The organism is Paenibacillus sp. HGH0039 (assembly GCF_000411255.1).
In the GTDB taxonomy this organism is placed as follows: domain Bacteria; phylum Bacillota; class Bacilli; order Paenibacillales; family NBRC-103111; genus Paenibacillus_F.
In genome coordinates this window covers 2,211,865-2,673,237 of the sequence record NZ_KE150413.1, presented here as the reverse complement: position 1 = coordinate 2,673,237, position 461,373 = coordinate 2,211,865, and the positions used below count along the sequence as shown (strand labels likewise).

Genomic DNA, 461,373 nt, shown 5'->3' with positions numbered 1-461,373 from the left:
TATTCAGGTCGCGGACGAAGATCAGATGACTCCATCGTATCAAGGCAGCATTCAGAACCTGCTGCTTATGAAGGTCGCCGCGCTCGACGATAAAAGCTTGTTCCATCCGCAGGACCGCATTACACGGATCGAAGCGGCGGGCATGATCGCCAAAGCGATTGATTTTACCGACCGCCACAAGGAACAGACGGACAATCAAGAAAATGAGGAAGTAAGCTTTACGATCGAGAAGGTAAACGCGGATATCAACAAAATCGTACTCACCCGCAGAGAGCAGCCCAGTCCCGGATACGGGCTTTCGATTACGAAAATCGAGATGAACGACAGCGGTCAAGCGAAAATCCATTATAAGCTGACTTCTCCAGAACCGGGTAAAATGTATCCCCAAGTCCTATGGACATCGAAAACGGAAACCTATCTTTCGAGCAAATATAAAGTGGAAATCCAAGCGAATTGACAAACAGGCGCCGCCTCTGGTTACGGAGAGCGGCGCTTTTTTTGTCGTTCGCATATGGATTCGATGCGAGCGGATAAACCCTCGGCTGCTCTATATGGCAAGCGTTAATTATGCGGCTTGAAAATAAATAACGCTTGAATAATAAGAACATTTGTTCTAATATAGAAATATTAGTAAATAACGGAGGGAACGCTAACGATGCACACACCCCATTCCGGCCAACCGGAGAGCTTTGAAATTTCTGTCCGTCCCTGGTCCGAAAATGACCTTACTCTGCTCAAGCGGATGAATACGGCAGAAATGTGGGCCCATCTTGGAGGCCCTGAATCGGAAGAAGCTTTAGCTTCCAGGCATCAAAGATACATGAAAGCCGTACCGGGCAAGGTTCGCATGTTTACGATTCTTTTCGGAGACGAAGCTGTGGGCAACGTAGGCTACTGGGCGCAGCACTGGAGAGACCAGGACGTTTTTGAAGTGGGTTGGGGCGTACTGCCGGAGTTTCAGGGGCACGGTATTGCCATGACCGCAACTTCGGCTATGCTGGACATCCTCCGAGACGATGTGCCCGGCGCGGTCGTTTATGCGTTTCCCGGCGTGTCCAACTCACCCTCGAACGCCATTTGCAGGAAGCTCGGATTCTCTCTCGCGGGAGAAACGGAAGTGGAGTTCCCCAAAGGCTCCTGGATGAAGTCTAACGAATGGAGACTTGAATTTCCCGGATAGCCAGGAGAACTTACTGTTTAAATTTGCTTCCTTTTCTTTTTTTGAAGAACGGCCGTGATCCATTCCCGCGCATAAAGCGTCGTACATCCCTTGTGTACACGCCGCGGGTCCACTCTTCCTATCCTCTCTCCGATTTCCATACCTACTTCTGTAACCCCCGAATAATGGATTCTTATTTCACATAAACATCGGTTCATGGATTCCATTTGGTATCTCGGGGCTCCTCTGATTTCCACTTCGATTTAATGAAGCAGCTCCGTAATCTGCGGCTCTTTCAAGGCTTTTTTTTCTTTCTTAGCTGTCGGTCAGCTGCAGCTGCCAAGTGACTCCGTAACGGTCGCTAATCCAGCCGAACATTTTACTGAACGGATAAGAAGCCAAAGGCATTAATATCTGTCCTCCCCGGGACAACTCTTCGTACACCCGCTGAATTTCTTCCTCCGTCTCAAAAAACGAATGCAGCGAAATCGCGGGGGTAAACGTCCAGTCGTGTTTCACACTGCTGTCTATGCACATGAAGGCTTGTCCGTTTAAGGAAAACGACGCATGCATGACGCTTCCTTCCTCGCCGTGTTCACCCGGACCATACCGCGTAATCCGGATGATTTCGGAGTTTTCGAATACCGATGTATACAGCTTCATAGCTTCCTCTGCCTGCCCTGTAAAGGTCAGGAAAGGTGTTACCGCTGACGGCTTGACTTGATTCATTCCAACCACTCCTTCGGATAGTTATTATGCAGCTTCATTCCATCTTCATTTGATTGACTATGCGGATAAGTATAAAGAGACGCGTTTCAAAGTTCAATCCACGGAAAGACTCACGCAGGTGCAAGGCGTTTCCTTTTTATTTTGATTGCTCTGGCGAAATGGATTGATTCTCCAAATATGTTTTTCTATAATAGAGCTGATTGCCAAAGCAGAAAGGAGGTCTCATCCTACATTCTAAGTGCTTGTACAGATTGAGCATTTCCAAAAGCTGACCCTTTTAAAATCAGAGAAGGAGTGATATTTGATTGGATCGCACATTTAGGAGCTACCGTCCCACTCTCTCGTTATTTCTGGCCTTCGCACTCTTGATCGGCTTATTTCCTTCCATTTCTGCAAGCGCTTACTCTCCACCGTCTTCTTCTCTCCCGGTTAGTTCAGTAACCAGCGTCACTTACGGCACCTATAATTCGCTCGCCCTGACTCCCAATCCTGTAACCGTTACACCTTCCTCCTTGCAGCAATTTGCCGTTTCTGCCTACGATGCCAACGGGAGTGCAGCTCCCCTGCAGGCTGGTGATGTCAGTTGGTCCGCCGACAGCGCCATCGGCACGATTGATTCGAGCGGCTTGCTGACGGCAGCGGCGGGCGGCGGCGGATTCAAGGCCGGTTACGTCACCGCTACATACGGAGGGCTAAGCACCCGAGCGCTCGTAATGGTCGGAAGTAAAGCGACAGCCGTAATTGAAGATTTTGAAACCGTTAACAACGGTAAAGCGCTGTTGAGCGCGGGAACCGCGGGCGCGGCGGGAACGAAGAGTTCCATCAGTTTGGCGGAAAGGCCCGAACCCGTGCTTTACGGCAGCCGCTCCCTTAAATTTGCTTACGATATGAGAGGAACCGCGGGTACGTCCGCCGCATTCGTCAGTCTCCGCAATCCCGATACGGGAGCTCTCGACAGACCGATCGAAGGCACACCGAACAAAATCGGCGTCTGGGTATACGGGGACGAAAGCAGTCATTGGCTGCGCGCCAGACTCAGAAATCAGGCCGGCGTTTCTTTTACCGTTGATTTTACCAGCAGCACCGGCTTTAACTGGAAAGGATGGCGCTACGTAACCGCAGAGATTCCTTCCTCACAGCCAGGTCCTTTAAAGTTTATGGACCTTTATCTGGTCGAAACGAAAGATACGAACAAAAACGCCGGCGTTCTTTATTACGACCGGTTGAGCGCGATTTATTCCAACACCGAAATTACGGGACTCGACCTGACCGGGCTGACTCCGATGAAAACAGGTCAGAGCAAAACCGCAGAGGTCTATATGACCAAAGCCAACAGCACTTCGCCTCAAAAAGTTGAAAACGGAGTCAGTTTTTACAGCAGCAATCCGGATGTGGCCGTCGTTGACGGCATCGGCCGGGTAAGCGCGCTCAAAGCCGGAAAAGCGGTTATTGCCGCCCTCTATTCCGATAGCCAGCCCGCCGCATTTGAATTGGACGTCACCGATGACGAACCGCAGGTGCTGAGCATCCATGCATTCGCACCGGATCAGCTGGAAGCTGGACGGACCGGTACTCCCAAAGTTTTCGCGGCTTACGCCAATAGAGCCGATTCTCTCGAAGTCACGAAAGAAGCCCGGTTTGCAAGTTCCAACCCTGCTGTAGCCGAAATTTCGGTTGATGGGAAGATTGTGGCAAAATCGCCCGGTTCCGCTTCGGTGACCGTTACTTTCGCAGACCGCCAGGCGGTAATACCCGTAACGGTCATCGAACCCGTTCCGGTTCTGGCTAAAATCCAGCTGACCGACATGAAATCGATGAATATCGGAGCCGTGCGGCAGGCTAAAGTGCTTGCCACCTATACTCTGCTTGACGTTCCCCAGCCACCGGCGGCAGCGGCAAGCGGCGTGACTTATAAAAGCAGCAATCCCGCAGTAGCCGAGATCGACGCCAGCGGAACACTCACGGCCAAAACCATAGGTGTCACGACAATCAGTGCCTCGCTAAACGGCAAAACGGACACTTATTCACTGGTCGTTAACAAAGAAACCGGCGCTCCGAAACATGAAATGAGAGCCGCCTGGATTGCGACCGTCGAAAATATCGATTGGCCCGTTAAAGGAACCTACGATGCCGAGCAGCAGAAACGGCAGCTGATCAATTTGCTTGACGAGCTCGAAGCCACCGGAATCAATACGGTGATTTATCAGGTCCGTCCCACTTCGGACGCTTTCTACCGATCCGCTTTAAATCCCTGGTCAGCCTGGCTGACGGGAACTCAAGGTAAGGACCCGGGATACGATCCTCTTGCCTTCGCCATCGAGGAAGCTCATAAACGGAATATGGAGCTTCATGCCTGGTTCAACCCTTACCGCATCAGCAACGATACGGATAAAAGCAAGCTGGCGGATACGAATCCTGCGGTAAGACACCCCGACTGGGTCGTCTCTTACGGAGGCAAGCTCGGCTATAATCCGGGCAAACCGGAAGTCAAGCGGTATATTATCGACAGCATCATGGAAGTGGTAAACAACTACGATATCGATGCGGTACATTTTGACGACTATTTCTACCCGTATCCTGTAACCGGCGTGGATTATCCCGATGCTGCGGAATATGCGGCCTACGGATCGGGCATGAGCATTGCGGATTGGCGCCGCAGCAACGTAGACTCCCTGATCCGGCAGCTCTCCGCCGAGATTAAAAAATCTAAATCTTATGTCCAATTCGGGATTAGTCCGTTCGGCATCTGGAAAAACAAAGCGAACGACCCGGCAGGCTCCGAGACGAACGGATTGGAAAGCTACTCGGCGATCTATGCGGACAGCAAGAAATGGGTGGATGAACAATGGATCGACTACATCACGCCCCAGCTTTACTGGAACATCAACTACAGTCCCGCCGCCTACGATAAGCTTATCGACTGGTGGAAACGGCAGGTAGAGGGGAAACATGTCCTGCTCTATGCGGGCCACGGCGTTCATAAGATCGGGGACAACGATCCGAACTGGCTGGATCCGGACCAGTTGCCGAACCAAATCTTATTCAACCGGAACTTCGCGGACGTTAAAGGAAGTATGTTCTTCTCCGCCGTGCAGGTTCTCGATAATAAACTCGGTTTCCAGGACCGGTTAAAAACCGATTTGTATAAATACCCGTCCCTCATGCCGGAAATGAGCTGGCTTTCCAAGTCGCTTCCGGCCGCCCCGGCCGTAACGGCCGCTGCCGAAAGCAGCGCCATCAAGCTGAATATTCAAACCGAGGCGAACAGCACGGCCGGCACCTATGTGATTTACAGATCGGCTGGCGCCGGCGCGCCCGACACGTCGGATCCTGCTCATATCTGGAAACAGGTAAAAGCTGGACCGGCGGGGGTTCAAGCTGTCGTTGACAACACCGTTAAGACCGGTACGACTTACACGTACGTCGTTACGGCTCTCGAACGCGGAAGCAGCTTGGAAAGCCACGGCACTATCCTTGCGGCAACCGCTCAATCTTCGTCGGGCTCCGACGGTTCCGGTTCCGGCGGTACCGGATCAGTTGGCGGATCCGGACCGACAGACCCGTCCGTGCCTACGCCTCCGCCAATACCGGGAGACGGGGTTCTAGTCCTAGAACCCGCGGATCTTAAGGAAACGGACGGCAAAATTACCGTAACCGTTCCAGACGGCATCCGCGAAGTTCATCTGCCGGCTGATACGGGCACGACGATGGGCAATAGCCGTCCGCTGCTTCTTCGGTTTGCCAATGTGAGCGTATCGATACCGAACCCGGTAATACAGCAGTGGCAGAGTTTGACCGCCGATACAGGTGCGAAGCTCGTTTTCAAAGCAGAGCCCGTCGAAGAAAGTCAACTGCAAGCTTTGGTTCAGGCCGCTGAAATTAAGCTGGGCGCTGAAATCCGTGCCCGGGGAATGTACGACTTCCGGATGGAGGTCCGGGCCGGAGGCAAGACTGCAGCGGTGATGGACCGTTTCCCTACTCCGCTTGAGATCTCGTTTCAGTCCGCGCAAGGAAGCGACCTGAGCCGTACGGGGCTCTATCATTTAGCCGGAGACGGAACGCTGCAGTATATCGCCGATCAGAAACCGGCCGGCAGCGGAACGATCATGGCGAGTATCCGCCATTTCAGTACTTACGGCCTGCTGGAGGTAACCAAATCGTTCCAAGATGTAAATGCCGGTCATTGGGCGTATCCCGCCATCAGCGAGCTGAGCCGCAAGTTGATTGTAACCGGTGTTACCGAGGACCACTTCAGTCCCCAGCGTCAGGTGACCCGCGCTGAATTCGCCGCCCTATTCGTTCGCGCTCTGGGCTTGCCCCAAAAAGCAGTCACCCCATTTTCCGACGTAAAAGCAGGAGACTGGTTTGCCGGAGAAGTCGCCGCAGCATTCGATGCGGGAATCGTAACCGGCATGACGGATTCGCTGTTTGAGCCCGGCGGAGCGGTCACCCGCGAGCAGATGGCGGCGATGTTGATCCGCGCTTACGAAGCGAAGCACGGGAAACTGTCCGCTCAATCGCCTTCTGTCTCCTTCGCGGATGCCGGAAGCATCCGTGAATGGGCCAAGGGCGATGTCGCGAAAGCTGCCGCCGCCGGGCTGCTAAGCGGACGCGAAGGAAACCTATTCGCGCCGCAAGCCGTCCTTACCCGCGCGGAAAGCGCACAGGCGGTTTACAATCTTTTGAAATAAACGGCCCTTCGCGTCCGTTTTCACGACAAAACAAGCTGGCACCGGTTAAGACCGGGCCAGCTTGTTTTATGGGATGGAATGACTGCGTTTTTTCTTGTTCCGCTTGCCTTACTTGATATACTCTTTGATATACTGGTCTCCCCAGTCGCACATTTGATCCAGAATTGATTTTAACGACCAGCCAAGCGGGCTTAGTTCGTACACCACTTTAGGCGGAACCTGATTGTATACGGTCCTGGTGATAATTTCGTCTTCCACAAGCTCTTTGAGCTGCTGAGTCAACATCTTCTGGGTGATGACCGGTATATCTTTTTTCAATTCGCTCGTTCTTTTGGGTCCTTCGGTCAAATAGCACAAAATAACGGTTTTCCACTTTCCCCCGATAACATCCAGGATCGCTTCCACCGGAATATTGTAAGTGCGCTTATTTTTGGATTTTGCGGGCATCGGTTGCTGCACATCCTTATTTATCCTAATGTCTATCATTCGGTTCATACGCCCATTTTAACCTACTACGGTGCGATTAACCAGTATTTGTCTAAAATGTGAACTCGGCTCCGGTAAGGAGGAAGGCCGGAAAAAAGCCCGGCTGCAAAGCGAATTTTAACGCACCGATCAGTGCCTAAGATACTTTTTGGTAGCAATAAGACAAAAAAGTGCGTACTTCCCATTTCCCAACCCACGATGCATAATTACCTTGTACCCGCTAAAAGGAGGGGATACTCCATGCCTTTGAAAATTTTGATAGCCGGAGGTTATGGCTTGAGGCGGTATCCTTGCCCGGTTAATCAGAGAGGTGAGCGCGGACGCTGAGCTGGTTCTTGCAGGCGAACATCCGCAATCGGATGAAGCTCTCTCTCGCCCGTCAGTTGGGTGGAGCCTGCACCGTTCAGCTTGACCTGGATAAACCGGCGCCTTTTCAAAAAACCTCCTTATCCGATTTCGATTTGATCGTGTCGGCTCTGCTCGCCCCGGCTGATCGGCTCGGACAAGCGGCAGTGGAATATAAGTTCGCTTATATCGGGCTCTCCCGTCTTGCCGACCAGACGGTTCCTTCGCTTATAACGGCTGTTCACGCTCCGCCGGAGCGCCCCTGGCGCTGTTGAACGAACAGTATGTCCGGAACCGTTTCGAACAATTCGGCGTACGCCTATTTCCTACTGAGGAGGTAAAAAAAATGAAAGTGCTCACGGTTGTTGCCCACCCCAGAACCGATTCCTTAACCATGGCGGTTACCGACCGCTTCGCACGCGGCCTTCAGGATGCAGGCCATGAAACGGAGGTGCTGGATCTTTACCGCAGCGGGTTCAACCCCGTCCTGAATGAAACGGATGAGCCAGACTGGACGGACAGCGGCAAACAGTATTCCGTTGAAGTGATGGCCGAAATAGAACGCATGAAACGACACGACGGTTTGGCTTACATTTTTCCGCTCTGGTGGTACAGCTTGCCGGCCATGCTGAAAGGATACATCGAACGTGTATGGAACCACGGATTCGCCTATGGCCCCCAAAAACTGCCTCATCGGAAAGTATTGTGGCTCAGCCTTGCGGCCCTGACACCCGAGCAATTGGCAAAAAGAAACTACGACCGGATGATCAACCATCAGCTCAATGTCGGCTTGGCGGAATATGCCGGAATTCCAACTTCCAAAGTTGAATTTCTGTATGATACTTTAAGCTCCAATCCAGACCATATTCAGGATTTGCTTCAGCAGGCTTACGAGCACGGGCTTCATTACGGATGCGAATAAGGGTGGGGATTTTTTCCCCGATAAAAAAACGGCGCATTCCCCCTTGCGGGGTGTATGTGCCGTTTTTCCCAAAGTCCTTCCGTACCGCTTGCTTCCCCCTCAACAAATCAAGGCGGCCTGTAAGCCTATTCTCGAATCTCCTTCTGCCGGTTTCTGTTCCGGTACGTCCCGTACAGCAGCACAAGAATACCGATCGTTACAGAACCGAGCGACACTAGATAGCTTCCGTAGGGCGACAAATACTCCACTTCAATAAGAGCAGAGTCCGAAGGAACAATCACAAAACGAACTATTTCCAGCCAAGCCAAATGAAATCCGATACACACCCACAAATTTCCGATAAAAATCCGGCACAATTGAAGCGCGGTACCGAAGGCAAGCAAGTTAACGACATAGTCGAACGTAATCAAATCCCAGGTGCCTATTCCGGCGGCAACCATGGCGGCTGTCAGAGCGACAGGGGCAAGCACAAAGAGAATAATCTGAAACAGCAGTGCCAGCCATCTGGTGAATCTTACGCTCAGGTTGCTGTACAGATAGCCACGGAACGTTACTTCTTCCGGAAACGCTTCGTAGAAAAAAGCGATCGGAATGTTAATCAGAATGAGGAGCAGAGTCTCCGCAGGCAAGTGAACATCTACCACCCGGATCCAGCCCGCCAGCGTTCCCGCGAGCAGAGCTATGCCCATCATGGCACTTAGAAAACCTACGCCCAGCAGCAAATACGGGAATCCCGACGGAAGCGGGCTCAGTCCCAATCCGCTCCAAGGCCGGTTGTCGGCATAGCGTCTCAACAAATAAATGAGCGGCACGGCAATACCTGAAGTCACGACCGCAAGGATAATTTGCTGGGCCAGAACCGGGAATCCGTAATTTTGCGCGGTTAAGGTAACGGCGACGGCCACTCCCAACGCGGCGACGAATGACAGCCAGCCGAGCAAGATGCGCCAGACCAAGTGAATTTTTCCTTCCGTATCCCGGATAAAGCTCGCGGATGCACGGCCACCTTGAGTTTCAAGTGAAGGTTTAATCGCCCATTCTCCTCTCCTAAACTATCTGGGTGTCTTTTAACTTTTGATCTCGACACATTCTATATATAGCAGGTTTAAAAGGGTTGTGTTCATGGAAGGTACCCATTTACTCGGCAATTCCCCGAAAATAGCCGGCTGTCCCCGCTTTCTGCGTGCTTCAAGACTTCTCCCCAAGCGGCCTATGCCTTTTGATGAAAAATGTCAAAAAAGAGAAAATTTCTCCCTGATAATAAAAAAATACCCCTTTTTCTGGTAAAAAGTTTAAACGATAATAGGAGAGCAAGCGGATTCATAGACTTGCAGCAGCAACCTTTACAAGAATAAAGGACTCCCGCTTTCGCATGACGGAGTATCCGGTCGTTGCTTTACGGATTCCTGAACCCGGGCTAGCCTTTTATTGGCCTGAACAAAAGATCGGGAGCCTTTACAAAGCGAGGTGAAGAAGCGAAAAAATTTAATGTAAGCGGTATCATATTTATTCATTAAAGGAGGCTATATGTAATGAATTGGCAATTTATCCGCTCTCAATCTCCCAAGCAGGTCCTGTTCCGTGTTCTGCTGATCGCGTCCCTGCTAGTTTCTCTGCTGCCTTTCCTTGGTTTGAATACCCAACAGGCTTCCGCGGCTGCAAACGTCTCGACTGCGGCTGCCGCTTGTACGGATGCGGCCTGGGATTCTACCAAAGTCTACACAGGCGGACAAAAAGTTTCCTACAACGGGAAAGTATTCGAAGCGAAATGGTGGACACAGGGCGAAACGCCTTCCCAGACAAATACATGGGGAAGCTGGAAATACGTCAGTGACTGCACAGGCGGTGGCGGAACGACGGATACAACGGCACCGACAGCTCCCGCAGGCCTGACTTTAACCGGCAAAACTTCCACAAGCGTTTCCCTTTCGTGGAATGCTTCCACGGATAATGTCGGTGTAACCGGCTACAACGTATACAACGGTTCCGCGCTGGCTACCTCGGTAACCGGCACAACCGCTACGGTAACCGGCCTGGCAGCCAATACGGCTTACTCTTTCAGCGTGAAAGCGAAAGACGCGGCCGGCAACTTGTCGGCAGCCAGCAATGTTCTTGCGGTGACCACGTCCTCGGACGGAGGCGGTACGACGCCTCTGGCTAAAATCAACGGCGCTTACGTTGCTTCCTGGCATTTCCCTGCCGTGAACACGGTTCCCGCCAACAAATTGACGCACATCTTCTATGCATTTGCGGATGTCGCCAATAACGGCGTCAGCGGCGGAGATACTTCGCAAATCGCTCAACTGGTCACGCTGAAACAGAAAAATCCGGACTTGAAGGTTCTGATTTCCGTAGGCGGCTGGGGCCGTTCCGACGGTTTCACGAGCGCGGCTTCCACGGATGCGAACCGCACGGCTTTCGCTAACAGCGCCCTGCAGTATATCCGTGCCAACAAACTCGACGGAATCGATCTGGACTGGGAGTATCCGACAACGGCGGACAAACAAAACTACACCCTTTTCCTGAAAAAGCTTCGTGAAGTTCTCGATGCCGGGAGCGCGGCCGACGGTCGTACCGGCAACAAAAAGTATGAAATTACAGCGGCTACGGGCGCTTCCGAGTACGGAATACAAGGAATCGACCTGGGAAGCGTACACCCTTACTTCACCTTCATTAACATTATGACCTACGACATGCAGGTCGGCGCCAACACCCACCACACGAACCTGTACACGTCTTCCCTGAATTCCAGCTACAGCGTGGACAATGCGGTGAAGCTTTACAAGGGACGCGGCGTTCCATCCGAAAAAATCGTAATCGGCGGAGCTTTCTATTCCCACGGTGCCGGAGATTACACGTATGACGAGCTCAAAGCCAGCTATATCAACAAAAACGGCTGGACCCGCCAATGGGACGACGTTGCCAAAGCCCCTTACCTCACTAACGGCAGCAGCATGCTGAGCTACGATGACGCGGAGTCTCTGACTCAAAAAGTCAACTATCTCAAAAGCAACAACCTGGGCGGCATCATGTTCTGGGAGTATGGTCAGAACCTAGGCGCAGAGCTTGTGGATGCCATCTATACGGCATTGAAATAAACCTTCGTTCCGTTCCGGAATAGCAAAAAGCTGTCCCGACGTCCTCCTTGGACGCGGGCAGCTTTTTATTGTTAAAATCGTTCGGTGACTTGATCGCAAGCCATTTACTTTTGAACAAAGGCATGGTATAGTTGTTTCGAAAAGTTTAGAAATAAGAAAAGCGGCAATCAGCGTGTAAGGTCGGAAGAAAAAGGATGTAGAAAGCATGGAAACCAATCAAGCCGTTAAAGTGCACAGGGCACTGGGTGAGCATACCCGCTATAAAATCGTTCAAATTTTGACCAAGGAAAGCAATCTCTGTCCCGCGGATCTCGAGAGCCGCTTGGAATCGATCGCTCTTTCCACTTTGTCTCATCATTTGAAACAATTATCGGACTGCGGATTGCTTCACTCCCAGAAAAAAGGGACCTACATTTATTACAGTTTGAATGAAGATACGGTCAAAAAATTTGCGCCTTATTTGATCGAATAGTTTTTTTGCTTGTTATTTCGATATAACTAGAAATATCAAAAATACGTGCTTTTAAAGTTCTATCTTAACCGCTTATGTGCCTAAACAGCTTTTAACGCCGCCGCCCTTTTTTATTTCTATATTTCTAGAAATATAATATTATTGAGAAATGAGGATGACAACATGTTTAAAACATGGAAAATTTACATGCTTGCCCTGATCAGCTTTCTGGTGGGAACGTCCGAGTACATCATTGCCGGTATTCTGGATAAAATCTCAGCCAGCCTCGACATCTCACTGGTTGCCGCAGGACAGCTGATTACCGTTTTTTCGCTCGTATACGGGCTCGGGACACCCTTTCTGATCGCTTGGACCGCTCGCTGGGAACGGCGCAAATTACTGATCTATTCACTCGGACTTTTTGTCGTCGCGAACGTACTCGCCTTTACCCTGCCGGGCTTTGCCGCATTTATAGGCGCCCGTGTTCTGATGGCGCTCGGCGCGGGGGTGGTCGTCGTAACCGCTTTGACCGTTGCAGCCAAAATTGCGCCCCCCGGTAAGCAGGCAAGCGCGATTGCGACCGTCATTATGGGCTTTACCGCTTCTCTCATCGTGGGCGTTCCTCTCGGAAGACTGGTTGCGGCGGCTTACGACTGGAAAACGGTTTTCGCCGGAATCGGAGCACTCGGCCTGCTGGCGATGTTCGTCTTGTCCGTTACCATACCGAAAACGGAAGGTGACGCTCCCGTTCCTCTGCGCGAGCAGATCGCCCTTCTCAAACAACCCAGAATCTTTCTCGCTTTATCGGTAAGTTTCTTTTGGCTGGGAGGATACTCTATCGCGTACACCTATATCTCCCCTTATCTGCTGACAATTACCGGAATGAACGAGAAAATGTTAAGCGCCGCACTGCTCGCATTCGGCATCGCCAGCCTCGCCGGTTCCAAGATCGGCGGCTACAGCGCCGATAAATGGGGAGTGTATCGCACGCTCATGTCCGGTATGACGCTGCACGTCATCACACTGCTTCTGCTGACGCTGGCCGCCCACTCCCCTGTCGTCGTATTCGCCGTGCTGATCTTGTGGTCGTTCGCCGCCTGGTCTTCCGGCCCGACCCAGCAGTATAATCTCGTCACGATGGCGCCCGAGTCATCCGGAATTATGCTCAGCCTGAACAATTCGGTGATGCAGCTTTCCATGGCGGCCGGTGCCGGAATCGGCGGCATTATCGTCGGAAGCGTCTCCCTGAATGCCGTGACATGGATCGGAGCGGTCGGGGTCGCGGCGGCAATCGCCATTAACTTCGTCTCTTTCAAGCTTTCCGTTGGCGAAAGACGCAAGGCGGAGAACATCCGGCACGCCTGAATGAATGCCTGAATGCAGGTGATAAGCTATCCCGGCCGGGGTAGCTTTTTTTTATGTACCCATTATTCCCGCCTTTACAAAATCTCTATAATCCACTTACTCAACGTTAACAATGCCCTGCTATAGTCAGGCTTAGTAATCATACATACTATCCGACTTATGAAGGGGATCTGCAAAAATGAAAAAGAACTGGCTTATCGCCGCATCGACAGCACTTACGCTCGTATCCGGAACAGGGGCCGCTTTTGCCGCGGATCTGAAAGGCTCTACGGCGGACTCGGTCACCTACACCAACAACGGGCAAGCCGTTGCTCCGTCCGTCCCGGCCGTTAACATCGACGGCAGCCTGTATCTGCCTTTCCGCGCAATCAGCGAAGCGACCGGCAAGTACGTCGATTGGGACGAGTTCCGCAGCCGTGTCTCTCTGACGGACAAGCCTGCACTGACAGGCAAATACAAACTGAATGCTCCCGATCTGGCAAAAGGGGTCAAAATGGGCATCGGCTCCTCGCTGACCCACCTGCCGGGCGATCCCGACAATGTATTCTATACAACGGCGGACCGCGGTCCGAACGGAGAAGTCGATGTTAAAGGAACCATGGTCCGTACGTTCCCGCTCGCCGATTATACCCCGACCATTTACAAAATCGAAATTAAAGACGGCCAAATCAACATTCTCGACCAATTCCCACTTAAATTGAACGGCATCAATCCGGCAACAGGGAAAGCCAACATCAGCGGTTTGCCGAACATCAAAGGCCGGGACGAAGCGCCTTTCGACGCCAAAGCCGAGAAAGAACTCGCTTACGATCCGTACGGTCTTGACGTGGAAGGCCTGGCCTACAACCCCAAAGACGATACGTTCTGGATTTCGGACGAATACGGCCCCTCCCTGGTGCATGTAAAACGGGACGGTACCCTGATCGAGCGCATCGTGCCTAAAGGCTGGGCCGCTCAAGTTTCCACACCGCTTGTGCCAGCCCGTGAAACACTGCCGGCCGTCTATAACAAGCTCCGCCAAAACCGCGGCGCCGAAGCGGTAGGCATCACACCGGACGGCCGCTTCATGTTCATGGCGATGCAGAGCCCGCTGCGCAGCCCGAACAAGGAATCCGACAATTCGCGTCAACTGCGTATCGTCAAATTTAATCTGCAAACGCTGGAGCCGGTAGCCGAATTCGCTTATCTTGCGGAAGACGCCAAAGACTTCAAGGGATTAAAGCAAGCCGATATCGTCATTTCGGACCTCGTGGTGGTGGATGAAAATACGCTGCTTATCGACGAGCGCGACAAAAACGCGGGAGACAAAGCGCAGCTGAAGCGTATCTATTCCATCGACCTGTCCAACGCGACCAACATTCTCGGCAAATACGACGATACCAAGGCAGCCGGTAAAACACTGGAGCAAATGTCCCCGGCCGAGCTGAAAGGTCAGGGCATCCTTCCTCCTTCCAAACGGACGCTGCTTGATCTGGTCCCTTTCAAATATCCGTATGAGAAAGTGGAAGGCGTGTCTCTCGTAAACGGCAACACGCTTGTCATCGTGAACGACAACGATTTCGGCGTCGACAGCAGCTCCCCGGAAAACGGCACCGAGCTCTGGACGTTCAAGCTCCCGTATACCATCAAGTAAAACATGCAAAATCAGCAAACCCGGTCAGGACCTTTTCGGTCCGCCGGGTTTTTAGGTTTTTGAATCGGTTCGAGTATTCCAAGCAGCTCATTTCCGTAAACTTCAAGTTACTTACTCACATCAGTCACATCACTTCTCTTTTAACCTACAGATGCATGCACAAGCGGCGAAAGCCAGCACTCCGCTCGCGGCGGTTGAAACGGAAAAAGCTCTGACATAATCTCCCAGGCCGGCTTCGGCAAGGGGCGAATTCAGCGCAGCGGAAAACAAAATGCTGATCCATGCTACACCCAAAGCGTTCGCCAAATACATAAAGGTCGTAAACAGCCCCGAACCGGTTCCGCCCGACGCCGCCGGCACGCGATTCAAGATCGTATTGGCAAGCGGTGTTGTGGCCATGCCCAGACCCAGCCCGTATACCGACAGAATCAATAGGTTTTGAAAGTGAAAGAAATGCACGGCATCGGCATGCAGAGACCAAATCAGCATAAATAAGCTCACTCCCATCGTAAGCGTCCCTGTTTTTAATACGGCGTCTCCCCATCTTTTCACCAACCACGCCGACATTAATGAAGTGGCGAAAAACCCCAAGCCAAGCGGTAAAAAAACAAGGCTGGTCGATTCAAGATCGAATTTCAGTCCCGCCTGTAAATAATAATTTAAAATGAAGAAGAATGAGAACATACTGAGATAGACAACGACCTCTGTAATGATTCCGATCCGGAATGAACCTATTTTGAACATGGAAAGCTCCATCAACGGCGCGCGTCCCGCCTCTTCTCTCCGTTTCTGCTGAAGCACGAATTGAAGCAGTAACACGAGCGATAAAAGCAAGCATCCCCAGGTCCATACCGGCCATCCTTGTTTTTGGCAGATCGTTAACGGATATATGAGCAAAAGCAATCCGGACATAACAAGAATAATGCCGAACCAGTCGATACTCGGGTCGGAATGCCCGCGTGATTCGGGAACGATCGGCAGTCCCATCATCACAAGCAGTCCAAAAGGCACATTAACTAGAAAAACGATCCTCCAGCTAAGTCCGAACAGGTTCCAGTCCACCAAAAGCCCGCCCAAAATCAAGCCAAGGGTGAAACCTAGGCCGATCACGGCCCCATAGATGGCAAAAACCAACCCTTTTTCCCTCGGGAGGAAGATGCTCTGCATAATGGACAAAACCTGTGGTTGGATCATCGCTGCCGATAAACCCTGGATGATGCGAATGACAAGGAGTAGAGTCGGGTTGGGTACCAATGCGCCGAGCAGGCACATACAGGTAAAACCCGAAACCCCGATCCGTAACAGGCGTTTTCGGCCATATAAGTCACCCAATTTTCCGCCTAAAATCAAAGCAACGGCAAGCCCTAACGAATATCCCGAGAAAATAAGCTGCGCTTCGGCAAAGCTGGCATGGACGCTCGCCTGCATTACCGGAAGCGCCACCTGCATCATGTAATTGTTCAGCGAAATCAGAAGCGTCGGCAGCAAAATCAGGACTAAAGCCATCCAGCGGCGTGGATCGGGGTGCGGTGCCGCATCGGGTTCTCTTGTACATGCAGGAATCAAGTCATTCATTGTTATTCCTCCCTCATTCAGCGCCAAATTAAGCGAACCAGCATGACCAATTGATCCTTATTATCAGCGAGAATGAAACGGTGTTCTACCTGCAAAGGTATTTTCTCTCCCTATAGAAGGAATGGGCGGAACAAAAAAAGGATTCCGAACATGATACCTATGTCCGAAATCCTTTTTTAAACGAATAAGCTGATCTATTCTGTTTTTGCATCCCGATGGGATAACATCTTGAGGTATTCACTCGGATTATATCCATACATTTTATGGAAGGCTGCGGCGAAATTGCTGAAATTGCTGTAGCCGACGGACACCGCCGTTTCCCCGACATTCATCCGCTGTACTTCCATACAATAAAGCGCCTTTTCCATCCTTTGCTTGCGTACCAGTTCAAATACAGTCATGCCAAAACGTTCCCGAAAACCTTTTTTCAGCTTGAATTCATTGAGTCCGACCTTTCTCGCCAGCTCCCGGATCGATAACGGCTGTTCGAAATGACGAACCACCAGTTCCCTGGCTTGATCCAGCTTCACGAGATCATCCCGGTTCAAAAACTGTTTTCCAATCTCCGCTTCATAGCCTTCTACTTCCCCGAACAAAGCGATCAGCTCCATGGCTTTGCTCTCCATGTAAAGCCGTTTCATCGCTCCGACATAAGAACAGTTAAGCATATCCGACACACAGCGATGGATTTCCGGCGTATTCGGGTATTTATCGATGCTGCCCTTATGCCGCTGCAGCCAGGATTCCATCTTCTGTCGCTCGGGAAGATCGGCCGCATAATGAAACAACTCCTGCGGAGACAAGCGGATTTCCAGCATATGATTGCGGACCCCCGCCTTTTTCTCTTCATATACCAATTCATTCTCGAAAAATAGCACGTTGCCCGTCCAATGATTGGTATAGCTCTCCTTGCCGCCCCACTCGCAATAAATATCGCCGCTAAGACAATAACTTAGCTCAAACAACGGACATGCCTCCTGAATACGCAGCTTCATATCCTGCGCATAGGTCAGGTCCGTTATCGCGATTTCCATGCCGGGACGGATTCGCGTCCTGAGGATGCTTCCTTGTCCAATCTCGTGCGGAATCGTAATATGCTGCTCCCATGCCCGAAGCCGGGATTGTCCTTGAATCAGATCCGTAAACTGATCGAAAAGGCTGTGCACCTCGCTATTAACTATATATAAAGTCAAATGGACACCTTCTTGCCTGATTAATCCAGAGATTATTTGCATTACCAAAAGCCCGATGCGGAAATCCGGTCATCGTTTAACTGAAATAATGGAGCGAGTAAAAACCGTCTGAATCCGGTTCCGGATTTTCATAGGTATACCCGGCAGCCTGAAAGCATCTCCGGGTGAGTCAAAACGGACTTTTATCCTCCACGTGAGCGTGCATGATGATCAGCGTATTCGATACTCCGTAAACCATCATCGCGTCCTGGAACGCGGCAAGCGATTCCATCGATTCGCTCCTCGTTTTTAGCAAATAATTGAACTCCCCGCTTATGCGGTACAGCTCGGCAACCTCCGGGGAAGATTCGCAATAACGGACAAACTCCCGGCATTTAACGGTTTTAAACAACATAAATGCCTGTATGCCCCGGTCTAATTTACCGGGATCGAATTTGGCTTTGTAGGCGGTAATAATCCCCTGCTCTTCGAGCTTTTGGATGCGTTCTCTCACTGCCGGCTGGGTCATGGAGATGTGGCGACCGATTTCGGCAACCGGCATGCGTGCGTTCGTATGCAGTAAGTTCATGATTTTGCGGTCGGTATCGTCGGGCTTTGCCGTTTCTCTCATCCATCATCCTCCTAAAGCGGTTTAGCGGTTTTACTTATAAAACGGAAAGCGATTCGGCAGGAATCCCTTTGATTATACCTGTCTCCTCATCCGAATTTCCATATAATTAACTGTATAGAACCGGAAAGGATGATTGGCATGCAGAATTTGCGCGAAAAAACGGCACTCGTCACCGGAGCAAGCCGCGGAATCGGAAAGGCGATCGCCAAGAGATTGGCCCACGACGGTGCATGGGTAGCCGTTCATTACGGCCGGGACAAGAAGGCGGCGGAGCGGACCGTTGCCGAAATTACGGAATCCGGCGGAAAAGCTTTTAGCGTGCAGGCCGATCTGGGCTCCATGCAGGGCGTGGAACGATTGTTCGAGCAGCTGGACACGCTCACCATCAAACATACGGGCAGCACATCCCTCGATATTCTCGTCAACAATGCCGGAATCGGCACACAAGGGTCCATCGAAACCACGACCGAGAAACAGTTTGACGAGCTGATCGCCGTCAACATCAAGGCTCCGTTTTTCATTATTCAAAAAGCGCTGCCCCGGCTGCGCACCGGAGGACGCATCGTGAACATTTCCTCCGCCGAAACCCGCATCGCATTCCCCGCTTCCATTGCCTACGGGTTGACGAAAGGCGCTTTAAACACCATGACCCTGCCGCTGGCGAAACAACTGGGAGAAAGGGGCATTACCGTGAACACGATCCTTCCCGGTTACACGGAAACCGATATTAACGCGGACATCCTGAGCGATCCGTCGGTCCGGAAGTACGCGGCAGGCATGTCCGCTTTCGGCCGGCTCGGACAAGTCGGAGATATCGCGGATGCAGCGGCCTTTCTTGCGTCAGAGGACAGCCGCTGGGTCACCGCCCAGATACTCGATGTATCCGGCGGCGCCCGCCTCTAAGAACCGGGCAGCGACGAAGGTGATCGGGAGACTGAGCGCTCGAATATCTGTTTTCCAACTTAAAAGACAGACTTCCTTTTTAAGAAAGTCTGTCTTTTTGCCAGTCCGCTTATGAAGTTAAAAAGCCGCGTACGATACGGACATACTCCTCCGGTTCTTCCAGATATCCCGCATGGGAGCTGTTCTCCAGCACTTGAAAGTCCGATTGAGGGACAAGCGAGTGATAATAAAACGTAGACTCCGGCGCCGCTTCGTCATACCGGCCGCACAGGAACAGCGACGGCACGTTAATTTCATGAAGCCGCGGTGTCACGTCGTACGTTTTCAGACTCCCGGTCGGGCAAAACTCGGAAGGCCCCCACATGGACATGTAAATGTCCTTATTAGCCTTGCCCCGGCTTTCCAGCACGACCGCAGGCAGAGGGTCGATTCGGCATACGTGCCTTTTGTAATAGTCCTTCATCGCATCCCGATACTCATCCGAATTCGTTGTGCCCTGCTCTTCGCTGCGCGCGATGACCGCTTGGACTTCATCCGGCAATTCAGCTAGGAACCGGTCCGCGTCTTCTTTCCAGCGTGCCGCACTCAGACAGGGACTGGAGAAAATGACGCTTCGCACTCCGGTTGGCTTGCGTTCGATCAAATAGGAAGCCGCGAGCATCGTGCCCCAGGAATGCCCGAGTATATGAACCTCATCCAGGCCGAGAGCTTCTCTCACACAGGCCAGTTCTTCGATAAACCGTTCCGTACGCCATAAGGAGGCATCTCCCGGTCTGTCCGAATTCCCTCCGCCGAGCTGATCGTAGAAAATAACCGGCCTTTCGTCTCCCAGCACGTGAAGGGTCGCTTTAAGCGGATCATGAGTGTTGCCCGGGCCGCCGTGTAGAACGAGCAGGGGCGTTCCGCCGCCTTCTCCCGCCGAGCTGTACCACACTTTGCCGCCGGGTACCTCGATATAGCCTTCTGTATGCCGCATCCTGCATGCCTCCCGCTTTCTTTTTATCTTTCTAGTATAAAGCTTTCTGTGGCTTTACGAAATGCCGGATGCCGATCCTCTTCTTCCCGCCCGCAAAGACAAGGCGAAGCATAGAAACAAGATCAGGGCCGCCGACACATACGGATAATTCAAATTCCGGTCGAAAAGAACTCCGGCCACGATCGGACCCGTAATATTTCCGAGGCTGGTATAAGCCGAATTCAGGCCCGCTACATATCCCTGATGCTCGTTCGCCATTTTAGACATCTGAGTTCCGATCGCCGGACGCAAAATATCGATCGACAAAAATACGATAAACGTCACGACAACAATCATCCAATATTGATGGACGAACAGAGTCAGCAAAACGAACAGACCGGCCATAGCGAGACAGACCGATATGACGGTTCTTTCCCCGAAGCGATTCAAGATCCAGCCGAATATCGTGACCTGCACGACCGCTCCGGAAATAGAGCCGAACGTAATGATAAAAGCGATATCTTTAGGTGTAAATCCGAATTTATGATCCACGAAAAGTCCGAAAACCGTCTCGTAATTCGCCAGGCCGAAAGACATCACGAAGACGATGACCAGGCTGATGAAATACGGTTCCCGGAACGAACTCAGCATCTGGGCCATAAAGCTCTGCTTCTGCGAAGGAGCCGCTCCGGCTTTAACGGGCGGTTCCACCGGTTTCGATTCGGGCAGAATAAACAGCGTGACAACCGCGGCGACGGCGCCGACGGCCGCAGCCGCGTAGAAAGGCGCACGTATGCCGAATTCCGCGATAAAGCCGCCGATGCCCGGGCCGATGATGAAGCCCGTCGTGATCGCGGCGTTGATAAATCCCATTCCTTTGGCCCGCTCCGCAGTTGTAGTGACATCGGCTATGTAAGCCATAATCGAAGGCATGATCAGCGCCGCGCCTATCCCTCCGAGCATTCTGGAAGCGAAAAGCAGAACGGGCGAACTCACTACGCCGAATAGCAGCTCGGACACGGTGAAGATGACCATACCGGCCACGATCATTTTCTTCCGGCCCAGCGAATCGGAAAACCTGCCCGCGAGCGGCGAGAAAATGAGCTGCGTCAGCGAAAACGCGGCCACGAGGAAGCCCATAATGCTTCCGTTTAAATGAAGTTCATCCATGTAAGTCGGCATGATCGGGATAACGAGTCCGATACCGGTAAATACGAGAAAAATATTAAGCATGAGAAGCAGTACGGCTCCTCGGTTTTTAAGCAGCAAATCCATTTCCATCCCCTCCTCCACAAATCTGTCTATTTAGTCTATCCAGGGTTCCCTTAATTTCATATACTGAACGTTCGTTCAGTATATAGGCGTAATAAAAGACGCCAAAGCGCCGAATCGAAAATTTCCTCAGCCGTCACCGGCAGTCCGCCTTATCCGCTCGGTTTCGCTACTCCGTGTAGGAAGACGCCGAAAGCCAACCGGTACAGCTTCAATGCTTCCGCCGTGGACGATTTCCGCGACATCTGGCTCAGCCCCATGATCAGACTTTCCAGAATCACCGCAAGAGGTTCCACATCAGCGCCTTTGAATTCACCGCTGTCCATCCCCTGTTGAATCAGGGCTTGATTGAATTTTAAATGCCGGTTCACCAGTTCGGCGATCCGTTCTTCCACGTCGTTCGTTTTCTCTTCGTTATTAAAAAACTCGTCGGCCGCTTGGGTCAAGGGATGGTTCAAATCTTCGATAACCATCTGCTGCGCCATTCCCAAGAGCTTCTCGGTCGTTGTTTTATAAAGCGGTTCTTTTTCCATCCACTTTTCTTCCCATTCGCGTTCCCATTCGTCGACCAGATAAAGAAATAAGCCTTCTTTACTTTTGAAATGATAATAAATGTTCCCTTTGCTGCTGCCCGTGGCCTCCACGATATCTTCGATAGAAGTGGCTTTGTATCCCTTCTGGACGAACAAGGTCCTGGCAGCATCGGCAACCCGTTTTTTTGTCTGTTCACTTTGCAGCTGCTTTTTATTCATCCGCTCCGCTTCACTCCTTCGTGTATGGTTTGACGGCATCCGTACCTGCCGGTCGTGTTCACAGGAAAATAATACTGAACGTTCGTTCTGTATCTTATCAAAAACAGCCGATTAAGGCAAATTTTTTATTCTTCGCTTTCGTTTCAAGTCATAGAAAAAACCGGCACAATCCGTGCCGGCTTCATTACATATCCCCCTGCAGACTGCGGATAACTAAGCTCTCTTTTCCCCTTAAAAGTCAGGGAGCATCCGGGCCCACTTCCGCTTGAGTCAGCGGATGATTCGTAAAGCTTGACGCGCTCGAACGCTCATCGGCTCCGGCATCGTTGACCGAGCGGATTTCCCCGTCCATGTCCTCCTGGACAAAAGGATAAGAGCCTTTGGCATAATTGATCGCCGGGCTGGAAGCCGATAATTTCTGCAGCCCCTGCACGGCCGTCAGCAGCGGATTCTTATTCCAGATCTCAGCGGACGTTCTGCCTTTGTTTGTCACGGTCCCTCCGTATCCGATGTTGCCTTCGAATACCGTATTGGTCGTTGCCGCCTCGTTATAGAGAATACCGGAGCTGTTTTTCACGATATTGTTGGCTACTCTGCTGTCTACCGGAGTGAACGCTTTGCCCGAACCGACTACGATACCGGTCGTGCTGTTGACGATCGTGTTGTTGACGACCTGGGCACGGTAAATTCTCCATTGAGCTTTCAGATCGTCTTCGCTCGGATTCGAAGGATAACCGCCCGCTCCGCCGTCGTAATTGCCGTTGTCGAGAATAATTGCGCTGTTCGTCAGATTTTCCATGTAATTGTTATAAATCTTATGATCGTTCCCGTAGATGCGGATGCCCGCCTGTTCCGATTCTACCCCGTCGCCGAGAAAGAAGTTCCCGTAGAAACTGTTGCTATGGCCATGTCTGGAAGTAAGTCCGCCCTTCGAAGTTTTGAACGTATTGTAGCGTACGGTATTATTGCTGCTCTTTACGGATACGATTTCCGGTTCGCCGTCCGTATTTTCAAACAGATTATACTGGATTTTGTTGAACCCGTCGGAAAGCGAGATTTTGGACAATCCCAGCCGGATCGTTTCTTTTCCGTTCGCCACCCATGGCCCTACATCGTGAAAATAATTGTATTCGATCACGTCATGCTGGGAAATGTTCCCCTGTCCGTCCCCTTCATAGGCGATAAGAGGATTGGTATCCGTTTTGTTGCCGAAATCGTTGCGGTCGATCTGGTTATGATGGCTGTTCGCACCGCTTACCTGAAGCCAGATGGTGGCTACCCCCCGGGCAGGTAAAGCAAACTGGTTCCGCGTCAGCCGGATATGATGGGAGCCGTTCAATAAGACGCCCTTGTCGGCCGAATTGGCAAACTTCAAGCCCTCGATTGTAACGTAAGAGGAATTTTTGACTTCAAAAGTGGTCGAGCCTGTAATAACGGCCTTTCCCCGGTTTGCGGCTTTGATCGTAATGGGGTTTGCCTCTGTTCCGTTTCGATTTTCAATTAAAATCGACGGATTATTACCGCTAACCGTGTAATTACCGTCCGCCAGCACAATCGTCTGTCCGGCGCTTGCGGTTTTCAGAGCCGCTGCCAGTCCTTCCGAAGTGGACACGGGGATTCCGCCCTGGTTGTCGTCTTCCCCGTAAATTTCGACTTCCGTGTAGCTGTTCCACAAATTGACGGAGTTGCCGTGCCCGACAAGTTTCACGTAACGCACCGAGGATACATCCGCGAAATCAAATGTCTGAAGCTGCGCATTCAGGCTGCTCGTCACATTTGTTTTCACATTCGTATACGTAACATTGTCCGCCGAAGTCTGAATATCGAAAGTCGATGTTCTCGTGTCACCGGTCAGGAAGGCAACCTTGATATAGGCGACTTTACGGAGTGAACCGAGATCGAAACGAATCCACTCGCCGTTGCCGTTTGCGGACCAGCGGGTCGACAGGTTGCCGTCCACCGTATTAGCCGGCAGGTTGCCGTCATGGGTGCTCGCCGTTACGGCGGAAGCGGGTACGGAAAGTTTCGTATTCGCCGCATAGCCCTGAGCGGGAATCAGCATAAGAAGCAGACAAAGAGACAGAATGAGCGAAAAAGTACGATTACCGGCGTTCATCACAACACATCCTTTTGAGCGTATTTTTCAGCGCCTGACTTGCAGTTCCTTACTCCTTCCGTGAAACAGATTGCAGAGTGCGCACTCTACTTCCTGTATACCGTAAACGTCCCGTAAAAGCTATCTTCAATTCTCGAAAAGCCCCCTCAAAATCCGGAATATCGGCGTTCTTCTTTAAAAAAGCTTCACCTTCATCGTGTCCAGCCATGCCCTGGCTATCAGTCCGTGGCCGGCGGCCGACGGATGTACCCCATCCGGAGCCCAGTAGCTGGCCGGCGCTTCCGTGGAAGCGCGGGCAAACAAGCCGTCGAGCGGAACCAGCCGGGCACCGAATTCCCGGGCCAGCTCCCGTACGACTCTGATCTTCGGATCAAGATCTTCCCGCCACGCCTTGCGGTCTTCCGGCACGGGAAGGACGAAAGGCTCCATCAGCACGATCCGGGCTCCCGTTTCTTCCGTCGTGCGCGTCAGAAGCTGCCGGTATCCCGCGGCAAACGTCTCCAGGGACGTGGGATCATTGCGGTCATACCTTCTCCAGCAGTCGTTGATCCCGATATAAATGGTGACCCAATCCGGCTTCAAGTCGATGCAGTCCTGCTGCCAGCGGTTTTGCAAATCCTTGACGCGGTTTCCGCTTATCCCCTTGTTGAGAAAAGTGACCCGGCTTCCGGGACAGGCGGCGCCGAACAAGCCTGCTATCATCTGAACATAGCCTTTTCCCAGGTCCGCATGATTTTCGCGGTTTCTGCCGGTATCCGTAATGCTGTCTCCTTGAAAAAGAAGAAGCTCTCCCCTTCCGATCGTCCGGTCTTTGTGCTCCGTCATGTTCGATCCTCCTCTAATAAATTGCGGAACGGAAATCCGTACAGGCGCCAAGTCTTGGAACCTCCGAAATACCGGACGGGTCCCGTCTTCGCCTCAACGGGCCCAATCCGCAGCTCGGGTTCTTCGCCCGCCGGATAAAGAATCGCTTCCTCCCCCTGTTTTAGCGGAAGCATAACCGATTCCCGGCTGTCCGCCACCTGCACAACATGACGCGCGACCTCTCCGGCTAGCCGCCAGTGAACCGTGCCGGTCCAGCCCGTCCGGATTTCGCAAGGCTCCCCCGCCAGACTCTTGACCCTCACGAAAGACGTGGCCCCGGCGCGGCGGACGGCGCTGACGAGGAAGGCGCCCTCGGCGCGCAGGTCGTGGAAGGCGGCTTCCCGCCATTCTTCCGGCACAGCGGGGAAGACCCGGATCGTGCCGCCCCAGCTTTGCAGCAGCATATCGTGCAGCGATTCGGCCCCGGCAAGAGGGGTTTCGATGACAGGCCCGGCTTCTTTGTACATCGTGTTCGGCTTGATAAGGCCGAGAAGTGTATGAAGCAGGCGCAAAGCCTCGTCCCCCCAGCCGAGTGTAGCTGCGATCGAAGCCGCCCCGGCAAAGCTGAAGCCGCGCAGGTCGCCTTCGCTGTCCAGCCAGTGCCGGAGGGAACGGGCGATCAATTCCCGTTCCTCTTCCCGGTCCGGACTGGCCAAGTGCAGCGGAAAAGCCGCCAGCAGGTGGCTGAAGTGCCTGTGCCCGAAGGCAAGGGGGACCCCGCGGCCGACCATATAGCCGCTTACGTCCACCGGCAGCGGCGTGAGATTGTCCAGCGCTTCCCGCCACCTGCCGGCAAGAGGATCGCCGCTTCCGAGCCGTGCGTCTGCGGCAAGCAGCGTCTCGCATCCCCACCGGAGCAGCGCGAGGTCGTAGTGGCAGTCGCTGACGGTCAGCCGTTTGAACGAGCCGTATTCCGGCGAGATCGTCGGAGGCAGATGCAGCTTCCCGTCCTCGCCCGCGTGAAGCAGATGCAAGTAGTAATTAACGCTCCCGCGCAGCACGGGATACAGGACATCCCGCAGCAGCCCGTCGTCCATTGAATAACGGTACTGCCGCCACAGACAGTGGCAGAGCCAGGCCAAATTCCCGATTTCCTCGCCTACCTCGCTGCGGAGGTCAAAGCTGCCGCTTCTCCCAAGGCCCGCGGAATCATGGCGGTACGGCTGCGGAACATTTTCCCTCAGATGCTCGCTGTTATCCGCTACCGCTTTGACCAGCGACTCTCCGATCGCGAGACGGTTGGACGCGTACACCGGGGAATAACTCATCTGGACGTTCATGTTGAACCAGTTCGCGGCCCAGGGGGTCGGTGCAAGCCAGGGACCCTGATTGTCCAGCAGGACACTATCCGCCCTTGCCGCCGATGCCAGTTTATACATCTGAATCCAGTAAAAACTTTCCAGGCGCCGGTCGGGGATGGAAAGAAAGCTTTGGCGGTAATAGTCGTGCCACCACCTGCGGTGAGCGGACACCCATTCGCCGAAATCGCCGGACGCCGCTTTCCGGACGGCTTCCGCCGCGTTCTTTCTCGCCTCTTGGGTGCAGCCGTTCTGGATGGAGACGAAGGCGACTCTCCGTCCTTCAGGCAATTGCGTGACTGTCCAAGCGGTGACGCACCCTTCCCCGCATTCTTCCCCTCCCGCGAAACGCTGGATAGCAAAAGTCATTCCATCTTCCCGAGACGTCTCGTGTTCGGCAAGCGGAATGTACTGATTAACGTTGACTCCGTCGGCAAATTTGAGCACATCGTCCACTTCGGAGTGAGGCACCCACTCCAGGCGTGCCTCCTTTTCCTCCTCCGATGTTTCAAGTTCAATGGCCATGACCGCTTCTTCGGCATGCACAAGCGCCCTGATGCGCACTTCTCCGCATGTCGTAGTCAGCGAGCCCCGAAGCTCGGCGTTCCACAGATCCACCCTCAGCCGTGTGGGATTATAAATCAGGCCCGCCAGCTCCAGGTTCATTTCGCCTATCGGCACACGGGGTTTAAAATCATCACGGTCCGTACGGGTTGCCGTCACATCGGTGCGGCCCATAACAAACCGGAGCGTCCGCCGCTTTTTCGCATTTTCGGCTCCGTAGACCATCGCTCCGATCGTCCCGTTCCCGATGAAAGCGCCTTCATCCCAGCTCGTCGGTTTCACGACCCATTCCATATCATGCTCCGCCATAAAAGCCCGCCAATCGAGATCCAGACGCGGACGGTCTGTTACGGATTGCTTCATGAAGCGTCACTCCTATCCTTTTATCGCTCCGATGAGAGCTCCTTTTACGAAATATTTCTGTAAAAACGGATAAACGAGCAGGATCGGCACCGTTGCGACGATAATGGTCGCGTACTTAAGCGTGACGGTGAGCATAGCCACGTCGCCTTCGGAAGCGCCCAGATTGGCATTCGCTTCCCCCTGCAGAAGAATTTCGCGCAAAATAAGCTGCAAAGGAAACATGGATCTTTCCTGTAGGAAGATGAGGGCGTTAAACCAGGCGTTCCAGTGGCCGACTCCGTAATAGAGCAGCATGACGGCAAGGACCGGAAGTGAAAGCGGCAGGACGATGCGGAACAAAATAACGAAATCATTCGCCCCGTCGATTTTGGCCGACTCCTCCAGCGCATCCGGGATGCCCTCGAAGGCCGTTTTCATCAGAATCAGATTAAACGTGTTGACCGCCGTCGGAATAATAAGCGCCCACAGCGTATTCGCAAGCCCCACCCCTTTGACCGTCAAATAAAAAGGGATGAGCCCGCCGCTGAAAAACATCGTAAACACGATGAACAGCATAATCCGTTTGCGGTAAGCGAGACTTTTGCGGGACAGCGCGTAGGCGCCGAGCGAAGTCAGCAAAATGTTGAACGCAAGACCCAGGAAGACTACGAAAAACGTGTTGGCGTAGCCTTTCAGAATCATGGGATTGCGGAAAACGTTCGCGTAGGCGTCCAGCGAGAAGCCGACCGGCTTCCACAAAAACCCTTTGTGCGCAAGAAGCCCTCCCGCATCGCTGAGCGAGGCGAACACAACATACACAAGGGGATAGATCGTTACGATCATGAGCAGGGTAAGAAATAGCAGATTGAAGCCGTCAAACGCCCGTTCGGAGAAAGTCCGTCTGTTCATTAGGGATTTCTTCCTTTCCTACCAGAGACTCGTGCTGTTCAGCTTCCGGCTGATCCAGTTGGAACTGAGAAGCAGCGTAAAGTTCACCGCGGAGTTAAATAGACCGACCGCGGAGCTGAAGCTGTAATTAAACTCCTGCAGCCCCACACGATACACATAGGAAGACACCACGTCTGCGGTATCGAACGTGCTCGGATTGTAAAGCAGGATGATCTTTTCGAAACCGACGTTCATCATACGGCCCAGCTCCAGAATCAGCAGGATAATGATGGTCGGCATCAGTCCGGGCAGCGTAACGTTCAGCATCTGCTTCCAGCGCCCGGCGCCGTCCATTTTGGCCGCTTCGTATTGTTCCTGATCGATGCCGGTCAAGGCGGCCAAATAGATGATGGTCCCCCATCCGATATGCTGCCAAATGCCCGAGGACACATAAATGGTACGAAACCACTCCGGTTCCAGCAGAAGCGTTAAGCGTTCGCCGCCGAAAAAAGCGATGATATCGTTAATGACGCCGCTGCTGGCCGTAAAATCTTTAATGATGCCGCAGATCACGACGAGGGAAATAAAATAAGGCATGTAAGTCACGGTCTGAACCGTCCGCTTAAAAACCGAGTTCCGCACTTCGTTCAGCAGCAGGGCCAGAATGATCGGCGCCGGAAATCCGAAGACAAGTTCGTTCAAGCTGATCAGAATCGTATTTTTGATCGTCCTCCAGAAATAAGCCCCGGAGAAAAAACTCTCGAAATGGGCGAATCCGACCCATTCGCTTCCCCAGATGCCCAGCCTCGGCGAGAAATCTTTAAAAGCGATAATCGCGCCGTACATGGGGGCATAGTGAAAGACGGCATAGTAAAGCAGCACCGGCAGCAGCATCACGTACAAAAGTTTGTTTTTGCGGATATCGAGCAGGAGGCCGGTCCGGGCCTGTTTTTTTGCGGCCGGGTACGGCAGAGCTTCCTGATTTATGGCAGCCATGACACAATTCCTCCGTTCGTATCGGCAGCTCCGGCCGTGAGACGTACTTGTTCACACGGTAAAATCCGATTAACGGGCTGCCGCAAAACATGTTATTAGCGCTTGTTGTAGCGGTCGAAGGCATCCTGGTAAATCTTCGTCACCTTATCGATCCCCATCTCCTTGATCCGCTTTACGTACTCGTCGAATTTATCCAGAGGCTCTTTTCCCATCACGAACTTGATAAACATTTCTTCCTTGTAGCTCGTAATAGCCGTGTTCAGCTTGGCGATTTCTTTGCTCTCCTCTACCGTCGGCGTAATAAACTGCGGCATAACATGCTTCGCCGCATCGGTCTCGGACCATATTTTCTGGGCCTCGTGCTGCTGCTTGAATGTATTGAAGTTCTTCCGGCTGTCCCCGAGGTAAGGGCCGTTCGGTTTCGTGTATTGGGAAATCATTTGCTGAAGGGTGTATTTCCCGTCCTTCGCTATTTTATCGGTAAATGCGGGCGTGCCGTTGTTCAGGGTATAGCTGTCGCCTTCCGTCCCGAAGTTAAAAAGCAGACTGCCCTTCTCACCGTACGCGTAATCCAGCCACCTCACGGCCAGCTCCGGATTTTTAGAGGCATCGGAAACCGCTTTGCTGGCAGCCGGATTATACTTGAAATCCCGCTGGCCGATGAACGGTCGCTCGCCTTTGGTCAGCGTCGGATAAGGAGCGGCGACGAGCTGAAAATTCGGGTTCTTCTTCTTTCCCGTATCCATCCATCTTCCCATTCCGCCGCTCAGGAGATGAACCGTCGCACCGGTGCTGTCGTTCAGCATTTTCGTATCCAGTGATTTGGAATCCGTATTGAGGGCAAAATCTTTATCGATCAGCCCTTCCGCATACCACTTGCGCAGAAGCGTCAGCGCCTCTTTGAATTGAGGGTCGACCGGCCCGTATCTGACTTTTCCCTGGTCGTCGATATAGTAACGGTTTGCCGTTTTGTAGGCGCCGATAAAAGCGTCCTGGATGTTAAACTCGTTCTGGTATAAGGCGGAAAACGGCGAGGCCGCCCCTTTGCGCTCTTTAAACGCTTTCAAAACGGTGTACCAGTCGTCGATCGTCACCGGAACGTCCAATTTCAATTCGTCCAGCCAGTCCTTGCGGATCATGGGTCCCCGGAATACGAGACCGTTCTCCGGGCGGATCATCGGAAACACGTAATAATTACCGCTGTCCGTTTTGATCATTTTGTCCAGCTCTTTGTCTTTCTCAAGCAGCTTTTTCAAGTTCGGGGCGTACTTGTCGATATACGAATTGAGCGGAATGATCACCTTATCGGCGATGGCTTTCTCCGGTCCGCCCGGGTACGATCCGCTGCCGCCGCTCCAGTTGTACTCGATCACATCGGGCAAATTGTTGGATGCGATCAAGAGATTGAACTGGTCTTTGGACTGACCGTCCGCCGGGTGCGTGTACTTGACTTTGATGCCCGTTTCTTTCTCCAGCTGTTTGCCGAACGGCGAGTCTGCCAGATTCGTTACGAACGCGGAAAGGTTCGTATCCATCGGCTCCCACGAGGTTAGCGTTTCTTCCGCACGAACCGGGTATTTGCCGGGTTCCGAATCCACCGCCGATTGTTTCTCTTCCTTCCCTCCTCTTCCACCGGCCGAACAAGCTGCGAGCATAACCGAAGCTGCCAGAATGACGATGATACCCGAGCGGCTGTTTCTTCTTCCCGAATGTCTGACCATGCAAACCCTCCTCTTCAAAATCACGGATGCACGGTTGCGTCGCGCATCTCAGTGTCAGTATGACTTGCCGCCGCCTCCAATAGATATCTTCAAAAACCGGAATGGCCCATCAATTTGCCGAAATCCGGGTTGACCGGCAGCCTGTAAAAACCGCAATCCGTCTGTAAAAAGCGCACAAAAGCGTAAAAACCGCACGCGGCGGCTTCTACAGGATTTCTTTGTATTTGCCCGGCGTGACGCCTTCAAATTTTTTGAAAATCCGGTTGAAGGTATTGATATCGGAATAGCCGACTTTCCGGGCAATTTCGATGATCGGGTCGCTTGATTGCGACAGCAGTTTCTTGGCTTCCGCAAGACGGACCTTCTGGATCACGTCCAGCAGCGCTTCGCCCGTCTGCGCTTTGAACTGCTTGGACAAATAAGAAGGCGTGAGACCGAACGCTTCTCCGATCATGCTGATATTCAGATTTTCCGAGCTGTAGTTCTGCCGCACATACTCCGTTACCTGCCGGCTGAGCTGATCGTGCTCCGGTTTGCGGCTTTCCTGGATAAACCCGCATACGCGTGACAGTACCTCCCGCATGCCGGCCGTCATTTCCTGGAGCGTCTCCGAGCCCGCCAGCCGTTCGGCCGGATTCAGTTCGCGGATCAGCTCCCGTTTGCCCGGCAGTCCGATTTCATCGAGCGCTTTGAGCAGAGTGCCGACCAGATCGAACAGCAGACAGCGGCTTAGCGGCACGGAAAGCGTCTTCTGTACCACATTGCGCTCAATAACTTGTTCGACGAGCGCATTCGCTTGCTCGAAATCCCCCGCTTTCACGAAGTTGATCAGCTGCTGTTCCACATGCATCGGATAGGAATAGAAAGCCGCCTCCCCGAACTCGTCTCCCCCGGGCAGATCCCCATAGGCGATCACTTCCCCGCTTCCCATGACGATGCGGTATTCCATCGCGGCCAGCGCTTCTTGATAAGCGAGAGGAACGCCCGCGAGACCCGCATGAACGCCGCTGATCGCGATCGTTAACCGGACCTGAAAATGGTCCGACAGAAACGCTTTCACCTGCCGAGCGAGCCGCCGGATCTCTTGTTCGTCGGCTTCGGGGCTGATATTCAATATGCAGGCCTGCATATCGTCTATCCCCGCAGTGACCGCACTGCAGCTTCCGGCCGCAGCCGCTTCTTCCGCCACGTTCATCAGAAGGAAATGAATCTGCCGGATTTTTTTGGCGTCGCCTCCGCCGGGCTCGTCCCACTTTCCGAATTGATCGATCCGGAAAAGCAGGACGGCATAGTGTTCATGCGGGAATCCGATATCATGAGCGGCCAGGGATTCATGAACCGGCACATTGGGATCGAGCCTGCCTTTGAGAAGCCCCTGCAGAAAGTGGGACCGGATCGCATCCCGATGCTGCATCAACCGCCGGCTGACGTTCTCCTTCTCGGCAAAAGCGTTGTTCAACGCGTTCTGGACGAAGCCGTATTCGTTGGACCCTTCTTCGAACGCCAGGCCTGACTTGGTGGAGAGATTGCGGATCAGAACATGAATGGGGCTGTAGTTCTTTTTCAGGAACAGGAACGTCAAAACCCCCCCGATCAAGAGGCTCAAAAACAAGTTCACAAATATAAGAACCGACATATGCTTCATCTTCTCGTCAAAAATCTCCGCCGGCATCATCGACACGTACTTCCAGCCGGTCTGCTCGGATGTGGTGTAAGACACGGCCAGATTCCTTCCGGCCGATTCTTTGTAAACGAGCCCGCTCTTGCCGGAGAGCTCCCCGTAGGCCGGATAATCGGTCTTCGGTCCGGTGCCGGAGGAAGCCAGCAGCCGATTTTTCTGGTCCAGCACGGCCACGGAGGCATTGTGGACCGGCGCGAGATTAGCCAGAAGCTTGGACTCTTTGATCACAAAAAGAATGACACCGCCGGGAAGATCGGGATTGTCCAGAATAACCGATTTGGCGTACAGGACGGCGCCGGTTTTGCTGCCGTTCTCCGTAAGCGTCACCGGCGCATACTCCTGGATAAATCTTTTATCGAAAAAAGATTTCCATTCGTCGTAGCCCGTGTCTTCATTTTCGCGTAAAGTCTCATACAAGGCACGGCTGTCCGTGCGTTCGCGGGATGATATGACCGTATCGCTGTTTTTGTAATAAATATAAATCTGATCGATAAAATCGTTAGCCACCTTATATACGCCCAGATCGCCCGCAATGCCGATCAGTTCATAGTGATCGTTGTCCGTCAGAGGGCTGCCCGCATGGATAAACCCCGCAAGCCGCTTGTTGAGCGCCATTTCGACGCTAAGCCTTTCGATGCCTTTCAAATGATTGTCGATCGCCTGCTCCATCTGCTTGATCACGGCTTCATTGGACCGGTTGACTTCCGTTTCGACCACATTCCACGTCACCATATAAATCACACCGTTGATCAGAACGGGAACAAGCAGCACGGTTATGTAGGAAATGAGCCAGGTTACAATAACGCTGCGTCGGTTAAACCGTATTCTCTTCAGGCTGTACACTCCCCCGCCACCTTGTAATGTAAACGCTTTATTGAACATTATACCGAAAAGGAGAACCGGGAACACGAACGCGGGTCATGCTTCTTTTATGATTTTTTTGTAAAGGTGCGTAAAAAAAGCCAGTGTTCTCAGAGGAACAGACTGGCTGCATGATATCTTTGCTTCATTTAAGTTCGGCAGCGCCGCGTCATGACGCCAGTCTTACGACAAGAATACCGGCCAAAGCCAAAAGCATGCCGCACGCTTCCCTTACGGAAATGTTTTCTTTGAGGTAGAACTGCGCGTACAGCAGAACCAGCACGACGTTCATCGCACTGATGGCGGATACGATCCCCGTCACGCCTCCCCGGAATGCGGGGATGATGAACAGCATCCCGGCCAGGTTCGTGATGCCCACGGTCATCCCCCAAAGCACGGTCCGTTTCATCGACCACGCAGGAGATGCCGGATTGTCCGCGCCGCCCGTGGCAGGGTGCGTCCGGCGACCGTCTTCGCTCCCGGGAAGACTCTTGTCCCCGCCGGAGTGCCGGGAAATCCGGGCGTGCTGCGCATCGGGACCGTAACCGGTCTCCCGGTCGTGCAGGCTCTCGTGCGGCGAACCGACCGCCGTGATTTGCTGCCCCGTCTTCGCCGGAACCTTCAGCCGGGACAGCAGGTACATGCATGCGAACAGGATCGTGCCTGTCCCGTACATGACGGTTAGTACAGGCAAAGTATTCGCTGCCGATAAGGTCGCCTGTTTGGACGATAAATCCGTAAAACCGAAGAACAGCATCGTCAGCAGGCCCCACTGGATTCCTTGCAGCTGACCCAGCTTCAGATCATGCGAATACCGGATGACGAGCAGGCCGAGAATGACGATGCAAAAACCGGCCAGCTGCACGAGGCCGAGCGATTCTCCCCACAGGAAAAACGCAAGAGTCGCCACGACCACCGGCGGCAGACCCGTAAACAGCGCGATCAGAGAGGCTCGTCCGACCGAATAGCCTTTATACATCGAGGCGTTTGCAATAAAGGAGAAAAGCCCCATGGGAACTCCAAACCATACGCCGTGACTCCATGCCTGGTTAACAAACAAGTTAACGACAAGCGAGATCAGGGCGCCGGACAAATAAACGCCGAATAGCAGCACATTCCGGTCGGTGCGCCGCTGGGAAGTCCATTGGTACAAAATACCCCGCAGCCCGAAAGAGACTGCGGCAAGTGAAGCATACATAAACCACATCGTTCGTTTCCTCCGCTCCATACAATCAACCATGCTTGTAATGCCTATCATCTTTATAGACATAATAGCCTTTCATACCGCCGGCTGTATACCCGGTCACGGATTTGCTTTGCTGACGTCCGAGGTTTTCAGGTCACGCCCGAGCTTGATTTACGAAGGTTTCCGGCCGATCTTTTATGCATCTGTTTCATTAAACTGGGCCCGTATTTCGTTATCTTGCGGTTTCATTCCGGAACCGGTACGCGACTGTCCTTCCGGAGGTATACTGTTTTTAGATAGCCCCAAACGCCGTTGCCCGTTATTAACCGAGAGAAAGGATTATCTGTCATGAAAAATTATTCCGCTGATTTAGTCCTGCACCGGACTTTTTTGCAGGCCCGGACAAAAGGTTCGCTTATCCCGATATCGTCGGAACCGGGCCGTACAGGTACTGCCATACACACCATCTTCGCCGCCAATGTAAGCGGCGGCTTATGTACCTGTACCGGAGGAGGGGCCCGTCATGCCGGATAATATAGCGGAGCGTATCGCCGGGCTGGACTGGGATTCGATCCGGGAGTCCTTGGACGAGAACGGATATGCGAAACTCCCTCCTATGCTCGAATCCTCGCAGTGCGAGGAGCTTATCGGCGGCTACGGGGAGGAGCGGCTTTACCGCAGCACGATCAACATGGCCCGGTACCGTTTCGGGCTCGGCGAGTACAAATACTACCGCGCTCCCCTTCCGGATGTGATTCAGGAGATGCGCGAAGCGTTTTATCCGCCGCTGGCGGACATCGCAAACTCCTGGCTAAAGCGGCTGAACCAAGAGGCCTTGTACCCGGACTCGTTAACCGGTTTTTTGGAACAATGCCGCCGGGAGGATCAAACACGCCCTACCCCGCTCATCCTGAAGTATGAAGCCGGAGGCTACAACTGCCTGCATCAGGATGTATACGGAAGCGTGTTCTTCCCCTTCCAGGTCGTGTTTGCGCTGAATCAGAAAGAGCAGGATTACACGGGCGGAGAATTTCTGCTGGTGGAACAGCGGCCTCGCGCGCAGAGCAGAGGACATGTCCTTACGCTGGAGCGCGGCGGGGGGCTGATTTTCCCGACGACCCATCGTCCGGTGTCCGGCTCCCGGGGGGACTACAAGACTACGCTCCGGCATGGCGTAAGCACCGTAACGACAGGCACACGTTACAGTCTGGGACTTGTTTTTCACGATGCCGAGTAACAGCCTTGTCTTGTCAGGGACTCAGGGGCTACAAGTCAACTCATGCGAAAAGCACCGTTTTAAGTTATACTGGATAAATCTACATAGAGGAAGGACTGAACGATGCGCAGATATCAATACTTTAACCCGCCGAAAATGAACGAAACTGGAGGTAAAGCTATTGATGAAAGACAAACTGGAAACGGAAAGACTCCTGCTCCGGACCATGACGGAAGAAGACGCCCTCCGTCTGTTCGAAGTCTGGTCTTCTCCCGATGTAACGAAATTTATGAATATCGAGCCGTTCACGGAGATTAAACAGGCAGCGGATATGATCGCCTTTCTGAACGGACTGGCCCTGGAAAACAAGGCGGTCCGCTACGCGGTCATCGAGAAGGAATCGGGTGCCATTATAGGTTCCTGCGGGTTCAATGAACTCGATTTCGGACAACGCAGAGTGGAAATCGGCTACGATCTGGACCCTGCTTACTGGGGAAAAGGCTACGCGCCCGAGGCGATAGGATGCCTGCTTGCTTACGCGTTCGGCGAGCTTGGAATGAGCCTCATCAAAGCTAAAGTCGAGCCTGAAAACGTCAATTCGATTAAAGTTTTGCGGAAGCTGCGTTTTACTTTCGCAGGCACGCTCAGCAGCGGGGAAGACGCCGATTCCGGCCCTTCTTCACCGCCTTTAAACCTGTATACGAAAAGCCGGGAAGACTGACTCGCACCGGCCCGATCACACAGCAAAGGCTGCCGCACATTCGCGGCAGCCTTTTTGGCGCTTGTTCGCCTTACTCGCGTTTCTTGGAGCCAACCAACAGCCTAAATTAGCATCTGTACGCCATACGGCGGCTAATTCGCGGCTAATTCACGACCAGTTCGGGCTTGTTAGCGGGATTCTCCCGGCTGTTAAACTGGATCGTCCGGTCCTGGTCGGACACTCCTTCCACGATGAGCGTGACAATACCGTCGGATAGCTGGTCCTTGACGAAAGAGGTGACATCCAGTTCATAGTACGTCAGCGTCCCGCCGACCTGGATGGTAGACAAGGCACCGGTTGTGGCGGCAGGCGCGTTGTTCCAGGTTAGTCCCGTCTCCGTCCAGCCGTCTGCGGCCGCTCCCGACACTTTGACTTGGACGTTCGAAGCGTCCTGCGTGTTGCCGCCGAAAAGGCGGAGCTTGGCGGAAGTCACGGCGGTCAGACCGCTGACGTCGAATTTGAGGTAAGCCTTCCGGGTATAGCCTGCGGCCGTGCCGTCTTTGACGTACAGCGTCGGGGCTGTCCCGTAATTAACCCCGGCGCCGGAACCGTCGAGCACGTATGCGTCGGCTGTCGGCGCCTTGACACCTGCCGGAGGCGTTACCGGAACGCCGGCGCCGTTGTAAGCGCCGATATTCGGTGCCGCTGCTGCGGAAACGGCTCCGCCGAAATAATCTTTGCCGCCGTTATCGGCGATAAGTTTGCCGGCGTTTAGCGCCGGAGAACCGGCCTTCAGGCGGTAAGCCGCCGCCGTAGTCAAGCCGGTGCCTGCGCCTCCCGGATTCACAAACGACGGGTCGGCCGTCCGTTTGGCGGGATCGACGGGTTCATTCCCCGAATGGGTTCCGCTGGCCTCATAGAAGATGTTGTTGCTGAAAGAGGTCTGGCCCCAGTTGGCCGCTGTTCCCCAATTGGTCGTGACGGACGGATTGGCGTTGTAGAAAATATTGTTCGTAAACTGGTAGCCGGTTTTAGTCGCATCGTTGCCGCCGATTACCTTGTGCGAAGCGCCGTTATAGTAAAAGACATTGTTGTAGATCGAAGCCGGAGTCGCCTCGTTCGCGTTGAAATGGCGGATGATGTTGCCTTCGTTCTGGCTGATGTGATAGCGCATCACATCGTTCTTGTTCGTGCCCATCATTAGTACATGTCCCATCGGATTATCGTGGCTGTAATTGTACTGGTAGGTCGTATTTTCCAAATACAAATCGAAGTCCCACGCGCATCCGTCTTGATTGGACGCCGGTCCGCCGAACGCTTCGTTGTACTGCAGGACGGTGTTTTTGGCGACGGCCAGCCAGATGGCGGCAATCGCATTGGTGGAGGCTACCCGCGTACCGAAACGGTTTGCCACGTTATATTCGACGAGAGCCCCGTCCGTATCCCGCAGAATAATGCTGTCTCCGCCGACATCTTCCAGATTGTTGTGACCGATGTAGACGTTCGTATTCCAGTTGCCGTACGTGCGTGTGCTCGTCGTGCTGAAGCTGTCGTCGTTCACATAGTTGCTGTGAGCCGCCGCCCGGATTCCGACGCGGTCCACTTTGCGAATGGAGTTGTTTTCGATCCGGATATCGTTGAATCTGGCGTAGGTGCGGGTAGAGGTAGCGGCCGTTCCCTGAATAACCGCAATAATACCGCCGTTTTCCTTCGCTCCCGCGTTGTTGCTGCCGTCCACATCGTGAACGTCATTGTTGCGGATGTAAATGTGATTATAAACCCGGTCGCTTTCGTTCGCGTCGATGACGACGAAAATCCCTGCCCGGAGTGCGGCGGAGTCATTGTTCTCCACGGAAAAATTGTCATCGTTCGTGACTTCCAGATTGTTGATTTCCCAGTATTCCTGGTTGCGGAGAAGTACGGTCCCGGTGTTGTATGTTTTCGAACTGTTGTAAACGGTCTGGTTAAAATTGCTGCCGCCGCCGTTTATAACCGGTTTGCTCCCGGTTCCGTACTTGTCGATAACAATCGGGCTGCCGTCCGTACCCGAACCTTTGGGCCAAAGCTGGCCGTTCCAGACACCGCCGGATTTGAACAAAATCCGATCTCCCGGCTGAAACGTCGTCGCGTTCACTTTGGCTAACGTCTTCCAGGCCTGTGCCTGGGAGACGCCGCTGTTGGCATCGTTTCCGGCCGCCGAATCCACGTAGTAAGCCGTACCGGCCGCGTGAGCCGGCTTCACTCCATAGAAAGCGTTTACAAAAAGCGATAAAAATAAAACGGCTGCCGTCCAGGCACTGATTCTGCTGGAAATTTTCTGCACGATGACTTGCCTCCTTTTTCGTAATGCGCGATAGCTTCGCCCCACTACTTTACAAAAAATTCCTCCACCCGCCATAGGCAAAATTTTGACTTTCCTGTGCAGCCTTTTTACTTCATGACGCCGGCTTCCCCTTCCGATTCCAAAGGCTTTAGGACTATTAGTTCGGTCCGGGACAGACGCGAAGCCAGTTCCGCGGCATATCGCTCATCCGTGTAAAGAATCCGAACGCGTTCTTTCACGTCTTCGAACGGCTCGTATTCCGCCTTTTCCCGTTCCGCGCAGCGGATGATATACAGCCGCTCTCCCTCCCCGATCACTCCGCTCGTCTGACCGGGCTGAAGTCCCTCCGCCTCTTGCAGCAGCGCCGGATACCTCTCCGCGTCGGCTTTGCGGTCCTCCGGTTCGAACCAGCGCGCTTGCGCCGTGAGACCGCTGTCAGCCTGCCCGGCCTGGCTTTCGAAAGCTTCTCCCGCCTTCAGCCTGGCCGCCGCCCGGTTCAGCTTCTCGGCACCGCTTGCGCTGTTTTCCGCCGAAAGGAGCTGCAGGCGGATTTTGGACGGACGCATGAACCGGTCGTCCTTCAAGCGTTCGTACGCGGCCTGCAGTTCGGCGTCACCGGCGGCAAAATCTTGCCCGGCCAGCGCCTCTTTCAGCCGGAGCTGCAGGTTCGACTGCTCGTAGCGGTAGTATCCGGCCGGATCGTAAGAGACCGGGCCGTAAACCGGCTCGCCGTGATCGGCAGCGGCTTTGCGTCTGGCGTTCTCCTGCCGCCAGCGCTTCTCGAAGTCACCGAAACCGAGTCCGCCCGCGGCCAGTCCTTTTTCCTTCGCCCACAGCTGCTCGGTCTTGAACTCCTTCACCCGCTGAAGCGTCTTCGCGTTCAATTCTTCCGGTTTTGCCGTGCTTCTCAGCATGTCCCGGACGAGTGTAAACTCGCCGTATTGGATAGGCTCATTACCGATGGAAGCGACGGCTGTGTATTCCGTTACGGATGAGGATTTATATCGCGCAAAGCCTGCCGCTGCGGCTGCCGCCGTCACAATAAGCGCCGACACGACGATGATTCGGGCGATCCGGTTTTTCTTCCCATCCGGTTTCATTACGGGCTTTCTTTTTGTGCCCATTCGACTCCCTCCTTTCAAGGTTCGGCTTTGTTTTTCCCCTATCTTAAGAAAGGTCGTGCCGGTTTGCCAGGAACTCCGTTGACTTTTTGAACCGAAAATGTGAACAATTTTGACTTTTTTCCCCACATAATCCGATAATTCGGCAAAATAACCTCTCCTATATAGCCCAGTTGAGTCATGTTAATTTTCACATTCATGGATATAATTGGTTTACGGAAATTCCGTATATACAAAAAGAGGAGGAAGAAAGACATTCATGAAAACACGTAAATATCATTTGTGGGTGGGATTGATCGCTTCGATTTTTATTTTTGTGGAAGCGCTAACAGGAATCCTTCTGGTCCACACGAGCACCATGGGTTTCAACAAGCAGGTTCAGACGTACGAAGCTCCCGCAGCTTCAAACTCCGGTCAGCAGACTTTAAATGTGGCCGAAGCCGTTTTGAAAGCGAGCCAATCAGGCGCTTTCGATCTCTCGGAGGCCCGGCTCGTCATGAACCATACGTTGGGAGACGGCCATCACGGACAAGCGGGCGATTACAAAGTCCGGCTGCGCGACGACGATCAGACCCTGTACGTCATTGATCTGTACGGAAACGTGATCCGCAAAGAAGTAAACGCTACCAACAATTTTGTCAGGGATCTCCACTTCGGTGAACTGTACGGCAAAGATATTACCTGGTTCGTCGATATTGCGGCCATTTCCATTATGTTCCTGACCGCCACCGGCATCGTGCTTTCCATCCGTGTTCTGAAAGCGGGGTCGATACGCAAAAGCAAACGTAAAAAGGCGGAAGCCGCAGGCTAGATCTGAACTTTGGAGGAGGTATAGATAATGTCTACGATTCTCGATACGATCGGCAATTCCCCTCTTATACGGTTAAACCGTCTTGTCGAGTCGGCGGATTCGGAAATTTATTTGAAAATGGAGCGTACCAATCCCGGCGGAAGCATCAAGGATCGTCCCGCGCTTTACATCATCGAAGAGGCGGAAAGAAGGGGCTGGCTGAAACCCGGCGGCACGCTTATCGAATCGTCTTCGGGCAATTTCGGCATCTCGCTGGCCATGATCGGCGCAGCCAAAGGGTATCGCGTCATCGTGCTGGTGGACCCGAAAACGACCCCCGTCAATCTGGCCATGATGAAAGCGTACGGAGCGGAGGTGATCGTGGTCACCGAACAAGACGACAGCGGGTCCTATCACAAAACACGGATCGCGCTGGCCAACAAGCTGCACCGCGAAATTCCCGGCTCGTTCCGGCCGGATCAGTGCTTTAACCCGTGGAACGGGGAAGCCCATTATGTTCAGACGGCGAAAGAGCTGATGGATCAAAGCGGTCACCGGATTGATGCCGTTATCGTCACCGTCAGCACAGGCGGTCAGATCGGGGGCCTCTCGCGTTACATCAAGGAATACGCCCCGCATGTGAAAGTGATCGCGGTCGATGCGGTCGGTTCGACTATTTTCGGCGGCAAGGCGCATGCCTATCTTCTGCCCGGCATGGGGCTGAGCTGGACGCCCACCAATGTGGACGATTTGCAGCGCATCGATGAGGTCTACAAAGTGCCGGACGAGGATGCGTTCCTCATGTGCCGTGTGCTTGCCAAGTACGAAGGCATACTCGGCGGAGGCTCGACGGGAGCCGGGATGGTCGCCGCCTGGAAGCTGGCGCAGCTCATGGGAAGGGGCAAACGGATCGTTTGCGTCGCCTCCGACAACGGGGAACGATACCTGCCGACCATCTATAACGACGACTGGCTGCAGGAACGCGGAATTTTGACGGATATCGGACTTCAGGAAATGAAGGTACGCGTCCGCGAGCTGCCTCCCTACAGCAGAAATCCCGCCGAAACGGCCAACTACAAACCCGAGCTGGCCGAACAGCTCGATTCCCCCAGCCGCCTGATCTCAAGGGAGCTGTTCCGGCATGGATAATCCGTATTCCTTCCGCTCTCTGCAAGTGTATGCGGTTACGATTCTGTTTTACTGCATTGTCTACATGGTGCTGATGATTCTTCCCTTCTATGCCATCACGGCCGGTGCCGGCGAAATGGAAATCGGTCTTATCATGGGGACGACGATGTTCGCCTCCATGATCTGCAGACCCATTGCCGGAACCGTTATCGACCGGTACGGGACCCGGAAAGTGTTTGTGCTCGCGCTGCTTCTTTTCACCGTTTCTTTAGCGGGCTATTTCATTCCGAATCTGTGGCTTTTCGGTCTGGTCCGGGCGGTTCAAGGCATCGTAGCCGCTTTCTTTTCCACGGCCATGGAGATTATCACGATGGACCTGCTTTCCGAGAAGATGAGAGCGCAGGGCTTGTCCCTTTATTCTCTGGCGACCATGATCCCCTCGACATTCGGGCCTACCATCGCACTGCTTCTGAAAGACTGGCTGCCGATGATATGGATTTTCGGTTCGTTGTTTATGATGAGTACGGGAATATTCTTATTCGGTCTGTCTCTTTCCAGGCAAATGAAGTCGTCAGCCGCTGCGCCCCCGGCAGAAATTCCGGATGATCCGGCAGCCAGTCCTCTTTCCCGGAAAGGCGTATGGAAAAGCCGGACCCTGCTTCTCTCCTCCGCCGTTATGCTTCTCGCCTCGGTCGCCAACGGCGCCATTTTCACCTTTCTGCCCTTGTATCTGGAGAAACAAGGTCTGAAATTTGCCGAGCTTTATTTCCTCATTCAGACACTTGTGCTGGTCTTGACGCGGTTTGCGGGCCGGAAGTATATTCCTTCCGACGGGAGCTTTCCGGGCCGGATTCTGTTCCCCGCTCTCGCTTTGGCAAGCCTCGGCTCGCTGATTCTGGGAACCAGCCTGTCACCCTCCGCGCTGGCGGCTGCGGCTGTTTTTAACGGCATCGCGTTCGCTCTGCTGTACCCGGCGCTGCTGACCTACGTGTCTTTCTCCGTTCCGCATTTTGCGCGGGGGCTACTGATCGGTCTTTTTATCGGGGCCGCCGATCTCGGATTTTCGCTAGGAGCTTTAGCCATGGGACCTGTCGCTTCTTCCTTCTCGTTTCCGGTCATGTTTATTACGGGAGGCGCGCTTTGTTTGCTGGCCGGATTTGCGGGCTTAGGATTTCGCGCGCGGCAAACGGAAAACGGAAAGAAGAGGACGGCAGCCGGATTGTAAACTCCGCTGTTATTGCGGCTCCGGCTTATTGGGTACGACAAAACCCGGAAATTGTCTAGTTTATTCCTCTCCGCCCTGTGTCCAAGTAATTAGGGAGAGGAGCTGATGAGAGTGAATACGCGTAAAGAGACAAACAACCATGCTTATTTCATAGGAGGCGGCATCGCTTCCCTGGCTGGAGCCGTTTTTCTGATCCGGGACGGCGGCTGGGCCGGCGAACGGATTCATATCTTGGAAGACCGTCCGGTCAACGGCGGATCTTTGGACGGAAGCGGTGACGAGCGGCAAGGTTATGTGATCCGGGGAGGACGGATGCTGAACGAACCGACTTACGAATGCACGTGGGAGCTTCTGGATTCCATTCCTTCGATCGATTCGCCCGGCAAATCCGTCAAAGACGACATCTACGCCTTTACGGAAAAATATCCGACCCATGCACAGGCACGCCTCGTCGATAAAGACCGGAATATTGTCGACGTGGAGCATATGCTCTTTTCCAATAAAGACCGTCTGGATATCGGCAAGCTGCTTGTCACATCGGAAGAGCAGCTCGGCAAGCAAAAAATTAACGAATGGTTCGAACCCGAATTTTTTGAAACGAATTTCTGGTTTATGTGGGCGACGATGTTCGCTTTCCAGCCATGGCACAGCTTGGTGGAGTTCAAAAGATACATGATCCGGTTTATGCACGAGTTTCCCCGCATCCACACACTGGCCGGTGTCGCCCGCACGCCTTACAATCAATTCGATTCGATCGTGCTTCCAATCCAGCGATGGCTGGAAAGCCAGGGCGTCCGGTACGAAAGAAAGACGCGCGTAACCGATCTGGATTTTAAGCCGGATCCCACGGGGAAAAGCCCGGTAGTTGCGGGCCGCATCCAGGTCGTTAAAGACGGGAATACCGGCTCGATCGAGGTGAACCCGGACGATCTCGTGTTCTTCACGAACGGCTCCATGACGGAAAGCTCGGATCTCGGTTCGATGACGTCTCCACCTAAACTGGGCGGAAAAGGACCTTCGTTCGGGCTGTGGGAAAAAATTGCCGCGAAGCTGCCGGGCTCCGGCAATCCGTCCGCATTCGACGATCATATCCCCGAGTCCAAATGGGCATCCTTTACGGTCACCTGCAAGGACCCGATGTTTTTCGACTTCATGGAAAACTTCTCCGGCAACAAAGCGGGAACGGGCGCGCTCGTTACCTTTAAAGATTCCAACTGGCTGATGTCTGTCGTACTTGCGCACCAGCCGCATTTCCGCAACCAGCCGGAAGATGTTCAGGTATTCTGGGGCTACGGCCTTTTCCCGGACAAACCGGGTGATTTCGTACCGAAGAAAATGTCCGAATGTACGGGAGAGGACATTTTAACGGAGCTGTTGTCCCATCTGAAACTGTCGGAAAAACTGCCGGAAATGCTGGAAAGCTCCATTTGCATTCCCTGCATGATGCCGTTCATCACGAGCCAGTTCATGCCCCGCGAAGAGGGGGACCGTCCGCAAGTTGTGCCGGATGGCTCGGGAAATTTCGCATTTATCGGGCAATATACCGAAATCCCCGACGATGTCGTGTTTACGGTGGAATATTCCGTGAGAACGGCGCAAACGGCCGTCTATACGCTGCTCGATATCGACAAAAAGATTCCCGGGATGTACCACGGGAACCGTCATGCGAAGGTGCTTTTCGATTCGTTGGTGACGATGGTCAAATAGCTTGTCCCGAGAAGCTCCCGCCGGAACGGCGGGGGCTTTTCGGGGTGCCCGCTACATTTCCCCGCCCCCGCTGACAGACAGGTAAGTGCCTGTCAAATAAGAGCTGTCTTCGCTGGCGTAAAAAGCGATCGCCCGGGCGATATCCTCCGGCCGGCCGATTCTTCCGAGCGGTAAATACGCCGCCTGCTGCTGTTTAAACGCTTCCGGTATCGACGCGGTCGCATCCGTTTCCACCATACCGGGCGATACGATATTGGCGGTAATCCCCGCGCCGCCGAACTCCCGGGCGATATAACGGGCAAAGCTGTTTAAGGCTCCCTTAGAGGTGCCGTGCGATATGAACAGCGGAGCCGAATGATTGCTCAATCCGCTGGACACATAAACGAGCTTCCCGGACTTTTGCTTTTTCATAAAAGGCAGTACGGCCTTGGTCGAAACGAAAGCGGCCTGAAGCTCGTCGTTCGTTTTCTGGATAAACTCCTCCCAGGACATATCTTCGAAGGACTTCTGGACAAAATTCATACCGGCGTTGTGAACCAGAATGTCTACCGTCCCGAAGCGGGATACCGTTTCCGACACGAGCCCGTTCATCTGCTCCGCATTTCGGGCATCCGCTTGCAAAGCCGCAGCTTCTCCTCCGTTTTCCCGTATGGAAGCAACGACGTCCTCCGCAGCCGAAGCATTGCTCGCATAATTGACGATGACTTTGGCTCCGCGGCCGGCAAGCAGCTTCGCCGCTGCGGCACCGATTCCCCGGCTCGAACCTGTTATAATGGCGACTTTCCCTCTCATCTGCACTCTCTCCTTCTTCATCTTGTTTGGATTAGAGGATCTCCTCTTCAAGCGGTCTACATAAACTAAGACACTTCGTCTGAACGAAGTGTCTCTGCATGCATCCGTATTCTTGTCGCCAGTCAGGGAATGCAGCCGTTCGCCTGTCCGGCTAGATCCCAAACTTTCCTGCTATCAGCGCTCGCAGATGCCAGTTAACATTTAATACCGACTTGTGAGTTGAAAATAAATTGAACCTGAGTCTCCCTCCGGATCGACTATATGTATGAAGATAAAAATTGAAAGGGTTGGTACACTATCATGTTAAAAAACAGAAAATGGATTTCTGCCGGATTCGGGCTATTGATCCTTGCCGCGGCTCTTCCCGTTCATGCGGGGGCAGAATCAAAAGAACCCGCTCCCCACGCACTAACGCTGGAACAAGTGGCAAAAGAAATCAGGCAAAAGGCCCCGGGCCCCGTTTACGTCGAATGGAAGGAAATCCGTCATTTCGATGGCGGAAAGAGCAGCATTGTCTGGTACAAATCCTGGGAGGATGCTCCGAATGCCCGGTACAGGCTGGAAACCAGCTATGATATGGCCGAAAAAACGCTGAACACCCTCCTCGTTAACGGAGACGACGGCCTTTCTTATATGGCCGAAGGAAACAAAACAAGCAAGATCAAACTGAATGGCATGGAATTTAACAGCTACTCTAAACTTTCAAAAATGCGCCTTGAAACATTCCTGACGGATACGGAAGATCCCGCTTATCAAGGAGAAGAAACCATTTTAGGCCGACAAGCTTACCACCTTTCAGGTAAAAGCAAGAAAACAGTTCTCAAGTTTACCGATCAAGCAGGCGATGAGATATCGACGCCTGTAGTTACACCGGCCAGAGAACAATGGTTTGATACGGAAACCGGTATGCTGCTTAAAGAACAGGCGGCTAAACCGTCTGAAAGCGGTTTTGAAACCGTCGTTAGCGCTATAAAAGTGTCACCGGAAATTACTCCCGATGTATTTGACTTCGAGTCGATAACTAAAAAGTCTGATGAGATCCAGGTAACCATCGACGGTCAAACACAACGGTTCGCGCAGCCGCCGGTAATCGTAGAAGGCAATACGTTGGTGCCGTTAAGAGCTATTTTTGAAAAGCTCGGCGCAAACATCATATGGAACGAGAAGGAGCAATCCGTTACAGCCCAAAAAGGCGGCACCACGATCTATTTGAAAATCGGTACTAAAAGCGCTACCGTTAATGGCGCGAGCAAAGTACTAGAAGTGCCTGCGCAGCTCGTGAACGAACACACGATGGTTCCGGTTCGGTTCATCAGCGAAGCACTCGGTGCCGTTGTAAAGTGGGAACCTTCGTCCCAAACGGTGGTTATTACGAATCCGTAAGAACATGCCTCCTTAAGGGCCTGCTTCCGGCCTCAGAACAACGAAAAACCGGGCAACGGAACGCTGCCTGGTTTTTCGTTGTTCTGAGTGCCCCCCCGGTTTCACTCATTTATTCCGTCTTTTGGTTTAAGTTTTCCAGACTCTTGAACTCATACCCCTGCTTTTTGGCTTCATCGATAATTTTGTCCAAGGCATCCGTATTGTCCTTTGAAATGGAGTGCAGCAGGATGACCGCGCCCGGATGAAGCTGGGCAATGACTTTATCGTAGGCATATTTCCAGCCCTTTTGATCTTTGACGTCCCAGTCTTTATAAGCAACCGACCAAAATACGTTGGTGTACCCGTGTTGTTTGCTGACCTCTAAAACCCGGTCGCTGAAAATTCCGCGGGGCGGACGCATGAAAGACATCGTCTGCACCCCCGTCAGATTGACGACGGCATTTTTGACCCGGTCCAGCTCGGTCTTTATTTTCTCGTCGGAAATTCGGGACATGTCCGGATGACTCCAGGAATGGTTGCCGATAAGATGACCTTCGGACGTCATTCGTTTAACCAATTCGGGCTTATCCTCGACAAAATGACCGGTTACGAAAAAAGCCGCGGGCACCTGCTTCGCTTTTAATACATCGAGTATTTTGGGCGTACATCCGTTTTCATACCCGTTATCGAAAGTTAGATAAAGTTCTTTTTTGCCGGTATCCCCCAGAAAAACCGCATCATGTTTCTCCAAAATACTTTTGAATCCTTCTTCATCAATGGAGGCAGGCTTCCCTTGTTTGCTCTTTTTGAATCCGAAGTGATATGTCTTATTCCCCCCATCGGCTGCCAAGGTATCTAAAGGAAACACCGTGATGAGAATTGTCAATAAAGCAAAAACGATCGTCACCCTTTTCATGATTCGCCTCCGTTTTCATAACTTTAATGCATTGGTAATATGTCTCTAATCGGAGAGAATCATGCGATTCCGTTCTTTGGAACTTTGTGGATCGTAAAAATAAAAAGTTCCGCCGGGTGACGGATATTTCTTTTTCTATGAATGATTCTGGATATTTTTCGTATTTTACTTGCTTGAAAAAGTATCTCCGTCTTCTATTCTTCCCGATTGATAGCCTTTGCTGAACCAGGATTTTCTTTGTTCCGATGTGCCGTGCGTAAAGCTTTCGGGAACCACGTAGCCGCGCGCTCTTTTCTGAATCGTATCATCCCCGACCGCACTGGCGGCCGTTAACGCTTCCTCCAGCTCCCCTTCTTCAAGCACATCCATCCCTTTGGCATGATGCGCCCAGACGCCGGCGAAATAATCGGCCTGCAGCTCAAAACGGACCAGATATTTATTGAATTCCGCTTCACTCATCTTCTGGCGAAGCGGCATAATCTTATCGGATGTCCCGAGCAGTGTCTGCACATGATGTCCGACTTCATGAGCGATTACGTAGGCCATGGCAAAGTCTCCCGGCGCTTTAAACTCCTGCTTAAGCTCGTTATAGAAGCTTAGATCGATGTATAACTTCCGGTCACCCGGGCAATAAAACGGTCCCGTTGACGAACCGGCCGTGCCGCAGGCCGATTGCACCCGGTCCGTGTACAGAACAAGCGTCGGCTTCTCATAAACAAGGCCTCGCTCCTTAAACTGGGTGGTCCACACGTCTTCCGTATCGGCCAGGACAACAGAGACAAACTGAGAAAGTTCCTTCTCCTGCTGCGTTTCCTCGTACGGCGCGTTTGATCCGGAGCCTGCGCCCGTCAGATCACTCAGCAGATCGCCGGGATTTCCCCCAAGCAGAGTCATAAGGAGCACGATAATGATCCCGCCGATTCCGCCTCCGACGAGCGTTTTGCCGCCCACTCCCCTCCGGTCTTCCACGTTTGAACTTCCTCTTCTTCCCTGCCACTTCATCGCTTGTCCTCCCCTGGTGTATAGAAACAAATCCGTTAGAATGAATGATTTTATATGGTAATATACCCGATTTGTAAAGTCAGAAACTTTGTGAAGGCTTGGCGCACGCTTCATGATCCAACCCTTTCCAGCCAAACAAAAAGAACCGCGCTTGCCGCGGCTCTTTCAGAAGAAATTCTGTTTCCTTTATTTCCCGTATCGGCACCTTATCCCTGGGCAACCGCACTCTCATCCATATAGATAAATTCCCAATGATGACCGTCGATATCCCGGAAGCTCCACGTGTACATAAAGCCATGGTCCACTTTATCATTCATCGGACTTCCCCCCGCTTCCAGCGCCTTGTTTACAATCTCGTCCACCTGCTCTTTGCTGTCCGCAGATAAGGCCACAATGACTTCGGCACTTTTTCCCGTATCGGCAATTTCCTTATTCGTAAACGTTTTGAAGAAATCCTCAACCAACAGCATCACAAAAATGCTATCGCTGACAACCATGCAGGTTGCGTTCTCATCCGTAAATTGAGCATTGAATTCAAAACCTAGCGCCGTGAAAAATTGTACCGATTTGTCCAAATTTTTAACCGGTAAATTCACAAAAATTTTATCCGCTTTAGTTGCCATCAAGAAATACCTCCACGTCATCTATTGTGTTTTTCCGAAAAATTCTTCCGGTTGCTTTTATTGTAGCATGGGCTTCACGGAAGCATTTCTCTTAAATTGCGCTTTTAGTTAGTGAAGTTATGTATAGCAGGTTCTGTGTGGTAACTCGGTTTAGCGATATGTTGCTGTCTCATTCATTTATACGTACATACGTTCACTTTAGAGGTATAATGGATAAGTAAAAGGAGGTGTTTCCAGCTATGTCAGAGCGGTTTTGGAAAGCGGCAAAATTGGATAGTCCTTCAGCCGATAAATGGCAGGCCATTATCAGCAATGATTCTTCTTACGACGGCATCTTTTTTTACGGGGTGAAAACAACCGGCATTTTTTGCCGTCCCTCTTGCAAATCAAAAGAACCGAAACGAGAAAACACCTGCATATTCCAAGATGCCGAACAAGCCCTGCAGGCCCAATTTCGTCCGTGCAAAAGATGCAAACCGACCGGCAGGCGCCTTCCCGAAGACGACTGGATCGAACAAATCGCCCATTACGCGGACAACCACTACAAACAACCGCTGACGCTCAGAACCTTCTCGGAAATCTGCCACGGCAGTCCTTATCATCTGCAGCGTACGTTCAAGCGAATTAAAGGAATGACTCCGCTGGAATACCTTCAGCACATTCGTATCGAGAATGCCAAAAATCTGCTTGGGAATTCACAGCTATCAGTGTCCGACATCGGATCTAAAGTCGGTATTCCGAACACCTCCTATTTCATTACGCTGTTTAAAAAGAAAACCGGTTATACACCCGCGGGTTACCGGCAGTCCCAAAGCTTGAGCCGGACGATAGAAAGCGGAGTACCTTCAGCGGAAACAAACGCAACCCATCATTTTAAATCAAGTCGGAAGCAATCAGAGGAATGGAGCGACCATGAAATTGGAATACCGGTATACAATGCCTAAAACACTGCTGAATAAAGGAACGGGTTTTCTTGCCGGCTATACCCATTCCTTAAATCCTTACACCGGCTGTTCCTTCGGCTGTTCATATTGTTATGTAAGAAAAATGCCTGTCTCCACTTTCCGCGGGGCCGAATGGGGAACCTGGGTGGATGTCAAGAAAGAAGCGGCCGAACTTTTCCGCAAAGAGCTTCGCCGAGCGAAAAGTAAAGGTCCCGTCACTCTCTTTATGTCCTCGAGTACGGATCCTTACCAGCCGATTGAATACAAAGAAGAAGTTACCCGGTCGCTGCTCGAAGTGATGACCGAAGATCCACCCGATTTTGTGCTGCTCCAAACAAGGAGCCCTTTAGTAGAACGGGACACGGATCTGCTGCTTCAATTGAAAAACCGGGTCCGTGTCAGCATGACGGTAGAAACGGACCTGGACGAGATAAGAAAGCGGTTCTCCCCGGCGGCGCCGCCTATACAAGCACGCTTAAAGACTCTTAAAGCGTTAAAAGCTGCCGGAGTACCCGCACAAGCTGCGATTGCCCCTCTCCTGCCAAGCAGTGAGGCATTTCCGGACCTGTTAAAATCGGTTGTGAACCGGGTTTGCGTTGACGATTATTTTATGGGGGACGGCAGCGGCGGAAGACGTACGCGGAGTTTGAACATGGAAACCGTCTATAAGGAGTTAGGACTGGAAGATTGGTATCATCCTCATGCTTATCAGCGTATGGTAGAACGCTTGAAGAAAGTGTTTACCGAGAATCAGATCTTTATAAGCCAGAAAGGTTTCGAACCTTAGGATCCAATCCGGCAGCTGAATGCAAGCAGTTAATGAAGGCAAAAATCCGCGGGAATGCGGATTTTTGCTTTTTTTGTCCTAGAGGAGATTTGTCGGGGGAGCAGAATTACGATCGCAATTCGCTATCGTAACCGGCTAGGGGTCGCTTGATTTATTGGGTTTCCCTGCATGCCGATGTGTCGGACGTGATCATCCAAGTGATGCCGTATTTATCCTCCAGTTGTCCGAATAAGGCGCCCCAGAAAGCCGGCTCCAGAGGTTGATTAACTTTACCGTCCTTCGACAAATTGTTAAAAGCCGAGTGAGCTTCTTCTTCGGTAGCGAATTCAAGACAGAGACTTAACACATTTCCCGGTATCAACGCTTCAAACATCGAATCCGACATGAGAAAAGTAACTCCGGCCGCAACCAGGCTCAGGTTGATGACTTTGTCTTTCAGCTCTTCTTCCTTCGCACCCGGCACCTCTCCGTACGTGGTCACGGACGTAATCTCGCCTCCCAGCGCCTGTATGTAAAATTCAGCTTGAGCCCGCGCATCCTCGGAAAAAATATACGTCGTATGCTTAGCCATGCATCAACATCCTCTCGAAAGGTATAGGTGGTTCCTGTACAGATCGTAACACCGATTAAAAGCCGACGTTTCTTATAAATTGCGGTAATGCGGCGGAAGACTCTCCGGTTAGGTGCTGCCTGGTGAACTTGCTCGCCTGAGGAAATTATTCATGAGAACCGGCAGAGAGATCAAAATCGGCGGATCGTCATAGCGCGGAACGTGCAGGGTTACGAGCTGCTGCGGTACGGGAATCCCCGGTTCAACGACGATCGGTTCCCTCGAACGGGTGCGCAGCGTCGCTTCCGTCAAAAGAAAGTCAACCGCCTTCGTCCCCCAGGAGACCGAGGTTGCCATCAGGTAATAGGTGCCCGGCTTAACCCTCGGAATACAGAAGCTTCCGAGCGAGGAGAGAAGTGTGCCATATAGCGGCAGCCCTTCCGGAATCGGTTTGGCGAACAGACCGATCAGAATGACGCCCTCGAACGGTATCGCGGCTTGAACGATTCCTTCGATATTTCCGAAAGGCAGTGCAGCCGTTTCGGGCGTCGACCAGTCATCCAGCTTCTTAAGGGAGTGAAAATGGCTGTCGGCTAAAAATGTGGAATTCCGGAATTCCGACGGGGTCATCCCGACTTTTTCGGTAAATCTTGTTGTGAAAGTACCCAGGCTTTGCTGTCCGATTTCAAGGCCGATGTCACGGATGCTCAAATTTGTGCGCAGCAGCAAGTCTTTGGCTTTCTGAAGACGAAGCGAAGAAACGTAGTATTGAGGAGTAAGTCCGATTTTTTCTTTGAAAAGTCTTGTAAAGTGGTAAGGGCTGTAGGCGGCGTAAGAGGCCAATTGATTAAGCGAGAGCGGCTCGTAAATGTTCCTCTGAATGTACAAAATAACCTCATCAATTTCGGAATACCGGTCAGTCAAACGATTCACCTTCCTTGTATTCTTTGCTCACTCATTTTACCACATTCTCCCTAGGTATTGTACGAACAAAACATTAAGAATCGAATGTTTGTTCCCTTTTTTCTATATAAAAAAGCCCTGCCGCAGCAATTGCTTGGCAGGACTTTTTCTGAACGACATGGAACCCGGCCGGGACGGTTAGAACACTTTCGTCGTCCAGGATTCACAGTTCCAAGTCTCCGTAACAACTTCACGATAAAATTCAGGTTCATGGGAAATGAGCAGGATGCTGCCTTTGTAAGCTTTGAGCGCGCGGGCTAATTCTTCCTTCGCATCCACGTCCAAGTGGTTGGTCGGCTCATCGAATACAAGCAGGTTGGTTTCGTTGTTGATCAGCTTGCAGAGACGAACTTTGGCCTTTTCCCCGCCGCTTAGCACCGTGATTTTGCTCTCGATATGCTTGGTCGTCAAACCGCATTTCGCCAGAGCGGCCCGCACTTCAAACTGGGTATACGAAGGAAATTCTTTCCAGATCTCTTCGATACACGTGTTGTAGTTGGCCTCTTTCATTTCCTGTTCGAAGTAGCCTATGCTCAGGTTTTCCCCAAGCTGCACGGACCCGGATAAAGCGGGAATCTCGCCAAGAATGCTGCGCAAGAGCGTCGTTTTACCGATTCCGTTAGCACCGACTAGAGCGATTTTCTGCCCTCTTTCCATACGGAGATTGAGCGGTCTGGACAACGGCTCTTCATATCCGATGACAAGATCTTTCGTTTCGAAAATCAGTTTACCTGGCGTTCTGCCTTCTTTGAAGTTAAACTGCGGTTTCGGTTTCTCTTTGGCCAGTTCAATAACGTCCATTTTGTCGAGTTTCTTTTGCCGGGACATGGCCATATTCCGAGTGGCGACGCTCGCTTTGTTGCGGGCCACAAAGTCTTTCAGGTCCGCGATTTCCTGCTGCTGGCGCTTATAAGCCGATTCCAGCTGCTGTTTTTTCATTTCATAGACTTGCTTGAAGTGATCGTAGTCGCCTACGTAGCGGTTTAACTCCTGGTTTTCCATATGATAAATCAGGTTAATCACGCTGTTCAGGAACGGAATGTCGTGCGAAATCAGAATAAAGGCATTCTCGTACTCCTGCAGATAGCGCTTCAGCCATTCGATATGCTGCTCGTCCAGATAGTTGGTAGGCTCGTCGAGGAGAAGGATATCGGGCTTCTCCAGAAGCAGCTTCGCCAGCAGGACCTTCGTCCGCTGACCGCCGCTGAGGTCATTGACGTCCTTGTCCAGCCCGATATCCGTAAGGCCGAGACCACGGGCGGTTTCCTCGATTTTGGCGTCGATCATATAAAAATCCTGATTGGTCAGCGTATCCTGGATCGTGCCGACGTCTTCGAGCAGCTGCTCCAGTTCTTCCGGAGTGACATCCGCCATTTTCTCATACATGCCGTTCATTTCCTGTTCCATGTCGAACAGATATTGAAAAGCTCCTTTCAGCACATCGCGGATGGTCATGCCTTTGCTGAGAACCGCATGCTGATCCAAATACCCGACCCGCATCCGTTTCGACCATTCCACTTTGCCGTCATCCGGCTGGAGCTTGCCCGTAATAATGTTCATGAAGGTAGACTTACCTTCTCCGTTGGCACCGATGAGTCCAATATGCTCGCCTTTCAGGAGGCGGAAAGATACGTCATTAAAGATCGCGCGGTCTCCGAAACCGTGGCTCAGTCGTTCTACGTTTAATATGCTCATGAATAGACACCTTTTCTTATAAACTTTTTACTCGCTTTATTATAAGCGTTACGGGGTGGACAACTCAATGCACGATTAAAAAAAAGCCGTTTTCTTTCAAAGTTTTACGTAGCGGCGGATTCTTTAAAAATAAGGCTAAAGTAGGAGATGGAATTTATTGACAGTTAAAAATCTCGCATGCTAGAATTTTGGTAAATGTTGGTAGGCGTTTGAATTCTATCATTCTCCCTCTTCCTTTCTCCGGACGTTATTACTGCACGGCAGTTTATACCCGACTGATAAAGTCTTCCGATATGAAGCGTTCTGCGCTTACATATAAACCGCCTGCGCGGTAATTTTATGGAGAAGGTGAGGAAGAGACACATGTTGAAAAAATGGTTTTTGTCACTCGCTATCGCAGGCTCGGCCCTATTAAGCGGGCTAGCCGGACAAGCGGAAGCGTCCGCGTCGGTACTGCCTGCAGCAACGCCGCCTGTCGTAAAGGGAGGTGAATTAACCTCTCCGACCGATTTCAAGTCCCAGCGCGACGCTCTGCCGGAATCCCGCAAGCCTCTTGAAGCTCCTCTGTCGCTGGATAAAGCGGCTCGCGGTCAAGGATTAACCGTGAACGTGAATGCCGCGCTTAACAACAATCCGAACAATGCGGCGCAAGTCGTAACGGGAGCCGTTTATGCGGATAAAATTACGGAAGCGGGCGGACAGCGGTGGTACGTCTTCCAAACGAACGCTCCGGGCAAACTGACCGCATATCTTCAAACGATTCCTTCCGCCTCCATTGATTACGATCTTCATTTATTCCGGTACGACCCGGCAACGAGCAGTTTGGTGGAGCAGGAGACTTCCTCCTACGGTCCTCAATCCAATGAGCAAATCAGCCGGATAGCACCCGCAGGTATTTACTTCCTGGCGGTTTCGGCCTACACGGGATTCGATGCCAATACGTCTTATTACTTTACGGTTGTAGAATCGGCATCCTACGATACCGCTGAGCCGGACGATAATATCTGGCATGCCCAGCAGAAAACAGATTCGTTTACGGTCAGCGGCCAGACGATCGACAACAGCCTGGACGCCGATTGGATCAAATATACCGTTACCGCCGCAAAATCCTTCCATATCAAACTGGCCAACAGCGCACCGGGCACAACCTATCAGCTGCAGATTTTCAACCAGAATTTAGGATCGCTCGGTACAGTGGACCAGAACAAAGATGTGGACGGCTCCCTGACCCCCGGCACCTACTATCTGCGGGTTGTATCCTTGAATTCGTATAACGCTTCTGTTCCGTATTCACTAACTTTCAGCGAGTACAAAGTTCCGACTTCGGTAGATATCGTAAGCATTAAATCGGAGCCGAATGTCGACGCCGGACAGCGTATCAATTACGGAGAAGGAAACAAATGGAGGATCCAAAATTACATGACCGTGACCGGTCTCGCCAAAGACGCTTCGGGAGCACCTGCTTTCAATGCTCCGATTACCGTCTATATACAAACCAAACTTAACAACAAAATTTATAGCGGAACGGGTACGACGAGCAGCAACGGAACCTTCAGCGTAACGATCAACGGAATACAGCCTGCCATCGGACAAAATTTGTTCTACGGCTACGCTTCAACCCACTATTACGATATTATCCCTCTTCTCGTATACTCCGGCGGAACACAACTGAACGCCAACGATAATTCGCTGTATCATTTCGCTTATTCCATTTACAGCCCTCATTGACTATTTCGCACGTAAAAAAGAGCCCGACCTCGTCGGGCTCTTCCGCATGCTCCCTAAAAAGGAGGCAGCTGATCCAGATTGTTCGACTTAACTCCGTCGGGCTCGCTGCGGAGAATATCCCGGCCGTACCGGTGAAACACGTCCACATGGGCCAAAGCGCCGGATTTGGCTTCGTTCAAGGCGGAGACATAATCGAGCTCGCGTCCGGAAGACGTTTTAACGGCAATAATGTCCCCGTCCTCGTTTTTGCGGACAGCCACGATCGATTCCAAACCGTCCGAAGCCGCGGCTTCCGTCTGCTCCTGAACGGCCTGCAGCTCTCCCTGCTGCTTGTAATTCTCGTAAATCGCTTCGAAATCGGTATTCGTCGGTCTTTCATTCATCGGAATCACCTCGGTTATAGCATGCCTGTTTTTACTTACTTTTAGGCTATGTTAAATCTAAATATTGTTATTTGATTATTACGAACAAATGTTCTAAAATATAGTTAATATCACTTGTGCAACGACCAGGTTTGCGTCCTCGTAGCCCGTGACCGTCAGAAGATGACCTACTCTGGCGTTCTTGGGCGTGGGCGCATTAAGACAACGAAGTTGGATAAAGCGATTGGTGGACATCTATCCGACTCAAACGTGCTTTGCACGGATTCGTGGAGGGCATTTAGCTCTTATGCGAATACAAAAGGTTTGGCTCATTACCGATTCAAATCCGATGGTAAACAACGTGTGAAAGGCGTATACCACATCCAAAACGTAAACAGCTACCACAGCCGCTTGAAGAAATGGATGGACCGCTTCAATGGTGTTGCAACCAAATATTCGCAACATTATTTGGCTTGGTTCCGTTTTTTTAGACAGCAAGGAATATGAAAATACCTCATCGAATAAAAAGTTTCGGCTGTCTGCTTATTCTTGTTAAGCTAACGGGCAGATTAACGCAACAATTCAATCGCTCCTGTCGTCTTTACCTAGTAATAAATCGATAAAAGGAAGATCATAGAGCCGAGTGGGACGTGCGGTTGCGCACATCGGTTTTTCGAAGATAAAGAGAGGACGAGCGGAACATGAATGTGGAAGTGTATACGTTAAATGCGTTTGCGAAAGGGGAGCGTGGCGGTAATCCAGCAGGCGTTGTCTTGGAGGATGGCCTTTCTCTGGATGCTGCCGAAATGCAGCTCATAGCGAAGGAATTGGGCCTTTCGGAGACGGCCTTTATGAAAAAATCCCTGCTTGCGGATTACAAAATCCGCTATTTCACCCCCGCCAGCGAAGTTGATCTGTGCGGACACGCCACGATTGCTGCGTTTGGACTAATGCATTCGCTGGGTTTGTCAAAGGAAGGGACCTCCTATTCGATAGAAACCAAGGCAGGGATTCTGGATGTCGATATTAGCTCCGAGGGTCTTGTTTATTTGTCACAGGCTTTACCACAATTTCTTGAAAGGATATCCTGTGAGGAAATCGCCCCATCTTTGGGGATGGATGCCGAGGATCTGGAAACCGGGTTGCCCATCCAGATTGTTTCGACGGGCCTGCGCGACATTATGATCCCGATCCGCAGCAGGAAGCTCTTGAATGAGGTTCAGCCAAATTTTGATGCCATAACCGCCATCAGCGAAAAATATGATGTGGTTGGATATCATCTGTTCACGATGGATACTCCAGACGATGCTGCAGCGGAATGCCGGAATTTTGCGCCGCTGTACGATATTCCCGAGGAGAGCGCGACAGGAACATCCAACGGTGCCCTGCTCAGCTATTTGTACCAACATGGCCAACGATCTTTGCGGGAAGTAGAGAATGTCATGTTCAGGCAAGGGTATTCGATGGATTGTCCTTCTGAAATCAAGGCAGGATTGCGCCTGAGCGAGAGCGGTGAAATCAATCAGGTTCGGGTCGGCGGTGCAGTGGCTGGCATTGAACGAAGACATATCATGATATAAGCGGAATCAAAAAGCCTGTTTGCAGCCACCGTACCATAGGGGGCAAACAGGCTTATTCTGCTACTGCGAGGCTAGATAGCAGAGGATGCTTGCGTAAGCAGACGGGTTAACAGTTCTTCATCCAACCTGTCGTTTTCCTTGATTTTGATCGTTTTGCGTTCCTCGAGGCCATCGAACAAGCCCCTCCCGCAATGCTAGGCCGTTTGCGTAGAAGATCGTGAACGACACGTAGTTGCATTGAACTAACGGGAGACGATAGCTCAATGAACCGCCTTATTCACTAAGGCGGTTTTCTTATGCTTAAAAATCAATATTAGAGTTTAACATAGCCTACTTTTATAAAAGGCGGCGGGCTGCGAAAAGGTTTTGCCCGATCTAACGGAACTGAAATACAGTACGGATAGTTATGCTTTCTTTTTATTCATCAGAGCGTGAATCGTATCGGAAACAGCTTTCTCATGAGGCGTCCAAATGATCGGGCCGATTTCCTTCTCATACTTCCGGCCGCTCAATACGAACGGTTCTTCGGTCAAGTAGAGCATTTCGACGACTTCCTTCATTACGGGGTTAAAAAGACCTGCCAGCGACAAGCTCATACGTCGGAGCGGGTATACCGCTTTCCGTTTGCCGCTGGCCCGCTGAGCGAGCTGAACGAGCTCTTTTCCCGACAAAAGTCCCGGTCCCGGAATGTGCCAGTTCTGACCCTCGGTACCGTCACGGCCGGCAATCTCGACAATCATCCTGGAGGCGTCCGGCAAGTACACATACTCCCGCGGAACGGTCATATTGCCGATAAAAATAGTCGGCTTCCCAGCGGCTATCGCTTCCATGGTTACGGAAAGATAAGAAGCCTGCGCGGAAGGACCGTAGTAATCGGGAAGCCGAACGATAAGCGGCTTCGCTCTCTTCCAGCGGGATGCGAAAATCATCTGCTCATACGCAAGCCTCACTTTGCCTTTACGCGTATGCGGCTGTTTGGGGTGATCCTCCTCCGCCTTCGCCGCGCCGGTTCTCCTGCCGTACGGATAAATTCCGTCCACCACGACAACTTTAATGGCCAGGTGCTCGGCCGCTTTCATAACGGCTTCGCCAAGAGGCAAAAGTCTCGATTCCATCTCGTGGTAAGGAATGTTCGCGCTGTGAAACAAAACATCGGGGCCTTCCGCGGCTTTGATAATATCGGCGGACTCGAAGGCATCTCCCTTTACCAGCTTGAGATGCGGGGGATTTCCCAGCTCCAGCTTCAGCTTTTCCAGTTTAGCGGCGGATCGGCCGAAAGCGACCGTTTCTATCCCTCTCTGGACCAGCTCCTCCGTAAGAGTCGTTCCCACTCCGCCTGTCGCACCCAATACAACCGCTTTTTTCATTAAAACCGCTCCTTTTATGTTATTGATTGACCAATTACTATCTGTTAAAAAAATTTTCCCGATGCCTGTTTTATTTTTTTAGCATCAGGTCCGGCAGCCCGATCGCCATCGACACATTGCACAGCATGCCTCTGGCCAGAAAATCCGATGTCCGCCGCTCCGCGTCTTCCATCTCCGCCTCTTCAAAAGCGTTCAACACAAGCCGTTTAATGCGGCTCATCCCCTCCTGCATCGTCTTCCGGACCGCTTCCTCCCGGATCGTCTGAGCCTGCATTTGAAGCAGGATTTCGCTCCCGTGAGCGACCAAAATGCCTTCGTACGCTTTAATGAAGCCTCTCTCCAGCGTATCGGGCGAAGCGGATTCCAGCACCTGCCGGAAAGCCGTTTCTATCCGCTGCCACGAAACTTCAAGAGCTTCAACGAGCAGCGACTCTTTGGTGAAAAAACGGTACACGTACGGCTGGGAAATAGCTGCGCGTTCGGCAACCTGTGCCGTAGTCGCCCGATAATAGCCGGTTTCCGCAAATACTTCGATAGCGGCCGATACGATATCGGTCCGGCGGCTCGCGGAGGACGTATTTTTTTTGACCATAGAGCTGGCTCCTTTCTTCTCAATTTCAGTTATTGATTGGCCAATCACTAATTTAGACCCATCATATGCCACTCCGTGCAAACTTGCAAGTATTTTTTAACAAAAAAAATCAGACTGCGGACAGTCTGACTCTCTTTTACATCGCGTTAGTTTGAAAAGGAAAGGAGTCCGCCCCCTTATTCTTCCGGCAAAAGCAGGCTGTGCTGACATACGGTTTGCAGATCTCTCCACGTCCGGTTAACCGGACTGTCTTCCATAGCCGCCGACAAACCCAGCAGCGAAAACAGCTCAAACGTACCGGTAAGCATGCTGCGTACGGCGCTCAGGCACTGTTCGGATACCTGCTTCTCATCAGCCTCGGACATGCTTCCATGCAGGACAAGCTCGTCCCATGAGCGCGTTATTGCCGAATAGAAAGCGGATTCGGTCCTGCTCAGAAGAGCCTCCTGCTCTTCCAGCTTCCTCTGAACGTTCGCTTTCCGCTCCTTCACGCGGATGTAGTCGCGGGCCGCTTCAGCGAAATGAGCGGCGATGCCTAGGGCAACCGCGGCAAAAGAAGCTTGGGCAAACGGGATAAACGGGTACCGGTAAATAAGCTCGTCTCCGTAGGCGTGCACTTCCGTGAAGAGAAACGTCATTCTGTCCGGGACGAACAGGTCCGCAACGGACATGCTGTGGCTTCCGGTCCCCTTGAGGCCGAATGTATTCCAGTCCCGGTGAATACGGACTTGATCCGGCGTGAAAATAAACGAACGGATTTCCGCGTTCTCTCCCCGTTCCGGCCCTTCAGGCTCAACTATACAGTTAGCGGTGAACATCGTGGCGTGGACGGCGCCGCTGCAGTATTTCCAGCGGCCGCTCACCAGATAACCGCCTTCGACCCGCTTGGCTGTACCGGTTGGCGCGCCGCTGCCCGCAACGACGGCTTTTTCACCGGTAAACAAGGACGCTCCGACTTCCGGCTTCATTAACGAAGCGAAAAAACCGCCGCCCGCTCCGATGGTCACCAGCCATCCGAAACTTCCGTCTGCCCGCGAGCATTCCCGGAAAATCCGGAGAGCGTCCGGAAGAGTAGTCATGCGGCCGTTCAAATCGTCCGGGACGAACAGTTTAAACCATCTGTTTTGATAAATGAGGTTAAGCAGTTCTTCGGTAAGAGCTCCCTCCGACTCCATGCCTGGCGATTGTTCTCTGATCCGCTGTACTTCCTCTGGGGTGAATATCATAGATACCGCTTCCTTTTGGTTGGTTTTGAATGGACTTTTTTGGTTTTTAAGCTCTATGTATTTTAACACGGGATGGCGCATCGTTCACGGCGATTTGCTGACGGTCGCTTTTATAAAGCCTGTAAAGAATGGCTATAAAGGAACTGTCCCTCGGAAGGCGGCAGCGGTTGTGATAAAGTAACTATATCTTAGCAGAGGAGGCGTTACGTGTGGTGGATTTTATCCGGGTCAGATCTTTGCACATCTAAGGATGGTGTCAAAGACTCTGTGTGTTGTGTGCAGAGGACTACGGGATAGGTCTGTCATTTTACAGGTAACCCTCGGACGGTTAAACGAAGAGGTGCATCCATAGACCCTATATATCCGCAGGGCAGGAAATCCGCGCGATTTCTGTGCCTGGTCCTCTTGTATCTTCAGCACGGGAAATATTCTTGTGCTGTTTTTTATTTTGTATCGAGAGGATGATTAGTTTGGAACGACAAAAACAAAAAGCGATACTTATCGGGATTCATCCGGGTAACCGTACGGATTTCGGCTATTTTATGGAGGAACTCGCTAATCTGGCCGCCGCGGCCGGGATCGAAGAAGCCGGCATGCTGACCCAAAAGCTGGCCCGCAGCAATCCTTCCCACTATATCGGGAAAGGGAAGATCGAAGAGCTGCTCGAACTTATCGAAACGCACGGTGCCGATCTCGTCATCTGCAACGACGAACTCACCCCTTCCCAGCTCCGCAATCTGGAAGCCGCCTTGAACCGGACCGTGATGGACCGGACGGCCTTGATTCTCGCGATTTTCGCGGAGAGAGCCCGTACTAGAGAAGCCCAGCTTCAAGTCGAGGTTGCCCGGCTCCACTATATGCTCCCCCGCCTGGTCGGTTTGCGCGAGTCGCTCGGACGGCAGGGCGGCGGTTCGGGGCTTAAGAACAGAGGCGCCGGGGAAACGAAGCTGGAGCTTGACCGCCGCAGAATCGAAGAGCGGATCGTCATGCTTCAAAAGGAGCTGGAGCAGCTCGTCAGCCATCGCCAAACCCAGCGCAAGAAACGCCGCAAGACCGAAGTTCCCGTCGTCTGTCTCGTCGGCTATACGAATGCGGGCAAATCCAGTCTGATGAACGCCATGATGGAGGCGCACAATCCCGGCCCCGGCAAGCAGGTTATGGCGGAAGACCGGCTGTTCGCCACGCTGGAGACGTCGGTGCGCAGCATTCGGCTGCAGGACGGCAGATCGTTCCTGCTGACCGACACGGTCGGATTTGTCAGCCAGCTTCCCCACCATCTCGTTAAAGCGTTCCGCTCTACGCTGGAAGAAGTTGCGGAAGCGGATTTGCTGCTTCACGTCGTCGATAGTTCCAGCCCGGTGTATGAGCGGCAGATGGCGGTAACGGAGGAAACGCTCAAGGAGCTTGGAGCCGATCATATCCCCAAGCTGCTCGTGTACAACAAGGCGGACCTGTCCTCTCTTGAGTTTCCTTGCGCGGATAACGGCAATGTCGTGATTTCCGCCAAACGAAGAGCCGGAATCTCCGAATTGACGGAGCAGATCCGGAAGCGTGTCTTCCGGCACGAGGTTCGGTGCGAGCTGCTCGTTCCTTACGACCAGAGCCATGTGGCCGCTTATTTCAATGAATTCGCCCGCGTCCGGTCTATCCGCTACGAGGCGGACGGCGCACGGCTTACCGTGGAATGTCCGGAATCCGTTCTGGAACGCTACCGCGGTTCCTACATTCCGCTTTCGGAAGGCCAGGCTTACCCGGGCCATTAAACCGATTGCTTTTAGCAGGTTCGACTCTCGAAATGAACGAAATAAGATCCCCCTCGTTGTCCGCCTGACGCGGCAGCGGGGGGATCTTTTCTTTATAGCCTGACGGGGTCCCATAGAAAAAAGCCTCTCTGATTCAGAGAGGCTTTACAGTGCCGGCCAGCACGGCTGATGCCGGTTAAATGAACGTGGTAACCAGTAGAAATAAATTTAGTAAAATAACGATTGCGGCGATGATCCAGCCGAGAAACGTCGTCCATCGCTGATTGACGAGGCCTCCCATAATCGAGCGGTTGCTCGTAAACAGCAGAAGGGGCACCAACGCGAAGGCGATGCCGAACGATAACACAACTTGGCTCATAATAAGCGCTCTGGTCGCGTCGATTCCCATAATGATAATTACCAGCGGAGGAATGGTCGTAATGGCGCGGCGCAGATATAAATTAATCCGTTTGTTGATAAAGCCCTGCATGACCACGTCCCCGGCTAACGTTCCGACGGATGCGCTGGAAAGACCCGCGATCAAGAGGGCCAGACCGAACGATACGGCGGATACCGGACCGGCCAGCTCGTAAAACTTGTGGAACGCTTCGTCCAGCTCCTCCACACCGAGCCCGTTTTTGAAAAACAAGGCGGCGGATATAATGACCATCGCCATGTTCACCGCGCCCGCGATCACCATCGCCAGAACGATATCGATAAATTCAAGTTTGAAAATCCGTTTTTTCTCCTGCTCGTTCTTGCCGACAATCCGTTTCTGAGTCAAAGACGAGTGCAAATAAATGGCATGCGGCATAACAGTTGCCCCCAGCATACCCGCCGCGAGCAAAATGCTGTCGACCCCCTGGAATTTCGGGGTGAAAATACCGGCGGCGACCGCCCCCGCATCCGGCTGTGCGTTGATCACCTGAAGCGCAAAGGAGCAGACGACAATCAAGATCATGCCGGCTATTCCGGCCTCCAGGGATCTGTACCCCCGCCGCTGCAGTTCAAGGATGGCGAAGGAGCCTACCGCCGTAATCAGCGCGGCCGGCAGCATCGGAATGCCGAACAGCAGATACAGGCCCAAGGCCGCGCCTATGAATTCGGCCAGATCCGTCGCGATGATGACCAGCTCGCTCTGAATCCACAAGAAGATCGAGACCGGCTTCGGAAACCGCTCGCGCGCGACTTCCGGCAGGTTCATCCCTGTCGCAATGCCGAGTTTCGCCGATAAAGCCTGAATAAGAACCGCCATCAGATTCGAGACGGCAATTACCCAGAGCAGCATATAGCCGTATTTAGAACCCGCCGTAATATTGGTTGCAAAATTTCCGGGGTCCAGATAAGCGACCGCGGCGATAAAAGCCGGCCCCAGAAAAGGAAGCAATCGTTTAAGTCCCTTCACGTCCCCGCTCAAAACGGATTCTGCGGTAAGAGGTGTTCGTTTAAATTTCGTGATGTCCTGTTCAGCCATGGTACTCACCTCTTGCCTAAAAGTTACCTGCGTGCATAAATGTTTCTCGCACGCAAAATATTAACTCGATTATAGTCCCTTCTCTTCCGCTTGTAAACCATCAAACATATCTAGGAGACCCGACTTTCACCTATTCTCTGAACTATTGTATGTAATTATTACGTCAGGGCGCCGTTTCCTAATCGTCTTTAACCTTTTCTTTAGAGAGAAAAACGAAATCCGCAAATAATTCCATTAGATGGGTATATAAATACTTTAGTTTGTATGATTAAGACCTTATTTGTTTGATTATTCGGCAGAAAACGTAAATAAACAGAGAAGGGAGAGGATACAATGAGAAGAAAATGGATGAGGAGTTCCGTCAGCGCTATTCTCGGAGGCACGCTCCTTTTCGGTTCATTGGCCGCGTTTTCCCCTGCCACAACCTATGCGGCGGCGGACAAAACCCGCTACAAGAGCTTTTTCAACGCAGCCGAAGAGGGCCCCATCATCCCCGGTCTGAAAAGCGACAAGAAATGGGTTCCTCAAGGTCTCGCCCTATGGACCAGCAAAAAATGGATTATCGCGTCCCAGTATTCCGGCAACGATACCGAAGCGAGCAGCATTTCGATCACCGACAAAACGACCGGAAAACGCTTAAAAACCTTTTATCTATATGAAAGCGGCGGCAAAAAGCATACAGGGCATGTCGGCGGATTAGCCGTGAGCGGCCGTTACTTGTGGGCGACCTCGGGGAAAAACGCGTTTCGTATTCCGCTCACCTCCCTGACCGGTCTTCCCGATTACAGCAAAATCGTGATGAAAAAATATACCCTTTCTCATCAGGCATCCTATGCAACGTTCTCGGAAGGTGTGCTCTGGATCGGCACCTACACGAAGGGGGCCACCTGCACAACGACCGGGCCGCAAGGAACGGTGTACGGGTACCGCCTGTCGGCTAACGAAGATCTCGCTTCAAAAGCCGATTACACGTGGAAAACCCCTGATCGTGTCCAGGGCATGGCACTGACGAAGGACAAGGTTATGTACAGCCAGTCCTGCGGCAGGAACAACGACAGCAAACTGCTCATTCACAAGCGCGGATCGGGCGGCGCGAAAATAAGCCAGTTGACGATGCCTCCGATGTCGGAAGGAATCAGCTTCTATGGAACGGATCTGTACGTCAATTTCGAATCCGGGTCCAAAATTTACGACGGTCGGGACCGGCTGTATAACTTTTATTACCTGGACACCATAAAATTCAAATGACGCGGCGGATGTTTCTCTTTTAGCCAAAAGCCAAAAGACCCTGCAAGGGTTTAAGCCTTTGCAGGGTCTTTCTGCGCGCACTTATACCGGCGGGATAACCGACACCCGGTTTCTGCCTTCGTTTTTCGCTTTCTGCAGCGCATGTTCCGCCGCGTAGACGAGATCGTCCGGACCGCTCCCCGGCTCCGGATAAGCCGATGCCACGCCCAGACTGACGGTGAGGTAATCACCGCTGTCGCTGTGAGTCTGCGGGATTTTCATGGAGAGGACGCCGAGCCGGATCTGTTCCGCCAAATCGACGGCCTTCTCAATCGCAGCTTCCAGCCGGAGGACGAACGTCCCTCCGCTGTACCGGGCGATCACCGCTTCGTTCGGCTTGCCGATCGCAACGAGGATGTCCGACATCCACTGCAGGCAGGTGTCTCCTCCCTGATAGCCGTACAAAGCGTTGTAGGCTTTGAAATGGTCGATGTCCATCAGAATCAGGGAAACCGGCGATCCTGCACCTGCGGCGCGCTTCCACTCCTTCTCCAGATTCTCGTCGAAGAAGCGGCGGTTGGGCATTTCGGTCAGGGAGTCCGTGTTAATAAACGTCTGCAGCTGGTTGCTGACTTCCGAGAACAGCTCTTTCTCCCCTTCCTCTCTGCGCCGCGCGATAGCAAACAAGGAAGGCTTACCGTCGTACACGACGCTCGCCATGGTAATCTCAAGCTGCAGCTCCCCTCCCGTGACGGTTACGTATCGGCCGCTCATCGAAAACAACGAAAGCGCCGAGGTGTCCAGATCCGCCATTTTTTGCTGCAGAACCGGAAGAAAATCGGGATGGACGAATTCCGCCACCGCTTTGCCGATCAGCTCTTCCGGGTTGGCGGCTTGAAGAAGCTCCACGCTCTGTTCATTGCAGTAAACGATACGCTTGTCCGTGATCGTGAAGAAGGCAACGGGGGAAAGCTCCATAAGCTGCAAATACCTTTTCTCGTTTTCCTTAAGAATGCGGGAATTTTGCTGAGCCTGTTCCTCCGCCTGCCTCATCTGGTTTTCCGTCTGCTTGAGCACGATGGATTTCAGATCGGATAACTGCCGCAGCTCCTGGATTTTCCATGGCAGAGACGACGATTCGACAACCTGTCTCCATTTCTCGAACGATTTGCGCGGCGACAGCCGGACACCGTCGTTCTCCCTAAGCACGGCCTTGGAAGGGTCTCCCGCCCAGTTGACGACTTGCACGACTTCGGGCCGGAACCAGATCACATAATCTTTGCCGTCCGGCGACAGGGCCAGATAAAGCGCCCCGGAGGCGCTTTTCTTGTATGCGGCCGCAGGCGGATGCTCCTGACTGAGCCTCGATGTATGATATTCGTAATCGTCGGCTTGTCTGGACATCCAGAACGCCAGTTCCCGTATTTGTTCTTTTTCCGGCGCGCTGCCGAATATAGCCAGCTTATCCTTGTAGCAGACGGCGACCCCGGAGGCGTTCATTACCCGAAGAAGCGATTTTTCCTCCAGTTTAAGCTGCTCTATGACGCGATTCGCGCTGGTATTTCCGATAAAAATATTGGAAATCCGGTTCGCCATCGTCTTCAGTTCGATTTCGGTCTGATAGTCGTCGAGCTGCTGTCTTTGATAGAGTTCACTGGAGAAGAAGAAACCCAGGAAGTTGCACAGATTGCGGACCCGATGCGTGATATATTTCGGTGAATAGTGGTGGCAGGTAACCAGGCCCCACAGCTTGTTGTCATGAATAAGCGAGATCGTTGTCGTCGCTCCCACTCCCATGTTCTGCAAATATTCGATGTGCAGAGGGGATACGCTCCGCAGAACGGATAAGCTGAGATTAAGCGGTCTGCCTGTAGCGGGATGAAGCGTGGGAACAATTTCGACCGGCTTGTAATACACATCGACGATCATCCTCAACCAGTTTCTCAAATACAGCTCCCGGGCCTGCTTGGGGATGTCGGATGCGGGATAGTGATGGCCCAAAAACGGTTCCAGCCCCTCTTCTTTCGCTTCCGCGATCACCTTGCCGTTCCATTCCTCGTCGAATTCGTACACCATCACCCGGTCGTAGCCCAGCATCTCCTTGATCTGTTCCGCCGCCATCTGGCTGGCTTCCACCCGGTTGCCCGCGCCCTTCATTTTGCAGAAGAACGTTTGGATCCATTGGTAATCCAGAGAGTTCGTCTCTTCCTTATCGGACGCAGGTTCGAGTTCAAGAATAAGCAGATCTTCGCTTTCATGCATAATCCCGTAAAAGGAGACGGCTTCGCCCCCGACTTCAATGCTGATATTCATATAATGAAGCTTGGAAGGATCGAACGTCCGGTTTCCGAGTTCTTTCTGCAAAGCGGCAAGCTGCGCCTTACCCACAACCTCTTCCAGCGGTCGTCCCAGAAGCTCCTCCGTAGTGCGGCCCAACAAGAGATCGACATTCCGGCTGCATTGGACGATTAAGGGCTGCTCCGTCGTGTTGGTAACGGCAAGAAGGACACCGTGCGGCTGAATAAGGCCGGGAATATGAATAGGCTCCTTGTCACAATTGGTCAGGTCAATCTCTTCATCCAGGGAGGCAAAATTCCCTTCCGTTAAAAGAGTCCGGTTCAGAACCTCCGGATCTTTCGCGTTGCTTCTATCCGCCATAAAGGCATCCGCCCCTTATTTTTTAAATTACAGCCGCATGACTCCCGGGGGCTTCCTTCAGCCATTGATCCAGGAGGATAAAGGTTTCTTTGGCCGCGGCAAGGACCTGTTCCTGCTCTTCTTCTTTCACATTCTCCAAAAGAAACTCGCGGAATTCGCTCCACTTGGTCCGGAGCTCCGCTCCATAGCTGTTGAAATAACACCCGTTCACTTCCGGATCTACCGAAAGAATCGCCTTCAATTGCTTTGTAATCAATTGCCCGCCAAGCGTGGACCCTTCCAGCACGTACAAATAGCCGAGGGCGCGGGGCAGTGTGGAGACATCCGGAAGATTGCCGCACTGGGGGAGTTCTTCGATTTGCCGCTTCGTCAGACCAAGCTGCTCCAAATCGTTTTCGAGAAGGGGCGTTTTCAAGCGGGATTCGATATCGAAACCGAGCTTCTCCCATTCAGGCAGCGCGCTAAGCGCTTTTTCCGACGGCAGAATAAAGCCGTAAAATTTCTCGAGATAAGTCTTGTAAGTTTCCATCGTTAAAGATTTGTCCATAATCGCTTTCGCATACGCGTTCTGCTCGATCTGGTCGTGAAAGGGCGCCGTTTCTTCTCTTAACCGGCTGACGATAGTTGTTGTCATTACGATTTCCCCTTATCCTGTTTTTTATAATGATAGCAAAAGCACGGGATAAAAGCATCCAAGCCGGTACAGCGCTCTAAAGAAGTCCGGCGCTTTCCCGCAAAATATGGGATATTTCCCATCTTCATTTTCCAGCGAATCAGTTGTTTGAAAGAGCCGGTTCCCCTCTCTGGAGCAGCGGCGCAGGATCTGACCGGGAAATCATCGCATACTTTCCCTGGAAATAAAAAAATCCGCGTGCTTCGCGGATTTTTCGAGTTATTTTTCACTTGTTCAAGTGATAAGGAACCGTCGCGATGACCACATCTTTGCGGTTAAACAGGTAGGCTCTAAGCAGCAGGCTGGTCTGATTGTGCAGGATATGCTGCCACCAGTGTTTGGTGATAAACTGCGGGATCAATACCGTGATGTGGTCGGTTTCCGCCGTTTTCCACTCCACCGTATCGACAAACTTGATGAGCGGCCGGATAATGCTGCGGTAGCTCGAACGAAGTACGATCAGCCGCACGCCGGGGTCCCACTCCTCCCACTTCTTCTCCATGCGCTCGATATCCTCATCGTTAAAACCGACATAGACGGCCACCACATTGTCCGTAACGGATTTGGCGTAGCCGAGCGATTGTTTCACGACCTGAGTGATTCCGGCGATCGGGACGACAATCGTGTTGCCTTTGATCAGCGGTTTGTCGCGGGCAAGGTCGATGCGGAGCTGGTCGGCCGTATTTTCGTAATGGCGTTTGGTCTGGATAAAAATAAAGATGACAAGCGGCAGGAAGAAAAACACCATCCAGATCTGGCTGAACTTCGTGAAAACAAAGATCAGGGAAATCGTTAACGTCGTTAACATGCCGATCGTGTTGACGATAAAGCGCCCGAGCCAGCCGGACGGCTTCAGTTTGATCCAGCGGACCATCATCCCGAGCTGGGAAAGCGTGAAGGGGATAAACACCCCCAAGGCGTACAGAGGGATCAGGTTTTCGGTATCCCCGTTGAATACGATAACGAGCAGCGCGGACAAGACGCCCAGATTGATAATCCCGTTCGAAAATCCGAGACGGTCGCCGCGGACCATAAACATCCGGGGCATGAATTTGTCCTTCGCCAGCATAAAGGCAAGCAGCGGAAAAGCCGAATACGCCGTATTGGCGGCCAAAAACAAGATCAGCGCCGTAACGCCCTGAATGAAGTAATAAATAAATCCGCGGCCGAAGGTGGCGTTCGCGATTTGCGAAACGACGGTTTCCTTCTCGCTCGGCGCGATGCCGTACCAGTACGCGAGAAGGCTGATCCCGATGAACATGGCACCGAGAATCGTGCCCATCATGACCAGTGTCGCCGCCGCGTTGCGTTCGGCCGGTTTTTTGAAGTTCGGAATGGCGTTCGAGACCGCTTCGACTCCGGTCAGCGCCGAGCAGCCCGAACTGAATGCTTTCAAGATCAGGAACAGGCTGATATTCGATACGGTCGTACTCATCTCGGGCACGGCGGCATGAACGCCGCCGGTGAAATAGTTGACCACGCCGGAAATAATCAGCACAAAGATCGAAACGACGAATAAATAAACCGGCAGAGCGAGCACCGATGCGGATTCCGTGATGCCTCTCAAGTTCATGATCGTCAGAAAGAGGATCATCGTCAGCGCGATCAGCACCCGGTGATCGTGCAGGGAAGGAAACGCCGACGTAATGGCGTCCGTTCCCGCGGAAGAACTCACGGCTACCGTAAGGATGTAGTCCACGAGCAGCGAGCCGCCGGCCAGCAGGCCGGTATGAACGCCGAGATTATTTTTCGCGACGATATAGGCGCCGCCCCCGGTAGGATAGGCAAAAATGGTTTGCCGGTAGGACAAGATGAGAATAAGCAGCAGACCGAGTACGCCCAGTGAAATGGGAACCGAATACCAGAGTGCCGTAAAACCTGCGGCCATCAGGACGATGAGGATTTGCTCGGTCCCGTATGCGACGGAAGACAGCGCATCGGAAGACAGGACGGCAAGCGCCTTGAGCTTGTTAAGTTTCTCTCCTTCGATTTCCGCGCTTTTCATAGGGCGTCCGATTAGCAATCTTTTAAATTTACCGACCATGGCGATACTTCCTCTCCATTTTCTTCTGCCCTGAACGCCTTTGCTTCACAGCGTATGTCCCGCTTTTCAGGTTATTATTTTATTTTTAACGCCGGGATATCCAATTAAAAACAAAAAAATTCGGGACCAAAAAACCGCGGGAACATGAGATTCCGGCGGCATCGGGTACGCTGCTTATGAAGCGGTTGAGCAAAATTAAGTATAGCCACCCCAAGGCGGCGACGGCGGAAGAAATAGGCGTGAAATCGCGCAAATCGGAACGTTTTACCTCGAAAAAAAAGCTTTTCTACAAGCAATCCCGTCTTCGGCTCATTATCTGATCGATTTACGTGTTTTTTGGCGGGATGCCGGATCAGCCCTTTAAAATATGATCCAGTTGATGCTTCAATCTCTCCGACAGCCCCGGCCTTAAAGCCAGGAAAGTGGCTTCGTCGGTAAGATGGACACTGACTAGCCCCGCCATTCGAAGGGTCATGAGATGGTGGTGAACGTTGCCTTTTGCCCCGCCGATCTCTTTCGAGATGTCTGTGAACGATCTTCTTTGAACGGATAAAAGCTTCAGAATCTCCAGCCTTTTCTCGTCGGATAGAGCTTTGGCGGCAGCGGAAACAGTAAAGATATCGGGTTTCTCTATATCATGCGGGTACAAAATATTGATTTTGTCTTTGAAGACGGCAAACGTATGCAGAGGCCGGAAATGATACGCCGGGATCAGGTGAACTTTCCGGATCGCGGTCAGTTCAATCCGCATTCCGGTCACGAAAGCATCCACGATATCCTCCGCCTTCTTGCCTGTGCGCACCGCCTCTTCTACCTCCCGCGCTCCTTCTCTCAGAGCATCCATGCCCGTCCACCGGTCCATATACTTCTCCTGCCAGACCGAGAGCAGCTCCGTGAACAAATCTCTTTGCTCTCCCAAATGGAGCCAGACGGGGTTCTTTCCGTCCGCCATATAGGAAGCGAGCCGTTCGTACAGCTCACCCGCCGAAAGCGTGCTTATCCATTCCAGGAAGATCTCCATAGAAGTTGCGTCTGGACACTGATCGACCAGCACCGAGAGCAGATCGACGAACGTAAGATCGTCCAGCGCGTCCAGCTTATCCAGATAAGCAGGATCCATAATATCCTGAATCTGCTGGTGCCAGGAAGGTCCGACGTACAAATATTTGATGTTCTGTCTTCGTTTATATAAAAGGAAACTGAGCAGACATTCGTGAACCGGTGAGAACGCGGTTTCGATCTCGTAAGTCATTTTCACTTCACACCCCTCTCGCAAACTTCGATACGATAAGATTACCACATCCGGCAGACTTATCCCAACGGTTTCGGATTTCATAATTTTAAATAATGTTCTAATTTTACAGACTTATAATTTAGTTCTTGTTTCATTGAACTATATGTGCTATTTTATAACCATCACTCACCCTGGAAAAAAGAGGAGCCCGAATTATGCAAACGGATACTCTGCTCGGCCTGTTCAAAAACCGCAATTATGCCTATCTTTTCGGGGCGCAGCTTCTGTCGCAGATCGGCTCGGTTACCGGGCTGACGGCATTCGCTTTTTACATGCTGGATAAATTCAGCACGCAGCCGGCCTACGCGACCCTGACGGAAATGATGTACTCCCTCCCCACCCTGTTTCTCTTCTTCTTGACCGGCGTTGCGGCGGACCGTTTCGACCGCCAAAAAATCGCGGTAAGCTGCGATGCCGTCAATGCCGGGCTGAGCCTGCTGCTGTTAGGCGCTATAGCATGGGGGTGGATGCCTCTCGTTTTCGCCGTTCTGTTCATCCGAAGCGCCGTCAGCAAAATGTTTCATCCGGCGAATGCGGCCTTGGTGCGGGGCGTCCTTGATCCGGCGCAAATGCCTGCGGCAATGGGGATGAATCAGATGCTGATGAGCGCCTTCGTTCTGCTTGGCACCAGCCTGGGGGCGGTGAGCTACTGGTACTCCGGAATCCTCGGATCGGTCGCGATCGACATGGTCAGCTTTGTGATTTCCGCCCTGCTTATCATGCGCTGCAATATTCCCCAGGAAGTGCGTCAGCCTAACGGGCCCGCGTCCTGGCGGACGCTGAAACTCAAACAAGTGGGTCAAGACTTCGCCAGCGGGCTCATTTACGTCCGGCGTCACTCCATCGTGCTTTCGCTTCTGGCCGGCATCCTTATTCTCGGACTGGCTAACGGAGGCGGCAGCGTCATGTACCTGTTCAGCCTCAAGTATAAGCTGGCCCCGGATACTTACGAATCGCTGCAGATCGGGATGACTGCCGTGCTCGGTGCCGGGATGCTGATCGGCAGTATCGTTTCCGTCCGGCTGGCCAAAAAAATCCCGCTGTACGGCATGATCATCGCCAGCTTCTTCCTGGGCGCCGTTACCCATCTCCTGCAGGCGCTGGCCGCGGATACAGTGACGTTCATGGCTCTGTATCTGCTGTACGCTTTGTCTATCCCGCTGTGCAACGTCGCGTTCTTCGGCTGGCTTGCCCAGGTGACCGAAGCCCGTATGATGGGCCGGGTTCAAGCGCTTATTCAGCCGATTATGATGCTGACATTCACGGCTATGCAGGCATGGATCGCCTACGCCTTTCCGGCGCACATGTCCGTCGAATCCATTTTCTATGTCGTGGGAGCGGCCGAATTGGCTCTGGGCTTGTATTACCTGCTCGTTCTTCCCCCTCTGGCGAGGAAAAGAGCGGAGCAAGCGGCGAAGGAAGCCGCCTGAACGACCAAATAGACAGGAGCTTATTCGCTCCTGTCTTTTCCGATTGGACCGTTATCCGATCCGAATTACGTTCGTGCCGCTTCTTATGAACTTATCCGCATTTCGATTCCGAGCGCCTCCACACTGTCGATCCAGTCCCGCGGACACCCCGAATCCGTAATCACCATCGAAACTTCCTCCAGCTTGGACACACGGGCAAAGGTCGTCACGCCGAATTTGGTGTGGTCCGTCACGAGAATGGACTCCTCCGCCCGCTGCATAATTTTCCGAGACAGAACGGCTTCGTCCAGATGATAATCGGTAATGCCGTCGACCAGCGATATCCCACCGACCGAGATAAAAGCTTTGTTCACCTTAAACTGATCGAGCAGTTGATCCGTCAAAGCGCCGGTTGCGGCCTGATAATGCCGATTGATTTCGCCTCCGGCAAAAATGATTTTGCCCGCAAACGTATCCATCGCAGCCGCTAATATCGGCACGGAATGCGTGATCAGCGTCACGTCGGGCCGGTTCTGGAGATGACGCAAAATTTCGATCGTCGTCGTCCCGTTATCCAGAATGACAGTCTCTCCTTCGCCGATCAGCGAAGCCGCCAGTTTGCCGATAGAAGCTTTCTCCCGCTGCATCATCTGTGCGCGCTTAAGAAACGGCGGCTCAACCCGGTCGGACCTCACTTTAACGGCACCGCCGTAAACTTTGCGCAGCTTGCCTTCTTTCTCCAGACGATCCAAATCCCTGCGGACCGTTTCCGTCGAGACGTTAAATTCGGCGGAAAGCAGGTGAACCTGTACTTTTCCTTCCAAGTCCAACTGCTTTAAGATCGTGTTCCTTCTGTCTTCATAAGTCAAGGACATAAGCGGCCTCCGGCATCAACTATTTCCATTTCACATGTTGAATGATGTTGTTTTTCTACAGTGTAAAAGCTAGTCTCTCTTCTGTCAACCTTCCGCATCGCGTCGGATTTATAAGTGATTATCTATGTTTGTGGCACATCCGACCGGAAGAACCCAGGCTGTTGTATGGTTTGTTTTTCACATTGACACCTCGATGATATAAGCATACAATTACATTCAAAACCACAAGAAACATCACAATACCACATTTTACAACAACGTCGTCCGGCAAGAAAGAATGCCAAACCTAATTCGCCGGGCGGATGACAGCTACGGAGATGATTCCATGATCCTTCTTGCCTTTTTACTCGTCGTACTTTCGGGCCTCACTCATTCCATCTGGAGCCTGTTTGCCAAAAGCAGCCGCAACAAGAGCGTTTTTTTGTGGTGCATCGCCATGATCGCCGCCGTTGCCCTTTTTCCCCCGTTCATCCAGGAAATAGGGTCCGCATCGCTTGATAGGGGGGCCTGGCTCCTGCTTCTGTCCTCTGCCGGGCTCCAGGCCGTCTACGGACTCCTGCTATCCCGTACATATCAGATGGGAGATTTGTCCCAAGTATATCCGATCATGAGGGGCACCAACACTCTGCTCATTCCGGCATTCGGCGTCGCTTTTCTCGGCGAAACTCTGTCCGTTCCCGGCTGGATCGGACTTCTCTGCATGATTATCGGCTTCGTCATGCTCAGCGGTCTGCTGACGCGCAAATCCGCCGGACACGGAGAAGGATTCTCGCCGGCTCCCGTGCTGATGGCCTTGGGCGTCGGCTTATGTACGACTTCCTACGTACTTGTAGATAAAATCAACTTGCAGCACGTTTCCGCGCTTACCCTGCTCGAGGTAACCAATATCGGCTTCGCCGCCGGATTAACTCCCGCGGTCCTGTCGTCCCGGCAGCTCTCTTCCGAATGGAAGCTCAACGGGAAACGGATTGTGCTCGGCGCCGTCTTAAACACAGGCTCCTACCTGCTGTTCTTGCTCGCGCTCGCCTATGCGCCGGTCGCACATGTGTCGCCCGTCCGCGAAATCGGAACCGTGTTCGCCACCCTGCTCGGCATTTTCGTCCTGAAGGAAAAACAGGGCACGCTGCGGATCCTAAGCTCCCTGGTGATAACCGCCGGGATCATGCTGATCGGATTCTTCGGCTGAACAGAACCGGAGTCTGTTGACGCATAGATGGCTGTTCGCCCGCCTCCGTAAGTGCGCAGCATACACGTTCCCGAAAACTCCTGCACGGCTTGTGAGAAGCCAACTTGATTGAATTCAAGGCGCTTGGCCCGTAAAAAAAGCCCGGAGACCCGGTTCCGAAAGGAACCTTGTCTCCAGGCTCGGCTGTATGCGCCGCTTTTTTGCGTTTACTTCATGATCCAGTTCGTTGCTTTCTTAACCGCCACATCCGCATCTTTTAAATCCGTTTCTCCCGTGTTAAGAAGCGAACTCCACTGTTTCACCCGGTTTTTGCCGTTGGGAGGCTGGTTGTATTCGTTCGTGTCCACTACCAGCGTACGTTTGGCATAGAAGTTCGTCATAAATGTTTTCTCGTTCGTGCTGCTGCCGGATTTGGCCAGAATGCCCGCCAGACTTCCCGAGTCTCCCTCGGCCCCTTGATTCAAAGCCGTATCCACAAAAGATCCGATCGTCAGAGCCGAATTAAATCCGCGATTGCGCGCCTGCTCGACGCTGTATTTGATATACACGTTATAGAACGTGTGCCACATGGCTTCCCTCCAGGCCGGATCGTCCTCCAGACCTTTGATTTTGCCGCAGAAAACCTTCTCGCTGTCGGTAATTTTCAGGATCGATCCCTTCATGGAGCCGTGAGCTCCGATCCGGGCAAGGCCGCCTTCCACAGATGGGTTTGAAGCTCCTTTTACGGCATCATATTCCTTGAACAGCGCCGGTCCGTCCGGGCCCGTATCGTTGGAACCCCCTGTCGTCGCCCCGAAAATACCGATCGTATAACCGCGGTCATCGTCGATGTCTTCGCAGTACCCGTAGTACTCGGTCCATTTCAGCGAGTCTTGTTCGGCTTTGTTCACCAGTTTCATAATGTTGTCCCACTGCTCCCCGTCCAGACCGGTCTTCGATTTTAAAAATTGAAGGGTGGACGGAGAAAAGTTTGAGTCGTGGGAGTTCGCCGGCGCTGCGTATGCTTCTCCTTGTGCCGGATTCGAGTTCGCAAGAGCGTTCCCGGGCAACAAGACGGACGTGAGCAGAAGTGTGCTCGCCAAACCGACACTTAAAGCAGCATTCATACATGATTTCACCCGTTTACGTACGGATACCGATCGTTTCGTTTGCAAGTTAATTCCTCCTTGAAATCCTAATAAGTTAAAGCGCTTTAACTTTTAAAAAAGGAAGGCCTCCTTACTCTGAACCTATTCGGCCGTCCGGCGCCCTATTCCTCTTTTGCCTGTTTGAAGAATTTGTAAATTATTGCTTGGCCGCTTAATCGTGAGCATCCCAGCCCGCGCAAAAAGCTCCCGCCGGTTTCCCGGACGAGAGCTTTTTATAAAACGCACCGCTTCCGGCAATCAGCCGCAGCTTAAGCGGCATTGCAAGAAATTCGCCGTGCCTAAACGGGCGCAGCTGCGCCAGTGACGCTCTTACCGCTTCGTTATCATCCTTAGCAGACGATCCACCGGGGGAACCCGGTAATCATCGTTCCCGTCGGCCGTCACCACCATAAGTCCCGACAATACGGAAACGTAAGACGCGATCATTTCCTCCGTATCGCCGGCATCCAGCTCTCCCCGCTCCTGCCCTTCCCGGAACAGCGGCAGCAGCTGCTCCACGTACGTATCCAAGGAGTAATCCCGCATGAGCTGATTTACCTTATCCGGCACCCCCTCCGAGGTCCGAGCCTGGTGTATGAGCAGATAATAAAGCGCGCCGCTCTTATCCAGCATCTCTTCGGATAATCTCCTGATTTTATCAAGCGGCGTACCCGGAAGCAGGTAAACTTCCTTCATGGCTTCTTGCGAAGCTTCCATTGCGCCTTGGACAAGCGTAGTAAACAACTCTTCTTTCGAAGTAAAGTAATGGTAGAGCAGACCGTGACTGATTCCGGCCTCCGCGGCGATCATGCTCATTTTCGTGCCGATGATTCCCCTTCTCGCAAAAACGCGAAGCGCGGCCCCCATAATTTGTATTCTGCGTTCATCCCGTATCTGATTTAACTGCTGATCGTTTAATGGTGCCACTGTAATCCTCCACTTCACGTGCTGATGCCCAAATTATATCATCCTTTCAGACCGTTTCGTAAGCCGTTTCGGAAAACGCCGGGATGATCTCTTCCAGTACGGCGGCCAGGGAACCGGAGCCCTCCGGAAGAAGCTCGTCAAGCAGCCTTCTGCCTTCCTCGGAGGAAGACAGCACCTCCCGCACCATGTCCGGATGGAACAGATGACCCGGCGGCAGGGCAAGCGTATTGACGGCCCAGTACAGCCCGAAAAATTTCATATTCTTTTCCCCGGTCGCGTATTTCAGCACCAGATTCATGTATCTCCGCCCGAACTCGATTCCTTTCAGGGGCGCGGCGCCCGAATACGTCACGCCTTCCCAGCGCAGGTCGGCCGCGCAGTTTAACCACCAGGCCGGCTCAATCACATCCTGGAGACGGCGCAGCACGTTGCGTTCGAACGCGGGAGAAGGCGCCGGCGCCAGACTCTGCCTCCGCAGGCAGGCTTCAAGGGTCTCCGCTTCGATGGCTGCCACCGTCATCCCCTGCCCGAAGATCGGATCGTAGATGCAGTAGGCGTCGCCGAGAACAAGTAGCCCCGCAGGCCAGTCCGTCATTTGCTCGAAATGCCGGCGGTACAGCTGCGGCACGCGGAATCCTCTCGGAGACGCGGCCGGTTCCAGCTCTCCGAGAATTTCAGCGATGACCGAGTCAGGGAGATTCGCGGCCGCCTTTTCGTATTCGGCTTCTTTCGTTGGCGGGTATTGTCCTCCCGGACGGTACAGGAGCATTTCCGCCACGTTATTTTCGATGAAGGACAACACACCCGTAAACGTTCCTTTAGCCGGCTGCCCGGCAATATTAATCACATCCCACTCCTTGACCAGATGTTCCTTAGCGGCCGGCACCCGGTACCTGCGGGTACTGTAACCGAGCTCTACGTTCAAATAATCGGAGGCGGGCACTTCCAGCCCCATAACTTCCAGCCACTTAGTCAGCTTGGACAGCCGTCCGCCCGTATCGACAACGAGATCCGCCTGACAGGGCTTCTCCTCTCCGCCGCTGCTCCTTCCCCGTATAACCGCGCCCGTCACTTTCTTCCGGTCCGGGGTGCTCATAAGCTGAACCGCCTCATGGCCCGGCAGAAAAGACACCTGCGGGATACGTTTCACCCGCTCGCGGATCACCCACTCCAGGAGAGCTCTGCTGAACTTGAGGTCATTGCGCTGGTAAGGGCCGCTGATCGTTCCGTACTCGTTCGTGTTCGTCACGGTTTTGTTCAGTGAAGACAGCGCGCCCAGTTGAAGCAGATCCTCCTCGTAGCCGGGAAAAAAACGCTCGACAATCGTCTTCCCGCGCGGCGTAAAACTATGAGGATGGTAGCCTTGCGGCGTCCCGGAACGGTCAGCGGGTTCCCCGGGAAATTCGTCTTTGTCGATCACAAGCACCTCATCATAAAAATCCGCGAGCACTCTTGCGGTTAACAATCCACCTATGCTCCCGCCGATTACAAGCGCTTTTCTTTTCTCGCGATTCCCGGTCTCATACGTGTTCATCATTTTCGCTCCTTTATTTTGATTGATTAGTTCAGTCAATTTCTCTGCAAAAAAAATTAAATCGTGCACACTGCTATGATTTTTGATTGACTAATTCAGTCAATATCAGGATAAGCAAGTTTTTTCCATTTGTCAATAGGCTTTCGCAGCAGGCCGGAACGTGAAATAAAAAAGCTCCCGCCCTCTTGGAGGACGGGAACGAAAGCAGATATTCAGCGCACGGGCAGCCTATTTTCGTACAGGCTGAATCCGTCCGACTCGCCGATATACGTGTAGCCGCACGTTTTGTAAAAGGCGTTTAAGGTCTCGTTGCTGCCGATACAGTCCAGACGAATCCGGTCTTTGCCCGGAAACGACATTTCCTGCCGGATCCAGTCCATCACCGTTTTGCCGAGACTTCTGCCCGATTGCCCGCGGTTAACGGTCAGCCGGTGAAGATAAATTGCCGTGCCGGACTCCCCGGGGTCCAGCCGCCATAATTTGCGGTCCCAGTCCTCCGCTTCCTGCTGGAGAATCGCGCACGCCAGAAGGGTGCCTTCCGCTGCTTTGAACACAACAACCTCTTGGCGTTCCAGGGCCCCCGCCATATCGTGATCGTCACTGCCCGACAGCAGTCCCGACCACTGGGTCGACCCTTTGCTCCGCAGCCATTTCGCGGTCTCCACCATCAACCGCTCAATTTCCGGATATTCTTCCGCTCCGGCTATACTCGCTTTGATTTCAGGACTTACCTGATCGTTTAGGAGAATCATATTCGGCATAGGGCACCTCTATTTCAGCTTGTATAATTGCCGTCTCGTCCGGCTACGTGATTGTACCATAACCGGCTGCGGCATTTCTAACAGCCGTGGCGGTAAGGAGGGGATTAGAGGAACGGGCTGCCTAAGCGCGAACCTTTAACGGGTCCGGTCGGACGGAGCGGAAGCAGCTTGGCGGAAAGCGCCCGGGCGGGGCCGGGCCCACACAGCCAGGACAAACACGGCTGTCAGCAGCGCACAGACGGCATAAGGAGCCGATGTGTGCAGGGAGTAGAGCAGCGTTCCCGTCAACGGTCCCGCAAACGAGCCGACGCCTTGTACCGCCGCGGTGAAAGAAGCGACCGACGGCTGCTCCTCCTCTGTGACCGCGAGCGATGCCGCCGTAATGTAACCGGGAAGCGTAAACCCGATGCCGATGCCGAACAGGAGGAAAACAAGCAGGTACATCGCGGGCCAGAGCAAGAACAACAGAAAGGCTGCGCACAGGGACGACAGGCCGATCTTGAGGAGCCTGCCCGTCGGCCATTTCAGATAGCGGCCGATCAGCAGCTGAACGACGACCACGAGCACCCCCGCCGACGAAAGCCCGAGGCCGATGTACCGCGCGGCAGCCTCTGAAGTGACGGACAAGCGGTCCTGGATGAAAATGCCGCAGGTCACCTGAAGAATAATCATGACGATGGACAAGGTCAGCCCGATTGCCAGGTACAGCGAAATTCTCGGGTCGGCGGCGGACAGCTTGCCGGCGCGGGTACTTGCAACCGCCGGCCGGCCGCCGGGAATCATCAGCCAGAATGCGGCCGCCGTCAGTGCCAGCAGCACGGCGGAAGCGTACATCGGCGCCGTAAGACCGACAGGCGTTAGCAGGGCGCCGAGCGCGGGTCCGAGAACGAAGCCGAGCCCGTTCGCCCCTCCGAACAGCGCCATTCCGGAAGCGCGGTTTTCCGCCGTCGTCCACTCCATGAGATAGCTCTGCGCCATAGCGGGAATCGCTCCGAAGAAGAAACCTCCGGCCGCGCGCAGGAACAGCAGTTGAATGTAGAGCCGGGCGGGGTCAGGTTCCCCGCTGCGGGCGAGGTCGGATAGGACGGCAAACGCCGCCAGGGTCACAATATAACCGAGCAGGGCCGTAATCATCACCAGCTTCCGGCCCGTTCGCGCCCATTTTGCCCATAAGAAGGTCCCCGTGATCCAGAACAAGCCCGTTACCGATACCAGACTGCCGGTCTGGATTTCACTCAGTCCCATACTTCTGGCCAACAGCCCGAGGATCGGATTAAACGTCGCGATTGAAGTCATAGCGGCCAGCACGGTCAAAAAAATAAGCAGAAACCGTTTTTTCATAGACTTTGTCTCCTTTCCCGGTCGAACGATATTCGTACGTTTTTTATTATCGTTCAAGCCCGGAAAAGCCCGCTACCTGCCGGCGAAGCAATTCTGCCTGTTGAAGGAGCAGGTACGGCAAAAATCCCTTTGCCGCAGGCGGCAAGGGGATCGTTACAGGCAATTCTGATAGGAAGCTGCTTTGACACCTGATCTGCCCGGGTAACGCCAGCGGTCCGCCGAGTACGGGGTTATGGCGCACATAGGGAGTTGTACTGGCCGAACACCGATGGCCGAGCAGGGCACAACAAGCTTTACCCGGAAAGTCAGCCATGGACAATAACGGCCCATACGCATTCTTCCGCCGGATCAGCCTCACAAACGGACCCGTTCATGATTGGCTTGTTTAAGATATTGCCCCGGATTCAAACCGAACTGTTTCCGGAACGCGGCCGTGAAATTGCTCATGTTCGCATAACCGAGCTGAACGGCCGCTTCGCTCACATTCATTCCCCGGTCCATATATTCGGCCGCTCTCTTCATCCGCTCTCTGCGTACCAGTTCATAAACGGTCATGCCGAACAACGAGCGAAAGCCTTTTTTTAACTTGTGTTCATTGACTCCGCACAGCTGTGCCAGCTCCGGGATAGACGGCGGACTATCCAGCCGGTCCAGCACGTGCCTTCTCGCCTCCGCCAGGCGGTTCCGGTCGTCCGGTGTCAGGCTGATCCCCGCAGCTTCCTTAACGCCGTCTTCCGGCTGACTGATCAGCGCGATCAGCTCCATCGCTTTACTTTCCGCGTACCATCTGCGCATGCTCCCCAGACGTCCGGACTGCAAAAGATCCCGGACCCCCTGCCGGATAAGCGGGGTATCCGTAAACCTTCCGATCCTGCCCCGGCTGCGCGAGAGCAGATGACGGATCTGCTCGGTCTCTTCGGGCCCTCTCGCACTGCGGAGCAGCAGCTCGGGATGCAGCCGTATTTCCAGCGTCCGGTTGCGGACGCCGCCTTTTTTCTCCATATACACGTTCATATTCTCCATAAAAAAGACATTGCCGCTGAGACTGCCGGTTTGCAGCTCGTTTCCTTCCCAGGCGCAGTAAATGTCCCCTTCCAGACAATAGTTCAGCTCGAACAAGCTGTAAGACCCGTGAACCTGCACTTTAAGATCACGGATTAATTCGAAATCCGAAATGACAATTTCCATGCCCGTTCGAATGGGAATCCGGGTCAGAGTCCCCTCTCCCAGCCTCGGAGAAAGCAGAAGCGTCCGCTCCCCGCCGCTGCCGGAAATCTGTCCCTCCATATGCTCGGAAAAACGATCGAAATAATCATGCATCCTATCGATTTGTATGGCCGACGGCATAAGCGCTTCCCCTTTCGATCTTATAATTGAGAATTATTATCAATAAAGTTTTGTGTTCATTGTAGGAAATTTCCGCTTCTTTTGCAACCCCGCAGCCCAACGGCTTCCGCCATATAGGGCAATCCCGTGGCGATTTTACATAACTAACGGACAAACGGTGCCGCATATGTATAGGCTTGATAAACTTGGCGAGATACTTCCTCGCCTGAACGAAGGAGCGGATGTCATGAGCAAGCCGGTAAAAGAAGAGCTTCAAATCCCCCAGCCCATTCGGGCCGACGGCGCGGGAGCCACCGACCCCGGTCCGCGCGATATTTTGCGCGATCTGGAAAATCCGAACATGCTGGTCCCTCCCGCTACCGATGCGGGTTTGATCCCGAACATGAAATTCTCGTTCTCCGATGCTCACATGCAGTTGAACCACGGCGGCTGGTCCCGTGAAGTTACGGTCCGCGAGCTTCCCATCGCCAAGACGCTTGCAGGCGTCGATATGCGTCTGACCCCCGGCGGCGTGCGCGAGCTGCACTGGCACCAGCAGGCCGAGTGGGCGTACATGCTGACGGGAAAAGCGAGAATTACGGCGGTGGACGAGAAAGGCCGCAATTTCATCGACGATGTGGGCGAAGGCGACCTGTGGTATTTCCCGCCGGGTATTCCCCATTCCATCCAGGGGCTGGCGGAAGGATGCGAATTTCTGCTCGTCTTCGACGACGGGAGCTTTTCCGATCTCAACACCTTGTCCATCTCGGACTGGTTCGCCCACACGCCCCCGGACGTTCTCGCGGCTAATTTCGGGGTGGACGAGAGCGCTTTCGAGAACATACCGTCCGGGCAGGTATATATTTTCCAGGACAAAGTTCCCGGCTCTATTGTCTCCCAGGAAATCGAGTCCCCCTACGGCGCAATTCCACGGAGCTTCAAGCACAGGCTTCTTGCGCAAACGCCGACGGTCATGCCCGGGGGCAGCGTGCGGGTCGTGGATTCCTCCAACTTCCCCGTCTCCGTAACGGTTGCCGCCGCCCTGGTCGAACTGAAGCCCGGCGCCATGCGCGAGCTGCACTGGCACCCCAACCAGGACGAATGGCAGTACTACCTCTCCGGCCAGGCGCGGATGACCGTCTTCGGCGGGAACGGCTCCGCCCGCACCTTCGACTACCGGGCGGGCGATGTCGGCTACGTTCCGTTCGCCTACGGCCACTATATCCAGAACACGGGCGAAGAGACCGTCTGGTTTCTGGAAATGTTCAAAAGCGACCGGTTCGCGGACGTCTCGCTTAACCAATGGATGGCGCTGACTCCGCGGGACCTGGTCCGCGATAACCTGCACGCGGGACCGGAACTGCTCGACTCGCTGCGCAAACAGAAGCGGCCCGTTGTCTGATCGTGATTCCGGCCGGGAGTGATCATCGCCGTCTACCTCGTACTTGTGTTTCCCGCCAACATTTGCGCGGCCCTGTACCACATTCCCGCCCCGTCCCAATCGTATACGCCCCCCTTCGCTCCTCTGGCTGCGCTTGTTGTTCCAGCCTCTTCTTATCTGGTGGGTGCTGTGGGCATCGTCCGAACCGGACGCGGACAATCCGCGCCTTGAAGAACCTTCCCGTACCTAGTAAAGTCAGAGCTGCGGCTCTGGCTTTTTTGCTGTGCCGTCATAAGACGGAAATCTCTTTTTTGCCGGATCGAACCTTTTGTCCGAAAAAAGCGAATATAGAAGTGTAAGCTTACACAGGAGGTACCCCTCGTTTCATGAATGAAGACAACGTTCCGATTCAATTAACGTCATTAACCATTTTAATTAATGTTATTAATTATTTATCATCCCTTCCTGCAATTCGCACAAAAAAAAGCCGCTGAAGCAGCGGCTTTTCCCGTTTTTAGAACACTGATTATCCTTCGATCCCCGCGGAAGCAGCTTCACTCAAGGCGGGCATTCTTCCTTCCTCATGGGTAGCGGGAACGACCGGAAGCCGGATCGTAAAACGGGTTCCTTCGTTCCGGCGGCTTCGGATCTCGACGGTTCCCCGATGTTCCTCCAGTATCCATTTCGCGATCGACAACCCAAGGCCGGTCCCCTCCGTTTCGCCTCTTGAAGGATCGGCCCGGTAAAACCGGTCGAAGATATGCGGAATATCCGCTTCGTCCATGCCGATTCCGGTGTCCTCGATAATAAGCTCCGCATTTTCTCCCGCCGCCCTTGCGAAGAACCTCACACAGCCGTTTTCGGTATACTTGAAGGCATTTTCCACGAAAATAAACAAAAGCTGCTGCAGGTAATCCCTGTCGCCCACAATCTGCAAAGATTCCAGACCCTCCAGTGGACCGGCTTGAAACTCGGCGGATTTCGCAAGCACCTGGGATTTGCGGATGACATCCTGGACGATGGAGCTTATGTTCAGTCTGTCTTTTCTCAGATGAAGCCCCGAATCGGCACGCGCCAAAGTCAGCAGATTATGCACCAGCCTCCCCATCCGGCCTGCCTCGTCGGCAATATCGTGAATGGCTTCGATAGACAGTTCCAATTGCTCCTTGTCTATCCTCCGCTCCGGAGCCTGCCGGAACGACAGCCAAGCCTTTTGTAAAAATTCCGCATTGCCGCTTATCGTCGTCAAAGGTGTTCTTAATTCGTGGGAGGCGTCTGCCACAAACCTCCGCTGGGTCATGTAGGACTTGTCCAGTTCCCCGTACATGTGCTGGATGCGTTCCAGCATGCCGTTGATGGTCGTCCCCAGCAGGCTGACTTCGTCTCCCGTCGGTTTAACGGCGATCCGGTTGCCCAGATCGTCGCTTTTCTGAATTTGGCGGGTCGCCTCAATCAAGGCGTATACGGGCTTCAGCGCCCGCTTGGAGGAGAGCCAGCCCATGAACGAGGCCGTGCAGACGATCACCAGAGAGAGCAGAATCAGCACAAGCCGGAGTATGGACAGAAATTTATCGATCAAGCCGATATTATAGGCGGATTGCAGTACGCCTACTAGCTTCCCGTTCAGCAGCAGCGGCTGATTGTAGATGAGAAACGGTGATTGCTGGACCTCTTCGGTAATGTAGTAGCCCTCCGTTTTTTTACCGGCGGCATCTTTGGAGAACGGCAGTTCCACCTGGCCCAAATTTCGCGTCCTCGCCTTATCGCCGTTGATCAAATTGACGAGCTGCAGGTACATGCCCGACTGGACGGTATCGACATGGTCGAGCTGAATGTCCAGATCGGAGCCCAGGGGATCAACCTTCAGCTTATAGGTGACACTCTCCTGCAGCACATCCGTCTGCTCTCTGAGCGAATCTTTAAGGTCATTAATAAAATAAATCTGCAGAAAGCTGTACAGGACAATGCCGAACAACAGCAGTGTAGCGGAAAGAATACCCGAATATAACAAAGTAAGCCGCATGCGTATAGACATAGCTTCCTCCAGGGTTTTTCCTTGATTATCCTCTCCGAATCTTAAAAGCAACTTAATAGAACCTAAAAATTGCTCCCGGGGAGCCGAAACAGCAAAAAAGCCGTCCAAAGGACGGCTTTTAGGAACTGCACAGCATCTGGCTCCGGTGCATAAGCCGGACGGCAAAGCATCGGGGCGGCACTGATCCGCTCGAATTTTTGAGCAATATTTATGCCTAGAAATCAAAGTTGTCCGGGTCCGGACCGACTCTTTTATTTTCGTTCAAGCCGCTGATCCGGCTCATTTCATCCGGCGTCAGCTCGAAATCGAACACGCTTGCGTTTTCGATAATGCGGTGCTCTTTCGTCGATTTCGGGATTGTCACCACGCCGTTTTGCAGATCCCATCTCAGAATAACCTGTGCGACGGATTTGCCGTGACGGCCCGCAACGGTCTTCAGAACCTCGTTATCCAGCAGCTCGCCCTGCATAAGCGGGGACCACGCTTCAAACTGGATTCCCTGTTCGCGGCAGTAAGCCCGCAGTTCTTCCTGGGTCAAGCACGGATGAAATTCGACCTGGTCGACCATCGGCTTGATCTTCGCCTCCTGCAGAAGGTCCTGCAAATGATGGACATGGAAATTGCTGACTCCGATAGACCGGGCTTTGCCCGACTCGTAAATGGCTTCAAGAGCGCGCCACGTGTCTTTGTATTTCCCTTGGACAGGCCAGTGGATCAGGTACAAATCGAGGTAGTCCAGGCCGAGCTTCCGCAGACTGACTTCAAACGCCTGGAGAGCAGATTCGTAACCCTGATCCGCATTCCAGACTTTCGAAGTGACGAAAAGCTCTTCCCGGGAAAGACCCGTTTCGGCCAGACCTTCCCTGATTCCTTGGCCGACCCCTTCCTCGTTGCCGTATACGGCGGCCGTATCGATACTCCGGTACCCGTTTTTGATAGCCGTTTTAACCGCTTCTACCAGTTCGGGGCCTTCCTCTACTTTAAAAACGCCGAGACCGAGCCAGGGCATTTTAACTCCGTTGTGAAGAGTAGTTGTATCTTGCAGATGTTTAGTCATTCTCGGATGACCTCCTGTTGTGTAGGCTTAAAATGTAGCATGTCCTATTATGCGCCCTGCTTACTCTTTCGTGAAGTAAGCACTTTAAAGTTCGATAGGTGCTTTTGCGCGCCTTAGGCACTCGGAAGTACCCTGATCCAAGCTTGCGGTATTCGCTTCCTGCCAGCTTTCCGGCACAAAAAAGACAGGAGCCTCCTTTACCCAAAGGAAACTCCTGTCATTGCCTGTCGTTTGGCCGGAGAGCGGCCGCTTACGGATTCTGCTTCATTAATACGAAGCTCTCCCACTTGCTGGCCGTGGCGCGGTTCGCGATCAGCGGGCTCGCGCCTTCGTTGTCGGCGCACACATATTGGTTGTTCGCCAGCGCTTTTAACGTCTGCTTGCCGTCCGCCGTCTTACCGAGCTCAAAAGTCTCCCAGGTGCCGATCGCTTCCCGGTTCGCAATGAGCGGGCTTCCTCCCGCATTGTCCGCGGAAACGTAACGGTTGTTGATAAGCGCTCTCAGGGCGACCTTACCGCCGCCGAGGTCGACCAGCTCGAACTTCTCCCAGCCGCTGACGGTCTCGGAACGGGCGATCAGCGGGCTGGCGCCTGCATGTTCGGCGGTCACGTATTTTCCGTTCGCTTCCGATTTCAGGGCGACGACGTTATAGCCTCCCGCGCGCTGCCATACACGGACATAGTCGATGTAATATTTTTGCGGGAAGACTGTCGTACCGTCGGGGTAACCCGGCCAGTTGCCTCCCACAGCGAGGTTCAACAGGAAGAAAAATTCCTTGTCGAACACCCAGGCATTCGTGCCTGCGTCCGCCAGCGTTCTCGTGTGAAACAGCTTGCCGTCTACGAACCACTTGAACACGCCGGGCTCCCACTCCAAAGCGAACGTGTGGTAGTCATTGCTCAAATTCTGCGGATGCAGATACGAACCGGAGAGGCCGCAGCAGCCGGAATAGCCCGGTCCGTGCAGAGTTCCGTACGCGCGGTTCGGTTCCAGAGCGCCGACATACTCCATAATGTCGATCTCGCCGCTGGCGGGCCAGCCTATGGTGCCGATGTCTTTGCCGAGCATCCAGAAAGCGGGCCAGATTCCTTTCCCGTAAGGCAGCTTGGCGCGCATTTCAACCCGCCCGTATTTGAGGTTGAATTTATTTTGCGTCGTGAGGCGCGCGGACGTGTAACCCGAGCCGTTATAGTTTTCTTTTAAAGCCTGAATGACCAGATTTCCGTTTTCCTGATAAGCGTTGGACGTGCGGCTGGTATAGTGCTGCAGCTCGTTATTTCCCCAGCCGCCGGCTCCGGTTTCCAGATTCCACTTCGAAGAATCCGGTCCCGACCCGTTTGGGCCGTTAAATTCATCGCTCCAGACCGGCACCCAATCGCTGGCTGAAGAAGCTCCGGCGGTCCGGCCGAGCACAAAGGACGAGAAGAGACTGAGAAGCAGAAATACGGACAAGAGCAAGGAAAGCCGCTTGCGGTTCATCATCCATGATCCCCCTTTTCCTAATTGCAATCCCGTGTTCATCATACCGCCTTCCCGCCCTTTAAAACAGGTTCCGGATTACAGGTTTATTCTCCATATTTTGGTTTTTGAACCATAGGCTCCGGTGATCAGGCGGAATGATCTTTTTCAAAACGGGACGACCCGGCACCGGTTCGGGCAGGCGCCCAGTTTACGAGGAAGATACCGGCCAGAATCAGCAGACCTCCTACGTACACATATGAGCGGACGGTCTCGCCCAGCAGCAGCCAGCCCGAAAGCACGCCGAAGAACGGGGCCAGAAAAAGAAAGGCGCTCGTCTTTCCGGGATCTCCCCTGCTCAGCAGATAATACCAGGCCGCAAACTGCACAATGGAGCCCAGTACCGCGAGATACAGAATGATCCATAGCGAATCCGCATTCAGCACAAAAAGCGGTTTTTCCACTAGCAGGCCGAGTACAAGCAGTGCCAGTCCGCCCGCCAGCATTTGAAAAGCGGTCATGACCCAAATGTCGAAAGAAGCGCTCCAGCGTTTGACGAGCAGCGTTGCGGCCGCCCAGAATACTGCGGAGCCCAGCCCGAATAGGGTTCCTGTTTTAAAATCCAGTTGGAACCCGAGCGTCACGGCGACTCCCAGAAATCCGACCCCTATGCCGGCCCACTGGGACCACCGGTACTTCATCCCGAGAAAAAGAGTGCCCAGCAGCACGACCAGCAGCGGATTCACAAAGGTTAGCAGCGACGACTCTCCGGCGGAAATGGTTCTCAGGCTCAGAAAAATGCACGCCATCACTCCCGTTGTCTGAAAAAGGCCGATCAAGGCGATCCGTCCCCACCCGGCGGCCGTCTGCGGCATTCGCCTTCTCGTGCCCAAGACCCACAGGGCCATCAGGGCCCCGGCCAGCGTAAAACGGACTCCCACAAGCAGCAGCGGCGAAACGTAGGCGAGTCCCATTTTGCCGACCGCAAACGAAGACCCCATAAGCAGCGTGGCTGTAACGACAAGACTGCCGAATTTTATCGGGTTCATCCTGTTTTCCCCTCTCCCATTCGTTCATTGAGAAAATCTTAGCACAGATACGGTTAGATGGGGACCGAAGGATGGATGTGAAGAAAGAATGCGATTATCCGGCCGCTTGCTCATCCGCTTGCGATTTAAAATGAGCCGGCATCCTTTTTCAACAGAACGCGCGTGAGACTCCGCCGTCGTTTTTGCACAAAATCAAAAGCCGCGTCACGGATTTGTCCATTGTCGGCCGCATACGGGTACGCTATGATAACAGCAACCGATAATGAGAATCATTATCGTTATATAAGACCGATGGAGGCTGACCGACTCATGAACTTGGCACGACCTGTTTCTACCTTATTTTTCACTGCGATACTAAGCGCCGCTTTATTAAGCGGATGCGCCGGCTCCGGTTCACAGAAAACCGGCGATACCGCAAGCAAGCAAACCGCGAATCCTGCCGGCACCCACACCGCCGCTGCCGATAAATCCGCCGCCTCTCCCCGCAAGGTTACGGATTACAAAGGGCATACGGCCGAAATTCCGGCCGCCGCCAAGAAGGTCATTTTTTACGGGGAGACGTTCAGCGATCTGGATGCACTGGGCGTGCAGGCCATCGGGACGGCAACCAACTGGCTTACGGGCACGGTATATGCGGACAAGCATAAGACCATTACGGACATCGGTTCTCCCATTAACCTGGAGAAAGTGCTGGAGCTGGGCCCGGATCTTATCCTAACGGGCAGTACCGACGAGAAAGAATACGAGCAGTTGAACAAAATCGCGCCTACGCTCATGTTCAATACGTTCCTGCCCATGAAGGAACGGCTTCTTCTGCTCGGCGATCTTCTGGACAAAAAGCCGGAGGCGGAAAAATGGCTGGCCGATTACGAATCACGTTCGGAAGCGATGTGGAAGATCCTGCATGACGCGGGAATAAAACCCGGCGAGACGGCCTCCGTTTTCACTTATTATCCGGGCAACCGGTTGTTTGTGATGGCAAGCACGGGACTTTCCCAAGTTCTCTACGACAAGAACGGATTCGTGCCGACTCCGCCGATCCGCGACGTGCTGGACGAAAAAGCGGGCTTCAAGCAAATTTCGCCGGAGGTTCTCCCCCAAGTAGCCGGTGACCGGATTTTTATTCTGACCCCGGTAGACAAAGAAGCGCAGCAGTCGACGGAGGAGCTTCTGAAAAGCCGGATCTGGCTCGATCTTCCGGCCGTGAAGAACGGGCACGTCTACACGCTCGACATTCTCAAATCCGGCAGTGACGCCGCTACACGGGAATGGCTGTTGAACGAAATACCGGTTCTGCTCAAAGAATAAGCCTGCTCTGACGGCATACGCCCTTCCGCAGCGTAACAACTCAGCGGTTCATTCAAAAAGAAGCTTTCAACCTCTGTTGAAAAGCTTCTTTGTTTTAGTTACAATGAATTTTATTGATAATGATTATCAGTTTCAAATAGGATGTGATATCATGGTCCCTTCCGAGTCTGGCTCTCTTCCTGTCCGTTCTCTCCTGTTCCAATTCGCGGCTGCCGACAAAATCATGCCTGGTACCTGTGAACCGGCTGCAGGGCCCGAAGTTGACGCGGGCGAAAAACCGGATGTACATACTCTTCTGCTCATTAGCGCCGGCACCGGCACGTTGAGAGTGGCGGATGAAACTTTCTTCTGCGCTCCCGACAAGTGCTACATGATCCCTCCCGGGGCTTCCTATCGGCTTAGGATGGACAGCGACCGGCGTCTGACGTACTACCGTATCACGTGCCGGATAGTTTACTGCAAAGGCTCCCATACGGCTTTATACCTGAAACCGCTCGTTCGGGGCCGCGTGGAATGGTCCGTCTATCCTTTCGCGAGAGCCGTGCGTTTTGCCGATCTGCTGACGGAATCCGACCCATCCGGAGAACTTCAGCACTTTTACCGGCAGCTGCAGTTTCAGGAATTGATGGGATTCCTGCTGGAACACAACGTGAGCAGCCCTGAGCCTTCAAGCTGCACACACGCGGTGGAGAACAGCATCCGCTACATTCAGGAGCATTACAAGCGGCCCATTACGGTAAAATTTCTGGCTGAGCAGGCCCGTGTCCCCCATTGGCAATACAGCACGATCTTTCAAGAGCTGACCGGGAAAAAGCCCTTGGATTACCTGAACGAGCTTAGAATCGAGAAAGCCAAGGAGTGGCTTCAGTCTACACGGGAACCTCTGCGGGAAATCGCGAAACGGGTCGGCTTTGCCGACGAATATTACTTCAACCGGCGCTTCCGGCAGGTGACCGGCATTACACCGAGACAATACAGCCAATCTGTGCAAAAGCGGACCCGGATTAAAGACTGGACGGGTCATGAGGTCGAGATTCCGGCGCTCCCCCGACGGGTCATTTACCACGGGGAAACATTCGGCGATCTTGCCGTTCTCGGCGTGGAAGCCATAGGCGGAGGCTATCCGTGGATTCATCAGACCGGCCGCCTTAAGTCTCCCGTCAAGGATATCGGCTTCCCGATCAATCCTGCCGTTACCGAAGCGCTGAAGCCCGACCTTATCATCGTCTCCAGCGAAGACGAATCGCAGTATGACACGCTTCGCGCGATCGCCCCCACGCTCACGTTTGACTCTTTCGCCCCGCTTGACGAACGGATCGAGCTGCTGGGGACCATTCTCGGCAGACGCCGGGAAGCGGAAAATTGGCTCGCCCGCTATGAGAAGAAAGCCGCCGCCATGTGGAGCCGGCTTCGGGCCTCACTGCAGCCGGACGAGACTGCATCCGTGTTCACATTTGCAAGAAACCGCTTTTTTGTGATGGGCACCATCGGGCTGTCCTCCATGCTCTACCATCCGGACGGTTTCCGGCCTGCCGGCAGGACGCGCAGGCTCCTCGATAAGAAACTGTCTTATCTCGAACTTCTGCCCGAAGAAATGAAAGATTATGCGGGCGACCGGATATTTATGCTGCTCCCCGCAGATGCCGAATGCCGCAGCGCCGCCGCCGAGTTAATGAAGTCTCCGCTCTGGACGGAGCTTCCCGCAGTCCGCCGCGGCTGCTGCTACGCAGTCGAAGCGGACGAGTGGAATTTCGCCGACGCCACGACGACGGAGAAATTCCTCGACGAACTCCCCCGTCTGCTCGGCAAAGAGCAGATCGTACCCGCTCATGGCGGCGTTCGCCCCGGCCCTAAGCCGGAAGAAAGCTGAAAAACCTGCCGATCGCAATGGATCGGCAGGTTTTGTTTCGTACAGGGCCTTGTCACGCCTCCGGCGCCAGTTCATACGGCAGGCACAGCGGAACCCCCGTACGCGGGTCGGCAACGATGTCCGCATGAATCGCGAACACTTCGCGCAGCATATCTTGGTTCATCACGTCAGCGGGGGAGCCTTCGCATATCACGCTGCCGGATTTGATGGCTACGATATGCTGGGCGTACCGGGAAGCGTGATTCAGATCGTGAATCACCATGACGATCGTTCTCTTCTCCTCGCTGTTCAGCTTATGCAGCAGTTGAAGGACTTCAAGCTGGTGGGCCATATCAAGAAAAGTCGTCGGTTCGTCCAGGAAGAGAATATCGGTCTGCTGGGCGAGCGCCATGGCGATCCAGGCGCGCTGCCTCTGCCCGCCGGAAAGCTGATCCACGGGTCTTGCGTGGAACGGCATCATCCCCGTTACTTCCAAAGCCCAGCTAATGACGCGCTTATCTTCGGAAGTAACCGTACCGAAGCCGCTCTGGTGGGGATATCTGCCGTAAGCGACCAGCTCCGTAACCGTCAATCCGGCAGGCGCCGACGGATTCTGCGGCAGAATGGCCAGATCTTTGGCCACTTCCCGCGTAGATTTGCTGTGGATCGACACCCCGTCAAGCAGCACGCCGCCCGAGGCCGGTTTCATGAGCCGTGCCATCGTTTTCAGAATGGTCGACTTCCCGGAACCGTTCGCGCCTACCAGCGCGGTTATTTTACCCTGCGGGATGGAAATATTCAGATCGTTCACGATACTGAGATCCCCGTAACCGATATGCAGGCTGGATGTATGCAGCCTTTCCTGTACTAACGTCATCCGATATTCCCTCCTTGGTTTTGCCTTTCCGTATAGGAGACGGCCAGCGTCCTTCCTTGTAATCCTGTGCGCTCTCGCCTGATCTTTATGTAAAACAATAAGACGTATGCCTCCGGATAAAGCTTGCGCTTGCAGCTCCGGGGCTCAGCGGGCAAGAACGCGAAGCGTGATCTCAAACCGTTCCGGCAGCCCGTTCTTAACCCGGCACTGCACTTCCGAGCTTGTTAAGCAGCTCGGCGCCGAATTGCGCCGCATAGAGCTTGCTGTAGGCACCGCCCCCGGCAAGCAGTTCTTCGTGGCTTCCCTGTTCGGCGATGCCCTCTTTCGTGACCACGACGATCCGGTCCGCATGCTTCACCGTAGCGAGCCTGTGTGCGATAATGAGCGTCGTCCGTCCTTTCGAAAGCTCCCAGAGCGCTTCCTGAATGACCGCTTCGGTCTCGCTATCCAGCGCCGACGTCGCCTCGTCGAGAATCAAGATCGGCGGATTTTTCAAAAACATGCGTGCGATGGAAAGCCGCTGCTTCTGTCCGCCGGAGAGCTTCACTCCCCGTTCGCCGATCCGCGTATCCAGCCCTTCGGGCAGGGAGAGGATCAGCTCTTCGAGCTGGGCTCTTTTCGCCGCCTCCCGGATTTCTCCGTCGGAAGCCCCCAGCTTGCCGTAGGCGATATTTTCGCGGATGGTGCCGTCGAACAAGAACACTTCCTGCTGGACGATTCCGATATGGGAGCGCAGCGACTCCAGCTTCATCTCGCGGACATCAATGCCGTCAATGGTGATGGCGCCGTCCGTCACTTCGTAAAACCTCGGGAGGAGGCTGCACAAGGTCGTTTTGCCCGCGCCCGAAGGGCCGACGAAAGCGACCGTTTCCCCGGGCCGGATGGACAGGTTCAGTCCGTTCAGCACGTTCTCCTTGTTTTCGTAGCCGAAGCTCACATTCTGATACCGGATATTCCCCGCAAGACGGTCAACGTCCCGCGCATCCGGAGCATCGGCGACATCGGGTTCAAGTTCCAAGATTTCGAGATATCTTTTGAAACCGGCAATCCCTTTCGGATACATTTCGATCACGGAATTGATCTGATTGATCGGTCCGAGAAATACGTTCGAAAGCATCACGAAGGCAATGAATTCGCCGTAGCTCATTTGTTTCGCCAGCACAAACCATGTTCCGCACAGTAGAACGAACAAGGAAATGATTTTCATCAGCAAATAGCTGATAGATGAATTCCAGGCCATAATCCGGTAAGCCAGAAGCTTGCTCCGTCTGAACTGCCCGTTGTTGGAAGCGAACTTGGCGATTTCATAGTTCTCGTTCGTAAAAGCTTGAACGACGCGGATGCCGCTGACATTGTTCTCCACCCGGGCGTTGTAATCCGCAATAGATTCGAACATCTTATCGAAAGCGTGCGACATTTTACGGCTGAAATAAAGCGAAAGCGAGATCATCCCCGGCACGATAATAAAGGTCAGCACGGCCAGTTTCCAGTTGATGCCGAGCATAATGCCGAATGCCCCTGCCAGGGTCATCACGGCTATAAACAAATCCTCCGGCCCGTGATGGGCGATCTCCCCGATATCCATCAAATCGTTGGTCATCCTTGAAACAAGATGCCCCGTCTTGTTGTTATCGAAGAAACGGAAAGAAAGTTTCTGCACGTGGTTAAACAGTTTGGTGCGCATATCGCTTTCAATATTGATCCCGAGCTTATGCCCCCAATAAGTGACGACGTAATGCAGGGCGGCGCTGATCACATAAATGCCGAGAAGGCCTACGCACCCCCATGCGATCCATTCCCATTTGCCGCTCGGCAGAAGATCGTCGATGACCCGGTTGACTGCCAGCGGAAAAGCGAGCTCAAGTACGGCGGCTATGATCGCGCAGCTAAAATCGAGCAGAAACAAGCCTTTGTACGGTTTGTAGTAGGCAAAAAAACGGCGGAGCATAAAGCACCTCTCTTTCTGTAAACCTTCCTTGGCGGCAGTAGCCGGCAGGCTCTTCTACTCCGTCTTGGACCGCGCAAGCAGATACAAGAAATAAGGAGCGCCAATGACCGCGACCACAATTCCGGCAGGCATTTCGGAAGGCTGCAGCACCCAGCGGCCGAGCGTGTCGGCTGCGCATACAAGCAGCGCCCCGGCAAGGGCTGCGGCCGGGAGAAGGACTTTGTGGCCCGGTCCCACCAGTCTGCGGGCCAGATGCGGGGCGATGAGCCCGACGAAGCCTATTCCGCCGCTTACCGCAACGCAGGAGCCCGCGAGACCGACGGCGGAAGCGAGGAGCAGGAACCGCTCCCTCTCCACGGGAGCGCCAAGTCCCAAGGCCAGCTGATCGCCCAGGTTGAGCACATCGAGCACCCGCGCTTTGCAGAATACGTAGATCGACAGAATGACGATCCAAGGAAGGAGCGCGATCACAAACTTCCAGGTCGTCCCCCAAATGCTTCCCGCCATCCATGTGGCCACGAACTGGTATTTCTCCGGAGAGATCCGTAGTGTCAGTACGATGGTCGCGGCGCTGATTCCGGCCGCCACGGCGATACCCGACAACAGGAGCCGGGTTGGAGACAACCCCTCGTTACGCTTGAAAGCAAGCGTATAAATCAGCATCGCCGTCCCACCGGCGCCCGCCAGAGCGAGTACGGGAAGCAGGAAGACCGGAGCGGCAGCGGCAGAGGGATAGAAGCAGATAAATAGCAGAACCGCAAGTCCCGCTCCGGCATTGATGCCCAAAATCCCGGGATCGGCCAGCGCATTGCGCGAGATGCCCTGCAAAATGGCTCCGGATATCGCCAGACCCGCCCCCGCAAGCATCGAAAGCACGATGCGGGGCAGCCGGAAATCGAACAGGATCAAGGATTGCTTCCGTGTCCCTTCTCCGATAAGCGTTGTGAAGAGCTCCGTGGGAGAAAGCCGGATAAAGCCGATGTTCATACTGATGACAAACGTAAGGACAAGAAGCAGACCGAAAATAACGAGAATCGCGATATTTCTTCTTTTCCGCTTTTTCTCATGTGCCAAAATGGGCGAGTAGTCCAGATTCAGGTTCACGCTACAGCTCCCTCCTTTCTTTGCGTGTCAGGTAGAGGAAGAACGGAACCCCGATTAGTGCAATCAATGCCCCGATGGGCGTTTCGTAAGGAGGGTGGATCATTCTGGCCGCCAGATCGGACACAACGACCAGCAGGCTGCCGAGCACCGCGGAGCACGGTATGATCCAGCGGTAATCCACGCCGACCAGATAGCGCGTCAGATGCGGAATGATCAGCCCGACGAAGCCCACCGCTCCGACGACGGAGACGGACGCTCCCGCGAGAATGAGAACAACAACCGTGCCGCCCAGTTTCACGAGTCCGGTCCGCTGCCCCAATCCTTTGGCGATTTCGTCTCCCAGACTGAGCATCGTAATCGAACGGGAAAGCGCGATGGCGCCCAGCAGCGCGGCCAAAAACCACGGCAGCATGACCTTGAGCTGAACCCAGGTGGTTCCGCTTACGCCTCCCGCATACCAGAAAGCAATGTCCTGTCCGATATGAAAATATAAGGCGATCCCTTCGCTCAGCGCGGAAAGAAGAGCGCTCAAAGCCGCTCCCGCGAGAACCAGCCGCAGCGGCGTCAAGCCGCCTTTGGCCATGGAGCCGATCCCGTAGATCAGCACGGCCCCGCCGGCCGCACCGAGAAAAGACATGAGAATAAGCTTGGAATAGGCCAGGCCCGGGAAAAAAGCGAAGCAGAGCGCCAGCATAAAGCCCGCGCCCGCGTTCAGGCCGAGAAGACCCGAGTCCGCGAGGGGGTTCCTCGTCATGCCCTGCATGATCGCTCCGGCAACCGCGAAGCTCGCCCCTACCATGGCGCCGCCCAGCACGCGCGGCATCCTCAGATCGGCGATAATCTGATGCTGTGTAGATTCCGGGTTGAAATGAAAGACAGCTTCCCAGACTGTCGAGAATAAAATGTCGGCTGCCCCGAATGAAACCGATACCCCTATTCCCAATACCAGGAGGAGAATCCCCGCTGTGAGAATGAGGGCTGCGGCCAGCGGACGGGTGCGAAGCGGAACGGATGAAGCTGCTTGCGTTTCCCTTGCTGCATTTTGCTGAATCATACCTGCCACCCTGTACGTTAGTATTTGGTGAGACTCTTATCAGTGATATTGATTCTCATTATCACAAGATTCAGTTTAAGCGACATCTTTTTCCTGGGCAATGGACAAAAGCGAGAATTTTTTTGTACAAAAGAGAAAAGTTTTGCAGTGCGCGGACCCTGTTATCAAAATCAAAACCGTTAAATAGCCGGACGGTTGTCTCCTTCCAACGAAAATAAGCCGCCCCTCCGGACGGCTTTGAAGCAATTGCTTCTATAATATAAACAGAGTCACTTATTCTCGCCCGCCTGACTTTTAACGGCCCGCTTTACGCGGCCGGCATGAATCCCTCGGCGCAAAAACGCGGCGATACCGGGCTAAACGGCGGGCTGTAAAAGAACCGGTTCACCGCTTCCGCCGGTAACCTGCAAGACGCAGTAAACGGACAGCCGAATAGCGGCTTTCCGTTTGCTTTTTGGACGCGGCTGCGTCGCTTCTTCTATAGAAAAGCCGCCAGCTTTTTTAAAACGCCCGCCTCCTCGGGGGTAAGCTTCCTGCCGCTGAATGCGTCCACCTGTTTGGTAAAAGCAAGGAGCACGGCCTCCTTCGCTTTTGAACCCCCTTTTTCTTCGGCTTTGCGTGCGGCCGTCAAGGTTGCGCATAAAGCCAGCTCGGTGCCGCGGTCGTCCGGTGCGAACTGCTTGACGAGGGAGCACATCCCTGCGTAATTGACGGCAATCTCATACGTGTAGACCGCCGTCTCCTTGTTGCCCGCCTTATCCGCCGCGGTCACGCTGATCTCGTGCTTTCCAGGCTCCTGGCTGTAGGCCGGGGCGCTCATAAGAGCTTGCGCGCACGGGTCGACGGCCAGTCCGGACAATGCGTCTGCCGCGGCGCAGCGGATCTCGATTGTCCGGTCTACGGTATAGACGGGCTCGGCGGTAAACTGAACCGAGGGGGCCGTCTTATCAAGCCGGACCGCGATCTTTCCCGGCGCCGACTGGATGCCCGCCGCGCTTATGGCCGAATACGTGACCGTGGTCACGCCTTCGGCGGCGACGGACAGCTCGGCCGCGGTGCCGTTCACAGTCACTTCGGCGGAAGGCTGCGCTCCCTCGGCCGAATAGCGCACCGCCGAAGCGTGAGCCGTCTGGATGCGGAGGAGCGCATCCCGGTTCAGCCAGCCGTCCGCGTTAGGCTCCGGAAGAATCGCGGCTGCTGCGGACGGGACCGGAGCTTCTTTTTTCTGAACGAAAAAGTCATCGTAATACGCCGAGGCGATATTGTACCGGCTCGTTACCGCAATCAGGCGGGCGTAAGCGGCGTTGGCCGGAGCCTTGCCCCGCAGCGTGACTTTCTGCCACTGGGCCAGCCTCGATTCGTCCAGATGGGTTTCAAGCGTCGAAATCGTGGCATTGTCGGCATCGAAGAATCGGAACATCAGTCCCGGCTGTCCCGATTCAATGTAAATCTGCGCTCCCGCTTCGTAATCTCCGCCTGGCTGGACCGTGATCTTGTCGCTTTGAAGCGCGACGGAAGCGGTGCGAAGCTTGTCGGTGATTTTCAGGCTTTTGGCGCCCGATACGCTCCTGTCCCCACTGACTTCGTAGAAATAATCCGTTCCGGTCGCGAACAGCGGACTCCAGCCGGGAATAACCTTATTCACGACTTGATCTTCAAAACCGGCGTTGCGGACAGGAAGAGGTGTGCCCGGCGGTTCTTCCGTTACTTCTCCGTCGACTTTCATCCGGTACAGGATTGTGTTGGTCGCTTGGTCGGTGAAGTACAAGTTGCCGTCCATTCCCAGATCAAACCGGGACGTATCCGTGAGCGTGCGGAATTCCAGCGTGTCCGGATCAATGACAGTCAATTTGTTGTTGAACAGCACATAAAGAAGTCCGTCCTCGGACCAGCGGAGCGGATGATGCGCCCACTGGGTAAAGTTGAGCTGAGGGTAAATCTTTTTGCTTTTGACGACTTCGTACGTGTGGGGGTCGATCGCGAAAATATACTCATAGGAAGCGCCCCAGATCAGCCCGTCCGGACCTGCCGCCAGATCTCCGATGAAGATCGGTTTGTCCAGACCGGGAACACGCAGCGGAAATTCGGTGATTTTCTGTTCCTTTACCCCGTCCCATACGAATATCTTGGCTTCCGCTTCCGTAGGCTCGGAACCGAGTCCGCCGCGGATCGTCGTGGAACCGAAGATTTTTCCATCATAGAAGGTCGTGCTGAGCACGCTTTGATTCTGAACGACGTTGCGGTGCACTTTAATCTCGCCGGAAGCCGGATCATACACGGTCAGAGAGCCTCCGAGCGTTCCGTACCCCGAGATCGTCGAAATGTACAGCTTGCCGAGTCCGCTCGTCATGTTCACCAGCCGTTCCTGATCGTTTTCCAGGACTGCGAGTTTTGCGGGATTCGTGTCGCCCGGCTCCTTATTCAAGTCGTATTCGAACAGGCTGCCCTCGGGATAGACGCCCATATACACTTTGGACCCGATCGGATACACGCTGTCGGCCTGCCCGATACTGAACGGCTTCGCCGTGTTGTCCGTCAAGTTGACCAGCGAGGAGCGCGCCTGCGAACCGGTTGTAATCAACTGGGTCTGGGACACGGCCGCCAGCCGGTTGACTACGCCGGGAAGACCCGGAATGACGGGCGGCTTCTGGATAACCTGCTTCGTGTCGATATTGAGGTAGGTCACTCCTCCGTCGTAACGGACCGTCACAAGCGTTTTGCCCGGAAGGTCGGGGTTGTTCTCGAATTCGACCCAATCCGCTCCCCTCAGCCCCGTTCCGTATTCCATCCCCGTTTCTTCCACCGCAAGGGTGGCGAGGTCGAACGTTTTCAGCTTCTTGTCGGACATATAATATAGCTTTCCGTTCTGCGAATCGGTCGCATGCAGGCCGGTCACGTTCTGAAGCTCGATGTCCAGCCAGGCTTCCGTTTGTGTATCGTAGATGTAACCCTCGCCGGGTACACCGCTTCCATCGGTATAACGCGCAAACAAATAGCGGTTGTCGATCGTGTCCAGATCGTAGACCGTATCGTTTTTGACCGTCAAGGATGCGGCGATGTCCGTCTTCGCGCCGGTTTGCAGATTAACCCGGACGATCTGCTTATGGGCGGTGCCGGCATACACATTGCCGCCCTGGTAAGCGATGGAGCGGACATACTCCGAGTCCAGCTGCCCGATGACGCGCCCGTAATCCTTCGTCAGCTTCGTGGCCGGGTCGTACTGGTACACTTTACCGCCCGGATACGTACCGACATACACTCTGCCCTGCTCGTCGGTCGTAATGCTGTTCGGTACGGATTGTCCGTCGAATTGGGCGACCTGAACCGGTGTATGGGTTACCGGCGAATAGCTCCAGAGCCGCGCTCCGCCTCCGTCCGCCGCCAGAAACAAGGTTCCGTCAGGCGCAACGGTGTGGGCCCAGGAGCTTTCGGACGGGGCGATCGGAATGCTGCGCAGCAGCTTATAGTCATCCAGATCGATGACGTTAAGATGCCCCGGCTTCCCTTTGCTCGTCGCATACAGCACGTTATGGCCGTCTTCCTTGCCCGCCGCGCCGTTGAATACGGCTACCGTGTAGTTGTTGGGGATGAGCAGCTCTTCCGGACTGCCGTATGTTTTCTGGGCCAGTTTGCTCGTAAGAGCCGCGGCAGGCGCTTCCGCTTCGGCCGGTTCGGCGGCCGAGGCTGCGCCGCTCCAGCCCGCGATTGTCATCATCAGACTCATGAGAACGAGAAGGGGCCGGCGGGTCTTTCCTTTTTTCATGATCGTTCCTCCTTTATCCGTACAGTTTGACAAGCGGCTTTACAAAATGTTCCGAGTTAGTGACGATCATTATTGTAAGCCTTATCATAAAATGCTTTAAGCGATTGCTCGGTCAGCTTCCTCCTTTCTAATCGACTCCGGAAGAATCCCTTTTCTATCTTTTCTGGTATCCTTCTGGTTACTATATTAGCTACAAAGGAAGAATATGTCAACAGAAATGTGGATGTATTTCTGAATTTGATAACCACGTGGTAACCTATAAATGACTTTATCCGCCTATCTTCCTCTACATGCGGCTGCCGTTATGCGAAGGCCCCCCGAACGCCGGAAGCCGCACACGGACTGCAAAAAAAAGCGTATCCCGTCCGGGGTACGCTTCATGTTTACGTTTGATGTTAGGTCCGGCTTCTTCCTTTAACCGGTCGCCTTGATCTGCTTGCTTCTTAACTGCCCGCAAGCGGCGTCAATATCCGCTCCATGCTCCAGCCGCACGCTGCAGCTTACATTCTGCTTCTTCAGAATATCGTAAAAAGCGCGCACGGATTCCTTCTCGCTCCGCTGATACTGGCTGTGCTCATCGACCGGGTTGTACGGGATGAGATTGACGTTGACCAGCGGACGGCGGTCTCCGATCAATTGCGCCAGCTCCTCCGCATGCTCCCGAGCGTCGTTCACGTCTTTAAGCAGAATGTATTCCAGGGTGAGTCTGCGGTTCGTTTTGCCCAAATAATAATCGATCGCATCCATCAATTTCTCAATGGGAATCGCTTTGTTGATTTTCATGATTCGCGTACGCAGCTCGTTGTTCGGCGCATGCAGCGAAACCGCCAAGTTCACATGGAGATCCGAATCGGCAAACTCGACGATTTTGTCGGCAAGTCCGCTTGTAGAGACCGTGATGTGTCTGGCGCCGATCGCCAGTCCTTTGTGGTCTTTGACGACGCGCAGGAAATCGGACAGATTCTCGAAATTGTCAAACGGCTCCCCGATCCCCATCACGACGATATGGCTTACGCGCTCTTCCTTGCCCGCCTTGTCCAGATAGAACTGAACTTTCATGATTTGTTCCACGATTTCCCCGGCGGACAAGTCCCGGCTCTTCTTGAGCAGGCCGCTCGCGCAGAAACTGCACCCGATATTGCAGCCGACCTGGGTCGTGACGCAGACGGATAATCCGAACTTGTGCCTCATCAGCACCGTTTCGATAAGGTTTCCGTCGGAAAGCCGGAACAGGAACTTGACGGTCCCGTCGGAAGATTCCTGCTTCACGTGTTCCTCCAGCGTCTGGAGGACAAAGTGCTCTTCCAGCAGCCCCAGGCAATCTTTATTCACGTCCGTCATATCGGCAAAACTCGCCACGCGCTTCCGGTACAGCCAGTCCCAAATCTGGGAGGCCCGGAATTTTTTATGCCCGTAGGGCTGCAGCCAGGCGGTCAACTGATCAAATGTTAATCCATAGATGGATGGTTTGTTCATTCGTACTCCTCTTTTCAGCAAAACATATCAGCCGGTCGCACCCTCGCCAAAGGGGGGGAACACAGCTTTACATTCTATCATTGTGCCAAAATTCCAAACGTAACACAAGGGCTTAAGAACAGCTGCCAATTTATAGGCTCCTGCTTCCGCTCCGTCCGCCTCATTCTATTCACCGAACAATTCCCGCAGCAACTTCTCTTTATTGTTGAGAAATTGCTTCATGATCACATAATGCTCCGTCTCCTCGAGCGTTGTTTCTTCGATCCCCTTTGCAGACAGGTGGTACATAGCAGCGTCGGGATATGCCATCAGGATGGGAGAATGGGTCGAAACGATAAACTGGGAGTTCCGGCCCACCAGCTCATGCATGCGCGCAAGCATGGCCATCTGTCTCAGCGGAGACAGCGCGGCTTCAGGTTCATCCAGAATGTAAAGGCCTTGGCCGCCGAAACGGTGAACAAAAGCGGCAAAAAACGATTCCCCGTGCGACTGTTCATGAAGTGAAACGCCCCCGTACGAGTCTTTGATGAGAGGCTGAGGCCATGAAGAATCCGCGTCAAGCTCGTCGATATTCGTAGCCAGGTTATAATAACTCTCCGCCCGGAAAAAGAAGCCGTCGCGCGCTTTCCTTACGCCCCTGGAGAGCCGGATGTACTCGTGAAGCTCCGAATGCGTCGGGTTTGTGGCAAAAGAAAAATTCAGCGTCCCGCCTTCCGGATTGAACCCCCACGCCGTAGCTATCGCTTCCATAAGCGTGGACTTGCCTGTGCCGTTCTCACCGACGATATACGTTACCTTCGGGTGAAAAACAAGTCTGTCCAGGCTCCGGACCGCATCAAGATCGAATGGATACCGCTTCCAGGAGGGGACATTTTCCCTCATCAGCTCGATGTGACGGAGAAACCGGTCATCGCTTCCGTCGTGCATGGGGCATCCTCCTCGCCTGCGCCGTCCGCTTTTCTACGGATTCACAGTTTGATTGATCGGAAATTTCGGCAGGTTAGCCGCCTTTTTCATTAAAAAAAGGACGCGTCAGACGCATCCTCATTCCGTACTATTCAGTATACCAGTATAACGCATATTCGGTCATAACGGAAGACTGGCCGATTTGGCGCAGCATAGCCGAAAGATTCCCCCTGTGGTAAGTTCCGTGATTGGCCACCTGAAAAAGAACTTCGGCATAGCTCGTATCCCGCTTGCGCGTATACGGGTTGTCGAGCATAAACCGCTCATCGAGATCATTTCCTGCCGGTATACCGATTCGGGAAGCTCTTTTAACCGCTTGAAAATCGTTTCGTTCGCCCAATTGTGAAACCTGTACATTTCGATTGCCTGATGCTTGCTCATCTGTCCCCACTCCTTTTTCTTATTGAGTTCAGTTTAAAAGAAGGCTCCGTTAAAGTTAGTTGTTGATTATCGTTTTCCAGGAACAAATCTTCTACAATTAAACTAACTATAATAGGGTTGGTGATGGCTGTGAGAGCAACTGAAATTCTTAAAGCCATTCAAAAACTAAATCCAGCAGAGAAACATCGATTACGAGAATAATTAATAGATGCACTTACTGCATCAAGCTCGACTGGAACCGTTCTTCACGAAATATCTGAACGTAAAATTTTGAAGGTATCGTTGAAATGGACGAGACCTATTTCTTGTACTCAGAAAAAGGACAAAGAAAAATCAAAGATAGAAAGCCTCGCAAACGTGGTGGTTCAGCAAAAAAGCGTGGTATAAGCAATGAACAAGTATGTGTATTGGTTGCGAGGGACCTTGACAAGATGACTGTTTCGCAGGTATTGGGAATGGGAAGATTAACAAAAGAACAATCGGATAAAGCTATCGGTCATAAACTTTCAAGTGAGAATATATTATGTACCGATTCTTGGCGTGCCTTTAAGACTTATACTGCCGAAAAGAAAATGGATATTTACCAATTCAAGTCAGACGGAAAGATTCGCACAAAAGGTCTGTACCACATTCAGAATGTTAACAATTACCACAGAAGACTTTAGGCGTGGATACAACGATTTAACGTTGTTGCTACTAAGTACCTTAACAATTACCTTGCTTGGTTTCAGGTATTAGAAAGCATTCAACATCAAAGAAATGAAGTTACTATGAACGACTTGATTATTAGAGGGAATTTGATAAAAAGTTCGGAAACCTATGATACAATTAGATTAACTAAATTTGTGATTTAACATTATATCTCATTCAACTAACGGGGCAGGATAATTGAATAAAGAAGATTGAAAGGAAAGTAATTCACAAAAAAAGGGAGGTATAAAAGGTGGACTTATTCCTCTGGATAACGATTGGTTTCATAATAATCGGATTTGTTGTTGTCACTTCTATGAAAAAAGGTATGGAAAGTAAGCTCGCTTTTATAACAGCAAGTATGGAAGACGAGGAAAGTTCAACAAAAGCTAAATCCATAATTTGGTGGATAGTGAGTGCCACAGCTTGGGGAATAGTGAGTATGATTCTTATTGTTTGGTGGTTTCATAATCACTTTGGTTAACTGCTGGTTTCAAATGTACTTAAACAAACCGGTGCGTGAGTTGAAGAAGACTATACTAAGAATTAGAACTTGCAGATAATCGGAAGTTCTAATTCTTTAATACATATCAACATTAAACTTTAACAAAGCCTAAAAGAAAAAGACTGACATCTGCATGTCAACCTTCTGTGTAAAGATTCCTCATTTTTTCGATCCGCTGCCGGATGTCTTCGATAAGCTCGCCGGGTTCCAGCACTTCCACTCCGTCTCCGAAGCTGAGAATCGATTCCGCAAGCCAGGAAGAAGGGGGATAGCCTCGCCTCCACGCGCCTCCGTGCGGATAGTCTGGAGCTTCCGGATCGTCTCCTCCGCTTTCTCGTCCTCCCCGAAGAGTGTCGAGATGCTTTAAAGCACCGTGATATGGATACAAGACGTTCAAGCTTCATGAAGATCCTCCACAATATGGAAGTAAATGGTTTTTCTTCGTCTTTCATTATAGCACAAAGAAAACGGACCTCCCGGTCCGCTTTCTTCTATTTACAAGGTACGTGTTCTTTGATCAGGGCGCCTCAGGCAGAAGCCGGTCCAGGTAAAAGATGTGGGTGAGCCGTTTCGGCGTGAAGTCCGAAGCGAATCCGACGTTAAGCAGAACGATTTAAACAAAGTTTAAACGAGATTTAAACTTACAAATATATTCATTAAATATACTATATGGTAACATCTTTCCTAGTAGTACCAATACTCCAGTAGGAGTGAGGGTATTAAATAGACCCATTTCTGATTCGCTGCGAAGCTTGATCAGATGTGGTTCTTACGGGCGCAAATTCCATGTAATTCAAAGCATTTACGCATATTAATCTTGCAATCTAACTTACTTTGTAAATACAGGATAGGCGTACTTTTGCGGAAAGGAGAACCTGTACTTATTTAAGTGTGTTCGAACGAAGCAATCTAAAAAAATTGGAGGAATGAAAATGCAACTGAAAATGAAAAAGACAATCGTATCATTAATTCTCGCGACAATCGTTAGTTCTTTTCTAGCAATATCCACATTTGCAAACAGCTATACTTGGTCATTTAAACTTGACCACAGGGTGATTGACGGCTCAAGTAGTGAAAATAATAAATTCTATAGTTTAGATGCAGGGGTCCTTGGTTTTAGTGGAGCTGTAAGTGTATATTCCTTAGATCCATATTCCACATACGAATTGGAGCCTGTAAAAATTTTAGTATATGAGCGTAAATTCGGTTTAGACAGGTTCGTAGGATCAACAACCGTAACACCGGGTAGACAATCCGCTCAAACTTTCTTTACAAACTTCGGGTCTCAACCTGCAGGAAGTTATTATATTAAAGCCATAAAAGATAAGGATGATGGAAACAACATCGAGGCAACCGGATCAATTAATACTTTTAACAATTAGATCCCAATAAGTTAGACACTACTGTTACGCAGCCTGTGAGGCACGAGCTCGGTACTGTACCGGGCTCATGCCTTTTGGCTTTTTCTTGATACCTTCGTGATTGTGATCGTTAACATATTGCTCCAACTTCACAGTGTGTTATCGTCCTTTAGGCGCTGAAAGCTTGGTCCAGCATGATGGATACAAGTGAATAGACTGGGCGCGATTCAAGTGGTACGCAGTGATTTCTCCTTTATACCGAAAAAATGCACCTCCAATTGTTAGATGGTGTCTAACAATTGGGGTGCACATCGGGAGCGGTTATCCGTTTACGGTCGTCTCGCTCATACCGGAGGAATGCCGGACGGACTTTTTCCCGTATGTCCCCAGCCGCCACACATACTCCGCGGGTCCCATCCGGAAATAGCGGAACCACCATGTGCTCGCGGCCATCTGTATCAGGAGAATACCCGCCGCCGTCAAAGCCAGCTGACTGGAATGTATCCGCTGCGGCCAGTTAAAGAGCGCGCTCAGCGACAAGATCATCACGGTCTGCATGAGATAATTGGTCAGCGCCATTCGCCCCAGATAGTTAAGGGGCGCCAGCAGCCGCTGAGCCAGACGGCTCCGAAGTATGAGTGTCAGGGCCGTGACGTAAAACACGCTGAACGAAAGACCGCCTGCCGCAAGAGCCACATCGACCATCCCCGTCCGCTCGAGAATTTCTTCCTGCACATAGTAAGACGGGACAAGGAACAGAAAGGAAACGGTCATTGTAAGGAGAAGACCGCGCCGGTAGCGATCCGTTTGTCGGAAAAGTCCAATCTGCCCCGCCCACAATCCAAGGAGAAACAGTCCCCAAATCTCCAGAAGAAATACCGTAAAACAACCGGCGATCGTCAGAATAAAACCCGTCAAAAACACAACGGCCGGTTTTAGCTTAAAGAAAGGCATCAGCAGAAACCCGAGGATCGAATAGATCAAAAGCGCTTCTCCAGGCTGAAAGAAGTGATGCGCCAAACCGATCGCCAGCAGCAGCAGGAGCCTCCGCGTAAACAAGAGCATGGCGCGATCTCCCCGTTCTTTCGCCCGAGATACGAAGAGGTAGAAACCGACTCCGAAAAGAAAGGAAAAGATGACAAAAAAACGGTGACTGACAGCTATGTTCATAAACGCATTGACTGCAGCATCCGCGGCAGTTTTGTCCGTTGTCGCGAAAACCATCTGGCCGATATTAATGAAAATGATCCCGAGCAGCGCAAACCCTCTTAAATAATCCAGCGTTTCAATTCGATTGTTGTTCTTCACGCTTGCCTCTGTTTTCATAAATCTAGACCATCCATTTGTTCAAGGTGCGTACGTAGCGAGAACGCACGATGACGAAGTAAACCGCCTGCGCGGCGAGGAAACCGGCCGATGCGATCAGGGCAGGGCCAAGCGAATTGGCAACCCCAAAGCGGTTCATGACGGGGCCCAGAACGACAACGGTCTGAACGGTAGAGACGACGATCGGCGTAAAAAACAGCAGCGCGATCTGAACCGTCGCCGATTTTCTCATTTCGCCGGCGCTTAAACCGATCTTGGAAAGCGCGCGGTACATTTGGCTGTCCGCAGCCAGCTCCGTATGAAGCTTGAAATAAAGAAAGCTTGCAGTCGATATCGAGAAAATAAGCGCGATAAACACCCCGATAAACCGGAACAGCGATGTAGCCTGCTGCAGCTGCAAGAAGCTGTGGGCCCGGGTTGAAATGAAGCTGTCCGTTTGGCGCTTTTTCTGAAGCTCGTCGTGCCATTCCAGCAATTTTTTGCCGGCAATCGATTCCGGAATGTCGAATTCGGGCAGCTTGCCCGTGTTCCACTCGGGAACCACAAAGGCGAATCGCCGCGAGCTAATTCGGTTCTCTTTCTCGGACTCGGCTTTTAACCGTTTAAACTCGTTATCTTCCAAGACAAGCAGCGTTCCGGAGCTGAACATGGAAACAAGCGATTCCTCGGTCCGTGTCTGGGTGACTTTCAAAGCCCCCGGCAGATTCTCCAGTTCGATCGTGCCCACCGGAATCTTCTTTCCTCCCGGATCTTTCGTATAAAATACCGCGGCTTCACCTGGTTGAAGAGCTTCCATTCTAGTCAGCCCGCGATTGTAGGTATCCGCGATCTTATTAAACTGGCTGACCGAGATCGGCTCAACATAATAGCGCGGCATTCCTTTAAGAGAAACATAGAAAGTCTCCGTCTCCAACTGCTTATAAGAAACACCGGCCTCCTTAAGTATGCCGTCTATGACCTTCAATTCTTTGTCTATGTTCTCCAAGGAGTAGGAAGTGAACCGAAACGCCGACGGATCGTTCAAATAATACGCCCGGTTCTCCTGCTCGAAGGACAGGACGAAGCCCGCACTCATGCAGGAAACGGACGTCACGACCGTCACAAGAAACAACATCCTGGCGTTGTCTTTGAGCTTGTAGCTGAACTCAGACACCCACAACAGCCGCGTGCCCCGCCACACTCTCTTCCGGCTGCGCTTCACGATACGGATGACCCATACGGTAAGTTGTGAATAAAACAGGTACGTACCCGCAATCCCCGTTACTGCCGCTATAAAGATATTGCCGGGTTCCAGTTCCCCGATCCGCAGCGCCATAAGGCCTGCCGTGAGCAGAACAATACCGAGCAGACAGAGCCAGATTGACAGCTTCGGCTCTTTTTTCGGCTTTTTGCTGCCGTTCAGAAGCTCCAGAACGTTATTTTTACGGATAAAAAGCAGGGTCAACAGGGAAATAACGAGAAACAAAAGCGCGAAGGAACCCGCGGTCAGAAGAATAGCCCGGAATGGCCAGTAAAACGGCAAATCTTCCATTCCCGTCATTTTCATACTGATGAGCAAGAACAGCTTGGACAGAAAAATCCCGCTGAAAATGCCCGTAACGATGGAGGCGGCTCCGACCAGCATGTTTTCCAGGAAAATCAACCGGTTGATCTGGCTCGAATCCGCACCGAGAATCGTTAAAATGCCGAATTCCTTGTTTCTCGATTTGAGAAACATGCTGATGGAATACAGAACGAAGAAAAATGAAAAAACGAACACGACATAAGCGGCGGCCTGCATCCCGGCTCGGGTCATCGGTCCCATCAGAGAACGGTCGAGCTGAGGATGATAAATGAATACGGCATACGTGAAAAAAATCATCACCGTAAACGCGCTGCTCAGAAAATAGGCAAAGTAAGCCCGGCCGTTGCGCTTGACGTTGTTAAACGCGAATTGAGGAAAGTTCATTCGTATTCCCTCCCCAGAAAGACAGTGTATCGATGATGTTCTGGAAAAACGTCTGCCTGCTGTCGCCACGGTGAATTTCGGCGGCCAGCTTTCCGTCCTTGATAAAAACGATGCGGTGACAGTAGCTTGCCGCGAGAGGATCGTGCGTCACGAGCATAAGCGTCGTACCTTCGCGCTCGTTGATTTCCGCGAGAGACTCCATCACGACGCGCGAGGCGTTGGAGTCCAGCGAGCCTGTCGGTTCGTCCGCAAGGAGCAGGACCGGAGAGGTGATGACAGCCCTCGCGATAGCCGTCCGCTGGCGCTGTCCGCCGGATATCTCGTAGACGCGTTTGCCGAGAATATCCGTGATGCCAAGGCGCTCGGCAACTTCCTGCAGCTTGCGCTCCATTTCGCCGAGCTTGCGGTTGTCCAGCGTCAGCGGCAGCACGATGTTTTCCGCAACCGTCAATGTATCCAGCAGGTTGAAATCCTGAAAGACGAAGCCGAGCTGCCTGCGGCGGAACACGGCGAGGTCTTTTTTCTTCATCCGGTACGGATTTTCCCCGTTGATGCTCACTTCACCCGAACTCGGCCGGTCAATGGTCGACACCATGTTCAGCAGCGTCGTTTTTCCGCTTCCCGAAGGGCCCATGACTCCGACAAACTCGCCTTTCCCGATCGTTAAATGAATATCCGTCAAAGCATGGGTCACGACTTTGCCCGGATACGTTTTATGGAGGGCTTTGACTTGCAAAATATCCATGTTTCTCACTCCTGTCCCGGAATTCTCTGTCCGGTTTGTGTTCGTGAATCAGCTAGCTTACCCCTACTGTACAAAATACCGGGCTGACCGGCTATGGATTTACCTTAACGTATCCTTACAATCGCTGTAAGACTATGTTCGCCTTTCCGTTCGGAAGTATTCGCAGGCCGCGCCCGCACGGGCAAAAAAGAAGAGCGCTGCAGCTTGCAGCGCCCTTCTTGTACGGGTTACCTCCGGTCAGGTTCGTTGTCCAGGCCGGAAAAGAATCCGCACGGTCGTGCCGGTACCCGCCTCCGATTCCAGCTCGACGGCGTGTCCGAGTTTCCCGGCGATCTCTTTGACCAGGTACAGGCCCATTCCCGTCGACTCGTGGTACTGCCTGCCCTTCTGGCCCGTGTAATACGGGTTGAACACCCGTTTCAAGTCTTCGCGGGCAATCCCGATCCCCTGATCCGTAATTTCCAGCACGGTGGCGTTTCCCTGCGTGAAAGCGGCAATCGAGACGCTGTCCCCTTTTCCGGCGGAATAGTTAACGGCATTGGTCAAAATCTGACCGAGCATAAAACGCAGCCATTTCCGGTCGGTGTACACTTCCAGACTCTCGCCGATATGAAGCTTCGCGGCAATTCCTTTGCGGATGAAAAGCCGCCGGTTTTCCGCCACCGACTCGCCGACCACCCGCAGAAGGTTCGTCGTTTCCACGTGGAAATCTTCGCTGAACCGGTCCAGCCGCGAGGTGTAGAGCACCATCTCCAGCCCTTTCCGGATGCGGTCGAGTTCCTCCTGAAGGCTCTGCATGTGCTCGTCTTCCAGCTCCCGGAGCGTAAGCTGCATGACCGACAGCGGAGTTTTCATCTGATGGACCCAGCGGTTCATAAATTCAATATGCCGGTCCATCTTGCTCTGATACGCATGAAGCTGCTGCTCGTACGTCCGCTCCTTCGCGCGAAGCACTTCCCGGAACGCCTCCGCGAGCGCCGAGTCCCCCGGCATCTCAAAGCTGCCGTCCGCGGCGGACGAAGGATTGTCCAAGCTGTTGTAGAGCGCACTTTGCTGCCAGTACCGGAAAAGGAGATACAGCAAAAGCACGGCGAAGCTGATCGCCATCCCGTAGAGCACGATCCCGGGCGGGCGGCCTTCCCCGCTCAGCCAGTAGAGGGCGGGCACCAGCAGCATCTGGGCCAGATAAAACAACAGCAGCGGCCTGTGGTCTTTCCAGAACAGGCTCATACGGGTCCGGGAGGCGCTGCGCCGAAGCGGTAACCGGCCCCTCTTACGGTTTCCACGGCCTGCGGGCAGCCCAGTTCCTTGAGCTTTTTGCGGACCCGTGTGATATATACGTTGAGCGTGTTGTCGTCTATAAAATGCTGGTCTTCCCACATCAGGTCCAGCAGCCGTTCCCGGCCGACGACGCGTCCCTGCTTCTCCATCAGCGCCTCCAGCAGCACCGATTCCTTCTGCGTCAGTTCGGCGGACCGGCCGTCCACGCTGACGACATATCGCTCGGGATACAACACGAGTGAACCGAACTGGACGGTTCTCTCCTCCTGCGTCTGGGCGTACGAGCCGTAAGCTCTGCGCAGATGACTGCGGATTTTGGCCAGAACGATCTCCATATCGTAAGGTTTCGTTATATAATCATCCGCCCCGTTCTCCAGCGCCATTACCTGGTCCATCTGGCTGTCCCGGGCGGAAATAAACAGAATCGGACAAACGGAATGGGCGCGGATCTGGCGGCACCAGTAAAATCCGTCATAGCTCGGCAGATTGACGTCCAGCAGGATCAGATGAGCCCCGGACGCCAGAAACGCATCCAGAACGCGGCCGAAATCTTCCGCTTCGCCCACCTCGTATCCGTACTTGACGAGATACGAACGCAGAAGGCCGGCGATTTTCGGGTCATCTTCGACAATGAAAATTTTATACATGACAGCCTCACAACCTCTTCAGCAGTTAAATAGTGGAACAGATTTACCTTACCATGCCGCTAAAAGAGGTGCAAAGTAAGGAGACATCAATTGCGAATTATCCTGAGTCTCTTGGCCCTCTGATTGGAACGCAAAAAAACTGCCGATCCATGATGGTACCAGCAGCTGAATATTGAGTATTCCGCTGAGTTTTAATGCAAAAAAAAGCCGCCGGTTTCCCGGCGGTCTTCGCGTATCTACATCCTCTCGCTTGTCAGAACGGCTTCATTCCCAGCGTATCCAGCTTCTCCCCGGAGATATCGACGCCCATCCGGCTCGTAATATCCCGGTAATGGGCCGCACGGCGGGTTTCAGGCTGATTTGCTTCCAGCCCGTTAAGCACCATCGTCGTAATGCCGAAACCGGTGGGCTTCAGCCCTTTCTCGGCCAGCTCTTTCGACGGTTTCCACTTGCCGATCATGACATCGTGCGCGGACGGCTTTGGCGCCTGAGGCGTCATCCAGAACAGAATCGCCGTCATGAACCCGATTTTGCCTTCGGCCGCCACGATCTCCGGATTTTTGAGCAAAATGTTCTTGTCTCCGTAAATGATCGAGCTGAACAGGCCGTAGTTGAAGTTCCAGCTGAGCATGATCGGTCCGCGCCCGTAATATCGCTTATCCCCGAAGCCCGGGTACAGCTTGGAACTGTCGGGATCGACGAAGTTGGACATATTCTGACCCGTCCGGCCGGCGATATTTTCATTCCAGAACAACCCCCAGCGCAGCGGTCCGCCCGGAGCGGCATCCCATCCGCCGCCCGTCTCGTGGGAGAGATGGGCCAGCAGAGCGGCGAGCTCCCGCTTGCGGTTTTTCTTCGTCCCTTCTTTCAGGAAGGTGCCGTAATCCACGATTTCGGTTTCGATGATTTTGCCCCGGTTGGCTTCCGAATTGAAATCGGCCGAACGGGAGACTAACGTTTCCGTCTTCCCTTCTTTGTCCAGCCGGAAAACCTCCTGCGAATTTTTGGACCCCTTCCGCGTGCCGACCTTGTACTTGATGTTCGCCGCCTCGGTTACGGCCTGAATGAGGTTCTCGTAAGAGAAATAATCGGTCTGGTTTTCCTTGTCGTACTCCTTTCCTTTGGCGGCTTCATGCCACTGCGCCGATCCGAGCCGGTACGGGAACAGCTCCTCGTAATCCTTTTGCGGCAGTGCCGCTTTGACGGCCTCTACGGCCTTATCCGGGCTGTATTCCGGCTCGATGCCGTCCCATTCTTTGCGGATTTCCTTGGAGCTGAGCACACGGCTTTCGCCGACCTCCAGCTGGCTTCCCTGAGTCAGACGCTTATGCTTGCCACCCTTTCTGTAAGCGTTATCATTTTCGCTTTTATGAGAGGATAAAGAATTTCCCGCCTCAACGGCATACGACGTTTCAGATGCTGCAAGCGCTTGCACAGGTGACAAAAGAATGGCACTCCCCAAAGCAAGACAGAGGGCACGATACATAAACCGGGTAGAGAGGGGATATTTCCAATGAGACATAATCATTCTCCTTTAACTATAAATATTTGTTTGCATTACTAATCTATAGGAAAATGGATATTTATGTATATAGTCTTATAATCCTATCGAAATCGGGACCTTTTAACTAAGTAACGCGTTGCACAAGCAGTTGTTTACCCGATTAAAAGGAACGGGATTGGTCGAAAAAAGGTTGTGCTCTTCTAAAAGCGGACAACAGCCGGTGACGAACGCAAAAAAACGGCAGCGGGTGCGGCCGTTTTTCGTGTCGGTCTACAGTTTTAAACGCGGCTGTCTCGGCGGAACTGTTCGGGCGTTTTGCCCTCGGCCTTCAAAAACGACCGGTAAAACTGGCTTGCGCTTGAGAAGCCCAGTCCCGCACTGATCGCCGTGACGGTTTCGGATGTGCGGATCAAAAGCCGCCGGGCCTCCTGCATTCTCAGCTTCAGAATGGTCTGGTGGGGAGTCAATCCCGTCGCCGCTTTAAAGGACCGGATAAAATGATACCGGCTCTGCAGGGCAATGGCCGACAGAGTCTCCACGGGGATCGCGGATTTGTAATGCGCGCGGATGTAGTCCCAGGCCTCCCGCAAATGGGGGTCCGCTATGGATCGGATGAGCTCCGTGTCCGCGGCATGTCCGGGCGCCGGAGGCATCCCCGCTTCAAGCATCCGGCTTACATCGTGCACGACACGGCTTTCGGCGGCCCGGTGGCTCTCGTCGTTACGGGAATTGATCAGCCCCGACGTCCAGACTCCGAACCTTTCGGCCGCTTCGGCCGGATTTACGTCGAACCGGTTCCCGCGGCCTTCCGGTACCGGTAAGAGACTCCCGTGCAGCTTGACAATCAGCACGCTCTCCCCCGGCCCGGTCCTGAAATGGTGCTCCTCCGCAGGACGCTGGAGCAGCACTTCCCCTTCCGCCAGGCGGTACGTCATACCGGACTGCGTAAACTCGCAGGCTCCGCGGACAGGGATCGTCATCTGGAACCAGTCGGGATGGCGGTGCGGTTCGTTCACGTACGCTTCCTCGTATTTGTACAATTCGAGACGGCCGGTGGTCATTTCCAGCTTCATGGACTTGCACCTCCTCCGCAATAGCGAAAATTGCTTTTTTTAGGACACGGATCCAGCACAATTGGTATCGACAGCGCCCGCTTCTCTCTTTATGATAAATAAAAAGCTTACGGGGCATCCCCGCAATTTTACGAAAATGGAGACGGATAGCCATGGATACTGCAATCATCGAGCTTAAAGACGTTACCTGGAAAACAGGCAACAAGGAACTGCTGAAGAGGGTCAGCTGGACGGTTCGGCCCCAAGAACACTGGGCGCTTCTCGGGCTGAACGGGTCCGGCAAAACGACGCTGCTCAATCTCATTAACGGCTATATCTGGCCGACCCGCGGCAGCGTTTCCGTGCTCGGGCACCGGTTCGGCGAAATCGACCTGCGGGAGCTGCGGCAGTCGATCGGCTGGGTCAGCTCTTCCCTGCAGGACAAGCTGTACGGGACGGATCAAGCCCAAAACGTCGTCATCAGCGGCAAGTACGCCACAATCGGTTTGTACGAACGTCTTACGGACGAGGATTTAAACAGAGCCGAAGCCCTTATGCGCACGATGGGCTGCCTGCATCTGTGGGACCGCGAGTTCAGGACCTGCTCTCAGGGAGAAAAGCAGAAAGTTCTCATCGCCAGAGCGCTGATGGCCGATCCGAAGCTGCTGATTCTGGATGAGCCGTGCAACGGGCTCGATCTGTTTTCGCGTGAAAAGCTGCTGGAGAGCATCCGCGAACTGACGCGGCAGGATGAAACGCCGACCCTGATCTACGTGACCCACCACACCGAAGAAATTCTTCCGGTGTTCGGACACACGCTGCTGCTCAGGAAAGGCGAAGTCGTGCGCCAGGGCGCGACCGGCGAACTGATGAACACGGCGACGCTGAGCGAGTTTTTCGAAGCGCCGGTCCGGGTGGACAATCACGACGAGCGTTTTTACGTACGCGTGCCGTGAACGGGTTCGCCGGACCTGTAAACGCAACCGGGCGCCGCTAGTGGTTTCTCTCTCTCGTTGACAAACGTCATGCGACAGCTTGCGTTCGTCTCAAAGAGAGGCAGCCCCGGTACGCATGCGGGTGAACAGAACCGGATGCGGGAGAGCATCCGCCATCGTGCGGTGAAGGACGCGGGCTAACCGCGTCCTTCGTCCGTTCCGCGCCAGTACTGGCGCGTTCCCTCGTCCCGGACAACGACGCCGAGCTTGGCGATTTCGCGCCGCAGATCCGCCGCTTCTTCCTTCTCCTTCTTTTGCAGTGCCCGTTCGCGCGCTTTCAGAAGCGCATTGACGGGCAGGCTGACGCCGGGCATATCGGGCACCCACCTCGCGTACCGCTCTTTGTACGGGTCCCCTTCTCCCGACCAGCTGTAGCCGAAAGGCCGCAAAGCGGCGGGCAGGCTCTCCGCGGGAGCTTCGTACGTTTCCCGGGCCAATTCCCGGCCGCCGGCTCCCAGAATGACCATTTGTTTGCCGTCCATAAATACGATCCGGACCGCCTCTTTGGGAATCGTCTGCACCCGGCCGTCCTTCTTCAGCTGAATTTCTTGCTCCGAGAGGGTAACGAACACGATTTCCTTAAACGCCTGCCCCGTAAACCACAAGCCCGCAGCCGCACCCAGCAAAGCTGTAACAAGACTGACCCAGGGCCCGTGAAAAGAAGTAAGAGCTTCAATGGGACCTTGATACGGGATCCAGGGTAGTTTAAGCGCCAGTCTGGCGAGGCTGGGGATAAAGTAGCCCAGAACACCTCCCAGAAGGGCCGGACCGGCAAGCAGAATAATCCGCGACGCGCTGTCGAGACCGACCGTTACCTGCTCCGGTTGTGTAGGGAAGCTTGTCATAAGACATCACCTGCTTTGCTTAAAATAAAAATGAGCGGCACAACTGTTCATACAGCCGCAAATTTTCAGGCGCGGATCAAAACGCCAGCGACAGCTTCCGCCCAGACTTCTCTCACATCCGGCTTAAAGCCCATCAGCATGAAGTTGCTTAAATTGTCGATGACGAGCGCAAGCACGTAAGCCTTCGCCGAAATTTTGTCCGGAGCGACGACGCCGAGTTCCACGCCTTTTTCCATTAAAGCCGTGAAGCCCAGCAGAAAGTCTTCCTCGATGTCATACAGCCGCTGCCGATAGACGTCTTGACGGCTTACAGCCAGCAGGAATTCGTTCAAAACCCGCAGAACGCTGTATTCTTCTTCTTCCTGCGGAAGCATTTTCAACCCGTTCTCGATAAGCAGCGTCTGAAAATTTTCCTTTGTAAATTCGTCGAGCTTGAAGTAATGGGAAAATGTATAGTCCCGGAACGTTTCCTCGAAAATAAACGCAATCAACGCCTCTTTCGAAGAAAAATGATAATAGATGGCGGGCTTGGTAATCCCGACTTCGGCCGCAATCATGGCGAGACTTGTTCTATCAATGCCGTGTTCCGCAAACAGTTTGAAGGCGGCTTCGAGAATCTGCTGGTGGGTCTGATTGTTGGACATGGATTTTTCTCCCTCATAGCTAGCCTGTTCGTTTTATTTTTACTTACCGATAGGTAAAATTATAACACAATACTTTCCTCACTTAAACCCTCTTTTTGTCACGCGGCATCCTAAACAAAAAACCGCCGGATGTCCGGCGGCCTTTCCTGTTCTAATCATGAGAGCTTTCCTTTAACGCAGCAGATCCGACAGCTCGCGGAGATAGCCGACTGCGGTCTGTTCGCGTTCTTTAATGAGTTCCAACAGTGAAACCGCTTTGGCGGAAGCATCCGATTCGTTAGGATCGCCGCCCTGCGGAAACGGGAACAGCTCTCTCAGAACGAAGAAATGCTCCAGTGCTTCCTGGTATTCCCGAGCCGCTTTTTGCGCGAGGACAGGAACATCCGCAGAACCCGCCGCAGTTTCTCCGGCTAGAGGCCACTGTTCCGCCGCTTCGTTCAGAAACCGGACGGCATGAATCCGCGCGTCTCTTACGACCGCGATGTTGTAGGCATTTCCATTGGGTTCGATTTCTCCTCCCCGGAAAGCTCCGATCCAGGCATCGTATGCCGCCAGCCCTTTTACCGAGCCGGTACAATCATCCCGTTCTCTGCCGTCGTAATGGTCTACGATCATGTTCATCGCCCGGCCGAGCCGCTGCTTGAAGGTCGCCCCGGTGGAATCGGCGAGTGCCAGCACGAAAATCTCCTCTTTCACGCTGCGCCCCAAATTTTCGTAATCCAGCGTATCTTTCTTTCCGCATTCATACGCATGAAGCAAATGCCGCTCGTCGTCGTATCCGTAGATAAGCCCGAATTCGGGCAGGAACAAGTCCCAAGCCAGCACGGGTATGCCCCTGTCGAGAGAACGGTGGATCAAGTCGAGAGCTTCGGGCAGCGCCTGGTTGATGCCGCGTTTGCTCATCGCTTCTTTGCCCAAAAGTGCCGGGTCAAGAAGATTCGCATTCGTTCCGAGCGTTCCGCTCATCCCGTCCACATAAGACGATCGATAGCCGATGTTCTCCAATCCCCTGGAAAGGACATCCCCAAAGCTGTAGGCGGTCGGGCCCGCAATATGAACGCTGGACGGCACGATGTTGAGCCGGAACGCATGCCCGGTAAGCCCCATAACCATCGAATGGGACAGCGTCTCGCCCGCGGCTTTCAGCATCGCATACAGGGCATCCGCCGCCGTGGTCCAGCTCTGAGCCTCCGTGAAACTTTCATGATCAGGTACCATAACCGTTTTCATATCTCCCATATCCTTTCTCGTTCTCATATAGGAGCCAACCGTTATGCGGATTCTTTCCTGCATCACTTTTTTCCGGGAACGGCTGATAATCTGGTACACATTCGCGGAGGAGAGCTCGAACAGCCCGGCGATTTCCTGCGGAGAGAGCTGGTCAAAGAAATGCGACTCGAAAATACGCCGTTCCCGCGGCTTTAAACAGCCGATGATCCCGCTCAGTATTTCCAGCGTTTCCTTCTGCATATACGCCTCTTCCGGGGTGAGCTGCGCATCCGCTTTACCGGCGGCCGTACGGCCGAGCCGGTCCAGAATGCGGTCCAGGTCGCCCCACTCCCGCGATTCTTCGCCCGGACTCTTCAACGTCGGGGCAAGCTGCGAGAAAGCGCGTTCGCGGGCGGATGTGTTTTTCAGCCGGGTGAACGCCTGATTGCGCACAATCCGGTGTACCCAGGGCAGGAATTTGTCGGCCTCGACCAGTTTGCCCAGATGCAGAAAAGCTTTCACCAGCGCATCCTGGACAATGTCCTCCGCCAGAAAAGATTCCCGGGTAATCGCCCGCGCATACCCATACATGCGGGACCGGTGCCGCCGGACCAGTTCTCCGAACGCCTCCCGCTCGCCTTCCTGTGCCCGCTGCACCAGATTGTTGTCATCCATCTGTTCCCAGTTTTTTAAATCCGTCGTGGAGTGATTCAAGATAAGCACCTCGCAAAAAAGTTGACCTGTCATACAGACTCGGGAAAGGCGCTTTTTCTGACAAAAATGACGGAAGATCCGATTTTTTATTCGGGCCGAACTCATCAAACGATGGACAGGGCCGATCCGGCAAGGATAAACTAGTTCAAAGAGCCGCAGCATTTATCGGTTTTGCGCTTACAGACATTAAAATCCGGGTTAAAAAGGAAAGAGAGCCTGCGCCGATACGTTTGAACGGTACTTTAAACGGCACTTTATATAAAGGAGGGGTCTCTTGAAGAAGAAATCGGCTTTACTGCTAATACTTCATCCTCTGCTGACCAGTCTCATTCTGTCTTTGCTTACGGCCGCCGTCTCGTCCGGTCTGGAGGGATTCGAGCCGACGGTCGAGCCCGGCGGTTCATCCGCCACAATTTTCACGGCGACGGTACTTTTTGTCACGCTTCTTTTCTTGTTTCCTTTATTTCTTGTCGTTTTCGGTCTGCCTACTGTCCTGTTTCACCTGTTTTCGGTCAGGCTCCCGATCCGGCTTCTTCTGTATCTGATCATCGGCTACTTGTGTATGAGAACTATTCCTTATTCCGCCCGGTATAACGGTCTTTTTCTTGCGGCCGGATTCCTGTATGCCGTTCTCGATGCCGCCTTTTTCTTTCTCCCAAAAAAGCAGCCCCGAACCTGAATTCCCGGCTGCTTATCCGGTCAGCAGAGCTTAAAACTTCCGGTTCGTCAGACGGATAGCCTCGGCAAGATCCGCAGGCTGCCCCGTCTGTTCCTGATAAAAACCGTTCCGGACAACACGGTCCACGAAAAGAATGCCGTTCAAGTGGTCCATCTCGTGCTGAATGCAGCGCGCCAGGTAGCCTTCCCCTTCCAGCTCACTCGTGTTGCCGCTCCGGTCGAGCGTCGTAATCTTCACATATTCCGCTCTCTTCACGATTCCCGCGTAGCCCGGATAAGACAAACACGCCTCAGGGCCGGTCTGTTCTCCGCGCATGTCGACGATTTCGGGGTTAATCAGCTCGATAAGGCCCTCCCCGCAGTCCATGACAATGACACGGCGCAGAATGCCCACCTGAGGAGCGGCCAAGCCTGCCCGCCCTTCCTCGGCGTAGAGCGTATCCGTCATATCATCCAGCAATTTGATCACTCTCGCGTTAACTTCCGTAACGGGCTTCGCTTCTTTCCTTAGCACGGGATCTCCGAAAGGAAGGATCGTTTTCACGGCCATGGGCTTCATCTCCTTCTGAATACTGCCTGCTTATGCGCCTTTTCTGCCGGACGGCTTGTGGACCCACAAATCTCCCGGCTTACAATCGAGCGCGGTACACAAGGCGTCAAGCGTGTCCGCTTTCATCTGCTTGGGCGATTCATTCAGAAGAGCGGAGATTGAAGGAGCCGACAAGTCGTAACCGGCCTTTTCTTTCAGAAGACGCGCAAGCGCCGCACCGGTCCACAGCCCTCTTTCCGCCATGATTTTCCGTAACATCCAGATCAGCAGAACACTCACCCCCAGCATATATTAGGCTACACCTTAATTTTTTAGGTATTACCTAATATATCATATGCAGGTTTTCGTGAGAAGACGACGTTTTTCGTCTTTCCGGCTTATAACTTCTACCATTCCGGAATCCGACTTCCGACCAACCGGGCTGCGTAATCCTCATGGCTTTCTTTTCTCTCGTTTGTGTATAATGAAGTGAAAAAGGAGAAAGACGGGACAAGGATCTATGACGTTTTTCACCTTTGTATAAAAGGAGTTCGCCATGAACATAACCGAACATTTTCTGCGCTTCTATCCGCTGCTGGCCGAAGCGGAGATGTCCGAAGACGGATCGTTTCCCGTTACCATCGGGCGGCTGGCGGATCTGCTGTGCTGTTCTTCGCGCAATGTGAAATTTATCCTCAGAAAGCTGGAGGACGAGCAGTACATACGCTGGCAGCCCGGGAGGGGACGCGGGAACTCTTCCCGCCTGACGCTGCTGAAAGAACCGGAAGACGCTGTCTTCCCCCTATTCCGGGAGCTGATGCACAAAGGCAAGCTGAAAGAAGCGATCGACCTTCTGTCGATGGAAGCGCTGCCTGTTTCTTTGAAACATCGGCTGAGAACGATGCTAGACTCGCACCTCGGCTTTCAGGTCGAAGAAAGCGGCGGGGTCCTTCTCGATGTGCTCAGGGTTACGCATAACAAGCGGTTGGAGACCCACGATCCCGCTTATATTTTCACCACATTCGAGTCCTATCTGATCAGTCAAGTATGCAGCCGACTGATTTCGTACGCCCCCGCCGAAGGCCGGTTCGTCCCCGGCCTGGCCCATGCCTGGCAGAGCAGCGACGACTGCACGCGCTGGACCTTTTTCCTGCGCAAGGAAGTCCGCTTTCATCACGGCCGCCGCCTAACGGTTCAGGACGTGCTGTTCACCGTGCGGAGACTGAAGCGGCTGCCCCATTCGGCATGGCTGTGCGAAGATATCGGTGAAATCGAGACGGACGGCGAGTATGCGTTGACCTTTAAGCTGAGCCGCAGCAGCCTTTTCTTCCCCCATATCCTGAGCTCCGTTCAGTTTTCGATTCTACCCGGCGATCTCGATCCCGCCTCTCATAGGCTGACGGGAACGGGTCCGTTCCGGATTGCCGAACAAAGCGAACGGCTGCTTGTGCTGAGTGCGTTCGACGCTTACTACGGGCACCGTCCTCTTCTGGACCGTGTGGAGCTGCTGTTGCTGCCGGAAGATACGTCGAACGAGCGGCGCTATCAGATCAGCGGGAACGAGAACGATTCCGTAACCGCCCTCGGTGCGGAATCCGGGCAGACCGAGCTCAAAGTCAATGTAATCAATCCGGTAGCCGGTTCCCGCTACCTGCTGTTCAATTTCCGAAAGCCCGGCATCCATCATAACGCCGATTTCCGCAAAGCGATGAGGATGATTCTCGATCGGGCCGCGATGGTGGCGGAGCTGAAGGGCAACCGGATCGCTCCGGCGGACAGTTTCCTCCAAAGCGAGAGCGAGGGAGCCCCCTTCGAGGCTGCGCCAATCCAAGAAGCCGTCCGGTTGCTCCGGAAGTCCGGCTACCGGGGCGAGCAGCTCAAGCTCTTTTTTATGAACAAAAAAGAAGAAGAGGAAGAAGCCCGCTGGCTCCGGGACCGCTGCGCGCAGGCGGGGCTCCCGCTCACCCTGCAGCAGATGAAAAGTTACGAGCGCAGCCGGGTAGCCGCCGAAGCGGACCTGCTTGCAGCGGAAGAAGTGTTGGAGGACGACCTTGAATGGGGCTTGATCAGCTACTACAAGAACCGCTCCAACTACCTCCATCACTTGCTAACCGAGGAGCAGCTCGGCCTCCTGAACCGCATTCTGGACGGTTTCGCCGGATTTCCCGAACCTTCCAGGATGAAGCTGCTCCGGGAAGCCGAGCGGACTTTGAAAGACAACGACTGGCTGCTCTTCGGCTGCCATGTGATCAAAAAAGTCCATCTGCACGACTCTTTGCAAGGCAGGCAGATGGATTCGTTCGGGCTTATCGACATCTCGAGGGTGTGGATTCAATCTCCTTCTGCACAGAAAGCTGTCTGGCCTTTATGACGACCGGCATATGAACAAAAAAAAGAAACCCGCTGTCTTATCGGACAGCGGGTTCCCGGCATTCGGATGAGCCCCTCAGGGCTCATCTTTTTTACGGCTGCGTGCCGTTCTTGTCCTCTTTGCCGCGTCCCCGGTCGGCCCTGGCATCGATTTCTTTAATCAGCCGGCACAATTTGTTCAGCGAGCTGTCCAGCTTATCCAGCTTTTCGCCCATCGTCTGCAGCACGTAACGGAGCAGAACGAAGCAGAGCGTAACCGGAAAGCCGACATTGGTCACCAGAGATACCAGATTCTCGATATTCAGATCCATCCTTTTCTCCCTCCTTTCGGTCTCATTTTATAGGTAAAAAACGTGTCTTTTTTACAACAAATCAGGTATAATAAAGAGAGAAAACAAGAACACATGTTCTAAATTCGGTTGTAAAAAACCGGCTGGAATTACCCTATTAGATAAAGACGAAGGGGTGATTTTTTATGTCTCAGCAGTCTACTTTGGTGGAGAAATACAGAAAGGAAGTGTACCGGATCGGCTGGCGCATCCAGTATAAAGCCCGCGTCATCAGCAACCGCGAATATTCGGTTTCGGACAACGCCTACTCGTTTACGGCCGGGGGCTTTACCGAAAGCTCCGACAGCAGGCTGGACGTGCTCGCCTTGATCCAATCCCTCCCTTCCGGGACGGGCCGAATCGTCCTCCACGAGCTGTTCATTCAGGATAAGACGGAAGCGCAGGTCGCTAAGGATCTCAATATGACTCAACAGGCGGTGAACAAATGGAAAAGGAAAATGCTCCGCTTCCTATCTCAGACGAAGAATTCCTCCATCTCGTCCGACTAAGCAAGGACGGAGATCCCGAAGCCATGCTCCGGCTGCTGCAAGTTTTCGAAGACGATATTCTGAAAATCAGCCGTTACATCCGGATGTCGCGCGAAGATGCCGTCCAAAGCATCGTGACGGACTTTATCGCGCTGGTCAAACAAAGCGATGACGTTTCTCCTACTTCTGGCGAAAACTCGGACAAGACCTGAACGAAAGCGCCATTCCGGCGTGCGGCTAAGTTTCAGAAAAATCTCCTTTCCGAAGGAGATTTTTTTAGTTCCGGTTGTTAAATCGGCTCCCCCTTTACCTACATAGATGAGAGGGAAAACGAGGCGGCGGAAAACGGAGGAGGAGTCCTTCCTTCCCGCTGCGGCTCCATCGGATTCTCGTCTACATTCTATTTGGAGGCTGATCGTATGAGTTACCATATTATTGCCAATTTCTCTGCCAACCGCGACAACAAAGGAACCTTGAAAATGTACGACGGAAGCGGAGCGCTTGTCTTCGGTCCGGTCGAAGCGCTGGGACGCGGATCGAACGATCCCGCCAACAACAACAATCACGCCAACTGGAAAATGACGAATGCCGATACGCCTACCGGCGAATATGCCGCTTCCGTTATCGGCGCCGGTACGCCTACGTCCTCGTACGGCCCGTACAGCCGGGTCAATCTCGATCCGACGAGCGGCAACGCGCTTATCGCCGAGAATAACGGCCGATCCGGGTTTATGATCCACGGCGGCGATGCTTCCACGGACTCTTCCGCTTCGTGGTACCCGCTCAGACCGACTTACGGCTGTATCCGTCTTTCCAACAGCAACCAGAATGCGCTGATCAACAAAATCAAATCCGTCGGCGGCAGCGGCAAGCTGACGGTCAACAACATCTGACGGCAAAAAAAGGCGGGGAGCATTCCCCGCCTTTTTGCCTTGTTTCCAGTCATGCGCCGCTGCCGGCCGCATGATCCGCCCCGACCGCTTCGGACAGGCTGGCAAACCCGTCCCGCTTCAGTAAATCGAGCAGCTCGCTGCTGCACGCCCGGTTGATCCCGGGTCCTTTATAAATAAAGGACGTGTAAATTTCAACGAGCGAGGCGCCCGCACGGATTTTCTCGTACACATCCCGGGCCGTGAAGATGCCGCCCGACCCGATGATTTTCAGCGTGCCGCCGCTCTGCTTATAAATACTGCGGATGATTTCCGTCGATCTCCGGTGCAGCGGTTTCCCGCTGAGTCCGCCGGTTTGCTCCCGGTGAGGATGAATCAGCCCGCTCCGGGTCACGGTCGTATTCGCAGCTATGACGCCCGGGATACCGTGCTTCATGATTTTGCCGATCATGTTTTCGAGCTCGCCGCCGCCCATGTCCGGCGCAATTTTGACAAAGACGGGCTTGTCCCTCCGGTGACGGGCATTCAGTCTCTCCGCCTCCGCCGTAATGCGGATCAGCAGTTCATCAAGCTCGCTCCCGTGCTGAAGCTTCCGAAGGTCGGGCGTGTTGGGCGAACTGATATTGATGATAAAAAAGTCCGCATACGGATACAAGGAACGGAGGCACTTCGTATAGTCTTCATGCGCTTTCTCATTGGGCGTCTGTTTGTTTTTGCCGATGTTGATGCCCAATGGGATTTTGAGAGCGTTGCAGCTCTCCAGCCTTTCCTTCATGGCTTGAATGCCCCCATTGTTAAACCCCATCCGGTTAATGAGGGCCTCATCGTCCGGCAGGCGAAACAGGCGCGGACGGTCGTTACCCACTTGACCGATGGGCGTGACGCTGCCCACCTCCAAAAACCCGAACCCCATCGAAGAAAGCGCGGGCACCGCCCGGGCGTCTTTGTCCAGACCCGCAGCAAGGCCGATGGGACTGGGAAAGCGGATTCCCAGCAGTTCGCTGGCCAGACCGGGCTCCTCCCTGACCCCGTACAGCTTCTCAATCAGATACAGAAGCCCGGGCTGCCGCTGGATTCTCTGCAAATTCCGCAGGACGAAATCGTGAGCTTCCTCAGGTTCCATTCTAAAGAGCATTGGCTTCACCAAGGCTTCATAAATCAACTGACTTCCTCCCCTTCTCAGACAAAACCGGGAAGCCGGACCTGACCGTGCAAGCGGGCTTCCCTTATAACGTTCAGCCGGTGCCGTGCAGTTGCAGGTAAGTTCCGATCCTGTCGAGCAGATCCTCCCTGCTCCCCTCTGTCCGCATGTAAGCCACGATATCCCGGATGCTCGCTACGGAATAGATGTTGACATCGTAGGTCAAGGCCGCTTCCTCCAGTGCGGACAGGCGGCCCTCCTGGCCTTTCTCCTCCCGGTCCAGCGCGACTAGGAAAGCCGCAAGCCGTCCGCCCTCGCGTTCGATTAATTCCTTGGTATCCTTGATAGTCCTGCCCGAGGTCAGCACATCGTCTACCGCCAGCACGTTTTTGCCCGCGATGCCGGAGCCGATGATATTGCCGCCTTCCCCGTACGCCTTCGCCTCTTTGCGGTTGAAAGCGAAATTCGCGTTGATTCCGTATCCGTTAAATAAAGCGAGCGCAGTCGTCAGCGAGATCGGAATTCCTTTGTAAGCCGGTCCGAAAATCACGTCATACTCGATTTGTTCGCGCACAATCGTCGAGGCGTAAAACGAACCCAGGGCCGTTAATTTTCTGGAATCGTCGAACGACCCGAAATTAAAGAAATACGGACTGACCCGCTTCGATTTTAAAATAAATTCGCCGAACCGGATGATGCCTTCGTCCACGACGAATTTGGAAAACGCTTCTCTCGTAGGGTCCATTCTTTCTCCTCCGTTCTTTCTAAGAATCACGCCTGGCAGTCTTGCGCACAATTAGATTCCTCACACACTCAGGTTAAAGTCTCCTGCTTGCGTAAATTCGTAAACGCCTTTTGCTCCAGCCTCTCTCCCAATTCCCCTCTGCCGAGCAGCTTGATTTCTTTGGCGGTCAGCCACTCGTCGTCATAGATCTGGTCGAGGTAATTCGTTCCCGCGTCGGGAATGATCGCCAGTGCGGAGGAGGCGTCGCTGTGCTTGAGCCAGGCCAGCGCGGTAAACACGGTCAGCCCGCCCGAACCGCCCATCAGAATGCCGTGATCGCGGGCCAGCAGCCTGCAGACGGAGATGGCTTCCTGATCGCTTGATATGCTGACCGCATCAAGCACGGACGTGTCCGTGTTCGCGCTTCTCCAGCTGAGGCCGACTCCGTTGATCAAATAGGGCGCAAACGGTTGGCCGAATACGGCGGAGCCCGCCACGTCGCAGGCAACCACGCGCAGATGCGGTTTGTGCTTTTTCACATATTTTCCGATGCCGCAGAGATGGCCGCCCGTACTGACGGCTCCGACGATCGAATCGACGGGCAGATCCGCAATTTCTCTCGCCGTCGTCTCCGCGTGATAGGCCGGATTGGACGGGTTGTCGTACTGATTGGACCAGAAGGCGCCGGGATACTTGTCCAGCAGCTGTCGGACGCGGTTGAGCCGGGCCCTCTGAAATCCGCCTTCCGGCGCGGGCGTCGTGACCATGTCGACCTCAGCTCCGTAAGCCTGGTACCATTTCAGCAGGCTGGCGCTCACTTTCGGATCGACTACGATAATGACTTTAAACCCGTACACCGCCCCCAGCATCGCCAGGGATTTGCCGAGATTGCCGGATGTGGACTCGATCAGAATGGAGCCTGGCCGGATTTTGCCTTCCGCCATAGCCGCTTTGACCAGTCCCAGCGCCGTTCTGTCCTTTATGCTGAAGTTCGGATTAAAATAATCGAGCTTGAGATACAGCTTTTTGCCTGACGGTACAAGCTCATCATTCAGCGAGACGACCGGCGTGTTGCCAATGCACTCCGTAATATCGGTATGAATCATCATTTCACCCCACGATTTTGATTAGACTGGCATCCGCTTTGGTCAGACGTATGCTCTCATCCCGGGTTACAAGAACCGGATCTTCGACATGCAGCGCACCCAGGCCAAATTCGTAATACGGCGTTTCAATAGAAAGAATCATTCCCTCCTCAATCACATCTGCGCTGCCCGGCGCCAGAATCGGCAGCTCGTACGGCTCCAGGCCGATTCCATGACCGACGTGATGCCTTCTGTATGCGGGAAACCCCGCTTCGTGAACCGCGTCCATCGTAAGCTGAAAAACGTCGCTGCCCGTCATCCCCGGTCTCACCTGCCGGATGGCCTCCTGCTGCCCTTTATACAAAGCATCATACTTTGTATACTCGGGTTTAAGAGTCCGATAGGCGAATACCCTCGCGATATCCGCCCAATAACCGTCGCAGACGATATCGCAGTCGAACCAGAGCAGGTCCCCCGGCGTCAGCCGGATGTCCCGGCTCGGCCGGCGCTGCCCGCCTACCGCGTGCCTGCCTGCTTTAATCATGGGCAGGACGGCAAGACCGCCCCGTGCGGCGACGGAGGTTGAAAAAACGGCCGCGATTTCATGCTCCGTAATGCCTTCGCGAAGCTCCCCGATGACCTGACCGATCGCATAGTCGATGCAGTCGGCCGAATACGCGAGGGCGTCGACTTCCGCCTGTGTCTTCACGGCCCTTACCTGCCGGAGCAGGGCTGCGCCTTCGACGAATTCCCCCTGCGGATGCCTGTCGCGGATCGCACCGAATGCGGCGGCCGTAATTCCGTCTTCGTCCAGCGCCACCCGTTCGGCGGTAAGGTTCAGACGGGCGAGAAGAACCGCCAGCGCTTCCTCGGGACCGGCCTGACTTTTGTGCACGTCCGACAAATATTTCAGACGCTCTTCCTCTACAGGCAGGGAGCCTCCGTCCGGATGTTCGCGGTAGAACGTGCCGTACGTCACGACCTGCCCGATGCTTGAGCGGGCGTCGAGAATCTGATCGATTTCGCCCACGGAGTGCACGACGTGCACCTCTTCCGGCGAATCCGCCGTCACGATCGCGTAGCATTGCCCCCGGTACGGATTCAGCGTTTTCACTACCGGCTCGAAACCGGTCAAATAGCGGATATTTTCTTTCGTTGTCGATATGATTGCCGCCAGATTATGTTCTTTCAGCTTCGCTTGAAGCCTCTGCGCATTGTACAGCATAACTCACCTCGTATCGGATTCGGTTTCGTTCTTGATCGCACGGACCAGGTCCACTACGGCGGGAGCCAGCAGCTCATGCCGGTCCATCTCGATCCAGCCGGCTTCACTGATCTCGGAGCACGGGGCGATTTGCCCGTTCCAGTCCGCTTCATAGCAGACGAGTTCGACCTGCGCGTCCTCCTTGTAGGCGGCGCCGATCACCGTTCTCAAATACGAGATGCTTTCGGGGAGAAGGTCCAGATTCAGCTCTTCCTTCAGCTCTCTTTTCAGTGCGGCCTCGGGGTCTTCGCCTTCCTCGATTTTTCCGCCGGGCAGGTACCACCGTTCGTTGTCTCTTACCCGGACAAGCAGCAGCCTGGTCCCGTCCCGCTTCACGAGACAAGCGCATCTAATCCGCTTTGTTTGCACGAGCCAGCACCCTGTCGACCATCGACAGCATTCCGCTTTTGTCGTAATGAAGATAATGGCCAGCCGCAATTCTCATGGGGTCCCCCGCATGGAAAAACTCGTACACCAGCTGACGCTGACCGAACCCGTCCCCGGAGGCGTCCCAGGCCAGATTCAGGAGCTTCGAGCGGGTCGCGGCGTCCGTCTCTCCCGTAGACAGCGAGACGCCCAGTCCGCTGAGCTCCTCGGCCAGAAAGTCTTCGTAATGAGGGGTCGACAGCATAGAGCCCGCCGCCAGAGATTGGATCGTTTTCACCATTTTTTCGTACATTTTGGGGAAATTGTAACGGATCGCTTGTATGGCGTTAATGCTCGGCGTTTGTACACCCTCGTGGCTCACGGCGGAGTCGGCTTCGCTTAACAATATGCTCGCCCTCAGAAGCTCGACGTAGGAGGTCATCTCTCCCAGCTTCTCCTGAATGTTCACGAACCCGTCCAGCTTGAGCATCCCGGCAAGTTTGACGGCTATTCCCGTCAGGAGCTCCGCCTTGGACAGGCCGCGCACGATCCCCTGATGGCCCGTATGATTCCGCGCGAAAGTTTTGTCGTAGAACAGGTTCGATTTCGCTACGTCTTTAAACACAAACACTTTATTCCAAGGGATACATACTTCGTCCAGGATCAGGTATGCGTCGATTTCGTCGAAAGAGTTGGCCAGCGGGTGGTCGAAAGCGTGGTAAGCCGATTTGACAAGCGGTTTGCGGCAGATGATTTTGACTCCGGGATAATCGACCGGCAGTGCGAAAGCCACAGCGTAGTCCTCATCCCCCGGCTTTAACCCCGGCATGTTAAAAATAAGCAGCTCGTCCGCGATCGGCGCTAGCGTGACGATCATTTTGGCGCCGGTGACGGTAATTCCCTCTTTGTCGTACCGGATCACCTTAACACCGGCATATTCGTTAACCTGGGAACCGAGGGGCAGAGAGCGGTCGATTTGCGGATTGATCGCGCCGTGGCCGACGAAATAGTTGTTCGTCTTGACGTGACGATAGTATGCGTTCATATTTGCGGAAAAATCGGTGTACGCATTCTCTCCCAGCAGCTTGCTGTGGGCATGAAGCGTGGCAAGGGCCGCGTTGATAAAATCCGGCGTTCTGCCAAGCATGCCGTAAGACAGATCCGCGACTTCCTTGTAAGACTTTCCTTTTCTCTGCAAGTCTTCTACGGTTAAGGGTACGAGCAGGCTGATCGGAGCGCCGAGTCCTTCCTCGTCCTGAAAACAGTGAATCTCGGGCTTCTCCTCCTGCAAATCGTAGTAACGGCCCATGCACGCGATGGCTCCCGTAAATGCGGGCTCCGTACGTACATCGACTTTTGCTCCGTTGACATACACGGTATTCCGGTCCTTCAGTCTCTCCAGATACTGATCGGCGGCCGATTTTGCGGTAACTACCATCTGGAATGCCTCACTCCTGTCTGCTCGTCACAAAATGACAATTTTTGTTTAATGAAACAAATACAATTACATTTTGACAATTTTTACTATATTCAAGGTTACCATGCCGCCTTCTTCTTTTTCAATAGAATTTATGCAATTTTTACCAAAATGAAAAGAAGATGACTTTTTCCGGCTTGAGGTTCGCATGATCGCTTCATATAGTGTACAATGCAAGAAACACCTGTTATCAAAAGTTTGGGTACCATTAGGAGATGTTTACATGGCAGAAGAACAAGTGATCTTGACCCCTGAAGGACTGGCTCAGCTGGAGCAGGAGCTGGAAGAGCTCAAAACCGTGAAGCGCAAAGAGCTGGCCGACCGCCTCAAAACCGCGATCAGCTACGGGGATTTAAAAGAAAACAGCGAATACCACTCCGCGAAAGACGATCAGGCCTTTATGGAAACCCGGATTATCACGATTGAGCGGATGCTGAAAAAAGCCCGTGTTTCCGACAATACCGATACGTCTACCGTTAAAGTAGGCTCTATTGTCGTGCTGAACGATATCGAATTTTCCGAAAAAGTGGAGTACCGGATCGTCGGCCCGGCCGAAGCGGATGTAGCCGACAACAAAATTTCTTACGAAAGCCCGCTGGGGGTTTCCCTGATGGGGAAATCGGTCGGCAGTATTATCAGCGTGGATGCTCCGGTCGGAGTCATCAAATACGAACTTCTCGAAATCAGAGCGAAATAATGGCCCTTTGCCGGCAAAAAGGGGGCTGCCCGCCGAGTCATCTCAAATGACTTGGCGGGCAGCCCCCTTTAACTATATTCCGGTCCGTCTCAGCCCGAATGCAGCCATTGCCGTTGCCCCGGACGTGGCCTGACATGAATCGTGCCGGACATCGATGAACCGGACGGCACCGGACCGCTGCGGCGGACGGTCGCGCAAAATCCGCTACACTTGCCGGTCAGCGGGTTCGGGACGAAGCGCGAACCGCACGGCGCGGCTGATTAACGGCGGCAGCACGGAGACGTGCCCCTCTCCCTCAAACTCCTTAAACTCGGTCACCATGCCGTATTCGCTTAATGCCGAAAGGCGCTCGCAAAGCTCGGACGCATTCTCTCCGCCGCCGGTATGATGCGACTTTTCCAGTTCCCCGATGGCAAGGAACAGCTTTATATCCGCAGCTCCCTCCGTCGACTGTCCGCCAGAGGCTGACAGCTTGGACGCGAAAGCCCGCTCCTCTTCGAGCAGCACCCGCTTGTTCCAGTGGATGGAGGGGCTGCCCGCTACGTAACATTGGAACGCTTCCGGCATGGCGTACAGCATATGCAGCACAAAAAGTCCGCCCAGCGAATGGCCGAAGATCGTCTGCCTCCTGCGGTCGATAGGGTACGTCTCTTCGATCCGCGGCTTCAGCTCATCTTCGATGAACGCCATGAAAGCTTCGGCTCCCCCATGCTCGGGCCGCTCCCCCGCTCGAAGCTTGAAGGGCAGATCCTCCAGACGGATTTCACGCGTGAAATCGTAATGCCGCGCGGGATGAAACGGTCCGTCCGTCGGATAGCCGATACCGACCACGATAGCGGGAATAACGCCGGTTCTCTCCGGCGCCCGGGACTGGACGCGGACCGCTTCCACCATCGTGCCGAAGACGGAATTGGCGTCCAGCACGTACACCACGGGGAATCCGGATGCAGGCGCTTCCCCTTCGGGGACGGCGATGAAAATCCGGTATTCCCGGTTTTCCGCGCGCGACCGCATGGTGCGCTGCTCGGACCGCGGCATCGTCACACGCTCCAGGACTCCGGCTGCCGACCCTCCGGTTTCTGCATACTCTCGGTTGACTGTACTCAATCTATCTCACTCCTTCGCCTACCGCTTCTTTTTGCGGTTCCGTGCTGCCTGCGGCCGAAGCCGCCTTATTGCGCAAATAGCTTTCATAACCGTAGCAGACGGGTGCCCCGTTCTCCGGGTCCAGCATAATCCGGGCATCGATGTGGAACACCTGATTCAGCACTTCCCTGGTGATGATTTCATGGGGATGCCCGGTGGCGATAATTTGCCCGCTCTTCATAGCGACGATCCGATGGGAAAACCGTGCCGCATGGTTGATGTCGTGAAGCACCATTACGATCGTCTGCTTCCGCTCCATATTCATTTTCTCTACGATCTGGAGAACTTCCAGCTGATGAGCCATGTCCAGGAAGGTCGTCGGCTCGTCGAGCAGCAGCACTTCCGTATCCTGGGCGAAAGCCATCGCCAGCCATACCTTCTGCCTCTGTCCGCCCGACAGGCTTCCGATCTCACGATCCCGGAAGGACGCCACATTCGTGACTGTGAGCGCCCACTCGATCACTTCCTTATCCTGGGGAGACAGCCTGTTCAGGTTTTTGCGGTGCGGATAGCGTCCGTACGAAACGAGTTCCTCCACTTTAAGCTCCGGAGGGGCGACTGGATTCTGCGGCAGGAGCGCGATATGCTGGGCAATCTTCCGGGTCGGGATCGCATTCAAATTCTGTCCGCGAAAAAAAACGTTCCCGTTCTTCTGCTTCAGAATGCGCCCGATCGTTTTAAGCAACGTCGATTTACCGCAGCCGTTCGGCCCGATGATGGTGGTGACCTCCCCTTCCTTCACCTCAAAATTGAGATCACGGAATACGCTGTTCTTTTCATAACACGTTTCCAGATTCTCCACACGTATGATACTCAAGGACGAACACTCCCTCTATGCTTTAGCCTTAAACAGCAGGTAAATAAAATACGGAACGCCTATGATCGAGATCATGACACCTACAGGCAGCTCGACCGGCATAAATACCGTTTTGGCGATAAAATCCGATCCGATCACGAGCAGCATCCCGATAACCGCACTGACCGGCAGAACACGGTTATGATGAACGCCGACCAGACGTTTGGCGATATGCGGCGACATTAGCCCGATAAAGCCGATCCCCCCGGACACGGAAACGCAAGCGCTGACAAGCCCGATGCTGCTCAGCAGAAGAATCCCCTTCTGCCTTTCCACATTTACCCCCAGACTTTTCACGCTGCTCTCTTCGAGCTGGAAAAGATCCAGGGTGTACGCGCTTCTGCGTATAAGCGGGATCAGGATAAGCAGCCAAGGCAGAATGGAAACGACATATTTCCAGTTGGCATTGTAAATGCTGCCCGATGTCCAGACGGCGGCCATTTCGAAATCCTTGGCATCCATCTTGAGCGTCAGGAACAAAGCCAGAGCGCTGAATCCGGCTCCGATTGCGATTCCCGTTAAAATCAGGCGCTGGGAATCGATCCGTCCGTTTTTCCAGGAAAACAGGTAAATGAGAACGGCGGACGCGAGCCCGCCGACCAGCCCGAACAGAGGCATCGTCATAATCCCCCACCAGCCCGTACCGTGCAGCTTGCCCTGGAAGAAAAACATGAAGATAACGATTGCCGCCCCGGCACCTGCGTTGATGCCTAGAATGCCCGGGTCCGCCAGCCCGTTGCGGGTAATTCCCTGGATAACGGTTCCCGCAATGCCAAGTCCCATGCCGACCAGTCCCGCAATCACGATTCGCGGCAGCCGGAATTCGAGAATGACGAGATCGTTCTCGGGACTCGGATCGATCCGGAGGAGCGTATTCACCACGTCCCCGACCGTGATATCGAATGAGCCGTTGGTCAAGCTTGTATAAGCGGCGATCGCGATAAGTCCTATGCCGGTAAGAAGGACCAGCATATAGCGGCTGAACGATTGTTTAGGCATGCTTTTCCCCGCCTCTCGTCCTCGCCAGATACAGGAAAAACGGCACGCCGATAATAGCGGTCACGACACCGATCGGCATTTCGTACGGATAGTTCAGGAAGCGGCTGAGAACGTCCGCCGAGGCCAGGAAAATGCCTCCCAGCACACCCGCGCACGGAATCACCCATTTGTAGTCGATTCCGATCAGGAAGCGGGTAATATGGGGAATAATCAGTCCCACAAAGCCGATTTTGCCGGCCAGAGCTACCGAGATCCCCGTCAGAATAACGACCGCGCCCATCGCGACGATCTTGACCAGCAGCGTTCTCTGTCCCAGGTTAATGGCGACTTCTTCTCCCAGCGAGAGAATCGTGATCGATTTCGCGATCCGGAAGGCCGCGATAAGACCGATAACCGCAAAAGGAATGCACAGCAGAATCAGCTTGGGCTCCAGTTGATGAAGTCTCGCGTTGTACCAGAAGCTTATGTTCTGCGATTTCTGAAAATACATGGAAAGAGCCGCCGAAACACTGCTGAGAAACGTGCCAATGACTGTGCCGACGATCGCCATCCGCACAGGCGTCAGTCCGTTCGGGAGCAGCGAGGCGAGCCCGAATACAATGCCGACCCCGAGCGCGGAGCCGATCAAGGAATAGAAGATCATATCCAATGAAGACGAATTGGGCAGAAATATCATGCAAAGCGTAATGACAAACGCCGAGCCGTCGGTCACCCCCATGATGGAAGGGGATGCAAGGTAATTCCTTGTCATCCCCTGCATGAGCGCGCCCGATATGGCAAGGAACGCTCCGATTAGAAGCGCCCCCACTACTCTCGGCAAACGGGAGGTCCGGATGATCTGATGATCGACATTACCCGGATCGAAATGGAACAGGGCGTCCATGACCGTTTGCAGATGAATTTGTTTGGCCCCGTACAGAATGGACAGCACAATGATGAACACGATGATCACAGGTGAAGCCCATAAGATCCATTGAGGTTTTGCCAGACTTCTTTTCATATCGGATTACTCGTTTCGGTTTAAAATTTAGTTGGTCAGCTTCGGAAGAGCGGCCTCGAGGAACTTGAACTTGCTGTACGACGTTCCCCCCTGCGCCAGCGGGTCTACGACGTTGATAAACACTTTTTGGTTTTTCACGGCCGTAATACTCTGCCAGATCGGATTCTTCTGAAGGTCTTCCAGCACTTTCGGCTGCTCTTTGTTCTCGTCTTCGGAGAACTGGATGAAGATATAATCCGGGTTAATTTCAGACAATTTCTCCATCGAAATCAATTGCTGTGCCTTGGCCTGCTTCACTTCTTCGGGCGCGGTGAGGCCCAGATCGCCGTACAGGGATGAATTGAAGAACACGCCTTCCGGATAAATGGCGATGCTGCCCGCACGGAGACGAATCGCCAGCACTTTTTTGTCTTTCAGCGACGCGCCGAGTTTCTCTTTTGCGGCGGCGGCTTCTTTTTTATATTTCTCGATCACTTCTTTAGCCTTGTCCTGATGACCGGTCAGTTCCGCCAGCACGTTCAGATTGGCTTCCCAATCGGTCGAAACGTGGGAAATCGGGAGCGTGACTTTAACCTTGTTCATCTTTTCCATCATTTCCGGCGGAAATTTGGTGGAACCGAGAATGACATCCGGTTTCAGTTTGAGAATCGTCTCCAGATTCGGCTGCGTTTTCTCGCCCACGGATTCCGCCTTGTCCGTAATGCTTTTGAACAGCTCGGGGAACTTGCCGCCGACTGAATTTGCGCCTACCGGTTTCACACCGAGCACGATTGCGTCTTCCATCGATTCGAAGGAGCCGGCCACTACGATGCGCTCCGCTTTGGACGGTACGGTATATTCCTTGCCGAGGTAAGTGATTTTACGCGTTTCGTTCGTGCCAGCCGCTGTCGGGGCCGGGCTTTTCGCCGCTTCCGCGCCGCCTGCCTTTGCCGCTTCTTTTTGCGCTCCGCATGCGGAAGATAATAGTGTTACGGCAACCAGACCGGCTGCCACCCATGTTTTTTTCATTTTTCTCTAACCCCTCTCCGTATCCGGAAAAAATATGTTTGTATCCATACCGAAAATCCACTTCAATGCTTCGGGAAACTGTTCCACGAATATGGGAACTTGATGCTGCCCGCCTTCGCCGATAACGAGGCGCAGCTTGGCGCCGTTAAAACCGGAGTCCGCAAGCAGCGTGTAAGCCTGCCGGGTTCTGGCCATCATGGCACTCTGAATCGTCTTCTTGCCGACGCCTTCCTGATCTCCCACATACATGTAAAACCTCTGTCCCTCGTCGGCAAGCTTATGCCCCCGCATATACTCGATGATGCCTTCATACCAGAAGGACCCCGAGATGCTGCCGATTCTCACGAAAACCGAAGGATGCTCGAACGCCGCAAACATCGAGATCAGACCGCCGAGCGAAGCACCGATCATCCCCGTCCCGGCAGGTCCCGCCAACGTCTCGTAGCAGCCGTCGATATAAGGCTTGAGCTCATGAACGACGAGATCCAGGTATTTTTTGCCGTAGCCGCCGAAATCTTGTACGGATTCCACCAACGCCTTCGCCGGCCAAGGCGTATATTCATCCAGCCGCTCATCCGGCTCCAAACCGACGAGAATCAGTTCCGGCAGCTTCTTCTCCCGGAAAAGCTCTTCCATACGGGTAACCGCCTGGTTAGTGACCGAATCCATATAATCGGACGGATCGTTGACATAGACGACCGGGTAACGCTTGTCTGCCAAGCCGTAGGACGGCGGCGTATAAACGGTCAGCGTCCTGCCTTGAAAGACTTGCTGCTCCAGACTTCCTCTTTCTCTAATGCTTTCCATGCCATTCCCCCGACGCTCTCATTGTAAAAACTGAGAATCATTATCACTTAATAACAAAAAAAAGAGGGAGGTTCTTTTTTGAATATTTGTATTGATAACAATTCTCAATTGAAATTATAACCCACGTTTCTTTACCGGGACATGGACAATACACGGAATTCAAACTGGACTATTTCCGCAAAAAGAGCTTTTCCACTTCACCCAAAATACGCTCGTGCCCGGAAGCCGAGTATTCCCGCCAAGGGTCGGAGGGGATTTCGTAAACCCGGTTCTGCCGCACCGCGTGGAGATCCCGCCAAAGAGCCGTCGCCTGCAGATCTTGCCATCGCCGGAGCGTCTCCGTTTCCTGGCAGACGTTGACGAGGATATGGTCCGCGTCCAGCTCCGCCAACTGCTCCGGGAGAACCGGCACATTGATTTGGTCCCGGGTATAGTTAAAGGCCGGCTTCATACCCAGCTCATGAAAAAACACGTCTCCCATGCTCCGGGTTCCGCATATCCGGATCTCCTGCTTATGTAAACTGATCAGCAAAAATGTTTCTTCGCCCGTCCGTTTACGCAGTCTGCCGCGGAGCGACTCCACGCGGCGGTCGTATTTACCGAGCCACGTTTCGGCTTCGGCCGTCCGGTCCAGATAAGCGGCGATAAGCAGCAGCTGCTCGCGCCAATCCGCCGGGCGATCGGGAATATACAGCACTTTTCCCGCCTGCTCGAGGCGCTCTTTTTCTCCCGGATTGAGGGTATCCATCGAAAGGATAAGGTCCGGCTTCGTTTCCCGCAGCTTCTCGATGTTGTGCTCCCAGTCTTCGCTGTACCGGTAGGCGCTGAGATGAACGGGAATATCGGAACGGTAATTCTCGTAATAGTGGCCGGTCCATTTGGGATGAAGGGGCGCCGCATACGGAAGATGATGAATGGCCAACAATTGGCCGATCAGATGTGAATGATGGACCGCGATTTTTTTCCGCCGGTTCTTCATATAAACCGTGGGCGAGACGCCCACTTCCTGCTTGAACTTCCGGCTGAAGTAAAATTCATCCTGATAGCCCACTACGTGAGCGATGTCCTTGAGGCGGGATTGGGATAACGCCATCAACTGCTTGGCGCGGTTAACCCGCTGTTCGGTCAAGTAGTCGATTACGCTGAGGCCGTACGTTTTTTTAAACAAATCCCCATAGTATTTAGGAGATACTTCGGCCATTCGTGCGAGCTCGTCAATCGTGATATTGGTCTGGTAGTGATTTTCGATATAGTGCCGGGTGCGTTCCAAAGCGCTTCGGGCATCCAGGGGGGATTCGTCCCGCATATGGGCGGAAATCGAATGGATCAATTCAAGAAAAGCCGCCTGGGCTCTCAGCCGGTCGAAAGGATCGGCACTGTGCCAGTAGGTAGAAAGCGCCTCGCTCAGCACGGAAAAATGCGAAAGAGAATGAACGGGCAGCACCTGCGGTTCGTTCCACGTTCCCTTCCGGCATCCTTCACCCGTCTCGTCCTCATAAAAAAGGTCGAATCCGACCCATGTCAGCTCCAGACCGCCTGCCTCCGTCTTCATTCCGATTACTTCGCCGGGCAAGCAGACATGTATGTTCTCTGCTTCCAGGCGGCTAAGACTGCCGTCCCGTTTCAAAGCTCCTTCGCCGGCCGTAACGACGATCAGCACATGCTGATCGATGAGCCGGTAATCCATTTCCCAGCCGTCCCCGGCCTTGATTGCTTCAACTTGACGTACTTTATAGGAAACGTCCGTAACGGCTGCCGATAAACCCGGACGTATTTTTTCGTTGTCGGTTAAAGAGTCACTCAACCGTTTCCCCTCCCATTCTGTTGGAATATCGTTCTGCTCCCGAGTCTGTCGGGTTTAATATACCGAGATACAGCTTTATGATAATGATTATCAATATCATTCGATTATAGCAGATGTTCCGTTCTTTGAGAATCCGAATGAAAAAAAAGACCGCACATGTCTGTGCGGTCTTCCATTGTTCCGGCTGTACCGGCCGGTATGCGGCTTTAACCTTGCGAAGCTTCCCCTGTTCGGTCCCCTCGCAAGATGTTTTCCAAAGCGGAGGCATAGGCTATTTATTTTCCATCTGCTGCGGCACTCTTATGCCTTGATTTATAAGGATTTTCTCGATTCTAATATGGTTCTGTTTGGTTGTCATCTTGAACGAAATGACAGCTTACCTCCCCTCAGCATTAAAGTTCAATAATTTATAGATATAATTAATTTTTCTCTGTCGTATAATAAATCATCGCGATGATCGGAAAAGCTATTCCAATCCACAACGCTGCATTCCAGCCACCTAAGGCATATGCCCACCCACCTAAGGCGGACCCTATAGCACCGCCAAGAAAAAAAATGGCCATGTATAATCCATTTAATCGGCTGCGAAACTCTGCCCCTAATGAAAAGATAACACGCTGTCCAAGAACCAGATTAGCAGAAACCCCCATGTCTAAAAGGATCGCTGCAACGACTAGGGTTGCAACTGCAGCTGTCGAACCGCCTTGAATCATCAGGGGAAGCAATATAGAAATGATAACAATAGCTAGCGCTAATCCTGTGGCAGGTCGAATCCAACCTTTATCCGCAAGACGTCCTGCCACGGGTGCAGCAACCGCCCCAGATACCCCGACTAGAGCGAACAATGCAATCTCTTTTTGAGAAAAATGAAAAGTGGGGCTACTCAATAACAAAGGAACAGTTGTCCAGAACAAGCTAAATGTCCCAAACACACAAGCGTGATAGATCGCTCGACGGCGCAGGATCGGAGTCGTTCGGAGTAAATGCCACATGGAGCTCATAAGGGTTGGGTATTGTACATTTAGCAACGGCTTCCTTGCAGGCAGCGCCTTTGCTAATAAGAGTGCCAGAACAAAGATCGTCGCGGCAGACAAGAAGAATACAGCGTGCCAGCCCAGGAGATCTGCCATAAAACTCGATACAGGCCGTGCAAGCATGATACCGAGTAACAGACCGCTCATGACATTACCAACTGCACGTCCGCGCGAGGCATCAGGCGATAGATGAGCTGCATAAGGTACCAACACTTGAGCTGCGACTGATCCTATCCCAATAAACAGTGAAGCTATGAGGAATAACACTGCATTTTTCACTACTGCCGCAATCGTCAAAGCGACTGCAGTGAAGAGCAACGATGCTACTACCAGCCGTCGGTTTTCAAGAATGTCTCCCAATGGTACGATAAATAATAAGCCGATACCGTAACCAATCTGGGTAAGTGTGACGACAAGCCCTGCAGTCTCTGCAGATAACCCGATTGCTGAACTGATTGGTCCCACCAAGGGCTGTGCATAATAGAGATTAGCGGCGATTACACCGCACGAAATTGCCAGAAGGAGGGTGATCCAAGACGAAACAGATTTCTCAACTTTTTGGTCTGCGCTTAAACTCATAGCAAGCTCCTTTACAATCGTTACAGAAGTTTTTTTGGAACGATCGTTCCTGTAAGATCAAAAAAAATATGTTACAGCATCTCAATCACAGTATTAATCATGTCATGAACGACTTTCTTGTCACTTTTTACTTTGCAAATTACATTTATACTATGATTGAGGTTAAGCAGTAAATGCGATAGCACTTTTATATCTTTTTTGGGGTCGATTTCTCCTGTCTGCTGTCCTTTATGTAAAAGTTCATAAAAAGACTGTTCCAATCCCTCAAATCGGTCACGTATCAATTTACGTAGTTCTTCATCTGGTGAATCCATATCAATGGTTGCATTTGTTATCAAGCAACCTTTTGGCAAATCCTCATTAAATGCGGAAGTAATGTGCTGATCAAAATACTGCCGGATTCCAACTTTCGCAGACGGCGCATTTACCAAGAGATTTCTTTTATTTTGACCTATTTTTTTGTAATGGTGTATGGCCTCAACATAAAGCGTCTGTTTGTCCGCAAATGTTTCGTACAAGCTTGATCTGCTTAATCCCATTGCTTTTAATAAATCCGGTATACTTGTCGCTTCGTAACCTTTTTCCCAAAAAACTAACATGGCCTCATGAAGTACGCGTTCCTTGTCAAACTCTTTTGTACGTCCGATGGTTACTCCCTCCTCTCTGTAGGAACAGTATAATATTTCAGGAACGAATAGTCCAGTATTTTTATTATGATTCCAATCCAGTTCCATTAAACTGCTCGTTAGCGTAATTATTTTCTCGGGACACTACTGACAAGCCTTAACTTCGGCCCAGAAGCAATTGCCTTTATGCTAGGCAATGGGTGGGATACAACAAAGGGCGGCTATCAATAGCCGCCCCTAGCTGAACTTATGGTCAAAAAAGAAGCGGGACTTCTCCCGCTCCGTTGCTGAATACGCCAATACACCTCAACTATTGTCTTTCCTGTCCAACAGTGAAAAAATCTTATCCAAATGTTTGTTAATATTGCTTGTGCTTAAAGAATCAAGGTTCATTGCTTCAATAACAGTAAACGGTAGTCCGTCTTTTGACACGAATATATCTAGTTCACCAGAATCTTTGCCCGACGAAGAACTTCCGCGCCTAGTTTGGTCTTTTATGGTATAACCGATAGCTCCAAGTATGTCACCGATATAGTCGTTACGTTCATCTTCATTTGCATCAGAATAATGCTTTCTTGCTTGTAAATTGAAACAAGCCAAAACTAGATTTTTGACAAAAGCTTCTTGCGAGCCGAGGTCTTTTGTAAAATTCATAGAAAGAGCTTTGTTGCTATTTTTCAGCTTTATTACAAATACATTTCTTCCACTAATATCTACGTTTTCGTATTCTGCTTCGATTGCAAAGGCTATATCCTTGTATGTTTCGCCGATATTATTTTCGGCATATATTTTGTCCAAAGGTAAGAAATCCCCACATTGGTTAGGCAAAATGGCTGGATTGCGTCCTAATTCAACAATGAACTTACTTGAATTATGATACAAAAGAATAATTAAGTCGTTAAGCCATTTTATCGAATCACAGCCTAACCGATTACTAAGGGTTTCCAAATCACCGCAGCCCTCAACCTCTTTAATTAGATCAATAATGCCAAAATTGCGACACTCCACCCACAATGAGTTGTACCAATGTTCGATTTCATTTTTTCGGGTCATCATCGCGGGCATCAATCTATTTGACAACTCCCAGACTTTTCTTCTATGTTCAGGAGTTTCATCTTTCATAATGAAAATGCTTGAGGTGCCCCAAACATCATAAAGAGAACAGACTTCATCCAAACTATTATGAATGAACGTAGTTGTTCTTATATGCTCTTTGATTGGCTGAACAAGGGCTTGCTCAACCCAATTTGAGTCAAGCCAATATTTTTCGGATTGTTCAGATATTTTAACAATATTATAGAGGTCTCTGTAACCTTTACTTGAAAGATAGTCGAGCATAGTGTTATAGAGGGCTATTGCTTCTGAAATTCTGTTTCTGTTCTCATCGGAATCACCACCTGAACGCTCGGACTGAATCAAGGGTATACCGTCACGAGGCTCTGTGGGATTAAATAATGGACTATTGACTACTACGGGAAATGAAAAATCATTCGTTCCTAACAAGGGGAAATCGCAAAAAATTCGTGGCAACTCTTCATGCAGCCTAATCAAATGTTTTTCATTGGCGCTTTTTTTATCAATTTCTACAGCGACTGATACCTTATCATTCGAGTGCACAAAGACATATCTATTTTCACAGGTCGTTTTTCCTCCTTTGGTTGTTGAGATTTGTACCTCGGTAACATTAGCAGACACAAGTTCTACAGCTTACTTTTTCCCCTCTCCGAATTACTCTTTGATAATTATCCACACTAACGGTTATCGAACTTAACTCCGGCACAAATGCAAATACGTATGAAATAGAAATCAGAGAAGATTTTTTAAGCCTGATTTTGCCGTTTCTATACCTACTTTATCCAATTCGTAAACAAACTTTGTATTCATTTGACTCTCATTCACAGTACACTATGTTCCGTTGTCCAGCATATCACAACTGTTACTTATGGCTTTCATGATTGAAATTTTGTCTTGTCCAGTCCTGTCTAATACCGTCTTGAAGGAACGAGGGCTTTCATTCTCATCTTGTAAATATCCATGCACCTGAACTTTTTCAGAAAGCAAATGAGTCGTCAAGAAACCCGTTCCAAATTTACCAGTAGATTTCTTCTTATTCTCAGCAGTCAATGAGCGTTCTTTTGTTGAAACCTGCTCAATCAAAAAACTATGTTTTCAGTCGTAAATAATCGACCATTATGGTTAAATTCAATGGTTTTATTAACTTCGCTAAATTTAATCTCAATATCAACGAATCCACTTGTATTCACGACATCCTTAGCGTTTTGAATCAACTCCCATATCCATCTATACGATGTATTTGGGCCATTGCTATCTTTAAGCGCCTTGAGCTTATCGATAATTTTTGTTGCAGATTGAGCCTCGCTTGCGCCTTTGCGCAATTGTTGGATTTTCTCCCGAAACGTCATAAACTATCTCCTCCCTTGTAGTAAAATAGCCTCTCGGCATTCGCCGAGACAGATGGGGCAAGGGTTCCATTGATCCATCCAAACTCGCATCCTCCTACGTTGTAGGGGGATTTTTACATGTCCTTACTTATTTCATTCTGGGAAATCTTCTGTATTTCTTTGGTAGTTTCTTTCAAAAAAAAAAAAAAATCTTGACATTCTATCATTTCCGCACGTGCTATAACTACAATAAGCGTAGACCATTTATGTTTCAAACTCCAGAAATTTTTCCCATTTTCGACAAAAAGAAAGACTCCTGCAAGCGACAGGAGCATCATTTTAAATTAGTCCTATAGACCTTATTCAATTAATATGTTTATCTGATCTCGTACCCCAACACCATACACCTGATAAACTGGAAAACTTGATATTGTTCGGACGAACATCAACTCTACTCATGATTATATAAAACTATTCTCCATCCGACGAACGGAAGCCTCATCAAATGCCCTGCGCTGAATTAATTACTTTGGTTATAACAAATATAGCCCGAACTTTAGAAGCTTCGGGCAAAGTAGCTATTTATTAAAGCAGGTAAATGTGGCTCCAAAACATTACTCCCTAACCAACAACACACAGCACTCCACATGACTGGAGTACGTAATATTGCGATGAATCTAGGCACTATTATCGTATATTGTTTTTTAGATAAATAAAGAAACAAATTACCTATGATAAGGCGATTTCTTCAACTATCGTACCCGTTAGCTTAACATCAAAAAAGAACCTAATAAAACAGGCTATCATTCATATATTTTATTCATATACCATAACCCAATATTTTTCTTCTGGTTTACCTTCTTCAACAACTTTCTTCCAACCATTATTTTCATAGAATTTCATTGCCTTTTGATTTTCAGACACACACTTCAATCTTATTGGTTTATTCATTTTTTCTATGGAGGCATTAATCAACTGACCACCAACACCCTTACCTGAGAAATCAGGGCGAACAAATAAATTATGTATAAAATTATCTGGCAAGTACAAAGAAGCAAATCCAAGAATTTTAGCATCTTCCTCTGCTAAAATTATATACTCTCCTACAGTATGCTTATCAAAATCTTCTAAAGTCATTTCTTCTATATCCGCCCAATAAAAACTTTTACGACGTGATTCTAAGTATATACGTCTTAAAGCAGGGTAGTCTAATTCACTCGCTACTCTAATATTCATATTTTCACTCTCACTTTCTTTTACAAAGATAAATAATAACTTATCATATAGAATTATTTCCATTTATATATTTTCGGGTTAAAACCTAGATTGTCCTTCTTCCACTAACACGATCATATCATTACAATCAATGCCTTTGAGCCGCACGGTCACATCTCATTAATTCAGTACCATCAATATTAAGCACTCCACATGTATCCTATGCGCGAACATCCCGCCTCGTTAGAGAACCGCATGACGGGCGGTCTCAAAGCCTGCTTTACTTCTCTAAGGCTATTACCGCCTGGTTGAGATCAGGCCGTTTTTCTGTCCAATGCGAACACCCAGAGCGCAAGCACCATGCCGATCAGGGACAAAACCGCTCCGGCCCAAGGAAGCGTCGATAAACCGGCTTGGTTAATGACCATGCCGCCGAGGAAAGCTCCTCCGGCATTGCCGAGATTCAAGGCCGAATGATTGGACGTTGAAGCAAGGGCGGGGGCGTCTTTGGCCAGCGTCATAATCTTGACCTGAAGGCCGGGCAGCACTCCGAAAGCGGCGACGCCCCATATGAAAATCGTTACTACAGCCGCAGCGGGCAGATAAATCGTGTAGGCAAAGACCGCCAAAATAAGCGCCAGTACGGCGAAACTGCCGATCATCACCGGCATCAGCTTCCAGTCCGCCAGCTTTCCGCCCAGAATATTGCCGAAGGTAACGCCGAAGCCGAATAAAACGAGAATCCACGTCACACTGTGCTCCACATAACCGGTCACCTGCTCCAGGAGCGGGGCGATATAAGTGAACACGGTGAACAGGCTGCTGCAGCCGATAGCTCCCGTAAGAAGAACAAGCAGCAGTCTCGGCTGCGCCAGCGCCCGGATCTGCCGGGCCAGGCTGGATGATTCCTCCCGGGGAATGACCGGAATCAGGGCCAGGATTCCGATGAGCGAAATAACGCCCATCACGGCCACTGCCCCGAACGATGCCCGCCAGCCCAGATTCTGGCCGATAAACGTGCCGAACGGAACGCCGATGATATTGGCGATTGTGAGTCCCGCCATCATAATGGAGACAGCCGCAGCCCTGCGGTGCGGCTTCACCAGATTGGCGGCGATAACCGAGCCGACGCCGAAGAAAGTACCGTGCGCCAGCGCGGTCAACAGCCTCGCCCCCATCAGCAGGCCGTAATTCGGGGCGATGGCAGCTACCATGTTGCCGAGGATAAACAGCACCATCAGCAGGCAGAGCAGCATTTTCTGCGGCAGACGGTGTGTAGCGACCGCCAGCAGCGGGGCCCCGACCGCTACTCCGAGCGCATAGCCCGTAATCAGTTGTCCCGCATGCGGGATGGAGACATGAAGATCCCCTGCCACATTGGGCAGCAGCCCCATAATGACAAATTCGGTCATTCCGATGGCAAAGGCGCCGCACGTTAAGGAAATGAGCGCGAGCGGGAACCGGTCCTTGATCGTTTCCGTTTTACCCGCAAGTTGTGCATGATTCATGATGTCCGGTTGATCCCCTTTCCGCTATTCGATAAGACAATGATCTATGTTAGCACGCTTATTGAATAAACTCCACCCTGCAGGACCGACTGATAACGATTATTGATCGGCAATCGGACGGCAGCATTCGGCCGGAATCCGGTCCGCCAGCCATACTTCGTTCCCGGCGTAATAAAACCGGACGCCTTTATGTCCGGCGAGGGCTGTATCCACCTCGAGAATGACGAGTTCTCCTCTCCTCTTTCCCGCTAAAGCAGCGAAATGCAGCCCTTCGGACAGGTGCACGTATTGGCGGGACATGGGCAGGAGCCCCTCGGCCATAATTAGGGCAACGGCCTTCCGGTTCGTTCCGTGATAAAGGACAGAAGGAGGTTCGGCCGCCTCGTACGTAATTCGTTCATGACTGTGCCCGTATCTGGCCCGGATATAGTCCTCCGCAATCTCGAACCGCTGTTTTTCGCATTCGCGGACTACTCTTTGAATGTCTTCGGGACGAACATCTTCGAAACCGGACACACGATTCAAAGCAGTCAAAAAATCCCCCAGAGAGCAGAAACCCTCTCCGTCGAGAACAAGTCCGAAATCTCCCGGCGAGTGTCGCAACATTTTGCTCATCAGCTTGCTTAAGCGTGTATCTTTCTTTGATGCCTGCATCTTTATCAAACTCCTTTTATGACAGCCATCGGCCTGCACTTGGCAACAACGGACGCGAGGCCCGCGCCGACGACGCTTTCGATAATTTGATCCACATCCTTGTAGGCCTGCGGCGATTCGTCGAGAATCGATTCGAGGGAACGCTGGTTCACGACGACCTCGTCCTCCGTACCCACGCGCATACTGGCGGAAAATTCATCTACGGTTACGAGCCTTTTCGTAGCGCTTCGGGACCGGATGCGCCCCGCTCCGTGGCAGATGGAATGATAATTGGCTTTTCCTCCGTCCGAACCCACCATAATATAAGAAGAAGTTCCCATCGAGCCCGGAATTAACGCGGGGTGGCCCGTCGAAGCGTAAGGCTCGGGATTATCCGGATGATTTGCGGGAAGCGCGCGCGTAGCCCCCTTGCGGTGGACGAATACCCGGCGGCCTTCATCTTCCGTATCTTCCTCCCAAGCGTAGTTATGCATCAGATCGTAGAGGGTGGCCAACTCGAATTTGGAACCGAATACGTCTTTGCCGGCTTCCCGGATGGCATACGCGATAAGATGACGATTTACGACCGCATAGTTCAGTGCCGAATACATCAGATCCGTATACTGTACGGCCAAAGGGTGATCCAAGGAGGCGAACAGCAGATTAGGATCGGCTGTCCCCATACCTTCGGCCCGCATCATTCGTTTGATGTCGCTTCCGCACAACTGGCTGACCGATCCGCCCCACGCACGCGATCCGGAATGGATCATGACGATGACCTGACCGTCAAACAACCCCCATGCTTCCGCTGTCCCCCGGTTTTCTTCCGCAATTTCAACCGACTGGATTTCGGCGAAATGATTGCCTCCCCCCAGCGTTCCGAGCTGGCGATGAGAACGGTGCCAGACGTTTTCCGGCAGCCGGTTCAGCGAATTCTCGTCAAAACCGAAGCGGCTCGATTCCACGTGAGTCAGCGATTTGGCTTTACGCGGCGTATAGCCGTCGGGGATGTACTTTTTCGGAAGGCCGTGAAGCCCTTTTTTCACCACCGTCTCCAAACGAATATCGGAAAAATGTCCACGGGTATGGGAATCGACGGGCAAGTACTTCTCAATCGTGCGCACCAGCTTCTTCCGCAGCTTCAAATCCTTCAGTTCGTCCTTGTGCAAATTCGTCAGATGAACCCTCATGCCGCAGCCGATATCGCTCCCCACGATGGAGGGGGATACATACCCGTCCTCACTGTTCCAGACGGCCGTAGTGCCGATGCAGGTGCCGACTCCGACGTGAACGTCCGGTGTATAACTCATATAAACCCCGTTCGGGATTTGCAAATTGTTGTTTGCCATTTCGAATACTTTATAATCCAGCGCCTCATACAAGGACGGTCCGGCGTACACGTGTACGATCCCCGAGGGCAGTTTAACCTGGCGGTAGTAGTTTTCTTTCATAGATAGACTTCCTTTCTTGATTGAGAAACTTGATAAAAAATAAATGCAAAAAAACCATGGACCTCGCGTCCATGGCTGTCTGCAGCACGGTTATTCAGGACGGCATGCGGAAAACATGCGCCTGACCAACTTTCACATGATCCCGTCGAGACCGGTGAAATGGACTTCTCTGTTCAATTGAGTGCGGGAGATGGTAAATGTCATTGTTTCCGGCCTCCTTTCGAATAATTGTACCCATCATACGGTCTGCTACGGCAAATTGTCAATCCATACCACTGGGAAAAAATAATTATAATTGTTTTGTTTTTTTAAATAAGCGTATAAAATCGTGTAATAATCTATTTCATTTCCAAAATATAGGTTGAAAGTCCTATCTAACTATGAGACGATTACGGAAGATTTTTACATAAGAAAAGGGGATACTTATTTTGAACCGGAAAACAAAAACCGCACTTTTGTCCGCCCTGCTTGCGGCTTCGTTCGCAATGCCCGCCAACGTTTTTGCCAATGACCCTGTTAAAGTTTTTATACAAAACGAGCGGGTGCATTTCGACGTCGAGCCCGCGATTGAATCGGGGGTAACTCTCGTCCAATTTCGTCCTATTTTTGAAGAACTGGGCCTAACCGTAGAGTGGGACTCCAAAACCAACACCGTTACGGGCCGAAAAGACGGGCTGTCTATCGTCTTGCAAATAAACAACAAAAATGCAGCCGTTAATGGCGAAACCAAGGTTTTGGAGGCGGCCCCGGCGAATGTGGACGGCAATACAGTCGTCCCCTTGAGATTTATCGGCGAAGCGACAGGCAATCAAGTGATTTGGAACGAATCCGCACGGCAAATCGTTATCCGCAGCGGCGCGGAACGCGGATCAGTCGACAGCTCTAAGGTGAGCGATCCATATTTTAATTGGACTTGGGGAATGAGTCCCGCCGAGGTGCAGGCTACGCTGAATCAAAAGCCGTACATCCAATACACCGGCGACAAAGACGGTTACGATTTCGTGATCTATCACAATCGGTTTGTAGAGGAAAACGACAGCCAATTGGCTTTCAAGTTCAACTCCTCCGGATTAACGGAAGTCGCTTATCTTCCCGTTTTGTCTTCTACCTATGACGAGATTTACGATATGTACGGGGAGATCTCCGGGACACTGTCCTCCTTTTATCGGCAAAACGACGAAGACTACATGATATGGTCGGAAGATCTTGCGGAATCCTTTTATAAACAAATCTACGGGGAGGACCGCAGAGGTATGATCGAAATGGCTATGGGATCGGAAAACTTAGCGATTTTCAACCAATTCGAGGCCGATACCTACAAAGCCTCCTTGCTCTTTACTAATGAGGGCACGCTGACAGAGCCGGAATATAAAATGGGCCTGATCTACTCGCGTCCCAAGTAACTAATACAATCAAGCATCCCTCTTTACTTTTGCTTAAAACGATCAAGAAATTTATAATGGCAGGAGGACACTAAGCTCATAAGAAGGAGAATGCACGATGAAGATTTATGCGGTTCTCGCGTTTAACGGAGAGAGTACGGAGAATGTGTGCGTGACGCCGGACGAAGAGAAAGCCATGGCGTTTAAACCGGAAGATTTCGAAGATTGCGATGCGCTGTTCCTGGAAATTTGGGAAGACGGCGAGAAAATAGACGATTACCGTCTCGTTTAAAAAAAAAGAACCGGCCGGCCCTTCTTTCCGAGAAAAGAAGGAGCTGTGCCGGTTCTTTTTATAACTGCCCGCCATGCGGACTCGGGATACTTAAAACAGGCCGGACTCCGTTACCGTTTTGTAGAAGTCTCCGAATTCCTTGAAATTCAGCTGCTGCGCAGCGTCGGAAAGGGCGGTAGCCGGGTCCGGATGGACTTCGACCATTACGCCGTCCGCCCCTGCGGCAAGCGCCGCTTTCGCACAGGGCGCCAAAATATCTTTGCGTCCCGTGGAGTGGGTGACGTCGACAAGCACCGGCAGATGGCTCTCCTGCTTGAGGATCGGCACGGCCGAAATGTCGAGCGTGTTGCGCGTCGCTTTCTCGTAGGTGCGGATCCCTCTCTCGATCAGCATTACCTGCGTGTTGCCCCGGGACACGATGTACTCGGCCGCATTCAGGAACTCATCGAGCGTGGCCGCCAGACCGCGCTTCAACAGGACGGGAACGCGCACGTCTCCGGCCGCTTTAAGCAGCTCGAAGTTCTGCATGTTGCGCGCGCCGATCTGGATCACATCGATGTAATCGCAGGCGATTTCGATATGGGCCGGGTCGACGATTTCGCTGATCGTTTTGAGGCCGAATTCGGTGGCCACTTCTTTAAGAATTTTCAGCCCTTCGATGCCAAGACCCTGGAAATCGTAAGGAGATGTGCGGGGTTTGAACGCCCCTCCGCGCATGACCGTCACACCAGCTTCTTTCAGTACAGCCGCGACTTGACGGACCTGTTCGTAGCTTTCGACGGAACAAGGGCCGGCGATCATGACAGGCTTGCCGTTTCCGACCGAAATTCCGTCACCCAGCGTGACGATCGTGTCCTCACTCTTGTTTTTGCGGCTTACGAGCAGATGTTTCTTCTGGCCTTCCTCCTGCAAGTTAAGCGACGCCTTGAAAATCTGCTTGAACAGATGCCGGACCGTCTCATGGCTGAACGGGCCTTTATTGAGCGCCACCAGTTCATCGAGCATTTTCTTTTCGCGGACGGGATCGAATTTCGGGACTCCCTGGCGTTCCTTCTCCTGACCGATCTCCTGGACGATCTCTGCCCGCTCCGAAAGCAGCTCCAGCAGTTGCCCGTTGATCGTATCCAGCCGTTCACGCAGTGCGTCTAAATTTCCTTGTGCCATCGTAATCTCTCCTTTTTATGTCCAGAAAATAAAAAAAGACCTCTCCTCCGCAAGGGACGAGAAGTCGTGGTACCACCCTTATTCGAGAGAACGGACTGCATGAAAAAAGTTCGGTCCTCTCACTTTCGGCCCTGTAACGAAGGGAATACGGGTAACCCTAGAGAAAGCCGCTTGCGGCTGTCCATCAGGCACCGGCTCCGGAGTGAACTTCGGCGGGGACATTTTCTCGGACGCTCTCAGTCGGTGGCGGTCCGTTCCTGTCATAAATGTCAATCCGCTTACTCTCTCCTTCTCAGCCTGTTCAACAAGTAATTTTACTCATTCTACTCCAATGGGAAAAATAAAAGCAAGCTGCCGGTTTAACGCGCAGTTGCTTTACCTTGACAAAGCAGCCTTCCCGCCCGGCGTTCAGCCGTAGCGGACGAGCACGTGCCAAAGCTGCTTCAAATATTGAAGCACCTCGGCCGGGGTCCCGAAGTCCGCCCATGCTTCCGGCTGACGATGCAAGCTGGCCGCGGCTCTGCCGATCGCGGCCGCATCGAACACGTCCGGAGACGCCGCCCCCGCCCCGAAAGACGCAGCGACTCGCCGCGCAAGCGGAGGCATAACGGGTCCGCGGAAATCTTCCGGCACCGATCCGGCGGCAAGCCGGAAGCCGGGATGCCAATAGAGCGGAATGCCGTAAGCCTCGCAGAGCGCGCCAAGCTGCGCGCCGGTGGCGGTGCCTTGAAACGACGGGTCCGCGACGAGCGCGTCCACGTCGGACTCCAGGCGGATCGCCCCGTGTATCTGCGCTTCGATATAGGCGTCGAGGGCGCGGCCTATTCCGCCGATGGCACCCGGACCGGGCAGCCCGTCTTTGCTCGCAGGCTCCGCTGCGCTCAAACAGCGGGCTGCAAACGCCCCCGCACCTGGCACATCCGAAGCGAGCGCCGAGCCCGTGGTCCGCACCTCTTCGAGCAGGGCCGCCAGCACCGGCATAAACACCTTGCGGGTGCCCGCATGTTCCGGCTGCGCATGGCTGTCCCCGCAGGTAAACGTGCACCGGTCCAGGACGCCGGCTTTCAGCCGGAAATGGCAGGACCCGAAGCGCGGCGACGCCCCGTCCGCGTAGCGCATCACGTTCAGCGCGCCGTATTTCGGCCGGTCGCACGGCTGCACGCTCTCCGCCTGATACGCGCCCGCGAACAGGCTTCGCTCCCAGCGGTCGCGGTCCCCGCCCGGATAAGCGCTCAGGCCGCCGCTGGAGATGCGCGTTTCGAACTGGCTCCGGTATTCGCCGTCCTGCAGCAGCCCTTCCGCAACGGTAAGGCCCCCCGCGATGAGCCGGTCCGGGTGAAAATTCAGCGTGACGCGGGAGCGGGCCACAACCGCTGCGCACAGCTCTTCCGCGGACAAAGCGCCGAAATCCGCCTCGCGCAAAATTTCCGCGGCCTTCTCCCTCGCATGCGGCTCCGCCGCCGCTGCTTTGGCCTCAATAGCCTCCAGTGCCCGCTCCTGGCAACGTTTCAGCTCCGTCATCGCGAACCCCCTCCGTATTTCCCATGATGGTACCCGACTTCCTGCAAACATCCTCATGTATTCGCGACGATGTCTGACTTACTACAGATTATAGGCCGGAAACACGACAAAGGCCAAGGGAAAAATCCCCGGCCTTTGCGGTCATTTTATAGCTGCTGCAAAAACATAAATTGTTTATCGCCCATCCCCGGAAGGCCTTCATGAGCAAAATCGGGGTAGATCTCCAGCTGTACCGGCGCCTTCAATTTATTAAGCACCGCATACTGCGTGGACGGCGGGCATACGGTATCCATCAGGCCGATGCCGAACAAAATATCCGCCGTAATCCGGGAAGCCAAGTGCTGAATGTCGATATAGCCCAGCTTGTAGAACACTTCGTCTTCCCGCTTGTGCTGAGGATCGAAGAAACGGAAGTACGTACGCAGCTCCGCGTAAGCGTCCTTGGCCAGATCCATTTCCCAGACGCGTTTGTAGTCGCTCAGAAACGGGAAGTTGGCCGCGACCTTGCGGATGCGCGGCTCCAACGCCGCGCAAGCGAGCGCCAGCGCGCCGCCCTGCGATCCGCCCATCGTGGCCACGCGGCTGCCGTCCACTTCCTCGAAATCCATCACGATCCGCGCCAGACGGACCGTATCCAGGAAAACATGGCGGAACAGCAGCTCGTCCGGATGCTCATCCAGTCCGCGGATAATGTGACCGTGATGCGTATTGCCCGCAATCCCGCCGATATCCTGCGACTTTCCGCCCTGACCGCGCACGTCCAGCGCCGCTACCGAATAGCCGAGCGCGGCGTACGGAAGCCGCTCCAGCCAGTCTCCGGCATGGCCGGTATAGCCGTGAAACTGAAGAACCGCCGGATGCGGTTTGCCGTCCGATTTCGGTTTCACGTATTTCGCGTGAATCCGGGCCCCTTTTACACCGGTAAAATACAGGTCGAAGCACTCGGCGTAAGGAACTTTAAAGTCCGACGGAACCAGTTCCACCTGAGGGTCCACGGAATCCAGCTCGGCCAGCGCGCGCTCCCAGTACTCGTCGAAGTCCGACGGTCGCGGATTTCGTCCCTGATACTCTTTCAGCTTTTCCAGTGGCAGATCGATTAGTGGCATTTTGGATTTTCCTTCCTTGTCTAATATGTATAAATGGAGGTTTATTCCCAAACTACCTTGATCATATCACCCGGTTTAAACAAAAAACAACCGAAATTTTGCTTCGTTTAAAGCAGCACCATGTAAATGACTGCCGCCAGCACGAGCCGGTAAATCGCGAACGGAACGAGCTTGATCCGGTTGATCAGCTTCAGGAAGAAGCGGATGGAAATCAGGCCGAACACAAAGGCGCTTACAAAGCCGACGGCGAAGAAAGGGATGGCCTCCGCCGGAATCGAGTCCCAGCTTTTGAGCAGCTTCAAAAAGCTTGCGCCGGCCATGATCGGAACGGCCATAATAAACGTAAAATCGGCCGCCGCCCTGTGGCTCAGCCCCAGAAGCACTCCCCCGGATATTGTGGAACCCGAACGGGAGAAGCCCGGCCACATGGCAAGGCACTGGAACAAGCCCATACCCAGCGCTTGTTTATACGTCAGCCGGTCCACCGTATCGGTCTTAGGGACGACCGGCCGCCGCCATTCCGCAACCAGCATCAGGACGGCTCCGAGTACAAGCCCGATGACGACCGTGCGTGTGGAGAACAGGTACTCGTCGATATAATCTTCGAAGAGAACGCCCAGAACGCCGAAAGGAATAAGTCCCACGATGACTTGAAGAAGGTTGAGGCGCGGACCTCCCTCGTCCTGACCCGGCAGTTTTTTCAAGCCGAGCAGGTTCATAAAGCGGTCCCGCATCAGAACGACTACGGCCAGTATAGAGCCGAGCTGAATGACGACCTTGAACGTGTTGGCCGCCTGCGGAGTAAACAAATCCTTGGTCTGAAACCAGGCATCATCCACGATAATCATATGGCCGGTGGAAGAAACCGGAGCAAACTCCGTAAGCCCTTCGACCAGTCCGAGTATAAACGCCGCAAAAACTTCCCATAGATTCATAGCCGCATGCTCCTTTTATTGAATGTCCGATTTGTTAAAGTAAATAATCGTTGCCGCCAAACCCGCGATTGACGCAGCCAGAATGACAAGGACAGAGTACAGAACCGGATATTCGGGCACATACGCTTTGTTGGCGACGACGTGAACCGCCGACCATGGAAACAGAGCGCTGTACTTCTTATCTACAAGAGCTACGTTCGCCATAGTGGCAATGGCCGTGAAAATTATGGTCGGCACATAGTTTTTGAACCAGAACGTCACGAAAATCGAAGGGGTCGACAGCAGAAAGAGCAGGACCGCTCCGATCAGATACCGGCCCAGCGAGTACAGAATGACGTGGATCGTGAGCCCGTCGAATCCGCCAATCAGCCCGAATACGAACGTAAATCCCCAGGATATCAGCGTCAGCGCGATGATCCAGATCAGCAGCATAAGCAGTTTGCTGAAAAGCAGGCTCGTGCGCGAAACGGGAATGGTCAGCAGATTTTTGAGCGTGTCCTCCACGTATTCCCGGTTGAACAGGTAAGCCGTTATGACACCGTACAGCAGAGTTCCGCTGAGCAGCAGCACATACATATTCGTGTTGTAGAAGGAGATTTCGTACGTGACGGATGTCTCCGGTTTTTCGCTTTTCATGTTAAGGAATCCGATAAACATAAGGACGGGCGCGGCGGCGGCTCCAATGACGCTGACCAGGAACATTTTCGCGCGTTTTAATTTGAGCAGTTCGGTATACAGCAGATTAACCAATCGTTCCGCCTCCTATCAGCTTGATGAAATAATCCTCCAGCCTGTCTTCACTGATCGTAAGGCGGGAAACGTCGATGCCGTTCTCCACGAACAACCGGTTCAGACCGGCTTGACGGCCGATATGAGAATAGACGCGGATTTTGCCTTCACCCCGGACTTCGTAATCGTGAATGTCCAGCTCTTTTTCCAGCAGCATGGCCGCCTTATTGTCGTCCGACACCTGAAACTCCAGATGTTTGCGGTTGCGTTTACGCAGTTCTTCGAAGGAAATTTCCTCCAAGAGACGACCCTGGTGAACAATCCCGATCTGATCGGCTAACTGTTCGATTTCGGGCAAAATGTGGCTGGAAATGAGGATCGTCATTTTCCTTTCCTCGGCGAGCGATTTGATCAGCCTCCGGATTTCCTTGATCCCGATGGGATCGAGACCGTTCGTCGGCTCGTCCAGGATAAGAAGCTCGGGATGATGCAGGACGGCTCTCGCTATGCCGAGACGCTGCTTCATGCCCATCGAATACTGTCCGACGAGCTTTTTCGGTTCCTGGTGGAGGCTAACGATTTCAAGCGCGTCCTGGATCGCCGTCTTTTTGTGGACCCCCATCAGCCTCGCGTTGATCAGGAGATTTTCGGCTCCGGTCAAATTTTCGTAAAAGCCCGAATGTTCGACGATTGAACCGACCCTTCTTAAAAGATTTCGTTTGTGTTTGAACAAATTTTCACCGAATAGTTCGATCTGTCCTTCCGTGGGCTTAATCAGCCCCAGCAGCATCCGGATGGTGGTCGTTTTCCCCGCTCCGTTGCGCCCCAGGAAACCGTAAATCTGTCCCTGCCCCACGGTCAGATCCAAGCGGTCCACCGCTTTCTGGTCTCCGTAAGTTTTGGTCAAACCCGTTGTTCTGATAATGGCGCTCATGGTTCCCTCCTGCTCCGTATGGTTCTTTTCTCTGTCTCTATTCAGGATAAGCAGCCGATTTTAAATGCCTCTTAACAAGTTCTTAATTGTTTCTTAAAATGTCGTCCGCGGGCTGAAGCCCCTTGCCCGTTTCCGGCAGGGTCAGGTAAAAAGCGGTCCGTACGCCCCGCTCGCTGTCCGCTCCCAGCGTTCCTCCATGCTTCTCGGCGAGAGCTTTCGCAATCGCCAGCCCCAGACCGCTCCCGCCGCCGGCCCGGCTTCTCGACGCATCCGTCCTGTACATCCGTTCAAAGACGAGGCCGAGCTCCTCTGCGGGAATACCCGCTCCGTTGTCCCAGACCGTCAGGCAGTACTTCCCCTCCGCCGAGGACAATTCCAGGCCCAGCTTATTCCCGTCCGCTCCGTGCTTGACGGCGTTTTGAATCAGATTATTCAGCAGCCGCAGAAGACTGACCCGGTCCGCGACAACGGGACAAGCTTCCTCGGGGAGCCGCAGAACCAGCTCCAGCCCCGCTTGATGCAGTTCCGGCAGGAACTCGATGACGGATTCGCGTACGGTTTCGGCCAGATCAAGCCTGACGGGTTGAAGCCGGAGCTCGTCCGCGTCCAGTTTGGCCAGCAGAAACACTTCGTCGATGAGCTTCTTCAAGGCCCCGGATTTACGGGCCAGCACATCCAGATACTGCCGCTTCTGTTCCTCGCTTCCCGCCACGCCGTCTCTCAAAGCGTCGATGTAGCCGATGATGGACGTCAGCGGAGTGCGGATATCGTGCGAAATATTCGAGAGGAACCTTTTGCGGCCCGTTTCGGTTTTTATGGTATAAACCTGGAGCTTGTCCAGTTGTCCGATCAATTCATTGACCGAGAAAATGACTTCGTTCAGAGCCGGATCGTCGTTCGCCAAAATCCGGGTGTTCACGTTGCCTTCAAGCGCCCTTGCCAACTGACGGTTAATGTCCCGGAGTCTGGCGGTATATCGGAATCTGGACATGAGCAGTCCCGCTGCGGACGCAAAAAGCGCGGCAAACAGCACCCCGCTCGTCAAGGCGCTCGGGGTGCCGACTGCCGTAAGCCCGGCCAGAGCCGCCAGTAAAATCAAATGGATCGTGCCCAGCAGCTTAACGGGATCTTTTTTCATATTCTCTCACCCGCGAATTTGTAGCCGATCCCCCAGACCGTTACGATTCTTTTCGGATCGGACGGATCTTCCTCGATTTTTTTCCGCAGCTTGCGGATATGGACCATGACGGTGTTATCGTCTTCCAGATAATCGCTGTTCCAGACTTGGCGGAAAATCTGGGTTTTGGTGAAAACTTGTTCGGGGTTCGTCATAAAAAATTTCAGCAGCTCAAATTCTTTAGCCGTTAACGCGATCTCTTCTCCGTCTTTGGTCAGCGTGAAAGTCTTCGGGTCCAGCTTCAAGTCTCCGGAGGTCAGAGCCGTTTCCGCTGCCGGACTATTCTCGCTGTTTTCGCTGCCCAGCACTTTGTATCTCCGCAAATGCGCCTTGATCCTCGCGATCACTTCGTGAATACTGAACGGCTTGGTGATGTAATCGTCGGCGCCGATGCTCAGTCCGACTAATTTATCCACTTCCTGGTCTTTGGCCGTCAGCATCAGGATCGGCACGTTCGATGTCTGGCGAAGTCTTCTGCACACCTCGATCCCGTCCACTATCGGCATCATCAGATCCAGCACGATTAAACTGTAATCGCGTTCCTCCGCAAGCCGGAGCGCTTCTTCCCCGTTATGAGCCGTGTCCGCCATGTATGTTTCTCTTTCCAAATACGTCTTCAGCAGCTCCCTGATTTCTTTCTCGTCGTCTGCAATAAGAATGTGAATTCCCGTCATCCGTGCACCTGCTCCGCAACAATTTTGCTTCTTCTTGTACACTCAGTTTACCGAAATCTCCTTTAAAAGCCAATAAACCGGCAAACACGCATAGCCGCAAAAAGAAACGCAAAAAGCCCTTTTCTCCGAAATTCCGGGAAGCGGGAGGCAGCGCACATCCTCCAAAAGCCTCTTTTCCCGCCGGAGGCGGGAAGAGAGGCTCGTGCGGATACACTCGATTACGGCTGGGAATCCAGCGCATCGCGCAGTCCGTCCCCGACAAAGTTTATGCTCAGAACGAGGAGCAGAATCATCGCGCCCGGCGGAATCCAGAGCCAAGGCTGTTCCGTCAGCACGGTCAGGGACTGGGCGTCCGTGAGCATATTGCCCCAGCTGGCGGTCGGCGGCTGGACGCCCATGCCCAGGAAGCTGAGTCCCGCCTCGCTCATAATGGCGGAAGCAACGCCGAACGTAGCTTGGACGATAACGGGGCCGGCCGCGTTCGGAAGGACATGCTGCAGCAGGATACGGGGTGTGCCGTAGCCCAGGGCTATGCCTGCCCTGACATAATCGAGCCGTTTGATCGTCAAGACGCTTCCCCTGACCAGACGGGCGACGCCCGGCCACGAAAATAAAGCCAGAACCAGAATGATCGTACGCATGTCCGAGCCCAGTACAGCAACGACAACCAGGATGACCATAAGAAACGGAAACGCCATGAACATGTCCGTTATCCGCATGATCGCCATATCCAGCCAGCCTCCGAAATACCCCGAAATCAGACCGACCAGAGTCCCGAATGTCACATACAGAAAAACCGAAGCGAAACCGACGATCAGTGAAACGCGGGTCGCATAAACCAATCGGCTGAATACATCGCGGCCGACCTGATCCGTTCCCAGCCAATGCTCCGCGGAAGGAGCAGCCGAGAAAACGCCCGTCACTTCCTTCGGATCATACGGGACGATAACCGGAGCAAGCAGAGCCGCGGCAATCAGCAGCAGAGTCACGACAGATCCGGCTGCGGCCAGCTTATGCCGTCTGAACTTCCGTAAAGCCTGCCGCCACGGCCGCGGCGAATCGGACTCGGCTTCCGTCTCTGCGGTGCCGTTGCGGAAATTCGTTTCGCCCAGTTTCCATTCGGTCAGCGCCACAACTTCCACCTCCTATCCATTGTAACGAATGCGCGGATCCGCTGCGGAATACAGAAGATCGGTCAACAAATTCGTTGCCAGAACGATACAAGCCGCCGCCAAATTCAGCCCCATAAGAGTGGGATAATCCCTCGAAAGTATCGATTGAATGGTCAACTGGCCGATCCCCGGCCACTGGAAAATTTGCTCGATCAGAATGCTTCCTCCCAGCAGAAGAGGAATTTCCATCGCGATAACGGTAATCATCGGGATCAGCGCGTTCCGGAGCGCATGCTTGTTCGTGACGATAAAAGGATGCAGCCCTTTGGCCCGGGCGGTCCGCAAATAATCCTGCTTCAGCACGTCAAGCATACTCGCCCTCACGTACCGGACCTTCTTGCCGGCGATAAAAACGCCGAGCACAAAGACCGGAAGAATCATATGACGGATCAGATCCCAGACGCCCCCGCCGGCTCCCAGCGTGTACATTCCGCCCGTCGGCAAAATTCTTAACTGGACGGCAAAAATATAAATCAGGCTGAGTCCGAAAAAAAACTGCGGGATCGAGGTCCCGACAAAGGACAGCCCCGTCATGACATAATCAAACTTCGTATTTTGCCGGACCGCGCTAACAATGCCGACGGGAACGGCAATAAGCAGGCCGAGAGCCAGCGATGCCGCCGCAAGCCCCAGCGTAGGCCCCAGTCTTTCGGCGATCAAAGTGCTTACGGGGGCGTAAGAGCTGAACGAATAGCCCAGTTCTCCGTGCAGCAGGCCGCCGAGCCACTTGGCATACTGCATCCACAGGGGATCGTTAAGGCCCAGCAGTTCTTTGCGCGCGTCCAGCAGCTCCTTGGGCATCGTCGGATCGATTAACATGTCGACCGGGTTGCCCGGAGCCATGTTGATCAGGAAGAAATTAATGACCGTGATGCCGAATAATACGGGAACCGCAATCAGAATCCGCCGGATCGTATACGGAAGCATAAGCGAGGCTCCCTCCTTTCTCTTGCCGCCGGCTCGTTATCCTCTGATTTCAAAACAGGTGACCTGCCGGTTCATCCAGCGGAAAATGACAGGCGGCGGCATGAGCTTCGGCGCCCAGCGGCGGCTCGGCCGTTCTGCACAAGTCCCGGACATACGGGCAGCGCGTATGAAACCGGCAGCCGGACGGCGGATGTTCCGGACTCGGCACATCGCCGCGGATCAAGATCCGGCCCGCCGAACGCGCTTCCGGGTCCGGCGGCGGATACGCATTCAGCAAAATCCGGGTATACGGATGCTTCGGATTCCGGAACAGCTCCTCTTTGCTTCCGATTTCAACGATTTTACCCAGATACATGACCGCGATCCGGGTGCTGATGTACTTGACCGCCCCTATCCCGTGAGCGATGAACAAATAGGTCAGCTTCAATTCCTTCTGCAGATCGCCGAGCAGGTTCAGAATCTGGGCCTGGATCGACACGTCGAGAGCGGAAACCGGCTCATCGCACACGATCAGCTCCGGTTCAAACGAAATCGCTCTGGCGATGCCGATTCTCTGCCGCTGTCCTCCCGAGAACTCATGCGGGAACCGGTTTCCCGAACCGCGGGGAAGCCCGACCAGTTCCAGGAGACGGCCGACGCGCGCCGGAATGTCTTTTTTATCCGCAAGGTTGTGGGCGATAAACGGCTCGGACAGCAGCTCGCTTACTCTTTTGCGGGGATTCAGGGAGGAGTACGGATCTTGGAAAATAATTTGCAGCCGCGTCCTTACCGGCTTTAATTGCCTTCGGGTCTTGGTCGTAATATCCTCGTCCCGAAAAAGAATCCGCCCGGAAGTCGGGTTTTCCAGCCGCACGATGGAACGGCCGATCGTCGATTTGCCGCAGCCGGACTCTCCCACAAGGCCCAGTGTCTCCCCTTTGCGGATCGTCAGGCTTACATCGTCCACCGCCCGGACGTAGCCTGTCGTACGCGAGAAAACGCCGCTTTTGACGGGATAGTACGTTTTAAGATGCTCGACCTTAAGGAGAGGCACATCGTCCGCCGCAGTTACTTCAGGCCGGCCGCTCATAAGGCAGCCTCCTTGCGGACCGGCTTTTCGGGCAGCCTTCCCTCCACCTGGGAGACCCAACACCGGACCCGGCGGCCTCCCTCCAGAGCGGTCAGTTCCGGCTGCTCTCGCGTGCAAACGGCGGAAGCCCACGCACACCGGGCATGAAACCGGCAGCCTTCCGGCATGCGGTTCAGGGAGGGCACCGTCCCCGGGATCGCCTCCAGTTGTCCGCCGTCTCCGCTAATTCTGGGCATGGAGTTGAGCAGCCCCCTCGTATACGGATGCAAAGGCTCGCGGAACAGCGTAAAAACATCCGCCTCCTCCACAATTTGGCCCGCATACATCACTACGACCCGGTCCGCCATCTCGGCGACGACACCCAGATCGTGCGTGATCAGCAGGATGGCGGCCCCGCTCTCTTCGCGAAGCTGTTTCATCAGCTCCAGAATTTGAGCCTGGATGGTCACATCCAGCGCCGTAGTCGGCTCGTCGGCGATCAACAGCTTCGGCTTGCAAGCGAGCGCCATCGCAATCATGACCCTCTGGCGCATGCCGCCGGACAACGCGTGAGGGTACGATTTCATCAGGACTTCGGCGCGGGGAAGTCCTACTTTTCCGAGCATTTCAATGGCATAGGCCCGCGCTTCTTTGCGGGAGAAATCCATATGCCGCCGGATAACCTCCAGAAGCTGTTCCCCGATCGTAAAAACCGGATTAAGCGAACTCATCGGCTCCTGGAAAATCATCGACATGTCCCGTCCCCGGAGCTGTCTTAGCTCCGAATCCGACGACAGCGCCAAGTTGCTTCCCTGGAAGAGGATGTCCCCTTTCTCGATGCGGCCGCTTCTGCCCAGCAGTCTCATGACCGACAGGGCCGTCACGCTTTTGCCGCTGCCGGACTCGCCGACTATCCCGACCGTTTCGCCGGGCAGAAGCTGAAAACTGACTTCATCTACGGCCGTTACTTCTTCTTGTCCCGTCTTAAAAACGGTCTGAAGACGGTGGATTTCCAGCACGGGCAGCATACATTCACCTCTCCTCGGATATAATTTGCAGTTCCCGCCCCGCGGGCCCGCCATGCGCGATGAGGCGCCGCATGGTGAACCACCCGCATGGGGGATAGCCGTGCGAAGTGTCCGACAGGCACCGAAGTATTCAGACTAGCACCGGCGCTTGAACGTCACCGGGTATGGCAGGCACATACCTGCGGCCGTTCGTGGCGCGCAGGAACTCCGCCCTGGCCTCGGCCAGCAGCACCCCGCCGTCCGTCAGCAGCTCGTATGCCGCAAGCGCCAGGAGCTTGGACGCAAGGTGCATGCCTTTGAGGCCGATCGGCGAGCCGAAGGACGCCGTCGCCTGCCACGTATGCACCTGCACGCCAAACGGCGCGCACGTGGTGATGATCTGCCCGACCGGCGTAATCCACGAGACGTCGCCGACGTCCGTCGAGCCTCCGCCGAAGGTTTTGGGCGCCGGCTTCACGTTCACGAACCCGGCCGGCAGCAGTTCCCCGGCGGGAAGTCCGAGCTCTTCCCGGCGCCTCAGTGCCGACTCCCGGAGGTCCGGAGGCAGCGTATCCGCGAGGGCGGAGGCCAGACGGATATCTTCGTCCGTGAACGAAAGCGGGCCCGCCTCATCCTTCTGCCGGTAAAGCAGGTCGTTGAGCGTATGGTTGACGTTCAGATCGTAGGCGCCCGCCTTAATCTCCCACGTCACCTCGGTTTCCGTCATCAGAGCGGCTCCGCGGGCGATGTTCTGCAAACGCCGGAGCAGCAAGTCGACGTGATCCCGGCTGGAGCCCCGCAGGAAATACCAAACACTCGCGTCTTCCGGCACGATATTCGGAGCCTGTCCGCCGTTCGTGATCGTGTACTGAATCCGCGAACCGTCCACCACGTGCTCCCGCAAATAATTGGCGCCGACGTTGGTCAGCTCCACGGCATCCAGCGCGCTGCGGCCCAAATGCGGGAAGCTTCCCGCATGGGACGCCCGGCCTTTGAAAGAAAACTCCACCGATGTAAGAGCCGACGTTGGCACGTTCCACGGCATGTTGGAGCTGCCGGGATGCCACGTGAGCGCCGTATCGAGGTCATCGAACACGCCTTCCCGGGCCATAAACGTTTTGCCCGAGATGACCTCTTCGGCTGGGCAGCCATAATACCGAATCGTACCCGGGAGCTTCTCTTCGCGGATGCGGCGGCTCAGAGCAACGGCGGCGGCCACACCGGCCGTGCCGAGCAGGTTATGTCCGCATCCGTGTCCGGGTCCGCCCGGAACGAGGGCTTCCCGTTCGGCGCTCACCTTCTGCGACAAGCCGGGCAGCGCGTCGTATTCCCCGAGGATGCCGATGACGGGTTTTCCGCTGCCGAACTCGGCAACGAACGCCGTGGAGGCGCCCCCGATACCGGAGCGGAGCGAGAATCCGGCTTCCCGCAGCACGGCGGCTTGCAGCTTCGAGGCGTACGCCTCCGTGTAAGCGACTTCAGGCTGTTCCCAGATCCTCAGCGCAAGCTCTTCGAATTTTTCCTCATGGCCGTCCAGCCACTCCACCAAGTGCCGCTTTCCCATCGCCCTCACGCCTTTCTATTTTTTCAAATCCCACTCGTTTGTATTGTTGTACATCCCGATATCGCGGGGTTTTCCGACCAGAACGTCTTTGGAGACGGCAAGCAGACGCTTCTCCGAGTAAACCGCGAGCGTAGGCACATCCTCATGGATGACCGCCTGCAGCTCGTTGTAGATCTGCCGCCGCTTCGCCGGATCGGATTCCGTCTCCCCTTTTGTAATCAGCTCATCCACCTTCGGATTTTTGTAGCTGTAGTAATTGCTCGAGCTGTCGCTTTTGTACAAAGTGAAATATGAGCTCGGTTCAATATAAAAGTCGCGGTTGAAAATAGTAAGATCAAACTCTTTTTTGCGCACCTTCTGGATCAGCGTCGCAAAGTCATACTTCTGAACCTGAACCTTCAAACCGACGGCCTGCAAATTCTGGACAAGAATATCCGCCGCCTGCTCGCGCACTTTATTGCCCACCGGAATCAGGAATTGGATAGGCTTGTTCGTGTCCCATTTCGCCTCCTGGAGCAGCTTTTTCGCCTTTTCCGGATCGTAGGGGTATGGCTGGATGTCTTTATTGAAATTGGGGTGATAGCTCGGAATGCCGCCGTCAATCACTTCGCCCTGGCCTTTCAGAAGCTGATCGACAATAAGCTTGCGGTTGATCGCGTAAGCGAAGGCCTGACGCACGCGGGAATCGCTGATATTGGCCGTGTTGAAGAAGAGTTCGGGCGGAATGGAAGGATTGCTCGTCGTAAGTTCCACGTTAGGCAGCGCCTTTACTTTCTCGTATTCCGTGATCGGAATGAGACCGACAGGCAGCGAATTCATATGAATTTCGCCCGTTTGCAGCTGTGCCACCAGATTGGCGGCCGGAAGCACTTTAATAAAGATTTTGTCGAGCTTGGCCGGCGGCAAATAATAGTTCGGGTTTTTGACCACCTCGGTATACTGGCCCTTTACGAAGTTGGCGAATTTGAACGCCCCGATCGTTACTTCGGGTTTCTGGAAGTAGGGGTGAGTCGCGATCTGTTCGGGGGGAACGTCTTTCAGGATGTGCTTCGGCAGGAAAAATACTTTCGTTCCGAACCGTTCTTTGAAAAGAAGCGGATCGACCGGCGTCTTCGTCCGCACTTCGAATGTGCGATCGTCCACGATTTTGAGGCCGCTGATTTCCGTTTTCCCTTCCTCCAGCTTCCCCGCATTGTTCAGCCCTTCGATAAAATTCAGCTTGAAGTAAGTCTCGACTTTCGGGTGCAGAGCGGTCTGGAGCGTAAAAGCGACATCGGCCGTCGTAAAAGGTTTACCGTCATTCCATTTCGCAGATGGATTCAGCTTCACAACGAAAGTCTGATTGTCTTTCGTCTCGACGGACTCCGCCAGCTTCGGAGTAAATTCAAATTTCTCGTTCAGATTCAACAGTGAATCGTTGAGGAGCGCGATCACGTTGTCCGAGGCGGAATCGCCCTGGTCGTTAATCTGGCTGAGTGTAATCGGTGCGTTCACAATGCCGATATACACGGTCTTTTCGCCGGAATTCGCTCCTTTGCCGGGCTCTCCCCCTGGATTCGGCGACGAGGCCGGCGAGGCGGCAGGCGCCCCGCAGGCCGATAAGCCGGTCATGAAAGCGGCCAGTACAATCAGCCAAGTAACCCGATGTCTTTTTTTCACCGTAACATTCCTCCACTTCAAATTTTCTTTAGATCCCCGGGAAAAGAATACCGCTCTGCTCCCGTCTCGCCGGACGAATGAACGGGGTCTTCACGGTCCGTGCCGGACCCGCTCCGAAGGTTTTTGATCATGAAAACCAGTTGGTCGTCGGTCCCGAGATCCCTCTCGTAGAAGGGCTGGTAGCCTTTCCGCTCGTAAAAGGGAAGAAGCCACGGATGCTTACGTGACGTTGCGAGCGTCGAAGCGGGCGACAAAAGCGTATCCCGCACGATTTCTTCCTCCACGTAACGGAGCAGGCGGCTGCCCACACCTTGAGACTGCTCCGCCGGGTGAACGGCAAACATAAACAAGAACGGATACACGGATACTTCTTCCATGTATTTCAGCGAAAGGGTTGCGCTTATCCGTCCGTCTCGCTCCAAAACGTAGCACGCGTTTTCCTCCATGTTTGTCCGAACGAACTCGTAATCCGCCCGTGTCGCCCTGAAGTCGATGTTCAGGTCCCGGATCGCTCGATAAGCCCCCTCGATAAGCGTTAACAGCTGTCCGGTGTCGCTTTCCTCCGCCAGCCGGAAAATATCTCCCATTGTCGTCACCTCGCCTTTAGAACCTGCAGCAGCAGACCGTTTTACAGCGGATAATGGCAGGCCGCCGTATGTCCCGGGCCTACCTCTATCCATTCGGGCTGAACCTCCCGGCACAGCGCCGTTGCCCCCGGACAGCGCGTGTGGAACCGGCAGCCGGACGGCGGGTTGGCCGGGGAGGGAATTTCGCCCGCGAGCCGGACCCTCTCCGGTGAGCCGCTGCGGTCGCGCCTCGGGACGGACGCCAGCAGAGCGGCCGTGTAAGGATGGGCCGGATGGCGGAACAGCTCGTCGCTCGGAGCCGTTTCCACAAGCTTGCCGAGGTACATCACGCCGATGCGGTCGGACATATGCCGGACCGCATGAAGACCGTGCCCGATAAACAGATACGTGAGATTCTCCCTCTCCCGGAGTTCCTGCAGCAGATTCAGAATTTGGGCCTGCACCGATACGTCCAGAGCCGATACGGCCTCATCGGCCAGAATAAACCGGGGCTGCAGAGCCATCGCTCTGGCAATGCCGATCCTTTGACGCTGTCCCCCTGAAAATTCATGGGGATACCGTTCGCCCGCCGAAGGGGGCAGACCGACCGAAGCCAGCAGCTCCGAGACTTTATCCCTGCGCTCTTTCCCCTGGTGCGTCCCGTGGACAGCCAAAGGTTCGCCGATACACTGCCCGACTGTCCAGCGCGGATTAAGCGAGCCGTACGGGTCCTGGAAAATGACCTGCATCTGTTTTCTCGCCTTCCGCAGCTCCGAGGGAGACATGGCGGAAATCTCTTTGCCGGCAAAAAGAACATCACCTTCCGTAGGCGGCTCCAGATGAAGCAGCGTCCGGCCGAGGGTCGACTTGCCGCTGCCGGATTCGCCGACCAAACCGAACGTCTCTCCTTCCCGGATCGTGAAGGTGACATCGTCGACGGCATAGATCGACCCTTTGGGCCGGCGGAGAAACCCGCCTCCGAGCCGGTATGTTTTCCGCAGGCCGTGGACGGAAAACAGCGGCGTCCGATCGCCGGAGATTCCGCCTGCGGTGTTTTCCTCCGGCGGAGCGGCGGCGTCGGGCCGGATCACGGCGGGCGTGAACTCCGCACGCCCCCGGACAATGTCCGGCGAGGCTTCCGCCGCCTGCGCATCCTCCTTCTGCCGGAGTTCTCCGGCAAGCCAGCACGCCGCCTCGCGTCCCGCGATCTCTTCCAGAGGCGGTGCGGACTGCGCGCACCTCTGGACGGCATGCGGGCAGCGGGGGTGAAAGCGGCAGCCGGACGGCGGCTCGGCCAGCGAAGGAATGCTTCCTTCAATAGAAGGAAGCCGGGAGCCCCTTGGCGTCTCCAAACCCGTGACGGAGCCGATGAGCCCCTTGGTGTAAGGATGCAGCGGGGTCCGGAGCAACGCATCCGCCTCACCGATCTCGACGATTCCGCCCGCATACAGGACGGCAACCCGGTCGGCGATCTCGGCCGCCACGCCCAGATCATGCGTGACGAACAGGATCGACATGCCGTATTCCTTCTGGATCTCCTTCAGAAGGGTCAAGATTTGCGACTGGATCGTTACGTCCAGCGCCGTTGTCGGCTCGTCGGCAATGAGCAGGTCGGGAGCGCAGGACAGCGCCATTGCGATCATTGCCCTTTGGAGCATTCCCCCGGACAGCTCGCCCGGGTACTGCTTCATCCGCAGGCCGGGCTCCGGGATGCCGACTTTGCCGAGCAGACGGGCTGCGTGCTCCCACGCCTCCTTATAGGAGCTGCGGTTATGCCGAAGATACGCCTCGGCGATTTGCTTTCCGACCGGAAAAAGCGGATCGAACGCCGCCATCGGCTCTTGGAAAACCATCGCGGCCTTCCTGCCCCGGATTCCGCCCATCTGCTTCTGCGGACGCCGGGTTACGTCTTCCTGTCCCAGCCGGATGGTGCCGTGAGTGATGCTCCCCCCTTCAAATTCCACCAGACGGAGGATCGCTTTGGACAAAATCGTTTTGCCGCTGCCGGATTCCCCGACCAGACAGAGCGTCTCGCCGGGTCTGATATGCAGGCTGACTTCCGATAGTGCCGTCAGGCTTTCGTTTTCTTTGGTAAATTCCACCCTCAACCGGTCAATTTCCAAAATCGGCTTTGCCATGATCGTCCCCTCCCCTCCGGGTTTTTCTCCCGTTCATTTTGCAAGCCGCTTGGGATCGAGGGCATCCCTCCAGCGGTCTCCCACCAGATTGACGGCCAGCACCAGGAGTGTAATCGCGAGTCCCGGAAAAGTCGCATTCCACCAGGCGACGGTCAAATAACCTCTGCCCTGTGAAAGAAGCGTTCCCCAGTCCGGAATCTCCTTAAGCACACCCAGCCCCAGGAAACTAAGCGCAGAGCCGACCAGAATGGACGATCCGATTCCTATCGTCGCCATGACGAGCAGCGGAGAAAACACGTGAGGAAGCACATGCTTCACGAAAATATGACCTCCGCCCGCGCCGATCGACCGGGATGCAGCGATGTAGGGACGGCTTTTGATGCTGATCACCTGACTGCGGACAACCCGGGCAAATTTGGGCACCAGCGACACACTGACGGCCAGCACAATGTTGAGCAGACTCGGCCCCAAGGCGGCCGCAATGGCCAGTGACAGCAGCAAGCCCGGTATGGCCATGAGCACGTCAATGATCCGCATGAGCATTCCGTCCGCGAAGCCTCCGATGTAACCGGCCAGACTGCCGATCAGCATGCCTGCGGCCCCTCCGATGAGAACGGAACCTGCGCCGATCAGAAGTGAATCTCTGGCCCCGTATATGAGAAGGCTGAGCATATCCCTTCCATAGTAATCCGTCCCGAACCAGTGGGCGGCGCCCGGCTTCTGGAGCAGGGCGTCCGCATTCATTTCCGCCGGCGGATAAGGCGCCAGCCATTGCGGAACGACTGCACTGAGCGCAATCGCCGAGACGATTAAGAGCGCCGCATAATACGGAAGATCCCCTTGGCGCAAAAAGCCCGGTATTCTCCGTCTTTGTTTCGGTTCCCGGCTCCGCTCCCGGGTGAGCTGTTCCGGCATGTAGTTTACTTCTGCCGCGGTTTTCATACCGCTCCCCCCTTTTCACGCGTCTCTTTAACGGTCGCCTGCATCAGACGGCCCTTCTCACTCTGGGATCGATGAAAGCATAGGACAAGTCCACCAGCACATTTACAAGGACATACACGATTGCGGTAAAGAAAACGACGCCTTGTACGACCGGAAGATCTTTGGACAAGATGGCTCCCGCCAGCAGCCTGCCGATTCCCTGTCTGGAAAAGACCGTTTCGATCACGACGGCCCCGGCTATGAGTTCTCCGATCTGGATGCCGATCATGGTAAGAGCCGGAATTAGGGCGCTGCGCAGCGCATGCCGGTACATGACGACTCTTTCGCTAAGCCCTTTGGAACGAAGGGTGGTAATAAACGGTTCGTTCATAACCTCAAGCATGGAACTCCGTACCATGCGCACGATAAAACCCGATCCCACAAGTCCAAGCGCAGCCGCCGGCAGAACAAGCGACTCCCACCCTTCCGATCCTACGGCCGGAAACCAGTTCAACCGGACGGAGAAAACGAGGATCAGAAGGATGCCCGACCAGAAGGTCGGCATGGAAATTCCGAACAGCGACACGATGCGGGCCAGGAAATCAATGAAGCTGTTGCGGTGAACCGCCGAAAGCACGCCGAGCCAGATTCCCGTCACAACCGCCAGGAAAGTACCCGCTGCGGTAAGCAGCGCCGTTGCGGGAAACTGCTCCAAAATTTTGGGGAGCACCGGGTCGTCGTTAACGAGAGATTTCCCGAAATCCCCCCGCAGCAAATTTTCCGCATAGACGAGAAATTGCCGGATCACGGGCTGATCCAAGCCCAGCTGATGCCGCAGATTCGCTGCCGTCTCCGCAGAAGCGGACGTCCCGGCAAGCATCATCACCACCGGATCTCCCGGGAGCAGGTACAGAATAAAGAAGACGAGAACCGAAGCGCCTCCTATGACAAGCAGCGAAGAGACCAGTCTTCTTGCGATGGCGTAAATCAACCCGGCTTCCTCCCGTCACGATTTTTTCAGGCTTACATCGTAAAACAACGGATATCCCAGCGAATCGAATTTAAGTCCGCTCACGTTTTTCCCGGCTGCGACGGTATATGGAAATACGTACACGGGGAATCCGTATGCATTTTGGATCAGATAAGATTGAACCTGCTTGTAAATCTCCGCTCGCTTCTTGGGGTCCTGCTCTCTAAGCCCCTCTTCCAGCCAGGCGTCCAGCGTGGGATCGGATTTGTGGGTGTGGTTGTGCCCCCACTTCCCGTCTTTCGGAATGGCATTCGTATGAAAAAAGCTGCGCAAAATGTCCGGGTCGCCCGAAACATTACTGACGCCGACCAGATCATTCGTCCCCTTGACCATAAGAGCCGTCGTCGTATCGGCCAAAATTTCCACTTCCACGGCGATTCCGGCTTTTTTCAGCTGCTGCTGGATCATCGCCGCAATGTCGTTGCGCTTCTCCCTGTTCGGCGACGCGTCGATGTAACGGATCGTCAGCTTCTTGCCGTTTTTCTCACGGATTCCGTCCGCCCCCTTGATCCAGCCTAGTCCGTCAAGCAGGCGGCCCGCTTCGTTCGGATCGGGTTTGAGCGCCCCTTCCAACGAGGGATTGTAGCCAAGCACGGACGGAGTCAACGGAGACCAGGCACGCGTATATGCGCCCAGATACAGCGTTTTGACGATGGCATCGAAGTCGATCGACAGCTGGACGGCCTTGCGGGCCTCCAGCTCGTTCCAGGGCGCATGATCCTGATTGAGCATCAGCGTGTAGGGAATGCCCGAAGACTCCGCCTGGAAAAGTTGCACGTTCGGGTCATTCTTCAAAGAGACGAAATTCTGGGGAGGCACCGTCTCTCCGGCCGAAACCTGCCCGCTTTGAACGCTGCCGATTCGGGTCGCCTCCTCGGGAATAATTTTGAATACGAGCTTGTCTATGTACGGTGCGCCTTTATTGGCCGCCAGTTCCGGCGCCCACTTGTAATCAGGATTGCGCTGCAGCGTGACGGCCGAATTCTCGGTCCAGCTCACGAATTTGAAAGGGCCTGTGCCTACGGGGTTTTTGGTAAGCTGGTCCTTGTATTTCTCGGCGGCCGCCGGTGAAACGATTCCGAGAAAAGCCTGGCTGAGCGAACTCAGAAACGCGCTGTAAGGCGATTTCAGCCGCACCTTTACGGTGTATTCGTCAACCGCTTCGGACGATTCAAAAGGACCCAGCAGGGTAACGGCGAACCGGGATTTGGTAGCCGGATTCACGATCCGGTCGAAATTCGCTTTAACGGCAGCCGCATTAAAGGGCGTTCCGTCATGGAACTTAACGTCCTTGCGCAGCTTAAACGTATACTCTTTTCCGTCGGGTGAAACCGTCCATTCCTCGGCGAGCCACGGTTTGATGGACTGGTCGGGCAGCTGGACGACAAGACTGTCGTAAATGGAGCGCATAACCCGGTAATCGAGTGCGGCGGGCACCACGTTAGGATCGAGTCCGGACGGCGATCCGGCGAGCGCGTACGTAAACGTGCCGCCTTGAACGGCGGACGGCTGCCCGGCTGCTCCGTTTTCAGAGGCCGGAGGGATTGCGCTGCCGGTATTCCCCGCGTTTCCCCCGCAGCCGGACACGATCACGAGAATAAGTGCAGTCAAAACTGCCTTGTGAAAATTACGTCTGGATGAAATCATAAGTCCTCTCCATTTCATTAAGTTTAAGTCGCATTCTGCCGCCTTCCCGTTGCCGGCTCATTTTGCCCCACAAAAAAAGGAGACACAGCTTCCCTCCGGGAAAGACCGTATCTCCAGTGACCTGGTCGATATCTGATTAAACCGATAATATTAGTATGTTATGATTATAGCGATCCCTCTTATTTCTGTCAATCCTTGGGAATCAAGACGTGTAAATAAAAAAAGGACACTTCCATTCGGAAGCATCCCGATCAAATCGGCTGTTACCCGGCTGCCTGCTCGGCTTCCTCCACCGGCTTGAAGCGTTCTTTGCCGAAGAACACGTGAAACAGAATACAAATCACGGTATAAACGACGGCCGTAATGCTGAAAGCGTAGGCGTAGCCGTAGTAAGAACCGTACATCGCCACAAGTCCCATGCTGACCGGAGAGGCCAGAAACCAGCCCAGATTGAACATCGCTTCCCCGGAGCTGGACGCAAGTCCCCGCATCGATCGGTCGACATACTTCATTTTGATCGTGCTGTAAAAAGGATTCGCCGCATTCATAAGCGCCTGTCTGAACAAGTATCCTACGCTGGCCAGTGTAAAATTAGACGAGTACGCCGTAATCAGCAGAAAAGGAATCGAGCTCAACTGGAGCAGGACGACCGCTCTCGCTTCGCCGATTTTGCGCGCAATGGCGGGACCGAGCAGAAAAGCAAGCGCGGTCGCCCCTTGACCCAGCGACACGATGAAGCCGATCATCGTTTTAGAGGCATCGAACCTGTCCTCGAAATACACGTTCAAATAAGGCACGATCATCCCGCCCGCCGTCGATGACAGCAGACTCAGAAACGCAAACAGCGCGATAATCTGCAGCGAAGACTTGTGCCTGGATGCCGTTTGCCGCCAGCCGGGTTTAGGACCGGCCCTTTTATCCTCCCTTTCGTCTTTTTCTCCGGAAGCTTCCGATGTATACAAGAGCACGGGAATGAGTCCGAGCGCCATCGTTCCGACCCCGATCAGCAAAGTCGTTCTCAAGCTGAGCACTTCCGAGATGCCGAAGGCAAACTGGAACATGTCCGTCAAAACGCCGCCCAGCATATTTCCCGCCACGCTTGCGAACATACTTAGCGCCATGTTGAAGCTGAACAAGTGAACCCGCTGTCGGGGCGTCGAATTGTTGGCCATAAAAGGAATAATCGTAGCGGATACGACCGCCTGCGACATTCCGCCGAGAAACGAAGTGACGAGGAGGGCGTTTTTGAATTCGAAAAGAGAGCGGGCCGTCAGTGCCAGCAGCACAAAAAAGAGACCGGCGGATACGATCCGCTTGGGCCCGAATCTGTCGTTCATTATTCCCGCCGGGATTAATATGATTGCGGATGCTATAGCCGTCATCCCGACCAACTGTCCAACCATCGTCTGATCGTAGCCAAGAGCGCGGACGTACAAATTGTACACGAGCCCGAACATGCCGAGACCCGTATTCCACACGAAAATAAACACGAAAAAAAGACGAATGTTCCGGCTGTATTCGAGCAGTTGGGTTTTCCATTCGTTTAGAAAGTTCGTCATGCTCCTAGCATAACTCATTTCTCTGGTAAGCGGTATCTTTTTTCATCCGCCGGTGAATAAAAGGTTTCATTCAAAAGATAAGCCCGCCCGGTTTCTTTCTCCGCCTTTGGATGCTACAATTTCTCTTAAATGCCGGGCGCAAATCGTCCATGGAGCAAGGAGATTATGAAACGTATGATCCAATACCAGAACGGACATGTAACTGTCTTTCAAAGCGCGATATACAAAACAACCTCGACCGTAATCGTGACAGATGATCTCGTCTTGATCGCAGATCCGAATTGGCTGCCTCGGGAGATCGAAGAAATCCGGCAGCATGTCGAAGCCGTGCGGGGCGACCGGCCGGTTTACGTGCTGTTTACCCACGGCGATTTCGACCATATTATCGGATATAAGGCGTTCCCGGGGGCTGTCACGATCGGAAGCGAAGGACTGCTGAGCCACCCGGACAAAGAAAAAAAGCTGGCCCTCATCACTTCGTTCGATGCCGGCCACTGTATCGACCGAGGCTATCCCGTGGAGTTCCCGCACGTTGACATCGCAGCGGCCGGAAACGGGCAGGTGTTCCAGCTCGGAGAAACCCGCCTGACTTTCTATCTCGCACCCGGTCATACGGCTGACGGGCTGATGACCGTGGTCGAGCCGTTAGGCATACTGATCGCCGGGGATTATTTGTCGGACTTCGAGCTGCCCTTCATTTATGACAGCGCTAAAGCATATGAGCGGACATTGGACACTGTCCGGCACATTTACGGCGCCCATAACTTGGAGCTGCTTGTCCCCGGACACGGGCAGGCGACCGGAGACGTCCGCGAAATGGAGCGCCGGCTGGAGCTCGCGGACCGGTACCTCGCAAGCCTGATCGGGGCCGTTCAGGCTGACGACGACAACGCTCTGCTGGCGCTCCGGGACGCGCACGCTTACCGCTCCGCCTTTACGGACGGCTGCCACGACGAGAACGTCCGGATCGTCCGGAGCGAGTACGCCGGCGGCTAGCGCGGACGACTGGCGCGGACGACAAAAAGACCTTTCATGCCGCTGAGCGGCTGAAAGGTCTTTTTGCATTTGCGCTCACGCGATCCCGCTCAAGACTGGATCTTCTCTTCCCGGCCGGCTTTGGCAAAGCCCCGGCTGCGCGAGACGATCCAGATCTGCCCGAGCAGCGCCGCCGCAATCAGCGCGCCCGCCGCGATCGGCAGCTGGCCGGGTGCCAGCCCCGCGAGCAGAACCGCGCCGCCAAAGGCGGAGCCTACCGCGCTGCCGAGATAATTCGCGGAGCTGTTCAGCGCCACGGCGGCCGGTCCGTGTTCAGGCTGAAGGACGAGGAGTACATGCTGCTGCGGAGCCTGTGAAGCCCAGCCGGTCGCCCCCCACACGACGAAGGCCACGAAAGCGGCAAGCGTGTAGTGAATCCCGACCGGAAGGACGAAGACTGCCAGCGCCATCAGCGCCAGAATCACGGTCATCAGCAGCCCGGGACGTCCCGTACGGTCAATGAGCGTCCCGATGGAAAAGCTGCCGATGACTCCGCCGATTCCCCACGCCCACAAGTACGGCGTGATAGCCTGGACGTCAGCCAGATCCTGCAGGACGGACGCCACGTACGTGTACAGCCCAAGACTGGCGACACTCGTAATAAATGTGATGCCGACAGTCGCGGCAACGCGCCCGTTCGTCATCATGGCAAGACGCTGACGCAGGGAAGGCGGAGCCGCAGCCGGAAAGTTCGGAAACCAAGCGGTAATGCCGATTATCGCGATGACGCCGAGTGCCGTTACGGCCCAGAGCGTTCCACGCCAGCCGATCTGTTCGGCAATGAGCAGCCCTACGGGGACCCCGATGACGGTCCCCATGCTCATTCCGCCCAGCGTCATGCCGAGCGCTCTCCCCCGTTTCTCGCTGGAAACGAGGGCCGCCGCAGCTGCCGCCGCCAGCGGCGAATACAGGCCCGCTCCGATCCCGGCAATCGCGCGGGAGAGCAGCAGGAGCGTATAGGTCGGCGCAAGAGCCGTTCCCGCGTTGGCCAGCGTGAACACGACGAGCGCCAGCAGGAGTATGCGCCTTACCGGCTTGCCGGCCAGTATCGTGGCGAATACCGGCGCCGCCAGTGCATAGCAGAGCGTAAACACGCTTACGGCCTGACCGGACTGCGATGCGCTGATGGCGAAGTCCGATCCGATTGCGGGAAGCAGACCCGCCACCACGTAGGCGTCAAAGCCCAAAGCGAACATGCCGATGGTAAGCAGTAAAACTTTTTGCATGGAAATCTCCCTCGCTTATCTTGTTCGATGGTAGACCCGGAAGCTCAGCCGAGGCGTTCCCAGTTCGTTTCATCATTGAAAAACTCCCGTTCGGAGCCGACGACATACTGTACAGGGCCGATTGTCCTCGCGTCCGCGTCGATCCTATTGAGCAGCTTCTGGAGCTTCAGGGAACTTGGCAAATCCGCGAAAGGCTGGGAAGGTTCCGCCCCTGAAGCGGCAAACCCCGCAGCATCGCCGACGAGCCGGATTAACTTGCGGATCGTGTTCAGCTCCGGACGGCTTTCGTCGATTTCCGTCTTGAGATCCACGATGACGCGTTCTCCGGTATTCGTTTTTTCCCAAATCCGCAAATAATCGATATCCCAGACCGGCGTGTCAAAAATCATCGTCGCAAAAATCAGCTTATTCGCCGGCGAGGCGAAGACGAGATCGACCTCCCGCTTGCGGAGAATATTGACGAAGCTGCTGTAACCCGTCACGACGGCTCCCGCCAGATTGGCGGTTATCGCCGCACTGTCCAGCACGGCCGTTCCGGAAATGGAGAAATCGGAGCGGATGCCCTGCAGATCCTTCAACTCCAGCTCCGCATCTCCGCCGCTCACCCACTGCACGAGATCGAGCGGATGAATAATTTCGCTGATCACCCCGCTTGTCGGCCTGTGGTCGTTAATCCGGTCCTTTCCCCAGTAAAAGTTGGCGCGTACGAGACGCAAATTATGATCCTTCACATACTGCTTCAGCGTGATCGAGGCATCCGAGTACCGCTCCACTAGGTCCAGAGCGAATCCCGAGGTGTGCTTCAAGCTTGCCTCCACCTCATCGAGATCGTCCTGAGGATGCACCAGAGGTTTCTCGCAAATAACGAATCCCCGGTAGCCCCGGAGCTGTTTGATCACGTCGATATGATATTCGTCGTTTACGCTTACGACGACTACGGCAGGCTCGAATTCTTTCAGTGCCGTCTCTATGTCGGAAAAATACCGGTAGCCGTTCGATTTCGGGCTGCGGTTCACATATGCGATCTCAACGGGTTCATTTCCCGTCACAGCCGGGTCCAGATTGGAGAAGGCTTGCGAGAAGCGGGTTCCCGCATAGCCCAGTCCGATAATTAGTACGTTCATGCGCGTCCTCCCGGGAATCATTAAAATTCTTTAATCAGAAGATCTTCCCCCGATTCCGAAAAACCCAAATTCTCATACAGCCGCTTGGCGGAGGGGGTCGTCTGGAGCGTTACCTTTCCTACTTCGTTGGCACGGAACCAGGATAAAACATAATTCATAATCCCTTCGCCCAGTCCGTGGCGCCGCTTGTCCGGATGAACGACCACGGTCTGAATCCAGCCGACTTTACCGTTCAGGCAGCCTTTCATCGGCGCCCGGTCGTCGATAATGCCGATAGCGCAGGCGCAAATCCGTTCTTCGTCGTCGAGGCTCGCCGCCGCCACGAGTATGCGGTCGTTTCCCGTCAGATTGGCTCGGAGCCAATTCCGGTACTCCGACTGCCAGGCGAGGTCTTCTTCGGCGGAGTGGGAGACATAATGCCCCTCTCCCCGGCTGAGCAAAATTTTACGGAGCTCCACAAGCTCGCCTATATCTTCCAACGAAGCCCTTCTTATCCGCAGGGTCAGACTCGTATTCATGCCGATTCACTCCCGTTTCTTCTGTTGGCAGGCTGACGGAACCGACCTTTCAACCGGAAGATCGGGTCAGGCTTTCAAAGCCAGCGTTTTGATATCGAAATACTCGAACACTTCGGTTAAGGCGTTTACGAGTTCGTAGATGTGCTCTTCCGTATGATTCGGAGTCACATTCACCCGGAACCGCTCCGTACCGACCGGCACTGTCGGCGAGTTGATCGGCTGCAGGTAAACATGATGCTTCTCCAGCAGTCTGCGCGCAGCCAGCTTGCATTTCTTCGCCTCCCCGACCAGAACGGGAAGAATATGCGTCTCGCTGGATTCCATCACCGGAATGCCAGCCTCGGCCAGCACATTGCGCAGCAGGGCCGTCTTGGCATGAAGTGCGCCGCGCTCCGCATCCGAACGCTTCAAATGCTCCACACTGGCGTAGCAGGCCGCTACTACGGCCGGAGGCAGGGACGTTGTGAAAATGAAGCCCGAGGCGAAGGATCGCACGCTGTCGATCAGCGGTGCCGAACCCGTTATGTAGCCTCCTATAATCCCGATGCCCTTGGCCATCGTTCCCTGAATGAAATCGATGGAGTCCGCTACGCCGAGCTGGGCCGCAATTCCCGCGCCGCGCGGTCCGTACATCCCGATGGCATGTACCTCGTCTAGGAACGTGAGGGCTTTGTATTTTTTCGCTAACCGCACGATTTCACGGACCGGCGCGATATCCCCGTCCATCGAGTACACCGATTCGAACACGATGATTTTGGCCCGGTCGGCCGGCTGGGCGGCCAGCAGTTCTTCCAGATGCTGCACGTCGTTGTGCCGGAAAACGGCTTTTTCCGTTTTGGAGCTGACAATTCCGTTAATGATGGAAGCATGATTCAAAGCGTCCGAGAAAATGATACTGTCGGGAAAAATGCGCGCCAGGCACTGGAGCGTGGCGTCGTTGGAGCCGTAGCCCGTCGGGAATACGAGAGCCGCTTCTTTGCCGTGCCATTCCGCCAGCGAAGCTTCCAGCTCCGCGTAATAGTGGTGGGAACCTCCGATATTCCGGGAACCGCCGGAGCCGGCTCCGTACAATTCTATCGCCTTGTGCATCGCTTCGATAACAACTGGATGTTGAGACATACCGAGATAATCATTGCTGCACCATACGACCACCGGGTGATCTCCCTGGTTATCGACAAGAGCCATAGGGTATTTTGTCCGCAGCCGGTTAATGGTGACAAACTCGCGATATTGGCCGCTTTCCTTCAATTGGTTCAATTTGCTTTCAGCAATTTCCGTGTACATCTTTCATCCCTCCAGTTTCATGATTTGTATATTTTTATATCATGTGGATCTCCTATCCAATTAATAGTATAGGTTAACTCGGATATAACAATCAAGAGGTTTTTTGTAAATTTGTACAATTCTGTCAATTATATTTTCCAGTCAGCCTGCTTAGTCTGGAATAACATACGGAAACAATAATTATACAAAGGTTAATTCTCTTCTTCTTCCATCTTAACGTGACAAGATTAAAGGAGCTTTTTCAGGGAATGAACTTTTTGTTAATTTACAAGTTAATGGTTAATTTATGGCGATTCCGGCCCCCTCGTATAAACCTCCCGGAGGAACCAGAAAAACAAAAAAACACCGCCCGTCGGTGTTTTTTTGCTTTGGCGAATTATAGAAGGCAAGCCGGAATGAACAGGAGCGTCATCCCTTTTGACGGGTGAACTCGTGCAGCAGAAAGTCATACAAGTTCTTTCCCGCTCGCTTTAACGGCAGATCAGCCGATCTGCAAATCAGACCGCACGTCATGTTAATTCCGCTACCCTCCATGGGAAGCGCTAACGTGCCTTCTGGCAAGGGATCGAGCACCATCCTCGGAACAAGCGCTGCGCCGAGGCCTTCGGCGACATAATGTTTCAGCGCGGACATGCTGCCGATCTCCATCGTATCCGGCGGAAAGCTTCCCTCTTCCCGGAGCGCCGTCTCCAGCTTTCTGCGGTAAGGACACGACTGTGCCGTAATAAGCAGACGGGTTTCGCGAAGCTGACCCAGCGTCACCGAGTCCGATTCCGCCCGGGCCAGCGCGTGATCTTGGGGCACAAGCAGGAGAAACTCTTCCGTAAACAGAGGCTCGAAATGGAGCTGAGCGGCCGAATCCGGGAACGAGCCTAGGCCGAAGTCCAGCTCGCCTTTAAGGATTTTATCCGTCAAAACAGACGTTCCGGCAATCTCAACGGAGATTCGAATGTTCGGGTACACATCCGTAAAACGGCGGATCAGTCTGGGAAACTGGTGACTGGCCGTCGGCTCCGTAACGCCGACCCTTACATGCCCCGCCTCGCCCGACGCAAGATCACCCAGCGTTTTTTGCAGCTGCTCCATGCTTTTCAGGATCGGAATGCTTTGTTCATAAAAGAGGCGGCCCGCTTCGGTTAAGGCAATTTTTTTGCCGCGTTCGAACAAGAGCACGCCCAGATCGCTTTCCAGCTTCTGAATCTGGGTAGTGACAGTTGACGGGGAATAAGCCAATTCTTCGGCCGCACGGGCAAAGTTTTCGTGTTCGACGATTTTTTGAAAGGACTTTAACGTTTTGAAATCCAACCGGCGTTCCTCCCTTCACTTCATTCAATTATTTTGAACAATTCCTTCAAAACATTCAAGTATATGAAATCACTCTTTTCCTTTAAACTGGATACAGAAAACCTAAATTGAATTCCTTGAAGGAGTGATCGTACATGTTCATGCAAAATAAAGTCGCCTGGGTAACAGGCGGGGGTACCGGCATCGGCAGGGCGACCAGTCTTGAACTGGCCAGACGGGGCGCCATCGTGGCCATCAGCTACTCGCAATCCGGAGAGGATGCGGAATCCACCGTGCGGAGGATTGCCGAAGAAGGCGGGCGTGCCGCCGCTTTTAAAGCGAATGTGACCCGGGAAAGCGAAGTCAGGGAGCTTGCGGAACTGATTGCCGCCCGGTTCGGGAGCATTGACCTGCTTGTCAACAATGCCAGCGTCACCCGGCATATCCCGATGAGCGATTTGGATGCGGCTACGGAGGAAGTTTGGGATGAACTTTATGCGGTCAATGTCAAAGGCATGTTTACCTGCGCCAAAGCCGCCGCTCCCCGGATGAAAAAGAACAAAAGCGGCGCCATCGTCAATGTCGGCAGCATAGCCGGACTTACAGGTCTCGGCTCCTCCATCCCTTACGCCGTGTCGAAGGCAGCCGTCCACGGGCTGACCAAATCCCTGGCCCAAGCGCTTGCGCCGGAGATCCGCGTGAACTGCGTCGCGCCAGGCGCGGTAGCGACACGCTGGTGGAAAGGCCGCGAAGAAACGATGAACGCCCTCATCGGCAAGCTTCCGCTCCAGCGGATTGCGACCCCCGAAGACATCGCCCAAATTATCTGCTCCCTTCTGGAACAGGAGGCGGTTACGGGGCAGATTTTGACGGCAGATGCCGGGCAGACCCTGTAGCTTTGGAGTTTTGTAACTCCAGCGCTTCTATATAGAAAGCCAACCCGGGCAGAGGAGATTCTTGTGTCGCCGGTTGGAATCGCGTCGAAATCAATGGCAAGAAATAATTTATAAAAGATACTAGTTATATCGGTCTGCCAAGCTGAACACAGTTTTCAGTCCCGGACTATCTTGAAAGTTCATTAATCCGGTCATTTAACTGAGTGAGCACTAGATAAAAAAGATCATGGCACCTTTGTTTTATTAAAAGTCAAGTTCTTTTAGTTTCTTATTCTAATTAATTAAAGACAATAGAATGTTACACATTTTAATCCCTCTATATTAGTTGTTTAAAAATGTATATAGTACATTTAAAGTAACTAATATAGAGGGGGATTTTTATGTTTGTTTTAAATTTTTTTGAAATGAAAAATTCAATGGACGCAGCTAAAGGGTTGGCTAATTATTTTGATGTGGATATAGAAAGTGTACTTAATAGAATAGATAAGAATTACAACCTCATAGATCTAATAGAAGATTTAAAAATTGATTTAAACTATACATATCATCCAGAAACCCTTTTGACTTGTAGACACGCAACAACTACTAACGACAATTTATATTCTATACGTAATAAGGGGCTTTTGAATCTTAAGAGAATGTTAGAAGAAGAAACGACCTTAAGCACATTTTTGTTTTCATATGGCATTTCTATTAACGTAAGTGAAAAGAAATTCATTTACAAAAATCAAGTTTTCCCTATTTATTCTTATCGAAAAAATAATATTGAAGAAGAATATAAGAGATGTAATAGTTATGACTTATACGAAACTAATCCTACTTTAAAAGATGATTATTATCACAAAGCAATGGATTTACTGTATTTGAAATTGTATTATGATGATTGCGAAACAGAAGTGTTTTTAGATGGCGATTTAAAGAAAATATACGATTATGACTCAGTTAGATATTCCCCAGAGATATTGAATACGATTGAAAATATAGTTAAATATCTTGATAATGTTCCTTTATTTTATTTACAGGATTCATGGGCTAAAAAAGAGAACTGCAAGTATTACATTTTGGAGTTCGATGTTCCAATTGACTGCTTTGTAAATTCCACTATTCATTCAACCTTTGACCGTTTTGGGGAAATAAGTGACATTGCAGAATTGTTTGGTTATACCGAATGGCAATATGAAGATGGGTTAATCGATAACACATTCTTTAATAATTTATTTATCCTCAAAAATTTAATTTCGAAAATAATAGAAGATTATGCACATACTTTTGGTCAAATAGCTTCATCTACTATAATAGATGGACATAAGATTCGAACAATTATTGAACATGACGTTAAAGAAAAAACCCTTTACGATTGAATCGTAATGTAGCTTTTGAATAAAGTTCGATTAAAAGTAAGTTGCAAACGCTGATTTTATACAGAAAGAAACCAACTGTTTTGAAACAAAGTTTGATCAAAACAGTTGGTTCTTTATTTATCTAGTTTGATTTTTATAATAAAGATTGATTATTTCTGGATGCGAATCTTCAATTAAAGTACCCGTTAGTTGAGCATTCGCCACACATACTGAAGTAATTTTGACTTACAAAAGAAATCATGAGCAAGCACCTAGTCACTTCTGCCCTTAATCAATTTTGTATATAGAAGTGTAGTGTCCAAAGAAAATAAAGTTTTAAATCTTTGTGGGATTTCTATTACTAATGAATTTTTGTTCCTTGATTTCTTCAAATCTTTCTTCAAGCAATGGAATAAACATAACAGCATCAAAATCTTGAAAACGGTCTTTGTATTTTAAGATAATCTCTTTAAAATATAGAAAAATATCATCGCAAAGCGTTTTTCTAGTTTCATCTTCTGATAAAGTTTCATACTTATTTAAAACAAGCATTTGGTCTATTATAAGTTTATCATCCTTTTTAATATATCTTGCAAACGACTTTAAATTACCCACTTCAATATATCTTAGAAGATAAAATCTAAGAATAGTACCCAATGTAATATGACTGTATTGTGCATTGATCTTCCTTAATTTGGGGGCAATTGAATCTTGCCAAACATAATCATTTAAGGCATCGGTAATATAGTGTAACACCTTATTATTTATATCAGCTTTTTCTACAGTTTCTCCCCCATAAGAATCAGACGTAATCTTTAAAAAAATACCCATAATAATATCCTCTCCTAATATAAATTAAATGTCCATGAGTAAATATTTCTTCTTCGTGTAGAATATATAGTCAGTCTAATACTTATTATTCGGAGCCAAAAGGTTTAGCAATTCAGAAATCCACGTAGGATCAACAGATCCAGTCTAAAACTTTATTTTCTTCGGACATGTAGCAGTTTATGAGAATGTTACATCTTGATATTTAATTTAAAGAGCTTCTTTAGATTCTGTTTCAAAGCAGACTTAGCTATAGCATTCATATCATATCCCTGTCCAATAAAAATGACTAACCGTTTTCCACTCTTGTTATTATCCTAATTGGATTGTACCACATTTTTTAAGAAAACTGCTCCGTTAGTTTAAGTACATTTCATCACAATCTTTATAGTTACATTAACATAAATATCCAATAAAGAATCATCTAACCTTTAAGAAATTTACAGAGAAGGGAAGATATTAATCAAACTTTATTACAAATTTATATAGACTAAACTAATAAGAGGATATTATGTTCAATATATGAGCATATATCCTCTTTTCCTATGCATATTATATTCGTTAATTAGATGTTGAAAATATATGTTTAAAATATCGTATATTATGCAACGTTTGTTTCTTTGGGGACTTAGCCCACAGCTGGAGGCGTAGTGAGGTCTTTAGACCGAGCGTTAATATCTTTGGCTATTCGTAACAAGTAGTGGAAACTAATTTTTAAAAATTATATTTCACTACGTATTTGAAACATATCGTGGAGAAAGGAATTACTATTATGATTAATGTATATGTGGATGATTTAAGAGATTGTCCGATTGGTTTTGTCGTGGCAAGAACGTTTCAAGAAGCCATTCACTTACTTGAAACTCACGAAGTAGATATACTTTCTCTTGACCATGATTTAGGAGAAGATCTACAAGGTAATCTATTGCCAACAGGAAAAGCACATTACTAAAATTTGCATTTAGTAATGTGCATTTTTATTTAATGTGTAACATTATAAATGAAACACTATTGAATAAGATATAATGTACAATTACTTGTACTTCATCTTACAGAGTGTCCATGATCTTTTGGTTTGAAAAGCCTTTGGATTTTATAAGGGACCCGGCTTTCCCATTATTTCACTAGGGATAGTGAACTGACTCTTCGACGTTACTTTCATTGCTTTTCTAACTAAACTATTCCCACTCATATCATCACTCTCCCACGATAATAATGTAGAAAAGATAAAAAGGTATAGATAAAAGTATCTATACCTTCTCGGAGGTTATTGCTAATTGATACGTGTAAACATCGCATGGATAGCGCTGATTACCGCTTGCGGCTTATTCAATTGAATGTAATGGCCGGAGTCAACGGTTGTGTGAACAACATCGTTGGATAGGGCTGCAATTTTGTTTTGCAAGGAAGCCCATTTGGTTTCGTCGAACAAGCTGCCTGGGTTTTGCTCATTGCAGACACCGTGACAGTTCGCGGAAAGAACCGTAATCGGTATGTTACGAAGTGCATCTTGTGCATTCAATTGACGAATTTGTTGATCAATTGTCAACCAGTCGGTCCATGCAAACTCGTCCGAGTACTCAAGGTCGCCGCGGATAAAATCTTCTCCGTATTCTTGAACTACATTTTCGTGAGTGGAATCAACAAAGATAATGCCAGCTGCTTCGCCGGGATACAGAGCAGCGAAGGTACGTGCAAACACGCCGGAAATCGAATGGCTCACAAACAGGTACGGGCCGGGAATATTTGCGTTATGAAGTAAGGCGTGAAGTTGAGCTGCTTTTGTCTCAGCGTCCTTGGCAATGTTAGCGTCATCATCGGATTGACCACGACCGGCACGGTCATAGGAAACGGTCAATGTGCTATGAGCGATTTGTTGTTGTACATAAGCCGTTTGCCATACAGCATGGTCATCACCGGCGCCGGAATCGAATACCACAGTTGGTTTACCAGGGACAGATGTTCCTTGGACGTCGATAAGAAGATCCAATCCGCTGCCGACATCAACCTTGGATGTTTGAGCGAACGCCGTTGTTACGGACAATAAAAGAATGACTACCATTAATAGGGCCATTTGGGAAAAACGTTTCATGATTTCTCATTCTCCCTTGTATTTGTTTTACTATCGCGCGATTGAATAACAATCTATTCATTTAATAAAGGATTTGAAAATGAAGATTATGGAAGCTGTAGACAACGGCCCCTACTTCTACTGAATCAAGAGACTCACTATCGTCTTCTTCCACACGGCAAGAGATAACATACTCCCCTTGGGTGAGCATCTTTCATCCTATAAATCTTAGCCCCCTCCTCATGTCGACTCCCGTACCACCAAGGCTGTAGGGAACAGAGTGACCTCGCGCTTCAACGGGAGCTCCTCCGTCAAGCAGGCAAGAAGCCTGGTAACGGCTTGTCGTCCCAACTGCTCGACCGGAATATCGATGCTCGTAATGGTCGGCGTCGTTACCCTGCAGATCGGCTGATTGTCGTATCCGATCACGGCCAAGTCCCCAGGCACGCTATATCCGAGATTCACAGCCTGTTTGATCAACCCTGCCGCAACCTGGTCGCTGCCCGAGAAAAGCGCGGTCGGTTTCTTCTCCGGCAGATGGTGGATCCGGTCCATAATACGGATGCCGTCCAGGATCGAAAAGGCTCCGTCAAAGATCCACTCCTCGCGATAAGGCAGGTTGTGGTCCGACAGGGCGGCCAAATACCCCTTCTTCCGCATGTTCTGCGCTGCGCTGTTGGCCGTGTCGAAGCAAAAGCCGATGTCCCGGTACCCTCTTTCGATCAGGTGCCGCACCGCGGTATATCCTGATTCGAATTCGTTGTAGCACAGAATGGGGACCGGCGCGGTTTCATGAAACTCGTTGCACATGAGGATGGGTCCCCGCTTCAGGTAAGGAGCGATATCGTCCCACATGTTCTCCAGTGCGCCAAGAATGATCCCGTCCACTTCCCTATTCTGGAGAAGCTTCATCAATTCAAGCTCGTTTTCTTTACAATAGAAGGTTTGAAATACGCACACCTTGTAATTGAATTCCAGCGCCTGCAGCGATATTCCCTTGATCAGACCCGCAAAAAAGGGATGGTCCGCCTTGGGGACGGAGACGGCAAGTAATTTGGAGCTGTTGGTGCGAAGCCCCCTGGCCAAAAAATGCGGCGTGTAGTTCATTTCTTCAATAACCCGTAACACTTCCCTCCTTATCTTCTCGGAAACATACGGATGATTGTTCAAGACCCTCGACACCGTGGATGTCGACACTTTGCAGAGCTTGGCGATCTCTTGTATCGTAGGCATGGATCTTCCTCCAAAAAATGTCTTGACCTGTCATCGATTTCATAATTTACGATGAAGGCGGATAGGAACTATCAATAAATAATTCGGGAAACGGAGGAAAAACCGTGCTGACCACTAAAAACAAATATTGGGGAACAAGCAAGGACTATCTTCATCTGTTGGATCGCATCAAAACAGGTCGTGACGTAGAACCGGATTGCTTTGAAAACCATTTGGTGAACACCCAGTTAATAGAAAAATTATACATTTCAGGGAGAGAAAATACAATTAATACTTGGATTCGCTCTCTATTCCCCGCCCTCTCCGAATTCCGCGGCAAAGTCGACTTCCTGCCTGTGAACAGGCTAATCTCCGCAGAAGAGGTGGAAGCGATTCTGGCGGTAATGAGAGTCGTGCTCCCGACAGGGCAGTTTACCAGCGGACCGTACGTGAACCGCTTTGAAGAGATCCTGTCAGGCTACCTGCGAAAAAAATATATCATCGCCACCTCCAGCGGGACGGATGCAGCGATGGTGGCTCTGCTCGCCTTGGGCCTTCGCCCCGGCGATGAAGTCATTATGCCGGCCAACAGCTTTGCCGCAACCGAAAATGCCGTGCTTGCAGTAGGCGGTATCCCCGTCTATGCGGATATTGATCCGCATACTTATACGCTGGACCCGGCAAGCACAGAAGTGGCCATTACGCCCCGAACCCGATTTATCCTCCCGGTGCATTTATACGGGAAGAAAGCGAACATGGCAAGTCTCCGTGAGCTCGCGGACCGCTACCGCCTGAAGATTGTGGAGGACGCCTGCCAAGCAATTGGCGTAACGGAGCTTGGACGGGAGGGAGATGCCCTGATTCTGAGCTTCAACCCGTACAAGAATGTGGGGGTATGCGGCAAAGGAGGCGCGATAGCTCTCGACGATGAAGAAGCGGCGCAGCGCTGCATGCAGTTCAGCTATCACGGATTTGAGGTGAACGTCAAGAACCGGAAAGTAAGAGACTTCGGATACAACAGCCGAATGGATAACCTGCAGGCCGCCATCGGGATCGAGCGGATGAAACATTTGTCCCTGAACAACTTCAAACGGACGGTTCTGGCCGACCGGTACCGCCAAGGCCTGCAATCGCTGGCCGACAGCCAGAAAATCCGGCTGCCCGAATTGTCAGATGATCATGTCTGGCATCACTTCCCCATTCAAATCCTGAGCGCAGACAGGGACCTGGTTCGGCGCGAGCTGATGGACAAGTACTCGGCCGAAACCGATATCTACTATCCCGTTTTGTCCCACAGGCAGAATACCCCGTTCGTGAATGTCCGCTATAAGGATGCGCGGCTTCCGCAAACGGAGCAGACGCACAGCCGGCTGCTGCATCTGCCCATGTATCCGCATTTGACCTGGGAAGAACAAGATCATCTGATGGAGGGACTGCGACGTGTTATCGGAGTATAAGGACAACTTCATCCGGCTGGAACATCCCTTGAAGCCAAAGCACCTTGTGTTCTGCGACTTTGACGAAACTTATTTCCCGCACGTCCTGCTGAACGAACACCGCAGGGAGCTGGAAGAGCTTGAAGCGTTCATTGAACGGAAGAGCCGCGAGGGAGAATTGATGATCGGCTGGGTGAGCGGCAGCAAACTCGAGGATATTTTGCGTAAAATGAGCGGGGGAAAATTCCGGATTTTCCCTCACTTTATCGCAAGTGACCTCGGGACGGAGCTGACCTATGTGACTCAGGAACGTTACGGCGTGAGGGATGAGCAGTGGGACCTCCGGCTTGAAAGCAGCGGTTTCTCCGAAGAAGCGGTCAAAACGCTGGTCCGGGAGTTGTCTCAGGAGTACGACGTGGACCTGACCCCTCAGACCCAGCTGGGCAGCTCCCGTTTCAAGTGGAATTTTTACTATAGGCAAAGGGACCCCCTGACGGACCTGCATACGATAAAGCACATCCGCGATTTGGCCGGCCGGTACCGGGTAGACGTCAATATCAACCGGTGCAATCCGCTGGCGGGCGATCCGGAGGACTGTTATGACGTGGACTTTATTCCGCTCGGGACCGGCAAGGCCGAGATCGTGCGCTTCATGTTGGAGCGGTACGGCGTTCAACCCGAGCATGCATTTGCTTTTGGCGACAGCGGAAACGACCTGCTTATGCTCCAGGCCGTCCGGCACGGCTACTTGGTTCACAACGCGACGGAGGAAGCCAAGGGCCTGCATCCCCTGGTCTCCGAAGGGGCTTATGTGAAAGGCATTCTTCATGTACTGAAAGAACACCTGCAAGCGGGAGCATGACGATTCAAAGACCCTTTGTTTGATCAGAGAGAAAAACCACGGATAAGGGAGAGGAAATCAAGATGATCAAGATTGGTATTATCGGAGCCGGGAATATTGCCATGACGCATGCCAAAGCACTGTCAACGGTCAAAGAAGCCGTACTGACAGGCGTACATGATATTCATCAGCCCGCAGGCGAACGATTCGCGTCCACCTTCGGGGGACAGGCCTTCGAAAGGTACGAGGACTTGCTGGATTCCTCGGACGGCATTATTGTCGCTTCCCCTAACTTCAAGCATAAGGAGCATGCGCTGCAGGCCTTGGCTGCAGGCAAGCATGTCCTGTGCGAGAAACCGATGGCCATCACTCTCGAGGAAGCCCAGGTGATGCGGGACTATACGGAGAAGGCCCATGCCATCGCCATGATGGGATTCAACTACCGGTATTTGTCATTCGTCCATATCCTGATGGAGTTCATCCGCAACGGCGGACACGGCGGCATCATTTCGTTCAATATCTCCTTTAAGAAAGACAGCGCTCTGAGAAAAAAAACCTTCACTTGGAGAGACAGCGAAGCCAGCAAGCAGACTAGCGGCGCCCTGGGCGATCTCGGCATACACCTGATCGACATGATCTGGTATCTGTTCCGTTCGGATTTCCGGCCCGAATCGATCCGTGTCAAAATGGCCACCCATGTGAAGGAAAAAGAAAACAGGGAGGTCCAGGTCGACGACTATTCGGAGATTCTGGGACAGCTCCGTAATCAGGTGTTCATTCATATGGTTACCTCTAAGAGCACGGTTCCCGAGGAATGCGGGTTTGGCATCGAGGTCATCGGACACCGCAAAAATTTCCATTATCACACCCGCAATCCGCTGAGTTATACCATCACGGAAGGAATCTCGTCCGCAAGCTTCGATCTCCCTCCCGCCTTATTGACGGACCCGGCAGGCGAGTTTCACGGATGGGCGGATTCATTCCGGATCGAGCAGATGGCATGGGTGGACGCCATTCTCCGGAAAAGCCGAATGGGTCTGCCGAGCTTTGCGGACGGGTACCGTTCTCAAGCTACGCTGAATCTGTTCTTCGAAACACACGCGAAGGATCTTTCAGGCACGCTTGTGATGCAGGCCTAATCCCCTGATTGCCTTCCGCAGATTGGAGGCCGACGATGCGAATCGTCCTTTGGATGGGCTGCGCCTTTTATTTTCTGGTTGGCGTCGTTCATGTGTTCATCGGCAGTTTGTCACCTCATTTTTTTGCACGCTACGACATTGGAGCCCAGGAAATCTCAGTGATCCTGTCTGTGCAGTTTATCGGGTTTCTCATCGGTGTCCTCTTCTCTCCCGTTCTATCCAAGAAAATCGGCCCGTTCGTCGTCATTACGATCGGACTGAGTATGGTCGGGGCCGCCTTGGCGGGTTATCTGTGGATCGACAGATGGGAATTGCTCTCTCTGACAGGGTTCCTGATCGGATACGGGGCGGGCACGCTGGAGACGACCGTAGGGGCTTTAATCATAGCGCAGGGGGAAAACGGCAAGGCAGGGATGGCGAAGCTGGAGGTATTCTTCGGCTTCGGGGCCCTGCTCTTCCCCATCCTTATCCATGTGCTGGCCGGCGAAGACGTGCTTCCCTTGGTTCTGTACTCCCTGCTCAGTACAATTGCAGTGCTGCTGGCGGCTTGGGTGTCCTTGATATCAGTCGTCCGGCCGAAGCAGCGGTTTCCGCAGCCCGAAGGAGCCGGAAGCGGGACGGAAGAGTTTTTCCCGGAAAGCGGATTGATGAGAGGGGAAAAGCGCAGCTTGAGCCTGCTCATTCTGTTCGCCTTCGTTTATGCCGGGATCGAGACCAGCTATGCGAACTTTTTGCCTTCACTGATGATTGTCGGCGGATTTGAGTCCTACAGCCTGATCGGAGTTTCCGTATTCTGGGCTTCGATGGTTATCGGACGAACCGTGCTCGCCGTTAAAGGAAAGAAGATTCCGCCTCTGCCGATGCTGCAAATTTCCGCTCTGTGTCTGATTTTACTTTTAGGCGTGTTCCCCTTTCTCCATGATGCAATCCTGGCGCTGGGGGTCATTTTTCTAACGGGCATTGCGGCATCTCCCCTGTTTCCGGTTGCCATTACATTTGCGGCCTCCGTGAAGCGGGGATATGTAGATGAGGTGACAAGCTACTTTATCGCTGCCGCGAGCTTGGGAGGATCGCTCATTTCTCTTCTAATCGGCTGGAGCTTGGCTCTGGAAGAGCTTTCGGTTACGCTGTTCCTATTTGCCGGACTGGCGCTGCTGCTTTGGTTCATTTCTTTCCGGCTGAGAGACACGGGTAACAGCTTCTATAAGCATGCAGGCAAGAGCATGGACCGCTAAGGTTCATGCTCTTACCTTTGTCGGAAAGCCGCTCCCATAAGAAAAAGCCGCTTAAAAAGCGGCTCATACTTGCTAGTGCGGCAAGGTTCCGTTCACACTCCTGCCGGGCTTACTGACCTGCTGCTTCATTTATTGACGCAAGGCTGCCCACACTGCCCGCGTCAGACGCCGAACTGCGCTTTGTGCAAGCCGCTGTAGATGCCTCCGGCGGCGACAAGCTCCTTGTGGGAGCCTTCCTCGGCGACTCCCCGTTCGGTTACGACGATGATGCGGTCGGCGTTCTTGATCGTGGCGAGCCTGTGGGCGATAACAAGAGTCGTCCGCCCTTTCGACAGCTCGGTCAGCGATTGCTGAATAGCCAGCTCCGTGGCCGTATCCAGCGCCGAAGTCGCTTCGTCGAGAATGAGAATCGGCGGATTTTTCAGGAAGATTCTGGCGATCGCGAGACGCTGCTTCTGTCCTCCGGACAGCTTGACGCCTCTTTCGCCGATCATCGTTTCCATTCCGTCCGGCTGCTTCAGAATAAATTCTTCCAGCTGGGCCTGCCGTGCGGCTTCCCAAATTTCTTCCTCGCTCGCTCTCAGCTTTCCGTAAGCGATATTTTGCCGGATGGTGCCTTCGAACAAGTACACATCCTGCTGCACAATTCCGATCTGGTTACGCAGAGATTCCAGCGTCATATCCCGGACATCCATGCCGTCGATGCGGATAGCGCCGCTTTTGCAGTCGTAGAACCGGGGAAGCAGACTGCAGATCGTCGTTTTCCCCGCACCGGACGGCCCTACAAAGGCAATGGTTTCCCCGGCCCGAATGTTCAGGCTCAGCTTGTCGAGAATGTTCTTCTGGTCGTGGTATCCGAATGTAACCGAATCGAAGACAATGTCGCCCTTAAGCTTATCCACGCTCACCGCGTCTTTGCCGTCCGCTACATCGGGTTCCGTGTCTATGATCGAGATGTACCTTTTAAACCCGGCAATGCCTTTCGGATAGCTTTCCAGCACGGCGTTGATTTTCTCGATCGGACGGAAAAACACGTTGGACAGGAGCAGGAACGCGACAAACTGGCCGTACGACAATTCGCCCTGGATGACGAAATAAGTTCCGCACAGCATAACGAAAAGCGAAACGAAGCGCATCATCATGTAGCTGATCGACATGCTTTTCGCCATCAGCTTATAGGCAAGCAGTTTCGTCTGACGATACTGCTGGTTGGTTCCTTTAAACAAATTCTTTTCGTATTCTTCGTTCGCGAATGCCTGGACTACGCGGATTCCGCTGATATTGTTTTCGACCCGGCTGTTAAATTCGGCCACATTGCCGAACAGCCTTTCATACGTACGGGTCATTTTTTTGGTAAAATAGATGGCAAACCAGGCAAGCAGAGGAATGACTATAAACGTAAGCAGGGCCAGTTTCGTATGGATCGAAAGCATGAGCAGGAAAGCCCCGATCAAGGTCATTATGGCGATGAAAACATCCTCCGGCCCATGGTGGGCAATCTCCCCGATTTCGTTCAAATCGTTAGTAATTCGGGTCATGAGGTGACCGGTCTTGTTATTGTCGAAGAACCGGAACGAGAGCTTCTGGATATGATCGAACAGTTTCTTCCTCATATCCGTTTCGATGTTTACCCCGAGCATGTGGCCCCAGTACGTGACGACGTAATTGAGGACCATGTTCAGCAAGTAAATCACCAGAAGAGCGATGCAAGCCCAAGTGATCAGGGACCAGTCTCCGCTCGGAAGAAGTTTGTCCAGAAACAAGTTCACCGCAAGCGGAAAGCCGAGCTCAAGCAGCCCCGCGATCACGGCACAGCCGAAATCCAGAATAAACAGTCCTCTGTAAGGACGGTAATAAGCAAAAAAACGTTTAATCAATCCTATCCCTCTTTCTTTCTCTATCTTTTAACCGCGATGCACAGACCTATCTAATATTGTAGTCCAAACCTGCCGAACAACAAAGATAAAATTCGCTTTTAACCGAACCTTCCTGCGTTCCGGTCTGTAATCTATGAATAAATTTACTAAATCTACGAAAATAAGGGTTGTCAAATTTTAGCATAGATTGTATGATACGGGTATAATCTTTCTGGATAAACGACTCTTTCTTCTCGGTTCCGGTTTTTTTTAACCTCAATCTTGTAAGCGCTTAAACCCGTTTAAGCCGCGCCTCTATAATTGCCTGGTCAACCTGCCATTGACCCCGGAATGCCGGTCAACTCTGCCTGCTCCGCCTTCTGCATCTCGCACGCAAACTCTTCCAAGCTCCCGGTTTCCGCCTGTTCTCTATGTATATAAGCTCCCAGGAGTTTATATAAATCCACCTGCTATAAGGAGGGATAGCCTAGCGTTGCCCCGCGAAATTTCCGTTCTGCACGTTGCGCAAGCACAGAAAGGAGATGGTCCAGGACTACCGCTGCCAGGATAATGACTTTTCAAGCCGTTCTCTTAGCATTCCCCATTAAAAGGAGGCCAATTATATGTCAACTGTTCGTATCTCCCGCTCGGTCACGACCCGGATTCTGTTTGCCGCCGGATTGTCCCTGATCCTTGCGGTCTGCATGCTTTTACTCGCTCAAAAAGCGTCCGCCCACGGCTATGTCGAATCACCCGGCAGCCGGGCTTACCTCTGTAAGCAGGGAACCAACAAAGACTGCGGAGCTGTCGTTTATGAGCCTCAAAGCCTTGAATATGCGAAAGGCTTCCCCGCTGCGGGCCCTGCCGACGGTAAAATCGGGAGCGGAGGCGGAACTTTCCCGAAATTGGACGAGCAGTCCGCAACCCGCTGGAGCAAAGTGAACATCTCCTCCGGCACGAACACGTTCACTTGGAAGCTGACGGCCGCCCATGCGACGACAAGCTGGAAATATTACATCACCAAAGCCAACTGGGATCCGAATTCCGCACTGACCAGAAACTCTTTCGATCTGACGCCGTTCTGCTCCGTGAACTATGGCGGTAAACAGCCGCCGTTCTCTTACTCCGATACTTGTAACGTTCCCGCCAGAACAGGTTATCAGGTCATCCTGGCTGTCTGGGAAATCGCCGATACAGCGAATGCTTTCTACAACGTGATCGACGTTAATTTCGGCGGCAGCAATCCTTCCGACACAGTCGCTCCGACAGCACCGTCCGGTGCAGCCGCGTCCAACGTGACGACAACGGGCGCTACTCTGACTTGGGGCGCTTCGACGGATAACGTCGGTGTAACCGGGTATCAGATTTATAACGGTTCCACGCACGTTACGACAACAAGCGGATCCGCTACCTCTTACAATGTAACCGGCCTCACTCCGAATACGGCTTACACCTTCACGGTGAAAGCCGTCGATGCGGCCGGCAACACTTCTCCGGCCAGCAATTCGGTTACGTTCACGACGGGATCTGCTCCTGTCGATAACCAGGCGCCAACGGCACCTGCCGGTCTGACAGCCGGAACGGCTTCATCCTCGTCGGTTGTCCTGAGCTGGAATGCCGCCACCGATAATGTAGGCGTTACGGGCTACCGGATTTACAAGGGCACAACGCTTGCGGGCACGGTTTCGGGCTCGACGCTTACGTATACCGTGTCCGGCTTGACGCCAAGCACCGCTTATACGTTCACAGTGCGGGCGATTGACGCCGCCGGCAACGAATCCGCTAACAGCAACGCGGTGTCGGTAACGACGACTTCCGGCCCGGCGGTTGCCGCTTGGGCGGTCAACACGGCTTACACAACAGGCAATCTCGTGACGTACAACGGCTCGACTTACGAGTGCCGTCAGCCGCACACCTCGATCGCAGGCTGGGAGCCTTCCAACGTTCCGGCGCTGTGGCAGCTGAAATAAGCGGCTCGACCCCAAAAACCGATTTCCGGATCTTTGCCGGAAATCGGTTTTTTTACTTGTCGATGCGCGCGATCCGTCGCTGCCTGGCAAGCGGTGGTACCCTGTCGGAACTGCCGCAGCGGACGCATCCTGCCGGAACGGCCTCGACATGTCGGCCCTGACCGGACCGTACGGGCGAATTTACGAACCCGCGGGTTGGTTGTCCGCTGGGCCTGGGCCCGGGGCTGAACTCGCTCCCGACGCTGCCGCTGCTGGAGTTTCCACGCCGCCTGTCCCCTCACTCCGCAAAAAATCCAGAAACCGCTTGAATGCTTCCGTTTTAAACAAATCCTTCCGGTAAATAAACACGACGTTGATTTCTCGGAATTCCTCCGGAATGGGATGCAGGTAAACCTCCCTGGCTTGAACGATTCTGCTGATCGACGAACGGGGAAGCAGCGAGACGCCAAGCCCCGCCGAGACACCTCCGATGATGGCCTCCAGGGTACCGAACTCGATCATGTGGCGGGCCTCGACGCCTTCCTTAACCAGCAGCCGCTCGACTCTGTCGCGGTGGGAGCAGCCCGAACCGAAAAACAGCAGAGGTTTCTTCAGCAGCTCGGCAAGATCCGTTTCTTTCGGCTCCGAAATCAACACCAGTTCTTCCTCGAACGCGGGTTGGCATTCGAGCTCTTCCTGTGAGACCGGTCCGTATACGAAGGCTCCGTCCAGCTCGTAATCTTTGATTTTGCGGATAAGCTGGTGCGAATCGGAGGTGATCAGCGAAAGCTCGACCTCCGGATACAGACCGTGATACCGGGTCAGCAGCTGCGGCAGGTGGATGGCGGCCGTCGTTTCGAGAGAGCCCAGCCGGAGCGGGCCTTTCGGAATATCCGTCGCTTGGGCGGATTTCACGGCTTCTTCCAGCAGAACCACAATTTTATCGGCGTACCCAAGCAAATTTTGACCGGCCGCCGTCAGCTTCATCCCTTTGCTGGACCGGTAGAACAGTTGCGTGCCCAGTTCCGTTTCGAGGAGCTGGATCCGGTTGGTCACATTGGACTGGACATAGTTCAGAATATGCGCCGCCTTAGTGATACTCCCCTCCCGGGCCACCGTACGGAATATTTTCAAATCACCGCTCTCCATCTGGACCTCCCTGACATTCCATTAGTGAAATCGATACCTTTGTTCATTTCTAATGATTTTACTTGATGACCGGCCCTGTGTAAAATTCAACGTGTCAGAACTTATTGATTCAACAAGATTTTGTACCGGAGGGATTTGTTATGAAAGCTGTTCTGCATAGAGAAAAAAGCGGAGTAGACGGACTGGTCTATTCCACAGCGGAAGACAGGCATCCCGGATACGGGGAAGTTAAAGTCAAGCTGATCGCAGCGGGTCTCAATCACCGCGATTTGTTCGTTATAAATGACCGGAATGCCGGAGACAGACCGTTAATACCCGGCTCGGACGGAGCGGGAATCGTGACGGAAATCGGAGAAGGCGTTTCCCCCGACCTTCTGAACCTGGAAGTTGCGCTGAATCCGACTTTAAATTGGAAAAAGGCGGATTCCCTGCCGGAAGATCTTCAAATCATCGGAAGTCCCTCCGACGGGACTTTTGCCGATTTTATCATCGTGCCCGCAGAAAATGCCGTCGCTAAACCTTCTCACCTCACCTGGGAGGAAGCCGCCGTTCTCGGTTTGTCCGCGTTGACCGCTTACCGCGCGTTATTTACCCGGGGCGGTCTTAAGGCGGGGCAGCACGTCGTCATCCCCGGTATCGGAGGAGGTGTCGCCACGATCGCGCTCCAGATGGCCAAGGCTGCCGGGGCCCGGGTCAGTGTCTCTTCCCGAAGCGAACACAAGCTGGAACTGGCCCGGCAGCTCGGTGCCGATTTCTGCTTTGAAAGCGGCGGAAGCTGGAAAGCCCGCTTCGAGGAAACGAAGGCGGATTTGGTGCTGGACAGCATAGGTCCCGCCACCTTCCCCAACTATTTCGACATCCTTAAACCGGACGGGCGTATCGTCAGTTTCGGAGCCAGCTCGGGAGATGCCGTCGAACTTCCGCTGCGCGCCCTCTTTTTTCCCCAACTTAGTGTGATCGGAACGTCCATGGGCAGCTCGGAAGAATTCCATGCGATGCTCGAATTTGTGGCGAAACACAACCTCAAACCTGTCGTACATAAAGTGTTTCCGATGCGCGACGCGGTACAGGCTTTCGCCTACATGAAGGAGGGCAAACAGTTCGGTAATCTGACCCTGATGTCAGGTGATAAAAAAGTCTGGAACTAATTTAGTTGATTTTGCTGAGTTTGCCTCGGCACGTGATAAGCACGAAAAAAAGAATGTATGGAACCGATTTAGAACCACAGCAACTCAATAATAATCCGGTCTGAATGTGAAGACGGTTCTGCCATTTTGTTACGTCAAAGCCGTGATTTTAAATTGACTTTTGAAATGCCATCAATACAATTATATGTATCCATAATTTGTGAATCCATATAATTATAGCTCAATCAAGAAGGATGAAAAAAAGACACGGAATGACCTTCCGTGTCCTGCAATTCTGTTTAGCCCTATAGATTGTACTCTGTTAAAAATTAAAGCCGCAGCCCTATCTCAGATGAAGCTCAATCACCGTATCGCTCTCATCCGGAAGCCTGGATCCGGCAAGATTAATGAAGGCGCCGTTCTCAATGTCGGAGTATTCCAGCGCCATCCATGGAACTTCTACCTTAAGTTCGGTCCCATCCCGCAGCAGTCTGGCTTTCTCAATCTTGCCCTTCAACCCTTCGAAGTAAATTGGGCCTATCCCCCGGTCATATACATGGGCATACAGCCTGTTCCCGTTCTGGGTGTAGCGGCCCCACTCGGGCTTCGGCAAATCGGCCGCCCTACAACCATAAATGCTGTCACCGTTCAGTCTCAGCCATTCCCCTACTTCGTCCAGCACCTCCAGTGTCTCCCGGTTGATCTCGCCTTTCGCATCCGGGGCCACGTTAAGCAGCAAGTTCCCGTTCTTGCTGACGCATTCGACCAGGGTACGGATCACCTGCTTGGCTGACTTGTAGTTCTTGTCCGCAGCATGATAACCCCAGTTATCGTTAAGGGTGATACACGCTTCCCAAGGGACAACTTCCCCCTTCTCATCCACGATGCCACCAGGCGGAATGATCTGCTCCGGGGAGAAGAAATCCCCGGCATATTCCTCGGGTTCTGCCGCCCGGATATTACCGCCCAGGCGGTTATCAATGATGATATCCGGATGGATGGAACGAATCATCCGAATCAGCTCGGTCGCTCTCCATTTCTCGCCGGTCATATCATCATAGGAGAAATCGAACCACATGATGTCAATCTTGCCGTAGTTCGTGAGTAGCTCCTTCACCTGACCATGCATGTAGTCCAGATATCGGTCGAAGTCGATTGGCTTGTTCTTGGCCGCTTCATTGTCCCGATCCGGGTGCGCTTTGTCCCCATATCCCGGATAATCGTCATGATGCCAGTCGATGATCGAATAATACAGTCCGACCATAATGCCCTCCTCGCGAAAAGCATCCACATATTCACGAACCAGGTCTCGTCCAGCCGGGGTGTTCGTCGCCTTGAAATCCGTCAGCTTGCTGTCGAACAGACAGAAGCCGTCGTGGTGCTTGGTCGTCAGCACCGCATACTTTTGTCCTGCAGCCTTGGCGGCCTTCGCCCATTTCTTCGGTTCATACCGGGATGCGTCGAACTCGTCAAAATACACTTGATACTGCTCATAACTCATCCGCTCGTTGCCTCGAATCCATTCTCCCCTAGCGGGAATGGAATATAATCCCCAGTGAATGAACATGCCGAACCGATCCTGCAAAAACCACCGGGTCCTTTGCTCTCTTGTGCTCATGCGACAATCCCCCGTCTCCTTTGAAGTGATTCTAAATACACACAACGGCTGAAGAAACTACTCCGGATGCGGAACGTTCTTGCGAACGCTGTTGTCCCAGATTTCTGGATTATACCGCTTAAGGGGTGAAATCCGGGACAAAGGTGAACGCTTCGCTTCTTCAGAATCGTTCCGCCCCCTCCGTTGCTTAGCATAAAGTTCATTAGTTCCCGCTTAAATCAAGTATGAAACAAAGCCGCGGCTCCGATCAGGCCGACGTCGTCCCGCAATCCCGCAGGCACGATCTCATACGTGCCGCGGTATGGCTTCATGACCAGCTTCCCGGTCTCCGCCTTAAGCGCCGGGAACAGCAGGTCGCCTGCCTTGCTTACGCCGCCCCCGATTACAATCCGGTCGGGATTGAATGTATGAATCGCGTTGGCCAAGCCCAGCGCCATGTAATGAACCGCCCGGTTCACCACTTGGGCGGCGATGGGGTCACCCTGACGGTGAGCTTCGAACACATGCTTGGCCGAGATCTCTTCACCGCTTGCAGCCGCCAGTTCTCCAATCACGGACGGGTTGCTCAGCATAAGTTCCAGCGCTGAGTCGCGGATGGCGGTTCCTGAAGCGTACATCTCCCAGCAGCCATTGTTCCCGCAGATGCATGCCGGCCCACCCGGCACAACAATGTTATGGCCCAGCTCCCCGGCAAAGGAAGTCGCGCCCAGGAACAGTTTCCCGTCGAGGACAATGCCCGCACCGATGCCTGTACTGAACGTGATGTATACCATGTTCCCGGAGCCTTTTCCCGCACCCCGGACATACTCGCCCCATGCCGCTGCGTTCGCGTCATTAACGACCTCCACCACGACGCCAAGTGCGTCTCCCATCCACTTTTTCAGAGGGACGTTGTTCCATTCCGGCAGGTTCGTGCCCTGAAGCACGATACCGTCCTTACTGTTCACGGTCCCAGGCGAGGCCAGACCTACGCCGCATACCGGGTGTTCCATGGACACGGAATGAATCATCTCCACCATGCGCTGCACGACTTCTTCCGCTGTGCGGGCGTTCGCCGTCTCCATGCGTTCACGGTTCAATATCTCACCGTCAGCATTAAAGAGAGCTGCGGCGATCTTTGTTCCACCAAGGTCAATTCCCACAACATATTTGTCTGTGTTCTGCAAATCAATCACCTATTTTCAGATCTGTATGGATGGGACTTAAGACAACGTTCGCTCTATATTTCATGCATTTCTTCCCCGCTTTACCCGCTGCCCTGGTTGACTCATTGCTGTTGAAGCTTTCAGCTTGCTTCATGTGCTTGCCGTTGCTTCATGCAGATTTAGGAATTTCGCACGGACAGCGCTTACAGTTTGCAATACCAAAGCTTGCTGTCTGCCTCCTGGAAATTACGATCTGCTTCATCAGCACTTACAATCATCAACGTGATTACCAGCGCAATCAGCCGGTTCGTCCCATTCTCAGTTGCCTTCCCTGTTCTTGCATGCAATACCTACGCAGTTCCAGATCAAGATCAGGAATACGAAGCAAGGCTGTCAGCCAATGCCCGCAGCTGCACCGGATCAATCGGTGCAAGACCGGAACGTCCGTAACGGACCGCGGAACCGAAATGAACTTCTGGAACTCCAGTCTGTTCGATGAAAGACCCGGCCGCTTCCGGAGTCAGGCCGTTCCCGGCAAGAATTCGAAGCGAGCGGCCTTCGGTGGCCTCAACAAGTCTGCGAATAGCAGGCATCCCCTCGGTTGCGGGCTTCAGTCCCCCCGAGGTCAGCACCCGGGTAATTTGCGGGTAGCGCATTAGCGTCTGCAGGCCTGCAAGCTGATCCTCCAGTTCATCAAAAGCCCGGTGGAAGGTGATCTGCATCCCGTCCGCCCAGGGAAGCAGCACTCCCAGCGCGTTTTCATCAATCAGCCCTTCCGCCGTGAGTGCACCGACTACAATGCCTGCGGCACCAGCCGCGTTAATGGCCTGGATCTCGGCTATCATCGTCTCCAGATCAAGCTTGCTGTATACAAAGCTGCGGCTGTGCGGCCGGACCATCACATGGACAGGAATCTGCACAGCCCCTACAACCTGGCGGATCAATCCGATGCCCGGCGTCAACCCGCCTTCGGCAACGGCCGTGATCAGCTCCAGCCGATTTGCCCCATTTTCTTCAGCCCTTAACGCATCGTCAATACAGGTAGCGATGACTTCCAGGATCATAACGAACCCTCCTGTTTCCGGGATTCATTTGCGGATACGTCCCCTGATACAAACCCTGCTGCATCCCTTGCTTCATTCCTTGATGTATTCTCTGACATATCCTCTGATACGTCCTCTGTTGCATTCCTTGCTCCATTCCTTGCTCTATTCCCTGGTTCCTTTCCCGCGTCACACTTCCGTCCGGGCATAATTCACCGCATAATCAGCCAGCAGTCTTGCGCCATACCCTGTCGCTCCCGCCTCTGCGTAACCGACATCCTGCTTGTACTGTACCGTGCCGGCCATATCAATATGGACCCAGTTCATGGATTTGTCGACAAACCGCCGAATAAATAACGCTGCTGTGATGGCGCCGGCCAGCGTAGAGGTGCCCACGTTACGCAGGTCGGCATAATTGCTTCTCAGCTCGGATTCATAATCATCCATAAGCGGCATCGGCCACAGTCGCTCGCCATTATGCTCGCCAATCCGGGCCAGCTCGCGCGTCATATCGGCATCGCCCCATATGCCGGCGATCCCGAGTCCCAGCGCATCCCCGACATTGCCCGTTAGCGTGGCAATGTCGATCGCCTGCGCTGCGCCAAGCCCGGCCGCATGGATCAGCGCGTCTGCCAGCACGAGCCGGCCTTCTCCATCCGTATTTACAATTTGAACGGTCAAGCCGTTCGGATATGCAATCACGGATGAAGGCAGCGTGGCGCGGGCATCCGGCAGGTTATCGGCCACGGCGATCAGGGCCGTGACCCGGACCTTGGCCTGCTGCCGGACCAGAATGTCCAGCGCGCCGATGACGGCGGCCGCTCCGCCCATATCCATCCGGGCATCGCTGATGTCCCGGCCCGTCTTCGCGTTCATGCCGCCCATATCGAAGGTGATGGCTTTGCCGACCAAGGCCAGCATCGGGGCATCCGGGCAGGCTTCGTACCTCAGCTCGATTAGCGCCGGAGCGTGCTTGCTCCCGGCACCCACTGCCAGCAGGCCGTTCATGCCGCGCTCAGTTAGCTCCTGTCCCCGGTAGACATAAATATTTACCGGCCTGTCTTTGAAGAGATCCCGCGTCCATTCCACAAAAGCATCCGGGTTCAACGTACCCGGCGTCTCATTCACCCAGTCCCGGGTCAGATTTGTCGCCTCCGCCCGGTGCATGGCCGTCTGAATGACCGAATTCAGCCCGGCCGCGGACAGTTCAGGCCAATCTGCAGACCGCAGATTCAACTTCACACTGCCGCTTATTTTCGTGACATTTCTATATTTATCGAACCGATATAATCCAAGCAGCCAGCCCTCAATCCAGGCCTGCAGCCACGCGGCCGCGGACTCTATGCTCTCACGGCCTCCAACTCCAACTCCAATTACTGTGCCCGGATGTTTGAGCAGCGTCGCGCTGCCCCGCCCTTCCTGCAGCAGAGTCCGTGCCGCGGCGCCCCCGGCGCGGCGTACCCGTTCCAGCGTCACCGCACAACGCTCCCCCATTCCGGCGGCGAGCACATCCGCTTCACCTGCAGAACGGGCGTACAGCCAGGTCATGGTGCCCTGCCGCTTGCGCGCTTCATTAAGCGCATAGGGAAACGATTCCCCCGCATATACCGGATGAATGAGAACATCCGCCAGTTCAGTCATATCTAGTGTAATGTGCATAGCGATCCTTTCCTTAGGCATTGTAATAAGCCGCCTAATCAGGCTTCATTATAGAGATGGCAGGCGACCTGATGTCCGGGTTCCACTTCCCGGAATACCGGCTCCTGCTGCCTGCAAATATCCATGCAGGCCGGGCAGCGGTTATGGAACCGGCAGCCGGAAGGCGGATCAACCGGACTCGGCAAGTCCCCTTTTAGAATAATGCGCTCCCGCTTCTGATTCGGATCTGGAACCGGCACGGATGACAACAACGCCTGGGTGTATGGATGAAGCGGACGGTCATAGAGCGTGTCTTTGTCCGCCGTTTCCACCAGCGTACCCAGATACATCACACCGATACGGTCGCTAATATGCTCAACCACACTCAGATCATGGGAAATGAACAGATACGTCAGGCCATACTCCTCTTGCAGATCCTGCATCAGGTTCAGCACCTGGGACTGGATGGACACATCCAGCGCCGAGACCGGCTCATCCGCCACGATCAGGCTCGGACGTACGGACAGCGCCCGGGCAATCCCGATCCGCTGCCGCTGGCCGCCGCTGAACTCATGGGCATAGCGCTCGGCATGAATGCTGCTGAGGCCTACTGTCTCCAGCAGTTCCCGGGCCAGCTTATCCCGCTCCTTCACGCTGAGCTTCGTATGGATCAGCAGCGGTTCAGCCACAAGTTCCTTCACTTTCATCCGCGGATTGAGCGATGCGTATGGATCTTGAAAGACCATCTGCATATCTTTGCGCATTGGACGCATCTGGTTGTCGGAAAGGTTGCTGATATTCTGTCCGTTGAACCATACTTCACCGCTTGTTGGCTTCAGCAGCCGATTCACAAGCCGCCCGGTCGTAGACTTCCCGCAGCCGCTCTCCCCGACCAGACTGAACGTCTCCCCTTTGCGTATAGCGAAGGACAGACCATCCACTGCGCGCAAGTATTTGGCCGCGCCGAACCAGCCCTTTTTCACGGCAAAAGATTTGCGCAGCCCCTTTACCTCAACCAGCGGAGTCTCTGTATGTGACTGTATCATTGGTTGTCTCCCCCTTCCGGTGTATCCATTTGCGTCAACCAGCAGCGGCTTTTCCGCTGCTCCTGTCCTTCCACAAGCAGAAGCTCCGGTTCCTGAAGGCACCGCTCCATCGCATACGCACATCGCGGCATGAATTTGCAGCCTGGAGGCATCGCACTTAAGTCAGGCACATTGCCCTGAATGGATTCCAGACGGCGAACCTTCTGGCGCAGCTTGGGAACGGATTGGATCAGGCCTTTGGTGTACGGATGCTGGGGATTTGCGAATAGCTCCTGAACCGGTGCCTCTTCCACAACCCGTCCCGCATACATAACAACCACCCGGTCACACATTTCCGCCACAACACCGAGATCGTGTGTAATCAACAGCATGCCCATCTCCTGTTCTTCCTTCAATCGCTTCATCAGGTCCAGAATCTGCGCCTGGATGGTCACATCAAGCGCCGTTGTCGGCTCATCGGCAATAAGCAGCTTCGGGCCGCACGACATGGCCATCGCAATCATCACGCGCTGCCTCATTCCGCCGGACAGCTGGTGCGGATATTCATCGGCCACGTCCTCCGCCCGGGGAATCCCGACCAGCTTCAGTGTATGAATGGCGTGCTCCCGTGCACGCTTCCGGCTGTATCCGAGATGCAGCATAATCGGCTCCTCCAATTGCCGTCCGATTCGCAGCACCGGGTTCAGGGAGGTCATCGGCTCCTGGAAGATCATCGCCAGTTCATTGCCACGGAACTTCCGCATCTCCTTCTCCTGAATCTGAGTCAGGTCGGTGCCTTCGAACCGGACTGCCCCGCCGGCAATCCTTCCCGGTGTATCCTTGAGTAGCCGCATAATCGACAAGGAAGTCACACTTTTGCCGCAGCCGCTCTCGCCGACCAGCCCCAGCACTTCACCTCTATTGATGTGAAAATCAATGCCGGACACTGCCAGTACGCTTCCGCCATCACGTCTGAACTCTGTCTTCAATCCTTCCACTTCAAGCAGTCTGGGTGTCATGGCCCTGTCCCCCTTTAATTTTTCGTCTTGGGATCCAGCGCATCACGCAGTCCGTCCCCAACCAGGTTAAAAGCAAGTACAGCCAGAAAAATCGCTATCCCGGGAAAATACACAATGTGCGGAGCGATGCTCAAATAGTCGCGCCCCATGCTCAGCATCGCGCCCCAGTCCGGTTCGGTCGGCTTCGCCCCCATACCCAGGAAGCTCAAGGAGGATGCCGCCAGAATCGCACCGCCGATCTTCATCGTTACGTTCACGATCACACTCGGCACGGTCTGCGGAAAAATATGCTGCCATATAATGCGCACGTTCTTCGCGCCCATCGAGCGGGCTGCTTCCACAAATAAAGTCTCTTTGGCGCTTAAGGTGACACTGCGGATAATCCGCGCAAATGACGGCGTGCCAAACACGGCAACGGCAATGACCACATTGGACAGTCCCGGGCCCAGAATCGCCACAATCCCGATAGCCAGCAGCAGATCCGGGAAGGAGAACAGCACATCGCTGCCCCGCATGATGAGCCGGTCGAGCCAGCCTCCGTAATATCCGCTGAGCAATCCAAGCACGGTACCCAGCACAGCCGCAATCAGCACGGAACTCAAGCTGACCGCCAAGGTCAACCTTGTTCCGTCAAGCAGACGGCTCAGGATATCCCTGCCATATTCATCGGTTCCGGCCCAATGCGCGGCCGATGGACCAGTCATGAGCGCATCATAATCCGGCACATTCGGATCATAAGGTGTAAGATGCGGACCGAAGATCGCTATAATCGTCAGAAAAATAATAAAAATGCCTGCTGCAAGCGACCCTCTCTGCTTGCAGAACTTGCTGAAGAACTCCGCTGCACGGCCTTTGGTCGGCTTCGTCACCAGGGTCACACCAGCCCCTGAGGAGTCGGCTCCCATCACCGTTGTATTGTTGTCCATCCTGTTCCCCCCCTAGCTAGACGCATACCTGATTTTCGGATTCAGCACACCGTACAGCATATCAACGATCAGATTAATAAGGATGAATTGGGTCGCAAACAGCAGGAGCAGCGCTTGAATCACCGTATAATCCCGAAAAGAAATCGAATCCACAAGCAGCCTTCCAAGACCCGGAATACTGAATACCGTCTCCACCATCACGGAGCCGCCCAGCAGGAACCCGAATTGCAGACCCGCCACCGTGACAACCTGAATCAGCGAGTTGCGCAGCGCATGGCGTCCAACCACGACGAACTCTCTAAGCCCTTTCGAACGTCCCGTCCGGATATAATCTTCCCGCATCGTCTCCAGCATGGATGAGCGGGAGAACCGGGCAAGCATGGACATAATTCCCGCTCCAAGTGTGAGGGAAGGCAGAATATAGGACTTCCAGGAATCCACTCCGCCGGTAGGGAACCAGCCGAGCTGTACCGAGAAGATCTGAATCAGCACCAGCCCCAGCCAAAAGCCTGGGATCGAGATGCCTGAAATTGCGGTCAGCATGCCCACGTAATCCGGCCATCTGTTGCGGTTAACCGCAGAGATCGTACCGATCAGCAGACCGATGATTAATGCCCAGCCCAAGCTCAAAAACGTTAAAATAAGGGTTGGCGTCAATCTGCTCATCAGCATGTCGGATACCGGCAGGCCGGACCGCAGAGAACTGCCCAAATCGCCATGCAGCAGCTTGCCCATATAATTGAAATATTGCTGCCATAGCGGCAGATCCAGCCCGAGTTGTGCCCGTATGCCGTTAATCTCCTCCAGCGTGGCTTCCTTGCCCGCGACAAGCCGAGCCGGATCGCCGGGGATTAAGTGTATGAACATGAAGACCAGCACCGATACGACAAACAGCAGCGGAATGACTCCAAGTAGTCTTTGTAGCGCGTATCTTCCCATCATGTGAGCCCCCTTCATTGAACAAGTACATAAGAGGGGCCGCTCCTCAGCTACAGACAGAAACGGCCCCTTGCTTTGCATCAACAACCCCAAGCTATTGCTTGCTTAGTGCTTCTAGCTTCTTACTTTCTGCTTCTTGCTCCCTGCTCGTATCCCCGGACTTGTTCGTCCTTAAGTAACGATTACTTCACTTCCACATCACGAACGGTAATGGAGCCGTCCGGTAATACTTTTACGCCGCTCAGGCTGGCTCTCTTGCCTGAAATCACCTGATCCACACCCATGAAGGCCCATGGGGCATCAGCCCAGATTGTTTTTTGAATATCCGCATAAATGGATTTCGCTTTTTCTGGATCAGTCGCCTTGTTGGCATCGGCAATCCATTGATCCACGTTCGGATTCTTATAGTACGCCGTATTGGCTCCTGCCGGAGGGAACATTTCGCTGCTGAACAGACCTCTTGTAGCGCCGTCTGCGTCACCGGAAGACGGGGACCAGCTTACATACCACATTTGGATCTTGGCCTGCTCTGGTGTAGCAGCGGAGTTAATCTGCTGAGACAAGGTACCGCCTTCCATCGACTTCACATCCAGCTTGATGCCAACAAGAGCCAGTTGCTGCTGAATGAACTGCATGCCTTTCATTGTCTCGGAATCATTCTCGCCCCAGATCTCGGCCGTGAAACCATCAGGATAACCGGCTTCTGCAAGCAGGCTCTTTGCTTTCTTCACATCGTAGTCGTAACCGCTCTGCTGGGAGTAGTACTGCGTCTTGGAAGACATGGTAGAATCCAGCTTCACACCCAGACCGGATTTGACGACTTTGATGTAAGCTTCTTTGTTAATCGCATAGTTAATCGCTTGACGAACCTTCACATCATCGAACGGCTTCTTCATCGTGTTGAGTGTGACGTAACGGACAATTGTGGAATCCGTTTTATCTACCACAATATTGCTGTCCCCCTCTACTTGGGAGACTTGTTCAGTTGGCATCGGATAGATGAAATCCGCTTCCCCTGTCTTCAGCATCGCAATCCGGGAACCGTTCTCCGGTACCGGCTTGAAGGTGATGCTCTCCACCTTCGGCAGATCCTTTTGCCAGTAATCCGGGTTCTTCACCACCACAAGGCGGTCGCCCTGCACCCATTCCTTAAATTTGAAAGAACCTGTACCTACCGGATTTTTACCGATATTCTCGCCCTGCTCCTTCAGTGCTTTAGGGCTTACGATCAGGGCCATCGCCATTTTGTTCAGGAAGGCGTTATACGGTTCGCTTAAGGTGATGACTACGGTTTTGGCATCCGGAGCCTCAACTTTGCTGACTTTGGCGAAGCTCTTGCGCATCTTCAGGTTGTTCTTCTCATCACGGATTCGGTCCAGATTCACCTTAACTGCTTCGGCATTGAAATCCGTACCGTCGTGGAATTTGATGTTCTGCTTCAATGTAAACGTGTATACCAGACCGTCATCACTAATTTTGTAGGAGTCGGCCAGCACCGGAACGACTTTCATGTTCTCGTCGAAGCCCATCAGGCCTTCAACCATGGTTCTTGCTCCGGTAATCGAATGAGTATCGCTCGTGTTGTGAGGGTCCAGTGTAATAAAGTTAGCATTAATGGCAATAACAACATCTTTTTTGTTTTTGGATACGGTCTGAGTACCTTCACTCTTGCCCGTATTCGCACTTTCCTTGCCAGTTTCCGTATTACCTCCGCAACCTGCGGCAACTACAGCGAAGATCAGCAGCAGCATTAGTGTGGACCACATTTTCCCTTGAACCTTCATTCGTCTCACTCCTCAAAAGTAGTTAATATAGAATCGCTCCATGTCCGGTATGCTTACTTGCAGGATTGGAGGTTATTCCCTGGATGAAGGCTTCAGTTCGAACACCGCCCGGCGTTCTCCCACTTCCGTTCCCCCGTCATTGACGATGGAATTCGGTACAAGCTTGTATAAGCGGTTAATGGTCTCTTGATTGCTGTAGCCGAGGCGCTCAAGGATCGAAGCGATAATGCTCGGCCACACCTGTTCGGAACCGTCGGACACCTTAAGGGAAATTCCGAGTCTTTCGTTTCTCAGCCCAATGCCGTACACTCCCTTTGCGCCGCCTTTGGCCGACAGGTTCGGGTCCTTGAGCAGCTCCGAGCAGACGAACCGGGTATCCGCGATCATATCGGGGTACTCATTCATCAGCCGGGCGATCCGGGCCGCCGCCTCCCGTGTCTCCTTATCTTCAATGAGGTCCGGACAGGCCAGCTTCAGGAAGGAATAGGCGATCTTGTGCAGCGGTAGTGCAAAGATCGGCAGTCCGCAGCCGTCAATCCCTTGCGGGATCGAAGCTTCGGGAACCTCTGCAATATAAGCAAGGGTCTCCACAATCTCCTTCTGAACAGGATGCTCAGGTTCGTAATACGTCCGCTCATCCCAGCCCATATGCTTGCTCAGTGCAATAAGTCCGGTATGCTTGCCCGAGCAGTTATGGAAGATTCTCCGCTTAGGTTCGCGGTCCCGGTGGCGCTCGGCCTTCGCATCTTCATTGAGCGGATACGACTCACAGCAGTGCAGCCCTTCCTCCTGGATGCCTGTCTTCAGAAGCATGGATTCCAGCGCATCAATATGAAAGCGCTCTCCACGGTGGGATGCAGCAAACAAGGCTGCCTCCTGTCCGGTGAGTCCGCACACCTCGTCAACTTTTCTTTTCATAACCGGAAGCGCCTGGAACGGCTTGGCAGCCGACCTTAGAAACGTGAGATGTTCAGGGTCACCTGCCGAATAGAGGATTCGGCCCTTCTCATCCACGATGCTGACCGCTCCGTAGTGCACGTTCTCCAGCACACCGCCGCGGTACTCCTCAACTAATGGGGTAAATCTCATCGTTGTCCCCTCCTTAATGTCCAATCCTTCTCTTCCCTGCTAACTGCTCTGACTTATTCCAATGAAAAAAAACAGTTTTGCGAAATCAATCCCGAGCCGATGACTACGCCCTGCTCATGCAGTTCAGACTTCAGAATCCGGAAGGCACCCCTGAGGGGCTCCCACACATATTTCGAATAACACAGGTCGACCACCTCATCGAGGATCTCCGGGAATTTGTCGGTCAATTCCCCGCTAAGGATGACACTGTCCGGGTTGTACATGCAGACCACATTGTTAATGGTGATCGCCATGTACATCAGCGCGCGTTCGATCAGATGCAGTGCCCAGCGTTCCCCTGCCTTCTTGGCTTCAAAAAGGTCCTCGATCGAGCGGACCGGCCGGATCTTGTTCGCTTCCGACAGCAATGATTTGATATTGATGTAAGTCTGAAGGCAGCCCGCCTTCCCGCAGTCGCACAGCATGCCGTTCGGATCAATCGTCGTGTGGCCGATTTCACCGGCGCTGTTCGTCCTGCCCCGGTAGATCTCCCCTTCCATGATGAACGCCGAACCTACTCCATTCCCGAAACCAAGCAGGACGGTCCGCTGTGAGCCAATCGCCGCGCCCTTCAGATGCTCGGCCAGGGCCTTGGCCTTGAGCTCGTTGTCCACCGCCACATCATAACCGGTGAATTCTTTAAGCCGTTCAGCAAGCCGGACATTTCTCCAACCGAGCTGTACGGAGAACATAACTTCTCCCGTGTCATTATCTATAATCCCGGGAAGGCCGACACCAACTCCGATGATCCGCTCACAGTCGATCTCATTGGATTTCGTAAGCTGGTCAATCTCTGTTCCAACGCGTTCCAGCGTAACTTCGGGACTCTCTTCCACTGACCGCGGATATTGGCTCATGGCTACAACATTGCCCTGCAAATCCACAATGCCAATATTTACTTGATGGCGGTCCAGCTCAACGCCTACCGAGAGCACGGCGGCATCAACCATTTCAAGCAGCGTGGACTTCCTGCCGAGCCCGGCAGAGACCTGTTCGGACTCCAGCAGATACCCTTCCTCTGCAAGCTCCGCCACAATGCGGCTTACCGTAGTTGGGCTCATCCCGGTCTGCTTGGCAATGGAAGCCCGGGAGATGGGCTGCTGGTGTTTGATGATCTCAAACACCGTCAGCCGATTCTGGCGTTTCATAAAATCCTGGTCATGTTTTTTCACTATTCATTCTCCATTATTTTTATCAATGAATTAATTAATGAGGATTTTGACTGTAAACTGATGTTTTTAACGAATATTTAACGAAAACTTTGTCTTTTTTTCTTTATATTCTCCAGTGATATTTATAATAATAGTCATAGCCTTATACGGTGTCAATATAAATAACATGTATTATAAATAAAATTTTTAAAGCAAAATGTAAGCGATTAAATTTAATTGGAATTTTATTTTAGTGACCAAAATTATTACTGAGCCGCGTATACATAACATGAATATGACATGATAAACTTTTTTAGGCTTCACAAACGCAAGTGACTAGAATACACACGGTCAATTGGACCTTGAATTTCAATAGATTTTAGCTGGATGTGTAAGGAGATATGACTAGTAGGTAAGATTTTTACCACGAAGAAATTAATTGTGAGGAAATGGCATTCTACTGCCGGAAAGCTAGGCGAGAAGCTGTGTTGAGAGAGAGTCTTGAGGCCCCTCTATGGAAGCTTAAGGAAATCTTTATCTTTTCCCCACCTCTCCTCTATCATTCTATCTGCAAACTTGATATTTTCGAATGAACGTTATATTGTTAACCTGTATTTAACGCATGAGGTTGACAATTAAAATGGAAGGATGCGGTTTGCTTGCTTACAGACTACGAACAATTGGCTGAACTGAACAAAGCCCACCTCTGGCACCCTTTTACGCAGATGAAGGATTACAACGCTGCCGATCCCGTCATTATCGAACGCGGAGATGGCGTCCGGCTTTTTGACACAGAGGGAAAAGCTTATTATGACGGTTTTTCATCCGTCTGGCTCAACGTGCACGGCCACGGTGTTCCGGAACTGAACCAGGCGATTATCCGGCAGCTTGAACTCGTTGCACACTCCACCTTGCTCGGACTAAGCAATATTCCCGCCATCAAGCTGGCCGCTAAACTGTCGGAAATCGCACCGGACGGGCTCCGGAAAGTATTTTTTTCGGATTCTGGCGCAACCGGCGTGGAAATTGCCCTGAAAATGGCCTATCAATACGCGCGCAACAAAGGCATGGAAAGCAAACGAACGTTTATCACGATGAAAGAAGCTTATCACGGAGATACGATCGGCGCGGTTAGCGTAGGAGCGATTCCGCTGTATCATGAAGTTTTCCGTCCGCTGCTTTTTGAGGCTCATACGATCCCTTACCCGGATTCTTTCCGGCACCCGGGCGGCGCATCCGGCGCGATGACCGAAACGCTGGAAACGCTGCGGCTGCTGCTCGAAGCACGAGCCGATGAAATAGCCGGTCTCATCGTCGAGCCGGTTGTGCAGGGCGCCAGCGGCATCATCGTCATGCCTGAGGGCTGCCTTCGCGAAATCGCCCGGCTGTGCCGCAAGCACGGCGTGCTGCTGATCGCGGACGAGGTGGCGACCGGATTCGGACGCACGGGCGCTATGTTTGCCTGCAATCTCGAAGACGTGGCACCGGATCTCATGGTGGTGGGCAAAGGCTTGACGGGCGGCTATCTTCCGGTAGCGGCTACGCTTGCGACCGAGGACGTGTATGACGCCTTCTATGCGGATTACGAGGAGCAGAAAACGTTTTTCCACGGTCACTCCTATACTGGAAATCCGTTGGGCTGCGCGGTCGCTCTGGAAAATCTCCGCTTGATGGAAGAACGCCGTATAGTGGAAGGCGTTGCCGCCAAAGCCGAATTTGTAGCCGGCAAGCTCTCTTCCCTGAAAGCAAGCCCCCACGTGGGCGATATCCGGCAGCAAGGTCTTCTCGTCGGAATTGAGCTGGTCCGCGACAGAAAGACCAAGGAGCCCTACGCCTGGGAGGAACGGATTGGCGTTCATGTATGTGCGCGGGCCCGGGAACTGGGGCTGCTGACACGGCCGCTCGGCAATGTAATCGTCTTCATCCCCCCGCTGGCAAGTACACGGGATGAGCTGGGTGCCATGACGGACATCATCGCCGCTTCTATCCGTGACGTTACGGAACAGGGGTGGCGGCCGTGAGCGGAATCCGGGGAATCTTCGTAACCGGGACGGATACCGGAGCCGGCAAGACGGTCGTCACGGCCGCCCTGGCCGCCGCGCTTCGCTCGGAAGGCTGGAACGTGGGCGTCTGGAAGCCGGTGCAGTCCGGCGAACCCATCGGCAGCGGACTAAGCGACGCCGAAAAACTTGCGGCTGGAAGCGGCGTTTCCGAGCCGCCGGAAGAAGTGGCGTCCTTTACGTTACGCGCTCCGCTTGCGCCTTTACTCGCCGCAAAGGCAGAAGGCGTTCGTCTGACGATGGACATGCTATATGAAGCCGGGCAGCCCTTGTGTTCACGCTACGATGCGATGCTCGTCGAAGGAGCGGGCGGGGCGGCGGTCCCCTTGACGGAAGACGCCCTGCTTGCGGAATGGATCGCCTTCCTCCGCATGCCGGTGCTGATCGTAGCCCGCGCGGGACTCGGCACGGTCAATCATACCCTCCTGACGGTCTCGTTCCTGAGGCAGCACGGGGTTGACATTCTGGGTGTCGTGCTCAATGAAGGCGCCTGCGCTCCTGGGGCTCCGGGGGTTCTTGAGTCTGCGGACGTACAAAACGCGCCGGACGGGCTGGACCCGAGCGTTGCCGGAAATGCCGACTTAATCGAAACATTCGGCGGCGTCAAGGTTTTGGGGCGTTTTCCGTCTATAGGGAACGTGCAGGGGCCGCACCTGCTCGCGGAGACCGCACATACGACACTGGATCTGGCTCCAGTCCGCTCCTTTTTGTCGAAATGCCTGGAGCCGTCACCGGAACCCTCCGGAGAAGGTTCCGAGGTGCGGATATGAACACAATGATCTGGATCGATAATGAACTGCAGACGTTGGCGGACGAATCTCTGGAGCGGACGCTGACGGATACCGGAGTATCCCGCTCGTTTCCCGGCCATTTGATGCGCGGAGGGCAGATTCTTCTTGATCTGACTTCCAATGATTATCTGGGCCTGAGCCGTCATCCGGACATCGCGGAAGCGATGCGCGGCGCGCTGCTGGAGGAATGCGGATCGGGAGCGGCGGCTTCCCGGCTTCTTACAGGCAACCGGCCGCCTTACAGCGAACTGGAAGCCGAACTGGCCGTCTGGCAGAAGAAGGAAGCCTCGCTCGTTTTCGCTAACGGCTATATGGCCAACCTCGGTACGATACGCGCCTTGGTCGGCCGGGGAGACGCCGTTTTTTCCGATCGGCTCAATCACGCCAGCATAACGGACGGCATCATCCTGAGCCGGGCCGGACATATCCGCTACCGGCACAACGATATGGAGCATTTGGAACACCTGCTCAAAAAATCCGATAAAGCAAGGCGCAGGCTGATCGTAACGGATTCCATCTTCTCTATGGATGGAGATTCGGCGCCCCTCCACAAGCTGGTGGAGCTGAAACACAATTACGACGCGATGCTCATGGTGGACGAGGCTCACGCGGAGGGGGTGTACGGATCGAACGGCGAAGGGCTTTGCCACGCCATGGATGTGCACCGGGAAGCCGACGTCATCATGGGTACGTTCAGCAAAGCTTTCGGCGTGTACGGAGCGCATATTTCCGGCAGCCGGACTCTGATCCGCTGGCTGGTCAATAAAGCTCGCCCCCTCGTTTATTCGACCGCTCTGCCGCCGCCCGTTGCTGCCGGGATATACCGGGCCCTGGGGATTGTGCAGACCGCGCATGACCGGCGGAATCATCTCCGGGCAGTTTCCGGCCGGTTCCGCCAAAGGCTTGCGCAAGCCGGACTGAACGTGATGCCGGGAGACTCGCCCATCGTTCCCGTGATTGCCGGAAGCAGTCGCGATTCGCTTCGTTGGTGCGAAGCGCTCGAACGGCACGGTATCGCCGCCCCCGCCATACGTCCTCCGACTGTTCCGGCGGGCAGCGCCCGGGTCCGCTTCTCCCTTTCGGCGGCGCATAGCGATGCCGTATTGAGCAAGGCAGCCGAAAGCATCGTGAGCGCGGCAGCGGAAGCGGGGATTCTCGCATGAAGCGTGCCCTTTCTCAAACGCCCGGCCGGGGCGTTCACCCGGTGAAGGAGCACGGCGGCGCAGAACAGCGCGCAAAGCACTCCACACCCATTAACACGGAGTTTGGCCTCCAACCAAGTGCATATTATGAACGTCCCCGTGCTTTCTCGAAAAAAAGCGGTTCGATCCTGTGGCTCAGCGGCTGGAGCATGCCGCCTGCCGTCTTCGATGATGTCCGGCGGGAGCTTCCGGAATTCCGGCATTTCTGTGCGGATTACGGCTCGGCGGAATCCCCCGGGGCTATCGCGGATTCGGTCCGTCGCCTCGCTCTGTCTCTCCGGGCTTGCGAATCGCATGGCGAACCGCATGAGAGTGCGCTTCCGGCTCCCCTGCTGATCGCGGGCTGGTCACTGGGCGGGCTGCTCGCCCTGCGGCTCGCTTCCGAAGGATTAGCCGACGGGCTGGTGTTGTTCGGAGCCACCGCCTGTTTTGTGCGCCGGCCCGCCGAGCAACACTCAGGCTGGGCTCCCGCTTCCGTGCAGGCCATGATTCCGGCGCTCCGCCAAGATGCGGACCGGGTGCTTCAGCAGTTCCGCAGGCTGATGTTCACGAAAGAGGAGCGGCGGGACGGACTTGACGCCAGACTTCCCGAAGCGAGCGGTTGGAGCGTGCCGGGGCTTATCGCCGGCCTAGAGCTTCTCGTCGCCGAGGATGTGCGGGACGTGCTGCCGGACATTCACTGCCCGACCCTGTTGATTCACGGTACGCACGATAAGGTATGCCCTTACGGCGCGGCACTGGAAATACAAACGGGCGTTCCGCAGACCGTACTCGTGGAAGCCGCCGGACGCGGCCATGTTCCCTTTCTGCAAAAAGAACGGCAAACCGCCGAAACGATAAGGAGCTGGTGGAATGACTCATCTGAGCGGCAGAATCCGGCGTCAGTTTGACCGGAGCGCAGCCGGGCTTTACGACCAAAATGCCGCGGTTCAGCGGTTTATGACCGCGCAGCTTGCCCGGCTGATCCGGGACGAGCTGCCGCCGCCGCATAGCCGGCTTGCCCGTATTCCAGCAGGCCATCCGCCGGTGCTGGAAATCGGCTGCGGCACGGGCCTGCTCACGGAGCGGCTGGCGGCCTTGCTGCCGCCCGGCGGCGAAATGACCGCGGCCGATCTCTCGCCCGCCATGCTGGATGCGGCGAGAAACCGGCTGGGTGCCCGCAGCGGGCGAAACGATCGCGATTCCGACGCTCCCCGGGAATCTTCGGCGCCGGCGCCTATTTCGCCCGGCTTCCCGGACAACCAGCCCGACTCCGTCCGGTTCCTGCAGGCCGATATCGAAAAATGGGCCGCCGACGCCCCCTCTTCTTCTTACGGGCTGATCGCTTCCAGCGCCTGCTTCCAGTGGTTCACCCGCCCCGCGCAGACGCTGTTTCACCTGCGCAGGCTCCTGAAGCCCGGCGGCAAGCTGATGTTTGCCACCTTCGGCCCGGCTACGTTTACCGAGCTGCACCATTCTTTCGACAAAGCTTACCGGTCTATGGAAATCCCGCCGCAGCGGCACGGTTTGTCTTTTCACGGCGGGGACGAGTGGACGGATATGCTTCGTCAAGCTGGCTTCGGCGAGATTCGGACGACGCGCCTCGTGCGGACCGAGTATTTTCCCGACGTCGCCCTCTTCTTAAAAAGCGTGAAATCTCTCGGCGCAAGCACGACTAACGCCTTACAGCTGCCGGGCCTGAGCCCCAGACGCCTTTTCAGCGGCATGTTTGAACATTACGAAAAAGATTACGGCACACAGGGACGTATCCCGGTTACTTACGAGCTGCTGTTCATCCGGGCGACTTGAACCGATTTAAGCCTTCGTTCGTCCCTTTGTTTTTTCCTTCGATAGTTTAGAAATAAATGATTGAGTCATCCTGGTAAATGATGTATATTTTAGTTATAAAAGGCTGTTTCACCTCCATGGAGCTTACTTTGTAAGTCTCCTCCTCGGTTTAATGTAAGCGTTTTATCGCCCCGGCAATCGAATCCGGTATAAGCTCTCACGAGAGTTTATATAACACCACTTCCGAAAGGAGGCTGACCGGCAATCTTGCACCGCAATCGTCCGCAAACTCCCGTTTTACCGAAAGGAGGTTATTGACGAATTTCTAAGCGATCGTGCGCAGCGCCCCTTCGTTCCGATTCGAACCCCAATCCATTCAAGGAGGCTCTTTTATGACCCCAATCTCGCTCCGCAATCCTGTACTGGCCAAGTGTCTGATCGCAAGCGGACTGGCACTGGCTTTGGCGTTCTGCCTGCTCCTTATTACCGAAAAAGCGTCGGCACACGGATACATCGAATCACCGGGAAGCCGCGGTTACCTGTGCGCTGCCGGCAAAAATAAAAACTGCGGTGCGATCATCTACGAGCCGCAAAGTCTCGAAGCCTACAAGGGATTCCCCGCAGCCGGACCGGCGGACGGCAAAATTGCCAGCGCAAGCGGCCTGTTTCCGGAACTGGATCAGCAATCGGCCACACGTTGGACCAAAGTGAACATGTCTTCGGGAACGAATACGTTCAAATGGACCATTGAAGCCAATCATGCAACTACCAGCTGGAAGTACTATATCACCAAGCAGAACTGGGATCCAAACGCGCCTTTGAGCCGCGCATCCTTCGATCTGCAGCCTTTCTGCTCCGTCAACTTTAAAGGAAAACAACCGGGATTCACATACACGGACACCTGTAATGTGCCAAGCAGAACGGGTTACCAGGTCATTCTGGCCGTTTGGGAAATCGCGGATACGGAGAATGCCTTCTACAACGTAATCGACGCCAATTTCGGCGGCAGCGGACCGGCCGATACAACGGCACCGACTGCACCGTCAAACGCGTCAGCTTCCAACATTACGGCGACCGGCGCGACGATCAGTTGGAGCGCGGCAACGGATAACGTCGGTGTGACGGCCTACAAGATTTATAACGGCTCCACGCTCGTCGGCACGACTGCAAACGGAACGACGCTGAGCTACAACACGGCCGGATTGACGGCGAACACGTCCTACACGTTCACGGTCCGCGCCACGGACGCGGCCGGCAATGACTCGGCTGCCAGCAACGCCGTGACGTTCAAAACAACGGCTGCCGCAGCCGATACGACAGCGCCTACCGCTCCGTCCGGGCTGCAAGTCGTCGGTTCGCCGACTTCTTCGTCCGTTTCGCTCAAATGGGGCGCTTCCACCGATAATGTCGGTGTAACCGGCTACCGTGTCTATCAAGGCGCCGCGCTCGTAAAATCCGTCTCCGGCACAACGCTGGATACCGTGGTGAGCGGATTGAGCGCCAGTACCGCTTACACGTACACGGTGCGCGCTTTCGATGCGGCCGGCAACGAATCGGCTGACAGCAATGCCGTCAGCGCTACGACCTCCGCTCCTTCGGCAGCCGCTCCGTGGGCTCCGAACACCGCTTATACGGCGGGCACGCTCGTAACGTATAACGGCAGCACATACGAGTGTCGGCAGTCGCACACTTCCCTGGTCGGCTGGGAGCCTGCCAACGTCCCGACCTTGTGGCTGAAAAAATAAACTCCGGCGCGAGCACTCCTGCTCGCCGCCCCTCTTGAACGAAAAAGAGCGGCCCTCCCGTTGTCCGACGGAAGGCGCCGCTCTTTTTCTGTGACGTTAAACCGGTTCAGGTGTACGCACGCACCCATCGTACCGTATGAAGAGGCGTCCGGCGGCTCGTAAACGAACGAGGAATAGGAAGCCGGAAGTCCCGTCATTCTTGCCGTTCGGCCCGTTCCGTCAGTCCCTTCAATCCCTCGATCCGGTCAGGTGAAATTTTGCGTCAGTTTGTTCCAATACGTGGATGGATGCAGGGCAGGGTATTTAAAAAAGGTTTCCGGCCCGGAGATTTTCTCCGATACGCTTAAATCATAGTCAATCATTTTTTTCACTTGATCCGCAAACGATCTTCCTTTGACCAGCACCCCCAGCTCGAAATCGTGGCAGGCGCTTCGTTCATTGATATTGTAGGAACCGTGAAACACGCAGTCGGACCGCTTGTCATAGGTGATTTTCCAATGAGAAAATCGCTCCGTATGACTGTAGTCATAGAACGCGACGCCTTTGAGAAAAGGCTCGTACATGTTGCTGCGCACCGCCGATCCGTTGGTCGGATGGTCGTTGACACGCAGGGGGTTGCATAACGCGATGCACCCCGACCTCTGCTCATCCAGGCTTTTCAGCTCATCCCAGAAGGCTTGGTCGATCAGGTACGGGTTGACGATCACCGTTTCGTCACCGGCATACGTGAGCAGAGACAAATAATACTGCTGGATCACGTTTACCGGATTCCCGGGAAAGCTCGCGTACAGCGTGCATTCTTCGTCACCGAAGCGCATATCTCTCTCCGGCTTGTAGAAAGAATCTTCCGGATCGAACACGTCTCCGCCAAGCACCGTCCACTGAAAGGAAAAGATCCGGTTCAGCGTTATTGCTGCGGCTCCCCGGATTCGAAAACATCCGTCGTGCCACTCTTCTTCCCGGGCCGGTACGCCAAGCCCGGGACCTCTGTCCCCTTCCGCATATATTTGTTCGGGATCGGTCAAAACCGGTGTATCGAACAAATATTGATCCCCTACATTCACGGATCCGACAATAGAGCTGATTCCGTCGACGATCATAAATTTCCGGTGATTGACCACGTTGACTCCCATCGTCATCTGCTCCTGGACGTAATCTTGGAGAAACAGGCTGCTTTCGGGCACTCCCCGGGAAGCCAGCTCCGCTCTCTTGGCGGGCCACTCTTCGTTGCCGTAGCACGTTTTGAACGTATTGATGACCTGGCCTCCGGCTTCTTTGAGTGTTTCGATCACTTCCTCCATATCCCCGACGGCGAGGTTCATGTTGTAGCCCAAGGCGGTAATTCCGAAATCGGCCATCAGCCGGACTTTGACGCCCCGCTTCAGCGCATCCAGCAGCGCTCCGGCGATTTTTTTCCCGGATTGGTCGTTAAAAAACAGCATCACGGAAAAGTGGATATACCGCTCCGCTCCCCCGATCTCGTCCAGCAGGACGCGCAGGCAGTCCGGACCGTTCACGTAGGCGTCGACCCTGTTACCGGACGTTGTCTGCGGCAGCAGAGCGTTCAGCTTGGCCAGATCCAAACGCTTCACATATGAACCCAGTTCTTCGATTACCTCCTGCCCGACGCCGGGTATAGACAGAAGCTGCTCATAACTCGTAAAAATGCCCCCGATTTCCTGCCGGTAACGGGCAGCCGCCTCGAACGGGATGTTGGCGGAAGCGAAATCCACAGCCTGCTGAGCCCCGTCGATCACCTTGTCTACCGGCCCCCGGGAAAGCAAATAATTAATAAAATTTTTAATTCCCTCCCGCACCGCTGTCGCGTCCTCACAGGAAGTTTGTTCCGTCTCTTTGTTCGGCTTTTCCATCGTCAACCCTTCTCTCCCTTAGCTGCGGCCATGTCTACTATACCTTTAAACAAAAAAAAGAGCGGTTACCCGCTCTTTTTCATCCAAAATCAGGAAATACTCTCCCTGTATCGAGTTGATGCCGTTTCTTCAGCGCGTTTCCCTGTGCAGCGTGTGGCGCTTAAGGCGCGGACAGTATTTGCGCAGTTCCAGCCGGTTCGGCTGAGTTTTCTTGTTTTTCGTCGTCGTATAGTTGCGGTCGCCCGTTTCCGTGCACGCCAGCGTAACCGTCACTCTCATGCCCATTCACCTCCTCCTTATCCTCTTCCTGTTCCGTTTAAAAAGAGGCCTCATTCAGCTCACCGACCAAATTAGGCAGTTCATCCGCAAAACGGCTCCAATCGCTCCGCATTTCTTCTTCGGTCAGCAGACAGGCATCCAGGGAACGGACAATTTCCCCTTGATCCAAATCAAGCCCGATAAACACTACTTTGTTGATGCGATCGCCGTAAACAGGGTCCCAGCGCGGGATGGAATCTCCTTCTTCGGCAAGGATTGCCTGCTTCTCCGTTTCCGGGAGCGCGGCCACCCAATAGCCCGCCGGTCCGAACCGGATCGAAGGCCCCGCCTGGCTGAGATTCTGGGCGAACTTGTTCCGGGTAGCGAGCCACATGATTCCTTTGGCCCTCACGATTTCCGCCGGCCAGTCCTCCATCCAGCTTTTCAGACGCCGGGGCTCGAAGGGCAGGGTGCGCTCGTACACGAAAGAAGAAATTCCGTACTCGTCGGTTTCGGGCGTATGCTCCTCCTTCTCCATTTCCCGTATCCAGCCTGCGGAAGCGCTGGCTTCTTCGAAATTGAACAGATTCGTGTTCAAAATCTCGGCCGGAGCCACCTCACCCATAACGGACCGGATGAATTTCGCTCTCGGCTGAAGGGAACGGAGTACGCGCTCCAGCTCCAGAAGCTCGTCCGGGTCGATCCTGTCGCATTTGTTAAGCACAAGCACATCGCAAAATTCAATCTGGTCGATCAGCAGATCGACCACGTCCCGATTGTCGTCGTCGCTGACGGCCTGGTTGCGGTCCAGAAGCGTTTCTCCAGAAGCGTAGTCATGCCAGAACCGGAAAGCGTCCACGACCGTAACCATGGTGTCCAGACGGCAGTACCGGGTCAGATCGATGTCCTGCTCCTCGTCGATATAAGTAAAAGTTTGAGCTACAGGCAGCGGTTCTCCCACCCCGGTCGATTCGATCAGAATGTAATCGAAGCGGTTTTCTTTCGCCAGCCGCTCCACTTCTTTCAACAGATCGTCGCGCAGGGTGCAGCAGATGCAGCCGTTGGACATCTCGACGAGGCTTTCGTTCGTACGCGAAATCCCACCGCCGTCGCGGATCAGATCCGCATCCATGTTCACTTCGCTCAAATCATTGACGATAACGGCCACCTTTAAGCCGTCCCGGTTATTCAGCACATGATTCAGCAGGGTTGTTTTTCCGGCGCCCAAGTAGCCGCTTAATACCGTCACGGGTATTTTGTTATCCATTTCATCGCACTCCTTTATTCGGTATTACTAGCGCGTCATGATCACCGAACTCCGCCTCGTTAAAACGGCGATTAGCATGTCCGTCTTCTTTTCAGCCCCGGTATGTAAGGGCGACTGGCGTTTTCATTATGTTAATAGTAATCGTTACGATTACGTATAACGGAAAATATACCGTCTTTCGTTTCCTCTGTCAACATCAAATTTTGAGTATCCATGAAACATATGCCCCTGCTTCAACCGTAACTCGAACATGTTGGAAAACGAGCTTTTGGGATCGCATTTCAGCCATTAAGCCCGGTTCCGCATAAAAAAAGCCAAACCCTTTCCAAGGTTTGGCTTGTTGCTCGGTCCGCCGTTTATCTTCGACAGACCGCTTTTTAGACGATTGGGTTATGTATGGTCCCGCAAATGCTTGTACGTCTCGGGCGAGCATACGACGAACAGCTTCGCGTCCGCCGGAATCGGATCGTTCAGCCGTGTATTGATGCTTAAATCCTGGCGGTCGGCGAGCAGGGTCGCGCCTTTTTTAAGAAGGTCCTGAAAGGCGTCGTAATAGTTCGCCCAAGCGGGATTCACCGACACTTCGTAAATCTCTCCCCCATACTGCCTGCTGATCAGCTGCATGTACAGCTCAACGCTGCCCTCGTTCAGCGCCGACCGGACGGCCAGCATGGAAACCGCGTCGTGCGATAGAATGAAATCGTTTACTTTTACGTGCCGGAAGTTCTGAATATGCTTCTCCGACATAATTTCCGCGGTCGTATAAACATCGGGAGCGAGTCTTTCGATGCTGGCCGCGATAAGCAGCGTTTTGCCGTCCACCAGGGACGAACCGCTGCTTGTTTCATCGGCGAAAATAATGGCTGATCTGGCTTTATCCAGCCCAGCCCGGATCAGCGTCTTATCTAGAGTGGGGTCGCCGCTTACAAAATGAACCTTTTTGTGGTCGTAAGGAATTTTCTCGTTTTCATCTATAATGACGATTTCCAGTTCGGGATCTGAAGCGATAAGTTCCTCTACGGCGGAATAAGCCTTCTTATTCCAGGTGATGACGACGATGTGACCGCGGCCATGATAATTCACTTTTCCGGTTTCCCTCCTTATTTTCAAAGTTGCAAAGGCATCAATGATTTTTCCGATTACGAGACTGAGAAGTCCGATTCCGAACAGATACAGAAAGATCGTGAACAGCTTGCCCAAAGCCGTTTTCATAAAATAATCGCCATACCCGACGGTCGCCATCGTTGTCATGACCCAGTACAGGCTGTTGAACCAGGTCTCGAACGTGTCCGGTTCCAGCCAGTAAGCGAGCACGGAGGCGAGCAGCACAAACAACAGGGCCATAACCGCCAGCAGCCCGTTGCTTAAACGTAAAATCCGGTGGGCGTAACGCAGAAATAAATGCAAACTTCGACACCTCCATGTGTTTATTTTACGGAAAATAACGGAAATTGTCTTCATTTGGCATGAAGAAAAAACAAGCTGCCACAGGATGGAGTTCCGCGCGACAGTGGAGCGGGCAAGTCGGGTTTCCGTCCGATGGCGGCGGATGGGGGTTGAAACCGGAGCAAACCTGGTATATACTAAGCAAAATCATTATATCGGTATCACGCCCGTGAAGAGATTCCAACTCGGAGGCGTTATCGCCAAGGAGAAGCACAGCGCTTCCCCTAAGTTAACCGGGTCCGCCCGTTACCGCGGAACTAAAGTGGATTGGACGCCGCAAACGTCCGGTCAATTTGGGTGGCACCGCGAGAACATAAAAGCGCTCCTCGTCCCATGAAGACGACGGGCGCTTTTTGTATACCCAAAAAAAGGAGTGCGGTGCCATGTTAGACGTAAAATGGATACGGGCCCATCAAGCGGAAGTCGAGTACGCAGCCCGGCACAAAGGAATCGAAGTTTCCATCCCGGAGCTTCTGGAACTGGACGAGGTGCGGCGGAGCCGGCTGGCCGAGATCGAGGCGTTGCGGCAGTCGCGCAATGCGCTTACCGAAGAAATCGGCATGCTTCTTAAGCAGGGCGATCAGCCCGAAGCCGCCCGCAAGAAACAAGCGGTGAAGGACATTCATCTGCGGCTGAACGATCTGGAGGCGGCGTACCGGTTAACCGATCAGGCGTACACGGCGGCGATGCAGCGCGTGCCGAATCCCGTGTCGCCCGATACCCCGGCCGGACAATCCGACAAAGACAATATCGAGCTGTACCGGGCAGGCACTCTCCCCGACTTCACATTCGAGCCGAAGGATCACGTAGCGCTGGGGAACCTTCATCGCATGATCGACATCCCGCGCGGCGTGAAAACAGCCGGCCCCCGCCACTATTACTTGACGGGCGCGGGAGTTCTGCTGCACCGGGCGGTTCAGCAGCTTGCTCTGGATCTGCTCACCGAGAAGGGCTTTATGCCCGTGGACGTGCCGCTGATGGCCCGCGAGGAAGCCCTTCTAAACACGGGCTACTTCCCCCTCGGGGAAGATCAGACTTTCAAGCTGGCCGATGAAGACAAATGGCTGGTCGGCACCTCGGAGGTCCCACTTGTCTCCTACTACAGCAATGAAATCGTGGACCTTGCCGAGCCTATAAAGATGGCGGCCGTCTCCCTCTGCTTCCGGAGTGAAGTCGGATCGGCCGGAAGAGACGTCCACGGGCTGTACCGCGTCCATCAATTCGCCAAGGTGGAACAAGTCATTATTTGCGAAAACAGTCTGGAGAAATCGGATGAGCTTCTGCGGGAAATTACTAAAAACGCGGAAGAATTGATGCGGCTGCTGGAGCTGCCGTACCGGGTCGTAGCGGTTTGCTGCGGGGATATGGGGCAAAAAACGTATAAGCAGGTCGACATCGAAACCTGGATGCCCAGCCGGAATGCCTACGGCGAAACGCATTCGTCGTCCAACCTGCTTGACTTCCAGGCCCGGCGTTCGAATATCCGCTACCGCAATGCGGAAGGGCGGCTGACGTACGCCTACACGCTGAACAACACCGCGGTCGCTTCGCCGCGTATTCTGATTCCGCTGCTTGAGAATCATCAGCAGGAGGACGGTTCGATCCGTATTCCCGAGGCACTGAGAAAATACATGAACGGCATCGGGGAAATCCGGGCCGTACACGAATAAAAAACTGCCGGAGAATGTCCGGCAGCCGGAGTCCCTTCCGTCAGGAAGGGACTTTTTGACGTGTACAAGAAGGTTTACGGAGCCGCCGTAATGACGAAAGCTTCCCAGGCTCCGCCGACGGAGTCCCTTTAAATAGGCCTCGTTTTACTGCTAGATGTCCGTTATTTCGGGTTATCCTTCCATGTACCGTTTGGCGCGGTATTCCTGCGGAGTGATGCCTTCTTTTTCCTTAAAAACCCGGGTAAACAGCTTCGTATTCTCAAAGCCGACCTGTTCGGCGATTTCATACACTTTGGAATGACTGCTTTCCAGCAGCTCTTTGGCCCGGGAAATGCGGATTTTTTTAAGATAGCCGACGAAATTGTCCCCGGTATATTCCTTAAAAATTTTGCTGAAATACGTATAGTTCAGCGATACATAGTTGGATACCATCGCCATGTTGAGATCCCGGGCATAATTTTCTTCCATGTATTTGACCGCCCGCTTGATTTCGATATGATCGACGTGCACTTGTTTCATCCGGCCGACGTATTCGTCCAGCAGCTCGACCAGACGTCCTGCGCAATCCGCGTATTCGTGATAATGTTCGAAATTGTCGATCGTGCCGGCTTTTTTGTATATTCTCAAAATCTCCACGGATTGCTCCCCGTACGTATGAAAAACCTGATCGAACACATCCTTGTTCAGCAGGCTGGAGACCGCTTCGACGTAGGCAACGCCTTCTTCGCGCGCTGTACGCGCGTCCAGTACATGCGCAAGCAGCGCTTTGATTTCCCCGAGCCGTCCCGTGCCGAGCTTGTTGGAAATTTGCCGGATGTGCTCGCGCGGGATTTCTCCGCGGTCCCGCTTCTCCTCCAGCTCCTCAACAAGCTGCACGCAGCCGCCGGCCGAAGCAATAAAGGTGCTGCGGAGAGCGCTCAGCGCCTCGCGGTAGGCTTCCTTGAACAGCGCCGCATCGCGCTTCTCCCGGCTGACGCCCGCGCGCAGCAGCGGGCTGCTCCCGGCCGGGACAGCGGCCCGCAGCAGGCGCAGCACGCCGTCGGCCGGCGCCAGCAGGACAAGGCTGCGGTCCTTGTCCATGAAGACGAACGTGCTCGCGCTGTTCAGAAGCGGCTGCAGGTCCCGCGGAACCAGCCGCTCCAGCCGTGCGAGCCCTTCGTCCAGCTCGCGGGGACGCAGATCCGGCGGAAAGCGCAGCAGCCCGAGCCTCCAGCCGCTGCCGTTGCCGTTGCCGTTGTCCGCGAACCCTACGGTAGCCAGCCGCTGCCTGATCTCGGATGCATCCATCTCCGGATGCATCAGAATGTAATTCAGCTGGCTCGAATGGAACGATTCAAGCTCCCCGGAGCCGGCGGAAAACTTACCCGGCTGCGCTTCCTGCCGGGCTTCCTGCCGGTCCAGCTCCTTCTCGGCCTGCCGCAAGGCTTCGTAGAGCTCTTCGCGCACGATCGGCTTCAGCAGGTAGCCCTTGACGCCGTTGCGGATCGCTTCCTTGGCGTAGGCGAAGTCGTCATGCCCGCTCAGAATAAATACGAGCGGCTTCACGGGGAATGTCTGCAGCTCCCGAAGGAGCGCTATTCCGTCCATTCCGGGCATGCGGATGTCCGTAATTACGATATGGGCGCCCGCATCGCGCACAATCCGCAGCGCCTCCTCTCCGTCCGAGGCGAGTTCAATCTCGTAAGTCCCGGCAAATTCCCTCCGGATCATGGAGGAAACCCCGAGCCGGATGTTCTTTTCATCGTCTACAATCAACAATTTGCGCATAAGCCGTTATCCCCCTCCGGTTAATGAAAGCAGCGGCAGGCTCAGGACGACCTCCGTCCAAGCCCCTTCCCTGCTCGTTATCTGCAGCCCGTACTCCTTGCCATAGTAGAGCCGGACGCGCTGGTTCACATTTCTCAGGCCGATTCCGCTGCCCTCCCGCTCGCGAAGTTCTCCGGCGGAATGCCGGTGCCGGAACGCTTCGTCCTCCATGCTCATCGTGAGTCTGAGCTCCTCAAGCTTACGCAGCGTCATCCCTCTGCCGTCATCGTGAACGCTGATGAACATGCGGCCGTCAAGCTCCCGCGCTTTCACGGTAATCACCAGCACATCTTCGCCGCCCGCCGAGCGGATTCCGTGCTTGACGGCATTTTCCACAATCGGCTGGAGAGACATCTTGGGCAGCTTCCGGTCCCAAAATCCAGGCGTAATCTCAAGCTGCAGGCGCAGCTTATCGTCATAACGGATGTTCATAATGGCGATGTAATTGCCGATATGCTGAATCTCGTCAGCCAGCCGCACATAATCGCTGGTCCACTTCAGGTTGTACCGCATCATGCCGCCGAGCGAGGTCAGGGCGTCCGAAAGCGCGTACTGCTCCCCGATTTCAGCCATCATTTTCAAATTTTCCAGCGTGTTGTACATAAAATGGGAATCGATCTGGTTTTTCAGCGAGTTCAGCTCGGCTTCCTTCGTCGCCGCCTGCTTATTGACCGCCTCCACGATGAGCTCGTTAATTTTGCGCAGCATGAGCCGGAAGTGATGAGCCAGTTCCCCCACTTCGCCTCCCCCGTGAATGTCGATGTCGAAATGAAAATTGCCCTGGCGCACTCTTTTCATGGAATTTTGCAGCACGTGAAGCTTTTTCAGAATGAGCGACAGCAGAAAATACGTCGTCACCGCCAGCAGCGCGATCAGGCCGATTACAGCCAGAATCAGGTTATTGCGCGTCTTCGCGATATCCGAAAACGGCTCCTCCAGAGAAACGATGTTCAGCATAAAGGCGCCGAGCCGGTCGAGCTTGGCGTACACGCACAAATACCGCGTTCCTTTGCTTGTAAATTCAAAGCTGCCGCCGAGGGAAGCGTCCCGGTTCAACCGGTCGAGAAATTCGGACGGCGCCAGTTTGCGGAAGAAAGCGGTATCATAAAGCGTGTGAACGGTCCCGCTTCCGTCGACGATCATCATCTGCGACTGTCCGTCCTGCACCCGGCTGAACGTCTTCGGGAAGAATAGATCGAAGAACATATCGACCTGCACGATCGCCTCATGCCGGCCTTTAACGAAGCTGACTTCCCGCAGCAGCGATACTTTCCCCCGCTCATCCATCGAGGGGACAGACGTATCCCGGATGAGATCGGGGTCCGAATGCCCGAAGATCCACTGGACAGTGCCTGAGCTTTCTTTTACTTGTTTGTACCAGGGCTGGCCGGTAACCCGGGATTCGCTGAAAAAAACCGGCCATATTTCCTTCACGTTCGCATTGTTCGTGAACAATCGGATATGAGCGAGATTCGGATTGTTAAACTGAAGACGCAGCAGGTTGTCGTAAGCGTTCCGGCGGTATTCGAGCAGCTCGTTCACTTCGAGATTGCGGTTGCTCTGCAAATATTCCGCGACGGCCGTATCGGAAACGATCAGTTGGGCGGTTCTCTCCATCGTTTCCATATGATTGTAAATATTGGTTTTCTCCACTTCCAGCATCGACTCGTTCGATTTGACAATTTCCCGGATCGTGCTCTGGTAAAAGGAATTAAACAAGTACATCGACAGCAGCACAACCGGAATCAGCATGATAAAAATATACGAGACGATCAAGCGGGTCTGCAGCGGAACGGCGCCTGCCGCCTGGATCGTCCGGGCTTTCCAGCCGGATAGCCGGCTTGTCATATCCACCGCATCACATCCTAGTCGAGTATCGGCAAAACGAAAGCCCGATCGGGCAGCACAAAAGCAAAATTATGGCAATCGGACTAGTTCCAGTATATCGCCAAAACTCCAAAAAACCCAGAAGTCTGGGTTCTTTGAAAAGCTTATTTCAAAAACTGCTGAAGCTTCTTTAGATTGTCCTCGTACACTTTCTGCCGGTACGCTTCCACCTTGGCGATGCCCGCGTTTTCGCGATCCTTCAGAAACTTGGCGAAAATCTGGTCGAATTCCCCGTCGCTCTTGGCGAGCAGCAGCTTCGGCAGCGCCTTGCCCCACAACTGGGTTACTTTGCCCGCGATGATCCCTTCCTCGGAAGTTCCCGTCGGATTCACCTGGTCGAATTGAGAAAAGCTTTTCGTTTTCCCTTTCGTCCAATCTTCCAGCTGCTTGAACGGTTCCACGGCGGGCGGTGCCCATTTCAAGTTCATCGTCGTATCCATCAGCATCCAGAATGTATAGGAGGACCCGTACCGTTTGTCGAACGCCGCACGGTCTTTGTTGAGCAGAGCGAGCGCCTCCGGTTTGAACTGGTCTTTGCCGTCAATCGTATCGTAGGAAACGCCTTTCTCTCCGAGATAGAAATCCTTCTGACCTTCTTCGCTTAGCATATACGTCAGAAAACGGATGGCCCTGGCTTTGTCCTTCACGTCTTTGGAAATCAGCGTGACCGTCCAGCCGGAAATCGTGCCCCCGCTCAAGGCGGGCGGGTCCTGCTTCGCATTGCCGGGACCGTCCACGGCGATATACACGGAGTTCGGGTCCTTGGCATACAGCACATTCTGCTGAGCGGCGAAGTCCGTGCGCTGATACATCATCGCGAAGTAGCGCCCCTGGGCGATTTTCTCTTCCATCTGCGGCCGCTTGTCGATAAAAATGTCTTTGGCGAGCAGGCCCGTCTCGTTGGCCTTGCGGAACGTTTTCAGCCATTTAACGTACTCGGGGTCCGTGGTGCGGTCGTACAGCTTGCCGTCTTTTTCCATCGGAATGGCAAGGAAGTTCTGCAGAATGGAAGAACGCTGGTTATAATCTTCCAGCGAATAGTTGCCGGTGTCCCCGAATTCGTGCAGTCCGAGCGGAATGAGCGGCTGCCCCCCAACCTCGGGAAACTTTTCCTTTGCGGCCTTCAATGCGCCGAGGAAGCCTTCCGGCGTCCGCATATCGGGCTTGCCAAGCGCCTCGTACATATCTTTGCGGACCAGGAAGGTCTGGTTCGACGTCTGTTTGTCCCCCGAAGTCTCGTAATCCTTAGGAGAGGCCGCGGCGTTCGGATAGCCGTATACGTTCCCGTCCGGCTGCGTATACCACGACACCTTGGCGGGGTCCGCCACCTTGACGAAATACGGATCGTACTGGTCGGCAAGCTTGTTGAGAGGAAGCACCATCCCGCCCTCGATCATTTTCTTGACCCCGTCCTCATACCAGCCGAGCGTGATAAAATCCGGCAGCTTGCCCGACGCGATCATCGTATTGAGCTTTTCGTTCTCGTTGCCCGCGGGTACGATGAGGTTAAGGTTCACGCCGGTTTTCTTGGTGATATACTGCGAGGTCGGATCGGCTCCCCACTTGCTCCCGAACCAGGAAAAATTCAAATACCAGTCGAACGTGACGGGCGACGTGTCGCTCTTCCACCCCGGCGCGTCCGGGTCGATCTTGATTTCGGCGGCCGTGGACTCCGGCTTGGCCGTTTCACCTCCCGCCCCTCTTTGCGTGCATGCCGCGGACGTTAAGGCCAGGACGGCGCTGAGAACCAGAGGAACCAGCCTGCTCGTTTTGCGCATAAGATCGGTCTCCTTTTACACGAATCATGAATACTTCAATCTAACCTTTGATGGAACCAATCATAAACCCTTTCACAAAATATTTTTGCAGAAACGGATAGGCCAGAACAATTGGGAGCGTAGTGACCACCATCGTCGCCAGCTTGATCGATTGGGAGGTGACGTTCTTGGCCATCCCGCCGGGAGCCGCGGCCAGCATCTGGTTCGAGCTGGATTGGGCCACCACCCTGTAAAGGAAGGTCTGGATCGGCTGAAGATCGGGATTGTTGATGTAGATCATCCCCGTAAAATAATCGTTCCACTGATAGACCCCGTGAAACAAGGCGATCGTAGCCACTACCGGCATGGACACAGGGAGCACGACTCTGCAAAAAATCGTAAAGTCGCCGGCGCCGTCGATTTTCGCCGCTTCTTCAAGCCCCGCCGGAATTTCCCGGAAGAAGGCGAGAAAAATAATCAGGTCGAAGAAATTGAACATCGCGGGAAGAATATATACCCAGAAGCTGTCCAGCAGTCCCAGGTCACGAATGAGCAGATAGGTCGGGATCAGCCCCCCGCTGAAAAAAAGCGTCACCGTGCCCAGCATCATATACACCCGTCGTCCGGCCAGCTCCCTGCGGGAGAACGCGTACGCGACCATTGAGGTGAAAAACACGTGTGCCGCGGTGCCGATTACCGTTTTTGCCACCGTAATGCCCATGGCCTTCATAATCCCCGTATTTTCAAAAACGGCCCGGTAATTGTCCAGGCTCGGCACCCTCGGCCACCAATAAATCCCGCCCTGCATCGCATCGGTCCCGTTGTTGAACGAATGGACCAGCACGTACCAGATCGGATAGAGCGTCACAAAACAGACAAGCAGCATCACGAGCCCGTTTAAACCATCAAAAATCGCTTCCCCCGCTGTTTTCCGTTTAAACAAAATCAATTCCAAGCCTCTTTTCTTCAGAAAAGTGATGTCTGATTAAATCGTTTGGTCACGTAATTGGCTCCCAGCAGAAGCCCCAGGGCAATGACGGATTTGATGAGTCCGACCGCGGTCGCGTAAGAAAACCGGCTGTTTGCGATACCCATCTGATACACATAAACGTCAATCACATTGCTAGCGCTTTCATTCAAGGAATTCCGAAGCACCAGAATCTGGTCGAAGTTGGAATTGAGCACCCCGCTGATGGCGAGAATAAACAGAATCGTGATCGTTCCCTTAATCGACGGGAGCGTGATGGCCCGCATTTTCTGAAAACGCCCCGCCCCGTCCATCGTGGCCGCTTCGTAAAGTTCCGGGGAAACCCCGGCCATCGCCGCCAAATAAATGATCGCCGACCAGCCCAGCTCCTTCCAGATGTCGGTCGAAACGACAATGCCCCAGAAATAAGCCGGTTCAGCCAGATAGGCGATCGGTTCACGAAGAATTCCGAGTCCTTCCAGGAGCTTGTTGATCAATCCCGTATCCGCCAGCCAGGTGGACAAGATCCCGCCTAGAATGACCCAGGACAAAAAGTGCGGTAAATACGAGATCGTCTGAACCGTTTTTTTGAAGCGCACCGATCTCAACTCATTCAGAAAAAGAGCGAACAGGATCGGAAGCGGGAATCCGATGACCAGCTTGAGCAAACTCATTCCGAGTGTATTCCGGATGACGGGGAGCAAGTTCTCGTCCTCCAGGAAAGCTCGGAAGTGTTCAAATCCTACCCAGGGCGCCTCGGAGACGGGCTTAATGATGCTGAAATTTTTGAAGGCGATCAAAATCCCATACATGGGTATGTAGTTGAAAATGAGAATCCAGGCGACCCCGAGAAGGGCCATCGTCTGCAGCTGGCGCTGTTTGTAAAACAGGCGTATCCAGCCTGCCGCTCCCCGTTTGCTCTGGAATGCCGCCGGCGTACGGGAGCGATTGCTGCTTGGCAAGTATCCGCACCTCCTGTCGGTTAAAGTGGAAATCCCGGTTCCTTTATTGTACAGGGGGCGGATAGCGGTCATAAGGCCTCTTTTTTTTCATTCGGGATTAAAATTTCAGGTAGCCGGACCCGAAGGACAGCCAAAAAAAGACATAAAAAAAGCGCCCTCCGGCACTGTTTCGGATCAAACTCGGAACAAACAGACACGTAAATAGGGACCCCGGTTATCCGTGATAATCGGCAGGCCCCTATGCTTGATTGAACGTATTCAATTGTCCGTTTACACTCCATTCTGCTTCATTCGTTTCCTGGGTTCCCGCATGCCTCCGCTTCGATTATTAAGGGCATGCTTCGCTAACTGGGTACAACGGATTCATCTCCCTTCCTGTAGTCTGGACTTCTGATGGTTATGGTCCTATAGGGATCACCCCTGGCTGTCAAGTTGAAGTGTTTATGTCCTTATACCCATTTAAAATTTGTGTTCCTCCTTGGCTTTATCTTACCCCAAATATTAAACTATTGTAAATATTCAGAATATATCGAAAATAGGCGAAAGAACCGTTTTACCGGTTTCATTCACCCTTTTTCTCGTATTTTCTAACATTTTCTAAGATTTTGTAAGCGTTTCAATGTTTCTTGCTTTGGCCGGAGTCAGACGCTCGAAAAATGAATTACGCAAAGGATTATGGGCGATTTGTATACCCAGCACATTCTCCAGATCCTTGAAATGAATATACACTTTGCGCGATTTTAAAAGAAGGGGATGTTTAAGCGGAATTTGTTTCCCTGCCGTTTCAATCGTTCCCGATTCCGGATCCAGCATGTAAGGCTTGCCATGAAGGTAGAACGTGATCGTACGGTCCTTGTTCCTGGCCATCGTGCCGCCCAGATCCTTCAGCGTGTCCCGCAGGGGCACGTAATTATAATCCTGGCTGAAGTCCATCACATTGCGCTGGATAGTCCGGTTCAGGACTTGGGGCGTGATATCCGGGCTTCCGGCCGTGATGCGCGAAATCTGCATAGGATCGTCGGCTCTTGTCGTCATTTCGCTGAGAACCGTGAAGCCGTACTTATACCCGACACTCTGAAGGAGCGAGGTAGCCCGGTCATCATAATAGCCGTAGGGATATGCGTAGGAATCGACTTCCTCTTCTCCCGCTTTTTTCAGTTTCTTCTTGCAGTCGAGGGCGTCGTTAACCACCCGCTTCTTATACTGTTCTTCCGTCTCCTGCTTGCCGTCCACCACAATGTTCGTCGTCAGCAGAGGTTTGCCGTTCTGTTTGTCGTGCATGCTGTCGGAATGACACTGACAGGAAATATTGGCGTCGCGATCCGTTGCGATCGTTCTCAGCTGCCGCTCGTCGAGAAAATGGAGCTTGCGCGCACGAGGGTCCGCCAGCGTTCCCGTGATCTCGAAATTAACGGCCGGAACCTGAAGCTCCTTCAGCACCGGATAAGCCTGGTCGTATAGACTTTCGTACCCGTCGTCGAACGTAACCAGGACGGCATTCTCCGGCACATTCCCGCCCGCCATAAAGCTTCTGAACTGCTGGAGCGTGATAAAGTGATAATTTTCTTTCTTCAGAAAAGTGAGCTGGCTGCGGAACAGCGCCGGTGTAATCGTGACGTTGCTCATGTCCGTATCGCTGATGTGGTGATAGAGCAGGACGGCAACCTGGTCTTTGTAGGTAAAACGCGGGGCGCTCTGGCGCACCAGGTAAATCGATCCTGCAACGAGGAGAAGAGAAAGAAAGATTTTGAGTGCTTTCATCATACTGCTTATAACCCCTTTTTCAAAATAAAGAAGACTTTATAAGGTTCCATCTGTATCCGTCCGCTTCCTTCCGCATTCGGCTTCGTAAAACATTAATTTTTTGTAACTTTTTTATCCAATTTATTCCATTATAAAAAATCCGCTTTTTCCTCCGCTCTCTTCCATTCAGGCGCTTCCCCTTACGGGCAAACACACAATCGCCATCTCTTCCTTCGTCATATGTTGTAGGGTAATGTCAATCAAATTAAGAGGAGTTGGATCGATATGGGATACGTTGGAGGAGTAGGAACAGGAGTAGGTTGCGGCGTTGGTTACGGTGGACTTTTCACTAGCACGGCGGTAATTCTGGTTCTCTTCATTCTGCTGGTTATCGTCAGCCGCACTTTCCTGTACTAAGGAACGCAATTTAAATCGACCCGAATCAGCAGACGACCGTTCGAACAGGCGCCACTAGCAGGTGCCTGTTTGTTTTTTTCGCGCCTCCCCCGGCCGCACAACTATCCGGGATTTTTTTACATACACTGATAAGAACGATTGGAAATGAAAAAAGTTACCGGTAGCCGCTGTTTATTCGATGAATACCGATTTTGTAAAAAGGGGTGTGTAATCCGATGCGTATTATGCGGGAGGTCGCTCATGCCATCCACAACCTTTCCGAATGGCTGCTGGGAAAACAGGAAAAGGACGGGACGTGGAAATTTTGCTACGACAACGGAATTTCAACAAGTGCCTATCTGATTATTCTGCTCCGCACGCTGGAAACGGAAAATGCGGACGATGAGGCGCTGATCCGACGGCTGCACGACAGCATCGTCCGTAACCAGCAGCCCGACGGCTCCTGGAAGCTGTACGCCGACGAGAAGGACGGCAATTTGGCCGCAAGCGTAGAAGCCTATTACGCCCTGCTCTTCTCCGGCTATTCGGACGACAGCAGCCCGTCCCTGGTGAACGCCCGGGCCTTTATCCGCTCCCGGGGAGGGATCACCGGCGTTACGAATGTCCTGACACGCGTCATTCTGGCCGCAACGGGGCAGATTCCGTGGCCGGCGGCGTACTCGATCCCTCTGGAGTTCCTGCTGTTGCCGGCGTCGGCTCCCTTGAGCTTCTTCGATTTGTCCGCCTACGCGCGGGTTCATCTGGCGCCCGTTCTGCTGATGGCGGACCGCAACTTCTCCGTCCGTACGAGCCGGACACCGGACTTGTCCGCGCTGGGCGTGCGCCGGGACGAGGACGGGAAGAGCGGCGCCTCTTCCGGGTCGGTGCCCGGCTCTTCCGCACAACCGGAACGCGGCCCGGGCGGGCTGCTGGCCGCCATCCAGGCGGGGATCTCGCAGCTCGCCGCGCTTCCCGGCCAGCTTCACGGGAGCGCGGTGAAGAAAGCCGAGCGGTTTATGCTCGAGCGGATCGAGCCCGACGGCACGCTGTACAGCTACGCCAGCAGCACGTGCTTGCTCGTCTTCGCGCTGCTCTCGCTCGGCTTCGAGCGCCGCCATCCGACTATCGCGCAGGCGGTAAAGGGCCTGAAGGCCATGCTGTGCGTGTCCGAAGGCAGGCTGCTTATGCAGAACGCCCCGCCCACCGTATGGGATACGGCTCTGATCGCCTATGCGCTGCAGGAAGCGGGCGTCCGGCCGGAAGCTCCCGGAATCCGGAAGGCCGCTTCCTACCTGCTCGCCAAACAGCAGCGGAAGATCGGCGACTGGGGCCGGAAGGTTTCCCATCCGGTACCCGGAGGCTGGGGGTTCTCCCCCTCCAATACGCGAAATCCGGATGTGGACGATACGACAGCCGCTCTCCGCGCGGTTAAATTTCTGCGCTCCGAAGGGACTGCCGGCCGGGAAGCGTGGAACAGGGGCTTGTACTGGATCATATCCATGCAGAACCAAGACGGCGGCTGGGCCGCTTTCGAGAAGGACACGGACGAAAAGTTGCTGACGCTCCTGCCCATGGAGGGCGCGAAGCATGCGGCAATCGATCCTTCTACGGCCGACTTGACAGGCCGTACGCTGGAATTTCTCGGCAGCACAGCGGGTCTGGGCGTTAAGCACGTCTGGATTCGAAGAGGGGCCGACTGGCTGGTCGCTAACCAGGAAAAGGACGGTTCCTGGTACGGGCGCTGGGGGATCTGCTACCTGTACGGAACGTGGGCGGCGCTGACGGGGCTGGCGGCAGTCGGCTTGGAACCGGATCATCCCGCTGTTGCCAAAGGGGTACGCTGGCTCCTGAGCGTACAAAATCCCGACGGGGGCTGGGGAGAATCGTGCGCCAGCGACATTGTGGGCCGCTACGAAAGTCTCGGGGCCAGTACCCCGTCCCAAACCGCATGGGCCCTCGACGCGCTGATCGCGGTTCATCCCCGGCCGTCGGCGGCAATCGACCGGGGCATACAGAGACTCGTCGCCGCTCTCGATGAGCGGGATTGGACTTCCTTATACCCGACAGGGGCGGGACTGCCGGGCAGCTTCTACAACACCTACGAAAGCTACCGATACATCTGGCCGCTCCTTGCCCTCAGCCATTACCGCAATAAATACGGAGAGAAGTCCGTCAAACCCGAATAACCCGCCTGGTACATCAGGCGGGTGCTTCTCTGTCCTTCAAGATTGATCTTTGGAGGAATCCGGTCCTTTTACTTCCAACAAATGCGTATACCGGTCGTACCGACCGTCAAGCTCCTCGGCCATTTCGCGGTACTTCCGGGTTTCCTCGACCACGGGATCAGTCGTAGCCTGTATGCGGATTTCCGTCTTGGCCATGAGCCGTTTTCTCGCGGATTCCTCTCTGTCTTCTTCCTTCATCTCGCCTTCCGTCAGTTTGCGGACCAGCTGTTCTTCCATTTCTTTGGCATCCATCCCGGTACACTCCTTTCCTGAATCGTCCCCGTTCGGGAAGGGAACCTCTTCTTTTATAGTACCCGGTTAAAAGAGGCCCTACACCACGCCATCCCGACCTCGCAGTAGGCGCAGACTCTCTTCTTATGCAAAGAGAGCCTTTTGCCTGCCGATAGATTAATTGATTCCGTTCGCATACTGCTGGAAGACGGCTTTAACCCTTGAAGTGATATAGCCGCTCCCTCCTCTTCCTTTTACATCCTCGATCATCATCGACACGAGAAGCTGGGGATCGGCCGCATCGAAACCGACAAACCAGCCGTTCTCCTGGCCCTCTTCCCCTTTGCTCTTTTTAAGCTCGGCCGTGCCCGTTTTACCTGCGATAAGCTTGCCCGGTACAGCCGCTCCATGTCCCACGCCGCGCGGATCCTTGACCGCTTCGACAAGATCTTTTTTCAAAAGTTCAGCCGTTTCGGGCTTCATCGCCGATGGTTTCCAGTACTTCTCCTTGCCTTTGTCTTCCTTCAAAAGCGAAGGATAAATGATATTGCCCTGATTCACAAGCGCCGAGTAAGTCAGAGCGATGTGCAGGGAAGTCATGGTCACTTCGCCTTGTCCGTAACCGGAATCGGCCAGTTGAATATCGTTTGCGATCTGCTTGTTGTACAGCTGCGAGGTGTCGAACGCATACGGCAGCGGAAGCTTCTCGTTGATGCCGAATTTGGCGGAAGCCTCGGCAAACTTATCTTTTCCCAATTCCAGAGCGGCCTGGGCGAAATAAATGTTGTCGGAGTTCGTCAGCGCGCTCTGCAGATTGACCGGACTCGCATCATGCACCCGGGTTACGTAGTAGCTGCCCCAGGATGCGTCCTTCGTCCAGCGGAGCCCTTTGATCGGCTTCTGTTCGTCGGGGTTCAGCACCCCTCCGTCGATCGTCACCGCTGCCGTAAGCATTTTGAAAGCCGAACCGGGCGAGAAAGTTTTCGTAAAGCGGTTCAGGAACGGCTTCTTGGGGTCCTCGCTGAGCTGCTTATACTGCGTGCCGGATATTCCCTTCACAAAAGTGTTCGGATTGTACGACGGACTGCTCACGAGAGCGAGTATTTCACCGGTAAGCGGCTGGATTGCGGCAGCCGATCCGGCATCTTTTTTCATCTGCTCGTAGACCAGCTTCTGGAGATTGGCGTCGATGCTGAGCGTCACGGTCTGACCCGGAACCATTTTTTTCTCGGCCAGTGTATCTTTCTCGGTGCCGTCGGCCCCCGTAATGAAGATTTTATAACCGGGCTGGCCTTTGAGCTGCTTCTCGTAGATCTGCTCCAGTCCCGCCTTGCCGATTACGTCGCCCGTACGGTAGCCTTCGCTCTGAAGCTTTTTCAGCTCCTCCGCGCTGATCTGTCCGATATATCCGGTCAAGTGAGCCGCCGCTTCGTCAAACGGATAGGTCCGGATTTCTTTGCTGCTGAACGTGACGCCGGGGAGCTTCGTGTAAGCTTCGGTTTCGCCGTCCTGAATGTACGCGAGCGGAACGAACGATTCCGGCTTCACCCAGGATGCCGACAGCTTCTGGTTGATCTCCTCCACCTTCATCCCCAGCTTACCGGCCAGCTTCGCTTTGGTCTGCTCCGCCGCATCGCCCAGCTTGCCCGGTACGACCCCGATTTGCTTGGCCGGGCCGTTATAGGCGAGCTTGTTGCCACGCCTGTCCACGATTTCGCCCCGCCCCGCTTCGGTGCTCTGGACTCTTACTTTATCCCCGTCCTTCAATTGGGGGAACAGGTAGGAAGGCGACCAATCGACCTGCCAGACGGTGTCTTTCTCTTTCTGGCCCTTCACCAGACGGGCGGTCTGATCGAATTTTACCGGACCGGCGAGCGTGTTCAGCTCCACATGAAACGGGACGGAAACCTCGTCCTTATTCTTGACCGGTTTTTGCAGTTCTTCCGGGAAAGCCGGTTTTACGGTCAAATCCGTCATTTCAATCCCTTTATAGACGCTTTCGTATTTTTTGACGAAATCGTCCTTGCTGATTTTAGTCTGCGATGCCGGTGACAGCTTGTCGTACATCGCTTCGTAATTGAGTGCTTTCCAGCCGCTCACATAGGCCTCGAAAGCGTGCTGCGGCGTTTCTTCCTGACTGCAAGCCGACAAAAGCAGCAGAAGGAGGATGCCTCCGATTCCCGCCAGCGTCTTTCCGTTTCTTATCATGAGATCGCCCCCTGAATGTTCAAATGCTTCGGTTGTTGCGGTGCTCTTCCCGTTTTCTTCTTGATTCGTGCTTGCGTATCGGCGTCGGTCAATTCCAGAGCCCCATGCCGTGCAGGACTTCTCCCGCGATTTTGCTGGCCACGCTTCCGTTTGCCTTCATATTGGCCTCTACATTAAGGGCAAATACATACTCTTGCCCGTCCTTCTTCAAGGTGTCCCACGAACCAGGCCAGCACATCGTTGCGGGGTTCCGTCATCGCCCTGACTCCTTCACGTTCCGTATCCTTCTATCATACCGCACCCGTACAAAAAAATCAGGTCCTCCCGCTTCGCGGAAGAACCTGATTCCCGATCCTGCGAGCCTCTTCGGGCGCAGCCGGCTCGTTAGCTTCGATTATTCTACCCGCATCCGGAGAGTGGACTCGCCGAGGGCGACTTCCTCCATACCTTCCGCGTTCTCGTAACGGATTTTGCTGACCAGCACGTTATCGCGGAGTACCTGTTCGTACCGCAGTAAGGCCTCTTTAAGCTGCGGATCGGCATCCAGCACAAGGGTGATGCGCCGGTCTATCGGCAGATCCAGCTTTTTGCGGTAATCCTGAACGGCGCGGACGACCTCACGGACGGCCCCTTCCTGCTTGAGCGCTTCGGTCACTTCCGTATTCAGGGCGACGGTAAGGCCGTAGCCGGATGCGGAAGCGAATCCTTGCTTCGCCGTTTTTTCCACGAGCAGTTCATCCAGCGTCAGGTGCACGCTTTCCCCTTGCATCTCCGTATCCAAAGCACCCCGGCCGACCGCTGCGGCAGCTGCTTCAGGAGAAAGATCTTTCAAATAAGCTTGCAGAGGACCGACCAATTTGCCGTATTTTTTGCCGGCCGCTTTCAGGTTCAGCTTCAAAGCAAACTGGACGAAACCGGCATCGCTTTGCTCCAGACGAACTTGCTTTACATTGATTTCCTCCTGGATGATCGCCTCAAAACGGTCCAGCGCGAACTCGCGGTCAAGCGAAATCAGAAGCTCCGACAACGGCTGGCGGGTCTTAATCGCCGTTTCGTTGCGGATGCTGCGGGCCAGTTCGACGATCTGCCGAGCCGTCTCCATCTCGCTTTCCAGCGCGGTATCGACGGCGGCTTCGTCCGCTTTCGGATAGTCGGCCAGATGCACGCTGCCTTTCCCTCCGAGATTGCCGTATACGTCTTCGGCGATCAGCGGAGCGTACGGCGCGATCATCCGCGCCAGTGTGAGCAGAACTTCGTGGAGCGTCTGATACGCCTCCACTTTGTCTTCCGGCATGCCGCTTCCCCAGAAACGGTCCCGCGAACGCCGGATGTACCAGTTGCTCAGCTCATCCACGAACACCTCGATCTGCTTCGCCGGATTAAGGAAGTCGTTCGCGTCCAGTCCTTTGACGACACTTGCGAGCGTGCTGTTCAGCCGCGACAAAATCCAGCGGTCCAGCTCATTACGCGGCGGTTTCCGCTCGAACGAACCCGGATCAAAGCCGTCGATATCGGCATACAAGGCAAAAAACGCATGCGTATTGTGAATCGTATCGATGATCTTCGATTTTGCTTCCGCGACGATCTGCTTGGAGAAACGTTTGCTGTTCCAAGGTGCACTATCCGACAGAAGCGCCCAGCGGAACGCATCCGTCCCGAACTCTTCGATAATGTTCCACGGGTCGAGGACATTGCCTTTGCTCTTGGACATTTTCAGCCCGTTCTCGTCCAGCACGTGCCCCGTTGAAATGACCGCCTTGTACGGCGCCCGGCCGTTATACAGCGTAGAAACCGCCAGCAGGCTGAAAAACCATCCGCGCGTCTGGTCGATGCCTTCGCAGATCATATCGGCAGGATACTGCTCGTTGAACGTCTTCTCGTCTCCGAACGGATGGTGATACTGGGCGAACGGCATCGAGCCGCTGTCAAACCAGACGTCGATCACTTCCGGCGTTCTTTCCATCACCCCGCCGCACGAACAGCGGAGCTTGACGTCATCCACGTAAGGCTTATGAAGCTCAAGACTCTCATCCACGGGATCGACGGCACGATCACGCAGCTCTTGGTGGCTTCCCGGAGCAAATTCCTCTCCGCAATCCCCGCATACCCATACGTTAAGGGGAGTTCCCCAGTACCGGTTGCGGCTGATATTCCAGTCCACCAGCTCCTCCAGGAATTTCCCGAAACGGCCTTCACGGAGATGGCCCGGATACCAGCTCACTTCGTTGTTGTTCGCGATAAGCTGGTCCTTGACAGCCGTCGTCCGGATAAACCAGCTTTCCATCGCGTAGTAAAGCAGCGGCGACTTGCAGCGCCAGCAGAACGGATAGCTGTGCTCGTAACGTTCTTTGGAGAAGAGCAGTCCGCGTTCAGACAACTTTTTCACGATATCGACGTCGCAATCTTTCACAAAACGACCCGCGAAATCGGTAATTTCCGCAGCGTAGGTGCCATCCTGCTTCACGACATGGACGAAATCGATCCCATGCTGGCGTGTAGTGCGGTAATCGTCTTCCCCATGCGCGGGCGCGATATGCACAATCCCCGTTCCGCTCGAGTCGCTGACATAATCGGCGTCTACGACCAGATGGCCTTTGTTCAGGTTCAAATAACCGAAGGGCGGCTCATACGCGGTTCCGACGAACTCGGCCCCTTTATGCACGGAGAGGACCTCCGCTTCTTCTCCGAAAACTTTTTCGGCGAGGTTCTGCGCCGTCACGTACACGTCACCGTTATGCTTCACTTTGACATAGTCGAGATCCTTGTTTACCGCGAGCGCCACGTTCGCCGGAAGCGTCCATGGGGTCGTCGTCCATGCAAGAAAATATTCGTCCGCGGCCTTGCTCTTGAACTTGACCGTGGCACTCAGATCTTTGACGTCTTCGTAGCCCTGCGCTACTTCGTGCGAGCTTAGCGTCGTCTGGCAGTCGGGACAGTACGGGCTGACACGGTGGCCCTTGTACAGAAGCCCTTTCTTGTGAATGGTCGACAGCACATGCCAGACGCTCTCGATGTAATCGTTCGTCAGCGTCACGTACGGATGCTCCATATCGGTCCAGTAAGCGATGGCTTCGGTCAGCTCGCGCCACTGTTTTTCATATTCGAACACGCTGTTCTTGCACGTTTCCACAAATTTGGCGACGCCGTATTCCTCGATCTCCTGCTTGCCCGAAATGCCCAGTTGCTTTTCGACGCCCAGTTCGACCGGCAGTCCGTGCGTATCCCAGCCGGCCTTGCGGACGACGCGGTAGCCGGACATCGTTTTGTAGCGGCCGATAAAATCTTTGATGACCCGGCCGAGCATATGCCCGATATGCGGCTTGCCGTTAGCGGTAGGCGGACCTTCGTAAAAAACGAAGTTCGGCTTGCCTTCCCGGTTCTCGATCGAACGGCGGAACGTATCGCCCTCCCTCCACTGGTTCAGGACCCGCAGCTCCCGGGTTCTTGCTTTTTCTTTGACATCCACTTTGTTCATGTTCCGTCATCCTCTCCGACTTCGTTTCTTAAAACGACAAAAAAATCCCGTCCCGTAAGGGACGAGATTGTATCTCGCGCTACCACCCTTGTTCCGCCAAAGCCTTGTGGATAAAAGCCATGCGGCACCTCGTCTGCGTACGATCATACGCGTCCCTTGTAACGGCGGGATCCCGGGTCAGCTTACTAGCCTGCTTCAGCTTTCCTTCTCGGAGAGGATTTTCTGCTCATTCTTGTCCATTGGCTTTCAGCGCGGGGCCAACTCTCTGGGGAACAAGGGATCAGCGTACTCGTTCTCGTCAATGAATTTCTCGGATTCATTTTCAGATATTCCATTTTTACAGCATTTTCGGTAAAATGTCAACCCGCGTTTGTCCTTCGGCGCTGCGGCGGTGATTTCGTTCCCCCGCTCTTTTTTTACCCGGCTTCCCCATCCGGCACTTGTATGACTTTCCATAAGGAGGTAGTCTGGAATAGAAAAATCAATCGGACTTCTATTTGACGAGGTGATGCTTGCATGAATGTCGAAGCTTATTTGAAAAGAATGGAAACGAGCCGTCCGGCCAAGCCGGATCTGGCTGCCCTGAAGGAGCTTCAGCTCCGGCATATGCTTCACGTGCCTTTTGAAAATCTGGACGTAATCCGTCAAACGCCGATCACGCTGGACATCGCTTCCTTTTATGAAAAGGTGGTCGGGCGCCGCCGCGGAGGCTTCTGTTACGAGCTCAACGGACTTTTCAGCACACTTCTCAAGGAACTTGGTTTCACCGTGCGCCTGATTGCGGCTACCGTCGCCAAGCCGGACGGAACTTGGGGGATGCCTGAAAGCCATGCGACCATTCTGGCGGAACTGGACCGGTCCTATCTGGTCGATGTCGGCTTCGGCGACTCCGCCCGCTCCCCTGTTCCGCTGGACGGGACACCGGTGGAGGATGCAAGCGGCGTTTACCGGGCCGCGAAAGTGCCGGAAGCGGACGGCCTGTACGATCTCCAGCGGGCCGGCGAAGACGGGACCTGGAGCGCGCTGTATCGCTTCTCGACGGCGCCCCGCTCCCTGGGGAGCTTTGCCGAAGCGTGCACGTTCAACCAGACGTCCCCCGAGTCCCATTTTACGCAGAAGCTGCTTGCGACAAAAGCGACCGCGACGGGACGGGTGACGATTTCGGGCGACCAGCTGATCGAGACGGACGGTGACGTCAAAAGCAGACAGCCGCTGGCCCCGGAGGAACTGGAAAAGACGCTGATCAGCCGTTTGGGCCTGTCCGTCTGAAACCGGAAAGCCGGTCTGCGCGCATAGAGCGGACCGGCTTTGGGTGCGGCTTGCCGCAGCGGCGATACTTCGGCGACATGGGTTTGCTGCGGCGCTTCAATACCGGAGATGCCGGGTGTCCGCATAAAGCTGACAACCCTTTTTCTGGCGCTTGCCGCAGCGGTGATTTCTTTCGATTCGCAGCAACGCTTGGAACGCGAAAAACCGGTATGCTCGCATAGAGCATACCGGTTTTGGGTGCTTCATTCCGCTTCAGCGCTCTTCCGGACCGGCTTCTTCCTGCCGGCGTTCCCAGCTGCGACTTGAAGGCGTGCCGCTTCTTTGTTAAAGCGCCGCAAGCTTGTTTCTCAGCTGCTCCGCCGCAAACATTCCTTCCGCGTCGTGCAGGACATCGCCCGGTTTATTCCCTTTGCCGAGGATATAGCCTTCGAAACGGATGCCCATAAAGTCGAAAATATACTGAAACTGCTGAATCATCGGCAGTCCCTTGATTTCCGGCAGGTCGCCTCCGACGGCGATGACGTAGGCCTTTTTGGCGGCCATCGTTTTTTTGAAATCCGGGTAGTCCCCGTCCCTCATCATCTGCGACCAGCGGTCCACGAAGTTTTTCATGATCCCCGACATGCTGTACCAGTACACCGGTGTCGCAAAAATAAGAACGTCCGCGGCAAGTACGCGGTCGATCACTTCTTTGTAATCGTCGTTCATCTCCGGAAATCCTTCTTCCGCATGACGCCCGTCGATAATCGCCCGGATTGTGTAAGTGTTAAGCTGAATCCGGTCGACTGTCAGACCTTTGACGGCTTCCTCCGTCAGCTGCTCCGTATTTCCATCGGGACGTGTTCCCCCGTAAATGACTGCGATTGACATGGCTGCGTTCACTCCTCAGTTCGATAAGTCGGCAGGACCGTGCCCGTCCGCAGTGCGGGCGGGGGATGCCTCGTTCTCTTCATTTCGCGATTTGTTCCGGTGTTTCAGGTCTTGCCGGACACTACCCTCTCATTTTACAATAAAGAGAACGATCACTAAAGACGATTATTTCGATGTCATCAATCAACTTTTTCGATGAAAGAGAGAAGCAGCGATGGAAACCAAACAACTTCTGACGTTTAAAACCGCCGCCGAGAACCTGAATTTTACCCAGACGGCCCGGATGCTGAATTTTGCCCAATCCAGTGTGACCGCGCAAATCAAAGCGCTGGAATCCGAGCTTGGGGCCCCTTTGTTCGAACGGCTCGGCAAACGGCTCGTTTTAACGGAAGCGGGGCGCCAGTTTAAATTGTACGCCGACAAAATCATTACCCTGACGGAAGAGGCCAAACAGGCCGTCCGCGGGGACGAAGAACAGGCCGGAACGCTTGTGATAGGCGCCCAGGAAAGCCAGTGCACGTACCGTCTTCCCGCTTTGCTCAAAGAATTTAAAGCCCGCTTTCCGAATGTGAAGCTCGTGTTCCGGCCTTCGAATTCGGATGCTCATGCCAGGGAGCAGCTGCTGGAAGGCGTTCTTGATATCGCCTTTATCATGGACAGCTGCAAGCCGCGGGAAGCACTGCATATCGAAACGCTGATCCGGGAGGAGCTCAAAATCGTCGCCCCCCCCGATCATCCGCTCGCGGACGTGAAGAACCTGACGCCGAAGGATCTGGAGCACGAAACGTTCCTGCTGACGGAAGCCGGCTGTTCCTACCGGACCATCCTGGAGCGGTCCTTCAGCTCCGTATCCGTCTATCCGCTAAACAAATTCGAGTTTGCAAGCATCGAAGCTATCAAGCAGTGCGTCATGTCCGGCCTCGGAATCGCCATTCTGCCCGGCATGGTTGTAGCCGCCGACCTGCGTGAAGGGAAGCTGACCGAGCTGGCTTGGAAAGCGCCCGAAGACGCGTTGTTCACCCAAATCGCCTGGCACAAGGACAAATGGATGACGCCTCCCCTGCTGGCTTTTATCGAGCTGACACGGAAAGTATTCCATGCCGGTGAGACGGCTCCGGAGCACAAACCGGAAGCGAAGCCGGCGGAAGAAACGCTCACTTCCTGACGGCGAAAATGCGCATAACCTGCGCGGCCGTCTGTTCCAGCAGCTCCGGAGTGCGGCGCATCGCCTCTTCGAGGGACATCGGCCCGTTTACGAGGCTGAACACGGCCGTGACTCCCTGCCCGTAAAGCTCCTCGATCCCTTCGCCCACGGACCCGGCCAACACCACGGCCGGCACGCCGTGCTTCGCGGCCAGCCCGGCGACTCCGGCCGGCGTCTTGCCCCTTGCCGTCTGGGCATCTGTGCGGCCTTCTCCGGTGAGGACCATATCGGCTCCCTTGACCGCCGCCTCCAGTCCCGTAACCGCGGAGACGACCGAGAAGCCCGATTCCAGCCTGGCATTCAAGAAAGCGAGAATGCCGCCGGCCAAACCGCCCGCCGCTCCCGCTGCAGGCAGCCCGTGCAGGGCCGTGCCGGTAGCCTCCCGGATCACATCCGCAAAGCGGGCCAGGTTGCTCTCCAGCCGGTCGACCATGTCCGGCGCCGCCCCCTTCTGGGGCCCGAAAACGGCGGATGCGCCGTGAGGACCCGTGAAGGGGTTAGTCACGTCGCAGGCCAGCGTAAAGGTGCAGCGGGCCAGCCGCTTGTCGAGGCCGTCCGCGGAAATGCCGGCGACCTCGCCCAGCGCCCCTCCGCCTGCCCCGTCCGCGAGTGGCCTGCCTCCGCTGTCGAGCAGCTCCGCGCCCAGGGCCTGAAGCATCCCCGCTCCCCCGTCGTTGGTAGCGCTTCCGCCCAGGCCGAGTATAAAATGGCGGCATCCTTCATCCAGCGCAGCCGCAATCAGCTGCCCGAATCCGTACGTGGACGTCAGCAGCGGGTTCCGTTCGGATTCTCCCAGCAAATAGAGCCCCGACGACTTGGCCATCTCGATGACCCCGGTCCTTCCGTCACCGAGAATGCCGAAGACGGCGGATATGTCCCGGCCCAGCGGGTCCTTCACGACGGCACGAACCATCCGGCCTTTAGAAGATTCCATGAGACATTCCAAGGTCCCTTCGCCGCCGTCCGCCATCGGAATAACGGAGGTCGTGAAGTTGCCGATGCCTGCCCTGCGAATGCCTCTTTCCATGGCAAGCCCCGCTTCCTTGGAGGACAGGCTGCCTTTATAGGAATCCGGCGCAATGACGATTTTCAAGGGCATTCGCTCCTTTTTCTTGTAGTGGCTGTTACACTCTCTTGCCGTAGTCGGCCGCAGCGGATTGATTTTGTTTGGCGCCAGAAATCTTCCCGGAAGCAGTCCAGCTTCTCCCCTTTCAACTGCGTGACGCTAAAAGACGGCTGCGGAATCTCCTACCGAAAATTGTTGCATGTCCGGCTCGGCTTCGTCAATTACCCCAACCGCGTCGTACTCTGCCGTAAAAGGAGGGGGCGGTGAAGTCCAAACACGTTATAAAGGTAAGTATACGTATTATAGTGAACTCTAAGTCAAGCGCAGCATGCAAAGCAGGCCATAAAAAAACAGCCCGGCCTAAAGGCCGGACTGCTGTTTGCATATGGTTTCGTTACGGAAGCATCTTCACATACTCGCCGTAAACGTAAGCGATGCTTCCTTTATAGGATACTTTCACCCAGCCGTAGCTGGTGCCGAGCACTTCCAGAATCGTCCCCTTCGGTACGGCGGTAATGATTTTCGCTGTCGCGGAAGCCTTTGTCCGCACATTCAGGAAGTAGGACGTCACCTGGGCCTGCTTCTTAACGGCCGGCTCCGGTTTTGGTTCCGGTTTTGGTTCCGGTTTTGGTTCCGGTTTTGGTTCCGGTTTTGGTTCCGGTTTTGGTTCCGGTTTTGGCTCAGGCTTCGGTTCCGGCTGAGGCGCGGTCGGTTCTCCGCTGCCGTTTCCGGCCGCTTTAACCGCCGCGTTCAGCTTGCGGTAAAATTCGCCTTTGGTCTGAACGCCGTCGAACAGGCTGCCGTCCACCTTGGCTTTTCCGGCAAGAGCGGTGATTTCTTCTTTCGTGACGGCGTCCAGGATATTGATGGACTCCACGTTTGTGTACTTGCCGTCTTCCGTCTTCGGTACCGACAGGATGCCCGAATTGATCAGCTCGACCACATCGGCCCGCTCGGGGGAAGTCGTGTCCACGCCGATAATTTTCCAGTTGTTCTGGACTTTCGGCTCGTAGACCCCGTTCTTCACTTCTTTCAGGTAAGCGATCGCGCGGCTGCGGATCGTTCCGCCCATCTCACCGAAGGCGGACGCGTCTTTCGACGACCAGAGCTGCTCGAACTTGCGGCCTTCCAGAGCGCCGCCTTTCGCTTTCAGCGCATCCATCCGGTAAGCGTTCATGCCTAGCTTCAAGCTGTCTTCCGGCCGGATGGCCGTGCCGTCCATTTTACGCAGATTCGTAATGCGGCTGCCGTAAGGCTTTGTCAAATCGATGTCATACTTGACCCCGCCGAAGAAATCGTTCGTACTGTACTTGGACGCGCGGCGTTTTTTGTCGAAGCTGACGGTCACGTCGCCCGGACGGGTGGAATTGAAATACCCTACCGCCCATTCCATGTAATCCTTCACATCTTTGCCCGTTACTTGATAGACCGTAACTTCGCCGAGGGCGAACTGGTAGTTGTACGCGATATCCTTCTTCTTAATCGGCCCGATATCCAAACGCGCCTTGTCGTTGTCGATCTGGTGCGCGACTACGTCAGCCTTGCTGTAATGCAGCATCACTTCACTGAAAAAGTCCGATAAAGGCGTCTCCTGGATTTGTACGCTCGGAATGCCTTCAATCTCGTTCTTCGGAACGAGGTTCATCCCTTTGAGCTGCGCCACTTCGATATTGGCGTCCGCCCGCGCAAAGTCGTGAAACGGCTTCAGCGTTTTTTCCAGCTCGGGATCGGAAACGGCTGTAACCCCGCTTGCGTCTTTGACAGGGAGAGCGGCGGCTTTCTTGTCCTTGAGGACCATTTTCCCGTCCTTCTCCGTAAAGGTCAGGTCGATCCGGGAAACATGGGTGCCGTACTTGTCCGGTTCGGCGATAAGAACGCCGTTAACGGTCTCCGATTTGACCAGCTTGTGCATATGGCCCGCAAAGATCGCGGCCAGTTCCGGGTTTGCATTGGCGACGTCCGCAACACCGGTTCCCGGCACGCCGTTCTCATTCTCGATCCCCATGTGCATGAGGCCGATCATCACGTCGACTTTGCCTTCCAGCTCTTTTACGGCTTTCTTGGTCTCTTCCACCGGATTTTTGAACTGGATTCCGTCCAGATGGTCGGTTCCCTTCTCGAACTCGGCTGTCATGGGGGTGTCCATCCCGATAATGCCGATTTTCACGCCCGCTTTTTCGATAATGGTATATGCCGGGAGAAATCTGTCCCCGTTGTCTTTGTAAATATTGCCGCCGAGCATTTGCCCTTTGTACTGCGAAGTAATCTTTTTGAATACGTCCAGCCCGAAATTAAATTCATGGTTGCCCATGACCCAGGCATCGTAATTCATTTCATTCATCGCGACCATCATAGGAGACTTCGGCTGGTCGTTGAACAGCTCCGCGGAGTTGTCCTGAATCATGTCCCCCGCATCCACGAGAACCGTGTTCGGATTCTCCTGCCGCACTTTTTTGATCATGGTGAAAAGCTGGGTCAGACTTCCGTTCGTGTTGGGCCCGTCCAGCGCGTAATCCCACGGCATGAATCGTCCGTGAATGTCCGAGGTTCCCAGAATGGAAATCTCCGTGTCGGCCTTCGCCGGTTTAGCCGGTTCAGCCGTTTCCGCCGCAGCCCGGCCGCTTGTGAAAACGGTTCCGAATAATAGCATAGCGGATACAGTCAGACTCACTGCTTTCTTTGCCTTCATGATGACTCTCCCCTTCGGTGGTGGTAAAGTTGGCGGCCGCTTCCGATTTAGATCCAGCCTCTGCTTCCCGTAAAAGGCTGTGCCAAAATTTGCTGCCTTTTTGAAACATAGTTCCGATTTTACAACAGAAGCGGCGATTTGAATATGATTTTATTTACGAAACCTTTACAATTGTTTTTCATAGTGTCTCAGGAGTCCCGAATTAACGGCAAAAAACCACAGAGCCCCGATAGCCCTGCGGTTTTCATTGTGTAATTCGGCCTTGCGAATCGCTGTGCATATATACTGCACGCCAGAAGCCAGCCCGTTTTTACAGGGCGTTCGCCTTCCCGCGGGAAAACACGTTTTCCAAAGCCAGGAATTGCTTGCCCGTAAAGAACAGGCCCAGGGACATACCGAGCAGCGCCAGCTCCAGCTCATAGCCTCCGGTGAATCCTTGGCTCAGCTTCGCCGTAAAGATCGCCACCAGCATGATAACGGCAAATGCCGCCGCAATCCAGCGCGTTCCAAGTCCGATCAGCATAAGGATGCCACCCGCGAGCTCGATAACCGCTACCACGTACGCCATGAACCCGGGAAGTCCCAGACTGCCGAAAAACCCGGCAACGCCGCTCAGCCCGCCTTCAAACTTCTGATAGCCGTGAACGAGAAAGATCAAGCCGAGAACAATCCGTAAAATAAACGCTCCATACTGCCATTTGTTAATTGAATTCATTTTTAATTTCCTCCTTGTTTTTAACACTACAATGTGTAGTGTTTATAGTCGCAAGAACACTACGAATCGTAGTGTCTGTGCTTAAAAAATTTTTCAGAACAATATCTGGACGAAAAGCCAGGTCAGCATGACCAGAACATAAACGGAAATCATGGTCGGCGTAAGCGGCGGCCGGAAAGAAATCGGGGATTCCGGATCGACGATTCTTCGGATTCTGTAATTGATCGAAGTATCGGCGAAAGATGCGTACGCGAACGGCATGGCAACCGTACCTCCTCTTCGGAGCAGCTTCAGCAGTGCGCTTCCGAGATCGCGGGAAGAGCCTTGGCGCGAAATCGCGTAATTGTCCGCAAGTATCTCTCGCGCGATTTTGTACTGGTGGTGGAACCATTTCAGTACGGGAAGATACCACAGCACCGAAGCCAATAACGAGAGGAAGAACATGCTGCGCGGATCTCCCGTCTGCTGATGATGCAGTTCATGATGGATAACGGCCTCGGCCTCACTCGCCTCCAGCATATTCAGGAGTCCGGTGGACAGGACGACCGCCGGCCTGCCGAATCCCATCGTCAGCGCAATCGGCTCGTCCGACACGACCACGACGATGTTCCCCCGCGCTTCGGGATACATCCGGTTCAGCTCCGCAGACAGCTTCGTATGCCGGCATGCGGCCAGCTTGGCGAAAATTCTCCGCGACAGGACGAACTGCCGGAGGATTTGCCACAGACTGTATGCGAACGTGCCGATCACGAAAGCGTCCAGCAGATGAGCGATGGAGAAAATACCTTTGGAACGCATCCATTCGGTGCAGACATCCAGCACGTTAAACCCGATTCTGAGGCCGAACAGGACATGGAGGGCATACATGGTCATCTGAAACAGGACAACGCCCGCAATCAGAACCGACGAACGGAAAATGAATCTGGACCGGGACTGCCACATGTTACTTGTCCTTTTGGAGATCCAGGATTTTCTGTTGCAGCTTCTCAATGAGCATGGGATCCACCTCTTCCAGAGCATCGAGCATATGGTTGACCACCAGAGACGATCCAAATTCCTCCATAAGCTCGTGGGTCAATTCTTTCGATTGGCATTCGAGAAACTCGTCTCTCGATTGGACCGGCCTGTAAAGCGACGTTCTTCCGTCCATTCTTTTCGACAAGATTCCTTTATCCAAAAGCCGGTTCATGACCGTCATAACGGTGTTGAAGTTCACAAGCTTCTCGCGTTCCAGCGCGTGCTGGACGTCCTTGATCGCCATCTCGGGCCCGTCCCACAAAATATTCATGATCTTGGCTTCCAGAGGTCCGAAAAACCGGTTAAGCCCGCTTTCGTTCGTTTTAAAATTATGAATTTTCACGAGGCCGCCCCCTTCCACTACCCATTGTAGTGTTGGCGGTGTCACGGTGTCAAGTGCACATCCGTGGAGTCTTATATAAGGGGCGTGAGGCAGTAGAAGCGAAGATATGCTATAGTAGTAAAAAAGGTACCGTGAAAGGAGGCCGTCCCATGGAAATTATCCCCGAGCAGTGCAAAGTGGTCGTGGCTCTGGACATGATTGTCGGCAAATGGAAACCTCTGGTCATTCAACATTTAATCAGCAAAGATACGCTGCGGTTTAACGAGCTCAGAAGATTGATGCCCGATATTACCCAGCGTATGCTGACCCTGCATCTCCGCGAGCTTGAAGAGCAGGACATCGTCCGGCGTGTCGTTTATCCCCAGGTTCCCCCCAAAGTGGAATACTCCATTACGGAGTATGGCCGGACCCTGGAGCCCATCCTCCATTCCATGCACGTCTGGGGCGCGGCCCATGTCGAGCATATGAAGCACCGGAACGCGGAATCCGCCGCAGAAGCGGAAAGCCGGGCGGCTTCGGCCAGGCCGTAACAATCGGCCGCCCGTGCCGGCACCGCAGCCGGTTGACAGACCCTGTGGCGGGCCGCAGACGCGACGGATAGCCCCGTGCTTGCCCCTCAAGCGCAAAAAACCTCCTTCCCTGACAGGGAAACGGAGGTTTTTTGCGCAGGCCGGGGAGTTCCCGGCAGGCAGCTCCGGCTCCAGGCCGGAGGGTGATTAGAAGCGTTTCGCCGCTTCTTTCGCTTTGGCGATTGCCGCTTCTTTGATCGCCGGAGCTTTATCCGGCATAGCCGCCATGCCTTCCACGAAGATGCCTTCAAAGGAAGGTACGCCGTGGAACTGCATGATTTTGTTCAGGAAGCTGTGTCCGCTCTCAAAGCTCGCGGCAGGACCTTCGGAGTAGACGCCGCCGCTTGCTTGGATATGAATGGCTTTCTTGTCGGTCAGCAGGCCGACCGGGCCGTTTTCCGTGTACTTGAACGTTTTGCCGGCGATGCAGATGGCATCGATGTAGGCTTTAAGAACCGGAGGGAACGAGAAGTTCCACATCGGGGATACATAAACATACTTGTCGGCCGCAATGTACTGCTCCACGATGTCGTTCAGACGCTGAACTTTCGCCTGCTCGGAAGCGGAAAGCTGGTCGAACGAAGAACCGGAGCGCAGCTTGCCCCAGCCGCTGAATACGTCCGCGTCGATTTGCGGAATATCCGAGTTATAGAGATCGAGGGCGATGACTTCATCGGCCGGATTGGCTTCGCGGTACGCCTCGATAAATTCTTTTCCTACCGCCATGCTGTAAGAAGTCTGGTGATCGTGCGGGTGAGCCGTAATGTATAGGACTGTTGCCATAATTGAATTCTTCCCTTCTTATCGGAAATAATCTTAACTTCAAACTAATTATGTCTCATATTTTCCGTTCTGGGAAGTAGGCACATCCATGTGGGTTAGGATAAAAAAAGGTACTGTAAACGTGCGGGTAACAGAATAAGCCCCATTTCTGCGGGAGAAATGGGGCTTATGGTCGGGTTCGCCGGTATTATTTGGCTATTTTGACCCGTTCCTCAACCGGTTTATATTCCTTGTCGCCCGCAGGCGCCGTGGGCTTGCCGAATGGCATCTGGGCAATCAGCTTCCACGATTCCGGCAGGTTCCAGGTGCTTTTTACTTTCTCGTCGATCAAAGGATTGTAATGCTGAAGCGTCGCTCCAAGCCCTTCGCTCTCCAGCGCCGTCCAGATGACATATTGCAGCATGCCGCTCGACTGCTGGGACCAGTTCGGGAAATGGTCCTGATAGCTCGGGAACTGCCCCTGCAGGCCCTCGATGACAGACATATCCTCGAAAAACACAACCGAACCGTGACCGCTGCGGAAACTGTTCACCTTCTGTTCCGTGGCGGCAAACTGGTCTTCCTTGACGATCGTACGAAGAATATCTTTGACGATGTCCCACAGCTTATGATGCTGCTCACCGAGTAGCACGAGCACCCGGGCGCTTTGGGAGTTAAAGGAGGAAGGCGTGTGTTTGACCGCTTCCTTCACGATTTCCACTATTTTGTCGTCTGAAACCGGGGATTCTCCGCTGATTGAATAAATAGAGCGTCTTTCCCGGACCGCTTGCAAGAATGATTCCGCTGACATTCGTATCCCTCCGTTTTTCGTAGAAGTGAAGTGATTGTAATTTGCCGCATTGTACCCGTTTCTATGCAAATCCTATTATTCACGGCGGGTTAAAGGACAATCCTCCCTTATTACCCGCAGCGCCCCGTTAGGAATCTTCTTGACTGTAACGGAAAGGACGGCATACAAAACCCAGGCCGCACGTTCAAATTCTAGCTCCACAGGAGGCCGATCCCAGCCAAGTATGGGGATTGCCGGCCCAGCACCAGCCCAGCTTCGGCTTGCCGCCGCTAATCCACAGTGCGCTTACCCTCCGGTCGCCGCATCTGGAACCGCATAGAGAAAATCCGTGGTTTTTCTGCAAAATGTCCGGGAATTGAGTGATCACCGCAATTCCCTCCTCGATCGTCAGCGGAGAACGGTTCCATTCCGCAAATGATTTCATGGCTTCATTCGGCGTCCGGTTCAGCGTTTCCGAGCCCGTATCCACGTCCAGGAGCAAGTATGCTTCTCCTTCGGGAAGCTCCACGCCTTCGATAGGTTCGAACCTCGCGAGATCTTCGGCTTCCATGACGCTGAAGCCGTTTTTCCCGCTGCGTTCCACCCGCCGCATCATCTCATCCCGTGGAAGTGTCCCGGTCGTCACGACCAGGACGAAAGGCAGACTGCCCTCTCCCGGCTTGAAATCTTCCCGCATCCGCTCGGCGGCTCTTTCTTTTAACGGGGCAAAAAGCTCGCGAAAAGCCGCTTCCTCCAATCCCATGAAACCGGGGTAGCCTTTGTCTATTAAATTCCGGATCTGTCTTTCAAATTCTTCTTCAAATCTCATCAGTCCGCTCCTCTCCCACCGGTAGCTTTTTTTAAACTCTCCGGCTCTCCATATTCTCATTTTCATTGTATAACATGCGTGCGAATTCTAAGTTTTCAAAACTTTAATCCTTTGAAACCGCATTTTTTTGATAAAATACTTATAACCTTACTTGAAGGTTTAGATTGATACGGAGGTCATTCCCATGAATTTCAGACCCATCGATATCGCCCGAAAATTGCACGTCAGCACAAGTGCTTTAAGAAATTACGAAGCCGCAGGACTCGTCCCTCCCGCAGATCGGACCGCTTCCGGTCACCGGACCTACACGGAGCTGCATGCGGCTTATTTCGAGTGCATCCAGGCGATGTCACCCGGCTTCGGCATGGACATCACCGCGGAAGTATTGCGCCGGCTCCAGAAAGGAGAGTGGGCCTCCGCCCTCTGGCGCATGACCGAAGCCCAAGCCGCTCTCTTCCAGGACAAGCGGAGAGCCGACGACACGCTGGCCTATCTGGAAAGCGGGGAAGCCGAAACCGCTCAGGAAGCGCCAGACCCGGGCGGCCAAAGCATCGGCCGGGTGTCGATGGAAACCGGCGTCCCGCGCTCCGCTATCCGTCACTGGGAGAAAGCGGGGCTCATCACCGCCTCCCGGAATCCGGCCAACGGATACCGGACGTTCAGCCGCCTGCAGGTGCGCAAAATCCGGCTGATCCGCACGCTCCGGCAGGCCATTTATTCGCAGGAGCTCGCGGAGCTGAAAAAAGCGATCGGGCTTCTCGATCCTGACAATCTGGAAGCGGCCAAAGCCATCGCCCGCGATTCGCTCCGGTATCTGGAACGGATGAATCTGCATCAGTTGAAGGGCGCGTACTGTGTCTACCGGCTGTGCGAAAGGCTGAATGTGCCGCTTTCCCCCATCCATAGAGAATAATGGCAATCCCGTTGGAACACATTATGGATATCGAATCCAAAGGGTGTGTATCGCATGAGTCTCTATCGCAAGCTTCTCCGAGCTGCCCGGAACTCAGGCCCGGGTGAACATCTCCTGGAACCGGCAAAGCCCCCCCAGGCTTCCGATTCTATTGCCATCAATATCGGTTATCTTCAGCATGGTCTATGCTATACGGAAGATATGAAGCAGCAGCCTCTCCCCTTCGCCGGAGCGGACGGGATGCTGGTTTACCTCGAATCGCTCGTCGATCAGGACAAAATACAGCTTCATGTGGTCCAGCCTCTGCACGAAAACACCGGCCAAGAGCCGGATAACTTGTTTAATATTCTCGAAACGACCCGCGAAATTCAGCTGGATAACGCCGTCCAAGCGCTGATTCAGGGGAAATGCGTTTATTTTCTGGAAGGTCTTCAGGGGTTTTATGTTTTGGCAACCGAAGCGGTTTACAAACGGAGCGTGGAAGAACCCGAGAACGAAGGCGTGATCCGGGGTCCGCATTACGGCTTCATCGAAGTTCTGAACGTGAACTTGTTTCTGATCCGCAAGTTGATCGCAAGCCCTTATTTGACGGTTCGCTACTATAAGGCCGGCACGCATACGCAAACCCGGATCGCTATTGTTTATATGAATAATATCGCCAATGCCGAGCTCGTTCAGGAAGTCGAGGAACGGATCCGGGCCATTTCCGCCGACACCGTGCTGACAACGGGAATTATTCAGGAGATGACGGAGGATCACCCGTTCTCCGTGTTCCCGCAGCATTTGGCCACCGAGCGTCCGGACCGGACCGCTTCCAATTTAATGGAAGGACGCGTCGCGATTCTTACGGAAGGAAGTCCGACCGTTCTTATCGTTCCCGTCACCTTCTTCGCTTTCTACCAATCGCCGGACGATTATAACGGCCGCTGGATCGTCAGCTCATTTGTCCGGATGATCCGGATGTTCAGCTTTCTTTTGGCCTTTACGCTCCCGGCTATTTATATCGGAACCGTTTCCTTTCACCCGGATATTTTACCGCTGGAGCTTGTTCATACGATCAAAAGCTCGCTGGAACGCGTGCCGTTTCCCGCTATCGTCGAAGCCATGCTGCTCGAACTCATCTTCGAGCTGCTCCGCGAGGCCGGAATCCGGCTGCCCAGCCGGGTCGGACAGACGATCGGCATCGTCGGCGGTTTGGTCATCGGGGATGCCATCGTACGGGCCGGACTCGTGTCCTACACGATGATCATCGTCGTTTCGCTGACCGCGATCGCCTCTTTTCTCGTCCCGTCCCATGAAATGAGCTCGGCCGTGCGGATTTTGCGTTTTCCGCTGATGATCGCCGCTTCTATTTTCGGATATGTGGGGATCGCTTTCGGTCTCATGCTTCTGACGATCCATTTGTGCAAACTGGAGTCTTTCGGCACGCCCTACTTCTCTCCTTTCGCACCGCTGAGAATAAAAGATATGAAGGATGTGTTTGTCCGCTTTCCTTCTTGGCTGCTCACCGCGCGTCCCCATGACGCCAATCCTAAAATCATGAAGCAAGAAGAGGCGACCTCAAGGAGCTGGAAACGGGATGAAGATTGAACCCAAAGACACCATTACGCAAGGCCAGCTTTTTCTGCTCATTATCAAGCTCCAAATCGGTGTCGGAATCCTGTCGCTGCCGTACCGTCTGCACCAGCTCGCCAAAGGCGGAGGCTGGATTTCGGTCCTGATCGCCGGCGTCTTCCTGCAGTTGATCCTGGTTATGATGTGGATGCTGATGAAACGGTTCCCGTCCTACAGCGTGTTCCGGATCGCGTCCGCCGTAACGGGCCGATATGCGGGCGCTTTTATCGGAATTGCCTACGTCGCTTACTTTCTTCTGGTCGGCGGCGTTGTCATGATGGGCGCGTTCGATATCATCAACCGCTGGATTCTCCAGAACACCCCACGCTGGGCGGTATTGTTCCTGTTTATGCTGACGGGCGTTTATTTGATCCGGGGCACGTTTCGCACCATTACGCGCATCTTTATCCTGTTCACGTTTCTCATCGGGCCTATGATGTTCCTTATCGGGTACGGTGTGCACCGCGCGAATTTTCTGTACCTGCTTCCGCTTAACGAGGCCGGAATCTGGAATATCCTTATAAGCTCGAAAGAAACGATCACCGCCATGTACGGGTTCGAGCTGATTCTGATCATTTATCCTTACGTAAAAGGAAACCATGCGGGCAAACTGAAAGCCGTGTCGGCAGGCACGTGGTTTGTCGTTTTGTTTTACGCCTTTACGGTGTTTACCTGCATGGCCGTTTTCAGTCCCCATCAGTTGAATATGATTCCCGAGCCCGTCATGTATCTGCTGCGTTCGCTGCCATTCGGGGCGATGGACCGCGCGGATCTGCTGTTCCTCCCCATCTGGATGATCTCCATGGTAGCCTCCATGACCGGCTACTGCTATGCGGCCGCATTCGGCATCGGTCATCTGCTAAAGCATAAGAACCATAAAAAAGCCGCGCCCTTTGCGGTGATCATTTCCTGTGCCATCGCGTATCTGCCGCAGACGAAGGATCAGTTCGAGCTTTTCTCGTATATCGCGGACGCGTCGGCTTATTTTTTCCTCATCGGATTCCCGCTTCTGCTCCTGCTGCTATCTTACGCACTCAAGAAGAAAGAAGGTGAAACCGCATGAAACGGGCCGGACGTATCGGGACCGTGCTGCTCCTGCTCGCCGTGCTGCCGGGCTGCTGGGATGAGGACAGTTTGAGAAATGCCAGACTCGGATACGGGGCGGGGTATGATCTCACACCCGACGGCAGGCTGATGCAGACGATGGAAGTTGTGGACGAGTCCAAACAAACCGAGCAGCAGGGTTCGGCGAAGAACGAGGTCGAGTCCGGCGTCGGTTATTCCGTCAGGCAGACGAGCGACATCATCCGCACCAAGGTAACCGGGGATATCCGGTACTTCAAATACGGCTTTATGCTGCTCGGCCGAAGTGTGGCGGAAAAGGATCTTTATCCGTACCTGGATGTTCTGTACCGCGACCCTCGCAACCCTACTTCCCGGGTTAAAATCGCCGTCGTGGACGGCTCTACGAACGAAATGCTGCGGCTGAAGAAGGCCGGAAACATTCTCATCGGTGAATTTATTACAAGGAAAATCGAAAGCCTGGAAGAGATGAGCGTTTTTCCCGAATTATCGCTGGAAACGATGCTCACGCTGCTGCTGGATCCCGGTCAGGACTTCGTGCTCCCCTATCTCAAACAAGACGGTAAAAACGTCGATGCCATAGGGATCGCTCTGTTTAACGGTCAGCGGATGACAGGCAGCCTGAATGTGGAGGAAGCCATTCTGTACTCGCTTCTCTCGGGATCTCACAAAGATACGGCAAGATTTGTACGGAAAATTAAAGAGGGGGACCGGAGTAACCTGGAGAATTACATCACGTTCGATGCAGGGGGAAAAAAAAGCAAACGAAAATTGAAGGTCCAGGTCCAAGACCGCAAGGTCGATGTGTATCTGGACCTGAAGCTTCCTGTGAGAGTGACGGAATTTGCCGAAGATCATCTGCATCAAAAGGATACGGTGCACCGGCTGAACGAAGACTTGTCCGCTCTCCTGACCCGGGACGCCGAAGCGGTGATCGAGAAGCTGCAGGAAAGCGGCTGTGATGCATTCGGGATCGGCAGACAGCTGATGGCCCGCCATCCAAAGTTGTGGAAGTCCATGGATTGGCTGCAGGAGTATCAAAACGTCCGTTTCCATCCGAAAGTCAACGTGGAAATTGTAGGCTCGGGCGTCTTCAACTGACCCGACGGACTTGCGGGCCTCTGCCTCTTATACGCCCGAATTCCAAGAGGCGCTGCCGTCCTCCGGCATCCCCGGCAGGATCAAGCCGCCGTCTATCCGCAGAGAAATGCCGGTCACGTAAGACGCCTGCCCGGATGCCAGCCATACCGCCGCTTGGCCGATATCGTCCGGCAGCCCTATCCGGCCCAGAGGAACCGTCTCGGCGAACTTGTCAAGCTGCGGCTCCGGTTCCCGCACAAGTACGGCCCCGGGAGCCAGGCAGTTGACGCGGATTCCATAAGGCGCCAGATCGAGCGCGGCAGCTTCGGAGGCCCGTTCCAAGCCGGCCTTGAGTCCGCCGTAGGCGGCATCCTTCGGATACGCCCGCTCGGCCCGCGAGGAGGTAATGTTCAGGATGCACCCGCGAATGCCGCGCTCAATCATGTGGCGGGAGGCATCCCGCATAAGAAGCAGCGGAGCGCGGAAATTCAGCCCGTATAGGCTGTCCAGGTTTTCCGCGGGCAGCTCCTGTATGCGGCCGTACAGCCCGATGCCGGCATTGTTTACGAGAATGTCGAGGCGGCCGAGGATTCGCAGGGCATCCGGTATGGTCCCTTCGGCTGTTTCAAGCTTCCTCAGGTCACCCTCGATAACTCCGCATGGGGCTCCCGACAAGCGCGAAATCTCTTCGGCCGCTGCCGCTGCAGCATCCCCATCCCGATAATGGGTAATCGCGACCCGGTAGCCTGCCGCGGCAAATGCAAGGGCGATGCCCCGGCCGATTCCGGTGCTCCCTCCCGTTACGAGTACGGCGGGGGTTTGTCCGTTCTGTTTCTCGGGCATGCCATTCTCCTCCTTCGTCTATTCAATCGTCAAGCGGGGGGCTTACGGGTCCGGTGTCCAGCGCCGCTTCCACGGCGCAGAGGATGAGCTCGTGATCCTCGATCACATGCGGCAGCTCCCCGGGCTCGACCCAGATGCGGGCCGTACACTCGTTTTCCCGGGTGAAAGGGTGGCAGGCGGTTATATCCATCCGGTAAAAAACTTGATAGCCGATAAGCGGATACTTGCCGCCCGGATCGAAATTCGGGTTGTTCTCATGGCTCACCTCAATCATCCCGACCGGACGGATCACTCCTTCCGCGCAGCCTTCCTCCAGGCATTCGCGGTGCAGGGCCTCACGGGGTGTCTCACCCGCCTCCACGTGCCCACCCGGCAAGTTAAAACCGCGGGTTTTGACGCGGACGAGCAATATTTTGCCTTCGTAAAAGCAGACGCCATGCACACTCGTGACATCCTTTTCGGGAGGCGTTGCGGCAGCAATCCAGGTCAGTTTTACAAGATGGCCGCCCCAATCGGCCTCGATCGTCTTCGGTTTTAACATAATTTCCCTCCGTTTGTCTCCTGCCGGTACGGATTTTCGCCTTGCGGTTTTGTATTGCGGTGCCGGCACCCGTACCGGTGCCAAGTTCTCAAACCGGCTGCTTGTGATTTTGCGGCGGCCTATAATCCAGCCATTTCTGCCAAGCCAGGTCAAGCTGGCTCAGCACGATACCGATATCGACGGGCTTCTTCATTCCGGTTCCCTCCGCTTCAAGGCTCCTCCTAGAGGAAGCGCCTTCATTTAAGTCCTCTTTTAAATATAGCGGTTTCGGCCGAAAAAAAGAATCTGCCTGGGGTTAAAACAGGTTCAGTTTCTGTAAACCAGCCCTCAGCGTGCTCCAACAGCCCCAGTCCCTATAAGAGAGGGCTGAGGCTGCTTTTGATTACTTTTTCATTTCCGCTTTCCTATTTGATTACATGCCGCGTACCGCTTTTCTTCTCGTAAAACAACTGCCGGTTGCGGTTGAATACACAGCGCAGGACGTGAATAGCGAACCAGACATTGAACAGGAACATGGCGAACGTCGCAATGACCATCAGGATATCCGGAAGATTCTCGATCCCTGCCCGGATGTACAGCTGATTCAATCCCCCGACGAAGAGATACAGCAGCCCGTAGCGGACGAAGAGCTCATAGATCGTTATTTTATCGGATTTGCCTGTGAGACGGATGCGGACGATCCATTTGCCGAGCGTCTGGCCGTTCGTGAAATAAGGCAGCACGATAAAATACAGCACGACGCCCGCCGCATAAGGGAGCGGTACGTTCAGTACAGCCAGAATGGCAAGTACCGGACTCATCACGAACCAATCGAACAGGAACGCCAGCCCGCGCCGGGTGTAAGTGACGCGTTTGACCGCCAAGTCCACTTTGTCATCGAGCGATTCGATCTTCGGCAGCAGGGAAGAAAGCCATTCCGCCGCCACATATCCGATCATACCCCCCACCGTATTCGTCATAATGTCGTCGACATCGAAGAGCCGGTACGGATAATCGTAGATGCCGTACAGGCCGGTGACCTGCGTGATTTCGAAAAACAGAGACAGTCCTAAGGAGAACAACAGGCATTTGACCCAGCTTGTACGGAAATAATACCGCAGAAAAATACCGAACGGTACCGTCAGCAGCACGTTAAAAAGCACTTGAAGGAACGCCCGTTCCTTCAGCAGATGCAGATAGGTGCGCGGCTGGTCCGCCACTACGGCCGTTTCCTTCAGAATATCTTCCAGGAAGTGGAACGGAATCCACTGGGCATACGACTCCACCGCCGGAGGCGCGTTGTGGATGCTCGGAGGAAGCGGTAGAATGATCAGATACAGGGCATTCATCATGTACAGAAGAAACAAATAAAGCAGCAAAGCCCTGTAAAAGTGTACATACCCGTACTTGCGGTACTGGACGATCAGAAAAGGAAGCGTAAACAGGACCGCCGCAATCGGAAACGTTAGAAAAGCGTACGAAATCGGAAACAAATAGAAACTGAACATGAAAACACCTGCTGTTAGAGATTTGATAAAATCTGATTTTAGCACAAGTCAAGCCGCTATGCACATCATGCCATAAGTCGCGACCGCGTATGCACGTTAAAAAAACATTCGGAAAGCATCACGAAAAAGCCGGACATCTTCCAAAGCCGGAATGAGGAAAATTTATCAAAAACTTTTTTCGTCCCCGTTGAAATTACTCATCGTGCGTAATACAGAAATGTGTCGAATCCGGTCGAAATTATTCAGTAAGCTTCGCCGGTCAGAGCGGGAATCCCTTTTAAAAACGATCCAAAAACGCCAAAAAAGCTTATTTTTCGCCGTTTTGTGTGATTTTTGTGACACTTGCCGGAACTTGAAAATAACTGTTAACTTTATGAGTACCCTTGTCGATATAGGTCTTACAACCTACAACGAAGAGGTGCGCGAATTTTGGAGAAATCTTCTATTATTGGTATCATATTGGCGATTATCGCCGTAGGCGTCGGCATGGTTTTGAAAGGGGCCAGCCTGACTGCTCTGTTCAACCCCGCCGCTCTGCTCATTATTTTCGTCGGGACGGCGGCCACTCTTTTTATCGGATTTTCGGGCGAAGAACTTAAAAATTTTCCTAAACTGTTGAAAATCGTTTTCACCGAGCAAAAGCTTATGCCCAAAAAAGACCTCATTAATATGGTGGCGGACTGGACAGCTCTTACCCGCCGCGAAGGCCTGCTTTCTCTTGAAGAAAAAGTGAACGAAATTGACGATCCCTTCCTTAAAAGCGGAATGCGGATGATTATTGACGCCAATGATCAGGACTTCGTACGCGAAGTGTTGATGGAAGATATCGCGGCTATGGAAGATCGGCACCGGAACGGCGCTCAAATCTTTACGCAGGCGGGAACGTATGCCCCTACTCTGGGGGTATTGGGAGCGGTCGTCGGCCTGATCGCGGCGCTGAGCAACCTGAACGAAATCGAGAAGCTCGGCCATCTGATCTCCGCGGCGTTCGTCGCGACTCTTCTCGGTATCTTTTCCGGTTACGTTCTCTGGCATCCCATCGCCAATAAACTGAAACAGAAATCCAAAAAAGAAGTCATGCTGAAGCTGATGATGGTGGAAGGACTCCTATCCATTCAGGCCGGTATTTCTTCTTCCGCCGTCAAACAGAAGCTGCTCGTATTCGTTCCAAGCTCCCAGCGTGAAGACGAGGACTCCTCGAAACAATCGGGTATGGACAATGAGTAAAAAGCACAGGAAAGAACATCATGAGGAGCATCTGGATGAGTCCTGGCTCATCCCTTATGCCGACCTTCTGACGCTTCTGCTGGCCCTGTTCATTATTTTGTTCGCTTCCAGCCAGGTGGACTCGAAAAAATACGACAGTATTATGCGGGCTTTGAACTCCGCTTTTACCGGGGGAACCGGGACGTTCGAAACTTCCGCCAAAATCCCGTTGAACCAGGACACCAGTACCGCGCTCAAGAAGCATGACAACCCGAACCCTTCGGAAAGCGAAGCACTGCAAAAGCAGTACGAGGCCGAGCAGGCCGATCTCGAGAAGCTTAAACAGAAGCTCGATCAATACATCACGGACAACAAGCTGGGCTCCGAGCTGACAACGACCCTGAACGACGACCAGTTAATGATCACGATCCAGGATAAAGCGCTGTTCGCTTCCGGGTCTGCCGTAATCAAACCAGAATCTCGCCTTTTGGCCCAGGCCATGACCGATATGCTGAGCCAATATCCGAAATACCGGATCGAAGTGGCCGGACATGCCGACAATGTGCCGATCAACAACAAGGAGTTTGATTCGAACTGGGATTTAAGCTCCAGGCGGGCCCTGAATTTCATGAAAATTTTGCTTGAAAATAACGCCATCGACCCGAGCCGATTCCGCTCGATCGGATACGGCGAGTACCGGCCGGTGGATTCAAACGCCACGTCCGAAGGCCGGTCCAAAAACCGCCGCGTCGAGGTAAGCATTATGCGCGGCATCAAAGCGTCGGATGTGAAAAAAACCGCCGCGGGCGAGTAGCACTCAAAAAAGCAGGTTCCCGATCAATGAGGGGAACCTGCTTTTTTTTGAGTGCCGGGGGACGGTGTGCGGGGGTTGGCCGCCGGCGATGCAGAGCCGGCTGAGCACACCCGGCATTTTTGCGTGCTAGTGCGATTTCGAATCGCGCGCGCTTTCCTTTTGCATTCGGGGAGCTTTTATCGGACAACTGCCGCGAACTGCAATTTCTGCCTAGCAAGATGATTCGGCCAGCGCCACTTTATACGACTGCATGGCAGCCGGCACACCTTTGAACTTTAGCCGTCCATCGCTAATCAACGTCCACAGCCGGTATTCGATAAACTCAACCATAACGGTATTGCCCCAGCTCTCCAGCGCTTCCATAATCACCCGGCTGGCCGGGATGAATTCCTCCTCGTCGTCGCTGCTGCCACGCTGCATTTGACCGACAAGAGCCGCGAGCGCTTCGTCGTAACTCTCCTCGGCAGCCGGTACTATTTTGCCGTCCGACCAGATATGAAGCTTCGCATCGGATGCCGACAGCTCTTGCCATTCCCGGATGTATGCTTGCCTTGCTTGCTCTGACAGCGGCTGCTTTTGCTTTTCATGAATCCGCACGATTTCTTCAATCGCTTCTATGCAAAGAAAGCCGAATGCGTAAGAATGCGGCACCGGATCGAAACGGGCGGCTATCCCTTCATACAGCTGCGAAACCTGGCCGATATAGACGTTATTCGGAGCATCGCGAAGGACAGACAGGGCAAGACGCATCCCGATCTGCTCGTGGGCGTGATTACCAGTCCAGATGGTAATGTCCTTATCGGCGGGTAAGCCGCGCATAGTCTCCAGAATGGTATCTGAACCGTGCCGGATCCCTGTTAGCTGGGCGTACCCATACCCATTGAAACTTTCGGACATCCATTCCAGCCGGAACTTCCGCCCTTCCTCCGTCTCCAGCTCCCGGATCGGCCCTTCGGAAAAACAATCGTTGAACGTGAGGATCTCGCTTTCTTTCCTCCTGCCCAGGCTGCTGAGCGCACACTTCAAAGCTCCCGCTTCGGACAGCCCCATCACAATGTGGACATGACCTGCTCTTCCCTCGTTCTCCGCCCGATTTCGGGCCAAATGTCCATTCCATATCTCCAAAATTTGTTTTTGAAGGGCATGTTCTTTCTCGGGCAGCTCTTCGTAACGCTGTGCTTGCTCCAGCATTTGCAGCAGCAGGCCCTTGGCTTCATTGGGATGAAGGGCATGAATCTCGTCAAGTATAGCCGGGCGCTTCATTTCCGTACACCTCACTTAGCGGAGTTATGTAAAATAATGGTATTGTATTTATTTTAGCATAGCATCCTTCCGGAAATCCGGCTATACTCTCCCGCACACCTGCCTGAAGTTCAACTAAACTCAATTCTTTCGCTCCCTGCAAGTGGAACTCCGCTTTCGATGGATATAAAAAAAGACCGCCGATTAGGCAGTCTTTTGGATGCGTTGCAATTAAACGGCCGAAGCGTCTAGCTTTTCGTTGGCGCCGGACGCGGCGGCTTTACTTTCCGGGGTGCGTCCCATGAACCACAACGTGGACCAGATCAGAAGGAAGCCGGCCAGCTGTCCGATTGTCAGGGCCTGATCGAATACGAGCCAGTTGATCAGAACACCGACGGCCGGGAAGGACAGCTCCGCGATTGTCGCGAGAAACGCCTTGGTCGAGGACAACCCTTTATAGTAGAGCAGCATGCTGATCAGCCCCGGGAAAAACGCCTGGAACAGCAAGTTCACAACAATAAGCGCCCACTCGCCCGTTGCTTTATGAAGCTGCCAGGCGTCCCCGCTCGCCATCAGCACGACAAACAGCAGCGGAATGGCCAGTAAAAACCGGAGCGAAGTTACGATCGGGAAATCGAGATTTTTTTGCAGCAAATATTTGCCCATGACCGTGGACCCGCCCCAGAGAATTGCTGCCAAAATCGACAGCAGACAGCTCATGGTGCCCAGATCTTTGAGCCCCAGCGACGGGGATTGAAACCCGAACGTCAGCAAATACGTGCCCGCAAGTGCGAAAAAGATGTATTTAAAAAATCGGGCCGGCAGAGCTTCTTTCAGCAGTACGCGCGCCAAGGTAATCGCGAATAAGGGCTGAAGCTTTTGTAAAAGCAGCACGGCATTCGCGCTCCCATGAGCAAACGCCGACGTGAACAAAATCGTGGCGATTGCCGATCCGCCCCACGAAATGAACAGCAGCGCGCCGATGACAGCCAGCGTCAGCTTCCCGCTCAGTTGTTCGCGGTACCGGATCAGGACCGGAAGCGCGTAGCAGGCGAGCAGCAGGTGTTCGATGAACACGATCTGCGCCGATGTTAAGCTTTTCAGCAGCAGGATGCGGAAAAGCGGATCAAGCCCCCACAAAGTGGCGCCCAGCGCGACATACCAGATGCCGTTGATCCCTTTTCCTTTCATTAATGCGGACTTTCCGTTAAGACCTAAAGCATTCTCCAATTCAAAAACCCCCTGTGGAATGTTTTGAATTGAACCTTCCGAAAAGAGACGATGCCCCCGCTGGAAGTTCAACGGGGGCATCGACAAACAGACTTCATTAAAATAAAAATTTTAATGAAGCTGCTTTTCACCTTCTCCCATCCGGACTTTACCGTCGGCCTTGGAGTCGCACCAAGTCAGTCCCGGCCGTAACAGCCGGGAGTCGCGGGCTTAGGGTACTTGCGTACCCATCACCGCCGGTTGGGACTTTCACCCTACCCCGAAGGTTCAATATTCAATTTCGTATGTCCTTTTGGTGACCTTTGGCAGTCGTTTCGGTGCTGAAACCCTTGATACCACTAGGTTTGTAGCAAATCTTCGTTTCCGTTGATGATCTGGCGTTACCTCTGATATCATCTGATTTTGGAACGAAATCCTGCCGAAATCCTGCCAGAATCCTACCGAAATACTGGCAGAACTCATACGAGCTCCTACTGAAATCCTGCCACAATTTCACCCAAGAACACTTACTTAACTGTAATTGAAATATTAACACTCTAAATTAAAAAAAGCAAGGGCTTTATGCCCCGCTTTCTTTGCTTTCTAACCAATTGAAAAGCGCATCTCTTGACGCTTTAATTGTTCCTCTTTTTCCCAATCGTCTTACTGGAAACGGTGGAGCCTTCAATAATTCGTAACCGGCCCTCCTACCAATGCCTAAAACCTGAATTATTTGTTCCGCTGTTAAAACTAGAGGCAGATATGTTTTGTTAATATTAAATTTATTATCCATATCTATTCTCCTTTTTTTATCAATGCTTGATCTAATCATTCTTTAGCATCTTGGCACAATATATTAAACGAGTTATTGAACCGTCCCTATTATATTTGGGTTGCACCCATTTTTGCACTACTTTAAAGCCTCTACGCTCATTATCATTAATCGCTTGATTTAACTGCTCGCTTTCGTATCTTCTCATTATTATCGGCTGCAAATATTCACCTACATTCTAGTAATATACTTCTACTTCTTTATGAAACAACTAATGATCCATTCTTCGAATTGGTTTTCAATCTTAACCCATTTGCCGTCAATTTTTTTACTTTTTTGTCTCATCTCAGTTAAAGTGATCTTTATTAAGTTTCCAACTTTTAGGGCTTCCTCGCCACCAGAGTAGAATTTCTTTTTATCCATTTTTATTGTTTTTTCAGTTCCTAATGACAGATCATATACCGTAATTTTTGGAGTATACTTAGTATCTATACCAACTATGCAATACCATTCATCTGCTCCTGGATACTTAATGTCAGCGTACCCCATCATCTCTTTTTCATAAAGAATTGTCTCGTGTATTGGAAAATTTTTTTCATTAATCGTTCTTCTTATTTCTGTTTCTTTTTCTCTTTTTATATTTAATCTTTTTGCTTTATTTTCACTTTTTAAATTTTTTTTATAGGCGTCTTTACCTCCGATAAACTCGACATAAATATTAAAAAGCTCTTTATTACCGCCAAACTCTTTAAAAAAACCAAGCTTTATTAAAATCTGTAGCTGTCTTGAATCGCACGATGTCTTTTCAAAGATATCTACTAATAGATCACAAAAGGTTTCATATGTATTATCTTTTAATTCATAAAGCTCATTGGCTATTTGTTCATTGAGATATTTGATTGACCTAATACCTTTATAGATTGCATTTTCTTCTTTTGCCATCATATATTCGCTTACAGATTTTCTAAACATAATTGGTTCGATATTTACTCCTATGCTATTCGCATATTCAGCAATTTTGCCCACCTTGTCTAGATTGTCTGCAATATTCAGCATTACAGTTAGAAATTCTAAAGAATAGTAATGTCTTAAATAGCCGTTTCCATATCCAATATGACTATAGGGGTTAGAGTGATTATCTGAAAACCCGTAATACTGAGCATCCAATATTACCTGTAAGAAAGGCTCAATGATTGCTTTTGAATGTTCTTCATCTTCAGCAAATTTTTTTCTCATGTTACTGACGAACCGATCTCGAATTAATGGGATGTACTGTTCAGTTCCTTCCTTTTTCGAAAGTCCTCGACGTACAGTATCGCTTTCAGCCATAGAGTAACCACAAAAATCAACCAAGAAGTTCATGATTTGCTCTTGGCTAATTAGATAGCCATGAGTATTATTCAATGAGTTGTTGAGTTCTTTGTGTCCATGATCTTTAAATATACCGGCAGCTAGACTTTCTCTATAAGATGATCCAGAAGGACGAATTGCACCGTTACCCATTGAGAAGAGTTCAATTAAACTGATTTCTGGATTAACTTCTCTAATCTTCTTTATTGTCTCTTGTTTGAATAGTTCTTTGTAATAACGGTGTGCTGATTCGCTCTCCCATTGAAATATGCCTAACCCCGAATCTTTCATGGATTCCCATACTGCCTCGTCATTTACATTCATATTGTCAGGAACCAAACGTTCAATACCTGCGAGCCTACAAGTCTCATTAATAATCTCAATGTTGTCTAAGCCGAGTATATCAAGCTTCACAAAATTGCAGCTATCCAGCTCTTTCATGTTTACTTGGCTCACAGGATACTTGCTCTCTTTTGTATAGCATAGACCAACTGAATCATCTAAGCTCACCGGTGAAACTACATATCCCGAAGGGTGGGAGCCCACACTGATGATTACTCCATTTACCAAATCTACATATTTAAATAGTTCGGGATATTTTTTTCTGTAGCTATCAGGTATACAATCTTTCTTTTCATCATCTTTAAAGACGGCTTTTGCAATTTCGTCAACTAATGAAACGTCTAACTGAAGTGCGCGGCCAACCTCTCTAATTGCCCCCTTTAAAGCAACGGTGTTGAATGTGATAATCTCAGAAAAGTGAATGTTCGGGATGCTTGATACATAATCAATTACCTCTTGTCTTCGCGAAGGCGGAAAATCAATATCTATATCCGCAAGACTTATTCTTTCGGGATTTAAAAACCGGAAAAAATTTAACTTATGTTTTATGCTATCCATTTCGGTAATTTTCAATAAATACGCAATTAAGCTTCCATTAACAGAGCCTCGACCATACCCCGGATATATCTCTTTGGTGTAACAGTAGTCGATAATATTTTTCTGCAAAAGCATGTAGTCAATCGTTCCCAATTTCTTATATGTATCAAACTCTTCCCTAACTCTCTCGTAGTATCTCTTTTTATGTTCAGAAGGTAGTTTATTGGTGCCTCTCGCGATAATCCCTTCGTTTATTTTCTCTTTAAAGACTTTTTCAGAGTCTTCGTATAGTTTTGGATATTTCGGGCTAGAGTCAAGGGTAAACTCTTCAACCATATCTGCCATTTCGTTTGTGTTATGAATAGCTTCTAAATAAGCATGACGAGGAATAGCAGACTGTTCTTCAAATTTATCAACCAGTTCTTCGTAGCTCTTAAACGTTAAATCAAATGAATCCTCATCGCCGTACGTTGCTCCCTTAGCTTTCATCATTATCTTCCTGGCTGCTGCATGATCTTCGTTCAATGAGTGTGTATCAGTTCCAGCAATGAGAGGTATACCGGTTGATTTTGAAAAATCATAGAGCCATTGATTGAATTTTATTTGTTCTGGATGTAAGTGGTATTGGATTTCTAAAAAAACCCTATGTTTGTTCCTTGTTAAAAACTCTAAGAGTTTATTAAGCATCGCTGCGTTGTTCTTTTGTAAAGCTCTCCAGACAGGTGAAGCTAGACATGCTGTTGTCATAATTATGTTGTCTGATGTACTCATAACTTCATCAAGTGATAGCCTAGGATTAAAATAATAATGACCATCATTTCGGTTATTAGATAATGAAGTGAGTTTATTTAATTCATTTACTCCTTTCTCATTCTTCGCAATTAGCATGTAATGCATATTATCTCGAATTAACCCTTTTTCTTTATCTATGTATTCAGTGACATAAATTTCATTGGCATGTATGTATTTCATACCATATTTTTCGACTGTCTGTTTTTTCTTAATCCAATTCATAATTGATCCGTGTTCAGAAAAACAAAAGGACTTCATTTCTAGTTTGCTTGCCAATCTTAAATACTGCTCAAACTTAGTGGTCGAATCCATAGACATACTTGTTGTTGGATTACTAAGATCGCTGTGAACATGATAAACGGTATAGTTATCTTTCAGCAAGATCGCCTCCTTTTAAATAATATTATCACATACTTTTATTTATTTCAAGATATCGGTTTCTTTGATTTATTCAACTAGTCAATGAAGGATTTTACTGTTATATGTATAATTGTATATATGTACCATATTTTAAAGGAGGAACAGATATGACAAAAAAATTGGTCACCATTTTATCTACCAGCTTACTTGTCGCCTCTCTAAGCTCAGTCACATCGGTCAGTGCTAATTCTTCAGATGTCAGTCCTAAGGTTGCAGAGAAAAGTCTTATAAGTCCTCAGGCTAATTCTGGATGGAAAAAACAAAATGGTATAGAGGCAAGAGTCTATACAAATCGTACTGGAAGCTATCCCAACAGCGATACATATATTGGGGTAACGGCAGAAAAAAAGACAACAGGAGCAGCCTATTATCAATTAGTTATTTCAGAACAGAAAAATGGCACAAGTTATCAACGCGCTAGTAAAGACGGTACATGGTCAGGAACTTCAATATCCCACAATTTTAATATTGATGACATTCTGGACAGAAACTCACAAGGAACCTTTTTGGTTAGATTAAAAATATTTGCATACGGTGACTGGGATACTTGGTTAGGCGATTGGGAAACTGAAACATTTACTGTAGTTAATTAGTTATTTACATTTATTCCTTTTTAAGGTATATTATTCACGTTCATTAGTCATCTCAAAAGCCCTGTGAAACGCACTCACAGGGCCACTCTTTTCCTATAAAACCATAGTTTTATCGCTTAATTTTCATCACCCTGTTGTAAAATCCTGCATTTTGCATGATGAACTTCTCTTTTTTCATAATGATAAAACTTTGACCTGTTGTGATACCCTACCCAATATAAATGGTACATCTTTTTAATTCTAACTAATAAATCATTACTAAAAATCTTCAAAAAAGCCTCCTGTAGCTAAGTTGTATTCGGGCATTGGTGAATTGTAGACTTTAACTTCGCCTGGGTTATATCTAAGGAGTATTTGCCGCATGTTATCGCGTCCAACAGGGTTTGATGTATGCAAGAATATTGCTTCAGGCAGAGTTAGATAATCGCCTAAGACCCACTTCTCCACCAGCCACTTGCAAAAGTCATATCCTGTGCGAGTATATTGTCCTGTAACTCCTCCCAAATCATGGTCCAAAGAAAGCCTACGTATATTATTAGATTCACAAATTGATACAGCCTCTTCAACAGTCCTAGCGATATGGAATCCTTTAGGGTAAGGCCTCAAATCGTCCAAGAATAAATCGATCATAACTCCACTCCCACCCCAAACTATTCGAACTTATATAGTGTCACATCATAATCAATGAAAACTTCCTCAATAATTTGTTCTACAATATCCCAATCCCCGCCGGCCAATCCACATCCAATATTATATGGCAGAGCAATCGACTGTTCTGACTTCATAGCCAAAGATTTTAATTCACTTAATGCTCCACGCAATGCAATATAGTCTGTATGTCTTTTTTGTACCCCATAGCCATATTGCCCAAATAAGTTAGCAATGTACTTTTCACTTTGCGTTGAAATGATCTGACAATGGCCCAATAACTCTCCCTTGTTACTACATGATTGTTTATATTGCATAAAAACTTCTGGGTAGTCACGCTTAATTAATTTAGCAAGTCCTGCTCCCATAACCCCCATACAATTTACCTGATGTCCAATAATATCTTCGGTAGCCTCCATTAAATTTCCCTGTACAATCTTTACGCTCATATCCTTACTCCTCTCATAAAATTGCTCTAATTACCTCGGCAAAATCAACAAATTCATAACCATTATCTAGTTCGATTTTGAAGTTTTGCCTGTATGTATTTATTGAAACAACAACACCAACCAAGTCTCGATTCGTGTATTCATCGAATATCGTTACGCAGATTATGGCTTTTCTAGCATAGGAGAGACTTATGTTCTCCATTACTATCTGCAGCTCATCTTCGTGTAGTTCCGGTTTTCTTTTTAACCCAGTATCCTTTAACTGCTGATTTATTGCTTCTTTATGCTGTGGCAGCATCATACGGCTGCTCTCCCAACGCCCATTGCCCCTTAGTTTTATGCTCATCTATAATGACCTCCGATTTTAGCCGCTCTATCTTTGGCTTGACCGGCAGAAGTTACAGAGCTTGCTCTCAAAATTGCTATTTCCCCAAATTTATCTTTGATACTATCCATCACATTATCTAAAGTTCTCTTCTTTTCGCTGTCCTCAAAAAAAGATAATTGATATGTGTTTGCATCAGAAAGATCAGATAGTGATACGCTCAATTTCCTAACTGGTTGCCGATCCCAATGAGCATAAAATATCTTTTTGACAACATTGTAAATATCTCCAGAAACATTGGTGGGGTCAGGCATTTTCATTTGTCTATGAAAGCCGGTCGGATGATCCCAATCAGCACCCATGCAGCCTACAGACACAACAGAACCCATTAGGCACTTATTTCTAGCTCGCTTAGTCACTTCGTTCGTTATGTCTAGCAGAACAACCTCTATCTCCCAGGGTTCGCAATAGTCGCGCGGAAGAGTCATTCCGTTACCAATTACCTTTTGAGACATGTGAGTACTCGGTGTAACCGGGGAATCGTCCATTCCATTTGCCGTCATCCAAATAAGTTGACCATTTACTCCCCATCGCTTAGTAAGTCTGGGTAACGGTGTACTAGCAAGGTCGCCAATTGTCTTAATACCTATTCTGAGTAAGTGTTTCTCCATTCTTGATCCGATTCCCCACATGTCCCTAATTGGCTTATCCCATATGTATTTGTGCAGTTCATTTTTTCGCAAAATAAAAATTCCATCTTTATTTTTCTTGGCAATTATGTCACAGCATAGCTTTGATAAGGTTTTGTTTTCTCCAATACCGGCTCTCGCATGTACACCAGTTTCAATTCTAATTTTGCGTTGAATTTCTGTAGCCATTTCTTCTGGTCTATTAGCGAAGAGATGCATTGTATTTGTGCAATCAATAAATATTTCATCGATGCTATATGGTTCAACTAGGTCGCTGTACTGCTGAAGTATGTTAGAGATTTGCATTGAAACTTTTATGTATGTCTCCATGTGAGGACGTATAACGACTAATCCGGGACACTTTCTTAAAGCATCACCCAGAGTTTCAGGGTTTTTAACACCGTGTTGTTTTGCTAATGGACAAGCTGCTAATACAACTCCAGACCTACGAGATGGATCTCCAGCAACAACTATTGGTTTGTTTGTCAGTGTAGGATCTTTGGCTTTCTCTACACTGGCGTAAAAGGATTGCATATCGAAAAGCATAATAATGTGTTTCTTCTTAGAAGACATATTGCTCCTCCTTCATATACGAACGTGCGTTTGTATTATTAATTATACGCCAAACACATGTTCGTTAATCAAGAGGAAATTTATAACTACAAGATTTTTTCAAAGCCTTTATTTACAATAAAACCCATGTTTAACTAGTATAGGAAGGCGCGTCTTCAAAAAAATATCCAGGAGGCAACATGTTTAAAAAGAGCTTTTTATCGTTGTTAATCACACTGTCTCTCTTATTTTCCTCGTTGGGTTTCTCGGTGCACGCTGCTCCACAAGAAGATGCTACGTATACCGAGTTTTTAACCACTGAAAATAAAACAGGAGTAATACAAGATCAATTGATTGAACCTCAGGCTGCAAATTTCTCTTGTAATACTGGTGGATGGATAGTTGGTTCAAGTGGCGCAACGCAGTTCACTTCGCAGATTTCTTTAAACGGTACTTTAGCGTGGGGCTTACAGCTTACACCATTAGGTGCCGACCTATTTGGACCCATGACTACCGTATGGGCATCATACGGTTCTGTTGAGAAATCCGGTTCTACAAGGGTGTTATTTCCTGCTTCTATCTACACTCCACATAACTTGGCTTACCCAGGTATGTATCACGGCAGCATATCAAAGTATAATTATGTTGGTAGTTCATCTCCGGGATCACTTGAGCCAGGAGATGTAATAAATCTACAATTTAATCTTGCAGGCTCATCAGGTGCTACAGGGATTGCATCTATCTCATGTCGTTATTAAAATCGTAATAGTTGAATAGGAAAACGGGGGGGGGGAAGAGTCCCCGTTTTCCTAAATTAAATTTATACGGAGGCGGTTTTAATATGGAGAATCCAGATAAAAACCATGTCAAGAATAGTTATTCAGAAATAATTAATACTGATAAAGTCGGTTCTACTCAGGCTAACTTACATATAACTGGTTTAACTTGGTTTGAGGAAGAAATGACATTTGAAACAATTCGTGAGGCAGAAGAATGGGTTTATAGTGACGCATATAATAAAATAGGTCATGAATATGACGGCTATAAAACAACAGACCCCAAACTCGCTTATGCATTACTATACCATTTAGTCCGTGCAAAGACTCTGAGAATAGATTCAAGAGAAGTGTTAGCAGACGAACAAATTGTTGATAATAAAACAGTGTTTATGGTTTGGATTCCCAAATCATAGGCGCTTTTTATTATAAAACAAGAATTTTATAGCCCAATTATGTTTGCCGATTGCTTATCAACACTTAGTATCTTAACCAAACCGCTGTCTCTCATCTCCTCCATGATAGTCTCTGTAAATTTATACTTTTCTTCATTGATTGTATAAATTTGATTGAACAGCGGTTTGATCACCCTTGGTTCTTTATCGCAATAGTATCTACTTATGAAGGCCTCAGAGGCGGGAGAAATTTTATACTCGCTCATGTTAAATTGCCACCGGCGCTTTAATGCCTGGATGGGGATTGTAGTCATCAAGAATAAAATCAAGCATTGCGAAGTCGTCAATGTTTTTAATATTACTATTTAGATAAACTTTTGGAAGAGATTTTGGCTCTCTTATCAACTGTTTGTTCACTTGTTCAAAGTGATTACTATAGATATGGATGTCTCCTCCGCTATAAATTAATTCACCCAAACCAAGTCCGCATACTTGGGCAACCATCATTGTCAACAAAGCATAGGATGGAATGTTAAACGGCAAACCAAGAAAATAGTCTGTAGATCGCATCTGGAACATGCACGACAGCTTACCGTCCGCTACATAGAATTGGAACGCATAGTGACAAGGTGGTAGGGCCATAGATTCCAACTCTCCCACATTCCAAGCGCTTATGAGGTGCCTCCGCGAATCGGGACTGCTTTTAATTTGGTTGATTACCTGTGCTATTTGGTCGATTATTTGGCCATTAGGCGCTTGCCAAGTACGCCACTGAGACCCATATACCCTCCCCAGTTCACCAGTCTCATCATCACCCCACTCATCCCAAATAGTTACTCCGTAATTCCTACTCAATTCAAATTTATTTGTAGAACCAGATAAAAACCATAGAAGCTCGCCTAAAACCGAGCGAAAATGCACACGTTTTGTTGTAAGCAAAGGAAAGCCTTCATTCAAATCAAATCGTAGTTGCCTTCCAAACACCGACCTAGTACCGGTACCTGTTCTATCTGTTTTATCAATTCCATTTTCTAAAATATCTCTTCCCAGTGCTAAGTAGACCTTATCGACGCTGTTCATTGCATCCTCCTTAATAAAATTGGACGACAGTTTTCCCATCGTCCAATGTATGAATTAGACTGATTGCTGTCTAATTTGTTTCTCGATCTCTTTTTTTATTTTGGGTTCCGGGGCTTCCCAATTTAGCGGTTTAACCCATTTTCCTTGCTCATTGAATCTTGGTTTTCCATCTGGCCATAACTTTCCAATGTTAGCTGCGTGGACAATATCGAAAAGTTTATCTGGACGCAAACCCATCTCCACAAATGTGCCATATGCAAAGTAGATTAAATCAATTAATGCATCTGCCTGATCCTCAATACTTTCTGCAGTTAAAAACTCGGCAAGTTCTTCAAGCATCCAAGATGACCTCGCCATTACTTGCCCACCAATTCTTTTTTCTGAAACAGATTTCATCTTTTTAGAAATCTCATCAATTTTTTGAGCGAACATTTTGTTAGCATCACTACTTGCACCGAGTAAAGGTGTGGGCGAGGTAGCATAAGGAGATCCGAATTTTCGGTGAAGATCCATAATTGCAAGGTACTCCTTATTGGACACTCTAATAAGCTCGACATCTTTAAATCCAACGTCTATAAACTTTCTTTGCCCTCGACGATTGAAATAGGTCATTTTAATTTTTCCATTAGAAAGAAATTCTTTAATGACCCCTGGTCGCTTAACTTTAGTGATGAATAGCCTATCATTGATTTTCATTTCAAACCCTCTTATTTTTATAATTATTTATTTTTATGTTATGTATTCACTCCACCAATTAAGGTATAACTTCTTATTTCTTATTCTACTGCAAGTACCCGAAGACAAACCATATTCTCTTTCTATTGCAGCATTAGTGTAGCCTATTCGGATTTTATTAACTATCACAACAAACTGCTCAGGAGTCAAAGATTTATTTTTGTCATTTCCTTTAGATATCTCGGCTTCAGATGTACCGAATTCACTCCAAAGTTTTTTCCATCTTTTTTTATGCCTTACTAGGCTTATGTATCGATCATGTAAACCATATTTTAGCGCAAGTTCACTATTCGTTAAACCATTAAGAATATCACTTATTAAATTTTTAGCCTGTATATTTGTAAGCTTGCTCATGCTATTTTCTTGGCCGTGGAGAGGCGTCATCAATCCATTATCGTAAGCATGGCGTGTATTTTCCTTATATGTAATGATTTCAAGATTATTGACGTGGTTATTGGTTTTGTTTCCATCCTTGTGGTTCACAACCATACCTTTAGGAATTGGATTAATAAAATAATGAGCAACAAGACGATGTAGATAGTGGTTTTTATTGTTGTAATTAACAAATAAGTATCCTGAGTTATTGGTTGAAGCTGTTCTTAACCACCCTCCGCACCTGCCTTTTATTGTTTTGACTCTTCCGAAATTTGATATATACCAAGGAGCTTCGTTAACTTTTTTTAGAACCTCCCCCTCTAAAAATTCAAATTGTATACTTTTATTTCTTCCACCCTGCCATTCTGTTAGACAGTATATGAAAGTCGTCTTCTCTTAAGGGTTCCACTTTTGCCTTTACATAACTTCCGCCTTTTAATGAAAAGAAGTCGAATGTACCTCCAGAAGTAAGCCCATTAAGTACAATCTGGTTAACTTCTTCATAAGGATACAGTGAATCATAACCGAGATTCATCATCGCTTTATTTGCATTATATCTAACAAATCTTTTAACATCGGAAGTAATCCCTAACGTATCATATATGGCCTCAGAGTATTTGACTTCAATTTGATAAAGTTCATCTAGAAGTTTATGAGCGAAATCCTCAAGGTTCTTTTGATTCGTCTTGGATAGTTTACTTCTAGTTTTTTGAAAAAGAAGACCAACAAAAACCCCGTGAATAGCCTCATCTCTATTAATTAGGAAAATTATCTCACCTGAATTTTTCAACTTGCCCTGTCCTGCCAGATACAACGGATAATAAAAACCACTATAAAATAAGTACGACTCAAGAAACACTGAAGCAATCAATGCTTTTGCTAAAGTGTAATCATCTTTAATTTCCTCATATATCGAATCAATTTTCTTGGCTTTAGCCTGAAGCCATTTGTTTTCTTCTGCCCATTTAAAAGCATCATCAATCTGCTTCTTTGTCGCCAGAGTTGTGAAAATGGTACTGTAGCTTTTTGCATGAACCTGTTCCATTGCGGCCATAAAAGCAAGTACCGCCTTCTCTTGCAAATCATCAACATGTTGTAATACTTTCGGCATACCCACTCCTCCCTGCTCAGTATCAAGCAAGGTAAGTCCAGCAAGAACTTTCATATAAATTTCTTGTTCCGTATTGGTTAAGGATTCCCACACTTTTTTATCTTTGCTTACGGGAATCTCCGTATCCAACCAGAATTGTTTGGTGTTTTGCTCCCAAAACATGTTCGCATAGTCACTTGTTTGTTCATTCCAATTTACTGGCTTAATCAATTAACCACCCATTCTTTCATTTTGATTACACAACGCAACTAACGCACGAGTCGTCAATTTGCGTCATCTTCATTCGACTGTAATACAGTGTCTTCAAGCCCTTCTTCCAAGCATAAATGTAGTACAGTGAAATATCTCTTGTAGTCATCGTATCTTTAAGGTAAAGTGTGCAACTAATCCCTTGATCAACATGTTTTTGAATAGTCGCATACAGGTCAATCATTTTAAACATATCGATGTCATAGGCTTCTTTGTAAAAAAAGAAGTTCGATTCATCCAGATAGGGCATCGGATAATAAGTATCACTGTCTCCATATGTACGATGCTCAATTTTTTCAGTGATCGGAGCTATGCTAGCTGTACTCGATTGTACATAGCTAATGTTTCCCGTAGGAGCAATTGCCAAGCGATAACTATTGGCAAGCCCATGTTCCATTACATCGTCCTTTAGCATTGACCAATCTTCTCTGGTTGGCAATTCGATGTCTTTAAACAGCGATCGTACCTTGTCTGACTTTGGCAAAAAATCATTGATAAGATATTGGTCAAAATAATTACCGCCGTTGTATGATGAACTTCTGAATCCTTTGAAATTAAACCCCGTTTCTTTGGCTATCAACATCGATTCTTTTAGAGAATAATAATTCACCGCGGCGAAAAAAACATTGGCAAATTCAATAGCCTCTCTTGATTCATAAGCAATCTTATTCTTTGCCAAAAATCCATGTAAGTTCATCGCTCCAAGTCCAACAGAACGCATCTGTCTGTTTGCCTTTTCTACGCTTGGTACAGACTTAATGTTTGTCATCCTTGAAACCACGTCTAGCATTCTAATTCCAGCAGAAACCGCACCGGCAAGATCTTTATTTTCCATTACATTAACGATATTCAAAGAGCCAAGATTACACGAGATGTCTCGTTTAATTTCATCTTGTTCATGATAATCGTTAATTGTCGATGTTTCACATAGTTGGATTATTTCAGTGCAAATATTTGAGAATTTCACTTTGCCTTCTTCGCTTAAAGGATGTACGGAGTTAGCGTTGTCCTCAAAAAACAGGTATGGATATCCGCTCTCCACTTGAATTTGCGCAATCATAGTTAACATATCACGAGCAGAAATCTTTTTCTTTCTGATGTTCGGATTTTCGACCAACTCATCATACATTTCGCTGATGTTAATTTCGCTCATTCTCTTTCCATATTCTTTGTAAATCCCATAAGGTGAAAATAAGTACATGTCATAGTCTTTTTCAACTAGTTCAAAAAATTTATCCGGAACAATAACACCAAGTGAAAGAGTCTTAATTCTCGATTTTTCGTCAGCGTTAATCTTTTTTGTAGATAGGAAGTCCATGATGTCTAAATGGAAAACATTCAACCAGGCCGCCCCTGCACCGTCCCTCACCCCCAACTGATTGGAATAAGAGTAGCTATCTTCTAAAAGCTTCATTACAGGAATGACACCGCTACATCTGTCATCGATCCCTTTAATGGGATCTCCTAAAGCTCTCAGATCGGTTAAATTATGAGATACGCCTCCACCACGCTTAGACAATTGGAGAGCATTGTTTATGGAGTGAGAAATGGAATTCATCGAATCATCCATCATTAAAAGAAAGCAGCTAACAAGTTCGCCCCGTCTTTTTTTACCTGCAGATAGGAAAGTTGGTGTTGCGGGTTGATACTCTCGTTTTATCATCTTATCTGCAAACCAAAATGCTTTGTTAATATTTCCTTCAGCTAAAGTAAGGGCGACGATACAGATTCTGTCCTCATATCGCTCAAGGTATTTCTTATTATCCTCTGTCCTCAGCGCGTAATTATTGTAAAATTTGAATGCTGACATAAAGGAGGGAAATCTAAATTTCACACTGTAGACATGTTTAAATAGGGTCTTAATTTCTTTAAAATCATATTGCTCTATGATACCCTGCTCGTAGTAGTCGTTTTCGATTAAGTAATCAATCTTTTCTCTTAGGTTGTGGAAGAAGACTGTGTTTTGATTGATATGATTCACAAAATAACTCTTTACTGCTTCTTTATCTTTATTGAACTGATACTTCCCATCCTTCTGGATCATCATTTCATTGTTAAGATGAATCCATTTAGGTGCGTTAGACAATGTTTCGTACCTCCAAAATGAATTTGTTTATGTCCTCTTCGGTTCCCGAAAGCTCGAATTTAAGAATAACAGGGACTGAATATTGTTTAGATACAATATCGGCAGCTTTCGCGTATGACTTCCCCCAATTTTGATTACCACTGGAAGCAACCCCTCTTAAAAAAACAAAGTTGCTTTCCAGAAATTCTAAGGTTGTATTGGGCGCCTGACCAAAACCGGTTGTATATGTGATGAGTACGAACGGTTTGTTTACTTTAAGCTGCGGAACAACCTTATAGCACTCCAAATTTAACTTTTTAACAAAACGGTCTACATTTCCAGTTTTAGAATCATATATTACAATCATTTTCTTTATACCTTCACAGCGGATAAAATATCAGTTTTATTGCCTAAATAGCTATAAAAAAGCTTGTAGGTATCACGTTTATTAAATTGCTTTCTACATAAAAGAAGCATATCTTTTGCCATTCTTGCCGGTTCGTTTACGATCCTTGAAAAATTTTGTATTTACTCCACCTTGTTTCTGGCTTCCTTGGAGAAGATGAAGATGTTTAAATTTGTACCCTTTATCCCTGCACTGAGCGAGTACATCCTTCTCAGCCATATGTCTTGTATTCTGTGCAGATTCCAAGATTACAGATTTACCCTCTTCGTTATTAACAATCGCATAAAATTTCATATATATATTCTCCTTTTATTTTAATATGGTGTAAATTCATTTCTATGCACATATGAATACCTGAAAGCACATTGGTTTCTCAAGTTACATAATTGTGATGCGAAAAAATCCTTTTTACCATCAACGGTTTTACATCGCGGTGTCCAGGCGTCTTTATGATTTAAGACTTTCCGCGCAGTATCTCTAACCCATTGCTTTGTTCTTTCCAGTTCCTCAATTTCGAATTTAAATACTCGTTCGCGATTTTCTTTTTCCCTTGGGAATATGTATACTAAATTTTCTGGATATAATCCAAACTCATTATAGTAAGGAATAGAATATAGATATAATTGCATAATATTGTGCTTCATTTTCTTCGTATCGTATACACGACTGGTTTTGTAATCTCCAATCACCCTCCCGTACTCTCTATGATGAGCGAACATATCAGGAAACCCTTTAAGCTTAATCTGGTCGACTTTAAAATGCTTTAATTCTTCGGCCTGAGTAATTGTGTAGTCATTGAATACGTCCTCAAACTCTTCGAAGAATTTAAATAATGAATTCTCGTAAGAAGCCTTCATTTTTTGGAATGGCACTTTGTAATGAAAATTATTGAGTCCTCGTCTTAACTCTTCTTCAAGGTCCCAGGCAATTAAACTGCCATTATGCAATCGCTCAGTCGTCTCATGAACCAAAGTGCCATATTCCGCGAAATAGTTGTTTTCCCCACGGTTACCAATGTTGTACTGTTGATTAAAAAGATGAAAGCAACCTTCTCCTTCAAGTGCCGAATGATATGTATTAAGTCTACTCCAACTCCAAACTATTTCTGACAATGCATCACACTCCTTATTAGAATCAACACTTAAAGCCTCTCAGATTTTATAACATTTCATCAATAATACCTAATTCTAAGGCTTCTTCAGCAGATATATACCAATCGTCTTTGCACTTTTTCACTTCGTCTAATTTTGACTGTGAGATTTTTGTCTTCATTAATAATTCTCTGTCATATTGGTCTTTTACTCTTCGCAACTCTCCCAAGGTGTCATGAACGTGCTCAAGTTTACCCTCAAGATTCGTTAGGCTATCGTGATACATAAACGTTGCCAACTTGTGAGCGTAACGTTTATGAGCTGCGGCTGCTGCAAGCAGTGCCATTGACATAGCATATCCATAAACATATGAGTGAATTGGTGTTTTGCTTGATAATATTACCGCAACAATTGCCATTCCATCATAGATTTGTCCGCCATAGGAATTAATAATTAGTTTAATCGGTTGTCGATCAACGATGTTCTCTTTATCATCTGCCACATTGATGGTAATAATTTGTTCAATTAATTTAGCTGCAGCTTCAGGGTTAATTTTATCGTGTAAATACAGTGTTCTATCATTTGTCTTAGTCATTTTTCCGGTCAACTATATAGCGAGTTGTACTTTCCGTTATTTTAGTAATTTCAAATGTATCTAACCCATTTTCTGTCGCTAGATTCTCAACCTTTTTAATCGTAGGAGGATCTGTAAGATTGTCTGCGGTTTTAATAGCCTCATACCCTTTTTCGCTAACATCCTTAGCATTATACATGTCTATCCTATAGTACTCTCTTTTTACTCCATCATATTTCTGCGCTATCTTTATCACCTCGATAATAAAAGATTGATTTTATTGCTCATTGTTGAAAACTTTTCTTCTTCCACGGTCATAATTATCTAGCGGGTCAGAAATAAATCTACCGTTCTTGTCGCGCACTTTTACTAAATAGTCCATCCAATTTTTCGGCATTAATTCGATTCGCCAATTTGTATCATCGAGCTCTTCGAGCAATTCAACAAATTTAATCTGCCATTCCATAGGCATAGATTGAAGAACGGTACGAGGCAAAACCAGGTAGTTTGCATAGGACAACCCAAAATAACTATGTATATCTTGGTTCATACAGTAATTCCATTTCTCATAGCAACCTTGTCAAAGTCTCTACGTGCATATTCATTGTATTTTTTATAGTTATCGTTTTTCAAAGCATGTTCAAGGAACTCATCATCATTACGTTTAAGGACTTTCTCAAAGACTTTATTTGCATTATCGTTATAGAACCTTGGATTACTCTTGTCGTCTTCAGTAGGCCTAATATTTGCTGCCTCCCAGATCTCATACATATCGGCTGAATAATAAGTTTTAAAAGGACTGTCGGCAGGAATCTGTTTGTGACCGAATGTTTCAAGCAACTCCATCATTTCTTCTTCATAAAACTCGTATTCAGGAACATAATCTGCAATTTTGTACATCCATACTTTAATTAACATCGTAAGATCTTCGTCTGACCATGTTGTTTTAAAATACAGGTTTGAGTCTTGCCCAGCTTCTACGGCTGCTAAATGTTCAAGTTTATAAACTCTTGGTCTCGGCATAAATCTGCCTCCCTTTTGTGGAAAATTTCTCATTTCAAATATTCTTGTCCTAAATTCATTTTCTCATTGATGTAGGAAACGATATCTTCATAACTGAAATTCTCTGTAAGTGCAGGATGCATATAATACTTCCAAGCTTTTTTAAATGTGCAATTAAAAATAGCCGCCTGATTAACTAATGTGTCAGCAACTCTAGAGATCTCAAGCACACTCGCTCCTCCTATAAAATTAAACTTTTATTCGCTAATTCTCAGATTTAATCTATTTCTTTGATAATTGTCCAGCCCAAACCGAATCGCTTCTTCAAGGCTTCCTGTTACTTCCACGCTTCCCCATGCCTGGCAGTCCCAACCTGTATAGTCGCAGCCTGCATCAATAATCGCGTATCTTCCATCTTTAAGTTTGAAAACACCAATCCAATTAGACGCATCGTTCTCTCCGTCATCCATTGCGATAATTTCAACAACATCTTCCCTACTAAATGGCTTCGTAGATACTGGTTTTGCAAATTGAACAGTAAATACTGAATTAGCGTAGCCAAATGCTTCCTTCCAGTCATATGTATTGATTTCTTCTAACATTTCATCGTCTCCTATAAATCCGTATTTTGCAATATTCTAAAAATTTCAGTTACTTTGCTCTTGATTTCATTTTTCAAAAATGCACTCCTATATATTATTCTATTTTATAGAAGTTTGTTTTTATAAATGCCCACAGTCCATGCATTTTCTCTTTATTATCGTTAAAGATATAATGCTCATTTGGATAGAAATTTACTCCTGCTAAGCCAATCGGTGCTCCAATAAATAACTCGTATACTTTACCTCTTGTAATAACAATCAATTATCATTCGAAAGTAACGTGTGAAGCTAATTCAAAATTACGAACACTAACAAGTTTGCCGCCGCAACTCATTTAGCACCTTCTTTATTATATTTTGTACTTTATTATCAATTATATTTTATCTTCCTTTAGCCAATGTAAGATTACCAATCAAATACAAAATTATACTAAATTTAATTATAGTTTGCAAAATTTGGAATAATATATTATCATGGTTATGTCGACTTACGGATTACAATTGCGCAATTGTATATTCTTTAATCAAATAATCAATTGAAAATATGATTAACTGATATATTTTAAAGGAGTGCAACTGATGAAAAAGAAGATTATAGCTGGAACCATTTTATCTGTTTCATGTATTGGGTTATTTTTTGCTGGTTTTAATGCTAACGCTAACGTTTATGGTTTTAAATGGGCTCATAAGTCAGGGAATTTCGCTTTGGTTAAAGCAAGTACGAGCAATCTTAATTCTACTTACAACGGCAGTGCCTTTACTAACGGGATCGCAAAATGGAATGGTGCATCAGGAGCACATATAGCGATTCAAAGTTCAACTGTAGCTAATGCAAATGTAGATTTACACAGCGTCACTAAAGCACAATGGAATTCAAATGGTTGGGGCACGACTACTTATGCATTAACTATCCCTTACAATAATGGAGTTGCGTGTGCAAGCGGTGCGCCATTTAGTGATCCAAATGATCTTTGTCCTACAAGAACGGATTATGCTGCTATCTATTTTAATGAAGGTTATGAATACTCTGATCAGGTTAAAAAAGAAGCTACAGTGGCACATGAAATAGGGCACTCTGTTGGACTTAGTCATACAACGTATATTGGTGTGCAAAGCATTATGGCTCAAGGACTCTCTAAGGGCACTAATGTTACAGCTTATGATATCGCCGAATTGAATTCTTTGTATCCATAAACAAACGAGGAGGGAAATATCATTATGAAGAAAAAAATATTTATTGGAGTTTCAGCCGCTTGTCTCGCACTAAGCTTTTTTGTTGGTCAATATATCTCAACAAGCTCTGTCCACTCTGAGAACCATCTAGCTGTAGCAGATAGTAATTTACCTTTAAACGAACAGGTTTGGGGTACTCAAGTAGCTATAAAGGGCACAGTCTTAAAACAGGAAGTCTCTTCTGTTAGAGAAGCAGATGTTCCTGGCCAAGGTTTCTCCTTTCCCGTTACACCAGCAACAATTCAAGTAACCGAAGTCTTATATGGTGACGTAGATACCAAACAACTAACACTTCTCCAACATGGTTCAGATGATGATAAGAAATCTGCAAAACACTTTGTGAAAGTCGGGCAAGAATACATTCTTTTGTTAACAAAAACAGATGACGGTAAGTATTGGTCTTATAATTATGATGATGGAGTTTGGAATGTTGAGAATGGAAAAGTAACAAAAAATACTGAACAAATTAGTAAGTCGTTAATGACAATGAGCGATAAGTCTGAAAAAGTATTTAAAGATGAGATTGTAAAAGCGATAAAGAATCAAAAGAAAAGTAGCCAGTAGTAATACAGATTAGAGATAGGGGCAAACGTTGCTCCTTTTTTTATTTCAAGCTGCCTCTCTAAAAATAAGTGATAAAATTCATCTAGGTCGCACGATAATCGATTAACTCCCACATTTATAACTCCTATAAAATCCGTATTTTATTTGGTTTTAAATAATTGAAGAGATATATTCAACTAAGCACCTATTATCTTTCTATGTATTATTTTGTTTATAATACTTAGTCTTTATAAATGCCCATACACCATGCATTCTTTCTCCATTGTCATCTATAATGTAGTGCTCATCTTCACCACATGATAAGCCAATTGGTTTACCAATATAAAGCTCGTATAGTCTGTCTTTAGTGATATTACTAAGGTTCCTGTCTACTGCGATGTGCGTAGCCTGATCAATATTGCTTACAGGAACCAATTGGCTTATTTCGACCATATAGCACCTTCTTTCATTCATTATTATTGTTTTCTTTTATTTTATTAATTTACCAGAAGCATAATATTCAGTCAATATGTATTTAATTCTTTTGTTATTTACATTGGGAAACAATTATTTGTTTTCCCGCAAAGCCTTTCTGAAACTTATAATAACTATTACTACTGCTATTACGAACACTAACACTACAAAGGGTAAAATTAGATAAGGTACGTAGCTACTGATTATCCACATAAAAAAACCTAAAACAATCAACAGTGAAACGAGCCTAAACAGATAATTGATAATTCTTGCACTCATGTTTTCACTCCAATCATTTAAAGAATGGGCCTCTATTTAAGATTGGAGGCCCATTTCTGCCTTTAGTTTCTTCTGATTCCTGCAGAGATAGCTCCAATTAAACTGCAACCAACATGAATTCTAACAGTGTCACTGTTGAGAACTAAACCCAAACCTTTAAAGCCAAGCATACTATCAACATGCATTTTTGAGTAAACTTCCGCATATCCGGATTCCGGATCTTCATAGAATTTACCAAACTCCATATTGGTTACGTTTATGGATGAACCCCAAAAGGTTCTACCATAATCGCCTTCTCCATATGTCGCTTTGGCTTTCACGCCTCTTTCGAAGGAAAACTCTCCTTTAGTATACATTGTAAGTTGTTGAAGTCCAAGTGCATTGCGCGCTTCAATATCTATACGATTACTTCTATATTCTGTTGCTTGAGGGCTAATCGTATATGCGCTTTGAGACGGCTCAGAGTAGTTAGACTGGGCGATATACATCCCGCCTTCTTTAGTTAACAATATGTTAACTTCTCTCCCCGTATTACTTTCAGTTGCAATTAGAGACTTGGATGACGGTTCAACATATCGTTTTGTTATAAGCTTGTAACCTTCTTTGTCCTTACTTTGATGAATATAATTAATTAAATCAACTTCTTTATCTTTTACGGAAGCTTTTAAAGTTGTCTGCTGAGCATCAACAAGGAAGTCAACATTCTTTTTAATCTCTTCCACTTCATCTTTGTGGGATGCGTAATATGATTCTATTATTTCATTCACTCTATCTAAATTGAAATTTTTTGCATCTTCATTTTCAAATAATGCTGCTAGATTAGAGTTGTTTCTACTCACAAAATCATTATATTTTTTAAGAACTTCATTCTGATTTATTTCTACCGATATTGGATCTGCATTAATTAATGGTGTAGCAGCATTTGCTGAGCTCGCAATTACTAATGTCCCAATACCTACAATACTAAATACTTTTTTAAGCTTCATACTCCAACCTCCTGTTTTTACAACTTCGGCCGAAAGTTGATTTAAGAACTCTTCTAAACCTTACATCAGTTTCCATACATTGTAAAGTCGATTGGTATTTTTGTAACTTTTTTGATTTTTTTAATATAAGTAATTGAGCTACTCCCATTTTATGTATCTAATCAGTCCCAAGGTTTCTTTACAATACCTTTTTACATATCTTTTTGCTCTATATAATGCGAAAGGCGATTTTAAAATCATACCCTTTGATTCGAACTTGATAATATTTGCATGAAATTCGCAACTATATTCTCTATTCCAAAGGCTCTCACCATTTCCAAAACTTTCATGCGACCATGCGTATTTATCAAACTGCTTCACAAACTGAGTATAGCTTCCATATCCATATGTATCTGTATGTGATTTTGTCATAGTGATGTGGGTAAGCCAATCAGTGGAAACAAACGCCGCAACTGTAATAATAATAACGATGAATATAAAAGCCATTATTGGGTCCCCTCTTTCCTTGTATGTACTTTAACGAAAATGGATTTATTTTTTTATTTTTTTACTGTAATAGTTCTCCATAATTGCAAGAGCATCCTGAAGTCCGGATCTTCGACCTTTAATATAACTGTAAAATTCGCCGGTATCCGCGTGTTTTTCCATGGAAACAATTGCCGAAGTATTTGCTTCAATCAATTCCTCAAGAGAACGTAAAACCCAACTGTCCTTTTTATAGTAGCCAAAAATTCTAAGTACCTTTTCTAGCACAAAGTCCCTCCTTATAAAACCTACATTTTATTAATTTTTTGCTTTCATACTCAGCCTGACAACATCCTTAAATCACGCTGCCGACGCTCGTATTCGGTGTAACAAGCGGATTCGATCTGTTCCCAGTCGCCAAAATCTTTGTCCGTGACCTCTATGACGATGTAATGAGGCACGACCAAAAATTCTTTACCGCATTCGCTACAATGTGGTCTATCGAATGCGTAGCATCTGTATTTCTCATCCATTGGTACGTCTCTAAGATCAAAGTCGGCATTTTCGAAGACTACAAAGCCTTTGCATCCTTGTTTGTTACATTTGTGTGCTTCAATAGACATATAAACCCTCCCATGTATTTCTGTGTTTATCTTCAAACTTCCGGTTGCTCCGGGGTAGTAAGTGGAGTCCAGTGCGTGTGATAGCCGGGCCAATCTGTGTCAAGCGGAGACCCGCAATACGGCGGTTCAACAATTGGGAATGACCACCAAAGCACAGCGCTGTCATCTTCGTGCCATTCATCTATCGCGCGCGGGGCCGCTGCGTCCTCAAATTGTTTTAGACGCGTCACTGCAGAGAATAATTGTAAAATGACTCATATGTGCCAAATTCTCCAACTTTGCTCTTGTGATTTTTAAGGCTGGTGAAGCATCCTATCTGTACTTCTTCCGTTAATCGTTCCATACCGGCCTCCCATGTATTTCTGTGTTATATCAAATTAATTGACTAGTAAACCTTTTTCTTTTCGCTCTTTGAGATATTCCCGAGAATGTTCAACGCATAGCCATCTGCTAAAATACTTGATGTGTGTTTTCTTTCCCCACTTTTCACATATCCTATCTATCGCCACTTGTACACCGTCCTTAATTTGACTATATAACTCGGGCCTACAGTTTTTACACCATGTGATATCTGATTCAACCGGTACGAGTCCACATCTTGCACAATAGTCGCACTGACAATGGAACAACCAATGTTCTCCACATTTTTTTACAGTTATCCCGAAGCACACCTTCAACACCTTTCGTAAACAATAGTCAAACAATAAAATCAATATTTCATATGTATTCCTAACAAAACTTCTTACATTTTTATTGTATTCTTTTATTATTATAATGTCAATACGCATATTTCCTTTTTCGCATCTAACTAATCCTATAGTTATAACGATCCTTATAGAGTTCCATAAATGGCTGAAAACCTAAATCCGTTGGTGAGTGCTTTGCTTCAGCCGTAAAGACACTTTTCCCGTCCCACATCACAAAAATACTACGACTCTTACCAAACTTCTGAGCTTGCAGTTTAATCTCTTTGGGTTTCTTATCCCGGTCAAAAGCCAATATAATTTTTATATCGATGCCCAGCGATTTAATCATTCTTGCTTGGTAATCGGTTACCTCACTGCCACCAAGAGCTACACAATTCCTTACACCAAATTGTGTAGATAGCCAACAGGTTTTTTCGGCTTCATATATAATTATCTCTTTACACTCAATGATATACCATAAAGCCCGATGCCAGTTATAAAGCTCCCACATGTTATTGAAATTATGCAAATATAAATATTTAGGTATATCTTTTATTTTGTAGTTCGGGTCTGTCGTTCGTCCTTTAATTGATACTATCTCTCCGTAACTGTTGTGTATCGGAAATATAATTCTTTCCGACTTTAGATCGAAGCCAACTTGAAACTCCTGCTGTATATCATACTTAATTCCCTCTTCAATAAGCGTCGCGTGTGGGAGCATTACAAATCGATCTAGAGAGTCATCACTAAGCACTTTATTCTCTTTAACTTCCAGAAATGATTTACTTCTATCTTTCTTTATATCCTTCAGCCATTTCAAGGGGTCATTAAAAACTACAACCTGTTCCCTAGTCAAATATTCATGGTAGCCTAATTGTTCGCAGATCCACCTTTTAGACTTTGGCAGACATTTATGTATGTCTAAAGCCTCGATTTTATCAAATACAATGTATGAAATGAGATCGAATATATCGCTACCGAGAAAAGACCTGTTTCTGATCTTACACGTCAGGGATTCGTTTAGATAGACCTGTAAACCACGGCTATTGTCAGAATTAAATTTATCAGGCAACATTGATTCATACCGATTACTCTTTTCTTTTATGTTTTCACAACCGGCTTTAGACAGTATTTCTTCAATACGACTTTCATCGATAATTCGCTTCTTAATCAGCATTAAATCATTTATCATTAAACTCCCCCGATTGGGAATGCTACCTGCCGTTATTTGGAACTTTTACATATGCAACTTCGCGCCAAATATTAAAATCGTAATTAACTTCAAAAACAATCTGTTCATCTTCCGAACCTTCACGATTTTTAGGAAGAAACAGAATTAAATACTTCTTTTTAGGGTCTAGTTGATATGGTATTGGAATCCATTCGCCACTAAAATCATCTTTTTTCCAGTTGTAAGGATACAGTTTGTTTTTATGGCCCTCCTCTTTGTATTCGTCATCAAACATCAGTCTACCGGCCATTACAACAGCCGCAACCTCAACGATTTCTAAAGATTTCCCAATGCAATCAAGATCAATAAATCTATACTCTCTACCAATTTTCAGTTGTACAGTAGCTAGGCAGTGGCAATTATATGCCTCTTCTTTTATACAATCATACAGATCTTGTGCTGAATTAGAGAAGGCGAGCCACCTTTCTATTTGCTGGGACAAATCTGGTTTAAATGTATCAAAGAAAATATGTTTATAGCCGCGCGCGCGATACAGCTCAATCCGACCGATTACATCCTGCACTCTGTACTTTTTTAGATTGATGAAAAGAATGTTCTCTTTTCTGTGTTTTTCGATCCACCCTCTTGCTTCATTTAGAATTGCTTCCCCTTCCTCCGTAAATGTTCCTCTCTCAATAACATCTCTTGCAAGAGGCTTCTTTAATATCCTGGAGGCAACAGTGGCCAGAAGTCTTGATCTCCAACGTCTTATTCCTTCTTCGTTTGCAAATACAATAGCTTTTTCATCAGATTCATAAATGCCCAGTACGGCCTTTTCGGTGAGGATACTCGATTTACCTACTCCAGATGGCAAGACCAAGTAATTGAGATTACCTAGCTTGAGCCCGTTTATTTTTTTATTTAACCGAGGTGAATCAAAAAATGGGATACCTGTCTGGATGCCCTTTTTTAACTCCTCAATAGTTTCACTTAGATTATCCCCTAAATAATACTCAACAACTTCACCTGCATTTATTTGTGCAAATGAGGATTTAAATTTAGTCTGATAAAAAGTCTGCAGTTGACTCAATGACATGCTTATTAACTTATGTATTAATTCTGGATTCAAGACATTGATAAAGCCTTCGTCTTGGAGCTTTCTCAGACTTTCATATTTTTGAATTTCAGCAAGGTGATAATCCTCGTTACCTTTCTCTGGACTACATTCTTCTATAAGCTCAGCTATGGTGCCATATGCGCCGTACTCATTGTAAACTTCAAGCCATGCACCCTTTCCCTTTTCTATTGGCTTTGAAGAAAGAAACGAATAGACAGATGTATCTTCAAAACTCCGCAAGCCACTCTCAAACATCTCTTTGCCAACATAATAATAAAAGTACCATATTGGCCTGGTGAATGTATTTTTATCAATCTTATGTATTTTATATTTCGAATACAGCGTCGGGGTTTTCCAAAGATAACCTACAAATAGCGACTCATGAACTTCCGAAGGCGAAATAAATTCTGTAATATGCTTTGTGCTCAATAAATCGCTCCTTTATAACAAGTGAGAAATATCCATCTCGTCTTTAACTTTAGTTCTTGCTACATCTCCCAATGACATATCGACTCTTGTTTTAGACTCATACATTTCTGTTTGATATATCTCTTGTTTGGCTTTATTTTTTCTCTCTTGAAAAGCCGGATTAATTCCATGTTTCAGCATCATGGTAATACATGCGTTAATTCCTTCCGAATCGTTTTTGTAATCAAGCACATTTGAGATAAACCATTTTATCTTATCTTCGCTTAACTTATAAGCTTCTAAAATTAAACTGTATTCTATATTTTTGTTTTCTTTTATTTCTTTCAATCTCAAGAGATTCCGCGCCGGTATTTCTATTGCATTGTGCAAGCATAATAAATAGCTGTATAATTCTCTTCGCTGTTCTTGGTCGACTGCTTTTTTCTTTTCATTATCGTGAAAATCAACAATGCAATTTTTATGTATGTATCCCCTTTTATGTATTCCTTTTTCCATCAAGGTTTTATCCCCTTTGACTAGGCAAAACTGACACTTCACCATGCCCATGATCAGCCAATCACCTCCTTATAAAATAGTTATTTTATTGCTTGGGTAATCGCAGAAATCGACACTATAGTTCCGTTTTATCATCCTTCAAATCCATGGCAAGATAGGCTGCAAGCCTTAATTCTACTTCGCTTTTAATTAGCACCCCCAGCATGCTAAATTCATGATGATACCCACGGCACAAAAATTTAGCATATACTCCTTTTGAGTCGCGCTTATATTCATAAATTTTCAGTCCTCGGTTTTTCAGATCCTTCTTTGTATCAACAAAGTCTGCGCTAATAAGGTTCTGAATGTGCTTCAGTTTCCTGGCATAAATTTGTTTCATCTTGATTTCTGAATCCATCATCAATTTGATATCTCTTTCTAAGACATCAAGCAATATCGGATTTAAGGCTGCCTCTTTGATACAGGTTAAATCCTCATGGTTACAGGATGCGGCGACCATATACTTCACCTTCGATTATATGTTTGTGTACTTATTATACCCAAACATATGTTCCTAGTATACTGGAAACATTTGTGACATACTCAATCTTAATCGATCCTCCCTGCTAAGATCCAAAGTGGTCGGTCTCAGATTTCTCCCTGCAGGCAATCAATGTTTCTACTTCTTTCTCACTAAACCCTACATTTCTGAGTCGAAGCAACATTTTTGCCATTTCTTTTTGGGAAATTTTCATACCTCTGGCTACAAATTTGCTACTTCTAAAAACACTTCCACAAATATCTCTTGCCCGATCTTCGTTATATCGCAAATCTTTGCTATCTAAAAAATCAAATTGGGTCAATGTTTCGATCTCATTTCCAGCATGATAAAATTGGAGATGCTTAAAATCGAACTCCTTTACGACTTCTTCTGGCTGGCCTATCCACCTCGTAATAATTTGATATTTTCCGATTGAGATTGCATTTTCAGTAATCGTAAGGGGATACCCACGATAAGTACCTCCAGAGATATCTTTTCCGTGGTAGCCAGACTCATTATCAATGAAATGTCTTCTAAGACTCATAGCGAACGTCTCGTCTGTGAGGAAAAAGTCGAAATCCTTAGGTTCCTGGTTTTGAAATATGGAATAAATACATCCTCCTGCGATATAGGACAAATCTTTAAATGTTTTTTTGAATTCTTCAGGAAGTAAACAAATGAGCTGTTCTTTTTCAAATGCTAACCGGTTAGATATATATTTCATTTTAGCTTTATTCAAACATGCGTCTCCTTTCATTTTCTATTCATGAAATTCCTATTTTATCTCCAAAAATCTTTCCGGTCTTTTAAACACTTCATCATTGTGCCATTCAACAAATAATTTATTAGGACGATGCTTAGGATTGTTCACCTTATGAATTTCTCTTCCGTGATAATCTAATAACATTTTTGTCGATTCACCATGTCCTAAAGCAATAGCTGAGACTAGTATGATATTGTTTTTAGAAAGTGTAAAAACTCCGTAATCAAAAAGTTTATGGTGCAATGCACATAGCGCCAATCCGTTCTCCTCGACATCCGGTCCACCAAATTTGTGCCATTTGATATGCGCGGCCTCAACTCCAACATGAAAATGGTCGATCTGAATATTAAATCCGCAAACCGCACATCTAAACTCGTATGCAATGAGAATATTTTTTCTGAAGAGACCACTTCTATTTTTCCTAGTTGAAACGATAATATCTTCAATAGACAGATCACTTAATATGTCTTCATGCTGAGTTTCGGGAAATTGAGAGTCAAGTAATATTTTTATTAGTGTTATTATATAATCTTTGTTGTTCAACAATAATGAATAAACCTCTTCAGTAAATCCACCCATTGTATCGCTCAATTCTCTCAAGGTGAATTTTTTATTTATCTCTCTGTCTAAGCGCCAGTATCCATCATTCATCAAATATACATAGGGATATTCTGGATGAGTGGAATTTCCATACTTAAATAGTAACTTTTTAAATTCAGACCGAATAGAGTTGTATGATATTAGTTTTGTTCTATTGTTATATAGTTCGCTCAAAGCATACAGTGTTAGCAAGGACTTATGTGGTGCGCGTTTTCCATCTCTTTTCCACGTGCCAAGATGAGTCATTGCGTGTTTAAGTTCCTCAAAATTCATCCTATATCACCTTGTTAATTAGATTTCTTTACTATCTAAATATATCACAAGATGATACTGGGATTTATTTCATCTTTAAAACAGTGGTCTCCTTTTTATCGAAGTCTACTATTACTTTTGTTGCAGATTCCAACATTGTTGCCAAATCTAAAGAGTCATATTGACAATTAGCATCTGTAATTCTCTCTCCATCAATGCTTATTAATTTCCATTCCATATAAGTCCTCCTAAATTGCGCAAACTGTGCAACCTTCTTTGTTTTCACCATCAATATCGTGTAGTCTTTTCATATCCCAGCTATCTAATAAATGCTTTAATTTATTTTCTTGGACCATCTCAATCATTTCATTTTCTGAATAAGTAAATTGCTTTTTATTCTGTGCTTTCTTAAATTGTTTTTTTATGTATCTAGTGATTATATGTATAGCATTATTCTTCACATAATCTAAAGGCTTATCTTTCACCCAGGTATAAAATCGTCCGTCTGCGTGCTGTATCTCATAATCTTCTGCTCGCTCAAACCAATCGGGATATAAAATACTGAGTATAGCCCATTCAACCCGCCGCTGATAAAAACAAAAATAACATCCTGAACGTGTGCGCCATTTATAATATTCGGGCAGCCCAACAGTTTCCTCAAGTATTTTATAAATATCACTTAAAACAAGTCCGTCAGTCTGAAATAAGTATTTAGCAGTTATATTAATATTTTTGCTCTTTTGATTATAACCATCCCTGTTTTCGTCTGCCCTAATTCCAATATAGCTAATACAATAATCAGTTCCAATCCATTCTTCCAAAGGCCGAAGTTTCATTGTTCTTGTGCACCAACGGGCATTGGGAGCTGGTAAATATCCATTATACCGTTTCAGTATTTCCTCAAACGGATTAGTTGTATCTTCTCCGTCAACAACTTTATATTTCGCGGCTGTATTAGGATCTGCTTTCAAACGAAGAATTTTCTTTCCTAAATACGTTTCTAATTTAGAGAGGATATCATAAATCTCAGGTAACTCTGAGCCGGTATCAGTAAAGAATAATTCTAGTTTTTCAAAAATTTCAGGGTAATTATTTTTTATATATATGGCCATGGCGCTTGAATCTTTTCCGCCACTGATTCCACAAAGATGTCTCGGATTCCCTTTTGTCCCTAATCTCAATTGATCACTCCTGAAATAATAAAATTACAATTTCATTTGTTCTACTTTGGTAGCAACCATTCTTGTTCCGCTTGCCAGGATATGAAAAATCTCCTCTAAATCCTCAAGTGAATTATTAAAGCCTTCTGCTTCTAATTGCACCTTGTCGTTCTGGTCAATATAAAGAATAATTTTGTTAATGCTTATTCGCCTCCTTCTTCTATGAAATCACGAATTTATTTGCTGCTTATCATATGATTAGTCAATATCCCATGTAGCTCAAATAGTCCTGGTCGTTTAGGTCTTTCTTGATATGATTATCTTCTATACTTTTACTTTCACAAATAGTTATAAATATGTCTCCAAACTGATTTATGTATGAATCTTGCCACTTGTTTACTTGATTTGATTCATCTGACCATGCTGTATAATACGTTTCTTCTGTATGATTGTCATAGAGAATGTTAACCGATGTAATATCCCCTTCCCCTAAACGTTTATATGTGCCTTGACTGTTTCCGTAATCGCCGTAACATTCGTTTCCGTTCCTATTTGCCGCTAGGAAAAAGTAACTACAATGATCCGACTTTACGATGCTGTTTTTATTTGCGATAATGGACGATTTAATACCATCTATATGTAGAGAGCTTATATATTTTCTATCAACCTCTATACACTCGCAATTCTCAAGGACTAATTCAATCCTTACTATATCTTTCCCCATCAGGTCGCTCCTTCAAGATAAAATTCTCATTTTATTGATTACAGACTTGTCGACCATCTTCTCTTAAACGAGGGGTTAGTGCTTTGCCGTTGGAACTTTTTCCATATCCGAAATACTGACATCCAGTTTCTGTATCGGTAATAATAACAACTCTGTCGCCAGCGTCTTCAATCTTAATTCTTTGACTCGCTTTGCTCTCAGCGGCGGCGGAACAGCCCGATAGCGTTAAAACGATTGCACTAAACTGTATTGCCTTCCTCATCTTATCTCTCCTTCAGGTTATGGCGGATAATGAAATCTTTATTTTATTCTCCCTTATCAATCCAATAATCAGGATAGTCTCTTCTTAATACTCTCATTCCCAGAGTTTTTTGTAATATATGTATGCCAAAATGAAACTCCGTCTTATCATTGGGATGAGACTGCCTCATTTTCACAAAGCCATTCCAGGCCGCTACAATGTGATCGGCTACTTCCTTTTCTTCTGATGTTAGTCCACCTAATCTCGCTATTTTACACCCTCCCTATGACATATTACTCCAGATAACAACAATAAATTTACGTCTTTATGAGTCTAATTGTTCATGGTATATATTCCTATATATGGTATTGTTTATATATCATATTAAAGGAGGAGTTAATCATGAAGTTGAAATCTTTAACGATTGGATCATTAGTAGGAGTATCTTTGCTGTTTGGAGCAGTGAGTGCGTCTGCTGCCCCTGTAAGCAGTGCTGCTTCCGTAGCCCCATACGCAAACCAAAATTTAGTCATAAACGTTGGGCAATATCATCAATTTAACGGTACTGTTTTTGTGGTTGAAAATCCCTTCGTAATCGGTGTAACTTTACCTTCGCTTATTCAAGGATTACAGCCTGGACATGCTGTTATTGATGTCTATAGTAATGGGCAATATACCAGATATGACGTGTTCGTGAAGACTATCTAGTTTATACTAAATTGATATTAGTCATCTCTTACACTACGCAATTAGTCCACAATATATTGCGTAGTGTATTTCTTCTGTAAAGATATTTCGTCACCAAAAATCTCTTCATGAAACCTCATGAATTGCATTGGGCTTTCAATTAAAATACAGGTTTTATTGTTCGATATACTCATTAGGGATTTCTGAAATGTCGCCAGGCAAACTTCCAACCTCGCGTATCCAGCGAAGCCCTAAATAATTTAAAGATTTGAAGTCAACATTCAACGTTCCGACTGACCTCATGAACTTCACCAATTCTTCTTTTTGTAGTTCGTGCTCTTCAAATATTAGCATCCCATCATAATAAAGTCCTTCCCAATCATCTGCGCTAATTAATGTTAATTTATTTTCTCCCATAGATCCTCCTATAAAATAAGATTTTCATTTGCCGAGCTCAATGTCGGCAAGACGGATTCCATAGTTTCTACCCCTTTTACAGAATGTCCATTGTGCTTTAACCCTCCCGTCAACAATATCTTTTGCTTTAATCAAATCTTCTGTATCCGTTAAAAACATATTGTACTCAGCTCCGGTACTCCCACTAAAATGCATTACGGCGGAAGACCTTCCCCTTCCATAACCTGTAAATGTCAAAATGTCATCAAAAACCTTATTATCAATCCATTCAATATTTGTCTCTTTATCAATAACCGGCTCGGAAGGATGGTTGTACGAATATGAAAGTAGGCTGCCTTTGTATGTATGAATTTCACCATTTCTGTAGCTACTTTGCCAATATTTATTCTCATGAATAATCGGATACAGTATTCTTTTCTTAGATTTTGTCATTTAGTATCTCCTTGAATTTATTATGTGTAAGCTTTATTTTTCTAATTTCCAGCTTTCAATTTTCTAACGAGCTGTAATCAAGTTGCGTGAATTCAAATACGGCTTTCATCGCCAATGAGTTAAAACGATCAATTTAGGTTCCAATTCCACATCGAAGACTTCCTTAATTGCTTTGGTTACTTTTTCCTTGTGTTCTGTATATCTGTTCTCTTCATAAATAAATGGACTGAGCCCTTCGTATCCGTCTGGATCGTGCTCGACTATTACTCCAAAATAATCATAATTTCCACTATTGTTATCTGGTAGATGAACGATCTCTCCATTTCGGCGATTCCATCTATAATATCCATCGTAAAAATTATCTTTTCCTTCTTCGTCCATCTTGTCTACGAACTGCTTAACATCGCAGCCAATAATGATGTAATCAGAACGATCCGTTCCCATTTGGCAACCTCCAATAAAAATGAAATTTTATTGTTTCAGTTATAAAAAACGACAAATATAGCTGTTGTAACAATAAGACATACTAAAATTAAAAATGCTGCCACTGTCCGTCGATTCATATTTTTTTCTATATAAATTCCTGCAAATGTTCCAAAGAAAACAATAATGCTAATTAATAAACCCATCCAAATTGGATACCATTTGTCATTCATACTTAAGCTCCTAATACTCGATAAAAGCCTTCTTTTATCTGTTTCTTAAAATATTGGTTTTAATGTCTCACACTTATCATCATCGTTCTGAATCCAGTTCATATACTCTTCTCGCGGTACTTCTCTTACTACAAAACATTTTTTAGCATGAACCTTGGCGTCTTCCTTATGGTCAAAATGTTCATACGGAATAACGACTTCGATAAGCTTCCCCTGGTATCTGTAATTAGATTCGTTAATTTCCTTCTGTTCGTTGAAGTACAGATAATCGTTTTTAGGGATTGCAAATTCGCCGATCTTATAAATAAAATCAGAGTCAAAGTGACTGCTGTACTTGCCATCCCCAACACCATTTACAAACTTATAAAACCTTTTATTTTCTATGTATGTTTTACCATCAAATTCAGTATACTTTTTAGGCAAGTCGGAAATATGCCGAAGCGTTCCCTTTCTAGTTAGACGATAATCATAACCATTAATTTGCGTAATCTGAACTGGTTCTTTTGAAATCTCTTTAATAATGTCTTCTACACACTCAAATTTAACTTCCTCTGGCTTTTTGAAATAATCCTCATGCAACGATAAATCGGCTATTTTATCAATCACTTTATCCAGGCTAAACTCTTCGCCTTCCTCAAACTGAATCATTTTGTCATAATTGATTCCGTACATTCCGCCCAAATGTTCTTTTAAATCCTCTGCATCTTTGATCTGCAGATCCATGCATTTAAGCGCGATTCGAATGAATTCTGGCTTAGAAATTGTATATCCTTTCTCTTTGTATTTCTGGACACGAAGCAATGAAACTATAGGAAAAGCAGTATTCTTATTGAATCTAAGCATCCTTTGTGCATTGTCTTTTAAAAAATTATCATGAAGCACAAAATCTTCAGTTTTAAAATCAAATGCCCCCATGCAAGCTGTGAAGTCAAATGCATTAAAGATATCACTGGCCTCTGAGAAGTATTTAAAGTGAATCAGTTGAACATTTCTCTCTTTACCCATTGTGATCATAATTGACTTCTTCGTAAGAGCGTTGACCCAATCGCTATCCTCCCACGCCTCTTCAATAAATTCTACAAGGGAATCTTCGTTTCGAAAGTACACATCAATATCATTAATCTCTCTGTTAGTGAACAGGCTTGTGATTGCTCCACCGGCTACATAAACCTCATGTCTTTTAAAGGCATCAACCACATGTTTACCAAGATAGTCATACAATTTATTCTTCTCAAAAGTATAGTTCATTTAATTCCTCCTAAAATTTATTTTTATACGGGGTTTGCGGGTCAATCGATATGTAGTAAGATTAATCTAAGGATGGAGCGTCAGTTTCTATCTCTGCCAAACCGATATAAATACTCGCCGTCTAATCAGTATTAGTAGTAGAGAGATAAAAAACTACTTATACAGAGAGGGTTTGGTAATATGGAATTTAATTATCAGAATGAACAAAGCGGAAAGAAGTTTGGGTTTAAGATTCACTCAAGTGTACTTATCGGATTAATATCCTTAATAAAACTTTTGTCGTGGCTGCTGATCTAGCAGCCTTTTTCATTCTCCAATAAAATCTCCTTTTATTCACAAAAAGGCGCCCCTTTATTGTCGTAAATTTGTGTTAATGAACCGAGACCTGCAGTATTTCTATCAGAAGTACTTAGTGCAAAATAACATCCAGTCTTTTGATGTTTTACTGTAATTATTGAAGATGCAGTGTCTGCTCGATCTACTGAAACTATTGTAAATTGTTGATTATCAACCGCTGCGCGCTTTATTTCGGTTTCAGTCTGGCCGCAAGCCGTCATTAAAGTTGTTAGAAAACATAATATGATCACCACAAATTTCTTCATTAAATCCTCCCTTTATCTACTCTAACTTTTCTCCATTCCAGCGTACCGCTTTAACTGTTTGACCATCTCCTAAACCTTCAGACGATTCACAAGAAGGACATACAATCAGATCATCAGGAAATCCTTTTGTATAAAATTCAAAACCACAGTCACAGACCCATTGTTCAAGTAAAAACTCTCTCAAATGTATCCTCCTTTTCAAAACTTATAAAATTTCCATTTTATCTTCCGAATTTATGAAGCACATATTCCTTCTTCAGCTTACTTCGTTTCATACACAACTTCTCTAGAGCAAAGTTTAACAAATCGCTATCTTCAACTTTTTTTCCATTACACCAATCGCATTCTGGCAGTGATTCACCATAGATGGCGTACTCTTCGTTATCTTCATCTATTTCACCATACTTCTTAATAAATGCATCGTAACACTTACCACAGTACATCTCTTCACATTTTGAACAGCATCCGTAGTTACCGGCGTCATGAAACGTATTATCGCAGTTTTTACATGTGTACCAATCAACACCCAATCTTTTCACACTCCTGTTAAAATTCCAGTTTTATTTGCTTCTAGCACTGTATTTGATTGACCCCGAATCTTTATTAATATTCAATTTTCCCCAATAACATAGATCCGAGAAACTACTGGAGAACAAATTGTCATCAACATGCATCATCCTTGTACTTATTTCATCCCTTGTCATCTCAACTCCCATAACCAGCTTTAAAATTTCAAGTTCAACGCTCCATTGGCCTGTTCTTCTTTTCGTCCATTCTATGTATTCTTTACGTTCACATATCTTACCTGTGCAATTATGACAAACAAGTATCGACAACCCTAAGGTCTTCAAAGTTGCTGGCTTCGATGTCACTAAATTGCATTTGCTACATTCATATCTCTTTGGAGGCTTTGTTCTTAAGGTTCCGTCCTTTTTAAATATCTCTAAGTTCATATTTCTCCTTTCTATATTCCAAGGAAAGTCCAAATTTATCAGGTACGAAAAATTACCTTTCTCAATAGCTCTTTAAAACATTACAAACTCCCTCAATAATTTTGCCGTAAAATTCATCTGCAAAGCTTCTTAAATCTGTAAGTGTGCGTCCATCCCATTCTAGGCCAATCTCATCAGCAGAATAGCCTCTTACATCTCCGATCTCTCCTAAAATGTCAGTGATTAGTACGTTCTTGTCATACCCTTCTTCTAATTCAAAGTAATTAATAATTTCCTGAATCTCATCATTCAACTTTTCTCCACCCCATAAAAATCCGATTTTATTCAGTAGTTAATTACTCTTACCTGAAGACCGTGCTTCTTAGCCAGATCAATCATGTGTTTTGTACCTTTGCTTATACCGTCCCAGAAGGCCACCAGAGCATCTGCCTCTTTCGCCATCTCTTCATTTCTTATGTATCCAGCACTATTGCCGTGTCTTTCCCAGTCTGCAGGGTGACTAGAAATTCTATAACCCTTTTCAGCAGCATACTTTTCACCCAGCTTATCTGCTCCTTTTGCAGCTCCCGATACAATTACGATTTCATTGCGAGGTTGCAAGGCGAGAAGTGAATCGAGTTTTCTTTTTAACATCTCATAGTCGCTAAAGGTTCGTGAACCGGCAACGATTACTTTCAAAATAGCCCTCCTCTCAGTTTTCTTCTTCAATATCGATGTCATTTGTTTCTTCTGGTGTGCTTATAATATGAACGAATACGTTCGCCTCGCATTCTGGACAATCAAAATCTAACCGATCGGTAACACCCTCTAGATAGTCGCCTCCAACAGATTCACAAATGTTCTTTCCACATCGAGGACAAAAGTTAATCTGTCCATATTTCCACTGAAATTCTGTGCAAATAGGAATCAAAACGAATGGCTGATACTTCCCCTTTGGTGCGATGATATCTTTCTGAGCCACTACTTTTTCATCCGATGCCGTCATGTTCTTAGATGTATCAGTAGTTATCGTTGCGCCTTCAGTTTGTGCTAAAATTCTATATATTTTTGATGTGTCGCCCAACATACTATCCCCCCGTGTATTTCTTTGTTTAATGATTAATTAATGTTGTAAAAACCCATCTAACGATAATCCAGAATGTTACCCAAGGTAAAGATTCGAATAGATCTTTCATTTCAACCTCCATGTATTTCAGTGTTTACCTCGCTGTTCGGATTTTCGTCACTTGAAACATCCTCAAACTGTGATCATCGCGAACCTTATTAACCGCCCTACAAATTGCTGCACTTCTTTTTAATCCAGGGAAATCATATTGTCTAGTTGTCTTCCCGTACACTGAATCATCAAGTATGATGATCACTTTCATATGCAAACACCTCCTAAGTTCCTCAATATTCATTGAGTAACTTTGCCGAATCCGCTGACCAGAAACTTCGTCTCCGTTATTGGCTCGATTTTAGTTATCTTGGAAATGACAATAAACTTATTTTGAAAAGTAACTACCGAACCAACTTCCATCTTTCTCGGGTATTCGATAACTGTGCTAAAACCTTCTTTGGACACTGCTCTCCTCCTATAAAATCAAGTTATTATTGCCTGAATTCCTCAACGACAATCTTTCTTATAGCTTCATGTATTTCCTCAAATGATCCTAATCCGTCAACAATTGCTTTAATCGGTGCAGCGTAATTTGTAGATACATTTTTATAATAGCTACGTACTCTTGTAAGTAAGCCCAGATCTGATTCATATCTGTCATTTTCACCATGCTTTCCTTTTCTCTTCATGCTCTCTTCTGCTGGAATGTCGATTACAATGTCAAGATCGGGCTTTCGCATATACTTCTGTAATTCCATAATCCAACGTCCATCTCTCCCGTTAGCAAGCCCATAAGCGACTTGACAGAGCCTATACCTATCAAGGATTAAGAATTCGTACTCCTCATTCTCTAGCTCCGTAAACCAGTCCTGCTGAGCCTGCTTATCCGCAGCCATAATCAATTCAATCGTCTCTGCAGATACTCCCCACTCTTTGCGCAGCCACTTCATTATTAGCTCGCCGGTTGGCGTGTCGTATCGATGAAACTCGCTTTGCATTACTTTATAACCTTCGCTACGCAATCTTTCGGCAAGCAATTTTGATTGGGTGTGCTTGCCGCTTTTGTCTAATCCTCCAATGCTGATGATCTTCATTTTTTCATTGTTCAATTCTTCTTCTCACGCGCCTTCTTTAGTCTTAGTGCGGCTGCCTGCCTTTGTTCGTCGCTCATAGTCCTGGTGCTTTCATTCCGGAAAGACACTCTGCCAAAATCAATGTTATCATAATAATGAGCCCCATCTGAATTGATTCTTGCCGGTTCAATTCCGGCCTTTTTTAACTTTGTGATTACTCTTGGTTGTAGGGTGTACAAGTTCCATTTCATTGTCTCGTCATCACATTGAATTACGGTTTCTCTCTCATTGGCCACGTAACTCATACTCATTCACCTTTTTTCTGGATAATTTGGACTTCAAGCTTCCTTCGCCCGAACTTTGCCGCCTTACTCTCACTGCTCATAAACACATCTAATCTGCCCTCCTTGATTGCTCCTCCTCGGTCAGTACAAGTGTATGTATTACCAAAATAAGGTATGTAAATCTGCGTCCCAAACGGCATGCTTTTAGGACACGCTATGGTATATCCCTCTTTTGTTTTTTGACCACTCGCTGTAATACCATAGTATTTGTCGCCAGGGCTTTTACCTGTTGATTCGCGGTTATTTGTATATGCAGTGACTTCAAAATTTTTATATTTATCATTATCTTTTACTTCTTTAATTTCGCTCAGTTTGTCATCAGTCTTTATACTTTTAACATCAACTTTTGTAGTTGAGGGAGTCGCTTCTAAAGACGGCGACGGAGTGCTTTGAATCTCCAAATGCATTAGGTTTCTAAATGGATTTATCGGCATTTCAATAGTCGGTTGAGTTGTCTCTTTCGGATCTTTAACATTTTCATCCACCCTACAGCCAGTTAACAGGATTAGCATAGCCATGAAAATGAAAGACAGCGTCTTATTCTCGCTCATAACATTCCCTTCTTGATACTGTATTTTATCTATATAAAAAATCGCTCCTCGCCTTACTTATTCAGTTTGACAAGGAGCGATTCGAATAATGAAATGTTCGATTTATTAACTGACTTTCTTAGCTACGATAAGCATCTTTTGCAGTTTATCAAGATCCTTAATTTCCTTAAACTTAATTGTGCTGAATTGTTTAGTAAATTCATCAGCAATTTCCTTTTGTTTATTAACTGTGTGCGAATTAATGATATTCTCAATTTCCAAAATGATTTGTCCAATTCTGTCCCCACTTGAAATGCTATGGTGTTCTGCTTCTTTATCAATAGCAGCATCAAATTTTTTGATCTCTTCTTTCTTACGTTGACGACCCGACTGTGCTTGAGCTATAGCTTCAGCCCAATGAGTATAATTAGGTTTATAAATTACTTCACCTGGCTTAAAAGTTCCTGTACGATCCTTTTCAACGAGCCCATGAGACTCACCGTCTTTAATGAATGTTTTAATTACAACGTCGAAATCGTATTCGGCGTTCTTTTGCATGTTCGGCATCTCGCCAACTTTTACGGTGATCTGGTTGCCTATTGCATCCTTTTTATTTTCATTTTTATCTTTTTTCTCAGCAATAAATACTAGGTTTTTCCCCTGCTTTGCAAGCTCTAACATTCTTCCAAAGAATTTTTCGTAATGAAGCTTTATAATTCCGCGTTCTTTTACTGAAATCCCTTCACCCTCAACGAGTCGATTGCTTTGCATGGCACGTTGCTCTACAACCTTTAGAGCGGCGTGTTCCTGGTTTTCGTGCAAACGAGTAATGCTATCAACCGTAAATGTATCAATCGAATCAAATAATTCTGACTCTCTTTCAACGTCTTCAATTTCTTCGTGCAACTCTTTCAGAGACAGTGTATTAGTTGTCACAACTACATTATCTTTATTATAAAATGTAGTTCCAGAATCAGAATCTACATGACCGATGTTAGGGAATGACAGACCAAATGGAGTTTTTCCCGATCCGCTATCACCATAAGCTAAAATTTTTACGCCTTCTTTTTTCTTTTCCGGTTTTACAAATGCCAAATCATTTTTCCTCCAATTATTTATTTTTTAATTAAACGGACTTTCGGATTGTTCCCACGGAAACGGCGAATCGTCAGGAGCATTTGTCTCGTACGTTTGAATCGTTTGAATGAAGTCATCTTGTTTATAGGCCTTTGCTTTATGACCTGTTACCTTTGTAATCTGAAACTCGGACACTTTATCTTCTACCAACTTTCCTACACCCTCAGGACTCTCCCCTCCCCAATCCAGAACCTTAGGCGCTTCGACTAATACAGCCCCGTTTACGCAGCGGCCTTGTACAGAAATAATGTCTCCAAAGCGAGTTTTGTTCTTAATGTTTTCAGCAAGAGCTTCATGCTTTGAGGTGTCAACTGTGAATGTCATGTCAGAGAAATTACCAAAGTAGTCAATTAGTCGACCACCAACGTACAATCTATTTTTCTCCTTATTTAAATTTGTATTAAGGACCACGATGTCATATTCAAATGAACTTACTTCTTTGAAATTATCTTGTTCAAAATCTGCAGGAGACTTGAAACCTATATTTTCTATCTTATATTTCACCTTAGATCTTGTTTCTCCATTGCTTATATATGTATTGATATTAAATGTAGCATCTATCCAAACATAATCCCCATCATTAATTGAATCGCGAATTTTTCCTACTGCTTCATAGTCAAAATAATTATGTTTACGAGACTTCCCTTCGGAATCCTTTTCTAGTGCTAGAGAGGTGACACCGAAGCCGAAACAAGTAAAGCCCTCCGGAAAGTTTTCTCTTTCAGTATAGTCAATCTCGATTTTTTGTTTTACACCATCTTTATTAGAATGCAATCTAACCTTCTTATCTGGGATCTGGCCGAACAAGTCTAAGTTGTAAATAACGTTTGTTTTAGATGTTTTCACTTTTAGACTAATACTTCTAAATGGTTTACCGGTGCCTTGTTTTGTAATGCCTTCTCGATAAGTTTTTTCATCACAAGGATCAAACCCAACAATATATCCTTCAATTCTTACTTTGCCTTTGGTCTCTTTAAGATCTGACAATTAGCAATCTCCTTTATTGTTTTATTTTATTAACAATCAAATTCTTCTTTTATTGCTGCTCTCTTCTCCTTTCCCAGAGTATCTATATAATCACCATGTGGTGTTATTTTAGTGGGCCCTGAGGGACTTGAACCCCCGACCAATCGGTTATGAGCCGACCGCTCTAACCAACTGAGCTAAGGGCCCTTACAATTTCAATATTATATCCTTTTGTTTTTATTGTCAACATTTATTTTTTAAAATCAATAACCGATTTTGACACCATGCATTTTATTAAGCATCCGGTCTCGTCAAATACTTTTCGAAGGAAATAGAATGACCTAACTTTTTTTACCAACTTTTCATCCTACATCACACTGGGCACGGTTCTAAGATCTACTACAGTGTTAAACCTCGCCTTTTGTAATACCGATATACAAAATTGGTGAGAAAATTCCCAACTATATCCTCTATATCTATTTAGGCAAGTGTAATCCAGTAAGAATACTGTAGAGTACATTCATTTTTCAAATGGACTCATCAATATTTAAATTATAGATTGATTCTGTTTTCATCTAACCAGTCTTTAAAATCCTTCAAGATCTTGTCGAGCCTCTCGCTTTCTTCCTTTTGCTCACGTAAGCCGCCTTTGCTTTCGATTTTTGCTCTTTCCCAATCATGTTTTAATAACATGCTAACACAAAATCTCAACTGCTTTAAGGTAAGATCGTCTGAAAGACCTCCTTCGATTTTACCTAGTAATTTAATTATTGTGTCATCTATAATTCCAGCACTGCTTTTTTGCGGGTTAAGATTTAAAATCAGTTTTGTAATTACAGCTTTTTTATTCTCATTCTTATAATCTTTGGAGTAAATAATGGAAGTACTATTTTTGATAAAATCTCTCCACTTCGCGCGCTCTTCTGTGACATATCTCAAAAATAGTGTTTTATCATTGTTTTTCTTAATAATGTAATTAGTAATTATTGAAGTTATTATCGCGATAATTACTGGAAGTGATAGAGTTTTAAGTAATTCTTCAAGCATAAACAAAAACTCCAATCTAATATAAAATATTAATTTATTGAGATTAATCAAATATTAAAATTATTTTCGTTACCACTTCTACACCAATTAACAAAGTGTTCACAGTTATTGACCAATACATTATACTGTGTTTCAGATAACCTAGAATAAGCCCTTTCGATTATCTTTTCTACCGAGTATAAGCAGACACTGTTAATTATATAGATTTTTGAATCACCTTGGAATTCCTTAATTGAACCGATTTGAATTGAGAGATCAGTATAATGTATAACATCTTCATTATTTATCGCTAGTCCATGATGCTCATAACCAAATCGCCTTACCATCAAATGTGAGGCAGGTTGTATATCAGTGTTAGATCTTACAATTGTATAACCACCATACAGTTTATTTTTTTGGGGGAGAGTTAGAGGAATACTTCTTCTCATATTATTTATTGTTTGATTGGTTCGATCCATACTCTCAATTGTCTTGGCTAATCTAGGCGATCCCTCTGACAAACTTTGTTTCAAATCATTTTTTAGCTGCTTTGCATCGCTTCTCACTCCTTCTTTAAGATCAGAAAAAGCACTTGATATGCCTGTGATTGTTGATCCTAAGTTAGACCAAAATCCATGGATCTTTTTTGGCATTTTTATCTCCCCTTTATTTAAAATAATAATTTGAAGTATGAAAGACTCATTTTATTAACTTAAATAGAATCAATGAGATTAACAATGCATTGATGCCCCCGCTGATCCAATAAGTTTCTCATACTCCCTGGCGTATCTGCAGCATGGTTCGATCCAACTATAACGATTCCCCAGGTCCCTTCTTTATTCTCGCTTAGATTTTCAATTACCTCATAAAATATTCTATCCCGCTCTTTGTTAATAGATGGATTATCCCCTGCCAAATTAATAGCGCCTCCCCTTATTTTTGAACTTAAGTTTCTTACAAACGTTTGCCCAACTTTATCAACGTTTAGGTTTTTTAAGTAATTCATTCTGTATATAGAGAATTTAGAAAGGACAGCTTCATCGAACTCTCTGCCATGGTCTAACCATACAATTGGTAGAGTTTCATATATTTCTTCATGTGCATCACCCTCGTAAGCTAAAGAAAATGAAATATCCCTTGCTTCTTCTAAGGACAAAAAGTCCCATTCGGTCATTATCATTTCCAGAAAATTTGGGCGTTGAGATTTCACTAGTTTAAAAATTTGTTCGTCCCATTCAGGCGCTACGAAACTTGGACTAACTATGTTCTCGGCTTTTATCAATCGCAACCATTCAATTAACTGCTTCCGACACATCGGATCGTTATGGTTAATGCCTGCAATGTACAGTTTCATTCGGCTTCCACCTCCATGATAAAATTGATCAATCCTCTTTCCAATCATTTTCAATCAAGGTCTCTACCACGCTTAAAGCAGACAGGGTCTCATCTAGCATTTCTTTCAATTTAGCAGCTTTAGTACTTGCGATAACTTTTAAATTACTAAATTGCATGATCTCATCTTGCGGATTCTCTTTGTAATACTTATTAAACTCGCAAATTCTTTTCCATTCGGCAATCTCCATATCTAGATTGCTCTTCAGCGTTTTCACCTTATAGTGTGCCATGTAGTAACTTACATGTTGGGTAGCAGTCAAATGCGGGTAAATATTATTATTAACAATGTTATTCCATGCCTCTATCTTTAAGTGCGAAGCTCCCGCAGTCAAGGCATCAAATGCATTTATTATGGGTGGGCTTAATTTTAAATAGCCGACCATTTTACTAACAAGCTCTTTGTTTCTCAGCATTTCTTCATCAAGAAGATCGATAGATGCTTTCATCGTTAATTCAAATTCCACTTTTTGATCTCTGGCTTTTGCGTTATTTGCTAGCTTTGTACCGTACCATGCACCGAAAAAGACTGTTCCTCCACTTAGTATAGCGCCAACCGATTGCCACACGGGGTCACTAAAGAACTCATAAATTCTCAAATCTACCTCTCCCATAAATGAACTATTTCCTTGCCTTTACTTTAAATTCGCTAAAACCTCGTGTATTCGTTGCTCAGAAAATATCCATCCTTTTGGAATGGCATCGGCTGTGTATTGGGCCTTTGACCATACCTTATTCTCCCTCAGCACCGTATCACCGGCTCCATTACGTGCTCTTTTCATTAAGTCAGCTATATCAGCTGGTGTTGCTAGATACACTCTGGGCAACTCATTGATTGGAACATCCTTTAATTGAACTAAGCTGAAGATTGTCTTATTTGAGTGTTTGTTCAGCCATAAATTGATTGCTTCATGATAATTGACTTCCTTATTCTTGAAACCTTGTGTAAGTCCCCAGCCCCCATCTCTACTTCCTTTGACAGAGACTTTTATAATGATATCTTCCTTAGAAACCATCAAGTCGTATTCTGGTTGGTTTGCTCCGTATTGAACAGAGACATCGTATCCGATTCTTGCAAATAAAAACGCTGTAATGGATTCGGCTGCAACTGAAACGTGCCACGAATTAACCATCTAATACTCCTCCCAACTTAAAAAAGTATTATTTCATTCTTCTTTAAAGAAGACTTTCTCTTGACTTATATTGTTAGGTGTGAACTGAACAATCGCCTCTGAAAATGAACGTACATAAATTTTAAGAATTTCTTCTGCCAATTCTCTAGTTGTCGTCGTACCGTTATAACCATTCATATAATCATCATCTGTAAATTAATAAGGTGTTAGACAATCAACAATGTAGAAAAGCGACAGAGCAAGCCGTTAGGCTGTTTTGAGAGAAATGAAGTCAAGTCTAAATCTTCGCTCAGGTTGCACTATACCTTAGACAAAAGTATACTCATCTAGCGGTTTTTCTAAAATTGCTGTAGAATGTACTCTAATTTTTATGTGATGCCCTTCTTTATACATGTTATTTACAATTGAATAATTTCTCTCGGTTTTAGTTAAACAACACCTTTTATACTTCTTTCCGCTTCCGCAATTACAGATATCGTTTCTTTTCGTATGAAAATTTTTAGTATGGTGTAAATTTCGAAAGTACGACCATTGTTCGATGTCTGTATCATAAAAGAATACTTCTTTCTTATTTAGGGCTGCTATTTGTCTACCTGATTCATAAACCATTATAGCTTTTGATGGAGATTCGAACTTAAAAGCCTCTTTAACTAATTCAATTGATTCTCTCTTCGCCCCAATGCACTTAATATATGAATTATTTATAATGGATGTATTGATTTCCCTAACTTGATCTCCCGATAATATGTTAACAGCATTTGAATTTATATAATGCGGTTTTTTTCCATTAAAATATGTAATATAGTACTTGCTGGATAGTGGTATCAGTATTAATACATCTTTTAATCCTAAATGGCGATTACTTAAATTTGCATACTGCCCTTTAATACTTAAAGCACAAGTAGATACATATTGATCACTTAATAAAAAGCCATCTTCTTCACTTTTTATAATGGAAAAATCATAGTGCTTTATTATTGTGTTGCTTAACTCTATTAGATACTTTGAATCAAATATCTTTTCTAGCAACAAGGGTATCTTGTCTTCTTTTTGAAGACCGCCTAAAGTATATTCATTCAGTAGTGCTCCGCTTCTATAGTAAAAAATCAAGAAGTCTCTCATGTATGTCTCACTTTGCTTCTTTATATCTTGAATATTAAATGAATCAGACTCAATTGATTCAATTATCTTCCTCATGGCTGGAGCAAAATAACTTTCTAGTGTCCCAAATTTTTTTTCCAAATAATTATCTTCTAGATAGGGATGTTCATATGTGAATCTTTCAGACATTGACTGTCTATAGCTTACTGAATAGATATTCATATTTTTTAAGAGGATTTCAAAAACTTTGCCTTTATTGTTAGCAAAATTGGACAATATGCTTTGCGGAATATAATGTTGATTTTTTGTTATATTACTCATTCTTCCTCCTAAAATTCTGTTAATAACAGGGACTTGCATTCTCGTTGCATATATTTGACACTCACTGAGAAGGCTTTTCTTTCCAGTCGCATCGCATGTCATCCTGTATTGTTCGTATACTTCGGGAAAATTATTTGTATCCCCACAAGCCCCCTTAGGAAAATGAGTGATGAAAGTTATTTGATAGGAGACACATCAGAATACTTAGTCCCAATTATGCACTTACTTGCCTCTTTAAATAATATATTGCAATGACATCCAAGAAAAAAGGCTCCTTTCCAAATAATCTGGCACATGAAATTGTTGTTTCATTGCTTAATGCAATTTGATTTCGTCGCGTAGTCTGACTCTAATCATATCTCCATCAATTGAATATACTGTTGCTTTACTGTGTGGTAGCCAAGTTTTTATCTCATCAAATAATTCCTCAGTGACAAAAACGTTTACATCTCCAACATACTTTAGTGGCTGTCTCCACATCATATTTTTATGTATTTCTATATTCTGCTTTTGCCCAGTCCAGACATGTTCAACCCATTCTAGTATGGATTTAGCATTGTTGCTTAGATCTGCCCATTTCATAGATTCACTCCTCAACAAGTTTATATTGCAATAATAGTAACAATGAGTTCATCAAGCTGATTCTCGGTCACTAAAGTTTTTTGTGCAGCATAGCGGACCCCATTTTTATCGGCGACATAAACGATGTATTTATCATCCTGCGTATAACCATCAATCACATATATATCTTCTGGATTATCTGCAAATAGCCATGTCATTTTTAAACCAATTGGATACTTCATAATAAAATTTCCTTCCCATGAAATTATCTTTTTATAAGCTGTCTCAATTTTAATTTAGTTGATATCATCTAATCGTAATTATCATTCTCAAATTGTTGGAAACATCCATTGTCAAATCTTACCTTACATACTAATTCATCAGAGATCTAGATAATTCCTTTCCCTTTGGGTGTTCATATTTCAGTTTCTGCAGGGAATTCGCTTTTTAGTCTCCGAAAATATGGTGCTACTTATGTATTAATCTTTGTTTTTAATATAATATTTTAACTCGTTTTTGTCAATACATCATATTCTTTTATTTTATTAACTTATGAAGCTGCTTATCAGCTTCTAATTCTGTTTATGCTTGAAATATCGAGGACTCCGGCTTCTCAGAGCGATAATATTCTAACTGAAGCAACATCTTATCTTCGGTTGGATAAGATTTAGCGTACGGCCTAGAACCGGCTAGGCTAGCTGCTGTTATTACATTCATCACTTTGGTTTTTAAGCCAAAATAGATGTCGCACCCCTTATCGCTATAAACAAGACCAATCATATAATCGTTCATTATGAGCTCCCCTTTTGGTTATCCCGGTTGTCGTTTTTTATCATTTCCGTGCAGAATTTATAGGAACATAAGTTCGTTTTTCTCATTATAACATGAGCAATAAACAAAGAATACAATAAATAGTTTTAATTGAGGGAATTATCAATTGGTAATCTAACTTCATTATGTGAGCTGTAAGCTATATATCAAATTGTCCTTTAGTCCACTCATTATCTTTATATCTGTTAATAATGGTAGCACCTTACATATTTAAATACACTCATAAAATTAGCTCCTTTTTCTTTAAATTTTAATATTTACTTTTTTAGAATTACCAATTTTTGTATCGAATAATGTCGAAAATCGCGCGCGGTTTTGTTCCAAAAAAAATACCGCATAGATTTATGCGGATTAATTGGATTGCCTTAGCATTTTTTTCACACCAAGCGGCGCATACTCATCATTCGATGAATGTATATCGAATTCTTTTCCAAATTGTACTTTTAAAAATTCTCTGACAGTTCTTTCTGTAACAGATACGAAGGGATACTCTTTTGATCCGCTGTCGTGAAAATATATATTCCTTTCGCGAGAGTTATACTTCTTTATATGAAGTGGGCAGATAGCCAATTTAGAATCGACCATGTAAAAACCGTTTTCTTTTGATAAAAATTCTATGAGATCAAACTTTTTATCTTCGTATGAATAAACAGAATCCAGTGTATGAATTTTAACGAGGTTTCCTTTAAGTCTGGTTAAATATAAAATTTCTCCCACATTCACGTACATTGGGATGTCATTGCTAAACGCAATCAATGTTTTAGACTCATACTCAATTGGTAACTTTTCCAAGATATACTCACAAAGCGAGGGTTCAAGGTGGGTTGCTAAAAAATTTCTCAGTTTTTTTAATGTCAACAACTCAAACACATCCTTTAAAGATTTTTGGTGAGCTGCTTAATTTTTAAGGAGCAGCTCACCAAACTAATTGATATGTTACTTTTTCTTTTTTATTGGTAAGTGCCAGAAAGCAACTTTATCGGTAGTGTTCTCAACACTATCAGAGGTTTTGATGGCAAGCTTGGCAATACTTTCAAAGATCTTTTTCATTGTTGTTTTATGCTCCTTTCTTTTTGTAATACGTGAGAAGTGCGAGCTAAATTATCATTAGCTTCGTCCTTATCGCGTTTATTTGTATAGTAAATTAATAAAAGAAATACCGTAAAGAGAATTATAGAATAGGCAATAAAATTAAAAGAGTTATTTGAGAATATAAAGAACTTAAGAGCAATAATTTCGCTTATAAGACCCATGGATGCAATTAGTACATATACAGCTCTTGATTTCCCAATAGATCTAAAATTTAAAATAAACGGCTCTCTCATGAAAATTTTATAGCCCGACACAGATAGAGCAAAAAATGCGCTTATGATTTGAAGATTTTCCCCTTTTGAACTAAAAGATACAGTTACCTCGTTAATACTCATATAATTAAGTGTTTCAGCTATCCACGCAATAGAAGTTTGTATTGCCAAATATGAAAAGTAGCCGAAAAGAACAATCCAAATGGAATAGAAGATTTTTCTTTTTATAGTGGGGCGAAGAATAAAAACAAAAAATAATTGTATGAGAATGAATTGAATCATCATATTTAAACTTAATGATCCATAAAATTTTATCACTATGTAAGAGATGGATGGAAAAACGACTGATGCTATTGCTAATTCTGTGATATACCATTTCACCTTTTCATTGAACCAAGCCATTATTAAAATCAGGCAGGCACTCATTTCTATTGCATTAAATAATAGGAATCGTAGATACTCAATGATCATATTTGATTCGTCCTTTTAAAAGTAATCAAATCAAGTCCTTGAACAAAAAATGCTACAGTAACGATGCTTGAGGAAACCAAAATCATATTTATTAATACAATTGAAATGCATATTATTTTTTTTCGGATGACCTGCCTATCTTTAATTTCAAATATAGAACCAAAAGGACAAAAAAGTAAAATTAAAAAGATTGCGATTAAATTAATTATTTGAATTTGAGAGGGTACTATAAAATCTGATATGTATTGGATTGTTACAATAACAACCGTCGTGAATAATATACAAATATCGGAACTTTTAAAATGACGACCCCCCGTAAATTTTCTTATTAATATTAAAGACAGCGCACTTATGGCAATATCAATTAACCTGTTGGTGAAAATACCCACACAAATTAAAATCAGAAAAACTAGAATAAAATTTAACTGAATCTTTAATCCATGTTCAATAGCTTCCTTGTCTTCTCCTGTTTTAACTGCTAAGAATTGAGCAAATTTTCCAGCGAGGTAATAAACCAGTTATCCATCTCCCCTTCCAATATCCACCTTTAATATAGTTGTTCTCAGTAATTTGCACAAGAAATATTTTCCTATTACCAATATATCATATTAGATTATTATTGTAAAGTTTTATTATTATATTAAAAATAACCCGACTGGGTTATTGTCCATATACTTTAATTATCGTTTCTACATTCAGAAAATCTTCTTTGAGCCGGTGGTAGTTATAAACCTCATAACCATTATTCATCACTTTAGATATACCAAATTTCTCACTTATTTCTTCATAATGATGTTTTTTGATTTCTCCGTGCTTATCATAAAAGTTTTTGGCCATATAGAGCATTCCAGAATTTCTAATTATATATGGTGACAAAACTCTTACCCAATCATCGTTATAGCTTTTAACTGCCGCGATTCTCCGTTGAATCAAAAATTTATCTGCCTTACCATTAGTCTGACTGCGAGTAATAACATTTCTCAATACATAATCGCTCTGTTCCAAGTTAGCCTCTGCTGACGATCTCATAGTGGGCTTTAAAATACCATTTTTTTTAATATAGGTCTTTTGATCAAGGGCTTTATACATTAAATTCATAAAATCTTGCGATACATTAATAACTCTCTCGTGTTCGCCGTCTGTTAAAGAAATCAGATTCTCACTGACGATGCTTTGACGCTTCAGATTTAGCAATTCATCGTAACCACTTTTACCAAATACGCCTTCAAATATAGCGATTATCGGAAATGCGTCTTGAGCATTTACACAAACACTAATCATATTGTTTATTTCATCATTTGTATAAAGCGCCTTTTTCGATGTATCAATAAACTTTTTAAAGTAGTTATTCTCCGCAAGCACATCTAATGGATTAATGTTGGTGTCTCGCAGGTCCTGCTCAATTCCCCATCTTATATAATTCTGGACCATATAAAAATTCGCTCTGCTGGCATTCAGAGTTGAAGGATTTAGGTAATGCAGTAAGCTCTCAATCTGATCTAACGTGAAATTGTACAAATCCTGCCCATAAGTTTCTTCTATTGATTTGGCCCTTGAAAGAATTCTGCGCGCTTGGAGTGAAGAAGTCTCTGGCAGAGAGTTTACGTATCTCATTTTTTGATACTCGTTAAAATACCCGCCTTCATAAATCTTGTTTGACATTAGATTTACTCCCTCTAATTCAAGATATCCAACTCTTAATATCAATCTTTTCGAAGTGATCTTTTACTAACTTTTGCAGTCGAGACGAAGCTCCTTTGTTGTAAGTAACCACTTTATCTAGCTCTTTATCTTCTTCAATAATTGTCTCAATGACATTCTTTATTTTACTTAGAGGTACATCGTTTTCTTTAAAAATCTTCGCAATAACAATGTAACCAATAAACATGCGCGGCTGCCTTAGCAGATTTGCTTTTGTATTGAACTCTTCATCAAAAACCCCTAAAAGATTGTTGAAGAAGTCTGTTAAATATACCCCAACTTCCTTTGCTTCGAAAGCAGTTTTCGGCTCAAATACTTGGTCAATTGCATTTGCTAAAATATCTGAAGTCGTGTAATGGCCTGCTAATTCGCTTATCTTTGAACCTGAGGCAATCTTTCCTTTGAGATCTGAATTGATCTGTAATTGTTTAACGGCAACATATGAAACTTTCTCTTGTTTGAGTTCCTCAAGTCGTTCAGTTTTGACTACGTTGATAGTGTTAATTTGTCCAAAATACTTTTTAGCTGTATCTGTGTCATAAACTCGTATACTCAATATTATATCTTGCTGCAGATCCGGATTAACAGATAGCGCCCTTACAGCTCCTTGAAGTCGGTGAAATCCATCAAGAATAGAAACGATAGCTCCTTCCTTAATAGTTAAAACCTTAGACTTTGGATTGTATGTTATTGGATCGAAATCCTCAGAATAGACGTTTAGAGTAATCATATCTGGCAGATACGTTTCATTTAACATATGTTCTGCAATATCTTTTACGCTTTGCAAATTAACATCTGGTACAGGGACAACCCCATCTCTTCCCTTTTTATATTTGGCGCTTCTCTGCGTTTCGAAGTCGTAAACAATAATCTTGTTATGGTACCATTTTACTGGCTCCGAAATTTTAATTGTAGTAACAAAATTTTCATGATCAATTTGTAACACACTGTTAATCGATATAGGAAGATTAACATCATCTTTTTCCTTGCCCGTATACTTTCTTGCTTCTGATATCTCACCTTCAGTAAAATAATTTTCTGCTCTCACTTCGTCAGACCCATAAATTTTAAATACGGCTATTGAGATAAGACAGAGAACAGCGGTATCAATTTCACCAAGGAGGCTCTCTTTTTTGATAATCTCATTAAAAAATCCTGAAGGGATATCATATTCGGACAAAGTTTTATTTACTTCCTCGACATTTTTTCTCTTATATTTTATTCTTTCAATTGCATTCGTTAGATTGCTTTCAAGTTCGCTACGATCGCGTAACATATTAAAACTCCTTCCTTCAGACCAGATACTATAGTCATTATATCACAGATTGTTGCCTATAAATAATAAAAATATACACAGAAATACATCTCACGAAAGCCATATTGCTTTGAGATATATCCCTATGTAAATTTTCAATTTATTCTAACGTATTATTCTTACAATAAAATCTTGTTTTCATGATATTAAATCAGTTCAGTCAAATAGTCGTTATTTCAACAACTTTTCTGCAATGAAACTTGAAACATTTAATATTTCCATTCTTAGCTCTTCGTATTGATTATGATGTCTCCTCTTAGCAATCTCATCATGCTCATTCACATTTTTCATATATACATTCTCTCTAAAACTATAAAAGTCTTGCTTTTTTTCTTTATATAATTCAATCAATTCTAATAAAGACATATCAAAACGGTTTTTCTCCATTTTTATCTCTCCTAATAAAACCATTCTGCCCTGAATTATTTTAAGCAATTTTCTCTGCTGTTCTAAGGATAGATTTTGAAACATACATTCGCTGATTTCCTGCAACAAAACGGGTTCAATAGTTGATACAATATTTTTATACTCTTCTTGATAATCAGACTTACCTTTTAAGCAGGGAATATGCGATTCTATGTGATAATGATTAAAAATTGCATTAAGTAAAACAGTTATAGAGACTTTGCCCATATTTCGCAATCTATAGATATATGAGAACTTGACATTCATCACGTTTTCAAGGTTGCAAATTCGACCTCTACGTAACGCGTTAATAACTCGTGTTTCTCTATTTGCCCCAGGATTTACAAATAGATCTTCTACAGGCGTCTCGTTTCTAAAGTCATCCTTTATATCAAGAAGATTAATTAAAGGTTGATCAGTATTTTTTATTAAATATTCAAGGGTGATTGGAGTAGACATATTCTCTTCCCCTATTCAAAAATTTAGCCGCGGATCTCTTTACTAATCGGCAATTGAAATAATAAATTTACCTTGCTCTCTAAACATCTGATCAATTTCATCAACTGACTTGACGTTTCTTGATATGCGACTCCAGTGATGAATAATCAGTTCGTCAATACCTTGGGTTTTCATTTCATCAAGAATATTCTCGAACCGTTCACCTAACCGGTTAGCCGAGATTACATCATTATATACGACAGCAACCCGCTTGTCATTGTCCTCGGCAAACTGTTTGCATTCTGAAATCTGATTACATAGCTTTTGTTCTGCTTGCTCTTGGGTTCCAACTCTAACATATATCATAACGGATTCACTCATTACACACTTCTCCTTGTTCGATGAAATTGACCTTTCTTTGTTTATTCTTGTAGCTCCCCTTAAGTATGATTCGAAAACCTTTATAATCCTCTGCTTCACTAACTTTTAAAAGTTTCCCATAAAACTTACCACCTTTATCTATATCACCTGGTTATCTATTTACAGAATGTGAGACCTGCTTATTTTCAAACTGATTTAAGATTATCTCGCTATCGTTTAAAATATACACGGTGGCGATACCATTGTTCTTAACTAGAATTTCATTACCTTCGTTGCTTCGAATAATATAATCGCTTTTTCGGTTAATGGTTAAGAGTTCGCCAGTAACTGAATTAGCATTTGTTAATTGGATAAATACCTTTAGCTTAGGAGAAGCGCTGTTCAATCTCTCAATAATGTTTTTAACTACTTGATAAGCTCCAAATAAAAATAAAAATGCAAGTAGGAAAAATACAAGAACTAGTAATAAGGCACTAATGGAAATAATTTTATTATCAGTGAAGTTAATTAAAGCAGAGTGTCCTAGATAATAAACCATAAACATTATAGGAACTTCTACTGATATACAAAATATGAGCAATCCAATTTGTTTTTCTATTATTTTTGTAGTACATATTAAAATTAACAATGGCAAGAAACTTATCAAAGGATTAAACTCAATTGAAAGAAAAACAATCGCTAAGGTGAATAGTATAATTAAAGGAAAGATTATATTTATACCAACAAAACGTTTTAACCTATACTTATTATGAATCTTTTCGATGCTTGTAATATTTTGCTCCGCAATGTTTAACAATAATGTACTTACATTGATAAGTGGCTTACTATCCAGATTAAACACCTCGGTCATAAATATTATTTTTAAAAAATTAAGAATAAAAGTCAGCTTTCATCGACTGTACGATTCATATATAAGTCCATTCTAAGCATGTTGAAAATCGCCGAATCGTACTTTTCGTTGTTGTATTTTTTACAGAAACCAAGTAGCAGCGCTTCATCAAAAGTGTTCCTTGACTCTTTAATTAACTTATTGTCAACTACAGGGTAAAAAGCTATTTCTTTAGTTTTATTCAATCTCACTTCTACTTCAACAACCGCTAAATCTTCACTAATAATTGTTGTGTTAACTGCGCTTCTATAGTCATTTACAATTAGCTTCTCTATCTCTTCCTCTTTCTCCCTTTGTTCCAAAAATGTTTTCGCCATACCATAAATACGAGATAACTGAAAACGTCCAGTATCCTTCGTCGCCAGCTCTTCAAAAAATTTGGAGATCTCTTCGAATGATAGATCTTTTAACATTTAAATTCCCCTTTCTGTATTCTCCATGAAATTCAGGTTTTATCGTCTTCCAAACAACCGTTGAAATAAAGTTGATTTTGCATCTTCTGCATTAGACCGATATTCGATGTTTGCCAAAGTGTAAACACGTTGATAGTAAAGAGGATCGTCGGGATTAAGTTCATACACCTTTCCGATAAATTGGTTTATTTCATCGAACAGTTCTCCGTCACGACCATTTTCGACCATAAATTGTATACCTTGAGTTGGATTAGAGTTTACTTGTTTATATGTAACTTTATCCGCAAATAAATTTATGCTAACTAATGAATTAATCAATGCCTCTCCAAACTCTTGTGATAATCCTGTTTGTTTAATATGAAAAGCACACACCAGCTTAAAAGCTTTAATTATACGATCTCTACTGGCTGGAAGTAAACCTTTATCTCTCGCGAACTCCCCATCTTTTCCTGATGCCAGAGCAGCTCCGTACTTACTCACAATCTCTTGCGCTTCTTCTAAAGTCATTCTCTATTCCCCCATGAAACAACTCTTTTATTGCATTTCAACTAAGGCGTCATTCTTCTCTGGTATATGTAGAAGGATAGGTTTTTCAAGCGCTTTTACTATATGACTAACGGTTACCTTTAAATCATCAAACTCTTCCCACAGCAGAGCCGTTGTATAACTTGTCGGAGCCCAGCCATTAATCTTTCCCGAGTATTTATCAAAGTAAACTTCAACAACTTTATAAACTTCAACGTCATTTTCAGAAGTTTTTACCACTCTATATTCAAACATCTTAAGCCTCCTTAAAGATACACAAAACATCGCTAAGCATTATTTTTCTCAACCATGCTTTTTGCAAAATGGATTTCCTTTTCCATTGTCAGCGCCCATACCTTATGCACCTTCTTTTTTGAGCCATCCTTCATTTGTAGAATTCTGTGTTTTTCATCCCAAGATGCAACATCAGAAACATGAACTGCTTCTGTCGGTTGAATTTTTATCCAACCCATACCTCGCTTTAATAATTCAAGATCAAACAATCTAGCTTTATTAGTTTCGCTGTAAATCTTTTTCTTAATGTAAAATGCATAAACAACGGCTGCAATCGGGATTATGGCAAGACCGCCGTACATCAGTAAACCTATCGTCATTGGACTCATTAGATGACACCCATCCTTTATTAATTTCAATCTTTTGTATCAGCATTATGACTATAAAACTAGTATTTTAATGGTTGTATTTCTCATCGTATGCAGTCAATACTTCGGATTTTATTTCTCTGTAATTAAGTTTCAACTCTAAAAACGAGATTTCTCTACCAATCAACTTCTCAGTTGCCTTTTGCCATGCGTGAGATTCAACCAGCATTGTATCCTCTTGAAATTGTTTATAAGCTAAGTAATCCGCATTATCAGAAATCCACCACTTATCTTCGCCATAAGACTCCATTACTTCTAAAAGTTCGATCTGAATCGATGGATCGTCTGACATTACCTTTGCATATTGAAGATTTGTCAAAATATCACTCCTTGTTAGAGGAAACATTCTTTTATCAATCTGGTAGCTCTATTAACTTTCGAAGGAAATCGCCTTGCTCTATTCTTAGCTGTTGTTTTTCTCGATTATATGCCCAGCCATTGTTTATAGCATATTTAATCAGAGTAGTACATGTAGAGGGCAGCATAGGGTTAAAATGCCATGATTCACTCCAAGAAAAGCAGATTTCAAAAAATGAGGTTTTAGTGTTATGCGGATAAGCACGAAAAACAACAAACTCATTTTTAAAATGTTCATCTATAACACAATGAAATTCAAACCCATTCACCATTAAGTCTTTGTAGCGCTTTCTAAATGGCTTCATGTTGTTACCCCTTTAGCGATAAAACCAGTCTTTTATTTATTGCATATCTGGCTGCAAACCGAATACTTCTTTCCACTCACCCATGTAACCGTCTGGAGAAGATTTGCGCTGCGATTCAAACGAGTGGTCGTCACTACAGAATCCTGCAGTGACCTTCTCTCCCTTTTTTATCACATAGCCTGTATAATAAAAAGCTTTCATATTGCAAACAATACAATTTTCAGTGATCAGATAAGCTGCTCCTTCCTAAAACCAAGCCTTTACTGATATTTGACGTACTCATTGACATGCTTTCTAAACTCTAATAATTATCCAAGAGAAACCAGGCTAATAATCCATAAATAAAAAACCAAGTAAACGGTCCAGATCTATTAAAACCTTTGCCCGTTGAATAATCCTCGCCGGAAAACAGCGAATAAATACCGAGGCAGAGACTTCCGAAGGATACTAACGATAAAATTATACCTATTGTAAACATCATGATAAAATCTCCGTTTTATTGTGTTCTCCTCTTGATTCGTTTGTAAAGATATTCAGAAAACAATTATCTGCTTTCATTTAACTTTCGATGGATCTCTTCTAATACCATAAAAGAAACATCGTCTCGATGAATCGGAAAGAAATTATCGGCTTCATCTAAATCGACTTCATATTTGTTTCGTATATACATCCCTAATGTGAAATGAAATTTGATGATTTCACTGCTATCAAGATGAGTTAAGGAATCTTTTGTTTCTTGATTCAGATCATTTGCAACTATATGATCAGCTGCCTCCTTCACTGATTTGAATCTCCTTCTTCGAGACATGGAGGAATCACCGACTTTCTTATGAAATCAGTTTTTTATCCATCAATATAGACTGGTCCCTAGCCGTTATAACAAGCCATCTTCCAGCTGCTCAAGCACGCAGCTCCACCAATAGTTTTCGCCTGCCAGGCTGGGCGCGTCCTTCTCTTCAAAATTAGCCCGCATGCGTGTCAACTCCGCCTTGTGGTCGAAGACCGGCCGATTCGGACGCTTAGCTAATATCTCGCCGCGTTGGAAGGCAGCAAGTCGTTCACGCATTTCCTCCGCCGTCCATATCGTCGCTTGGTCGCTTTCGGAGCGACTTACTATAAATGATCGGACGCATGATAAAAACGACATAAACAGACAGATGTCCGAGTTAACGAATCCTGTTTGCCCAGAGGCTGGGTGGTAGGTATATAGATGCCCCGAACCTTTAGCCAGCCCCAGAATTGAGCTTTCCGGCTCCCATTCGTATCCAATGGGCAACAGCTTACGTTCGCCATCATATAGAAGTCCCATATCCGTGAAAGATTGGAAGCGAACGCCCAAGACGGCATCCGCGGGATCGATAAGAGGTAGCCCTTCCTTGAGCAAGTATACCTCTAATTTCTCGGACAAATTGGCAGATCTAACGAGATCCGGATCGTAGAAGACAGCATTTTTCAAAGCTCCATTCCCTCTCCTTTTCTATAAAATCCGTGTTTTATTTCACTTCTTTATTGATCCACTTTTGAAACGTACTGATTGGTGCATCTCTCAAAAAATCGTCGTCAAATAGTGGACTCTTGAATATTTAACTGAAATAATTCGTAACTCCGTACCGAGAGCGTCTTTAAAAACTCTGCCTTCGCCAACAATCCATTCTATAAGAGTCATCTCCTCTTTACTGCTGTGTAATATACTTTACATCTTTTGCAAACATTCTTAGCAATCTTTTTAAGTCATCGTTATCTTTGGGCGGCATGTCAATCATTATTTTAGTAAATTCATCAACTTTCTCCTCGATCTGCTGATTCTTTATCGCTTTTTTCTCTCTAAGCAATTCATCAATGTGATACTTAATCTGCGACATAGTTTTCATTTAGTCATACTCCTTCTCATCAATAAAATCAGACTTTTATTTGCTCGGCCAACTCTTTAAATTTCTGTAATAATTCTCTTGAATGCTCTAGTTGTTCTTCTAAAACGCCATTGCTGCCATCGATTTTAAAATGTAGACCATTTATAATCCAATCAATCGACACACCATAGATAGAAGCAAGTTTAGATATGGTCAATAAATCGGGCTCACTGACATTGTTTTCATAACCGCTTATGGTTTTGTTGTTTATACCTGAGAGCTTGGAAACCTCTCTTTGAGATAACCCTTTAAGTTCTCTAGATTTTTTAAGTCTAAGTGATATTTCCTCTTTCTTAGGTGTCACTATTTGTCCTTCTTTTAATTGACGGTCGAACAAATAATCTAACGTAACATTGTAGAGGTCGGCTACTTTAATTATAAAGTGAAAATCAGGTTCCCTAATATCGTTCTCGTATCCTGAATATGTAGTACGAGCAATATTCAAAGTTTTTGCAAGATCGCCCTGTGATAAACTTATTGATTCTCTTAAGTATCTAAGTCTTTCGCCAATTGACATGTATTCACCTAATCTTAAAGATTATTATTATATTCACTCATCAATTGCAACCAACAACCCTACAGTTACACTAATCGTTTCACCGGTATCAAATTCTACGTAGGCTGCGTCAGTTTCTGCAGTGAATCCATCAAATTCGTACTGAAGGAAAAAGCCAGTTCCTAATCCAATATGCTTCACTCGATCTCCACGATGAAATGTCAAAAGACCAGCCCCTATGTAGTTTAAATATGCATATATATTATATTACGTTTCCAATATCTAGTATATCATATATTATTTTATGAATATAAGATACTTTTATTTTTATTTAATTTCCCAAGCTACCTCCTTAGTTACATTGTCAATAATCCTATAACCGGCAGGACAAAATAACTTTATAACTTCAAGATTCTCACTATCTTTTATTCGTTGCCAGTATTCGATTCCTGCTTTATCATCTCGTCCGTCATAGCGCTGCAGACAGTATCTCTTCACTTTGTTACCCACCTCCTTATCAAGCCGTCTGGAGTGCTTTATACTTCTCCATTGATAACTCGGTTACCTGGGCAAAGAACCATTTCTCTTCGATAGGATTCAAGTCTTGTGGTGTTATATATGTGTCGCTGTTATTGCAATAAATAGCTGTACGCCATCCATTACCTTGCGTCTTAAAAGTAAAGGTAAGATCCCCCCAAATAATATCTTTCTCATTTAGGACAAGAATTGCATCCTTTTCAGTCAAACCATCGCTTTGCTTCAGGAGAAGGTTTTTAAAATATTCATACTCCAAAAATCTTCTTTAATCATTTTAAACACCGTCCTATTAAATTTTATTAATTATTTAAATCAAGCTTATAATTTTTCGGTATGCTGTTAAATTGCAGTTTTACAATTAAATTCACTTTTCGTTTAGTATAAAAACTTCACTTCTTGGCAATAATAACTATTGAATTTATCTACTTAGTAGGAGGGATTAAAAAGTATGGATGACAAAGCAAGAAGACTCCGTGAAATTACGACAAAAGAACAGCTAACAATGCTTTTAAACGATAGGTCGGAAAATACTGAGACCTGGCTAGTACATAACTCGGTTCTTGAAAATCTTCTTGAATTAGGAACAAACAACATGAGGGAAATGAGCGAAAACGAAATAACTGAGCTTGCTCAATATTTAGGAACTAATGCAGAACAGCTTAATCGTCCCTTTATGGTGGATAGCAACCTAATTTGTCCGACATGTAGTAGAAAATTGACCTTTCTAGATTTCGTGAAGACAGCAATAGAAGGCGATCCAAAACTTCACTCTAAAGAGAGGATTGCTGATATTTTAAGTGGTCGAAATGGAAATTGGTTAACAATTGGTGGACGCAAGTTCGAAAGGACTGTGTACTGTTCGAATTGCGGTGAAGGAATAGTTTATCGTACTCACAACTATTCGAACAGAAATTACGCTTACGCATAAGAAATCAAGTTATAACCTACTCATTGGAGTGGGTTATTTTTCATGAAATCTGCTTTTTATCAGCTCAAAATAGTTCCAAATAAATAACAGTAATGTATGTTTTAGTTTCAAAATCATCAAATGGTGAACTCTAAAATGCCTCTCTGACTAATTTCTTTTCATACTCGCTAAGGCTTCTAGTTTCAAAACAATATTGAGCAAGAACCATCTTCTTATCCATCTTCATATTTTTAACTCTCCTCATTATTTCAAATGAAATTACTTATTCATTCTGAATCATGTTTTCTAATTTGTACTCAAAATCGGTAATTTCTATAACTCCTTGAATTACTGTATACCCATTTTAAAATTAGGTAGTTCACTTACTGTGGAGAAAATGCCTAATAACATTACGGATAGCACACAAATTGTCTGTGACTACAGCAATTGTTTTCAACCCCAACTAACAAGCAAAAATGCTTGAATAGGTATTGCCCATTCAAGCGGTTCTTGAATTTATATTGTTTGTCTTCTTTAATTATCCCCCATTAAATAGCCCTTACTACTTTTTAAAATTCTTATCTACCAAGGGTTTCCCTTCTTGGTCATACATAACAGTTAGCCCAAGCCCATAGCCTTCTCTTTGCGACATATACAGAATTCCTGTTTCATTATCACGAATAACTTTAATCAATTCAAATTTTCCTTGAGTATAAATAGTTTCAAAACGCTTATCATCCATTATTTCACTCTCCTTTATCATTATTATACTATTAAAATTCATTTTTTAAAATCTTACTTAGAAGCAACAAAGTTTACGAAAACAACCTTCATTTAAGATCCATCCTCCTATAAAATCGCTCTTTTATCGCTAAGTTAGGCAGGCCATAGACTTTGCAATAATTCTTTTGTCTGACTCGATCTGCTTCATCGCGAATTCCTGTTCTTCAAATTTGTTTTTAATTTCTGCAATCCTCTGTTCGACTTCCTTTTTAGTTTTCTCTGATCTTGTTTTATATAACTTTAGATTCAATTCAGCAATTTCAATATCATTATATAATTTTGTTTCTTTTAATTTCTTTAAGAGCGATTGCTCTAACTTTGTTAATCTTTTCATCTCAGAATGATACAATGCAACCAATTTGTTATGTAGTGGATTCTTTTTGTCTAGATCGGGAATGTGTCCTCTTCTGTATTCTATTACCGTCACTACTTTAGAAAGATCTTGAGAAATAATCGCACCTTTTTTACCGGAAGCGAACAAGTGACTTTTATTACCTTTTTCGCAAGTTATTTCTCCTATGTATACACCAGTCTTTATTATTGTTTTGCACATATTAACAATATCGAGCTCGTTCAAAATATTAAATCTTTCTTTTGCTCTTTCTATAGCATGAGAAGTAATCTCCAGAGCCTTTAAATTAACTTCGATCATACTTTCTCCTCCGAAGCCAAATGATATTTACTCATAATTTCAATAGCTTTATTTTTAAAATCCTCACCGATATAAATTGTTTGCCAACTATTACTTAAATCAATTAGATTTTCTTTCTTAAGCTTTCTTAGTACGTCTGTATCATAACCTCTCCAACTTTGGTGCCCATTTGCTGTTAAATGAATAAGTACTACAGTCAGGTCTTCGATTAATTGATCCACTTTTTCACCTCATAAAAGACTTATTTTATCTGCTTTACCCAAACAGTATTGTCTTCCCAAATTTCTTCTATTGAGAAAGATTCACCATCAATCAATAAAGTACTTTCAATATCGATAAATTCATCTTTTACAACTGGAATCCAATTTCCCACCTCAATATCGAACACCTTTGATCCATACGGAATACAAATTTTTTTCATCTAATACACTCTCCTTATTAAATACTTCTTTTATTTTCTTACTCGTCTAAATAAAGTTCCTCTAATTCTTTCAAAACTTCTCAACATTTCTCTGCATCTTCTTTGGATATCCCTTTATCCATAACGTTCTTTAAATAATCTCCATCTCTTTTTTTCATCATTACGTCAATATGATCTGCATTCCCGTGTAATTCAATATATTTCTGTCTTGCTTTTGGTCTGGACAATTTTTGATCTCATATAAAAGAATCCTTATATATAGATTCTACTTTATTTAATAGCTTTGCTACTTTATTCGCATACTCTTTATCATAAAAGGTCGCCACCAATAAATCCTGTATGTCATGATCATAAAAGGCACCGTCTCGTTCATACAGTTCTATCTCTCCTTTGCGTCCAATCTCTACAAAATATTTATCATCCATTCTCCCTCGCTTCAAATGAAATAATCTTTTTATCAATACACTCGCATATTTGACTATTTGTAATAGCCCATATCGACTACCCGATCATCGATCTTAGAAAAATTGCTCTTAATATATTCAATAAAACTTCCTGGAAAATAGGGATTTTTGACTGAGGTTACTTCTTCTAAAGCAAGTAAATCATAATTTTCAGCGTTCCCCTCTGACTCCATGTATTTATGGAATAGATAAAGCTCCGATTTGTTATCTCCTATAGTTTGTTCTCCTTCGAATGGCTGAACATAATCGAGAACAAAATCATCGGAACTTACCCATCCGTGACCTAGAACCCGCACATGCTTGATTTTTTCGTCAAAATGAACATTGAGATATGAAGCAATTAGATTGCAATACGTGTGACACTTCGCCGGTTTCCCTTCCTTAACTATATTTCTAAGCTCTTTATCCACTGATTTCATAAATTGAATCACATCCACTATTCGTCGCTCCCTATAAAATATTCATTTCATCATTAATATAACTTTGATTTTCGAGTTATAAAGTGTTCTACTTTTTTAACCTTATCTAGATAAATTCTGCCTGTTGTTCCCTGCAGCCACTCACCATTTCCCGTCCATTCAACATCTACATTTCTAGTAAGATCAAAAATGCGTTCCCAACTTTCTTCTTTTGTTATATTTAGTTTTCCGTTATCAAAATTCTCATCTTCTTGTTCATTATCCGAACAGAAACCATTATTCAACACTAGGTGCCATCTATCAAAATCTGAAATCAAAACATCTTTATCATCTAACTCTAAAGTTAATCTCACACATTTAGTGCCACCAATAAAATGCGCCGAGGATCTCATGTCGGGTTTTTTAACCCACAACCAAATTGGATATTCTCCAGTGTAGCTAGGAAGCCTTTTACTCATTTCTCCCATCATCCATTTATAGTGTTCTGGAAACATTGCGTGCTCTTGAGCACCTTCTAAATAACCTATTTTCCTCGCAAGCTCCCATACTGATAATGTTTGTAAACTATAAATTAACATTTTGCTGTCCTTTCCCTCAAGACTCTACGGAATCTCTATTCATCTTTTATAAAAGTTATGTATTCGCCTTGTTTGCTTTTGGTAAGATCCGTTTTCCATCCAACTTTGAGCCAGGCATCACATTGCCTACTAGTAGAAGATTTATTATTACTCCACCATGTCTTCCAGTTATCATTATACGCAGACTGAGGCAAGCCTTTTGGATCGATTCGCTTAACAAGTTCATTTAAATATGTAATCTTTATTGTTATCTGATCTTCATCATTGGACCTAAGAAAATCAGTAAAATTTTCGTATTTAGACATAGTTATCACCGCTCTCTCCTGTGTTTTCTGTATATTACCATATAGGTTAATAATTTATCTAGTAAGAGAAGTGTTGGTGTTACTATTGTGATGCTAGGCAATCTAAATAAAAGGATCATTTCATCTTAATAATCACTGTCTCCGTACATTTTGTCTCGCTGGATGTTTTCGTACAGATCCATCATCCAGTCATTAAGTTATCATCACTCATCCATGGACACTGTACGACTTTTTCTTTCTTCTTTCTAAGTACAAACATTTCATCCGACATCATTGCCGCTGCAAATCCCAGCATTGCGAACTCTTTACTCATTGTAATTCCTCCTAGTCGGATAAAAATATAGTTTCATCGTATTTTTCGTTATTTTATTATATTCTTTTATTATATTAAAGTCAATCCTTTTCGCTCAAAAAGCCTAATTAGTGTAACAACTAATTAGGCCTAGGTACCAGTAGACATTCTGGATCAATCCTTTATATTCACAGTTGCAATCCATAATGTATTATTTTATTATCAAGGAACATTAATTAAACATATCAGCACAACTTATTTTATGAGCCTGCGTAACTTTCTGCATCACTTAGCTACTCAGTTCGGCTACTTTATTAATTAGCCTTGATTTATCAACTGTTCTGACCTGCTCTAACATAACAACCGAGTCAACGAGACTCCATCTATTCCGCCTTCCAAGACTACATGTGTAGGTAGTTTAGCTTTTTGTATTTGTGATGAAATAGCTGCAACAATTACAGTTGTACCGAATTTGTTTCCCTTCTGGTTACTGATAATCACACATGGTCTAACGCCTCCCTGCTCAGAGCCCACATTTCCATCAAGCCTAACCGTCCAAACTTCCCCTCTATTCACTTCTGCTTTCTGAGTCATTTTGTTCACTTCACTATACTTCCGTTCTAATACTGCAGCCATTAATCGATCTCTCCTTTTTGATTTTTCATTATATTTTCATTTTTTATTTACCTTAGTATTATACCCCTTATTATAAAGAACAAAACTATAAAATACAATATTTAATTGTCAAATAGAAAATCGTTTAAAAAATGAAGTATTTTAGCCTTTACATAACTGGATGTGTATGGTAGTGGAATAATTTTCCGTTAAATTGGATAGAGTTAATATATACGGAGGTGGTATATTTGAGGAAAGATAATTGGACAAGCCAAGAAGATAAAACGCTGGCACACACCATACTGAAACATATTGCAAGCGGTAGCACTCAACTACAAGCGTTTGACGAGGTGTCAACAATAGTAGGTAGATCTTCGGCAGCTTGCGGCTTTAGATGGAATAGCGAATTAAGAAAGCGTTATTCAGAGGAGATCAGGAATGCTAAAACCAAAAGTATCGAATCCAAAATGAAAAGATCAAATAATGATTACTCAAAACAGCCTAAACTAGATTATGAAGAAACTTTTGGTGGACTTCTCGATAAGTTGAAATCAAAAATAATCTTACTTGAACATGAGCTAGATCAAGTTAAGACTGAAAACGCCAGATTGAAAACTGCTTTACAAGACAGTAGGCCGGATTTGGTTATGAGCGAAGATTTTAAAAACATGATAAAAATAATTGAGCGCGCAAGATCATTAGGTGTCTTGGAGAAGACAAGTTAACCCCCACCATATGGTAGGGGTCTTTTATTTAAAGCACATATTCAACAAATACTGGCGATCTCAATAGTCCTTTTTTAGTCCGATTTCTTGTTTTTATCTTAGCCTTTATAAGCGGCTCAAGATAAACAGTATTTTTGTCTTCTTTGTAAGCAATTGACTTTTTAACAGCATTGAATGCATTTTTAGCTTCTTGATTCACGCCTAACTCAATAATGCCTGTTGGCCTTAACTTCCCGTTTTCTTGAATAGATGTAAACATCCAAACTCATTCTTTTTGTAGCCAGTTATAAATACTTCCGCGTGTGTCCAATTAATTACTTTTTGCCACGCCCAGGATCTCCTGCCGATCTCATACTTTGAATTTTCGTGCTTCTGAACAATGCCTTCTGACCCATTTGTTTTTACAAGTCCGTATAAGTCGTTTGCAGAACCGACTGACCATTGAACATGTTTATAAGCCTCTGTTTCTTCAAAAGCCTTTAGAAGCAGTTCTTTACGCTTTAAAAGGGATAGACCTGTAGTATCTGTGCCACGATATCTCAATATGTCAAAGGCATAAAATGTGACAAGAGCTTTATCATTCTTTGATAAGAATCTTTTAGACAGGGCTTCAAAATCGGGCTTTCCACTGTTATCGATAACAACAACTTCGCCATCAACAATGGTGCCTTCAGGCAGCGGACAATCTAAGAGTTCTCTAAATTTATGCGAAACGTCATTACCATGTCTTGTGTATAATCTTACTCCATCATTGTTACTGACCAACAATCTAAAACCATCGAATTTAACTTCATTGCAATACAGTTTATCGTCAACGGGATTCCCACTCATTGAATTACTCACTCAGTTCAGCGAAGAAGAAAGAGATAAAATATACAGAATGCTCATTGAGTTTTCTAAGTAATCAATATACGAAATACAAATTTTATCGTGGAATAAAAAGTGGCCGCTGTTATACGGCCACACGGTTTTCTTTGGTTACATAGAAAATCTTATCTTCCTTACACATCTGAGTAAACAAATTGAATTTTTCAAAATCGTCAAAGGTGTAAGTATTAATGGCAAGTTCGTTTCTCCACTTTTCAATCGCTGTAACTGTATACATGAACTTCCCCCTCCGTCTTATGCCCATAAGCTGTTATTGTATTATTCCGAGCTCTCAGGTACAAAGTCGTTGTACAGAGCCTGGAGTCCATTTACACGCCCCCAAACCTGATCCTTCTTTGTATTCCCTCCAATGCAGTAACGACGGTAAGCGTCCCCTATTTTGTTATTCTGTGAGTACCATTGTAGAAACGTCGACACTTTTTCTTGATCGCTGTTATTCAAGAATAAGGCGACCATCGAAGGAATATTAACCTTCGTTACGAACTTGGATTTGCCCTGAAATGTTTTCTCGATGCTGTTATATGCGGAATCGAGTAATTTTAGCGTTTCATCTTCAATTTCATTTTGTTTAAAGATGGCTTCAATATCCTTTGTTGAAAAAGAAGGGAGGTCTAATTTACCTGCTATAATTATGGATTGAAGTATGCACATTTGACGATCCGACTTCTTGATACTTCCCTCCGAGAAATGCGCAACATATAGAAACTGGCTCCTTTTTAATGATTTTGTCATGCCCATAGTTCTGAACCTTTTTGGAAGCAGACACAAAGGCAAGATGCTCTTTTCAAACAGTCTTACCGTTATTCAGCCTGTAAAAAACAGTATTAACAATATTTTCTTCATCATCATTCTCATCGAATTCCAAAACCCTAAAAGTAATCATGAAACTGTTTATTGCATCCTGAACATCTTCCGGAAGCTCAGAAAACCTCAATCCAGAAATATCGTGCGTTTCGCCAGTGGATTCGAGTGTCACCGGTTCCAGTTTTGTCAATGCTAGTTCATCTTTTTTAAAAGTGTAGAAAATTGTTAGCCTTTGCTGACCATCAATTACATCATATACATTCACTTGTTTTTCATCTATTACTTTGAAAGTTTGAATAGCATACACATCCGGAACAAACAAAGTTAAGGCCGAATTTCCCTTGTCTTTTGGCTCTATGGATATCACCGGTGGTCTCCAGCTCCCAATTGATCGCCACTGTTTTCAAACTGTGAAAAACGATATTTCTATACTCTGGTATTCCGAGCTGTTTCCTAATTTTTTTCATCATTGCTGAAATAGTCTTAGGGGTGATGTGAAAAAATTTGTTATCATTGTACCTCTCTGTTAAAGACAGTAGCGCACCTTCCCTTATCGAAGTTGTATATGCAAGTCTAATTAATACGGATTTTTCAAGACCTTTATCCTGGCTTAAAGCAAGTTCGGCAAAAAATCGAGCTTCTTCTAAAGTTAGCTTTCCGTAACTTTGGCTATCTGCTGGCAAAAAATCTAACCTCAGTATATTGCTTTTAATGGGGTAATCGTTTCTTTCAAGATGCTCGAAGAGACTCAATACCGCGGCCATGTAAGCATTAACAGTAGTTTTTTTGTTGTATTGATCAATAAGATACTTCTGGTAACGAATCATATCAACATTCCTAAAATGCAGATCCTCACGTTTTAAATCTTTAATATTTTTATTTTTCATATACATGAAAAATTTTCTAATACCTCTTTCGTAATTTTGCGCCGTGCTGGCGTTTTGTATTCCATGCCTTGATAAAAAAGCTTGAATATCTTCATATACCGAGTCGTGTTGCAAACTCACAATATTGTATGTTGCTTTATTCATCCTAATCATCTCCCTTCGTCTTTACTAACAATTTATCATTATTTAGTAAGGAGCGTCAACCATATAATTATATATTGCATTCTTTTGTTTTATATGATACCTTTGTTTTAATTAGTTTGCTAAGAGCAAATTATAAAATGATAATTGGAGGTATGCAATTTAGTGCGTATGATTGGAGCTTCTTTTGCTAGTTGGCAAGATGATTATTATGATGGGGTTGAAAATGGAGAGTCTGAATGTCGTGATTTAGAACTTGAGATGCATATCGAATATATGAACGATACTTCGGATGATTATTTACTGGCACTTAAAAGGCAAGGAGGTAAAAACAATCAGTCTAGATAAACAAATTTATCTATATAGTGTAGATACAAGCGCTTTTTATGACGAATTCGAATACAAAATACATAAAAAACTAAATAAATATTATATTTTAAAAAAATGTGTAAAGAACACTCACAATACTGTAAAAAAAGATCAAGCAAAGAGAATACTGAGTAAGATCGGTATTAGAATAAAAAAATATAAACTTCTCCTCGAAGAGAAATTGAACGAAAACACTAATGCTCGCAAATTACGCGAAGACCAACTTATTGCAAGTAAACTTGTCACCGCTTTCGAATCAACTCTTACCCGGACAATAAATGCTAAGATAAATTGTATCTGTGACGATCTAATAATTGTACGGACCTATTATCTTAAAGTACTTGAAAATCTAATAACACAAGGATTTATATTTAAAAATGAAAAGTATGTTTATTTAACAGCATCAGCAGGTCAGATACGCACTAAAAAGACAGTATTTATCAAGGAGAGTTTAATACAAAAACACCGTGACACATTGACATGTGGCTTAACAGTTGAAAAAATAAATGGTCTCGGTGGTGTTAACATAAATAAGTACCTTGCCTATCTTGCGCTATGCTTCAGTGCTTCAGATCCCTGGAAAGACTTTAACATTGATAAATCAATTGTAGTTGATGACATGGAGACTACAGTTAGAAGCTTGGTTGACTTTGTTGATGATAAGACTTATCAGATTACGCGGCAAGAAATGGATATACCAATTAATCATACCGATGGTTGCGGAATGGTTCTGCCTAGAAAAAATAAAAAAAGCATGATGGTTCGGCTTCCCTGGATTAAGGGGCTACTTGTCCCTTTCCCTTTTGATAAATTCATTAGAGAAAAAAGTAAAAATTCAAAAGTAAAAGACATTTACGGCAAGGAATACGATATTTTAAAAGACCGAATTGAGGTCATTTTTACAAAGAGTCAATTCAAGATGTGGAAATACTATTCTTCGTGGGATGAATACAAAGCGTTCTATAAACTTCACAATTGTCATGCAAGCAAGTGTAGCGAAGAAGATGCCGTTTTTAGAAAAGCTAAACTTAATTATCAAATGTTGCAGACGCTTACCGACTTTTCTCATGACGAATTAATGTCTGTAAGTGCAAAGACAATTGAGAAAATAACAAATATAGGCAGAGACCGCGATACCATGCTTAGTATTCTTGGGGTAAAAGAGAGCAATAAAAACAAGGATTATTTCCAACAAGCGCTGGAGTTATATCCCGAATTACTTAACGATACATATAGCAGAGAAGTTCTAAAACAGGTTAAGAAAAGCATCGTCAAAGAAGCCAAATCAGGAAAAATTGACGTAGAAGGTTACTACACATTTATATCTCCAGATCTTTATGCATTCTGCGAGTATCTATTTCTAAATGACTTAACACCCGCGGGATTGCTTGATAATGGCCAAGTTTACTGTAGTTTGTTTAAGGAATATTCTACTCTCGATTGTCTTAGGAGCCCTCATTTATATCGAGAGCATGCAGTGCGTCAGAATATTGTCGATAAAGAAAAAAGTCGATGGTTTGTTACTAAGGGACTCTACACTAGCTGCCATGACCCCATAAGTAAACTGCTTCAGTTCGATGTGGATGGTGATAAAAGCCTTGTCTGCGCAGACAGCGTTATCATTGATGTAGCCGAGAGGAACATGAAAGACATTGTTCCATTGTATTACAATATGTCCAAAGCTGAAGCTCAAATGATAAGCGATGCCGAGGTTTATAAAGGCTTATCAGCCGCTTATACCGGCGGCAACATTGGCTTGTACAGCAACAACATTACTAAGATATGGAACAGCGAAAATCCTAATTTGGACGTAATTAAGCTACTCTGTTGTGAAAATAATTTTGTGATTGATTATGCAAAAACACTATATAAACCAACAAGGCCTGACAGTAAGGCAAAACTAATTAAAGGATACACTAAGGCTAAAAATCCTAACTTCTTTATTTATGCAAAAGATAAATCTAAAGATAGTGTAGAAAATACCAACACTAGTGTAGTGAATAGATTACAAAAATTGATTCCTAATCCACGACTGAATTTTCGAGCTGCAAACTTAGGCCAATTTACTTACAAAATGCTTTTAAGCGACACAAACAAATACATAGATATATCGAAAGAAAGTAATTTAATTGAGAAATTTAATAAGCTAGACCTAAAACGAAGATTCTTTTCTCTCGTTGATGAAGAGGATCTGTACAGCAGTTCCTTTAGGTACAAAGAGATCAGAGATATCCTAGTCGATTTTAACTCAAATATTAATTATGTAGTGGATGTATTGATTGAGTATTTATATATGTATAAAAAAAGCAGTTTCAAAACAACGCTGTGGAGCAGTTTTGGTGATGTCATTGTTGAAAACATCAAAAGAAACGTGACTAATCCTTTAAAAGGTGGCTATATTCAGTGTAATGTTTGTGGGGATAGAACTTTAGAAACAAGCAACCGAAAAAAATATTGCGACCGTTGCTGGAAAGAGGAGCAAAAAAGAATAAAAAGAGAAAGTTGGCACAAGCATAAAAGTAAATATAGAAAAACCTGCTAGAATTTTAGAAAGAAGCTGTAACCCTTGCTGTGCTTGGGTTTGCGTTGACTATTATAGTATAAATATAAAAATAAATAATATATACCCATATTGTCTTACTTAAATCATTTTTAGTTAAATCGCTTAATCGTATTAAAGGGAGATGTATATCAACAACCAGCGCAGAAATCTTGAGTGATGTTCACTCCTTCCTAAATCATTAAACAAAGCTTGAACAGATATTAGAATATTGAAATTTATAAAGGAGAATGATGGTATTGAACAAAGACCAATTAGTAAAACAGGTAGCAAATGATACTAACCTAAGCAATAAAGATGTTGAACAAACAATCAATCAAGCTTTAGAAGTAATTAAGCATGCTCTGTCAAATGGAGACAAAGTTACACTTCATGGCTTCGGCAGCTTTGAAAATCGGACTCGTGCGGCGCGCAAAGGTCGCAACCCGCAACCCGGTGAAGAGATGTTAATTCCCGAATCTAAGAGACCTGCGTTTTCTGCAGGGAAAAAGTTTAAGGATGCCCTCAATAGCAAATAATGCTTTGACAGTCTCCCCCTCGTCCTTTGCGAGGGGTTTTTGTTCTTCGTTCGTTAAGTAAATAAAATAATAATTTCATGGGAGTGAAAAAGGATAGATGTCAAAAAAGAATCACGATAAAAACTCGTTCAATCGTACGGGTTTATTTGATTATGAAAAAATGACTATTCACTATGAAGATAAGAGATATAGATCAACCAGAAACATTTAGGAAGACCGGCGAAGACTTAGACGATTATCTTGTCCGTCTTGGAGATAACTTTGATTTATACGGTTTGACATGGACTACTGCCTCTTCCCTACTCAACTCGGAGGCAGATGAAGAATATAGTGAGTCAAAATGGAGAAAAGACTACAATAGTTATTTACGATGGAAGGATAAATTAACGCTCAAGCTATCTAATGACGGAGAGTATCTACAAGAAATTCAAGATAAAACAACTGAATTACTTAAAGAAAAAATACGACTCCAAGACCAAAAACGAAAATATACAACAACTGTTCGATACCAGGCTCGTTTTGAGCATCTAAAAAATGAAATACATAAATCGATTCTAGCATTGTCAAGAATTAAACCCTTAAACTTTCAATTACCTACACCAGTATCTTCACATGTTAGAGCAAATATTTTATGGTTGGATTGGCACTACGGCAGCGATTTTAAAAATAGTCTCAACGAATACAGCCCGGATATTTTCAGAACCAGGCTACAAAAATTAGTTTCCCAAACCATAGAGTATATTAAACTGCATAAAGTTAATACTTTGACAGTTGGAGCTCTTGGTGACTTCCTAGCTGGCCCTATCCATGTATCTAACCGCGTACAATCAAGCGAGACGATTATCGAACAAATTCAAGTCGTTTCCGAAACTCTTGCAGAGTCGATAGTTGAATTATCAAAACATGTTCAGCAGATATGTTTTATCAATATTATTGGCAATCACGCTAGGTTAATACCTAACAAAACCGAGTCCATTTTAAATGAGAACCTTGAGAATCTTATCCTTTGGTATATGCAAAGTCGCTTGAAAGATTTCAAGAATGTCGAGATACACCAGGATACCGATGGTTATTATGTAGATACGTCATTCTCCCCGTGCCATGTTTACGTTCAGGATTCTACGGGAGTAACTATTGCAGGACCAAAGGTTACAATCACTGGCGGTTTACCTGATGACCAACTTAATCCAGACTTCAAAAGCAGAAAATTTAAGGGCATGGGGGATCTAGGTAAGTTATTGGAGGATCAATTTTCATCCATGTTGGCGTATGTAGCGGAACAGGAACGCAAAAAAAATAAGAAACTTCAAGCTGAAGGAATTGAAGTTGCCATGACTCGTTTATTGCTGCATATGATACTTGGAAAGCTGGACAGATTACTGCACGGGCGGCAATGGATCAAACAGGCATGAACAGGAACACATGGTATCGCCACGTTAAAGAGTACGAAAAACAAGTGTGATGCAAATTTGCCCTATATATAGCTACACAGAAAGAGAACAAAAACACACGCTACGACCAAATTTAACGGGAAAAAGAGGTGAAATCTCTTTAAGATTTGTTGTATCGTGTGTTTTTTGTTATTTGCTCTATATCCTTATTCAGCATGCGCTTGTGTTACTTATCTCTTTATTTTACTGATGTATTGCCATTACTCCATATCGTATCGTGACTAGAAGTATAGGTCAGTCAACAACAGTCACCTAAACTAAAATCCCCTTCACTGGGTTACCTTTCCCCATCCCCGTAATTACGTTACTTTTCCTATACGAAACGTATCTTGTTTACCTTGGAAAATGATGGTATAATAATTTATTATACTTTACACCTGTTAGGGGTCGAACTAAAACATGAAAAAGGTATTGGCTGGTGTATTGATTGGTGCAGCTCTTACACTTCCTGTAGGAGTATTTGCTGGGTCATCTCTACAAAGAGTAGATGCCTATATTAGAAATGACTTTCCCGTTACTTTAGACGGCAAGAAAGTTGAACTAGAACATCCCATAGTAATTGTAGATGGGAATTCCTATTTACCTCTAAAAGAAGCAGGAAAACTCATGGGAACAGAAGTTAACTGGAATGATAAAACATCCACCATTGAGATAAAAAAACAAACAGGTTCGACTCCTTCTGAAAATGGAGGAGATGTTGATAGGAATAAGCCAGAAGAAAAACCAGTAAACACCTATAACGAAACAGACGGAATAAAAGAAACTAAGTTTGAAGGATTGCCAGCAATAGAAGTCAATGGAACCACTTATCTTGACCTCTGGTCTTATAGTAATTTGATGATCGCGGCAGGATCAGAAAACAATTACATGGTATGGAGTGACAACAATACAAAAGTAAAAATTGTTATTGGCTCACAAGAAAATACTCTTTATAAAGACAAGGATATTGTGATTTATAAAGGGGCAAGTTATATAAACTCTAAGTTTTACGTTAAGCCATAGGGATAAACCCTGTGGTTTTTTCTTACCCGAATACCGCAACTTGTGGCGTATCAATACGTCTACCGTTAGCAAAAACACCATTTGGACTATGGAAGTGTATAGCGTTGGGACTTATTATATGCAAGGCATTGGCCGCTGGATCAATGTAAATTGGGTTGGTTCCCGGCTGCATTCCCCACCGAATCCCACCACTCATACTAGTTGTAGACAAACAAATTGTTTCACCAACAGTAAGATTGTTGCCCACTTTAGCATCTGTATTGACATTAATGCTTCCACCTGTGATGTTGATGTTGCTTGCTGTAACTCTACCGCCCATATCTACTCTAAACGGAGCAGAACCAAAACATGCGTTTCCTAAAGAGATCCCGTTAGAGTCTGCTTTAAAGATGTTATTGCCACTTCCAATTGCGATAGCTCCACCAAAAATGTTAGGCGATTCAATTGTTGTTTGAGTAATTTTAGTGGACTGAATATAACTCGGTACTTGTGGGATGTAGGGTTGTCCTGTTACTTTATCCCACGCAATAGTAGCATTTACGCCCATCTTAACGTTTCTTCCTACCTCTAAATCCTCAATCATTGCTGTATTAATCTTCGCTTTCCCCGCGGCTAACTGGTCAGTAGTGATTGCGTTAATGATTGACCATTAATCTTAATGCCTCGCAAGCACGTTCTCCCCGTTAATCTTCAGCTCTCTTGCATTGATGGAGCCATCAACAGATAAGTTACCTGTTTGGCTATCGAACTTCAACATGCTAATCCAAGTCCCATTTTCGTTCTTCAAAAAGTGGAATCCCTCTGTTGCGTTGAGTTTTGCTTTAATCTTATTTTTCGTATCCGTCACAGTTAATCCATCTGTAGCGTCAATGGTAACTCCGTTGTAGTTTTTACCGACATTAATCAAGCTGTATCAGATTTGGATCATGTGTCGAATGTAGCTAAAACTCTCCCTCAAGTAATCGGCGTTGTATCTAAGTATATTTTCTGCGGCCACATTCATCATGACACAGTCAAGGAGCATGGTAGAACTAAAGTTATCTCAAACGGATCGCTAATTGATGTTGATGATTACGCAGTTTCTAAACGCTTGTATGCTGAACCAATGCAGAAAATGCATATATTAAATGGTGAACGAATTGAGTACACCATTGATATCCCTCTGAATCGATGTGATGTAAATGAAAAATGATACTTCTCCAATTAACGTAATCGTTCTAAGCGATTTTGAAAATGAGTCCGATTGTATGATCGCTGCATGTTTGGATATCTTGGAGAAATGCAAGTCAAGAATTGATTATGAGTCAGTATTACGTATGGTTGCACAGGAAACACAAGAGATTACCTTGCGCGAGATCCTTACAAAAGAAATACAGTTGAAAGCAGCGATACTCGAACAAACAAAGAATTGGTAAGCATATGAGCAAATATCAAGCACATCAGAATGTAACGATTTGGTGTGCTTTCATTTACTCATAAGAATGAAGGCAGAGAATTCTGTATCAAGAGTTTCTAAATAATGTTATTCTTCCTATTCCCCTTCATTAACATTAGAAGTTGGTGGAGGGACGTCCTATCAAGAACTCGATAAAAACTAGAAATGAACCTTTGAAGAAAACATGTACAGCATGTCTAAAAAATAAAAACCTTAACACAGATTTCTGGATGTCCAATTCAAAATACCATGCGGATCAGAGATTTCACGTTTGCAAAAATTGTATTATGTCTGATACAAATTCAAACGACTTAGAGAGCGTAAAACGGACACTCCTTGTTTTAAACAGGCCGTTTATATCAAATTTGTGGGATTCTACGCTTATTGAAGCAGACGCCCTTGTTGAAATGTTAGGTTTAGATCTGATCTCATTTACTGAGGAATACGATATGAAAGAGCACTTAACCCTCTTTGAAGAGTCAAAAGACATGAAACAAGCTGTTCCCAAGATCCATAAATTAACGTTTGATGAGGAAATGGCACTTAAGAATATAGACTTAACTAAAGAGGAAACAGTAAATATTTATCGTTATGACAATCCGAGCGGTGGCTATAGATATGCCCTTTCTCCAGATAAGCAAAATAAAATGAATGACGACAGATCCTATTGTTTAGCTATGTTGGCATGGAAACTTCAACAGCTAAGAAGAAAAAATATAACTGGTAAACAAAAATCTAAGAATATGATATTTCTATACAACTAATGAGAGGAGGAAGAGCATCTGTCCGATAAAATAACAATTTTAAAAAATGAAGCTGGAAGAATAATAACTGCCGAGCTTTCATACCTCCCCCCACCTTCTCAAATTCAACATTCGGCAACCTTCCGAATAAAAGACATAAATATAATAGTGCTGTCGTTCAAGAGTTATTAAGAAACCATGTCACTAATTCGGTGAAGCTTTGAGAGATGTCGGATTACCTTTACAGTTTAAATGGAATATATCGAAGGCTAATTGATACTTCAAAAAATATTATCTCATTTGAATATACAATATCTCCTCTAATTAAAAATATTGAGAAATTAAACGTTGGAACTTTTGAAAATAAATATTTTAAAGTAAGAGAATATTTGTGATTGTAATTTAGACACCACTCTTGATGATATGTTTTTCAAACTACTTAAATATGGCCGTTATAGTGCGTATGATCGTGATTCATATCTTCAGCCGTTACCGTTAGATTACACACGAATAATTGGTGTAGCATCTGATGGTAATCCGATTATTCAATTTAATTTTGAGTATTTCGATCAGTTTCCTACAATGCATGAAAAAGAGTTTCAATTAAATGGATATGATGAAGAATTCAAAAGATTATATATACGGTATAAGCAACGAATTGACAATAAGAACGAAAACTTTGCACATGAGTATCAGTGGAGGACTCTCCCCCACACTAAAACTTATACGTTAAAAATCGGAACAAATTTAGAAAGTTCTGAAGGCTTAGGACTACTTTATGGATCAGTTGACGACATTATTTTTTATGAAGAAATGCGCGAACTAGATCGTGATATTATTGGATCTCAGAAAAGGAAAATAATAGTACAACAAATTCTAGTGGACAAAGAGGGTCATTCTATCTTAGGCGAAGAGGAAATTATTCAAATGCATGAAAATTAGAAAAAACTCTTGCCCGCAAATGTAGGATGTTTGACTGTGCTTGGAGGTACTAAGTACTCTGATATTCCTCTGCAGCTTTCAGCAATTGAAAAGGGAAAAATGCAGGAAGTACAGAGCGATGTATTAATGGGATCAGGAATTGGCGAGGGAGCATTAAAAAGGCGGGAATTTTTCAACCGGTGTTTTAAATATCGATGTACTTACTAATACTCTGACAAGGATTTTGAAGCAAATTGAAACTGTTTGGTTAAATAGAAAACTAAAACAAATTAATGGAAGCAGTCAACATATTTCTCTGTGACTCAGCAAAAAGATCTTGGAGCAGATGAGCTTTCTCGTTTCAATATGTAAATAATTAATCAGCCAATGTTGGCTGTTTTTTAATTTTAAGGAGGAACAAATAGAAATGGCAAATAAATATGGTATCGTTCGCTTGGATCGAGTTTCCGGTACTCCGGATGGTCGTCTTAAAGCGAAAGTTGATTTAGAAAATGGATAATTTGTAGTACAGGACGAAGTAAATGGCGAACTCAAACTCCCTACCTCTGTAGCTGATCGTGTGGTGCTGGTTGCCTCTGTTTGTCACCAATCTGAAAGCATGAACGAAGGCGATTTTATTAATAAGGCTGGTTCTAATTTGAAACCGCGTACATATGAAAAGGTCGCAGGGGACATCTTTACCGCCACAACAATTGGATACACAGGCGGCACTTCTCCGCGCTCAGACTTTAATTCTATTCAAGTTGGAGATAAAGGACATGTACAATCTAGTGGTAAGCTTGTGTTCTATGCCGCGGCCGACACTACTGCATATCTACCTGTTGAAGTGATTGGTAAAACTAAACTAAACGGTGACAATGCCGTTCAAGTTAAAATTGTAAAGTAAATATTTAATATACTGGAGGATTACATAAATGATTGAACAACGTATTTTGACTTGTGCAGTTGACGCAGTGCTCGGCAAAAGTTCTGACGCCAAATTCACACCGGAACAGCGAGTAGAAGGAATGCGGAATTACCTTGCTGAATTGGGCAAAGATTATCGACGTAATGCTATTTTGATTAATGAAATCGTAGAAGAAACTGTTGATGCTATCTTGCCAATTAAAATCGCTGAACGACTAGGAGTATTTGCTGATTTTGCGACAGTTGGTGATGGAGTCACTAAAAAGTGGCATGTTAAGAATGGTAAAATTTCTGCAGCCTATACTGCTCTCGGTGTTGAGCAACCACGTCAAAAACTATATAAAAATACATTTGTAACTCAAACAGCACCAATTTCTGGAGCAGTATACGCAGAATATGAAGATCTAGCTTCGGGACGCGTTGACTTTGCTGATATGATTATTAAACTTGTCGATGCTATTATGGATCAAATTTATGCAGGTATCCAAGACGCCCTTGTAGGAGCGTTTGGGACCACTAACAACGCAAATAGATTCGCAGCTGGAACATTCATTCAAGCTGAATTTGATAAGCTATAAGGTGTAGTCCAAGCTTATGGAAAGCCAGTTGTATTCGGTACAGGTGTTGGCTTGACTGGTATCTCTAATGGTGCAGGTTTCGATTGGAATAAAACTTCTGAAGCAGATCGGCTCGATATTAGTAATCTCGGACATGTAGGTAAATACAAGGGATCTGATGTCGTAGAGCTACCTAACTCTTTTACCGACGAAACAAACGCGCAAAAACTGCTCGATGACGGTTATATCTACATGGCACCGATTAATGGAGACAAGCCTGTAAAAATTGTTCTAGAGGGTAAGATGCATATTAGAGATAAACAGGAGCGCGACTGGTCTACAACAAAAGAGTACTATCGTAAAGCTGGTATCTCCGTACTAGCAATTAATCATATGGCTCTATACGAAAACACATCTTTGTAATAATAAAATGAGGGGTTATCTCCACTCTATTTTTATTTTGGGAGGAAATCATTTTGGCAGTAAAAAAAGAACAGCTTGTAAAAGTAGTTAATAACATGCCTGTTGGTGGTCTTGGAATTGACAATCAAGAAGGTAAAATTAAGATCCTTAGAAAGCCGGGAACATCTATCAATGTTTCTCATGATGATATTTGGCATATCTTTAACTCATGCAAAATGATTCAAAAGGGTCACCTTTATATTGATGACAAGTCAATGCGGCAAGAGCTGGGTCTTGAAGATGGCGACACAGTTGATGTTAATTCGCTATCTCGGGAAGAATTAAAAGAAGTTGTGACAGCAGGCAATATTGAAGAGCTGAAGAAATTGTTCGGAGCAGACTTGAGCCAAGGGACTAAAGAAAAAATTGTAATACTTGCACGAGAACAATATAAAGAATCTTCTATCGATGCTAAAATCCTAAAGCTTATTGAAACTGAGACTGGCATGCCTGTGGCTCAGGAAAATGGTGAAGCTGTAAGCGACGTAAACGATGTTAAAAGTACAAAGGTTCCACTAAAAACTAAATAATCAGTGGTGATTATATGGGTACGCCTTTAGAAAAGATTTATGATGTTTTTTACTCATCTATAAACGAAGACTTATCTAAACATCCCGAGTTAGATGTAAACATAGATGATAACATTGTAGTAACATATTTAGAAATAGCATTTGGTGATTTTGAGGAAAATTTGCATATTTCGTTAAAAATTAACGATGACAAATCGACCATTAACGAAGTTATAACAAACCCACAAATCAATATACTAGGTCGATTAATGTATAAAAAATATTTGGAACGTGAACTGAATTCTTCTTTACGACTTTCAAGTCATTTCAATAAAAGATCGGAATTACAAGTAACTGGGTTGCAAACTAAAATTGGCACTTAGGGAATGCCTGATGCGCCTGGATAACCTACTTTCCAGAAGTTTTACGAGAAATATATTTAAAAGCATTGGGAAGTTGTCATGAAAAACTACAATAATTGGATGATTCAGACTTCTTATGAACCAAAATCTACTGCATTTGATTTATGCGAGAAAACCAAAGTTAAAATAAATGGCAGTTCTGAAAAAATTGAGTGTATCATAAATGACGCGAATGAATGGCAGACAGATATAACGATTATATTGCTAATTAGAAAAGGAGTTTACGATATCAAGACTGGCTTTGGCTCTAAGCCTGCTGTCAAAAAAGGGAGAGTTGATTTTTGGACAGTTGATGAAGTTAAGGAATTTCTAGATGGACTTGAGCACCGGCACAGAATAATATTTGTTCTTGCTATTTACACTGGAATGAGGCGTGGCGAGATACTCGGACTACGCTGGAGAGACATTGACTTGGTCTTCGGACAGATTAGGATCAGCCAAATATTAGCCTTTAAAGGTGAAATTAAAGATGGTGCAAACACTGTTTCCGGCAATCGCTCCATTTCTACCCCCCCAATCGTAGTACCGGAATTACGTATGCACCGGACTACGATAATTAGAGAAAAGTGGGAAACTCAAGAGGAGTATAAAGATTATGATCTAGTAGTATGTCGTAAAAATGGAATGCCTGTAAGCTGGAGTAATTTCCATAAGTTTTGGCTTAGAATACTTTCTAAAACAAAAGTCCGTCCAATACGATTCCATGATTTAAGACATACCTGTGCCTCGATTCTTTTGAGTGGTGGAATTCATCCGAAAATTGTCCAGGAATTACTCGGGCATTCATCCATCAAAATCACCCTAGATACTTATTCGCACATGATGCCAAACATCCAGGCGGATGCCGTTAAAACGCTTGAAAAAATGTTAAATTGAATATATTTTAACTCGTTTCCCTTCAGTGTATAATGTTACTTATGGTTTCCTGCCGAAAATACTGCCAGTTTATATTTTTTTCAAAACAAATAAGGCTAAAACCCTTGATAATACTGGGTTTTAGCCTCTTGGATTATTACGTGGATATATTCCTACCCCGAAGGTTCAATATTCAATTTCGTATGTTCTTTTGATGACTTGTAATATTCATTGGTTACCCAAACCCTTGATACTGCTGGATTTCCGAGAAATCTTCAGTTACTTTGATTACTCGTCATTTCCTTTGATATCAACAAGTTTCCTACCAAAATCCTACCACAAAACCGACCTAAAAACACTTAACTGTAATTGAAATATTAACACTCTAAAATAAAAAAAACAAGGGCTTATGACCTGCTTTCTTTGTCTTTTAACCGATTGAAAATCACGTCATTAAATGTGTTTATCGTATCTCTTTACTGTAACAGACTTACTGGACAAAGGAGTTGCTTCAAAATTCGTAGTCGTTCCTTCTTCCAAAGCCTAGAACCTGAATAATTTGTTCCTAGAGGCATATCTGCTTTGTTGATATTAAATTTTGGATTTTTATTTTCCATATGATCTCCTTTTAGCATCTTAGCACAATATATAACGCGCGTTATCGACCCGTCCTTTTTATATTTGGGCTACAGATCAAACTTAGTGGTAGAATCCATAACCATACTTAATCGTCTCCATGATTATTATGTATTTCATATTTTTATTTATATAAATATCCATTCATCAATTTCTCTTTTCATTAACCAATGTGGAACTTTACATATTTTACTATATATAGTATATTGATTGCGTTTCAAGAATCATCTCTAAGCCCTGTGAGTGCGTTTCACAGGGCTTCCTCTATTCGAATTTTTATTTTATTCTATTCCACCCAGGAGAGTGAAAACTATTCGTAAAATTTGGCTTATTGTGTTATTTGTCTTAATGTTGGCTATAGGTTTTTTTATTGGAGATTATTATGGAAGTGAAATAAAAATTAACACTGCAATTAGTCAATCTCTTGAAAAAAGAACAGTAGAGCATCTTAAAACCAAGGGCTTCGAATCAAAGGATTACATATTCAAAACAGTTAAGGCGCAAAAATTTGTTGGTATTAATGATTATGCAGTTGCGGTTCAATTTAACGATGAAGCTGAGAACACTTATTACTATAGTGAAGATACAGATGGAAAGATATATCAATCAAGTAGGAATGGACAAAAACACATTGAGTAATAATTCAGAGGAAAAATTAACACATTTGACTCAATTGTATCAATATGGCATATTTACCTAGCCGGCCGGCGAATAAGATACATGGGAGAGTTAGAATGTCTAAAAATATTTCAAAAATACTATTTTTAGTAATGGCACTGATTTTTATTTTTCCTGATACTTATTTGCAAACGAGTCCACTAACGATCATTCTAAATTCGTCTAACCTAATGCATAAGCTTTACTTAACATGCACCTTTATTGCATATTGAGCGCTTCCTTCAGACCAGTCTGCACTAATACTATACATGTAAATTCCTTCTGAGGACGGTACTGTTATTTCGTTAGAATTCTTTGTTTCTATATCTCTATTGTCATTGTCAGTAATGACTTGTCTAATAATCGGAGGACCATCCGGTTCTCTCTTAAAGGAAATCTTAATTGTTGAATTTTTAGGTACGATTATAGCTTCTTTATCTTTGACTGCATACCAAGGGGACATGTTCTTTTCTTTACCAAATTTCCAATAATACGATGCGGTTTCCACTGGTATATCTATGCTCGCACTTTTAATGTAGGCTCTAGGTGCTTCTGGTAATGGTTTCCCATTAAACAAATATAAAAAAGATAATACAGAAATACATACTGCAACTGATAAAAGTATGACTATCCATTTTTTCATTTTTTGCCTACTTTCTCAATGTTGATATTCTAGTAGAGATACGGAGAGTTTATTCCGTATCTCTACTAGAATACTATTAATTGTGAAGTATATACATTTCACCTGCCCTGTCCACTTTTACCATAATTTGTACTTGTATAAGGATATGCTTTTTCTTTACAACTATCAATAACTGCAGCAATTATAGGATTTGAAATAGCTAAAGCTCTCTCGGCAGGTGTAAGTTCCATCCATATGGATTTAGCTTCTTCATAGCCGATCCCGCGCTCTTTCATATAAATATCAGTGACCTGATCGGCGGTGATATTGGGATATTCATTTTTTAGAGATTCGAGTCTCTTGTATAAACTGACACTCCCATCAGTAAAGGTCAAATCTTTATATCTTGGATCTTTTAGCAATTCCTCTATTGTTGATGGAATGCTTAAACCTTGCTGATTTTTTTCGCTTGTAACAAAAGATTTTGATTCACTTAGAGCACTTGCAGAAACAATTGGCGTTGCTCCAACTACAACTGTTGTTAGAAGCAGAGATAAAGCTGTCTTTGATAAACTAAACAAAATATCAACTCCTATTTTATATTCTGACATATATTACCACGAATATAAGGTATATGAAATAGGAATACTATTATGTATTTGTTAAATTTGTAATTTTATGTTATTCTATATTAGGTCAGTTCGATTGAATATAACCTTGTATAGGAATGTTTTTAATATATGTAAGACTCATTTTATTACCTTAAATAGGATCAATGAGATTAACAATACATTGATGCCCGCGTTGCTCCAATAAGTTTCTCATGCTCCTAGGTGTATCTGTAGCATGATTTGATCCAACTATAACGATTTCCCCAGGCTCTTTCTTTATTCTCACTTCGATCTTCAATCGCCTTATAAAATATTCTGTCCCGCATTTTGTTGATAGATGGATTGTCCCCTACCAAATTAATAGCATCCTCCCTTATTTTTGTACTTAAGTTCCTCAGAAAGGTTTGTCTATCTTTATCAGCGTTTAAGTTTTTTTAAGTAACTCATTCTGTACATAGAGAAATTAGAAACGACAGCCTCGTCGAAATCTCTGCCATTGTCTAACCATACAATTGGTAGATTTAGAAAATGAAATATCTCTTGCTTCTTCTAAGAACAAAAAGTCCCATTCGTTTATTATCATTTCCAGAAAATTTGCGCGTTGAGATTTCAACATTTTAAAAACTTGTCGTCCCACTCAGGCGCTACAAAACTTGGGTTATCTGTGTTCTCGTCTTTTATCAATCGCATCCATTCAATTAAAATTGCTTCCGACACATTGGATCGTTATGGTTAATGCCCGCAATGTACAGTTTCATTCTTTTATTTCAATTAAGTTTAAGAAACGCAGCTCAGTAAATTCCTTATTCAGTTTCTTTTCTAGTCGGTTGTTCTTTTTAAATTCGCTTTGATATAATTTGATCAATTTATCTTGCAAGGGAATTTCTTGAACATTGCTAAAAACAATTTTCTGAAAACTCTCCTACTTTTCTCTAGAGAAAGCCGCTAAATCATTACTTCCTTTTGACCGGCTCAATCCCCAAGACGCGCAGCTATCAAAATGACTTCATTTTCTGATCCTTTATCTTATTTGATTCAGTAAAAAAATTTCCATATCCCATCTCTGATATTTATTCCGAATTTATTAAACTATCTTGCAAAAGGTTTACATTGTCTCTATCATATTCCAATCATTCCCCACGCAACTTCTATTTTCGCAGTAATTGCCATAACCATACTGAACAGATTTATATTATTTAAAGTCCTTGCTCCTCCTTATTCGTTAAGAGGAGCAAGGAAAAGGACTAGTTTACTTGTAGTTTCTAATGTGTATCTTTGAGCTTACAGCCTTGTTATTATCTTTATATACTTCTACTTGATATAAGCAATTACCCGACATATAATAATCACTTGATTTTTCTGCACTACTACCGTTGGCAGCCGTAACTGTTAGCCCTTCCATATAAATAAAAGCAGGATAGCCTGGGCAAGATTCATACAAATTTGCATTAACAGTACCGCTTGTTACTTGAAGTGTCCATCTTCCATATGCGTGTTGTCCCTGTACCCAGTTTGTCACTCCGCTTTGATTGTTTGTCAAGGATTTATATTCATATTGATTTGCAGCAAAAGCTTCAGACACGCCAACTAGAGAGAGTACGCCAGCCAGAACTAATGTAACCAATGATTTTTTCATTATTACAACCTCCTATTTGTTATTTCCCCATGAATATAGCATTCTCTATAACTTATTTATATAGAATATAAGTATATCCATTATTAAACATAATTTTTAGTTGACTATTAACATTTTAAGAGAATTGATATGTAGATTGTATGTTTACAAATAAAACTAAAGTAATTCATCCTAATATGTACAAGTATTTACATTTAAGAGAGGATTACTATGAAAAAATCTATTGTTTCATTTTTAGTGGCCACCTTACTTCTCAGTTCTGTATCTTCCGTAGCTCTTGCAGAACAAAATGCTGTATCTCCTCAAGGATTAATTACACCTCTGGCAGATTCAGGATGGCAAACTAAAAATAAAATCAGGGCAAGGGTTTACACGGACGCTAACAGTTACGGACCGGGCACGAACAAAATAAAAATTACAGCAGAAAAGTCAACCGCTGGTGCAGCTTACTACCAACTCTATCTGATGAACAGTACTCAGATGGTTCAGGTAGGAAGTGGAACAATAGGTTCCTCAGTCACTCTCGACGCGGCTGTATCTAATATAGTTCCCGTTAATTCACAAGCATCTATTAAAGTCCTGCTTAAAATTTATGCATATGGGGATTGGGATACATGGCTTGGCGATTGGGAGACCGATAGTTTTACTGTAGTAAGAATAAATTGATTTGCAGGAGTCCTTGCTTTCTAGCAGGGACTCTTGTTGCATCAAAGCCCTATCTTTAGAACGGATAAATTAAAATATAGATAGAAAGTTTTCTTTTAAATTATTGTAAATAACAAAACATATATCCATGAAATTATTTACATTTTTGTTTATTGATAGTATTATATACATGTGTTCTCAGTATATTTAAAATTAAAAGGATAAAGGAGACAAATCATTATGAAAAAAGTAAAAGCCGTCGCATTGTTTTCGTTCGCTGTAGCCTCAGTTTTGAGTTTTTCCGGAAATACATACGCTACTGCTGATAGCATTTCAAATTTAAACGTTCCTAGCATCATTACCACCCTAGAAGATCGTACAGGATTTTCATATAGCTTCTCGATGCTTAGTAAGAGCGGCAGCCCTCTGCCTTCAAGCGGAACTATTACCACGAATAAAAGTTCAGATGTTTACGTTACGCTTGTTCAATGGGAAACCAAAGACAGAGAAGGTCAGGGAACAGCTTGGTCAGCCGATATGGCTTATGATTTAGAAGAAACAACTACAAAAAATAAAGCCGGCGAAATTTCGGTGCGAGAACTTCTCACTTCTAACAATAAAACAATCGGTTGGACAAATGTTAAACCTGGAACCTATAAACTCATTATTAAAAACACAGGATCTTATTGGGCTGCGGGAAATGGCTTTGTCCGTGCGTACGAAAAATAATTAAAATTTAAAAGATTTATATACTGGGAACACACTTATTCGCTGTTCGATAAAACAAAAATTTTATAACCCGATAATGTTGGCTGAATGCTTGTCTATACTCAGAATTTTTACCAAACCGTTGTCTCTCATCTCATCCAAAACAGCCTATGTAAATTTGATTGAACAGCGGTTTGATCACTCTTGGCTCTTGACAGCAATAGCACCTACTTATAAAAGCCGTTGCTGCAGAGCGACAGCTTGCCGTCCGCCATGAGGAAATGGAAATGGTACATTTTTAAGCAGACAAAAACTCATGAGCAAACATCTTATTGGTACCGCTTCCAAACTCCACTTAAAGGCAAGGCGATTTTGAGTAAGGTAAATGAAGTAAAGAACGATCTTTGTTCTGGATGAGCCGCGGAAAGATCAGTTTCTCTAAGCCCGAAGAAGTGTTTGATACGAAGAATAATGTTGTCGAGTTTTTAGTACGAGGGAAAAAAAAGATTCTGGTTTCGTTATCAGTTCAACTGAAGACAACTCATATGAAGGTGCGATGTTAAGCAGTGTCCAGAAGAGCACCTGAAAAATATTTATGATGCCCTTTTTACTGAACAATATAAAGTAAATGAGTAATTTGAGTATATTCTGATAGGGAGATTCTCCCCTTTTTCATTTCAGTATTCTGTCGACTTTTTATCCTAAATGATTCGTTTCATTGTATTTTTATAAGGTCTGAATATATAAGCCGCTTGTTCCTGGTCAATTCAACATTTTGATGAAAGTGGCCAAAATACCACCGTTTGTACTTCAATTTCTTTTCAATCTCATAAAAATAAGGATGCATTTCATCCCTCTCCATGTGAATGCTGAATAACGACCTTTTAAGATTTTCTAAGCCTTCTTCGTATTCATCTTTAGAAGGCATTTCTCTCTTCCACCAAGACTTCCCTTCTTTACGATACTCTTTGTCATGTGACGCAGCTCCGCCAAACGTAAAAAACTTCTTATTTTCTATCGTGAATACTTGTCCTCTCATCAAGTGAATAACGCTGCTGTTGATTTTATGTACCTTTCCACCATTCCAAATTTCAACCGGGTACTGTTCCAGCAAATCAAAGTTTTCATGATTCCCGTCAATAAACAGAGTCGTAAAAGGCTTTTCTTTGTGAAGCCACTTTAACCAGTATTGGTCCTCTCTACTCCCATCCCATATTAAGCCAAAGTCACCGGCGATGATTACGCAATCTTTTTTCGTTAAGGATTTTTGTTCTGGAAAGTTCCTTTTATTAAGCCTACTGCCCACGCTTATGGTTCCATGGATGTCTCCGGTTATATAAATCATGTGCTTCTCACCGTTACTCTAGTCCTCCCATTTAAGTCCAATTGGAACAATAAATTCGTGCTCACATATCGGACAAGTGGCAGGTATTACAGGATCTTCATCTTTATTTATTTTCCGGTATAAATCTCGCAAAAATGCAAGGTCAGCTATAAATAATTGTTCAATCACTTTCGTGTCAATCATTGGAAGATCGCCTAATCTAGTGATAACTCTTGTAAGGATAATGACAAATAAGTATTGTGGATTTGCTTGAACGCGCGGATCTCTCATGGGTAGAATTTCATCAGCGGCTGTTGCAAGTCTCATTGCCCCTTTTTTATGAATATTCCCGCTGCTATCTTCAAACCCTCTCGGTAATTCAAACTCATATTCTGTCTTAAATGGCATTAAAAAAGCCCCCTTCGAATTGTTTTCTTGCAATTGTTAGAATTGTAACAGCTAAAGTTGATCTTTAAACTATACTTAACACAATATTACGGGCATTGTAAAAGGATTGTTTTATCGTACTTTTCTTAAGAAAACATCTGGTGCTTTTCCGTATGGATCTTTGAATGATTCGAGATAACGCTTATGAAAGAAAAACAATCAGCTAGCTGCTTGCCCTCTAACGAGGAAAGACCTGCTCAGACTGTCGAGAAAGTTTCGACAGCTTTCTCTATGGATGGAAAATAAGTCAACATTCATCGTATTTCTACAATTAATTTGCGTCTAAATGAGCCTAATTGACCATGGTATAAATACCAAAATATGGTATATTTACAGTATCAAATTAAAGGAGGAACTTATTTATGAATTTCAAAGCATTAACTATTGGCGCCCTAGTAGGAATATCTTTGGTTTTTGGAAGTGTCGGGGCGTTCGCGTCCCCAGTAAATGCCAATGCCAGTACCGTATCGCCTCACGCAGATCAAACTTTAATCCTGCGTATCGGTGAAGTTTATAACACAAATGGATATGTAACCATTCTTAATAATCCCCAGAATGCAGTTGTCGTAGAATTCCAATCGTATGTTAAGGGATTACAACCTGGGCAGGCTCTCATCAGTGTAAATAAAAATGGACAAATCACTACTTACGACGTTTTCGTAAAGGCATTTTGAGCTTTGGGGAGAGATTTACTCTCCTCATTGTTGTTTAAAGTTTCATCGCCTTAAATGAAGATTGATTCATGAATCTTCCTCCTTTTTTATTACCCTTTATCTAAACCTCCAATAAATGTTAATTATTTATATATTTGGAAACTTTTATATCTTTCGCTATGTCTATATATATGACCATCCTAAGATGGTACATATATATTGGGAGGGATAGGAATGAAAAAAACTCTATTTTCCACAGCAGCAGCATTTGTTTTACTTGGCTCAGCCTCTTCAATTAGTTATGCATCACCCGTGAACTTCACCACAATTAAAAATTCACCAGTAATCAGTAGTGTTACACCGCTTGATCTAATTAAGGACGAGCACACTAATTTTAACGGAGAATCTTCTAGCCGGTTCTATTATACAACTGGAAAAGATCTTCGTATTTTTCTGAAAAACGAGGGAAGCACAAGCTTCTCATATACGGTTAAACTCCCCAACGGAGATGTATTGGACAGCGGTAATCTTGCTCCAGGACAGCAGGTAACAGAAAATCATTATTGGTATACCTCTCCAGAACCATCTCTACTCCAAACTGGAAACTACACCGTATATATTCGGAACAGCGACGGCTCAACTGGTTCCTATTGGATTGCTGTTCGCAGCCTAGAGTCCTAAAATCAACAAAATCCCCGCTCAATCAGAGTCGGGGATTTTCTATGTACTCTTTTATTAACAATTCAGCAAAAACAAATGATCACTTTCTGTTACAAGCAATGAGGCGAAGTGAATTGGTTTCATTTCATCGATATTAAGTTAAAGCCCTATTCATTCGAATGGGGCTTACAGAAATATTGGATTGATTGCCGATTAGCCTTCGATTTGTTTTATGCGACTAATAATAACGGCTGCTTCAGCCCGGGTGGCAACTGCCTTAGGACCAAAGGTACTTCCGGGTAATCCTTGGATGATCCCTTTCTGAGTCAGAAGTGCGGCAGCCTCTCTGGCATACGGAGCAATGGTTTCCCTGTCCCCAAATTTAGCAAGAGCTTCTTCAATATTGCCAGCTGTAGCGCCCGAAGTGATCTTCATGGCATTAGCCGATATTTTAGCCATTTCCTCGCGCGTAATCGCTCGGTTTGGCTCAAAATAGCCCTCGCCTGTTCCTTCTGCCAGTTTTAAGCCGACTGCAGCTTTTACATAGGTTTCATACCAGCTTGCTGGCGGAACATCTTTAAAGGAGATATTTTCTTTTTGGTCGTATAGATTGAAGGCTCTCACGATCATCGCCAAAAACTCGACGCGGGTTACTTGCTTAAGCGGTTCAAAGCGTCCACCATTAAACCCATTTACCAATCCTAGACGGGCCAATTCGTGTATCTCGCTGCCCGCCCAAGACTCTACTGATTGTAAATCACTGAAACCGACTGCTGATTCGGAACTTTGGTTTCGGTTAGACACGGCGTTAAATATCGAATTGGCAAGGAGACGGAACTGGTGCTGCGAATGGGCACCATTGGTCAGATCGTTGGAGAAAACCGTCACGTTTTTATTATTTTCCTTATAAGTAAAGGCCATAATCTGTCCCTTGGCAGCTTCGTGTCCGGGCCACCAGCCCGCCTTGTAGAAATCATCATTACTGCTTATCGTTGCAAGAATATTTGCTGTCTTAGGAACCGTTTTGATATAAGATCCTGTAATGGTATAAAAATACTCCTGTTTATCGTAAGGGGCTGTAATGACGCTGTCTTGCTTGACATCGGCCAGAAATACACCCTCATATCGCTTCCATTCGGGTCCCCCGAACGAAAATCCGGGAATCCAATCTTGAACGTTTACCATTCCCATATTACCGTACGCGATATATGGTTTGCCTTTCCCCACCTGCTCGGAAGAATCAAATGTATTGACAAGAACATCCGCCTGAGCCTGGTCTGAAGTCACCTTAAACCCTAAGTTTTCTAAGACATACGCCGGCTCACCGAGTGCTCCTACAAGAGCGCTTTTAAGCTCTTTACCAACCGGCATATGATCGCTAAATGGACTCACATCAAGCAGGTATTTGGAAGCCAGCGGGTTCAGATCGTCATAAGAGACGACAAAATCTCCAGCCTCATGTTCCGATTCGGTCTTTGTGAGCATCGTTACGTGTTTTCCAGATGCCAAGAGCTCGTTAACAGCTTTTATCGCATCGTTGTTCGTATTTCGAAGGAGAACGTAAACGGATGGTTTGTCTGGCATGGCAGTAGCCGGAATCGTTACCGATATTACCGGAGCGGTTTTACCCTCAAAAACGCGGGGTTCTCTGATAACATATCGATTAAATCCGCGCAGAACCGGAAAATCCTGAACGATCTCACCTGCAACCGACTCATAGTCCGACACATCAATACCATCATAAAGAACCGAGTTTGCATAGCCGTGGTAAGACTGATGCATGTCGATGACAAATGATCCCGCAGGATAAGTTGTCCCAGAGACGGTAACGGGCTTTATTGATCGTTCCACCTTAATTCCGTTGCGAAGAAAGTATTCGATCATGCGATAGGTTTCGTATGCATTTTTCTGAATGCTTCTGTCGATTGGCAGTACATAATACTCCGGGAAGAAGTTTTGATTGCCTGAACGCGGACGGCCGATGATTTCATCTTTGGCATTGACCAAATATGGATCTACTGCACGATCATCCTTATTATCTATCCCGCGTTCGTATATTTTCAACTGATTCATGAACAGCTTCTCTTTGTTCTCCATCACATAATGGGTAGCCCCCGCCACGCTGTAATACAGTGCTTTAGTCGACTCTTCGTTTGATTCAGGGACTTCCAGCGTCTGTCCCAACGCCCCATGATGCATGGCAAATACAGCTGTATATGCGGGAGTTGCGTCATCCCAGCCTGTTGAGATGCCTTTAGGTACATAGTTCGGATCCTTCACGGATTTCTGATGTTCTTCGTAAGGAATGTAATAATCGTTATACTTTGTATTGGCAATTCCGGCCTCGCCCATCGCCTTCGCTTGTTCCAACATACTGTCAATCAGCAGATCATATTCGATGTTTGGATCATGCGGCGGCGTAGTCGGTTCAATCAGGAAGTTGGAATCAAATCCATGCAGGTCCAAAAAAGACAAAGGGGACCATTTTGCAATTTGTTCCGTAACACTGCGTGTTTCAGGCTGGGTTTGATAAGAATTGTCTCGGTTTAAATCAAAATAATTGGGGTTCGCTCGTGTTGTGTGAACACGTCCATCTGGATTGTCCGTATAAACGAACAGGAAAATGACTTGGTTTAGTGCTTGGTCCATGTTTAAATTGATCTTGCTCTTCTGGCCGTTAGATCCCTTCGTATCATAAGATATACTGTCATCTAACGCCATAGATTTAAAGAAATTGAAAATAGAGTCGACTCCTGGAGCTTCGTTCGGATGAATATTATTCAACCAAATCGGTACCTTATAGTCGCCAAAAGTACCTGATTGAATATCAGCCTGCAGCTGCTTGGGATTATTCATCATGGCTGGGTGAGTCACATTTTGATATTGATCTACCGAGGCTTTATCTTTGGCAAGGATCGTTAGATAAATATCACGGCCTTCGACTGATTTTCCAATCGATATGGTTTTAATATACCGGTCATTCTTCTTAGCCGCTTGTGCTGTAACCGCATCAATATCCGTTTTTAGCTCATCATACGTGTGGAAGCTGTCATACGGCGTTAACTTAACCGGTGTCTGGGCAATAACTTGTCCGTGAGCAGTTGCAGCGAGCTCATAGGTACCCATCAATGAAGCATATAGGGGACGCTGTAAGCGAGGCTCGGCCAGATTATCTGTGTCATAGGGTAGATCGAAAGTGATATTCGCCGTGTATTGCCCGTCTTTCGCCTTACCATCGCTTACCGTTATAAAGGAGGGTCCCGTATAATCCCGCTGCGCGAATTTCTTCCATTCAGACAGCGGCTTACCGCCATAGGTCCAGCTTATGCTTTTACTATCCACATTTTGGGGCAGCGTAAACTTGACTTGAAAGGTTCTTTTCTCCGTCATGGACGCAACATGATGATTCATTTTTAATTCTTGAACTGCTTTACCCCGTGAGAGTGTCTTATTCTCCTTTTGATCGTGGGATGCCGTTTGGCTTTCTACATCCTGAATGGGTTCCGCCTTAACATGGCCTGGATCCACGGTACCGATCATTAGGGAAAATGAAATCATTAAGCCAAAGGCATGTTTGGTAGGCTTCTTCTTCAACTTCTGCTCCCCCTCTTTCATTCGTTCTTCCCAGCAGAAACTCGTGATTCCCCAGTCTTCAAAGAATCTTTAGATTCGGCGGGAACAGATTTTTCCGCTTCCATTATGTTCTGAACAAAGTCTTTCAGCTTTTTGCGGCTCGATACATCCAGAACAGCCGCTTGGCCCATATAGGTCTCCTTAATCAGCTCCATTGGCGGGATCTGTTCACTTCCTTCCAGCTTGCTCTGATACCCTACCGATGCCAACTTCCAGATGTCATTTACCGTTAGATTGGTATCTATATAAGGACTAACTTTTTCAAGAAGGGAAGGGAGTTTCATAATAGATGTTGTGCTTTTCATTTTCTGGGCCACCGCATCGGCGAAGTCCCGTTGGCGTTTCGTCCGGGAGTAATCCGATAAGGCGTCATGACGAAAGCGAACGTACTGTAATGCTGTCTTCCCATCCAAATGCTGCTTTCCTTCGGTAAGATGAATATCATATTCATGCTGATCGGCTGCGCTCTCATAGTTCATGTCCTTCTCGACATAGAAATCAACTCCTCCTATTTCGTCCACTAGTTTTATAAAACCCTGAAAGTCTGTATATACGTAGCACTGAACAGGGATTCCAAGCAAATCGCTTACCGCTTTCATAGCCGTGTTAGGCCCATACGTGATTGCCGTATTAATCCGATTTTTGCCGTGATCAGGAATATTCGTATACGTGTCGCGAAGAATTGAAAACAAATGAATTCTTTTACGCACAGGATCCAGAGAGACAACCATCATCGTGTCTGATCTGGGGATCTCTCCTTTATTGACTCCACGAGCATCTACCCCCATCAATAAAATATTGACCGGCTCCGTTCCCAACCATTTAGGAGGCTCTACTGACTCGACCTCCGCTGCGTTAACAGCGGCAAATAGAGACTTCTGGCTATCTGTTTTATTTAAACCTTCCAACCCTTTATATAGAGAGTAGAAATAGTAGACAACCGGACCGGAAAGCACAATCAAAATCAATGCGAGAACGGCTGCTATCCTCTTCGTTTTTAATGACATGTTGTTTCTCCTTTCTTGAACGACAACAGGAAACTACGCTTATTGTTTTTGCAAGGCTTCGATAAGAAGAGATGCATAGTATCTCGATCCGTCAGGCTTTAAATGAACCCCGTCTTTATAAAAAATATCTTTTTTCCCTTCACTGGCTGCATACCAGTCAACAATTTTAACATGGTGAAATTCACCGGCTACGTCCTTGATAGTTGTATTGACCGTGTCCTGCCATCCTTTTGAAACTCTCGTGGTGACTACAAATACCTGCTTGTCCGAAAGAGACTGAAGCAGACTGCGAAGACTCTTGTTGTTAAAAGGTCCGTTGGTGCCGAGTTCGATAATAATGCGATCACCTAATTTCCCTTCGGCTTTTAAATCATCGATTAGCTTCTGGGCTTGGGACATTTGTCTTCCAACCTTGCCATCAACCGTAATTTTAGGTAGTTTTTCTTTCAAATAAGGCTCAATACCGACTATGACCGAATCTCCAATGACAGTAATTCCTTCTCCATCGAGAGATTGAGGAGGTTTCTTGTTCTCCGTTTTTGGGGGAGCAGATTCTGAGGATACTTTGATCTGCTGTGGTGCTGTGATTTGTTGTCCCCCTAGTTCTCCCTGCTCTGTTGTTTTCGAGCTCTGATGACGCTGACTGAAATATCCAGCTGCTAATATGATGATGATAAAAACCCATGTTATCCATCCTTTATGTTTCTTCATTTTCATTTCATCCTTTCAAAACAGCTTCAATTTGTTGGTGATTACAAGGTAGATTTGTTCAGTTCCTTAGAGCGAGTCCACCATAAACGTCCTCTTCGAATCGGTTCTTCCACAAACCTGTAGGACAGAGCAGACAACATAAAAATGAGCGTTAGCTGCAGCAAAATGTCAACGAATCCGGGTTCCCCGACATTCGCCTCCGGACTTGATAATATAATGACCGGATAATGCCATATATAAAGACTATAAGATCGTTTCCCGATCCAGCTTAGAGGTTTGGCTGCCAGGATGGCTCCCAGTTGACTGGCTGGATGCACCAGCACAGCAATGATAACCGCAGTAACTACAGACAGAAACAAGAAGCCAACCGGGTACAGTGAAGAATCATATTCATTCGTTTGATTCATCATGATAAACAAGATCAACATCGCCACCGCTCCCAATAAATCTAAAAGTGAGCGGGCCCCTGAAGAAATTCGGTCCGTTAGCCTCCAACTTGGCCATACCACGGCTAACGCCGCTCCAATCAGGATAGCGAATGCCCGGGTATCCGTTCCGTAATAAACTCTGCTAGGATCCGTCCCTGGCACATACAGGAGCGCCATTGCGATGACGGAAACGGCAGCCCCTAAAAGAATAAATACAGCAAGCTTTCCCTGGCGCCTTAAAAGCCTGACTAGAAAGAATAACAGAAGCGGCCATATCACATAAAATTGCTCTTCAATAGACAGCGACCAAAGATGTCCGATCGGAGAAGGCGGTCCGAAACTTTCAAAATACGATACTTGATGAAAGATGAGATACCAGTTATTCACATAAAAAACGGAGGAAATGAAATCTCCTTTCAATGTTTGCATTCTGGAAGGATCTATGAGAATCAACCCTAATGCCACGACCATGAGCATGCTGACCATTGCCGGCAGTAGTCTTCGTATTCTTCTAATCCAAAAATGCCATAAAGAGATTTTGCGTTGAGTTTTCAACTCCCATAAAAGTTGATCCGTGATTAGGTAGCCGGATAGAACAAAGAAAACTTCTACTCCCAGCAGCCCGCCCTTAGCCCATTTCAAATTGAAGTGGTACGCAATAACAGCTAATACGGATATGGCTCTTAAACCGTCTAATCCAGGCATATAACGTTTTAATAATTGCTTTTGCTTCCCCATCCTTTATGTTTCATCCTTGTCTGTATATGGGATGTTTATTACTCTTCTAATATAGCTGCCGGATGTCGCTAAAGTTTGATCAGGATGTAAACAAGTTGTCACAAGCTCCGCTCCTTTTTGGACAAAAAAATAACCTTATTTACGATTTGATCCGTAAGCAAGGTTATTTTTTAGGTATTCAGGCTCATTAAGTTGAATCATAAACGAGGCTTATTGGAATTCGATAAGCAGTATCTGTCCATCCGTTGTCATCGTTTGGGTATTTGATGAAGGTGAATAAAACTTTTGCCCATAGACAAGTAAACCTTTTTCGCCGGGACTCCAGTACATTTGAGATGGTTTCAAACCATGATAAACAGGTTCGTTAGACAGAACATTATTCCCTTGAATCTTTCCTGCGTAAATCGTGTCCTGGTCGTAAGTTGAATAGGCAATACATTTCCTGTCTTTTGACAGTTTAAATCCCTCCACTTTTTCCAGTAGCACAGATAGTTCTTTAGTACGTTGATCATACTCGAATAACGTACCATCGGTTCCAAGGAATACAAACTGATCGTTATTCAGCCAAGCCACTTGGTCTTCATCACTCTGATGTTCGTATTGTATATCGATTGATTTTCCATTGACCGTCCCCAGCATGATGATGTTTTTCTTGGTCTTACCGGTTTGAAAGGCGGTTAATAGTACACTGTGTCCGTCATCAGATACGTTGATTTTTGTAAGGCTCTTTCCCTTTCCGTAGTTTTTTATCGTATATGTTGTGGAGGATTGGTTACCGACGTCCAATAAGTGAACAAAGGCTTTTCCACTTTCAATCGGATCAATTACCAAATAACAAAGATATTGGTTGTTGTTGGACCATGCGACATTCTGAAGATACAGATCCTTATTATTGCTGAAATTTGCTACCTCGGTTTCTTTGCCATCCTTTAGTGATATCAACTTCAATTTAGTTCCATACCTTGTGACTGAGATCTCACGGATGAGTGAACCATCAGGAGACAGTTCGATAAGAGGTGAATCCATTTGAATTCCAGAAATAATCTCACTTTTTTCGTAAGGAGGAGCCATACGCTTTAATACGGTTTGTTCTGACATGTTAACTTTCTTATTCGAAGCAATTACAGAATCTTTACCGGACCATCCTAATAGTTGACCAGCGTTTGTGAATTCATCAGGTAGCCGATAGATTGTCTTTACCTTGAAGGGTTGTATCCCTTCATTTTCGGTCTGCTTCTCTTCCTGACTCGGAATTACAATCGTCTCTGTTTCGGGTTCGAACAGAGCGCAGCCGGATAAAACCAAGATCAGAAACAAGAGTACTGCTATTGCGAAAAATGCCTTCTTCATATCGGCTTTCCGTCCTTTCGGACATTCATATATTCTAATTCTACCGTAACTATCGTTTGATTGTTTTCGTTCGTCATACGGATGTTCCCGCCGTGTTCATCGACAATGGATTTGGAGATGCTGAGCCCCAGTCCGACACTTCCCTCCTCAGATACTTGACGGTTGCCCAGATTAAATGGCTGAAATAAATTAGCAATTTGATCTGTCTCGATTGGATCGCTTGGGTTGCTAAAAACAAATTGAATTTTCGTGTCAGCCCTCTTCGCCGTTACGAATATTTCTGCTTGATCCGTACTGTATTTGATAGAGTTATCCAGTAGATTAATAAAGAGCTGGCGTAATCGGTTTCCTTGACCATATACGATCAATTCATTTTGGATCTCGTACCGAATGCTTTTCTTATAGCGTTGAGCCCGGATCCCCATCGATTCGCACACGTCTTTAAAAATACTTCCCGCATCGACCCTTTCAGGCTCCATAATCTGAATGTTTGGGCGCGACGCCTCCAACAGTTTCAAAACCATGTCATGAAGACGTCTGCTTTCCTCTATGATATGGTTCATGCCCTTTTCGAAAAAATATCGGTCCGCTTCTCCTTTTTTACGTATAATCTCAGCGTATCCTAATATCGAAGTTAACGGAGTCTTAAGTTCATGGGTGATGTTGTCAAAAAAGCGCTTCTCCTGTTCATGAAGAGCCTGAAGGTGATCCCGGTCTTTTCGGATAATCGTCATCTGCCTGCCAATTTGATCGATCATTTCGTTAAAGTTGTCTGCAAGCCTTCCAATCTCATCCTTCCGCCTGAACTGGATCCGCACTTCCAGGTTTCCGCTTTTCACCTCATTTGAGGCTCGAGTTAGTCTGACAAGGGGGATGGTAATGTGCCTGGAGAGGATATATGAAAAGAGGAAAGCTGCCGCGAAAATAGCCATCGCAATGTAAAAGATGATTTCCTTAATCCGTCCGCTTTGTTCATAGAGCAGACTGAAATCTCTGGAAAACCGTAAAATTCCAACCTTCGTTCCATCAATGAAAACAGGGTACGAGAATAGAACGGATGCTTTGTTTCGATCGTAAGTGATGCTGTATGCAGTCTTCCCCTCTATTGCTTCTTTTAAATCTCCATTTAGATGCGGAATTGACTTATCCGATGAATACAGCAGTGCCCCGTCCACTGTATATACGCCGACGCTGCTGCCAGTGGCATGATTCAAGTCGTTGGCCATTTCCTCAGCCATTTGGCCAAAGTAAAGCCTATTGTTCGAAAAATGATTGATCAGAAAAGCTTGTCGTACATAAATGTTACTGTTGTTCTTCAGTCCAATTAACTCCGAGGTCACTATTTTTTTGTTACTGGTCTGAATAGACTCCTTCACGGTTTGATTTAACACCAGAAAAGAGAGCGAAAATATTAAGAAGAAACCGATAATAAATTTGACGCTAATATTTCGAATCATTCGTTTTACCGCCTATTTTCGAATTTATAGCCTATTCCAAATACAGTGACGATTAGATCGCCGGCATCCAGCTTTTTACGAAGCCTTTGGATGTGAGTATCCACCGTACGGGTATCTCCATGAAAATCATACCCCCATACGATATCTAACAATTCCGCACGTGTGTACGTTTTTCCTCGATGTCCAATCAGTGTCATCAGTAAATCAAACTCTTTTGGAGTCAAATCAACTGCGTGCCCATCTTTTTGAACAAGACGTTCTTCCACAATGATCTCGATATGCTCAAGCCGAATCACTTCCCGCTGATCATCATGTCTTTTGTTCGCTTGATCAACCCTCCGGAGGATTGTCCGTATTCTAGCAACTACTTCCCGCAAATCAAATGGTTTTGTTATATAATCATCCGCGCCGAATTCCAGTCCGAGTATTTTATCCGTAATATCCGATTTCGCGGTAATCATCATGATCGGTAAATTATGACTTGCCGTTACCTTCTTGCAAATATCCAGCCCGCTTTGGTCCGGCAGCATCCAGTCGAGAAGCAGGAGATCGGGTTGAAATTGCTGAAGCTCCATCATTCCCTCGGCTCCACATGCCGTGGTTTTCGTTTCGAATCCTTCCATAGAAAGTCCGTATGATAGTAAGTCAGCTATTGCTGCGTCATCTTCAATGATGAGAATTTTTGCTTGATTCATTGTAACCCCCGTTTTTTTTGTAAGGATCATCCATACCTTTCCCTAAAGCCAATGTCTCAATTAGTGAATATTCAAATCGTAACAAATTATAGTTCGTTATGCCCCAAAAACGCAGACTTGAAATGAGAATAGTCTTCTTTTGGGATTAATAAAATGACGGATTAGCCTCATTTTTCAATATAGCAAGCAGATGTCGCTATCGTTTGATCAATTTGTAAACAAAATGTCACAGCATTGGATACTGTTGATTTAATTGAGTCTCACATCTGCGCTCTATTTTCGTGTCTTGAATCGAAATAAGAGTGTTTTTTATATTCATGGTTTGTGACACTTTGTTTACATCGTGATCAAACTTTGGCGACATCCTCCCGATATAGTGGAAACACATTGCGACAAGTGAAACCAGCACTAGTGAGGAGGAATCGAATTTGTCAGCTCGTTTCAAAATGCCGGATGAGAACGGCAATGAAAAGGAGAAAGGAACGGACAGCGGACACAGCCGACCGGAAAACACCTTCCCGAATGGACGAGGTAACCCACAGGGAGCCGGGCGTCTTCTGGCGCTGGATGCTGCGAGAGGTTTGGCGGTTATCGGTATGTATTTGCAGCACTTTGCATCGAAAGAAAGGATTACTACCATCGTTTCCGGAAACACAACGTTGTTGTTTGTACTCTGCGGCGGGATTTCCTACTCCATCATGGCTCAGCACATGAAGAATCGACAAAAGGATACAACCGCCTTTTGGGCAAAGATGCTGGCTCGCGCGGTATTCGTCGATATTATGGGATATTTGCTCATCATGTTGAATACCTCTTTCGGAGTGATTTTGCCCGCTTACGCTGCCATGTTCGTCTTAGCATTGGTACTGGTGGGTCTTTCAAACCGCACACTCGTTACGACTACCGTTGCACTGATGTTTCTAGCCCCCCCACTTATGCTTCTGGGCATGAGTGCCCTATCTGGAGCATCCCTGCTTCGAGACGTTGCCGGCGGTCCGATGTCCACCCTAGCGCTCGCCCCTGCTTTCGTAGCGGGTATGGCAATCGGGAGCCTTGACCTGACCAAAAAACGAACCGCATTTTTACTAGGGATCGGCGGCCTCATGTTGCTCATTATAGGTAAGACACTGGCCGCTTATGTCCTCCCTGAGCTTAGCCGTTCATTTGAATCGTGGCTTGTCACTGTTCAAGGTACCGCCGCTATGCCAGACCCGTATGCCATCTGGCCGCTTAACTTGGAACAGCCGATGTGGCATATGCTTCTATGGACGGTTCCGCATAGCGCTTCAACGTTCCAGACGCTGACCGGGCTCGGGTTTGCACTGCTGGTATTGGGAATCGTATTCCTCGTACCAAAGAAAACCAACGCCATATTGGTCCCTTTTGCGGGAGTCGGACGCGTGGCGTTGACCATGTATGCGGCTCAGTTCGTCGTCGTTTGGCTGCTTACGTTATCAAGAATTGACTATAGTTTGGATAGAGTTCCCCTCGGTGATCTGCTAGTGGCCATGATAACATTGGTAGCAGGCTGGTTAATCTCACGGTTGCCCCATGGTCCGCTTGAGTCATCTATGCGACATTTTGACCGGTTGTTCAGTGTCCCTCGCTCGATAAATACACCGAAATAGGGGCCCCTTATAGAATCAACTGTATGGAAGTTTGCTAAAATACCCCACCTATCGGTGGGGTATTTTATGGTTAAAGACAATTGGAACCACACGTTAGCTTTGTGTTCGGTATTATATCTTCGATCCCCCTGATTTTAAACGATGCAAGAAATTTAATAACATATCAAAACCGGTTAAAACCACCCCAAAATTCTTCAACGACTCAGGCTCCCGCCAGTTATCATATCGATTTGGGAACAGCAGCAGGTTATGTGTAACAAACAGGCGATATCAAGAGAGAGGGAACTGATTGGCGTGTAAAATATCAGGGAACCATTACTTACTACGCAGATTAAACTTTGCGGGGACTATGGCTGATCAAGTCATAGTCTTTTTTTGCGTCATAAAAAATAGGGGGGAGTTCTTTTCAGCTTACAAAAAAGACCCCTGTAAAAGGCTTTGATCCGCATGGCCGGTTGTGAATTCTGGTAGTATAGTATCCTGTCGTTTTGTTATGACTTCACCAAATTTCCATATGTTATAATAAGTGACAGAAAATTACTTCAAAACAAAGTATCCCTATACATTTCCGGTCAGAGGTGATTTCATGAAAAAGGTTGCTGAAATAAAAAATTCCCGCACCGGCCTCAATCACTCTCCCCCATCCTGCTCGGCTCAGCCTGACCGCTGCTTTCAATCACTCCCCGATGCATAAATCCCCAGCCGCACATATCCGCGAGTATTGTGCTCAGCGTACGCCCGTGATCGGACATCGAATATTCCACTTTGGGCGGAATTTCCTGATAGATTTTGCGTACGATCAAGCCGTCGCGCTCAAGCTCGCGAAGGTGATTGGTCAGCATCCCCTGGGTAACCGACGGAAGGAGCTTCCTGAGTTCTCCGAACCGCTTGGTGCCCTGATGAAGCAGGACAAACAAGATCAGCGGCTTCCACTTGCCTCCGATCACATCCAGCGTGGTCATAATTCCTTCGGTCGTCCCCGGCTGTCGGTCATTTAGCGGCATCCGATTCCCCGCCGTCATTCGTTTTTGATAACTTCCTTTTTTCTGTTACTTTACCAAATCGGCCCGTTTAATAAAAGTACTTCTCTTTGTCGTACATAGTCTTATTTTTCGTACTATACGCGGCTGTTCAAGGTATGATTTTACAGACTAAGTCCGATTAAAAATCCTACTTCTCAAAAATAAGAATCTAAACAATAATGAGAGAGTAATTCGGATTATCCCACAATTTCCAATTTACTTTGAAAGGATGTTTGATCATGAAAATAATGGTGATTACGGCTCATCCCGACTTAACTGCTTCCAGAATTAACCGGGCTTTTGCCCGCAAAGCTTCTACCGTCCCCGGCGTCTATGTACGCGACCTTTACCGGGAATATCCCCAATGGACGATTGATGTGGAAAAAGAGCAGCGGCTGCTCACTGAACACGACCGGATTGTTTTCCAGTTCCCTCTTTACTGGTACAGCTCTCCGGCCCTGCTGAAAAAATGGTTTGACGATGTGCTCACCTACGGCTGGGCGTTCGGAACGGATGGCGTCCATTTGACGGGAAAAGAATTTATCGTCGCCACGACAACGGGCGGTACCGAAAGTCAATATCGTTCCGGAGGTTCCAACTGGCACACGCTAAGCGAGTTTATGAAACCGATTCAGAGCACGCTAGAGAAATGCAACGGCGTTTTTCTCCCCGTATTTGCAGCCTATCATTTGTCGGATGCGCCCGAGGCGGAACTTCAGGCGGAAGCCGACCGATACGCGAAGCACATCGTCAGCCTTCAAGCGGACCTTGCCAATTAACCTGAAAAAAATAGAGAACAAGTTCGTATGAACTTGTTCTCTTTTCTTTTGCTTGGATATGTACAGCCAAGTTCGGCCTCACCCTTGTGACGCTTCCGCTTGAGAGCTGCGCGGCGAGCTCAGGAATGGGGTGACTCTTCGGTAGTGCTGCGCTTTATTGGTATAAAGTGACATGTTTGGGGCAATCTACAGACAAGTTTGCGAGAAGGAGGGGGGCACGCGCGTGAAGCTATTCAGACACTTATTTCATATGAACAAAAAAAGCGCTCCGGCTCTGGCTCCAGCTCCGACTCCAGCTCCAGCTCCAGCCCCGGCACAAGAAACGGCGGATACCGTCACCATCAAATCCTCCCTTGCGGAAAATGCACGGTACTTGGATCAGGCTATGTTTCATACGGATGACTTGGTGAAGCTCTCGCTTACGTATCAAAATCAGGCTCTGCTGCTCTGCTATCTTGATCCCATGTGCGATGAGGTTAAAATCCGGAGCTTTATTCTGAAACCCCTGGCGGAGTCGGAGGAAGAAAATCTGGCCGATGTGTTCACCGCTCCCAGGGTTTACGCGCAAACTTCGCTGGACGAAGCCGCCGATACTCTGCTGCAGGGGCAGGCCGTTCTTTTCAAGGAAAGCAGCAAGGAGTGCTATTCGATTACGGTCAATGCGGAAGTCAAGCGGACGACGGAAGAGCCTGAGAACGAAAAAACGGTCCGCGGCTCCCATGAAGGTTTTGTCGAGAATATGACCGTCAATCTGCATCTGATCCGCAAACAGATCAAAAACCGCCATCTCGTCATCCGCCGGTATACGCTCGGAAAAGAAAGCCGCACCGAGGTGGCCTTGGCTTATCTGAACCATGTCGCCAAGCCGGAGCTCATTCTGGAAATCGACAAACGACTCCGTACTATCGCGGGTGCCAACACACTGTCAACTGACCTCATGGAGGAATATATCGAAGACCGGACGCTCTCTCCTTTTCCCCAGATTCTGACGACAGAGCGTCCGGACAGGGCCGCCGCCAACCTGCTCGAAGGCAGAGCTGTCCTGATATCCGCCGGGACGCCCAGTGCGCTGGTCATGCCGGTGACGTTTTTTTCGTTCTATCAGTCCCCGGACGATTATTACAGCCGCACGCTTGCCGGCTCGTTCATCCGGTTCATCCGGCTGCTGAGCTTCGTCATTGCGATTACGCTGCCCGCTTTTTATATCGCGGTCATTACGTTTCATTACGAGGTTATTCCGGCCGAGCTCTTGTTCCAAATTAAAGGAAGCGTGGAGATGGTGCCTTATCCGCCGCTTCTGGAGGCCATGTTCATGGAGCTGACGCTGGAGCTGCTGAGAGAGGCGGGAATTCGCCTGCCGGGACCGATCGGACAGACGATCGGCATCGTAGGAGGTCTTGTGATCGGGGACGCGGTCGTGCGGGTCGGACTCGTATCGTATCCGATGATTATCGTCGTCGCTCTCACCGCCATTTCTTCCTTTATCGTCCCTTCTCACGAGATGAGCGCATCCGTGCGGCTGCTCCGATTTGCCGTCATGCTCCCGGCTGCGCTGCTCGGCTTTATCGGCATCGTTTTCAGCCTGATTTTCATCCTGATCCATCTGTGCAAGCTGGAGTCGTTCGGCACTCCGTACCTGGCACCGGCGGCTCCTTTCCGCCTGAAGGACTGGAAAGACACCCTTTTCCGGTTCCCTCTATGGAAAAAAGACAACCGCGTCAACATGGCAAAACCTGCGGTGAAGAAGGACAACGCGGATTCAAAGGAGCTGCAGGAGAATGACACACAATTCGAATAAAATAAGTCCGAAGCAGATGCTTTTTCTCGTTCTCCAGACCCAGATCGGCGTCCAAGTGCTTTTCATGCCTTCCCGGGTACAGGCGTTTGCCAAAGGCGACGCGTGGATGTCGGTCCTGCTCGCCGGTTTGTTCAGCCAACTGCTTATTCTGATGATGTGGGCCCTGAACAAACGCTTTCCCTCGGCTACTCTGTATGACTTTATGCCCCGCTTGACAGGCAAAGCGGCCGCAGCGTTCCTTCAGGTCCTGTATATCGTTTATTTTACCGTCCAGAGCAGTCTCATTCTGATGTTTTTTTACGAAGTGATCCGCGATTGGGTCTTTCCCGAAACGCCGGAATGGCTCATTACCGGTCTCATGGTGCTCGCCTGCATTTATCTGACCCAGGAAAATCTGCAGATCATCGCCCGGTTCTTTCTGCTGGTCAGCATCGTGATTCTCGTCATGATCTTTATATCCGTGTATGCTTATACGCATTCCAATCTGCTGTATATTTTCCCGATCGGGCAGGCCGGATTTCTCCCGGTTATGCGGGGGGCGCACGAAGCGATGAATACGCTGACCGGCTATGAATGGATTCTTTTTTGTTATCCCTTCGTGGAAGGGACACCCCGGCGGAAGCTGGCTGCGGCATCCGCGGCCAACGCTTTCTCGACCCTGTTGTACACGTTTCTCGTCTTTACGAGTATCGTTGTATTCAGCCCTTCCGAGCTTGGCCTGCTGCCCCATCCGGTTCTGTATATGGTTAAAGCGCTGACGTTCACGATCATCGAACGTCCCGACCTGTATTTCCTCTCCGCCTGGATCGTCGTGGTCGCGACGTCCATTATGGCTAGTCTGTATATGGCTTCGACGGGTATTTCCCATTTGTTCGGCATGAGCAACCACCGCAAGCCTGTTCTGTTTACGGCCGTCGCGTTCTTGGCGATTGCGCTGCTGATTCATGACCAGGGGGTGATGAGAACTTTGGGCAAAATCTTTTCGCTGTCGAGCTATTTTTTCCTGGGCTGCGTTCCCCTCCTTTTACTTCTGATTTCACTTGCTTTGCATATTCGCGAGGGAGGGAGGGGGCTCGTAGAATGAACCGATTTTCCAAAACCGCGGCAAGCCTGCTGACTCTTCTTCTGCTCAGCGGATGCTGGGATCAGCAGCTTCTCAAAAACTCCCGCATCATTCATATCGGCGGATTCGACCGGGGAGAAGGAGATGAACTGAAAGTTACCGTCGCCTTTCCGGACGTATCCAGTATTGAAGGGGGGCGAAGCGAAACCAACGAAATACACACGGTAACGAGCAATACGACTCAGCAGGCCCGCGGATTTCTCGATCATGAAATATCGGGGAATTACTCCCCGTCCAAGCTGCTTGTGCTTCTGCTTGGCGAAGAATGGGCGCGCGCCCAAAATATTATGCCTTACATGGATGTGTATTACCGCGATCCCAAAAGCCCGTTGAACGCCCGCCTTGCGGTAGTCAACGGAACAGCGGAAGGTTTGATCGGCTTGAAAAAGGTCGGAACGAAACTCCTCGGACGCTTTCTGGATGCACTGCTCGAAAACATGGAGGACGGTACCGTCATCCCGCGGGTCAATTTCCAGTCGATCGGCCCTGTCAAGCCTGGACAGGACTTTGCCCTCCCCTATGTGTCGATTCACAACAAAAAGCCCGTTGTTCAAGGTGTAGCGCTGTTTCACAACAATGTAATGACGGCCTCCCTCTCCTCGGAAGAATCTCTCATCTATCTGCTTCTCAAGGGACAAAAGGGAAAAACGGCGCGCCTCACCCTTCCCGTGAACATCGAGGAGGAGGAAGAGCACGTGACAAAAGCGGACCGCTACATTACGGTCGATCTCCATAAGTACTCGCGGAACATGAAAGTGGAGCTGACGGAGAACGGCGGGGTCAGAGTCAAGATCCAGTTGAAAATCAATGCCGCGGTTATCGAGTACCCGCTTGACCGGCTGAACAAAAAAGAGACGCTTCAAAAACTGGATGCAGCACTTTCCAGACTGCTGACTGCCCGGGCCAAAGCCATCACGCGCAAAATGCAGGAAGCCAATCACGACGGATACGGTATAGCGCTGAGGCTGATGGCTTTTCATCCGGAAGCCTGGAAGAAGATGAACTGGGAGGAAGACTACAAGGAAGTGCAGTTCGAGCCGGACATCCGGCTGAAAATCGAACGTAAGGGCATTACGTTCTAGGGGAAATGTTTTGCACGATTAACCGTAATAAAAAACCAGGAAACTCTAGGAAGAGTTCCTGGTTTCTTCATGAGGTCGTACCGCTTCGAGCGCGGCTGAACCGAGCCTCGCCGCTACACGATTCCGGCCATGGAAGCCCGCTGAAAATCGGCCAGGCTCACACTCTTGCCGCCGTTCAGCCGCGATTCTTCCGCACCGAACGCCATCAGGTGGCTCTGCAGCGAAGCGGAGGCGGATGTCCGGCTTGCGGCAGGGACGCGGCCGTATTCCCGGACGTCCTTCAGGAAGGAGGCGACCATGCGCTCGTCTCCTCCCCCATGCCCGTCGCCGGCGATGTTGCAGCGGACCTCGACCGCTTCTCCGGTAGCGAAACGATGCAAGGTGTAGGAGCCTGTGTCCATATCGCCCAGGATCTCGCCGCGGGTCCCCATGATCTGGACCCGTCTGCCGCCGCCCTGGGTAAAACCGGACATCGTGAAGGCCGCGGTGGCTCCTCCGGCAAATTCCAGGTTCACGACCTGGTGATCCACGACATCGTTATCGCAGCGGTACACGCAGCGTCCGAACGGTCCTTCCTTCAACGCCTTCACGATGCCTTCGTGGGACAGGTCGTGTGTCATGTAACGCGCCCACGGATGATCCGGCGGCTGAATGTAGAGCTTGAGCGCGGAGAACGGGCATTCTTTTTCGACCTCGCAGCCTTCGATGCATCTGTCGGTCGATCCCGCGGGGGCGTTCTCCTTCTTGAAATGAAACAAGGAGCCGAATGAACTGACGCTCTTGCACTCCCCGCCCATGAGCCACGAAATAATGTCCAGATCGTGGCACGATTTGGCCAAAATCATGGGACTGGTTTCTTCCGCACGGCGCCAATTGCCCCGCACATAGCTGTGGGTCATATGGGCGTAGCCCACATTTTCGGTCAGCTGGACGGACGCGATATCACCGAGCTCTCCGGCATCCAGGTGCTGTTTGATTCCCGCCCAGAACAGGGAATACCTCAGAACGTGGCTGACGACGAGAAGCCGGTCATGGGCTTTGGCCGCCTCGACCAGCTGCACGCACTCTTCCAGCTTGGGCGACATCGGTTTTTCCAGCAGAACGTGATAACCGAGCTCCAGCGCCTTCATAGCCGGCACGAAATGCATCCGGTCCAGCGTGCTGATAATCATAATGTCGGCGATTTTTCCCCGTTCGAATGCTTGCTCCCATGACGAATATACATAGTCGGGCTTGATTCCGTGTATCCGCGAGATGAGTTTCCGTCTGCCTTCATCGGGCTCCGCTACGGATATAATGTTGAGCTCGTGGGGATATTTCTCCGCGTACGGTCCGTAAATGTAACGTCCCCTGCTTCCGGCACCGAGCAGTACCGCTGTTAATGCTGCCACTTTACTTCCTCCTCTTGCTTCGGCTTATGTTCCGATTGTACAAGAGTGAGACTTCGGCCTAAAGAGATCGTTGGTTACTTTCATATACTTCTGTTGACGTGTGTGCCTGCCGATCAGCCGCTGTCGCCGCTTGCCCGCCGGCTCCGGTATTCCTGCGGAGTGGATTCGTTCTGCTTTTTGAAAAAACGGATAAAAGCCAGAGCCGAATTGTAGCCCAGCATAGAAGCGATTTCCCCTACCCTCATCGGACTGCCGAGCAGCAGCTCCTTGGCCTTCAAATTCCGGTAATCGTTAATGTAATCGGACAATCCGATCCCCGTCATTTGTTTATAAAGCCGCGACAGGTACGAGGGATTAAGGCCGACGTGGTCGGCAATGGCATTCAGCGAGATATCTTTCGCGAGATTGGCTGCTATGTAAGTATGAACCCGCTGGACAAGCTCGTCCGGAAAATGAGCCGCCTGCTCGCCGTTCCAATCGAATATGAGCTCCGCCGTCTGCAAAAAATACGCTTTGAGCGCCGCCACGGTCGTATCCGCTTCACAGTGGAACAAAGTAGACAAATCGTGGTTGCTGTTCAGATACGCCCTCAGTTCGTCATTTTTGTTCACATACGCCAAAAAAACGGCGGAAAGCGAATGATACACTTCTCTTTTCCGTTCAAACGGCCATTCGTCACTTTCCCATAGATCGCTGATCTCCTTGTACACGTTAAAAAATTCGCAGCGGTGACCGTTCTCCAGGCATTTTCCGAGCAGCTGCACGCGGGCGGCCGTAAAAAATTCGCTCCGTTTCTGCGCGTGGCCGGTTTCCCCGTGATTGTCCGACGCGGGTTCCGTTAAAATGATTTCATTTCCGAGTCCCGCTCCGAACAAAAAGGTATATTTCAGCTCATGGAATTTGTCGGAAATATCGTCCCAGGGAACCGGATTTTTGCCCACCACAAAAGAAACCGGCAGCTTCAGCAGATTTTTGCAGGCCCGTTGGATCGTTTCAAGAGCATTTCCCACAAAACGCCGCGTACTGTCCCAGCCATCCCGGGAAACGTCCGTGTCAGGACACGATGATTCCGCCGGCTGAATAAACCAGGCGATTTTCACCTGGTCGTACACATAGGTGTACACGCGTGCACCCGGAGACAAAATCTCTTCCGCGATATTTTGTACGGCATACACGAAGAGCGCTTTATCCGGCGGCGTCAGCATTTCTCGCCACACGTCCACTCTTCCCAGAAGCAACAAAACCGGCTCTTCCCCTTGAAGCGGAATGCCGATCTCCCGGAAATGCCGGTCAAGCTGTTCCCCGGCCGGCCTTTTTCCCTGAAGCAGACTGCTCACATATTCTTTTTGGAGAGAAGGGAGCGCCCGCTTCATGCTTTCCTCCGCGCGTTCAATCATCTCTTCACGCGCTTTTTCTTCATCGAGCTTGTCGATCGCCCGGGTTACGGTGGCGATGATTTTCTCGTCGCTTTCAATTTTCAGCAGATAATCGAAGCCGCCGTATTTAACCGCACTCTGCACATATTGAAAATCGTTATAGCCGGTCAGAAAGATCACTTTGCACGAAGGCCAATTCGTTTTAATTTCCCGGAGCAGACCGATGCCCTCCAGCCCGGGCATTTTAATATCCGAAATGACAAGGTCGATCCGCTTGTTCCGCAATACTCCCAGCGCCTCTTCTCCGGAATACGCGGTATGAATTTCCAGGGAAAGCTGTGTAGTTTCTTCGAAAAGATCCTTCAGACCCTCCACGATAATCGGGATATCGTCTACAATCAGCAATCGGTACATTCGGTCTCCTCCTCTAGCTGTTTCCGATGTGAATGCCTGCTTTCAGGCCGCCCAGCTCCGATCTGTCCACCGTAATCCCGTAGCCCTGTCCGTAGCGCAGCTGGATTCTCCGGTGAACGTTCACGAGACCGGTCGTCTCTTCAAGCTCGTGATTTCCGTCCGCAAGACGTCTGCGGAGTTTGCCGAGTTCTTCGTCCGTCAAGGTCGTACCGTTGTCTTCCACATAGATGGTAATGCCTTTGGCGTCCATCCTGCTCCAGATCCGGAGAAACCCGGCGCCGGGCGTGCTTCCGAGCGCGTGTTTGTAAGCGTTCTCTATAATCGGCTGCAGGATAAGCCGGGGGACGCGCGTGTCAAACTCCTCTACCTCGAACACCGCTTCAATGCGGTCCCCGTAGCACACTTTTTGCATATCCACATAGGTGCGCGAATGATTGATTTCAAGCGAAAGCGGAATTTCATCCTCGTCGTTGCGGGTAATAAAATGAAAATAATCCCCGATGTACAAGCAGAACTGGTACGCTTTCTCCTTATGCTCCGATTTAATCAGGCGGCACAGGACGAAGAAGCAGTTATACAAAAAGTGCGGATTAATCTGGGACTGCAGCCGTTTCAGCTCCGAACGCTGACTGCGGATTTGCTGCTCGTAATTTTGCTCGATCAGCTCCCGCAGCGAATGGATCGTCTGATTGAACGCATGGTACAAATACCCGAATTCGTCGTTGCCCCGGTCGACCGGAATAAGCTCCAGCCGGTTTTGCTGGACGCGTCTGAACGACTGCACCAGCTTTAACAGCGGCCGGTAAATCAGCCGGAACAGGAAGAACGAGAAGAACAGGACCACCGCAACCGCCAGAACGCACGCCCACCTGAACCATACACGATAAGTCTGGATGGGGCCGAGCAGCGTTTTTTCGGGAATGCAGCTGACCGAGTACGAGTTCCACAGGGCCGAGTAGTTGTACACCGCCAAATACCGGTCGCTGCCTACGGTAATCGTCTCGTAGCCCTGTTTGTTCCCTTCCGCGCTTTTCTCCCCGATAAAAGCTTTCGCCGCCGTCAGCAGCCGCGGGTCATTCCCGCTCTGAAAATTCCACCCGCGATCCGTGTTGATCAGCAGGGTTTCCCCGCCGAAGGAGCCGCTGATCTGCGCCAGCGACTGCCTGATCTTGGCCGTCGACAGCTCGACGCCGATGACATACAACGGCTCCCGGGTCGAATTCGACGGCACCTGCATGCTCAGGAACAACCGGTCGTCCCAGAAGATAAACGGCTCGTCGGCCCGCTTATTTCGCAGTTGGAGCGCTTCATATTCCTCCCAATCCACGAAGGTATCGTACTTGACGCTGAGCAGCGTCCGCTGAATAAGCGGCACATAGGCTTTCACTTCCTGAATAAACGCGCTGGAATCCTTGGTCAGATTCAGGCGCTTCTGAATACCGAGTATTTTCTCGGAACGGTCGTAATCCGACAACTCATTGCCCATGGCCGCGATTTCCTGCAAATCGCTGTCCGTGACGTAATTCGGCAGAAACCGGTTGATCCGGTCCGCTTCCTTGTCCAGCGAATCCAGATAATACCGGGTCGTATTCAGGATGGACTGGGACCTTTCCTGGCGGATGCTCTCCGACCCCTTTTCGTTAATCAGCCAGGTGATGGCCATGATCGGAATCAGGGCGGCCATAAATACCGCCATAATTTTTTTGAAAATGGAGGAGTCCTGCAGGCTGAGATTGAGTTTCATGAATACCGCTCCCCTTACGCTTGAATGCCCGTCCCGTTATTCTTTGACACTCCCCATCACAATTCCTTTAATGAAAAAACGCTGAAGGAACGGATACACCAGTAGAACGGGAAAAGCGGCGACGAAAATCTGGGCGGCTTTGCTGGTGCGGTCCGACAGTTTAACCAGCAGTTCGGCGTCCTGCGCTTTGATAAACCGGAAATCCATGTTAATGATAATGGTTTGCAGGAAGGTCTGCAGCGGATATTTATCGGGATGGTTCATAAGAATCATACCGTCAAACCAGCTGTTCCAGTGGCCGACCACCGTGAATAAGCCCGTCGTCGCCAGTGCGGGAAGAGAAAGCGGAGCATAAATCTTCCACAAGGTCGCAAAATGGCCGGCGCCGTCGATCCGGGCCGATTCCTCGAGTTCCTTCGGCAGACTCCGGTAAAAGTTCAGCAGGAGAATCACATTAAATACGGGCAGCGCACCCGGAAGAACCAGCGCCCAGACCGTATCGATCAGGCCGAGCGTTTTGATCGTCATGTACCACGGAATAAGCCCACCGCTGAACAAAATCGTAAAGACGAAGACCCAGACGTAAAAGGTGCGCATGCGGAACACGCGGGGGTCCTTCGACAACGGATACGCCGTGAGGATCGTCAGAAACATGCTGATCGCCGTACCCAGCACGACCCGCTGGACCGAGATCCAGAACGCCCGCAAGTATTCCGGCTTGCCGAACACGTTATCATAGGCGGCCGTCGTAAAGTCGACCGGCCACAGCAGAACCTTCCCGGCGGAGGCCGCCGCTCCCGAACTGAGCGAGATGGCCAGGATGTGAATAATGGGCGTAAGGCACGCGAAAGAAATCAGGGCCAGGAACACGACGTTTCCGATTAAAAATAGTCTCCTGCCCATGGTCAAGTTGTGGCGCAAGGCAATCCCTCCTCAGAAGATCCGGTAATTGGCGAAACGGTAAGCAAGCAGGTACGATACCGAAATCAGAACGAAAGAAACGATCGACTTCAGAAGTCCGACCGCCGTAGCGAAACCGAACTGTGACTGCTGCACCCCCATGCGGAAGACGAACGTGTCGATAATGTCCGCGCTTTCATAAACTTGAGGGCTGTACAGATTGAAAATCTGGTCGAACCCGGCATTGAGCACGTTGCCGATGTTCAGCGTAAGCATGAGCACGATGATCGGCATCATTCCCGGAAGCGTGATGTAGAGGGTCTGCTTCCACCGGCCCGCTCCATCCATCTCCGCAGCCTCATACAGCGACGGATTGATGCCGGTAAGGGCAGCCAGATACACGATGGTGCCGAAACCGAACTCCTTCCATACGTCCGACACGACCATCACATAAGGAAACCAGGCATTATCTCCAAGAAAAAAAACGGGCTTCATCCCGAAGACGCCGAGAAGCTGGTTGACGATCCCCGACGACGGCGAAAGCACGTCGATCAGAATGCCGCTCAGCAGCACCCAGGACATAAAATGCGGCAGATAGACGAGCGTCTGAAACGTCCGTTTGATCCACTGCCTGCTCAGTTCATTGAGAAGAATGGCGATCGTAATGGGCACGATTAAACCCGCCGCTATTTTCATCGTCGCAATAAACAGGGTGTTGAAAAAAATTTGTCCGATATCGGGGTATTCCATCAGGAAACGAAAATTTTTCAATCCCACGAAAGGTGAACCGAACAGCCCTTTGGACGGGATGAATTTCTGAAAAGCCATCATAATTCCCGCCATCGGGATATAGCTGAATATAATCACGATAATCAGACCCGGCACTACCATCAGATGAAGAGGCCATTCCCGCCTCCAAGTCCGAAACCTCGTATGCATACCCTCACCTGCCTTATCAGCTTCATGTAGATAGAAAAAGAGGGATCGCATCCTTTCCGATCCCCCTTGAAGGATTTTGACTGAACTCACCCGTACGGGCGGCGGCCGCCCTATTTGTTCTTGTTGTACCAGTCATTGACTTCTTTTGTGATCTCGTTGCCGCCCATGCTTTTCCAATCCGCAACGAATTTGTCGAATTCATCGACCGGCACCTGATTCATGATGATTTTGACGAACACTTCATCCCGCTTTTTGTTCAAAATCGCTCCTTTTTCCACCATGGTCGGTGTCGGCGCTCCGTAAAACTTGTTCTGTTCAAACTGGTTGTTCTTCTTCATTTCCGGATACAGCGAGACGGCGCCATGGGGTCCCGAAATCAAGTACTCCCACCAGAGGCTCGTATCTCCGTTAACGTATTTCATGGCGCGCCCGTAGCGGGTCTTCTGATCTTTCGTTTGCAGCTTGCTTTCGTCTTTGTTCGCGATCGCATCGGGAAGAACTTCCCCGTTATTGTTCGTCTGGTTATTGACGAAAATCGGGTTCAGCAGCCAGTAGTTGCTCGATTTTTCCACTTTGTCTTTGCCGAATTCGTACACCTTGCTCTCTTCGCTCTGGCTGTTGTTCACGACGATCCAATGGTTCAGCAGCTTGATGACCGCCTCCGGATGTTTCGCTTTCTTGGACACGACGTAGTACTTATCCACGCCCAGCCCGATTTGGGACTTGGCGGGTTTGCCGTCCGAGGAAGGAAGCGGGAACACGCCCCACTCCTGCACGACTTTGCCGTCCTTGACCGCTCCGCTCGCCAGTTGGGCCGGCATCCATTCCGCCCCGTAGACCATGCCGATGCTGTCGTTATACAGCATTTCGGAAGCTTTAGTCGCATCCTTGACCGCAAACTCGGGATCGATCAGGCCTTTCTTGTACAGATCTTGAAGACCTCGCAGCGCGTCTTTCATCTGCGGCTGAACATCCCCGAACTGGAGCTTGCCGGTTCCGTCATCCAGCCACTGGTTCGTGTAGGCGTGATATCCGTTCAGGAAACCCGTGATACCAAGGGCGCCGTCGAACAGATTCTTGTTGAAGGCCAGGCCGTAAGCTTTTCCCGTTCCTCCGGGGTCCTTCGTTTTAAAAGCCTCCGCGATTTTGGCAACGTCCTCCATCGTTTTCGGCTCGGGTAGGTTCAATTTCTTCAGCCAGTCCGTCCGCACCCACAAGAACTGGGCGTAATAAGGATTGGATGTGGAGGGAATCGCCATCAGCTTGCCGTCGAACGTGGCCGATTTCATCTGGAGGCCGCCGTCCATGGTCATCATTTTCTTTGTGTTTTCGGTGGCGACCTTGTCGTATACGGGTGTCAGATCCAAGATCATGTCCGCTTCGATAAGCTGCTGAAGCTGCGCGGCATCTACGGGAAAGAAATCGGGAATCTCGTTGGAAGCGATGGACATTTTCAGCTTTTCCGCGAACTGGCTTCCGTCCGCCACCCATTTGTTGATGATTTTAACCCCGGTTTCTTTCTCGTACGCCGCGTAAACCGCATTGTTGTCAAAGGTTTCGCCCGGATCGAATTTCAGATACGGATCGCTTGCCCGGACCGTGGATACCTCCATGACTCCGCCCGTTTCCGGCGTTTTCGCCTCTTCGGGCGCCGTGCCGCTGCATGCTGTAACCGTTAACATCGCGGCGATGACGGCGGCCGGCAGCAGCCCTTTATGTCTGTTTTTTCTGCTCAATGCAATCCCTCCTGGGTATTGTTCCTGTGCGGGCCGCTATGACCGGCCTCTCGTTCCTTGCGTAGCTTAAGTATAAGAAACGGGGTGCCGCGCTTCCATATACTCCTATTTACATTCGTATACACCTCTTGACTGACCTTTGTTCAATAAAGCGCCGGGCACGCCGGGCTATGCCGCATAAAGCCTCGGATCTCCGCTTTTTAACGGCTTTGCTCCCCGTTCCTATCTTGTGTGAACTCACCCAGTTTTTGATATTGTAGAACGGGGTCGAATAACTTAGAATGATGAAGGAACTATGCGGTCGAAGGGAACTAGAAAATGTCTATAAAACGATTATCCGCCCTGTTTTTAGCTGTTATTCTGGCCATTTTGCTCATCAATGACAGCGTCTTTTATTATTCCACGAAGAAATCCCTAACGGCGAACATGGAAACGGAGCTGTTTTCTCTTTCCCAGCAAATCCAGTTAAGCATTGACCACGTGGAATATTCGTCTCAAGCCCGGGATAAACTCTTGTCCGATTCGTTAAGGCAAGTGTCCCTCGGCGTCAAAGCCGCTCTGCCTTCCCGTTACCGGGATATCGACAACAGCATGCTGGCGGAGCTCAGAGTCAAATATAACGTAAGCAATCTCACCTTATTCGCCCAAATCGGGGATGAGATTGTCAGCGTCCGTTCCTCGGATCCCAAGGAAATCAACCTGAATGCGAAATATTGGGGCAATTACCGGACAGCGCTCGAACAGCTGTTCAGACTGGAAACGGTTACCGTATCCGAAGGCACCACGCTTCAGAGCTTCTGGGCGGGTAAAATATCGGGTTCCGCCTCCAATCCCGGTTCAAAAAGAAACAAATTCGGCTTCTACTACGACGGAACGACCGACTATATCATTAATCCGACGATGAACAGCTCTCTCATCGAGCAGTTCGATCAGAACGACGGCTCGGAGTTTATCGTTGCGGAGACGTTAAAGAACAACAAAAGCCTGCTCGAAATTACCGGATTCAATCCGCGTACCTTCTCCAAGCCCGATGACGATCCGAGCTTTTATACCGTAACGAACGGGTCCAAAAACATCCGGTACTCCGAACGCAAAATTTTGTTCGGCCAGTACAATAGCAGGTCGCCGGAGGACGTCTCCCTGATCGAACAGGCCGTTAAACTCGATAAGCCGATCTTTTTCCCTACGAAAATCAACGACAAAAACGTGCTGAAAATTTTTTATCCGGTTAAGAGCGAACGCGTTCAGTTCCCTTACGTAATCGGCCTGGTCAACGACATGGAGTATATTCACAACTCCTTGAACAAACAGCTGCTGAATTTCTTCCTCGTCATCGTTTCGGTTTCGATTGCCAGCCTGATCATGGTCTATTTTATTTACAAAGGGGTTAACCGGACGAAAGACGCCGTCGCCCAGACGATCCAAGAGAATTATACGGATGAAATGAATAGTCTGATGGTCGCGATCAAAGGACAGAATCACGATTTTACCAACCATTTGACCACTATCAGCTGTATGGTCCAGTTAAAAAAGTTCGAAGAGACCAAGAAATATATCCACGAGCTTGTGGAAGAAACCAGACTCGTCAACAGCATCGTCCATGTCGGGCATCCGGCCCTCGCTTCCCTGATCAGTTCCAAGATTACGCAGTCGCAATTGAGAAAAATCAACTTCACTTACGAGCTGGACTTGGCGGACGATCTCACGAGCATTTCCGGACTGAAATCCGTCGATCTCGTGAAAATTTTAGGTAATTTGATCGACAACGCTTTCGACGAAGTGAGCGGAATGAACGTGGAGCAACGGAACGTGCATCTTCTCGGCTATACGGAAGAGAACCAACTGATCTTCAAGCTATCCAACCATATCAGCAAAAGCTTGTCCGAGAAGGATCTGCAGGCCATGTTCACAAGCGGTTACTCCACGAAAAAAGACGGCGTCCACAAAGGCCTCGGTCTGGCCATCGTAAATCAGCTTGTTCAGCGGTACAAAGGAACGGTCTCCGCTGAGATTTCCGGAGCGAACACGATCCAATTCACCGTAATTCTGCCGATTTATTCCTAATCCGGAAGAACGAAAGATACGGATTGGACGGCCGTGGCCTGTGCCGCAAGCTCCGCCGTTCAGCCCAAAAAAACTCGGCCTGCTTCCTGCAGGCCGAGTTTTTTCGCTTAACGGTTCAATTCGTGAAGGGCGGCTTCGTACTTGCGCATTCTTTCGCGGTCTTTGGAGGTCGGTTCCTTGATGCGGGTCATGTCCATGTTATCGTGAACATCAGCCAGTTTGACCTCCCGGGCAAGGGGATTTTTCTTCGCCCTCCGGACGAAGTCCAGGTAATCCTCGCCCGGCTCCCGGCTCAAAGCGGTCACCGCTTCAACGATGTCCGGCGAGAACCCTTCCCGCCGTAAATCTTCGGCGCTTATCTCCGAATCCTCCAGGACGTCATGGAGGACAGCCACGATGCGCGCATCGGTTGTCTGGACGCTCTGCATAACCCGGAGCGGGTGCAGAATGTAAGGCTGGCCGGCTTTGTCGGTTTGTCCGGAATGGGCCCGGGCGGCTACAATAATCGCTTTTTCCAAGGTGCTCATTTTTTCGCCTCCTCCCTGATCCTGTGCTGTAACCCAAATTATACCACGACTGTCCCTTAATCACACGGCACTCACTTACGACTGGAGGCGAGTCCGCTGCAAACCCGTTTTGTAATGCTTCATGGTGTGGCGCCTGTTTCACGCGTTTTACCTCTTCCTTATCCTTCCTGTATACTGTCAATGAACCTTTTATTCATACCGTTACAGGAGGAACCGGAATGATCAAGCGTCATATCGACAGACTGGAGCAGCTGCTTCCCCTTAAAGTGGGAGAAGACCGTCAAGAAGAGTACGAAACCTACCTCAAGCTTGAAGGCGCGGGAGAAGAGCAGTTTGCTGTCCTGGAAAGGAAATACGGCCTGACCCTGCCGGACGATTTCAAGGAATTTTACCGGCACAAAAACGGCAGCGGCTACCATTTCCATGTTTTGTATCCTTCTTACGATGAAGGGGCCGTTTCCCATTTTTATCTGCTTTCTTTAGAGGAAATCGACGAACTGAAAGCTTATTTCTGCAGCGAGGACATCCTGCTCAGCGAGCATTTCGAGGAAGACGAAATCGCACGGCTCGATAAACGGATCCGGCCTTACTACAGCAACCGACAATGGCTTCCCATCGCGCAGCTCGCCGGAGGCAGCCTGTATCTGATGCTGGATTTCGACCCTTCCGAGCAGGGCAGGGCGGGACAAGTGATCGCATTCGTGCATGACCCGGACTTCATTTACTATGCGGCGGACAGCTTTGCGGAGCTGCTGGATATTTCCAACAAGAACCTCGAAGACTGGGAAGAAATCGATTATTAAAACGAGAGACCGGGCCGGCCGGCCCGCTCTACAGTCGGCAAAAAATTAAAAACGGAGTGCAGAGCCTGAGCTCGGACACTCCGTTTCGTTTGCTTCAAGGCAGGGCTTGTTCCGCTCCTACGCTCGCTTTAATCATTTGAATGAACCGCTCCGCCGGGGGCGACAGAACCTCATCTGTACGCGTACATACCGCGATGATATTTTTTAACCGGATGTCCTTCACATATACCCGGGCCAATTCCCCGCGCTCCACATGATCCCGGACGACCAGCGAGGAAATAAAGTTCGTCCCGTACCCGGCCATCACCGCGCTGATCGTCTCATTCAAACCGTTGAACTGCAGGGCGATCTGGGGCGGACTCACGTTATGCACCCTGCATAAGGAAAAAAGCCACTCCCGCGTCGAGCTCCCCTCTTCCCGCATAATGAACGGCTCCTTCACCATCTCGGCCAGTGTGATGTGCTCATTGGCATATTTGTGACGGGCGGGCACTACGAACCACAACTCGTCCTCGAAAAGCTCCTCCCAATGGATGCCGGGCTGCCTTTCGCCCGCTCCGCCGTAAACGGCAATTTCGGCTTCGTAATTGAGCAGGCTGTCGAAAGCGCCCCGGGAATTGGTCGTCGTGATGACGAAATCTACTTCTTCATGGTCCCGTTTGAATTTGGCGACCCAGGCAGGAAGCAGAAAATTGGCCGGCAGATAGGTGGACACGAGGCGGATCGCACCGTTTCTTCCCGACGTATACCCGTCGATAAAAGCTTCCATTTCCTCTTCCAGGGCAAACAGTTTTCTTGCATATTCCAGCAGCTTCCGTCCGGCATCGGTTAAGGAAATTCCTCTTCCCCGGGCGGCGAAAAGCCGCATCCCGATTTCCTTTTCGAACCGTTTGATCTGGGAAGTGACAGCGGGCTGGGAAATTCGAAGCGCCTCGGCCGCTCCCGTTATGCTCCCCGATTTGGCCGTTTCGTAAAAAATCCGCAGAGCGTGAAGATTCATGTCGCACGCACCTTCTCTTAACTAAAATTTATGCTTTAATAAAAATTATATATTTTATTTATGGATCAATCCAGCATACAGTAGAGGTAGATTCCAATACGAAAGGAGTTTTACCCTTATGACGCTTTCAAATGAATCCTCCGAAGTCCGTAACGAACCCGCCCGGCCGGACCTGTCCGGCAAATGGTCGCATGTGGATGCCTGCCTGAACGAATGGCTTGTCCCTGCCGATCCCGTCATGACGGAGGTTCTCGCAAACAACGCCAGAGCCGCCCTTCCGCCCATTGATGTGGCGCCCAACCAAGGGAAACTGCTCCACCTCCTCGCTAAAATCCAAGGAGCCCGCTCCATCCTGGAAATCGGCACGCTTGGCGGGTACAGCACGATCTGGCTGGCGCGCGCGCTTCCCGAAGACGGCAAAATCGTCACGCTCGAGTACGATCCTCACCATGCGGAGACGGCCCGCCAAAATCTGAGCCAGGCGGGCGTGAGCCATCTCGTGGATGTGCGGGTCGGCGAAGCGCTCGGGTCGCTGGAGCAGCTTTACGCGGAAGGGGCCGGGCCGTTCGATCTCATCTTCATCGACGCGGATAAACCGAACAACCCCGAGTACTTCAAATGGGCGCTGAAGCTGTCGCGCCCGGGCAGTCTCATCATCGGGGACAACGTCATCCGCGACGGGGAAGTCGCCAATCCGCACAGCGAAGACCCGCGCGTTCAAGGGGTCCGCACCTTCCTCGAGCTGATCGCGGCCGAGCCGCGGGTTACCGCGACCGCGTTGCAAACCGTCGGCAGCAAAGGCTACGACGGGTTTGTCCTCGCGCTGGTGACGGCCTGATTCAAGCGGAGGTTGTTCCGCTGCTGTACAGGAATGACTCTCGCGAAACACCCGGGTCCGCCCAGCCGATCAGGAAAGTCCGGCCAAGGCGGGCCCTTTCATTGTCCGCGGCGCTTGCTAGGCGTGCCCGTAATAGTTTTGGTAGCGCAGCATCTTCCGGTAAATGCTTTTATCCTTCAATGTTTTGAATCCTTGAATTTTGGGCCGGGGATTCGCTTCCAGAATCCAAGGGTGCAAGTTAGGGTCCAATCCGACGTCCAGTCCCACTTCTTTAATCCGCGGAAATGTTTTATTGAGATGACGGGCCGCCCTGAGGCCCAAACTCCGCAAGGAAGCCTTGTACCGTTTGATGTCCGCCACATGCTCTTTAAGAAGAACCTCAACAGGTTTGGAAGAACCGCCTCTGCATAAGTTCGTAACGATTTTCCGGGGATGGCCGGTGCGGCCGATGATACCGGTCGGTTCCCAGACCCCTCGGGGATTTTTCTGGATCATGATTCTCAAATCGAAGAGCCGCCCCTTGTGGCGGAGAAGATGAATCCCCTGCTGAATAACGTACGGGGATTTTTTAGTACGTCTCCGGAGAGCCGTTGCCATGCTGTCAAAGTCCCGAAATTTCTCCACAAAGGTATGAAGCTGAAAGCTGTACCCGTCCTCTTTGCGCTCCACCCGGATAACGCCGCTGCCTCCCGTGCCGCTGTTCGGCTTCACATACACCATTTTATACGTATCCAGCATCGTTTTTAATGTCCCTTTACTGTAAAGCCGGGTTTCCGGAACGTTCCGCCTGATTTCTCCGTGTTTCAGTAAAGAATCGGATACGTTCTGTTTGGTCGCATAGCCTCCCAAGTTCATCCGTCCTTTCTTGATTTGTGGCATTAGTCTATGGATATGCCAAGATCTCGCCCTTGCTTGTGCGCATACCCACCCGGGCTTTTCCGATTCAGCCGGAGTTCCTTAAGTAAAGCGTTGTTTCTCCATGGCCGTACACGAACAATCGCCTGATTAGCGGCAGTAAAAAAAGTGTAATCCAAGATAGATCCAAGTCCGGTTAAAAGATCATTCGCGCAAATCCGTCCCCTTACCGGGGATGACCCGCGTAGAAGAACCCTTACATTGCCCCGTAAAAATGAGGTATACTGAACTGGCAATACTTAGCCTGAGGAGACTATTGGCATGAAACCCTTTGACGATAAATGGTTGTTTGAAATAGCCTACGAGAACGCGCCATTTGCCATGGGCGTTTATTCGCTGGCGGAAGACCGCTGGTTACGGGTCAACCCCTCCTTTTGCCGCATGCTCGGGTATACGGAAGAGGAGCTGGCGAAACTCTCCGACAGGCGGATCACTTACCCGGAAGATATCGCGCTGTCCTGCGCCGATCCTTCCCTTTCCCACTTCGAGAAAAGATATGTGCGCAAAAACGGCGAGATCGTCTGGGCTGCCGTCGGCCTCTCCCCGCTTCCTGCGGAATCCGCGAAATCTGCCGCTCTTCTGGTTCAAGCCGTTGATCTGACGGCCAATAAGATGCGGGAAGAGCAGCTTCTCGACAGCGAACGCAAACACCGGCTCATAACGGAAGCTTCGCTGGACTGGATCTCCAGGCACGAGCCGGACGAGCTGGCGACCATGACTTATTCCTCTCCCATCTGCCGAACCATTTTCGGCTATGAGCCTGAAGAAATGGTCGGGCAGGGGGCTCTTCCTTTGATTCATCCCGAGGACCAGGATAGAGTCGTTTTATTTCTGGAACAGAACCGGAATACGGAGGGCGACAAAGTAACGTTCCGGTTTCGTTGCAAAAGCGGCGATTACGTCTGGCTGGAATCGACTACCCGCTACACATACGACAAAGACGGGAATCTGAATGAGATCATTTCCATATCCCGCGACATTACCGAGCGCAAAAAAGCGGACCAGCAGCTTCAAGAAAGCGAACAGCGCTATAAATCGTTATTCGATCACAACCCGGCCGCGGTGTATTCCATGAACCTGGACGGCGATTACTTGACCGCGAACAAGAATCTGCAGAAAATTACCGGCTTCACGCTGGAAGAGCTGATCGGGATGTATTGGGGGCCGATCGTCGCTCCTAAAGACCTGCCCAAAACGCTTCACCACTTCGAACTGGCCAAACAGGGCTTTCCCCAAAGCTATGACTTGACCCTTATCCATAAAGACGGGCATCCCGTCGAAATCAATTCGACGAATATTCCGATCATCGTCGATAACGAAGTCGTCGGTGTCTACGGCATCACGATCGATATTACGGAACGTCAAAGATATCTCGCCCAGATCGAGAAGCTTAGCAGCGAATATACGCTAATTCTCAACTCGGTGACGGAAGGTATATTCGGCGTGGACTCCTCGGGCAACGCGATGTTTATTAATCCGGCCGGGGCGGAAATGCTCGGATTCGTCCCCGAGGAACTCATCGGCAAACCGTATCTCGGGATGCTGCAAAATACGTTCGGCACCCCGGCTCAACAGTCCGAGGATGAACAGGTTATTTACCGCGCCATCCGGGAGGGCCGCTCCTACCATAACAAGGAAGCCGTGTTCTGGCGCAAGGACGGCTCCAGTTTCCTCGCCGACTATCACGTGACGCCGCTCATCGATAACGGGGAGCTGCGGGGCGCCGTCGTCGTCTTCAAAGATATTACGGGCGAGAAAGAAATCATACGGGCCAAAGAATCCGCGGAAAAAGCCGATCAGGCCAAGTCCGAGTTTCTGGCCATTATGAGTCATGAAATCCGGACGCCGATGAACGGGATTATCGGGATGGCGGATCTGCTGGCGGAAACGGAGCTGTCCGAGGAACAGCAGAGCTATGCCGACATTATTTTGCAGAGCAGCTACGCTCTGCTGCGGATTTTGAACGAAATCCTGGATTTCAGCAAAATCGAAGCCGGTAAAATGGTGGTTAATCACGAGCCTTTCGATGTCCGCTCCGTTTTGGACCATGTCGTGGAGCTGTTTCATCCGAAAGCCGCGGAGCGCGGCATCCGTTTGACGTACGAATTGGACGGCGGCATTCCTTCGACACTGATCGGAGACGAGGGCATTTTGCGGCAGATTATCGTAAATCTGGTCGGGAATGCGATCAAGTTTACGGAGAAGGACGGCCATGTCTCCCTCTCAGCCAAGCTCGACAAAATGCCCGGACGCAGCGATGCCGTGCTGCAATTTTCCGTCCGGGATACGGGCATTGGAATTCCTGCCGACAAGCAGAGCCAGCTGTTCCAGTCCTTCTCGCAGCTCCACCCGACCATTAATCGCAAATACGGCGGCACGGGGCTCGGGCTTGCCATCTGCAAGAAGCTGGTGGAGCTCCTGGGCGGAGCGATCGGCGTCGACAGTCAGGTTAACGTTGGTTCCACGTTCCATTTCGTGCTTCCCTTCGAGCTGCCCGGTGAATCGCCTGCCCCGTACTCCGTTCCGGAAAAAACGCAGCGCAGCAAACCGGCACCGGCGTCAACGCTTGTAAGCGACAGAGAAAGCGGCGCCCTTCCTCCGCCCGAGTTCGGTCCGATGAAACTGCTCGTTGCGGACGATAACCCCGTAAACCGCCTGCTGCTGATTACTCTGCTCAAAAAACTCGGATACGAAGCGGACTATGCGGAGAACGGCGCGGAAGCGCTGAAGGCGGTCCTCTCCGACACCTACGATATGGTGTTTATGGACCTTCAAATGCCGGAAATGGACGGCTTCGAAACGACCGCGGCCATCCGCCGGTTGAAAGGAGACGCCTCGCGCCCGGCGATCGTGGCGGTTACCGCTTTTGCCCAGAAAGAAGATATGCAGATGTGCCTCGCTTCCGGGATGAACGATTTTATAAGCAAGCCGGTGTTTGCGCCGGAAGTTGAACGCGTCCTGAAGATATGGTCGCCTCACCGCAAGCAGGACCAAACCTGATCCTCCAAATCTTGAACATCTTCGCCTCGGCGGAGGTGTTTTTTTGCGATTGCCTTTTACACCTGGCATGAATACACATCTCACACATAGACCAAACGGTCCTGTTGACAAGTGAACGTGCGGCGCATATACTGAGAATATAAATGATTAAGATAACTTAACAATTAAGGTGATGACATGGACGAACGCTTATACCAGACCGTAAAGGAGATTAACGAAGCCGAATACACGGCCAACTTGCTCCTTTTACAAGAGTACAACGAGCTCCTGCAAGCAGATCTGACCTCCAAGCAAGCAGTCGTTCTTGAACACATTCACAAACACAAGCGTTTGACGGTCAAAGAACTGGCGGACCTGATGCTGATCACTTCCAGCGCAGTTAGTCAGCTCATCGGCAAACTCGACAAGGAAGGCTACCTCAAGAGAGAAATTAACCCGAACAACCGCCGGGAAATTCTCGTCGAGCTCGATCAAGCCGGATGGGATTATTTCGAACGTCAGCAGAAGGTCGAGAAGAGCATCGCGGAACGCTTTTACTCCAAACTGGACCCTGAGGAATTAAGCGCGCTGCGCAAAATCACGTTCAAGCTTCAAAAAATTATCGAAGCTGAACTAAGGTGACGTCCTGCGTCCCTTTTTGTCCAATATGTAAGTCATCTTAATTATTACGTTGGCTTAATTATTTTTATAAAAATAGGATAATTGGAGGGATTACCATGCAAAACAAACAGAAACAGCTTCAAGAACTTTTTACGGCGATGTCGGCGAAAGGAATTTTCAACGGAGCGTTTTTGGCGGCGGATAAAGGAGAAATTGTCTTTGAAGGCGCGTATGGCCTCGCGGATAGAGAGACCGGGCGCTCTCTGACCGTTCATTCCGTCTTCGAACTCGCTTCCGTTTCCAAAACCTTTACGGCCATGGGCATTCTTATTCTCGCCGAACAGGGAAAACTTTCTTTGAGCGATTCCGTGGAACAATGGATACCGAACTTCTCCTACAAGGGTATCACAGTGAAGGACCTTCTCCGGCATACTTCCGGCCTGCCTGACTATACACCGCTTTTCATAAAAGACTGGGACCGCTCCAAAATCGCCACGAACTGGGACGTCCTGGAGTATTTTAATGTCCATCAGCCTCCGCTCCAGTTTCAGCCGGGGGAAAACTGGGAATACACCAATACGGGCTATGTTTTACTGGCCCTGCTGATCGAAAAGATCTCGGGTCTCTCCTTTGCCGACTATATGAGCGAAACGCTGTTCAAGCCTCTGGGCATGCATTCCACCCGCATTCATAACCGGCGTCTTTCCGGAAACGTGCCGCCGGATTTCGCTTTCGGATACGTATATTCTTTCGAGACGCACAGCTATCACCTGCCGGACGAACAGCCTGCGACCGATTTTGTCGTATACCTGGACGGAATTCAGGGGGACGGGACCGTAAATTCCACGCTGCACGATCTATTGCTTTGGGATCAGGCCCTGTATACGGAGAAATTGGTCAGCAAAAAGACACTCGACGAAGCTTTCACTTCCGGAAAACTGCCGGATAACAAACCTTATTCGTACGGGTACGGCTGGATCATCGAACAGAAGGAGCACCTGGGTAAAGTCGTTTCCCACAGCGGCGGCTGGCCCGGCTACAGCACGAATCTGGCCCGTTACACGGATCACGGAAAAACGACGATTTATCTTTCCAACACGGATCGTCAGCCGGACATTCAGCAGCAGATTATCAACGAGGCGGAGAACATTCTGTTCGGGCTCCCCCACTCCGTTCCCGATGTTCCGGCTGAGCTGAAGTCCGTTAAGATCGACAAAACCGTGTATACACTGTACCGCGGAGTTTACAAGATGGATATGGGACTCGACCTCAGCGTGACAACCGGTCCCGAGCAAGATCAGCTGTTCATCCAGTTAAGCGGGCAGCCCCAGTACGAGATTTTACCGCTGTCCGAAACGCGTTTCTTTGTCCGCGAGCTTCAAATCGAAATTGAATTTGCGGCCAAAAAATCGGGCAAACCCGCCGCCGAGCTTACGTTGTATCAATATGGCGAGCATCGGGGCGTACGTGCCAAGTAACGGGTGATCCCAGTCAAGCGGGCACAATGCCGCACGCCGAAGCTGCGCGATGCGTCAAGTAAGCGCCGGATAAACGCCAAAAGGATTCCCCTGCACGTTTAGCGTGCGGAGGAATCCTTTTTTTAACGGAGCCGGTGGTGGTTCAGTTGTGCCGCTTTATTACCGATTCCTTATTCCCGTAAGCTGTTCAACAAAGGCAGGAATAGGCTTGGGGGCGTATACCAGACTGTTGAATGAATCGCCCGCCCGTCATCTTCAGACCGATACAAACGTTCCGTGCAGCGGGATCACATGCAGAACCGGTTTTAACGGAATACAGATCTGCACCTTGAGGCCGCTCTTGTCCGACACGCACTGAATTTCTCCTTGAAGGCTCCGCACTCTTTGCTGCATCCCGTAAATTCCCATGCTGCCGAACCCGGGTTCTTTCCGTTCCCCGTTTACCGTTCCAACTCCGTTATCCCGATAGGACAGAAGCAGATTCTGTTTGCCGCCCGTCAAAGTCACATGAACCTCCTCGGCCTTGGAATGCTTCATCGCATTGGACATGAGCTCCTGCGTAATCCGGTACACCGCAATCCGCTGCTCATCGTTCAAACAATCCCTGAAATGCTCCGCTTCGAAATAGATCGTAAAATTCGCGTGAAGCTGGATGTGATCGAACAGGGCCTCCAAAGCCTGGACAAGTCCCCACTCTTTAAGAAAAGGGGGCCTGAGTTCGTTGCAGGTCAGACGGATCTGGTACATCACATCGAGAAGACCGTCTCCGATTTGAGCCAAGCCTTCTTTAAGTTCATCCGGGCCAAGGCCCGAAGTCCGCAGCTGCTCCAGCTTCCTGTACCAGATAATTTGCTCCTGAAGGGCCGCATCGTGCAAATCTTGGGACAGCCGCTTCCGCTCGTGCTCGGACAAACTGAAGAACAAGCGCAGCAGCCAGGTAGGGGGCTCCTGCTCCTCCATCGTCCGCTTCAGCTCAGCCGATAAGTCCTCAATGACAGTGAGATTTTCGTACACGACGTTTACGTAACGGATCAGAGTTTTCAGCCAAATTCTTTTGACGGGAAGACGCGTACTGTCCGTCAATTCTCCGAAAATGAGCCAGAACGTTCTGCCTTTGATCTCTCCTATTTTCAGAAAAGATCCTTCTTCGTATTCGAAAACTTCGCCGATCGAGAGCTGCTGGCTCTGGTGCTGCCGGATTTTGTCCAAAACGGCCCGGGGCACTTCGCCCATTCCCACTTTTACCGAGCAGGACGGGTGACCCGCTTGGGTTTCGATCAGGAAGACGCGGTCGATTTGAAAAATCAGCTTCACTTCAGCTAGCAGACGTGCCTCCAGCTCCGCGATTTTCATAATACCGAACAGATCGTGAGAAAAACGGTCGAGACTCGCCTGAAGTGCGGAATATCTCTCGTCACTGCGGCGCAGCTGCTCCCTGCTGATATGGAGCTCCTGATTAATCATATTCAATTCAGCCGCGTAATAGCGGGCTCTATCGTAAAAACCGCCCAGGAAATAAGCGATGACGATGCAAAAAACGGCACCCGCCGCCTGCATCTCCCAGGTATCCCCGACTACGAAATAGTAATGTAGAAAAAACACAATGCCCACAACGGCAGTAAATCCGGCGCCCGCAAGACGCCCAGTCCTTTTCATCCGCAACGTTCAGCTCTCCTTCAAACTACTTGGTGCATGTCCATCTTCGTCAATATATCATCCCCGGAACGAACCGATCACGCAAATTTGTTGCGTGCGCACGCAAAAATTTCCGATCCTGTAGAATCCGAATTGTGTCCAGTGCTATGATTCTAGTTAACCCGAGCCCCTGACACAGGAGAAACGATAAAAATGGAAATTCCAATAGAAAAGGGTCAAAAAGAGCTTCCCTTTTATCGGACCCTAATTACAGCCCTGATCGAACATGCGCCAATCGGCATCTATATGATGGAAAACGGCGCCTTAACATATGCGAACGATTCGTACGCCAAGCTTGTCGGCTATGCCGCGGAAGAAATCCGCCGGGAGAAGTTTGGTTTTCTCGAGCTTGTTCATCCGGATGACCGCCTCCTGACTGCACCTCTTTTTTCCGAATCGGACGACAGACGGAAGGGCGCACCCGTCCGTATCCGGACGCGTCATAAAGACGGACATTGGATTTATACGGAAATCCATCCGTCCACAGCCCTTCTAAACGAAAAGAAGGTCCAATACGGCACCGTGATAGACATTACGGAGCAAGTGTTGGCGCAGCGGCAGCTTCTGGCCTATCATGAAGAGATTAAAGCGTTATTTATCCATAGCCCGGACGCCATCTTCTCCTTGGACGAGCATGGGAGATTTACAAGCACGAATCCCCGGTGCGAATCCTTGACGGGATACACGAAAGACGAGCTGATCCATAAGCCGTTCTTCACGCTCATCGATCCGGATGACCTGCAATCCGCCCTGGACCGTTTCGGCGACGCAAAACGATTTATTTCCGGCAGCACGAATCTCCGCATCATCCGTAAAGACGGAGAAAAAATTTCCGTGATTGTGACTCACTTTCCGGTAAAGATGGACGGTTTCCTTAGCGGCACCTACGGAATCGCACGGGATACGACCGACCAAGCAGCGGCGGCCCGAAAGATGGAAGAATTCGCCTATGCCGATCCGGTTACCGGATTGCCTAACCGCAAGCTGTTCGAAGACCGGCTGGAGCAGACGATCCGTTTCTCCAAAGACGGACGTCTTCCTTTCGCCGTCCTTTCGATTAATTTGAACCGGTTCAAATTAATTAACGATTCCTACGGCCACCAGTTGGGAGACGACCTGCTGGTTCTAGTCACCGCCCGCATCCAGGGGCATTTGCGGCTGACGGATACATTGAGCCGGTTTGCGGCAGACCAATTCACCCTCATTCTGCCCGAAACGGTGCAAGAAGAGGTCATGCGTCTCATCCGCTCCATCCAGGGCGGAATGCGGGAGCCATTTGTGCTGCACGGTCATTCCGTAGCCTTGACGGTCAGCATAGGGATCGCATTCAACAGAGGAAAAGGCGAAAGCGCTCAAGACTTGATCCGGTACGCGAACATGGCCATGGATCACTCCAAGAAGCTTCGTACGGACGCTTACACCGTGTATACGGAAGAAATGGATCTCCAGATCTCCTACAAGCTGCAGATTCAGAGGGATCTGGAAACAGCTTCGGCCAAGCACGAGCTGGAGCTCTTTTACCAGCCTATCATGGCGTTAAAAACCGGCAAGCTGACCGCGATGGAAGCTCTGATCCGCTGGAATCATCCGCGGCTCGGGTACATTCCGCCCTCGGATTTTATTCCGGTGGCCGAGGAATGCGGCCTGATTTTGTCCGTCGGCATCTGGGTTCTGCAAACGGCGTGCAGGCAGGCCAAAAAGTGGCAGGCTTCGGGAGCCGCTCCGTTCAAAGTGGCGGTTAACGTTTCGACCAAACAACTGCAGCAGCCTTTTTTCGCCGAACATGTCCTGTCGATTATGAAAGAGGTGGAGCTTGAACCCGCTTGGCTCGAATTGGAAATTACGGAAAGCGTCCTGCTGGACGATGTCCATGCGATTAAGGAATGTTTGTTGAAACTTAAAGAGGCGGGGATTTGCATTTCTATCGACGATTTCGGGACAGGATACACCTCCCTGAACTATTTGCGTGAATATCCTTTCGATAAAGTAAAAATAGACCGGGCGTTCATCGAAGACATTAACCGGGACCTGAACGGGAAACGGATCGCGTCCGCCATCATCTCGCTCGCGCACAGTCTCCATATGGACGTGGTCGCCGAAGGCATCGAAAACGAGCTCCAGTACCAATACCTGCTCGGCGAAAACTGTAATGAAGGGCAGGGCTATTATTTCAGCCGCCCCCTTCCCGCAGATTCCCTGACCGGCCTGCTAAACCGCCCATGAAAACAAAACGCCTGCGCAAAGGGCTGACGCTGCGCCTGATTTTAAGCCTTCTCGTTCTTGCTACCGCTTTCCTGACGGCCGCCGTAAGCGGATATGCGGCCTATGAGGCCAATTTGAAATCCCTGTCCACGAGTTACCTGGAAAACAATTCTAATTATGCCGAGAAACTTTCCGCCAACACGGGCAACCTGCTCAATCTGATGCAGACAAGTATGAACTCGATCGCGCAGTTAGCGGGAAAGCAGCCGTTTACGGAAAAGGATCTCGAGATGTGGTTCACGTTTAACCGGCAGTACTTTAACTCGGTTTTTGTCGCGGATGACGAGCGGGATATAGAAGTGGTTCTGCCTGCCGACGCCGGTGCCGTTGTAGGCACACGGCTGCTGTCCGAAGCGTCCAAACGTGCGGTTGAGTTTAAAAAACCGTTTATTTCCGAGCCTTATGTCGGCACAACCGGACGCCTGATCGTGCTGATCTCCTCGCCAATTTTTAACGGGGACGGGTCCTATGCCGGCTTTGTCGGCGGCACGATCTATCTGGAGGAAGAAAACGCTCTGAGCAAGCTGCTTAAAGAGCATTTTTACGGGAACGGGTCCTACGTCTATGTCGTCGATAAGGAGTCCCGGCTTATTTTTCATCCCAACAAAGAACGGATTTATCAGATTATCTCCAGCAATGAAGTCATTCAAAAAGCGCTGGCAGGCAAAAAAGGCTCCCAAAAAATCGTAAACTCGGAAGGGAACGAATTTTTCGCAGGCTATGCGTTTGAGCCTATAAGCGGGTGGGGAATTGTTTCCCAGACGCCTACCCGAGTGCTCGAGGAACCGCTTGAACAAATGATTTCAAACTTGCTGATGCAAGCGCTCCCCCTGCTCGGCGTTGTGCTGACCGTCGCCTGGTGGCTGGCTAGCTGGATCACGAGACCTCTGTATACCCTTGCCCGGTATTCGGAAGAGTCGGCCGTCCACGCAAACCTGACGGTACCCGCTTCCCCCAGCATTCATTCCGGACTTTACGAGGTCAGGCAGCTGTACCAGAGCATCAATTCCAATCTCAACCGGCTGAAAGCGGAATCACTTACCGACGGATTGACGGGCCTTGCCAACCGGAAAGCTTTCGATCTGCTCATCGCCGAGTGGGCGGAGCGGAAAGTTCCTTTTACCCTTATTCTGATGGACGTCGATCATTTCAAAAAAGTCAATGATCTTCACGGACACCTGATCGGAGATGAAGTGCTGAAATATTTGGCTTCGACGCTTCACGCTTTTTCAAGAGAAGAAGATTTATGCTTCCGCTATGGCGGAGAGGAATTCGGGATTTTGCTGAAAGGCTGCGATCTCGGCCGAGCTACCCGTATTGCGGAGCGGTTGCGTGAAAAAGTGGAAAAAAGCAAAAGTCCGATCGCTCAGCCCCTGACGGTTTCGATCGGGGTCTCCTTTTCTTACAGCCGGGATACGGACGTCAAAACCATCATTGAAATGGCGGATAACGCGCTCTATCAATCCAAAACCGACGGAAGAAACCGGATAACGATTTATTCGTGACGGGGCGCATAAGAAAAAACGGCGGAGAGCTCAGGCTGCAGCATGCAGCTTCTGTCTTTCCTGCCGTTTTTTGTTTGCCGAGCCCGCCAGCTGTATTCTCCCGCGGGGCGTCAGCCCAGCTCCAGCCAGGCCGTCATCTCCGCGTCGAGCCGCGTCTGCAGCTCTTCCCGCTCGCGCCACCGCGCTTCCAGCAGCGCGGTATCGCCGCAGCCGCCGAGCTGTTGGAGCTCCGCGTCCGATGCGGCCAGCTGTGCTTCCAGCGCAGCGATCTGCGCCTCCAGCTGCAGCCGCTTCCGCTCGGTTGCCCGCGCCTCGGCCGCCGCGAAGAGCGGCTGCTCGCCCGCGCGTACCGCGGGGCTGGCTGCGCGGGGCGCGCCCGCTGGCGGCTGCTTGCCTGCGCGTACTGCGGCGGCAGATGCGCCGGTAGAGCCTGCCGGCGGACGTCCGTGCCCTCGGCCGACAGCCGTCTGCTCCAGCTCGCGCTTTTTCGCCCGGTATTCGTCAAACTGTCCTATATAGCTCGTTATTTGTCCGTCTTGTAGCTCCCAGACCCGCTGCGCAAGACGGTTGATGAAATACCGATCGTGGGAGATGGCAAGCACGGTTCCCGGATAATCCTCCAGCGCCTCTTCAAGAGCTTCGCGGGAAGCGATGTCCAAATGGTTGGTCGGCTCATCCAGCAGCAGCAGATTCGGCTTCCGCCGGACAAGCAGCGCGAGCCGGAGACGGGACCGCTCTCCTCCCGACAGCATGCTCACCGGTTTAAACACATCCGTCCCATAAAAGAGATACTTCGCAAGAATGCCCCTTGCTTCCCCTTCTTCTACTCCGGCCTCCAAGCGGAAGTAGTCTAGGACTGTCTTTTGAGGGTCTCTCGTTTCCTCCTGCTGGGCCATATAACCGATCTCCACTCGCGAGCCTAGGTCCAGCTCTCCGCAATCCGGAACTTCCTGCCCAAGCAGCAGCTTAAACAAGGTTGTTTTCCCCGTTCCGTTGTCTCCGACCAGAACGATCTTCTCGCCGTAATGAAGGCTTCCTTCCGCACCTTTCAGAATTCGGCGCTCTCCGTACGATTTATGCACGCCGGAGAACTCCGCTACCCGTTTCGCGGAGCGGTCCTGGAGGTTCAAAGCGAAATCGGCGCTTTTCTGCTCCAGGACCGGACGCTTCATTACCTGCATCCTCTCCAATGCTTTACGCATTGAAGCCGCCCTTTTGAAAAACTTTTCGTTGTCCCCGACCCGACCCCACTCTTCCAGCTTCCGGATCGTTTCTTTCATTTTTTTGATAACTTTCTGCTGTTCCTGATACTGCGCGAACTGCTGCAGCAGCCGTTCTTCCTTCTCTTTCATATATCCGCTGTAGTTCGTTTGGTACGTAAAAGCTTCTCCGTCTTCCAGCTCGATCATTTTGGAAGCGGTACGGTCAAGAAAATAACGGTCATGCGAAACGAGGACACAGGCCCCCGCGTAACCTTGCAAAAACTGCTCCAGCCACTCGATTCCCCTTAAATCTAGATGATTCGTCGGTTCGTCAAGCAGCAGCAGATCCGGCCGCATGATTAATTGGGAAGCGAGCGCGATCCGTGTTTTTTCTCCGCCGGAAAAGGTAGAGAACTGACGGGCATACGTCTCTTTCGAGATCTGAAGCCCGATTGCAACGGAGTCTATAGCAGCATCCATTTCATAGCCGCCTCCGCGCTCGAAGCGTTCCTGAACCGACGCGTACGCGTTCAGCAGCCCCTGCATGCGAACCGAATCAGCCGAAGCGCCCGGCTCTGCCATATTGTGCTCAAGTGCCGTCATCTCCTGTTGACACGCCGTTAAATGCCGGCAGCCGTAAGCGAGCACTTCATACACCGTAAGCCCTTCAAACTCCACCGGTATTTGCGGCAAATAACCGATCGTGAGCTCTTTTTTGAGTGTCAGCATTCCCTCGTCTATGCTCAGATGGCGGGAGATGAGCTGGAGCAGCGTCGATTTGCCGCTGCCGTTTCGGCCGATCAGACCGATTTTTTCTCCGGCATGCACTTCGAATGTGACTCCATCCAGCACGAGGTTAGCTGCGTGGTATTTCTTTATCTGTTGACCGTTAACAAGTATCATTATGGATCCTCCTAGGAATGAAGACCCTTTTCCATACGACAAAAAAGAGCCGCGGCAACAAGCCCGCGACCCTTCTTCGGATGTGAAACTATCCGTATCGGTTAAGGTAGGCGTCTTCTCGCGATTGGGTGTACCGTATTCGTGAAAATGGACAGACTTCTCCCGTTAACCGGAAAAGCATGAACAATGCCAGCCATAGCAATCGGCAGCTGGCTAATACGGTCGTTAACCTTCTCGAGATTCACCTACCTCACCTCCTCATCGTCAAAGTTACGTTTACTTTAACATGAAAATTGTAATTTTTGCAAGTTCCGTTCACTAATTGTGAAAGTTCCGCTCTCCAAAACAGTCTCATACGCTCTTTGGGGCTTGAATGCTTTGGTCTTGGACGGTGTCCGGATACTATCAATCCAGATAGCTTGCAATTCCTTTTTCCATGAGAAAGTCCATTTCGGCGTCCAGAATATTGTCCACTGTCAGCTCATCCAGCTTGATATCGGGCCTGCTCAACACATAGTCGGCAATATCATCGCTGTCGATGTCGACCTCGCCCTTAGCATTTTTATGAGCTTTGTTGATAAAATCCTGCTCGTATTTCAGCACCGATTTTATTTTTTGCGGGTCCGCTTTAGTTTTTCCCGCTATGTAAGCTATGAGCTCCTGCTCGTTGATCTGTTCTGCCATCAATCGCCATCTCCTCGTCCATTCGGTGTCCAACTGCCATTGTACCACATCCGAGGAGAAAAAATTAAATCAAAGAAGCTCCCGCCCGGAACGAGAGCGGCGGATAAAACGGCTGCGGTAAAACCTACGCGGACATCCGCAGACTGCTTGGCAAGTGAGGCACGGCGCCTGTACGGCATCTGCCGCTGCGCAGAATATGATTCTGGGCGAGACCCAAGGCAACCGCCGGCTCCACTTCATCACGCTGAGCAAGCTCGACAAGGAGAGCGATATCTCCCATTTCATAAGCGGCCGCCATCATACGCAGGTAAGCTTTCATTCCGTCCTCAGCCGGTTCGGCCTGCGTGCCGGTCTCCATGTCTCTTCTAACAGCTTCCAAGGAGTGACGAGCGCGGTACAAAGCCGCTTTAACCGCTCCTTCCGTAGTTCCGAGCCTAACTGCTGTTTCAAGACTGGAAAACCCCAGCACATCCCGGAGCAGGAAAACCGTTCTTTGCAGCGGGGGCAAATGCTTAAACAAAGCGCGAAAGGCTTCTTCGATTACCAAAAGCCCCTCATCCCGTCGCGTTACTGCCTGCGTCTGCTCACTTTTCATAATGCGGGCCAGGACCTGCTTTCGCCGCGATTGGTCAATCCACGTATTTTTAGCGATACGAAGCAGCATAGCTTCTACGTTGGCGTGCCCCTTTCCTTGTGTAGATATCGCTCTCAACCAGGTCTCCTGGGCCAGATCTTCCGCATCCCATGAAGATTTTGTCATGGACAGGCAGTACCGTTTTAACGTCTGCTGAAACTGGTTGATCCGGGTGCTGTCCTTTTCTTTTCCTTTTAATAGAAAATCGGCTGTCGACATCCGTATTCGCCCCCTCTTTTTCCTGCAGCCGTTCAAATGCATCCGGCTCCCGGCCTGTAATGAACCTTTTTATATCCTGAGCGTCATTTTCCGGTTTTATTAATCCTTTTGCAAAACGGCTTCATTTTCTTCTTGTATTCGAATCTAAACGGCAAAGCCGTTGTAATCAGTAAACGAACGAACGTCCGAAAAGGGTACGCCGTTTCACACATTCTTAGAATATTTTCAGGATTTAAAATTCTGTGCTGTCCTTCGTATCTTTTGGAGGGCCGCATTCGTTTACAAGGAGAAATGCCATAACGAAACACATTGGAGGTTTTTGACGATGAGCAATTACGTCCCTTACGTCGTGGAGCAAACGAGCCGTGGTGAGAGATCCTATGATATTTATTCCCGGCTGCTGAAAGACCGGATCGTATTTCTGGGAGCGGCGATTGATGATCAGGTAGCCAACAGCATTATCGCCCAGCTTTTATTTCTCGAAGCCGAAGATCCGCAAAAGGAGATCAGTCTATATATCAACAGTCCGGGCGGCTCAACGTCGGCCGGATTTGCCATTTACGATGCGATGCAGCTCGTGAAGCCGCCTGTGCATACGATTTGTACGGGTTTTGCCGCTTCGTTTGCCGCTATTCTACTGCTGGCCGGAGAAAAGGGCAAGCGCTTCGCGCTGCCGAACAGCGAGATCATGATTCATCAGCCTCACGGAGGCGTTCAGGGCCAGGCAAGCGACATCGCCATCAGCGCCAAGCGGATACTCGGCATACGTGAAAGACTGAACCGGATCACCTCGGAGCGCACCGGACAGCCCGTCGATAAAGTCGACCGGGACATGGACCGCGACTATTTTATGTCGGCTGAAGAAGCCAGGGAATACGGGATTATCGATCAGGTTGTAACGACAATTTCCTGACGAAACAAATCTATCTGTAAGACGCACGCTTCCCCTAACAACCAGCACAGGTTCTATCTTCCGTTGAGGGCCTGTGCTCCCTTTTCTCCGAATTTCGATTTACCGGAACGGCATTTCGGCGGATAAGATTTTTACATAGATTCCGCTTTCAGACTTCCTGCGCGCTTCTTCCCCCCATTTTTTCACGTTTTCGGATAATTCGGATGCTTGCCATAACTTATTTCCCCTTATTACGTCAGGGTCGATCAGCCTCATTTTATTCGTCCGGTTCAGATCGTAATCGTTCACATCTTCTTTTACTCGTACGTTGCGGTGAAGGTGTTTTAGAAGCCGCTGAATATCCGGCTCATCCGATGCATGCATTAAACTCAAAACCTCCTCATCTGTCAAAAGCAGGCTGCTGAGCGTAATCACCTTTTTTGCCAATGCTGTTTTGAGCGCTTCCGCCAAAAAGTGGCAGCTGTATGCATTCAAAGGGTGCATAAAGAAATCGATCACTTCGAGATAATAGGTTTTAACGAACCATTCGGCGGACTCCATTCGGGTGAGCACCATTTTTCCGTCAGCTACCGTTAAGTTTTCTAGGAAAAATACGATCTCTTCCGTGGTAATCTTTCCGTCATGAAACTGATCCCGCAGTGTATAGTCGACCCGGTCTGCGCATAACGCGGGGGCAGGCTGTTCAAGAAGCGTCCATTGGGAGTCTTCAAGCAGCAGATTCCGGTATGTATAACCATATTTCTTCAGCAGTTGAGGAATTTCGGATTCTTCGATAAACTGCTCATAAATGTTCTCGTGATAGTCTTCCTCTTTGCAGTCCAGCACGTAATCGATCACATGTGAAAATGCCGTATGGGACACATCGTGAAGCAGCCCCGCAACCTGTTCTTCCAGAGAACCTCCGAGCCGCCGGATTAAGAGCATGACTCCTACCGAATGCTCGTACCTCGTCACATCCCACTTATCGTTCACCAGGTAGCTCGCTCCGCCTTGGTAAACGCCTTTTAACCGCTGCACGGGCTGGCTGAGAACAAGCTCTTCCAGTAGTCCATCCACCACAAATTCTCCGTAAATCGGATCCGATATACGCAACTCGCACCTCCGTTCAACTCACTAGTAAATAGATAAATTGAGCCTACCATAATTCATGTGCTTTGTTAAAGAGGTGGGCTAAGGTCTTTTTCACCGGGCACAAAAAAACGACCTCCCGCTTCAAGCGCAAGAGATCGTTTTCCGACTAAAAACCGGCATAAGACGGTGCTTTGTTTTACAGAAATTCTTTAGCAACCGTGCCTTTACCGGCAAGGTTATCTTCCGTTTTTTCTTTGTCGGCGGTTTCCGAAGGAATCTGGAATGTCCTCACCGCTTTTAACGCCAGCAGCAAAACTCCGCATGCGACAATGACCAGAGCGCTGATGAACAAAACGCTGTCCAGTTCGAAACGCAAAGCGAGAATGCCTCCGATAAACGCTCCCAGCGGTAAAGCCGCGTTGGACAGCGTATGAAGGAAGGCCATTACCCGGCCCATCAACTGAGAAGGAGTGATAATCTGGATCAGCGAAGTCTGCAGCACATTAATAATACCAGTAAACACGCCCATCAGAAGGATCGCGGAAAGCTTCATCCACAGCGCGGGAACGATCGCGAACAGATACAGTGAAGCGCCCATAAGCAGCCAGGATACGGCGATCATCATCCCATTTTTTTTGAGCACGTTAATCAGCGCGGACCCTACGAATATGCCGACGAAAAAGGCGATGTACAGCAGGCTGTAATAAATCGGCGATCCGTAAGAGACCGACATGGACGGGACGGTAATGATAAGTATAGACATCGAAAAGTTAGTCAGTGCAAAAAACGGCAGCATGATTCTAAGAAACGGGCTGCTCGCGACAAACCGGTAACCTTCCACAAGCTCGCTCGTATACTCTTTGATCTTCAGCGGACCTTTCGGCGCGCCTCCTGCAGCTTTCTCAGGCTCCATCTGCTTCTTAAGCTGCACATAGATGAGTCCGGACAGGAAGAGCATTCCGCTGGCCAGATAAAACGTGTTTTTCATGCCCAGCAGTATAATAATAGAGGCCCCGACCAAGTATCCCGCCACATTAATGAGCTGGTCTGTAGACGAGATCATGGCATTGGCTTTGACGATTCTGTCCGGTGACTGGATCAATTGCGGAAGCATTTTATTGTTGGCCGGATAGAACAGCATTGAGAAACAGGATGCAATAAACACGAGGACTAGTATCGCAAGCAAATTGGCGCCCCCGTCAGTGATAAGAAACGGTACCGCCAAAATCAGTACGGCCTGAACGAATAAGGAGATGCTGGCCAGCAGCGACGGAGAATACCGGTCAACCAGCGGCCCCAACAAAAAACTGAAGATAGAAGCCGCCGAAATAGCGGTAAACGTAAAGCTCGTAAACGAAACGGAAGCCGTCGATTTCTGAACGAAATACAGCAGGACGATCGAATAGATGCTATCCGCGATGTTGGCGGAGGTTCTGGACAAATAAAAACGGACAAACAAACTGTTTTTAAACAAAGACATCTCATTTCAACCCCTTACTGCTTGATGGTCTGGAAGGTCGGATTCACGGACTCGAACATGCGGCGGATCGTTTCTTCGTCTTCCTCATAAGGCAGCAGGAGAGAAATGTGCAGAAGGTTACCCGTATGCTGTACGGTGAAATAAATGACAGGCCGAACTTCGGTCGAATTAAAGTCCGGATCGTCCAGTTTTTGGAGAAGTCCTCCGTCTTTCTGGATTTCGCCGAGATAATTCACAACGATCGGCAGCTTATGAAGACTGTTCTGTAAATAATAGCCGGATAGAGGATAATCTTCTGCCGTTTCCCGGTTATAGATCAGGTTGAAAAAGTTCAGATTATGCGTCGAAGCCGTATGAAGAAGATTTTGTACGGAGCGCTTCTCTTCATCGGATATTCTGTCAAGCAGAACCGGTATCTGATCGATGCATTCGCCGATCGTATCGTAATAATGGCGCCCCGTATAATGCCTGCCGTAATTCGTAAGCCAGACCGGCACATCTTCCAAGCCGAAATACCTTGAGAAAAACCGTTCCGCAAGATCAAGAGCCTTGTGCCACATACGCTCGGCGAGGTCCGTTTCGGCAGCCTGCCCTTCCATGCTAATCTCATGCAGATACTTTGTGGCTTTGGAGCGGTTTTTCCCCTGTAGGGCTTCTCCGATCACCAATGTTTGCTGGTAAAAAGATTCCAATCTGAAACGTTCGTTAATCTCGGCATCGCCGATTCCAGCCGGACCTTGCCGGACTTGACCAACATAGCTGCGGTACGAGTGGTCGGGCCTGTTTATTTCGTGCCTTGAGGCCTGCTCCTCGTCCGCGTTGTAAAACGCAAGCACATCTGTTCTCAGAATTTCACTGCTCATGCCGTCAAAGATGATGTGTGAGCACGGAAGCAGCAGGTAATGCTCCCGCAAGTTGAACGAAACCAGGGCAAACCGGTATAGGGCGCTGCCTCCCAGCTCATAAGGGCGGAAATAAAGCTCTTTCAACAGCCCTGACATGATTCGCTGCTGCACGGAAGGCAAGTATGCCGATAAATCAACAACTGGAAGAGCAAATCCCGGTGATCTGACTTTCAGTTCCCAGCGCCACTGTTCCCCCGTCTGCACGAGTTGGCTTCTCAGCAGATCATGCTTCCCGATCACCCGCTGCAAAGCCGCATTTAACCGCTGCGTATCGATCATTTCGTCAAAAGATAGGAGCGTGCCCGATGCTTCGGGATAAGCCAGATGATACTCTTGGATCGGCGCCAGCGAGTACTGCTCGGCAGCCGGCATCTGCGCCAGGGCGGTTCCCCAAGCCTCATTGGAGGATGAGACTTCTTTCAGAACATGCATTAGAGTATCCTGCAGGTCCGATTCCGTTAAATTAAGCGCTTCTGCTGACAGTTCTTGCCCTGTCTGTCCATTCTCTCTGGCTGCAAACCTTTCCCCGTTTCCATCTTCAGAAACGCCCTGCGGTACGATGAAATGAGGATGAAGATCTTCATGGAAGTTGGAACGGATAAGTTCAATAATCTCCGGCAGCCGCTTCTCGTGATCAGGAATGAGCTGTAGAAGCACCACCTTTTTGTCCTCACGCATGTCTGCCTTTAACCTGAATCCGGGACCGAACGTGACGTGCAGTAGCTGCTCCGCTTCTTCGAAAGTCTTAACGCCGGCATTGTCCCTAACATGGACGGAATGCTTGCGGGGCGACTCTGATCCGGATTCTTCAGCCTCCTTAAAGGCAGGAAGAAGTTCCGACAATCCGCGAATCGTCTGCACCTGGAACAACTGGTGCATCCCTATTTCCAGACCCAGCTCCTGCGCTTTGGATATAAGCTGGATAGCTTTGAGGGAATGGCCGCCGAGTTCGAAGAAATTATCGTCGAGACCGACTCTCTCCACACCGAGTACGCTTTCCCATATACCTGCCAGAAGTTTTTCCTTGGTGCTTTTCGGCGGGGCATATGGGAATGAGGAGAGCCCGTCCTGCTCCGGTTCTGGAAGTGCTCGACGGTCGATTTTTCCGTTTTTCGTAAGCGGCAGAGAAGGCAGGAACACGTAGCGGGCAGGGATCATGTAATCGGGAATGCGTCCGCTCAAGTATGCTTTCACCTCAGACGGCGTGAGGTATTCGCTTGTTCCGATATAAGCGCAAAGGAACTTAGAACCCTCGCCGGATTCTTTAACGGCGACAAATGCCTCGCGCACAGATTCGTGCCCAAGCAGCCGGGTCTCGATTTCCCCCGGTTCAATCCGGTAGCCCCGGATTTTGACCTGCTGGTCCATCCGCCCCAAATATTCGATACTCCCGTCCGGCAGCCACCGTCCCAAATCGCCGGTCCGGTACATTCTTTCACCGGGTCGGAACGGGTTCGGCACGAATTTTTCCCGGCTCAGATCTTCACGATTCAAGTATCCCCTGGCCAGCCCGTCACCGCCGACGCAGATTTCTCCTTGAAGACCGACAGGCAGCAGCCTGCCCGACAGGTCCACCACATAGGCGGTGGAATTCGCGATCGGTCGGCCGATCGGAATGTTTCCATACTCCCGGTCGATAGGAAAGCAGCAGGAGAACGTCGTATTTTCCGTCGGGCCGTAGCCGTTGATAACCGTGAGCTGCGGGCAAGCGTTTCTTACGGAAGCGATCATGGTCGGCGACAGCACATCTCCACCTACGAGCAGATACCGAAGCGGCGCGAACAAGGCCGGATTGGTTAACGCCAGCTGATTGAAAAGCGGCGATGTCAACCACATCGTGGTAATTCCGTACGCTTGCAAAGCTTCCTCCAGCTTGCCGGCGTGAAGGAAAACGGATTCCGGCACAATGCATAGCTGGAGTCCGTTAAGCAAAGCGCCCCAGATTTCAAACGTGCAAGCATCGAACACAAGCGCGCCGGTAAGCAAAATGCGGTCCGACGGTTCAAACGTAACAAAGTTGGTGTTTTTGACAAGACGGACAACGCTTCGGTGCTCGATCATGACCCCTTTGGGACGCCCTGTCGAACCTGATGTGTACATGACATAAGCGAGAGATTCCGCGTCCGCTGTGCGCGGTAAGTTGCTTTCGCTGCCGGCATACACAGAAGGGTCCGCCAATCCAAAAACGGTCCCTTTGAAGCCTCCAAGCAAACTTTGAGCCAAATTCGGGTCTCCTGCAAGCATTACAGCTGCCGCACTGTCATCCAGCATGTACGCGATGCGGTCTTCGGGGTACGAAGGATCGATGGGCAGGAACGCTCCTCCCGCTTTGAGAATGGCTAGTATTGCAACGATCATTTCAGGCGACCGTTCAGCCATAATCCCCACTAGCGTATCCTTTCCGACACCAATTTCACGCAGCTTCCAGGCAAGCTGATTGGCTTTCCGGTTAAGCTCGGCGTAGGTGATCTCCTTGTCTCCAAAAAGAACAGCCGCTTCATCGGGCCTCAACGCAGCCTGTTCTTCAAACAATTCATGTACGGCGGCATCCCTCGGATACTCTGTCTTCGTCGCATTGAATTGTTCCAAAATCAGGTCCCGTTCACTCACGGTTAATAAATCGATATCCGACAGTAACATGTCCGGGTTCTCTGAAATTTGCTTTAATAGTTGCACATAATGATCGGCAAATTTTCGCACAGTGTCTTCTTTGTATAGCTTTGTCGCATATTCAAAACTGAAAGAAAGAAGCGGGCCTTCCGAGCTTTCCGTTTCCTGGGCGGTGAGAGTCAGATCAAACTTGGAAATTCCGTTGTGATGCTCAACCGCCGCAAACTCGACGCCATCCGCTCCCAGCTCGCGGGATTCCGTATTTTGAAGCACAAATACGGTATCGAACAGCGGGTTGCGGCTAACATCCCGGCGCAGCTGAAGTTTCAGAATCAGGTCCTCAAGCGGTACCAGTTGGTTTTCAAACGCCTGCAGGGCGTTCTGCTTCACCTCATCGAGGAAAGCCGCGAACGTCTTCGAACCTGACGGATAATTACGCAGAGGAAGAGTGTTTACGAACATGCCCAAAACGTCCTCCAAATCTGCATGAGGCCTTCCGGCTACAGGAGTGCCGATAACCAGATCATCCTGTCCGGAATACTGGGCAAGCAGCGCGTTATAAGCGGCAAGCAGAAGCATATAGAGCGTTGCACCCTGACGGGAAGCGGCCTGCTGCAACCGCCGTGTAAGTTCGTGATTCGCCTCGAAACCATAGACGGCCCCTTCAAAGCTCTGCAGTTGGGGACGCGCATAATCCGAAGGAAAGTTCAGGACGGGAATCTCGCCGCTGAACGTATCCAGCCAAAACTTTTCCTGACGTACCACGGTACCGTCTGCCGATAACTGATTCTGCCACATCGTGTAATCTTTGTACTGGACAGAAAGCTCCTCTAGTTCTTCTTCCCGATAAAGCCGGGTAAACTCCTCGGTCATCCGTTCAAGAGAAGTTCCGTCGGTAATAAGATGGTGCATATCGATCAGCAGCAGGTGACGCTCGGCCTCCGTCTTTACGAGACCCGCACGCAGAAGAGGGGCCGTTCCCAAGTCGAACGGACGGATAAAGCCATCTGCAATTGTTTGTATATGCGCTTCACTTTGATCGTCCGTCCAATCGGTGGACAAATTAGTAAGCTCCGTAACCTCTACCTGAAAAGAGACCTGCGCCGGATCATGAATAACCTGCACATATTCCTCCTGAATTCGGGTGAATGAAGTCCGAAGCGCTTCGTGCCTTGCAATCAGCTTACGGAAGGTCTCATTAACCTTCTCCGGATTAAGCGCCCCTTTTGCCTCGAGAATCAAAGGAACGTTATAGGCCGTTGCGGCTCCCGATATTTCCTGTACGACCAGCAATCTGCGTTGGGCCGGAGATACCGGATACCAGGGTTTTTCGGGAGCTTTAGGGATCGGTGCGTACGCTGCCTCCGTTATGCCCTTTGCGGTGATTGCAGTCGCCTGTGCTTGCAATGTCTGGGCCTCGAATACTTTTCGGAGAGGAAGCTCAACGCCGAATTCCTTCGAGATTCTGGCAAGAAGAAGCGCCGCTTTCAGAGAATGCCCGCCTCGTTCGAAAAAATTATCGTGGAGGCTCACACGCTCCGCGCCAAGTACTTCCTGCCACAGCGAAGCCAGACGAACTTCTGTCTCGGTTTCCGGTGCCGTATACTCATCGGAAGATCCACTGGACGGATCAGGCGCTTGGAGCGCTTTTCTGTCGATCTTGCCGTTAGGCGTCAGCGGAAACTCCTTCAATGGGATAAAATGAGCCGGCACCATGTAAGACGGCAAACCCGAAGCCATATGTTCGCGAAGTTCGGAGGCAGCCGGAGCTTCCTCTTCGGAGGTATAATACGCGCACAGCGTTTTTTCCGATGAGATTTCGTGAACGAGAACAATCGTCTCCCGTACCCTGCCGTGCTGCAGTAGCCGCGTTTCGATTTCACCGAGCTCGATCCGGTAGCCCCGGATTTTGACCTGGTGATCAATACGTCCCAAATATTCCAGGTTGCCGTCAGGCAGCCATCTGGCAAGATCGCCCGTACGATACATTTTCCGCCCGGGCTCAAAAGGATTCGGAACGAATTTTTCGCCGGTGAGAGCTTCGCGATGCAAGTAGCCGCGCGACAAAGCCTCTCCGCCGATACAAAGCTCCCCGGCCGTTCCCCGAGGTACAAGCTGCAAATCGGCATTCACCAGATACACCTGCGTATTGTAAAGCGGCTTGCCGATCGGAATCATCCGGTGATTTTGCACGGCAGTACCCCGCTTCGCTTCCCATACAGTCGCGCAAATCGTCGCTTCCGTCGGACCATAAGCATTAAAATAATCCACATGCGGACTCCATCTGCGGACCAGTTCCGGTGAAGACTCGGAACCGCCCGTAATCAATATCCGCAGCGACGGCAAACGTCCGGGGTCCAGATAAACGGCGAAAGTGGGCGGAAGCATGGCAAGCGTTATTCCGTTATCCCGCACAAACGCTTCAAAGGAATCCAATTGAACCAGCTTTTCTTTCGGGGCCAGGTATAATCCTCCACCCATAAAGAGCGCCATATACATTTCCCAAACGGAAGCGTCGAATGAAAAACTCGCAAATTGCACGATACGGTCTTCAGGGCCCAATCCCAGCGTATTCTCGTAGAAAAGCTTCATGTTTGCCATACCCCGATGCTCGATCATGACGCCTTTTGGCTTACCCGTAGTTCCGGATGTATAGATCACATAAGCGAGATGGTCAGAGGTGACAGAAACGTGCGGATTGGTTTCAATCCCCGTATACCACTGCTCGTCCTCCATAAAGACCGTATGTCCGGTAAATTCCGTATTGCCCGCGAGATGCCGGTGCGTCAGCAAAATCCGGGTTCCGCTGTCCTCGAGCATGTACGAGATTCTCTCCTGCGGATACTCGGGATCTACCGGGAGATAGGCGCCTCCCGCTTTTAGAATGGCGAGAATGCCGATCACCATTTCGGGAGAGCGTTCGGGCATAATAGCTACAATGGTATCCGGCCCGACACCCAAATCTTGCATTGCGGCCGCCAGCCGATTAGAACGTGCATTCAGCTCGTTGTAGGTATACCGCCGATCCTCAAACGATATGGCGATACGGTCGGGATGTTTTTCCACCTGCTCTTCGAATAAGCCATGTATCGTTGAAGTTCGGGCGTACGGTGCGGCCGTCTCGTTCAGTTCTTCCAGAAGCAGCCGCCTTTCGTCTGCGGACAACATGCCGATTTGCGAGAGCATTAAACTCCTGTTCGCCGAAATTTCCCGGAGAATCTGTATATAATGGCCGGCTAACCGCTCGACAGTCTGTTCTGCGTATAGTTTGGTCGCGTACTCGAAAGTAAACGTCAGCTCTTCGTCCTCCTCCGCCAAAAGCGAAAGATCGAATTTGGAAACGCCCGACTGCGCTTCATAAGGCTCCAGGAGCAATCCGTCCATTTCCATCGACTGGGAACCTTTAGTCTGCAAGGAAAAAACCGTATCGAAAAGCGGATTGCGGCTGACATCCCTGCGAAGACCCAGCTTTTCAAGCAGGCTTTCCAGCGGATACTCCTCGTGGTCAAAAGCTCCCAGAGTTCCTTCCTTGATTTCGTTCAAGAAGGAGAGGAATGTTTTGGATCCGGCAGGTGCCTGGCGGATGGCCAGCGTATTCACAAACATCCCGATCAGCGGCTGAAGCTGTGTATGAGTCCGGCCCCCGACTGGAGTTCCGATGACGATGTCTTCCTGATCGGTATATTTATGAAGCAAAACGTAATAGGTCGCAAGCAGCACCATGTACAGCGTAGAACCGGTCTCCGAGGCCAGACGGCGGAGTTTATCCGCAAGCCCCCGGTCCGTCTCAAACTCGTAGCGTCCGCCTTCGAAGCTTTGCAATTGAGGCCTCGGGTAATCGGCGGGCATGTTCAGTACGGGAACTTCGCCCTCGAACACGTCCAACCAGTATTTTTCCTGCTTGAGGAATACACCGTCGCGTATTCGCTCCTGCTGCCAATATGCGTATTCCTTGTAGTGCACGGGCAGTTCGGGCAGAATTTCACCGCGGTAGATCCGGTTGAATTCCTCCGCCAGAATTTGCAGCGACAGGCCGTCCGAAACAACATGATGCATATCCGTCATCAAAAGATGCCGTTCCGGCGCCAACCTGATCAATGCAGCTCTGAACAGAGGTGCCCGGCGTACATCAAACGGACGGACAAAAGAGGAAACGCATCTTTCGATGACGCTTCTCTCTTCTTCCACGCCGGAAACCGTTTCTTCCGAATAGTCCAGCTTAAACAAAATTTCGCCCGGTTCATGAATGATCTGTTCGTACTCCCCATCCTTCTTCCGGAAGGAGGTACGCAGCGTTTCATGACGGGAAATCAAGGCCTCAAACGCTCCTTGAATCTTCCCCACATTTACCGGTCCTCTAGCTAGCAGGACGAAAGGCATATTGTAGGCGGCGGCGGTATCTCCGATTTCCTGAATCAGAAGCAACCTTTTCTGTCCGGCCGATACCGGATAAGCGTCCATTTTCTCCAGGGGACTCGGCCCGGCCGACGTGCCCGCCCCGCTTCCCGCCGGGCGGGACGCGGACAATCCTTCCTGAGCGAGCCTCGCTTCCAGAAGTTTACGTTTTTCCGGCGAGAGACTGGCTATTCGCTTCGATAAATCCACTTGGCGCACTCCCCTCTCCTGGTCTGTACCGTATGCACCCTCTACACCTGCTCAAGCGCTTCGATTTCCCGTAAAATTTCCTCCAGCCTGCGAATCTCATCCAATTCCTTCCGGAGATGCTCTGCTATTTCCGCGATAGTCGGCTGCCGGAAAAGCTGGCGCAGCTCCAGTTCGATTCCCCATTGTTCACGGACTTGGGCAACGAACAAAGACGCTTTGAGCGAATGTCCGCCGAGCTCGAAGAAATTATCGTGAACTCCCACCCTGGTAGCACTCAGAATACCGGCCCACATGGCGGCTAATTGCTCCTCGATCTCGTCTCCGGGAGCAACGTAATCGGCTGCGGAAGTTTGCACGGCATCCAAGCCGAGCAGCGCTTTGCGATCCGTTTTTCCGTTCGGCGTCAAAGGGAACTTCTCAAGCTGGGCGAATGCGGCCGGGATCATGTAATCCGGCAGGCTTTGTCCAAGGAAGGTACGGATTTCCGCTGCCGGAATTTCCGTTTTCACAACGAGATATCCCGTTAACGTGTGTCCGCCGGAAACATCCTCTCTGGCGAGGACGACAGCTTCTTCCACGGCTTCATGGTGGACGAGAGCGGTCTCGATCTCACCCAGTTCGATACGATACCCTCTGACCTTGACCTGGTGGTCCAAACGTCCGAGAAACTCGAGGCTGCCGTCCGGGAGCCATCTGGCAAGGTCGCCTGTCTTGTACATGCGCCCCCCGCCTTTGCCGAACGTGCAGGGAACGAATTTCTCCGCCGTCAGATCAGGCCTGTTCCAGTACCCGCGTGCCAGTCCTTCGCCCGCAATACAGAGCTCGCCCGGCACTCCGGCAGGCTGCAGCTTGCCTCCTGCGTCGACAATATAAATCTGTGTGTTGGCGATGGGCCTGCCGATATCGATGGAGGCGGCGTTCGTCAGGTTCTGCACGGCAGACCAAACCGTCGTTTCCGTCGGTCCGTACATGTTGAAAATGTTCAAATCCGGGAATTCCTGCAGTGAACGCAGAAGCGCAGTCGGCATAGCCTCGCCGCCTACGAGAATATTGCGGACGTTCTTCAGGCTTGAGGCCCCTTCAGGGCTCCCGAGCAGCATTTGAAGGCGCGAAGGCGTAATCTGCAGCGTATCTATACCGTGAACGGAAATCAGGCCGCTGAGCGCTCCCGGTTCCGTCTGATGCAGAGTTTCCGCAAGGACGACGCTCATCCCGCAGGTGAGCGGAAGCAGCGTCTCCAGCACGAAGATATCGAAAGATACGGTCGTTAAAGCCAAAATTTTACGACCGGGGACAAATTCGATTTTTTCCCGCATCCCGGTAAAAAAGTTCGATACGGAACGGTGCTGGAGCATGACCCCTTTCGGATTCCCCGTCGAGCCCGACGTGTAGATGACGTAAGCGAGATGATGAGGTTTGCTGGCAGGCTCCAAATTGCCGGTCTCGCCGCTGTAAACTCCTTCCTCATCAAGGGAGATGACGGCACCCGCAGTCTGTAAACCTTCCGCCAGTGCTCCCTCGGTCAGAAGCACACGGGCTTCGCTGTCTTCCAGCATGTAGGCAACGCGTGCCGCCGGGTAATCGGGGTCAATCGGCACATAGGCGCCGCCCGCTTTCAGAACAGCCAGGAGGCCGATCATCATCGAAGGAGAGCGCTCCGTCAGCAGCCCGACGAGCCGGTCCGGTCCGACTCCGTGACTTTGCAGCGTGCGGGCCAGCGAGTTCGCTTTTTCGTTCAACTGCCGATAAGTGAAGACCTGATCGCCGAACAACAAAGCAGGGGCATCCGGAGTCAGGGTAACCTGTTCTTCAAACTGGCGGTGAATCGTTTTGTCGTAGGCGAATGCAGCGGTCGTATCGTTAAATGACTCCACAAGCATGTGTCGTTCCCGTTCTTCCAGCATATCGATCGCCGACAGTTTCATGTCCGGATTGCGAACGGCAGCCTCCAATATGCGAAGATAATGACCCGCAAGCCGCTGAACCGTTTCTTTTCTGAACAAGCCGGGTGCATATTCAAAGTGGAAATCGATGCCGCCGGTTTCGTTTTCTTCCGCCTGGAGTGTCAGATCCAGCTTCGCTACCGCATGCCCGAACTCGTAAGACTGGAACAGTTCACCCGGCTGGCCGATCTCTTCGATACCGAGATTTTGAAAAATAAACATCGTATCAAACAAAGGATTTCGGCTTAAATCGCGCTTGAGAGAGAGCTTGTCCAGAATCGTCTCCAAGGGAATTTCCTGGTTCTGGAACCCTTGTAGCGCGGTTTGCTTGACCTCTTCAAGCAACTGACTGAACGTCTTATCCCCGGCGGGAAAACTTCTCATCGGCAGCGTATTGACGAACATCCCGATCAGCGGCTGCAAATCCGCATGCGTCCTGCCGGCGACGGGCGATCCGACAATAATGTCTTCTTGTCCCGTATAGCGATGCAGCAGCGTGTTGAATGAAGCGAGCAGGACCATATATAAGGTCGCGCCGGCACGGGCTGCCGTTTGCTTCAACGCCTCGGTTTCACTTGATTCGAGCTTGAAGACAAACTGGTCTCCCTCGAAGCTCTGGAGCGGTGGCCGCATATAATCGGTCGGGAAGTTCAGAACCGGCAGCTCGCCGCTCAGCTTCTCCATCCAATAAGCTTCCTGGGCGTCCAAAACGCCACTGGAACTGCGTTTTTGCTGCCAGACGGCGTAATCCTTGTACTGGATTTTAAGAGGGGCCAGCTCTTCTCCGGCATAAAGCCGGTTAAATTCATTGGCAATAACCGCCATGGAAACACCGTCGGCTATAATATGGTGCAGATCGATTAGAAGCGCCGTTCCCCCGCAGGTCAGATCCGCCGCTCCAACTCGGATGAGCGGAGCCTCCGCAAGGTTAAAGGGACGGATGAACCCTTCGATAACCCGGTCAAGCGCCTCTTTCTCGGCAGGTGTAAGGATATCTTGTACCGCAGTCCGATTTTCCGGATGATCGCTCGCTCCGTTACCGCCCGTATTTTCCGGTGCGATCTCTTCATCGGTTTTCACGATCTCCCATAATCCCGAAAATGCCGGAATCTCCTCAATCCCGCTCTTCTCCTTCGTTTCCCCGCTTCCGCCAAGTTCCGTTAAGGAAGTTTCCTCCGCTCCCGACAAAGAGATTTCTTCTACTTCAAAAACCACCTCCGGGTGATTTCTCTGAACGATATCGGATTCAATCTGCTCAAAGGAAGTACGAAGCGGCTCATGGCGGGCGATCAACTTCTCAAAAACGGTTTGAAGGCGTCTGCGATCCAATGGAACCCGGCTGATCAGCACATGCGGAATATGATAAGCCGTGCTCTCTTGTTCGAGCTGATCCAGCACCATTAATCTTTTTTGCGCCGAAGTGACAGGATAAACGTCACGTGGTTCGGCAGGTTCGATAGCTTGGTGAGCCGAGTAGGCTTCCTTGCGGATCGCTTCGGCCATGGAACGGATCGTAGGCGACTCGAACACCTGACGCAGTGGTAGATCAACCTGCAACCGTTGATGTATTTTGGAAACCAGCAGCGCCGCTTTCAGGGAGTGCCCGCCCCGGTCAAAAAACGAATCGCCGGCACCGAGGTGTTCCACCCCTAGCACTTCCTTCCAGATGGCGGCAAGCGCTTCTTCCATTTCGCCCTCGGGCGGAATATACCCGCTTTCATCCCAGACCGTGTCTGGTGCAGGAAGCGCTCTGCGGTTCACTTTGCCGTTGGATGTGAGCGGCATTTCCGGCAGGAATACGAAATAAGAAGGAATCATATATCCCGGAAGCTTTGCGGCAAGGGACTCCCTCAGAAGTACCGTTTCCGGAGCCGGGTCCGGACCGCAAACGAGATAGGCGCACAATACCTTCTGTCCCTGCCCGTCGGTCCGGTCCATCACGAGTGCTTCCTTTACCATCGGATGCCGGAGCAAAGCCGCTTCGATTTCGCCCAGCTCGATCCGGTAGCCACGGATTTTGACCTGGTGATCCAGCCGTCCGAGATACTCGATGTTGCCGTCCGGGAGCCATCGGGCCAGATCACCCGTTTTGTAAATGCGGCCGGAAGGATCGAAATCCGCTGCCGCGAATTTTTCAGCTGTCAGTTCGGGCCGGTTTAAATAGCCTCTGGCCAACCCCGTACCTGCGATACAGAGCTCGCCCGCAACTCCGACAGGCTGGAGGCGGCCCACGTTATCCGTAATGTAGAGTCGGATATTATCAATCGGTTTTCCGATCGGCACGCGATCCAGCGGACTTTTTCCAAAGGAGCAATCAAAATAGGAAACATCAATGGTCGCTTCCGTCGGTCCGTACAGATTGATCAGCCGAGAGCCGTTGGTTCGGTAAAACAGTGAATTAAACCGGTTCGCCTGCTGAGGATTGAGTGCTTCTCCGCTGGCGAATACATAGCGCAAACTAGCCAGAGCACCCGGTTCCAGCCGGCTCTCCGCATGGTCGAGAAAAACGGATAGCATGGAAGGCACAAAATGCATCGTCGTCACATTGTACTTGTCGATAGCCCTTGCGATCTGCGCCGGATCTTTTTCCGCGCCCGGTTCCAGAAAAACGACTTTAGCCCCATACGCCCCCCACCAGAACAGCTCCCAGACGGATACGTCGAAGCTGTAAGGCGTTTTCTGCAAAATGACGTCTTTTTCGTCCAACGGGTAGCGTTTTTGCATCCAGTGAAGGCGGTTGATCAGGGCGCGATGCTCGATCATGACCCCCTTCGGATTTCCGGTCGTACCTGACGTATAAATGACATAAGCTAGATGCTCCGGTCCCGATCCGCGGGAAAGATTACTTCCGTCACCCGTCAAAAGATTTTCAGCATCGAGCTCGACTGTTTCTGCACCGGCCGGAGCACGTTCCAACAGATCCTTCTGCGCAAGTACAAGAACAGCCCCGCTGTCGGCGAGCATATAATCGATTCTTTCCTGCGGATGCCCCGGGTCAATCGGCAGATAGGCCCCGCCCGCCTTCAATATAGCCAGTAGCCCGACCATCAACTCAATGGACCGCTCGCAAAGAATACCGACCACTGAGTCCGGCTCCACACCCTTTAAGCGCAGCTGCCGGGCGAGACGGTTGGCGCGCACGTTCAGTTCACGGTACGTAAGACGCTTCTCGCCGAATATGACGGCGATTTTTTCCGGTGTCATGGCTGCCTGAAGTTCAAACCAGCCGTGCATGGTTTTCTCGGCAGGATAGGAAGCACCGGTGTCGTTAAACGCACGCAGTTGGCCGCATTCTTCATCCGTGAGCAGATTTATGCTGTCCAATGGAATGTCAGGCGTTTCCGTAATTTGCTCCAGCACTTGATGCAGGTGCCCGGCAATCGCGCGGATTCCCGCATGTCCGACAATCTCCGCATTAAAGCTGAATTTGATTTCAAGCTCTCGTCCCGGTATTACCGTCAGCGTAAGCTCATAGTTTGTCTGCTCGAAGCCGTCCACTTCCGTGATGCGCAGGCTGTTTTTGGCCGATTCCCCGTCTGTCCGCCCGCCTTCTCCGGTCTCATCTCCGGTTCCGATCAGTTCTTCGGATATCGGATAATTTTCGAACACAACGAGATGACGGATCAGATTGTGCTTTAACTGGGACTGCGCCTGGATGTCCGCAAGCGAAAGATAAGAATGCGCGTTGGATTCCATCCAGTCGCTCTGCACACGGCTCAATAAGGCGGCAAAACTTTCGCTCTTCTCCCCGCTGATGCGCAATGGAATTGTATTGATGAACAGCCCTACCATGTTCTCGATGCCCTTAATTTCTTCGGGCCGGCCCGAAACGACGGTGCCGAACACGACATCCGTGCTGTTGTTATACCCTTGGAGAAGCACGCCCCAGGCTGTCTGGAAGACAGTGCTTACCGTAACCTGCTGGCGCTTTGCGATCTGCTCCATCTTGTGTGTAAGTGCGGCGTCCAGCTTCAAAGAATGATGTTCAAGCCGGAAAGGGGTGTTACCCTCCGCCCGGCTGAACCCGGGAACTGTCGTTTCGTTTTCCAGGCCATCCAAGTACTTGCTCCAATAAGCTGCCGCTTCTTCCCTGTTCTGATTTTCCAGCCACTGGATAAAACTGCTGAACGGATACACCGGCTCCAGGTTGGCCCGAATTCCGTCCCGAAGCGAAGTATACAGGCTGAAAAAGTCGTTGGCGACGATGCCGAGGCACCAGCCGTCCATAACGATATGCGGAAAACTCCATACGAGTTTGCAGGTGGTCTCACTCCATTTAAATAAAGCCAGACGAAGGGGAACGTCCTTTTCCAAATCGAAACCGTTCGTCCTGTCGCTTCCGGTAAACTGTTCAAGCGCAGCCGTTTTGCGAGCCTCGCTCAAGCCGCTAACGTCGTCCGTATGGACGGAAGGCGCCTCTCTCTCCTGAAGCACCACCTGAAGGGGACGCTCCGTTTCTTTATATACAAACACCGTGCGGAAAATATCGTATCTCTCTATAAGCAGCTGAAGGCTCTTCTGAACCAGCTCACGGTCCAACACTTCACCGACGGTAATGATATTTTGCTGAAAATAAGCTTCGGAATCCCGATCCAGCATGGAATGATACAGCATGCCTTCCTGCATGGGGGACAGCGGATAGATGTCCTTAATCTTCACTTGAGACACAATTTCACTCTCCTTTAAACTTCCGGCCGTCCCGCAGGACAGCCCGGAAGCGTATGTCCGCCTTAAGCGGTGAAACGGGGAGGACCAAAGGTTTTTAAAGCTTTAGTTTACCGGCCAACTGGGCCGCCATATTCTCGAACTGTCCGATGGACAGGTTCTGGTAAGTAAAGTCGGTCGGGCTCTGCTCGGCGGTCTCTTTTTCGCAGCAGTGGCGGATCAGCTCCAGCAGGTATTTCTTGAATCCGCCTGCCAGCTTCTCGACCGTGTCGTCCCGGTACTGATGACGGTTGTAGTTGAAGGTTAAGCGGAAAACTCCATCCGAGACCTGCCCGTTGATATCGAAAGCGAACGGTCTCTCGCTGCCGCCGCCGATTTCATCGCCTGTCTGGTGAGAGGAAGGCCCGAATCTTGCTCCACCGTCGCCCTCGCCGTCGAATTGTCCCAGGTAATTAAAACTGATCTGCGGTTCTTCGAAAGCGAAAGGGAGTTCCTCAAGATGGATACCTTCTGTTAAATAGCGCAGAATGCCGTAGCCGATTCCTTTGTTCGGTACGCGTCGCAGCCCGTCCTTCACCAGCTTGATCTGATGCCCCAAGTCTCCCTGGCCTCTCATATCAAGCACAAACGGATACATGACGGTAAACCAGCCGACGGTACGAGATACATCCACATCTTTCATAATTTCTTCCCGGCCGTGCCCCTCAATGCTGACGGCAATCCGGGAAAGTCCGCTCCATTCTTGGAAAGAAAGCCCTAACGCCGTAAGGAGCAGATCGTTAATTTCGGTGTTGTAGGCTTGCTGCGCGTGTTTCAGCAGCTTTTCCGTGCTGTCGCGGTCGAGCTCGATTTCAAAGTCTCTGCCGTCTTCGACTTTATCCGAAGCTGCCTTATTATCGTACGGCAGCGAATCCGGAATCTGCGATGAGACAGCGGACCAATAACTCAGTTCCGATTGAGCGCGGCTGCTGTTCGCATATTCCGCCAGCCGGGCAGCCCACTCGCGGTAGGAATCGGTTTTGGCCGGAAGTGAAACGGCAAGGCCGTCCAGCACTTGTCCGTAGGCGGTTTCCAGGTCTTCCAGCAGAATTCTCCAGGAAACTCCATCGACAACCAGATGATGAATAACGATCAGAAGATGGTCGCTTTCGGCTGTGCGGAAAAGAGCGAGCTTCACAAGCGGGCCGCGATTCAGCGCGAATCCGCTTTGCAGCTTATCCGCAAGCGTCCCGATCTCTGGGCCGGGTTCTCGCGCAAGAGTAAGATCATAGGCCAGCAGCTCGTATGCCTCTCCCTCTTTCCAGTCCCGCGTTTCAGCTGTAACGCCGCCTTCTTCCGTAGGCCGGAATACGGTGCGAAGCGCATCGTGGTGCAGGGTCAGCTTATCCCAAGTCTGGCGAAGCGCTTCTTCGTTCAGCCTGCCTTTGCTTTTCAGCATAACGGCCTGATTATAATGATGAAGGTCCGTATGGTGACGCTCGAAAAATCTCCGCTGAATAGGAGCAAGCTCCGTCTGCCCTTGGACGATCCCTTGGGGAATTGTCCGCTGCACAACCTGGATATAAGGAATCACCAGCTCGATCTGCGGATGGCGGAACAAATCCCGCAGCTCCATTTTGAGCCCGCTGCCGTTCAAACGCGCGGCAATCTGCAGAGCTTTGATCGAATCGCCGCCTAGTTCGAAGAAATTATCGCGCACTCCCACCTTCTTGATTCCCAGTACGTCCTGCCAGATTTCGGCCAATGTGTGTTCCATCTCCGTTTCCGGCTGGACGTAATCGGCCGTCAGCCTAACCGAACCGTCCGGTTCCGGAAGGGCCCTGCGGTTGATTTTACCGTTGCTTGTGAGCGGCATCGCATCCAGAAAAACGAACTGCGCGGGTATCATATAATCCGGCAGTCTTTCGGCGAGTCCGCCGCGGATCTCGGAAACCGTCAGCTCCGCATCTTCCGCGCAAACCAGATAGGCGCACAAATATTTCTGCCCGTTCGCGTCCGTCCGGTCCATTACAATCGTTTCTTTTATTTCGTCCCGGTTCAAAAGCCTCGCTTCGATCTCACCCAATTCAATCCGGTAGCCGCGGATTTTGACCTGATGGTCGATCCGCCCGATATATTCCACGCTGCCGTCCGGCAGCCAACGGGCCAGATCTCCCGTTTTGTACATCTTCGCCTCGGGGCGGTGCGGGATCGGCACGAACTTCTCCGCCGTCAGCTCGGAACGATTCAGGTAACCTCTGGCCAAGCCCGTTCCGGCGATGCAAAGTTCCCCCGGCACGCCTATCGGCTGGATTTGATGCTTGGCGTCCACGATGAACAGCTCCGTGTTGTCAATCGGTTTGCCGATTGGCACCTGCTCCAGCTGCTGCCCTGACGGGCAATCGAAATACGTCACATCGATGGTCGCTTCGGTAGGACCGTACAAATTGGCCAGTACGGCTCCGCCCGGGGTACCGATCAGCCGGTCAAACCGGTTGGCATGCTGGGCCTGAAGCGCCTCCCCGCTGGCGAAAACATAACGGAGCGAGCCCAAGTCTCCCGCCTGCCTGTTTTGCTCAATATGATCAAGAAAGACAGACAGCATGGAAGGAACGAAATGCAGGGTGGTCACGCAGCTTCGCTTGATTTCATCCACAATAACCTGCGGCTCTTTCTCTCCGCCGGGAGCCAGGAATACGACTCGTGCGCCCTGTGTCCCCCACCAGAACAGCTCCCATACGGATACGTCGAAGCTGTAAGGCGTTTTTTGCAAAATGACATCGTCGCGGCCGATCGGGTATTTTTTCTGCATCCAGTGAATTCGGTTCACCAGCGCCCGGTGCTCGATCATAACGCCTTTCGGATTACCGGTCGTACCCGAGGTGTAAATAACATAAGCCAGATTTCCGGGCCCTGCCGCTCCTTCGGAAGACAGCGGGCTGAAATCTTCATGATAAGATTTCTCCTCATCCAGCAGGATGCACTCGTACCCGGCAGGCAGTTGCTCGGCCCACTTCGATGCGGTAAGCACGATACGTGCTCCGCTGTCATCCAGCATGAAGCCGACTCGGTCACTGGGATGAGCCGGATCGACCGGCAAATACGCGCTGCCCGCTTTAAGGATGGCAAGGAGACCGATCATCATTTCGGCCGATCTCTCGGTCAAAATGGCGACAACTCCGTCTGGCCGCGCCCCTTTGGCCCTCAGAGTACGGGCGAGGCGGTTCGCACGCTCGTCCAATTCCCCGTAGGTGAGCCGGTTCCCGCCGAAAACGACGGCAATCCGGTCCGGATCCTCAGCGGCCTGCTCCTCGATCCACCCGTGGATCGTTTTATCTTCCGGGAACGGGGCCTTCGTATCGTTAAATTCCACGATAATCCGGCGTTTTTCCGTTTCGGTCAGCAGCTCGATATCGGCGAGATTCACATGCGGATTGCGGACGACGGTTTCAAGAATATTAAGGAAATGACGACTCAGCTTCTCGATCGTTTCCCGCTTAAACAGCTTGACCGCATATTCGAACGACAAGCCGAGCCTATCGGGGAACTCTTCGACGCTCAGCGTCAGATCGAATTTCGCGATCCCCATTTCGAACTCAACCGGCCGGAATGTAATCCCGTCGAACTGGAACTGGTTCATGCCGGTGTTCTGCAGGACGAACATCACATCGAACAGCGGGTTGCGGCTCACGTCACGGCGCAGTTGCAGACGCTCGACGACTTCCTCGAACGGAATATCCTGATTTTCGTAGGCATGCAGCGCTCTGTCTTTTACTTCCTTCAAAAAATGCGTAAACGGCTTATCGGCGGAAGGAAAGTTCCGCATCGGCAGCGTGTTGACGAACATTCCCAGCATCGTCTCCAGATCAGGGTGCGGGCGGCCCGCCACCGGAGATCCTACGACAATATCTTCCTGCCCGGTGTATCTGTGAAGCAGGGTATTGAAGGCAGCGAGAAGGACCATGTACAAGGTCGTACCCGTCTGGGCGCACAAGCGGTGCAAGTCGGCGGTCAGTCCGCTGTCGATTTCACAGATCAGGCTGTCGCCTTCAAAGCTTTTGATCGCCGGCCGGATATAATCCGCGGGCATGTCCAGAACAGGCACGTCTTCTCCGCCGCCGAAAAGCTCCTTCCAGTACGCGGCTTGTTTCTCGGTCGCCCCTTGGGCGATTTGCCCGTTCTGCCACGCGGCAAAATCTTTGTACTGGATGCGGAGCGGAGGAAGCGTCTCGCCGGCATAAAGACGGCTGAACTCCTCTACGAACACTTCGATCGAGATACCGTCGGTAATAATGTGGTGCATGTCGGCCAGAAGCAGATGCCGTCCTTCTTCGAGCTTGATCAGCTCCGCCCGTATAAGAGGCGCCTGCTCCAGATTGAACGGGCGGATAAATGGCCCGATTAGCGATTCCAGCACCGAATCCGGCTGCTTCGCTCCGACTTGCACACCGCCTGAGACCGCTTCGGCTTCTTCCGTGAGCTCGCTTACCAATGCCGTGGCGGCTTCAGCGCGGGCTTCGTGGTGCCCGTCCGAGTCCAGCTCGCGGTAGGAAACCCGGAAACCCAGCGTTTTGTGGATACGCTGCACGGGTGCTCCGTCGATGACGGCAAAAGACGTCCGCAGGGACTCGTGGCGGCCGATCATTGTCCCGAACGCCTCGTCCAGCCGCTCTCTGTCAAGCGGACCTGTCATTTCCAGCGCGGCGCACATGTTATAAGCGCTCTCCGCGTCTCCCAGACGGTCGATAATGAGCAGTCTTTTCTGAGCCGGAGATACCGGATGGTATTCCTTCTCGCCGACTGGTTCTATGTCCGCAAAGGCGCTTTCCTCCGAGCCGGCGATTAGCGGGGCCAGCCCGCGCACGGTCGGATGGGCGAAAACTTCCCGGAGCGGCACTTCGACGCTGAACTGCTTGGCGATGCGGCCAATGAGCAGAACCGCCTTGAGCGAGTGCCCGCCAAGCTCGAAGAACGAATCGTCGATGCCGACGGTTTTGACGCCGAGCACTTCCTGCCACAGCTCCGCGAGCTGCGCTTCCGTTAAAGTGCGCGGTGCGGCGTAAGCCGACACCGGTGCCGGATCCCCGCTCGGCGCAGGCAAAGCCTTGCGGTCAATCTTGCCGTTAGGCGTAAGCGGCAGGCTTTCCAGCCGCACGATATGGGCCGGAACCATGTAGCCCGGCAGCTCGGCGGAGAGCCGCTTCCGCAGCCAGGCCTCGTCGGCATGGCCCGCCACATAAGCGCACAAATACTTGTGCCCGCTTGAATCCGTGCGGTCGGTGACAACGGCCTGCGCGACTCCTTCAAGCTTCAGCAGCGCCGATTCTATCTCGCCGGGCTCGATGCGGTATCCGCGGATCTTGACCTGGTAGTCGATCCGGCCGATAAAATCGACGCTTCCGTCCGGCATCCAGCGGGCCAAATCTCCCGTCCGGTACAACCGTCCGCCTTCGGCAAACGGGCTGGGGACAAACTTCTCCGCCGTCAGTTCAGGACGGTTGAGGTAGCCGCGCGCCACGGAATCTCCGCCGATGCACAGCTCGCCCGCCACACCCACCGGGACCGGCCGCAGCGCGGAATCCACGATGTAGAAACGGTGATTACCCAGCGGCTTGCCGATTGGAACGTTGCCGGATTCCGGCAGCTTTTCCGCAGCTTCCTCGTAAAAGCTCGAATCGATGGCCGCTTCCGTCACACCGTAGCTGTTCATGATCCGCATGCTTCCCGCAAAACGCGACAGCAGCGTCCGGTAATCGTGCACGCTGCAGCTGTCGGAGCTCGTGATCAGCAGCTTCATCGCGCTGATGTCCGTCCCATAATCGTACACGTGCTCCATAAGCGGCAAAATGAGAGCCGGCGTAGATTCGAACACCGTGATCCGGTGCTTTTCCAGATAGCTCGCCAGCGCGGAAGGATCGATCCGCACCTCCTGGGGACAAATAACCATCGTTCCCCCGTTCACGAACGTCCGTGCGAGATCGCCCGCAAATACGTCAAACGAAAAACTCGCGATCTGCAGGAGTTTTACGTCAAATCCCCCCAAACGATACCCGTACCGGTATCCGAATGAAGTGTTCACATAATGCCGGTGTTCGATCATCACACCCTTGGCATTGCCCGTCGTTCCGGACGTGTAGATCACATAAGCAAGGTCATCGGGTTTATTGACCGGCTCAAGGTTGCTTACCGCTTCTTCCGGATTCAAGCCGGAAAGCCAGGCCTTCTCCTCACCTGAATCCGGGGCCTCTTTCGCCCCCGCTTTCAAAGGCGTTACGAAGCCTTGATTTTCCGCGGCTTCCAGAAAGCCCTGTATATCGAGAATACTTCCTAGATAGTCGGCTCCATGGAGCAAATCGGTCAGTTTTGCCTGGGTAAGCAGTACCCGGGCACCGCTATCGCGGAGCATGTATGCAATGCGCTCTGCCGGATAAGTCGGATCGATCGGTATATAGGCACCGCCCGCTTTCTGAATGGCGAGAACTGCCGTCACCATATCGGCCGAGCGCTCAAGCAGAACGGCGGCCGGACTGTCCGGCCTCACGCCCTGTTTTCTCAAAATACGCGCCAGCACATTCGCCCGCTCATTCAGCTCCCGGTAGGTCAGCGAGGTCTCTTCGTACACTACTGCCGTTTTGTCCGGAGTCTGTACCGCCTGTGCCTCGAAAAGCTCATGAAACGTCCCTTCCGGATAAGAGGCCGAAGTACCGCTCCATACTTCCGCAAGTTCTTTTCGCTCCGGCTCGGACAAAAGAGTGAATTCGGAGACGATTTTTTCCGGCTGGCTGGAGGCCTGGCCCAGTACCGTCTCCAAGTGCCCCTGAATTCTCATGATTTCCGCTTCGCCGTATGTGTGTCCGTTATAGGAAAGCGTAATGTTTAAAACATCCCCGTCTTCTACCTCGATATTGAAATCGTAAGGAGTCTGCTCGGATAATCCCGCCTCCGTAATAGCGAATCCGAGCCGGTTTTCCAAATCCTCCTGACCGATCAGCTCCTGCAGCGGATAATTTTCAAATACGACGATATGCCCGATAAGATCCTGTTTCAAGGCCGATTGAGCCTGGATTTCCGCCAGTGAATAATAGTCATACGCACGTGTTTGAATCGTCTGCCGCTGAACTTCCTTCAACAAACCGGTAAACGTGTTGTCCGACTGCAGCGAGATCCGTACGGGAACCGTATTAATGAACAAGCCCACCATCCGCTCGATGCCTTCAATCTCCGGCGGTCTGCCTGACACGACAGTCCCGAAAACGACATCCTCGCTTCGGTTATAGCGACCGAGAATGAGCGCCCACGCGGCCAGAAACAAGCTGCTGATTGTCGCACCGCTGCGTTCCGCAATGCCGCGGAGCTGGCGGGCCGTATCCGCCCCGACCGTAAACTTCCGCTCCGACGGCAGGTAGCCTTTACCGCCGGATATCCCGGTATTGCCAGGCAATCCCGACGGTTCTTCCACGCCTTCCAGCAGAGCCCTCCAGTAATCCGACGCAGCCGTCTGATCCTGCTTTTGCAGCCACTGCACATAAAGGCTGTAAGGCCGGACCTCAGGAAGGGACGCTTGCCGTCCGTTTTTTTCGGCTTCGTAGTAACTGAGAAGCTCTTCCAGCACAATGCCGATGCACCAGCCGTCCATGATAATATGGTGAAACGTGAAGAGCAGCGTATATTCCTGCCGGCTTGTCCGAAGGACAGTTAACCGCACCAGCAGTTCCTTGCTTATGTCAAAAGGACGATTTTTATCGGCTTGGATCAACGATTCAAGTTCGGTATTCCGTTCGCTGTCCGGTAACACGGCCAGATCCTCGAAAAAGACAGAAGCCTCCCGTTCTTTGAATACGATTTGCCGGGGCTTCGCGACATTTTTGTGATACATATTCGAACGGAGCGTTTCATGCCGCTTCACAAGAAGGCAAAAGCTCCTTTCCAGCGCCTGCACATCCAGATCTCCGCGTATGGACAGGCTCACCTGCTCCAGGTAGGCGTGCGAATCGGGATTCATCAGCGCATGAAACAGCATGCCTTCCTGTAAAGGCGTCAAATGGGACATTTTCTCAATTTCCAGCCCTTTACTCATCCGTAACTCCCCCTCTGCAACCCTTATACGCTCTCATAAAATTGTTTAATGTCCTCGAACTCATCGAGATCCAGATCGTTTGCCCCGACATCGGCCGGCGTTAACTCCCTCTCTGTTTTGGCCTCGCAGTGGCGCAGCACTTCATCCAAATTTTCTTCCAGACGATGAAGCAAATCCGAGGCTGTCTGTTCCGTGTACGCATGGCCGTCATAATCGAGCCGGAGGGTGAGGGCGCCCGATTCGATCGTGCTCTTGAGATACCAGCTGTACTCCCTTGCCGCCCACAAATCGTCTGTTATTCTTTCGCCCGCGTTAAACGAATCAAAATAAGGAGTTACGACACCCGAAGGCTCTAAGTGGACGAACCCGATCCGCGGCTTCTTCCGGACTGCGGTCTCTTCTACTTGCCGGCGCGAAGACGCAAGATCGTACAAAGCCCCGTACCCGATGCCTCCGTCCGGGACTTGACGCACCGTTTCTTTAACTTGTTTAAGATAGCCCGCCAAGTCACCGGAATTCGAGGTATCCAGCACAAGCGGATACTGCGTATCGAACCAGCCCACTGTCCGCGAGAAATCCAGCCTCTTGTCTGCGCACAGCTTTCTGCCGTCTGCCGTCAGTTCGACGCGGAAACGTTTGAGTCCGGACCAATCGCCGAATGTTTTGCCGAGTGCGGATAAAATCGCTTCGCGGGCCTCCATCGAATAAATATCCTTCACCCCTGTGAGCAATCGGCTCGTCTTTTCCGCCGGGATAACAGCGCAGATCGAGTTTCGGAGCGACGGAAGTCCCGCCTCGATTTCTTTATCAAGCGGATCAGCCCATTCATCCGCATTGCCCGACAGAGTCCAGTACTCCCGCCCGGCCTGCGCCTGGTTGCTCTCCGCGTATTTTTCCAAATGGGCTGCCCACGTCCGAAAAGCATCTGTTTTCAGAGGAAGCGATACGCTTTCTCCCGCCACAAGCTGTCCGTAAACGGTCGCCAAATCTTCCAATATGACCGAAAAAGAAGTATCGTCGGTAATCAGACGATGGATCGCGATCAGAAGGTAGTCACCTTCGCCTGTCTTGAACAGCACGCTTTTCGCCAGCGGTCCTTCTTTCAGGGAGAGACCCGATTCAACCGCTTTGCTTTGCAGCTCAACGGCCGCTCTGAGATCGGGCTTGTCCCCATCCAGACGAATGACGCTCAGTCCCGCAGCTTCTTCCTCCAGGGAACGGTGTTCCAGCTTCAAGTCCCCTTCCTTCAAAACGGCACGCAGACGAAGGGCGTCATGCTGTTTCAGCACCTTGTCCCAAGCCGAACGGACATGGTTTTCTTCCAGACCGGCTTCCGAAAACAACAGCGCCGAAAGCGACGAGGCGGATTCGTAACCGCCTTGTTCGAAATACCGGTTCTGCACAGGGGTCAGCACCATTTCTCCTTCGACCGGTCCTTGCGCGATTTCACGAACGGACGACTTCACGTACGCGCCGAGATCCCCGATGGACGGATGCTCAAACAACTGCTTGATGTCCAGCGCATACCCTTCCGCTCTCATACGGGCCACGACCTGGATACCTTTGATCGAATCTCCCCCTAGGAGAAAAAAATTGTCATGAATGCCGATGCCGTCCCGGCCCAGCACATCCTGCCATACGCTGGCCAGCGCCTCTTCCACTTCATTGCGGGGAGGGGCGTACTCCGTATCCGGACGGAACAGGTCATCCGGTTCGGGAAGCGACTTCCGGTCGGTTTTACCGTTTGGCGTAAGCGGAAGCTTGTCTAGAAATACATAGTGCGACGGGACCGAATAGTAAGGCAGTTGTCTGGCCAACTGCTCCCTGACCTCCGCCGCGCTTATCGCCGAATCCGACTTTGGCACGACATACGCGCACAAAACGGCCTCGTGTCCGCCGCTTTGATTGACCGTGACAGCCGCCTCCTGAACGGATGGCAGCCTTATCAAAGCATTTTCTATCTCCCCGAGCTCGATGCGGAAGCCTCTTACTTTCACCTGGTGATCGATCCGGCCCAGGAATTCCAGGTTCCCATCCGGCTTCCAGCGGGCAAGATCGCCCGTTTTATACATTTTTGTTCCGGCGACAAACGGATTGGGCACGAATTTCTCCGCCGTGAGATCTTCGCGCTTCCAATACCCCCGTGCCAGTCCTTCTCCGGCTATGCACAATTCGCCCGGCACTCCGACAGGCTGCAGGTTGGAACGCGCATCGACGATATACACCTGCGTATTGGCGATCGGTCGGCCGATATCGATCCGGCTTGCCTGAGTCAGCTCCCTGACTGCGGACCATACCGTCGTTTCGGTCGGTCCGTACATGTTGTAGATTCTCAGTCCGTCAAGCGTCTGCAACTGCTCCAACAGCGCATGCGGGAGGGCTTCGCCGCCGACCATAATTTCCTTCACTCCGCTAAGTGCCCGCTTGCCTTCTTCGTTGGCGAGCAGCATTTGCAGACGGGAAGGCGTCATTTGCAGCATATCAATCTCACGCGAACGGATGAGTTCACCGAGAGCTTCGGCTTCAAGCTGATGATGCCGGTCTCCGATGACGACTGTCATTCCGGTCAGAAGGGGCACTAGAGATTCCAGAACGAATATATCGAACGAGATGGTCGTTAACGACAAAATCGTTTTATCCGCGCGGAAAGCAATCTCTTCTTTCATCCCGGTTACGAAGTTCATGACGGAACGATGCGGCAGCATGACGCCCTTCGGATTCCCTGTCGATCCCGACGTATAGATGACATAAGCCAGATGCTCTGGCTTTGTGCCCCCGGCGTCCAGATTGGAACCGTCGTTCCGGTAGATTTCTTCCTCATCGAGGAACAGCACGCTTCCATCGTAGTCCAGGTCCTCGATCAAGCTGCGGCTGGTCAGCAACACCCCGGCTTCGCTGTCCTGGAGCATATAGAGAACACGTGCCGAAGGGTAATCCGGATCGATAGGCACGTACGCGCCTCCGGCTTTCAGTACGGCGAGCTGGCCGATGATCATTTCGGCCGAGCGCGGCATCATCAGCCCGACAAGCCGGTCGGGTCCCACGCCCAGCTTTCGCAGCGTCCGGGCTGCGGAATTGACGCGTTCGTTCAATTCCCGGTACGTGAGGCTCCGGCCCTCGAAAACGAGCGCGGCAGCTTCCGGCGTTTTTGCAGCCTGCTCCTCAAACGCTTCATGGATCGTTATGCCAGAAGGAAACTCCGCCGCCGTGGCGTTAAACCCGCTGATCAGGTCCTCTTTCTCCGAAGCCGTGAGCATCCCGATATCCCCAAGCAGAATATCCGCCGATCCGGCTACCGTCTCCAAGATGGCCGAATAGTGCCGCGCCAGACGTTCCACTGTTTCACGTGCGAACAGATCTGTAGCATACTCCCAGGTAAACAGCAGCCCGTCTTTCTGCTCCGTAACATGCAAGGAAAAATCAACTTTGGAGATGCCTGTATTAAACTCCCCTGGCTTGAAGGAAAGCTTGCCTGCCTTCACGACATCTGTACCTACATTCTGCAGGCTGAAAATCGTATCAAAGAGAGGGTTGCGGCTTAAATCCCGCACGAGCTGCAGCTTCTCGACAATTTCCTCAAAAGGATATTCCTGATTTTCGAACGCTTCGAGAGACTGGCGTTTCACCTCTTGCAAAAATTGTCCGAAAGCCATTGAGGACTCGGGCTTGCTGCGGATCGCCAGCGTATTTACGAACATCCCCGCCATATTCTCCGTATCGGCGTGTCTTCTCCCTGCGGCGGGCGTACCGACAAGGATGTCATCCTGACCGGAATATTTGGCCAGCAGCACATTATAGGCAGCCAGCAGCACCATGTATAGCGTCGTTTCATTGTCTTTCGCGAGACTGTACAGCGCCTTTGTCATATTTCCGTCCGGAAGCTGGACAAAGCTGTCCCCTTTAAAGCTTTGAGCGGCCGGGCGCGGATAATCCGTAGGCATCTGAAGAACGGGAAGTTCCCCTTCCAGCGTCTGGAGCCAATAAGCTTCCTGTCCGCTGAATTTACCTTCGGCCAACTGCTCGTTCTGCCAGATCGCATAATCTTTGTAATGCACATTTCGCGGGGGCAGAAGCCGACCCTGATAAAGCTGGATAAAATCATCCATAAGCACGGCCATGGAGTAACCGTCCGCCACAGCATGGTGAACATCGATCAGAAGAACACTGCCGCCCGTTTCAAGCTCGAACAGACCTGCCCGGAATAAAGGCGCTTGCGCGAGATCGAACGGCCGGACGAACTGCATCTGCAGCGTCTCTATCTCTTCCGCCCGCACTTCCGAAACGGGAACATCGAAATCGGCCTCTTCCGCGATTTTTTGTACCACTTCCCCGTTTTCCAACTCGAAATAGGTCCGAAACGATTCATGACGCGCCACCGCCTGCCGAAGTGCCCGGATAAGGCGCTCCCGGTCGATTTCTCCTTCTATAAAAAGGCGTCCCGGCACGTTGTAAGCCGTCCCTCCGCCACCCAACTGATCGAGGACGTACATTCTTTTTTGGGCCGACGAGACCGGATAAGACCGCTTCCGCTGAACCGGTTGAATCGGCTCGTACGTTTGTGCGGAACCACCCGTGATGTACAGTTCCAATTCCCCGACCGTCTGCAGGGCAAAAAGCTCGCTTAACGGAATGTGAATGCCGAATTCTTTGTTTACCCGGGAAAGAATGACGGTCGCTTTTAACGAATCACCGCCCAGCTGGAAAAAATTATCCGTGGAATTTACATGAGCGGCGCCAAGCACATCCTTCCAAATAGCGATGAGCTTATCCGTTACGGTTCCTTGCAAGTTTTGTTTGCCGGGAACCGGCAAATTGCCGCCGGCGGGAACAGGTAAAGCCGCAAAATCCGTCTCTCCGTCAGGCAGCAGGGGAAGCTCCGCCATCGGAATCACATACCGGGGGACCGCATAATCCGGCAAGGTTTCATGAAGCAGAGAAAAACTTTCTATTTCTTTCCATATTTTTGAAGGGTTGGCAACGATGTAGGCCGTCATATAGTCAACTGCTTCATTTTCAGGGTGGAGATGAGCGGTTACGGCACATGCCTCAAGGTGAAGCGTGTGCAGCAGATGCTCTTCGATCTGATCCAAAAACACGCGGTTTCCGCGTACAAGGACAGAGCGCGAAGTTTTTCCGAGCCGTTTAATGGCTCCGCTGGCGTAGCTGTAGGCCCATTTCCCCGTACTCGTGAAACGGTTCGACGGAGATTTGACCTTTCCGCCCGAAACCGCGTAGACTTCGCCGATCGTTCCGGGCGGAGCCGGATACTTGTAGGCGTCCAATATACATTCGTAGCTCCCGTTCTCATCCGCATGCAGGGCCCATCTCGCCCACACCCGCTCACTTTCCTCCCCACTGAGGAGAGACAGTTCGGGCAGGCGTTTATCGCCCCCTTCGGCGATAGATTCGAGCAAACGAATGAAATAACGGGACCAGGTTTCAACCGTTTCGGGCTGAAAAAGGTCCGCATTATAATCGAAATCGAGCCTCAGCTCTTTCGAAATTTCCGTCACGTTCAGGAAAAGCTCGTACTTGCAATACGCCGGATCGTGAACAAGCAGTTCCGTGTCAAGCTCGTGAAAAGCGAGCTTCGGCAGCGGACGGTCCATGTTGAATACGGCCGTAAGGACAGGCAGATTGCGCAGCCCGCGCTCCGCCAGCGCCGCAAAGCTGTATGCCTGATAAGCGTCCAGCTCGTTCATTCTTTGCTTGATAGAACCCGCATAAGCGGCAAAGCTCTGCTCGGAAGAAGCCCGGCTGAGAACAGGAAGCAGATTGACGCAGTTTCCCATCAGAAAAGGAGCTTCCATTTGCGCCTGTCCGGCCGTGGGTACTCCGACCGTAATATCGCTCTGACCCGTTAACCGGTGCAGAAAAAGATGAAATCCCGAAAGCAGCGTCACAAAAAGACTGCTTCCGAGCTTTATGCTGGTTTTTTTCAGTTCTTGTACAAGAGAGGCCTGGAGTACAGTTGTATGCCTTCCGCCCCGGGAGGTCGGAAGAACCGTTCCACGGACGGGGGAAGGCAGCTCGACCACAGGAACCTGCTTCTCGAAAAGTCCGTTCCAATAAGCGGCCGCTTGAGCGCTCTGCGGTTTCTTCAACTGCTCGGACTGCCAGGCGGCATATTTTCTGAAAGGTGCCGGTTCCGGCAGGCGATGAGCTTCCCGACGGACAAGAGCGGAATAAATCCGCTCCAGTTCCTGAACGAACAGAGCCATGGACCATCCGTCGGCAATCAGGTGATGAAAAGTGAACACGGCCGTATGCTCGTCAGCCGATGTACGGAGAAGATGAATACGGAACAGCGGTGTCTCCTGCTCCAAATCGAACGGCGTTTGACTCTCGCGATGGAGCCAATTCCGCATCCGGCGTTCCTGTTCCGAAGGATTCAAACCCGTTAAATCCACAACCGGAACCGGCACATTCAAGGCATCCGTTACGTTCTGGGTTTCACCGTCTTGGCTGATGACGAGACGGAGAGCTTCATGTCTGGCGGTAACAGCCCGGACAGCCTGCTCGAACACCTCATTCCGCAGCGGTCCGCGAAACCGCAGAAGTGCGGTTTCTTGAAGCGACGGGGAATCCTTGCGGTTGGAAACGGAGGCGAACCAGAGCTGCTTCTGGTCCGGAGTCAGCGGAAACGCTTCTCCTTGGCCGCCTTCCGGCAGCTTGTCGGCGGGAAGCCGGCTGCCGGAAGGATCGTCATCGTCCGGGGACGGGTCCCGGTCGGGAAGAAATCCGCCTTTTCGCAGTTCGCCGATGCTGTCTTTGACAGCTTGTACAATGCGTGAGATATCTTCTTCCGAGTGGGCGGTGGACAAGAAGCAGTTGCGCCCCTCCCAGATGTAAATGCCTTTATCGAGCATGTGATAGTAGAACAGCTCAAGGTCGCCTTTAAGTACAAAGCGGAAGAGTGAACCGAAGTGCACCACCTTGATCGGCACGCCTTCCCGGCCGAAATACGTGTTCAGCTCATCGGCGAACCGCGCCGTGCGCGCATTCAGCTCCGCCTGGATTTGGCCTCCCGAGGCTTCCAGATGGTTCAGTACGGCGAGTGATGCAGCCATAGCCAGCGGATGATGGCAGAACGTACCTGCTACGAACGTTCTCCGGTGTTCGTTCTGCGGGAAAGAATCGTCGCCGAATTTCCAGGTTCCTCCGTCAATGCCGTCCATATATGCCGAGGAACCGGCAACGATACCGATCGGCATGCCGCCCCCGATGACCTTGCCGTACGTGACCAGGTCCGCTTTAATGCCGAACCATGCCTGGGCGCCGCCCGGATGCAGGCGGAAACCGGTAATCACTTCATCGAAGATGAAGGCGGTGCGGGACTGGGCCGTGATACGGCGGATTTCTTCCAGGAATGCTTTCGGCTGGAAATCGGGCCGGCGGCTTTGCACGGGCTCAACCACTACGGCAGCCAGTTCATGGGCGTGCGTACGGATATATTCCAGCGAGTCTTCGCTTCCGTAATTGAGCACGACCACGTCGTCGACCATATTTTGCAGAATGCCCGGAGCCAGCGGGGTCGAATGCTCCTTGTTCGTTCCCGCGCTTCCCAACGCGAGCACGCCGTCGAACGTACCGTGATAAGAACCGGCGAAAATAACGACCTTGGCACGGCCGGTTGAGGCACGGGCAAGCCTCAGGGCAACCATAACGGCTTCCGTGCCGGAATTGTACAGCGCGATGCGCTCCACTCCGGTCATTCTGCAGATGGATTCGGCGACCTGACCCGCTAGATTGGACATCGGGCCCACGCACATGCCGTTCGCAAGCTCCCGCTCAATTTTTTCGCGCACGAACGCGGGGTTGTGTCCGAACAGATTCACACCGAATCCCATCGTCAAATCGACATACTCGTTGCCGTCGAGATCCCACAGTTTGGAGCCCTCGGCACGTTCCGAGATGATCTGGTAAACCATTTCTTTCAAAAGAGGCCGGAAGCCGGCGACATTGCGGTTGTTCGCATACACATCGCGGTACTGCTGGGTGTACGCTTTCGTGCGACCCGTCCGTGCCGTGTACCGCTCAATCAGCTCGCGGACATGCTTTTCCTGTCTCTGCGACAGCGATTCGCGGGCTTTCAGGTCCAGCGCTTTATAAGGAACGTAAGGCTTCGGCTCCTCGCCGTTTACCTGTTGCGGGGCCGGTCTCGTTTCGACGGCTGCGGCGACTTCTCTCGCCGTTCCCGCATGCAGCCTGGCGTCAGACTGCGCCGGAGACGCGGCAATCACCCTCACGGCAGGCGCCGGTGCGGGCACGGCGGCCGGTTGCACGGACAGCGGCGCTTGCGCAGCCGGACGGCTTCCGAGCGCTTGCAGCTGCTGTGACATCAGCTGAAGCTGCTGCTCGACGATGCGCTCGACTGCGGAGGAAGCTGAGCTTCCGGCGATACCTGCGACCGGAACGGACGCGGCCTCTGCCTGTCCTTGTCCGCCTGCCGTTCCGGCAGGCTGGCTGTAGCTGTACGGCTCCGCAGGAACAGTGCGCTCGTAAACGGCGGACGCCGTCTCGGCGGGAGGCGCTTGCAGGGCCGCATCTGAACGGATAACGGACGCGGTTTCGGCCTGCGGCACCCGTTCGACGATATAGGCCGTCAGCAAGTCCAGGTTTGTGAGTGATTCGAAGAAATCGCTCATGGGAACATCCAGTCCGAACGCGTCTTTAATGCTGTGACGGACCTGGGATAAATTGATGGAGTCCAGTCCCAGCTCCAGGAAATGTGTCTGAGGCTGAAGCTCTTCCGTACTGAGCTGCGATACGTTGCCGATCATCGTAATCAGCGTCTGACGGACGGAATCGGCGTGACGGGCGGAGGTTGTTTCCGCCTGTAGCTGTTCGTTCACCACACTCACCTGCTCCTTTGCGGATATATATTGTTCCCGTTCCGGTTGACCCGTTGGCGCCGAATGCCGCGATTGCGCAGCAGATGCTGCCTCTACGGCCTTGACGGGAACGTCGATCCAGCATCTTTTCCGCTGGAACGGATACGTCGGAAGGGATACTTTTCTGAATGAGCCTTTCGCATACAGGGCCTTCCAATCTACGGATGCTCCTTGTACATACTGGCGGGCCAGTTCTTGCACAGCTTCCGCGCCAAGATCGGCTAGATTTCCCGGATGCGTGTATTCTTGCGCTTGAGCGCTGTCTATTTTGCCGATATAAACGCCGTCCGAACCCTTGCCTTCCCTGTGAAGACGCTGCAGTTTCTGTTTCAATTCGGCTGCGCCGGTTGCCGTAACCGCCAACCGGTAAGTCAGATGGCTACGGCCCGTGCCGGCCGTATAACATACATCCTGCATATCGAGTTCATCCGAATGGGCAAACAGCTTGTCGTAATCCCGGATAAGCTCCTGCAAACCTTCCTCGGTTTTAGCCGAAAGGGTGAGCAGCAGCGGGACGCTGCCTTCGGATCCGCCATTTGCCGCAGATGCTTCGGGCAGAGCTTCGCTGGCTCCGGTGTACTCTTCCAGTACGACATGGCAATTGGTTCCGCTGAAACCGAACGAGCTGATCCCGCATCTTCTTGGAGCGCCCTCCGTTTGCCACTCTTTTAACCGGGTATTCACATAAACCGGCGATTCCTCGAAACTGATTTTCCGGTTCGGAACCCGGTAATGAACGGAAGGGGCGATCTGCTTGTGCTGCAGGGAAAGCACCGTCTTGATCAACCCTGCGATGCCGGCCGCTTCATACAAGTGACCGATATTGGATTTAACCGTGCTGATGGCACAGAACTGCTTGCGTTTCGTCCTTCTGCGGAAAGCCTTCCCGATTCCGTCGATTTCGACCGGATCGCCGAGTTTGGTTCCGGTTCCGTGAGCTTCGATATAAGTTACCGTCTCCGGATCGATCCGTGCATTGCGCCAGGCTTGGGAAATGACATCCGCCTGGGAGGATGCGTTCGGGGCCGATATGCCCACGGTGCTTCCGTCCTGGTTAATCGCGCTCCCCTTGATCACCGCAAGGATGTTGTCCTTGTCTTTGATCGCTTTGCCGAGAGGTTTCAGGAAAACGGCACCCACGCCTTCGCCCCAGCCCGTGCCGTCCGAACTGTCGTCGAAAGCCCGGGCACGGTCGTCGGAGGATTCCATGCCGATGCCTGCCTTAACCGGCAGCAGGATCGTTTTTACCCCGCCCGCAAGCGCCATATCGCAGTCTCCGCTCAGAATCGCTTTGCAGGCCAGATGAACGGCTACCAGCGAGGAAGAACATGCGGTATCAACGGTGACGGCAGGTCCTTTGAGATCAAGCAGGTACGATATCCGGCTGGAAATGATCGAGGACAAATTTCCGATCGCAAAATTCGGAAGAGAAGCCGGGGACACTTCGGACAGAAGCCGCTCGTATTCGAAGCTGGTTTTGGAAAATCCGACGTAAACGCCTACTCGTTTGCCGGAAAGATTGGAACCGCCGTAGCCCGCATCTTCGATCGTGCTCCAGACGGTTTGCAGAAAAAGCCGCTGGTTCGGATCCATCAGCGAAGCTTCGCGCGGCGTCAGCTTGAAGAACGAATAGTCGAACGTATCGATTTCGTCCAGATAACCGCCTTCCGCGAGCGACAAATCCCGGCCCTCCGTATTCAAATGAGAAATGAACGCTTCGGCGTCCTTTCTCCTCTTTTCGCCATACGGGGCGATACAGTCACGGCCTTCGGAGATGTTCGTCCAAAACTGCTTAAGGTTGTCCGCCTGCGGGAATTTTCCGGACATTCCGATAATCGCGATATCGCCGTCGGTTTCCTGACCGGAATCGGCCAGTCTATCGCTCTGCTCGAAATGTTCGGCCTCATCCCCCTGCGAAATAAAGGCGGCCAGCTTCGAAATCGTCGGATAGGAGAAAAAGTCCGTCACGGATACTTGAACGCCCAGTTGGGTTTCGAGCTCTTCAACGATTTGCACGAGCTGGAGGGAGCTGGCTCCGATATCGAAATAGCTCTCGTTCGTATCAATCTCGTCAACCTGCAAAATTTGCTTCACGATGGCAAGCAGCTTCTGCTCCGCTACGCTACGAGGAATGACAGCCGCACGCGCAAGCTGCTTTTCCTGCTCCCAAATTTTCTGGAGTCCCGCAAGCGTTTCTTCAAACTTCCCGTCCGTATAGTCCTGGGCAAGCTTGTACCGCTGCACTTTGCCGCTGGTCGTTTTGGGAATCCGCCGGATGGGGAGAACCGCTTGAATGTCCCACCCTCCCCGGTAATTCAAGTGACCCTTGAGACGTTTGGCCAGCGGGGCGAAATCTTCGATTTTTTTCGTGTGCATCACAAAAACGATAATCCGGTCCTGGCGGGTCGCCGGATCGTAAGCGCCGCAAACCGCTACTTTCCCGAGCTCCACGCCTTCCACTTCTTCCGCAACACGCTCAATGTCGTGAGGATACACATTTTGTCCGTTCGCAAAAATGATATCTTTCGCCCGGCCCGTAATAATGAGCCGGCCTTCGCGCATAAAGCCCAGGTCGCCCGTGATGAGCCATCCGTCCGGAGTGATGACCTTGGCGGTCGCTTCGGGATTGTTGTAATAGCCAGACGTTACGTTCATACCGCGGATTTGAATATTCCCGATCACATAATCGTCCAGAGGCAGGTTCGCGTCGTCACAAATACGGATATAGCTGCTTCGCAGCGGATGACCGACATCGACAAACGTCAGGCAGCGGTTATCCGAAGCGTCTATCTGAACCACCTTTTCGCCGATATTCAAATGCTCACGATCCAGGTGAAGACGCCGGAAATTTTCTTCCAAAGGCGGCAGAGACATTCCCACACTTGCCTCGGCCATACCATACACGGTAAACATGGCGCTACTTCTCAGGCCGTGTTTGCTCATGGACTCCATAAACACGTCGCAAAGCTCGCTGGAAATCGGCTCCGCCCCGTTATAAATCAGACGCAGGCGGGACAAGTCCCAATCCGCCGCATTTTCCGGTTTGTACTGGGCCAGAAAAAATTTATACCCGAAATTGGGCGAGCAGGTCTGGGTAGCCTTATGCTCCGACGCTTTCTTCAACCACAAAGACGGGCGCCGGATAAACAGCGCGGTCGGCATAATAAGCTGCCTGGTGTTGGACATGACGCAGGTCAGGTGAAAAGCGATCAAACCCATGTCATGGGTGAGCGGCATCCATCCGAGATAGGCATCCGTTTCGTCCATCTCCGTTTGAACGGCCATGTCCCTCGTGTTATAAATCAGATTTTCATGGGTCAGCATGACCCCTTTCGGATCCCCCGTCGAACCTGACGAAAACTGGATAAACGCCAGATCGGACGCCTTCGCCTCATGAATAACCCCCTTATACCCAGTGGAATAATGTACTTTATTCGTAAAAAGGGACACTTCCCTGACCTTTTCGAACACCTCCTCTTTTCCGTTTTGGAGGGCATATTTCTCCAGGTTATCCAATGCTTTTCCTTCGGTGATCAAGTAAGGATTGTTCAGAGTATCCCATATTTTAAACAGTTTCATCTTGTGCTCGTCATTATTGCCGACCGTTACCGGTACCGGGATAATTCCCCCCAGCAGGCAGCCCCAGAACACATTCAGAAAAGACCTGTTATCGTCGATTTGCATAAGAAGCTCGTCGCCCGCTTTCATGCCCGAGCTTTGGAGATGGTAAAGGACGCCAAGCGCGTCTTCAAGCAGCTCTCCGTAAGTAATACTCTCTTCGTTCTGGTCACCGTTAATAAAGGTTATTCCGCTGGACTTCTTGTCTCCCCTGTCCCGGATAACGTCAATCAGTGTCTGAAATTGTTCCACCTTCATCCCTCCGCAGTTATCCCCTTGTCACAAGTTTTTTGTAAAAGAGCCCGTAAACAACCGGCGAATCGTCTCGTCTTGTTCCTTCTCGGACACCTTCTTCGTCCGAAGCACTTGCCGAACGCATTCCTGTACGTCCTGCCTCAAACCGTAGGCATCCCGGACGGAACCGTTCGTTTCCGTGTAAGAACTCAGCATTTCACGCACGCGCCTGACCGGCTCCAGCACTCCCTGCGCATACTCTTCCTCGTTCCAGTTCGCATTGGGCGCCGAAACCGCGGCTGAGAATCCTTCCTCGATAAACTGCCGGACCGGAAACAGGTCCGCCAGACTCCCCGCATCCGCTTCCCGGTCATAAGCGTAAGGCCGGATCTGTTCCGAGCTGTCCCGGGTCAAGTTTTTCAGAACCGTTCTCGGACCCAGTTCAACGGCCAGTTCAACGCCTTCTTCCGCTAAAAACCGAACCGTTTGCAGCCACTTCACCGGTTTGGTCATCTGATCGACAAGACCCCGGCGGATAGCCGCCGCATCCGGATAAGGAAGCGCCGTGGCATTGGAAATGACCGCCCAGCGGCCCTCCTTGAATGTGACCTTGTTCAGCGCTTCTTCCAGGCTTTCCGCCGCAGGCTGCATAAGCACGCTGTGGAACGGTCCGCTGACCGCGAGCCGGGTCACTTCGATGCCGAGCCGCTCCAGTTCCTCCGCGACGCTTGCCACTGCGCTTCGGTGTCCGGAGACGACCAGCTGGCTGCCGGAATTGTACCCGGCAATGGCCGCCGGCTGCCCGTCGGAATAATGCCTGCGGCACAGCTCCTCCAGCATAGGCTGATCGGACGTGCGGACAGCGATCATGGAGCCGAGGCCGGCTTCCGCCGCCTCCATGAACTTGCCCCGCTGAATGACCAGTCCCAGCGCCTCCGCAAATGTGAGGACGCCGCTGCTCACCAGCGCGGAGTATTCACCAAGGCTGTGTCCGGCCGAGTATCGGGGTTCGATCCCGATCTCGTGCAGGTATACCCGGCTTGCCAGAACGCTTACCGTCAGCAGCGCCGGCTGTGTAAAAGACGTTCTGGAGAGCCGAGCGGCGCTTCCTTCGAAACACAAAGATTTCATATCGTAGCCGGCCAGATCGCTTGCTTCTTCGAACAATGCTTTCGCCCCGTCGTAACGGGCATACCAGGCGGCCCCCATGCCGACATACTGGGAACCCTGCCCGGGAAATAACCAGGCGGTAGTAACCATACCCCGCTCCTTTCTTACGCGTACATAGATGAGTAACGGATTCCCAGGGAAGCGTGCAGGATATCCACGATTTCTTTCTGGAAGTCATTGATGAAAAAATGCCCGCCGTCAAACGAATGAGCCGTAAAAGCGCCCGTCGTATGGCGCCTCCAGTCGAGCACATCCGTTTCCCGCATCGTATCCCGCTTCCCTGCTAATACCGTCATGGCGCAGTCCAGCTTCTCCGCTTTCTCGGCGAAAGCGTATGTTTCGACAAGCCGGAAATCCGCCCGGAGAAGAGGTAAAAACAAATTCATCAGTTCTGAATTTTCAAATAATTGAGGAGGAGTTCCCCCCAAATCCGCAATTTTCGTTTTGAACAATTCCGGCTCCAGCCCGTGCAAAGGAGGCTCTGTCCGCTGTATATGAGGAGCCATCCTGGCCGCCGCGAAAAAATGCAGCGGGCTTTGTCCGTGCTTCTCCCTAATGCGGTGGATGAGTTCAAAGGCAATCAGGCTGCCCATGCTGTAACCGAAAAAAGCAGCCTGACCTTTGTCGAGATAAGGTTCCACTACGGGCAGAAGATCATTTACGGCTTCGTCCACATTTTCGTAGAAAGACTCGCTAATGCGCCTTCCCCGACCCGCCAGCTCCAGCGGTACCAGCTCAATGCCGGAATCCAGCAGGGGCTTCCACCTTGTGTAAATCACCGACGACCCGCCCGCATAGGGCAGACAAAACAAGAAAATCTTTTTCATCCTGTCACCTGCCCCATTCGTATCCATTTTGTAAAAGCTTGCGTAGGGCGGTTAAAAATTAAACCGGCTCAAGCGTCGCTTCCTTGCTCGTGGACAGCCCCGCCTGCTCGAAATAAGCGGCAAGCGCTTCTTTGACGATCGTACAGCCTTGCTCCAACAGCTCGGAATCAATCGTCAAGGCCGGCATCAGTTTCACGACCGTGTCATTTCTTCCGGACCGTTCGATAATGAGACCCTGGTCGTAGCAGCGGGACGCCACGAATTTGGCTGCCTGCTCGCCGCCTTCCAGTCCGCCCAGATCGATTCCCCAGATCAGGCCGAGTCCACGGACTGTGATAGCCGGGTGCAGGGGAACGATCTCTTTTTGCAGATAGTCGCTGACCCATGCTTCCTTCTCTTTCACCGATTCCTCCAGGTTCGAAGAAATTCTGAACTCCAGCGCCGCCGTCGCGCCGACGAAAGCAAGCTGATTTCCGCGGAACGTTCCGTTATGCTCGCCCGGCTGCCATACGTCCAGCTCCGGCTTCAGGAGAAGCAGCGACATCGGGAGCCCGTAACCGCTGATCGATTTCGACAGCACGACAAGATCCGGCTGAATTCCCGCCCGTTCGAACGAGAAGAACGACCCCGTACGTCCGCAGCCGACCTGGATATCGTCGACGATAAGCAGAATGTCATGCTCTTTGCACAGAGCGCTCAGCCGCTGCAGCCACTCCACCGGAGCCACGATTACGCCGCCTTCGGCTTGAACTGTTTCAAGAATGACGGCAGCGGGCTTCTCGATACCGCTGTTCGCGTCCGTAAGCACATTCTCCATATAGCCGATCGTGTCGAAAGACTCATTGAATCCGTAAGGATATGGCATAAACGTCACGTTGTGCAGCGGAGCGCCGGCGCCCCCGCGATTGTACAAATTACCCGTTGCGGCCAGGGCGCCGTAAGACATACCGTGAAAACCGCCGCTGAACGAAAAAATACCGGTCCGTTTCTTCGCCTTTCTCGCCAGTTTCAGAGCCGCTTCGACCGCATTTGTGCCGGTAGGCCCGCAGAACATGAGTTTGTAGTCCAGCCCTTTCGGCGCCAGGATCAGTTCGTTGAACGTTTCGATAAAAGTCCGCTTGGCCGTCGTGTACATATCCAGACCGTGAACTACCGCATCGGACCCGATATATTCCAGCAATTTCCCTTTGATAAAATCGGGATTATGCCCGTAATTCAAAGCCCCCGCTCCAGCGAAAAAGTCAAGAAAGCATTTGCCCTCTTCCGTAAACATCATGGAATTTTTAGCCGTGCGGAACACATCCCCAAATACCCTGCTGTAAGATCTTACATTTGACTCCAAAAGTTCGAACGAATTCATCATTTCATCCTCCATCTGTATTTTTTTTGCAGGACAAATAACCGCTGATAAAGCAGCATTTTAAAAAAATGCTCGAGGTCAGCTTCAATTCCGAAAAGCTATTCAGGCAGTTCATGATGAGGGCAGAACTTGTTCCAGTAATGTGGGCTGGGTTCTTGAGGTGTCCTTAGTCCAAACGCCCGACTAAACTGTAAGACTAACGAATCATGTGAGGAATTCTTGGAGGTCTAAAGTAGCAAAAGAAAGTCGAAATTACCAATTCTTTCATAAATTATGATAGAGTAGGTTTACAAATGTTGTCAATGCATTTTCAAATAATAAAAAATTGAAATTATTGTTACTTATTTTGTCTTTTAATTATTTAATTTTTAATTATAATGTTTTGGTAAATAAGGTGTTTTTATATAGACATTTCCATTTCCGGTGTGTATACTCTTCTTTGATATCTGGTTATTTTGTTAATATTTGTTAGATGCGAGGTGGCCGACATCCTACTTTCAATGAGCAATATCGGTAAGCAGTACCAGGAAAATGTATGGGGGCTCCGCCATGTCGATTTGCAGGTACAGCCCGGCATTCTAGGTCTACTTGGTCCTAACGGAGCCGGAAAATCTACCTTGATGCGGCTATTGGCCACCATTTCGGAGCCTTCCGAGGGCACGATTACGTGGAACGGAGTCGGCATTGGTGAACATCCCGAAGAGATTCGCCGTATTCTCGGCTATCTTCCGCAAGATTTCGGTGTCTATCCGCATCTCAGCGCCCATGAATTTCTGAACTATATGGCGGCGGTAAAAGGGATAAGCGGCAAGGCTGCGGAGAAGCGCATCGACGAGCTTCTCGGACTGCTGCATCTGTATGACGTGCGCAAGAGAAGAATCGGCAGCTTCTCAGGCGGCATGAAACAGCGAATCGGCATCGCCCAGGCCCTGCTCAACGATCCCAAGCTGCTTATTATCGACGAACCCACAATCGGGCTGGATCCCGCCGAGCGCTTGTCGTTCCGCAATCTGCTGACCGACCTGTCAGGTGAACGTCTTATTATTTTCTCCACTCACATCGTATCGGACATTGAAGCGACGGCGGACAGAATCGCCATCCTCTCCAAAGGCCGGCTGATCAGCGATTCCAACCCCGGCGAACTTCTGCGGCATGTACAGGGGAAAGTATGGAACGTTGTCATACCCGAAAGCCAGCTCCAGGAAGCCCGCGCCAAATGGCTCATCAGCGCAACGGTCCGGCGCGAAGACGGGCTGCTGCTCCGCGTGGTGTCGGAGACTCCGCCAAACGAGCAGGCGACAGCGGTTCATGCGGGAATTGAAGACGCCTACCTCTATTTGAGTGCAGGATAAGGAGGCGTGACGCGTGATGAACGCATGGAAGATTACATACCAGGTAGCCTTGGCGGATTTTCTGGAAAGAACCCGGCGGTTCAGCTTTCTCGTTACGCTCGGTTTGACGATTCTTGCAGCTTATCTGTTCGTACCTCCCTCGGATGCCGGATATGTTACGCTGTATTTCGAAGAATTCCGGGGGATCTATAACTCGGCCTGGGTGGGCGGAACAACGGCGGTTTCGACCTCCTTGTTTTTATCCTTTTTCGGCTTCTTTCTGGTCCGAAACGGCATCGAGCGCGATAAAAGGACCCGTGTGGGCCAGATCATCGAAGGCTCCTCGCTGAAAAAATCCCATTATCTGCTCGGAAAAGCACTCAGCAATTTTCTGGTTTTGGCGGTGATTGCCGCCGTTGTCATTCCCGTCGCGATCTGTATGCAGTGGGTCCGGGGAGAAGACTACACGCTTCACGTGGGTGCTTATCTGGCCCCGTATCTGTTTGTTGTGATTCCTGCCCTGGCGGTTGTTTCAGCCATGGCCGTCCTGTTCGAAACCCGTCCGGTGCTCAGAAGTCCGTTCGGCATCGTGCTTTATCTGCTTTTGTTTACCGGCGTTACGATGTCCACGCTGTATTCGGGCATGGGGAACGACGTCATCACCAAAGCGATGCGTGAAAAGCTGATGCTCACTCACGCTGATTATGAAGGTACCTACGGGCAAGGAATTCTGTTCCTGGAAAGCCCGCTTAAACTATTCGTCTGGGACGGCATAAGCTGGACCTGGGACGTAGTGATCAAACAAGTGGCTCTGCTGCTTGTCGCGGTCTTGGTCTGCCTGCTGGCCTCACGCCTTTTTCGCGGATTCAAGGAGAGCCCGGTCGTCGTTCAAGGGCCCAGTGCCGGAACCGCCGCCGGTCAGGCCGTACCGGCCCGTTCCCGCGGCGGCAGAGCGCCAGCCCCGGAGCAGGCGAAAAAAACGCCGGCGGAACCCGCTGCAGCGAAAAGTCCTGCCCTCACATCGGCAGCCGAGCTGACGCCTGTGCGGGTGAACAACCGGTTTCTGCCTCTCGTCGGAGCGGAGTTCCGGCTTCAGTTCGCCGGTTTTCCACCCGGCTGGTACGTTGTGGCGGTGATTCTCGCTCTTCTGTGCCTGTTCCTTCCCTTTACGACGGCACTGAGATGGATTTGGCCGCTTGCCTGGATCTGGCCGATTTCACTCTGGTCTTCGATGGGCAATCGCGAATACCAGTACGGCACACTGTCCATACTCGCTTCGTCACCCGGCTATATCAGAAGACAGATCCCTGCCGTGTGGCTGTCCGGTTTCCTGGCTGTGCTTCTTACAGGGAGCGGGATGCTCATCCGTTTTATCGTAACGGGCGATGTGGTCCATCTGATTTACGCTGTCGCGGCTGCGTTTTTCGTACCGAGCTTTGCTCTCGCTTTGGGCATATGGACGGAATCCAAACGTCCCTTTGAGCTTATTTACATGCTCCTGTGGTTCCTCGGTCCTTTCAACCAGCTGTTTTATGCGGATTTTATGGGCACCGCAGTCCCCGTCGGCTCCGTCAACCATCTTACTTCCGCTTCCCTGCTTATTATTGCCGTTCTTTTGGCGGCATCAGTTCTGCTTGTTGTGGCGGCGTATTCAAAACGGAAATTAAAGGTTAAATAAAATTGTTAACCTCACCCATATTTTGAAGGGGTATCCTTTTGTAGGCCGTCTAAGGGTTAAGAAAGTAAAAAGAGGCAAGTGAAGGAGGCGTTTGACAATGGCTGCATATATTTTCCGGTTTTTAAAGCCGTTTGTTCTGCTGGGAGTCATTCTTGGGGTCATCGTGTTTATTCTGAACGTGCTGGGTCTGGAAATTCCGATGGTCGTCGGAAATACGACCTACCGCGGTACAGAGGCTGCCATCATGGAACTGATCGGAATTCCGGTCGCCCTCGTTCTGTTGGGTACCATCATCGGGTCAATCGCTTATATGTCCAATAACAGTCAGAAATACTAAACACCCGCCGCTCAAAAATTGCGGCAAACAAAAAAGCCTGATCACCAGGCTTTTTTTGTTTGTTTTATTTTAGAACCGACGCGCTGCCGTTGATCCACGCCGCGATATCTGCGATAACCGTGTCCGGTACGTTCGCGGGAATCTTGTAATTCCCGATGCCGTTCTCCAATTTGCCTTCCGTAAACAAATGCGTCAGCTTCGGGTACGTTTTATAGGTAACGGCCGCGTTCCCCGCGTATACTTCCTTCCAGCCCTTCAGGCTCACCAGCGGCACCTGAAAGTCTTCTTCTCCCTGCAGCACCAGCATGGCTGCGCTGCGAAGTTTGGCTTCATCGGCCGGTGAATAACCGCGGATATCGTGCCACCAGTAAGGATTCGGCGGCAGCTCGAAAGCGGCCGGAGGCGACTTGGGATCGAAAGAATCGGCCTTCACCAGCTCCAACTGCTTACGGTAATAGGCCAGCTGTTCTTTCGGAATCATCCCGCCGAGTTCTTCGTGCTCGTAAGAATCGATCTCCGTATAGCGAGGATCGGCTCCCGCCAGCACCACGGCTCCTTTGATAAGCGACTCCGTGTCCTTTGCCAGCAGCCGCGGTATCATCCAGCCGCCTCGGCTGTGGCCTGCCGTGTATATTCGGCCGGGATCGATGTCCGGATCTAAACGGGCCGCCTTGACCGCCTCAAGCACTGGTTCCACGAACTCGTCCCCGATCGTGTAAAGACCGTTAAGCTGCGCGAAATGCTCACGGGTCGTCTTGTCCATCCGAAGCGTGGCTACCTGCTGATTTGCCAATCCGACAGCGAGATCCCGGAACGGCTTTTGGGCGAACACCGTGCTGTCCCGGTCCAGTTCCCCGTCGCCCTGCAAAAGAATCACCAGCGGAAACGGGCCCGTTCCGGCCGGAACGGTCAAGGTGCCTTCTACGGCACGGTCGCCGGTTCCGATAACCATCCTGCGCTCATTATAAGCGCCGGGCTTGTCGTACGAAGGCGCCTTATACCCTGCGAAAGACATCCCCGCATAAAAATCGTCCACATAGCCGTCCTTGTCGAACCGGATCTCCAGATCGAAATTCATCTGCGGGCTTTCAGAGGTGAGGATGACAGTCCGGTGGACTGCGTTGCTTTCGATCCGCTCTTGGGTGATCGGAAACTGTGCAAGCTGTTTAACCAGCTGGACCGTTCCTTCCGGAAGTCCGGCTTCCTTGAATGCGTCGTTCGTTAGGGCGTCTGTGCCTGCACAGTTGTTTTTTTGAAGCTGCGTTACAAAGGCTCGGGCTCTTGCAGCGAGATCGCGGGTCGGGATCTCCAGCTTTCCGCCGCGCCAAGCCGCTTCAATGCCGAACGCTTTAACGGCTGTTTCCCGTTTAATGTAGGCGATGCTGTCAAGCAGGATCACTTCATCCGGCGCTAAAGGTATGCCTTCCAGGCCGGCCGCAGGCATACCGGATTTCGCAAGAACGAAGCTAAGAATATGCTTGTCTTTGGCGGCCGTTACAGTCCGTTTGGCTTCGTCCCATTCAATGGGAATGCCTACCCATTCGCAAAGCGCGCGAAGCGGCAAGTAATCTTCTCCGGCAGCCGAAGCCTGTGAAGCGAGTGTCTGCGGGATTTTCCCGTCCTGGGATGCCATGGCGGCTACAGGTATGCAGCTGCCGACAATGGCGGCTGACAAGACGATAGTAAGCATACGCGGTGGTTGTATTTTCATCGGTGACTGTACCCCTTTACTGGTATCGTGTTGCTTCCAGCGTAACGGATTCGAGAGGAAGGTCCCATCGATTTCCATGACAAAATACAGGGGGCAGCTTACAAAATTGTAAGCTGCCCTTGTTGGTCACCAAACAGCCAAAAACCTGCCGGATAAAGCCGGCAGGCTTCGAAACGTTTTATTCGAGGATTTTAAACATGCGGTAATAGCCCGGGACAGGCACATAACCGAGCTTCCGGTTAATAGTAAGCATCGGCGCATTCTGGGAGTCGTTGTTCGTCCGGATATAGCCGTAGCCCCGCTCCTTTGCCAAATAGATAGACGCGCGTTTGAGTGCGAGAGCGATGCCTTTTCCTCTGTAATCCCCGTCTACACATGTATAGAGATTGTAAACGCTGTTGGTTTCCTTCATTTCATACAGCTCGGCGGCCCCGACAGGTTTGTTTCCGTCCAAAGCGAGCAGAAACAGCGACGGATCGAAGCTTTCCCGTTCCAGGCTCTCTTTACGCCACTGGCTGTACCACATAAATTCTCCCTCGGAGCCGGGAATGTCGGGGTAGGTTTTCCGGTAGAGCTCATAGATCCGCTTCTCCATCTCTTCTCCCGGATCTTGCGCCAGCGTGGTCAGCGTGATCCCTTCCGGCGCGTCTGCCGATCCGCCATCTGTCTCAGGCGCCAGCCCGTCCAATTCGATGAGGGATTCAAACTGGTGACGGTCCCTGACAAAACCGCGTCCGGACGCATAAGCTTGAGAATCCAGATCATCGTCGCGGACCATACCTACGATTTTATCGGCGCCGTTTTCGTCCGCATAGGCAGCCAGCTTCGCGTAAATTTCGCGTCCTATGCCGTTTTTCCTTTCAGCCGGATCGACGAGAACCTTTTGGTACAACGTACCCGGAGCCGTCCAGGAAGCCCGCCAGGAGCAGCCGTAGCCGATAATTTTACCCGACTCGTTAACGGCCACAAGACGCTGGCGGTCATGGCCGGTCAGTCTTCCATTCTCGTCACGTGTCAACGCGCCCTTCTGCGGAATCGCGGCGTCCTCTTCACGCATGCGCTGTACCGTAATCGGCTCTGAATAGAATGTACTAAGCAAAACGGCCGTGCCTTCGTAGTCTTCGGGTATGTGCATGTTTCGGATCGTAATGACCATACCATTTCTCCTTAATGACTTTTTTCCCAAATCATACCACGATCACCGGCAAAAAAACGGGTGAAATTGATTTTACATAAAGTTTACTTGGGATGGAGGATTTCATAAAAAAAGCCCCTCTTCCGGATGAAGAGAGACTTTTTGCCTGATGGTATGGGGAGGTAATTTTCTTATTTAAACGATGCGTACCCTTGGTCGACCATGACTACGCTGCCGTTAATGGCATCCGCTTCTTCCAGCGAAAGGAGGTAGACGGAGTTTGCTACCGTTTCCGGCTTCGTTAACTCGCCGCCCATCACTTTGGCTTTCATGCTTTCGAGCATGCCGTTATCTTTGAAGCCCTGGATGATCGGTGTATCCACCGCGCCCGGCGCTATCGCAATGACACGGATGCCGTGAGGAGCAAGCTCCAGTGCCGCCGATTTCGACATCATGATAACGGCGCCTTTGGTCGCATGGTAGGCGAAAGTTCCGGGAGAAGCAAGGAAACCGAAGACCGATGCGGTATTGATGATCACACCTTTAATGCCAAGTTCTTTCATTTTGTTCCCTGCGGCCATAATACCGTATGCGACTCCGTGCTGATTGACCGCGATTGTTTTGTGATACAGATCCATGTTTTGAGTCAAAACTGGCCCGGCGCCGCCGATTCCCGCATTGTTGAACATCACGTCGATACGGCCGTACTTGGCAACCGCTTCATCTACGAGAGCTTGTACGCTTTCTTGACTGGAAACGTCGACTTTAACGAAGACCGCCTCTCCGCCTTCTTTTTTTATGTGCTCGACGGTTTCAATACCGCTCGCTTCATTGAAGTCCGCTACGACGACTCGGTCGCCTTTGCGGGCAAATTTTAAACAAGCTTGACGGCCGATACCGCTTGCGCCGCCTGTGATTACTGCTACACGTTGAGTGGTTGTCATAAAAGTTCCGCCTCCAAAAAAATCTTGTCTGGTATATCTGTCGGTGGTGTGCGCTTTGTCACACGTTGACCTTGATTAGATCGTATCATATACTCAAGATTAATTATATTTCACATTAGTTAACTAACCTTAACTCAAAGTTAACATCAAGGAGACGTCGGAATGAATCTGGAACAACTGGAATTCATCGTAGAGGTAGCCCGCGCGGGAACATTGACCCAGGCTGCGCACAATAAACATATGACGGTAGCGGGAATCAGCCGATCCCTATCTTTCCTGGAGAAAGAACTCGGCGTACGCATCTTCAACCGCTCGCGTACGGGAGCGGTTCCGACACCGGAGGGGCAAATGATACTCGACAAAGCTGCGGCAATCCTAAGCCAGGTCCATCAGCTGCAAGCGGAGGCGAACAGCTACGGAAAGCTGCAAAACGCGAGGCTCCGGGTGGCTACGATTCCGGGCCCCGTCTCTCTGCTCGTCGATACGCTGACGGAACTCAAAAAAGATTTTCCCGGCATCCGGCTGGAAATGATCGAGAAGGGCACCAAAGAAATTATCGAGGATGTGCGCCATAACCGCGTCGATATCGGGTTTATTTTGTTTCCGGATACGATTCTGGAAAAAAACGCATGTTGGCATGCCGAACCGCTTGTCGAAGGGCGCATGGTCGTCGGCGTGAGCCGGCATTCCGCCCTGGCCTCGGCAAAATCAATCTCGCTGAACCAGTTGGCCGATCATCAGCTTGTCCTTTACCATGACGAGTATATTGCCCGGTTTATCGCCACGCTCGGCGATTCCGTAAATGTGCTGTTCACGAGCAACAATATCGACGCGATCCTGAAAGCGGTCCGGGAAGGAATCGCCGTCACGCTCGGAACGGATTACACGTTTTACGGGAACCCCGATTACGAAAACGGCGATATTGTGATGGTGAACGCGGAGCTTCCGGGCGAACAGCCTTCGTATCTTTGGTGCATCCATCCCAAAGAACAGCCCTACTCCCAAGCCGCTTATCTGTTCGTCAACCGGCTCAAAATGCAGCTTAACAGGCGGCGGTAATATTCCGTACGTTAAGAGACTTCCTGTTTCACAATATGACTATTCGCAAGGAGAAATGCTCTTTCTTGAGGGAGCACCGACTATTTCGAGCAAAAAAAGACCTATGTCCACGGACATAGGTCTTTCGGTTTATTACGGGTTGCTACCGTCTGCGAAGAACGCGTCCGAATACGAACAGGATGGGCAGCAGCAAGACCGCCGCCGTCGTAAGCGACGCCCGGACGGACAGCCGGTTGCCGATCCAGCCTACGAACGGACCGCCCGCGGTCTGGCCAAGCGCATCCGATTGGCTCATCATGGAGAGCACCGTCGCCCTCGCCCGGCTCTCGATGTTAAGATTGAGCCAAGTCTCGAAAAGCGGAGCGCTCACCGTTCCGATGACTCCTACGGCGAGCAGAGACACCAGTGCCCAGCCGAAATTCGGCGAGAAGGCGAACGACAGGACGGCTGCGATCCGCAGCGCCGTCAGCACGAACATGCTTTTGAATACGACACGCTCATCCAACGTATTCAGCCGCTTCTCGGCGATCCACATCGCGAGCATGCTCAGCAGGATCGTCAGGACGGAGATAAGTCCGAACCAGAGAGCAGCGGACAAAGACAGTTCGGCCGGGAACTTGATCTCTTTCAAGAGATGCGCTTCCCACAGCCGGTCATAGCCTTCGGATGCCGCTCCGCTGAATACGGTCACCGCCAGCATCATCAGCAGGACGGGCCGGGAGGAAATCTCCCGGGCACCGGCGAGCCAGGTAGACTTGAGTTCCGTCCACGGACCGCTTCCCGGCGGCCTCTGTTGACGGACGAACTTAGTCTCCTTCATGTGAAGGAGGAGATATACACCCAGTGCCGCATATATGACGCCGCCTGCCAGAAACGGCAAGTTCGTAGCCAGCGTAGAAAGTCCCACGCTGATTCCGATTCCGAACAAAGCCGCGGTCAGCGTCCATCTTTTGGCACGCATAAAGACCGGGCCCGCATGTTCTTCACCGACTTCGTCGACGAACCAGGCGGTATCCGCGCCGCTGAGGAACGTTTCTCCAAATCCGCGGATAGCCTCGGAAATAAGCACCCAGACGAACAACGAAATAACGGGCACGACAGCCCCCGCTCCTATCACACTGCCCTCCAGCAAAAAACTGCCGCTCATCACGAACATTCCGAGGATGACCGATTTTCTGCGGCCATACGTATCCGCCACTACCCCGGTAATTCCTTCGAACAGGAGCACGGTCAGCTCCAGAACGGTTCCGACAAGCAGGAGTTCCAGCGGTGTCAGTCCCAGCGTCTGGATAAAATACACCGCATACGTCGTAAACATGACACTGTTAGCCAATGCAAGGCCGAATTTTAATCTTAAATAAACTTGTGACGCGTGTAAATTCATGAATCGGTCCGCCTTTCAGGCAGACGGCACGTCACGTTTTTTGTATCCACTTATCCGCTCATCGGCAAGCTTATCGTACGTGCCGTCTTCCCCACTTTTTGATTTGTTCTTTTCTGCGCGGGGTTTTCATTTGAGCTTTTCTGCATGAACGACACCTCCTGAATAGATTGCTTTCTATTATAAACCGCCCTTGCCAAAAAGTAAGGTTAAAGTTTGACTATAATTAAAAAAGCCCGCCGGGATTCCGGCGGACTTTTTCCATAGCTTATATGATAAGGGTCACTACGCGTCCGATTGTCTGCAGTTAGATTAGTCGCGGTCGCGCTGGCGGGCTCTTGCTTCGCCGCCTTTGCGTCCGGCTTCTTCGCGGCTCATTTTACCGTCTCCGCCGCTGTTGCCGCCGTTTCCGTTATTTCCGTTGTTGCCGCGTGCTTCGCCGCCTTTTTGACCGATTTCCTGATAAAAGTCTTTATCGTGGTTTTTTGAGGTTGTTTCTCCACCCATACGTCCTGCTTCTTCACGGCTCATTTTGTTGTCATCATTACGTGCCATTTTGAATCACTCCTTACAGGTATTGAATTTTTTTGGCAGTGTGGCGTTGCCTATGTATTATTTACCCTTGGTCAATTATTTGAAACAAGCTTTTTCGCCGCATCAGGACGGTTCTTGGCACAATGGTGTAACAAACCTCCGGTAACATACATTTTGCCGTTCTAACGGCAGTTCAATTACAGGAGGGTATTACGATGAGAAAACAGCTTACATGGAGCCTTGCCGCGATTTTGTGTGCAGGGGCCGCTGCGGGATGCGAAGGCAGGGAATCGGCGAAAGCGGTTATTTCGGCGACCGGCGCCTATGCGCATAAAGATTTTACGTTCGACGTCAGACCCGAAACTTTCGAAATCACGCTGTCGAGAAACGGGGTGAAGGAATCCGTCTCGCTGCCCCTGCCGGTCTCGCCCGTCTCCCGCGTGGTCCGCAAAGCGGATACCGTAACCTGGAGCATTCCCGGAAAAGCGGACATTCAAGTTCGCAAGAAGGAGAATTATCTCGATGTCACGATCACCTCGACCGGAGCGGAGACGTTTCAGTGGCCGCGGGTGACGGCGGACAGCTACCTGCTTCCTCTGGGCGAAGGCAAAAAAATTCCCGCAAACGATGCAAGCTGGATGCAATTTTTAAAGGAAGAAACGCTGAATTGGAGCGAATCGTTTTCGATGGACTTTTTTGCCCTGAACAAGCAAGCTTATTCCATCGTTTACATCGTCAAAAACAAATTTAACAACGAGGTTCGTTTTAAAGGGGATTCCGCCATCGGTTTTGATTTCAGCCATGAGTTTCCTTCCCTCACCCCCGATAAAAGTTACGGATTCCGGCTGTATGTGACGGACAACGATCCGGTGTCGGCCGCGAAAACTTATCAGGCGTACCGGCATGAAATGGAGCCGTTTCTGACTCTGGCCGATAAAGCCAAAGCGAATCCGGAGGTTGCGAAATTATTCGGCGCGCCGCATATTTACTTGTGGAACGAGCAGCTGCTGGCGGAAACCGACGTGGACTGGAGCAAAATCCGGAGCCGGCTGGAATCCCCGCTGGGGCCTTGGATCGCGGAGCTTCTGGCCGCTCATACGGAGGACGGAGCCGGGGAATTCAACTCCGTCCTGAAACAGATGCGTGCGCAGGACTATTTCGACGCCTACCAGAAAAAAATCGTCCTGCGCGCCATGAACGCCGTGCTAAAGTTGAAACCCTTTTACAAGGCGGAGCTTTTTCCCGATCTGGATTCCCAGACTCTGCAGCTGGCCGCAAAGGGTACGGACCGTTTAAGCAAGCAGCAAACGTATGAACTGAACAAGAAAATTCTGAAGAGCGCACTGCAGGATGCCGTGACGGATATCGGCACATGGGGCGAGGACCATTCGGCCAAGCTGGTCGAGGACATGAAACAGGCCGGTATCGCCAACGCCTGGATCGGTCTGCCGAACTGGTCAGACGGTCTGATGAATCCAGGATTTGTCCGGAAAACGAATGAGCAGGGATATCTCATCGGTCCGTATGACTCCTATCATTCGATTCAACAAAAAGAAAATCCGTCGTGGAACACCGCTTATTTTCCGGATTCTACCCTGTACGAGCAGGCGACGATTGCCAAGAAAGACGGAACCAAAATCGGCGGTTTTCTCGGCAGAGGGAGAAAGCTGAACCCTGCGCTTTCCCTGCCCAGCGTGAAACAGCGGACCCAGGCGATTTTGCAGGACGGCATCGCCTTTAATTCCTGGTTCATCGATTGCGACGCGACCGGGGAAATTTACGATGACTACACGGCCGCGCATCCGACCACGCAGCTGCAGGATCTCAAAGCAAGGCTGGAGCGGATCGCCTATATCGCCAATGAGAAAAAAATGGTGGTCGGCTCCGAAGGCGGCAGCGATTACGCTCACAACACGATCGCATTCGCCCACGGTATCGAGACACCGGTCATTCAATGGGCAGATCCGGACATGAGAACGGACAAATCGAGTGAATATTATGTAGGCGATTACTATTCGCCCCAAGGAACGATACCGGAGCGCTACGGCAAGCAGGTGCCGATCAAACCGTTGTATCATACCATTTACACGGACCCGGCATACTCGGTTCCCCTGTATAAACTGGTGTATAACGACTCGGTTATTACGACTCACCACTGGGAATGGGGCAGCGACAAGATTAAAGGCGAAGTCGGAGACAGAATGCTGAAGGAACTGCTGTATAACGTCCCTCCCCTCTATCATCTGGACCGGCAGGTCTGGGAAAAGGAAAAAGCGAGAATCACCGCCTACCTGAAGGTGTGGAGCCCTTTCCACAAAAAAGCGGTGAACCGGGAAATGACCGGTTTCCGGATTTTATCGGAAGATCGGCTTGTCCAGCGTACGGAGTACGGGCCGGATTTGAACGTCACCGTCAACTTCTCGGACAAAGAAGCCCGGATCGGAGATCAGGTCCTTCCCGCCAAATCCGCCGTTATCCAGGACGGCCCGGACCAGATCCGGTTTGACCCGCAGATTTTACTGAAATAAATAGGCTCCTTGCAAAAATGCCCAGGCGAGTTATCCGTCAGATAACCGCTTCGGGCATTTTTATCGTTAGGGCGCGGACATGCGAAAGTTTAAGACGGACTGCCGGGCTTGCGCGACAGGGTAAAAACGGACAGCTCCGGCTCGCTTCCCAGACGGATTCTCATCCGTGTCGTTCCCGCTCCCCGGTTTACATACAAGAGCCGGCTGTCGCCGGTTTCGCCGATTTCATACATGCCCGACTCGTATTTCTCGGCCAGCCTTGTCTTAACCGGGGCGTCCAGCACGGGCAGGCGAACCTGGCCGCCGTGGCTGTGGCCCGACAGCTGAAGATCGACGGGGTACGGCAGGAGCCGGTCCGCCACGTCCGGCTCGTGCACGAGGAGCAAGTTGAACTCCTCCTTATTCAGGCTGGATAAGGCCTTCTTCTCGTCTGGCCTTCCGAGCAGATAATCATCCAGTCCCGTAATGGTCATGGCTTTGCCGCCGGGCCCCTTCATACGGTACGCCTCGTTGACAAGCACGCGGAAGCCCGCCCGCTGCATAAGCGGCGCAAAGAAGGGACTGCCTCCTCCCCCGCGGTCGTGATTGCCGTACACCGCAAATTTGCCGAGCGGAGCATGGATTTCGGCCAGGACGGACGAAATTTGCTCCCGGCCGGCTCCGTACCTGCCCATCGAATCGAATAAATCGCCGGTAAACACGACAATCCCGGGTTTTTCGCCGTTTATAAGAGCGACTGCTTTTTTTAGCTGCTGCAGGGTAAAATCCGGTCCGATATGCGTATCGCTGAATTGAACGATTTTTGTCCCGCTGAAAGCTTCCGGAACTTTGCCGGAATAGACACTATGCCGCGTGACGCTTAGCCTCGCAGGTTCTATCCGGATTGCGTAAAGTACCGTTCCCATGAAGAAAATTATCACGATGAGGCCCAGGGCCAGTGCCGTTTGTAACCAGGATTTTGTTGTGTTCATGCCGCTGCCATCCTCCACATCTTGCGTGCGTACGCACGGGTTCTCGTACGAAGCCGTTAAGACATACGTCCCGCATCATCGTAACGCCCCTGTGTTACATGAAGATGACATCGCAAAAAACACTTCCGCTCATCCGGGCGGAAGTGTTTTTTTATCGCTTTGGATTTCCGAAGAAACGAGCGGCAGCGAGAATGTAAAGACGATCTCCTCTTCCTGCGCCACAGCGGAAAAAGGAACCCCGAGCTTCTGCAAGAGAGTGCTAGCGATAGAAAGGCCGAGGCCCGTGCCGCTGAGCCGCTTGTTTCTGGAACGTTCCCTGACGTAAAACGGCTGCCAAAGGTTGTCGATATCTTCAGGGAGCAAGCCGTCTGTGCCGTTGCGGACGGAAAACGTCAGCCGGCCTCCCCTTTCTTCGAAGCTGGCTTTGATCCGTCCGTCGGCGGTATACTTCACGGCGTTGCTCATAAAGTTATCGAGGACGGTTTCGACTTTTTGCGGGTCGCTCCAAACCCGGGAAGAGCCCCCTTCGGGAGTTTCAACCTCAAAGGCCAGCCTGTTCCTGCGGATCTCGATGGCGTATTTAGCCGCCACCTTCCCGAACAGGAGCTGGAAATCGAAGGCCTCCGGCCGGTTCGGGTCGTTTTTCATCCGCGCGAGCTCCAGCAGCCGGTCCACCAGACCGGCCATTTCATCGGCTTGTTTATGGATCACGCCCAGAAAAGTTCCGTCGTCCATACCGTCCCGGATGCCGGACGAATAAGCCTTGATCAACGCAATCGGCGTTTTGAGTTCGTGGGAAATATCCGAAATAAACGTCTGCAGATTGTCGTTCTGACGCTGCAGTTCTTCCCGGGCCTCCTTCAGCTTGAGGCTCATCTCGTCCATGCTTCGTGACAACAGCTCGATTTCATCGCCGGTCCGTACGTCTGACGTCTGAAAATCAAGGTTCGAGATGGCTTCCGCCGTCTTCTGCATAGCCGTCAGCGGCCTCACGATTTGTCTGGCGGTGAGCCACGACAATCCGATCGTCAGCAGCAGCGCGCCCACCGCGATATACAGGTTGAACCGGTTGACGGCTTGAAGCGATTTCTCGGAATGGGCCACGAAATCTCCGACGAGAAAGACAGTCTGACCGATGTTCAGCAGCGTGACCAGGTAGCTCGTCTCGAGCTTGCCTTGATCGTATATTTTGTACACGGGTTCATGACGGCTCAGCTTATCCAGGCTATCCGCGGTGATCCAGAACTTCGCCAGCGTAATTCCTTCCTTGTTCAGCTGCGTCCGCACCGCATCATTAAACGCATTCACGTTCGCGTTCCCGCCCGCGGCCGCGTTGAAATCCAGGGAAACGATCGTCACTTGGTACTCCTGCTCCAGCCTGTTTTTGTCGAGGACAAGCGCGGCCGCGTCCTTTTGCAGCATTTCGCCCGTCAAGGCGGCCAAATTCATTTTTTTCTGGTAGAGCATGTATTTGGGCAGAAAATATTCGTTCACCAGGAAAGACAGGACAAAAACGAAACAGACAAGCAGCGAGAGACGCCAAAACAGCTTACGGCTCAGCTTATTCATGCACACCGTGGCCTTTCTCCTGCTCCTTGCGTCCGGCAAGCTCCCGGGTGGGTTCCTGGGGTTCCTGGGGTTCCCGAGGTTCTTCCAGGCTGTAGCCCATGCCCCGGTGTGTCTTGATGAGCCCGCCGCCGATTCTCTCCCGCAGCCGCCGAATATGCGTATCGACTGTCCGTTCCTCCCCGTCGTAATCGAATCCCCACACATGATCCAGCAAAGTTTCCCGGCTCAAAATTTTTCCTTTATGCTCCAGCAGACATTTCAGCAGCAGAAATTCCTTGTTCGCGGCTCCCAGATCGGTTTCCCCCCTGAAAATTTTACCGCCTTCCATGTCTACGCGCAGTCCGCCGATATAAATGTCCCGTTCCGCCCGGATTAGCTTTTTGGCCCGCAAAAGAAGAATCTTCGGCTCGAAAGGCTTGCGCACATAATCGTCCGCCCCTGTCAGCAGAGCGTTCCATTCGTCTTCGCTGCCGCTTTTGGCCGTCAGCATCAGCACTTTGGCCGCGTGGCGTTTTTTAATTTCTCCGCAAACCCGGATTCCGCTTACGCGGGGCATCATCCAATCGAGCACGGCCAGATCGATTTTATGCGCAAAGCAAATGTTCAACGCTTCTTCCCCGTCCAACGCCGTGTAAACGGTAAAGCCTTCTTTCTGAAAATATAAGGTTAAAATCCGGAGCATGTCCGGATCATCGTCCGCGATCAGGATGTTCAACTCAGCACCTCTTCCAAGCCGCTCTCATGCGGCTGTATTCCCGTCTACCATTGTGCCCCGTCTTTCCCCGAAAAGCAAAAAAAAGCAGGCT

The 461,373-nt window shown here is 49.8% G+C and carries 410 protein-coding genes, 1 tRNA gene, 6 pseudogenes, 1 riboswitch and 1 other annotated feature (1 of these 419 only partly in view); of the genes and pseudogenes, 114 read left to right on the top strand and 303 right to left on the bottom strand.

Features of this window, described 5'->3' with window-relative positions; translation table 11 throughout:
- Together HMPREF1207_RS26505 and HMPREF1207_RS26500 are read left to right on the top strand one after the other, a co-directional pair.
- Nucleotides 1-457, top strand: the 3' portion of a protein-coding gene (locus tag HMPREF1207_RS26505; protein ID WP_009673739.1) for an S-layer homology domain-containing protein. 416 nt of this gene lie to the left of the window's left edge; only the last 457 of its 873 coding nucleotides appear in the window; its start codon lies beyond the left edge, outside the window; it ends in the stop codon at nucleotides 455-457.
- 198 nt (nucleotides 458-655) lie between these two features.
- Nucleotides 656-1,180 carry a GNAT family N-acetyltransferase gene (locus tag HMPREF1207_RS26500; protein ID WP_009673598.1) on the top strand — a complete coding sequence of 175 codons (525 nt, stop codon included), beginning with the start codon at nucleotides 656-658 and terminating at the stop codon, nucleotides 1,178-1,180.
- A gap of 294 nt (nucleotides 1,181-1,474) precedes the next feature.
- Here HMPREF1207_RS26500 and HMPREF1207_RS26495 read toward each other — a convergent pair whose 3' ends face one another.
- Nucleotides 1,475-1,888, bottom strand: coding sequence for a VOC family protein (locus tag HMPREF1207_RS26495; protein ID WP_009673673.1), 414 nt, complete (start codon nucleotides 1,886-1,888; stop codon nucleotides 1,475-1,477).
- 305 nt (nucleotides 1,889-2,193) lie between these two features.
- Here HMPREF1207_RS26495 and HMPREF1207_RS26490 point away from each other — a divergent pair, with 305 nt between their 5' ends.
- On the top strand, nucleotides 2,194-6,579 hold the full coding sequence (locus HMPREF1207_RS26490) for a family 10 glycosylhydrolase (protein ID WP_016424166.1): 4,386 nt from the start codon (nucleotides 2,194-2,196) through the stop codon (nucleotides 6,577-6,579).
- A 108-nt stretch (nucleotides 6,580-6,687) separates the two neighbouring features.
- On the opposite strand, the gene HMPREF1207_RS26485 is transcribed toward HMPREF1207_RS26490, so the two are convergent.
- Nucleotides 6,688-7,026: a winged helix-turn-helix transcriptional regulator gene (locus HMPREF1207_RS26485; RefSeq protein ID WP_009673600.1), complete on the bottom strand. Its 339-nt coding sequence runs from the start codon at nucleotides 7,024-7,026 to the stop codon at nucleotides 6,688-6,690.
- Nucleotides 7,027-7,400: 374 nt separating this feature from the next.
- On the opposite strand from HMPREF1207_RS26485, the gene HMPREF1207_RS26480 reads away from it, so the two are divergent.
- A complete protein-coding gene (locus HMPREF1207_RS26480; RefSeq protein ID WP_009673899.1) occupies nucleotides 7,401-7,685 on the top strand; it encodes a hypothetical protein in 285 nt (94 codons plus the stop codon).
- A 71-nt stretch (nucleotides 7,686-7,756) separates the two neighbouring features.
- The gene (locus tag HMPREF1207_RS26475) at nucleotides 7,757-8,332 is read left to right on the top strand and encodes an NAD(P)H oxidoreductase (RefSeq protein WP_009673783.1); all 576 of its coding nucleotides are present in this window, start codon (nucleotides 7,757-7,759) and stop codon (nucleotides 8,330-8,332) included.
- 125 nt (nucleotides 8,333-8,457) lie between these two features.
- On the opposite strand, the gene HMPREF1207_RS26470 is transcribed toward HMPREF1207_RS26475, so the two are convergent.
- Nucleotides 8,458-9,288, bottom strand: coding sequence for a CPBP family intramembrane glutamic endopeptidase (locus HMPREF1207_RS26470; RefSeq protein WP_009673907.1), 831 nt, complete (start codon nucleotides 9,286-9,288; stop codon nucleotides 8,458-8,460).
- Nucleotides 9,289-9,864: 576 nt separating this feature from the next.
- On the opposite strand from HMPREF1207_RS26470, the gene HMPREF1207_RS26465 reads away from it, so the two are divergent.
- From HMPREF1207_RS26465 to HMPREF1207_RS26450, 4 genes are all read left to right on the top strand, one after another.
- Nucleotides 9,865-11,430, top strand: coding sequence for a glycosyl hydrolase family 18 protein (locus HMPREF1207_RS26465; RefSeq protein ID WP_009673650.1), 1,566 nt, complete (start codon nucleotides 9,865-9,867; stop codon nucleotides 11,428-11,430).
- 205 nt (nucleotides 11,431-11,635) lie between these two features.
- Nucleotides 11,636-11,902, top strand: a complete 267-nt coding sequence (locus HMPREF1207_RS26460) for an ArsR/SmtB family transcription factor (protein WP_009673550.1) — start codon at nucleotides 11,636-11,638, stop codon at nucleotides 11,900-11,902.
- A 162-nt stretch (nucleotides 11,903-12,064) separates the two neighbouring features.
- Nucleotides 12,065-13,246 (top strand): MFS transporter, encoded by a 1,182-nt coding sequence (locus HMPREF1207_RS26455; protein WP_009673911.1) that lies wholly within the window; start codon nucleotides 12,065-12,067, stop codon nucleotides 13,244-13,246.
- A gap of 178 nt (nucleotides 13,247-13,424) precedes the next feature.
- Nucleotides 13,425-14,879 carry an esterase-like activity of phytase family protein gene (locus HMPREF1207_RS26450; protein ID WP_009673870.1) on the top strand — a complete coding sequence of 485 codons (1,455 nt, stop codon included), beginning with the start codon at nucleotides 13,425-13,427 and terminating at the stop codon, nucleotides 14,877-14,879.
- 129 nt (nucleotides 14,880-15,008) lie between these two features.
- Here HMPREF1207_RS26450 and HMPREF1207_RS26445 read toward each other — a convergent pair whose 3' ends face one another.
- The 3 genes from HMPREF1207_RS26445 to HMPREF1207_RS26435 form a co-directional block, all read right to left on the bottom strand.
- Nucleotides 15,009-16,454 carry an MFS transporter gene (locus tag HMPREF1207_RS26445; protein WP_009673838.1) on the bottom strand — a complete coding sequence of 482 codons (1,446 nt, stop codon included), beginning with the start codon at nucleotides 16,452-16,454 and terminating at the stop codon, nucleotides 15,009-15,011.
- Between the two features lie 194 nt (nucleotides 16,455-16,648).
- Nucleotides 16,649-17,647, bottom strand: coding sequence for a helix-turn-helix transcriptional regulator (locus tag HMPREF1207_RS26440; protein WP_009673750.1), 999 nt, complete (start codon nucleotides 17,645-17,647; stop codon nucleotides 16,649-16,651).
- 169 nt (nucleotides 17,648-17,816) lie between these two features.
- Nucleotides 17,817-18,257: an Lrp/AsnC family transcriptional regulator gene (locus tag HMPREF1207_RS26435; protein ID WP_009673722.1), complete on the bottom strand. Its 441-nt coding sequence runs from the start codon at nucleotides 18,255-18,257 to the stop codon at nucleotides 17,817-17,819.
- A 138-nt stretch (nucleotides 18,258-18,395) separates the two neighbouring features.
- On the opposite strand from HMPREF1207_RS26435, the gene HMPREF1207_RS26430 reads away from it, so the two are divergent.
- The gene (locus tag HMPREF1207_RS26430) at nucleotides 18,396-19,160 is read left to right on the top strand and encodes an SDR family oxidoreductase (protein WP_009673734.1); all 765 of its coding nucleotides are present in this window, start codon (nucleotides 18,396-18,398) and stop codon (nucleotides 19,158-19,160) included.
- A 109-nt stretch (nucleotides 19,161-19,269) separates the two neighbouring features.
- On the opposite strand, the gene HMPREF1207_RS26425 is transcribed toward HMPREF1207_RS26430, so the two are convergent.
- The 11 genes from HMPREF1207_RS26425 to HMPREF1207_RS26375 all read right to left on the bottom strand — a co-directional run bounded on the left by HMPREF1207_RS26425 (nucleotide 19,270) and on the right by HMPREF1207_RS26375 (nucleotide 34,677).
- Nucleotides 19,270-20,136 (bottom strand): proline iminopeptidase-family hydrolase, encoded by an 867-nt coding sequence (locus HMPREF1207_RS26425; protein ID WP_009673759.1) that lies wholly within the window; start codon nucleotides 20,134-20,136, stop codon nucleotides 19,270-19,272.
- A 54-nt stretch (nucleotides 20,137-20,190) separates the two neighbouring features.
- Nucleotides 20,191-21,390 carry an MFS transporter gene (locus tag HMPREF1207_RS26420; RefSeq protein ID WP_009673842.1) on the bottom strand — a complete coding sequence of 400 codons (1,200 nt, stop codon included), beginning with the start codon at nucleotides 21,388-21,390 and terminating at the stop codon, nucleotides 20,191-20,193.
- Between the two features lie 149 nt (nucleotides 21,391-21,539).
- Entirely contained in the window at nucleotides 21,540-22,139 is a 600-nt protein-coding gene (locus HMPREF1207_RS26415) for a TetR/AcrR family transcriptional regulator (protein ID WP_016424164.1), read from the bottom strand.
- A gap of 238 nt (nucleotides 22,140-22,377) precedes the next feature.
- Nucleotides 22,378-24,255 carry a chondroitinase-B domain-containing protein gene (locus tag HMPREF1207_RS26410; RefSeq protein ID WP_009673668.1) on the bottom strand — a complete coding sequence of 626 codons (1,878 nt, stop codon included), beginning with the start codon at nucleotides 24,253-24,255 and terminating at the stop codon, nucleotides 22,378-22,380.
- Between the two features lie 174 nt (nucleotides 24,256-24,429).
- Nucleotides 24,430-25,080 carry an SGNH/GDSL hydrolase family protein gene (locus tag HMPREF1207_RS26405; RefSeq protein WP_009673744.1) on the bottom strand — a complete coding sequence of 217 codons (651 nt, stop codon included), beginning with the start codon at nucleotides 25,078-25,080 and terminating at the stop codon, nucleotides 24,430-24,432.
- On the bottom strand, nucleotides 25,077-27,344 hold the full coding sequence (locus tag HMPREF1207_RS26400; RefSeq protein ID WP_009673895.1) for a glycosyl hydrolase family 95 catalytic domain-containing protein: 2,268 nt from the start codon (nucleotides 27,342-27,344) through the stop codon (nucleotides 25,077-25,079). The genes HMPREF1207_RS26405 and HMPREF1207_RS26400 overlap by 4 nt, the downstream gene beginning before the upstream one ends.
- Before the next feature lie 12 nt (nucleotides 27,345-27,356).
- Nucleotides 27,357-28,232: a carbohydrate ABC transporter permease gene (locus HMPREF1207_RS26395; protein WP_009673770.1), complete on the bottom strand. Its 876-nt coding sequence runs from the start codon at nucleotides 28,230-28,232 to the stop codon at nucleotides 27,357-27,359.
- Nucleotides 28,233-28,250: 18 nt separating this feature from the next.
- Nucleotides 28,251-29,207, bottom strand: a complete 957-nt coding sequence (locus HMPREF1207_RS26390) for an ABC transporter permease (RefSeq protein ID WP_009673768.1) — start codon at nucleotides 29,205-29,207, stop codon at nucleotides 28,251-28,253.
- Between the two features lie 95 nt (nucleotides 29,208-29,302).
- Nucleotides 29,303-30,928 (bottom strand): extracellular solute-binding protein, encoded by a 1,626-nt coding sequence (locus tag HMPREF1207_RS26385; RefSeq protein ID WP_009673843.1) that lies wholly within the window; start codon nucleotides 30,926-30,928, stop codon nucleotides 29,303-29,305.
- A gap of 205 nt (nucleotides 30,929-31,133) precedes the next feature.
- A complete protein-coding gene (locus HMPREF1207_RS26380) occupies nucleotides 31,134-33,452 on the bottom strand; it encodes a helix-turn-helix domain-containing protein (RefSeq protein WP_016424163.1) in 2,319 nt (772 codons plus the stop codon).
- Between the two features lie 187 nt (nucleotides 33,453-33,639).
- The gene (locus HMPREF1207_RS26375; RefSeq protein ID WP_009673802.1) at nucleotides 33,640-34,677 is read right to left on the bottom strand and encodes an EamA family transporter; all 1,038 of its coding nucleotides are present in this window, start codon (nucleotides 34,675-34,677) and stop codon (nucleotides 33,640-33,642) included.
- Between the two features lie 502 nt (nucleotides 34,678-35,179).
- On the opposite strand from HMPREF1207_RS26375, the gene HMPREF1207_RS26370 reads away from it, so the two are divergent.
- Both HMPREF1207_RS26370 and HMPREF1207_RS26365 read left to right on the top strand, forming a co-directional pair.
- Nucleotides 35,180-35,893, top strand: coding sequence for a 2OG-Fe(II) oxygenase (locus tag HMPREF1207_RS26370; protein ID WP_009673825.1), 714 nt, complete (start codon nucleotides 35,180-35,182; stop codon nucleotides 35,891-35,893).
- A 163-nt stretch (nucleotides 35,894-36,056) separates the two neighbouring features.
- Nucleotides 36,057-36,593 (top strand): GNAT family N-acetyltransferase, encoded by a 537-nt coding sequence (locus HMPREF1207_RS26365; protein WP_009673874.1) that lies wholly within the window; start codon nucleotides 36,057-36,059, stop codon nucleotides 36,591-36,593.
- Nucleotides 36,594-36,735: 142 nt separating this feature from the next.
- Here HMPREF1207_RS26365 and HMPREF1207_RS26360 read toward each other — a convergent pair whose 3' ends face one another.
- Together HMPREF1207_RS26360 and HMPREF1207_RS26355 are read right to left on the bottom strand one after the other, a co-directional pair.
- Nucleotides 36,736-38,895: a CBM96 family carbohydrate-binding protein gene (locus tag HMPREF1207_RS26360; protein ID WP_009673691.1), complete on the bottom strand. Its 2,160-nt coding sequence runs from the start codon at nucleotides 38,893-38,895 to the stop codon at nucleotides 36,736-36,738.
- 107 nt (nucleotides 38,896-39,002) lie between these two features.
- Complete coding sequence (locus HMPREF1207_RS26355; RefSeq protein WP_009673544.1) at nucleotides 39,003-40,019, bottom strand: peptidyl-prolyl cis-trans isomerase; 1,017 nt, start codon at nucleotides 40,017-40,019, stop codon at nucleotides 39,003-39,005.
- Nucleotides 40,020-40,275: 256 nt separating this feature from the next.
- On the opposite strand from HMPREF1207_RS26355, the gene HMPREF1207_RS26350 reads away from it, so the two are divergent.
- The 4 genes from HMPREF1207_RS26350 (at nucleotide 40,276) to HMPREF1207_RS26335 (ending at nucleotide 44,866) form a co-directional block, all read left to right on the top strand.
- Nucleotides 40,276-40,827 (top strand): PepSY-associated TM helix domain-containing protein, encoded by a 552-nt coding sequence (locus tag HMPREF1207_RS26350; protein WP_009673683.1) that lies wholly within the window; start codon nucleotides 40,276-40,278, stop codon nucleotides 40,825-40,827.
- A gap of 27 nt (nucleotides 40,828-40,854) precedes the next feature.
- A complete protein-coding gene (locus HMPREF1207_RS26345; RefSeq protein ID WP_009673799.1) occupies nucleotides 40,855-41,955 on the top strand; it encodes a PLP-dependent cysteine synthase family protein in 1,101 nt (366 codons plus the stop codon).
- A complete protein-coding gene (gene cntE, locus HMPREF1207_RS26340) occupies nucleotides 41,948-43,159 on the top strand; it encodes a staphylopine family metallophore export MFS transporter CntE (protein ID WP_009673808.1) in 1,212 nt (403 codons plus the stop codon). The genes HMPREF1207_RS26345 and cntE overlap by 8 nt, the downstream gene beginning before the upstream one ends.
- Before the next feature lie 105 nt (nucleotides 43,160-43,264).
- Nucleotides 43,265-44,866, top strand: coding sequence for an oleate hydratase (locus HMPREF1207_RS26335; protein ID WP_016424162.1), 1,602 nt, complete (start codon nucleotides 43,265-43,267; stop codon nucleotides 44,864-44,866).
- A gap of 51 nt (nucleotides 44,867-44,917) precedes the next feature.
- Here HMPREF1207_RS26335 and HMPREF1207_RS26330 read toward each other — a convergent pair whose 3' ends face one another.
- The gene (locus tag HMPREF1207_RS26330) at nucleotides 44,918-45,658 is read right to left on the bottom strand and encodes an SDR family NAD(P)-dependent oxidoreductase (protein ID WP_016424161.1); all 741 of its coding nucleotides are present in this window, start codon (nucleotides 45,656-45,658) and stop codon (nucleotides 44,918-44,920) included.
- 300 nt (nucleotides 45,659-45,958) lie between these two features.
- Between HMPREF1207_RS26330 and HMPREF1207_RS26325 the strand changes: the two genes are divergently transcribed.
- Nucleotides 45,959-47,041, top strand: coding sequence for a copper amine oxidase N-terminal domain-containing protein (locus tag HMPREF1207_RS26325; protein WP_009673864.1), 1,083 nt, complete (start codon nucleotides 45,959-45,961; stop codon nucleotides 47,039-47,041).
- Nucleotides 47,042-47,150: 109 nt separating this feature from the next.
- Here the strand turns inward: HMPREF1207_RS26325 and pdaA are convergent, their stop codons facing one another.
- The 3 genes from pdaA to HMPREF1207_RS26310 all read right to left on the bottom strand — a co-directional run bounded on the left by pdaA (nucleotide 47,151) and on the right by HMPREF1207_RS26310 (nucleotide 49,561).
- Nucleotides 47,151-47,936: a delta-lactam-biosynthetic de-N-acetylase gene (gene pdaA / locus HMPREF1207_RS26320; RefSeq protein WP_009673784.1), complete on the bottom strand. Its 786-nt coding sequence runs from the start codon at nucleotides 47,934-47,936 to the stop codon at nucleotides 47,151-47,153.
- A 165-nt stretch (nucleotides 47,937-48,101) separates the two neighbouring features.
- Nucleotides 48,102-48,938 (bottom strand): KPN_02809 family neutral zinc metallopeptidase, encoded by an 837-nt coding sequence (gene ypfJ / locus HMPREF1207_RS26315; RefSeq protein ID WP_009673661.1) that lies wholly within the window; start codon nucleotides 48,936-48,938, stop codon nucleotides 48,102-48,104.
- 206 nt (nucleotides 48,939-49,144) lie between these two features.
- The gene (locus tag HMPREF1207_RS26310) at nucleotides 49,145-49,561 is read right to left on the bottom strand and encodes a VOC family protein (protein WP_009673583.1); all 417 of its coding nucleotides are present in this window, start codon (nucleotides 49,559-49,561) and stop codon (nucleotides 49,145-49,147) included.
- 227 nt (nucleotides 49,562-49,788) lie between these two features.
- Here HMPREF1207_RS26310 and HMPREF1207_RS26305 point away from each other — a divergent pair, with 227 nt between their 5' ends.
- Together HMPREF1207_RS26305 and HMPREF1207_RS26300 are read left to right on the top strand one after the other, a co-directional pair.
- Nucleotides 49,789-50,505, top strand: a complete 717-nt coding sequence (locus HMPREF1207_RS26305) for a bifunctional transcriptional activator/DNA repair enzyme AdaA (protein ID WP_269212174.1) — start codon at nucleotides 49,789-49,791, stop codon at nucleotides 50,503-50,505.
- A complete protein-coding gene (locus HMPREF1207_RS26300; RefSeq protein WP_009673778.1) occupies nucleotides 50,474-51,292 on the top strand; it encodes an SPL family radical SAM protein in 819 nt (272 codons plus the stop codon). Before HMPREF1207_RS26305 ends, HMPREF1207_RS26300 begins: the two co-directional genes overlap by 32 nt.
- A gap of 151 nt (nucleotides 51,293-51,443) precedes the next feature.
- Here HMPREF1207_RS26300 and HMPREF1207_RS26295 read toward each other — a convergent pair whose 3' ends face one another.
- The 3 genes from HMPREF1207_RS26295 to HMPREF1207_RS26285 form a co-directional block, all read right to left on the bottom strand.
- The gene (locus HMPREF1207_RS26295) at nucleotides 51,444-51,863 is read right to left on the bottom strand and encodes a VOC family protein (RefSeq protein ID WP_009673787.1); all 420 of its coding nucleotides are present in this window, start codon (nucleotides 51,861-51,863) and stop codon (nucleotides 51,444-51,446) included.
- 108 nt (nucleotides 51,864-51,971) lie between these two features.
- A complete protein-coding gene (locus tag HMPREF1207_RS26290) occupies nucleotides 51,972-52,766 on the bottom strand; it encodes a helix-turn-helix transcriptional regulator (RefSeq protein WP_009673865.1) in 795 nt (264 codons plus the stop codon).
- Between the two features lie 177 nt (nucleotides 52,767-52,943).
- Entirely contained in the window at nucleotides 52,944-54,500 is a 1,557-nt protein-coding gene (locus HMPREF1207_RS26285; protein WP_009673763.1) for an ABC-F family ATP-binding cassette domain-containing protein, read from the bottom strand.
- Between the two features lie 363 nt (nucleotides 54,501-54,863).
- On the opposite strand from HMPREF1207_RS26285, the gene HMPREF1207_RS26280 reads away from it, so the two are divergent.
- Nucleotides 54,864-56,228 carry an Ig-like domain-containing protein gene (locus HMPREF1207_RS26280; protein WP_009673845.1) on the top strand — a complete coding sequence of 455 codons (1,365 nt, stop codon included), beginning with the start codon at nucleotides 54,864-54,866 and terminating at the stop codon, nucleotides 56,226-56,228.
- A 53-nt stretch (nucleotides 56,229-56,281) separates the two neighbouring features.
- Here HMPREF1207_RS26280 and HMPREF1207_RS26275 read toward each other — a convergent pair whose 3' ends face one another.
- Nucleotides 56,282-56,611 (bottom strand): DUF3892 domain-containing protein, encoded by a 330-nt coding sequence (locus HMPREF1207_RS26275; RefSeq protein ID WP_009673560.1) that lies wholly within the window; start codon nucleotides 56,609-56,611, stop codon nucleotides 56,282-56,284.
- A 114-nt stretch (nucleotides 56,612-56,725) separates the two neighbouring features.
- Between HMPREF1207_RS26275 and HMPREF1207_RS28960 the strand changes: the two are divergent.
- A pseudogene (locus HMPREF1207_RS28960) lies at nucleotides 56,726-57,213 on the top strand (IS1595 family transposase); the annotation flags it as partial.
- 78 nt (nucleotides 57,214-57,291) lie between these two features.
- A complete protein-coding gene (locus tag HMPREF1207_RS26270; RefSeq protein ID WP_009673755.1) occupies nucleotides 57,292-58,170 on the top strand; it encodes a PhzF family phenazine biosynthesis protein in 879 nt (292 codons plus the stop codon).
- A 404-nt stretch (nucleotides 58,171-58,574) separates the two neighbouring features.
- On the opposite strand, the gene HMPREF1207_RS26265 is transcribed toward HMPREF1207_RS26270, so the two are convergent.
- From HMPREF1207_RS26265 to HMPREF1207_RS26255, 3 genes are all read right to left on the bottom strand, one after another.
- On the bottom strand, nucleotides 58,575-59,537 hold the full coding sequence (locus tag HMPREF1207_RS26265) for an SDR family NAD(P)-dependent oxidoreductase (RefSeq protein ID WP_009673692.1): 963 nt from the start codon (nucleotides 59,535-59,537) through the stop codon (nucleotides 58,575-58,577).
- Between the two features lie 70 nt (nucleotides 59,538-59,607).
- Nucleotides 59,608-60,129 (bottom strand): TetR/AcrR family transcriptional regulator, encoded by a 522-nt coding sequence (locus HMPREF1207_RS26260; RefSeq protein WP_009673775.1) that lies wholly within the window; start codon nucleotides 60,127-60,129, stop codon nucleotides 59,608-59,610.
- 176 nt (nucleotides 60,130-60,305) lie between these two features.
- The gene (locus HMPREF1207_RS26255; RefSeq protein ID WP_016424160.1) at nucleotides 60,306-61,355 is read right to left on the bottom strand and encodes a hypothetical protein; all 1,050 of its coding nucleotides are present in this window, start codon (nucleotides 61,353-61,355) and stop codon (nucleotides 60,306-60,308) included.
- A gap of 470 nt (nucleotides 61,356-61,825) precedes the next feature.
- Between HMPREF1207_RS26255 and hflX the strand changes: the two genes are divergently transcribed.
- On the top strand, nucleotides 61,826-63,118 hold the full coding sequence (gene hflX / locus HMPREF1207_RS26250) for a GTPase HflX (protein ID WP_009673822.1): 1,293 nt from the start codon (nucleotides 61,826-61,828) through the stop codon (nucleotides 63,116-63,118).
- A gap of 175 nt (nucleotides 63,119-63,293) precedes the next feature.
- On the opposite strand, the gene HMPREF1207_RS26245 is transcribed toward hflX, so the two are convergent.
- Nucleotides 63,294-64,571, bottom strand: coding sequence for an Nramp family divalent metal transporter (locus HMPREF1207_RS26245; protein ID WP_009673738.1), 1,278 nt, complete (start codon nucleotides 64,569-64,571; stop codon nucleotides 63,294-63,296).
- Nucleotides 64,572-64,904: 333 nt separating this feature from the next.
- Between HMPREF1207_RS26245 and HMPREF1207_RS26240 the strand changes: the two genes are divergently transcribed.
- Nucleotides 64,905-65,819, top strand: coding sequence for a hypothetical protein (locus HMPREF1207_RS26240; RefSeq protein WP_009673730.1), 915 nt, complete (start codon nucleotides 64,905-64,907; stop codon nucleotides 65,817-65,819).
- A gap of 81 nt (nucleotides 65,820-65,900) precedes the next feature.
- On the opposite strand, the gene HMPREF1207_RS26235 is transcribed toward HMPREF1207_RS26240, so the two are convergent.
- The 4 genes from HMPREF1207_RS26235 to HMPREF1207_RS26220 form a co-directional block, all read right to left on the bottom strand.
- Nucleotides 65,901-68,456, bottom strand: a complete 2,556-nt coding sequence (locus HMPREF1207_RS26235) for a diguanylate cyclase domain-containing protein (protein ID WP_009673597.1) — start codon at nucleotides 68,454-68,456, stop codon at nucleotides 65,901-65,903.
- A gap of 22 nt (nucleotides 68,457-68,478) precedes the next feature.
- Nucleotides 68,479-69,090 (bottom strand): biliverdin-producing heme oxygenase, encoded by a 612-nt coding sequence (locus tag HMPREF1207_RS26230; RefSeq protein ID WP_009673849.1) that lies wholly within the window; start codon nucleotides 69,088-69,090, stop codon nucleotides 68,479-68,481.
- 265 nt (nucleotides 69,091-69,355) lie between these two features.
- Nucleotides 69,356-71,173, bottom strand: a complete 1,818-nt coding sequence (locus tag HMPREF1207_RS26225) for an APC family permease (protein ID WP_009673641.1) — start codon at nucleotides 71,171-71,173, stop codon at nucleotides 69,356-69,358.
- Nucleotides 71,174-71,525: 352 nt separating this feature from the next.
- Nucleotides 71,526-72,425 carry a winged helix-turn-helix domain-containing protein gene (locus tag HMPREF1207_RS26220; protein ID WP_231392183.1) on the bottom strand — a complete coding sequence of 300 codons (900 nt, stop codon included), beginning with the start codon at nucleotides 72,423-72,425 and terminating at the stop codon, nucleotides 71,526-71,528.
- Between the two features lie 197 nt (nucleotides 72,426-72,622).
- Between HMPREF1207_RS26220 and HMPREF1207_RS26215 the strand changes: the two genes are divergently transcribed.
- The gene (locus HMPREF1207_RS26215) at nucleotides 72,623-73,897 is read left to right on the top strand and encodes an MFS transporter (protein ID WP_009673776.1); all 1,275 of its coding nucleotides are present in this window, start codon (nucleotides 72,623-72,625) and stop codon (nucleotides 73,895-73,897) included.
- Between the two features lie 83 nt (nucleotides 73,898-73,980).
- On the opposite strand, the gene HMPREF1207_RS26210 is transcribed toward HMPREF1207_RS26215, so the two are convergent.
- Entirely contained in the window at nucleotides 73,981-74,751 is a 771-nt protein-coding gene (locus tag HMPREF1207_RS26210) for a DeoR/GlpR family DNA-binding transcription regulator (RefSeq protein ID WP_009673689.1), read from the bottom strand.
- Between the two features lie 325 nt (nucleotides 74,752-75,076).
- Between HMPREF1207_RS26210 and HMPREF1207_RS26205 the strand changes: the two genes are divergently transcribed.
- The gene (locus HMPREF1207_RS26205) at nucleotides 75,077-75,937 is read left to right on the top strand and encodes an EamA family transporter (protein ID WP_009673556.1); all 861 of its coding nucleotides are present in this window, start codon (nucleotides 75,077-75,079) and stop codon (nucleotides 75,935-75,937) included.
- A gap of 206 nt (nucleotides 75,938-76,143) precedes the next feature.
- Here the strand turns inward: HMPREF1207_RS26205 and HMPREF1207_RS26200 are convergent, their stop codons facing one another.
- The 6 genes from HMPREF1207_RS26200 to HMPREF1207_RS26175 all read right to left on the bottom strand — a co-directional run bounded on the left by HMPREF1207_RS26200 (nucleotide 76,144) and on the right by HMPREF1207_RS26175 (nucleotide 82,974).
- Entirely contained in the window at nucleotides 76,144-77,091 is a 948-nt protein-coding gene (locus tag HMPREF1207_RS26200) for a chitosanase (RefSeq protein ID WP_009673859.1), read from the bottom strand.
- 303 nt (nucleotides 77,092-77,394) lie between these two features.
- Nucleotides 77,395-77,991, bottom strand: coding sequence for a TetR/AcrR family transcriptional regulator (locus HMPREF1207_RS26195; protein WP_009673604.1), 597 nt, complete (start codon nucleotides 77,989-77,991; stop codon nucleotides 77,395-77,397).
- Between the two features lie 46 nt (nucleotides 77,992-78,037).
- On the bottom strand, nucleotides 78,038-79,528 hold the full coding sequence (locus HMPREF1207_RS26190) for an NAD(P)/FAD-dependent oxidoreductase (RefSeq protein ID WP_016424159.1): 1,491 nt from the start codon (nucleotides 79,526-79,528) through the stop codon (nucleotides 78,038-78,040).
- A 209-nt stretch (nucleotides 79,529-79,737) separates the two neighbouring features.
- Nucleotides 79,738-80,286 (bottom strand): GNAT family N-acetyltransferase, encoded by a 549-nt coding sequence (locus HMPREF1207_RS26185; RefSeq protein WP_009673632.1) that lies wholly within the window; start codon nucleotides 80,284-80,286, stop codon nucleotides 79,738-79,740.
- 135 nt (nucleotides 80,287-80,421) lie between these two features.
- Complete coding sequence (locus tag HMPREF1207_RS26180; RefSeq protein ID WP_009673836.1) at nucleotides 80,422-81,627, bottom strand: MFS transporter; 1,206 nt, start codon at nucleotides 81,625-81,627, stop codon at nucleotides 80,422-80,424.
- A 354-nt stretch (nucleotides 81,628-81,981) separates the two neighbouring features.
- Nucleotides 81,982-82,974: a helix-turn-helix transcriptional regulator gene (locus HMPREF1207_RS26175; protein ID WP_009673669.1), complete on the bottom strand. Its 993-nt coding sequence runs from the start codon at nucleotides 82,972-82,974 to the stop codon at nucleotides 81,982-81,984.
- 226 nt (nucleotides 82,975-83,200) lie between these two features.
- Here HMPREF1207_RS26175 and HMPREF1207_RS26170 point away from each other — a divergent pair, with 226 nt between their 5' ends.
- The gene (locus HMPREF1207_RS26170; RefSeq protein WP_009673823.1) at nucleotides 83,201-84,355 is read left to right on the top strand and encodes an oxalate decarboxylase family bicupin; all 1,155 of its coding nucleotides are present in this window, start codon (nucleotides 83,201-83,203) and stop codon (nucleotides 84,353-84,355) included.
- Nucleotides 84,356-84,860: 505 nt separating this feature from the next.
- Here the strand turns inward: HMPREF1207_RS26170 and HMPREF1207_RS26165 are convergent.
- From HMPREF1207_RS26165 to HMPREF1207_RS26150, 4 genes are all read right to left on the bottom strand, one after another.
- Nucleotides 84,861-86,369: a sensor histidine kinase gene (locus HMPREF1207_RS26165; RefSeq protein ID WP_016424158.1), complete on the bottom strand. Its 1,509-nt coding sequence runs from the start codon at nucleotides 86,367-86,369 to the stop codon at nucleotides 84,861-84,863.
- 214 nt (nucleotides 86,370-86,583) lie between these two features.
- On the bottom strand, nucleotides 86,584-87,426 hold the full coding sequence (locus tag HMPREF1207_RS26160; protein ID WP_009673587.1) for an aldo/keto reductase: 843 nt from the start codon (nucleotides 87,424-87,426) through the stop codon (nucleotides 86,584-86,586).
- Nucleotides 87,427-87,676: 250 nt separating this feature from the next.
- A complete protein-coding gene (locus HMPREF1207_RS26155) occupies nucleotides 87,677-88,909 on the bottom strand; it encodes a family 16 glycosylhydrolase (RefSeq protein WP_016424157.1) in 1,233 nt (410 codons plus the stop codon).
- 125 nt (nucleotides 88,910-89,034) lie between these two features.
- Nucleotides 89,035-89,934, bottom strand: a complete 900-nt coding sequence (locus HMPREF1207_RS26150; protein WP_009673890.1) for a DMT family transporter — start codon at nucleotides 89,932-89,934, stop codon at nucleotides 89,035-89,037.
- A 309-nt stretch (nucleotides 89,935-90,243) separates the two neighbouring features.
- Here HMPREF1207_RS26150 and HMPREF1207_RS26145 point away from each other — a divergent pair, with 309 nt between their 5' ends.
- Both HMPREF1207_RS26145 and HMPREF1207_RS26140 read left to right on the top strand, forming a co-directional pair.
- On the top strand, nucleotides 90,244-91,242 hold the full coding sequence (locus HMPREF1207_RS26145) for an ABC transporter substrate-binding protein (protein ID WP_009673810.1): 999 nt from the start codon (nucleotides 90,244-90,246) through the stop codon (nucleotides 91,240-91,242).
- 151 nt (nucleotides 91,243-91,393) lie between these two features.
- Nucleotides 91,394-93,112 (top strand): AraC family transcriptional regulator, encoded by a 1,719-nt coding sequence (locus HMPREF1207_RS26140; RefSeq protein WP_009673559.1) that lies wholly within the window; start codon nucleotides 91,394-91,396, stop codon nucleotides 93,110-93,112.
- A gap of 52 nt (nucleotides 93,113-93,164) precedes the next feature.
- Here the strand turns inward: HMPREF1207_RS26140 and HMPREF1207_RS26135 are convergent, their stop codons facing one another.
- The 8 genes and pseudogenes from HMPREF1207_RS26135 to HMPREF1207_RS30830 form a co-directional block, all read right to left on the bottom strand.
- Nucleotides 93,165-93,968, bottom strand: a complete 804-nt coding sequence (locus HMPREF1207_RS26135) for an ABC transporter ATP-binding protein (RefSeq protein WP_009673603.1) — start codon at nucleotides 93,966-93,968, stop codon at nucleotides 93,165-93,167.
- 196 nt (nucleotides 93,969-94,164) lie between these two features.
- Complete coding sequence (locus HMPREF1207_RS26130; protein WP_009673850.1) at nucleotides 94,165-95,916, bottom strand: ABC transporter ATP-binding protein; 1,752 nt, start codon at nucleotides 95,914-95,916, stop codon at nucleotides 94,165-94,167.
- Nucleotides 95,917-95,970: 54 nt separating this feature from the next.
- Entirely contained in the window at nucleotides 95,971-97,020 is a 1,050-nt protein-coding gene (locus HMPREF1207_RS26125) for a FecCD family ABC transporter permease (RefSeq protein WP_009673852.1), read from the bottom strand.
- Between the two features lies 1 nt (nucleotide 97,021).
- A complete protein-coding gene (locus HMPREF1207_RS26120; RefSeq protein ID WP_009673539.1) occupies nucleotides 97,022-98,074 on the bottom strand; it encodes a FecCD family ABC transporter permease in 1,053 nt (350 codons plus the stop codon).
- Between the two features lie 478 nt (nucleotides 98,075-98,552).
- A complete protein-coding gene (locus HMPREF1207_RS26115; protein ID WP_009673595.1) occupies nucleotides 98,553-101,837 on the bottom strand; it encodes a PQQ-binding-like beta-propeller repeat protein in 3,285 nt (1,094 codons plus the stop codon).
- A 414-nt stretch (nucleotides 101,838-102,251) separates the two neighbouring features.
- Complete coding sequence (gene rlmN / locus HMPREF1207_RS26110) at nucleotides 102,252-103,313, bottom strand: 23S rRNA (adenine(2503)-C(2))-methyltransferase RlmN (protein ID WP_009673797.1); 1,062 nt, start codon at nucleotides 103,311-103,313, stop codon at nucleotides 102,252-102,254.
- 165 nt (nucleotides 103,314-103,478) lie between these two features.
- Nucleotides 103,479-104,240 carry an AAA family ATPase gene (locus HMPREF1207_RS26105; protein ID WP_016424156.1) on the bottom strand — a complete coding sequence of 254 codons (762 nt, stop codon included), beginning with the start codon at nucleotides 104,238-104,240 and terminating at the stop codon, nucleotides 103,479-103,481.
- A gap of 127 nt (nucleotides 104,241-104,367) precedes the next feature.
- Nucleotides 104,368-104,553: pseudogene (locus tag HMPREF1207_RS30830) on the bottom strand (DinB family protein); the annotation flags it as partial.
- A 236-nt stretch (nucleotides 104,554-104,789) separates the two neighbouring features.
- On the opposite strand from HMPREF1207_RS30830, the pseudogene HMPREF1207_RS26095 reads away from it, so the two are divergent.
- Together HMPREF1207_RS26095 and HMPREF1207_RS26090 are read left to right on the top strand one after the other, a co-directional pair.
- A pseudogene (locus tag HMPREF1207_RS26095) lies at nucleotides 104,790-105,514 on the top strand (IS1595 family transposase).
- Between the two features lie 89 nt (nucleotides 105,515-105,603).
- Nucleotides 105,604-105,834 carry a hypothetical protein gene (locus HMPREF1207_RS26090; RefSeq protein ID WP_016424154.1) on the top strand — a complete coding sequence of 77 codons (231 nt, stop codon included), beginning with the start codon at nucleotides 105,604-105,606 and terminating at the stop codon, nucleotides 105,832-105,834.
- Between the two features lie 157 nt (nucleotides 105,835-105,991).
- Here the strand turns inward: HMPREF1207_RS26090 and HMPREF1207_RS26085 are convergent, their stop codons facing one another.
- Nucleotides 105,992-106,252 (bottom strand): WYL domain-containing protein, encoded by a 261-nt coding sequence (locus HMPREF1207_RS26085; RefSeq protein WP_009673653.1) that lies wholly within the window; start codon nucleotides 106,250-106,252, stop codon nucleotides 105,992-105,994.
- 535 nt (nucleotides 106,253-106,787) lie between these two features.
- Here HMPREF1207_RS26085 and HMPREF1207_RS26080 point away from each other — a divergent pair.
- The gene (locus HMPREF1207_RS26080; RefSeq protein WP_016424153.1) at nucleotides 106,788-107,237 is read left to right on the top strand and encodes a hypothetical protein; all 450 of its coding nucleotides are present in this window, start codon (nucleotides 106,788-106,790) and stop codon (nucleotides 107,235-107,237) included.
- Nucleotides 107,238-107,261: 24 nt separating this feature from the next.
- Here the strand turns inward: HMPREF1207_RS26080 and HMPREF1207_RS30825 are convergent, their stop codons facing one another.
- The 8 genes from HMPREF1207_RS30825 to HMPREF1207_RS26045 all read right to left on the bottom strand — a co-directional run bounded on the left by HMPREF1207_RS30825 (nucleotide 107,262) and on the right by HMPREF1207_RS26045 (nucleotide 115,740).
- Complete coding sequence (locus HMPREF1207_RS30825) at nucleotides 107,262-107,369, bottom strand: IS3 family transposase (RefSeq protein ID WP_138918163.1); 108 nt, start codon at nucleotides 107,367-107,369, stop codon at nucleotides 107,262-107,264.
- A gap of 168 nt (nucleotides 107,370-107,537) precedes the next feature.
- Nucleotides 107,538-108,542 carry a DUF418 domain-containing protein gene (locus HMPREF1207_RS26075; RefSeq protein WP_009673625.1) on the bottom strand — a complete coding sequence of 335 codons (1,005 nt, stop codon included), beginning with the start codon at nucleotides 108,540-108,542 and terminating at the stop codon, nucleotides 107,538-107,540.
- Between the two features lie 4 nt (nucleotides 108,543-108,546).
- Complete coding sequence (locus tag HMPREF1207_RS26070; protein WP_009673726.1) at nucleotides 108,547-110,490, bottom strand: FtsX-like permease family protein; 1,944 nt, start codon at nucleotides 110,488-110,490, stop codon at nucleotides 108,547-108,549.
- Nucleotides 110,465-111,235, bottom strand: coding sequence for an ABC transporter ATP-binding protein (locus HMPREF1207_RS26065; protein WP_009673815.1), 771 nt, complete (start codon nucleotides 111,233-111,235; stop codon nucleotides 110,465-110,467). Before HMPREF1207_RS26065 ends, HMPREF1207_RS26070 begins: the two co-directional genes overlap by 26 nt.
- A 237-nt stretch (nucleotides 111,236-111,472) precedes the next feature.
- A complete protein-coding gene (locus tag HMPREF1207_RS26060) occupies nucleotides 111,473-112,465 on the bottom strand; it encodes a sensor histidine kinase (protein ID WP_009673856.1) in 993 nt (330 codons plus the stop codon).
- Nucleotides 112,462-113,163, bottom strand: coding sequence for a response regulator transcription factor (locus HMPREF1207_RS26055; protein WP_009673866.1), 702 nt, complete (start codon nucleotides 113,161-113,163; stop codon nucleotides 112,462-112,464). Before HMPREF1207_RS26055 ends, HMPREF1207_RS26060 begins: the two co-directional genes overlap by 4 nt.
- A gap of 253 nt (nucleotides 113,164-113,416) precedes the next feature.
- A complete protein-coding gene (locus HMPREF1207_RS26050) occupies nucleotides 113,417-114,685 on the bottom strand; it encodes a chitinase (RefSeq protein ID WP_009673606.1) in 1,269 nt (422 codons plus the stop codon).
- Between the two features lie 260 nt (nucleotides 114,686-114,945).
- Nucleotides 114,946-115,740: an AraC family transcriptional regulator gene (locus tag HMPREF1207_RS26045; protein WP_009673667.1), complete on the bottom strand. Its 795-nt coding sequence runs from the start codon at nucleotides 115,738-115,740 to the stop codon at nucleotides 114,946-114,948.
- 152 nt (nucleotides 115,741-115,892) lie between these two features.
- On the opposite strand from HMPREF1207_RS26045, the gene HMPREF1207_RS26040 reads away from it, so the two are divergent.
- Nucleotides 115,893-116,675, top strand: coding sequence for an ABC transporter ATP-binding protein (locus HMPREF1207_RS26040; RefSeq protein ID WP_009673756.1), 783 nt, complete (start codon nucleotides 115,893-115,895; stop codon nucleotides 116,673-116,675).
- A gap of 176 nt (nucleotides 116,676-116,851) precedes the next feature.
- On the opposite strand, the gene HMPREF1207_RS26035 is transcribed toward HMPREF1207_RS26040, so the two are convergent.
- The 3 genes from HMPREF1207_RS26035 to HMPREF1207_RS26025 form a co-directional block, all read right to left on the bottom strand.
- Nucleotides 116,852-117,559, bottom strand: a complete 708-nt coding sequence (locus HMPREF1207_RS26035) for a YqeB family protein (protein WP_009673614.1) — start codon at nucleotides 117,557-117,559, stop codon at nucleotides 116,852-116,854.
- A 65-nt stretch (nucleotides 117,560-117,624) separates the two neighbouring features.
- Nucleotides 117,625-118,203, bottom strand: a complete 579-nt coding sequence (locus HMPREF1207_RS26030; RefSeq protein WP_009673572.1) for a TetR/AcrR family transcriptional regulator — start codon at nucleotides 118,201-118,203, stop codon at nucleotides 117,625-117,627.
- A gap of 171 nt (nucleotides 118,204-118,374) precedes the next feature.
- Entirely contained in the window at nucleotides 118,375-120,159 is a 1,785-nt protein-coding gene (locus tag HMPREF1207_RS26025) for an RNA polymerase sigma factor (RefSeq protein ID WP_016424151.1), read from the bottom strand.
- A 241-nt stretch (nucleotides 120,160-120,400) separates the two neighbouring features.
- Here HMPREF1207_RS26025 and HMPREF1207_RS26020 point away from each other — a divergent pair, with 241 nt between their 5' ends.
- The gene (locus HMPREF1207_RS26020; RefSeq protein WP_009673636.1) at nucleotides 120,401-120,805 is read left to right on the top strand and encodes a hypothetical protein; all 405 of its coding nucleotides are present in this window, start codon (nucleotides 120,401-120,403) and stop codon (nucleotides 120,803-120,805) included.
- 30 nt (nucleotides 120,806-120,835) lie between these two features.
- Here the strand turns inward: HMPREF1207_RS26020 and def are convergent, their stop codons facing one another.
- Together def and HMPREF1207_RS26010 are read right to left on the bottom strand one after the other, a co-directional pair.
- Nucleotides 120,836-121,354 (bottom strand): peptide deformylase, encoded by a 519-nt coding sequence (def, locus tag HMPREF1207_RS26015; protein WP_009673723.1) that lies wholly within the window; start codon nucleotides 121,352-121,354, stop codon nucleotides 120,836-120,838.
- A 30-nt stretch (nucleotides 121,355-121,384) separates the two neighbouring features.
- Entirely contained in the window at nucleotides 121,385-121,624 is a 240-nt protein-coding gene (locus tag HMPREF1207_RS26010) for a helix-turn-helix domain-containing protein (protein ID WP_170318656.1), read from the bottom strand.
- Between the two features lie 265 nt (nucleotides 121,625-121,889).
- Here HMPREF1207_RS26010 and HMPREF1207_RS26005 point away from each other — a divergent pair, with 265 nt between their 5' ends.
- Nucleotides 121,890-123,704, top strand: coding sequence for an ABC transporter substrate-binding protein (locus HMPREF1207_RS26005; protein WP_009673893.1), 1,815 nt, complete (start codon nucleotides 121,890-121,892; stop codon nucleotides 123,702-123,704).
- Between the two features lie 91 nt (nucleotides 123,705-123,795).
- Here HMPREF1207_RS26005 and HMPREF1207_RS26000 read toward each other — a convergent pair whose 3' ends face one another.
- The gene (locus HMPREF1207_RS26000; protein ID WP_009673644.1) at nucleotides 123,796-124,014 is read right to left on the bottom strand and encodes a hypothetical protein; all 219 of its coding nucleotides are present in this window, start codon (nucleotides 124,012-124,014) and stop codon (nucleotides 123,796-123,798) included.
- Nucleotides 124,015-124,178: 164 nt separating this feature from the next.
- Between HMPREF1207_RS26000 and HMPREF1207_RS25995 the strand changes: the two genes are divergently transcribed.
- The 3 genes from HMPREF1207_RS25995 (at nucleotide 124,179) to HMPREF1207_RS25990 (ending at nucleotide 125,413) form a co-directional block, all read left to right on the top strand.
- A complete protein-coding gene (locus HMPREF1207_RS25995) occupies nucleotides 124,179-124,541 on the top strand; it encodes a hypothetical protein (RefSeq protein WP_016424150.1) in 363 nt (120 codons plus the stop codon).
- Entirely contained in the window at nucleotides 124,478-124,732 is a 255-nt protein-coding gene (locus tag HMPREF1207_RS29480) for a helix-turn-helix domain-containing protein (RefSeq protein WP_138918164.1), read from the top strand. Before HMPREF1207_RS25995 ends, HMPREF1207_RS29480 begins: the two co-directional genes overlap by 64 nt.
- Nucleotides 124,733-124,939: 207 nt before the next feature.
- Complete coding sequence (locus HMPREF1207_RS25990; RefSeq protein ID WP_009673902.1) at nucleotides 124,940-125,413, top strand: L,D-transpeptidase family protein; 474 nt, start codon at nucleotides 124,940-124,942, stop codon at nucleotides 125,411-125,413.
- 49 nt (nucleotides 125,414-125,462) lie between these two features.
- Here the strand turns inward: HMPREF1207_RS25990 and HMPREF1207_RS25985 are convergent, their stop codons facing one another.
- The 6 genes from HMPREF1207_RS25985 to HMPREF1207_RS25960 form a co-directional block, all read right to left on the bottom strand.
- Entirely contained in the window at nucleotides 125,463-126,572 is a 1,110-nt protein-coding gene (locus tag HMPREF1207_RS25985; protein WP_009673826.1) for a quinone-dependent dihydroorotate dehydrogenase, read from the bottom strand.
- Between the two features lie 73 nt (nucleotides 126,573-126,645).
- Nucleotides 126,646-127,296, bottom strand: a complete 651-nt coding sequence (pyrE, locus tag HMPREF1207_RS25980; protein WP_009673571.1) for an orotate phosphoribosyltransferase — start codon at nucleotides 127,294-127,296, stop codon at nucleotides 126,646-126,648.
- Between the two features lie 68 nt (nucleotides 127,297-127,364).
- Nucleotides 127,365-128,381: a PLP-dependent cysteine synthase family protein gene (locus tag HMPREF1207_RS25975; RefSeq protein ID WP_009673682.1), complete on the bottom strand. Its 1,017-nt coding sequence runs from the start codon at nucleotides 128,379-128,381 to the stop codon at nucleotides 127,365-127,367.
- Nucleotides 128,382-128,385: 4 nt separating this feature from the next.
- A complete protein-coding gene (locus tag HMPREF1207_RS25970; RefSeq protein WP_009673752.1) occupies nucleotides 128,386-129,585 on the bottom strand; it encodes a M24 family metallopeptidase in 1,200 nt (399 codons plus the stop codon).
- A gap of 3 nt (nucleotides 129,586-129,588) precedes the next feature.
- Nucleotides 129,589-129,993: an NUDIX hydrolase gene (locus HMPREF1207_RS25965; RefSeq protein WP_009673652.1), complete on the bottom strand. Its 405-nt coding sequence runs from the start codon at nucleotides 129,991-129,993 to the stop codon at nucleotides 129,589-129,591.
- Nucleotides 129,974-131,428 carry a 4-hydroxyphenylacetate 3-hydroxylase family protein gene (locus tag HMPREF1207_RS25960; protein ID WP_009673706.1) on the bottom strand — a complete coding sequence of 485 codons (1,455 nt, stop codon included), beginning with the start codon at nucleotides 131,426-131,428 and terminating at the stop codon, nucleotides 129,974-129,976. The genes HMPREF1207_RS25965 and HMPREF1207_RS25960 overlap by 20 nt, the downstream gene beginning before the upstream one ends.
- A gap of 262 nt (nucleotides 131,429-131,690) precedes the next feature.
- Here HMPREF1207_RS25960 and greA point away from each other — a divergent pair, with 262 nt between their 5' ends.
- Nucleotides 131,691-132,164, top strand: coding sequence for a transcription elongation factor GreA (gene greA / locus HMPREF1207_RS25955; RefSeq protein WP_009673590.1), 474 nt, complete (start codon nucleotides 131,691-131,693; stop codon nucleotides 132,162-132,164).
- A 204-nt stretch (nucleotides 132,165-132,368) separates the two neighbouring features.
- Here the strand turns inward: greA and HMPREF1207_RS25950 are convergent, their stop codons facing one another.
- From HMPREF1207_RS25950 to HMPREF1207_RS25870, 16 genes are all read right to left on the bottom strand, one after another.
- Nucleotides 132,369-133,271 (bottom strand): alpha/beta hydrolase, encoded by a 903-nt coding sequence (locus tag HMPREF1207_RS25950; RefSeq protein ID WP_009673880.1) that lies wholly within the window; start codon nucleotides 133,269-133,271, stop codon nucleotides 132,369-132,371.
- 1 nt (nucleotide 133,272) lies between these two features.
- Entirely contained in the window at nucleotides 133,273-134,127 is an 855-nt protein-coding gene (locus HMPREF1207_RS25945; protein WP_009673851.1) for an ABC transporter ATP-binding protein, read from the bottom strand.
- A 15-nt stretch (nucleotides 134,128-134,142) separates the two neighbouring features.
- The gene (locus tag HMPREF1207_RS25940; protein ID WP_009673761.1) at nucleotides 134,143-135,165 is read right to left on the bottom strand and encodes a FecCD family ABC transporter permease; all 1,023 of its coding nucleotides are present in this window, start codon (nucleotides 135,163-135,165) and stop codon (nucleotides 134,143-134,145) included.
- On the bottom strand, nucleotides 135,158-136,165 hold the full coding sequence (locus tag HMPREF1207_RS25935; protein ID WP_009673654.1) for a FecCD family ABC transporter permease: 1,008 nt from the start codon (nucleotides 136,163-136,165) through the stop codon (nucleotides 135,158-135,160). The genes HMPREF1207_RS25940 and HMPREF1207_RS25935 overlap by 8 nt, the downstream gene beginning before the upstream one ends.
- A gap of 27 nt (nucleotides 136,166-136,192) precedes the next feature.
- Nucleotides 136,193-137,173 (bottom strand): ABC transporter substrate-binding protein, encoded by a 981-nt coding sequence (locus HMPREF1207_RS25930; RefSeq protein ID WP_009673567.1) that lies wholly within the window; start codon nucleotides 137,171-137,173, stop codon nucleotides 136,193-136,195.
- A gap of 6 nt (nucleotides 137,174-137,179) precedes the next feature.
- Nucleotides 137,180-137,980: an alpha/beta hydrolase gene (locus HMPREF1207_RS25925; RefSeq protein WP_009673814.1), complete on the bottom strand. Its 801-nt coding sequence runs from the start codon at nucleotides 137,978-137,980 to the stop codon at nucleotides 137,180-137,182.
- A 169-nt stretch (nucleotides 137,981-138,149) separates the two neighbouring features.
- Nucleotides 138,150-139,784, bottom strand: a complete 1,635-nt coding sequence (locus tag HMPREF1207_RS25920; protein ID WP_009673896.1) for an AraC family transcriptional regulator — start codon at nucleotides 139,782-139,784, stop codon at nucleotides 138,150-138,152.
- A gap of 419 nt (nucleotides 139,785-140,203) precedes the next feature.
- Nucleotides 140,204-141,397 carry an MFS transporter gene (locus tag HMPREF1207_RS25910; protein ID WP_009673728.1) on the bottom strand — a complete coding sequence of 398 codons (1,194 nt, stop codon included), beginning with the start codon at nucleotides 141,395-141,397 and terminating at the stop codon, nucleotides 140,204-140,206.
- A 71-nt stretch (nucleotides 141,398-141,468) separates the two neighbouring features.
- Nucleotides 141,469-142,131, bottom strand: a complete 663-nt coding sequence (locus HMPREF1207_RS25905) for a TetR/AcrR family transcriptional regulator (protein ID WP_009673898.1) — start codon at nucleotides 142,129-142,131, stop codon at nucleotides 141,469-141,471.
- A gap of 198 nt (nucleotides 142,132-142,329) precedes the next feature.
- A complete protein-coding gene (locus tag HMPREF1207_RS25900) occupies nucleotides 142,330-143,718 on the bottom strand; it encodes a hypothetical protein (protein WP_009673607.1) in 1,389 nt (462 codons plus the stop codon).
- Between the two features lie 210 nt (nucleotides 143,719-143,928).
- Nucleotides 143,929-144,180, bottom strand: a complete 252-nt coding sequence (locus HMPREF1207_RS29475; RefSeq protein WP_138918165.1) for a hypothetical protein — start codon at nucleotides 144,178-144,180, stop codon at nucleotides 143,929-143,931.
- The gene (locus HMPREF1207_RS25895) at nucleotides 144,177-144,446 is read right to left on the bottom strand and encodes a hypothetical protein (RefSeq protein WP_009673786.1); all 270 of its coding nucleotides are present in this window, start codon (nucleotides 144,444-144,446) and stop codon (nucleotides 144,177-144,179) included. The genes HMPREF1207_RS29475 and HMPREF1207_RS25895 overlap by 4 nt, the downstream gene beginning before the upstream one ends.
- Nucleotides 144,447-145,241: 795 nt before the next feature.
- The gene (locus tag HMPREF1207_RS25885; protein ID WP_036740584.1) at nucleotides 145,242-145,661 is read right to left on the bottom strand and encodes a GNAT family N-acetyltransferase; all 420 of its coding nucleotides are present in this window, start codon (nucleotides 145,659-145,661) and stop codon (nucleotides 145,242-145,244) included.
- Between the two features lie 293 nt (nucleotides 145,662-145,954).
- The gene (locus HMPREF1207_RS25880; RefSeq protein WP_009673695.1) at nucleotides 145,955-147,148 is read right to left on the bottom strand and encodes an MFS transporter; all 1,194 of its coding nucleotides are present in this window, start codon (nucleotides 147,146-147,148) and stop codon (nucleotides 145,955-145,957) included.
- A gap of 99 nt (nucleotides 147,149-147,247) precedes the next feature.
- Entirely contained in the window at nucleotides 147,248-147,802 is a 555-nt protein-coding gene (locus tag HMPREF1207_RS25875; protein ID WP_009673781.1) for an RNA 2'-phosphotransferase, read from the bottom strand.
- Between the two features lie 5 nt (nucleotides 147,803-147,807).
- Nucleotides 147,808-149,232 (bottom strand): RtcB family protein, encoded by a 1,425-nt coding sequence (locus HMPREF1207_RS25870; protein ID WP_009673871.1) that lies wholly within the window; start codon nucleotides 149,230-149,232, stop codon nucleotides 147,808-147,810.
- Between the two features lie 428 nt (nucleotides 149,233-149,660).
- Between HMPREF1207_RS25870 and HMPREF1207_RS28555 the strand changes: the two genes are divergently transcribed.
- Entirely contained in the window at nucleotides 149,661-150,635 is a 975-nt protein-coding gene (locus HMPREF1207_RS28555; protein ID WP_009673596.1) for a copper amine oxidase N-terminal domain-containing protein, read from the top strand.
- Between the two features lie 97 nt (nucleotides 150,636-150,732).
- Nucleotides 150,733-150,906, top strand: a complete 174-nt coding sequence (locus HMPREF1207_RS30025) for a hypothetical protein (RefSeq protein WP_009673705.1) — start codon at nucleotides 150,733-150,735, stop codon at nucleotides 150,904-150,906.
- Between the two features lie 90 nt (nucleotides 150,907-150,996).
- On the opposite strand, the gene HMPREF1207_RS25860 is transcribed toward HMPREF1207_RS30025, so the two are convergent.
- From HMPREF1207_RS25860 to HMPREF1207_RS25765, 20 genes are all read right to left on the bottom strand, one after another.
- Nucleotides 150,997-152,070: a bifunctional 3-deoxy-7-phosphoheptulonate synthase/chorismate mutase gene (locus HMPREF1207_RS25860; RefSeq protein ID WP_009673818.1), complete on the bottom strand. Its 1,074-nt coding sequence runs from the start codon at nucleotides 152,068-152,070 to the stop codon at nucleotides 150,997-150,999.
- A 408-nt stretch (nucleotides 152,071-152,478) separates the two neighbouring features.
- Complete coding sequence (locus tag HMPREF1207_RS25855) at nucleotides 152,479-153,591, bottom strand: DUF3626 domain-containing protein (RefSeq protein ID WP_009673846.1); 1,113 nt, start codon at nucleotides 153,589-153,591, stop codon at nucleotides 152,479-152,481.
- Between the two features lie 146 nt (nucleotides 153,592-153,737).
- Entirely contained in the window at nucleotides 153,738-154,697 is a 960-nt protein-coding gene (locus tag HMPREF1207_RS25850) for an alpha/beta fold hydrolase (RefSeq protein WP_009673827.1), read from the bottom strand.
- Nucleotides 154,698-154,804: 107 nt separating this feature from the next.
- Nucleotides 154,805-155,632, bottom strand: a complete 828-nt coding sequence (locus HMPREF1207_RS25845; protein ID WP_009673709.1) for an undecaprenyl-diphosphate phosphatase — start codon at nucleotides 155,630-155,632, stop codon at nucleotides 154,805-154,807.
- A gap of 15 nt (nucleotides 155,633-155,647) precedes the next feature.
- Complete coding sequence (locus HMPREF1207_RS25840; protein WP_009673672.1) at nucleotides 155,648-156,382, bottom strand: ABC transporter permease; 735 nt, start codon at nucleotides 156,380-156,382, stop codon at nucleotides 155,648-155,650.
- On the bottom strand, nucleotides 156,375-157,295 hold the full coding sequence (locus HMPREF1207_RS25835; RefSeq protein WP_009673757.1) for an ABC transporter ATP-binding protein: 921 nt from the start codon (nucleotides 157,293-157,295) through the stop codon (nucleotides 156,375-156,377). Before HMPREF1207_RS25835 ends, HMPREF1207_RS25840 begins: the two co-directional genes overlap by 8 nt.
- Nucleotides 157,296-157,377: 82 nt before the next feature.
- Nucleotides 157,378-158,433, bottom strand: a complete 1,056-nt coding sequence (locus HMPREF1207_RS25830; protein ID WP_009673542.1) for a sensor histidine kinase — start codon at nucleotides 158,431-158,433, stop codon at nucleotides 157,378-157,380.
- A complete protein-coding gene (locus tag HMPREF1207_RS25825) occupies nucleotides 158,430-159,146 on the bottom strand; it encodes a response regulator transcription factor (protein ID WP_009673676.1) in 717 nt (238 codons plus the stop codon). Before HMPREF1207_RS25825 ends, HMPREF1207_RS25830 begins: the two co-directional genes overlap by 4 nt.
- Nucleotides 159,147-159,364: 218 nt before the next feature.
- Nucleotides 159,365-160,279 carry an oligopeptide ABC transporter permease gene (opp4C, locus tag HMPREF1207_RS25820; RefSeq protein ID WP_009673829.1) on the bottom strand — a complete coding sequence of 305 codons (915 nt, stop codon included), beginning with the start codon at nucleotides 160,277-160,279 and terminating at the stop codon, nucleotides 159,365-159,367.
- A 12-nt stretch (nucleotides 160,280-160,291) separates the two neighbouring features.
- Nucleotides 160,292-161,245 carry an ABC transporter permease gene (locus HMPREF1207_RS25815; RefSeq protein WP_009673884.1) on the bottom strand — a complete coding sequence of 318 codons (954 nt, stop codon included), beginning with the start codon at nucleotides 161,243-161,245 and terminating at the stop codon, nucleotides 160,292-160,294.
- A gap of 49 nt (nucleotides 161,246-161,294) precedes the next feature.
- Entirely contained in the window at nucleotides 161,295-162,314 is a 1,020-nt protein-coding gene (locus HMPREF1207_RS25810; protein ID WP_009673830.1) for an ABC transporter ATP-binding protein, read from the bottom strand.
- Nucleotides 162,311-163,321, bottom strand: coding sequence for an ABC transporter ATP-binding protein (locus HMPREF1207_RS25805; RefSeq protein WP_009673681.1), 1,011 nt, complete (start codon nucleotides 163,319-163,321; stop codon nucleotides 162,311-162,313). Before HMPREF1207_RS25805 ends, HMPREF1207_RS25810 begins: the two co-directional genes overlap by 4 nt.
- 130 nt (nucleotides 163,322-163,451) lie before the next feature.
- Entirely contained in the window at nucleotides 163,452-164,864 is a 1,413-nt protein-coding gene (locus HMPREF1207_RS25800; RefSeq protein WP_009673546.1) for an amidohydrolase, read from the bottom strand.
- Nucleotides 164,865-164,879: 15 nt separating this feature from the next.
- Entirely contained in the window at nucleotides 164,880-166,523 is a 1,644-nt protein-coding gene (locus HMPREF1207_RS25795; protein WP_009673904.1) for an ABC transporter substrate-binding protein, read from the bottom strand.
- Nucleotides 166,524-166,540: 17 nt separating this feature from the next.
- Entirely contained in the window at nucleotides 166,541-167,203 is a 663-nt protein-coding gene (locus HMPREF1207_RS25790; protein WP_231392139.1) for a GNAT family N-acetyltransferase, read from the bottom strand.
- Nucleotides 167,152-169,227 carry an ABC transporter ATP-binding protein gene (locus HMPREF1207_RS25785; protein WP_009673622.1) on the bottom strand — a complete coding sequence of 692 codons (2,076 nt, stop codon included), beginning with the start codon at nucleotides 169,225-169,227 and terminating at the stop codon, nucleotides 167,152-167,154. The genes HMPREF1207_RS25790 and HMPREF1207_RS25785 overlap by 52 nt, the downstream gene beginning before the upstream one ends.
- Nucleotides 169,228-169,260: 33 nt before the next feature.
- Entirely contained in the window at nucleotides 169,261-170,169 is a 909-nt protein-coding gene (locus HMPREF1207_RS25780; protein WP_009673563.1) for an ABC transporter permease, read from the bottom strand.
- Between the two features lie 43 nt (nucleotides 170,170-170,212).
- Entirely contained in the window at nucleotides 170,213-171,139 is a 927-nt protein-coding gene (locus HMPREF1207_RS25775) for an ABC transporter permease (RefSeq protein ID WP_009673855.1), read from the bottom strand.
- A gap of 15 nt (nucleotides 171,140-171,154) precedes the next feature.
- Entirely contained in the window at nucleotides 171,155-172,825 is a 1,671-nt protein-coding gene (locus HMPREF1207_RS25770) for an ABC transporter substrate-binding protein (protein WP_009673643.1), read from the bottom strand.
- Between the two features lie 263 nt (nucleotides 172,826-173,088).
- The gene (locus tag HMPREF1207_RS25765; RefSeq protein ID WP_009673658.1) at nucleotides 173,089-174,384 is read right to left on the bottom strand and encodes an MFS transporter; all 1,296 of its coding nucleotides are present in this window, start codon (nucleotides 174,382-174,384) and stop codon (nucleotides 173,089-173,091) included.
- 165 nt (nucleotides 174,385-174,549) lie between these two features.
- On the opposite strand from HMPREF1207_RS25765, the gene HMPREF1207_RS25760 reads away from it, so the two are divergent.
- Nucleotides 174,550-175,380 carry an MBL fold metallo-hydrolase gene (locus HMPREF1207_RS25760; protein ID WP_231392138.1) on the top strand — a complete coding sequence of 277 codons (831 nt, stop codon included), beginning with the start codon at nucleotides 174,550-174,552 and terminating at the stop codon, nucleotides 175,378-175,380.
- Nucleotides 175,381-175,469: 89 nt separating this feature from the next.
- Here HMPREF1207_RS25760 and HMPREF1207_RS25755 read toward each other — a convergent pair whose 3' ends face one another.
- The 5 genes and pseudogenes from HMPREF1207_RS25755 to HMPREF1207_RS25735 all read right to left on the bottom strand — a co-directional run bounded on the left by HMPREF1207_RS25755 (nucleotide 175,470) and on the right by HMPREF1207_RS25735 (nucleotide 180,876).
- Nucleotides 175,470-176,645: an MFS transporter gene (locus HMPREF1207_RS25755; protein ID WP_009673675.1), complete on the bottom strand. Its 1,176-nt coding sequence runs from the start codon at nucleotides 176,643-176,645 to the stop codon at nucleotides 175,470-175,472.
- An 812-nt stretch (nucleotides 176,646-177,457) separates the two neighbouring features.
- Nucleotides 177,458-177,769, bottom strand: a pseudogene (locus HMPREF1207_RS30820) (Gfo/Idh/MocA family oxidoreductase); the annotation flags it as partial.
- 20 nt (nucleotides 177,770-177,789) lie between these two features.
- Nucleotides 177,790-178,287, bottom strand: coding sequence for a GNAT family N-acetyltransferase (locus HMPREF1207_RS25745; protein ID WP_016424146.1), 498 nt, complete (start codon nucleotides 178,285-178,287; stop codon nucleotides 177,790-177,792).
- Between the two features lie 66 nt (nucleotides 178,288-178,353).
- Nucleotides 178,354-179,571 (bottom strand): 5-aminolevulinate synthase, encoded by a 1,218-nt coding sequence (gene hemA, locus HMPREF1207_RS25740; RefSeq protein WP_009673589.1) that lies wholly within the window; start codon nucleotides 179,569-179,571, stop codon nucleotides 178,354-178,356.
- Nucleotides 179,572-179,979: 408 nt separating this feature from the next.
- Nucleotides 179,980-180,876 (bottom strand): LysR family transcriptional regulator, encoded by an 897-nt coding sequence (locus tag HMPREF1207_RS25735; RefSeq protein WP_009673686.1) that lies wholly within the window; start codon nucleotides 180,874-180,876, stop codon nucleotides 179,980-179,982.
- 134 nt (nucleotides 180,877-181,010) lie between these two features.
- Here HMPREF1207_RS25735 and HMPREF1207_RS25730 point away from each other — a divergent pair, with 134 nt between their 5' ends.
- Complete coding sequence (locus tag HMPREF1207_RS25730) at nucleotides 181,011-181,751, top strand: SDR family NAD(P)-dependent oxidoreductase (protein WP_009673803.1); 741 nt, start codon at nucleotides 181,011-181,013, stop codon at nucleotides 181,749-181,751.
- Between the two features lie 380 nt (nucleotides 181,752-182,131).
- On the top strand, nucleotides 182,132-183,112 hold the full coding sequence (locus HMPREF1207_RS25725) for a hypothetical protein (protein WP_009673568.1): 981 nt from the start codon (nucleotides 182,132-182,134) through the stop codon (nucleotides 183,110-183,112).
- Nucleotides 183,113-183,427: 315 nt separating this feature from the next.
- On the opposite strand, the gene HMPREF1207_RS25720 is transcribed toward HMPREF1207_RS25725, so the two are convergent.
- Nucleotides 183,428-183,922, bottom strand: a complete 495-nt coding sequence (locus HMPREF1207_RS25720) for a hypothetical protein (protein ID WP_009673817.1) — start codon at nucleotides 183,920-183,922, stop codon at nucleotides 183,428-183,430.
- A 769-nt stretch (nucleotides 183,923-184,691) separates the two neighbouring features.
- On the opposite strand from HMPREF1207_RS25720, the pseudogene HMPREF1207_RS28950 reads away from it, so the two are divergent.
- Nucleotides 184,692-184,856: pseudogene (locus HMPREF1207_RS28950) on the top strand (cyclic-phosphate processing receiver domain-containing protein); the annotation flags it as partial.
- A 336-nt stretch (nucleotides 184,857-185,192) separates the two neighbouring features.
- Here the strand turns inward: HMPREF1207_RS28950 and HMPREF1207_RS25715 are convergent.
- Together HMPREF1207_RS25715 and HMPREF1207_RS25710 are read right to left on the bottom strand one after the other, a co-directional pair.
- Entirely contained in the window at nucleotides 185,193-186,011 is an 819-nt protein-coding gene (locus HMPREF1207_RS25715) for an alpha/beta fold hydrolase (protein WP_009673541.1), read from the bottom strand.
- A gap of 219 nt (nucleotides 186,012-186,230) precedes the next feature.
- Nucleotides 186,231-187,223 (bottom strand): LacI family DNA-binding transcriptional regulator, encoded by a 993-nt coding sequence (locus HMPREF1207_RS25710; protein WP_009673713.1) that lies wholly within the window; start codon nucleotides 187,221-187,223, stop codon nucleotides 186,231-186,233.
- Between the two features lie 107 nt (nucleotides 187,224-187,330).
- On the opposite strand from HMPREF1207_RS25710, the gene HMPREF1207_RS25705 reads away from it, so the two are divergent.
- The 4 genes from HMPREF1207_RS25705 to HMPREF1207_RS25690 all read left to right on the top strand — a co-directional run bounded on the left by HMPREF1207_RS25705 (nucleotide 187,331) and on the right by HMPREF1207_RS25690 (nucleotide 191,853).
- Nucleotides 187,331-188,659: a DegT/DnrJ/EryC1/StrS family aminotransferase gene (locus HMPREF1207_RS25705; RefSeq protein WP_442950139.1), complete on the top strand. Its 1,329-nt coding sequence runs from the start codon at nucleotides 187,331-187,333 to the stop codon at nucleotides 188,657-188,659.
- The gene (locus HMPREF1207_RS25700; RefSeq protein WP_009673561.1) at nucleotides 188,643-189,500 is read left to right on the top strand and encodes an HAD-IIB family hydrolase; all 858 of its coding nucleotides are present in this window, start codon (nucleotides 188,643-188,645) and stop codon (nucleotides 189,498-189,500) included. Before HMPREF1207_RS25705 ends, HMPREF1207_RS25700 begins: the two co-directional genes overlap by 17 nt.
- 62 nt (nucleotides 189,501-189,562) lie before the next feature.
- Complete coding sequence (locus tag HMPREF1207_RS25695) at nucleotides 189,563-190,618, top strand: Gfo/Idh/MocA family protein (RefSeq protein ID WP_009673798.1); 1,056 nt, start codon at nucleotides 189,563-189,565, stop codon at nucleotides 190,616-190,618.
- 35 nt (nucleotides 190,619-190,653) lie between these two features.
- Nucleotides 190,654-191,853: an MFS transporter gene (locus HMPREF1207_RS25690; RefSeq protein WP_009673698.1), complete on the top strand. Its 1,200-nt coding sequence runs from the start codon at nucleotides 190,654-190,656 to the stop codon at nucleotides 191,851-191,853.
- 161 nt (nucleotides 191,854-192,014) lie between these two features.
- Here HMPREF1207_RS25690 and HMPREF1207_RS25685 read toward each other — a convergent pair whose 3' ends face one another.
- The gene (locus HMPREF1207_RS25685; protein ID WP_009673710.1) at nucleotides 192,015-193,730 is read right to left on the bottom strand and encodes an ABC transporter ATP-binding protein; all 1,716 of its coding nucleotides are present in this window, start codon (nucleotides 193,728-193,730) and stop codon (nucleotides 192,015-192,017) included.
- A gap of 602 nt (nucleotides 193,731-194,332) precedes the next feature.
- Between HMPREF1207_RS25685 and HMPREF1207_RS25680 the strand changes: the two genes are divergently transcribed.
- Nucleotides 194,333-195,679, top strand: a complete 1,347-nt coding sequence (locus HMPREF1207_RS25680) for a lytic polysaccharide monooxygenase (protein ID WP_009673792.1) — start codon at nucleotides 194,333-194,335, stop codon at nucleotides 195,677-195,679.
- A gap of 180 nt (nucleotides 195,680-195,859) precedes the next feature.
- Here the strand turns inward: HMPREF1207_RS25680 and HMPREF1207_RS25675 are convergent, their stop codons facing one another.
- Complete coding sequence (locus tag HMPREF1207_RS25675; protein ID WP_009673869.1) at nucleotides 195,860-196,807, bottom strand: LysR family transcriptional regulator; 948 nt, start codon at nucleotides 196,805-196,807, stop codon at nucleotides 195,860-195,862.
- Nucleotides 196,808-196,947: 140 nt separating this feature from the next.
- Between HMPREF1207_RS25675 and HMPREF1207_RS25670 the strand changes: the two genes are divergently transcribed.
- On the top strand, nucleotides 196,948-197,955 hold the full coding sequence (locus HMPREF1207_RS25670; protein ID WP_009673708.1) for a quinone oxidoreductase family protein: 1,008 nt from the start codon (nucleotides 196,948-196,950) through the stop codon (nucleotides 197,953-197,955).
- Between the two features lie 322 nt (nucleotides 197,956-198,277).
- Here HMPREF1207_RS25670 and HMPREF1207_RS25665 read toward each other — a convergent pair whose 3' ends face one another.
- The 11 genes from HMPREF1207_RS25665 to HMPREF1207_RS25615 form a co-directional block, all read right to left on the bottom strand.
- Nucleotides 198,278-199,552, bottom strand: coding sequence for an alpha-L-fucosidase (locus tag HMPREF1207_RS25665; RefSeq protein ID WP_016424144.1), 1,275 nt, complete (start codon nucleotides 199,550-199,552; stop codon nucleotides 198,278-198,280).
- Nucleotides 199,553-199,770: 218 nt separating this feature from the next.
- Complete coding sequence (locus HMPREF1207_RS25660) at nucleotides 199,771-200,694, bottom strand: ROK family protein (RefSeq protein WP_231392180.1); 924 nt, start codon at nucleotides 200,692-200,694, stop codon at nucleotides 199,771-199,773.
- A 374-nt stretch (nucleotides 200,695-201,068) separates the two neighbouring features.
- Nucleotides 201,069-201,761 (bottom strand): copper homeostasis protein CutC, encoded by a 693-nt coding sequence (locus HMPREF1207_RS25655; RefSeq protein WP_009673819.1) that lies wholly within the window; start codon nucleotides 201,759-201,761, stop codon nucleotides 201,069-201,071.
- 168 nt (nucleotides 201,762-201,929) lie between these two features.
- Nucleotides 201,930-203,399 (bottom strand): leucyl aminopeptidase family protein, encoded by a 1,470-nt coding sequence (locus HMPREF1207_RS25650; protein ID WP_009673875.1) that lies wholly within the window; start codon nucleotides 203,397-203,399, stop codon nucleotides 201,930-201,932.
- Nucleotides 203,400-203,437: 38 nt separating this feature from the next.
- A complete protein-coding gene (locus tag HMPREF1207_RS25645) occupies nucleotides 203,438-204,424 on the bottom strand; it encodes an ABC transporter ATP-binding protein (RefSeq protein WP_009673582.1) in 987 nt (328 codons plus the stop codon).
- Entirely contained in the window at nucleotides 204,421-205,422 is a 1,002-nt protein-coding gene (locus HMPREF1207_RS25640) for an ABC transporter ATP-binding protein (RefSeq protein WP_009673594.1), read from the bottom strand. The genes HMPREF1207_RS25645 and HMPREF1207_RS25640 overlap by 4 nt, the downstream gene beginning before the upstream one ends.
- A gap of 14 nt (nucleotides 205,423-205,436) precedes the next feature.
- Entirely contained in the window at nucleotides 205,437-206,348 is a 912-nt protein-coding gene (locus tag HMPREF1207_RS25635; protein ID WP_009673663.1) for an ABC transporter permease subunit, read from the bottom strand.
- A 12-nt stretch (nucleotides 206,349-206,360) separates the two neighbouring features.
- Nucleotides 206,361-207,287 carry an ABC transporter permease subunit gene (locus HMPREF1207_RS25630; protein ID WP_036740357.1) on the bottom strand — a complete coding sequence of 309 codons (927 nt, stop codon included), beginning with the start codon at nucleotides 207,285-207,287 and terminating at the stop codon, nucleotides 206,361-206,363.
- 182 nt (nucleotides 207,288-207,469) lie between these two features.
- Nucleotides 207,470-209,071: a glutathione ABC transporter substrate-binding protein gene (locus HMPREF1207_RS25625; RefSeq protein WP_009673789.1), complete on the bottom strand. Its 1,602-nt coding sequence runs from the start codon at nucleotides 209,069-209,071 to the stop codon at nucleotides 207,470-207,472.
- A gap of 72 nt (nucleotides 209,072-209,143) precedes the next feature.
- Entirely contained in the window at nucleotides 209,144-210,160 is a 1,017-nt protein-coding gene (locus tag HMPREF1207_RS25620) for an asparaginase (RefSeq protein ID WP_009673749.1), read from the bottom strand.
- 53 nt (nucleotides 210,161-210,213) lie between these two features.
- Nucleotides 210,214-211,371, bottom strand: coding sequence for an ROK family transcriptional regulator (locus HMPREF1207_RS25615; RefSeq protein WP_009673562.1), 1,158 nt, complete (start codon nucleotides 211,369-211,371; stop codon nucleotides 210,214-210,216).
- Nucleotides 211,372-212,009: 638 nt separating this feature from the next.
- Between HMPREF1207_RS25615 and bioA the strand changes: the two genes are divergently transcribed.
- The 6 genes from bioA to HMPREF1207_RS25585 all read left to right on the top strand — a co-directional run bounded on the left by bioA (nucleotide 212,010) and on the right by HMPREF1207_RS25585 (nucleotide 218,915).
- Nucleotides 212,010-213,371 carry an adenosylmethionine--8-amino-7-oxononanoate transaminase gene (bioA, locus tag HMPREF1207_RS25610; RefSeq protein ID WP_009673795.1) on the top strand — a complete coding sequence of 454 codons (1,362 nt, stop codon included), beginning with the start codon at nucleotides 212,010-212,012 and terminating at the stop codon, nucleotides 213,369-213,371.
- Nucleotides 213,368-214,180 (top strand): dethiobiotin synthase, encoded by an 813-nt coding sequence (bioD, locus tag HMPREF1207_RS25605; RefSeq protein ID WP_009673701.1) that lies wholly within the window; start codon nucleotides 213,368-213,370, stop codon nucleotides 214,178-214,180. The genes bioA and bioD overlap by 4 nt, the downstream gene beginning before the upstream one ends.
- Nucleotides 214,177-215,364, top strand: a complete 1,188-nt coding sequence (gene bioF, locus HMPREF1207_RS25600; RefSeq protein WP_009673642.1) for an 8-amino-7-oxononanoate synthase — start codon at nucleotides 214,177-214,179, stop codon at nucleotides 215,362-215,364. The genes bioD and bioF overlap by 4 nt, the downstream gene beginning before the upstream one ends.
- Nucleotides 215,361-216,293, top strand: a complete 933-nt coding sequence (locus HMPREF1207_RS25595) for an alpha/beta fold hydrolase (RefSeq protein WP_009673758.1) — start codon at nucleotides 215,361-215,363, stop codon at nucleotides 216,291-216,293. Before bioF ends, HMPREF1207_RS25595 begins: the two co-directional genes overlap by 4 nt.
- On the top strand, nucleotides 216,256-217,191 hold the full coding sequence (locus tag HMPREF1207_RS25590; RefSeq protein ID WP_009673887.1) for a methyltransferase: 936 nt from the start codon (nucleotides 216,256-216,258) through the stop codon (nucleotides 217,189-217,191). The genes HMPREF1207_RS25595 and HMPREF1207_RS25590 overlap by 38 nt, the downstream gene beginning before the upstream one ends.
- Before the next feature lie 371 nt (nucleotides 217,192-217,562).
- Nucleotides 217,563-218,915: a lytic polysaccharide monooxygenase gene (locus tag HMPREF1207_RS25585; RefSeq protein WP_009673860.1), complete on the top strand. Its 1,353-nt coding sequence runs from the start codon at nucleotides 217,563-217,565 to the stop codon at nucleotides 218,913-218,915.
- Nucleotides 218,916-219,160: 245 nt separating this feature from the next.
- Here the strand turns inward: HMPREF1207_RS25585 and HMPREF1207_RS25580 are convergent, their stop codons facing one another.
- From HMPREF1207_RS25580 to HMPREF1207_RS25565, 4 genes are all read right to left on the bottom strand, one after another.
- Nucleotides 219,161-220,786 carry a phospholipase D-like domain-containing protein gene (locus tag HMPREF1207_RS25580; protein WP_016424141.1) on the bottom strand — a complete coding sequence of 542 codons (1,626 nt, stop codon included), beginning with the start codon at nucleotides 220,784-220,786 and terminating at the stop codon, nucleotides 219,161-219,163.
- A gap of 129 nt (nucleotides 220,787-220,915) precedes the next feature.
- Complete coding sequence (gene rpmG / locus HMPREF1207_RS25575) at nucleotides 220,916-221,065, bottom strand: 50S ribosomal protein L33 (RefSeq protein WP_009673609.1); 150 nt, start codon at nucleotides 221,063-221,065, stop codon at nucleotides 220,916-220,918.
- 37 nt (nucleotides 221,066-221,102) lie between these two features.
- Complete coding sequence (locus HMPREF1207_RS25570) at nucleotides 221,103-222,311, bottom strand: GTP-binding protein (protein WP_009673715.1); 1,209 nt, start codon at nucleotides 222,309-222,311, stop codon at nucleotides 221,103-221,105.
- Nucleotides 222,312-222,701: 390 nt separating this feature from the next.
- Nucleotides 222,702-223,718 (bottom strand): potassium channel family protein, encoded by a 1,017-nt coding sequence (locus HMPREF1207_RS25565; RefSeq protein WP_009673788.1) that lies wholly within the window; start codon nucleotides 223,716-223,718, stop codon nucleotides 222,702-222,704.
- 422 nt (nucleotides 223,719-224,140) lie between these two features.
- Here HMPREF1207_RS25565 and serS point away from each other — a divergent pair, with 422 nt between their 5' ends.
- Nucleotides 224,141-225,427 carry a serine--tRNA ligase gene (serS, locus tag HMPREF1207_RS25555; protein ID WP_009673886.1) on the top strand — a complete coding sequence of 429 codons (1,287 nt, stop codon included), beginning with the start codon at nucleotides 224,141-224,143 and terminating at the stop codon, nucleotides 225,425-225,427.
- A 171-nt stretch (nucleotides 225,428-225,598) separates the two neighbouring features.
- Here the strand turns inward: serS and HMPREF1207_RS25550 are convergent, their stop codons facing one another.
- The 6 genes from HMPREF1207_RS25550 to HMPREF1207_RS25525 all read right to left on the bottom strand — a co-directional run bounded on the left by HMPREF1207_RS25550 (nucleotide 225,599) and on the right by HMPREF1207_RS25525 (nucleotide 234,570).
- A complete protein-coding gene (locus HMPREF1207_RS25550) occupies nucleotides 225,599-227,194 on the bottom strand; it encodes a response regulator (RefSeq protein WP_009673591.1) in 1,596 nt (531 codons plus the stop codon).
- 6 nt (nucleotides 227,195-227,200) lie between these two features.
- Complete coding sequence (locus tag HMPREF1207_RS25545; protein WP_231392179.1) at nucleotides 227,201-229,081, bottom strand: cache domain-containing sensor histidine kinase; 1,881 nt, start codon at nucleotides 229,079-229,081, stop codon at nucleotides 227,201-227,203.
- A gap of 143 nt (nucleotides 229,082-229,224) precedes the next feature.
- Entirely contained in the window at nucleotides 229,225-230,898 is a 1,674-nt protein-coding gene (locus tag HMPREF1207_RS25540) for an extracellular solute-binding protein (RefSeq protein ID WP_009673645.1), read from the bottom strand.
- Nucleotides 230,899-230,938: 40 nt separating this feature from the next.
- Complete coding sequence (locus tag HMPREF1207_RS25535) at nucleotides 230,939-231,763, bottom strand: carbohydrate ABC transporter permease (protein WP_370866945.1); 825 nt, start codon at nucleotides 231,761-231,763, stop codon at nucleotides 230,939-230,941.
- A gap of 80 nt (nucleotides 231,764-231,843) precedes the next feature.
- A complete protein-coding gene (locus HMPREF1207_RS25530; RefSeq protein WP_009673764.1) occupies nucleotides 231,844-232,806 on the bottom strand; it encodes an ABC transporter permease in 963 nt (320 codons plus the stop codon).
- Nucleotides 232,807-233,403: 597 nt separating this feature from the next.
- Entirely contained in the window at nucleotides 233,404-234,570 is a 1,167-nt protein-coding gene (locus tag HMPREF1207_RS25525) for a polysaccharide deacetylase family protein (RefSeq protein ID WP_231392137.1), read from the bottom strand.
- Nucleotides 234,571-234,834: 264 nt separating this feature from the next.
- Here HMPREF1207_RS25525 and HMPREF1207_RS30425 point away from each other — a divergent pair, with 264 nt between their 5' ends.
- Nucleotides 234,835-234,966, top strand: coding sequence for a hypothetical protein (locus tag HMPREF1207_RS30425; RefSeq protein ID WP_016424138.1), 132 nt, complete (start codon nucleotides 234,835-234,837; stop codon nucleotides 234,964-234,966).
- Nucleotides 234,967-235,181: 215 nt separating this feature from the next.
- Entirely contained in the window at nucleotides 235,182-237,131 is a 1,950-nt protein-coding gene (locus HMPREF1207_RS25520) for a terpene cyclase/mutase family protein (protein ID WP_009673903.1), read from the top strand.
- A gap of 36 nt (nucleotides 237,132-237,167) precedes the next feature.
- Here HMPREF1207_RS25520 and HMPREF1207_RS25515 read toward each other — a convergent pair whose 3' ends face one another.
- From HMPREF1207_RS25515 to ileS, 4 genes are all read right to left on the bottom strand, one after another.
- Nucleotides 237,168-237,422, bottom strand: a complete 255-nt coding sequence (locus tag HMPREF1207_RS25515) for a hypothetical protein (protein ID WP_009673631.1) — start codon at nucleotides 237,420-237,422, stop codon at nucleotides 237,168-237,170.
- A 156-nt stretch (nucleotides 237,423-237,578) separates the two neighbouring features.
- Nucleotides 237,579-239,609, bottom strand: a complete 2,031-nt coding sequence (locus tag HMPREF1207_RS25510) for a penicillin-binding transpeptidase domain-containing protein (RefSeq protein ID WP_009673720.1) — start codon at nucleotides 239,607-239,609, stop codon at nucleotides 237,579-237,581.
- A gap of 88 nt (nucleotides 239,610-239,697) precedes the next feature.
- Nucleotides 239,698-239,847 carry a hypothetical protein gene (locus tag HMPREF1207_RS29470; protein ID WP_155977430.1) on the bottom strand — a complete coding sequence of 50 codons (150 nt, stop codon included), beginning with the start codon at nucleotides 239,845-239,847 and terminating at the stop codon, nucleotides 239,698-239,700.
- Nucleotides 239,848-240,003: 156 nt separating this feature from the next.
- Entirely contained in the window at nucleotides 240,004-243,084 is a 3,081-nt protein-coding gene (gene ileS, locus HMPREF1207_RS25505) for an isoleucine--tRNA ligase (RefSeq protein ID WP_009673697.1), read from the bottom strand.
- A gap of 54 nt (nucleotides 243,085-243,138) precedes the next feature.
- Nucleotides 243,139-243,395: a binding site (T-box leader), on the bottom strand.
- Nucleotides 243,396-243,600: 205 nt separating this feature from the next.
- Between ileS and HMPREF1207_RS25500 the strand changes: the two genes are divergently transcribed.
- A complete protein-coding gene (locus HMPREF1207_RS25500; protein WP_009673712.1) occupies nucleotides 243,601-244,353 on the top strand; it encodes an arylamine N-acetyltransferase family protein in 753 nt (250 codons plus the stop codon).
- A gap of 324 nt (nucleotides 244,354-244,677) precedes the next feature.
- Here the strand turns inward: HMPREF1207_RS25500 and HMPREF1207_RS25495 are convergent, their stop codons facing one another.
- The gene (locus HMPREF1207_RS25495; RefSeq protein WP_009673647.1) at nucleotides 244,678-245,223 is read right to left on the bottom strand and encodes a flavodoxin family protein; all 546 of its coding nucleotides are present in this window, start codon (nucleotides 245,221-245,223) and stop codon (nucleotides 244,678-244,680) included.
- Nucleotides 245,224-245,437: 214 nt separating this feature from the next.
- On the opposite strand from HMPREF1207_RS25495, the gene HMPREF1207_RS25490 reads away from it, so the two are divergent.
- On the top strand, nucleotides 245,438-246,388 hold the full coding sequence (locus HMPREF1207_RS25490) for a LysR family transcriptional regulator (protein ID WP_009673906.1): 951 nt from the start codon (nucleotides 245,438-245,440) through the stop codon (nucleotides 246,386-246,388).
- Here the strand turns inward: HMPREF1207_RS25490 and HMPREF1207_RS25485 are convergent.
- The 5 genes from HMPREF1207_RS25485 to HMPREF1207_RS25465 form a co-directional block, all read right to left on the bottom strand.
- The gene (locus HMPREF1207_RS25485) at nucleotides 246,378-247,520 is read right to left on the bottom strand and encodes a glycerate kinase (protein WP_009673806.1); all 1,143 of its coding nucleotides are present in this window, start codon (nucleotides 247,518-247,520) and stop codon (nucleotides 246,378-246,380) included. The two genes, HMPREF1207_RS25490 and HMPREF1207_RS25485, sit on opposite strands and share 11 nt — an antisense overlap.
- Before the next feature lie 367 nt (nucleotides 247,521-247,887).
- Complete coding sequence (locus tag HMPREF1207_RS25480; RefSeq protein ID WP_442950138.1) at nucleotides 247,888-250,143, bottom strand: 5'-nucleotidase C-terminal domain-containing protein; 2,256 nt, start codon at nucleotides 250,141-250,143, stop codon at nucleotides 247,888-247,890.
- Nucleotides 250,144-250,492: 349 nt separating this feature from the next.
- Complete coding sequence (locus HMPREF1207_RS25475; RefSeq protein ID WP_009673853.1) at nucleotides 250,493-250,897, bottom strand: DoxX family protein; 405 nt, start codon at nucleotides 250,895-250,897, stop codon at nucleotides 250,493-250,495.
- 93 nt (nucleotides 250,898-250,990) lie between these two features.
- Nucleotides 250,991-251,839, bottom strand: coding sequence for a M56 family metallopeptidase (locus HMPREF1207_RS25470; RefSeq protein ID WP_009673575.1), 849 nt, complete (start codon nucleotides 251,837-251,839; stop codon nucleotides 250,991-250,993).
- Between the two features lies 1 nt (nucleotide 251,840).
- Nucleotides 251,841-252,257, bottom strand: coding sequence for a BlaI/MecI/CopY family transcriptional regulator (locus HMPREF1207_RS25465; RefSeq protein ID WP_009673638.1), 417 nt, complete (start codon nucleotides 252,255-252,257; stop codon nucleotides 251,841-251,843).
- Between the two features lie 149 nt (nucleotides 252,258-252,406).
- Between HMPREF1207_RS25465 and HMPREF1207_RS25460 the strand changes: the two genes are divergently transcribed.
- Nucleotides 252,407-252,787: a winged helix-turn-helix transcriptional regulator gene (locus HMPREF1207_RS25460; protein WP_009673545.1), complete on the top strand. Its 381-nt coding sequence runs from the start codon at nucleotides 252,407-252,409 to the stop codon at nucleotides 252,785-252,787.
- Between the two features lie 186 nt (nucleotides 252,788-252,973).
- Here the strand turns inward: HMPREF1207_RS25460 and HMPREF1207_RS25455 are convergent, their stop codons facing one another.
- The 3 genes from HMPREF1207_RS25455 to HMPREF1207_RS25445 form a co-directional block, all read right to left on the bottom strand.
- On the bottom strand, nucleotides 252,974-253,609 hold the full coding sequence (locus tag HMPREF1207_RS25455; RefSeq protein ID WP_009673753.1) for an FMN-dependent NADH-azoreductase: 636 nt from the start codon (nucleotides 253,607-253,609) through the stop codon (nucleotides 252,974-252,976).
- 187 nt (nucleotides 253,610-253,796) lie between these two features.
- On the bottom strand, nucleotides 253,797-254,399 hold the full coding sequence (locus HMPREF1207_RS25450) for a nitroreductase family protein (RefSeq protein ID WP_009673858.1): 603 nt from the start codon (nucleotides 254,397-254,399) through the stop codon (nucleotides 253,797-253,799).
- 184 nt (nucleotides 254,400-254,583) lie between these two features.
- Entirely contained in the window at nucleotides 254,584-255,207 is a 624-nt protein-coding gene (locus HMPREF1207_RS25445; protein ID WP_016424137.1) for a DUF5701 family protein, read from the bottom strand.
- A 184-nt stretch (nucleotides 255,208-255,391) separates the two neighbouring features.
- Here HMPREF1207_RS25445 and HMPREF1207_RS25440 point away from each other — a divergent pair, with 184 nt between their 5' ends.
- Genes HMPREF1207_RS25440 through HMPREF1207_RS25425 form a run of 4 tightly spaced genes read left to right on the top strand, consistent with a single transcriptional unit; the run spans nucleotide 255,392 to nucleotide 259,918 of the window.
- Entirely contained in the window at nucleotides 255,392-256,120 is a 729-nt protein-coding gene (locus HMPREF1207_RS25440) for a MerR family DNA-binding transcriptional regulator (protein ID WP_009673624.1), read from the top strand.
- 54 nt (nucleotides 256,121-256,174) lie between these two features.
- A complete protein-coding gene (locus HMPREF1207_RS25435; protein WP_016424136.1) occupies nucleotides 256,175-257,710 on the top strand; it encodes a spore germination protein in 1,536 nt (511 codons plus the stop codon).
- Complete coding sequence (locus tag HMPREF1207_RS25430; RefSeq protein WP_009673872.1) at nucleotides 257,700-258,797, top strand: GerAB/ArcD/ProY family transporter; 1,098 nt, start codon at nucleotides 257,700-257,702, stop codon at nucleotides 258,795-258,797. Before HMPREF1207_RS25435 ends, HMPREF1207_RS25430 begins: the two co-directional genes overlap by 11 nt.
- The gene (locus HMPREF1207_RS25425; RefSeq protein ID WP_016424135.1) at nucleotides 258,794-259,918 is read left to right on the top strand and encodes a Ger(x)C family spore germination protein; all 1,125 of its coding nucleotides are present in this window, start codon (nucleotides 258,794-258,796) and stop codon (nucleotides 259,916-259,918) included. Before HMPREF1207_RS25430 ends, HMPREF1207_RS25425 begins: the two co-directional genes overlap by 4 nt.
- Before the next feature lie 27 nt (nucleotides 259,919-259,945).
- Here the strand turns inward: HMPREF1207_RS25425 and HMPREF1207_RS25420 are convergent, their stop codons facing one another.
- The 3 genes from HMPREF1207_RS25420 to HMPREF1207_RS25410 form a co-directional block, all read right to left on the bottom strand.
- Nucleotides 259,946-260,740: an SDR family NAD(P)-dependent oxidoreductase gene (locus HMPREF1207_RS25420; RefSeq protein ID WP_009673700.1), complete on the bottom strand. Its 795-nt coding sequence runs from the start codon at nucleotides 260,738-260,740 to the stop codon at nucleotides 259,946-259,948.
- Nucleotides 260,741-260,762: 22 nt separating this feature from the next.
- On the bottom strand, nucleotides 260,763-261,281 hold the full coding sequence (locus tag HMPREF1207_RS25415) for an NUDIX domain-containing protein (protein ID WP_009673777.1): 519 nt from the start codon (nucleotides 261,279-261,281) through the stop codon (nucleotides 260,763-260,765).
- A 404-nt stretch (nucleotides 261,282-261,685) separates the two neighbouring features.
- Entirely contained in the window at nucleotides 261,686-262,768 is a 1,083-nt protein-coding gene (locus HMPREF1207_RS25410) for a VanZ family protein (RefSeq protein WP_009673599.1), read from the bottom strand.
- Between the two features lie 429 nt (nucleotides 262,769-263,197).
- On the opposite strand from HMPREF1207_RS25410, the gene motA reads away from it, so the two are divergent.
- Nucleotides 263,198-263,995, top strand: coding sequence for a flagellar motor stator protein MotA (gene motA, locus HMPREF1207_RS25405; protein WP_009673662.1), 798 nt, complete (start codon nucleotides 263,198-263,200; stop codon nucleotides 263,993-263,995).
- Nucleotides 263,988-264,788: a flagellar motor protein MotB gene (gene motB, locus HMPREF1207_RS25400; protein ID WP_009673742.1), complete on the top strand. Its 801-nt coding sequence runs from the start codon at nucleotides 263,988-263,990 to the stop codon at nucleotides 264,786-264,788. The genes motA and motB overlap by 8 nt, the downstream gene beginning before the upstream one ends.
- 210 nt (nucleotides 264,789-264,998) lie before the next feature.
- Here motB and HMPREF1207_RS25395 read toward each other — a convergent pair whose 3' ends face one another.
- From HMPREF1207_RS25395 to dnaE, 4 genes are all read right to left on the bottom strand, one after another.
- Nucleotides 264,999-266,051 carry a DUF1835 domain-containing protein gene (locus HMPREF1207_RS25395; RefSeq protein WP_009673894.1) on the bottom strand — a complete coding sequence of 351 codons (1,053 nt, stop codon included), beginning with the start codon at nucleotides 266,049-266,051 and terminating at the stop codon, nucleotides 264,999-265,001.
- Nucleotides 266,052-266,261: 210 nt separating this feature from the next.
- Nucleotides 266,262-267,260, bottom strand: a complete 999-nt coding sequence (locus tag HMPREF1207_RS25390; RefSeq protein WP_009673897.1) for a DMT family transporter — start codon at nucleotides 267,258-267,260, stop codon at nucleotides 266,262-266,264.
- Nucleotides 267,261-267,385: 125 nt separating this feature from the next.
- Nucleotides 267,386-267,531: riboswitch (FMN riboswitch) on the bottom strand.
- 288 nt (nucleotides 267,532-267,819) lie between these two features.
- Entirely contained in the window at nucleotides 267,820-268,032 is a 213-nt protein-coding gene (locus HMPREF1207_RS25385) for a hypothetical protein (RefSeq protein WP_016424133.1), read from the bottom strand.
- A 231-nt stretch (nucleotides 268,033-268,263) separates the two neighbouring features.
- Complete coding sequence (gene dnaE / locus HMPREF1207_RS25380; RefSeq protein ID WP_016424132.1) at nucleotides 268,264-271,413, bottom strand: DNA polymerase III subunit alpha; 3,150 nt, start codon at nucleotides 271,411-271,413, stop codon at nucleotides 268,264-268,266.
- Nucleotides 271,414-271,559: 146 nt separating this feature from the next.
- On the opposite strand from dnaE, the gene HMPREF1207_RS25375 reads away from it, so the two are divergent.
- Entirely contained in the window at nucleotides 271,560-272,045 is a 486-nt protein-coding gene (locus HMPREF1207_RS25375; RefSeq protein WP_036740350.1) for a hypothetical protein, read from the top strand.
- Nucleotides 272,046-272,303: 258 nt separating this feature from the next.
- Here HMPREF1207_RS25375 and HMPREF1207_RS25370 read toward each other — a convergent pair whose 3' ends face one another.
- From HMPREF1207_RS25370 to HMPREF1207_RS25355, 4 genes are read right to left on the bottom strand one after another with little or no spacing between them, the layout of a single operon-like run.
- A complete protein-coding gene (locus HMPREF1207_RS25370; protein ID WP_016424130.1) occupies nucleotides 272,304-272,675 on the bottom strand; it encodes a cyclic-phosphate processing receiver domain-containing protein in 372 nt (123 codons plus the stop codon).
- 20 nt (nucleotides 272,676-272,695) lie between these two features.
- Nucleotides 272,696-273,142 carry a macro domain-containing protein gene (locus tag HMPREF1207_RS25365; protein ID WP_016424129.1) on the bottom strand — a complete coding sequence of 149 codons (447 nt, stop codon included), beginning with the start codon at nucleotides 273,140-273,142 and terminating at the stop codon, nucleotides 272,696-272,698.
- A gap of 13 nt (nucleotides 273,143-273,155) precedes the next feature.
- The gene (locus tag HMPREF1207_RS25360; protein ID WP_016424128.1) at nucleotides 273,156-273,488 is read right to left on the bottom strand and encodes a YolD-like family protein; all 333 of its coding nucleotides are present in this window, start codon (nucleotides 273,486-273,488) and stop codon (nucleotides 273,156-273,158) included.
- Nucleotides 273,485-274,729, bottom strand: coding sequence for a DNA polymerase IV (locus HMPREF1207_RS25355; protein ID WP_009673835.1), 1,245 nt, complete (start codon nucleotides 274,727-274,729; stop codon nucleotides 273,485-273,487). The genes HMPREF1207_RS25360 and HMPREF1207_RS25355 overlap by 4 nt, the downstream gene beginning before the upstream one ends.
- A 179-nt stretch (nucleotides 274,730-274,908) precedes the next feature.
- Between HMPREF1207_RS25355 and HMPREF1207_RS29465 the strand changes: the two genes are divergently transcribed.
- The gene (locus tag HMPREF1207_RS29465; RefSeq protein WP_016424127.1) at nucleotides 274,909-275,466 is read left to right on the top strand and encodes a hypothetical protein; all 558 of its coding nucleotides are present in this window, start codon (nucleotides 274,909-274,911) and stop codon (nucleotides 275,464-275,466) included.
- An 83-nt stretch (nucleotides 275,467-275,549) separates the two neighbouring features.
- Nucleotides 275,550-275,900, top strand: coding sequence for a hypothetical protein (locus tag HMPREF1207_RS25350; RefSeq protein WP_016424126.1), 351 nt, complete (start codon nucleotides 275,550-275,552; stop codon nucleotides 275,898-275,900).
- Nucleotides 275,901-275,926: 26 nt separating this feature from the next.
- Here the strand turns inward: HMPREF1207_RS25350 and HMPREF1207_RS25345 are convergent, their stop codons facing one another.
- The 14 genes from HMPREF1207_RS25345 to HMPREF1207_RS25275 all read right to left on the bottom strand — a co-directional run bounded on the left by HMPREF1207_RS25345 (nucleotide 275,927) and on the right by HMPREF1207_RS25275 (nucleotide 285,169).
- Nucleotides 275,927-276,145, bottom strand: a complete 219-nt coding sequence (locus tag HMPREF1207_RS25345) for a hypothetical protein (protein ID WP_016424125.1) — start codon at nucleotides 276,143-276,145, stop codon at nucleotides 275,927-275,929.
- 1 nt (nucleotide 276,146) lies between these two features.
- Nucleotides 276,147-276,959, bottom strand: a complete 813-nt coding sequence (locus HMPREF1207_RS25340; protein WP_009673735.1) for a thymidylate synthase — start codon at nucleotides 276,957-276,959, stop codon at nucleotides 276,147-276,149.
- A 54-nt stretch (nucleotides 276,960-277,013) separates the two neighbouring features.
- The gene (locus HMPREF1207_RS29460) at nucleotides 277,014-277,472 is read right to left on the bottom strand and encodes a hypothetical protein (protein ID WP_009673765.1); all 459 of its coding nucleotides are present in this window, start codon (nucleotides 277,470-277,472) and stop codon (nucleotides 277,014-277,016) included.
- Between the two features lie 216 nt (nucleotides 277,473-277,688).
- Nucleotides 277,689-278,408, bottom strand: a complete 720-nt coding sequence (locus tag HMPREF1207_RS25330) for an HNH endonuclease signature motif containing protein (protein ID WP_082211341.1) — start codon at nucleotides 278,406-278,408, stop codon at nucleotides 277,689-277,691.
- A 4-nt stretch (nucleotides 278,409-278,412) separates the two neighbouring features.
- On the bottom strand, nucleotides 278,413-279,390 hold the full coding sequence (nrdF, locus tag HMPREF1207_RS25325) for a class 1b ribonucleoside-diphosphate reductase subunit beta (protein WP_009673714.1): 978 nt from the start codon (nucleotides 279,388-279,390) through the stop codon (nucleotides 278,413-278,415).
- A gap of 25 nt (nucleotides 279,391-279,415) precedes the next feature.
- Nucleotides 279,416-281,515, bottom strand: coding sequence for a class 1b ribonucleoside-diphosphate reductase subunit alpha (gene nrdE, locus HMPREF1207_RS25320; protein ID WP_009673574.1), 2,100 nt, complete (start codon nucleotides 281,513-281,515; stop codon nucleotides 279,416-279,418).
- Nucleotides 281,508-281,861 (bottom strand): class Ib ribonucleoside-diphosphate reductase assembly flavoprotein NrdI, encoded by a 354-nt coding sequence (gene nrdI / locus HMPREF1207_RS25315; protein WP_009673841.1) that lies wholly within the window; start codon nucleotides 281,859-281,861, stop codon nucleotides 281,508-281,510. Before nrdI ends, nrdE begins: the two co-directional genes overlap by 8 nt.
- Nucleotides 281,862-281,954: 93 nt before the next feature.
- On the bottom strand, nucleotides 281,955-282,194 hold the full coding sequence (locus tag HMPREF1207_RS25310; protein ID WP_016424121.1) for a hypothetical protein: 240 nt from the start codon (nucleotides 282,192-282,194) through the stop codon (nucleotides 281,955-281,957).
- A gap of 20 nt (nucleotides 282,195-282,214) precedes the next feature.
- Nucleotides 282,215-283,012: a PD-(D/E)XK nuclease family protein gene (locus HMPREF1207_RS25305; protein ID WP_009673543.1), complete on the bottom strand. Its 798-nt coding sequence runs from the start codon at nucleotides 283,010-283,012 to the stop codon at nucleotides 282,215-282,217.
- A 46-nt stretch (nucleotides 283,013-283,058) separates the two neighbouring features.
- Entirely contained in the window at nucleotides 283,059-283,586 is a 528-nt protein-coding gene (locus tag HMPREF1207_RS25300) for an ATP-dependent Clp protease proteolytic subunit (protein WP_009673679.1), read from the bottom strand.
- A gap of 256 nt (nucleotides 283,587-283,842) precedes the next feature.
- On the bottom strand, nucleotides 283,843-284,115 hold the full coding sequence (locus HMPREF1207_RS25290; RefSeq protein ID WP_016424119.1) for a hypothetical protein: 273 nt from the start codon (nucleotides 284,113-284,115) through the stop codon (nucleotides 283,843-283,845).
- Nucleotides 284,112-284,588: a hypothetical protein gene (locus HMPREF1207_RS25285; protein ID WP_016424118.1), complete on the bottom strand. Its 477-nt coding sequence runs from the start codon at nucleotides 284,586-284,588 to the stop codon at nucleotides 284,112-284,114. Before HMPREF1207_RS25285 ends, HMPREF1207_RS25290 begins: the two co-directional genes overlap by 4 nt.
- A gap of 29 nt (nucleotides 284,589-284,617) precedes the next feature.
- Entirely contained in the window at nucleotides 284,618-284,797 is a 180-nt protein-coding gene (locus HMPREF1207_RS25280; RefSeq protein WP_009673540.1) for a hypothetical protein, read from the bottom strand.
- Nucleotides 284,798-284,824: 27 nt separating this feature from the next.
- Entirely contained in the window at nucleotides 284,825-285,169 is a 345-nt protein-coding gene (locus HMPREF1207_RS25275) for a hypothetical protein (protein WP_009673699.1), read from the bottom strand.
- A 578-nt stretch (nucleotides 285,170-285,747) separates the two neighbouring features.
- Between HMPREF1207_RS25275 and HMPREF1207_RS25270 the strand changes: the two genes are divergently transcribed.
- Complete coding sequence (locus tag HMPREF1207_RS25270; protein ID WP_016424117.1) at nucleotides 285,748-286,362, top strand: matrixin family metalloprotease; 615 nt, start codon at nucleotides 285,748-285,750, stop codon at nucleotides 286,360-286,362.
- A 24-nt stretch (nucleotides 286,363-286,386) separates the two neighbouring features.
- Nucleotides 286,387-286,965 (top strand): hypothetical protein, encoded by a 579-nt coding sequence (locus tag HMPREF1207_RS25265; protein ID WP_016424116.1) that lies wholly within the window; start codon nucleotides 286,387-286,389, stop codon nucleotides 286,963-286,965.
- A 195-nt stretch (nucleotides 286,966-287,160) separates the two neighbouring features.
- On the opposite strand, the gene HMPREF1207_RS25260 is transcribed toward HMPREF1207_RS25265, so the two are convergent.
- The 15 genes from HMPREF1207_RS25260 to HMPREF1207_RS25195 all read right to left on the bottom strand — a co-directional run bounded on the left by HMPREF1207_RS25260 (nucleotide 287,161) and on the right by HMPREF1207_RS25195 (nucleotide 297,950).
- Entirely contained in the window at nucleotides 287,161-287,397 is a 237-nt protein-coding gene (locus HMPREF1207_RS25260; protein WP_016424115.1) for a hypothetical protein, read from the bottom strand.
- Between the two features lie 362 nt (nucleotides 287,398-287,759).
- Nucleotides 287,760-288,683 (bottom strand): hypothetical protein, encoded by a 924-nt coding sequence (locus HMPREF1207_RS25255; protein WP_009673831.1) that lies wholly within the window; start codon nucleotides 288,681-288,683, stop codon nucleotides 287,760-287,762.
- A gap of 138 nt (nucleotides 288,684-288,821) precedes the next feature.
- A complete protein-coding gene (locus tag HMPREF1207_RS25250; RefSeq protein ID WP_009673579.1) occupies nucleotides 288,822-289,169 on the bottom strand; it encodes a hypothetical protein in 348 nt (115 codons plus the stop codon).
- 45 nt (nucleotides 289,170-289,214) lie between these two features.
- Nucleotides 289,215-289,436 carry a hypothetical protein gene (locus tag HMPREF1207_RS25245; protein ID WP_009673674.1) on the bottom strand — a complete coding sequence of 74 codons (222 nt, stop codon included), beginning with the start codon at nucleotides 289,434-289,436 and terminating at the stop codon, nucleotides 289,215-289,217.
- Between the two features lie 50 nt (nucleotides 289,437-289,486).
- Complete coding sequence (locus tag HMPREF1207_RS25240; RefSeq protein ID WP_016424113.1) at nucleotides 289,487-289,771, bottom strand: hypothetical protein; 285 nt, start codon at nucleotides 289,769-289,771, stop codon at nucleotides 289,487-289,489.
- A gap of 804 nt (nucleotides 289,772-290,575) precedes the next feature.
- Complete coding sequence (locus tag HMPREF1207_RS25235; protein WP_016424111.1) at nucleotides 290,576-291,649, bottom strand: hypothetical protein; 1,074 nt, start codon at nucleotides 291,647-291,649, stop codon at nucleotides 290,576-290,578.
- A 22-nt stretch (nucleotides 291,650-291,671) separates the two neighbouring features.
- On the bottom strand, nucleotides 291,672-293,174 hold the full coding sequence (locus HMPREF1207_RS25230; RefSeq protein WP_016424110.1) for a hypothetical protein: 1,503 nt from the start codon (nucleotides 293,172-293,174) through the stop codon (nucleotides 291,672-291,674).
- 12 nt (nucleotides 293,175-293,186) lie between these two features.
- Nucleotides 293,187-293,720 carry a hypothetical protein gene (locus HMPREF1207_RS25225; protein WP_016424109.1) on the bottom strand — a complete coding sequence of 178 codons (534 nt, stop codon included), beginning with the start codon at nucleotides 293,718-293,720 and terminating at the stop codon, nucleotides 293,187-293,189.
- Nucleotides 293,721-293,784: 64 nt separating this feature from the next.
- On the bottom strand, nucleotides 293,785-294,168 hold the full coding sequence (locus HMPREF1207_RS25220) for a hypothetical protein (RefSeq protein ID WP_016424108.1): 384 nt from the start codon (nucleotides 294,166-294,168) through the stop codon (nucleotides 293,785-293,787).
- Nucleotides 294,169-294,274: 106 nt separating this feature from the next.
- Nucleotides 294,275-294,928 (bottom strand): hypothetical protein, encoded by a 654-nt coding sequence (locus tag HMPREF1207_RS25215; RefSeq protein WP_009671751.1) that lies wholly within the window; start codon nucleotides 294,926-294,928, stop codon nucleotides 294,275-294,277.
- Between the two features lie 36 nt (nucleotides 294,929-294,964).
- Entirely contained in the window at nucleotides 294,965-295,825 is an 861-nt protein-coding gene (locus tag HMPREF1207_RS25210) for a phosphorothioated DNA-binding restriction endonuclease (RefSeq protein ID WP_009671754.1), read from the bottom strand.
- A 64-nt stretch (nucleotides 295,826-295,889) separates the two neighbouring features.
- A complete protein-coding gene (locus HMPREF1207_RS29455; protein ID WP_016424107.1) occupies nucleotides 295,890-296,042 on the bottom strand; it encodes a hypothetical protein in 153 nt (50 codons plus the stop codon).
- 10 nt (nucleotides 296,043-296,052) lie between these two features.
- Nucleotides 296,053-296,985 (bottom strand): phosphoadenosine phosphosulfate reductase domain-containing protein, encoded by a 933-nt coding sequence (locus tag HMPREF1207_RS25205; RefSeq protein ID WP_016424106.1) that lies wholly within the window; start codon nucleotides 296,983-296,985, stop codon nucleotides 296,053-296,055.
- A gap of 241 nt (nucleotides 296,986-297,226) precedes the next feature.
- On the bottom strand, nucleotides 297,227-297,688 hold the full coding sequence (locus tag HMPREF1207_RS25200; protein ID WP_016424105.1) for a hypothetical protein: 462 nt from the start codon (nucleotides 297,686-297,688) through the stop codon (nucleotides 297,227-297,229).
- Between the two features lie 31 nt (nucleotides 297,689-297,719).
- Complete coding sequence (locus HMPREF1207_RS25195) at nucleotides 297,720-297,950, bottom strand: DUF6440 family protein (protein ID WP_016424104.1); 231 nt, start codon at nucleotides 297,948-297,950, stop codon at nucleotides 297,720-297,722.
- 381 nt (nucleotides 297,951-298,331) lie between these two features.
- On the opposite strand from HMPREF1207_RS25195, the gene HMPREF1207_RS25190 reads away from it, so the two are divergent.
- On the top strand, nucleotides 298,332-298,637 hold the full coding sequence (locus tag HMPREF1207_RS25190; protein WP_016424103.1) for a hypothetical protein: 306 nt from the start codon (nucleotides 298,332-298,334) through the stop codon (nucleotides 298,635-298,637).
- Nucleotides 298,638-298,790: 153 nt separating this feature from the next.
- Here the strand turns inward: HMPREF1207_RS25190 and HMPREF1207_RS25185 are convergent, their stop codons facing one another.
- The 46 genes from HMPREF1207_RS25185 to HMPREF1207_RS24985 form a co-directional block, all read right to left on the bottom strand.
- On the bottom strand, nucleotides 298,791-299,033 hold the full coding sequence (locus HMPREF1207_RS25185) for a hypothetical protein (protein WP_009671749.1): 243 nt from the start codon (nucleotides 299,031-299,033) through the stop codon (nucleotides 298,791-298,793).
- A gap of 24 nt (nucleotides 299,034-299,057) precedes the next feature.
- On the bottom strand, nucleotides 299,058-299,465 hold the full coding sequence (locus tag HMPREF1207_RS25180) for a hypothetical protein (protein WP_009671762.1): 408 nt from the start codon (nucleotides 299,463-299,465) through the stop codon (nucleotides 299,058-299,060).
- 105 nt (nucleotides 299,466-299,570) lie between these two features.
- On the bottom strand, nucleotides 299,571-299,909 hold the full coding sequence (locus tag HMPREF1207_RS25175; RefSeq protein ID WP_009671759.1) for a hypothetical protein: 339 nt from the start codon (nucleotides 299,907-299,909) through the stop codon (nucleotides 299,571-299,573).
- A gap of 35 nt (nucleotides 299,910-299,944) precedes the next feature.
- Nucleotides 299,945-300,121 (bottom strand): hypothetical protein, encoded by a 177-nt coding sequence (locus tag HMPREF1207_RS30015; protein WP_009671766.1) that lies wholly within the window; start codon nucleotides 300,119-300,121, stop codon nucleotides 299,945-299,947.
- A gap of 45 nt (nucleotides 300,122-300,166) precedes the next feature.
- Nucleotides 300,167-301,369, bottom strand: coding sequence for a hypothetical protein (locus HMPREF1207_RS25170; RefSeq protein WP_009671757.1), 1,203 nt, complete (start codon nucleotides 301,367-301,369; stop codon nucleotides 300,167-300,169).
- 329 nt (nucleotides 301,370-301,698) lie between these two features.
- On the bottom strand, nucleotides 301,699-301,971 hold the full coding sequence (locus HMPREF1207_RS29450; protein WP_138918123.1) for a hypothetical protein: 273 nt from the start codon (nucleotides 301,969-301,971) through the stop codon (nucleotides 301,699-301,701).
- Between the two features lie 16 nt (nucleotides 301,972-301,987).
- Nucleotides 301,988-302,155, bottom strand: coding sequence for a hypothetical protein (locus tag HMPREF1207_RS29445; protein WP_009671744.1), 168 nt, complete (start codon nucleotides 302,153-302,155; stop codon nucleotides 301,988-301,990).
- A 37-nt stretch (nucleotides 302,156-302,192) separates the two neighbouring features.
- A complete protein-coding gene (locus HMPREF1207_RS25165; RefSeq protein ID WP_148498316.1) occupies nucleotides 302,193-302,510 on the bottom strand; it encodes a hypothetical protein in 318 nt (105 codons plus the stop codon).
- Between the two features lie 475 nt (nucleotides 302,511-302,985).
- Nucleotides 302,986-303,216 (bottom strand): hypothetical protein, encoded by a 231-nt coding sequence (locus HMPREF1207_RS25160; RefSeq protein WP_009671765.1) that lies wholly within the window; start codon nucleotides 303,214-303,216, stop codon nucleotides 302,986-302,988.
- A 32-nt stretch (nucleotides 303,217-303,248) separates the two neighbouring features.
- Nucleotides 303,249-303,602, bottom strand: coding sequence for a DUF2493 domain-containing protein (locus tag HMPREF1207_RS25155; protein ID WP_009671767.1), 354 nt, complete (start codon nucleotides 303,600-303,602; stop codon nucleotides 303,249-303,251).
- Nucleotides 303,603-303,615: 13 nt separating this feature from the next.
- A complete protein-coding gene (locus tag HMPREF1207_RS25150) occupies nucleotides 303,616-303,990 on the bottom strand; it encodes a hypothetical protein (protein WP_016424101.1) in 375 nt (124 codons plus the stop codon).
- A 330-nt stretch (nucleotides 303,991-304,320) separates the two neighbouring features.
- Nucleotides 304,321-304,488, bottom strand: coding sequence for a hypothetical protein (locus HMPREF1207_RS30010; RefSeq protein ID WP_009671746.1), 168 nt, complete (start codon nucleotides 304,486-304,488; stop codon nucleotides 304,321-304,323).
- A 26-nt stretch (nucleotides 304,489-304,514) separates the two neighbouring features.
- Complete coding sequence (locus HMPREF1207_RS25145; protein WP_009671736.1) at nucleotides 304,515-305,132, bottom strand: dTMP kinase; 618 nt, start codon at nucleotides 305,130-305,132, stop codon at nucleotides 304,515-304,517.
- Nucleotides 305,133-305,403: 271 nt separating this feature from the next.
- The gene (locus HMPREF1207_RS25135; RefSeq protein WP_009671755.1) at nucleotides 305,404-305,991 is read right to left on the bottom strand and encodes a 3D domain-containing protein; all 588 of its coding nucleotides are present in this window, start codon (nucleotides 305,989-305,991) and stop codon (nucleotides 305,404-305,406) included.
- Between the two features lie 105 nt (nucleotides 305,992-306,096).
- Nucleotides 306,097-307,065, bottom strand: coding sequence for an AAA family ATPase (locus HMPREF1207_RS25130; RefSeq protein ID WP_009671750.1), 969 nt, complete (start codon nucleotides 307,063-307,065; stop codon nucleotides 306,097-306,099).
- Between the two features lie 27 nt (nucleotides 307,066-307,092).
- On the bottom strand, nucleotides 307,093-308,094 hold the full coding sequence (locus HMPREF1207_RS25125) for a hypothetical protein (protein WP_016424098.1): 1,002 nt from the start codon (nucleotides 308,092-308,094) through the stop codon (nucleotides 307,093-307,095).
- Between the two features lie 112 nt (nucleotides 308,095-308,206).
- Nucleotides 308,207-308,280: transfer RNA gene (locus HMPREF1207_RS25120), tRNA-Ile, on the bottom strand.
- Between the two features lie 345 nt (nucleotides 308,281-308,625).
- Entirely contained in the window at nucleotides 308,626-309,120 is a 495-nt protein-coding gene (locus HMPREF1207_RS25115; protein WP_009671735.1) for a hypothetical protein, read from the bottom strand.
- 47 nt (nucleotides 309,121-309,167) lie between these two features.
- Complete coding sequence (locus HMPREF1207_RS28550) at nucleotides 309,168-309,752, bottom strand: lecithin retinol acyltransferase family protein (protein WP_016424097.1); 585 nt, start codon at nucleotides 309,750-309,752, stop codon at nucleotides 309,168-309,170.
- 59 nt (nucleotides 309,753-309,811) lie between these two features.
- Nucleotides 309,812-310,453, bottom strand: coding sequence for a hypothetical protein (locus HMPREF1207_RS28545; RefSeq protein ID WP_016424096.1), 642 nt, complete (start codon nucleotides 310,451-310,453; stop codon nucleotides 309,812-309,814).
- Between the two features lie 28 nt (nucleotides 310,454-310,481).
- Nucleotides 310,482-311,105: a hypothetical protein gene (locus HMPREF1207_RS25100; protein ID WP_016424095.1), complete on the bottom strand. Its 624-nt coding sequence runs from the start codon at nucleotides 311,103-311,105 to the stop codon at nucleotides 310,482-310,484.
- Between the two features lie 21 nt (nucleotides 311,106-311,126).
- Nucleotides 311,127-311,624: a hypothetical protein gene (locus HMPREF1207_RS25095; RefSeq protein ID WP_016424094.1), complete on the bottom strand. Its 498-nt coding sequence runs from the start codon at nucleotides 311,622-311,624 to the stop codon at nucleotides 311,127-311,129.
- 306 nt (nucleotides 311,625-311,930) lie between these two features.
- Entirely contained in the window at nucleotides 311,931-313,046 is a 1,116-nt protein-coding gene (locus HMPREF1207_RS25090) for a DUF4238 domain-containing protein (protein ID WP_009671743.1), read from the bottom strand.
- A gap of 315 nt (nucleotides 313,047-313,361) precedes the next feature.
- Entirely contained in the window at nucleotides 313,362-313,628 is a 267-nt protein-coding gene (locus HMPREF1207_RS25085) for a hypothetical protein (protein WP_016424093.1), read from the bottom strand.
- Between the two features lie 20 nt (nucleotides 313,629-313,648).
- On the bottom strand, nucleotides 313,649-313,849 hold the full coding sequence (locus HMPREF1207_RS25080; protein WP_009671763.1) for a hypothetical protein: 201 nt from the start codon (nucleotides 313,847-313,849) through the stop codon (nucleotides 313,649-313,651).
- Between the two features lie 340 nt (nucleotides 313,850-314,189).
- Nucleotides 314,190-314,399, bottom strand: a complete 210-nt coding sequence (locus HMPREF1207_RS25075; protein WP_016424092.1) for a hypothetical protein — start codon at nucleotides 314,397-314,399, stop codon at nucleotides 314,190-314,192.
- A 390-nt stretch (nucleotides 314,400-314,789) separates the two neighbouring features.
- Complete coding sequence (locus HMPREF1207_RS25070) at nucleotides 314,790-315,308, bottom strand: hypothetical protein (protein WP_442950135.1); 519 nt, start codon at nucleotides 315,306-315,308, stop codon at nucleotides 314,790-314,792.
- Nucleotides 315,309-315,484: 176 nt separating this feature from the next.
- Nucleotides 315,485-316,213: a hypothetical protein gene (locus tag HMPREF1207_RS25065; protein ID WP_016424089.1), complete on the bottom strand. Its 729-nt coding sequence runs from the start codon at nucleotides 316,211-316,213 to the stop codon at nucleotides 315,485-315,487.
- Nucleotides 316,210-316,731 carry an accessory gene regulator B family protein gene (locus tag HMPREF1207_RS30815; RefSeq protein ID WP_082211340.1) on the bottom strand — a complete coding sequence of 174 codons (522 nt, stop codon included), beginning with the start codon at nucleotides 316,729-316,731 and terminating at the stop codon, nucleotides 316,210-316,212. Before HMPREF1207_RS30815 ends, HMPREF1207_RS25065 begins: the two co-directional genes overlap by 4 nt.
- A gap of 142 nt (nucleotides 316,732-316,873) precedes the next feature.
- Complete coding sequence (locus HMPREF1207_RS25060) at nucleotides 316,874-317,875, bottom strand: phage lytic cycle repressor MrpR family protein (protein ID WP_016424088.1); 1,002 nt, start codon at nucleotides 317,873-317,875, stop codon at nucleotides 316,874-316,876.
- Between the two features lie 19 nt (nucleotides 317,876-317,894).
- Entirely contained in the window at nucleotides 317,895-319,190 is a 1,296-nt protein-coding gene (locus HMPREF1207_RS25055; protein ID WP_016424087.1) for a DNA sulfur modification protein DndB, read from the bottom strand.
- 210 nt (nucleotides 319,191-319,400) lie between these two features.
- Nucleotides 319,401-320,093, bottom strand: coding sequence for a hypothetical protein (locus HMPREF1207_RS25050; protein ID WP_016424086.1), 693 nt, complete (start codon nucleotides 320,091-320,093; stop codon nucleotides 319,401-319,403).
- A gap of 42 nt (nucleotides 320,094-320,135) precedes the next feature.
- Complete coding sequence (locus tag HMPREF1207_RS25045; protein WP_009674077.1) at nucleotides 320,136-320,453, bottom strand: recombinase family protein; 318 nt, start codon at nucleotides 320,451-320,453, stop codon at nucleotides 320,136-320,138.
- Between the two features lie 151 nt (nucleotides 320,454-320,604).
- Nucleotides 320,605-321,303 carry a hypothetical protein gene (locus tag HMPREF1207_RS25040; protein WP_016424085.1) on the bottom strand — a complete coding sequence of 233 codons (699 nt, stop codon included), beginning with the start codon at nucleotides 321,301-321,303 and terminating at the stop codon, nucleotides 320,605-320,607.
- Between the two features lie 32 nt (nucleotides 321,304-321,335).
- Nucleotides 321,336-321,755 carry a hypothetical protein gene (locus tag HMPREF1207_RS25035; protein WP_009674067.1) on the bottom strand — a complete coding sequence of 140 codons (420 nt, stop codon included), beginning with the start codon at nucleotides 321,753-321,755 and terminating at the stop codon, nucleotides 321,336-321,338.
- Nucleotides 321,756-321,794: 39 nt separating this feature from the next.
- A complete protein-coding gene (locus tag HMPREF1207_RS25030) occupies nucleotides 321,795-322,262 on the bottom strand; it encodes a hypothetical protein (RefSeq protein ID WP_016424084.1) in 468 nt (155 codons plus the stop codon).
- Nucleotides 322,263-322,289: 27 nt separating this feature from the next.
- The gene (locus HMPREF1207_RS25025) at nucleotides 322,290-322,535 is read right to left on the bottom strand and encodes a hypothetical protein (RefSeq protein ID WP_009674112.1); all 246 of its coding nucleotides are present in this window, start codon (nucleotides 322,533-322,535) and stop codon (nucleotides 322,290-322,292) included.
- A 32-nt stretch (nucleotides 322,536-322,567) separates the two neighbouring features.
- On the bottom strand, nucleotides 322,568-322,903 hold the full coding sequence (locus HMPREF1207_RS25020) for a hypothetical protein (RefSeq protein WP_009674125.1): 336 nt from the start codon (nucleotides 322,901-322,903) through the stop codon (nucleotides 322,568-322,570).
- 67 nt (nucleotides 322,904-322,970) lie between these two features.
- Nucleotides 322,971-323,261: a hypothetical protein gene (locus HMPREF1207_RS25015; RefSeq protein WP_016424083.1), complete on the bottom strand. Its 291-nt coding sequence runs from the start codon at nucleotides 323,259-323,261 to the stop codon at nucleotides 322,971-322,973.
- 34 nt (nucleotides 323,262-323,295) lie between these two features.
- Nucleotides 323,296-323,604: a hypothetical protein gene (locus HMPREF1207_RS25010; protein ID WP_036740344.1), complete on the bottom strand. Its 309-nt coding sequence runs from the start codon at nucleotides 323,602-323,604 to the stop codon at nucleotides 323,296-323,298.
- Between the two features lie 544 nt (nucleotides 323,605-324,148).
- Complete coding sequence (locus HMPREF1207_RS25005; protein WP_009674109.1) at nucleotides 324,149-324,385, bottom strand: DUF6794 domain-containing protein; 237 nt, start codon at nucleotides 324,383-324,385, stop codon at nucleotides 324,149-324,151.
- A 93-nt stretch (nucleotides 324,386-324,478) separates the two neighbouring features.
- Nucleotides 324,479-325,060, bottom strand: a complete 582-nt coding sequence (locus tag HMPREF1207_RS25000) for an SUKH-4 family immunity protein (protein WP_016424082.1) — start codon at nucleotides 325,058-325,060, stop codon at nucleotides 324,479-324,481.
- 217 nt (nucleotides 325,061-325,277) lie between these two features.
- Nucleotides 325,278-325,475, bottom strand: coding sequence for a hypothetical protein (locus tag HMPREF1207_RS24995; protein WP_009674070.1), 198 nt, complete (start codon nucleotides 325,473-325,475; stop codon nucleotides 325,278-325,280).
- Between the two features lie 28 nt (nucleotides 325,476-325,503).
- A complete protein-coding gene (locus HMPREF1207_RS24990) occupies nucleotides 325,504-326,031 on the bottom strand; it encodes a helix-turn-helix domain-containing protein (protein WP_009674064.1) in 528 nt (175 codons plus the stop codon).
- A gap of 33 nt (nucleotides 326,032-326,064) precedes the next feature.
- Nucleotides 326,065-326,235 carry a hypothetical protein gene (locus HMPREF1207_RS29440; RefSeq protein WP_155977429.1) on the bottom strand — a complete coding sequence of 57 codons (171 nt, stop codon included), beginning with the start codon at nucleotides 326,233-326,235 and terminating at the stop codon, nucleotides 326,065-326,067.
- A gap of 292 nt (nucleotides 326,236-326,527) precedes the next feature.
- Nucleotides 326,528-326,803, bottom strand: coding sequence for a hypothetical protein (locus HMPREF1207_RS24985; RefSeq protein WP_016424081.1), 276 nt, complete (start codon nucleotides 326,801-326,803; stop codon nucleotides 326,528-326,530).
- 192 nt (nucleotides 326,804-326,995) lie between these two features.
- Here HMPREF1207_RS24985 and HMPREF1207_RS24980 point away from each other — a divergent pair, with 192 nt between their 5' ends.
- On the top strand, nucleotides 326,996-327,475 hold the full coding sequence (locus HMPREF1207_RS24980) for a hypothetical protein (RefSeq protein WP_016424080.1): 480 nt from the start codon (nucleotides 326,996-326,998) through the stop codon (nucleotides 327,473-327,475).
- Nucleotides 327,476-328,016: 541 nt separating this feature from the next.
- On the opposite strand, the gene HMPREF1207_RS24975 is transcribed toward HMPREF1207_RS24980, so the two are convergent.
- From HMPREF1207_RS24975 to HMPREF1207_RS24935, 10 genes and pseudogenes are all read right to left on the bottom strand, one after another.
- Complete coding sequence (locus tag HMPREF1207_RS24975; protein ID WP_009674080.1) at nucleotides 328,017-328,196, bottom strand: DUF6440 family protein; 180 nt, start codon at nucleotides 328,194-328,196, stop codon at nucleotides 328,017-328,019.
- A 129-nt stretch (nucleotides 328,197-328,325) separates the two neighbouring features.
- Nucleotides 328,326-328,889 (bottom strand): hypothetical protein, encoded by a 564-nt coding sequence (locus HMPREF1207_RS24970; RefSeq protein ID WP_009674092.1) that lies wholly within the window; start codon nucleotides 328,887-328,889, stop codon nucleotides 328,326-328,328.
- Complete coding sequence (locus tag HMPREF1207_RS24965) at nucleotides 328,886-329,110, bottom strand: DUF6429 family protein (protein ID WP_009674097.1); 225 nt, start codon at nucleotides 329,108-329,110, stop codon at nucleotides 328,886-328,888. The genes HMPREF1207_RS24970 and HMPREF1207_RS24965 overlap by 4 nt, the downstream gene beginning before the upstream one ends.
- A gap of 20 nt (nucleotides 329,111-329,130) precedes the next feature.
- Nucleotides 329,131-329,310, bottom strand: coding sequence for a hypothetical protein (locus tag HMPREF1207_RS24960; RefSeq protein ID WP_009674100.1), 180 nt, complete (start codon nucleotides 329,308-329,310; stop codon nucleotides 329,131-329,133).
- A 236-nt stretch (nucleotides 329,311-329,546) separates the two neighbouring features.
- The gene (locus HMPREF1207_RS24955) at nucleotides 329,547-329,735 is read right to left on the bottom strand and encodes a hypothetical protein (protein ID WP_009674069.1); all 189 of its coding nucleotides are present in this window, start codon (nucleotides 329,733-329,735) and stop codon (nucleotides 329,547-329,549) included.
- A gap of 53 nt (nucleotides 329,736-329,788) precedes the next feature.
- Nucleotides 329,789-330,211 carry a hypothetical protein gene (locus tag HMPREF1207_RS24950; RefSeq protein WP_009674110.1) on the bottom strand — a complete coding sequence of 141 codons (423 nt, stop codon included), beginning with the start codon at nucleotides 330,209-330,211 and terminating at the stop codon, nucleotides 329,789-329,791.
- A gap of 35 nt (nucleotides 330,212-330,246) precedes the next feature.
- Nucleotides 330,247-330,771 (bottom strand): DUF3841 domain-containing protein, encoded by a 525-nt coding sequence (locus HMPREF1207_RS24945; RefSeq protein WP_016424078.1) that lies wholly within the window; start codon nucleotides 330,769-330,771, stop codon nucleotides 330,247-330,249.
- Between the two features lie 35 nt (nucleotides 330,772-330,806).
- Nucleotides 330,807-331,076, bottom strand: coding sequence for a DUF7662 domain-containing protein (locus tag HMPREF1207_RS24940; RefSeq protein ID WP_036740340.1), 270 nt, complete (start codon nucleotides 331,074-331,076; stop codon nucleotides 330,807-330,809).
- Between the two features lie 181 nt (nucleotides 331,077-331,257).
- Nucleotides 331,258-331,389: a hypothetical protein gene (locus HMPREF1207_RS30620; protein WP_009674102.1), complete on the bottom strand. Its 132-nt coding sequence runs from the start codon at nucleotides 331,387-331,389 to the stop codon at nucleotides 331,258-331,260.
- 268 nt (nucleotides 331,390-331,657) lie between these two features.
- Nucleotides 331,658-331,962 (bottom strand): annotated as a pseudogene (locus HMPREF1207_RS24935) (type II toxin-antitoxin system PemK/MazF family toxin).
- Between the two features lie 269 nt (nucleotides 331,963-332,231).
- Here HMPREF1207_RS24935 and HMPREF1207_RS28540 point away from each other — a divergent pair.
- Complete coding sequence (locus tag HMPREF1207_RS28540; RefSeq protein WP_016424075.1) at nucleotides 332,232-332,708, top strand: RsfA family transcription factor; 477 nt, start codon at nucleotides 332,232-332,234, stop codon at nucleotides 332,706-332,708.
- Between the two features lie 28 nt (nucleotides 332,709-332,736).
- On the opposite strand, the gene HMPREF1207_RS30420 is transcribed toward HMPREF1207_RS28540, so the two are convergent.
- From HMPREF1207_RS30420 to HMPREF1207_RS24910, 6 genes are all read right to left on the bottom strand, one after another.
- The gene (locus HMPREF1207_RS30420) at nucleotides 332,737-332,967 is read right to left on the bottom strand and encodes a hypothetical protein (RefSeq protein WP_009674094.1); all 231 of its coding nucleotides are present in this window, start codon (nucleotides 332,965-332,967) and stop codon (nucleotides 332,737-332,739) included.
- Nucleotides 332,934-333,539 carry an ATP-dependent DNA ligase gene (locus HMPREF1207_RS24925; protein WP_016424074.1) on the bottom strand — a complete coding sequence of 202 codons (606 nt, stop codon included), beginning with the start codon at nucleotides 333,537-333,539 and terminating at the stop codon, nucleotides 332,934-332,936. Before HMPREF1207_RS24925 ends, HMPREF1207_RS30420 begins: the two co-directional genes overlap by 34 nt.
- Nucleotides 333,540-333,660: 121 nt before the next feature.
- A complete protein-coding gene (locus tag HMPREF1207_RS30005; RefSeq protein ID WP_009674126.1) occupies nucleotides 333,661-333,813 on the bottom strand; it encodes a hypothetical protein in 153 nt (50 codons plus the stop codon).
- 41 nt (nucleotides 333,814-333,854) lie between these two features.
- Complete coding sequence (locus HMPREF1207_RS24920) at nucleotides 333,855-334,334, bottom strand: hypothetical protein (protein WP_016424073.1); 480 nt, start codon at nucleotides 334,332-334,334, stop codon at nucleotides 333,855-333,857.
- Nucleotides 334,335-334,380: 46 nt separating this feature from the next.
- Nucleotides 334,381-334,665, bottom strand: coding sequence for a hypothetical protein (locus HMPREF1207_RS24915; RefSeq protein WP_036740337.1), 285 nt, complete (start codon nucleotides 334,663-334,665; stop codon nucleotides 334,381-334,383).
- Between the two features lie 7 nt (nucleotides 334,666-334,672).
- Complete coding sequence (locus tag HMPREF1207_RS24910) at nucleotides 334,673-335,431, bottom strand: phage integrase N-terminal SAM-like domain-containing protein (RefSeq protein ID WP_016424072.1); 759 nt, start codon at nucleotides 335,429-335,431, stop codon at nucleotides 334,673-334,675.
- A 162-nt stretch (nucleotides 335,432-335,593) separates the two neighbouring features.
- Here HMPREF1207_RS24910 and HMPREF1207_RS30000 point away from each other — a divergent pair, with 162 nt between their 5' ends.
- The 5 genes from HMPREF1207_RS30000 (at nucleotide 335,594) to HMPREF1207_RS28535 (ending at nucleotide 341,328) form a co-directional block, all read left to right on the top strand.
- Nucleotides 335,594-335,776, top strand: a complete 183-nt coding sequence (locus HMPREF1207_RS30000; RefSeq protein ID WP_138918176.1) for a hypothetical protein — start codon at nucleotides 335,594-335,596, stop codon at nucleotides 335,774-335,776.
- Entirely contained in the window at nucleotides 335,721-338,339 is a 2,619-nt protein-coding gene (locus HMPREF1207_RS24905; RefSeq protein WP_016424071.1) for an RNA dependent RNA polymerase, read from the top strand. Before HMPREF1207_RS30000 ends, HMPREF1207_RS24905 begins: the two co-directional genes overlap by 56 nt.
- Nucleotides 338,340-338,590: 251 nt before the next feature.
- Nucleotides 338,591-338,875, top strand: coding sequence for an HU family DNA-binding protein (locus HMPREF1207_RS24900; protein ID WP_016424070.1), 285 nt, complete (start codon nucleotides 338,591-338,593; stop codon nucleotides 338,873-338,875).
- A gap of 173 nt (nucleotides 338,876-339,048) precedes the next feature.
- Entirely contained in the window at nucleotides 339,049-340,287 is a 1,239-nt protein-coding gene (locus HMPREF1207_RS30415) for a hypothetical protein (protein ID WP_009674065.1), read from the top strand.
- 438 nt (nucleotides 340,288-340,725) lie between these two features.
- The gene (locus tag HMPREF1207_RS28535) at nucleotides 340,726-341,328 is read left to right on the top strand and encodes a stalk domain-containing protein (RefSeq protein ID WP_051167899.1); all 603 of its coding nucleotides are present in this window, start codon (nucleotides 340,726-340,728) and stop codon (nucleotides 341,326-341,328) included.
- Between the two features lie 22 nt (nucleotides 341,329-341,350).
- Here HMPREF1207_RS28535 and HMPREF1207_RS24885 read toward each other — a convergent pair whose 3' ends face one another.
- The gene (locus HMPREF1207_RS24885; RefSeq protein ID WP_016424068.1) at nucleotides 341,351-341,875 is read right to left on the bottom strand and encodes a hypothetical protein; all 525 of its coding nucleotides are present in this window, start codon (nucleotides 341,873-341,875) and stop codon (nucleotides 341,351-341,353) included.
- Nucleotides 341,876-341,983: 108 nt separating this feature from the next.
- A complete protein-coding gene (locus HMPREF1207_RS24880) occupies nucleotides 341,984-342,175 on the bottom strand; it encodes a hypothetical protein (RefSeq protein ID WP_036740331.1) in 192 nt (63 codons plus the stop codon).
- A gap of 875 nt (nucleotides 342,176-343,050) precedes the next feature.
- Between HMPREF1207_RS24880 and HMPREF1207_RS24875 the strand changes: the two genes are divergently transcribed.
- From HMPREF1207_RS24875 to HMPREF1207_RS24845, 9 genes are all read left to right on the top strand, one after another.
- Complete coding sequence (locus HMPREF1207_RS24875) at nucleotides 343,051-343,527, top strand: hypothetical protein (RefSeq protein ID WP_231392136.1); 477 nt, start codon at nucleotides 343,051-343,053, stop codon at nucleotides 343,525-343,527.
- Between the two features lie 402 nt (nucleotides 343,528-343,929).
- Nucleotides 343,930-344,448, top strand: coding sequence for a hypothetical protein (locus HMPREF1207_RS28530; RefSeq protein WP_016424067.1), 519 nt, complete (start codon nucleotides 343,930-343,932; stop codon nucleotides 344,446-344,448).
- A 598-nt stretch (nucleotides 344,449-345,046) separates the two neighbouring features.
- Complete coding sequence (locus tag HMPREF1207_RS29435) at nucleotides 345,047-345,334, top strand: hypothetical protein (protein WP_138918179.1); 288 nt, start codon at nucleotides 345,047-345,049, stop codon at nucleotides 345,332-345,334.
- A gap of 28 nt (nucleotides 345,335-345,362) precedes the next feature.
- Nucleotides 345,363-345,932 (top strand): hypothetical protein, encoded by a 570-nt coding sequence (locus HMPREF1207_RS24865; protein ID WP_009674129.1) that lies wholly within the window; start codon nucleotides 345,363-345,365, stop codon nucleotides 345,930-345,932.
- 51 nt (nucleotides 345,933-345,983) lie between these two features.
- Nucleotides 345,984-346,334, top strand: coding sequence for a hypothetical protein (locus tag HMPREF1207_RS24860; protein WP_016424066.1), 351 nt, complete (start codon nucleotides 345,984-345,986; stop codon nucleotides 346,332-346,334).
- A gap of 53 nt (nucleotides 346,335-346,387) precedes the next feature.
- Nucleotides 346,388-346,903 (top strand): hypothetical protein, encoded by a 516-nt coding sequence (locus HMPREF1207_RS24855; RefSeq protein ID WP_009674079.1) that lies wholly within the window; start codon nucleotides 346,388-346,390, stop codon nucleotides 346,901-346,903.
- Nucleotides 346,904-346,917: 14 nt separating this feature from the next.
- Entirely contained in the window at nucleotides 346,918-347,265 is a 348-nt protein-coding gene (locus tag HMPREF1207_RS28935) for a hypothetical protein (protein ID WP_009674062.1), read from the top strand.
- 78 nt (nucleotides 347,266-347,343) lie between these two features.
- The gene (locus HMPREF1207_RS24850) at nucleotides 347,344-348,180 is read left to right on the top strand and encodes a tyrosine-type recombinase/integrase (RefSeq protein WP_009674078.1); all 837 of its coding nucleotides are present in this window, start codon (nucleotides 347,344-347,346) and stop codon (nucleotides 348,178-348,180) included.
- A 918-nt stretch (nucleotides 348,181-349,098) separates the two neighbouring features.
- Nucleotides 349,099-349,434, top strand: coding sequence for a DUF3139 domain-containing protein (locus HMPREF1207_RS24845; protein ID WP_036740328.1), 336 nt, complete (start codon nucleotides 349,099-349,101; stop codon nucleotides 349,432-349,434).
- Nucleotides 349,435-349,654: 220 nt separating this feature from the next.
- On the opposite strand, the gene HMPREF1207_RS24840 is transcribed toward HMPREF1207_RS24845, so the two are convergent.
- The 3 genes from HMPREF1207_RS24840 to HMPREF1207_RS24830 all read right to left on the bottom strand — a co-directional run bounded on the left by HMPREF1207_RS24840 (nucleotide 349,655) and on the right by HMPREF1207_RS24830 (nucleotide 352,321).
- The gene (locus HMPREF1207_RS24840; RefSeq protein ID WP_016424065.1) at nucleotides 349,655-350,095 is read right to left on the bottom strand and encodes a hypothetical protein; all 441 of its coding nucleotides are present in this window, start codon (nucleotides 350,093-350,095) and stop codon (nucleotides 349,655-349,657) included.
- 98 nt (nucleotides 350,096-350,193) lie between these two features.
- Nucleotides 350,194-350,655, bottom strand: coding sequence for a hypothetical protein (locus HMPREF1207_RS24835; protein WP_036740325.1), 462 nt, complete (start codon nucleotides 350,653-350,655; stop codon nucleotides 350,194-350,196).
- A gap of 1,279 nt (nucleotides 350,656-351,934) precedes the next feature.
- Entirely contained in the window at nucleotides 351,935-352,321 is a 387-nt protein-coding gene (locus tag HMPREF1207_RS24830) for a hypothetical protein (protein ID WP_016424063.1), read from the bottom strand.
- Between the two features lie 210 nt (nucleotides 352,322-352,531).
- Here HMPREF1207_RS24830 and HMPREF1207_RS24825 point away from each other — a divergent pair, with 210 nt between their 5' ends.
- Both HMPREF1207_RS24825 and HMPREF1207_RS24820 read left to right on the top strand, forming a co-directional pair.
- Entirely contained in the window at nucleotides 352,532-352,987 is a 456-nt protein-coding gene (locus tag HMPREF1207_RS24825) for a hypothetical protein (RefSeq protein ID WP_016424062.1), read from the top strand.
- A gap of 219 nt (nucleotides 352,988-353,206) precedes the next feature.
- Nucleotides 353,207-353,695, top strand: coding sequence for a hypothetical protein (locus HMPREF1207_RS24820; RefSeq protein ID WP_009674105.1), 489 nt, complete (start codon nucleotides 353,207-353,209; stop codon nucleotides 353,693-353,695).
- 694 nt (nucleotides 353,696-354,389) lie between these two features.
- Here the strand turns inward: HMPREF1207_RS24820 and HMPREF1207_RS24815 are convergent.
- Nucleotides 354,390-355,019, bottom strand: a complete 630-nt coding sequence (locus HMPREF1207_RS24815; protein WP_009674089.1) for a metallophosphoesterase — start codon at nucleotides 355,017-355,019, stop codon at nucleotides 354,390-354,392.
- Nucleotides 355,020-355,037: 18 nt separating this feature from the next.
- Entirely contained in the window at nucleotides 355,038-355,406 is a 369-nt protein-coding gene (locus tag HMPREF1207_RS24810) for a hypothetical protein (RefSeq protein ID WP_016424061.1), read from the bottom strand.
- A gap of 401 nt (nucleotides 355,407-355,807) precedes the next feature.
- On the opposite strand from HMPREF1207_RS24810, the gene HMPREF1207_RS24805 reads away from it, so the two are divergent.
- Complete coding sequence (locus tag HMPREF1207_RS24805; RefSeq protein WP_009674131.1) at nucleotides 355,808-356,119, top strand: hypothetical protein; 312 nt, start codon at nucleotides 355,808-355,810, stop codon at nucleotides 356,117-356,119.
- A 213-nt stretch (nucleotides 356,120-356,332) separates the two neighbouring features.
- Nucleotides 356,333-356,779: a hypothetical protein gene (locus HMPREF1207_RS29430; protein WP_138918181.1), complete on the top strand. Its 447-nt coding sequence runs from the start codon at nucleotides 356,333-356,335 to the stop codon at nucleotides 356,777-356,779.
- 192 nt (nucleotides 356,780-356,971) lie between these two features.
- Here the strand turns inward: HMPREF1207_RS29430 and HMPREF1207_RS24800 are convergent, their stop codons facing one another.
- The 7 genes from HMPREF1207_RS24800 to HMPREF1207_RS24770 form a co-directional block, all read right to left on the bottom strand.
- Nucleotides 356,972-360,373, bottom strand: coding sequence for a M14 family metallopeptidase (locus tag HMPREF1207_RS24800; RefSeq protein WP_009674099.1), 3,402 nt, complete (start codon nucleotides 360,371-360,373; stop codon nucleotides 356,972-356,974).
- Nucleotides 360,370-361,398 (bottom strand): LCP family protein, encoded by a 1,029-nt coding sequence (locus HMPREF1207_RS24795; RefSeq protein ID WP_009674116.1) that lies wholly within the window; start codon nucleotides 361,396-361,398, stop codon nucleotides 360,370-360,372. The genes HMPREF1207_RS24800 and HMPREF1207_RS24795 overlap by 4 nt, the downstream gene beginning before the upstream one ends.
- Nucleotides 361,399-361,437: 39 nt before the next feature.
- On the bottom strand, nucleotides 361,438-362,109 hold the full coding sequence (locus HMPREF1207_RS24790; protein ID WP_016424060.1) for a hypothetical protein: 672 nt from the start codon (nucleotides 362,107-362,109) through the stop codon (nucleotides 361,438-361,440).
- A 41-nt stretch (nucleotides 362,110-362,150) separates the two neighbouring features.
- A complete protein-coding gene (locus tag HMPREF1207_RS24785; protein ID WP_009674074.1) occupies nucleotides 362,151-363,275 on the bottom strand; it encodes an acyltransferase family protein in 1,125 nt (374 codons plus the stop codon).
- A 210-nt stretch (nucleotides 363,276-363,485) separates the two neighbouring features.
- Nucleotides 363,486-364,625: a hypothetical protein gene (locus HMPREF1207_RS24780; RefSeq protein WP_009674107.1), complete on the bottom strand. Its 1,140-nt coding sequence runs from the start codon at nucleotides 364,623-364,625 to the stop codon at nucleotides 363,486-363,488.
- On the bottom strand, nucleotides 364,622-366,082 hold the full coding sequence (locus tag HMPREF1207_RS24775; RefSeq protein WP_009674095.1) for a HAMP domain-containing sensor histidine kinase: 1,461 nt from the start codon (nucleotides 366,080-366,082) through the stop codon (nucleotides 364,622-364,624). Before HMPREF1207_RS24775 ends, HMPREF1207_RS24780 begins: the two co-directional genes overlap by 4 nt.
- A gap of 5 nt (nucleotides 366,083-366,087) precedes the next feature.
- A complete protein-coding gene (locus HMPREF1207_RS24770) occupies nucleotides 366,088-366,777 on the bottom strand; it encodes a response regulator transcription factor (protein ID WP_016424059.1) in 690 nt (229 codons plus the stop codon).
- Between the two features lie 428 nt (nucleotides 366,778-367,205).
- Here HMPREF1207_RS24770 and HMPREF1207_RS24765 point away from each other — a divergent pair, with 428 nt between their 5' ends.
- On the top strand, nucleotides 367,206-368,405 hold the full coding sequence (locus HMPREF1207_RS24765; protein ID WP_009674068.1) for a DUF418 domain-containing protein: 1,200 nt from the start codon (nucleotides 367,206-367,208) through the stop codon (nucleotides 368,403-368,405).
- A 626-nt stretch (nucleotides 368,406-369,031) separates the two neighbouring features.
- On the opposite strand, the gene HMPREF1207_RS24760 is transcribed toward HMPREF1207_RS24765, so the two are convergent.
- Nucleotides 369,032-369,409, bottom strand: coding sequence for a winged helix-turn-helix transcriptional regulator (locus HMPREF1207_RS24760; protein ID WP_009674076.1), 378 nt, complete (start codon nucleotides 369,407-369,409; stop codon nucleotides 369,032-369,034).
- Between the two features lie 257 nt (nucleotides 369,410-369,666).
- Here HMPREF1207_RS24760 and HMPREF1207_RS24755 point away from each other — a divergent pair, with 257 nt between their 5' ends.
- The 4 genes from HMPREF1207_RS24755 to HMPREF1207_RS24740 all read left to right on the top strand — a co-directional run bounded on the left by HMPREF1207_RS24755 (nucleotide 369,667) and on the right by HMPREF1207_RS24740 (nucleotide 374,209).
- Nucleotides 369,667-370,206 (top strand): NAD(P)H-dependent oxidoreductase, encoded by a 540-nt coding sequence (locus HMPREF1207_RS24755; protein ID WP_009674127.1) that lies wholly within the window; start codon nucleotides 369,667-369,669, stop codon nucleotides 370,204-370,206.
- 223 nt (nucleotides 370,207-370,429) lie between these two features.
- Nucleotides 370,430-372,004, top strand: coding sequence for a spore germination protein (locus HMPREF1207_RS24750; RefSeq protein WP_009674106.1), 1,575 nt, complete (start codon nucleotides 370,430-370,432; stop codon nucleotides 372,002-372,004).
- Nucleotides 371,985-373,088, top strand: coding sequence for a GerAB/ArcD/ProY family transporter (locus tag HMPREF1207_RS24745; RefSeq protein ID WP_009674087.1), 1,104 nt, complete (start codon nucleotides 371,985-371,987; stop codon nucleotides 373,086-373,088). The genes HMPREF1207_RS24750 and HMPREF1207_RS24745 overlap by 20 nt, the downstream gene beginning before the upstream one ends.
- Nucleotides 373,085-374,209 carry a Ger(x)C family spore germination protein gene (locus tag HMPREF1207_RS24740; protein WP_009674063.1) on the top strand — a complete coding sequence of 375 codons (1,125 nt, stop codon included), beginning with the start codon at nucleotides 373,085-373,087 and terminating at the stop codon, nucleotides 374,207-374,209. Before HMPREF1207_RS24745 ends, HMPREF1207_RS24740 begins: the two co-directional genes overlap by 4 nt.
- 113 nt (nucleotides 374,210-374,322) lie before the next feature.
- Here the strand turns inward: HMPREF1207_RS24740 and HMPREF1207_RS24735 are convergent, their stop codons facing one another.
- The 6 genes from HMPREF1207_RS24735 to HMPREF1207_RS24710 form a co-directional block, all read right to left on the bottom strand.
- Nucleotides 374,323-375,600 carry a Gfo/Idh/MocA family protein gene (locus tag HMPREF1207_RS24735; RefSeq protein ID WP_009674104.1) on the bottom strand — a complete coding sequence of 426 codons (1,278 nt, stop codon included), beginning with the start codon at nucleotides 375,598-375,600 and terminating at the stop codon, nucleotides 374,323-374,325.
- 113 nt (nucleotides 375,601-375,713) lie between these two features.
- Nucleotides 375,714-377,390, bottom strand: a complete 1,677-nt coding sequence (locus tag HMPREF1207_RS24730; protein ID WP_009674088.1) for a response regulator transcription factor — start codon at nucleotides 377,388-377,390, stop codon at nucleotides 375,714-375,716.
- A 13-nt stretch (nucleotides 377,391-377,403) separates the two neighbouring features.
- Nucleotides 377,404-379,134: a histidine kinase gene (locus tag HMPREF1207_RS24725; RefSeq protein ID WP_009674085.1), complete on the bottom strand. Its 1,731-nt coding sequence runs from the start codon at nucleotides 379,132-379,134 to the stop codon at nucleotides 377,404-377,406.
- A gap of 36 nt (nucleotides 379,135-379,170) precedes the next feature.
- The gene (locus tag HMPREF1207_RS24720; protein ID WP_036740554.1) at nucleotides 379,171-380,037 is read right to left on the bottom strand and encodes a carbohydrate ABC transporter permease; all 867 of its coding nucleotides are present in this window, start codon (nucleotides 380,035-380,037) and stop codon (nucleotides 379,171-379,173) included.
- Between the two features lie 30 nt (nucleotides 380,038-380,067).
- The gene (locus HMPREF1207_RS24715; RefSeq protein WP_009674108.1) at nucleotides 380,068-380,973 is read right to left on the bottom strand and encodes an ABC transporter permease; all 906 of its coding nucleotides are present in this window, start codon (nucleotides 380,971-380,973) and stop codon (nucleotides 380,068-380,070) included.
- A gap of 110 nt (nucleotides 380,974-381,083) precedes the next feature.
- Nucleotides 381,084-382,709, bottom strand: a complete 1,626-nt coding sequence (locus HMPREF1207_RS24710) for an extracellular solute-binding protein (protein WP_009674082.1) — start codon at nucleotides 382,707-382,709, stop codon at nucleotides 381,084-381,086.
- 318 nt (nucleotides 382,710-383,027) lie between these two features.
- Here HMPREF1207_RS24710 and HMPREF1207_RS24705 point away from each other — a divergent pair, with 318 nt between their 5' ends.
- Entirely contained in the window at nucleotides 383,028-384,773 is a 1,746-nt protein-coding gene (locus HMPREF1207_RS24705; protein WP_009674119.1) for a sensor histidine kinase, read from the top strand.
- Between the two features lie 107 nt (nucleotides 384,774-384,880).
- On the opposite strand, the gene HMPREF1207_RS24700 is transcribed toward HMPREF1207_RS24705, so the two are convergent.
- Nucleotides 384,881-385,300, bottom strand: coding sequence for an HD domain-containing protein (locus HMPREF1207_RS24700; RefSeq protein ID WP_009674132.1), 420 nt, complete (start codon nucleotides 385,298-385,300; stop codon nucleotides 384,881-384,883).
- A 218-nt stretch (nucleotides 385,301-385,518) separates the two neighbouring features.
- Here HMPREF1207_RS24700 and HMPREF1207_RS24695 point away from each other — a divergent pair, with 218 nt between their 5' ends.
- Nucleotides 385,519-386,103, top strand: a complete 585-nt coding sequence (locus HMPREF1207_RS24695; RefSeq protein ID WP_009674124.1) for an SMI1/KNR4 family protein — start codon at nucleotides 385,519-385,521, stop codon at nucleotides 386,101-386,103.
- Nucleotides 386,104-386,197: 94 nt separating this feature from the next.
- Here the strand turns inward: HMPREF1207_RS24695 and HMPREF1207_RS24690 are convergent, their stop codons facing one another.
- Entirely contained in the window at nucleotides 386,198-387,103 is a 906-nt protein-coding gene (locus HMPREF1207_RS24690; RefSeq protein ID WP_016424057.1) for a LysR family transcriptional regulator, read from the bottom strand.
- Nucleotides 387,104-387,221: 118 nt separating this feature from the next.
- On the opposite strand from HMPREF1207_RS24690, the gene HMPREF1207_RS24685 reads away from it, so the two are divergent.
- Nucleotides 387,222-387,941, top strand: coding sequence for an O-methyltransferase (locus HMPREF1207_RS24685; protein WP_009674093.1), 720 nt, complete (start codon nucleotides 387,222-387,224; stop codon nucleotides 387,939-387,941).
- Between the two features lie 117 nt (nucleotides 387,942-388,058).
- Here HMPREF1207_RS24685 and HMPREF1207_RS24680 read toward each other — a convergent pair whose 3' ends face one another.
- Nucleotides 388,059-388,796 (bottom strand): YheC/YheD family protein, encoded by a 738-nt coding sequence (locus HMPREF1207_RS24680; RefSeq protein ID WP_036740322.1) that lies wholly within the window; start codon nucleotides 388,794-388,796, stop codon nucleotides 388,059-388,061.
- A gap of 321 nt (nucleotides 388,797-389,117) precedes the next feature.
- Between HMPREF1207_RS24680 and HMPREF1207_RS24675 the strand changes: the two genes are divergently transcribed.
- From HMPREF1207_RS24675 to HMPREF1207_RS24665, 3 genes are all read left to right on the top strand, one after another.
- Nucleotides 389,118-391,856: a PAS domain-containing hybrid sensor histidine kinase/response regulator gene (locus HMPREF1207_RS24675; RefSeq protein WP_009674101.1), complete on the top strand. Its 2,739-nt coding sequence runs from the start codon at nucleotides 389,118-389,120 to the stop codon at nucleotides 391,854-391,856.
- Between the two features lie 177 nt (nucleotides 391,857-392,033).
- Nucleotides 392,034-392,477: a MarR family winged helix-turn-helix transcriptional regulator gene (locus tag HMPREF1207_RS24670; protein WP_009674103.1), complete on the top strand. Its 444-nt coding sequence runs from the start codon at nucleotides 392,034-392,036 to the stop codon at nucleotides 392,475-392,477.
- A 95-nt stretch (nucleotides 392,478-392,572) separates the two neighbouring features.
- Complete coding sequence (locus HMPREF1207_RS24665) at nucleotides 392,573-393,934, top strand: serine hydrolase domain-containing protein (protein WP_016424055.1); 1,362 nt, start codon at nucleotides 392,573-392,575, stop codon at nucleotides 393,932-393,934.
- A 255-nt stretch (nucleotides 393,935-394,189) separates the two neighbouring features.
- On the opposite strand, the gene HMPREF1207_RS24660 is transcribed toward HMPREF1207_RS24665, so the two are convergent.
- Complete coding sequence (locus tag HMPREF1207_RS24660; protein ID WP_231392134.1) at nucleotides 394,190-395,590, bottom strand: sensor histidine kinase; 1,401 nt, start codon at nucleotides 395,588-395,590, stop codon at nucleotides 394,190-394,192.
- Nucleotides 395,591-395,782: 192 nt separating this feature from the next.
- Here HMPREF1207_RS24660 and HMPREF1207_RS24655 point away from each other — a divergent pair, with 192 nt between their 5' ends.
- Both HMPREF1207_RS24655 and HMPREF1207_RS24650 read left to right on the top strand, forming a co-directional pair.
- Entirely contained in the window at nucleotides 395,783-397,852 is a 2,070-nt protein-coding gene (locus HMPREF1207_RS24655) for a putative bifunctional diguanylate cyclase/phosphodiesterase (protein ID WP_009672407.1), read from the top strand.
- A complete protein-coding gene (locus HMPREF1207_RS24650) occupies nucleotides 397,849-399,396 on the top strand; it encodes a sensor domain-containing diguanylate cyclase (RefSeq protein ID WP_009672484.1) in 1,548 nt (515 codons plus the stop codon). Before HMPREF1207_RS24655 ends, HMPREF1207_RS24650 begins: the two co-directional genes overlap by 4 nt.
- Nucleotides 399,397-399,506: 110 nt before the next feature.
- On the opposite strand, the gene abc-f is transcribed toward HMPREF1207_RS24650, so the two are convergent.
- From abc-f to HMPREF1207_RS24635, 4 genes are all read right to left on the bottom strand, one after another.
- Nucleotides 399,507-401,501: a ribosomal protection-like ABC-F family protein gene (abc-f, locus tag HMPREF1207_RS24645; RefSeq protein ID WP_009672530.1), complete on the bottom strand. Its 1,995-nt coding sequence runs from the start codon at nucleotides 401,499-401,501 to the stop codon at nucleotides 399,507-399,509.
- Between the two features lie 101 nt (nucleotides 401,502-401,602).
- Nucleotides 401,603-401,746, bottom strand: coding sequence for an RAxF-45 family protein (locus HMPREF1207_RS30680; protein WP_170318615.1), 144 nt, complete (start codon nucleotides 401,744-401,746; stop codon nucleotides 401,603-401,605).
- 160 nt (nucleotides 401,747-401,906) lie between these two features.
- Nucleotides 401,907-402,185 carry a hypothetical protein gene (locus HMPREF1207_RS24640; RefSeq protein WP_009672538.1) on the bottom strand — a complete coding sequence of 93 codons (279 nt, stop codon included), beginning with the start codon at nucleotides 402,183-402,185 and terminating at the stop codon, nucleotides 401,907-401,909.
- A gap of 124 nt (nucleotides 402,186-402,309) precedes the next feature.
- Nucleotides 402,310-403,038: an RNA polymerase sigma factor gene (locus tag HMPREF1207_RS24635; RefSeq protein WP_009672429.1), complete on the bottom strand. Its 729-nt coding sequence runs from the start codon at nucleotides 403,036-403,038 to the stop codon at nucleotides 402,310-402,312.
- A gap of 325 nt (nucleotides 403,039-403,363) precedes the next feature.
- On the opposite strand from HMPREF1207_RS24635, the gene clpP reads away from it, so the two are divergent.
- On the top strand, nucleotides 403,364-403,951 hold the full coding sequence (clpP, locus tag HMPREF1207_RS24630; RefSeq protein WP_009672474.1) for an ATP-dependent Clp endopeptidase proteolytic subunit ClpP: 588 nt from the start codon (nucleotides 403,364-403,366) through the stop codon (nucleotides 403,949-403,951).
- A gap of 99 nt (nucleotides 403,952-404,050) precedes the next feature.
- Here clpP and HMPREF1207_RS24625 read toward each other — a convergent pair whose 3' ends face one another.
- The 9 genes from HMPREF1207_RS24625 to ectB all read right to left on the bottom strand — a co-directional run bounded on the left by HMPREF1207_RS24625 (nucleotide 404,051) and on the right by ectB (nucleotide 445,389).
- Complete coding sequence (locus HMPREF1207_RS24625) at nucleotides 404,051-405,043, bottom strand: HD domain-containing protein (protein WP_009672548.1); 993 nt, start codon at nucleotides 405,041-405,043, stop codon at nucleotides 404,051-404,053.
- Nucleotides 405,044-405,218: 175 nt separating this feature from the next.
- Nucleotides 405,219-406,502: an MFS transporter gene (locus HMPREF1207_RS24620; protein ID WP_009672430.1), complete on the bottom strand. Its 1,284-nt coding sequence runs from the start codon at nucleotides 406,500-406,502 to the stop codon at nucleotides 405,219-405,221.
- Nucleotides 406,503-406,516: 14 nt separating this feature from the next.
- Nucleotides 406,517-414,622, bottom strand: coding sequence for a non-ribosomal peptide synthetase (locus HMPREF1207_RS24615; RefSeq protein WP_231392133.1), 8,106 nt, complete (start codon nucleotides 414,620-414,622; stop codon nucleotides 406,517-406,519).
- 41 nt (nucleotides 414,623-414,663) lie between these two features.
- A complete protein-coding gene (locus HMPREF1207_RS24610) occupies nucleotides 414,664-421,233 on the bottom strand; it encodes a non-ribosomal peptide synthetase (protein WP_009672374.1) in 6,570 nt (2,189 codons plus the stop codon).
- A gap of 94 nt (nucleotides 421,234-421,327) precedes the next feature.
- Entirely contained in the window at nucleotides 421,328-429,286 is a 7,959-nt protein-coding gene (locus HMPREF1207_RS24605; RefSeq protein WP_009672437.1) for a non-ribosomal peptide synthetase, read from the bottom strand.
- A 23-nt stretch (nucleotides 429,287-429,309) separates the two neighbouring features.
- Nucleotides 429,310-442,050, bottom strand: a complete 12,741-nt coding sequence (locus tag HMPREF1207_RS24600; RefSeq protein ID WP_009672378.1) for a non-ribosomal peptide synthetase — start codon at nucleotides 442,048-442,050, stop codon at nucleotides 429,310-429,312.
- 27 nt (nucleotides 442,051-442,077) lie between these two features.
- A complete protein-coding gene (gene fabD / locus HMPREF1207_RS24595; RefSeq protein WP_009672467.1) occupies nucleotides 442,078-443,292 on the bottom strand; it encodes an ACP S-malonyltransferase in 1,215 nt (404 codons plus the stop codon).
- Between the two features lie 14 nt (nucleotides 443,293-443,306).
- A complete protein-coding gene (locus HMPREF1207_RS24590) occupies nucleotides 443,307-444,029 on the bottom strand; it encodes a thioesterase II family protein (protein ID WP_009672542.1) in 723 nt (240 codons plus the stop codon).
- Between the two features lie 58 nt (nucleotides 444,030-444,087).
- On the bottom strand, nucleotides 444,088-445,389 hold the full coding sequence (gene ectB, locus HMPREF1207_RS24585) for a diaminobutyrate--2-oxoglutarate transaminase (RefSeq protein ID WP_016424054.1): 1,302 nt from the start codon (nucleotides 445,387-445,389) through the stop codon (nucleotides 444,088-444,090).
- 500 nt (nucleotides 445,390-445,889) lie between these two features.
- Between ectB and HMPREF1207_RS24580 the strand changes: the two genes are divergently transcribed.
- The 3 genes from HMPREF1207_RS24580 to HMPREF1207_RS24570 all read left to right on the top strand — a co-directional run bounded on the left by HMPREF1207_RS24580 (nucleotide 445,890) and on the right by HMPREF1207_RS24570 (nucleotide 448,735).
- Nucleotides 445,890-446,741, top strand: coding sequence for an ABC transporter ATP-binding protein (locus HMPREF1207_RS24580; protein WP_016424053.1), 852 nt, complete (start codon nucleotides 445,890-445,892; stop codon nucleotides 446,739-446,741).
- Between the two features lie 16 nt (nucleotides 446,742-446,757).
- Entirely contained in the window at nucleotides 446,758-448,398 is a 1,641-nt protein-coding gene (locus tag HMPREF1207_RS24575) for a hypothetical protein (protein ID WP_016424052.1), read from the top strand.
- A 97-nt stretch (nucleotides 448,399-448,495) separates the two neighbouring features.
- Nucleotides 448,496-448,735 carry a hypothetical protein gene (locus tag HMPREF1207_RS24570; protein ID WP_009672440.1) on the top strand — a complete coding sequence of 80 codons (240 nt, stop codon included), beginning with the start codon at nucleotides 448,496-448,498 and terminating at the stop codon, nucleotides 448,733-448,735.
- A 64-nt stretch (nucleotides 448,736-448,799) separates the two neighbouring features.
- Here the strand turns inward: HMPREF1207_RS24570 and HMPREF1207_RS24565 are convergent, their stop codons facing one another.
- The 3 genes from HMPREF1207_RS24565 to HMPREF1207_RS24555 all read right to left on the bottom strand — a co-directional run bounded on the left by HMPREF1207_RS24565 (nucleotide 448,800) and on the right by HMPREF1207_RS24555 (nucleotide 452,525).
- Nucleotides 448,800-450,446 (bottom strand): alpha/beta hydrolase family protein, encoded by a 1,647-nt coding sequence (locus tag HMPREF1207_RS24565; protein WP_009672526.1) that lies wholly within the window; start codon nucleotides 450,444-450,446, stop codon nucleotides 448,800-448,802.
- Nucleotides 450,447-450,624: 178 nt separating this feature from the next.
- Nucleotides 450,625-451,602 (bottom strand): GNAT family N-acetyltransferase, encoded by a 978-nt coding sequence (locus HMPREF1207_RS24560; RefSeq protein ID WP_009672372.1) that lies wholly within the window; start codon nucleotides 451,600-451,602, stop codon nucleotides 450,625-450,627.
- Between the two features lie 170 nt (nucleotides 451,603-451,772).
- Nucleotides 451,773-452,525: an SDR family NAD(P)-dependent oxidoreductase gene (locus HMPREF1207_RS24555; protein WP_009672454.1), complete on the bottom strand. Its 753-nt coding sequence runs from the start codon at nucleotides 452,523-452,525 to the stop codon at nucleotides 451,773-451,775.
- Nucleotides 452,526-452,687: 162 nt separating this feature from the next.
- On the opposite strand from HMPREF1207_RS24555, the gene HMPREF1207_RS24550 reads away from it, so the two are divergent.
- Complete coding sequence (locus HMPREF1207_RS24550) at nucleotides 452,688-453,584, top strand: LysR family transcriptional regulator (protein WP_009672519.1); 897 nt, start codon at nucleotides 452,688-452,690, stop codon at nucleotides 453,582-453,584.
- A 142-nt stretch (nucleotides 453,585-453,726) separates the two neighbouring features.
- Here the strand turns inward: HMPREF1207_RS24550 and HMPREF1207_RS24545 are convergent, their stop codons facing one another.
- Nucleotides 453,727-454,968 (bottom strand): MFS transporter, encoded by a 1,242-nt coding sequence (locus tag HMPREF1207_RS24545; RefSeq protein WP_009672409.1) that lies wholly within the window; start codon nucleotides 454,966-454,968, stop codon nucleotides 453,727-453,729.
- Nucleotides 454,969-455,277: 309 nt separating this feature from the next.
- Nucleotides 455,278-455,520 (bottom strand): KGG domain-containing protein, encoded by a 243-nt coding sequence (locus tag HMPREF1207_RS24540; protein ID WP_009672500.1) that lies wholly within the window; start codon nucleotides 455,518-455,520, stop codon nucleotides 455,278-455,280.
- Nucleotides 455,521-455,714: 194 nt separating this feature from the next.
- Here HMPREF1207_RS24540 and HMPREF1207_RS24535 point away from each other — a divergent pair, with 194 nt between their 5' ends.
- Complete coding sequence (locus tag HMPREF1207_RS24535; protein WP_009672403.1) at nucleotides 455,715-458,027, top strand: glycoside hydrolase; 2,313 nt, start codon at nucleotides 455,715-455,717, stop codon at nucleotides 458,025-458,027.
- A gap of 89 nt (nucleotides 458,028-458,116) precedes the next feature.
- On the opposite strand, the gene HMPREF1207_RS24530 is transcribed toward HMPREF1207_RS24535, so the two are convergent.
- The 3 genes from HMPREF1207_RS24530 to HMPREF1207_RS24520 form a co-directional block, all read right to left on the bottom strand.
- Nucleotides 458,117-458,998, bottom strand: coding sequence for a metallophosphoesterase (locus tag HMPREF1207_RS24530; protein WP_009672539.1), 882 nt, complete (start codon nucleotides 458,996-458,998; stop codon nucleotides 458,117-458,119).
- Nucleotides 458,999-459,127: 129 nt separating this feature from the next.
- Complete coding sequence (locus tag HMPREF1207_RS24525) at nucleotides 459,128-460,567, bottom strand: sensor histidine kinase (protein WP_231392177.1); 1,440 nt, start codon at nucleotides 460,565-460,567, stop codon at nucleotides 459,128-459,130.
- The gene (locus HMPREF1207_RS24520) at nucleotides 460,560-461,282 is read right to left on the bottom strand and encodes a response regulator transcription factor (protein WP_009672550.1); all 723 of its coding nucleotides are present in this window, start codon (nucleotides 461,280-461,282) and stop codon (nucleotides 460,560-460,562) included. Before HMPREF1207_RS24520 ends, HMPREF1207_RS24525 begins: the two co-directional genes overlap by 8 nt.
- Nucleotides 461,283-461,373 lie beyond the last annotated feature (91 nt).

What these genes read in the sequence shown, in the direction of transcription:
- HMPREF1207_RS25675 (WP_009673869.1), bottom strand. Translation starts at nt 196,807, where the DNA reads ATGGAGAGCGGTGATTTGAAAATATTCCGTACGGTGGCCCGGGAGGGG.
- ileS (WP_009673697.1), bottom strand. Translation starts at nt 243,084, where the DNA reads ATGAACAAAGTGGATGTCAAAGAAAAAGCAAGAACCCGGGAGCTGCGG.
- HMPREF1207_RS26330 (WP_016424161.1), bottom strand. Translation starts at nt 45,658, where the DNA reads ATGAGAGGGAAAGTCGCCATTATAACAGGTTCGAGCCGGGGAATCGGT.
- HMPREF1207_RS26405 (WP_009673744.1), bottom strand. Translation starts at nt 25,080, where the DNA reads ATGACGGAGCACAAAGACCGGACGATCGGAAGGGGAGAGCTTCTTCTT.
- HMPREF1207_RS26070 (WP_009673726.1), bottom strand. Translation starts at nt 110,490, where the DNA reads ATGAACTTTCCTCAATTCGCGTTTAACAACGTCAAGCGCAACGGCCGG.
- HMPREF1207_RS25720 (WP_009673817.1), bottom strand. Translation starts at nt 183,922, where the DNA reads ATGGGTATTTTTTTAAAGATTACGTCTGATTCTTATGGGGGAGAAACT.
- motB (WP_009673742.1), top strand. Translation starts at nt 263,988, where the DNA reads ATGAGTAAAAAGCACAGGAAAGAACATCATGAGGAGCATCTGGATGAG.
- HMPREF1207_RS26400 (WP_009673895.1), bottom strand. Translation starts at nt 27,344, where the DNA reads ATGAAGCAATCCGTAACAGACCGTCCGCGTCTGGATCTCGATTGGCGG.
- HMPREF1207_RS26420 (WP_009673842.1), bottom strand. Translation starts at nt 21,390, where the DNA reads ATGGATTTGCTGCTTAAAAACCGAGGAGCCGTACTGCTTCTCATGCTT.
- HMPREF1207_RS26055 (WP_009673866.1), bottom strand. Translation starts at nt 113,163, where the DNA reads ATGTATAAAATTTTCATTGTCGAAGATGACCCGAAAATCGCCGGCCTT.
- HMPREF1207_RS25030 (WP_016424084.1), bottom strand. Translation starts at nt 322,262, where the DNA reads ATGACTTTAGAAGAAGCGCAAGAGATTGTGAGTAAGTACGGAGCTGCT.
- HMPREF1207_RS26145 (WP_009673810.1), top strand. Translation starts at nt 90,244, where the DNA reads ATGAACTTGGCACGACCTGTTTCTACCTTATTTTTCACTGCGATACTA.
- HMPREF1207_RS25085 (WP_016424093.1), bottom strand. Translation starts at nt 313,628, where the DNA reads ATGAAATGGGCAGATCTAAGCAACAATGCTAAATCCATACTAGAATGG.
- HMPREF1207_RS26150 (WP_009673890.1), bottom strand. Translation starts at nt 89,934, where the DNA reads ATGAACCCGATAAAATTCGGCAGTCTTGTCGTTACAGCCACGCTGCTT.
- HMPREF1207_RS24825 (WP_016424062.1), top strand. Translation starts at nt 352,532, where the DNA reads ATGAAAAAATCTATTGTTTCATTTTTAGTGGCCACCTTACTTCTCAGT.
- HMPREF1207_RS24840 (WP_016424065.1), bottom strand. Translation starts at nt 350,095, where the DNA reads ATGAAAAAATGGATAGTCATACTTTTATCAGTTGCAGTATGTATTTCT.
- HMPREF1207_RS25960 (WP_009673706.1), bottom strand. Translation starts at nt 131,428, where the DNA reads ATGGTAGTTACCGCAAAATCGGCCGCCGATCAGTATCTGGAGAGACTG.
- HMPREF1207_RS28535 (WP_051167899.1), top strand. Translation starts at nt 340,726, where the DNA reads ATGAAAAAGGTATTGGCTGGTGTATTGATTGGTGCAGCTCTTACACTT.
- HMPREF1207_RS25375 (WP_036740350.1), top strand. Translation starts at nt 271,560, where the DNA reads ATGACAAAAAAATTGGTCACCATTTTATCTACCAGCTTACTTGTCGCC.
- HMPREF1207_RS28545 (WP_016424096.1), bottom strand. Translation starts at nt 310,453, where the DNA reads ATGAAACTGTACATTGCAGGCATTAACCATAACGATCCGATGTGTCGG.
- HMPREF1207_RS26130 (WP_009673850.1), bottom strand. Translation starts at nt 95,916, where the DNA reads ATGCTCCGCCGTTTTTTTGCCTACTACAAACCGTACAAAGGCTTGTTT.
- HMPREF1207_RS25800 (WP_009673546.1), bottom strand. Translation starts at nt 164,864, where the DNA reads ATGGGAAAGCGGCACTTGGTGGAGTGGCTGGACGGCCATGAGGAAAAA.
- HMPREF1207_RS29430 (WP_138918181.1), top strand. Translation starts at nt 356,333, where the DNA reads ATGAAAAAAACTCTATTTTCCACAGCAGCAGCATTTGTTTTACTTGGC.
- HMPREF1207_RS26435 (WP_009673722.1), bottom strand. Translation starts at nt 18,257, where the DNA reads ATGAGAGAAACGGCAAAGCCCGACGATACCGACCGCAAAATCATGAAC.
- HMPREF1207_RS25100 (WP_016424095.1), bottom strand. Translation starts at nt 311,105, where the DNA reads ATGGGAGAGGTAGATTTGAGAATTTATGAGTTCTTTAGTGACCCCGTG.
- HMPREF1207_RS26485 (WP_009673600.1), bottom strand. Translation starts at nt 7,026, where the DNA reads ATGCCCGCAAAATCCAAAAATAAGCGCACTTACAATATTCCGGTGGAA.
- HMPREF1207_RS24795 (WP_009674116.1), bottom strand. Translation starts at nt 361,398, where the DNA reads ATGTCATTAAAAACGAAGAGGATAGCAGCCGTTCTCGCATTGATTTTG.
- HMPREF1207_RS25540 (WP_009673645.1), bottom strand. Translation starts at nt 230,898, where the DNA reads ATGCGCAAAACGAGCAGGCTGGTTCCTCTGGTTCTCAGCGCCGTCCTG.
- HMPREF1207_RS24530 (WP_009672539.1), bottom strand. Translation starts at nt 458,998, where the DNA reads ATGAACACAACAAAATCCTGGTTACAAACGGCACTGGCCCTGGGCCTC.
- HMPREF1207_RS24570 (WP_009672440.1), top strand. Translation starts at nt 448,496, where the DNA reads ATGGCTGCATATATTTTCCGGTTTTTAAAGCCGTTTGTTCTGCTGGGA.
- HMPREF1207_RS25480 (WP_442950138.1), bottom strand. Translation starts at nt 250,143, where the DNA reads ATGCTATTATTCGGAACCGTTTTCACAAGCGGCCGGGCTGCGGCGGAA.
- HMPREF1207_RS24725 (WP_009674085.1), bottom strand. Translation starts at nt 379,134, where the DNA reads ATGAAACTCAATCTCAGCCTGCAGGACTCCTCCATTTTCAAAAAAATT.
- HMPREF1207_RS26445 (WP_009673838.1), bottom strand. Translation starts at nt 16,454, where the DNA reads ATGAATGACTTGATTCCTGCATGTACAAGAGAACCCGATGCGGCACCG.
- rpmG (WP_009673609.1), bottom strand. Translation starts at nt 221,065, where the DNA reads ATGAGAGTGACGGTTACGCTGGCGTGCACGGAAACGGGCGACCGCAAC.
- HMPREF1207_RS25090 (WP_009671743.1), bottom strand. Translation starts at nt 313,046, where the DNA reads ATGAGTAATATAACAAAAAATCAACATTATATTCCGCAAAGCATATTG.
- HMPREF1207_RS25040 (WP_016424085.1), bottom strand. Translation starts at nt 321,303, where the DNA reads ATGACCGAGGTGTTTAATCTGGATAGTAAGCCACTTATCAATGTAAGT.
- HMPREF1207_RS24830 (WP_016424063.1), bottom strand. Translation starts at nt 352,321, where the DNA reads ATGAAAAAATCATTGGTTACATTAGTTCTGGCTGGCGTACTCTCTCTA.
- HMPREF1207_RS25460 (WP_009673545.1), top strand. Translation starts at nt 252,407, where the DNA reads ATGGAAATTATCCCCGAGCAGTGCAAAGTGGTCGTGGCTCTGGACATG.
- HMPREF1207_RS25395 (WP_009673894.1), bottom strand. Translation starts at nt 266,051, where the DNA reads ATGAAGCGCCCGGCTATACTTGACGAGATTCATGCCCTTCATCCCAAT.
- HMPREF1207_RS25285 (WP_016424118.1), bottom strand. Translation starts at nt 284,588, where the DNA reads ATGCCGAGACCAAGAGTTTATAAACTTGAACATTTAGCAGCCGTAGAA.
- HMPREF1207_RS24995 (WP_009674070.1), bottom strand. Translation starts at nt 325,475, where the DNA reads ATGAAAACTATGTCGCAGATTAAGTATCACATTGATGAATTGCTTAGA.
- HMPREF1207_RS30420 (WP_009674094.1), bottom strand. Translation starts at nt 332,967, where the DNA reads ATGTTTACATCTATTCAAGAAAACGGGAAGTTAAGGCCAACAGGCATT.
- HMPREF1207_RS24675 (WP_009674101.1), top strand. Translation starts at nt 389,118, where the DNA reads ATGAAACCCTTTGACGATAAATGGTTGTTTGAAATAGCCTACGAGAAC.
- HMPREF1207_RS26060 (WP_009673856.1), bottom strand. Translation starts at nt 112,465, where the DNA reads ATGAGCCTGTTCTGGAAAGACCACAGGCCGCTGCTGTTGTTTTATCTG.
- HMPREF1207_RS30620 (WP_009674102.1), bottom strand. Translation starts at nt 331,389, where the DNA reads ATGAGTAAAGAGTTCGCAATGCTGGGATTTGCAGCGGCAATGATGTCG.
- serS (WP_009673886.1), top strand. Translation starts at nt 224,141, where the DNA reads ATGTTAGACGTAAAATGGATACGGGCCCATCAAGCGGAAGTCGAGTAC.
- HMPREF1207_RS25745 (WP_016424146.1), bottom strand. Translation starts at nt 178,287, where the DNA reads ATGAATACGAGTCTGACCCTGCGGATAAGAAGGGCTTCGTTGGAAGAT.
- HMPREF1207_RS25870 (WP_009673871.1), bottom strand. Translation starts at nt 149,232, where the DNA reads ATGAAAGAAAACTACTACCGCCAGGTTAAACTGCCCTCGGGGATCGTA.
- HMPREF1207_RS26065 (WP_009673815.1), bottom strand. Translation starts at nt 111,235, where the DNA reads ATGGATATTTTGCAAGTCAAAGCCCTCCATAAAACGTATCCGGGCAAA.
- HMPREF1207_RS25435 (WP_016424136.1), top strand. Translation starts at nt 256,175, where the DNA reads ATGAGTCTCTATCGCAAGCTTCTCCGAGCTGCCCGGAACTCAGGCCCG.
- HMPREF1207_RS25885 (WP_036740584.1), bottom strand. Translation starts at nt 145,661, where the DNA reads ATGAATATTAGAGTAGCGAGTGAATTAGACTACCCTGCTTTAAGACGT.
- HMPREF1207_RS24800 (WP_009674099.1), bottom strand. Translation starts at nt 360,373, where the DNA reads ATGAAAGAGGGGGAGCAGAAGTTGAAGAAGAAGCCTACCAAACATGCC.
- HMPREF1207_RS24650 (WP_009672484.1), top strand. Translation starts at nt 397,849, where the DNA reads ATGAAAACAAAACGCCTGCGCAAAGGGCTGACGCTGCGCCTGATTTTA.
- HMPREF1207_RS30025 (WP_009673705.1), top strand. Translation starts at nt 150,733, where the DNA reads ATGAAGATTTATGCGGTTCTCGCGTTTAACGGAGAGAGTACGGAGAAT.
- HMPREF1207_RS26385 (WP_009673843.1), bottom strand. Translation starts at nt 30,928, where the DNA reads ATGGTCAGACATTCGGGAAGAAGAAACAGCCGCTCGGGTATCATCGTC.
- HMPREF1207_RS29465 (WP_016424127.1), top strand. Translation starts at nt 274,909, where the DNA reads ATGTTTAAAAAGAGCTTTTTATCGTTGTTAATCACACTGTCTCTCTTA.
- HMPREF1207_RS25585 (WP_009673860.1), top strand. Translation starts at nt 217,563, where the DNA reads ATGACCCCAATCTCGCTCCGCAATCCTGTACTGGCCAAGTGTCTGATC.
- HMPREF1207_RS25805 (WP_009673681.1), bottom strand. Translation starts at nt 163,321, where the DNA reads ATGCTGCCCGTGCTGGAAATCCACCGTCTTCAGACCGTTTTTAAGACG.
- HMPREF1207_RS25175 (WP_009671759.1), bottom strand. Translation starts at nt 299,909, where the DNA reads ATGGGAACGGATCGTTCTGATTACATCATTATTGGCTGCGATGTTAAG.
- HMPREF1207_RS24865 (WP_009674129.1), top strand. Translation starts at nt 345,363, where the DNA reads ATGATTGAACAACGTATTTTGACTTGTGCAGTTGACGCAGTGCTCGGC.
- hemA (WP_009673589.1), bottom strand. Translation starts at nt 179,571, where the DNA reads ATGTACACGGAAATTGCTGAAAGCAAATTGAACCAATTGAAGGAAAGC.
- HMPREF1207_RS28550 (WP_016424097.1), bottom strand. Translation starts at nt 309,752, where the DNA reads ATGCCAAAAAAGATCCATGGATTTTGGTCTAACTTAGGATCAACAATC.
- HMPREF1207_RS26080 (WP_016424153.1), top strand. Translation starts at nt 106,788, where the DNA reads ATGCAACTGAAAATGAAAAAGACAATCGTATCATTAATTCTCGCGACA.
- HMPREF1207_RS25895 (WP_009673786.1), bottom strand. Translation starts at nt 144,446, where the DNA reads ATGACGTTTCGGGAGAAAATCCAACAATTGCGCAAAGGCGCAAGCGAG.
- HMPREF1207_RS25060 (WP_016424088.1), bottom strand. Translation starts at nt 317,875, where the DNA reads ATGTCAAACAAGATTTATGAAGGCGGGTATTTTAACGAGTATCAAAAA.
- HMPREF1207_RS26355 (WP_009673544.1), bottom strand. Translation starts at nt 40,019, where the DNA reads ATGGGCACAAAAAGAAAGCCCGTAATGAAACCGGATGGGAAGAAAAAC.
- HMPREF1207_RS24665 (WP_016424055.1), top strand. Translation starts at nt 392,573, where the DNA reads ATGCAAAACAAACAGAAACAGCTTCAAGAACTTTTTACGGCGATGTCG.
- HMPREF1207_RS26460 (WP_009673550.1), top strand. Translation starts at nt 11,636, where the DNA reads ATGGAAACCAATCAAGCCGTTAAAGTGCACAGGGCACTGGGTGAGCAT.
- HMPREF1207_RS25065 (WP_016424089.1), bottom strand. Translation starts at nt 316,213, where the DNA reads ATGATCATTGAGTATCTACGATTCCTATTATTTAATGCAATAGAAATG.
- HMPREF1207_RS26375 (WP_009673802.1), bottom strand. Translation starts at nt 34,677, where the DNA reads ATGTGGTTTATGTATGCTTCACTTGCCGCAGTCTCTTTCGGGCTGCGG.
- HMPREF1207_RS25680 (WP_009673792.1), top strand. Translation starts at nt 194,333, where the DNA reads ATGTCAACTGTTCGTATCTCCCGCTCGGTCACGACCCGGATTCTGTTT.
- HMPREF1207_RS25170 (WP_009671757.1), bottom strand. Translation starts at nt 301,369, where the DNA reads ATGAACTATACTTTTGAGAAGAATAAATTGTATGACTATCTTGGTAAA.
- HMPREF1207_RS26350 (WP_009673683.1), top strand. Translation starts at nt 40,276, where the DNA reads ATGAAAACACGTAAATATCATTTGTGGGTGGGATTGATCGCTTCGATT.
- HMPREF1207_RS25265 (WP_016424116.1), top strand. Translation starts at nt 286,387, where the DNA reads ATGAAGAAAAAAATATTTATTGGAGTTTCAGCCGCTTGTCTCGCACTA.
- HMPREF1207_RS24535 (WP_009672403.1), top strand. Translation starts at nt 455,715, where the DNA reads ATGAGAAAACAGCTTACATGGAGCCTTGCCGCGATTTTGTGTGCAGGG.
- HMPREF1207_RS28935 (WP_009674062.1), top strand. Translation starts at nt 346,918, where the DNA reads ATGGGTACGCCTTTAGAAAAGATTTATGATGTTTTTTACTCATCTATA.
- HMPREF1207_RS24810 (WP_016424061.1), bottom strand. Translation starts at nt 355,406, where the DNA reads ATGCCATTTAAGACAGAATATGAGTTTGAATTACCGAGAGGGTTTGAA.
- HMPREF1207_RS25250 (WP_009673579.1), bottom strand. Translation starts at nt 289,169, where the DNA reads ATGGCTTTTATATTCATCGTTATTATTATTACAGTTGCGGCGTTTGTT.
- HMPREF1207_RS25510 (WP_009673720.1), bottom strand. Translation starts at nt 239,609, where the DNA reads ATGATAAGAAACGGAAAGACGCTGGCGGGAATCGGAGGCATCCTCCTT.
- HMPREF1207_RS26240 (WP_009673730.1), top strand. Translation starts at nt 64,905, where the DNA reads ATGAGAAGAAAATGGATGAGGAGTTCCGTCAGCGCTATTCTCGGAGGC.
- HMPREF1207_RS25515 (WP_009673631.1), bottom strand. Translation starts at nt 237,422, where the DNA reads ATGGATGCCAAAGAAATGGAAGAACAGCTGGTCCGCAAACTGACGGAA.
- HMPREF1207_RS26050 (WP_009673606.1), bottom strand. Translation starts at nt 114,685, where the DNA reads ATGTCTCATTGGAAATATCCCCTCTCTACCCGGTTTATGTATCGTGCC.
- HMPREF1207_RS24680 (WP_036740322.1), bottom strand. Translation starts at nt 388,796, where the DNA reads ATGAACTTGGGAGGCTATGCGACCAAACAGAACGTATCCGATTCTTTA.
- HMPREF1207_RS30005 (WP_009674126.1), bottom strand. Translation starts at nt 333,813, where the DNA reads ATGTATACAGTTACAGCGATTGAAAAGTGGAGAAACGAACTTGCCATT.
- HMPREF1207_RS25235 (WP_016424111.1), bottom strand. Translation starts at nt 291,649, where the DNA reads ATGATAAATGATTTAATGCTGATTAAGAAGCGAATTATCGATGAAAGT.
- HMPREF1207_RS25625 (WP_009673789.1), bottom strand. Translation starts at nt 209,071, where the DNA reads ATGAAGGTTCAAGGGAAAATGTGGTCCACACTAATGCTGCTGCTGATC.
- HMPREF1207_RS24550 (WP_009672519.1), top strand. Translation starts at nt 452,688, where the DNA reads ATGAATCTGGAACAACTGGAATTCATCGTAGAGGTAGCCCGCGCGGGA.
- HMPREF1207_RS25350 (WP_016424126.1), top strand. Translation starts at nt 275,550, where the DNA reads ATGGAGAATCCAGATAAAAACCATGTCAAGAATAGTTATTCAGAAATA.
- HMPREF1207_RS25035 (WP_009674067.1), bottom strand. Translation starts at nt 321,755, where the DNA reads ATGTTAAAAGATCTATCATTCGAAGAGATCTCCAAATTTTTTGAAGAG.
- HMPREF1207_RS26265 (WP_009673692.1), bottom strand. Translation starts at nt 59,537, where the DNA reads ATGAAAAAAGCGGTTGTATTGGGTGCGACAGGCGGAGTGGGAACGACT.
- HMPREF1207_RS25670 (WP_009673708.1), top strand. Translation starts at nt 196,948, where the DNA reads ATGAAAGCTGTTCTGCATAGAGAAAAAAGCGGAGTAGACGGACTGGTC.
- HMPREF1207_RS26180 (WP_009673836.1), bottom strand. Translation starts at nt 81,627, where the DNA reads ATGAAAAAACGGTTTCTGCTTATTTTTTTGACCGTGCTGGCCGCTATG.
- HMPREF1207_RS25845 (WP_009673709.1), bottom strand. Translation starts at nt 155,632, where the DNA reads ATGAATCTATGGGAAGTTTTTGCGGCGTTTATACTCGGACTGGTCGAA.
- HMPREF1207_RS26495 (WP_009673673.1), bottom strand. Translation starts at nt 1,888, where the DNA reads ATGAATCAAGTCAAGCCGTCAGCGGTAACACCTTTCCTGACCTTTACA.
- fabD (WP_009672467.1), bottom strand. Translation starts at nt 443,292, where the DNA reads ATGGTTACTACCGCCTGGTTATTTCCCGGGCAGGGTTCCCAGTATGTC.
- HMPREF1207_RS26295 (WP_009673787.1), bottom strand. Translation starts at nt 51,863, where the DNA reads ATGGCTAAGCATACGACGTATATTTTTTCCGAGGATGCGCGGGCTCAA.
- HMPREF1207_RS25445 (WP_016424137.1), bottom strand. Translation starts at nt 255,207, where the DNA reads ATGAGATTTGAAGAAGAATTTGAAAGACAGATCCGGAATTTAATAGAC.
- HMPREF1207_RS26235 (WP_009673597.1), bottom strand. Translation starts at nt 68,456, where the DNA reads ATGGCGGATAGAAGCAACGCGAAAGATCCGGAGGTTCTGAACCGGACT.
- HMPREF1207_RS26210 (WP_009673689.1), bottom strand. Translation starts at nt 74,751, where the DNA reads ATGTCCTTGACTTATGAAGACAGAAGGAACACGATCTTAAAGCAGTTG.
- HMPREF1207_RS25430 (WP_009673872.1), top strand. Translation starts at nt 257,700, where the DNA reads ATGAAGATTGAACCCAAAGACACCATTACGCAAGGCCAGCTTTTTCTG.
- HMPREF1207_RS24670 (WP_009674103.1), top strand. Translation starts at nt 392,034, where the DNA reads ATGGACGAACGCTTATACCAGACCGTAAAGGAGATTAACGAAGCCGAA.
- HMPREF1207_RS30425 (WP_016424138.1), top strand. Translation starts at nt 234,835, where the DNA reads ATGGGATACGTTGGAGGAGTAGGAACAGGAGTAGGTTGCGGCGTTGGT.
- HMPREF1207_RS25790 (WP_231392139.1), bottom strand. Translation starts at nt 167,203, where the DNA reads ATGGATAGAGGTAGGCCCGGGACATACGGCGGCCTGCCATTATCCGCT.
- HMPREF1207_RS29460 (WP_009673765.1), bottom strand. Translation starts at nt 277,472, where the DNA reads ATGGATCTTCACCGAAAATTCGGATCTCCTTATGCTACCTCGCCCACA.
- HMPREF1207_RS26260 (WP_009673775.1), bottom strand. Translation starts at nt 60,129, where the DNA reads ATGGTCAAAAAAAATACGTCCTCCGCGAGCCGCCGGACCGATATCGTA.
- HMPREF1207_RS29470 (WP_155977430.1), bottom strand. Translation starts at nt 239,847, where the DNA reads ATGTGCTGGCCTGGTTCGTGGGACACCTTGAAGAAGGACGGGCAAGAG.
- HMPREF1207_RS24555 (WP_009672454.1), bottom strand. Translation starts at nt 452,525, where the DNA reads ATGACAACCACTCAACGTGTAGCAGTAATCACAGGCGGCGCAAGCGGT.
- HMPREF1207_RS24780 (WP_009674107.1), bottom strand. Translation starts at nt 364,625, where the DNA reads ATGAAGAAGGCATTTTTCGCAATAGCAGTACTCTTGTTTCTGATCTTG.
- HMPREF1207_RS25415 (WP_009673777.1), bottom strand. Translation starts at nt 261,281, where the DNA reads ATGTTAAAACCGAAGACGATCGAGGCCGATTGGGGCGGCCATCTTGTA.
- HMPREF1207_RS25580 (WP_016424141.1), bottom strand. Translation starts at nt 220,786, where the DNA reads ATGGAAAAGCCGAACAAAGAGACGGAACAAACTTCCTGTGAGGACGCG.
- HMPREF1207_RS24790 (WP_016424060.1), bottom strand. Translation starts at nt 362,109, where the DNA reads ATGAAGAAACATAAAGGATGGATAACATGGGTTTTTATCATCATCATA.
- HMPREF1207_RS25355 (WP_009673835.1), bottom strand. Translation starts at nt 274,729, where the DNA reads ATGTCTTCTAAGAAGAAACACATTATTATGCTTTTCGATATGCAATCC.
- HMPREF1207_RS25690 (WP_009673698.1), top strand. Translation starts at nt 190,654, where the DNA reads ATGCGAATCGTCCTTTGGATGGGCTGCGCCTTTTATTTTCTGGTTGGC.
- HMPREF1207_RS24805 (WP_009674131.1), top strand. Translation starts at nt 355,808, where the DNA reads ATGAATTTCAAAGCATTAACTATTGGCGCCCTAGTAGGAATATCTTTG.
- HMPREF1207_RS25275 (WP_009673699.1), bottom strand. Translation starts at nt 285,169, where the DNA reads ATGTTAGAAGAAATCAATACATATGACTGGAAGGAAGCATTTGGCTAC.
- HMPREF1207_RS25640 (WP_009673594.1), bottom strand. Translation starts at nt 205,422, where the DNA reads ATGACACCCAGACTGCTTGAAGTGGAAGGATTGAAGACAGAGTTCAGA.
- HMPREF1207_RS24910 (WP_016424072.1), bottom strand. Translation starts at nt 335,431, where the DNA reads ATGAATAAAGCAACATACAATATTGTGAGTTTGCAACACGACTCGGTA.
- HMPREF1207_RS25290 (WP_016424119.1), bottom strand. Translation starts at nt 284,115, where the DNA reads ATGAACCAAGATATACATAGTTATTTTGGGTTGTCCTATGCAAACTAC.
- HMPREF1207_RS25180 (WP_009671762.1), bottom strand. Translation starts at nt 299,465, where the DNA reads ATGACAAAATCTAAGAAAAGAATACTGTATCCGATTATTCATGAGAAT.
- HMPREF1207_RS24745 (WP_009674087.1), top strand. Translation starts at nt 371,985, where the DNA reads ATGACACACAATTCGAATAAAATAAGTCCGAAGCAGATGCTTTTTCTC.
- pyrE (WP_009673571.1), bottom strand. Translation starts at nt 127,296, where the DNA reads ATGGACCCTACGAGAGAAGCGTTTTCCAAATTCGTCGTGGACGAAGGC.
- HMPREF1207_RS24575 (WP_016424052.1), top strand. Translation starts at nt 446,758, where the DNA reads ATGAACGCATGGAAGATTACATACCAGGTAGCCTTGGCGGATTTTCTG.
- HMPREF1207_RS26345 (WP_009673799.1), top strand. Translation starts at nt 40,855, where the DNA reads ATGTCTACGATTCTCGATACGATCGGCAATTCCCCTCTTATACGGTTA.
- HMPREF1207_RS25135 (WP_009671755.1), bottom strand. Translation starts at nt 305,991, where the DNA reads ATGAGCGAGAATAAGACGCTGTCTTTCATTTTCATGGCTATGCTAATC.
- HMPREF1207_RS25190 (WP_016424103.1), top strand. Translation starts at nt 298,332, where the DNA reads ATGAAGTTGAAATCTTTAACGATTGGATCATTAGTAGGAGTATCTTTG.
- HMPREF1207_RS25755 (WP_009673675.1), bottom strand. Translation starts at nt 176,645, where the DNA reads ATGCAAAAAGTTTTACTGCTTACCATCGGCATGTTCGCTTTGGGCTTT.
- HMPREF1207_RS25470 (WP_009673575.1), bottom strand. Translation starts at nt 251,839, where the DNA reads ATGTGGCAGTCCCGGTCCAGATTCATTTTCCGTTCGTCGGTTCTGATT.
- HMPREF1207_RS25725 (WP_009673568.1), top strand. Translation starts at nt 182,132, where the DNA reads ATGTTTGTTTTAAATTTTTTTGAAATGAAAAATTCAATGGACGCAGCT.
- HMPREF1207_RS25905 (WP_009673898.1), bottom strand. Translation starts at nt 142,131, where the DNA reads ATGGAACTGGATTGGAATCATAATAAAAATACTGGACTATTCGTTCCT.
- HMPREF1207_RS25080 (WP_009671763.1), bottom strand. Translation starts at nt 313,849, where the DNA reads ATGAAGTATCCAATTGGTTTAAAAATGACATGGCTATTTGCAGATAAT.
- HMPREF1207_RS25270 (WP_016424117.1), top strand. Translation starts at nt 285,748, where the DNA reads ATGAAAAAGAAGATTATAGCTGGAACCATTTTATCTGTTTCATGTATT.
- HMPREF1207_RS25500 (WP_009673712.1), top strand. Translation starts at nt 243,601, where the DNA reads ATGAATGTCGAAGCTTATTTGAAAAGAATGGAAACGAGCCGTCCGGCC.
- HMPREF1207_RS25450 (WP_009673858.1), bottom strand. Translation starts at nt 254,399, where the DNA reads ATGTCAGCGGAATCATTCTTGCAAGCGGTCCGGGAAAGACGCTCTATT.
- HMPREF1207_RS24540 (WP_009672500.1), bottom strand. Translation starts at nt 455,520, where the DNA reads ATGGCACGTAATGATGACAACAAAATGAGCCGTGAAGAAGCAGGACGT.
- HMPREF1207_RS26040 (WP_009673756.1), top strand. Translation starts at nt 115,893, where the DNA reads ATGGATACTGCAATCATCGAGCTTAAAGACGTTACCTGGAAAACAGGC.
- HMPREF1207_RS24620 (WP_009672430.1), bottom strand. Translation starts at nt 406,502, where the DNA reads ATGTCTTTGTTTAAAAACAGTTTGTTTGTCCGTTTTTATTTGTCCAGA.
- HMPREF1207_RS25010 (WP_036740344.1), bottom strand. Translation starts at nt 323,604, where the DNA reads ATGAAGCCATTTAGAAAGCGCTACAAAGACTTAATGGTGAATGGGTTT.
- HMPREF1207_RS24885 (WP_016424068.1), bottom strand. Translation starts at nt 341,875, where the DNA reads ATGGGCGTAAATGCTACTATTGCGTGGGATAAAGTAACAGGACAACCC.
- HMPREF1207_RS25715 (WP_009673541.1), bottom strand. Translation starts at nt 186,011, where the DNA reads ATGAAACGTTTTTCCCAAATGGCCCTATTAATGGTAGTCATTCTTTTA.
- HMPREF1207_RS24975 (WP_009674080.1), bottom strand. Translation starts at nt 328,196, where the DNA reads ATGGATGATAAGCGTTTTGAAACTATTTATACTCAAGGAAAATTTGAA.
- HMPREF1207_RS25425 (WP_016424135.1), top strand. Translation starts at nt 258,794, where the DNA reads ATGAAACGGGCCGGACGTATCGGGACCGTGCTGCTCCTGCTCGCCGTG.
- HMPREF1207_RS24715 (WP_009674108.1), bottom strand. Translation starts at nt 380,973, where the DNA reads ATGCATACGAGGTTTCGGACTTGGAGGCGGGAATGGCCTCTTCATCTG.
- HMPREF1207_RS25630 (WP_036740357.1), bottom strand. Translation starts at nt 207,287, where the DNA reads ATGGGAAGATACGCGCTACAAAGACTACTTGGAGTCATTCCGCTGCTG.
- HMPREF1207_RS24770 (WP_016424059.1), bottom strand. Translation starts at nt 366,777, where the DNA reads ATGAATCAAGCAAAAATTCTCATCATTGAAGATGACGCAGCAATAGCT.
- HMPREF1207_RS25645 (WP_009673582.1), bottom strand. Translation starts at nt 204,424, where the DNA reads ATGATACAGTCACATACAGAGACTCCGCTGGTTGAGGTAAAGGGGCTG.
- HMPREF1207_RS24760 (WP_009674076.1), bottom strand. Translation starts at nt 369,409, where the DNA reads ATGCCGCTAAATGACCGACAGCCGGGGACGACCGAAGGAATTATGACC.
- HMPREF1207_RS26045 (WP_009673667.1), bottom strand. Translation starts at nt 115,740, where the DNA reads ATGAAGCTGGAAATGACCACCGGCCGTCTCGAATTGTACAAATACGAG.
- HMPREF1207_RS26030 (WP_009673572.1), bottom strand. Translation starts at nt 118,203, where the DNA reads ATGTCCAACAATCAGACCCACCAGCAGATTCTCGAAGCCGCCTTCAAA.
- HMPREF1207_RS26425 (WP_009673759.1), bottom strand. Translation starts at nt 20,136, where the DNA reads ATGCGGCATACAGAAGGCTATATCGAGGTACCCGGCGGCAAAGTGTGG.
- HMPREF1207_RS24980 (WP_016424080.1), top strand. Translation starts at nt 326,996, where the DNA reads ATGGATGACAAAGCAAGAAGACTCCGTGAAATTACGACAAAAGAACAG.
- HMPREF1207_RS24850 (WP_009674078.1), top strand. Translation starts at nt 347,344, where the DNA reads ATGAAAAACTACAATAATTGGATGATTCAGACTTCTTATGAACCAAAA.
- HMPREF1207_RS25655 (WP_009673819.1), bottom strand. Translation starts at nt 201,761, where the DNA reads ATGATCCTGGAAGTCATCGCTACCTGTATTGACGATGCGTTAAGGGCT.
- HMPREF1207_RS24545 (WP_009672409.1), bottom strand. Translation starts at nt 454,968, where the DNA reads ATGAATTTACACGCGTCACAAGTTTATTTAAGATTAAAATTCGGCCTT.
- HMPREF1207_RS24925 (WP_016424074.1), bottom strand. Translation starts at nt 333,539, where the DNA reads ATGAGTGGGAATCCCGTTGACGATAAACTGTATTGCAATGAAGTTAAA.
- HMPREF1207_RS25855 (WP_009673846.1), bottom strand. Translation starts at nt 153,591, where the DNA reads ATGACGGAGCTGAAACGTTGCCAGGAGCGGGCACTGGAGGCTATTGAG.
- HMPREF1207_RS25765 (WP_009673658.1), bottom strand. Translation starts at nt 174,384, where the DNA reads ATGACGAACTTTCTAAACGAATGGAAAACCCAACTGCTCGAATACAGC.
- HMPREF1207_RS25185 (WP_009671749.1), bottom strand. Translation starts at nt 299,033, where the DNA reads ATGGGAGAAAATAAATTAACATTAATTAGCGCAGATGATTGGGAAGGA.
- HMPREF1207_RS25260 (WP_016424115.1), bottom strand. Translation starts at nt 287,397, where the DNA reads ATGGTCGAAATAAGCCAATTGGTTCCTGTAAGCAATATTGATCAGGCT.
- HMPREF1207_RS24525 (WP_231392177.1), bottom strand. Translation starts at nt 460,567, where the DNA reads ATGAATAAGCTGAGCCGTAAGCTGTTTTGGCGTCTCTCGCTGCTTGTC.
- HMPREF1207_RS25995 (WP_016424150.1), top strand. Translation starts at nt 124,179, where the DNA reads ATGTCTCAGCAGTCTACTTTGGTGGAGAAATACAGAAAGGAAGTGTAC.
- HMPREF1207_RS24700 (WP_009674132.1), bottom strand. Translation starts at nt 385,300, where the DNA reads ATGAGCACCTTGGAAAAAGCGATTATTGTAGCCGCCCGGGCCCATTCC.
- HMPREF1207_RS26310 (WP_009673583.1), bottom strand. Translation starts at nt 49,561, where the DNA reads ATGGCAACTAAAGCGGATAAAATTTTTGTGAATTTACCGGTTAAAAAT.
- HMPREF1207_RS24875 (WP_231392136.1), top strand. Translation starts at nt 343,051, where the DNA reads ATGTCTGATACAAATTCAAACGACTTAGAGAGCGTAAAACGGACACTC.
- HMPREF1207_RS24820 (WP_009674105.1), top strand. Translation starts at nt 353,207, where the DNA reads ATGAAAAAAGTAAAAGCCGTCGCATTGTTTTCGTTCGCTGTAGCCTCA.
- HMPREF1207_RS25635 (WP_009673663.1), bottom strand. Translation starts at nt 206,348, where the DNA reads ATGGACAACAATACAACGGTGATGGGAGCCGACTCCTCAGGGGCTGGT.
- HMPREF1207_RS26500 (WP_009673598.1), top strand. Translation starts at nt 656, where the DNA reads ATGCACACACCCCATTCCGGCCAACCGGAGAGCTTTGAAATTTCTGTC.
- HMPREF1207_RS29480 (WP_138918164.1), top strand. Translation starts at nt 124,478, where the DNA reads ATGGAAAAGGAAAATGCTCCGCTTCCTATCTCAGACGAAGAATTCCTC.
- HMPREF1207_RS25970 (WP_009673752.1), bottom strand. Translation starts at nt 129,585, where the DNA reads ATGCTGTACAATGCGCAGAGGCTTCAAGCGAAGCTGAAAGAACATAAT.
- HMPREF1207_RS25570 (WP_009673715.1), bottom strand. Translation starts at nt 222,311, where the DNA reads ATGGATAACAAAATACCCGTGACGGTATTAAGCGGCTACTTGGGCGCC.
- HMPREF1207_RS25850 (WP_009673827.1), bottom strand. Translation starts at nt 154,697, where the DNA reads ATGCCACTAATCGATCTGCCACTGGAAAAGCTGAAAGAGTATCAGGGA.
- HMPREF1207_RS26370 (WP_009673825.1), top strand. Translation starts at nt 35,180, where the DNA reads ATGCCGGATAATATAGCGGAGCGTATCGCCGGGCTGGACTGGGATTCG.
- HMPREF1207_RS24945 (WP_016424078.1), bottom strand. Translation starts at nt 330,771, where the DNA reads ATGTTAATTTATAGTTTACAAACATTATCAGTATGGGAGCTTGCGAGG.
- HMPREF1207_RS26005 (WP_009673893.1), top strand. Translation starts at nt 121,890, where the DNA reads ATGAACATAACCGAACATTTTCTGCGCTTCTATCCGCTGCTGGCCGAA.
- HMPREF1207_RS25200 (WP_016424105.1), bottom strand. Translation starts at nt 297,688, where the DNA reads ATGGGGAAAGATATAGTAAGGATTGAATTAGTCCTTGAGAATTGCGAG.
- HMPREF1207_RS26245 (WP_009673738.1), bottom strand. Translation starts at nt 64,571, where the DNA reads ATGGCTGAACAGGACATCACGAAATTTAAACGAACACCTCTTACCGCA.
- HMPREF1207_RS25520 (WP_009673903.1), top strand. Translation starts at nt 235,182, where the DNA reads ATGCGTATTATGCGGGAGGTCGCTCATGCCATCCACAACCTTTCCGAA.
- HMPREF1207_RS25475 (WP_009673853.1), bottom strand. Translation starts at nt 250,897, where the DNA reads ATGAATTCAATTAACAAATGGCAGTATGGAGCGTTTATTTTACGGATT.
- HMPREF1207_RS25385 (WP_016424133.1), bottom strand. Translation starts at nt 268,032, where the DNA reads ATGGATAATAAATTTAATATTAACAAAACATATCTGCCTCTAGTTTTA.
- HMPREF1207_RS25930 (WP_009673567.1), bottom strand. Translation starts at nt 137,173, where the DNA reads ATGAAAAAAACATGGGTGGCAGCCGGTCTGGTTGCCGTAACACTATTA.
- HMPREF1207_RS25025 (WP_009674112.1), bottom strand. Translation starts at nt 322,535, where the DNA reads ATGTTTGAATATAGAGTGGTAAAAACTTCTGAAAATGACGTTGAAGTT.
- HMPREF1207_RS25240 (WP_016424113.1), bottom strand. Translation starts at nt 289,771, where the DNA reads ATGTCTATTGAAGCACACAAATGTAACAAACAAGGATGCAAAGGCTTT.
- HMPREF1207_RS25300 (WP_009673679.1), bottom strand. Translation starts at nt 283,586, where the DNA reads ATGACTAAGACAAATGATAGAACACTGTATTTACACGATAAAATTAAC.
- HMPREF1207_RS26225 (WP_009673641.1), bottom strand. Translation starts at nt 71,173, where the DNA reads ATGGTCGGTAAATTTAAAAGATTGCTAATCGGACGCCCTATGAAAAGC.
- HMPREF1207_RS25535 (WP_370866945.1), bottom strand. Translation starts at nt 231,763, where the DNA reads ATGCTGCTTGTCTGTTTTGTGACGCTCTATCCGATCTGGTACGTGCTG.
- HMPREF1207_RS26335 (WP_016424162.1), top strand. Translation starts at nt 43,265, where the DNA reads ATGAGAGTGAATACGCGTAAAGAGACAAACAACCATGCTTATTTCATA.
- HMPREF1207_RS25365 (WP_016424129.1), bottom strand. Translation starts at nt 273,142, where the DNA reads ATGAGCGTAAAGATTGTACAGGGAAATTTAATGGAGGCTACCGAAGAT.
- HMPREF1207_RS24690 (WP_016424057.1), bottom strand. Translation starts at nt 387,103, where the DNA reads ATGAATCTTCACGCTCTGCGGATTTTTTACGAAACGGCCAAATCGGGG.
- HMPREF1207_RS24565 (WP_009672526.1), bottom strand. Translation starts at nt 450,446, where the DNA reads ATGAAAATACAACCACCGCGTATGCTTACTATCGTCTTGTCAGCCGCC.
- HMPREF1207_RS26170 (WP_009673823.1), top strand. Translation starts at nt 83,201, where the DNA reads ATGAGCAAGCCGGTAAAAGAAGAGCTTCAAATCCCCCAGCCCATTCGG.
- HMPREF1207_RS26135 (WP_009673603.1), bottom strand. Translation starts at nt 93,968, where the DNA reads ATGACGTTAGTACAGGAAAGGCTGCATACATCCAGCCTGCATATCGGT.
- HMPREF1207_RS26270 (WP_009673755.1), top strand. Translation starts at nt 57,292, where the DNA reads ATGAATGTGGAAGTGTATACGTTAAATGCGTTTGCGAAAGGGGAGCGT.
- HMPREF1207_RS25370 (WP_016424130.1), bottom strand. Translation starts at nt 272,675, where the DNA reads ATGATCGATTTATTCTTGGACGATTTGAGGCCTTACCCTAAAGGATTC.
- greA (WP_009673590.1), top strand. Translation starts at nt 131,691, where the DNA reads ATGGCAGAAGAACAAGTGATCTTGACCCCTGAAGGACTGGCTCAGCTG.
- HMPREF1207_RS25195 (WP_016424104.1), bottom strand. Translation starts at nt 297,950, where the DNA reads ATGAGGAAGGCAATACAGTTTAGTGCAATCGTTTTAACGCTATCGGGC.
- HMPREF1207_RS24815 (WP_009674089.1), bottom strand. Translation starts at nt 355,019, where the DNA reads ATGATTTATATAACCGGAGACATCCATGGAACCATAAGCGTGGGCAGT.
- cntE (WP_009673808.1), top strand. Translation starts at nt 41,948, where the DNA reads ATGGATAATCCGTATTCCTTCCGCTCTCTGCAAGTGTATGCGGTTACG.
- HMPREF1207_RS25770 (WP_009673643.1), bottom strand. Translation starts at nt 172,825, where the DNA reads ATGATTTCATCCAGACGTAATTTTCACAAGGCAGTTTTGACTGCACTT.
- HMPREF1207_RS25410 (WP_009673599.1), bottom strand. Translation starts at nt 262,768, where the DNA reads ATGTTCAGTTTCTATTTGTTTCCGATTTCGTACGCTTTTCTAACGTTT.
- abc-f (WP_009672530.1), bottom strand. Translation starts at nt 401,501, where the DNA reads ATGATACTTGTTAACGGTCAACAGATAAAGAAATACCACGCAGCTAAC.
- HMPREF1207_RS25360 (WP_016424128.1), bottom strand. Translation starts at nt 273,488, where the DNA reads ATGAGCATAAAACTAAGGGGCAATGGGCGTTGGGAGAGCAGCCGTATG.
- HMPREF1207_RS26205 (WP_009673556.1), top strand. Translation starts at nt 75,077, where the DNA reads ATGATCCTTCTTGCCTTTTTACTCGTCGTACTTTCGGGCCTCACTCAT.
- HMPREF1207_RS25935 (WP_009673654.1), bottom strand. Translation starts at nt 136,165, where the DNA reads ATGAAAAGAAGTCTGGCAAAACCTCAATGGATCTTATGGGCTTCACCT.
- HMPREF1207_RS26075 (WP_009673625.1), bottom strand. Translation starts at nt 108,542, where the DNA reads ATGAAAACAGAGGCAAGCGTGAAGAACAACAATCGAATTGAAACGCTG.
- HMPREF1207_RS26105 (WP_016424156.1), bottom strand. Translation starts at nt 104,240, where the DNA reads ATGCACGACGGAAGCGATGACCGGTTTCTCCGTCACATCGAGCTGATG.
- HMPREF1207_RS26325 (WP_009673864.1), top strand. Translation starts at nt 45,959, where the DNA reads ATGTTAAAAAACAGAAAATGGATTTCTGCCGGATTCGGGCTATTGATC.
- HMPREF1207_RS26365 (WP_009673874.1), top strand. Translation starts at nt 36,057, where the DNA reads ATGAAAGACAAACTGGAAACGGAAAGACTCCTGCTCCGGACCATGACG.
- HMPREF1207_RS26390 (WP_009673768.1), bottom strand. Translation starts at nt 29,207, where the DNA reads ATGGCTGCCATAAATCAGGAAGCTCTGCCGTACCCGGCCGCAAAAAAA.
- HMPREF1207_RS25045 (WP_009674077.1), bottom strand. Translation starts at nt 320,453, where the DNA reads ATGAGTGAATCCGTTATGATATATGTTAGAGTTGGAACCCAAGAGCAA.
- HMPREF1207_RS25780 (WP_009673563.1), bottom strand. Translation starts at nt 170,169, where the DNA reads ATGAAAACCGCGGCAGAAGTAAACTACATGCCGGAACAGCTCACCCGG.
- HMPREF1207_RS26155 (WP_016424157.1), bottom strand. Translation starts at nt 88,909, where the DNA reads ATGATGAACCGCAAGCGGCTTTCCTTGCTCTTGTCCGTATTTCTGCTT.
- HMPREF1207_RS25925 (WP_009673814.1), bottom strand. Translation starts at nt 137,980, where the DNA reads ATGGAAAGCATTAGAGAAAGAGGAAGTCTGGAGCAGCAAGTCTTTCAA.
- HMPREF1207_RS25815 (WP_009673884.1), bottom strand. Translation starts at nt 161,245, where the DNA reads ATGCTTCCGTATACGATCCGGCGGATTCTGATTGCGGTTCCCGTATTA.
- def (WP_009673723.1), bottom strand. Translation starts at nt 121,354, where the DNA reads ATGGCCGTGAAAACGATCCTTCCTTTCGGAGATCCCGTGCTAAGGAAA.
- HMPREF1207_RS25225 (WP_016424109.1), bottom strand. Translation starts at nt 293,720, where the DNA reads ATGGGCATGGTGAAGTGTCAGTTTTGCCTAGTCAAAGGGGATAAAACC.
- HMPREF1207_RS25590 (WP_009673887.1), top strand. Translation starts at nt 216,256, where the DNA reads ATGACTCATCTGAGCGGCAGAATCCGGCGTCAGTTTGACCGGAGCGCA.
- HMPREF1207_RS25020 (WP_009674125.1), bottom strand. Translation starts at nt 322,903, where the DNA reads ATGAGTCCAATGACGATAGGTTTACTGATGTACGGCGGTCTTGCCATA.
- HMPREF1207_RS25830 (WP_009673542.1), bottom strand. Translation starts at nt 158,433, where the DNA reads ATGAAAAAAGATCCCGTTAAGCTGCTGGGCACGATCCATTTGATTTTA.
- HMPREF1207_RS26275 (WP_009673560.1), bottom strand. Translation starts at nt 56,611, where the DNA reads ATGAATGAAAGACCGACGAATACCGATTTCGAAGCGATTTACGAGAAT.
- HMPREF1207_RS30415 (WP_009674065.1), top strand. Translation starts at nt 339,049, where the DNA reads ATGAAGATAAGAGATATAGATCAACCAGAAACATTTAGGAAGACCGGC.
- HMPREF1207_RS26165 (WP_016424158.1), bottom strand. Translation starts at nt 86,369, where the DNA reads ATGTCTATACGCATGCGGCTTACTTTGTTATATTCGGGTATTCTTTCC.
- HMPREF1207_RS25340 (WP_009673735.1), bottom strand. Translation starts at nt 276,959, where the DNA reads ATGAACAGCGTCGATAAGGTCTACTTAGCACTGGGAAGAGATATTTTA.
- HMPREF1207_RS24705 (WP_009674119.1), top strand. Translation starts at nt 383,028, where the DNA reads ATGTCTATAAAACGATTATCCGCCCTGTTTTTAGCTGTTATTCTGGCC.
- HMPREF1207_RS25455 (WP_009673753.1), bottom strand. Translation starts at nt 253,609, where the DNA reads ATGGCAACAGTCCTATACATTACGGCTCACCCGCACGATCACCAGACT.
- HMPREF1207_RS25860 (WP_009673818.1), bottom strand. Translation starts at nt 152,070, where the DNA reads ATGGCACAAGGAAATTTAGACGCACTGCGTGAACGGCTGGATACGATC.
- HMPREF1207_RS25550 (WP_009673591.1), bottom strand. Translation starts at nt 227,194, where the DNA reads ATGCGCAAATTGTTGATTGTAGACGATGAAAAGAACATCCGGCTCGGG.
- HMPREF1207_RS25990 (WP_009673902.1), top strand. Translation starts at nt 124,940, where the DNA reads ATGAGTTACCATATTATTGCCAATTTCTCTGCCAACCGCGACAACAAA.
- HMPREF1207_RS24580 (WP_016424053.1), top strand. Translation starts at nt 445,890, where the DNA reads ATGAGCAATATCGGTAAGCAGTACCAGGAAAATGTATGGGGGCTCCGC.
- HMPREF1207_RS25975 (WP_009673682.1), bottom strand. Translation starts at nt 128,381, where the DNA reads ATGATTCATACCGATATTACGGAGTGCATTGGCAACACGCCGGTCGTC.
- HMPREF1207_RS26430 (WP_009673734.1), top strand. Translation starts at nt 18,396, where the DNA reads ATGCAGAATTTGCGCGAAAAAACGGCACTCGTCACCGGAGCAAGCCGC.
- HMPREF1207_RS25440 (WP_009673624.1), top strand. Translation starts at nt 255,392, where the DNA reads ATGAATTTCAGACCCATCGATATCGCCCGAAAATTGCACGTCAGCACA.
- HMPREF1207_RS26000 (WP_009673644.1), bottom strand. Translation starts at nt 124,014, where the DNA reads ATGGATCTGAATATCGAGAATCTGGTATCTCTGGTGACCAATGTCGGC.
- HMPREF1207_RS29455 (WP_016424107.1), bottom strand. Translation starts at nt 296,042, where the DNA reads ATGGAATGGAAATTAATAAGCATTGATGGAGAGAGAATTACAGATGCT.
- HMPREF1207_RS30015 (WP_009671766.1), bottom strand. Translation starts at nt 300,121, where the DNA reads ATGAATGACAAATGGTATCCAATTTGGATGGGTTTATTAATTAGCATT.
- HMPREF1207_RS24605 (WP_009672437.1), bottom strand. Translation starts at nt 429,286, where the DNA reads ATGAGTAAAGGGCTGGAAATTGAGAAAATGTCCCATTTGACGCCTTTA.
- HMPREF1207_RS26455 (WP_009673911.1), top strand. Translation starts at nt 12,065, where the DNA reads ATGTTTAAAACATGGAAAATTTACATGCTTGCCCTGATCAGCTTTCTG.
- HMPREF1207_RS25910 (WP_009673728.1), bottom strand. Translation starts at nt 141,397, where the DNA reads ATGAGTTTAAGCGCAGACCAAAAAGTTGAGAAATCTGTTTCGTCTTGG.
- HMPREF1207_RS26410 (WP_009673668.1), bottom strand. Translation starts at nt 24,255, where the DNA reads ATGAACGCCGGTAATCGTACTTTTTCGCTCATTCTGTCTCTTTGTCTG.
- HMPREF1207_RS25255 (WP_009673831.1), bottom strand. Translation starts at nt 288,683, where the DNA reads ATGAAGCTTAAAAAAGTATTTAGTATTGTAGGTATTGGGACATTAGTA.
- HMPREF1207_RS24685 (WP_009674093.1), top strand. Translation starts at nt 387,222, where the DNA reads ATGACGCTTTCAAATGAATCCTCCGAAGTCCGTAACGAACCCGCCCGG.
- HMPREF1207_RS26120 (WP_009673539.1), bottom strand. Translation starts at nt 98,074, where the DNA reads ATGATTCAGCAAAATGCAGCAAGGGAAACGCAAGCAGCTTCATCCGTT.
- clpP (WP_009672474.1), top strand. Translation starts at nt 403,364, where the DNA reads ATGAGCAATTACGTCCCTTACGTCGTGGAGCAAACGAGCCGTGGTGAG.
- HMPREF1207_RS26300 (WP_009673778.1), top strand. Translation starts at nt 50,474, where the DNA reads ATGAAATTGGAATACCGGTATACAATGCCTAAAACACTGCTGAATAAA.
- HMPREF1207_RS24730 (WP_009674088.1), bottom strand. Translation starts at nt 377,390, where the DNA reads ATGTACCGATTGCTGATTGTAGACGATATCCCGATTATCGTGGAGGGT.
- HMPREF1207_RS24740 (WP_009674063.1), top strand. Translation starts at nt 373,085, where the DNA reads ATGAACCGATTTTCCAAAACCGCGGCAAGCCTGCTGACTCTTCTTCTG.
- rlmN (WP_009673797.1), bottom strand. Translation starts at nt 103,313, where the DNA reads ATGAACAAACCATCCATCTATGGATTAACATTTGATCAGTTGACCGCC.
- HMPREF1207_RS25310 (WP_016424121.1), bottom strand. Translation starts at nt 282,194, where the DNA reads ATGAAATTTTATGCGATTGTTAATAACGAAGAGGGTAAATCTGTAATC.
- HMPREF1207_RS25785 (WP_009673622.1), bottom strand. Translation starts at nt 169,227, where the DNA reads ATGGCAAAGCCGATTTTGGAAATTGACCGGTTGAGGGTGGAATTTACC.
- HMPREF1207_RS24970 (WP_009674092.1), bottom strand. Translation starts at nt 328,889, where the DNA reads ATGATCGAAGTTAATTTAAAGGCTCTGGAGATTACTTCTCATGCTATA.
- HMPREF1207_RS25650 (WP_009673875.1), bottom strand. Translation starts at nt 203,399, where the DNA reads ATGCACATTACACTAGATATGACTGAACTGGCGGATGTTCTCATTCAT.
- HMPREF1207_RS26285 (WP_009673763.1), bottom strand. Translation starts at nt 54,500, where the DNA reads ATGAGCATATTAAACGTAGAACGACTGAGCCACGGTTTCGGAGACCGC.
- HMPREF1207_RS25210 (WP_009671754.1), bottom strand. Translation starts at nt 295,825, where the DNA reads ATGAATTTTGAGGAACTTAAACACGCAATGACTCATCTTGGCACGTGG.
- HMPREF1207_RS25810 (WP_009673830.1), bottom strand. Translation starts at nt 162,314, where the DNA reads ATGAGCGGCCGGCCTGAAGTAACTGCGGCGGACGATGTGCCTCTCCTT.
- HMPREF1207_RS25835 (WP_009673757.1), bottom strand. Translation starts at nt 157,295, where the DNA reads ATGAGCGCCATTATCAGAACAACGGGTTTGACCAAAACTTACGGAGAC.
- HMPREF1207_RS24775 (WP_009674095.1), bottom strand. Translation starts at nt 366,082, where the DNA reads ATGATTCGAAATATTAGCGTCAAATTTATTATCGGTTTCTTCTTAATA.
- HMPREF1207_RS25760 (WP_231392138.1), top strand. Translation starts at nt 174,550, where the DNA reads ATGAAACGTATGATCCAATACCAGAACGGACATGTAACTGTCTTTCAA.
- HMPREF1207_RS24785 (WP_009674074.1), bottom strand. Translation starts at nt 363,275, where the DNA reads ATGGGGAAGCAAAAGCAATTATTAAAACGTTATATGCCTGGATTAGAC.
- HMPREF1207_RS25545 (WP_231392179.1), bottom strand. Translation starts at nt 229,081, where the DNA reads ATGACAAGCCGGCTATCCGGCTGGAAAGCCCGGACGATCCAGGCGGCA.
- bioF (WP_009673642.1), top strand. Translation starts at nt 214,177, where the DNA reads ATGAACACAATGATCTGGATCGATAATGAACTGCAGACGTTGGCGGAC.
- HMPREF1207_RS25490 (WP_009673906.1), top strand. Translation starts at nt 245,438, where the DNA reads ATGGAAACCAAACAACTTCTGACGTTTAAAACCGCCGCCGAGAACCTG.
- HMPREF1207_RS29450 (WP_138918123.1), bottom strand. Translation starts at nt 301,971, where the DNA reads ATGAAGAAATTTGTGGTGATCATATTATGTTTTCTAACAACTTTAATG.
- HMPREF1207_RS24560 (WP_009672372.1), bottom strand. Translation starts at nt 451,602, where the DNA reads ATGGTCATTACGATCCGAAACATGCACATACCCGAAGACTACGAAGGC.
- HMPREF1207_RS26230 (WP_009673849.1), bottom strand. Translation starts at nt 69,090, where the DNA reads ATGACAACAACTATCGTCAGCCGGTTAAGAGAAGAAACGGCGCCCTTT.
- HMPREF1207_RS25880 (WP_009673695.1), bottom strand. Translation starts at nt 147,148, where the DNA reads ATGAATCATGCACAACTTGCGGGTAAAACGGAAACGATCAAGGACCGG.
- ypfJ (WP_009673661.1), bottom strand. Translation starts at nt 48,938, where the DNA reads ATGAAGTGGCAGGGAAGAAGAGGAAGTTCAAACGTGGAAGACCGGAGG.
- HMPREF1207_RS25875 (WP_009673781.1), bottom strand. Translation starts at nt 147,802, where the DNA reads ATGCAGGCATCAAAGAAAGATACACGCTTAAGCAAGCTGATGAGCAAA.
- HMPREF1207_RS26115 (WP_009673595.1), bottom strand. Translation starts at nt 101,837, where the DNA reads ATGAAAAAAGGAAAGACCCGCCGGCCCCTTCTCGTTCTCATGAGTCTG.
- HMPREF1207_RS26415 (WP_016424164.1), bottom strand. Translation starts at nt 22,139, where the DNA reads ATGAATAAAAAGCAGCTGCAAAGTGAACAGACAAAAAAACGGGTTGCC.
- HMPREF1207_RS24660 (WP_231392134.1), bottom strand. Translation starts at nt 395,590, where the DNA reads ATGAAAAGGACTGGGCGTCTTGCGGGCGCCGGATTTACTGCCGTTGTG.
- nrdI (WP_009673841.1), bottom strand. Translation starts at nt 281,861, where the DNA reads ATGATTGTAATATATGATTCTAAAACTGGAAATGTAGACCGTTTTGTT.
- HMPREF1207_RS26175 (WP_009673669.1), bottom strand. Translation starts at nt 82,974, where the DNA reads ATGCCGTCGGCCATACAAATCGATAGGATGCATGATTATTTCGATCGT.
- HMPREF1207_RS24920 (WP_016424073.1), bottom strand. Translation starts at nt 334,334, where the DNA reads ATGGGCATGACAAAATCATTAAAAAGGAGCCAGTTTCTATATGTTGCG.
- HMPREF1207_RS26255 (WP_016424160.1), bottom strand. Translation starts at nt 61,355, where the DNA reads ATGATATTCACCCCAGAGGAAGTACAGCGGATCAGAGAACAATCGCCA.
- HMPREF1207_RS24635 (WP_009672429.1), bottom strand. Translation starts at nt 403,038, where the DNA reads ATGTCGACAGCCGATTTTCTATTAAAAGGAAAAGAAAAGGACAGCACC.
- HMPREF1207_RS24640 (WP_009672538.1), bottom strand. Translation starts at nt 402,185, where the DNA reads ATGGCAGAACAGATCAACGAGCAGGAGCTCATAGCTTACATAGCGGGA.
- HMPREF1207_RS24955 (WP_009674069.1), bottom strand. Translation starts at nt 329,735, where the DNA reads ATGGATGATAAATATTTTGTAGAGATTGGACGCAAAGGAGAGATAGAA.
- HMPREF1207_RS25420 (WP_009673700.1), bottom strand. Translation starts at nt 260,740, where the DNA reads ATGCCCGAGAAACAGAACGGACAAACCCCCGCCGTACTCGTAACGGGA.
- HMPREF1207_RS26395 (WP_009673770.1), bottom strand. Translation starts at nt 28,232, where the DNA reads ATGAACAGACGGACTTTCTCCGAACGGGCGTTTGACGGCTTCAATCTG.
- HMPREF1207_RS24900 (WP_016424070.1), top strand. Translation starts at nt 338,591, where the DNA reads ATGGTATTGAACAAAGACCAATTAGTAAAACAGGTAGCAAATGATACT.
- HMPREF1207_RS26475 (WP_009673783.1), top strand. Translation starts at nt 7,757, where the DNA reads ATGAAAGTGCTCACGGTTGTTGCCCACCCCAGAACCGATTCCTTAACC.
- HMPREF1207_RS25150 (WP_016424101.1), bottom strand. Translation starts at nt 303,990, where the DNA reads ATGTTGGGCGACACATCAAAAATATATAGAATTTTAGCACAAACTGAA.
- HMPREF1207_RS26215 (WP_009673776.1), top strand. Translation starts at nt 72,623, where the DNA reads ATGCAAACGGATACTCTGCTCGGCCTGTTCAAAAACCGCAATTATGCC.
- HMPREF1207_RS24720 (WP_036740554.1), bottom strand. Translation starts at nt 380,037, where the DNA reads ATGGGCAGGAGACTATTTTTAATCGGAAACGTCGTGTTCCTGGCCCTG.
- HMPREF1207_RS24960 (WP_009674100.1), bottom strand. Translation starts at nt 329,310, where the DNA reads ATGAAAAAAATTTGTATTCCGTATGGATCAAAGGTGTTCGATATTGAG.
- HMPREF1207_RS24755 (WP_009674127.1), top strand. Translation starts at nt 369,667, where the DNA reads ATGAAAATAATGGTGATTACGGCTCATCCCGACTTAACTGCTTCCAGA.
- HMPREF1207_RS25665 (WP_016424144.1), bottom strand. Translation starts at nt 199,552, where the DNA reads ATGAGCACAAGAGAGCAAAGGACCCGGTGGTTTTTGCAGGATCGGTTC.
- HMPREF1207_RS24905 (WP_016424071.1), top strand. Translation starts at nt 335,721, where the DNA reads ATGATTATTTACTGGCACTTAAAAGGCAAGGAGGTAAAAACAATCAGT.
- HMPREF1207_RS26220 (WP_231392183.1), bottom strand. Translation starts at nt 72,425, where the DNA reads ATGACTTACGAGATCGAAACCGCGTTCTCACCGGTTCACGAATGTCTG.
- HMPREF1207_RS24655 (WP_009672407.1), top strand. Translation starts at nt 395,783, where the DNA reads ATGGAAATTCCAATAGAAAAGGGTCAAAAAGAGCTTCCCTTTTATCGG.
- HMPREF1207_RS26185 (WP_009673632.1), bottom strand. Translation starts at nt 80,286, where the DNA reads ATGCCGAATATGATTCTCCTAAACGATCAGGTAAGTCCTGAAATCAAA.
- HMPREF1207_RS25095 (WP_016424094.1), bottom strand. Translation starts at nt 311,624, where the DNA reads ATGGTTAATTCGTGGCACGTTTCAGTTGCAGCCGAATCCATTACAGCG.
- HMPREF1207_RS25595 (WP_009673758.1), top strand. Translation starts at nt 215,361, where the DNA reads ATGAAGCGTGCCCTTTCTCAAACGCCCGGCCGGGGCGTTCACCCGGTG.
- HMPREF1207_RS24695 (WP_009674124.1), top strand. Translation starts at nt 385,519, where the DNA reads ATGATCAAGCGTCATATCGACAGACTGGAGCAGCTGCTTCCCCTTAAA.
- HMPREF1207_RS25940 (WP_009673761.1), bottom strand. Translation starts at nt 135,165, where the DNA reads ATGCCTAAACAATCGTTCAGCCGCTATATGCTGGTCCTTCTTACCGGC.
- HMPREF1207_RS25730 (WP_009673803.1), top strand. Translation starts at nt 181,011, where the DNA reads ATGTTCATGCAAAATAAAGTCGCCTGGGTAACAGGCGGGGGTACCGGC.
- HMPREF1207_RS25710 (WP_009673713.1), bottom strand. Translation starts at nt 187,223, where the DNA reads ATGCCTACGATACAAGAGATCGCCAAGCTCTGCAAAGTGTCGACATCC.
- HMPREF1207_RS25115 (WP_009671735.1), bottom strand. Translation starts at nt 309,120, where the DNA reads ATGCTTGAAGAATTACTTAAAACTCTATCACTTCCAGTAATTATCGCG.
- HMPREF1207_RS25825 (WP_009673676.1), bottom strand. Translation starts at nt 159,146, where the DNA reads ATGACGGGAATTCACATTCTTATTGCAGACGACGAGAAAGAAATCAGG.
- HMPREF1207_RS25345 (WP_016424125.1), bottom strand. Translation starts at nt 276,145, where the DNA reads ATGAGCGAGTATAAAATTTCTCCCGCCTCTGAGGCCTTCATAAGTAGA.
- HMPREF1207_RS25695 (WP_009673798.1), top strand. Translation starts at nt 189,563, where the DNA reads ATGATCAAGATTGGTATTATCGGAGCCGGGAATATTGCCATGACGCAT.
- HMPREF1207_RS26465 (WP_009673650.1), top strand. Translation starts at nt 9,865, where the DNA reads ATGAATTGGCAATTTATCCGCTCTCAATCTCCCAAGCAGGTCCTGTTC.
- HMPREF1207_RS24590 (WP_009672542.1), bottom strand. Translation starts at nt 444,029, where the DNA reads ATGAAAAAGATTTTCTTGTTTTGTCTGCCCTATGCGGGCGGGTCGTCG.
- pdaA (WP_009673784.1), bottom strand. Translation starts at nt 47,936, where the DNA reads ATGAAAAGGGTGACGATCGTTTTTGCTTTATTGACAATTCTCATCACG.
- HMPREF1207_RS26035 (WP_009673614.1), bottom strand. Translation starts at nt 117,559, where the DNA reads ATGACAAGCTTCCCTACACAACCGGAGCAGGTAACGGTCGGTCTCGAC.
- HMPREF1207_RS24990 (WP_009674064.1), bottom strand. Translation starts at nt 326,031, where the DNA reads ATGTCAATTGGCGAAAGACTTAGATACTTAAGAGAATCAATAAGTTTA.
- HMPREF1207_RS26140 (WP_009673559.1), top strand. Translation starts at nt 91,394, where the DNA reads ATGGTCCCTTCCGAGTCTGGCTCTCTTCCTGTCCGTTCTCTCCTGTTC.
- HMPREF1207_RS26280 (WP_009673845.1), top strand. Translation starts at nt 54,864, where the DNA reads ATGTTGAAAAAATGGTTTTTGTCACTCGCTATCGCAGGCTCGGCCCTA.
- HMPREF1207_RS25055 (WP_016424087.1), bottom strand. Translation starts at nt 319,190, where the DNA reads ATGTTACGCGATCGTAGCGAACTTGAAAGCAATCTAACGAATGCAATT.
- HMPREF1207_RS26190 (WP_016424159.1), bottom strand. Translation starts at nt 79,528, where the DNA reads ATGATGAACACGTATGAGACCGGGAATCGCGAGAAAAGAAAAGCGCTT.
- HMPREF1207_RS25620 (WP_009673749.1), bottom strand. Translation starts at nt 210,160, where the DNA reads ATGAGATTTACCCCATTAGTTGAGGAGTACCGCGGCGGTGTGCTGGAG.
- HMPREF1207_RS26160 (WP_009673587.1), bottom strand. Translation starts at nt 87,426, where the DNA reads ATGACTAAACATCTGCAAGATACAACTACTCTTCACAACGGAGTTAAA.
- HMPREF1207_RS28530 (WP_016424067.1), top strand. Translation starts at nt 343,930, where the DNA reads ATGTTTTTCAAACTACTTAAATATGGCCGTTATAGTGCGTATGATCGT.
- HMPREF1207_RS29435 (WP_138918179.1), top strand. Translation starts at nt 345,047, where the DNA reads ATGAACGAAGGCGATTTTATTAATAAGGCTGGTTCTAATTTGAAACCG.
- HMPREF1207_RS26025 (WP_016424151.1), bottom strand. Translation starts at nt 120,159, where the DNA reads ATGACAGGTCAACTTTTTTGCGAGGTGCTTATCTTGAATCACTCCACG.
- ectB (WP_016424054.1), bottom strand. Translation starts at nt 445,389, where the DNA reads ATGAATTCGTTCGAACTTTTGGAGTCAAATGTAAGATCTTACAGCAGG.
- HMPREF1207_RS25525 (WP_231392137.1), bottom strand. Translation starts at nt 234,570, where the DNA reads ATGATGAAAGCACTCAAAATCTTTCTTTCTCTTCTCCTCGTTGCAGGA.
- HMPREF1207_RS24940 (WP_036740340.1), bottom strand. Translation starts at nt 331,076, where the DNA reads ATGTCTAAATACGAAAATTTTACTGATTTTCTTAGGTCCAATGATGAA.
- HMPREF1207_RS25220 (WP_016424108.1), bottom strand. Translation starts at nt 294,168, where the DNA reads ATGGTCGCCGCATCCTGTAACCATGAGGATTTAACCTGTATCAAAGAG.
- HMPREF1207_RS25050 (WP_016424086.1), bottom strand. Translation starts at nt 320,093, where the DNA reads ATGTCTACTCCAATCACCCTTGAATATTTAATAAAAAATACTGATCAA.
- HMPREF1207_RS25075 (WP_016424092.1), bottom strand. Translation starts at nt 314,399, where the DNA reads ATGAACGATTATATGATTGGTCTTGTTTATAGCGATAAGGGGTGCGAC.
- HMPREF1207_RS26450 (WP_009673870.1), top strand. Translation starts at nt 13,425, where the DNA reads ATGAAAAAGAACTGGCTTATCGCCGCATCGACAGCACTTACGCTCGTA.
- HMPREF1207_RS25495 (WP_009673647.1), bottom strand. Translation starts at nt 245,223, where the DNA reads ATGTCAATCGCAGTCATTTACGGGGGAACACGTCCCGATGGAAATACG.